Annotated in this window: 401 protein-coding genes, 2 tRNA genes, 3 pseudogenes and 1 riboswitch (2 of these 407 only partly in view); of the genes and pseudogenes, 139 read left to right on the top strand and 267 right to left on the bottom strand. The window is 47.1% G+C overall.

Features of this window, described 5'->3' with window-relative positions; all coding sequences use genetic code 11:
• The 4 genes from AC51G0_RS13095 to lrp form a co-directional block, all read right to left on the bottom strand.
• Positions 1–90, bottom strand: the 5' end (the start) of a protein-coding gene (locus AC51G0_RS13095; RefSeq protein WP_496298990.1) for a replication-associated recombination protein A. It extends 1,251 nt beyond the left edge of the window; the window shows 90 of its 1,341 coding nt (coding positions 1–90); its start codon is at positions 88–90; the stop codon falls past the left edge of the window.
• 151 nt (positions 91–241) lie between these two features.
• The gene (gene lolA / locus AC51G0_RS13100; protein WP_496301945.1) at positions 242–856 is read right to left on the bottom strand and encodes an outer membrane lipoprotein periplasmic chaperone LolA; all 615 of its coding nucleotides are present in this window, start codon (positions 854–856) and stop codon (positions 242–244) included.
• Positions 857–973: 117 nt separating this feature from the next.
• Complete coding sequence (locus tag AC51G0_RS13105; protein ID WP_496298991.1) at positions 974–4,138, bottom strand: DNA translocase FtsK 4TM domain-containing protein; 3,165 nt, start codon at positions 4,136–4,138, stop codon at positions 974–976.
• Between the two features lie 399 nt (positions 4,139–4,537).
• Entirely contained in the window at positions 4,538–5,032 is a 495-nt protein-coding gene (gene lrp / locus AC51G0_RS13110) for a leucine-responsive transcriptional regulator Lrp (protein ID WP_007467256.1), read from the bottom strand.
• 157 nt (positions 5,033–5,189) lie between these two features.
• Between lrp and ald the strand changes: the two genes are divergently transcribed.
• From ald to cydC, 4 genes are all read left to right on the top strand, one after another.
• Positions 5,190–6,311 carry an alanine dehydrogenase gene (ald, locus tag AC51G0_RS13115; protein ID WP_496298992.1) on the top strand — a complete coding sequence of 374 codons (1,122 nt, stop codon included), beginning with the start codon at positions 5,190–5,192 and terminating at the stop codon, positions 6,309–6,311.
• Between the two features lie 260 nt (positions 6,312–6,571).
• Positions 6,572–7,534 carry a thioredoxin-disulfide reductase gene (gene trxB, locus AC51G0_RS13120; RefSeq protein WP_496298994.1) on the top strand — a complete coding sequence of 321 codons (963 nt, stop codon included), beginning with the start codon at positions 6,572–6,574 and terminating at the stop codon, positions 7,532–7,534.
• Between the two features lie 83 nt (positions 7,535–7,617).
• Positions 7,618–9,390, top strand: a complete 1,773-nt coding sequence (gene cydD / locus AC51G0_RS13125; RefSeq protein ID WP_496298996.1) for a heme ABC transporter permease/ATP-binding protein CydD — start codon at positions 7,618–7,620, stop codon at positions 9,388–9,390.
• The gene (gene cydC / locus AC51G0_RS13130; protein ID WP_496298997.1) at positions 9,383–11,104 is read left to right on the top strand and encodes a heme ABC transporter ATP-binding protein/permease CydC; all 1,722 of its coding nucleotides are present in this window, start codon (positions 9,383–9,385) and stop codon (positions 11,102–11,104) included. The genes cydD and cydC overlap by 8 nt, the downstream gene beginning before the upstream one ends.
• Before the next feature lie 236 nt (positions 11,105–11,340).
• On the opposite strand, the gene AC51G0_RS13135 is transcribed toward cydC, so the two are convergent.
• Positions 11,341–11,802, bottom strand: coding sequence for a glycine zipper 2TM domain-containing protein (locus AC51G0_RS13135; protein ID WP_496301946.1), 462 nt, complete (start codon positions 11,800–11,802; stop codon positions 11,341–11,343).
• An 87-nt stretch (positions 11,803–11,889) separates the two neighbouring features.
• On the opposite strand from AC51G0_RS13135, the gene aat reads away from it, so the two are divergent.
• The 3 genes from aat (at position 11,890) to infA (ending at position 13,713) form a co-directional block, all read left to right on the top strand.
• The gene (gene aat, locus AC51G0_RS13140; protein WP_496298999.1) at positions 11,890–12,603 is read left to right on the top strand and encodes a leucyl/phenylalanyl-tRNA--protein transferase; all 714 of its coding nucleotides are present in this window, start codon (positions 11,890–11,892) and stop codon (positions 12,601–12,603) included.
• The gene (locus AC51G0_RS13145) at positions 12,600–13,298 is read left to right on the top strand and encodes an arginyltransferase (protein WP_496299000.1); all 699 of its coding nucleotides are present in this window, start codon (positions 12,600–12,602) and stop codon (positions 13,296–13,298) included. The genes aat and AC51G0_RS13145 overlap by 4 nt, the downstream gene beginning before the upstream one ends.
• Positions 13,299–13,494: 196 nt before the next feature.
• Positions 13,495–13,713: a translation initiation factor IF-1 gene (gene infA, locus AC51G0_RS13150; RefSeq protein ID WP_005298441.1), complete on the top strand. Its 219-nt coding sequence runs from the start codon at positions 13,495–13,497 to the stop codon at positions 13,711–13,713.
• Positions 13,714–13,830: 117 nt separating this feature from the next.
• Here the strand turns inward: infA and clpA are convergent, their stop codons facing one another.
• A complete protein-coding gene (gene clpA / locus AC51G0_RS13155; protein ID WP_496299003.1) occupies positions 13,831–16,095 on the bottom strand; it encodes an ATP-dependent Clp protease ATP-binding subunit ClpA in 2,265 nt (754 codons plus the stop codon).
• Between the two features lie 47 nt (positions 16,096–16,142).
• On the bottom strand, positions 16,143–16,463 hold the full coding sequence (gene clpS, locus AC51G0_RS13160; RefSeq protein WP_075764730.1) for an ATP-dependent Clp protease adapter ClpS: 321 nt from the start codon (positions 16,461–16,463) through the stop codon (positions 16,143–16,145).
• Between the two features lie 226 nt (positions 16,464–16,689).
• Between clpS and cspD the strand changes: the two genes are divergently transcribed.
• The gene (gene cspD / locus AC51G0_RS13165) at positions 16,690–16,911 is read left to right on the top strand and encodes a cold shock domain-containing protein CspD (protein ID WP_265700163.1); all 222 of its coding nucleotides are present in this window, start codon (positions 16,690–16,692) and stop codon (positions 16,909–16,911) included.
• 397 nt (positions 16,912–17,308) lie between these two features.
• On the opposite strand, the gene icd is transcribed toward cspD, so the two are convergent.
• Positions 17,309–18,565, bottom strand: a complete 1,257-nt coding sequence (gene icd / locus AC51G0_RS13170; protein ID WP_496299004.1) for an NADP-dependent isocitrate dehydrogenase — start codon at positions 18,563–18,565, stop codon at positions 17,309–17,311.
• A 141-nt stretch (positions 18,566–18,706) separates the two neighbouring features.
• On the opposite strand from icd, the gene rluE reads away from it, so the two are divergent.
• The 7 genes from rluE (at position 18,707) to AC51G0_RS13205 (ending at position 27,028) form a co-directional block, all read left to right on the top strand.
• On the top strand, positions 18,707–19,354 hold the full coding sequence (gene rluE, locus AC51G0_RS13175; protein ID WP_496299005.1) for a 23S rRNA pseudouridine(2457) synthase RluE: 648 nt from the start codon (positions 18,707–18,709) through the stop codon (positions 19,352–19,354).
• A 337-nt stretch (positions 19,355–19,691) separates the two neighbouring features.
• Positions 19,692–20,807, top strand: a complete 1,116-nt coding sequence (gene mnmA, locus AC51G0_RS13180; protein WP_496299007.1) for a tRNA 2-thiouridine(34) synthase MnmA — start codon at positions 19,692–19,694, stop codon at positions 20,805–20,807.
• Positions 20,808–20,821: 14 nt separating this feature from the next.
• The gene (hflD, locus tag AC51G0_RS13185; RefSeq protein WP_496299009.1) at positions 20,822–21,439 is read left to right on the top strand and encodes a high frequency lysogenization protein HflD; all 618 of its coding nucleotides are present in this window, start codon (positions 20,822–20,824) and stop codon (positions 21,437–21,439) included.
• A 148-nt stretch (positions 21,440–21,587) separates the two neighbouring features.
• Positions 21,588–22,958: an adenylosuccinate lyase gene (gene purB, locus AC51G0_RS13190; protein WP_496299011.1), complete on the top strand. Its 1,371-nt coding sequence runs from the start codon at positions 21,588–21,590 to the stop codon at positions 22,956–22,958.
• 209 nt (positions 22,959–23,167) lie between these two features.
• Positions 23,168–24,661, top strand: coding sequence for an anaerobic nitric oxide reductase flavorubredoxin (norV, locus tag AC51G0_RS13195; protein WP_496299013.1), 1,494 nt, complete (start codon positions 23,168–23,170; stop codon positions 24,659–24,661).
• Between the two features lie 11 nt (positions 24,662–24,672).
• Positions 24,673–25,818, top strand: coding sequence for an NADH:flavorubredoxin reductase NorW (gene norW, locus AC51G0_RS13200; RefSeq protein ID WP_496299014.1), 1,146 nt, complete (start codon positions 24,673–24,675; stop codon positions 25,816–25,818).
• A 76-nt stretch (positions 25,819–25,894) separates the two neighbouring features.
• The gene (locus AC51G0_RS13205; protein WP_496299016.1) at positions 25,895–27,028 is read left to right on the top strand and encodes a ribosomal protein uL16 3-hydroxylase; all 1,134 of its coding nucleotides are present in this window, start codon (positions 25,895–25,897) and stop codon (positions 27,026–27,028) included.
• Between the two features lie 95 nt (positions 27,029–27,123).
• Here AC51G0_RS13205 and AC51G0_RS13210 read toward each other — a convergent pair whose 3' ends face one another.
• From AC51G0_RS13210 to AC51G0_RS13235, 6 genes are all read right to left on the bottom strand, one after another.
• Positions 27,124–29,238, bottom strand: a complete 2,115-nt coding sequence (locus tag AC51G0_RS13210) for a methyl-accepting chemotaxis protein (RefSeq protein ID WP_496299017.1) — start codon at positions 29,236–29,238, stop codon at positions 27,124–27,126.
• Between the two features lie 181 nt (positions 29,239–29,419).
• Positions 29,420–30,409 carry a murein tripeptide/oligopeptide ABC transporter ATP binding protein OppF gene (gene oppF, locus AC51G0_RS13215; RefSeq protein ID WP_496299019.1) on the bottom strand — a complete coding sequence of 330 codons (990 nt, stop codon included), beginning with the start codon at positions 30,407–30,409 and terminating at the stop codon, positions 29,420–29,422.
• Positions 30,409–31,374 (bottom strand): ABC transporter ATP-binding protein, encoded by a 966-nt coding sequence (locus tag AC51G0_RS13220; RefSeq protein ID WP_496299020.1) that lies wholly within the window; start codon positions 31,372–31,374, stop codon positions 30,409–30,411. The genes oppF and AC51G0_RS13220 overlap by 1 nt, the downstream gene beginning before the upstream one ends.
• Positions 31,375–31,450: 76 nt before the next feature.
• A complete protein-coding gene (gene oppC, locus AC51G0_RS13225; protein WP_496301948.1) occupies positions 31,451–32,362 on the bottom strand; it encodes an oligopeptide ABC transporter permease OppC in 912 nt (303 codons plus the stop codon).
• Between the two features lie 15 nt (positions 32,363–32,377).
• On the bottom strand, positions 32,378–33,298 hold the full coding sequence (oppB, locus tag AC51G0_RS13230; protein ID WP_496299022.1) for an oligopeptide ABC transporter permease OppB: 921 nt from the start codon (positions 33,296–33,298) through the stop codon (positions 32,378–32,380).
• Between the two features lie 115 nt (positions 33,299–33,413).
• Positions 33,414–35,045, bottom strand: a complete 1,632-nt coding sequence (locus tag AC51G0_RS13235) for an ABC transporter substrate-binding protein (RefSeq protein ID WP_496299024.1) — start codon at positions 35,043–35,045, stop codon at positions 33,414–33,416.
• Between the two features lie 59 nt (positions 35,046–35,104).
• On the opposite strand from AC51G0_RS13235, the gene AC51G0_RS13240 reads away from it, so the two are divergent.
• Entirely contained in the window at positions 35,105–35,260 is a 156-nt protein-coding gene (locus tag AC51G0_RS13240; protein WP_496299025.1) for a hypothetical protein, read from the top strand.
• A gap of 237 nt (positions 35,261–35,497) precedes the next feature.
• Here AC51G0_RS13240 and AC51G0_RS13245 read toward each other — a convergent pair whose 3' ends face one another.
• Positions 35,498–35,674 (bottom strand): hypothetical protein, encoded by a 177-nt coding sequence (locus tag AC51G0_RS13245; protein WP_496299027.1) that lies wholly within the window; start codon positions 35,672–35,674, stop codon positions 35,498–35,500.
• 682 nt (positions 35,675–36,356) lie between these two features.
• On the opposite strand from AC51G0_RS13245, the gene AC51G0_RS13250 reads away from it, so the two are divergent.
• Complete coding sequence (locus tag AC51G0_RS13250) at positions 36,357–36,755, top strand: MerR family transcriptional regulator (RefSeq protein WP_496299028.1); 399 nt, start codon at positions 36,357–36,359, stop codon at positions 36,753–36,755.
• A gap of 119 nt (positions 36,756–36,874) precedes the next feature.
• Here AC51G0_RS13250 and AC51G0_RS13255 read toward each other — a convergent pair whose 3' ends face one another.
• The 7 genes from AC51G0_RS13255 to moaA form a co-directional block, all read right to left on the bottom strand.
• Complete coding sequence (locus AC51G0_RS13255; RefSeq protein ID WP_496299030.1) at positions 36,875–37,933, bottom strand: porin; 1,059 nt, start codon at positions 37,931–37,933, stop codon at positions 36,875–36,877.
• A 449-nt stretch (positions 37,934–38,382) separates the two neighbouring features.
• On the bottom strand, positions 38,383–38,919 hold the full coding sequence (locus tag AC51G0_RS13260; protein WP_496299032.1) for a hypothetical protein: 537 nt from the start codon (positions 38,917–38,919) through the stop codon (positions 38,383–38,385).
• Positions 38,920–39,303: 384 nt separating this feature from the next.
• On the bottom strand, positions 39,304–39,756 hold the full coding sequence (moaE, locus tag AC51G0_RS13265; RefSeq protein ID WP_496301949.1) for a molybdopterin synthase catalytic subunit MoaE: 453 nt from the start codon (positions 39,754–39,756) through the stop codon (positions 39,304–39,306).
• A gap of 2 nt (positions 39,757–39,758) precedes the next feature.
• Positions 39,759–40,004, bottom strand: a complete 246-nt coding sequence (moaD, locus tag AC51G0_RS13270; protein ID WP_496299034.1) for a molybdopterin synthase sulfur carrier subunit — start codon at positions 40,002–40,004, stop codon at positions 39,759–39,761.
• On the bottom strand, positions 40,001–40,480 hold the full coding sequence (moaC, locus tag AC51G0_RS13275; protein ID WP_496299036.1) for a cyclic pyranopterin monophosphate synthase MoaC: 480 nt from the start codon (positions 40,478–40,480) through the stop codon (positions 40,001–40,003). The genes moaD and moaC overlap by 4 nt, the downstream gene beginning before the upstream one ends.
• Before the next feature lie 5 nt (positions 40,481–40,485).
• Positions 40,486–40,998 (bottom strand): molybdenum cofactor biosynthesis protein B, encoded by a 513-nt coding sequence (gene moaB, locus AC51G0_RS13280; RefSeq protein ID WP_496299038.1) that lies wholly within the window; start codon positions 40,996–40,998, stop codon positions 40,486–40,488.
• A gap of 81 nt (positions 40,999–41,079) precedes the next feature.
• On the bottom strand, positions 41,080–42,069 hold the full coding sequence (gene moaA, locus AC51G0_RS13285; protein WP_496299040.1) for a GTP 3',8-cyclase MoaA: 990 nt from the start codon (positions 42,067–42,069) through the stop codon (positions 41,080–41,082).
• Positions 42,058–42,206: riboswitch (molybdenum cofactor riboswitch) on the bottom strand. Its footprint overlaps the gene before it by 12 nt.
• A 181-nt stretch (positions 42,207–42,387) precedes the next feature.
• On the opposite strand from moaA, the gene AC51G0_RS13290 reads away from it, so the two are divergent.
• The 3 genes from AC51G0_RS13290 to yvcK all read left to right on the top strand — a co-directional run bounded on the left by AC51G0_RS13290 (position 42,388) and on the right by yvcK (position 44,462).
• Positions 42,388–42,615 carry a hypothetical protein gene (locus AC51G0_RS13290; RefSeq protein WP_496299042.1) on the top strand — a complete coding sequence of 76 codons (228 nt, stop codon included), beginning with the start codon at positions 42,388–42,390 and terminating at the stop codon, positions 42,613–42,615.
• A gap of 168 nt (positions 42,616–42,783) precedes the next feature.
• A complete protein-coding gene (locus tag AC51G0_RS13295) occupies positions 42,784–43,359 on the top strand; it encodes an LON peptidase substrate-binding domain-containing protein (protein ID WP_496299044.1) in 576 nt (191 codons plus the stop codon).
• 203 nt (positions 43,360–43,562) lie between these two features.
• The gene (gene yvcK, locus AC51G0_RS13300) at positions 43,563–44,462 is read left to right on the top strand and encodes a uridine diphosphate-N-acetylglucosamine-binding protein YvcK (RefSeq protein WP_496299045.1); all 900 of its coding nucleotides are present in this window, start codon (positions 43,563–43,565) and stop codon (positions 44,460–44,462) included.
• Here yvcK and AC51G0_RS13305 read toward each other — a convergent pair.
• The 3 genes from AC51G0_RS13305 to uvrB all read right to left on the bottom strand — a co-directional run bounded on the left by AC51G0_RS13305 (position 44,424) and on the right by uvrB (position 48,643).
• A complete protein-coding gene (locus AC51G0_RS13305) occupies positions 44,424–44,783 on the bottom strand; it encodes an Hpt domain-containing protein (protein ID WP_496299047.1) in 360 nt (119 codons plus the stop codon). The genes yvcK and AC51G0_RS13305 overlap by 39 nt on opposite strands.
• Complete coding sequence (gene luxO / locus AC51G0_RS13310; protein WP_496299049.1) at positions 44,784–46,238, bottom strand: quorum-sensing sigma-54 dependent transcriptional regulator LuxO; 1,455 nt, start codon at positions 46,236–46,238, stop codon at positions 44,784–44,786.
• 383 nt (positions 46,239–46,621) lie between these two features.
• Positions 46,622–48,643: an excinuclease ABC subunit UvrB gene (gene uvrB / locus AC51G0_RS13315; RefSeq protein WP_496299050.1), complete on the bottom strand. Its 2,022-nt coding sequence runs from the start codon at positions 48,641–48,643 to the stop codon at positions 46,622–46,624.
• Positions 48,644–49,093: 450 nt separating this feature from the next.
• Here uvrB and AC51G0_RS13320 point away from each other — a divergent pair, with 450 nt between their 5' ends.
• From AC51G0_RS13320 to gloA, 9 genes are all read left to right on the top strand, one after another.
• The gene (locus AC51G0_RS13320) at positions 49,094–51,031 is read left to right on the top strand and encodes a bifunctional metallophosphatase/5'-nucleotidase (RefSeq protein ID WP_496299051.1); all 1,938 of its coding nucleotides are present in this window, start codon (positions 49,094–49,096) and stop codon (positions 51,029–51,031) included.
• 852 nt (positions 51,032–51,883) lie between these two features.
• Entirely contained in the window at positions 51,884–52,465 is a 582-nt protein-coding gene (rsxA, locus tag AC51G0_RS13325) for an electron transport complex subunit RsxA (RefSeq protein WP_496299053.1), read from the top strand.
• A 1-nt stretch (position 52,466) separates the two neighbouring features.
• On the top strand, positions 52,467–53,048 hold the full coding sequence (rsxB, locus tag AC51G0_RS13330) for an electron transport complex subunit RsxB (protein WP_496299054.1): 582 nt from the start codon (positions 52,467–52,469) through the stop codon (positions 53,046–53,048).
• 2 nt (positions 53,049–53,050) lie between these two features.
• Positions 53,051–55,738 carry an electron transport complex subunit RsxC gene (gene rsxC, locus AC51G0_RS13335; RefSeq protein ID WP_496299055.1) on the top strand — a complete coding sequence of 896 codons (2,688 nt, stop codon included), beginning with the start codon at positions 53,051–53,053 and terminating at the stop codon, positions 55,736–55,738.
• A 2-nt stretch (positions 55,739–55,740) separates the two neighbouring features.
• On the top strand, positions 55,741–56,790 hold the full coding sequence (rsxD, locus tag AC51G0_RS13340; protein WP_496299056.1) for an electron transport complex subunit RsxD: 1,050 nt from the start codon (positions 55,741–55,743) through the stop codon (positions 56,788–56,790).
• Positions 56,791–56,798: 8 nt separating this feature from the next.
• Positions 56,799–57,434 (top strand): electron transport complex subunit RsxG, encoded by a 636-nt coding sequence (rsxG, locus tag AC51G0_RS13345; protein ID WP_496299058.1) that lies wholly within the window; start codon positions 56,799–56,801, stop codon positions 57,432–57,434.
• On the top strand, positions 57,431–58,129 hold the full coding sequence (locus tag AC51G0_RS13350) for an electron transport complex subunit E (protein WP_496299060.1): 699 nt from the start codon (positions 57,431–57,433) through the stop codon (positions 58,127–58,129). Before rsxG ends, AC51G0_RS13350 begins: the two co-directional genes overlap by 4 nt.
• A gap of 122 nt (positions 58,130–58,251) precedes the next feature.
• A complete protein-coding gene (gene nth / locus AC51G0_RS13355) occupies positions 58,252–58,893 on the top strand; it encodes an endonuclease III (protein WP_496299062.1) in 642 nt (213 codons plus the stop codon).
• Positions 58,894–59,046: 153 nt separating this feature from the next.
• The gene (gene gloA / locus AC51G0_RS13360; protein ID WP_496299064.1) at positions 59,047–59,439 is read left to right on the top strand and encodes a lactoylglutathione lyase; all 393 of its coding nucleotides are present in this window, start codon (positions 59,047–59,049) and stop codon (positions 59,437–59,439) included.
• Between the two features lie 67 nt (positions 59,440–59,506).
• Here the strand turns inward: gloA and AC51G0_RS13365 are convergent, their stop codons facing one another.
• The 3 genes from AC51G0_RS13365 to motY form a co-directional block, all read right to left on the bottom strand.
• Positions 59,507–59,839, bottom strand: coding sequence for a hypothetical protein (locus AC51G0_RS13365; RefSeq protein WP_496299066.1), 333 nt, complete (start codon positions 59,837–59,839; stop codon positions 59,507–59,509).
• A gap of 298 nt (positions 59,840–60,137) precedes the next feature.
• Positions 60,138–60,449 carry a hypothetical protein gene (locus AC51G0_RS13370; protein ID WP_496299068.1) on the bottom strand — a complete coding sequence of 104 codons (312 nt, stop codon included), beginning with the start codon at positions 60,447–60,449 and terminating at the stop codon, positions 60,138–60,140.
• Between the two features lie 115 nt (positions 60,450–60,564).
• On the bottom strand, positions 60,565–61,455 hold the full coding sequence (gene motY, locus AC51G0_RS13375) for a flagellar protein MotY (protein WP_496299069.1): 891 nt from the start codon (positions 61,453–61,455) through the stop codon (positions 60,565–60,567).
• A 148-nt stretch (positions 61,456–61,603) separates the two neighbouring features.
• Between motY and rnt the strand changes: the two genes are divergently transcribed.
• The 3 genes from rnt (at position 61,604) to AC51G0_RS13390 (ending at position 66,473) form a co-directional block, all read left to right on the top strand.
• Positions 61,604–62,269, top strand: coding sequence for a ribonuclease T (gene rnt, locus AC51G0_RS13380; RefSeq protein ID WP_496299070.1), 666 nt, complete (start codon positions 61,604–61,606; stop codon positions 62,267–62,269).
• 431 nt (positions 62,270–62,700) lie between these two features.
• Complete coding sequence (locus tag AC51G0_RS13385) at positions 62,701–63,969, top strand: porin (protein WP_496299072.1); 1,269 nt, start codon at positions 62,701–62,703, stop codon at positions 63,967–63,969.
• Positions 63,970–64,019: 50 nt separating this feature from the next.
• A complete protein-coding gene (locus AC51G0_RS13390) occupies positions 64,020–66,473 on the top strand; it encodes a VolA/Pla-1 family phospholipase (RefSeq protein ID WP_496299073.1) in 2,454 nt (817 codons plus the stop codon).
• Positions 66,474–66,545: 72 nt separating this feature from the next.
• Here the strand turns inward: AC51G0_RS13390 and AC51G0_RS13395 are convergent, their stop codons facing one another.
• Complete coding sequence (locus tag AC51G0_RS13395) at positions 66,546–67,151, bottom strand: peroxiredoxin C (protein ID WP_496299075.1); 606 nt, start codon at positions 67,149–67,151, stop codon at positions 66,546–66,548.
• A 303-nt stretch (positions 67,152–67,454) separates the two neighbouring features.
• Between AC51G0_RS13395 and AC51G0_RS13400 the strand changes: the two genes are divergently transcribed.
• The 3 genes from AC51G0_RS13400 (at position 67,455) to AC51G0_RS13410 (ending at position 74,658) form a co-directional block, all read left to right on the top strand.
• Positions 67,455–68,777 (top strand): Na+/H+ antiporter family protein, encoded by a 1,323-nt coding sequence (locus AC51G0_RS13400; protein WP_496299076.1) that lies wholly within the window; start codon positions 67,455–67,457, stop codon positions 68,775–68,777.
• Between the two features lie 180 nt (positions 68,778–68,957).
• Positions 68,958–70,286 (top strand): response regulator, encoded by a 1,329-nt coding sequence (locus tag AC51G0_RS13405; RefSeq protein WP_496299077.1) that lies wholly within the window; start codon positions 68,958–68,960, stop codon positions 70,284–70,286.
• 28 nt (positions 70,287–70,314) lie between these two features.
• On the top strand, positions 70,315–74,658 hold the full coding sequence (locus AC51G0_RS13410; protein WP_496299079.1) for a transporter substrate-binding domain-containing protein: 4,344 nt from the start codon (positions 70,315–70,317) through the stop codon (positions 74,656–74,658).
• 48 nt (positions 74,659–74,706) lie between these two features.
• On the opposite strand, the gene AC51G0_RS13415 is transcribed toward AC51G0_RS13410, so the two are convergent.
• From AC51G0_RS13415 to AC51G0_RS13425, 3 genes are all read right to left on the bottom strand, one after another.
• Complete coding sequence (locus AC51G0_RS13415; protein WP_496299081.1) at positions 74,707–76,038, bottom strand: sigma-54-dependent transcriptional regulator; 1,332 nt, start codon at positions 76,036–76,038, stop codon at positions 74,707–74,709.
• A 6-nt stretch (positions 76,039–76,044) separates the two neighbouring features.
• Positions 76,045–78,570 (bottom strand): PAS domain S-box protein, encoded by a 2,526-nt coding sequence (locus AC51G0_RS13420; RefSeq protein WP_496299082.1) that lies wholly within the window; start codon positions 78,568–78,570, stop codon positions 76,045–76,047.
• A gap of 210 nt (positions 78,571–78,780) precedes the next feature.
• Positions 78,781–81,111 carry a HEAT repeat domain-containing protein gene (locus tag AC51G0_RS13425; protein WP_496299084.1) on the bottom strand — a complete coding sequence of 777 codons (2,331 nt, stop codon included), beginning with the start codon at positions 81,109–81,111 and terminating at the stop codon, positions 78,781–78,783.
• A gap of 367 nt (positions 81,112–81,478) precedes the next feature.
• On the opposite strand from AC51G0_RS13425, the gene AC51G0_RS13430 reads away from it, so the two are divergent.
• The 5 genes from AC51G0_RS13430 (at position 81,479) to AC51G0_RS13450 (ending at position 87,487) form a co-directional block, all read left to right on the top strand.
• On the top strand, positions 81,479–82,570 hold the full coding sequence (locus AC51G0_RS13430; protein WP_496299086.1) for a cytochrome-c peroxidase: 1,092 nt from the start codon (positions 81,479–81,481) through the stop codon (positions 82,568–82,570).
• Positions 82,571–82,580: 10 nt separating this feature from the next.
• On the top strand, positions 82,581–83,810 hold the full coding sequence (locus AC51G0_RS13435; RefSeq protein ID WP_496299088.1) for a cytochrome-c peroxidase: 1,230 nt from the start codon (positions 82,581–82,583) through the stop codon (positions 83,808–83,810).
• Positions 83,811–83,821: 11 nt separating this feature from the next.
• Positions 83,822–84,409, top strand: coding sequence for an arsenate reductase (azurin) small subunit (locus AC51G0_RS13440; protein WP_496301950.1), 588 nt, complete (start codon positions 83,822–83,824; stop codon positions 84,407–84,409).
• Positions 84,410–84,411: 2 nt separating this feature from the next.
• Entirely contained in the window at positions 84,412–87,108 is a 2,697-nt protein-coding gene (locus tag AC51G0_RS13445) for an arsenate reductase (azurin) large subunit (protein ID WP_496299090.1), read from the top strand.
• A gap of 82 nt (positions 87,109–87,190) precedes the next feature.
• The gene (locus AC51G0_RS13450; RefSeq protein ID WP_496299091.1) at positions 87,191–87,487 is read left to right on the top strand and encodes a c-type cytochrome; all 297 of its coding nucleotides are present in this window, start codon (positions 87,191–87,193) and stop codon (positions 87,485–87,487) included.
• Positions 87,488–87,541: 54 nt separating this feature from the next.
• Here the strand turns inward: AC51G0_RS13450 and AC51G0_RS13455 are convergent, their stop codons facing one another.
• The gene (locus tag AC51G0_RS13455) at positions 87,542–88,006 is read right to left on the bottom strand and encodes a plastocyanin/azurin family copper-binding protein (protein ID WP_496299093.1); all 465 of its coding nucleotides are present in this window, start codon (positions 88,004–88,006) and stop codon (positions 87,542–87,544) included.
• Between the two features lie 243 nt (positions 88,007–88,249).
• The gene (locus AC51G0_RS13460) at positions 88,250–88,591 is read right to left on the bottom strand and encodes a Grx4 family monothiol glutaredoxin (RefSeq protein ID WP_496299094.1); all 342 of its coding nucleotides are present in this window, start codon (positions 88,589–88,591) and stop codon (positions 88,250–88,252) included.
• Positions 88,592–89,186: 595 nt separating this feature from the next.
• On the opposite strand from AC51G0_RS13460, the gene sodB reads away from it, so the two are divergent.
• The 3 genes from sodB to AC51G0_RS13475 all read left to right on the top strand — a co-directional run bounded on the left by sodB (position 89,187) and on the right by AC51G0_RS13475 (position 94,160).
• The gene (gene sodB / locus AC51G0_RS13465; protein WP_496299095.1) at positions 89,187–89,771 is read left to right on the top strand and encodes a superoxide dismutase [Fe]; all 585 of its coding nucleotides are present in this window, start codon (positions 89,187–89,189) and stop codon (positions 89,769–89,771) included.
• Positions 89,772–90,006: 235 nt separating this feature from the next.
• Positions 90,007–91,068, top strand: coding sequence for an efflux RND transporter periplasmic adaptor subunit (locus AC51G0_RS13470; protein WP_496299096.1), 1,062 nt, complete (start codon positions 90,007–90,009; stop codon positions 91,066–91,068).
• On the top strand, positions 91,068–94,160 hold the full coding sequence (locus tag AC51G0_RS13475) for an efflux RND transporter permease subunit (RefSeq protein ID WP_496299098.1): 3,093 nt from the start codon (positions 91,068–91,070) through the stop codon (positions 94,158–94,160). The genes AC51G0_RS13470 and AC51G0_RS13475 overlap by 1 nt, the downstream gene beginning before the upstream one ends.
• A 77-nt stretch (positions 94,161–94,237) precedes the next feature.
• Here AC51G0_RS13475 and asd read toward each other — a convergent pair whose 3' ends face one another.
• On the bottom strand, positions 94,238–95,353 hold the full coding sequence (asd, locus tag AC51G0_RS13480) for an aspartate-semialdehyde dehydrogenase (protein ID WP_496301951.1): 1,116 nt from the start codon (positions 95,351–95,353) through the stop codon (positions 94,238–94,240).
• 805 nt (positions 95,354–96,158) lie between these two features.
• Between asd and nhaC the strand changes: the two genes are divergently transcribed.
• From nhaC to AC51G0_RS13500, 4 genes are all read left to right on the top strand, one after another.
• Positions 96,159–97,598 (top strand): Na+/H+ antiporter NhaC, encoded by a 1,440-nt coding sequence (nhaC, locus tag AC51G0_RS13485; protein WP_496299100.1) that lies wholly within the window; start codon positions 96,159–96,161, stop codon positions 97,596–97,598.
• A 546-nt stretch (positions 97,599–98,144) separates the two neighbouring features.
• Complete coding sequence (locus AC51G0_RS13490; protein ID WP_496299101.1) at positions 98,145–98,876, top strand: nucleoside recognition domain-containing protein; 732 nt, start codon at positions 98,145–98,147, stop codon at positions 98,874–98,876.
• On the top strand, positions 98,876–99,337 hold the full coding sequence (locus tag AC51G0_RS13495) for a YjiG family protein (protein ID WP_496299103.1): 462 nt from the start codon (positions 98,876–98,878) through the stop codon (positions 99,335–99,337). The genes AC51G0_RS13490 and AC51G0_RS13495 overlap by 1 nt, the downstream gene beginning before the upstream one ends.
• 85 nt (positions 99,338–99,422) lie before the next feature.
• Positions 99,423–100,577, top strand: a complete 1,155-nt coding sequence (locus AC51G0_RS13500; RefSeq protein WP_496299105.1) for a M20 family metallopeptidase — start codon at positions 99,423–99,425, stop codon at positions 100,575–100,577.
• 1,168 nt (positions 100,578–101,745) lie between these two features.
• On the opposite strand, the gene AC51G0_RS13505 is transcribed toward AC51G0_RS13500, so the two are convergent.
• The 6 genes from AC51G0_RS13505 to yejK form a co-directional block, all read right to left on the bottom strand.
• The gene (locus AC51G0_RS13505; RefSeq protein WP_496299107.1) at positions 101,746–102,981 is read right to left on the bottom strand and encodes a hybrid-cluster NAD(P)-dependent oxidoreductase; all 1,236 of its coding nucleotides are present in this window, start codon (positions 102,979–102,981) and stop codon (positions 101,746–101,748) included.
• A 300-nt stretch (positions 102,982–103,281) separates the two neighbouring features.
• Positions 103,282–104,946: a hydroxylamine reductase gene (gene hcp / locus AC51G0_RS13510; RefSeq protein ID WP_496299109.1), complete on the bottom strand. Its 1,665-nt coding sequence runs from the start codon at positions 104,944–104,946 to the stop codon at positions 103,282–103,284.
• Between the two features lie 228 nt (positions 104,947–105,174).
• A complete protein-coding gene (gene norR, locus AC51G0_RS13515) occupies positions 105,175–106,740 on the bottom strand; it encodes a nitric oxide reductase transcriptional regulator NorR (RefSeq protein WP_496299111.1) in 1,566 nt (521 codons plus the stop codon).
• A 270-nt stretch (positions 106,741–107,010) separates the two neighbouring features.
• Positions 107,011–107,370 carry a nitrous oxide-stimulated promoter family protein gene (locus AC51G0_RS13520; protein WP_496299112.1) on the bottom strand — a complete coding sequence of 120 codons (360 nt, stop codon included), beginning with the start codon at positions 107,368–107,370 and terminating at the stop codon, positions 107,011–107,013.
• 207 nt (positions 107,371–107,577) lie between these two features.
• A complete protein-coding gene (locus AC51G0_RS13525) occupies positions 107,578–109,260 on the bottom strand; it encodes an Hpt domain-containing protein (RefSeq protein ID WP_496299113.1) in 1,683 nt (560 codons plus the stop codon).
• Between the two features lie 272 nt (positions 109,261–109,532).
• Positions 109,533–110,546 (bottom strand): nucleoid-associated protein YejK, encoded by a 1,014-nt coding sequence (yejK, locus tag AC51G0_RS13530; RefSeq protein WP_496299115.1) that lies wholly within the window; start codon positions 110,544–110,546, stop codon positions 109,533–109,535.
• A gap of 74 nt (positions 110,547–110,620) precedes the next feature.
• Between yejK and AC51G0_RS13535 the strand changes: the two genes are divergently transcribed.
• Entirely contained in the window at positions 110,621–110,839 is a 219-nt protein-coding gene (locus tag AC51G0_RS13535; RefSeq protein ID WP_496299116.1) for a YejL family protein, read from the top strand.
• 46 nt (positions 110,840–110,885) lie between these two features.
• Complete coding sequence (locus AC51G0_RS13540; RefSeq protein WP_496299117.1) at positions 110,886–112,742, top strand: DUF3413 domain-containing protein; 1,857 nt, start codon at positions 110,886–110,888, stop codon at positions 112,740–112,742.
• Positions 112,743–112,794: 52 nt separating this feature from the next.
• Here AC51G0_RS13540 and AC51G0_RS13545 read toward each other — a convergent pair whose 3' ends face one another.
• Entirely contained in the window at positions 112,795–113,070 is a 276-nt protein-coding gene (locus AC51G0_RS13545; protein WP_496299118.1) for a hypothetical protein, read from the bottom strand.
• 224 nt (positions 113,071–113,294) lie between these two features.
• On the opposite strand from AC51G0_RS13545, the gene AC51G0_RS13550 reads away from it, so the two are divergent.
• Together AC51G0_RS13550 and AC51G0_RS13555 are read left to right on the top strand one after the other, a co-directional pair.
• Complete coding sequence (locus AC51G0_RS13550; protein ID WP_496299120.1) at positions 113,295–113,990, top strand: SDR family oxidoreductase; 696 nt, start codon at positions 113,295–113,297, stop codon at positions 113,988–113,990.
• Positions 113,991–114,321: 331 nt separating this feature from the next.
• Positions 114,322–115,944 (top strand): GGDEF domain-containing protein, encoded by a 1,623-nt coding sequence (locus tag AC51G0_RS13555; protein ID WP_496299121.1) that lies wholly within the window; start codon positions 114,322–114,324, stop codon positions 115,942–115,944.
• Here AC51G0_RS13555 and AC51G0_RS13560 read toward each other — a convergent pair.
• The 5 genes from AC51G0_RS13560 to AC51G0_RS13580 form a co-directional block, all read right to left on the bottom strand.
• Positions 115,941–117,926 carry a DNA topoisomerase III gene (locus AC51G0_RS13560; RefSeq protein WP_496299123.1) on the bottom strand — a complete coding sequence of 662 codons (1,986 nt, stop codon included), beginning with the start codon at positions 117,924–117,926 and terminating at the stop codon, positions 115,941–115,943. The genes AC51G0_RS13555 and AC51G0_RS13560 overlap by 4 nt on opposite strands.
• A 390-nt stretch (positions 117,927–118,316) precedes the next feature.
• A complete protein-coding gene (gene mnmH, locus AC51G0_RS13565) occupies positions 118,317–119,411 on the bottom strand; it encodes a tRNA 2-selenouridine(34) synthase MnmH (RefSeq protein WP_496299124.1) in 1,095 nt (364 codons plus the stop codon).
• Positions 119,411–120,448 (bottom strand): selenide, water dikinase SelD, encoded by a 1,038-nt coding sequence (gene selD / locus AC51G0_RS13570; RefSeq protein ID WP_496299126.1) that lies wholly within the window; start codon positions 120,446–120,448, stop codon positions 119,411–119,413. The genes mnmH and selD overlap by 1 nt, the downstream gene beginning before the upstream one ends.
• A gap of 138 nt (positions 120,449–120,586) precedes the next feature.
• Complete coding sequence (locus AC51G0_RS13575) at positions 120,587–121,135, bottom strand: NAD(P)H nitroreductase (RefSeq protein WP_496299127.1); 549 nt, start codon at positions 121,133–121,135, stop codon at positions 120,587–120,589.
• A gap of 264 nt (positions 121,136–121,399) precedes the next feature.
• Positions 121,400–123,412: an oxidoreductase gene (locus AC51G0_RS13580; protein WP_496299129.1), complete on the bottom strand. Its 2,013-nt coding sequence runs from the start codon at positions 123,410–123,412 to the stop codon at positions 121,400–121,402.
• A gap of 285 nt (positions 123,413–123,697) precedes the next feature.
• Here AC51G0_RS13580 and sppA point away from each other — a divergent pair, with 285 nt between their 5' ends.
• Positions 123,698–125,551, top strand: coding sequence for a signal peptide peptidase SppA (gene sppA, locus AC51G0_RS13585; protein ID WP_496299131.1), 1,854 nt, complete (start codon positions 123,698–123,700; stop codon positions 125,549–125,551).
• A gap of 84 nt (positions 125,552–125,635) precedes the next feature.
• Positions 125,636–126,646: an asparaginase gene (ansA, locus tag AC51G0_RS13590; protein ID WP_496299133.1), complete on the top strand. Its 1,011-nt coding sequence runs from the start codon at positions 125,636–125,638 to the stop codon at positions 126,644–126,646.
• Between the two features lie 152 nt (positions 126,647–126,798).
• Here ansA and AC51G0_RS13595 read toward each other — a convergent pair whose 3' ends face one another.
• The gene (locus AC51G0_RS13595) at positions 126,799–127,071 is read right to left on the bottom strand and encodes a hypothetical protein (RefSeq protein WP_496299134.1); all 273 of its coding nucleotides are present in this window, start codon (positions 127,069–127,071) and stop codon (positions 126,799–126,801) included.
• Between the two features lie 174 nt (positions 127,072–127,245).
• Between AC51G0_RS13595 and AC51G0_RS13600 the strand changes: the two genes are divergently transcribed.
• A complete protein-coding gene (locus AC51G0_RS13600) occupies positions 127,246–127,917 on the top strand; it encodes a glutathione S-transferase family protein (RefSeq protein ID WP_496299136.1) in 672 nt (223 codons plus the stop codon).
• A gap of 15 nt (positions 127,918–127,932) precedes the next feature.
• Here AC51G0_RS13600 and AC51G0_RS13605 read toward each other — a convergent pair whose 3' ends face one another.
• The gene (locus tag AC51G0_RS13605) at positions 127,933–128,226 is read right to left on the bottom strand and encodes a YeaC family protein (protein WP_496299137.1); all 294 of its coding nucleotides are present in this window, start codon (positions 128,224–128,226) and stop codon (positions 127,933–127,935) included.
• A 274-nt stretch (positions 128,227–128,500) separates the two neighbouring features.
• Between AC51G0_RS13605 and AC51G0_RS13610 the strand changes: the two genes are divergently transcribed.
• On the top strand, positions 128,501–129,328 hold the full coding sequence (locus AC51G0_RS13610; protein ID WP_496299138.1) for a DUF2989 domain-containing protein: 828 nt from the start codon (positions 128,501–128,503) through the stop codon (positions 129,326–129,328).
• Between the two features lie 33 nt (positions 129,329–129,361).
• Here AC51G0_RS13610 and msrB read toward each other — a convergent pair whose 3' ends face one another.
• A complete protein-coding gene (gene msrB, locus AC51G0_RS13615) occupies positions 129,362–129,766 on the bottom strand; it encodes a peptide-methionine (R)-S-oxide reductase MsrB (protein ID WP_496299139.1) in 405 nt (134 codons plus the stop codon).
• Between the two features lie 349 nt (positions 129,767–130,115).
• On the opposite strand from msrB, the gene gap reads away from it, so the two are divergent.
• Complete coding sequence (gap, locus tag AC51G0_RS13620) at positions 130,116–131,111, top strand: type I glyceraldehyde-3-phosphate dehydrogenase (RefSeq protein ID WP_496299140.1); 996 nt, start codon at positions 130,116–130,118, stop codon at positions 131,109–131,111.
• Positions 131,112–131,460: 349 nt separating this feature from the next.
• Positions 131,461–132,336 (top strand): D-hexose-6-phosphate mutarotase, encoded by an 876-nt coding sequence (locus AC51G0_RS13625; RefSeq protein WP_496299141.1) that lies wholly within the window; start codon positions 131,461–131,463, stop codon positions 132,334–132,336.
• 101 nt (positions 132,337–132,437) lie between these two features.
• Here AC51G0_RS13625 and AC51G0_RS13630 read toward each other — a convergent pair whose 3' ends face one another.
• Positions 132,438–132,818: a VOC family protein gene (locus AC51G0_RS13630; protein ID WP_496299142.1), complete on the bottom strand. Its 381-nt coding sequence runs from the start codon at positions 132,816–132,818 to the stop codon at positions 132,438–132,440.
• A gap of 568 nt (positions 132,819–133,386) precedes the next feature.
• On the opposite strand from AC51G0_RS13630, the gene AC51G0_RS13635 reads away from it, so the two are divergent.
• From AC51G0_RS13635 to AC51G0_RS13645, 3 genes are read left to right on the top strand one after another with little or no spacing between them, the layout of a single operon-like run.
• On the top strand, positions 133,387–135,321 hold the full coding sequence (locus tag AC51G0_RS13635; protein ID WP_496299144.1) for a PrkA family serine protein kinase: 1,935 nt from the start codon (positions 133,387–133,389) through the stop codon (positions 135,319–135,321).
• 38 nt (positions 135,322–135,359) lie between these two features.
• Positions 135,360–136,631, top strand: a complete 1,272-nt coding sequence (locus AC51G0_RS13640) for a YeaH/YhbH family protein (protein WP_496299145.1) — start codon at positions 135,360–135,362, stop codon at positions 136,629–136,631.
• Positions 136,632–136,661: 30 nt separating this feature from the next.
• Positions 136,662–138,191 (top strand): SpoVR family protein, encoded by a 1,530-nt coding sequence (locus tag AC51G0_RS13645; protein WP_496299148.1) that lies wholly within the window; start codon positions 136,662–136,664, stop codon positions 138,189–138,191.
• 350 nt (positions 138,192–138,541) lie between these two features.
• Here the strand turns inward: AC51G0_RS13645 and fadR are convergent, their stop codons facing one another.
• Entirely contained in the window at positions 138,542–139,393 is an 852-nt protein-coding gene (fadR, locus tag AC51G0_RS13650) for a fatty acid metabolism transcriptional regulator FadR (protein ID WP_496299149.1), read from the bottom strand.
• 472 nt (positions 139,394–139,865) lie between these two features.
• Between fadR and nhaB the strand changes: the two genes are divergently transcribed.
• Complete coding sequence (gene nhaB, locus AC51G0_RS13655; protein WP_496299150.1) at positions 139,866–141,458, top strand: Na(+)/H(+) antiporter NhaB; 1,593 nt, start codon at positions 139,866–139,868, stop codon at positions 141,456–141,458.
• Between the two features lie 91 nt (positions 141,459–141,549).
• A complete protein-coding gene (gene dsbB, locus AC51G0_RS13660) occupies positions 141,550–142,071 on the top strand; it encodes a disulfide bond formation protein DsbB (RefSeq protein WP_496299151.1) in 522 nt (173 codons plus the stop codon).
• A gap of 196 nt (positions 142,072–142,267) precedes the next feature.
• Here dsbB and AC51G0_RS13665 read toward each other — a convergent pair whose 3' ends face one another.
• Complete coding sequence (locus tag AC51G0_RS13665) at positions 142,268–142,702, bottom strand: (deoxy)nucleoside triphosphate pyrophosphohydrolase (protein ID WP_496299152.1); 435 nt, start codon at positions 142,700–142,702, stop codon at positions 142,268–142,270.
• Positions 142,702–143,349: an SEC-C metal-binding domain-containing protein gene (locus tag AC51G0_RS13670; RefSeq protein ID WP_496299153.1), complete on the bottom strand. Its 648-nt coding sequence runs from the start codon at positions 143,347–143,349 to the stop codon at positions 142,702–142,704. Before AC51G0_RS13670 ends, AC51G0_RS13665 begins: the two co-directional genes overlap by 1 nt.
• Positions 143,350–143,832: 483 nt before the next feature.
• On the opposite strand from AC51G0_RS13670, the gene AC51G0_RS13675 reads away from it, so the two are divergent.
• Both AC51G0_RS13675 and dusC read left to right on the top strand, forming a co-directional pair.
• Positions 143,833–144,531, top strand: coding sequence for an NAD(P)H-binding protein (locus AC51G0_RS13675; protein WP_496299154.1), 699 nt, complete (start codon positions 143,833–143,835; stop codon positions 144,529–144,531).
• A gap of 82 nt (positions 144,532–144,613) precedes the next feature.
• Positions 144,614–145,564: a tRNA dihydrouridine(16) synthase DusC gene (gene dusC, locus AC51G0_RS13680; RefSeq protein WP_496301952.1), complete on the top strand. Its 951-nt coding sequence runs from the start codon at positions 144,614–144,616 to the stop codon at positions 145,562–145,564.
• A gap of 94 nt (positions 145,565–145,658) precedes the next feature.
• Here dusC and AC51G0_RS13685 read toward each other — a convergent pair whose 3' ends face one another.
• Positions 145,659–146,093 (bottom strand): YcgN family cysteine cluster protein, encoded by a 435-nt coding sequence (locus AC51G0_RS13685; RefSeq protein WP_496299156.1) that lies wholly within the window; start codon positions 146,091–146,093, stop codon positions 145,659–145,661.
• Positions 146,094–146,322: 229 nt separating this feature from the next.
• On the opposite strand from AC51G0_RS13685, the gene AC51G0_RS13690 reads away from it, so the two are divergent.
• The gene (locus AC51G0_RS13690; protein ID WP_496299157.1) at positions 146,323–146,571 is read left to right on the top strand and encodes a YkgJ family cysteine cluster protein; all 249 of its coding nucleotides are present in this window, start codon (positions 146,323–146,325) and stop codon (positions 146,569–146,571) included.
• A gap of 26 nt (positions 146,572–146,597) precedes the next feature.
• Here AC51G0_RS13690 and AC51G0_RS13695 read toward each other — a convergent pair whose 3' ends face one another.
• Both AC51G0_RS13695 and AC51G0_RS13700 read right to left on the bottom strand, forming a co-directional pair.
• Entirely contained in the window at positions 146,598–146,843 is a 246-nt protein-coding gene (locus AC51G0_RS13695) for a TIGR02647 family protein (RefSeq protein ID WP_496299158.1), read from the bottom strand.
• Positions 146,844–147,035: 192 nt separating this feature from the next.
• The gene (locus AC51G0_RS13700; RefSeq protein WP_496299159.1) at positions 147,036–147,911 is read right to left on the bottom strand and encodes a Tim44 domain-containing protein; all 876 of its coding nucleotides are present in this window, start codon (positions 147,909–147,911) and stop codon (positions 147,036–147,038) included.
• 254 nt (positions 147,912–148,165) lie between these two features.
• On the opposite strand from AC51G0_RS13700, the gene AC51G0_RS13705 reads away from it, so the two are divergent.
• From AC51G0_RS13705 to AC51G0_RS13715, 3 genes are all read left to right on the top strand, one after another.
• On the top strand, positions 148,166–148,561 hold the full coding sequence (locus AC51G0_RS13705; RefSeq protein ID WP_496299161.1) for an NINE protein: 396 nt from the start codon (positions 148,166–148,168) through the stop codon (positions 148,559–148,561).
• Positions 148,562–148,836: 275 nt separating this feature from the next.
• On the top strand, positions 148,837–149,433 hold the full coding sequence (locus AC51G0_RS13710; RefSeq protein ID WP_496299162.1) for a TetR/AcrR family transcriptional regulator: 597 nt from the start codon (positions 148,837–148,839) through the stop codon (positions 149,431–149,433).
• 12 nt (positions 149,434–149,445) lie between these two features.
• Positions 149,446–151,320, top strand: coding sequence for an MFS transporter (locus AC51G0_RS13715; protein ID WP_496299163.1), 1,875 nt, complete (start codon positions 149,446–149,448; stop codon positions 151,318–151,320).
• A 383-nt stretch (positions 151,321–151,703) separates the two neighbouring features.
• Here AC51G0_RS13715 and menE read toward each other — a convergent pair whose 3' ends face one another.
• Genes menE through AC51G0_RS13745 form a run of 6 tightly spaced genes read right to left on the bottom strand, consistent with a single transcriptional unit; the run spans position 151,704 to position 158,794 of the window.
• Complete coding sequence (gene menE / locus AC51G0_RS13720) at positions 151,704–153,113, bottom strand: o-succinylbenzoate--CoA ligase (protein WP_496299164.1); 1,410 nt, start codon at positions 153,111–153,113, stop codon at positions 151,704–151,706.
• The gene (menC, locus tag AC51G0_RS13725) at positions 153,101–154,075 is read right to left on the bottom strand and encodes an o-succinylbenzoate synthase (protein ID WP_496299166.1); all 975 of its coding nucleotides are present in this window, start codon (positions 154,073–154,075) and stop codon (positions 153,101–153,103) included. Before menC ends, menE begins: the two co-directional genes overlap by 13 nt.
• Before the next feature lie 15 nt (positions 154,076–154,090).
• Entirely contained in the window at positions 154,091–154,957 is an 867-nt protein-coding gene (gene menB, locus AC51G0_RS13730) for a 1,4-dihydroxy-2-naphthoyl-CoA synthase (protein ID WP_496299167.1), read from the bottom strand.
• Between the two features lie 3 nt (positions 154,958–154,960).
• The gene (menH, locus tag AC51G0_RS13735) at positions 154,961–155,749 is read right to left on the bottom strand and encodes a 2-succinyl-6-hydroxy-2,4-cyclohexadiene-1-carboxylate synthase (RefSeq protein WP_496299169.1); all 789 of its coding nucleotides are present in this window, start codon (positions 155,747–155,749) and stop codon (positions 154,961–154,963) included.
• Positions 155,733–157,481, bottom strand: a complete 1,749-nt coding sequence (menD, locus tag AC51G0_RS13740; RefSeq protein ID WP_496299170.1) for a 2-succinyl-5-enolpyruvyl-6-hydroxy-3-cyclohexene-1-carboxylic-acid synthase — start codon at positions 157,479–157,481, stop codon at positions 155,733–155,735. Before menD ends, menH begins: the two co-directional genes overlap by 17 nt.
• On the bottom strand, positions 157,478–158,794 hold the full coding sequence (locus AC51G0_RS13745; RefSeq protein WP_496299171.1) for an isochorismate synthase: 1,317 nt from the start codon (positions 158,792–158,794) through the stop codon (positions 157,478–157,480). The genes menD and AC51G0_RS13745 overlap by 4 nt, the downstream gene beginning before the upstream one ends.
• A 441-nt stretch (positions 158,795–159,235) precedes the next feature.
• Between AC51G0_RS13745 and AC51G0_RS13750 the strand changes: the two genes are divergently transcribed.
• The 3 genes from AC51G0_RS13750 to AC51G0_RS13760 all read left to right on the top strand — a co-directional run bounded on the left by AC51G0_RS13750 (position 159,236) and on the right by AC51G0_RS13760 (position 162,542).
• Positions 159,236–160,450 (top strand): pyridoxal phosphate-dependent aminotransferase, encoded by a 1,215-nt coding sequence (locus AC51G0_RS13750; RefSeq protein WP_496299172.1) that lies wholly within the window; start codon positions 159,236–159,238, stop codon positions 160,448–160,450.
• Between the two features lie 140 nt (positions 160,451–160,590).
• A complete protein-coding gene (gene yfbR / locus AC51G0_RS13755; RefSeq protein WP_496299174.1) occupies positions 160,591–161,175 on the top strand; it encodes a 5'-deoxynucleotidase in 585 nt (194 codons plus the stop codon).
• A complete protein-coding gene (locus tag AC51G0_RS13760; protein ID WP_496299175.1) occupies positions 161,175–162,542 on the top strand; it encodes an anti-phage deoxyguanosine triphosphatase in 1,368 nt (455 codons plus the stop codon). Before yfbR ends, AC51G0_RS13760 begins: the two co-directional genes overlap by 1 nt.
• Before the next feature lie 105 nt (positions 162,543–162,647).
• Here the strand turns inward: AC51G0_RS13760 and AC51G0_RS13765 are convergent, their stop codons facing one another.
• On the bottom strand, positions 162,648–163,256 hold the full coding sequence (locus AC51G0_RS13765) for a tRNA-uridine aminocarboxypropyltransferase (protein WP_496299176.1): 609 nt from the start codon (positions 163,254–163,256) through the stop codon (positions 162,648–162,650).
• 10 nt (positions 163,257–163,266) lie between these two features.
• On the opposite strand from AC51G0_RS13765, the gene rrtA reads away from it, so the two are divergent.
• Positions 163,267–163,833, top strand: a complete 567-nt coding sequence (gene rrtA / locus AC51G0_RS13770; RefSeq protein WP_496299178.1) for a rhombosortase — start codon at positions 163,267–163,269, stop codon at positions 163,831–163,833.
• A gap of 141 nt (positions 163,834–163,974) precedes the next feature.
• On the top strand, positions 163,975–164,313 hold the full coding sequence (locus tag AC51G0_RS13775; RefSeq protein ID WP_496301953.1) for a TehB family protein: 339 nt from the start codon (positions 163,975–163,977) through the stop codon (positions 164,311–164,313).
• Positions 164,314–164,487: 174 nt separating this feature from the next.
• Here the strand turns inward: AC51G0_RS13775 and AC51G0_RS13780 are convergent, their stop codons facing one another.
• From AC51G0_RS13780 to tig, 7 genes are all read right to left on the bottom strand, one after another.
• Positions 164,488–164,748, bottom strand: a complete 261-nt coding sequence (locus tag AC51G0_RS13780; RefSeq protein ID WP_496301954.1) for a ComEA family DNA-binding protein — start codon at positions 164,746–164,748, stop codon at positions 164,488–164,490.
• A gap of 190 nt (positions 164,749–164,938) precedes the next feature.
• Positions 164,939–166,828, bottom strand: coding sequence for a peptidylprolyl isomerase (gene ppiD / locus AC51G0_RS13785; RefSeq protein ID WP_496299180.1), 1,890 nt, complete (start codon positions 166,826–166,828; stop codon positions 164,939–164,941).
• A gap of 218 nt (positions 166,829–167,046) precedes the next feature.
• A complete protein-coding gene (gene hupB, locus AC51G0_RS13790; protein WP_496299181.1) occupies positions 167,047–167,319 on the bottom strand; it encodes a nucleoid-associated protein HU-beta in 273 nt (90 codons plus the stop codon).
• A gap of 225 nt (positions 167,320–167,544) precedes the next feature.
• A complete protein-coding gene (lon, locus tag AC51G0_RS13795) occupies positions 167,545–169,917 on the bottom strand; it encodes an endopeptidase La (RefSeq protein WP_496299183.1) in 2,373 nt (790 codons plus the stop codon).
• Positions 169,918–170,054: 137 nt separating this feature from the next.
• Entirely contained in the window at positions 170,055–171,335 is a 1,281-nt protein-coding gene (clpX, locus tag AC51G0_RS13800) for an ATP-dependent protease ATP-binding subunit ClpX (protein ID WP_496299185.1), read from the bottom strand.
• Positions 171,336–171,449: 114 nt separating this feature from the next.
• The gene (clpP, locus tag AC51G0_RS13805; protein WP_496299187.1) at positions 171,450–172,073 is read right to left on the bottom strand and encodes an ATP-dependent Clp endopeptidase proteolytic subunit ClpP; all 624 of its coding nucleotides are present in this window, start codon (positions 172,071–172,073) and stop codon (positions 171,450–171,452) included.
• Positions 172,074–172,180: 107 nt separating this feature from the next.
• Positions 172,181–173,488: a trigger factor gene (gene tig / locus AC51G0_RS13810; protein WP_496299189.1), complete on the bottom strand. Its 1,308-nt coding sequence runs from the start codon at positions 173,486–173,488 to the stop codon at positions 172,181–172,183.
• A gap of 669 nt (positions 173,489–174,157) precedes the next feature.
• Between tig and AC51G0_RS13815 the strand changes: the two genes are divergently transcribed.
• Positions 174,158–174,322 carry a hypothetical protein gene (locus AC51G0_RS13815; protein ID WP_496299190.1) on the top strand — a complete coding sequence of 55 codons (165 nt, stop codon included), beginning with the start codon at positions 174,158–174,160 and terminating at the stop codon, positions 174,320–174,322.
• A 724-nt stretch (positions 174,323–175,046) separates the two neighbouring features.
• On the opposite strand, the gene AC51G0_RS13820 is transcribed toward AC51G0_RS13815, so the two are convergent.
• Positions 175,047–175,376 carry a hypothetical protein gene (locus AC51G0_RS13820; protein ID WP_496299191.1) on the bottom strand — a complete coding sequence of 110 codons (330 nt, stop codon included), beginning with the start codon at positions 175,374–175,376 and terminating at the stop codon, positions 175,047–175,049.
• A gap of 810 nt (positions 175,377–176,186) precedes the next feature.
• Between AC51G0_RS13820 and AC51G0_RS13825 the strand changes: the two genes are divergently transcribed.
• Positions 176,187–176,426, top strand: a complete 240-nt coding sequence (locus AC51G0_RS13825; RefSeq protein ID WP_496299192.1) for a hypothetical protein — start codon at positions 176,187–176,189, stop codon at positions 176,424–176,426.
• A 175-nt stretch (positions 176,427–176,601) separates the two neighbouring features.
• Here the strand turns inward: AC51G0_RS13825 and AC51G0_RS13830 are convergent, their stop codons facing one another.
• Positions 176,602–180,363, bottom strand: a complete 3,762-nt coding sequence (locus AC51G0_RS13830; RefSeq protein WP_496299194.1) for a hypothetical protein — start codon at positions 180,361–180,363, stop codon at positions 176,602–176,604.
• A 1,613-nt stretch (positions 180,364–181,976) separates the two neighbouring features.
• Between AC51G0_RS13830 and AC51G0_RS13835 the strand changes: the two genes are divergently transcribed.
• On the top strand, positions 181,977–182,285 hold the full coding sequence (locus tag AC51G0_RS13835; RefSeq protein WP_496299196.1) for a hypothetical protein: 309 nt from the start codon (positions 181,977–181,979) through the stop codon (positions 182,283–182,285).
• 486 nt (positions 182,286–182,771) lie between these two features.
• On the opposite strand, the gene AC51G0_RS13840 is transcribed toward AC51G0_RS13835, so the two are convergent.
• From AC51G0_RS13840 to AC51G0_RS13855, 4 genes and pseudogenes are all read right to left on the bottom strand, one after another.
• Positions 182,772–183,371 carry a hypothetical protein gene (locus AC51G0_RS13840; RefSeq protein WP_496299197.1) on the bottom strand — a complete coding sequence of 200 codons (600 nt, stop codon included), beginning with the start codon at positions 183,369–183,371 and terminating at the stop codon, positions 182,772–182,774.
• A gap of 102 nt (positions 183,372–183,473) precedes the next feature.
• Positions 183,474–185,507, bottom strand: a complete 2,034-nt coding sequence (locus tag AC51G0_RS13845) for an AAA family ATPase (protein WP_496299198.1) — start codon at positions 185,505–185,507, stop codon at positions 183,474–183,476.
• A 168-nt stretch (positions 185,508–185,675) separates the two neighbouring features.
• The gene (locus AC51G0_RS13850; protein ID WP_496299199.1) at positions 185,676–186,818 is read right to left on the bottom strand and encodes a PIN domain-containing protein; all 1,143 of its coding nucleotides are present in this window, start codon (positions 186,816–186,818) and stop codon (positions 185,676–185,678) included.
• A gap of 736 nt (positions 186,819–187,554) precedes the next feature.
• Positions 187,555–187,680 (bottom strand): annotated as a pseudogene (locus tag AC51G0_RS13855) (transposase); the annotation flags it as partial.
• A 273-nt stretch (positions 187,681–187,953) separates the two neighbouring features.
• Between AC51G0_RS13855 and AC51G0_RS13860 the strand changes: the two are divergent.
• Entirely contained in the window at positions 187,954–190,227 is a 2,274-nt protein-coding gene (locus tag AC51G0_RS13860; RefSeq protein WP_496299200.1) for an NACHT domain-containing protein, read from the top strand.
• A 316-nt stretch (positions 190,228–190,543) separates the two neighbouring features.
• Here AC51G0_RS13860 and AC51G0_RS13865 read toward each other — a convergent pair.
• The 7 genes and pseudogenes from AC51G0_RS13865 to AC51G0_RS13895 all read right to left on the bottom strand — a co-directional run.
• Positions 190,544–190,657, bottom strand: a pseudogene (locus AC51G0_RS13865) (type I restriction-modification system subunit M N-terminal domain-containing protein); the annotation flags it as partial.
• Between the two features lie 17 nt (positions 190,658–190,674).
• Positions 190,675–193,149: a type I restriction-modification system subunit M gene (locus AC51G0_RS13870; protein ID WP_496299201.1), complete on the bottom strand. Its 2,475-nt coding sequence runs from the start codon at positions 193,147–193,149 to the stop codon at positions 190,675–190,677.
• A gap of 875 nt (positions 193,150–194,024) precedes the next feature.
• Entirely contained in the window at positions 194,025–196,205 is a 2,181-nt protein-coding gene (locus AC51G0_RS13875; protein WP_496299203.1) for an AAA family ATPase, read from the bottom strand.
• Entirely contained in the window at positions 196,192–196,677 is a 486-nt protein-coding gene (locus AC51G0_RS13880; protein WP_496299204.1) for a hypothetical protein, read from the bottom strand. The genes AC51G0_RS13875 and AC51G0_RS13880 overlap by 14 nt, the downstream gene beginning before the upstream one ends.
• 53 nt (positions 196,678–196,730) lie before the next feature.
• Complete coding sequence (locus tag AC51G0_RS13885; RefSeq protein WP_496299206.1) at positions 196,731–197,363, bottom strand: hypothetical protein; 633 nt, start codon at positions 197,361–197,363, stop codon at positions 196,731–196,733.
• Entirely contained in the window at positions 197,356–200,517 is a 3,162-nt protein-coding gene (locus AC51G0_RS13890) for a hypothetical protein (protein ID WP_496299207.1), read from the bottom strand. The genes AC51G0_RS13885 and AC51G0_RS13890 overlap by 8 nt, the downstream gene beginning before the upstream one ends.
• Before the next feature lie 221 nt (positions 200,518–200,738).
• Complete coding sequence (locus AC51G0_RS13895) at positions 200,739–202,160, bottom strand: tyrosine-type recombinase/integrase (protein WP_496299209.1); 1,422 nt, start codon at positions 202,158–202,160, stop codon at positions 200,739–200,741.
• Between the two features lie 1,007 nt (positions 202,161–203,167).
• Here AC51G0_RS13895 and folD point away from each other — a divergent pair.
• Positions 203,168–204,025 (top strand): bifunctional methylenetetrahydrofolate dehydrogenase/methenyltetrahydrofolate cyclohydrolase FolD, encoded by an 858-nt coding sequence (gene folD, locus AC51G0_RS13900; RefSeq protein ID WP_496299211.1) that lies wholly within the window; start codon positions 203,168–203,170, stop codon positions 204,023–204,025.
• 216 nt (positions 204,026–204,241) lie between these two features.
• On the opposite strand, the gene galU (AC51G0_RS13905) is transcribed toward folD, so the two are convergent.
• Complete coding sequence (gene galU / locus AC51G0_RS13905) at positions 204,242–205,150, bottom strand: UTP--glucose-1-phosphate uridylyltransferase GalU (protein ID WP_496299212.1); 909 nt, start codon at positions 205,148–205,150, stop codon at positions 204,242–204,244.
• Between the two features lie 87 nt (positions 205,151–205,237).
• Complete coding sequence (gene rfaH, locus AC51G0_RS13910; protein WP_496299214.1) at positions 205,238–205,735, bottom strand: transcription/translation regulatory transformer protein RfaH; 498 nt, start codon at positions 205,733–205,735, stop codon at positions 205,238–205,240.
• A gap of 412 nt (positions 205,736–206,147) precedes the next feature.
• On the opposite strand from rfaH, the gene AC51G0_RS13915 reads away from it, so the two are divergent.
• Positions 206,148–207,539, top strand: a complete 1,392-nt coding sequence (locus AC51G0_RS13915; protein WP_496299215.1) for a peptide MFS transporter — start codon at positions 206,148–206,150, stop codon at positions 207,537–207,539.
• 247 nt (positions 207,540–207,786) lie between these two features.
• Here the strand turns inward: AC51G0_RS13915 and AC51G0_RS13920 are convergent, their stop codons facing one another.
• On the bottom strand, positions 207,787–208,836 hold the full coding sequence (locus tag AC51G0_RS13920; RefSeq protein ID WP_496301955.1) for a response regulator: 1,050 nt from the start codon (positions 208,834–208,836) through the stop codon (positions 207,787–207,789).
• A 347-nt stretch (positions 208,837–209,183) separates the two neighbouring features.
• On the opposite strand from AC51G0_RS13920, the gene AC51G0_RS13925 reads away from it, so the two are divergent.
• Together AC51G0_RS13925 and AC51G0_RS13930 are read left to right on the top strand one after the other, a co-directional pair.
• Positions 209,184–210,059, top strand: coding sequence for a LysR family transcriptional regulator (locus tag AC51G0_RS13925; protein ID WP_496299217.1), 876 nt, complete (start codon positions 209,184–209,186; stop codon positions 210,057–210,059).
• A 272-nt stretch (positions 210,060–210,331) separates the two neighbouring features.
• Positions 210,332–210,931, top strand: a complete 600-nt coding sequence (locus AC51G0_RS13930; protein WP_496299218.1) for a Yip1 family protein — start codon at positions 210,332–210,334, stop codon at positions 210,929–210,931.
• A gap of 246 nt (positions 210,932–211,177) precedes the next feature.
• Here AC51G0_RS13930 and purF read toward each other — a convergent pair whose 3' ends face one another.
• The 10 genes from purF to fabB form a co-directional block, all read right to left on the bottom strand.
• Entirely contained in the window at positions 211,178–212,695 is a 1,518-nt protein-coding gene (purF, locus tag AC51G0_RS13935; protein WP_496299219.1) for an amidophosphoribosyltransferase, read from the bottom strand.
• A gap of 129 nt (positions 212,696–212,824) precedes the next feature.
• Positions 212,825–213,316 (bottom strand): colicin V production protein, encoded by a 492-nt coding sequence (gene cvpA / locus AC51G0_RS13940; protein ID WP_496301956.1) that lies wholly within the window; start codon positions 213,314–213,316, stop codon positions 212,825–212,827.
• Positions 213,317–213,380: 64 nt separating this feature from the next.
• The gene (locus AC51G0_RS13945; RefSeq protein ID WP_496299221.1) at positions 213,381–213,944 is read right to left on the bottom strand and encodes an SPOR domain-containing protein; all 564 of its coding nucleotides are present in this window, start codon (positions 213,942–213,944) and stop codon (positions 213,381–213,383) included.
• 2 nt (positions 213,945–213,946) lie between these two features.
• On the bottom strand, positions 213,947–215,218 hold the full coding sequence (gene folC, locus AC51G0_RS13950; protein ID WP_496299222.1) for a bifunctional tetrahydrofolate synthase/dihydrofolate synthase: 1,272 nt from the start codon (positions 215,216–215,218) through the stop codon (positions 213,947–213,949).
• Positions 215,219–215,378: 160 nt separating this feature from the next.
• Entirely contained in the window at positions 215,379–216,335 is a 957-nt protein-coding gene (gene accD / locus AC51G0_RS13955) for an acetyl-CoA carboxylase, carboxyltransferase subunit beta (RefSeq protein ID WP_496299224.1), read from the bottom strand.
• 168 nt (positions 216,336–216,503) lie between these two features.
• Positions 216,504–217,289 (bottom strand): tRNA pseudouridine(38-40) synthase TruA, encoded by a 786-nt coding sequence (gene truA, locus AC51G0_RS13960; protein ID WP_496299226.1) that lies wholly within the window; start codon positions 217,287–217,289, stop codon positions 216,504–216,506.
• A gap of 155 nt (positions 217,290–217,444) precedes the next feature.
• Positions 217,445–222,322 (bottom strand): FimV/HubP family polar landmark protein, encoded by a 4,878-nt coding sequence (locus AC51G0_RS13965; RefSeq protein ID WP_496299228.1) that lies wholly within the window; start codon positions 222,320–222,322, stop codon positions 217,445–217,447.
• A 392-nt stretch (positions 222,323–222,714) separates the two neighbouring features.
• Positions 222,715–223,728: an aspartate-semialdehyde dehydrogenase gene (locus AC51G0_RS13970; protein WP_496299229.1), complete on the bottom strand. Its 1,014-nt coding sequence runs from the start codon at positions 223,726–223,728 to the stop codon at positions 222,715–222,717.
• Positions 223,725–224,900, bottom strand: a complete 1,176-nt coding sequence (locus AC51G0_RS13975; protein WP_496299231.1) for a 4-phosphoerythronate dehydrogenase — start codon at positions 224,898–224,900, stop codon at positions 223,725–223,727. Before AC51G0_RS13975 ends, AC51G0_RS13970 begins: the two co-directional genes overlap by 4 nt.
• Positions 224,901–225,540: 640 nt before the next feature.
• Positions 225,541–226,755, bottom strand: a complete 1,215-nt coding sequence (gene fabB / locus AC51G0_RS13980; RefSeq protein ID WP_496299233.1) for a beta-ketoacyl-ACP synthase I — start codon at positions 226,753–226,755, stop codon at positions 225,541–225,543.
• A gap of 205 nt (positions 226,756–226,960) precedes the next feature.
• Between fabB and mnmC the strand changes: the two genes are divergently transcribed.
• The gene (gene mnmC / locus AC51G0_RS13985) at positions 226,961–228,976 is read left to right on the top strand and encodes a bifunctional tRNA (5-methylaminomethyl-2-thiouridine)(34)-methyltransferase MnmC2/FAD-dependent 5-carboxymethylaminomethyl-2-thiouridine(34) oxidoreductase MnmC1 (protein WP_496301957.1); all 2,016 of its coding nucleotides are present in this window, start codon (positions 226,961–226,963) and stop codon (positions 228,974–228,976) included.
• A 165-nt stretch (positions 228,977–229,141) separates the two neighbouring features.
• Here the strand turns inward: mnmC and AC51G0_RS13990 are convergent, their stop codons facing one another.
• The 3 genes from AC51G0_RS13990 to AC51G0_RS14000 form a co-directional block, all read right to left on the bottom strand.
• Positions 229,142–229,468, bottom strand: a complete 327-nt coding sequence (locus tag AC51G0_RS13990; RefSeq protein ID WP_496299235.1) for a hypothetical protein — start codon at positions 229,466–229,468, stop codon at positions 229,142–229,144.
• Between the two features lie 401 nt (positions 229,469–229,869).
• Complete coding sequence (locus AC51G0_RS13995) at positions 229,870–231,036, bottom strand: nucleotide sugar dehydrogenase (RefSeq protein ID WP_496299237.1); 1,167 nt, start codon at positions 231,034–231,036, stop codon at positions 229,870–229,872.
• A 156-nt stretch (positions 231,037–231,192) separates the two neighbouring features.
• Entirely contained in the window at positions 231,193–232,623 is a 1,431-nt protein-coding gene (locus AC51G0_RS14000; RefSeq protein WP_496299239.1) for an MBL fold metallo-hydrolase RNA specificity domain-containing protein, read from the bottom strand.
• A 431-nt stretch (positions 232,624–233,054) separates the two neighbouring features.
• Between AC51G0_RS14000 and wecA (AC51G0_RS14005) the strand changes: the two genes are divergently transcribed.
• Together wecA (AC51G0_RS14005) and AC51G0_RS14010 are read left to right on the top strand one after the other, a co-directional pair.
• The gene (gene wecA, locus AC51G0_RS14005) at positions 233,055–234,152 is read left to right on the top strand and encodes a UDP-N-acetylglucosamine--undecaprenyl-phosphate N-acetylglucosaminephosphotransferase (RefSeq protein ID WP_496299240.1); all 1,098 of its coding nucleotides are present in this window, start codon (positions 233,055–233,057) and stop codon (positions 234,150–234,152) included.
• 378 nt (positions 234,153–234,530) lie between these two features.
• Positions 234,531–234,698, top strand: a complete 168-nt coding sequence (locus tag AC51G0_RS14010) for a hypothetical protein (RefSeq protein WP_496299242.1) — start codon at positions 234,531–234,533, stop codon at positions 234,696–234,698.
• A gap of 60 nt (positions 234,699–234,758) precedes the next feature.
• On the opposite strand, the gene AC51G0_RS14015 is transcribed toward AC51G0_RS14010, so the two are convergent.
• From AC51G0_RS14015 to AC51G0_RS14210, 40 genes are all read right to left on the bottom strand, one after another.
• Positions 234,759–235,604, bottom strand: coding sequence for a formyltransferase family protein (locus AC51G0_RS14015; RefSeq protein WP_496299244.1), 846 nt, complete (start codon positions 235,602–235,604; stop codon positions 234,759–234,761).
• A complete protein-coding gene (locus AC51G0_RS14020) occupies positions 235,597–237,066 on the bottom strand; it encodes an AMP-binding protein (RefSeq protein ID WP_496299246.1) in 1,470 nt (489 codons plus the stop codon). Before AC51G0_RS14020 ends, AC51G0_RS14015 begins: the two co-directional genes overlap by 8 nt.
• Positions 237,063–238,007: a hypothetical protein gene (locus AC51G0_RS14025; RefSeq protein WP_496299247.1), complete on the bottom strand. Its 945-nt coding sequence runs from the start codon at positions 238,005–238,007 to the stop codon at positions 237,063–237,065. Before AC51G0_RS14025 ends, AC51G0_RS14020 begins: the two co-directional genes overlap by 4 nt.
• Before the next feature lie 84 nt (positions 238,008–238,091).
• The gene (locus AC51G0_RS14030) at positions 238,092–238,952 is read right to left on the bottom strand and encodes an MBOAT family O-acyltransferase (protein ID WP_496299249.1); all 861 of its coding nucleotides are present in this window, start codon (positions 238,950–238,952) and stop codon (positions 238,092–238,094) included.
• Between the two features lie 16 nt (positions 238,953–238,968).
• A complete protein-coding gene (locus AC51G0_RS14035) occupies positions 238,969–239,205 on the bottom strand; it encodes an acyl carrier protein (protein ID WP_496299251.1) in 237 nt (78 codons plus the stop codon).
• A 210-nt stretch (positions 239,206–239,415) separates the two neighbouring features.
• Positions 239,416–241,308, bottom strand: a complete 1,893-nt coding sequence (locus AC51G0_RS14040) for a polysaccharide biosynthesis protein (RefSeq protein ID WP_496299253.1) — start codon at positions 241,306–241,308, stop codon at positions 239,416–239,418.
• Positions 241,309–241,409: 101 nt separating this feature from the next.
• Positions 241,410–242,588 carry a DegT/DnrJ/EryC1/StrS family aminotransferase gene (locus tag AC51G0_RS14045; protein WP_496299255.1) on the bottom strand — a complete coding sequence of 393 codons (1,179 nt, stop codon included), beginning with the start codon at positions 242,586–242,588 and terminating at the stop codon, positions 241,410–241,412.
• A gap of 23 nt (positions 242,589–242,611) precedes the next feature.
• On the bottom strand, positions 242,612–243,229 hold the full coding sequence (locus tag AC51G0_RS14050; protein WP_496299256.1) for an acetyltransferase: 618 nt from the start codon (positions 243,227–243,229) through the stop codon (positions 242,612–242,614).
• Complete coding sequence (locus AC51G0_RS14055) at positions 243,226–243,819, bottom strand: sugar transferase (RefSeq protein ID WP_496299257.1); 594 nt, start codon at positions 243,817–243,819, stop codon at positions 243,226–243,228. The genes AC51G0_RS14050 and AC51G0_RS14055 overlap by 4 nt, the downstream gene beginning before the upstream one ends.
• A complete protein-coding gene (locus tag AC51G0_RS14060) occupies positions 243,816–245,033 on the bottom strand; it encodes a glycosyltransferase family 4 protein (protein ID WP_496299259.1) in 1,218 nt (405 codons plus the stop codon). Before AC51G0_RS14060 ends, AC51G0_RS14055 begins: the two co-directional genes overlap by 4 nt.
• Positions 245,030–246,166 carry a glycosyltransferase family protein gene (locus AC51G0_RS14065; protein WP_496299261.1) on the bottom strand — a complete coding sequence of 379 codons (1,137 nt, stop codon included), beginning with the start codon at positions 246,164–246,166 and terminating at the stop codon, positions 245,030–245,032. Before AC51G0_RS14065 ends, AC51G0_RS14060 begins: the two co-directional genes overlap by 4 nt.
• A 436-nt stretch (positions 246,167–246,602) precedes the next feature.
• Complete coding sequence (locus tag AC51G0_RS14070) at positions 246,603–248,045, bottom strand: glycosyltransferase family 4 protein (protein ID WP_496299262.1); 1,443 nt, start codon at positions 248,043–248,045, stop codon at positions 246,603–246,605.
• Positions 248,042–248,650 carry a hypothetical protein gene (locus AC51G0_RS14075; protein ID WP_496299264.1) on the bottom strand — a complete coding sequence of 203 codons (609 nt, stop codon included), beginning with the start codon at positions 248,648–248,650 and terminating at the stop codon, positions 248,042–248,044. The genes AC51G0_RS14070 and AC51G0_RS14075 overlap by 4 nt, the downstream gene beginning before the upstream one ends.
• Positions 248,637–249,419, bottom strand: a complete 783-nt coding sequence (locus tag AC51G0_RS14080; RefSeq protein ID WP_496299265.1) for an ABC transporter permease — start codon at positions 249,417–249,419, stop codon at positions 248,637–248,639. The genes AC51G0_RS14075 and AC51G0_RS14080 overlap by 14 nt, the downstream gene beginning before the upstream one ends.
• 122 nt (positions 249,420–249,541) lie before the next feature.
• Positions 249,542–250,795: a UDP-N-acetyl-D-mannosamine dehydrogenase gene (gene wecC, locus AC51G0_RS14085; protein ID WP_496301958.1), complete on the bottom strand. Its 1,254-nt coding sequence runs from the start codon at positions 250,793–250,795 to the stop codon at positions 249,542–249,544.
• Positions 250,796–250,808: 13 nt separating this feature from the next.
• The gene (gene wecB / locus AC51G0_RS14090) at positions 250,809–251,933 is read right to left on the bottom strand and encodes a non-hydrolyzing UDP-N-acetylglucosamine 2-epimerase (protein WP_496299267.1); all 1,125 of its coding nucleotides are present in this window, start codon (positions 251,931–251,933) and stop codon (positions 250,809–250,811) included.
• A 470-nt stretch (positions 251,934–252,403) separates the two neighbouring features.
• Positions 252,404–254,542, bottom strand: coding sequence for a heparinase II/III domain-containing protein (locus AC51G0_RS14095; RefSeq protein ID WP_496299268.1), 2,139 nt, complete (start codon positions 254,540–254,542; stop codon positions 252,404–252,406).
• 220 nt (positions 254,543–254,762) lie between these two features.
• Complete coding sequence (gene galE / locus AC51G0_RS14100; protein WP_496299270.1) at positions 254,763–255,779, bottom strand: UDP-glucose 4-epimerase GalE; 1,017 nt, start codon at positions 255,777–255,779, stop codon at positions 254,763–254,765.
• Between the two features lie 202 nt (positions 255,780–255,981).
• The gene (gene glmM / locus AC51G0_RS14105) at positions 255,982–257,328 is read right to left on the bottom strand and encodes a phosphoglucosamine mutase (RefSeq protein WP_496299272.1); all 1,347 of its coding nucleotides are present in this window, start codon (positions 257,326–257,328) and stop codon (positions 255,982–255,984) included.
• Between the two features lie 391 nt (positions 257,329–257,719).
• Positions 257,720–258,829, bottom strand: coding sequence for a UDP-N-acetylglucosamine--undecaprenyl-phosphate N-acetylglucosaminephosphotransferase (gene wecA, locus AC51G0_RS14110; protein WP_496299273.1), 1,110 nt, complete (start codon positions 258,827–258,829; stop codon positions 257,720–257,722).
• A 78-nt stretch (positions 258,830–258,907) separates the two neighbouring features.
• Positions 258,908–259,828, bottom strand: coding sequence for a UTP--glucose-1-phosphate uridylyltransferase GalU (gene galU / locus AC51G0_RS14115; protein ID WP_496299275.1), 921 nt, complete (start codon positions 259,826–259,828; stop codon positions 258,908–258,910).
• Positions 259,829–259,982: 154 nt separating this feature from the next.
• The gene (locus AC51G0_RS14120; protein ID WP_496299276.1) at positions 259,983–261,113 is read right to left on the bottom strand and encodes an ISAs1 family transposase; all 1,131 of its coding nucleotides are present in this window, start codon (positions 261,111–261,113) and stop codon (positions 259,983–259,985) included.
• A 227-nt stretch (positions 261,114–261,340) separates the two neighbouring features.
• Positions 261,341–262,507 (bottom strand): nucleotide sugar dehydrogenase, encoded by a 1,167-nt coding sequence (locus AC51G0_RS14125; protein WP_496299277.1) that lies wholly within the window; start codon positions 262,505–262,507, stop codon positions 261,341–261,343.
• An 11-nt stretch (positions 262,508–262,518) separates the two neighbouring features.
• The gene (locus tag AC51G0_RS14130; protein WP_496299278.1) at positions 262,519–263,631 is read right to left on the bottom strand and encodes a glycosyltransferase family 4 protein; all 1,113 of its coding nucleotides are present in this window, start codon (positions 263,629–263,631) and stop codon (positions 262,519–262,521) included.
• A 5-nt stretch (positions 263,632–263,636) separates the two neighbouring features.
• Positions 263,637–264,641 (bottom strand): NAD-dependent epimerase, encoded by a 1,005-nt coding sequence (locus tag AC51G0_RS14135; RefSeq protein ID WP_496299280.1) that lies wholly within the window; start codon positions 264,639–264,641, stop codon positions 263,637–263,639.
• Between the two features lie 2 nt (positions 264,642–264,643).
• Positions 264,644–265,813, bottom strand: coding sequence for a hypothetical protein (locus AC51G0_RS14140; protein ID WP_496299282.1), 1,170 nt, complete (start codon positions 265,811–265,813; stop codon positions 264,644–264,646).
• Positions 265,813–266,838, bottom strand: a complete 1,026-nt coding sequence (locus AC51G0_RS14145) for a glycosyltransferase (protein WP_496299283.1) — start codon at positions 266,836–266,838, stop codon at positions 265,813–265,815. Before AC51G0_RS14145 ends, AC51G0_RS14140 begins: the two co-directional genes overlap by 1 nt.
• The gene (locus AC51G0_RS14150) at positions 266,831–267,931 is read right to left on the bottom strand and encodes a polysaccharide pyruvyl transferase family protein (protein WP_496299284.1); all 1,101 of its coding nucleotides are present in this window, start codon (positions 267,929–267,931) and stop codon (positions 266,831–266,833) included. The genes AC51G0_RS14145 and AC51G0_RS14150 overlap by 8 nt, the downstream gene beginning before the upstream one ends.
• A complete protein-coding gene (locus AC51G0_RS14155; RefSeq protein ID WP_496299286.1) occupies positions 267,912–268,778 on the bottom strand; it encodes a glycosyltransferase family 2 protein in 867 nt (288 codons plus the stop codon). The genes AC51G0_RS14150 and AC51G0_RS14155 overlap by 20 nt, the downstream gene beginning before the upstream one ends.
• A 1-nt stretch (position 268,779) precedes the next feature.
• Positions 268,780–269,988: a lipopolysaccharide biosynthesis protein gene (locus tag AC51G0_RS14160; RefSeq protein WP_496299287.1), complete on the bottom strand. Its 1,209-nt coding sequence runs from the start codon at positions 269,986–269,988 to the stop codon at positions 268,780–268,782.
• A complete protein-coding gene (locus AC51G0_RS14165) occupies positions 269,978–270,535 on the bottom strand; it encodes an acyltransferase (protein WP_496299289.1) in 558 nt (185 codons plus the stop codon). Before AC51G0_RS14165 ends, AC51G0_RS14160 begins: the two co-directional genes overlap by 11 nt.
• Entirely contained in the window at positions 270,535–271,635 is a 1,101-nt protein-coding gene (locus tag AC51G0_RS14170) for a DegT/DnrJ/EryC1/StrS family aminotransferase (protein ID WP_496299291.1), read from the bottom strand. The genes AC51G0_RS14165 and AC51G0_RS14170 overlap by 1 nt, the downstream gene beginning before the upstream one ends.
• Positions 271,628–272,098, bottom strand: a complete 471-nt coding sequence (locus tag AC51G0_RS14175; RefSeq protein ID WP_496299292.1) for an acyltransferase — start codon at positions 272,096–272,098, stop codon at positions 271,628–271,630. Before AC51G0_RS14175 ends, AC51G0_RS14170 begins: the two co-directional genes overlap by 8 nt.
• On the bottom strand, positions 272,085–272,498 hold the full coding sequence (locus tag AC51G0_RS14180; protein WP_496299293.1) for a sugar 3,4-ketoisomerase: 414 nt from the start codon (positions 272,496–272,498) through the stop codon (positions 272,085–272,087). The genes AC51G0_RS14175 and AC51G0_RS14180 overlap by 14 nt, the downstream gene beginning before the upstream one ends.
• Positions 272,498–273,367 carry a glucose-1-phosphate thymidylyltransferase RfbA gene (gene rfbA, locus AC51G0_RS14185; RefSeq protein ID WP_496299294.1) on the bottom strand — a complete coding sequence of 290 codons (870 nt, stop codon included), beginning with the start codon at positions 273,365–273,367 and terminating at the stop codon, positions 272,498–272,500. The genes AC51G0_RS14180 and rfbA overlap by 1 nt, the downstream gene beginning before the upstream one ends.
• Positions 273,367–274,431: a dTDP-glucose 4,6-dehydratase gene (gene rfbB, locus AC51G0_RS14190; RefSeq protein ID WP_496299295.1), complete on the bottom strand. Its 1,065-nt coding sequence runs from the start codon at positions 274,429–274,431 to the stop codon at positions 273,367–273,369. The genes rfbA and rfbB overlap by 1 nt, the downstream gene beginning before the upstream one ends.
• 280 nt (positions 274,432–274,711) lie before the next feature.
• The gene (locus AC51G0_RS14195) at positions 274,712–276,874 is read right to left on the bottom strand and encodes a polysaccharide biosynthesis tyrosine autokinase (RefSeq protein WP_496299297.1); all 2,163 of its coding nucleotides are present in this window, start codon (positions 276,872–276,874) and stop codon (positions 274,712–274,714) included.
• A 111-nt stretch (positions 276,875–276,985) separates the two neighbouring features.
• Complete coding sequence (locus AC51G0_RS14200) at positions 276,986–277,414, bottom strand: arsenate reductase/protein-tyrosine-phosphatase family protein (RefSeq protein ID WP_496299299.1); 429 nt, start codon at positions 277,412–277,414, stop codon at positions 276,986–276,988.
• A 64-nt stretch (positions 277,415–277,478) separates the two neighbouring features.
• Positions 277,479–277,838 (bottom strand): four helix bundle protein, encoded by a 360-nt coding sequence (locus AC51G0_RS14205; RefSeq protein WP_496299300.1) that lies wholly within the window; start codon positions 277,836–277,838, stop codon positions 277,479–277,481.
• A gap of 83 nt (positions 277,839–277,921) precedes the next feature.
• Entirely contained in the window at positions 277,922–279,058 is a 1,137-nt protein-coding gene (locus tag AC51G0_RS14210) for a polysaccharide export protein (RefSeq protein ID WP_496299302.1), read from the bottom strand.
• 773 nt (positions 279,059–279,831) lie between these two features.
• On the opposite strand from AC51G0_RS14210, the gene AC51G0_RS14215 reads away from it, so the two are divergent.
• Positions 279,832–280,209: a hypothetical protein gene (locus AC51G0_RS14215; protein ID WP_496299303.1), complete on the top strand. Its 378-nt coding sequence runs from the start codon at positions 279,832–279,834 to the stop codon at positions 280,207–280,209.
• 278 nt (positions 280,210–280,487) lie between these two features.
• Positions 280,488–281,111: a YjbF family lipoprotein gene (locus AC51G0_RS14220; RefSeq protein ID WP_496299305.1), complete on the top strand. Its 624-nt coding sequence runs from the start codon at positions 280,488–280,490 to the stop codon at positions 281,109–281,111.
• Positions 281,112–281,136: 25 nt separating this feature from the next.
• On the opposite strand, the gene AC51G0_RS14225 is transcribed toward AC51G0_RS14220, so the two are convergent.
• Positions 281,137–281,343: a hypothetical protein gene (locus tag AC51G0_RS14225; protein WP_496299306.1), complete on the bottom strand. Its 207-nt coding sequence runs from the start codon at positions 281,341–281,343 to the stop codon at positions 281,137–281,139.
• On the opposite strand from AC51G0_RS14225, the gene AC51G0_RS14230 reads away from it, so the two are divergent.
• On the top strand, positions 281,342–282,046 hold the full coding sequence (locus AC51G0_RS14230) for a capsule biosynthesis GfcC family protein (RefSeq protein WP_496299308.1): 705 nt from the start codon (positions 281,342–281,344) through the stop codon (positions 282,044–282,046). The two genes, AC51G0_RS14225 and AC51G0_RS14230, sit on opposite strands and share 2 nt — an antisense overlap.
• The gene (locus AC51G0_RS14235) at positions 282,046–284,259 is read left to right on the top strand and encodes a YjbH domain-containing protein (RefSeq protein WP_496301959.1); all 2,214 of its coding nucleotides are present in this window, start codon (positions 282,046–282,048) and stop codon (positions 284,257–284,259) included. The genes AC51G0_RS14230 and AC51G0_RS14235 overlap by 1 nt, the downstream gene beginning before the upstream one ends.
• A 1,166-nt stretch (positions 284,260–285,425) precedes the next feature.
• On the opposite strand, the gene AC51G0_RS14240 is transcribed toward AC51G0_RS14235, so the two are convergent.
• The 13 genes from AC51G0_RS14240 to ccmA all read right to left on the bottom strand — a co-directional run bounded on the left by AC51G0_RS14240 (position 285,426) and on the right by ccmA (position 295,152).
• Positions 285,426–285,692, bottom strand: coding sequence for a YfcL family protein (locus AC51G0_RS14240; RefSeq protein WP_496299310.1), 267 nt, complete (start codon positions 285,690–285,692; stop codon positions 285,426–285,428).
• Between the two features lie 28 nt (positions 285,693–285,720).
• Positions 285,721–286,266: an elongation factor P hydroxylase gene (locus AC51G0_RS14245; protein WP_496299312.1), complete on the bottom strand. Its 546-nt coding sequence runs from the start codon at positions 286,264–286,266 to the stop codon at positions 285,721–285,723.
• 269 nt (positions 286,267–286,535) lie between these two features.
• Positions 286,536–286,895: a four helix bundle protein gene (locus tag AC51G0_RS14250; protein ID WP_496299313.1), complete on the bottom strand. Its 360-nt coding sequence runs from the start codon at positions 286,893–286,895 to the stop codon at positions 286,536–286,538.
• A gap of 84 nt (positions 286,896–286,979) precedes the next feature.
• A complete protein-coding gene (locus AC51G0_RS14255; RefSeq protein ID WP_496299315.1) occupies positions 286,980–287,798 on the bottom strand; it encodes an MlaA family lipoprotein in 819 nt (272 codons plus the stop codon).
• A gap of 103 nt (positions 287,799–287,901) precedes the next feature.
• Positions 287,902–289,128, bottom strand: coding sequence for a c-type cytochrome biogenesis protein CcmI (ccmI, locus tag AC51G0_RS14260; RefSeq protein WP_496299317.1), 1,227 nt, complete (start codon positions 289,126–289,128; stop codon positions 287,902–287,904).
• Positions 289,128–289,634, bottom strand: a complete 507-nt coding sequence (locus AC51G0_RS14265; protein WP_496299319.1) for a cytochrome c-type biogenesis protein — start codon at positions 289,632–289,634, stop codon at positions 289,128–289,130. The genes ccmI and AC51G0_RS14265 overlap by 1 nt, the downstream gene beginning before the upstream one ends.
• Complete coding sequence (locus AC51G0_RS14270) at positions 289,631–290,185, bottom strand: DsbE family thiol:disulfide interchange protein (protein ID WP_496299321.1); 555 nt, start codon at positions 290,183–290,185, stop codon at positions 289,631–289,633. Before AC51G0_RS14270 ends, AC51G0_RS14265 begins: the two co-directional genes overlap by 4 nt.
• Complete coding sequence (locus AC51G0_RS14275) at positions 290,185–292,167, bottom strand: heme lyase CcmF/NrfE family subunit (RefSeq protein WP_496299323.1); 1,983 nt, start codon at positions 292,165–292,167, stop codon at positions 290,185–290,187. Before AC51G0_RS14275 ends, AC51G0_RS14270 begins: the two co-directional genes overlap by 1 nt.
• On the bottom strand, positions 292,164–292,649 hold the full coding sequence (gene ccmE / locus AC51G0_RS14280) for a cytochrome c maturation protein CcmE (RefSeq protein ID WP_496299324.1): 486 nt from the start codon (positions 292,647–292,649) through the stop codon (positions 292,164–292,166). The genes AC51G0_RS14275 and ccmE overlap by 4 nt, the downstream gene beginning before the upstream one ends.
• On the bottom strand, positions 292,646–292,852 hold the full coding sequence (ccmD, locus tag AC51G0_RS14285; protein WP_496299325.1) for a heme exporter protein CcmD: 207 nt from the start codon (positions 292,850–292,852) through the stop codon (positions 292,646–292,648). Before ccmD ends, ccmE begins: the two co-directional genes overlap by 4 nt.
• A 7-nt stretch (positions 292,853–292,859) precedes the next feature.
• Positions 292,860–293,591: a heme ABC transporter permease gene (locus tag AC51G0_RS14290; RefSeq protein ID WP_496299326.1), complete on the bottom strand. Its 732-nt coding sequence runs from the start codon at positions 293,589–293,591 to the stop codon at positions 292,860–292,862.
• A 235-nt stretch (positions 293,592–293,826) separates the two neighbouring features.
• Complete coding sequence (ccmB, locus tag AC51G0_RS14295) at positions 293,827–294,495, bottom strand: heme exporter protein CcmB (protein WP_496299327.1); 669 nt, start codon at positions 294,493–294,495, stop codon at positions 293,827–293,829.
• A 6-nt stretch (positions 294,496–294,501) separates the two neighbouring features.
• Positions 294,502–295,152 (bottom strand): cytochrome c biogenesis heme-transporting ATPase CcmA, encoded by a 651-nt coding sequence (gene ccmA, locus AC51G0_RS14300; RefSeq protein ID WP_496299328.1) that lies wholly within the window; start codon positions 295,150–295,152, stop codon positions 294,502–294,504.
• Between the two features lie 285 nt (positions 295,153–295,437).
• On the opposite strand from ccmA, the gene AC51G0_RS14305 reads away from it, so the two are divergent.
• Complete coding sequence (locus AC51G0_RS14305) at positions 295,438–296,103, top strand: hypothetical protein (protein WP_496299329.1); 666 nt, start codon at positions 295,438–295,440, stop codon at positions 296,101–296,103.
• A gap of 251 nt (positions 296,104–296,354) precedes the next feature.
• Positions 296,355–296,648 (top strand): EscU/YscU/HrcU family type III secretion system export apparatus switch protein, encoded by a 294-nt coding sequence (locus AC51G0_RS14310; RefSeq protein ID WP_496299330.1) that lies wholly within the window; start codon positions 296,355–296,357, stop codon positions 296,646–296,648.
• 7 nt (positions 296,649–296,655) lie between these two features.
• On the opposite strand, the gene AC51G0_RS14315 is transcribed toward AC51G0_RS14310, so the two are convergent.
• From AC51G0_RS14315 to AC51G0_RS14555, 49 genes are all read right to left on the bottom strand, one after another.
• The gene (locus AC51G0_RS14315; RefSeq protein WP_496299331.1) at positions 296,656–297,090 is read right to left on the bottom strand and encodes a DUF2802 domain-containing protein; all 435 of its coding nucleotides are present in this window, start codon (positions 297,088–297,090) and stop codon (positions 296,656–296,658) included.
• The gene (locus tag AC51G0_RS14320) at positions 297,090–297,584 is read right to left on the bottom strand and encodes a chemotaxis protein CheW (protein WP_496299332.1); all 495 of its coding nucleotides are present in this window, start codon (positions 297,582–297,584) and stop codon (positions 297,090–297,092) included. The genes AC51G0_RS14315 and AC51G0_RS14320 overlap by 1 nt, the downstream gene beginning before the upstream one ends.
• A 22-nt stretch (positions 297,585–297,606) precedes the next feature.
• Entirely contained in the window at positions 297,607–298,902 is a 1,296-nt protein-coding gene (locus tag AC51G0_RS14325) for a chemotaxis protein CheW (protein WP_496299333.1), read from the bottom strand.
• Positions 298,892–299,671: a ParA family protein gene (locus AC51G0_RS14330; protein ID WP_496299334.1), complete on the bottom strand. Its 780-nt coding sequence runs from the start codon at positions 299,669–299,671 to the stop codon at positions 298,892–298,894. Before AC51G0_RS14330 ends, AC51G0_RS14325 begins: the two co-directional genes overlap by 11 nt.
• A gap of 10 nt (positions 299,672–299,681) precedes the next feature.
• Positions 299,682–300,833 (bottom strand): protein-glutamate methylesterase/protein-glutamine glutaminase, encoded by a 1,152-nt coding sequence (locus AC51G0_RS14335; RefSeq protein ID WP_496299335.1) that lies wholly within the window; start codon positions 300,831–300,833, stop codon positions 299,682–299,684.
• 211 nt (positions 300,834–301,044) lie between these two features.
• On the bottom strand, positions 301,045–303,402 hold the full coding sequence (locus AC51G0_RS14340; protein WP_496299336.1) for a chemotaxis protein CheA: 2,358 nt from the start codon (positions 303,400–303,402) through the stop codon (positions 301,045–301,047).
• A gap of 9 nt (positions 303,403–303,411) precedes the next feature.
• Positions 303,412–304,131, bottom strand: a complete 720-nt coding sequence (locus tag AC51G0_RS14345; protein ID WP_496299337.1) for a protein phosphatase CheZ — start codon at positions 304,129–304,131, stop codon at positions 303,412–303,414.
• 36 nt (positions 304,132–304,167) lie between these two features.
• Positions 304,168–304,539, bottom strand: coding sequence for a chemotaxis response regulator CheY (gene cheY, locus AC51G0_RS14350; protein WP_036800231.1), 372 nt, complete (start codon positions 304,537–304,539; stop codon positions 304,168–304,170).
• A 58-nt stretch (positions 304,540–304,597) separates the two neighbouring features.
• The gene (locus AC51G0_RS14355; protein WP_496299338.1) at positions 304,598–305,320 is read right to left on the bottom strand and encodes an RNA polymerase sigma factor FliA; all 723 of its coding nucleotides are present in this window, start codon (positions 305,318–305,320) and stop codon (positions 304,598–304,600) included.
• Entirely contained in the window at positions 305,313–306,200 is an 888-nt protein-coding gene (locus AC51G0_RS14360; RefSeq protein ID WP_496299339.1) for a MinD/ParA family protein, read from the bottom strand. Before AC51G0_RS14360 ends, AC51G0_RS14355 begins: the two co-directional genes overlap by 8 nt.
• Positions 306,193–307,872 carry a flagellar biosynthesis GTPase FlhF gene (flhF, locus tag AC51G0_RS14365; RefSeq protein WP_496299340.1) on the bottom strand — a complete coding sequence of 560 codons (1,680 nt, stop codon included), beginning with the start codon at positions 307,870–307,872 and terminating at the stop codon, positions 306,193–306,195. The genes AC51G0_RS14360 and flhF overlap by 8 nt, the downstream gene beginning before the upstream one ends.
• A gap of 67 nt (positions 307,873–307,939) precedes the next feature.
• Positions 307,940–310,036 carry a flagellar biosynthesis protein FlhA gene (gene flhA, locus AC51G0_RS14370; protein ID WP_496299341.1) on the bottom strand — a complete coding sequence of 699 codons (2,097 nt, stop codon included), beginning with the start codon at positions 310,034–310,036 and terminating at the stop codon, positions 307,940–307,942.
• Positions 310,037–310,188: 152 nt separating this feature from the next.
• Positions 310,189–311,319 (bottom strand): flagellar biosynthesis protein FlhB, encoded by a 1,131-nt coding sequence (gene flhB / locus AC51G0_RS14375; RefSeq protein ID WP_496299342.1) that lies wholly within the window; start codon positions 311,317–311,319, stop codon positions 310,189–310,191.
• A gap of 1 nt (position 311,320) precedes the next feature.
• Entirely contained in the window at positions 311,321–312,103 is a 783-nt protein-coding gene (gene fliR / locus AC51G0_RS14380) for a flagellar biosynthetic protein FliR (RefSeq protein WP_496301960.1), read from the bottom strand.
• Between the two features lie 41 nt (positions 312,104–312,144).
• On the bottom strand, positions 312,145–312,414 hold the full coding sequence (gene fliQ, locus AC51G0_RS14385; protein WP_496299343.1) for a flagellar biosynthesis protein FliQ: 270 nt from the start codon (positions 312,412–312,414) through the stop codon (positions 312,145–312,147).
• Between the two features lie 19 nt (positions 312,415–312,433).
• On the bottom strand, positions 312,434–313,285 hold the full coding sequence (gene fliP / locus AC51G0_RS14390) for a flagellar type III secretion system pore protein FliP (protein ID WP_496299344.1): 852 nt from the start codon (positions 313,283–313,285) through the stop codon (positions 312,434–312,436).
• Positions 313,272–313,682: a flagellar biosynthetic protein FliO gene (gene fliO, locus AC51G0_RS14395; RefSeq protein ID WP_496299345.1), complete on the bottom strand. Its 411-nt coding sequence runs from the start codon at positions 313,680–313,682 to the stop codon at positions 313,272–313,274. Before fliO ends, fliP begins: the two co-directional genes overlap by 14 nt.
• Before the next feature lie 8 nt (positions 313,683–313,690).
• Positions 313,691–314,083: a flagellar motor switch protein FliN gene (gene fliN / locus AC51G0_RS14400; RefSeq protein ID WP_496299346.1), complete on the bottom strand. Its 393-nt coding sequence runs from the start codon at positions 314,081–314,083 to the stop codon at positions 313,691–313,693.
• A 15-nt stretch (positions 314,084–314,098) separates the two neighbouring features.
• The gene (gene fliM / locus AC51G0_RS14405) at positions 314,099–315,151 is read right to left on the bottom strand and encodes a flagellar motor switch protein FliM (protein WP_496299347.1); all 1,053 of its coding nucleotides are present in this window, start codon (positions 315,149–315,151) and stop codon (positions 314,099–314,101) included.
• Positions 315,152–315,158: 7 nt separating this feature from the next.
• Positions 315,159–315,650, bottom strand: a complete 492-nt coding sequence (fliL, locus tag AC51G0_RS14410) for a flagellar basal body-associated protein FliL (protein WP_496299348.1) — start codon at positions 315,648–315,650, stop codon at positions 315,159–315,161.
• A gap of 51 nt (positions 315,651–315,701) precedes the next feature.
• Positions 315,702–317,954 carry a flagellar hook-length control protein FliK gene (locus AC51G0_RS14415; protein ID WP_496299349.1) on the bottom strand — a complete coding sequence of 751 codons (2,253 nt, stop codon included), beginning with the start codon at positions 317,952–317,954 and terminating at the stop codon, positions 315,702–315,704.
• 89 nt (positions 317,955–318,043) lie between these two features.
• Positions 318,044–318,487: a flagellar export protein FliJ gene (fliJ, locus tag AC51G0_RS14420; protein WP_496299350.1), complete on the bottom strand. Its 444-nt coding sequence runs from the start codon at positions 318,485–318,487 to the stop codon at positions 318,044–318,046.
• 35 nt (positions 318,488–318,522) lie between these two features.
• Positions 318,523–319,845, bottom strand: a complete 1,323-nt coding sequence (gene fliI / locus AC51G0_RS14425; protein ID WP_496299352.1) for a flagellar protein export ATPase FliI — start codon at positions 319,843–319,845, stop codon at positions 318,523–318,525.
• Positions 319,845–320,648, bottom strand: coding sequence for a flagellar assembly protein FliH (gene fliH / locus AC51G0_RS14430; RefSeq protein ID WP_496299353.1), 804 nt, complete (start codon positions 320,646–320,648; stop codon positions 319,845–319,847). Before fliH ends, fliI begins: the two co-directional genes overlap by 1 nt.
• Positions 320,649–320,689: 41 nt before the next feature.
• Entirely contained in the window at positions 320,690–321,730 is a 1,041-nt protein-coding gene (gene fliG / locus AC51G0_RS14435) for a flagellar motor switch protein FliG (protein WP_496299355.1), read from the bottom strand.
• Complete coding sequence (fliF, locus tag AC51G0_RS14440) at positions 321,723–323,474, bottom strand: flagellar basal-body MS-ring/collar protein FliF (protein WP_496299357.1); 1,752 nt, start codon at positions 323,472–323,474, stop codon at positions 321,723–321,725. The genes fliG and fliF overlap by 8 nt, the downstream gene beginning before the upstream one ends.
• Before the next feature lie 15 nt (positions 323,475–323,489).
• Complete coding sequence (gene fliE / locus AC51G0_RS14445; protein WP_496299359.1) at positions 323,490–323,801, bottom strand: flagellar hook-basal body complex protein FliE; 312 nt, start codon at positions 323,799–323,801, stop codon at positions 323,490–323,492.
• A gap of 162 nt (positions 323,802–323,963) precedes the next feature.
• Positions 323,964–325,346 (bottom strand): sigma-54-dependent transcriptional regulator, encoded by a 1,383-nt coding sequence (locus AC51G0_RS14450; RefSeq protein ID WP_496299360.1) that lies wholly within the window; start codon positions 325,344–325,346, stop codon positions 323,964–323,966.
• A complete protein-coding gene (locus AC51G0_RS14455) occupies positions 325,343–326,413 on the bottom strand; it encodes a sensor histidine kinase (RefSeq protein WP_496299361.1) in 1,071 nt (356 codons plus the stop codon). Before AC51G0_RS14455 ends, AC51G0_RS14450 begins: the two co-directional genes overlap by 4 nt.
• 138 nt (positions 326,414–326,551) lie before the next feature.
• Positions 326,552–328,009: a sigma-54 dependent transcriptional regulator gene (locus AC51G0_RS14460; protein WP_496299362.1), complete on the bottom strand. Its 1,458-nt coding sequence runs from the start codon at positions 328,007–328,009 to the stop codon at positions 326,552–326,554.
• Positions 328,010–328,296: 287 nt separating this feature from the next.
• A complete protein-coding gene (gene fliS, locus AC51G0_RS14465; RefSeq protein WP_496301961.1) occupies positions 328,297–328,701 on the bottom strand; it encodes a flagellar export chaperone FliS in 405 nt (134 codons plus the stop codon).
• Between the two features lie 16 nt (positions 328,702–328,717).
• Positions 328,718–329,002, bottom strand: a complete 285-nt coding sequence (locus AC51G0_RS14470; RefSeq protein ID WP_496299363.1) for a flagellar rod protein FlaI — start codon at positions 329,000–329,002, stop codon at positions 328,718–328,720.
• Positions 329,003–329,028: 26 nt separating this feature from the next.
• On the bottom strand, positions 329,029–330,405 hold the full coding sequence (gene fliD, locus AC51G0_RS14475) for a flagellar filament capping protein FliD (protein WP_496299364.1): 1,377 nt from the start codon (positions 330,403–330,405) through the stop codon (positions 329,029–329,031).
• A gap of 23 nt (positions 330,406–330,428) precedes the next feature.
• Entirely contained in the window at positions 330,429–330,884 is a 456-nt protein-coding gene (locus AC51G0_RS14480) for a flagellar protein FlaG (RefSeq protein WP_496299365.1), read from the bottom strand.
• Between the two features lie 64 nt (positions 330,885–330,948).
• Positions 330,949–332,097, bottom strand: coding sequence for a flagellin (locus tag AC51G0_RS14485; RefSeq protein ID WP_496299367.1), 1,149 nt, complete (start codon positions 332,095–332,097; stop codon positions 330,949–330,951).
• 466 nt (positions 332,098–332,563) lie between these two features.
• Positions 332,564–333,712, bottom strand: a complete 1,149-nt coding sequence (locus AC51G0_RS14490) for a flagellin (protein WP_496299368.1) — start codon at positions 333,710–333,712, stop codon at positions 332,564–332,566.
• A gap of 313 nt (positions 333,713–334,025) precedes the next feature.
• Positions 334,026–335,216 (bottom strand): flagellar hook-associated protein FlgL, encoded by a 1,191-nt coding sequence (flgL, locus tag AC51G0_RS14495; RefSeq protein WP_496299369.1) that lies wholly within the window; start codon positions 335,214–335,216, stop codon positions 334,026–334,028.
• Between the two features lie 14 nt (positions 335,217–335,230).
• Positions 335,231–337,114, bottom strand: a complete 1,884-nt coding sequence (gene flgK, locus AC51G0_RS14500; protein ID WP_496299370.1) for a flagellar hook-associated protein FlgK — start codon at positions 337,112–337,114, stop codon at positions 335,231–335,233.
• A gap of 169 nt (positions 337,115–337,283) precedes the next feature.
• On the bottom strand, positions 337,284–338,255 hold the full coding sequence (flgJ, locus tag AC51G0_RS14505) for a flagellar assembly peptidoglycan hydrolase FlgJ (RefSeq protein WP_496299372.1): 972 nt from the start codon (positions 338,253–338,255) through the stop codon (positions 337,284–337,286).
• Between the two features lie 21 nt (positions 338,256–338,276).
• Entirely contained in the window at positions 338,277–339,338 is a 1,062-nt protein-coding gene (locus AC51G0_RS14510) for a flagellar basal body P-ring protein FlgI (protein WP_496301962.1), read from the bottom strand.
• A gap of 73 nt (positions 339,339–339,411) precedes the next feature.
• On the bottom strand, positions 339,412–340,176 hold the full coding sequence (flgH, locus tag AC51G0_RS14515) for a flagellar basal body L-ring protein FlgH (protein WP_496299373.1): 765 nt from the start codon (positions 340,174–340,176) through the stop codon (positions 339,412–339,414).
• Positions 340,177–340,194: 18 nt separating this feature from the next.
• A complete protein-coding gene (gene flgG / locus AC51G0_RS14520; RefSeq protein WP_496299374.1) occupies positions 340,195–340,983 on the bottom strand; it encodes a flagellar basal-body rod protein FlgG in 789 nt (262 codons plus the stop codon).
• 20 nt (positions 340,984–341,003) lie between these two features.
• Entirely contained in the window at positions 341,004–341,753 is a 750-nt protein-coding gene (gene flgF / locus AC51G0_RS14525; protein WP_496299375.1) for a flagellar basal-body rod protein FlgF, read from the bottom strand.
• 209 nt (positions 341,754–341,962) lie between these two features.
• A complete protein-coding gene (gene flgE, locus AC51G0_RS14530; RefSeq protein WP_496299377.1) occupies positions 341,963–343,270 on the bottom strand; it encodes a flagellar hook protein FlgE in 1,308 nt (435 codons plus the stop codon).
• Between the two features lie 22 nt (positions 343,271–343,292).
• Positions 343,293–344,006: a flagellar hook assembly protein FlgD gene (flgD, locus tag AC51G0_RS14535; protein ID WP_496299378.1), complete on the bottom strand. Its 714-nt coding sequence runs from the start codon at positions 344,004–344,006 to the stop codon at positions 343,293–343,295.
• An 18-nt stretch (positions 344,007–344,024) separates the two neighbouring features.
• Entirely contained in the window at positions 344,025–344,441 is a 417-nt protein-coding gene (gene flgC / locus AC51G0_RS14540) for a flagellar basal body rod protein FlgC (RefSeq protein WP_496299380.1), read from the bottom strand.
• Between the two features lie 3 nt (positions 344,442–344,444).
• Positions 344,445–344,840, bottom strand: a complete 396-nt coding sequence (gene flgB, locus AC51G0_RS14545) for a flagellar basal body rod protein FlgB (RefSeq protein ID WP_496299381.1) — start codon at positions 344,838–344,840, stop codon at positions 344,445–344,447.
• Between the two features lie 287 nt (positions 344,841–345,127).
• A complete protein-coding gene (locus AC51G0_RS14550; protein ID WP_496299383.1) occupies positions 345,128–345,958 on the bottom strand; it encodes a CheR family methyltransferase in 831 nt (276 codons plus the stop codon).
• An 18-nt stretch (positions 345,959–345,976) separates the two neighbouring features.
• Entirely contained in the window at positions 345,977–346,894 is a 918-nt protein-coding gene (locus AC51G0_RS14555; protein ID WP_496299385.1) for a chemotaxis protein, read from the bottom strand.
• Between the two features lie 127 nt (positions 346,895–347,021).
• On the opposite strand from AC51G0_RS14555, the gene flgA reads away from it, so the two are divergent.
• The 3 genes from flgA to AC51G0_RS14570 all read left to right on the top strand — a co-directional run bounded on the left by flgA (position 347,022) and on the right by AC51G0_RS14570 (position 348,598).
• Complete coding sequence (flgA, locus tag AC51G0_RS14560) at positions 347,022–347,729, top strand: flagellar basal body P-ring formation chaperone FlgA (protein ID WP_496299387.1); 708 nt, start codon at positions 347,022–347,024, stop codon at positions 347,727–347,729.
• 73 nt (positions 347,730–347,802) lie between these two features.
• A complete protein-coding gene (flgM, locus tag AC51G0_RS14565; RefSeq protein ID WP_496299388.1) occupies positions 347,803–348,126 on the top strand; it encodes a flagellar biosynthesis anti-sigma factor FlgM in 324 nt (107 codons plus the stop codon).
• 43 nt (positions 348,127–348,169) lie between these two features.
• The gene (locus AC51G0_RS14570) at positions 348,170–348,598 is read left to right on the top strand and encodes a flagella synthesis protein FlgN (protein ID WP_496299389.1); all 429 of its coding nucleotides are present in this window, start codon (positions 348,170–348,172) and stop codon (positions 348,596–348,598) included.
• 93 nt (positions 348,599–348,691) lie between these two features.
• Here the strand turns inward: AC51G0_RS14570 and AC51G0_RS14575 are convergent, their stop codons facing one another.
• On the bottom strand, positions 348,692–349,117 hold the full coding sequence (locus AC51G0_RS14575) for an LPP20 family lipoprotein (protein WP_496299390.1): 426 nt from the start codon (positions 349,115–349,117) through the stop codon (positions 348,692–348,694).
• 8 nt (positions 349,118–349,125) lie between these two features.
• Positions 349,126–349,761: a FlgO family outer membrane protein gene (locus tag AC51G0_RS14580; RefSeq protein WP_496299391.1), complete on the bottom strand. Its 636-nt coding sequence runs from the start codon at positions 349,759–349,761 to the stop codon at positions 349,126–349,128.
• 201 nt (positions 349,762–349,962) lie between these two features.
• Between AC51G0_RS14580 and AC51G0_RS14585 the strand changes: the two genes are divergently transcribed.
• The gene (locus AC51G0_RS14585) at positions 349,963–351,099 is read left to right on the top strand and encodes a flagellar assembly protein FlgT (protein ID WP_496299392.1); all 1,137 of its coding nucleotides are present in this window, start codon (positions 349,963–349,965) and stop codon (positions 351,097–351,099) included.
• Positions 351,100–351,161: 62 nt separating this feature from the next.
• Positions 351,162–351,238 (top strand) — tRNA-Arg (locus AC51G0_RS14590).
• A gap of 193 nt (positions 351,239–351,431) precedes the next feature.
• On the opposite strand, the gene AC51G0_RS14595 is transcribed toward AC51G0_RS14590, so the two are convergent.
• Positions 351,432–351,507, bottom strand: a tRNA-Ala gene (locus AC51G0_RS14595).
• A gap of 208 nt (positions 351,508–351,715) precedes the next feature.
• Entirely contained in the window at positions 351,716–353,140 is a 1,425-nt protein-coding gene (gene gltX, locus AC51G0_RS14600) for a glutamate--tRNA ligase (RefSeq protein ID WP_496299393.1), read from the bottom strand.
• A 692-nt stretch (positions 353,141–353,832) separates the two neighbouring features.
• On the opposite strand from gltX, the gene AC51G0_RS14605 reads away from it, so the two are divergent.
• Positions 353,833–354,033, top strand: coding sequence for a hypothetical protein (locus AC51G0_RS14605; RefSeq protein WP_496299395.1), 201 nt, complete (start codon positions 353,833–353,835; stop codon positions 354,031–354,033).
• Between the two features lie 47 nt (positions 354,034–354,080).
• On the opposite strand, the gene AC51G0_RS14610 is transcribed toward AC51G0_RS14605, so the two are convergent.
• On the bottom strand, positions 354,081–354,734 hold the full coding sequence (locus tag AC51G0_RS14610; protein WP_496299397.1) for a YccT family protein: 654 nt from the start codon (positions 354,732–354,734) through the stop codon (positions 354,081–354,083).
• 77 nt (positions 354,735–354,811) lie between these two features.
• Complete coding sequence (locus tag AC51G0_RS14615; RefSeq protein WP_496299398.1) at positions 354,812–355,840, bottom strand: porin; 1,029 nt, start codon at positions 355,838–355,840, stop codon at positions 354,812–354,814.
• Between the two features lie 590 nt (positions 355,841–356,430).
• On the opposite strand from AC51G0_RS14615, the gene AC51G0_RS14620 reads away from it, so the two are divergent.
• Complete coding sequence (locus AC51G0_RS14620; RefSeq protein WP_496299399.1) at positions 356,431–357,450, top strand: IS110 family RNA-guided transposase; 1,020 nt, start codon at positions 356,431–356,433, stop codon at positions 357,448–357,450.
• 292 nt (positions 357,451–357,742) lie between these two features.
• Here AC51G0_RS14620 and ligA read toward each other — a convergent pair whose 3' ends face one another.
• Both ligA and zipA read right to left on the bottom strand, forming a co-directional pair.
• Positions 357,743–359,758, bottom strand: a complete 2,016-nt coding sequence (ligA, locus tag AC51G0_RS14625) for an NAD-dependent DNA ligase LigA (protein WP_496299400.1) — start codon at positions 359,756–359,758, stop codon at positions 357,743–357,745.
• Between the two features lie 69 nt (positions 359,759–359,827).
• Complete coding sequence (gene zipA / locus AC51G0_RS14630; protein WP_496299401.1) at positions 359,828–360,931, bottom strand: cell division protein ZipA; 1,104 nt, start codon at positions 360,929–360,931, stop codon at positions 359,828–359,830.
• Positions 360,932–361,333: 402 nt separating this feature from the next.
• On the opposite strand from zipA, the gene cysZ reads away from it, so the two are divergent.
• The 5 genes from cysZ to crr all read left to right on the top strand — a co-directional run bounded on the left by cysZ (position 361,334) and on the right by crr (position 366,379).
• A complete protein-coding gene (gene cysZ, locus AC51G0_RS14635; protein WP_496299402.1) occupies positions 361,334–362,095 on the top strand; it encodes a sulfate transporter CysZ in 762 nt (253 codons plus the stop codon).
• A 411-nt stretch (positions 362,096–362,506) separates the two neighbouring features.
• Positions 362,507–363,475 carry a cysteine synthase A gene (gene cysK, locus AC51G0_RS14640; protein WP_496299403.1) on the top strand — a complete coding sequence of 323 codons (969 nt, stop codon included), beginning with the start codon at positions 362,507–362,509 and terminating at the stop codon, positions 363,473–363,475.
• Between the two features lie 315 nt (positions 363,476–363,790).
• On the top strand, positions 363,791–364,048 hold the full coding sequence (locus tag AC51G0_RS14645) for an HPr family phosphocarrier protein (protein WP_496299404.1): 258 nt from the start codon (positions 363,791–363,793) through the stop codon (positions 364,046–364,048).
• Positions 364,049–364,101: 53 nt separating this feature from the next.
• A complete protein-coding gene (gene ptsI / locus AC51G0_RS14650; protein WP_496299406.1) occupies positions 364,102–365,829 on the top strand; it encodes a phosphoenolpyruvate-protein phosphotransferase PtsI in 1,728 nt (575 codons plus the stop codon).
• Positions 365,830–365,869: 40 nt separating this feature from the next.
• Positions 365,870–366,379: a PTS glucose transporter subunit IIA gene (gene crr / locus AC51G0_RS14655; protein WP_496299408.1), complete on the top strand. Its 510-nt coding sequence runs from the start codon at positions 365,870–365,872 to the stop codon at positions 366,377–366,379.
• A 50-nt stretch (positions 366,380–366,429) separates the two neighbouring features.
• Here crr and AC51G0_RS14660 read toward each other — a convergent pair whose 3' ends face one another.
• Positions 366,430–367,326: a Dyp-type peroxidase gene (locus tag AC51G0_RS14660; protein ID WP_496299409.1), complete on the bottom strand. Its 897-nt coding sequence runs from the start codon at positions 367,324–367,326 to the stop codon at positions 366,430–366,432.
• 300 nt (positions 367,327–367,626) lie between these two features.
• Between AC51G0_RS14660 and AC51G0_RS14665 the strand changes: the two are divergent.
• A pseudogene (locus tag AC51G0_RS14665) lies at positions 367,627–368,166 on the top strand (ABC transporter substrate-binding protein); the annotation flags it as partial.
• A gap of 432 nt (positions 368,167–368,598) precedes the next feature.
• Positions 368,599–369,102 (top strand): GGDEF domain-containing protein, encoded by a 504-nt coding sequence (locus AC51G0_RS14670; protein ID WP_496301963.1) that lies wholly within the window; start codon positions 368,599–368,601, stop codon positions 369,100–369,102.
• A gap of 3 nt (positions 369,103–369,105) precedes the next feature.
• Here AC51G0_RS14670 and AC51G0_RS14675 read toward each other — a convergent pair whose 3' ends face one another.
• Together AC51G0_RS14675 and AC51G0_RS14680 are read right to left on the bottom strand one after the other, a co-directional pair.
• The gene (locus AC51G0_RS14675) at positions 369,106–369,510 is read right to left on the bottom strand and encodes a hypothetical protein (RefSeq protein WP_496299410.1); all 405 of its coding nucleotides are present in this window, start codon (positions 369,508–369,510) and stop codon (positions 369,106–369,108) included.
• A gap of 5 nt (positions 369,511–369,515) precedes the next feature.
• Positions 369,516–369,977 carry a DUF2919 domain-containing protein gene (locus tag AC51G0_RS14680; RefSeq protein WP_496299412.1) on the bottom strand — a complete coding sequence of 154 codons (462 nt, stop codon included), beginning with the start codon at positions 369,975–369,977 and terminating at the stop codon, positions 369,516–369,518.
• A 473-nt stretch (positions 369,978–370,450) separates the two neighbouring features.
• Between AC51G0_RS14680 and AC51G0_RS14685 the strand changes: the two genes are divergently transcribed.
• The 3 genes from AC51G0_RS14685 to AC51G0_RS14695 all read left to right on the top strand — a co-directional run bounded on the left by AC51G0_RS14685 (position 370,451) and on the right by AC51G0_RS14695 (position 371,616).
• Positions 370,451–370,789, top strand: coding sequence for a DUF2956 domain-containing protein (locus AC51G0_RS14685; RefSeq protein WP_496299413.1), 339 nt, complete (start codon positions 370,451–370,453; stop codon positions 370,787–370,789).
• A 74-nt stretch (positions 370,790–370,863) separates the two neighbouring features.
• Positions 370,864–371,310, top strand: coding sequence for a DUF1499 domain-containing protein (locus AC51G0_RS14690; protein WP_496299414.1), 447 nt, complete (start codon positions 370,864–370,866; stop codon positions 371,308–371,310).
• Positions 371,311–371,406: 96 nt separating this feature from the next.
• Positions 371,407–371,616: a hypothetical protein gene (locus AC51G0_RS14695; RefSeq protein WP_496299416.1), complete on the top strand. Its 210-nt coding sequence runs from the start codon at positions 371,407–371,409 to the stop codon at positions 371,614–371,616.
• A gap of 61 nt (positions 371,617–371,677) precedes the next feature.
• Here the strand turns inward: AC51G0_RS14695 and AC51G0_RS14700 are convergent, their stop codons facing one another.
• The 6 genes from AC51G0_RS14700 to napF all read right to left on the bottom strand — a co-directional run bounded on the left by AC51G0_RS14700 (position 371,678) and on the right by napF (position 376,264).
• Positions 371,678–371,812, bottom strand: coding sequence for a TIGR02808 family protein (locus tag AC51G0_RS14700; protein ID WP_496299417.1), 135 nt, complete (start codon positions 371,810–371,812; stop codon positions 371,678–371,680).
• Between the two features lie 39 nt (positions 371,813–371,851).
• Positions 371,852–372,427 carry a NapC/NirT family cytochrome c gene (locus AC51G0_RS14705; protein WP_496299419.1) on the bottom strand — a complete coding sequence of 192 codons (576 nt, stop codon included), beginning with the start codon at positions 372,425–372,427 and terminating at the stop codon, positions 371,852–371,854.
• Positions 372,428–372,457: 30 nt separating this feature from the next.
• Positions 372,458–372,922 carry a nitrate reductase cytochrome c-type subunit gene (locus AC51G0_RS14710; protein WP_496299420.1) on the bottom strand — a complete coding sequence of 155 codons (465 nt, stop codon included), beginning with the start codon at positions 372,920–372,922 and terminating at the stop codon, positions 372,458–372,460.
• A gap of 91 nt (positions 372,923–373,013) precedes the next feature.
• Positions 373,014–375,500 carry a periplasmic nitrate reductase subunit alpha gene (gene napA / locus AC51G0_RS14715; RefSeq protein ID WP_496299421.1) on the bottom strand — a complete coding sequence of 829 codons (2,487 nt, stop codon included), beginning with the start codon at positions 375,498–375,500 and terminating at the stop codon, positions 373,014–373,016.
• A complete protein-coding gene (locus tag AC51G0_RS14720; RefSeq protein ID WP_496299423.1) occupies positions 375,497–375,769 on the bottom strand; it encodes a chaperone NapD in 273 nt (90 codons plus the stop codon). Before AC51G0_RS14720 ends, napA begins: the two co-directional genes overlap by 4 nt.
• 3 nt (positions 375,770–375,772) lie before the next feature.
• Entirely contained in the window at positions 375,773–376,264 is a 492-nt protein-coding gene (napF, locus tag AC51G0_RS14725; RefSeq protein WP_496299424.1) for a ferredoxin-type protein NapF, read from the bottom strand.
• Between the two features lie 311 nt (positions 376,265–376,575).
• On the opposite strand from napF, the gene narQ reads away from it, so the two are divergent.
• The 3 genes from narQ to AC51G0_RS14740 are packed head-to-tail and all read left to right on the top strand — an operon-like array spanning position 376,576 to position 379,252.
• Entirely contained in the window at positions 376,576–378,267 is a 1,692-nt protein-coding gene (narQ, locus tag AC51G0_RS14730; RefSeq protein ID WP_496299425.1) for a nitrate/nitrite two-component system sensor histidine kinase NarQ, read from the top strand.
• 11 nt (positions 378,268–378,278) lie between these two features.
• Positions 378,279–378,905 (top strand): response regulator, encoded by a 627-nt coding sequence (locus AC51G0_RS14735; protein WP_496299426.1) that lies wholly within the window; start codon positions 378,279–378,281, stop codon positions 378,903–378,905.
• Positions 378,905–379,252: a DUF4156 domain-containing protein gene (locus AC51G0_RS14740; RefSeq protein WP_496299427.1), complete on the top strand. Its 348-nt coding sequence runs from the start codon at positions 378,905–378,907 to the stop codon at positions 379,250–379,252. Before AC51G0_RS14735 ends, AC51G0_RS14740 begins: the two co-directional genes overlap by 1 nt.
• 51 nt (positions 379,253–379,303) lie before the next feature.
• Here AC51G0_RS14740 and AC51G0_RS14745 read toward each other — a convergent pair whose 3' ends face one another.
• Positions 379,304–379,585, bottom strand: a complete 282-nt coding sequence (locus AC51G0_RS14745) for a winged helix-turn-helix domain-containing protein (RefSeq protein ID WP_496299428.1) — start codon at positions 379,583–379,585, stop codon at positions 379,304–379,306.
• Between the two features lie 412 nt (positions 379,586–379,997).
• On the opposite strand from AC51G0_RS14745, the gene AC51G0_RS14750 reads away from it, so the two are divergent.
• The 5 genes from AC51G0_RS14750 (at position 379,998) to AC51G0_RS14770 (ending at position 382,867) form a co-directional block, all read left to right on the top strand.
• Positions 379,998–380,396 (top strand): MAPEG family protein, encoded by a 399-nt coding sequence (locus AC51G0_RS14750; protein WP_496299429.1) that lies wholly within the window; start codon positions 379,998–380,000, stop codon positions 380,394–380,396.
• A 73-nt stretch (positions 380,397–380,469) separates the two neighbouring features.
• Positions 380,470–380,835, top strand: a complete 366-nt coding sequence (locus tag AC51G0_RS14755; RefSeq protein ID WP_496299431.1) for an ArsC family reductase — start codon at positions 380,470–380,472, stop codon at positions 380,833–380,835.
• Between the two features lie 14 nt (positions 380,836–380,849).
• Positions 380,850–381,980 carry a succinyl-diaminopimelate desuccinylase gene (dapE, locus tag AC51G0_RS14760; protein WP_496299432.1) on the top strand — a complete coding sequence of 377 codons (1,131 nt, stop codon included), beginning with the start codon at positions 380,850–380,852 and terminating at the stop codon, positions 381,978–381,980.
• Entirely contained in the window at positions 381,980–382,675 is a 696-nt protein-coding gene (locus AC51G0_RS14765) for a M15 family metallopeptidase (protein ID WP_496299433.1), read from the top strand. The genes dapE and AC51G0_RS14765 overlap by 1 nt, the downstream gene beginning before the upstream one ends.
• A 3-nt stretch (positions 382,676–382,678) precedes the next feature.
• Positions 382,679–382,867, top strand: a complete 189-nt coding sequence (locus AC51G0_RS14770; RefSeq protein WP_496301964.1) for a DUF2897 family protein — start codon at positions 382,679–382,681, stop codon at positions 382,865–382,867.
• 145 nt (positions 382,868–383,012) lie between these two features.
• Here AC51G0_RS14770 and AC51G0_RS14775 read toward each other — a convergent pair whose 3' ends face one another.
• From AC51G0_RS14775 to frsA, 4 genes are all read right to left on the bottom strand, one after another.
• Entirely contained in the window at positions 383,013–384,269 is a 1,257-nt protein-coding gene (locus AC51G0_RS14775; RefSeq protein ID WP_496299435.1) for a glutamate-5-semialdehyde dehydrogenase, read from the bottom strand.
• A gap of 49 nt (positions 384,270–384,318) precedes the next feature.
• Entirely contained in the window at positions 384,319–385,512 is a 1,194-nt protein-coding gene (proB, locus tag AC51G0_RS14780) for a glutamate 5-kinase (protein WP_496299437.1), read from the bottom strand.
• A gap of 134 nt (positions 385,513–385,646) precedes the next feature.
• Positions 385,647–386,051 (bottom strand): sigma factor-binding protein Crl, encoded by a 405-nt coding sequence (gene crl / locus AC51G0_RS14785; RefSeq protein ID WP_496299438.1) that lies wholly within the window; start codon positions 386,049–386,051, stop codon positions 385,647–385,649.
• A 175-nt stretch (positions 386,052–386,226) separates the two neighbouring features.
• On the bottom strand, positions 386,227–387,486 hold the full coding sequence (frsA, locus tag AC51G0_RS14790; protein ID WP_496299440.1) for an esterase FrsA: 1,260 nt from the start codon (positions 387,484–387,486) through the stop codon (positions 386,227–386,229).
• A gap of 416 nt (positions 387,487–387,902) precedes the next feature.
• On the opposite strand from frsA, the gene AC51G0_RS14795 reads away from it, so the two are divergent.
• Positions 387,903–388,196 carry a hypothetical protein gene (locus AC51G0_RS14795; RefSeq protein ID WP_496299441.1) on the top strand — a complete coding sequence of 98 codons (294 nt, stop codon included), beginning with the start codon at positions 387,903–387,905 and terminating at the stop codon, positions 388,194–388,196.
• Between the two features lie 136 nt (positions 388,197–388,332).
• Here the strand turns inward: AC51G0_RS14795 and gpt are convergent, their stop codons facing one another.
• The 3 genes from gpt to vcdP form a co-directional block, all read right to left on the bottom strand.
• The gene (gene gpt / locus AC51G0_RS14800) at positions 388,333–388,791 is read right to left on the bottom strand and encodes a xanthine phosphoribosyltransferase (protein WP_496299442.1); all 459 of its coding nucleotides are present in this window, start codon (positions 388,789–388,791) and stop codon (positions 388,333–388,335) included.
• Between the two features lie 53 nt (positions 388,792–388,844).
• Positions 388,845–390,134, bottom strand: coding sequence for an NCS2 family permease (locus AC51G0_RS14805; RefSeq protein ID WP_496299443.1), 1,290 nt, complete (start codon positions 390,132–390,134; stop codon positions 388,845–388,847).
• 535 nt (positions 390,135–390,669) lie between these two features.
• The gene (gene vcdP, locus AC51G0_RS14810; protein WP_496299445.1) at positions 390,670–390,795 is read right to left on the bottom strand and encodes a small protein VcdP; all 126 of its coding nucleotides are present in this window, start codon (positions 390,793–390,795) and stop codon (positions 390,670–390,672) included.
• Positions 390,796–391,143: 348 nt separating this feature from the next.
• On the opposite strand from vcdP, the gene AC51G0_RS14815 reads away from it, so the two are divergent.
• Both AC51G0_RS14815 and AC51G0_RS14820 read left to right on the top strand, forming a co-directional pair.
• Positions 391,144–392,784 carry a methyl-accepting chemotaxis protein gene (locus tag AC51G0_RS14815; protein ID WP_496299447.1) on the top strand — a complete coding sequence of 547 codons (1,641 nt, stop codon included), beginning with the start codon at positions 391,144–391,146 and terminating at the stop codon, positions 392,782–392,784.
• Between the two features lie 131 nt (positions 392,785–392,915).
• Positions 392,916–394,376, top strand: a complete 1,461-nt coding sequence (locus AC51G0_RS14820) for an aminoacyl-histidine dipeptidase (RefSeq protein WP_496299448.1) — start codon at positions 392,916–392,918, stop codon at positions 394,374–394,376.
• Between the two features lie 53 nt (positions 394,377–394,429).
• Here the strand turns inward: AC51G0_RS14820 and dinB are convergent, their stop codons facing one another.
• Complete coding sequence (gene dinB / locus AC51G0_RS14825) at positions 394,430–395,494, bottom strand: DNA polymerase IV (RefSeq protein WP_496301965.1); 1,065 nt, start codon at positions 395,492–395,494, stop codon at positions 394,430–394,432.
• A gap of 263 nt (positions 395,495–395,757) precedes the next feature.
• Between dinB and AC51G0_RS14830 the strand changes: the two genes are divergently transcribed.
• Positions 395,758–396,981 carry a diguanylate cyclase gene (locus AC51G0_RS14830; RefSeq protein WP_496299449.1) on the top strand — a complete coding sequence of 408 codons (1,224 nt, stop codon included), beginning with the start codon at positions 395,758–395,760 and terminating at the stop codon, positions 396,979–396,981.
• Positions 396,982–397,053: 72 nt separating this feature from the next.
• On the opposite strand, the gene nqrM is transcribed toward AC51G0_RS14830, so the two are convergent.
• The 10 genes from nqrM to bolA all read right to left on the bottom strand — a co-directional run bounded on the left by nqrM (position 397,054) and on the right by bolA (position 406,388).
• Entirely contained in the window at positions 397,054–397,275 is a 222-nt protein-coding gene (gene nqrM / locus AC51G0_RS14835) for a (Na+)-NQR maturation NqrM (RefSeq protein WP_496299450.1), read from the bottom strand.
• Positions 397,276–397,284: 9 nt separating this feature from the next.
• Positions 397,285–398,283 carry an FAD:protein FMN transferase gene (locus AC51G0_RS14840; protein ID WP_496301966.1) on the bottom strand — a complete coding sequence of 333 codons (999 nt, stop codon included), beginning with the start codon at positions 398,281–398,283 and terminating at the stop codon, positions 397,285–397,287.
• A 188-nt stretch (positions 398,284–398,471) separates the two neighbouring features.
• Entirely contained in the window at positions 398,472–399,695 is a 1,224-nt protein-coding gene (gene nqrF, locus AC51G0_RS14845; RefSeq protein WP_496299451.1) for an NADH:ubiquinone reductase (Na(+)-transporting) subunit F, read from the bottom strand.
• Positions 399,696–399,717: 22 nt separating this feature from the next.
• A complete protein-coding gene (gene nqrE / locus AC51G0_RS14850; protein WP_496299453.1) occupies positions 399,718–400,314 on the bottom strand; it encodes an NADH:ubiquinone reductase (Na(+)-transporting) subunit E in 597 nt (198 codons plus the stop codon).
• A gap of 7 nt (positions 400,315–400,321) precedes the next feature.
• Positions 400,322–400,954, bottom strand: coding sequence for an NADH:ubiquinone reductase (Na(+)-transporting) subunit D (locus AC51G0_RS14855; RefSeq protein WP_496299455.1), 633 nt, complete (start codon positions 400,952–400,954; stop codon positions 400,322–400,324).
• The gene (locus AC51G0_RS14860; protein WP_496299456.1) at positions 400,947–401,741 is read right to left on the bottom strand and encodes a Na(+)-translocating NADH-quinone reductase subunit C; all 795 of its coding nucleotides are present in this window, start codon (positions 401,739–401,741) and stop codon (positions 400,947–400,949) included. The genes AC51G0_RS14855 and AC51G0_RS14860 overlap by 8 nt, the downstream gene beginning before the upstream one ends.
• A complete protein-coding gene (locus AC51G0_RS14865; RefSeq protein WP_496299458.1) occupies positions 401,731–402,975 on the bottom strand; it encodes an NADH:ubiquinone reductase (Na(+)-transporting) subunit B in 1,245 nt (414 codons plus the stop codon). The genes AC51G0_RS14860 and AC51G0_RS14865 overlap by 11 nt, the downstream gene beginning before the upstream one ends.
• Before the next feature lie 3 nt (positions 402,976–402,978).
• Positions 402,979–404,319, bottom strand: coding sequence for a Na(+)-translocating NADH-quinone reductase subunit A (locus AC51G0_RS14870; RefSeq protein WP_496299459.1), 1,341 nt, complete (start codon positions 404,317–404,319; stop codon positions 402,979–402,981).
• Positions 404,320–404,730: 411 nt separating this feature from the next.
• Positions 404,731–405,816 carry a TRAP transporter substrate-binding protein gene (locus AC51G0_RS14875; RefSeq protein WP_496299461.1) on the bottom strand — a complete coding sequence of 362 codons (1,086 nt, stop codon included), beginning with the start codon at positions 405,814–405,816 and terminating at the stop codon, positions 404,731–404,733.
• Between the two features lie 254 nt (positions 405,817–406,070).
• Complete coding sequence (gene bolA, locus AC51G0_RS14880) at positions 406,071–406,388, bottom strand: transcriptional regulator BolA (protein WP_496299463.1); 318 nt, start codon at positions 406,386–406,388, stop codon at positions 406,071–406,073.
• 178 nt (positions 406,389–406,566) lie between these two features.
• Here bolA and AC51G0_RS14885 point away from each other — a divergent pair, with 178 nt between their 5' ends.
• The 9 genes from AC51G0_RS14885 to yajL all read left to right on the top strand — a co-directional run bounded on the left by AC51G0_RS14885 (position 406,567) and on the right by yajL (position 415,256).
• Positions 406,567–407,691, top strand: coding sequence for a methyltransferase (locus AC51G0_RS14885; RefSeq protein WP_496299465.1), 1,125 nt, complete (start codon positions 406,567–406,569; stop codon positions 407,689–407,691).
• A 66-nt stretch (positions 407,692–407,757) separates the two neighbouring features.
• Positions 407,758–408,327 (top strand): YajG family lipoprotein, encoded by a 570-nt coding sequence (locus tag AC51G0_RS14890; protein WP_496299467.1) that lies wholly within the window; start codon positions 407,758–407,760, stop codon positions 408,325–408,327.
• Complete coding sequence (locus AC51G0_RS14895; protein WP_496299469.1) at positions 408,327–408,881, top strand: peptidylprolyl isomerase; 555 nt, start codon at positions 408,327–408,329, stop codon at positions 408,879–408,881. The genes AC51G0_RS14890 and AC51G0_RS14895 overlap by 1 nt, the downstream gene beginning before the upstream one ends.
• A 42-nt stretch (positions 408,882–408,923) precedes the next feature.
• Entirely contained in the window at positions 408,924–409,286 is a 363-nt protein-coding gene (locus AC51G0_RS14900) for a hypothetical protein (RefSeq protein WP_496299470.1), read from the top strand.
• Between the two features lie 559 nt (positions 409,287–409,845).
• A complete protein-coding gene (locus tag AC51G0_RS14905) occupies positions 409,846–411,228 on the top strand; it encodes an AmpG family muropeptide MFS transporter (RefSeq protein ID WP_496299471.1) in 1,383 nt (460 codons plus the stop codon).
• 359 nt (positions 411,229–411,587) lie between these two features.
• Complete coding sequence (locus AC51G0_RS14910; RefSeq protein ID WP_496299472.1) at positions 411,588–412,394, top strand: nucleoside-specific channel-forming Tsx family protein; 807 nt, start codon at positions 411,588–411,590, stop codon at positions 412,392–412,394.
• A gap of 363 nt (positions 412,395–412,757) precedes the next feature.
• On the top strand, positions 412,758–413,597 hold the full coding sequence (locus AC51G0_RS14915) for a nucleoside-specific channel-forming Tsx family protein (protein ID WP_496299473.1): 840 nt from the start codon (positions 412,758–412,760) through the stop codon (positions 413,595–413,597).
• 140 nt (positions 413,598–413,737) lie between these two features.
• Positions 413,738–414,643, top strand: a complete 906-nt coding sequence (gene panE / locus AC51G0_RS14920; protein ID WP_496299475.1) for a 2-dehydropantoate 2-reductase — start codon at positions 413,738–413,740, stop codon at positions 414,641–414,643.
• Positions 414,633–415,256 carry a protein deglycase YajL gene (gene yajL / locus AC51G0_RS14925; protein ID WP_496299476.1) on the top strand — a complete coding sequence of 208 codons (624 nt, stop codon included), beginning with the start codon at positions 414,633–414,635 and terminating at the stop codon, positions 415,254–415,256. Before panE ends, yajL begins: the two co-directional genes overlap by 11 nt.
• Positions 415,257–415,414: 158 nt before the next feature.
• On the opposite strand, the gene thiI is transcribed toward yajL, so the two are convergent.
• The 3 genes from thiI to pomA all read right to left on the bottom strand — a co-directional run bounded on the left by thiI (position 415,415) and on the right by pomA (position 418,725).
• On the bottom strand, positions 415,415–416,863 hold the full coding sequence (thiI, locus tag AC51G0_RS14930; protein WP_496299477.1) for a tRNA uracil 4-sulfurtransferase ThiI: 1,449 nt from the start codon (positions 416,861–416,863) through the stop codon (positions 415,415–415,417).
• Positions 416,864–417,034: 171 nt separating this feature from the next.
• Positions 417,035–417,952 (bottom strand): flagellar motor protein MotB, encoded by a 918-nt coding sequence (locus AC51G0_RS14935; protein ID WP_496299479.1) that lies wholly within the window; start codon positions 417,950–417,952, stop codon positions 417,035–417,037.
• An 11-nt stretch (positions 417,953–417,963) separates the two neighbouring features.
• Positions 417,964–418,725, bottom strand: a complete 762-nt coding sequence (gene pomA / locus AC51G0_RS14940; protein ID WP_496299481.1) for a flagellar motor protein PomA — start codon at positions 418,723–418,725, stop codon at positions 417,964–417,966.
• A gap of 212 nt (positions 418,726–418,937) precedes the next feature.
• Between pomA and xseB the strand changes: the two genes are divergently transcribed.
• Genes xseB through dxs form a run of 3 tightly spaced genes read left to right on the top strand, consistent with a single transcriptional unit; the run spans position 418,938 to position 421,959 of the window.
• The gene (gene xseB / locus AC51G0_RS14945; RefSeq protein WP_428452713.1) at positions 418,938–419,180 is read left to right on the top strand and encodes an exodeoxyribonuclease VII small subunit; all 243 of its coding nucleotides are present in this window, start codon (positions 418,938–418,940) and stop codon (positions 419,178–419,180) included.
• Positions 419,173–420,075 carry a (2E,6E)-farnesyl diphosphate synthase gene (ispA, locus tag AC51G0_RS14950; RefSeq protein ID WP_496301967.1) on the top strand — a complete coding sequence of 301 codons (903 nt, stop codon included), beginning with the start codon at positions 419,173–419,175 and terminating at the stop codon, positions 420,073–420,075. Before xseB ends, ispA begins: the two co-directional genes overlap by 8 nt.
• Before the next feature lie 24 nt (positions 420,076–420,099).
• Positions 420,100–421,959 (top strand): 1-deoxy-D-xylulose-5-phosphate synthase, encoded by a 1,860-nt coding sequence (gene dxs / locus AC51G0_RS14955; RefSeq protein WP_496299482.1) that lies wholly within the window; start codon positions 420,100–420,102, stop codon positions 421,957–421,959.
• A gap of 69 nt (positions 421,960–422,028) precedes the next feature.
• Here the strand turns inward: dxs and AC51G0_RS14960 are convergent, their stop codons facing one another.
• The 10 genes from AC51G0_RS14960 to glyA form a co-directional block, all read right to left on the bottom strand.
• Positions 422,029–424,110 (bottom strand): hypothetical protein, encoded by a 2,082-nt coding sequence (locus AC51G0_RS14960; RefSeq protein WP_496299484.1) that lies wholly within the window; start codon positions 424,108–424,110, stop codon positions 422,029–422,031.
• A gap of 140 nt (positions 424,111–424,250) precedes the next feature.
• On the bottom strand, positions 424,251–424,736 hold the full coding sequence (pgpA, locus tag AC51G0_RS14965) for a phosphatidylglycerophosphatase A (RefSeq protein ID WP_496299485.1): 486 nt from the start codon (positions 424,734–424,736) through the stop codon (positions 424,251–424,253).
• Positions 424,737–424,739: 3 nt separating this feature from the next.
• Positions 424,740–425,714, bottom strand: a complete 975-nt coding sequence (gene thiL / locus AC51G0_RS14970) for a thiamine-phosphate kinase (RefSeq protein ID WP_496299486.1) — start codon at positions 425,712–425,714, stop codon at positions 424,740–424,742.
• Positions 425,715–425,777: 63 nt separating this feature from the next.
• Positions 425,778–426,248, bottom strand: coding sequence for a transcription antitermination factor NusB (gene nusB / locus AC51G0_RS14975; protein WP_496299487.1), 471 nt, complete (start codon positions 426,246–426,248; stop codon positions 425,778–425,780).
• Positions 426,248–426,718, bottom strand: a complete 471-nt coding sequence (gene ribH / locus AC51G0_RS14980; RefSeq protein ID WP_075763709.1) for a 6,7-dimethyl-8-ribityllumazine synthase — start codon at positions 426,716–426,718, stop codon at positions 426,248–426,250. Before ribH ends, nusB begins: the two co-directional genes overlap by 1 nt.
• A gap of 236 nt (positions 426,719–426,954) precedes the next feature.
• Positions 426,955–428,058, bottom strand: coding sequence for a bifunctional 3,4-dihydroxy-2-butanone-4-phosphate synthase/GTP cyclohydrolase II (gene ribBA, locus AC51G0_RS14985; protein WP_496299488.1), 1,104 nt, complete (start codon positions 428,056–428,058; stop codon positions 426,955–426,957).
• 23 nt (positions 428,059–428,081) lie between these two features.
• Complete coding sequence (locus AC51G0_RS14990; protein ID WP_496301968.1) at positions 428,082–428,738, bottom strand: riboflavin synthase; 657 nt, start codon at positions 428,736–428,738, stop codon at positions 428,082–428,084.
• A 31-nt stretch (positions 428,739–428,769) separates the two neighbouring features.
• The gene (gene ribD / locus AC51G0_RS14995; RefSeq protein ID WP_496299490.1) at positions 428,770–429,891 is read right to left on the bottom strand and encodes a bifunctional diaminohydroxyphosphoribosylaminopyrimidine deaminase/5-amino-6-(5-phosphoribosylamino)uracil reductase RibD; all 1,122 of its coding nucleotides are present in this window, start codon (positions 429,889–429,891) and stop codon (positions 428,770–428,772) included.
• 55 nt (positions 429,892–429,946) lie between these two features.
• Complete coding sequence (gene nrdR, locus AC51G0_RS15000) at positions 429,947–430,396, bottom strand: transcriptional regulator NrdR (protein WP_075763701.1); 450 nt, start codon at positions 430,394–430,396, stop codon at positions 429,947–429,949.
• 299 nt (positions 430,397–430,695) lie between these two features.
• A complete protein-coding gene (glyA, locus tag AC51G0_RS15005; protein ID WP_496299491.1) occupies positions 430,696–431,946 on the bottom strand; it encodes a serine hydroxymethyltransferase in 1,251 nt (416 codons plus the stop codon).
• Between the two features lie 454 nt (positions 431,947–432,400).
• On the opposite strand from glyA, the gene AC51G0_RS15010 reads away from it, so the two are divergent.
• Positions 432,401–433,012, top strand: a complete 612-nt coding sequence (locus AC51G0_RS15010; protein WP_496299492.1) for a YitT family protein — start codon at positions 432,401–432,403, stop codon at positions 433,010–433,012.
• Between the two features lie 173 nt (positions 433,013–433,185).
• Here AC51G0_RS15010 and glnB read toward each other — a convergent pair whose 3' ends face one another.
• The 4 genes from glnB to purL form a co-directional block, all read right to left on the bottom strand.
• Entirely contained in the window at positions 433,186–433,524 is a 339-nt protein-coding gene (glnB, locus tag AC51G0_RS15015; protein ID WP_128785788.1) for a nitrogen regulatory protein P-II, read from the bottom strand.
• 120 nt (positions 433,525–433,644) lie between these two features.
• Positions 433,645–434,052, bottom strand: a complete 408-nt coding sequence (locus AC51G0_RS15020; RefSeq protein ID WP_496299493.1) for a hypothetical protein — start codon at positions 434,050–434,052, stop codon at positions 433,645–433,647.
• A 188-nt stretch (positions 434,053–434,240) separates the two neighbouring features.
• Complete coding sequence (locus tag AC51G0_RS15025; RefSeq protein ID WP_496299494.1) at positions 434,241–434,918, bottom strand: HAD family hydrolase; 678 nt, start codon at positions 434,916–434,918, stop codon at positions 434,241–434,243.
• Between the two features lie 210 nt (positions 434,919–435,128).
• On the bottom strand, positions 435,129–439,049 hold the full coding sequence (gene purL, locus AC51G0_RS15030; RefSeq protein WP_496299495.1) for a phosphoribosylformylglycinamidine synthase: 3,921 nt from the start codon (positions 439,047–439,049) through the stop codon (positions 435,129–435,131).
• A 471-nt stretch (positions 439,050–439,520) separates the two neighbouring features.
• Between purL and mltF the strand changes: the two genes are divergently transcribed.
• Together mltF and AC51G0_RS15040 are read left to right on the top strand one after the other, a co-directional pair.
• Entirely contained in the window at positions 439,521–440,996 is a 1,476-nt protein-coding gene (gene mltF / locus AC51G0_RS15035) for a membrane-bound lytic murein transglycosylase MltF (protein WP_496299496.1), read from the top strand.
• Between the two features lie 226 nt (positions 440,997–441,222).
• Positions 441,223–441,375 (top strand): hypothetical protein, encoded by a 153-nt coding sequence (locus AC51G0_RS15040; protein WP_496299497.1) that lies wholly within the window; start codon positions 441,223–441,225, stop codon positions 441,373–441,375.
• Between the two features lie 64 nt (positions 441,376–441,439).
• Here AC51G0_RS15040 and tadA read toward each other — a convergent pair whose 3' ends face one another.
• On the bottom strand, positions 441,440–441,931 hold the full coding sequence (tadA, locus tag AC51G0_RS15045; protein WP_496301969.1) for a tRNA adenosine(34) deaminase TadA: 492 nt from the start codon (positions 441,929–441,931) through the stop codon (positions 441,440–441,442).
• A gap of 398 nt (positions 441,932–442,329) precedes the next feature.
• Here tadA and AC51G0_RS15050 point away from each other — a divergent pair, with 398 nt between their 5' ends.
• Positions 442,330–443,460, top strand: coding sequence for an S-(hydroxymethyl)glutathione dehydrogenase/class III alcohol dehydrogenase (locus AC51G0_RS15050; protein WP_496299498.1), 1,131 nt, complete (start codon positions 442,330–442,332; stop codon positions 443,458–443,460).
• 67 nt (positions 443,461–443,527) lie between these two features.
• A complete protein-coding gene (gene fghA, locus AC51G0_RS15055) occupies positions 443,528–444,373 on the top strand; it encodes an S-formylglutathione hydrolase (RefSeq protein WP_496299499.1) in 846 nt (281 codons plus the stop codon).
• 68 nt (positions 444,374–444,441) lie between these two features.
• Here fghA and AC51G0_RS15060 read toward each other — a convergent pair whose 3' ends face one another.
• From AC51G0_RS15060 to guaB, 4 genes are all read right to left on the bottom strand, one after another.
• A complete protein-coding gene (locus AC51G0_RS15060) occupies positions 444,442–445,998 on the bottom strand; it encodes an AbgT family transporter (RefSeq protein ID WP_496299500.1) in 1,557 nt (518 codons plus the stop codon).
• A 337-nt stretch (positions 445,999–446,335) separates the two neighbouring features.
• Positions 446,336–447,895 carry an AbgT family transporter gene (locus tag AC51G0_RS15065; RefSeq protein WP_496299501.1) on the bottom strand — a complete coding sequence of 520 codons (1,560 nt, stop codon included), beginning with the start codon at positions 447,893–447,895 and terminating at the stop codon, positions 446,336–446,338.
• A 382-nt stretch (positions 447,896–448,277) separates the two neighbouring features.
• Complete coding sequence (gene guaA, locus AC51G0_RS15070; RefSeq protein WP_496299502.1) at positions 448,278–449,861, bottom strand: glutamine-hydrolyzing GMP synthase; 1,584 nt, start codon at positions 449,859–449,861, stop codon at positions 448,278–448,280.
• 116 nt (positions 449,862–449,977) lie between these two features.
• Entirely contained in the window at positions 449,978–451,441 is a 1,464-nt protein-coding gene (gene guaB / locus AC51G0_RS15075) for an IMP dehydrogenase (protein ID WP_496299503.1), read from the bottom strand.
• A gap of 266 nt (positions 451,442–451,707) precedes the next feature.
• On the opposite strand from guaB, the gene xseA reads away from it, so the two are divergent.
• Entirely contained in the window at positions 451,708–453,057 is a 1,350-nt protein-coding gene (gene xseA, locus AC51G0_RS15080; RefSeq protein ID WP_496299504.1) for an exodeoxyribonuclease VII large subunit, read from the top strand.
• 83 nt (positions 453,058–453,140) lie between these two features.
• Here xseA and AC51G0_RS15085 read toward each other — a convergent pair whose 3' ends face one another.
• Together AC51G0_RS15085 and AC51G0_RS15090 are read right to left on the bottom strand one after the other, a co-directional pair.
• Positions 453,141–454,751, bottom strand: coding sequence for an ABC transporter ATP-binding protein (locus AC51G0_RS15085; protein ID WP_496299505.1), 1,611 nt, complete (start codon positions 454,749–454,751; stop codon positions 453,141–453,143).
• Between the two features lie 190 nt (positions 454,752–454,941).
• Positions 454,942–455,166 (bottom strand): zinc ribbon domain-containing protein, encoded by a 225-nt coding sequence (locus AC51G0_RS15090; RefSeq protein WP_496299506.1) that lies wholly within the window; start codon positions 455,164–455,166, stop codon positions 454,942–454,944.
• A 229-nt stretch (positions 455,167–455,395) separates the two neighbouring features.
• Here AC51G0_RS15090 and AC51G0_RS15095 point away from each other — a divergent pair, with 229 nt between their 5' ends.
• Entirely contained in the window at positions 455,396–456,832 is a 1,437-nt protein-coding gene (locus tag AC51G0_RS15095; RefSeq protein ID WP_496299508.1) for a GH1 family beta-glucosidase, read from the top strand.
• Here the strand turns inward: AC51G0_RS15095 and AC51G0_RS15100 are convergent.
• A complete protein-coding gene (locus AC51G0_RS15100; RefSeq protein ID WP_496299509.1) occupies positions 456,829–456,984 on the bottom strand; it encodes a hypothetical protein in 156 nt (51 codons plus the stop codon). The two genes, AC51G0_RS15095 and AC51G0_RS15100, sit on opposite strands and share 4 nt — an antisense overlap.
• Between AC51G0_RS15100 and AC51G0_RS15105 the strand changes: the two genes are divergently transcribed.
• On the top strand, positions 456,983–457,987 hold the full coding sequence (locus AC51G0_RS15105; RefSeq protein WP_496299510.1) for a LacI family DNA-binding transcriptional regulator: 1,005 nt from the start codon (positions 456,983–456,985) through the stop codon (positions 457,985–457,987). The genes AC51G0_RS15100 and AC51G0_RS15105 overlap by 2 nt on opposite strands.
• Positions 457,988–458,180: 193 nt before the next feature.
• Here the strand turns inward: AC51G0_RS15105 and AC51G0_RS15110 are convergent, their stop codons facing one another.
• From AC51G0_RS15110 to bamB, 3 genes are all read right to left on the bottom strand, one after another.
• Positions 458,181–459,056 carry an alanyl-tRNA editing protein gene (locus tag AC51G0_RS15110; RefSeq protein WP_496301970.1) on the bottom strand — a complete coding sequence of 292 codons (876 nt, stop codon included), beginning with the start codon at positions 459,054–459,056 and terminating at the stop codon, positions 458,181–458,183.
• A 124-nt stretch (positions 459,057–459,180) separates the two neighbouring features.
• On the bottom strand, positions 459,181–460,668 hold the full coding sequence (der, locus tag AC51G0_RS15115; RefSeq protein WP_496299511.1) for a ribosome biogenesis GTPase Der: 1,488 nt from the start codon (positions 460,666–460,668) through the stop codon (positions 459,181–459,183).
• 182 nt (positions 460,669–460,850) lie between these two features.
• Positions 460,851–461,373: the final stretch of an outer membrane protein assembly factor BamB gene (bamB, locus tag AC51G0_RS15120; RefSeq protein WP_496299512.1), read on the bottom strand. The gene runs 635 nt beyond the window's last position; 523 of the gene's 1,158 nt are visible here — the last part of the coding sequence; its start codon lies beyond the right edge, outside the window; the stop codon is at positions 460,851–460,853.

A 461,373-nucleotide genomic window follows, 5' to 3' on the forward strand; every position in this document is an offset into this window, starting at 1 on the left:
CTGGCCAATATACTCCCCGACGGTTCGAGGCCGCATACGTGCTGCCAGCGGACGAAAATCAGAAGAAAAATCGAGGCTGAAGTTATTCAAAATAACGACTCCTTATACCAATCGGGATAAGTAGGTGTTCAGATAATTGCGCAAGAAAAATCAAATACTTATACTGATTGGTATTAATACAGAAAAAGGTGGTACTGAGTACCACCTATCTTAAAATTAGGTTCTAGATTTTAGCAATATCTTAGTTACGCTGATCGTCCAGCTCGACACCCTTAGGCGGTGTAAACGTAAAGAGATCTCGCGTCAAGGTCTTGCCGCTGAACTTACTGAAAGTAAAGTTACTGCGCTGCCCGTCCTGCTCGACAACCGAGAAACCGCGCACTTCGCCGCTCTTCGCCACAGTGACCACAAACTTGCCCATTGATGAGGTACGGTCTTTGGGTGTCAGGGTAAAGGTATCAGCCGTCTGCGCAACATTGTACTTCGTCCAATCAGCAGTACTATTGCGTGTTAGCAGAACAAACGGTGTTTGCTCTGTCGCATCTTTTAGCCACATCGCCGTCACCTGCTCGATAAACGGGCTGTAGTACCACAGTGTCTTACCGTCAGAAATCAGTAGGTTCTCATCGGGCATAACGGTATTCCAGCGGAACAAGTTCGGGCGCTGGATCGCCACATCCCCTTCGCCTTCTACCAGCAAGTCCCCTTCTGGGCTAATAACTTTCTGCTTAAAGTCGGCACTGAATGAGTTCACCTTGCTTAGACGTGTGCTCAGCTCCAGCTGGGGGGTTGCCCATGCCGCAGAAGAGAGAAAAATAGGTGCTGCAACCAGCAGACTTACGAGTACTTTTTTAATCATTATTGTTTAACCTTCTCGGTTCCAAATCGGTTTTAAGTCGGCTCCAGAACAATCTGGAGCCGGTTCAAAGCTCCCATTGCTGTTTCACCTTACAGCAATAACGCTAAAAGCTGTTTAGTCCCGTGGCGGCGGTGGTGGTGCCAGCACCTCACGATTACCATTATGACCTGGCGCACTGACAATGCCATGTGCTTCCAACTGCTCGACAATACGGGCTGCACGGTTATAACCGATTTTAAATTTACGTTGAACGCCCGATACCGACCCGCGTCGCGACTCTGCAACAAATGCTGCGACCTGATCAAACAGCTGATCAAGCTCGTCTTCACCCCCTGCCGCCGCTTCACCTGGTAGTAAGCCTTCCGAACCCTGATCAGAATTTAGAATACCGTCAATGTACTGCGGCTTTCCGCGTGCTTTCCAGTCATTAACGACATTGTGGACGTCATCATCTGACGCAAATGCGCCATGGACACGGACAGGATGGTTTTTACCAGCCGGTAGGTACAGCATATCGCCCATACCAAGCAATGATTCAGCCCCGCCCTGATCCAAAATGGTTCTCGAATCCGTTTTGGTCGATACGGTAAAGGCCATCCGGCTTGGAATATTCGCCTTGATCAGGCCCGTTATCACATCAACCGACGGACGTTGCGTTGCCAGTACCAGGTGAATACCTGCCGCTCGCGCCTTCTGCGCCAGACGGGCAATTAACTCTTCGACTTTCTTGCCGACCACCATCATCAGATCGGCAAACTCATCGACAATTACCACAATGCTTGGCATTTTCTCCAATAATGGCGGATGTTCATCCATGCTGTCACCCGGTTTCCAAAGCGGGTCGTAAATCGGGTGGCCTGCTGCTGCAGCTTCTGCCAGCTTGGCGTTATAACCTGCCAGGTTACGCACCCCGACAGCGGCCATCAGCTTATAGCGGCGCTCCATTTCACCGACACACCAGCGAAGGGCATTGCCTGCATCCTTCATGTCAGTCACCACCTCGGTGAGTAGGTGCGGAATACCTTCATAAATAGAAAGTTCCAGCATCTTCGGGTCAATCATGATGAAGCGACAATCTTCCGGCTTACACTTATACAGCAAGCTGACAATCATGACGTTCACACCAACCGATTTACCCGAACCCGTTGTACCGGCTACCAGCAAGTGAGGCATCTTGCTCAAATCGGCCACAATGGCTTCACCAGCAATGTCATAGCCCAGCACAATCGGCAGTGCCGCTTTCATTTCCTGGAACCGCTCGCTACCCACCACTTCCGACATATAGACGGTTTCACGACTCACATTGGGCAGCTCAAGACCGATATAGGGCTTGCCTGGGATCACTTCGACCACACGTACTGCGGATGCTGACAGCGCCCTAGCCAGATCTTTTGCCAGACCGGAAATACGACTGACTTTCACCCCCGGCGCTAAATCCAGTTCATAGCGGGTGATCACAGGGCCAGGGTAAATACCGGCCACTTTGGCTTTGATCTTATAGTCCGCCAGTTTGGACTCCACCAGCATTGCCGTTTGTTTCAGCTCTTCTTCACTAGCAGGTTCTACGTTTTGCCTTGCTGGGGCTAAGAGTTCAAGTGTCGGCATCGGTGATGTCGGAGCAGGCAAATCCGCTTCTTTCTTCATCAAAAACGGATTGTCCAAACCTGCTGCATGCACCTGGGCTTTTTGAGCATCACGGATCTTCTGCAAGAATGCGTCTTCGTCACTGACATTGGCATCAGCAAGTTCACCACTTTCCTGTTCGGCACGCTCAAGTTCAGACATGCCATCGTGGACGCCAATCTCAATATCACCTAATACCTGTATCTCTGGTTGTTCTAATAAGTGTTCATGCTCCTGAACAGATCCCTGAACAGGTTCCTGAACAGCTTCGTATGACACCGCTTGGCTGTCTTCAGATACTACAGATCCCATCTGAACTGAATGTGAATCTGCTTCAGAAGGTATTGGCAACGCTTCCTCTGATTGCTGCTCATCCAACTCAGCAGGCTGTTCGGTCATCGTTGGCGTATTGGAATACTCGAGCTCAACTTCAGGTAAATCACCCAGCGCAGGCTCTGTGCTGTGCGAGATTGCATCCTCGCTCATTGCCTGCAGTTCAACGCTTTGTGGTTCCGAGTGCGCATGTGCCAACTCCGACTCGTCCGTATAAACAGTGAAGTTCTCATCCCTGTCTAGCTCTCGCTCCAGCTCTGCTATCGTCAGCCCCTTGGCCTGCGTGGTTGACTTAATTTCTATCGGTTCATGCGTTACCGACTCACTGCTCACAGCAAGCTCCGGTTCTCCTTGGGCCATCGTAGCAGCCCTTGGTTCATGCCGCTCTATCCGATGGCCAGGCTCTTCACTCGGTGAAACTTCTACTGAAGACGGTTCAGGTTGCACGGCCGGGCTTGCTTTCGTTCGCTCGGGGATCACAATGATTGGTGAAGACGGTGAATCGTCCCACTCAGATTCAGAAAACTGTGGCTCTTTACGGTCAATCACGCTGTCATCAGCTTTTTTCGGCTCACTGCGCGAAGCCAGTAATACATCGTCGGCATCGGGAGCTTCAGCCTGCAGATCCTGCGTGAGTTTCGACGCATAAGCAGTCTGCTGCTCGTCAGGAATATCAGCCGCAAATGGTGTCAGGGTCTCTGACTTGTCTGAGCGTACCTTATTTAACAGCCAGGCCAGGGTACCTAGAGTCTTTTCACCTAAGGTGTCGACAATCGTCAACCAGGAGATACCAGTAAACAGCGTGAATCCCACAGCCCAAATAAACATCAGAACCAAGGTTGCTCCAAGCAAATTGAGCAGTGGCAAGGCCATATTAGAGACCACATCACCGATCACCCCGCCAGACGAGAAGTACCAGATATCATCAAAATTCAAATCAGCCAGGCCGCAGCTGGTTAAGAACAGCAGCAACAACCCCAGCAACCGGGTGCCATAAATCATGAAATCAATCGATTCACGTTCATTGCGCCGTCGGAACATAACCCATGCCCCTAATACAATGGCTGCAGGTAATGGGTAGGCCAGCGAACCTAGGGTAAACAGGAAGGTATCGGCGACTAAAGCACCTAAGGCGCCGGCTTTATTCTGAACCGGCCCCTCCCAGGCTGTCTGTGACCACGATGGATCGGCCGGGTCAAAGCTTACCAGGGCAACCATGATGAATATCGCGGCCAATATACCTATGATCAGAAAGCTTTCTAGCAGGCGCTGTCCCCCAGAAAGGCGTAATTTTGGCTGCTGTTTGCCTTTAACTTTCCTCAAAAAACACTCCGGTGTAACAATGGTTGTTGCCTGAATCCATAACCACCACCAGCGGTTAGACTTACCTTCACACAATTGATTGACTTTGTTAAATGGTGCAAATGGCTGTCGTTCAGGTCATTTTAAATCTAATGCCCTATCTTATACTACTTGTCGCTTTTTTTTGACTAATACAAGAAAAGTGGGAGCAAAGCACTAAACTCACGAAATCTCTCTGTCATGCAGAAAAACCAGATGCCATTGTAGACGTTAATACAGGGGAAATATTCATCACAGTGTTAATTCACTACGGTAAGCGACTGATTTTTGAACATACAGTTCGAAGTTTCTAGGGCAGAAACAAATCAAGCGGCCTAAGCCGCTTGATAATTGACCGTTGATAACGGCGATGTTGCAGAGTTAGCGAGTCTTGATAACCAGGTTATTGGTCTGCTTCACTTCTTCCATAACAACATAAGTACGGGTGTCATTCACACCTGGCAAGCGAAGCAGGGTTTCACCCAGCAGCTTACGATACGCCGACATATCAGATACGCGGGTTTTCAACAGGTAATCGAAATCACCTGAAACGAGGTGGCATTCCTGGATATCTTCCAGCTCTTGAACAGACTTGTTAAACTGCTCAAACACATCTGGTGCACCACGGTTAAGTGTGATTTCAACAAAAACCAGCAGTGATGCATCAAGGAATTGAGGATTTAGCAGCGCAGTATAGCCGCTGATGTACCCTTGACGCTCCAGTCGACGAACACGTTCAAGACATGGCGTTGGAGATAAGCCTACACGTTTAGATAACTCTACATTTGAGATGCGACCATCTTTCTGTAGTTCATTCAATATGTTACGGTCAATTCTATCCAATTCCTTGGATGGTTTCTTTTTGGTATCTACCATTTTTTATTCCACCTTCTTACTTCCTTGCAAAAAAATATACTACAACTTTCTAATATTTAGAATCAAATACTCTGATAGTCAAACTATACTGCCAATAGATCCGCATTTACAACCTTGTCAATAGCAAATCATACTATGATGCCAAGGGAGAAGCAGGATGATCATTGGTGTACCCAAAGAAATCAAAAACCACGAATATCGCGTTGGGCTGGTTACCAGCAGCGTTCGTGAACTCGTCTCGTTAGGCCATCAGGTTCTCATCGAAACCAATGCCGGTAGCGGGATTGGTCTTTCAGACTCTGACTATCAAGTTGCTGGTGCTTCAATTATTTCAACTGCTAAAGAAGTTTTTACCAGATCAGAGATGATTGTCAAAGTAAAAGAGCCTCAAGCAGCAGAAAGAGCTATGCTGCATGAAGGACAAATTTTATTCACTTATCTCCATCTTGCACCAGATTTTCCACAAACAAAAGACCTAATTGACAGCAAAGCTATCTGTATAGCTTATGAAACAGTGACAGATCATCTAGGTAGACTGCCATTATTGGCACCCATGTCTGAAGTTGCTGGCAGAATGTCTATCCAGGCTGGAGCACAAACTCTAGAGAATTCTAAGGGTGGACGAGGGCTATTGCTCAGTGGCGTGCCTGGGGTCGAACCCGCCAAAGTCGTGATCCTTGGTGGGGGGGTGGTTGGCTCTAACGCCGCAAGGATGGCCGTTGGTATGCGGGCTGATGTCACGATCCTCGATCGTAACCTTGATACACTTCGCGCCCTCGATGTTGAGTTCCAAGGCAAGGCTAAAGTCATCTACTCGACGCATGAGGCGATTGACCAACTCGTTCCTGAGGCCGACGTCATTATCGGTGCCGTACTGATACCGGGAGCCGCCGCCCCGAAACTGATCACGGCCGAGCATGTGAAGCAGATGAAACAAGGATCTGCACTGGTTGATGTTGCCATTGACCAAGGGGGCTGCTTTGAGACCTCACACCCCACCACCCATACCGATCCAACTTATATTGTGGATGGCGTCGTTCATTATTGTGTGGCCAATATGCCAGGAGCCGTCGCCCGTACCTCCGCTTTTGCCTTAAATAATGCCACCTTGCCCTATGTAATGAAGCTAGCCAATCACGGTTATAAAAAAGCACTGTTAGCTGATCCCGGATTCCTCGCCGGTATGAATGTGATACATGGCAAAGTTACCTGCAAAGAAGTCGCTGAGGCATTCGACTTGCACTACACCGATCCTGAGGTTGCCATTAGCATGCACTAAAAGATGCAGCTTATTTATTAGAACCAGCGGAAATAAATGAGTCGAAAGTATCATAAGGCACTGCCATGCGGTGTTATTGGGAGGCCACCTCTTTGGTTTCTCAATACTGTACTTTTCAAGGCTGTACTGAATTACTGCCATTACCACCTCTATCAGGGGCGATCTGGGCGCTTAAACACTAGGGCTCTTTCCTTACGCCCCCAATTTACCTACAATCCCCCTTCTACATGATAATAATCTCATTTCAGCCTGGAGAAGTAATGAGTAACGTAAGACATTGTAAACTGCTCATCCTTGGTTCTGGTCCTGCTGGCTACACTGCCGCGGTCTATGCCGCCCGTGCAAACTTAAACCCTGTGATGGTGACAGGTATGCAGCAAGGCGGTCAGCTGACAACCACAACCGAGGTGGAAAACTGGCCAGGTGATGCAGAAGGCCTAACTGGCCCTGCGCTAATGGATCGAATGAAAGATCACGCTGAAAAATTCGATACCGAGATCATTTTTGACCATATCAACGAAACAGACTTCAGCCAACGTCCATTCCGCCTTAAAGGTGACAGTGGCGAATACACGTGTGATGCACTAATCATTGCAACGGGTGCCTCGGCAAAATACCTCGGCCTTGAGTCAGAAGAAAAATTCAAGGGCCGTGGCGTATCAGCCTGTGCAACTTGCGACGGTTTCTTCTACCGTAACCAGAAAGTTGCGGTGGTTGGCGGCGGCAATACTGCTGTTGAAGAAGCACTTTACCTGTCTAACATCGCATCGGAAGTTCACCTGATCCACCGTCGTGACGCATTCCGCTCCGAAAAAATTCTGATCAAACGCCTGATGGACAAGGTGGAGAATGGCAACATCATTCTTCATACCGACCGTACTCTGGACGAAGTTCTGGGTGACGATATGGGTGTGACGGCTGTTCGCATCAAAGACACCAAATCAGATGCAACAGAAACACTTGATGTAATGGGTGCTTTCATTGCCATTGGTCACCAACCAAATACCGGTATATTCGAAGGACAGCTTGATATGGCAAATGGCTATATCAAAGTACAGTCTGGCACCGAAGGTAATGCCACCCAAACCAGTGTCGAAGGTGTCTTCGCTGCCGGTGATGTCATGGATCACACCTATCGCCAGGCAATTACCTCGGCAGGTACGGGATGTATGGCTGCACTTGATGCAGAACGCTTCCTTGACGCATTAGAAGAACAAAAATAATCAAAAACGGTCGCTACCCATGTAGCGGCCGTTTTTAGCCTTCTACCTTTCTGCTCGTTGCAATTTGCAGCTCAAGATATCTTATGGACAAACAACTACAACGTGACTTGACCAAATGGTTAAAGTCACAAAGCAAGCTCGCCAAACGCTGGCTGATGCTAAGTGTCGGGCTTGGATTCCTTTCAGGGGTGCTATTAGTCGGACAGGCTGCACTGCTAGCGCATATTCTCCACCAGTTAATTATCGAACATACTGATAAATATGAACTGGTTGACAGCTTCATCGGCCTGATCCTTATTGTCGGCCTGCGTGCAGGTTGCAGCTGGGGGCGTGAAATCTTTGGCTATCGATGTGGTGAACAAATTCGCCTGCATATTCGCCAACTGATCCTCAACCGCCTGCACAGCCTTGGTCCTGCCTACATCAAGGGAAAACCTGCCGGTACCTGGGCCAGCCTGGTGCTGGAACAGGTCGAGGAAATGCAGGACTTCTTCTCGCGCTATATCCCTCAGATGTCTATCGCGGTTTTGGTGCCCCTTGTCATCCTGTTCGCCGTTTTCCCACTTAACTGGGCAGCCGGCCTGATCTTTCTGATCACCGCTCCGCTGGTTCCTATTTTTATGGCACTGGTCGGTTTAGGGGCAGCAGATGCTAACCGACGCAACTTTAAGGCTCTACAACGCCTGTCAGGCCATTTCTATGACCGCCTGCAGGGATTATCGACACTTCGCCTCTTTAACCGCGCAGAAGCCGAAGCAGAGAATCTACACGCAGCTTCCCATGTCTTGCGCAAGCGTACGATGGAAGTCTTGAGGCTCGCCTTCCTGTCTTCAGCTGTACTAGAGTTTTTCTCCGCGATTTCGGTGGCAATTGTTGCTGTTTATTTTGGTTTCGCCTTCATCGGCGAGCTGAACTTTGGCAACTACGGCGTACCACTATCATTATTTACCGGTTTGTTTGTCCTCGTACTGGCCCCTGAGTTCTATCAACCACTGCGTGATTTAGGCACTTTCTACCATGCCAAAGCGCAGGCAATTGGTGCAGCAGAATCGATTGTCGAGTTCCTCAATGCCGAAGCGGATGAAATGCCCCAGGGTGACGAAGAGCTACCTTCACCGGAAACTATCCAAATCAGCGTCGAAGACCTAGAAGTGCTAAGCCCGCAAGGCCAGGTACTGGCAGGCCCACTGAGCTTTGATATTCAGGCCCATGAGCAAGTTGCCCTTGTCGGCCCGAGCGGTGCCGGTAAGACTAGCCTGCTCAATGCGTTGCTGGGTTTCCTACCCTATCGAGGCAGCCTGAAAATCAATGGTATCGAGCTCAAGGAGCTTGACCATAGCGAGTGGCGCCAAACTATCAGCTGGGTGGGCCAAAACCCGCTGCTGGTCCACGGCACGATTCACGACAATATTACCCTTGGTAACCCGCTGGCTACCGACGAGCACGTCACCCAGGTGGCACAGCAGGCTTATGCCGATGAGTTTATTAGCCGCTTGGAAAAGGGCTACAACCATCAAGTGGGCGATCGTTCCGGTGGCCTGTCCGTCGGCCAGGCACAGCGTATAGCTGTCGCTCGTGCCATGCTGCAAAACGGCGCTTTCTGGTTGCTGGATGAACCGACAGCCAGCCTGGATGCCAACAGTGAACACCTGGTATTGGAAAGCCTGTCGATAGCCGTGAAAGGACAGACAACATTGATGGTCAGCCACCGCCTTGACCAATTAGCGGCAATGGACCGCGTACTGGTTATGGAGAACGGCAAACTGGTACAGAACGGTCATTTCGATCACATCCGTCAACAAGGCCTGCTTGCCGACATGCTCGCTCACACAGACAAGAGGGATCTCGATGCGTGATTTAATCCCTTACCTAAAACTCTATCGTAAACATTGGTTCGGCCTAACTTTAGGTATACTGCTTGGCTTGGCTACCTTGCTATCGGCGCTCAGCCTGTTGACACTCTCTGGTTGGTTTATCGCCGCCTCTGCCGTGGCCGGCCTCACCATTGCACGGGAAACCTTCAACTACATGCTTCCAGGCGCTGGGGTCAGGGGGTTCTCGATGGCTCGTACCGCAGGTCGCTGGGGCGAACGTGTGGTGAGCCATAATGCCACATTCAAGCTACTGGCAGATCTGCGCCTGTTCTTCTTCCGCAAGCTAACGCCGCTGATCCCTGGCCGCCAGGCAAACCTCCGTGATGCCGATTTGCTTAACCGCCTGGTAGCAGATGTTGATGCGATGGACCATGTCTACCTGCGTCTTGTCAGCCCACTGATGATCGGGGTAATTGGCCTGCTTGCCATCACAGGTTTCCTGGCATGGTTTGACCTTGCTATTGGCCTGACCCTCGGTTTCATCTTGCTGGCGCTAATGTTTACCCTGCCTGTCATTTTCTACCGTCTGGGTAAAACCAATGGCGAGGCGCTGACCTATGCCAAGGCAAACTACCGGGTGAAGCTACTTGACTGGATTCAAGGCCATGCCGAACTACTCTTGTTCAATGCCGAAGAGCGCTACCGCGAACAAGCCATTACCGAACAAGATGCCTTACTGACAGCGCAGCGCAAAATGGCAAGCCTAACGGGCCTAGCCAATGCCATCTTGATGGCGGCGACGGGCTGGACACTGGTTCTGATCACCTGGATTGCGGCAGACGGAATCGGCGGCTCAGCACCCGATCCATTCATCGCGATGGTCGCCTTTGCCACCATGGCCAGCTTTGAGATGATGATGCCTGTTGCCGGTGCCTTCCAGTACCTCGGCCAGACACTGACCTCCGCCCGTCGTTTGAATGAGATCATTGAGGCAACACCAGATACACCGTTTGATCCCAATGGCCATCAAGCCCAGGTCAGCGGTAACATCAGTATTGAAGATATTAGCTACACCTACTACGGTAGCGATCAGCCAGTGCTGAAAAACATTTCGCTTGAGTTAAAGCAAGGTGAAAAGCTCGCTCTGCTTGGTCGTACCGGCTGCGGTAAATCAACGCTGCTGCAACTGCTGACCCGTAACTGGGATCCGCAGCAAGGCAATATCAGTATCGATGGGGTTGCTCTGCCTGCGTGGCATGAAGACTCTCTGCGCAAGGCGATTACAGTGGTTAGCCAACGTGTTGATGTGTTCAATGGCTCACTGCGTGAAAACCTTGTCCTCGCCAAGCCAGAAGGCTCTGACGAAGAGTTCAGGGATGCACTGACAAAAGTTGGTCTTGAGGTCCTGCTTGAAGGCAAGGGCTTAGATACCTGGCTGGGAGAAGGTGGCCGCCAGATCTCAGGAGGCGAACGCCGTCGTATCGGTATTGCACGTGCCCTGCTTCATGACGCACCGATCCTACTAATGGACGAACCGACCGAAGGGCTGGATCGCCGTACTGAGCAGCAGATCATTTCTCTGCTATTTGAACACGCGAAAGACAAAACCGTGTTGTTCATCACCCACCGCCTGGTTGGCCTGGACCGAATGGATCAGATTTGCCTGATGGACGAAGGGGAAATTATCGAGCGCGGTAAGCATAGCGAGTTACTGGCTGAAGGCGGCCGCTATGCGGAGCTGTGTGATCGGATCTAGGAAACTAGAAACGAGTACCGAGATGAAAAAAGCGAGGGGTGAAAACCTCTCGCTTTTATTTTTTGGGTCCTGCAGACAGGTTTTACCAAAGACCTGTGATTCAAGCTCTCTTTCGAAACTGCTTATCATAGGATCACAAAGCCATAGTCCCGCTCTTCCCCGCCTCTCGGAGCGCAGCGTAACTCGTTTCCTATGCGAAGCATAGATACGCCTCCTACTTTCCCTAAGCCGAAGGTTTAGGGAAATGTTCTGTCCACCCTAACCCCATCATCAAAATACAGGATCCGGACACTATCGCCGCGCTGGAATATCATTTGCTGATCGACATCCTGGATCACATCAATCAACCTGCCGTCCTCTGCTTTGATTAATAACTCAACTAAGCGGTAGTTAACCACTTTCTGGCTTGGCTGACGGTTATAGGCAATACTGGCCCCGGCAACGGCACCGACGGCGGTAGCAACCTCACGCCCCGTGCCGCCACCGAATTGATTACCAATCAACCCTCCGACCACACCACCGAGTAAGGTTTCCCAGCCATTGTGCTGGGAGTTAATCACCTCCTGGTGGGTGATATAACGTACAGAATCCACGTCACCAAACACGATTTTATTGACAGTACGCGCCTCATTTCGGTTATACGGGGCAGCTATTACGGCCAGAGGGAGCAATAGCAGTAACATTAATAGCTTTCTCATCATATAATTTCCCCAATGATGGTAGTTGTATACCCAAGCTACCTATTTTATTCATTCTTATATAAAGAACCTACTACTACAGTAATTATGGCTATTTATCTGCCGGAGCTTGACCCGGTCAATACACACTTCCCGGTAGCAGAAACAGCACTGGATGACCCCAACGGCCTACTGGCATTTGGTGGCGACTTGCGGCCAGAGCGTTTGATCTCCGCCTATCGCCAAGGCATTTTCCCTTGGTACTCAGAAGGCGAGCCAATCCTCTGGTGGAGCCCGGCACCGCGCGCTGTCTTTTTGCCCGATCAGTTCAGGCCTAGCAAAAGCTTACGCAAGTTCTTCCGCAAATCAGGGTATCAGATCACACTGAATCAAGCCTGTCACGACGTTATTCGCCAATGTGCCAACAGCCGTGGCCCTAAAGAAACCTGGATCACCACCGATATGATGCAAGCATATCAGCTCATGCATAACCTAGGTTATTGTCACTCTGTCGAAGTCTGGCTGGACGGTAACTTGGTGGGCGGCCTCTACGGCGTTCAGGTAGGCACTGTTTTCTGCGGCGAATCGATGTTTTCATTAGCCGATAACGCATCTAAAATCGCCTTATGGTTCTTCTGCGAGCACTTCACTGCTCATGGTGGCACTTTGATTGACTGCCAAATCATGAATGACCACCTGGCCTCATTGGGTGCGGTTGAAATTGGACGATCCCCATTTATGCAATTCTTGCAGTTGCAAAGAGATGCCATACTAGAAGAAGGCTGTTACCAACCGCGGGAGCTACACCAGACAAACTCATGACCAGCTATAACAAACTTTCGCTTCGGATAGGGCTTACACCGACTTCTGAGTGTAACTATTTGCCTGATGAACAAGAGCAACTTGGCGTGGTTATGGATCATCAGTGGCTGACACCACTTGGTTATGGTGTGCTCATTGCCTCTGGCTATCGCCGCAGTGGTAACGCGGTATACCGGCCAATGTGCCAGCACTGCCAGTCCTGTACTCCACTTCGCATCGACTGTGAGATTTTTGCGCCATCAAAAAGCCAAAAACGCCAGCGAAATCAGATGAAAAAGCTGCGTTGGGAGTTTAAATCTACGCTCGACAGCAACTGGTTTACACTCTATGAAAAGTACATTCGTCTCAGGCACTCTGATGGCACAATGTATCCTGCAAACAAAGAACAGTTTTTTGATTTTTGTACTGCAGAATGGATGGATACGCTGTTCTTGCACGTCTATGAAGATGACGCTCTGATTGCGGTTGCCGTTACCGATGTATTCGATGATGCCCTCAGCGCGGTGTACAGCTTCTTCGAGCCCGACTCAGTCCTATCGCTCGGTACGCTATGCGTGCTGTACCAAATCCAGTACGGCAGGCAAACGGGCAGGAAATGGCTCTACCCCGGTTATCAGATAGATAATTGTAAGGCGATGAACTACAAGATTCGCTTCAAGCCCTACCAGAAGCTGTTAAATGGTTGCTGGAAATAGGCTATCGATTACCTATGCACATCTCTGCTTTGTCTCAGGATCTGATAAAAAATCGAGAAAATACGTTTTAATACGTCACAATAGCTGACAAAGGGTAGCGGCAAGGGTAAAATTGCGGCCTAAACTTTACACTTAAACAGTTTCAAGGCATTATCCAGCCCGATCAGAAGCATGGCTGGTAGCCTAAGAGGATTCAATGGCAAAAGAAGACGTAATTGAAATGCAAGGTACTGTACTTGATACACTACCTAACACAATGTTCCGCGTTGAGCTAGAAAACGGTCACGTAGTTACCGCTCACATCTCTGGTAAAATGCGCAAGAACTACATCCGTATTCTTACTGGTGATAAGGTAACTGTGGAACTGACTCCATACGACCTAACTAAAGGCCGCATCGTCTTCCGCGCGCGTTAATCTTGAATCAAGATTAAAGATTACAAATAAAACCCGGCCTATGCGCCGGGTTTTATTTTTGTAATGATAAAAAATAACCGCCAAACGGCGGTTATTTTACAATCAGAACGCTAGCGATTAATGGGCTGGTTCCATTTCACTGCTGAACTGGAAATCTAGCTTATCATTGACGATATCAACACGAACCGAACCACCGTTAACCAAGCAACCAAACAACAGTTCATTCGCCATCGGCTTCTTCAGGTTATCCTGGATAACACGTGCCATCGGACGTGCCCCCATCGATTTGTCATAACCTTTATTAGACAACCATTCACGCGCTTCAGACGACACTTCCATTGATACGCCACGGGCGTCAAGCTGTGCCTGCAGTTCAACAATAAACTTATCAACCACTAGTGAAATGACATCTTTTTCTAGATGGTTGAACCAGATAATGCCATCAAGACGGTTGCGGAACTCAGGGGTAAAGACGCGTTTGATTTCCGACATCGCATCAAGGCTGTGATCCTGCTGAATTAAGCCAATCGACTTACGTACTGTCTCTTTAACGCCGGCATTAGTTGTCATCACCAAAATCACATTACGGAAATCAGCTTTACGGCCATTGTTATCAGTCAAAGTACCGTTGTCCATTACCTGCAGCAACAGGTTGAACACATCCGGATGCGCTTTCTCGATTTCATCTAACAATACAACAGAATGCGGGTTTTTAATCACGGCATCAGTCAGCAAGCCACCTTGATCATAACCCACATAGCCTGGAGGGGCACCAATCAAACGGCTCACCGTGTGGCGTTCCATGTACTCTGACATATCAAAGCGCAGTAGCTCGATACCCAGTGTACGGGCAAGCTGGACAGTCACCTCTGTTTTACCCACCCCTGTCGGGCCAGCAAACAGGAAGGAACCGACGGGCTTGTTGTCTGCCCCCAGACCAGCACGACTCAACTTGATCGCTTCAGTCAGTACATCGATGGCAGGATCCTGGCCAAATACCAGCATTTTCAGCTTGCTATCTAGTTTTTGCAGCACATCTCGATCACTCGAAGACACTGATTTCTCAGGAATACGCGCCATCTTGGCAATCATCGCCTCGATATCGCTGACATTGACTGTTTTCTTGCGGCGACTCGCTGGGGCCAAACGACAACGTGCCCCCGCCTCATCAATCACATCAATGGCTTTATCTGGCAAATGACGTTCATTAATGTACTTCGCCGATAGCTCTACCGCAGCACGGATTGCTTTATTGGTAAAGCGTACTTCATGGTGGGCTTCATATTTAGGCTTGAGGCCCATTAAGATCTTGGTGGTATCATCAAGCGACGGTTCAACAATATCAATTTTCTGGAATCGACGAGATAATGCGCGCTCTTTCTCGAAGATATTGCTGTATTCCTGGTAGGTTGTTGACCCCATGCAGCGGATCTTACCGCTGCTCAACAAAGGCTTGATCAAGTTCGCGGCATCCACCTGGCCGCCAGAAGCCGCACCAGCACCAATAATGGTATGGATTTCATCGATAAATAGCACAGCATGATCTTCTTTTTCCAGCTGCTTCAAAATACCCTTGAAGCGCTTCTCGAAGTCACCGCGGTATTTGGTACCGGCAAGCAATGAGCCGATATCCAGCGAATAGATCACACAGTCTTTAATAATCTCTGGCACTTGGCCTTCGACGATACGCCATGCCAGCCCTTCAGCAATCGCCGTTTTACCGACACCAGCTTCCCCCACTAGCAGCGGGTTATTCTTTCTGCGGCGGCACAGAACCTGCACCGTACGCTCTAATTCATGATCGCGTCCAATTAACGGGTCGATACCACCTGCCCGTGCCAATTGGTTAAGGTTGGTGGCAAAATTCTCTAGCTTGTCTTCAGAATTCTGCTCGGCACGTGGTTCTTCTCCACCCACATCAGGGCCATTAAGATCATCATTGTCACTGTCTTTGACTGTACCGTGAGAAATAAAGTTAACCACGTCAAGGCGGCTAATATCACTTTTCTTCAATAGGTAAGCGGCGTGAGATTCCTGCTCGCTGAAAATGGCAACCAGTACGTTTGCACCAGTCACTTCGCTACGACCAGAAGACTGAACATGGAAAACAGCACGCTGCAGCACCCGCTGGAAGCTCAGCGTCGGCTGGGTTTCGCGGCTTTCATCATCCGCCGGGATCAGCGGTGTCGTTTGCTCGATAAAGGAATCGAGCTCTTTACGCAATGTATCAAGATCAGCTCGGCACGCTAACAACGCCTCCTGCGCTGCCGCGTTTTCTAACAATGCTAAGAGCAGATGCTCAACGGTCATAAACTCATGCCGCTTTTCCCTTGCTCTTGCAAATGCACCGTTCAAACTAGCTTCAAGTTCTTTGTTTAGCATAAGGCACCTCCCCTAAATACCACTCAAAATGGTGTGCCGGAAAAAGTTCAAGCTTTTTCCTTCGTACACAGTAGCGGATGTTCATGCTCCCTAGCATACATCATCACTTGTGCCACCTTCGTCTCGGCGACTTCAGCGGTAAAGGTTCCACATACTGCTTTCCCTTCGTAATGCACAGTAAGCATCAACTGTGTGGCTTTCTCCAGATCCATGGAGAAGAACTTCTGTAACACTTCTATCACAAAATCCATCGGTGTGTAATCATCATTGTTCAAAATTACTTTATACATCGATGGTGGCTTAACCTGAGTATCCTCCTCGTCTAATACGTCAGACTCAGGAATAATCCATTCATATAACTTGCTCATAATCTCATCTTAGTCATTTGTTCAAGCGCTTGCTACATCATCTGCATAGAAACAAGGATTTTATGAAAATGTTATAATATGCACTTGACTGTCTAGCTCTTTTTACTAAAGTGTAACCTGTAGTAGATATTAACTGCATCAAAATAGCATTAGTATGCAAGTCGTGGTAAAAAGGAACAGCACACTGATGCAAAATGGAACTTGAATGCAAAGAGGGATGTAAAGCATGGCAACAGGTACAGTTAAATGGTTCAATAACGCAAAAGGCTTCGGTTTTATCTGCCCAGAAAGTGGCGAAGGCGATATTTTTGCACACTATTCAACTATCCAGATGGATGGATACCGAACTCTCAAGGCTGGCCAGCAGGTCAACTATACCGTTGAGACGGGTCCTAAAGGTTTCCATGCCAGAGAGATAGTCCCAGTTGAAGGTGAAATTGCAAAATAAACCACTGATAACTTTGTACATCAATTTCTAAGGTGAGCACTTGCTCGCCTTTCTTTACCTTCTTAAACCGCTCTCGCCAACTGCTTTAAATTCACGCAAAGGCCAATTATCCTGCAGATTTAGCCCTTATACCCAAAGTGAATATTTACTGAATAAACCAACCACCAAGTTATTAACATTTCTATTAACAATCACATTCTCTTTGCACCCTTACCTTCTATCATAAGCTAAAATGGCGCCGACGAACATCTGCCCTAACTAGACAATAGTAGAAATGAGGATCTGAACATCTGTTTCAATCAATTACAGCTAAAGATGCCAAGGTGCTACAAACTTCGGCCAATAAAAAGGCCCAGCCAAAGCTGAGCCTTCCGTCTACCCAAAGGGATAGAGTTTATTACTTCATTTGCCCAATCATGTCATCAGCAAACTCAGAACACTTACGCAGTGTCGCACCTTCCATCTGGCGCTCAAAGTCATAAGTCACTGTCTTGTTGCTAATTGCAGCTTCCATTGAGCTGATAATCAGATCTGCCGCTTCTGTCCAGCCTAGGTGGCGAAGCATCATTTCAGCAGAAAGGATCAGTGAACCTGGGTTTACTTTATCCTGGCCAGCGTACTTAGGTGCAGTACCGTGTGTTGCTTCGAACAGCGCCACGCCATCACCGATGTTTGCACCCGGAGCAATCCCGATACCACCAACCTGTGCAGCCAATGCATCAGAAACGTAGTCACCGTTAAGGTTCATCGTTGCAATAACATCGTACTCTGCTGGGCGAAGTAGGATTTGCTGCAAGAAGGCATCAGCGATGCTGTCTTTGATGGTGATCTCTTTGCCAGTGTTCGGATTCTTCAGTGTCATCCATGGACCGCCGTCCAATAACTCCGCTCCAAACTCTTGCAATGCGACTTCGTAACCCCAGTCTTTGAAGGCACCTTCGGTGAACTTCATGATATTACCTTTGTGAACTAGCGTTAGCGAGTCACGGTCGTTATCAATGGTGTATTGAAGTGCAGCGCGGATAAGGCGCTTAGTACCTTCTTCAGAAACAGGCTTGATACCGATACCACACTGCTGTGGGAAACGGATTTTAGTTGCACCCATTTCGTCTTGCAGGAATTTGATAACTTTGTCTGCTTCTTCAGTACCCGCCTGGAACTCAACACCTGCATAGATATCTTCCGAGTTTTCACGGTAGATAACCATATCAGTCAGGTCTGGGCGCTTAAGTGGGCTTGGTACGCCATCAAAATAGCGAACAGGACGAGCACAGATGTACAGGTCTAGCTCTTGGCGTAGAGCAACGTTAAGTGAACGAATACCACCACCAACAGGCGTAGTAAGTGGGCCTTTAATTGCCACTTTGTATTCGCGAATGAAATCTAAAGTTTCTTGCGGTAACCATGCGTCTTCGCCGTAAACCTGAGTTGATTTCTCACCCGTGTAGATTTCCATCCACTCAATCTTACGGTCACCAGCGTAGGCTTTTTCAACTGCCGCATCGACAACTTTGATCATTGCAGGGCTTACATCAACACCGATACCATCGCCTTCGATGTATGGAATTACCGGGTTGTTAGGAACGACCAGTTTACCTTCTGCGTCAAGAGTAATCTTCTGACCTTCAACTGGTACAACTACTTTACTATCCATTTAAATCTCCTAGCGTCCATTTGTTATCTTTTTGTAAGATGCGCGCAAATCATACTTGAAATTTTATCGATACGCCACTCGGGTTATTTTTAGCGTATAATAGGCGGGTCAATTACGTCACCCCAGTACAGCACGCTATTTATGAAGCCAAACACCTCTTCGCGTCAACCTAAACGTTCTAATAATGAGCGCCGAGCATCAAGAAAATTTAATAAACCCAAACGCCCGCGCGGCCCGCAAAAGATCATTTTATTTAACAAACCTTATAACGTTCTCACCCAGTTTAGCGGTGAACCGGGGGATAAAACACTGTCTGATTTCATCCCGGTGAAGGATGTTTACCCAGCTGGAAGACTGGACAAGGACAGTGAAGGTTTGTTGGTTCTAACCAATGACGGTGTGCTGCAAGCCCGCCTCACACAACCAAAATCCAAGCAGCCTAAAATATACTGGGTGCAGGTTGAAGGTGCGCCTAGCGACGACCAGCTCGATCAACTCCGTAAAGGCGTTACCTTGAAAGATGGCCCGACCCTGCCAGCAGGCGTTGAGCGCATAGAGCAGCCTGTTGTCTGGGATCGCAACCCGCCGATCCGCGAGCGTAAGAACATTCCAACCACCTGGCTGGCGATTACCCTTAAAGAAGGTAGAAACCGCCAGGTGCGTCGTATGACAGCTCATATTGGTTTTCCAACCTTACGGCTTATTCGCCACAAAATGGCCGACTGGACAGTCAAAGGCCTGGCTCCGGGCGAATGGTGCGAAGTCACTCTTCCTGCTTCTGCACAATAAACCTTCTGCCGGCAGTCTCTTGCCGGCATACCCAAGACTTTTCTAATTTCGAGTCGAAAAAAACTACACATTATCCTCAGGTTCATCTATGATTGCCGCAACAAAGCAAACGTTTGCGTTGCAATTGAAAATCGACTAGCAAATCCAGGGGTGTAAGCGTAATCTTGCATCGACATTGTCGTTTATACCGCTCATTTTGATTACTTTTCAGCAAATCTGGCTGGTAATATGAAAAGGCGATAAAATTATTAAAGTGTGATTCTGCTCTCGCTCTGTTTCACGAAATAGCTTTCTGATAGAATTACGCTCTTAACACTATTAACGACTGAAGAGAAATATGTCAGATAACAGCCAGAAAAAAGTCATTGTCGGTATGTCCGGCGGCGTTGATTCCTCTGTATCAGCCTACTTGCTACTTCAACAAGGCTACCAAGTTGAAGGCCTGTTCATGAAGAACTGGGAAGAAGATGATAACGAGGAATACTGCTCTGCCGCAGAAGATCTCGCTGATGCACAAGCTGTATGTGACAAACTGGGTATCCACCTTCATACCATCAACTTTGCTGCTGAATACTGGGACAATGTGTTTGAGTACTTCCTCGCTGAGTATAAAGCTGGCCGTACCCCCAACCCTGACATTCTGTGTAACAAAGAAATCAAATTCAAAGCGTTTCTGGAATTTGCTGATGAAGTTCTAGAAGCCGATTACATTGCTATGGGTCACTACACCCGCCGCAGCTTCCCTACCGTGGAAGGCGAGAAGCCTAAAATGCTGCGCGGCGTAGATAACAATAAAGATCAAAGTTATTTCCTGTATACCCTTAGCCATGAGCAAATTGCTCGTAGCCTGTTCCCGGTCGGTGAGCTGGAAAAACCAGAAGTACGCCGCATTGCTGAAGAACAAGGCCTAGTAACAGCGAAGAAAAAAGATTCAACGGGTATCTGTTTTATCGGTGAGCGTAAGTTTACTGAATTCCTAGGCAAATACCTGCCAGCACAGCCTGGTAACATCGAAACGGCTGATGAAGGCAAAGTGATTGGTGAACACCAGGGGCTGATGTATCACACTCTTGGTCAACGTAAGGGCCTTCACATCGGTGGCCAGAAAGGCGGTGGCGGCAATGAAGACGCATGGTACGTGGTCGATAAAGATGTCGAGCGCAACGTACTTGTCGTTGGCCAGGGTAAAGATCACCCTCGCCTGAAATCAGATGGCCTGATTGCGGCACAGCTCCACTGGGTTGATCGCCAGCCAATTCGTGAGCCGCTGACATGTACGGTAAAAACTCGTTACCGTCAGCAAGATATTCCTTGTACCATCATCCCTATCGATGATGAGAGCATCAAAGTGATTTTTGATGAACCTCAAATTGCAGTTACTCCGGGCCAGTCAGCTGTGTTCTACAGCGACGAGGTTTGCTTGGGTGGCGGTATTATTGAGCAGCGAATCTAAGGGAGTTGTCGCACGTGGCACAAACTTTATATGACCGTACCATCGCGTTTGCCGGCATTTGCCAGGCTGTGAAACTAGTTCAAAAGATTGCCCGTGACGGCACTTGTGATCGCGATGCATTGGAAACCTGTTTAAACAGTATTGTGGTAACAGATCCATCCAACACAATCGAAATCTATGGCAGTGAAGCCAATCTACGCATTGGCCTTGAAACATTATCTGCCGAGATTGACAGCACACCATCAGGTAACGAGATTACACGCTACCTAGTTAGTGTTATGGCACTGGAACGCAAGCTCTCAACACGCCGTGACAGCATGGCGCAGCTAGGCGACCGGATAGACACAGCCAAACGCCAGATTGATCATTTCGAATTGCTTGATGATCAGATGGTGAGCAACTTAGCCAATCTTTACCTGGATATTATCAGCCCACTCGGGCCTCGCATCCAGGTAACGGGTACGCCTGCTCATCTGCAGCAGCAAAACGTACAACACAAGGTACGGGCCTTATTACTGGCAGCAGTACGCGGTGCTGTACTCTGGCGCCAGGTTGGCGGTAAGCGTCGCCACCTGATTTTTGGTCGCAAGCAGATGGTTGAGCAAGCAAAAATATTGCTTGCCCGGAGCTAAAAATATCATTCGGTGCTCACCGACCCGATCGCTGAGCACCTAGCAAGGTAACGGTTTAGTACACAGTGAGTGTTTTTACATATTCGCTGTGGGCTAGCGGTTACAGTGACAAATTGTTAAAACCCCTTATTAATCAGGAGAGAGCAACATGGAACTGTCAGCATTGACTGCTGTTTCCCCGGTAGACGGCCGCTACGGAAGTAAAACTAGTGCACTGCGCAGCATTTTCAGTGAATTTGGTCTGCTAAAATACCGCACAATCGTTGAAATCCGTTGGTTACAAAAACTGGCTGCTACTGACGCTATCGTGGAAGTTCCTGCATTCAGCGACGAAGCAAACGCATTCCTAGATCGCATTGCTGCTGAGTTTAGTGAAGAAGATGCGCAACGTATCAAGACTATCGAGCGCACAACTAACCACGATGTTAAAGCTGTTGAATACTTCCTGAAAGAAAAAGTAGCTGAAGTACCAGAGCTGCACGCAGTGAACGAATTCATTCACTTTGCATGTACGTCTGAAGATATCAACAATACTTCTCACGCCCTAATGCTACACGAAGCGCGTGAGACAGTGGTCCTGCCTGAAATTCGCAACGTCATCGATGCGATTAAGGGCTTAGCAAACGAATATCGCGAAGTCCCTCTACTGTCTCGTACCCACGGTCAGCCAGCTTCCCCATCAACCATGGGCAAAGAAATGGCAAACGTGGCGTACCGTATGGAACGTCAGTTCAAGCAAATCGAAAGCGTTGAAATTCTTGCGAAAATCAACGGTGCTGTGGGCAACTACAACGCACATCTTTCAGCTTACCCAGATGTTGACTGGCACCAATTCAGCGAAGAGTTCATCACTGAATCTCTTGGTGTGACTTGGAACCCGTACACAACGCAAATCGAACCACACGACTACATCGCTGAGTTGTTCGACGCTATTGCGCGCTTCAACACGATTCTTCTAGACTTCGACCGCGACGTTTGGGGCTACATCGCCCTGGGTCATTTCAAGCAGAAGACCATTGCCGGTGAGATCGGCTCGTCAACGATGCCGCATAAAGTTAACCCAATCGACTTCGAAAACTCTGAAGGTAACCTGGGTCTGGCAAATGCTATCTTCGCTCACCTGGCACAGAAACTACCGGTTTCTCGCTGGCAGCGTGACCTGACTGACTCAACGGTACTTCGTAACTTGGGTGTTGGCTGTGGCTATGCAATCATTGCTTATACTTCAACGCTGAAAGGTATTAGCAAACTGGAAGTCAACCAGGCTGCGCTAGAAGCTGAGCTAGACAAGAACTGGGAAGTACTTGCAGAGCCAGTACAAACCGTTATGCGTCGCTACGGCATCGAGAAGCCTTATGAGAAGCTGAAAGAGCTGACTCGTGGCAAGCGAGTAGACGGTGAAGGCATGCGCGCATTCATCGACGGCCTTGAGCTTCCTGAGCACGAGAAAGCGCGTCTTAAAGAGATGACCCCAGCTAACTACATCGGTGATGCAGTGAAGCTAACTGACAAGCTGTAATTGCTTTTCAACCATATTCTAAGGCCAGCTCTATGCTGGCCTTTTTTATTCCCGCCTTCTTCTCCCACGCACGTAAAATATTTATTCATAACAATATCAACACCATACGTTAAAGGTGCATTTTTAATACAACTTTATACTTGATCAAATCAGCCCTGGCCACTAACATGCATTCAAAATACATGTTAAGCAAAACTTAGGTAATCAATATGTCTATTCACGTTAAAAACAACATTCACTGGGTTGGCCAACGCGACTGGGAAGTTCGAGATTTCCACGGCACAGAATATAAAACACTAAAGGGAACGAGCTATAACAGTTACCTGATCCGTGAAGGTAAAAACGTGTTAATTGACACCGTCGACCATAAATTCAGCTATGACTTCGTACAGAAGCTTGAGCAGGAAATCGACCTAAATGATATCGACCTAATTGTTATTAACCATGCAGAAGAAGATCACGCTGGTGCATTATCACTGTTGATGTCAAAGATCCCTAATACGCCAATTTACTGTACAGAAAATGCCGTCGACTCTATTACCGGCCACCACCATCACCCCGAGTGGAATTTCAACACTGTAAAAACTGGTGACAGCATTGATATCGGCAATGGTAAGTCATTGGTATTCATCGAAACGCCTATGCTGCATTGGCCTGATAGCATGATGACTTATATGACTGAAGATGCAGTACTTTTCAGTAATGATGCTTTCGGACAGCACTACTGCGATGAGCGTCTGTTCAATGATGAAGTCGAGTACAACGAACTGATGGAGCAGTGTCTGCGCTATTACGCAAACATCCTGACCCCATTTAGCCCGTTGGTAACAGCAAAAATCCACGAAGTACTTGGCTTTAATCTACCTGTCGATATGGTTGCCACCTCTCACGGTGTGATCTGGCGTGATAACCCAACTCAGATTATTGAAAAATACCTTGAGTGGGCGGATGAATACAAAGAAGACAAAATAACAATCTTCTATGACTCAATGTCTAACAATACCCGCATGATGGCCGACGGTATTGCGCAAGGTATTACTGAAACCGATCCCAATGTCGCCGTGAAGATCTTTAATGTCTCTCGCCATGACAAGAATGAAATTCTCACCAATGTATTCGGTTCTAAAGGTGTGTTAGTGGGCTCATCAACCATGAATAACGTGATGATGCCTAAAGTAGCGGGCATGCTTGAGGAAATTACCGGCCTGCGCTTTAAAGGTAAAAAAGCGGGGGCATTCGGTAGTTATGGCTGGAATGGCGGTGCCGTTGACCGTATTCATGCCCGCCTGACGGATGCAGGATTCTTCACCACAGTCGGAATGAAAACCAAATGGCGCCCAGACGGCAAGGCAATGGAAGAATGCCGTGAGCACGGCCGTAAGATAGCTCGTGAATGGGCACTGCAGCCTATTGTTGAAACGAAGACAGCAACATCACAAGTTACTGAAAGCAAGGTACCAGAAGTCTCAATCGCTCAGCCAGCAGCACTTAACACCGCTAGTACCGCGCCTGCAGAAAAGAGCTGTGATTCAGCTGCCAGTGAGCAAAAACAGATTTGTACCGTCTGCCAATGGGTTTATGACCCAGAGCAGGGTGAGCCAAACCAGGATGTCGCGCCAGGAACCACTTGGGCTGACGTACCAGACTCTTTCCTTTGCCCTGACTGCGGTATCGGTAAAGAAGTCTTTGAACCTATTGCCTAAGGACTGAAGTGATGGATAAACACATTGTCATTATTGGGAGCGGCTTTGCCGCTTACCAATTAGTAAAGTCACTACGTAAGCTTGACGCCGAGACACCAGTGACCGTCATTACTGCCGACAGTGGTGATGACTACTCAAAACCGGATCTCAGCCATGTTTTCTCACGCAAACAGAGCGCTTTTGATTTAATCAAGCAATCGGCTGAAGAGTTCGCCAGCACGTACAACATTGAATTACTGAATAATACCAAAGTTCAGTCCATTGATACGCAAGCCAAAGCAGTTCAGCTTGCAGACACTGCTATCAGCTACTCAGAGCTGGTGTTAGCAACAGGCGCCTCATCATTTGTGCCTGCCTTTGATGGTAACGCAACAGGTGAAATCGTCACCCTCAATAGCTTGGGCGAATACGCCAACCACCAGGACAAAATTGCTACGGCCAAGTCGATCCTTGTTCTTGGGGCCGGGTTAATTGGTACTGAGATTGCCATGGATCTTGCCAATGCAGGCAAACAAGTGACAATCTGCGATCGAGCAGGCAGCATCATGCCAACACTGCTTCCCTCCTTCCTTGGAGCTGAACTGTACCAGACGATGGCTGAAAATGGGGTTAACATTAAACTGTCTTCTGCAGTCGAAGGAATTAACCGACACCACCAGCAGCTGATCGCACAATTCGACGATCAAAGTAATGTAGAGGCTGATGTGGTAATTGCGGCTATGGGCCTTAAACCAAACACTGACCTCGCTAAGCAAGCTAATATGATGGTCAAGCAAGGGATTGTTGTAGATGATCATCTAAGAACATCCGCAGAAGGCGTGTACGCGCTGGGTGATTGCGCTGAGCTTGGTGGCAAAGTCAGGGCATTCTTGCAACCAACCATGCTGTCAGCAATGGCACTGGCTAAAACCCTTGCAGGAACGCCAACACCTGTAAGACTGCCTGCAAGCCTTATTAAAGCAAAAACTCCGTGGTTCCCCTTAAACCTGTCGGGTCAAACGGCTCGTACCGATGCGAACTGGGAAATAATGCGCGAACCTAATGGCTATGTTGCCAAGGCATTCGAACCAGGCTCAGAGACATTGATCGGTTTTGTGGTCAGCCATGATCAACAAAAGGCTGCATTTCCGCTCCTTCGTTTGCTGCCAGCAGAATAAGCCTGCACATTCCACATCACCCTATGGTGTGGAATGCGCTATAATCGCGGCAAATGCATATCGACTCAGTGACACTATGTACCAGCTTACTTTCTCGTTTGAAGAGTTTCTGTCTGAATACTGGCAGAAAAAACCCACCGTAATAAAAGGTGGTTTCAAGGACTTTGTTGACCCGATCAGCCCGGATGAACTTGCCGGGCTGGCAATGGAGGAAGAGGTCGATTCACGTTATATCGCCAAGCATGGTGAAGAGTGGGATGTCCGCCATGGCCCGCTTAACTTTGACAATGTACCGGAAGATCACTGGTCGTTCATTGTTCAAGCTGCAAACCACTGGCATGAAGGTGCCGCACAACTTGTCACTCCTTTCCGTCAGCTGCCCAACTGGCTGTTCGATGATCTGATGATCAGCTACTCTACACCAGGGGGAGGCGTTGGCCCGCATATCGATCAATATGACGTTTTTATCACTCAGGGTTCCGGTAAACGACGCTGGCGTGTCGGTCCGAAAAAAGACGACTATGAAGAAGAGTTTGGTCACCCTGCCCTGCGCCAAATCAAGGCTTTTGAGCCCATCATTGATGAAATTCTAGAACCGGGTGATATTCTGTATATCCCACCAGGCTTTCCGCATGATGGCTACGCAATCGAAACCTCAATGAGCTTTTCTGTCGGGTTCCGCTCACCGAAAAAACAGGAGCTTCTAAGCAGTTTTGCCGATTTTACCATCGCCAATGAGATGGGTGATGTTCATTATCATAATCCTGACTTACCTGCGCGTAACAACAGTGGAGCTATTCTGGAGGCAGAATATCAGGACATGGAAGCCATGATGCGCAGCTTATTGGATCATCCCCACCTGATGAAGCAGTGGATGGGTGAGCACCTGAGCAATAGCCGTCACGAGCTAGATGTTATTACAGCCGAACCACCATGGCAAAACAGCGAAACCTACCAGTTCCTTGAAGATGGCGAGATCATGAGGCGCTTGGGTGGCCTGCGAGCATTTTACTACCCCGAGCAGCCACATATTCTGTACATCAACGGTGAACGTTTCGAGCTTCCTGAAGAGTGCAGTTTTGCTGCCACTTACCTGTGCGACGAAGAACAAATCACCAGTGCATCCCTAGGTAAACAGCTTGATCATCCGGCTTTTATTGCCTTGCTAACCCAGTTAGTTAACTTAGGTTATTGGTACCCTGTCGAGTAACGGCCAAATGAAACAGGCCCGATAGCCCATTGAAGAAAGCTATCAGGCCTGTATTTCGCTCTTGTGCTCTTGTTATTATCACAAACATCGAGCGGTTAAACTTTAAATTGCCCCGCCAGCTCTTGCTGATGTGTTGACAAACTTGTCAGCCGCTCGCCAATATCGGCTGAATTTTCAGCCTGGCTCAAAATACTTTCACTCAGGTTACGAATGTTGGCAACATTACGGTTTACTTCACCCGAAACTGCCTGCTGCTCCTGCGCGGCATGCATGATCTGCTCATTCATCGACTGGATTGATTTCACTGCATCCGTAATTTGATTCAGGCTCTCAACAGCTTGGCCAACCTGCTGCGCCGTATCACCGGCTAGCTGGTTACCCTCTTCAATTGCGCCAACTACATCTCGTGTTCCTTGCTGTAGCACTTCAATCACAGTACGGATCTGACCAACTGAGTCCTGCGTTCGGCTGGCAAGCTGACGCACTTCATCAGCCACAACAGCAAAACCACGTCCTTGCTCACCCGCCCGAGCGGCCTCTATCGCAGCATTTAACGCCAGTAGGTTTGTCTGCTCAGAGATCCCCTCTATCACCTGCAAGATTTGGTTGATATCTTCACTGTTACTTTCCAAATCCTTAGCCACCGGTACAGCTGTTTCCATTCGTGAAACTAGAGTGTTCATTGAATTCGCAGAAGCCTGAATAACTCCCTGGCCATCCTGAGCTGAAATATCAGCCTGGCTTGCTGCAACCACTGCCGTTTCAGTGTGATGAACAACTTGCTCGGCGGTTTGAGCCATTTCCTCAGAAGCCGTTGCCACCATGTCGACCTCTTTAAATTGCGACTGGCTGCCATCTCGGGTGCGGCTAGCCACATCGGCTGCTTCAGTGGCTGTTTTGCCCACTTCATCCACCGCAACAACAACCTGGCTAATGGTATTTTGCAGCTTATCCAAGAACCGATTAAACCAAAGGGCCAATTCACCCACTTCATCTTGTTGCTCGACATGCAGACGCTGGGTCAAATCACCTTCGCCTGAAGCAATGTCCTTCAGCCTTTCGGCAACCTGCTTGATTGGAGCCACTAAACGAGATGCAGCCAGTAACACGACCAACAAGCCCGCTAATGCTATTCCTCCACTGACGATGAGCTGTATCCATGACGATTCATCACGCTGCACCTGAATGGCGTTGTCTAAAGCAATCGCTTCGGCCAACACTTTCTGTGCAGGAAGCTGTATAACAACCCCCCAGGTCGCTTGACCCAGTCCAACCGGGGTATAAGCCAATAACCATTGCTGATCATTGCTCCAACCGACAAATTCTTCACCTTTCGACAACCAACGGTTTAATTCTGCTGGCAAGCCGTCACTATTACTGATTTTACTGCCAAGACGATCACTGGCTTGATCCCAAGCGACAATCGTCCCATCCTGGCTAAGCAAGGACACTTTTCCATAGCCACTGAATAAGTTCTGGTCAACACCATTGATCACAGACTGAAGCGCATCAAGACGGATATCAATTCCCATCACACCGACAGCTTGCCCTTCAACCTTTAGCGGAATAGTTATGGTGCTAATCAGCTGTCCACCTTCACCTCTGGCCGCGTATTGTGGGTCTAACACACAGGTCGCAAGCGAATTAAAACTACAGCTAAACCACTGGTTAGCGCTTGTATCCACAACCTCTTGTTCACTAATAATGAATTGTTCGGCCTCACCAGAGCCGGACTTTGACCAGTAAGGTGCAAATCGACCTGTCTCATTGGCCCCAACATAATCGGCATCATGATAGTTGTTATCTTCACCATCCAGTCCGTTCGGCGTAAAGACCGCAAACGCACCGTAGATATTAGAAAACTCATTCACCGAACGCCGTAATAACTCATTAATTGAGCCCCGTAGCTCCGAGCTATTGGTATAGTTTTCCTCAGCATTGAACTTCAGAAACAATACGCTCTGGGCCAGCATTTCAGCGCGATAAGTGGCTTCATCCAGATACTGCTGGACATAGATCGCCTGTCGCTCGGCCTGAGCCTGGACAACATCTTGGGATTTGTTGCGAAGGGAAGTGAATGACTGCTCACTCACCAACTGCTGGCTCTGGCCAGAAAAATAAAAAGACAAGCCAGTTAGCACCATAACAGTAACCAACAAGCTAAACCCTGACATTAGGGTAATTTTCCACTGCACCGATAGTGACCGCATATAAACAATCCTTGTTCGTATTATTCAGTCAAAATGTAATAATTAATTACAATTTTATCAATATTCTACAATAGCCTAAAAAGGCCAATATCATGACGCCACGCGACATTTTTATGACAAACCTTCAGGCGAAAAAAAGCGCGGCTTTGACACCGCGCTTAAAGCCTGTCACAGGCTTGAATTAATGCACATTCAGGCAAGCAACTGCATGAATGTCACCACCTTCCAACTGAGGCTTCATCTCAGCACAAGAGGCCGTTGCCTGAGGACAACGAGTGCGGAATACACAGCCAGACGGCGGGTTCATTGGTGAAGGTAGTTCGCCTTCCAACAATTCAATGTGTTTATTGCGCTCCAGATCCGGATCGGGGATCGGTACGGCTGACATCAATGCCTTGGTGTAAGGGTGCTTGGGCTCTGCAAACAATGCATCGCTTTCGCCCATTTCTACCGCATTACCCAAATACATCACTAGCACTCGGTCAGAAATGTGTTTCACTACCGAGAGATCGTGTGCAATAAAAATAAGGCTGAGCCCCATTTCTTTCTGTAGTGACATCAGTAGATTTACAACCTGTGCCTGAATTGATACATCCAATGCTGAAACAGGCTCATCACAAATAATCAGCTTCGGTTTCAATATCAAAGCACGAGCAATACCAATACGCTGACACTGACCACCCGAGAATTCGTGAGGATAGCGGTTGATAACGTTAGGCAACAAGCCAACCTTGGTCATCATCTCTTTAACTTGCTGCTTAACATCATCAACAGCAAGATCTGGATAGAAAGCCTTCAGTGGCTCAGCAATAATTTCACCAACGGTCATACGCGGGTTCAGTGAGGCTAGCGGATCCTGGAAAATCATCTGAATTTCTTTACGCTTTTCGCGCATAGCGGCGTGATCCAACTTAGTCAAATCTTGACCCAGCCAGACAACGTTACCATCAGTGGCTTCAACCAGGCCTATCACGGCACGGGCAAATGTTGATTTACCACAGCCCGATTCACCAACAACTCCTAGTGTTTCACCTTCATATAGACGAATACCGACACCGTCGACCGCCTTTAGCTTTGACGACTTGCTCCACGGCCATGCTGACTTGGCCGCGATATCAAAGTGAACTTTCAGATCTGTAATATCTAACAGTAGATTTTTTTGTGCTTCCATTACCACGTCCCCACATCAGAAAAACACGCACGTAAACGACCTTCGGTAAAGTCCTTCAAAGCAGGAGCTTCCTGCGAACAACGACTTGACACCCTGTGGCAACGCTCCTGGTAAGGGCAACCAACAGGTAGGCGTAGTAGGTTAGGCGGGTTACCTGGAATGGTTGGTAACTCCTCCCCCTCGGTATCAAGACGTGGGATCGCCTTGAGCAGGCCTTCAGTGTAAGGATGTGATGGCTTATAGAAAATTTCGTTGATCTTACCGTACTCCATTGTACGGCCAGCATACATTACCAGCACTTTGTCACAGCTACCGGCAACGACACCCAGATCGTGGGTGATCATAATGATCGCAGTATTGAAATCGCTTTTCAGCTCATTGAGCATTTCCATGATCTGCGCCTGAACGGTTACATCCAGCGCGGTTGTTGGCTCATCAGCAATCAACAACTTAGGACGGCATAACAGTGCCATCGCGATCATTACACGCTGACGCATACCGCCAGAGAACTCATGTGGGTACATGGTAATACGCTTACGCGCTTCTGGAATTTTAACCGCATCCAGCATGCGGACACTTTCTTCAAAGGCTTCTGCCTTGCCCATGCCTTTGTGCAGCATCAGCACTTCCATTAGCTGATCGCTCACTTTCATGTATGGGTTAAGTGAGGTCATCGGATCCTGGAAAATCATCGCGATCTGCTCGGCGCGAATTTTGTTCAGCTCTTTTTCCGGCAGATTTAAAATCTCACGGCCTTCAAACTTGGCACTACCACTGATAATACCGTTCTTGGCAAGCAGGCCCATAATGGCAAAAACCGTCTGGCTTTTACCTGAACCTGATTCACCAACGATGCCTAGGGTTTCACCCTGCTGCAGAGAAAAGTTAAGATCATTAACCGCGGTGACGATACCGTCTTGTGTTGTAAATTCTACGCGCAGATCTTTGACATTTAATAAGCTCATAATACTTCCTTATAACTTTTCGCCTCCAGCTCATGACCTCAACTTCGTCGGTCATGAGCTAAAGCACGACTCATTCTTATCTGTCTTTTGGATCCAGTGCGTCACGCAAACCGTCACCCACATAGTTAAAGCAGAACAAAGTTACCATCATAAATGCAGCCGGGAACATCAGCTGCCAGATGGCAACCTCCATAGTTTGAGAGCCCTCCTGCAACAAGGCTCCCCAGCTTGTCATTGGCTCCTGGACACCCAGGCCTAGGAAACTTAAGAATGATTCAATCAGGATCATTGTCGGTATCAGTAGGGTTGAGTACACGGCAACAATACCTAGAACGTTTGGTACGATGTGGCGAGTAATGATCCGCCAGCGGCTTACGCCGGATACATGCGCCGCTTCAATAAACTCCTTGCCGCGTAGAGACAGTGTCTGACCACGAACAATACGGGCCATATCGAGCCATGATATTGCCCCGATAGCCACAAAGATCAGCATGATGTTTCGGCCGAAGAAGGTTACCAAGACGATCACGAAGAACATGAATGGAATCGAATAAAGAATCTCGAGGATACGCATCATTACTCGGTCGGTACGGCCGCCGATAAAACCTGAAGCTGCACCGTATAAGGTACCAATCACTACTGCGACCAAGGCACCAAGAATACCCACCATCAGGGAGATCCGGCCACCAATCAAGGTACGGGTATACAAGTCACGACCTAGACTATCGGTACCAAAGAAGTGACCTTCCTCACCGAAGCTCGGTGCCGCATGCAACGCATACCAATCCGTATCATCAAAAGCATATGAACTGAACATTGGGCCAAAGATGACGGCAAGTGTGATGAGTGACAGAATAGCCAAGCTGAACATTGCAGCCTTATTTCGCTTAAAGCGGATCCCCGCATCCTGCCATAGGCTACGGCCTTCAATTTCCAGTTGCTCTGAAAACTTTTCAACGGCCTCTACATTGTCTTTTTTAGTAAGCATCATTTGTTCGGCCCCTTAGTAACGAATTTTCGGATCAATATACGCCAGTACAATATCGACAATGGCATTGAAGATAATAGTCAGCGTACCGATAAGAATAGTGATACCAAGAACCAGCGAGTAGTCACGGTTAAAGGCGGCGTTAACAAATAGCTTACCAATGCCTGGCAGGCCAAAAATAGTTTCAATAACCACCGAACCAGTAATGATACCGACGAAAGCAGGGCCCATATAAGACACAACGGGTAGTAGTGCGGGTCTCAGTGCATGCTTGATGATGATGTACGGGTAGCTCAAACCTTTCGCACGTGCGGTACGGATGAAGTTACTGTTTAACGTTTCAATCATGCTACCGCGGGTAATACGGGCAAACGTAGCAACATACAGCAGCGACATACCAAACATTGGCAGTAACATGTATTTCAACGAACCATCAAGCCAACCGCCCGCCGGCAGCCAGCCTAGGTTAATCGAAAAGATATAAATTAATACCGGGGCGAGGATAAAGGACGGCATGACCACCCCGGCCATGGCCGTGGACATTATCATATAGTCTATCCAGCTATTTTGTTTCAATGCGGCAATGGTTCCGACGGCTACCCCCATCACCAATGCAAAGATAAACGCAAAGAAACCGATTTTGGCTGACACTGGCAGTGCTTTTGTTACCAGTTCATTTACCGTGAAATCTTTATATTTGAATGATGGGCCAAAGTCACCCTGTACAATATTACCGAGGTAAGTTGTGTATTGCTCGAAGACAGGCTTATCCAAACCATACTTGGCTTCGATGTTGGCCATTACTTCAGGAGGAAGCGGGCGTTCGCTTGAAAATGGGTTGCCTGGTGCAAAGCGCATCAGGAAAAACGAGATTGTAATTAATACCAACAGGGTTGGTATCGCTTCAAAAATCCGTTTGGCGATGAATTTAATCATAAACTCCACCGTATATTTTAGTCTGTGACAGTTAGGAAGATTGCCAGAAATTAAAAATGACAATCGGCACTGCCCCCACCATGGGAGCAGCGCTTATTTATTATCTTGCTGTTTATTAGTCAGCAATGATGTACATATCTTTCGAGAACAGCTTGTCTTCAGCGTTGTTCGTAGGGAAGCCACCTACTTTGGTGCTAACCAAACGCGCTTTTACGTACTGATAGATAGGTGCAATTGGCATATCTGCAGCAAGTTGCTTTTCAGCCTGGATATAAAGCTGCTCACGCTCAGTTTCTGAGGTTGAGTTCAGTGCTTTTTCCATGATCGCATCATAAGCTTTGCTGTGATACTTAGGATCGTTTGAGCTATTGTTGCTCTGCATTAGGGATAGGAAACTAGATGCTTCGTTGTAGTCGCCACACCAGCCGGCACGGGTTACATCGAAGTTGCCTTGGCGGCGGTTATCTAGGTAAGTCTTCCACTCCTGGTTTTCCAGATTAGCTGTAACACCTAGGTTCTTCTTCCACATAGAGGCAATTGCTACTGCAATCTTCTTGTGGTTTTCAGACGTGTTATACAGCAGGGTAAACTCTAGAGGGTTACCTGTATCGAAACCAGCCTCTTCAAGAAGCTCTTTCGCTTTAGCATTACGCTCTTTCTGAGTCAGCTTACCGTACGCTGGAGTTACAGGGTTAAAGTTAGCTGTAATTTCCGGTGTTAGGAAGTAGCCAGACTTTTGACCTTGACCCAGCAACGCCTTGGTCACGATGTCACGATCGATAGCATAAGACAGTGCTTTACGAACACGTACATCATCAAACGGTGCTTTTGCGTTGTTGAAACCATAGTAGTACGAACACAGGTTACCAGAAATAGACACTACGTCTGAATGCTGCTTTTGCAGTCGACGGAAGTGCTCGTTCGGTAGTTCGTTAGTGATATCAATTTCGCCCGCCAGGAAGCGGTTCATTTCGGCAACTTGGTTTTCAATCGGCAGGAAAGTAACCTGATCGATAACCGTCTTGTCGTTATCCCAGTACTGAGGGTTACGCTTCAGAACAATACGTTCATTCACAACCCACTTGTCCAGAGCGAATGCACCATTACCAACAAAGTTGGCAGGTTTAGTCCAGTCGTCACCGTACTTCTCAACCACTTTTTTGTTAACAGGCTTCACTGTTGTGTGGCCCATCATTTTCACAAAGTATGGTACGGCAGCTTCAAGTTCAATCTTCAGCGTGTTGTCGTCGATGGCTGTTACACCAAGCGTTTCTTTGTCCGCTTTGCCTGCGATGATCTCATCAGCATTCTTCATGGTCGTCATTTCTAGGTACCATGAGTAAGGAGAAGCTGTTGCCGGATCAACTGCACGCTTAAAGCTGTAAACAAAGTCATGTGCGGTGACAGGATCGCCGTTCGACCATTTTGCATCTTTACGCAGGTGGAAAGTGAACGAACGGTTGTCAGTGGTTTCCCAGCTTTCTGCAACACCAGGGACAGTGTTACCGTTTTCGTCCTGATTAACTAGGCCTTCCAGCAGATCACGAATAACGTGTGACTCTGGTACACCTTCGGTTTTATGTGGATCCAGTGAAGCAACTTCAGTACCGTTACCGCGAACCAGTTCTTGTTTCGCAGCTAGCTTAACACCAGCTGGCACTTCAGCAGCAAGTGCAGAAAAAGAGGTTGCTGCTACGGTCATACCCGCGCCCAATAAAAGCGCCTGAGTAATTTTATTCTTATACATGCATTAGCTCCAATACATTCTATCAATACGTCCATGACGTTCTTCAGTTGGCGCATAAAATGTCAGCAGTGTCTGCATTATTAATCCTCAACAATGCAGAGCGAACCGAAGAATTGGTCAAAACTTTATCAGGCATTGAAGCAATTTGCCACAAATTCACAACAAAAAGTGATATTGTGCTTAATATTCACCATCAAACCAGTTCAAATAACTAGCCCAAACGTTTGGTTACAGTTCATTCTGTCATAAAAACCTAACAACAGAGAAATATCCGCCAAAAACGCTAAAAAAACTCTAAATTTGCATAATTAATTGTAGATTTGAATAAATAACCAGCATAAAAACCTCAGACCAGTAACAAAACACAAAAGAGTCAATAACATTCATGTAAAAACATGACACGCAGACATAAAAAAGCGCCCTGAATAGGACGCTTTAGAAACAACGGTCACTTACTTATTTTCACTGTCTATATTGAGATCAGGAGCATTATCTCTGGCTGACTGTTGTTTCTTTTCAACTAATGTTTGATCATCATCCCTATTTTGTGAACCACTGTGCATATTTTCGTAAATAATCTCACCCAGTATTTGTTTCATTCGTCGGTTTGATACACGTTTGTGCTTCATGGAACCCTCCGCTGTTAACCAAAATAACAGGAACTTCAATAAGATCTTTCATAAGAAACAGCTACAGCCAGCAACCGTATAGAAAGCCCTAACTGAATAATTATTCCCTATGCTAGAAAAAATCGTCAGGAAATTTTCAGGCCGGATTTTAAATATGGCACAAAAGACAAAATTACGCCTGTAGCACACCCTTAATAACGAAATTGAATAAAAAAAACACTGATAGATTAACTTTTCACAAAGGCTTTTTTTAACAATTTTCAAGTACCTATAACAGGTCAATAACGCTACTATCATCACTATTGAGACGGTTAATCATGTTCAGGTCATGAGTACTCGTTTCGATGTTCCGTTCCCGTTCCGTTCTATCTTGAGAGTTGATATATGAGACCAGCTGGTTGTTTCTCGCGTCCTAGTCCTTCCCGTGTTCGCCATGGTTATGTGCCGCCAGCACATAAAGCCAAAAGTGAATCTAACGGTGCTAAATAAGCTGGTTTAGACAGCTTGATTTCACCACCATAGCCCCTTTTAAAGGGGCTATTTTTATGCCCCTAACTTCACCAGCACTACCTGCCCCAAACCGCGCCCGATGATTCAGCCTACTTGTGAATTTTTGCCTGGTGTGGAATGATCCGCGATTAGAGCATGGACTCGCTCTGGAGTATCGACGGAATGACGACCAATGAACAAACCTAATCAAGACATTGCAGAGACCTTTACTATCTCACAGTTGGCCCACGAGTTTGCTGTAACCCTCAGAAGCATTCGTTTCTACGAAGATCAGGGGCTGCTAAAACCGAGCCGAAAAGGAAAGAATCGTGTCTTTTCACGCCAAGACCGGGCACGTTTAAAACTTATTTTACGAGGGAAACGGTTAGGGTTTAGTCTTACCGATATTCATGAACTCTTTCATCTCTATGATGCTGAGAAGCGAAATAAGAAGCAGCTGCAAGCAATGCTTAATGCCATACAACATCGACAGAAGCTATTGTTACAACAGCAGACGGATATTCAGTCTGTGATGATGGAACTCAACTCAGCCGAACGTAGTTGTTATCAACAGCTTGCAAAGTTTGATTAATCAACTCCCCCTCTCGTTTTGCACCTGTAACTAATTTCTTTATATGATAACAGCGATAAAATACAAAAAAGCCCGGCTATCAAGCCGGGCAAAAAATAAGGCAATGAATGTTGAGGTAATTACCAGTAAACGCGTGCACCTAGAGCAAAGCTACTTTCGCCATCAGCATCTGTTGCTTTTATTGAGTTATCACTACCCTTGTTCGAGTAACCTAGCGTTGTGCCATCACCGTAACCATACTCAACATAAATTCGTGACCAGCTATTGAAGTGGTAATCAGTACCAACGTAGATCAGTGTTCCGTCACCATCAGCACTTAGCGCTTTTGATTCTTGCTCAACATACTCATAACCAGCATATGCCGTCGCATTATCTGCCCAGCTGTAAGTTCCCGCTAAGCTGTATGCATTTTCATCAATTGAAACATTCGATCCCTGATCTTTCAGCTCGGCATTATAATAAGTAAAGCCAATCAGTGCAGAGCCAAACGTATACTCAACCGTACCTTCAAAGAAGGTATTCTCAATATCCGCATTAACATCAACATCTTTACCTGTTGAATCATCACTACCGACTTTGTAAGACTTATCGCGGTTTACACCACCACCTACGTGGAAGTTGAAATCACCAGCACTTGTCACCAAGTATAGTTCCGCTAGCTCTTGGTTAGAATCGTCCTCGTCAAGACCATAGTTGGCAGCCAGTTGGAAGCTCTCGCCTTCGAAATTGTATTTAATCAAAGAATCATGGCGAGCACCTGATAAGGTCGCATGACGAAGCCCTGTTCCACCAAAGAAGTAAGAATAATCTGCACCGTAGACGTCATCCGACACAACCCACTGGCGACCAAAAGTAAACTTACCAAAATCTGTATCTAGACCTGCATAGTGCAGGCGGTTTTTCATTGTGTAATCAGAACCATCGTGTGCATAGTTCAGACCAAATTCAACTTTACCGAACACATCCACTGTATCGGTAAGTACATACTGTGCCTTTACGCCAGTACGAGATGAGCCCGCATTCAGGGTAACATCTTTATCTTCTAGTTTTTTTACTTCGGTACGAAGCTGGCCATAGAAATCAACCATTGCTTCATCATTTTTTAGAAGTTCGACAGCGCTGACAGCGTTGCTGAAAATAACGGCGGGAATTGCTACTGCTAATAGTGTTTTTTTCATTTTACTTACCTGTAATAATTTTTTTGTACTTATTGACCCATCCCGAGTCGCAAAGAAACATAACAGCAACAAAAAAACACCGCAACACGATAAATCACCACAAAAAACATCAATCGCAGAGTCTTGTACCACGTAATACACAGCAGTGAGAGCATAAAAATTCATTGATTTTATAAAACAACCGTTTGGTTTGGAATATTATTCACTTTTTATGAATTTTACTGTTTGTTATATCAATAACCAAATGGAATACAAAATAACCAAAAAGACAAAAAAATTATAAAAAAAAGCTAAATATTTTTCTCGCCAGCGACTATTAAGGCAAAAAAAGGTCAAAATCAGGACAAAAATGTTAACTCGACATTGAGCATAAAAATACAATCTTGTGGATTCAAAAAAGGCAACCTCTCGAAGGCTGCCTTATTATTCTGGGGAGAAATTACTCACTATTAGTGAAGAGCAATACGAACTAACCATATATCATGCTGTTCCTGTACATATGCCTCTTGTTCGATAAGAGATTTCAAGTAACCAAGCCGATGATGGCCTTCTAGCAAGTTATAAGGCGCTTGTAATACCCTCCCGTTTGTCGCATACAAATCTCTTTCATAATGCAATACGATGGGCGCAATTGGCCAAGACCCATTTTCCTGCATGTTCTGCACCAACCAACTGCGCTGAAAAATAGGATTATTCATACGGTTCGAAAACTTGCTAACCACATCATCATGCGGTGTTTTAATTTGCGTAATGATATCTTCGGTACTCCAACTTTCTTTGGAAAAGGACATCGCCTGAAAGTCTAACCAGCCCCAATTACACAGCACTCCTTTCCAATGACGATATACCCACTGTTCCAATACCTCTTCAGGAAACTGGGGCAAGATGCTTTGGGCCCGTTCACGCCATTGTTCCCAAGGTTCACAATGACGCCCACCAAAACCATCTGGCGCAATTTCATAGAGTAATCGATCGCTCCTGATCATAACTACGCTCCTTTCTTCACCGAACAACACGAAACTTTATAACAATTCAAATAAAGTGGTTATTTATTCCTATATTTTGAAATTAGCACACCCATGACTGAAAAAATACCTGAATATTAGAGAAAGATTATTCACGAGCTTGTTAGATAAGTGTAAGTAGCCATTTATTAGCCTGCTAGTATGTGGCCTTGAGCTGTTAATGGTATGTATCAGATAGTGAAAGGGTGTTAATTATGCTACTCAGAAAAGGAAGGGAATTGACGGATTATGCAAAAAAGGGGGGAAGTCTGATTCTTAGCAAAACAGGCTGGGCAAGCAGCCAAGAGGCCGCTCTACCCTGCTAAAACGGCTAGATACACGCTCTAGGGGCCTAGAGCGCATTTCTTACAGCTCTTTTTTCCAGCGATCGGCTGCAGAAGTATCGGTTTCACGGGCATCGACCCAGCGGGATTCATCAGCCGTCTGTTCTTTTTTCCAGAATGGCGCACGGGTTTTCAAATAGTCCATGATGAATTCACATGCCTGAAAAGCAGCACCGCGATGGGCACTTGAAACACCAACAAAAACGATCTGATCACCAAGTTCCAAGTCGCCAACACGGTGAATCACCCGGGTTTGCAGCAATGGCCAACGCTCGCGGGCCTGTTCTACAATTTCCTCCAGTGATTTTTCAGTCATTCCCGGATAATGCTCTAGTGAAAGCCCTGTTACACTATCCCCTTGATTGAAATCACGCACTTTGCCAATGAAAGTAACGACTGCACCAGCATCAGTCCCTTCCGCCAACTTGGCGTATTCATCTGCAACAGAGAAATCTTCAAACTGTACTGATATCATCATTAACCTCCGGTGACAGGCGGGAAGAATGCAATTTCATCCCCATCCTTGATCGCGCTTTCTAACGGGCAGATAGTCTGGTTTACTGCAACCAGCAACTTGCCTGATTCCAGCGCCAACTGCCACTTGTCACCGCGCTCACTCAAGTGTTCACGTAGTGCTTCAGCAGTTTCAAACTCCGCGTTTACTTCAAGGCGATCAACGCCAACCAGCTCTTTTACCTGTGCAAAGAAAAGTACGTTAATCATGCTTCCACCTTAAAATGACCTGACTTGCCACCTGTTTTTTCTAACAAACGGACCTGACCAATAACCATATCTTTCTGTACAGCTTTACACATATCATAGATAGTCAGAGCGGCTACTGACGCCGCAGTCAATGCTTCCATCTCAACGCCAGTTTTGCCTGCCAACTTACAGCATGACTCAATGCGTACCATATTTTCAGCCTCAATAGCTTCTAGCTGTACTTCTACTTTCGACAGTAGCAATGGATGGCAAAGCGGGATCAGATCCCAGGTTTTTTTTGCAGCCTGAATACCGGCAATACGTGCAGTTGCAAAAACATCACCTTTATGGTGCTTGCCTGAAACAATTAAGGCTAATGTTTCAGGTGCCATATGAACAAAAGCTTCAGCACGTGCTTCACGAACCGTTTCTGTTTTGCCAGAAACATCAACCATATTGGCTTCACCGGAAGCATTGATATGTGTAAATTGAGTCATCTTCTTTATTTCCCTAGGTGAGGCATAAAATTGCACGGGCGATGGCTGGCATCCAGCTGCTGTTTAATAATTTTCGTCCATCCGGTACGACAAGCGCCTGTTGAACCCGGCATAGCAAAAATAACTGTTTTATTGGCCATGCCTGCAACCGCTCGAGATTGAATGGTTGAGGTACCGATCTCTTGGTAAGAGACCATTCGGAATATCTCGCCAAAGCCTTCAACCTGTTTGTCAAACAACGGGATCAACGCTTCGGGTGTATTATCTCGTGACGTGAACCCTGTTCCGCCAGTGATCATCACTGCCTGTACTTTCTCATCGGCAACCCACTGCGAAACAACCGCTCGAATTTGATAAACATCATCAATAACAATTTTTTTATCGGCGAGTATATGACCTGCATCTTGCAATGACTCTGCAAGGTAGTGTCCTGAGGTATCATTCTCTTCGGTGCGCGTATCTGACACCGTCAATACAGCAACATGTGCTGGCTCAAACGCAGTCTCTGCATGACCCATAACAGTAATTCCCAAACTGAAAAGATTAGTAGATTGAAATTAGGCGATCTGATCCGACACTAGTGCAGATCAGATCCGGCATTATCCGCCAATTGAGGCAAGGTGCGGCGTCATACCTGTATTGCCATCATCAAGGAAGTGACCAACGGCTTTTTGCTGTAACCCACCTTGAATGCGATCGATCAATGCCGCCCGCTGCTCATCAGCCTCCAGCAGATCACGCAATTCAACGCCATGATCGCCAAACAGGCAAAGATGCAGCTTACCGTTGGCCGAAATCCGCAAACGGTTACAGCTTTGGCAGAAGTCTTTCTCATAAGGCATGATCAGACCAATCTCACCTTGATAATCCGGGTGGCAGAACACTTGGGCCGGGCCATCATTGCTGCTTCTCACTTTTTGAAGCCAACCGTTGGCGATCAAGTAGTTACGAATGCTGACGCCGGAAACATGATGGCTTTTAAACAAGTCATCCATTTCGCCTGTTTGCATCAGTTCGATAAATCGCAACTGAATCGGACGGGTCTTAATCCAGTCAAGGAACTTAGGCAGCTCTTGCGAATTCAGATCTTTTAGAAGGACGGTATTGATTTTAACCTGCTCAAAACCCGCATCAAAAGCCGCATCGATACCCGCCATCACCTGGTGAAACATATTCTCACCGGTGATCTGATAAAACATTTTCGGGTCAAGACTATCGACACTCACATTGATATGAGTCAATCCAGCATCACGCCATTCTTTGACGTGTTTTGCCATGCGATAACCGTTGGTTGTCGTTGCCACTTTGCTGATACCTGGCTGGGAGGCCACAGTACGGATGATATCAGTGAAATCACGGCGCAAGCTCGGTTCACCGCCGGTAATACGGACTTTTGTCGTACCGCAGTCGGCAAATGCTCCTGTTACGCGCTGGATTTCATCAAGCGTCAGAAAGGAAGGCTTCTTCCTTTCAGCAGGCTGGTAGCCATCAGGCAAGCAGTATGTACATTTGAAATTACAAACGTCAGTTACTGAGAGTCGTAAGTAATAAAACTTACGATTAAATTTATCTTCGAATTGATTCGCCACGGAACACCTTTCCAAATACGGGAGGCCGATGCATTTCTTTATCGACCCTGGTGACAACCTGTCACTGTCTGTATTCACCTATTGTCATCCCGAAAAGGCTGCAACTTAGTGAATATAGCTCGGAGTTATGGCAGCCATAGACCAAAGGTATACAAACGCACTTGGTACATAGCGGCTTAATTATTATAACGTATCAGATAATTCGCCTTAGTGACAAATATCTTAAAAAATCGCTTTGCATTCTACCTTTCACAGGAATTCACGACAATACTACTAAAGGGAATATAGATAACAATTCTCACAAAAAGTGGGGGAATTATGTCCAACATTATCGAATCTGCGACTGTTGAGGATATTGCACTCTATTTACAGCGCGAAGAAGGGCTGGATGCAAAGCTCGCCTATGAACAAGCCATACGAGTTATTGATGGCTTCAACGACATGATGGAGAAGGGGATCATTAAAGGCTGGTACTTTAATGAACAGAGCCATTTAGAGCTACTGCCCAGCGACACGGCATTAAAGATCATTGCAAACCAAAAATGATTTGCAATTTGCACAGTGCAAAATGCAGTAGAATTTGCAATATGAAAAAAATTGCACTTGGCTGTGACCATCTGTCCAGCGATACAGCAAAATAGCGGTATGAAATTTCGGCACCACAATTGCAGTGTCTATATTACCAGACACCAATAACGACAGTTGGAGCCGATTATGAAACAGCCCATACCGCTACTTTTTCAACAGCGCCATGTGTTACCAGGCGGAAGAATGCCAATTCGTATCGCACCAGGCCCGCAAATGGAAGCCTTCAAGGTCGCTCTGACCTCCAGTGACGGCTTCGGTATCTGTATGTTTGATGAAGCCGAACATGGCCATCACTTTTTCCATATTGGTACTCGAGTCACTGTCGAAGATTTTGACACTTCAGCACTTGATGGTTCGCTTATTGTTACTGTCTACGGCCATGAAAACTTCCGTATCAATGCTCTTGAACAAAGTGACAGCGGTGTTTTTTCTGGTGAATACGACGTTATTCCACAGTGGCCTGAAGTCAAGATCCGTAACGACCAGCGCATCCTGGCCGAAAAGCTCAAGCAAATGTTTCATAAACATCCTGAGCTTAGCGAGCTAAACCAAAACAAAGAGTTCAACAATCTGAGTTGGCTCTGTCAGCGCTGGCTAGAAATTTTGCCTGTACCCGCCTGTGAGAAACAAGCGCTACTGAACACACCAAACTGCTTAGATACATACGATTATTTAATGAGTATTATGCAAAAGCCCCACTAGCAACATCCGCATCAGCAACATCCACACTCTGTCGTCTATAAAGTGTACTTTGCCCTTCATAAGAAAAATACGTGGGGCATTTTTATTCGTTTCCCTTCACGGTCCGTGATTTATATTGCAACCCACTGTTGGGTATTTGTAATTATTATTGCGATAGGTTTACACTGACTTCAATTTCGACCACAAACTTATGCAACGCGGCTATGACTATAACAACGACTATTGCTGATGCTAAAATTGTTGCCATCGGCGGCGGACATGGCCTCGGCCGGATCCTCTCTGCACTATCAGACTATGGCTCTCAGGTTACCGGAATCGTAACAACAACGGACAACGGTGGTTCTACTGGTCGCATTCGCGCGTGCCAGGGTGGGATAGCCTGGGGCGATACCCGCAATTGTATCAACCAGCTGATCACAGAACCCTCTGTCGGTTCAATGATTTTTGAGTATCGTTTCCGGGGCAATGGTGAGCTGAGTGGCCATAATCTAGGTAACCTGATGCTTAAGGCATTGGATAATCTTTCTATCCGCCCTTTAGAGGCAATTAACCTCATTCGCGACATGCTTAAAGTCGATACTCACATTGTACCGATGTCCGAACATCCTGCAGATCTGTCTGCTATGACCCCAACAGGGGAGATTATCTGCGGTGAAACCAGTGTCGATGAGCTAAATGAAGTGCCGCAGCGTCTGTATGTCGAACCTGCCGTTCCTGCAACAAAAGAAGCGGTAACGGCGATTGAGAGTGCAGATTTAATCTTGCTTGGCCCGGGCAGTTTCTTGACCAGCGTGATGCCACCGCTACTGCTAAAAGAAATTGAACTTGCACTCAAAAGCTGCAAGGCCAAAATTATCTTTGTCACTAACTTGGACAAAGAGAAAGGGCCTGCTGGAATGATGTCTTTAGAGTCTATGCTGCACTGGTGTGAGAGATCGATGGGAGGACGCCAGGTTGATGGCGTCCTATCTGATCAGCACCGTTCAGAACTATCCCCCCGATACCACCAGGTAATCGAAGATTTAGCGTCTAGCAATCATGAATGGCGCCATGACCGCGACAAACTAAAGCATGCGGTTAATAAGCTCATCGTTGCTGGCTAGCTGCTTATACTCGACAGCCATCCCCTGAACCATCTGTCTGAACTGAGGCAGATGGTCATTCATCCACTGATCCTGTCCCTGCTTCATCCGAGATTCGCATTCCTGTGCCATTTCAGCCAATTCATCAGCCCCAAAGCTAGCTGCACTGCTTTTTATTGCATGGCTAATTTCTCTAACCTGGCTCACCGAAGGTTGATCAGATAACTGACGTAAGTACTGCTCCAGCTCATCACTGAAGACATTCAGTAATAATGTTACCGTGTCCTCTCCGACTTCTTCAGCCAAGCGCTTGATTGTTGCTGTGTTAATACTCATTGCCATTTATTTAATCTCCCTGCTACTACCTGCCGCTTCCTGCCAGGCCTGCAATTTTCTGTATATCGTCGACGGGCTAACTTCCAATAGACCCGCCGCTCGCGGTATGTTGCCGTCACACGCATCAATAGCCGCCTGAATAGCTCTTTTTTCGACAATCCACAGCGGCTCAATTTGTGTTTTATCAACTGAATGATTGTGAGAAATTTCACCACTCACATCCGCATTTTTTTGCGGCTCTACTGATAATTGAATAGAGGATGCAATTTCAGCGCCAGCTCCACTGTTAATCTGTGGAGGCACCATTTGCAGCGTAACCTCTTCCCCGGTGTTGAGCACCACTATATTACGGATCACATTCTGCAGTTCGCGTACATTCCCTTGCCAGTTATGCCTTTGAAATAGATTAATAACTTCTGGAGAAAAACGGCTAAAGTTTTTGCCTTCTTCTACCGACATCAAGGCCAATAATGCATGGGCTATTTCAATAACATCCTCACCCCGATCCCGCAGAGGCGGTAGTGTGACAGGAATAACATGCAGGCGATAATAAAGGTCTTCACGAAAACGTCCTTCCTGGACTTCAATCCAAGGGTTACGGTTCGTCGCACACACAAAACGTACATCCACCGTATTCGTTTTTGACGAACCGACTTTCTGGTAAGTACCTGTCTGAATGAAACGAAGTAACTTGCTTTGCAAATCCAAATCCATTTCGCAAAGCTCATCCAGAAATAACGTCCCTTTATTGGCCATCTCAACAGCCCCTTGCCGCTCCGTTGAGGCGCCAGTAAACGCCCCTTTCACGTGACCAAACAGTTCGCTTTCTATCAGATCTTTAGGAATAGCTGCGCAATTTAGAGCGACAAATGGCTGATCATTTCGAGGGCTTGCCGCATGAACGGCTTCGGCGCACACTTCTTTACCGGTACCACTCTCACCGGTAATAAAAACTGTCGCTTTACTGGCAGCGGCAGATTCAATCACTCGATACACCGCTTGCATCGGCAAACTATTACCAATAAACCCCTGATATTGCGCCCCACCCTGCTTAGATTTCTGGCGTTCTTTAGGGGCTTTATTTTCTTCCTTCAAGGCATTGTTCACGGTGATCCGTAGTCGATCAGCCTCGCAGGGTTTAATCAGGAAGTCCTGCGCACCTTGGCGCATCGCCTCAACAGCCACATCAATTGAACCATGCGCCGTCATAATCACAACAGGAATATTACCGTGCTCACGACGCACAGACTCCAATACTTCCATCCCAGTCATGTCTGGCAAGCGAAGATCTAACAAAATCAAATCTGGAGTTATATCTTTGACGAAACTAAGCGCTTCCGCCCCCGTACCGACAATGTCCACCATTAACCCGAGAGGATTGAGATAAGATTTGTACAAGGCCGCAACCGAGGCGGTATCTTCTACCATTAATACTTGTCGCTGTTTTGACCTGCTTTCCATTGCCCCTCCAAAGCCCTTTTCCCTAAACTAATTGTAATCAATAGAAAAAAAACTGTTATGACAAAATTCATATTTTCTTTATTCCCATTATGAATCGCATAATGATTTGCAAAATGCAAATATACAGCGAGCGGATAGAGAAAATCGTGACAAATTACTCGTCAAAAGCCTCAAAAAAGTACAATTTCATATGACAAAAAAGTTGGCACGGTGTCTGCATATATAAATCTGACTCTTTCCTGAGAGTCAACCTAGCCAACTGACGTTGTTTGTGGAATTATTTCACTAAAACAATGACGCCAACCGAATCTGTTCTCGGTTGGCTTTTTTTTTATCTGAATATTGCTCACACCATAAAAGCGCGAAGCGCCCCACATCAATACCTAGCTATTCACAATAAACTGCTCACGCAGTGTATGGATCTTGTCACGGATCTCTGCGGCTTTTTCAAATTCCAAATTCTGCGCCGAATCATACATTTCATTTTCTAGCTGCTGGATTTCAGTTTCCAGTTGCTGTGGCGACATTGTGCTATAAGTCCCTTTTTGTTCCGCCACGTTATGGAGTTGGGCAGCCTTATTCGGCTTACTACGCTTACCTTGGCCGAGTTCCATAATATCGGAGACCGCTTTATTCAGCGCCTGCGGAACAATACCGTGCATTTCGTTATACGCGTGCTGCTTTTCACGACGACGGTTGGTTTCGTTCATCGCCCACTCCATCGATCCTGTTATTTTATCCGCATACAAAATGGCTTTGCCTTCAAGATTTCGCGCAGCACGGCCGATAGTCTGGATAAGTGAGCGCTCAGAGCGAAGGAAGCCCTCCTTGTCGGCATCCAAGATCGCGACTAAAGATACCTCTGGCATGTCCAAGCCTTCTCGCAGCAAGTTGATCCCGACCAACACATCAAACTCACCAAGACGTAAGTCACGGATGATTTCGACCCGCTCTACCGTGTCAATGTCCGAATGCAGATAGCGTACCCTCACACCGTGCTCATCAAGGTATTCAGTCAGATCTTCTGCCATTCGCTTGGTTAGCGTTGTTACCAGAACCCGCTCCCCCTTAGCTTCTCGGATCCGGATTTCTGACAATAGATCATCAACCTGAGTCGCAACCGGGCGGACTTCGAGCACCGGATCCAGCAAACCTGTCGGACGAACAACCTGCTCGGCAATATCGCCACCGGATTGCTCTATTTCATACTTCCCCGGTGTTGCAGAAACATACAGGGTCTGCGGGGCCAAAGATTCAAACTCTTCAAACTTAAGTGGGCGATTATCCAGTGCCGATGGCAGCCGGAAACCATATTCAACCAGGTTTTCCTTGCGTGAACGGTCACCACGGTACATGGCACCAATTTGCGACACGGTGACGTGTGATTCATCAATAATCAGCAGGCCGTCCGCAGGCAAATAATCAAACAGTGTCGGAGGCGGCTCGCCCTCAGTACGACCACTTAGGTAACGAGAGTAGTTTTCGATACCAGAGCAGAACCCAAGTTCATTCATCATTTCAATGTCAAATTGGGTTCGCTGAGCTATTCGCTGCTCTTCGACCAACTTATTGTTTTCCATGAGCTGTTTTTTGCGAACTTCAAGCTCAACCTTGATCTTCTCCACCGCATCTAAAACTCGTTCACGAGGTGTAACGTAGTGGGTTTTAGGGTAAATAGTACAGCGAGGCAAATCACGTTGATGGACAGCCCCCGTCAGTGGATCAAAGGCACTGATGCAGTCAACCTCATCATCAAACAGCTCGATGCGTACGGCGTCTTTCTCAGATTCGGCCGGGAAGATATCAATCACTTCCCCGCGAACCCGGAATGTTCCTCGTTCGAAAGCAACGTCATTGCGGGTATATTGCAGCTCCGCCAAACGGCGGAGAATGTCACGCTGATCCAACACATCTCCCCGTCGGACATGCAACATCATCTTGAGGTAAGAATCAGGATCGCCAAGGCCATAAATAGCTGAAACAGATGCGATAATAATAACATCACGTCGCTCCATCAGTGCCTTGGTGGCAGATAGCCGCATCTGCTCAATATGGGCATTGACCGAAGCATCTTTCTCAATAAATGTATCGGTAGTCGGTACGTATGCTTCTGGCTGATAATAATCATAATAAGAAACGAAGTATTCTACGGCATTGTCCGGAAAGAACTCCTTCATTTCACCGTACAGTTGTGCCGCCAGGGTTTTATTGGGTGCCATGATCAGGGTTGGGCGGTTGGCTTGTGCAATAACATTGGCAACAGTGAAGGTCTTACCTGAACCGGTCACCCCCAGCAGTGTTTGGTGAGCAAGACCGGCATCCAGCCCTTCCAGCAACTGATTGATAGCTGTCGGCTGATCGCCAGAGGGGGAAAAGCGAGAAGATAAATTAAACGTTTTACTCATACTGAGGTTCCGTAAAATGGGAGGTAAGACTTAATAAGACATTTTGCTACTGTGAATACGCTTGTCAATAAACGAGTGACGGTTTCCTTTCTGCTATTTGCCCCCATACAACACTAATACCAGAGTGTCATTGGAACAGAGCTCCGCCCCTCACTTTTTCACAAAAAACAACACACAATTTCACCACAACCGTGACAACCTCCTCAAAAATAAAGTTTGAGCTCTGATTTTTCTTGTGTATTTACTCTAGCTGTTGGTTTGTTGATAGCCCTAAAATTATTTAACAAAGTTATCAACTTCAGGGTGATCATACGCACAGCCAATCACTTAGCGTATTGGAGTAACTGCTCAGTTTGGCTATTTTTGCGTTCGAATAGAACAAATTACAACCTTCCTCCATTTTCAAAAATGGATTGAAAACTGATTACCTTAAATAGCTAAGTGAAAATAATGAAAAATACTCAAAAGAAAATAACAGCAAGTCTTCTTAGCATTGCTGTATTAGCAGCGCTTACAGGATGTAATGACAGCGATAGCAACCAAACTACCACTCCAACAACGAGCCCAACAACTGAAACCCCAGTATTCAAAATGAGTGTGGCTCATATTAACGACACCCACTCTAACTTCGATGCCCATAACCTGGACTTTGTAAACAGCGATCTCAGCACCGAAGATAAAGACTTTACAGTTCGCACTGATGCCGGTGGCTACCCTCGCCTGGCAGCCAAACTACACGCAGCCCGTGAAGCAGCATATGATAGCGACACACCTTTCTTGGCGCTTCACGGTGGTGACGCCTTCCAGGGCTCTCTTTACTTCAGCCTGCTAGAAGGTGCCGGTAACGCAACCCTATTGAGCGAAATGGGGCTGGACGCCATGGCGATCGGTAACCACGAATTCGATCTGGGCAACGCACCGCTGATTGATTTCATCGAAAACGTCAACTTCCCGCTGCTGGCTGCTAACCTTGATACCAGCGCTGATGCTGATATGAACAGCCTGGATAACCTGAAAGCTTACACCATCAAAGAGTTCAACGGCGAGAAAGTCGGTATCTTTGGCCTGGTTCTGGAAGATCTAGAGACAATCTCTTCTCCGGGTGAAGATCTGAGCTTCAACAAAGAAGTTGATACTGCCCAGCTAATTGTTGATGAGCTAAAAACCAAGGGCGTTAACAAGATCGTGATGGTTAGCCATATCGGTCTAGAACGCGACGTCAAAGTTGCCAAAGAAGTCAACGGTGTTGACCTGATCGTTGGTGGTCACTCCCATACCCGTCTTGGCGATTTCACCAACCTAGGTCTGGGCCATGGCGACGCTGAAGTCGGCTATGCTGAAATTTTCACCAACAAAGACGGCAAAGGCAAGACCTGTGTAGTACAAGCTGGCCAGTATGCCGAGGCTGTAGGTCAAATCGACGTCACCCTGTCTGAGCAAGGTGAACTGCTTAGTTGTGAAGGCAACAACACCCTGCTGATCGGCAACAACTTCGTGCACAAGTACGACGGTAAGAATCGCACAGACCTGACTGCTGAAGATCAGACTTCAACCGAAAGCTTTGTTGCTAATCAGAACAATATCGCCATCACCGAAGAAGATGAGTCGCTACGACGCATCATCGACCTGAACTATAAACCGCTAGTTGAAGAGTTTAACTCTGAGGTGATTGGCCAGGTTAATGACGAAGATGACCCGATTGACACCAATACCCTGGACCATACCCGTATTCCAGGTAAGAAGAAATTTGATGCCTCCCTGCCAACAACAGGGTCTGAAGCCGGCGCTCATGTCGCTGCCTCAATGGCCTGGAAGCTAGAGCAACAAGGCTATAAGGTCGATATGGCAATCACCAACACAGGTGGTGTTCGCCACAACATCCAAGCTGGCGCAGATGGCCTGACAGCAGGCTATATCATCGGTACCCTACTACCTTTCGGTAACGAAGTGACACTGGTTAACCTGACAGGTGCTGAAGTACGCGAATTGTTGGAAACCACCATCAGCTACGCTATCTCTACCTCCAGCGGTGCTTTCCCGACCACGGCCAATCTGAACTACTCCTATAACGGTACAGTGACAGATGGTAGCCCTATCGAAATCCTGCAAGTATGTCCGGGCGGTGTCGATGATACAGCCAGCACTTGTGTAGATATCATTGACGATACAGTGTATGGCGTTGCCACCTCCTCCTACTTGGCAAGCGGCAAAGACGGTTATGACTTGTTCTTAGGTAAAGAATCCACAAACTCAGGATTTAAGGACAATCAGGCTATGATCGACTATGTGAAAGCTGTGGGTACCCTAACAGAGATCCCAACCGGTCTGAACTATACCCCAGCCGATTCAAGCGAAGTCGACAACCCTCTAGCAAAAGCAGGAGATTAACGACAACTGATAACAAACCTATTGTTAACTAACAAGTGATGAGAACTTGGGTGGTTAGCGGCTGACGCAAAAAGCCCAGATAGTCCTATCTGGGTTTTTTATCCCCTTCTCAATCAGGCACCTGCCGCTAAACGGAAAAAATCATAAAAAAATAAATGTTAGGGATTGATCAATTCAACCCATGGGCGTATTATCACCGCCCACGAACAAGATTGCCTTTGTTCAGCTATACTTCAGATGTTTCATGTCAAGCGTAGAAAATTCCTTTTAATCATTATTGGCAACAATAATCATCCACAGCTTTTCCAACTGTTGATTCAAATCAATTCACAAGTCAATCTATGACTTACTATGCCTAAAGTAATTATTCTAATTGATTCATATTTATTCTGAGTCATATTCCTACCCCCCTATATAACAACTGCTTAATGCCACGAACAGAACTGGACAAATTTTGACCACCCCGCCATACCTATAGCCAAAATGTGCTTTTCTAAACATCCATCAACACACTTATCCACAGTTTCCGTGGATAACTAACCTCAAGCCCTATCACAACAGGGGAAAATAAAATCAAGTGATTTTTCTCTGCGATTTTGAAAATCAGTTTTGCTTAACGTGTCTTCGCGTTTTTACGATCAAGGGTCTATAGAGGTGGCTAAGTACTCTTGCTCCTCATTTTTGATCTCAAAACGTATTCTCATGGTTAAAATTATTTAGGTTAGGGTAAAAGTGCCTGCTGCAACTGACGAAAAGCACATCAAACTTCAAAAACCCTGCTTCTGAGGAGTTGTTATAGGGTGAACAAAGGAAGATAATATGCAGATCTCTAGCAATTATAATTAAGACGGTATGACTGAATACCTACTACTACTCGTAGGTACAGTGTTGGTTAACAACTTTGTACTGGTAAAATTTTTAGGCTTGTGCCCATTTATGGGGGTGTCTAAGAAACTGGAAACAGCAATTGGTATGGGTTTGGCTACAACCTTTGTGCTAACCCTGGCATCAGTGTGTGCGTATCTCGTCGAGGCATATATTCTTGTCCCTCTCGGCATCCAATACCTCCGAACACTCAGCTTCATTCTCGTGATTGCTGTAGTGGTTCAATTTACCGAGATGGTGGTCCACAAAACCAGCCCGACCCTTTATCGACTGCTTGGGATCTTCTTGCCACTGATCACCACTAACTGTGCGGTTTTGGGTGTTGCACTCCTGAATATCAATGAACGCCACAACTTCATTGAATCCGTGATCTACGGTTTTGGTGCGGCTATTGGCTTCTCATTGGTTCTGGTGCTGTTTGCCTCAATGCGCGAACGTATCGCTGCGGCTGATGTTCCTAGCCCTTTTAAAGGAGCCTCCATCGCCATGATCACTGCCGGCCTGATGTCTCTTGCCTTTATGGGCTTTACTGGATTGGTGAAACTATAAAATGAGCGGAATTTTAATTGCAGTTATTGCAATCGCTGTTCTTGCCGCGATTTTTGGTCTTATTCTTGGCTTTGCCTCCATTCGCTTCAAAGTCGAAGCCGATCCGATTGTCGAGCAAATCGATGCCATTCTGCCACAAACCCAATGTGGTCAGTGTGGCTACCCAGGATGCCGCCCCTACGCGGAAGCCATTGCCAACGGTGATGACATTAACAAGTGCCCTCCAGGTGGCCAACAAACTATTGAGAAACTGGCTGATCTGATGGGGGTAGACGTCCAGGACTCTGCACATGATGAAGACAAAGGCCTGAAAAAAGTCGCGTTTATCCATGAAGATATGTGTATCGGCTGTACAAAGTGTATTCAGGCATGCCCTGTGGACGCCATTGTGGGCGGCACAAAAGCATTGCATACCGTCATCAAAGATGAATGCACCGGCTGTGACCTCTGTGTGGCTCCTTGCCCAACCGACTGTATCGAAATGGTACCGGTAGAAATGACACCGGAAAGCTGGCGATGGAATTTGGATCATATCCCTGTCGTTAACCTTCCAACAGATGCAAGTGCCAACAAGGTAGAGTAACCATGCTGTCTATTATCGAACAAATAAAACAGGGCCAGCTGTGGGACTTCCCGGGTGGTATCCATCCACCAGAACAGAAAAATCTGTCCAATCACTCAGAGATTGCAGAAGCCAAGATCCCGAGTGAACTCATACTGCCGCTTAAACAACACATTGGCGCTGTCGGCGATGTGTTAGTTTCAGTTGGCGATAAAGTGAAAAAAGGCCAGGTGCTTACGCATGCCGATGTACCGATGTGCGTTCCTGTACATGCCCCGACATCCGGTACGATTAAAGCGATTGAACCACGTACTATTGCCCACCCTTCCGGCCTTGCTGATCTATGCATTATTCTAGAAGCAGATGGTGAAGATCTTTGGGGTGAGAAAAATCCCGTTGCAGACTATCTAAATTCCGATCCTACTGATCTCATTGATCATATCCGCCTAAACGGGATCTCGGGTATGGGAGGTGCCGGCTTCCCCACAGGGCGAAAGCTACAAAGCGGGCTAGGTAAAACTGAAATCCTTATCATCAATGCCGCAGAATGTGAGCCATATATTACGGCCGATGACCGTTTAATGCAGGATTATGCCACTGAAGTGGTTGACGGAATCCGTATCCTGAACCATATCCTCGCACCTGAACTTACCGTCATTGGTATTGAAGATAACAAACCAGAAGCCATTGAAGCCTTGCAGCGCTGTGTCGACGAGCAAGACAGAATTATTATTCGAGCCATTCCCACCAAGTACCCATCAGGTGGTGAAAAGCAGTTAATAAAGGTGTTGACGGGTAAAGAAGTTCCGGCGAAAGGCATACCTGCTGATATTGGCATTATGATGCACAATGTTGGTACCACCCACGCTATCAAACGTGCCGTGGTTAACGGCGAACCCCTGATCCAGCGAGTAGTTACCGTCACCGGCCAAACTTTCAAACAGCCTGGCAACGCCTGGGCATTACTGGGCACACCAGTAAACTTCCTGCTTGAACGTTTCGGCTATAAAGCCGATAAAAAAAGACCTCGTGTTATTATGGGTGGCCCGATGATGGGCTTTACCCTCCCCCACTGCGACGTTCCGATCACCAAGATCGCCAACTGTATTCTGGCACCAACACGTAAAGAAATTTCGTCAACCAACTATGAGATGTCTTGCATTCGTTGTACAGCATGCGCCGAAGCCTGTCCTGTTTCATTGTTGCCACAGCAGCTACAGTGGTATGCGAAAGATCAGGACTATGCCAAGTGTGATGAATACAACCTGTTTGACTGCATTGAATGCGGAGCCTGTGCCTATGTCTGCCCAAGTGAAATCCCGCTAGTTCAATATTACCGCCAGGCCAAAGCTGAAATTCGCACCCGCAGGCAAGACGAAATAAATGCAGAACGTGCCAAACAGCGTTTCGAAGCGAAAAAAGCACGTCTTGAGCGAGACAAGGCCGAGCGTGAGAATCGCTTCAAGAAAGCCGCCGATGATCGCCGCAAAGAAATGGCATCTTCGGGGGACGACGATGCTGTGGCGGCTGCTATTGCACGCGTTAAAGCCAAGCAAGCAGCGGCAAGCTCAGGTGCCGAAACAAGCAAAAAGCCAGCAGTCGCAGCGGCAATTGCCCGGGCAAAAGCCAAGCAAGCGGCAGCCCAATCCGGTACCAGCCAAGAGTCGGTACCTGATAACACTGAAATGGCAAGACTTCGCGAAGAGCGCAAACGTCAGGCTCGTGAGCGTAAAGCCGCCAAGCAAGCAGAAGATTCAACCGCTGCGACAAAGCAAAGCGATACCGGTGAAGCGAAAAAAGATGCAGTCGCCGCGGCCATAGCCCGTGCGAAAGCCCGCAAAGCAGCACAAGAAGCCGAACAGGCCCAGGGCGAGCCAACTAACGCCGATGTTGCAGAAGATATCGATCCGAAAAAATCCGCTGTAGCTGCTGCCGTTGCCCGTGCGAAAGCCCGCAAAGCAGCAAAAGAAGCCGAGCAGACCCAGGACGAGTCTACTAACGCCGATGCTGAAGAAGACATCGATCCGAAAAAAGCCGCCGTTGCTGCTGCCGTTGCCCGTGCGAAAGCCCGTAAAGCAGCAAAAGAAGCCGAGCAGGCCCAAGACGAGTCTACTAACGCCGATGCTGAAGAAGACATCGATCCGAAAAAAGCCGCCGTTGCTGCTGCCGTTGCCCGTGCGAAAGCCCGTAAAGCAGCAAAAGAAGCCGAGCAGGCCCAGGACGAGTCAACTAGCGCCGATGCTGAAGAGGACATCGATCCGAAAAAAGCCGCTGTCGCTGCTGCCGTTGCCCGTGCGAAAGCCCGTAAAGCAGCAAAAGAAGCCGAGCAGGCCCAGGACGAGTCAACTAGCGCCGATGCTGAAGAAGACATAGATCCGAAAAAAGCCGCAGTTGCTGCTGCCGTTGCCCGCGCGAAAGCCCGCAAAGCAGCACAAGAAGCCGAGCAGACCCAGGACGAGTCTACTAACGCCGATGCTGAAGAAGACATCGATCCGAAAAAAGCCGCAGTTGCTGCTGCCGTTGCCCGTGCGAAAGCCCGTAAAGCAGAAAAAGAAGCCGAGCAGGCCCAAGACGAGTCAACCAACGCAGATGCTGAAGAAGACATCGATCCGAAAAAAGCCGCAGTTGCTGCTGCCGTTGCCCGCGCCAAGGCTCGCAAGGCTGCTCAACAAGCAGCAAAAGATGCACAACAGAATAACGAGGAAAACTAACCGTGGCTTTTAATATTGCCAGTTCACCCCACACACATAGTCGACGCAGTACCAGCGATATTATGCGAACAGTGATTATCTGCTCGGCCTTAGGTGTCGCCGCCCAATGGTTCTTCTTTGGCTGGGGTGTTCTGATCCAGGTTCTGCTGGCATCGATTGTGGCTATCGCTTCTGAAGCGGTTATTTTGAAATTACGCCAACGACCAGCCCTCCCGTATCTTCGTGATAACAGTGCGCTTCTTACCGGTGTACTGCTGGGGATTTCGATTCCGCCACTAGCCCCTTGGTGGATCACCGTGATCGGGGTTGTCTTTGCGATTATCGTCGCCAAACACTTATATGGCGGCCTAGGACAGAATCTATTCAATCCGGCGATGGTTGCCTATGTGGTCTTACTGATCTCATTCCCGGTACAAATGACGACTTGGCTGCCGCCATCCTCACTCAGCGCCGAGCCAGTTTCACTGCTTGATAGCCTTTATGCGGTGTTCACTGGCTTTACCCAAGATGGCTTCAGTGTCCACCAACTACGCATGTCCGTAGATGGCATTACCATGGCGACCCCGCTAGATACATTGAAAACATCATTAACGACTGGCCACACCACTACCGAAACGTTGACAAGCCCAATCTTCGGTTCAATTGCTGGTGTCGGCTGGGAGTGGGTTAACATTGGCTTCCTACTCGGAGGCCTAGCACTGTTGAAAATGCGCATTATTCAGTGGCAAATTCCGGCAGGTATGCTGGGGACGCTATTTGTGATCAGTACCGTTGCCTTCCTGTTCAACCCGGATGGCACGGCTTCGCCGATCATTCACTTGTTCTCTGGTGCTACCATGCTAGGGGCATTCTTTATTGCAACCGATCCGGTATCAGCCTCAACAACAGTTAAAGGCCGACTTGTTTTTGGTGCATTGATTGGCTTGCTAGTCTACTTGATCCGAACATGGGGCGGCTTCCCTGACGGTGTCGCGTTCGGCGTATTGCTGGCAAACATGTGTGTACCCCTGATCGACTATTACACGCGCCCACGTACTTACGGCCACTTATAGGAACAAGCATGCTGATTGCAATGAAGAAAAACGGCGGTGTACTGGCAGTGTTTGCCCTGCTGGCGACACTGCTAGTCTCTGTTACCCATTTGCTGACTGCTGGAAAGATTCAAGAGCAGCAACAAAAAGAACTGCTTAAAGTGCTGAACCAAGTTATTCCGGCCGAGAGCCATGATAACGAGCTATACAAAAGCTGCACGCTTATTACTAATGAGCAATATCTTGGGACTCCAGCACCGATGCCTGCCTATCTGGCAGAGAAAGAAGGTGAAATCTCGGGAGTTGCAATTGAAGCTATTGCTCCTGATGGTTACAACGGAGCGATTAAACTTATTGTAGGCCTCGATACTTCAGGGGCTGTCACTGGTGTACGTGTGCTAAGCCACAATGAAACACCAGGGCTTGGTGATAAAATTGATACCCGGATCACCGACTGGATTTACAGTTTTACCGGCAAAAAGCTTCAAGGTGAAAAAGATGCCAACTGGGCGGTACGCAAAGACGGTGGCAACTTTGACCAATTTACAGGGGCAACCATTACCCCCCGTGCTGTTGTAGGTGCTGTCAAAAATGTCTCACTTTACTACCAGCGCCACCAACAGGAACTGTTTAATCAACCTCTGGATTGTCAGGGCAACTCATGAGCATGAATAAAGAATTGATGAAGAATGGCCTGTGGAACAACAACCCAGCCATCGTTCAACTACTGGGGCTGTGCCCCCTATTAGCGGTTTCAGCAACAATAACCAATGCCCTCGGCCTTGGGCTCGCAACCACTGCGGTATTGGTTGGCTCAAACCTGATCGTTTCACTGGTGCGCCAATGGGTGCCGTCTGAAGTCCGTATTCCGGTTTTCGTAATGATAATTGCGGCATTGGTAACCTGTGTCCAGTTATTGATGAATGCCTTCACTTATGGGCTGTATCAATCATTGGGGATCTTTATTCCACTGATCGTTACCAACTGTATTATCATTGGCCGTGCAGAATCGTTCGCCTCCAAGAACGAACCTATCCCTGCAGTGCTTGATGGTCTGTGGATGGGAATGGGAATGACCTCAGCGCTGGTCGTACTTGGCGCGATGCGTGAAATCCTTGGCAACGGCACCTTATTCGATGGCGCCGATCGCCTGCTAGGAGACTGGGCAGCATCACTGCGAATTGAAGTCTTCAGCTTCGACAGCAACTTCTTGCTCGCAATGTTACCGCCAGGTGCCTTTATCGGCGTGGGCTTCATCATTGCACTGAAGAATGTCATTGATAAAAAACGCGAGCAGAAAATTGCTGATGCAGAAGCCAAGCCGACGATTGAACGTGCCCGGGTAACCTCTGCCAATTAACAACAAGATAATAAACCGCAGCTTAGCCTTATCACCTAACAGGCCGCTCAACCTGTATCTGGCCCTACACCAGATTGATGACTAGCTGCGGGATCAGCCAGAAATTGTGTTAGGAAGCAAACATGAACAATGAAAAACGCGTTCAGATCCTTGAGCGCCTACGGGCAGAAACCCCCCACCCGGAAACCGAACTGAACTGGAGCTCACCTTTCGAGCTGCTTATCGCGGTGCTTCTTTCTGCCCAGGCAACCGATGTCAGTGTCAACAAAGCCACCGATAAGCTCTATCCGGCAGCCAATACACCACAGGCAATGTTCGACCTGGGTGTCGATGGGGTTAAGGGATATATCAAAACCATCGGCCTGTTTAATTCCAAGGCTGAGAACGTCATCAAAACCTGCAAAATCCTACTGGAACAGCACGGTGGTGAAGTACCTGAGAGCCGCGAAGCCCTAGAAGCACTTCCAGGCGTTGGCCGCAAAACGGCAAATGTGGTTCTCAACACGGCCTTCGGCTGGCCAACCATTGCTGTCGATACCCATATCTACCGCGTATCAAACCGAACCAAGTTCGCAATGGGCAAGAATGTTGATCAGGTCGAGCAGAAGCTACTGAAGGTCGTCCCTAAAGAATTCAAGGTCGATGTGCACCATTGGCTGATCTTGCACGGCCGCTATACCTGCGTCGCCCGCAAGCCCCGTTGTGGCAGCTGCATTATTGAAGATCTTTGTGAATTCAAAGACAAAGTTTACCCAGACGAGTAGCATCAATTAACCGGGGCCATCGATATCGGTGGCCTTTTTAATTACTGGTGAATAACAGATATTTATCAAAGTTATGATGAGTAATAATTTCCTATTTTAACTTTCGACACCTATCCTATCGTTTATTCAAAATGACACAACACCGGAGGCACTATGGCAAACGGACGCATTCTTCATACTATGTTACGCGTGGGCGATCTTGATCGCTCCATTCAGTTTTACACCGACATTATGGGCATGCAGCTACTGCGAAAGCATGATAATGAAGCCTATCAATATACTCTTGCTTTTGTCGGCTACGGCGATGAATCAGAAGGTGCCGTCATCGAGCTGACCTATAACTGGGGAACAACAAAGTATGAAATGGGAGATGCTTTTGGCCACATCGCCATTGGTGTTGCAGACATCTATACAACCTGCGATGCCATTAAAGCAGCCGGTGGCAATGTCACCCGTGAACCTGGGCCGGTAAAAGGCGGGAAAACACATATTGCATTTGTCACCGATCCGGATGGCTACAAAATCGAGCTAATCCAACGCAGTTAACTAGAGCCAATCAAACGGAAAGCAAAGCCTGTCCTAACAGGCTTTGCTTTAATCAAGTCAATAACATCTACTCCACTTTACCGAAGTACTCCGTTACAGTAGCGCGATATTCATTGTCTTTAATGGGATCATTAAATTCAATCGAATAGAAAGGCATTACGCTATCTTTCAACTTCTCAGCAATTTGCAGCTCAAGGTTTTCGACACTCACCGTACTGGTCACTTCATAGGTATCAGCTCGATTAAGCTCCATTTCATCAGCTTGCTCTAGCGAGATCTGCTTCGCCGCAACCTCACTGGCCAACTCTTCCTTTACTTTCGTGGCCTCACTATCTATCACCGAATCATCAGCAACAACCAAGCCCGCACTGAACATTAGTATCAACAGAAGCTTTTTCATAACCACCGCCCTTCTTATTAGTATGGCTTTTTCTATCTACCCATCTCAATTTAGTCTTTCCGGTAGTTGCTTCAGTAACAAAAGTAAGAATGCCGAGTAGCACCATAAAATTCAGGGTTGATGGCCTGGTGGCATGTTGTCGATTGGCGGCAAGTCGAGCATATCAACATCAGTAACCAGTGCGAACTAATCGCCAAGTTCCGCCTTCACTGATCTCGAAATTGACTCAGAACTGACTCAGAACTAAAACCAGGGGTGGCAATAGAAGCGAGATACAAACAGTATCTCGCCCTCTTCACTATTTCACCTTCGCGAAATATTCGGTCACAATCGCCTGGTAATTATTATCATCACTTCGAGGAACGATATACACCACCGAATAATAAGCAGGTGTACGATACTTTAGTCTTTTAGCTATTTGATCATCGAGCCGGGCCATATCTTCGGTACTGTAAACCACATAATAGTCAGCTTTATTGAGGCCCATATTCTCAGCCTGGGATCGTGTCACCTGTAAAGATCCACCTTCACTCGCATCAGGCATAGCATATTCATTAGACGCAAACGCCGAACCTGCGGCGAACAATAAAATGAGAAGAAGATTTTTCATAGTGAAATACTCTTTCTTAATCGCTCAATTTTACTGTAGCCGCTTTAAAAATCGCTCTAGCGTCAAAAATAAGACAAAAGGTCAAATATGAGAAGCGGGAAGCCTTCCTTAGGCTCTAAATAATCGTTCGACCCAACGAAATAACAACCCGTCGGTTCTGGTTACGTCCGATAGGGGTTGAGTTATCGGCAATTGGACGACGCTTACCGTAAGCCTCTACCTGAATGCGGTTTTTCGGCAGCCCCATTGCCATGAAGTACTCTTCCAGTTTCCTTGCCCGGCGCTCTGACAACGCCTGGTTAACGTTTTTTCCCCCTCGGGAGTCGGTATATGTCGCCACAAGCACTAGATCCACATCATCACTGTAGCGGACAAAATCGGAAATCTGGGCCAGGCGCTGGCGCGATGCTTTATTCAGTTCGTCACTATCTTGATCATAATGCAGTACCGTAAAGGCGATATCATCAAAACTGTATGGCAGTAAGTTGTCCAAACATTGGCTAAATTGCTGGTAAGGAGCCTGGAATGAAACGGCAGATAACCCGACTTCGATCAGCTTATTACGGTGCTGCCAGTCCTGGTAACTCAGCGTCGGATAGCGCCCACTTTCGAGCTCTGTCAGCATCGCCCAAGCCATTTGCCCACCAATATAACCATCAAACTGTTTGAAGAACGTAATTTTGGTGATCGGCTCAGCCGCATCACCCGGCATCCAGCGAGGAGGCATAGACACTAAACTAACATTGCGGGTTTCCCCCATGGGGCGGCGCATTTTAAGCTCGAAATCAAGGTTGATTTTCTTGCTTGCCCGGGAAATAAACTGCGCTTCACCATAATTAGGGATGGTATGAAGCATACGGCATTCCAGCGGCGTATCGACGGCGACTTTCCAGCTTGATTGCGCTGGCGTGGCCACATATTGCTTGCTTGCCATTACCGGGCTGCTTGCCGCCGCAGCCACCAGCAATGATGCCGTCAGGCATAATGATGTTGTTTTGTTGCCCATAATCTTGTTACCAGCTCAATCGTGATGCTGCCTATTGTATCGGATCTTACAGAAAAATCTTTAGCCTCCTGCGCCATTGGTATTTAAGGTTTAGCTCCAGTTATGAATCTGACATAATGCCCTCTTCATTTTTATCAGCCGCAGTGTTATGAGCCAAGATAACGAACTAAACACCTTAAAAAGTCGCTTTCGCGGCTACTTTCCCGTCGTCATTGATGTTGAAACAGCAGGCTTTAATGCTAAAACCGATGCTCTGCTCGAGATCTGTGCTGTCACCCTGCAGATGGATGAAGATGGCTGGCTAAAACCCGCTACTACGATCCATTATCATGTTACGCCATTTGAAGGCGCAGTGATTCATAAAGAAGCATTGGAGTTCAACGGGATCCGTGATCCGTTCAGCCAACTTCGTGGTGCCGTTTCTGAAGAAACAGCACTAAAAGAAATCTACAAACAAATCCGCAAAGAACAAAAAGCAGCAGGCTGTTCACGCGCCATCATGGTTGCCCACAACGCTAATTTTGACCACAGTTTCGTAATGGCCGCTTCTGAGCGAGCCAGGCTAAAGCGCAACCCATTCCATCCATTTGCGACATTCGATACTGCTGCACTAAGTGGCCTGGCGTTCGGCCAAACCGTTTTGGCAAAAGCCTGTAGCACCGCTGGTATCGCGTTTGATAACAAAGAAGCCCACTCTGCACTCTACGATACCGAAAGAACGGCTGAACTATTTTGTGAGATTGTTAACAAATGGAAGAAATTAGGTGGCTGGCCACTTTTAGCCCCTCAAACAGAAGAAAGTGAAGTGTCTTAAAAATTAAACACCCAAAACTCATCAGACCTCCTATGAGCCCAGTGTTTCTGGGCTTTTAGAATCATCTTTTCAAACGCCCAGTTAATTTTAAACGCACGTTTTAAACACGAATTAATTAAATACCGTTCAATTAGCCATATGCAACAAAAACAACGTGTTACACGTGGGTTAACATTTCATATTTTCATCCTTATACTGCCTAATACTGTTTCATATTGCTTCAGATTGATTCTATGGAAGACTGCCAAAGCATGCATAATCACTTCATGTCATATTGATATTTAGTCGCTATGCCAGAGCAACATGCCTTGTTCTGAATGCTTATGCATAGGCTCTGTTTTATCTGACGCTTAATGAAACCGTACTCATATATCTTTTTCCTTCACGGAATGAAGAACAAGAAGCAAAGAATCAGAGAGGCAAAAATAATAATGTCCAAAAAAATAACACTAACCGCCGTGGCCGTTGCGGCAGCATTAATGTCAATTAATGCCAATGCAGCTGGCTTTCAGGTAAACGAACATTCTGCGTCTGGCTTAGGTAGAGCGTTCTCCGGTGAAGCTGCGGTTGCAGATAATGCCGCCGTACTGTCACGTAATCCCGCAGCAATGACCCTTTTCAAAACAGCAGAGTTTTCTGGTGCAATAAGTCTTGTCGACCCAGATATAGATATTCACGATAGTACTTTCAAATCAGAAGAAAATGACATAGGTCAGACGGCACATGATGTCGCTCCATTAGCTATTGTTCCCGCGGCTTATTACATTCACCCTATCAACGATCGTGTTGCTGTTGGGCTGGCACTTTTTTCCAGTTATGGCGTTGCCACTGAGTACCCGGCAGATTTTAATGCAGGCTCCTCGGCTGGTGAAACCTCGCTGGTAACATTCAACTTTAATCCCAATATCGCCTATCGCATCAATGAACACTTCAGCATTGGTGGTGGTTTCAGCCTCGTCTACGGCGATGCTGAACTGACTCGCTTTCTAGGGAGTCTGGGTGAACCAGCGGGAAGCGAGGCAAGTGGTAGCACCATCAAGATGGAAGGGGATACCACAGGCTGGGGCTGGAACATTGGCGCACTCTATGAAATCAACGACAGCAACCGTTTTGGCCTGAGCTATCGTTCGCAAGTTGACCTGGACTTTGATGGCGACTTCACCGATTACACCGGCCAAATCACTGGAACACCGAATAATACCGTTCCCGGCTCTCTCTCTGTCGTGCTACCAGCCATTGCAGAATTCTCTGCCTATCACGAGCTAAATAGCCAGTGGGCAGTTCACTATGGTATTCAGTGGATTCAATACAGCAAGTTTGAAGAGCTTCGTGGTACCGGTGACCAATGTACCCCTGGCTATGACGGCCAAGCTGGCGTCTGCCTCCTGAAAGACGAGGATTATGACGATAACTCTCGTTACTCCCTTGGAGCAACCTATACCCTAAATCCAGAATGGACCTTCCGGGCTGGTTTTGCCTTTGATGAGCAGGCAGGCAAGGCCACCTTAAGTATCCCTGACACTGATCGCTACTGGTACTCAGCAGGCCTCACCTATACCTACAGCCCAGGCATGTCGTTTGACCTTGGTCTGACCTATATAGACAGTAAAACGAGCACCTTCGAAGAAGATGGCGGTACCTTTACGTCTACAGGTGGTGCCTACATCAGTGCCGCACAAATCAATTACAAATTTTTATAATTCAGCAGCACCTTCAGTCTGCAATATGATTTGAAAGGTAGGGATTTAGTATGAAAAAGAATATCTTAGCGGTGCTTATTGCATCAAGCATTGGCTTGTACGGTTGTGGTGACGAAAAAGGACTCTCCGGCAATCCTACGATTGATCCAACCATTGAAAAGAGTTTAAAAGCGGAAACAAAAATCAAGTTTGACATTATTTCGGATTCCGACAACCCAGTCATAGTTACCCCAACGTTCCTGGCAATGGATTCTACCGATGGTACTTTGAGTGTTGAGGGAAGTATTGGCAGTGATAAATACTCAACTAACCTCCAAGACCCTCTAACGGCTATGGGCAAAACCGATGGCTGGAGTACGACTCAACCAATTAGTATCGAGTTTATAGGTAACAATTTAGATTCAGATACTGCAGCAAAAGGCTTCTACCTGATTGAATCTAATGATCCAACAGCTGGTACATCTACAGTAACACCTAAGCAATTAACCGCGGCTAATGGCGACTTTACGGTTTCTGCATCAGGTACAACGCTTACTGTTGTTCTACAAAAACCATTGAAGCCCGCCAGCAACTATATGTTTGCTATCACTGATGATCTGAAAGATGTAAAAGGCAACAGTGTGGGAATGACAGGTTCTTATGCAGTGTTAAAGTCAACATCCACACCACCATCAGAAGCGCTTATTCCCGCCCAGACAATCGTTCATGCATCAGAAAAGCAACTTAGCACTACAGGTGTAAATGCTGACAGCATTATATTCTCAAGCTGGTTTACAACTGCTTCCGTGGGTAGTTCGCTCAGCATCACCAAGGCGGTGATTGCGAAAACTATCGAAGCAGTAAAAGCGGGCGGTACACCAGACCTCATCTGGAAAGGTGAATCAAATCCGAACGGTCTTGATTTAAGCAAACTGTATTCGATAGATCTTCCAGTGACTGGTGTTGATTTAGAAGGTGTTGATTTAGCAGATGCCATTGATGCTGATCTGATCTTAACCAATGTTGTGAAAAGCGTTGCTGACCCGGATGGCTCACTATCAAAAGCTGCACTAAAACAGGCTTATGCTAATTTACCATTCAAAATTACTGTTTATAAAGGCACCGTGAACCTGCCTTACTTCCTCAGCGACGATACGACCGATGAAGCATGGAAAAAAACACCGTGGGAGAGTGCTGTTCCTAGCCTAGCAAAAATCAGCAATGTGATGAAAAATGGCTCCGATGCTGACAAAGCAGCACTGGCACAGTCCCTACCGGGCGTTGATATTGCCAAGCTATTGACCGGCGATACCACAGAAATGTTTGACCTGATCGGACTTGAAGGCAAAATGGCCAATGGGAGCCAACTTGACTCAGAACGCCTAATCACCAAGTACAGCCCGTTACCAAAGATCAAATCAGTTGCCAAAGTACCAGTACTGATATTTATGCCTGAAAGCAATGTCGCCTCGACCCCAGGTGCGATGATCTACCAGCATGGTATTACATCAGTTAAGGAAACCTCTTATCTATTTGCTGCCAACCATATGGGCATGGCAGTACAAGCTGGTCAGACCCCTTCTGCTGTGATTGCCATCGACCATCCACTGCATGGTGAGCGAGCACTGACTGATGGTACAGTAACCACGATGACAACTCCTGATGTATATATGAACCTGGAGTATCTCAATGTGGGCCGAGATAACATTCGCCAAAGCATTATCGACGATCTGGGTGTACGTACCTCACTGACCATCATGAAAGGCTCTGCGCACCCTGTACTTAACAAGATTGACATTGCAAAAGTCAGTTTCTTCGGCCACTCAATGGGGGCAATCACAGGTATTGGCACCTATGGCTTGGCTAATAAGACCTTAGGCTCAGCCGAAGCAGATGCATTGTTTACGTTCAGCTCTGGTGCCTTCGCCAATCCGGGCGGTGGTATCCCATCTCTGCTATTAGAGTCAGCAGCATTTGGCCCAACTATCAAGCACTCACTAATGCTAGGTTCGGGTGATGCTACCTACGAATCAGTTTGTGGTTCTGCATTAATTGGCTCAACATGTTTCACCAATTTTTTCAATAGCTTGGATTCAGCAACACAAGCCGAAATTAATGGTGTATTCAGTACCTTTGCCTATGCGGCACAAACAGTAATGGACACTGTCGATCCGTATAACTTGGCATCTGGTGTTGAAGGACCGGTATATCTGATGCAAGCATTTGATGATCAGGTGGTACCGAATCAAACTACCACTTTCAGCGTTATGGGTGGTACTGAGCCTCTGATTAAACAGCTAGGTTTGAGCGATCTAACTGGCTACGATAGTAATGTTGATAATCAAATCAATCATGTGGCACGCTTCAACACATTATCAGAAGCGAGCCATAGTTCTGCTATCGCACCACAAAAAAGCGACAACTCGGACCTACCGACGACAGTTAGTATCCAAACGCAAATTGCTACTTTCACTGCAACTCAAGGTCAGAGTATCACTGTTTCGGATCCAACCTTGATTCAATAACTATCAGAGCATTTAATAAGAAAGGCTAGCCGGGAGGCTAGCCTTTCTTTTATCAAATTAACTGAAAACAAATTACAAATCATCGGTATGCGCAGACAGGTACTTAGCCACCCCTTCCGGAGAGGCATCCATCCCTTCTTTACCTTTTTCCCACTGTGCCGGGCACACTTCACCGTTCTTTTCGTGGAACTGCAATGCATCTACCATTCGCAGCATCTCATCGATATTACGGCCTAGAGGCAGATCATTAACCACCTGGTGGCGAACCACACCTTCTTTGTCAATCAAGAACGAGCCACGGAACGCCACGCCAGCTTCAGGGTGTTCGACATCATAAGCCTGGCAAATTTCATGTTTCGTATCGGCAATCAATGGATACTGGACCGGACCAATACCGCCATCATCAACCGCGGTATTACGCCATGCGTTATGAGAGAACTGTGAATCGATAGATACCCCGATCACTTCCACCCCTTTGGCTTGGAAATCGGCAAAACGCTTGTCAAAAGCGATCAGCTCTGAGGGGCATACAAAAGTAAAATCCAACGGATAAAAGAAGATAACGGCGGCTTTTCCCTGGATCTGCTGTTTCAAATTAAACTGATCAACAATCTCACCATTGCCAAGTACTGCCGCAGCAGTAAAGTCAGGGGCAGGACGACCAACTAGTACACTCATAACAAACTCCATTTAGTGAATACCCGGCCAAACAATAATTGGCCTTGTATTGCTTTCGATAATTAGCTCTAACATATTGTTATAGCTAACGGTTATACATAGCGTTCATTGCAGGAACAGTATAGGCACTGCGTAATGACAAGGCTGAGACATTGGGCAGAAAAAATAAAATACCCTACCAGCATCACTTTTTTCTCGACATGTCGTAAAATTTCAGCAAACTGAATGGTTTTGAGCAAAACAGCCAAAAATAATAATAAACTTTACAAATATGACATAACACAACGGATGGATCTTAGTTTTATGAACCCAGTAGTTATTTCGGTATGCGTCATGCTTGTCCTCGCATTAATGCGGGTCAATGTTGTTGTAGCGCTTACCTTCAGTGCCATTTTAGGTGGCCTTATCGGCGGGATGCCCCTGGCAGAAACCGTTTCCGCATTTGAAGGCGGTTTAGGTGGCGGGGCAACGACCGCACTGAGCTATGCCATGCTAGGTACGTTTGCCGTCGCGATTTCGCGCTCGGGCATCACAGATGTACTGGCACAAAAAGTCATCAAACGTATCAGCGGTCATGAAAATGCGGCGGCTGCAACGGGTGTGAAATATTCCGTTCTTATCATTTTAGTGCTTCTTGCCATCTCTTCTCAGAACGCCATTCCGGTTCATATCGCGTTTATTCCGATTGTGATCCCACCCCTGCTGCATGTGTTTGCAAAACTGAAACTGGATCGTCGCCTGATTGCCTGCGTGCTGACCTTTGGCCTGGTAACTCCTTACATGGTGCTACCAGTGGGCTTTGGCGGTATTTTCCTTAACAATATTTTGCTGAAAAACCTGCATGACAATGGCTTGGATGTGACTGCAGGCCAAGTACCATATGCGATGCTGCTTCCTGCCCTAGGCATGATTTTCGGCCTGCTTGTTGCCACCTTCTTTAGCTACCGCAAGCCTCGCGAGTACTCTGAAGAGAAAATACTAGCCAGCGAGCCAGAACATGCTGAAATCAACATGCAGCATGTCTATATTGCTGTCGGTGCGATTATTGCGGCGCTAGGTGCCCAGCTGTATAGCGGCTCTATGATTATCGGCGGCCTGATAGGTTTTATGGTGTTCACCTTCGGTGGTGTGATCAAGTGGAAAGAAACCCACGATGTGTTCACCAAAGGTGTTCACATGATGGCTATGATTGGTTTTATCATGATTGCCGCGGCGGGTTTTGCTTCTGTGATGAAAGCCACCGGCGGGGTTGAAACCCTGGTGAGCTCTCTGGCTGATGTTATTGGCGACAATAAACCGTTGGCAGCCCTTCTTATGCTGGTTGTCGGCCTATTAGTTACTATGGGGATTGGTTCTTCTTTCTCGACCATCCCAATTCTGGCAACTATCTATGTTCCGCTATGCCTAACTTTCGGCTTCTCACCACTGGCCACCGTTGCGCTAGTAGGTACCGCTGCTGCACTGGGTGATGCAGGCTCTCCAGCCTCTGACTCAACCTTGGGCCCAACAGCCGGCCTGAATGCCGACGGTCAGCATGAACACGTCTGGGAAACGGTAGTGCCGACTTTCATCCACTACAACCTGCCTCTGATTGCCTTTGGCTGGTTGGCCTCGATGATCCTGTAGTTTAACAACTGCAAATCTGTACTAAAAAAGACCGCTAAAGCGGTCTTTTTTATTGTTTCGCCGAAATTACATTCACAAATGCTAGTTAATGCAAAATATAATCAATAAATTTCATATCGTGCATTTTCTAAACTATAGTTGATTCATACGGATACGTGTTTTTCGTGATGGAGCTACTATATGGAAATACTTGCTCAATCCACTTACCTGATCATCGACGACAGTAATATTATTCAAAGTGCCACCCGGGCTCTATTAATGAAGCTCGGGGTACCGATGAATAACATTATAAGTACTGCCAGTGCCAAGGGCGCTATAGAAGCCTGCAACAAGCAAAAATTCGATATTCTGCTTATCGACCATAACCTTGGAACAGGCAGCACCGGGTTACAATTGCTTGAATTTTTGCGCCATAAAGATGTGCTCAAGCAACAAACACTGGTTTTTATTGTTACCGGCAATGACAGCCAAGATGTTTTCCTGGGCTATTCCCAGCTCGAACCCGATGGTTACCTGATCAAACCCATCCGCTCAGAAGACATCATCAAGCGGGTCTCTTCCGGTCTGTTACGGCGCGAGTTTTGCCAAAGCCTCGAGCAAGCTTTCAACAAGAACGGCCTGGCGGAAGTAAAACCACTCTTTGCCACAGCGCCAGATACCATGGCTCTCAAGAACGGTATTCTTCATATTGTCAGTCTACTTTGCGAACACCAGCAATATGATGAAGCCCAGGCTATGCTATCGGGTTTGCTTCAATTGCATAATCACTTGCCAGCAAAGATCAAGCAGGTTGAAATATTACTGAGCAAGCAACAACACCAAGCCGCACTCCAGCAGATCAATGCATTGATTGAAGAGAACAAGTTTAATGTCCGCCTTTTAAACCTCAAGACTGATGTCTGCATTGAAGCAGAACGGTGGCCCGACGCCGAGGAAACGATTCAACGCGCATTGCAATTACATAACAGTAGCATTGAGCAAACCCTCAACATGGCCTGGCTGCATATTGCCAGCCGTGACTTCGAGAAAGCTATCCCCTACCTATTGCAGGTTGCCAATTTACTCCCCTATTCCATGTGGGACAGCTCAGGCCGACGGGGATTGGCTATTTATGCCGACATGTACAATGCCGATAAAGACACCCTGAAAAGTTGGCGTGCAGATACAGCGTGGTACCGAATAAGCAAAGGTAACCAAAACAACGTCACCTCCAAAGCCTCCCAAAAAGTACTTCAAGCGCTGCGCTTTATACATGCCGATCATAAAGAGCAAGGCTCTGAACTATTAGATCAGATACTTGAAAAAGACGTTACAGACTTTGAAACTGGCTTCCTGATTTGCATGGGGTATCGAGATCTTGGACGAGGCGAAGCACTTGCCCAAATACAACAATGGCTAGGAAGTCTAATAACACCAGCAACAATATCCAGCTCCCTTTCTCGGCTACAGTCTATCGCCCTGAAGGAATGGGTAGATACCAACGAACCATCTCTAACGGTGACAGACTAAAGACCATTGCTTTACAAGGATGTGAGGAATGATAACTGATATGATTCATCGCGGGTGCCAATACCTGATCGTAGCCTGCTACCTGTTCTTGGCTTTGGCAATCCCTGCACAGGCAGATCCTGCTCTTTCTCGCTCCCCTGTTACCGACAAGCCTCACCTTCGGGTCGGTCTCCCTGGGTTCAGTTTTCCTCCCTATATCTACATTACCAAGAAAGCATCTCCCCAGGCAGCCACGGAAGTGGAGACAACAGATGGCAGGCAGATAGATGGATTGTTGATTGAGGTACTCAACCAGGTTTCTAAACATGCCAATTTTACCTATGAAATCAACCTCTTCCAGACCTATGACGATGTCATTACCGCTTTTAAAGCCAATAAGCTGGATCTTCTTCCTGGTGTAACCTCAACAATTAGCCGCCAGCAGTACATGGCATTCAGCGAGCCGATGTTTTCTATTCGACGTGCAGTGATCACCAAAGAAAAACCCATCAATCAATTTCAGGAATTATATGGCAAGCAAATTGCGATTGAGCAAGGATTTGCACTGCAAGAGTTGCTACCGATTCTAATGCCGAATATTTCCCAGCTACCAGTCACGGACAGTCGCCACGCGATTGAAGCTATCCAACTGGAAAAAGCCGATGGCTATATCGGGGATGCTGTCGTCTTGTCCGATTTGCTCCGTCAGCATAATGACCCATCACTCGAACTGTCGATTCTACCCGGCCTACCCACCAATCACTTACACTTTGCCACCCAGAAAGGTAAACACAAGCTACTCAGCCGGATCAATTTCGCCCTGGAAGACATTAAAACCCAAAGCCTGAAAGCCATCTACAACCAATGGCTGAATCCTGGGCAAATCAATATGTTCACCAATTACGGACAGCTACGGCTAAGCCCAGAGGAACGAAGCTGGCTGGATAAACACCCTTATATTACTATTGGCGTTCACCAGAAATGGGCTCCTTACGACTTCCTTAATGCCGATAAGAACCACTCCGGCCTAACGGCGGATTTACTCAATATCCTCAGTAACGAGCTTGGGGTAAAATTTCAGGTCAGCAGCAAGAAACAGTACTCAAAAACTAACCAGGCTTTCCTCGATGGTAAACTTATGATGCTTTCAGCCCTGCCGCAAACGCCAGCGCAGGACAAACTGATGTATTTCTCAGACCCATATATCCGAGAACCCTGGGTACTGTTCGCCCCCGCAGAAGAGGGGATAGATACTCTATTTTCCAACAACAAGCTAAAAGTCGGTATCATTGCTGACACGTCAGGATCGGAGCTATTGCCACATATCTGTACTAACTGTTCGTCCGTCTCCTACATCAATCAAGTTTCTGCCTTCCAGGCCTTACAAAAAGAAGAAGTAGACCGGGTTCTGACCTCGCTGCACCATGCCTCGCCATTGCTCCAATCTGACTATCTCGGCCAGTTTAAAATGGTCGGCCAGATCGAAGAAAAAAACCTCGTTCCCCTGCATTTTGCCATCAACTTCCGCCAACCGATCCTGCTCAATATCATCAATAAAGCCATTAGCTCTATCCCGCCAGAAGAGCTTATTCGGCTGGAAAACAAATGGCTGACCTTTGAATACCAGGAAGGGTTAGCACCGAAGGAAGTCGCCAAATGGGCAGGAGTGATCACATTAATCGCACTTGCCGTTATTATCACCATTATCTGTTGGAACAGGAAAATGGCCGCCGAAATGTTGCAGCGAAAAACGGCGGAGAAACGGGCAAAGCATGCCGAACGGCGCCTGCAGCACCTTGCTGACAACCTCGATGGCGTCGTTTTGCAACATATTCAGCCCGATCCGGAGAAACCACTAAAAATCCACTACACCTTCGTCAGCGCCGGGGTTAAAGAGCTATTGGGTATCTCAACCACTTCAATCAAGAAACGCCCTGAACTGCTGCTAGATTTACTCGATAATATTGATATTCCTGAACTCAAACAAAGTATGCGCCAGGCAACAGAGCTGGGGCACTGGGACAGGGAACAGAAACTCAAATACCACCTGGGCCAACTTAAGTGGGTACAATTTAAAAGCCGCATTACTCCCCACGAGGACGGGGGATTTTACTGGAATACGGTCGTCACCGATATTTCCCTCCTTAAACAACACCAGCTGGCACTTGAGTATGCCCGGCAAAAAGCAGAAACCGCCACAGCTGCAAAATCACAATTTCTCGCCACCATCAGCCATGAAGTCCGTACACCGATCAGTGGGATCCTCGGGCTACTAGAGCTGATGGCCGACCAGCCTCTCAACGAAGAGTTAATTAACCTTCATGGCGGCTTAACCCAATCGGCGAAGAATATGCTCCATATCGTCAATGATGTGCTCGACTATTCAAAAATAGAAGCCGGAAAACTGGAGCTTACCCCTACCAATATTGAACTTGGCAAAGTACTGACACGTATCATTCAACCCCAGTCAATCCATGCCCAGCAAAAGAACCTGGCCTTCCAGTATTGGCAGGATCCAGCCTTGGCTGACTGGTACTTTGCTGATGATATTCGACTTCATCAAATTTTGAACAACTTCTTGAACAATGCGATCAAGTTTACCGAGCAGGGTACTATCAGCCTGAATGTCGATGTGCTTAAAGAGCATGACTCAGATAGGCACCCCAGGCAGCAAACTATCCGCTTCACCATCAGCGATACCGGGATCGGCATATCACCCGAACAACAGGAAACCCTGTTTAAACCCTTTGAGCAGGCAGATAACAGTACCAGCCGGCGTTTTGGTGGCACAGGCCTCGGACTCGCCATTGCCCGTAAACTCATCGAACAGATGCATGGAACCATCAACCTCAACAGCCAGTTGGGGAAAGGCAGCGAGTTCAGTGTTACCGTTACACTGCCGCTTGGCGAGCCAGATCCTGAGCTCGCACTGTCACAGCAGCCTAGCATGACAGAAATCCCCCTAGCGCCCCTTAGCGGCAACAGCCTGATCATTGGTTATTTCATTCAGCGAGAAGCTCTGTGCCGCTATCTTCAGCACTTGGGTCTTGAGCCATCGATGCTGGCGATAGACCACCTTCAGCAACTGAAAAATGAAGCCAATAAGCGCCAGCCCAGCCATATTTTTATCGCAATGGCAATTTGGCAGCAGCTACAACTCGGTGATCAATGGCTTGAAGAGCACTTGCCGAACACCAAAGTCATTATCATCAACCAGAACCCGATGCTCTCCCCCGAGCCCATAGGGCAACAGTGGTGCCTCTCGGTTAATCCGCTATTACCCGATAACCTCAAGCATGTACTCACTAAGCCTGTCAGTGAAATACAACCTGATCTCATTGATCATGTGGTCGCTGATAGCATGACAGAGAGCCGGGGATCGGCCGAGGAGCACGGTCGATTGATCCTCGTTGCCGAAGATCACCCGATTAACCAACAAGTCATCTCTAAGCAACTGAAAAAAATAGGCATCCATGCTGATATCGTGGAAAATGGCGTATTAGCACTGGAAGCCATGCAACATCACAGCTATGGATTGCTACTCACTGACTGCCATATGCCGGAGATGGATGGATATACGCTATCGGCCACCATCCGCCAGCAAGAGCGCCGTGTCAGTGAAGCCGAGCATCGCGACAACCTGACAAGTAAAGAGCTAAACAGCCAATTCGGCCCTACCCTCACACATTCCTATCAGCAAAAACACACAGTAAAAACCGTCAAGGGGAGCCCAGCAACAGGTCTACCAATTATCGCGCTGACAGCCAATGCCATCCAAGGAGAAGACAATCACTGCTACGAAATGGGAATGAGTGACTTCCTCGTCAAACCTGTCTCTCTCACCAAGCTCCAACAAGTTCTCTGGAGTTGGCTAAATACCGACAAACCTGAACAGGCAGAAGCAGATCACAAAGACGAGCGACAGGGCGCGCAAGAAAACAACGCTAATGAGTTTCTTGATCTATTCAGCGCCATTGAGGAGCAGCTTAACAACAATACGGCTCAAGAAAGACCTGAACGATCATTTCCGCAGGAAGTGTCAGAGAAACACAATCCACCTTCCGTGCTGGACAAGCAAAAAATTCTGTTGCTGTTTGAAGACAAGGATGTAGTTAATAACCTAGTGGCGGAATTTAAGCAAAACCACCAGCAGGATTTCAAGCAGCTCAAACAGGCAATCAACGAGGACAATCAGGAGCAAATTTATACCATTGCCCATCGAATGAAAGGTGCATCACAGATGTTGGAGTGTGACGTGCTGGCAGAGCCTCTGGAGACCATAGAAAGAGAAGCAGGCCAAGGTCAGTTTAGCAGCGACTGCGTAGCCTACGCCTCCTTGCAATCACTCACCTCTCAGCTCTTGGAGGAAAGCACTGAATCCTCTGCATCATAGAGCCGCTCCGCTATACCGCGATGCGACCTCATTCATGCTAATGGGAGGCTAAACATCGCTACGTTCTATAATACGCTGCAACCGAGGGCGACTGATTTTAAGTATTTCACAGGCGCGCCCTTTATGCCCTTCAACGCTTTCCAATATCCGGATGACATGTTGATACTCGATATCCTGCAAGCTTTGAGCTGCCACTACAGTAGCTTCAGATGGCATGGCCCCCACGTCAGGATCAATATCATCAAATAAATCCAGCGTCAGAATATCCCCAGGACATAACGCCACGGCCTTGGTTAATACGTTTTCCAACTCTCGCACATTCCCCGGCCAATCATAAGCGCACAAGGTCGCCATCGCATCTTGTGCCACTTTGTTCACCTTGGTGCCCAATTCTCGGTTTGCTCGTGCCAGCAAGGCCGGGATCAAGTCGTTCAAATCTTCCCGCCGCTCCCTCAGGGGAGGCAGGTGAATACGGACAACCTGCAGCCGGTAAAACAAATCTTCACGAAACGTTTTGTCTTTAATCGCCTGTTCAAAATTAAGGTTGGTTGCTGTGATAATGCGTGCATTGGTCTTGCTAGCACGCTTGCTTCCTAACGGAGTAAACTCTTTTTCCTGTAAGACACGGAGCAATTTCGCCTGGATCGGCTGGGCTAGCTCTCCTACTTCATCCAAAAACAACGTACCGTCATTCGCCAACTCAAACTTACCCTGTTGATCAGCAACTGCACCGGTAAAAGCACCTTTCTTGTGGCCGAACATTTCTGACTCCAGCAAGGTTTCTACTAATGCTGCGCAGTTAATCGCCACGAAAGGTGAGCCATCAGGCCTACCCGCTTGATGGATCGCTCTGGCCACCATCTCTTTGCCCGTACCGGACTCGCCAGTGATCATCACTGAAGCATTGGTTAACGCAACCCGGCCTATTGTTTTATAGATTTCCTTCATTGCATGGGAAGAGCCAACCATTGAATGGCCCAGGCAATCAGGGATCGCAACGGCTGGTTGCTGGCTCGACACTTGATACTGCAAGGCTGCCGCCACCGCAGTATCCAGCTCATCAAGATCGATAGGTTTATGAATATATTCATCGGCACCGCGCTGCATGGCTTCGATAGTACTTTCCATATCGTGGAAAGCCGTGATCATAATGACCCGTGCATCCGGGCACAGCGCCTTAAACTCCGCAATCCCCTCCAACCCGGACTTTCCTTCCATACGGATATCCAGCACTATCACATTAGGCTGAAAATGCTGGGCCACCGCCACTCCGTCATCAACACAATGGGCGATTTCAACGTCATGTCCCTGAGACTGAAAATGCAGCTGAAGTGTACGGCTGATCCCTTGATCATCATCGACAATTAACAACTTACTCATAGCAGCTTAATGGATTCCTTTATTATTGGTATATCTTGCCGGCGTAACCGGAAGTTGAATACGGGATCGCGTCCCCTGCCCAAAGCTGCCTTGTTGAATCAATGGCTTGAGGCTAATTTTTCCTTCATGGCAATCTATAATCCTTTTCACAATTGCCAGCCCTAACCCGGTACCTTTCGCCTTGGTAGTAAAAAAAGGTTCAAAGACTTTCTCCGTCAGGCACGGGTCAATCGCCGGCCCGTTATTGTCGATATCAACTAATAGCTGCGTTCCTACTTCTGTCATCATGATATTGGTTGCAACCTTCACACAGGGCGGCTGTTCTTCCGTCGACTCTGCGGCCTGAATAGCATTAACAATAATATTCTGCAGTGCCTGGCGCAGCTTCACCGGGTCGGCATACACTGTCGGTAAATTAGGCTGGAAGGAGATATCCAGCGCTACCCCTTTCTCTTTTGCCAGCTTCTGCTGGGTCAAAGTCACAAGCTCTACCAGCTTGTTGAGATCCTGCCATTCCGGCTTGAACTGATCCGGGCGTGAATAGGCCATTAAATCTTCAAGGATCGCTTCCATATACCGAACCTGATCAAGAGAAATGGCCGACAGTTCATCTTTCTCTTTGCGGGCATAGATCTGCAGTGCCATCTTAATGGAACTAAGCGGATTACGCAGATCATGGGCAATCATGTTAACCACTTTTCCCACCGCAGCCAGCTTCTCATGCTGGATCCGTTCACGCATTTGACGCTCAACCTCATCCGCCAAGCGTTTCTCTTCGGTGATATCCTGCTTGACTGCAACGTAATACAGCGCACGCCCTTCTACATTTTTCACCGGCGAAATTCTTGCCCGCTCCCAGAACATCTCACCATTTTTCTTCTTGTTATGAAACTCACCGCGCCACTCGTGGCCATCCTTCAATGCCAGCCACAGCTGCTGGTAACCGTCTTGGGGCATTTCCCCTGATTGCAGGAACTTGGGAGTGCGTCCCAACACCTCTTCCCTGTCGTAACCAGATAATTCGCAGAATACTGGGTTCACGTAAACAATCCGCCCGGATACATCTGTGATCATCACCGAGTTTTGGCTTTGTTCGACGGCATGGCTCAGGCGCTGCAACTCATCTCTTTCCATCTGCTGTTCTGTCACATCCTCACCGACAAATGTCACCGCATCCGCCTGCCCCTGATGGACACGGGAAAACGTCGATGTCCAGGAAAGGATATGGATTTCGCCCGACAAGCTTTGCACGACACCTTCGGCACGTGGCTGATCCATGCCTTGTTCCAGAGCCTGCGATAATGCTTCCGCCGCCTGGGTCTGAAGCTCTTTAGGCGTAAAGGTCTGTATCCAGTTTTTGCCAATCACCTCCTCGCGCCGATAACCCACAATGCTAAGGAAGAAGTCATTACAAAAAACCACCACACCTTCGGCGTTAACCGACACGGCAGCTAACTGAATGTTTTCCAGAGTATGGCGAAATTGCTGTTCATACCGCTGCTGCTGGCGCAACATCCTGGCCTGTATCCGATAACGGCTGAATATCACAGCAAGCAATGTCAGCAGTACAAACGCCGCGCTATACAGCCACAAGTAACTATCACTGAATGCGATACGGGCCAGGTTCATACGCTGCTTGGGAAAAACCGAAATAATTGTCCAATTTCCGTTGCTGGGCGTATCGGTTTGGGTAAAAGTGAAAAAGCTCTCACCCTGCTCTAGTTGCCCCACATGCTCTTGGTTAATAAGCGCCAATACCTGAGGGTCTACGGCACTATCGGTATTAAAACTGAATGCAGAATCACTGCTGGCTGTCGGCTGGATCACCGCGACGCCTTCCGGATTAAGAATAAACAGGTGTTGAATAAAGTTTGGCGAGATTGTCAGCAGTTTATCGATAAGCTGGCGGGCTTTGTAATTCAATACCACAACACCAATCCGCAGCTGGTTATGGTCAAACACCGGTACGCCAACCCGAATGGTCGGATTCAATGGCTGCTGGATCTCGCCATCCTCCACATTGAGATCCATCGGCGAAATATAGACTTTATCTATCGGTAACCCCATGCTGCGCTGAAAGTAATAACGGTGGGATTTGTTTTGCAGGTGTTGTTCATCTACCACCTGAATATGATTGTTTTCGTTGTTAACCCGAACAATCTCTTTGCCTGACGTATCAATAAAGCGGATTTGATCATAGCTAGATTGGTTACTGGCTACTTGAGTAAAATATTCGGTGAGGTTGGTCCGAAACTGCGAGGGGGGCATATTAGCTTGCTTGCCTACTATATAGGAGAGCAGCTTAGCATCTGATGACATACTGCTCAGGCTCTCATCGAGCACTTCCTCAATCAGCTCGACAATCACCCGCTCATTGTGCAGAGCATACTGCTGCTCGTTGTGAACACTGAGAAAGTAATGAACCAGCATCAAGCCCAAAATGGCCGCCCAGCCAGGGATAAGCCAAAGCAGCAACTCGGCATAGAACTGACGCTGTTTCACAAAGTGTCTTGGCTTATCCAGTCCGTTCATAGCAATCCTTTTATGTGAACGGTTCACTCGGCATAACAAAGGATTAATCACCGCAACCCAACATTGCAGCGATATATCAATAGGCCAAGATAATTCATACCTTACTGTTATTAATCACAATCATATCAAAGCCAATATTCGATAAATGGTTGGCATCCAATTTTCGTGACCAACAGCCTTACTTTAGCCGATACCCCAAGCGAGCAAGGCTTATGTCAGTAACCCACCCACCAGCTTGATGGCCAACGGCTGGCGATGGTCATCCAGTGAAGGAAGCTGGTGAGCTAACGAGGCCAGACACGTATCTTTGCAAGCAACTAGATACGGCGCAGCAATCTCATTCACTTCGCCATTGTTAATGGCTGCCGTTAACAGCACCTCAAGGTTAGGCTCAAGATCCGTGGCCGCCAGCAACTTCAATGCTAACTTGCGGATACCACCAGCAGGATCCTGTAGTGCCTTGACTAGAGCATTATTCAGCTCAGCACGGTCTTTTTGCCTCACAGGGTGCTGGGCAAGCTGCAGCTCTATCGCCATCAAGCTGCAGATACGGACATGCTCATGCGGATCTCGAACGCCCACCAGTAACAGCGGCAGTGCCTTACCCAGCGGCATCTTGGCTAAATAGCGTGTGGCAGCCTGCTTAGTTAAGTTGTCACCATGGTAAAGGACATTTGCCGCCGCCCCGATGGCATTTTTGATCTCCGGCGTTTTGATGCTATCGGCCAATCGTGCCAAGGCTCCAAATATCTCAATCTGCTCTGCAGGCTCTGCGCCCAACAAGGCTTCAATCAACAAAAGGACAGCATCAGCCTGCTGACTATTGCCCAATGCACGTAACGCGAGCTGTTTATTGCTCAGCTGAGGCAGTCTGGCGATTTTCTTACGGTTCAGCTCAAGCTTGTCGGAAGTATCGAAATGATCCCGAACGATCTCTGAGTAGTCAGTATAGTCACTCGGTAACTCCTCAATCATATCAAGGACATGTTGTTCGGGCTGTTGCTCTGTCTTTGGGCCATTAAGCATAGCTTCAACGTTGGTTTGCTGAATAGCGGCCAACGTCGAGGTCGGTGCTGCTGCAGGAGAATCATTTTCTGCCGAAGCGGCAAACTTCTCTTCGTGGGCTTCAAGCAGCTGTTCCAGGCCAACCTCCTCAGGCTCGGCGGCTTCACTGATTTGAACGTTATCATCTCCATCGAGCTGATTAACCGGGATCACATCCTCTTTTGCCGCCAGTCCCAAAATGAGCTCACGAAGATATTGCTTCTCGAGTGTTGATGGCGAAAGGGCCAGCAACTCTAACGCGGCCTGGCGCAGCACGGTATCTGTTTGCTCATCATTCACAATAAAATGCATTAGCGGGCAAACTGCGTTCGCAACCTCCTTATCTTTTTGAACAATGCGGGCGAGAAGGCGCATGAAATCAGTTCGCAAGTGCACAGGCAGGGTATTCCGTGCCGCTTGGCTCAGGCTACGTTGTACCGCTTGCTCAACAAAATCCTCTTCATCATTGTCCAGTGAGGCAAAGAACATAGCAGCGGCATAAACCACTTTGGGCTCCTCGTGATGGAGCAGATCGGCAACCCACTGTAATTGTACAGCTTCAGGTTGTTCGTTATGGGCAGCAATCAGTTCAAGAAGAAGCGGCAAAGCCGAATCAGAGGCCCGCTCTGCCAGCGAGAAAAGCTTAGACAGGGCCAGCTTATCCAAAGCCCCCATCACACCCAGTCCTTCCTTGGCAGCCTGCTGAACCCTCTGCTCAGCATCACACAGGCGCAGTACGATATCCCACTGATAGTCCCGGGCCTGGCGTTGGCACAGTACCGTCACCGCCAACCTGCGAATTTCAGCATCGTCATCGGATAACACTTTGAACAGTTGAATCGAGGCAATTTTGCTATCACTTTGAGCCAAGGCACGGATCAACTTGCGGCGTGTCATCAATCTGGCGTCTTGATAGCGGTCAACCAGCCACTGCGGCGACACCTGAGCAATCCCAAGATATAACGCCGACTCAAGCTCAGGCTCTGGTTCATCTTCTAACAACTGGAAAAAGAGCGCCGTGATCTCCTCGTCAGGACGCTTTGCCAATAGCTGTACCGCTTTTAACTGGATATCCCACCAATCATCCCAATCAGAGCTCAACCCCCAGTCATCCCCCTCAGGCCTGCCGCTGGCAAAATTAAGCAGAATGGTTTTAATACGGGCACCATCGTGCCTCTCGATAAGCATCGACAACGCTTCCAGAGCCGCCAGGCGTGCATCACTTTCCGGATGGTGAAGCGCGACATCTTCTAAGGCGTCAATGTCACCACCAGCAAGCTTTGCCAAGGCCTCTGCGGCATCAACCACCACATCCGGATCGGTATGGTACAAGCAGGCATTGAGGCTCGGGACGGCATCGGCCACCCCGGCCTTTCCTACTGCTTGCGCACTGTAGCAACGCTGAGCTTCGTCGCCTTGCTCCAGCAGTTGCAGTAATTGGTTAATTGCGAGCTGGTATCCACTGTTTGTTGTTGATTGTGATTCGTGGTTTGACATCTTTCTTCTCCACTCAGGCTAGCTGGGTATGTATCCATACGTTTACAGCTATCTAAGCAGGTTTCATGCCATGCCCAAGAACAAACCAAAAAACAACATAACCATTAAATATCAGTACGTTAGAATCAAGCCCACTCGTATTGTTCAAACCTGTTGTTATGCAATTGAACGTTTCGTTCACTTCCTGCCCAGTCAATTAAACGAAACGTTCAGTTTTTACTGTTGTGACGGGCGTCAAATAACAACCTAACAAACTGTAATTAAACAAGTTTTCAGCGAGATAAAAAGTTGGCTCAGTTTATGTATAAGACCGATTGCTAACAGATATTTTTAAAGCACTTGGAACTGGAAGCTAAGGAGCACAACAATGAACAAAACGCTGATCCTTGCCGCTGCAGCCAGTCTCTCATTTTCAGCCTGGGCCCAGAATGACAACAATAATTTTGGCCCGCTACCACCGCTGAAGATAGATACAGCTAAAGCCGAGCTCGGTAAACGTCTGTTTTTCGATACCCGTTTATCTGGTGACAGTATGATGTCTTGTGCATCATGCCATCAGCCGGACAGCGGGTTCGCCCACCCGGACGCCCTAGGCCCTGCCTATATCGGAAGCAAAGGCTTCCGCAACGTCCCGACTTTGATTAACAGCGCCTATAAAAAAACGTGGTTTCACGATGGCCGCATCGGTACCAACCTAAACGATGTCACCCGTGAAATGATCACTGAAGACTGGTTGATGAATATGGACATGCGCCTGATGCAGGAGCGCATCAAGCAAGATCCTGTTTATGTGGACATGTTCAAAAAGGCTGGCTATGGCGAACCTTCAAATGGCTCGGTACGAAAAGCCATTCCGGAATACCTGAAGACACTGACATCAACCGCAACCCTTTATGACAGCGGCAAAATGTCTGCCGAGGCTAATAAAGGCTTTGAGCTGTTCAAGGGCAAGGCAGGCTGCTCCGAGTGCCACAACGGGCCGTTGTTCTCTGACGGAAAACCCTACAACACCGGTGTACCTGAAAACTTTGATATTTTCCGTGACCCAATGCGCCACCAAACTTTCATTGCCTTCAATATGTTCATGGGTAACGAGAACTACATGAACTTAAAACGGGATGTGGGTGCCCATGTTCAGACTCACAAGGCAGACGGTTCCGATCTCGGCAAGTTCATGACCCCAACCCTGCGCGAACTGAAGCAAACAGCGCCTTACATGCATAACGGCATGCTGGCAACACTGGATGATGTCGTTGCCTTCTACAGCGCAGGTGGTGGCGAAGACAGCAATAAAGATGCACGCCTGAAACCTCTGAACCTGAGCAAACAAGAACAGCAATCGCTGGTCGCCTTCCTCACTGCCCTGTCGAGCAAGCCGCTCACTAGCGAGCAGCATGTCTGGAAGACTCAAGACTATAACTACCAGCCTATCGCCGACTGGCGCAACGCGAAAAATTAAGGAGGACAAGATGAAAAAAATGATAACCTTGTCTGCATGTACGGCTGCCCTGCTTATGGCCACAACACTACCCGCTTGTGCCCAGCAGGAAACCAACACGCCGACCGCCGAAGAGATTGCCGCGTCCTTATTGCCTGTCACGCTTGATGGCATCAGCTATCCAGCTCTGGCACCACTGGGTAAGGTACCCACACCAGCGGATAACCCAACCACGCCGGAGAAGGTCGAATTAGGCAAACTGCTATTTTTTGATGGCCGCTTAGGCGGTGATACCTCAAGCCCTTGCTCGGCTTGCCACAACCCGAACCTCGGCTGGGATTTCCCGGCAGATCTGTCTTTGGGCTACCCGGGCACCGTTCACTGGCGCAATAGCCAAACGATTATCAACTCCGCCTACTACGACAAGCTGTTCTGGGCAGGGTCCAGTAAGTCACTGGAAGGCCAGGCCAAGAGCGCTGCCAAAGGTGGCGTAGCCGGTAATGGCGAAGATGATATGATGGAAGCCCGCCTGGCGCTGGTACCGGATTACGTCGAACGCTTCAATAATGTCTTCGGTGATAACTATCCGAAGCTCGGCAACGCCTGGAAAGCCATTGCTGCCTTTCAACGCACCCTGGTTCAAACCGATACCCCGCTCGACAACTACCTAAAAGGCGACCAATCCGCCCTTAGTAAGCAACAGCTGCGTGGTAAGGCATTGTTTGAAGGCAAGGCTAAATGTATCGCTTGCCACAACGGCGCGCTAGCGTCAGATCAGAAAAACTACAACGTCGGGGTACCAACTAACTTACGCTGGGAGTCCGATCCACTCGCACAGATCACCTTCCGCTACGAGCTCTATGCCAAAGGCTCAAACGAGAAGATGTACCGCACCACCAAAGCCGATCCCGGGGTCTATTTCCGCGGCAAGCGTAAAGAGATGAAAGGAACATTCCGTACCCCTAGTTTGCGCTACACCAAGTACAGCGCCCCGTACATGCACAACGGTACGATTGCGACTCTTGAAGAGGTTGTCGAGTTCTATAACCGTGGCGGTATTGCCGCAGACGGCCGCACCACCGGCTTCCCGAAAACCAAGAGCGCACAAATCAAGCCATTGGGCTTGAGCGACAAGGAAAAAACCGATTTGCTGGCATTCCTCGACGCCTTCTCGGGCGACAAGATCACCATGGAATACCCACAGATACCGCCATACCAGCGTCTATTTAGCGAAGAAGAACTTGCGGAGGCGAAAAAATGATTTTTGACCGAATGAAGCGCAAGCAGAAAAAAGAAAGCGCACAGGAACACCGTAAATGCATGCTGTCTCGCCGCGAATTCTTGATGTATTCCGGTGCCGTGGCCGGCAGTGCCAGCGTAGTTTCTGTCACCCTGTTCCCGGGTACCGCCCAAGCCAGGCAGTCCCAGGCCCGTGTAGTCGGTTACCCTCGTACGCTGGTTGCCAAGCTCAGCGAGATGGAAACCAACGAGCCACTGTATTTCAACTACCCGGATGATGGCCCTAACTCCCGTGCCATCTTGGTTAAGATGGGCGTTCAAGCTGGTGGCGGGATCGGTGACAAGCAGGATGTTGTCGCTTTCTCCCTGATGTGCACCCACCAGGGCGGCCCGCTAGACGGCCAGTACAAAGTGGTTGGCGAACACCGTGTCCTAGGCCAGTGTCCATTCCACCTATCGACCTTTGATATGCGTCGCCACGGCATCATTGTCTCTGGGCAGGCCTATGAGAGTTTACCGCAGGTACTACTGGAGCAAGATGGTGACAACGTTTATGCCGTCGGCATCATGGGGCTGCTGTTTGGCCGAACCGACAATATCATCGCGATTCAGGAGGCATAATCATGACTACTAATTTCTACATCCCTGAAGATCATGCGCCGTTGCCGCCGACCAATGCCGAGGTTATTACCACTGCCTGCGATTATTGTATCGTGGCCTGTGGCTACAAGGTCTACCGTTGGCCCCTAGAGCAGCAAAACGGCGGCCAGTCCGCAGATCAAAATGCCTTTGGGATTAACTTCCCTAGTGCCCCCTTGCAGGCCTGGGTTGCCCCGGCACAGCACAATGTGGTGATGCACAAAGGCAAGCCCCACAATATTATTATCGTACCGGACAAAGACGCGGGCGCGGTCAACAAAACCGGTGACTCCTCGATGCGAGGCGGCCTGCTGGCACAGAAAGTCTACAATCCGGCAACGGGCACCCGCGACCGCCTGACCCAGCCATTGGTTCGTATTGGTGGTAGCCTGCAGCCTGTTCCCTGGGAGTTCGCGCTTGATATTGCCTCAGAAGTCGGCCGCCATGTAATAGACAAACACGGCACCAACGCCTACGGGGTAAAAACCTTCTCGTACCAGTACATCGAGAATACTTACGCCATCACCAAGTACGCCCTGCGCCATGTGAACACCGCCAACTTCTCGTTCCATGATACACCATCGGATGTTACCTCGACACCGGGCTTCCGCGATGCCGGTTTTGATAACTTCGGACCAAGCTACGATGACTGGGGCGCAGCCGATACCCTAATGATCTGCGGTACCGACCCGTACGAAACCAAGACTATCCTGTTTACCCAATACATCATGCCTGCCGTGCAGCGCGGTATGAAGACCATTATGCTCAACCCGCGGGAAACCGCAGGGATCGCCTACCTGAAAAAACACGGTGGCCTGCATATCGATCTGAACCCGGGCTCCGACAACCTAGTCCTTGGCGCCATTATCCGGGTGATCATGGAGAACGGCTGGCAAGATAACGAATGGCTGAAAAACTGGGTTAACAACAAATGGGAATCTAACTCCGGCTTCGGCCAAGGTACCCGTAATACACCATGGCAGTGGCGCACAACCTGGGGCAAATTCCAGACCAACGGCTTTGAAGACTACAAAAAATGGAACCTGGCCCAGAAAGAGTTCGACCCTAAATATGCAGCCAAAGTGGCTGGCATTGATGTCGCAAAAATCTACCAGGCAGCTGAAATGCTGGCGAAGCCGGTCGACGGACAGCGTCCGAAAACCTCAATTGGTATCGAGAAAGGGTTCTACTGGTCAAATAACACCGGTAACACCAACGCCATCTCGGCGCTGGCGACCATCATTGGTACCGGCGGCCGCGAAGGCCGTGTCATCGGTCGCTTTGGCGGCCACCAGCGTGGCGGGCAGTCTGGCGGTAAGCTACCGCGTAATAAGTCGCCAGAGAAAGTACCGGGACGCCGTCGCCGTGCTCTCGATACCGACCGCTACCTGTATTCCGGCCATACCCGCTTTGCCCATGTGATCGGCACCACCTGGATCCAGGCAATGTGTGGCAGCCAGGGGCTGCAGAAAAAATTCTGGGAATTGACGACAGCTAACCCGCATCAGGTTTACAGCTACGACAAACAGGAAATTATCGACACCTTGAAAAAGCGTGCTGATTCCGGCGGCATGGTGGTCATCAACCAGGATATTTACCTACGTGACCCTATCGGTGCCAAGTTTGCCGATATCGTCTTCCCGGCAGCAACCTGGGGCGAGGCCGACTTTATGCGTGCCAACGGCGAACGCCGCCTGCGCCTGTACCAGAAATTCAATGACGCCCCAGGCCAGGCACAGCCTGACTGGTGGATCATCTCCCAGCTGGCACGTCGCATGGGGTACGATGGTTTTGACTGGGAAAACTCCAACGATGTTGCCGAAGAAGCCTCGCGCTTTAGCCGCGGCAGCCGCAAAGATTTCCACATGATCAAAGTTGCCGCCCACGCAGAAGGTAAAACCCTGCACCAAAAGCTCAAGGAGTTCGGTACCACAGGGATCCAGGGGCCGGTGTTCTATAACTACGACACCAAGGAACTAGTCGGCACCAAGCGCCTGCATGATACCGAAATGACCACTGAAACTTTGGTGCAAAAAGGCCTGGCCAATGGGCCGCAAGGGGCAAACGTCCTCAAGAAGCAGCTCACGGCCTTCAACAGCCAGACCGGTAAGGTCAACCTGCAGAAACACCCATGGGGACTGTTCAGTGACTTCTACGAGTGGCTGCAGCCGAAAGACGAAGAGCTGTGGTTCTCAAACGGGCGGATCAACGAGATCTGGCAGTCCGGCTTTGATGATGTAGAGCGACGTGCCTATGTTATCCAACGCTGGCCGGAGAACTGGGTCGAGATCCATCCTGACGATGCCAAAAAGCGGGGAATTGAATCTGGTGATCAGGTGATGATGTACTCCGATCGTGTAGCCAACTTCAAAGACACCATTCTTGGCGTCCACAGCGATGACTTCCAGTTCAGCAAATTGATGGAAAACGGCCATATCAAGCTAGACAAGGCTGCCGTCACCGCTGTCGCCATCGTTACGCCAACGACCAAGAAAGGAGCCCTGTACGCCAATATGATCGACATGCGACAGCCATCAAACTCCCTGACTACCCGGGTTGTTGACCAGATCAGCGGCAACTACAACTACAAAATGGGCGTCGCCAACATCAGGAAGATTGGTGAGTCCAAGTACAAACATGAGTTCCGGGCATTCTCATTTGCGCCAAGGAATATCGTGTAAACGCAACGAGTTTGATGTGTTGGAAAAATAAGAAAAGGGGCTTCGGCCCCTACATATTTAGATTGGTATAAGGAGATCATAAATGAAGAAACTGCTCATTTTAATGGGTGCAGCCCTTTTCACCATGCCCGCCCTTGCTGGTGATATTGCGGCAGGTAAGGCCAAATCAGGCCTCTGTGTTGCCTGCCACGGTGTTAATGGCATCTCATCGGTGCCTATGTACCCGAACCTGGCCGGCCAGAAAGAAGCTTACTTAGCCAAACAGCTCACCGCATTCAAAAAAGGAGAGAGGAAAGATCCGGTGATGGCACCAATGGCCATGCCGTTAAATAATGCAGATATCGCCAACATTTCAGCCTACTATGCCAGCTTAAAGTAAATGTATCTTATCAATCACAATGGGTAACAACGACTACCCATTGTGATTGCCCTATCACTGAATGCTGACTTCAGCCCGATCAAGTAACCGCTGCATCTTGTCCTGTCCTCTACGACTTACACGCTTGAGCGCCGCTTCTCTGGCCTGTTCTAGGTTGCCAGATGGATCGCCAACGACAATCAATGCCACCATGCCATAGCGATGGTGGACTTTGCACTTGATGCCGTACACGCCCGGCTTATCGAACTTGATATCTGACACATTCTGATAAGAGATGGTGATCGGCTCAACGCCTTCAGGCAGCATCCCCTGGATACTGTGCGCGGTATGGGAACCGACAGTCCCTTCAAAGCGGACAGATTCTCCGGTATCTATCTCAACGTAATCAGGGATGAACTGATACATAGTGTCAATATCAGATGTTTTAATATCAAACACTTGCTTGATAACTTTGGTTTCCGCCTGGGCAAGTGGTGAGCAGGCCAGCAGCAGGAAAAACAGTGACAATACTTTCTTCATCTTGTTAGGTTCTCTTGTTATTGTTGTTAATGAGAACAATACACAATATCAGGCAGCTTAACCTTTACATGGATCATTAATTCAGCAGGGCAATCTCACAACAAGAGAGATTGACCGAGAAAATGATAAGCCTGCCATCTCAATCATCATTGAAGACACCAATAAATTGAAACAGCAGATATAAAAAAGCCCCGATTCAAATCGAGGCCCTTGATAATGTCAGTGCTTCGCTAAATGGAGAAATTACTCCGCAGCCGCTTCACCATCACGACGCTCTGCCGCTTCTTTTACCATTGGCTGCAGTTCGCCTTTCTGGAACATCTCAAGAATGATGTCACAACCGCCAACCAGCTCACCATCAATCCATAGCTGAGGGAAAGTCGGCCACTGGGCATAGGCAGGAAGTTCTGCACGAATATCTGGGTTTTGCAGAATATCGACATAAGCAAACTTCTCACCACATGCCATTAGCGCTTGAGAGGCCTGAGATGAAAAACCACAGCTTGGCAGTTTTGGTGAACCCTTCATGTACAACAGAATTGGGTTTTCAGCGATCTGTTGTTTAATCTTGTCGATAGTTTCCATAGCTTCCTCTTACGACACTTGCTTATAAGTTGAGTTTCACAGACATCATTCTACTTTGTCATGCCGAGGAAAAAAACGCCTATTATCTATATGGGTATTATAAATACCAAACTGAACAATTATCAGAGCCAATCAGAGCGCTGCCAGCCGTTTGAGAGCAACCCAAATTGATGAAGATATAGTAGCTCTACATCAAGACAATTTGGAGCAGTTATCAAGCGGCTGAAACGCTCCCGAAGGGCGAGTTGTTAAGGCCCAGCTCCTGTGTTGCTTGATTTTGATGGATATGAATACATCCGCAATCAAGCGCCTTGTATCTGGGCCTTTCCAAATCTCGCTGATAGGCCTGCTAATTATTTAGTTTGGTATTAGCTGCAGATCCCTCGCCGAAGTGCTATTTTTTAGTATATAGGGGTTTTAATAAAGTAAAAACTTGCTAAAATAGCTCAGCAATCACATTATGCCGCTATATCAATGCGTATAGTGACCTAATGTGATTGATATCAGTCAGTTTCAAAAAAATAAGTAGGCCTGAAGTCTACTGGAAGTAATGTCGTGGGGCCTGTCCCCTACAATCAAAATGGAGAACCGAGCAATGGCATTTGAACTACCAGCTCTACCGTACGCAATCAACGCTCTTGAGCCACACATCTCTCAGGAAACACTTGAATACCACCACGGCAAGCACCACAACACGTATGTTGTTAAGCTAAACGGCCTGGTTGAAGGTACAGACCTAGCTGAGAAGTCTCTGGAAGAAATCATCAAGACTTCAACTGGCGGCGTATTTAACAATGCAGCTCAAATCTGGAACCACACTTTCTACTGGCACTGCCTAAGCCCTAACGCAGGTGGCGAACCAACAGGTGAAGTTGCAGACGCAATTGTTAAGGCATTCGGTTCTTTCGAAGCATTCAAAGCGAAATTCACTGATTCTGCAATCAACAACTTCGGTTCTTCTTGGACTTGGCTTGTTAAGAAAGCTGACGGCTCTCTAGACATCGTAAACACATCTAATGCAGGCACACCACTAACAGAAGAAGGTGTTACTCCACTTCTGACTGTTGACCTGTGGGAGCACGCTTACTACATCGATTACCGTAACCTACGTCCTGACTACATGAATGCATTCTGGGCGCTGGTTAACTGGGAATTCGTAGCGAAGAACCTAGCAGCTTAATTCCGAAAAACTCAGATACATATTCTAAGCGCCTGCCTCTGTGCAGGCGTTTTTTTATTCCAAACCAAGCTATTAGCCCCCAAATCATAAGTCAGGACTATCAATTAAACAGGCACCCAGAAATCCGGCAAATGAGTCTAAATTATTTGTGCATTTCTAACGAACCCCTGACATTTCGCTCAAAAAATAAACGTAAAAATGCCGGAGCACAGATTAAAAGTAAGAAGATGCTCCTATGAATAAACGACCTATAAATAAACTGTTAGCCTCACTGCTTCTATTCACTTCAGCATTCTCGTTTGCCGAGACAGCTGAGATCCCCGTAACAGTCGAAGCGGTCAAATCCCGCACGTTTGATCTCCAGGTAGAAGAAGCTGGAAAGATCACTGCTACCGATTCCGCCAACCTGACTTTCAGCACCGGCGAAAAGATCAAGGCCATCTACTTCAGCGACGGTGATGCCGTCAAGAAAGGCAACCTCATCGCCGAGCTTGACAGTACCAAAGCCAAGGCCGACTTCGACAAAGCCAAAAGCTCACTGAACCTGGCCAAAACAAAACTGCTACGTACCCAGAACCTATTGAAAAAACAGCCTGACGCCCTATCACCACAGGATGTTGATGAGTTAAAAGAGCAGGTCAATCTGGCTGCGGCTGATTTTCGCCAAAAACAGGCAGTACTGCTCGACTATCAAATCATCGCTCCGTTTGATGGCCGCCTGACAACATTCAGCCACTCGGTGGGCAGCCACATCGATGCATCAAGTACATTGGTTAGCCTCTACCGTCTCGACCCGGTGAAAGTGAGCTATACCATCAGCCAGGATGATCTCGGCAAAGCCACCAAAGATCAGCCTGTACAAATCACTGTTGATGCCTTCGCGGACCAGACATTTAAGGGAGCGGTCAATTATGTCGCCCCTGCCGTTGATGAAAGCTCAGGCCGGGTTGAAGTCCACGCCCGCATAGCCAACCCTGAGCATGTTCTGGCACCCGGTATGTTTGCCAATGTGAAACACCGCCTGGCAAAGGGTAAGAAGCAACTGCTTATTCCGCAAAATGCGGTTGTTGCCAACAATGACGAGCGTTATGTCTGGCTGATCAAGGCTGGCAAGCCCGCTAAGCAGGCCATCAAACTCGGCCCAAATACCAATGATGGTTATGTCGTGGTTGAGCACGGACTAAAACAAGGCCAACAAGTCGTCACTACGGGCCAGCAAAAACTGGTAACCGATAGCACAGTCAAGGTGCTCAATAACCACCAGCCAGAGAAACCATCAACATCGGAGGAGAGCTAATGCGGTTACCTGAGATCTGTATTCGCCACCCGGTTTTTGCCTCGGTGCTGAGCATCGCCGTCATCTTGCTGGGCTTGCTGTCGTTTCAAAAATTGTCAATCCAGTATTTTCCGGAGCACAACACACCGACCGCCACAGTCAGTGCCAGCATAACTGGTGCCAGTGCCGAATTCATGTCGCGTAACGTTGCCGATAAACTGATTGATGCCGCCACCGGCATCGATAGTGTCGATACCATGACCACAGACTGCCAGGAAGGCAGCTGTACCCTGAACATTGATTTTGCCGACGATGTCGGTGACATCGAATATACCAACCTGATGAACAAACTGCGCAGCAGTGTCGAAGGGATCAGTGACTTTCCGCCAAGCATGACAGACAAGCCAACGGTCACTGATAACGCCTCTGATACCAGCTCTGCCAGTAACGTCATTACATTCGTCAATACCGGCGGACTAAAGCAGCAGGAAATGTACGATTACATTAGCCAGCAACTTGTCCCGCAATTTCGTCATATTCAGGGCGTCGGTAGTGTCTGGGGACCGTACGGCGGCTCGTCAAAAGCGGTACGTGTCTGGCTCAAGCCCGAACGTATGATGGCGCTTAACATCAAGACAGCCGATGTCGTCGGTACGCTCAGCTCATACAATGCCAGCTTTACTGCCGGTACTATCATGGGCGAGGCCCGTGATTTCTCAATCAACCCAATTAACCAGGTGGAAAATATCGATGATGTCCGCGATCTGGTGATCCGGGTCGACAACGGGCAGGCTATTCGAGTCAAAGATATTGCCGATATTGTCATGGGCGAGGAAAGCCTCACGCCAAGTATCCTGACTATTGATGACAAGCAGGCAATGTCGATCCAAGTCTTGCCACTACGCAGCGAAAACCCGGTCACCGTCGCCGAGCGGGTAAAAGAAGCCATCGACCAGATGCAAAGCCAGTTGCCTGGCGGCATTGAAATGACAATGGTGTACAACCAGGCTGATTTCATCCAGGCAGCCATTGATCAGGGCTTCTCGACGCTGGTCGAAGCCGTCGTGCTGGTTTCTCTGGTTGTCGTTTTATTTCTGGGATCGTTCCGGGTTGCCTCTGTTCCGATCATCACCATCCCGGTCTGTGTCATTGGTGTCTTTGCCGTGATGGCCTGGCTCGGCTTTAGTATCAACGTACTGACTATCCTGGCAATTATTCTGGCTATCGGTCTGGTGGTTGATGATGCCATCGTGGTGGTGGAGAACTGCTACCGTCATATTGAAAATGGCGAAACGCCTCTGAATGCAGCGTTGAAAGGCAGTAAAGAGATCATATTCCCGGTGATCGCAATGACACTGACATTGGCTGTGGTGTATCTGCCTATCGGAATGATGTCTGGTCTTACCGCCGATCTTTTTCGTCAGTTTGCTTTTACCCTCGCAGCCGCAGTGATCATTTCTGGTATGGTCGCACTGACCTTGTCACCGATGATGAGCGCCTATTTAATCAAGCCTATCGACAGCCAGCCCAAGTGGTTTGCCAAGGTCGATAACATCCTAAACAAGCTGGCCGATAGCTACGCCCGCGAGCTCGGCAAATGGTTCAACCGCAAACGTGTTATGGTGGCTATCGCACTGGTATTGGTTGGTGCGTCCGGCGCCGCCTATATGACCCTACCCCAGGTATTGCTACCAACCGAAGACTCAGGGTTTGTTGATGTAACCTCAACGGCACCGACTGGTGTCGGTCGGCAATACCACCTGAAGCATAATGAAGAGCTCAACAGCGTGATGGCGGATAGCGAAGCTATCGAAGCTAACCTTTCTTATATAGAAGGCACCCCGACTAACCATGTCCTGCTTAAACCATGGGGAGAGCGTACCCAGACGGCCGACGAGCTGATTGCCGAACTTATCGATAAGGCCAGTAGCAGCGTATCTGCCTATAGTATGTCTTTCTCGGTCCGTGCTGCCGATAACCTCAATGTCGCCAACAACCTGATCCTCGAGCTGACAACGGTTGACCGCAATACCGATGCACTAGGCAATACAGCAGACACAGTCACGCAATTGCTGGAGGAGTACCCCGGGGTTACCAATGTCAAAAACTCGGTACTTAGGGATCAGCTTAACTACGATTTATCGATTGACCGTAATGCCATTATCCTGTCCGGGGTGAACTACAGCGATGTAACCGATGCCCTATCGACATTCCTGGGCTCAGTGAAGGCGGCCGATATGCAGTCGGAAGATGGCTTTACCTACCCTATTCAAGTGCAGGTCAACCGTGAGGCGCTGGGTAATTTCAACGTACTGGATAAACTGTACGTCAGCTCCGAGTCAGGGCAAACACTGCCCTTGTCTCAGTTTGTCACCATCAAGCAGACCACGGCAGAGTCGAGCTTCAAAACCTACATGGGCAAAGACAATGCCGAGATCACCGCCGATCTCATGCCGGGCTATACCGCCAGTGACATCAAAGCATATATTGACCTGGAGGTGCCTAAGCTGCTGAAAGAGGCGCAAGGTTATGCCTATAACGGTGTCGTCAAGGAACTAAATGATTCCCAGGCAGGCACCCAGCTCCTGTTTCTGCTGGCACTGGTCTTTATCTACCTGATCCTGGCCGCCCAGTTCGAGAGCTTTGTTGACCCGCTGGTGATCATGCTAACGGTTCCACTGTGTATCGTCGGGGCGCTGCTGACTCTGACGGCATTTGGCCAAAGCATGAATATCTACTCCAAAATAGGCTTGCTGACCTTAGTCGGGCTCGTCACCAAACACGGGATCCTACTGGTGGAGTTTGCCAATGAAAAACGCAAACAAGGTATGCCTGCTATCGAGGCTGCACTGGACAGTGCCCGCTCCCGCCTACGCCCAATCCTGATGACCTCGCTGACCATGATCCTTGGGGCATTACCACTGGCACTCGCATCGGGGCCTGGCTCGTTGGGGCGTATCAATATCGGCCTGGTGCTGGTCGGTGGGCTGGTTGCTGGTACCTTTTTCTCGCTGTTCGTCGTTCCAGTCGCGTATGTGGGGATGGCCAAGCTCAAGGAAAAAGACATTTTGGCCATTGTGAGGAAGTCGAACAGGCCTCAGCTGTCACAGTAGGTACTCCTAGGCTACTCCAATACAAAAAAACGCCTGTAGCAGAAGCTACAGGCGTTTTTATTGGAAGCGGTTAACTATTACTGCTTCTCGGCCAAAATAATACGCAACGTACGACGCAATGGCTCGGCAGCGCCCCACAATAGCTGATCACCAACCGTAAATGCATTGAGGAAGTCATCACCCATTGCCAACTTACGCAGACGGCCTACCGGAACAGACAGCGTGCCTGTAACCTTGGTCGGGCTTAGTTCCTGAACCGTCACATCACGGTCGTTAGGGATCACTTTCACCCAATCATTGTGAGCAGCAATGATCTCTTCGATTTCATCCAGCGGAACATTTTTCTTCAGTTTCAGAGTCAGTGCCTGGCTGTGGCAGCGCATCGCACCAATACGGACACAAGTACCATCAATTGGAATTGGGCTATTGTCCAAGCCAAGGATTTTGTTGGTTTCTACCGAGGCTTTCCACTCTTCCTTGCTTTGGCCATTTTCACGTTTGACGTCAATCCAAGGGAGCAGGGATCCCGCCAGCGGAGCACCAAACTCTTGCGCCGGGAAGTCAGCCGAACGCATCGCGTCAGCCACCTTGCGGTCAATATCTAGAATTGACGTTGCCGGGTTGGCCATTTCGCTAGAAACCGCATCGTTAATCACCCCCATCTGGCTGATCAGCTCACGCATGTTCTTCGCACCTGCACCCGATGCTGCCTGATAGGTTTGAGAAGTCATCCACTCAACCAAACCAGCCTGGTATAGGCCACCCACAGCCATCAGCATCAAGCTGACAGTACAGTTACCGCCAGTAAAGGTATTGGTACCAGAGTGAATACCCTGTTTGATCTGCTCGAAGTTCACCGGATCAAGGGCGATAATCGAGTCTTCTTTCATCCGCAATGTAGAAGCGGCATCAATCCAGTAACCTTTCCAGCCTGCCTGACGTAGTGCCGGGAAAACCTTCTCGGTATAGCTACCACCCTGGCAGGTAATAATCGCATCAAGTTTCTTCAGGCTCTCGATATCGAAAGCATCATGGAGCACACCAGCATCTTTACCAAAATTAGGTGCCGGAATACCGACTTGAGAAGTAGAAAAGAAAACTGGCTCAATAACGTTGAAGTCCCCTTCTTCAACCATTCGCTGCATCAGCACCGAACCAACCATACCACGCCAACCAACCAGACCAACTTTCATCATTGTTACTACACTCCCTGTTCAGAATTTTATCTTCGACATACCAATTGGCAGAACTATCTGGCCACGCTGCTCTCTACACAAGCAGCAGATAGTTATGCCCACTGGTATTACTCCCATCTATAGAGATTTAGGCGGTGAAAAACAAGCATAATCTGCATGAAATGAACAAAAAAATGCCGAATCGCGGAATAACGGTCATTTTAGTTGAGTAGAAATGCCTTCGCCGAACCCTCGCAGCTTCCTCACCATCAACGCTTTATATGGGCCAGAAAACAATCTAACAACGAATAAATAGCCAACTTAACAACCAAAAAAAGACTCTTTTATAAGCCACGAAGGGAAATGTGGCATTAACAATTTAAACAGTATCAACCCACTATTTTTGAAAAACATCTCACACCCTGATAACCTGTTAAACACTGATTATTTGGATTTTTCACCTACAAAAACACTAACCAAGCGGGCATAAAATCCAAAAACAAAGGAAAACTTAAAAAAGAAAACGAATTCTAAAAACAGTTAAAAAACAACCAACGCACAACAAAAACACCAAAAATTAACATCATTTAAAAGAGTTAATATGTTTTTTTTCTTAGTTTACAGCACTGGTTGGATGAGGTCACAGAAAGGCACAATATCTGTCGCGATACCTAGTACATTCGGATAGAGTAGCGCTGAAACAACATGAGCGCCCTAAATGAGTGGCTCAATAGTCATAAAAATTATTAATTATTAGCCTCTGATTGATGCTAATTCAGGGTCTTCCCATATTTTACAGGCTCGAACTAACAAGGTTAGAAGTATGAACAAACAGACTGTGAAACTGCCGTCGCTAATGCAGGTCATTGTGGCGTTGGGTATTTTTCTTGCGCTGGCATTCTCTTTCACCGCAAAACTAGATTTACCTATTCAGCTGGCACTGTATATCGGCTGGTTCATCATCATGGCGCTTGGTATCAAGCTAGGCCATGACTATAAGTCTCTGGAACAAGCTGCAACCAAAGGTATTTCCAATGGCCTGGGTGCCGTTCTGATCCTGCTTGCCGTCGGTGCGCTGGTCGGTACCTGGATCGCTGGTGGTATTGTTCCAACCATCATTTTCTATGGCCTGAAAGCCATTCACCCCTCTATTTTCCTTCTGGCGACTATGATCATCTGTTCTCTGACAGCGCTGGCAACAGGTACGTCATGGGGTGCCGCTGGTACTGCTGGTATTGCTATGATGGGGATTGGTCAGGGTCTAGGCGTTCCTGCACCGATGACAGCTGGTGCCGTGCTTTCCGGCTGTTACTTCGGCGACAAGATGTCTCCGCTATCAGACTCGGTGATCCTTGCCTCTTCTATGTCTAACGTAGAAGTAATGGAACACATTAAAGGCATGCTACCAATTGCGCTAATCAGCTACATCATCACGGGTATTCTGTTTACCGGTGCTGGCCTGCACTACGCAGGTAACGTTGATATGGGCCAGGTTGAGTCTGTGATCCTGGCAATGGAAGATCAGTTTGTTATCTCTCCGTTCTCATTTGTTCCGGTTATCATCGTACTGGCCCTGCTGGCTATGCGCCTGCCTTCTTTCCCAGTGATCTCTCTGGGTTCACTACTGGGTGTCGCTTGGGCTGTGATGGTTCAGGGCATGGATCCACTCGTAGCATTCAACACTGCCTGGGCACCGTTCTCTATCAGCTCTGGCGTTGACTTCATTGATGCAATTCTTAACCGTGGCGGCATGTCATCCATGCTGGGCTCTGTTGCTGTAATCATCTTCGGTCTGGGTTTTGGCGGCCTGTTGGACAAAGTGGGTGTACTGCAAACTGTCGCTAAACTGTTTGAGAAGCGCGTCAACTCTGCGGGCAGCCTGTCTGTGTCGACCATTGCAACGGCGTTCCTGGGTAACGTATTTGGCTCAGCGATGTACGTATCACTAATCCTGACACCTAAAATCTGTGCCAAGAACTACGACCGCCTTGGCTACCAGCGCAAGAACCTGTCTCGTAACGCAGAATTCGGTGGTACGCTGACTTCGGGTATGGTGCCTTGGAGTGATAACGGTATCTACATGGCAAGCATCCTAGGTGTAGCGACATTCTCGTATGCACCATTCATGTGGCTGAGCTTCGTCTGTATCATCGTGACGATTGTTTCTTCCTACATGGGCTGGTTCGTTGACCGCTGTCCACCGACGGTAACAGCTGATACTGAAGAAGAAATCGAAGGTGTTACTCAGCAGCAAACGGCTTAATAGCACATTCTGAAATGATAAAAAGCGCCTTCGGGCGCTTTTTTAATATCTATACTTTGAGTCCTTGGTCCTGCAAGGAACCTCCCCAAACTGCGAAATTACCTCAGCTTTGTTCTTTCCAATACAACCACCAACCCATCAGCCACAAATATAGTTACCTAGGCAATAAAAAGTATGGAAAATGAATTATTATCAAGGATAAAACACACCAAACAAATACCTTTTTACTTTATCTATATATCTAATTAATAAAACGAATACAGGTAAACACCTTTGAAATAACCAACCAATATAATTAAAACTTATGAATAGTTTATTAATGACGATCAAGATCACAAATACCAACCCGTACCCCCTTAGTATTAACTTTCAGTAGCACATATTGACCCCAATCAATTACTTACTGGTTCGATTAACGAAAATAGCCTCGTTTTCATTTTCTGCGCACAAACACTCATATCAAAATATGAAAATATTTGAACAGAGCTACGTTTGTCTTCAGTTCTATCGCTATGGCGATTTTCGATTCCTATGAGGTTACATAATATGAGCAATCCAGCGGAGCAAGGCCGCAAAGTCACGATCGGCAGTTATATTGCCCTCGCCTTTGCCGTCGTCTTTTTCTCGGGTCTACTGCAATCCAACGAATGGTACGGTGTTTTCGACTTCACAACCTTAAATGGCTCGTTTGGTAATGTTGTTTATTCCGTAAATGAAACAGCTGACGGCATCCAGACCGCTGCGACATCAATGCGCGGCAAAGGTGGTAGCGGTGCCCGTGATGGTTTCCTTTTTGCCCTGACCCTGATCCCGACAGTTATGTTCGCTCTTGGCATGATCAATGTCCTTGAGCACTACGGTGCGTTGGATGCAGCCCGTAAGCTGCTAACGCCTCTACTTCGCCCACTGATGGGTATTCCGGGTAACTCTGGCCTAGCGCTTATTGCTTCGCTACAAAGTACTGATGCAGGCGCCGCAATGACCCGCCAGCTAAGAGATGAAGGCCACCTGACTAAGCGTGAAACTGATGTATTCACCATGTTCCAGTTCTCGGCTGGTGCCGCGATTGTTAACTTTTTCTCTTCTGGCGCCGTGTTGTTCACGCTGACCAACATGGACGGCACACCTGCAGTAACATCTTCAATCGGCCTGGCAGTCGCTGTCATGTTCATCTTCAAGTTTGTCGGCGCCAACATGTTCCGCCTCTACCTGAACATCACCGAAGGCAAAGAAGATAAAACAGAGCAAAAAACAGAACTGAAAGAGGAAACAGCATAATGACGACGGCAAAGAAACCAATGGTGACTGACATCTTCGTAGAAGGTGCTAAGAAAGGCTGGACGATTGCTACAACCTCAACCGTACCTAACGTACTGATGGCTTTCGTGATCATCAAAGCCCTGCAGATCACCGGCGCACTGGATGCGATGGGAAGCCTTTTCTCCCCTATTATGGCCATCTTTGGCCTGCCTGGTGAGGCGGCGGCTGTGCTGATCGGTGCCTGGATGTCGATGGGCGGCGCTGTTGGTGTGGTGATCACTCTGTTTGACCAGGGTATCTTGCACGGCCAGCACATCGCTATCTTGGCGCCTGCCATCTATCTGATGGGCTCTCAGGTGCAGTACATGGGACGGATCATGGGCCCAATCGGCACCGAAGGCCGCTACATCCCAGTCATGATTGCACTGTCGGTACTGAATGCTTTTGCCGCCATGTTTGTCATGAATATCTTGGTATAACCACTCGAAGAGGGAGGATCTGATCACTCCCTCTTTCCTGTTGCCATTCAAACCCTGTTTCAGGGAGCTTTTCCCAGGAGTTACTATGAATATCTCGCTACAAGACTTTTCACTGCAAGGCTTTTCTCTACAAGAGTATCTAGAAGAATTACGCCCGCTTATTGACGTTGACTGCGGTACGCTCACCACCGAAGGCATCGAGGTGATTGCCAACCAGATGGAAAAAAAATACCTCGATATGGGCTGGTATGTTAAACGTGTTGACTGCGGTATTGCAGGCACTGGCCTGGAAGTACGCAACAAACCCGATTGCAAAGACATCGATGTAATGCTGATTGGCCACATGGATACCGTGTTTCCTGTCGGTACGGCTGCAGCCCGCCCAATGACACTCGATGACAAGCGTGCCTATGGCCCTGGTGTGTCTGATATGAAATCTGGCCTGCTGAATGTAGTGTATGCCCTGCGTGGAATGGATAAAGCAACACTGGACAAACTGTCTATCTGTATCTGTATGAACCCTGATGAAGAGATCGGCTCCCTGCACTCTGAGACATGGCTAAAGAGCGTTGCCGTTAATGCAAAAAATGTCCTGGTTGCCGAAGCCGCTCGTGCAGACGGTTCACTGGTCAAAGCCCGTAAAGGCATGGCTCGCTACCGCCTGACATTCTCTGGCAAGGCAGCCCACGCTGGGAACGAGCCACAAAATGGCCGCAGTGCAATCACCGAAATGGCAAACTGGATCCTTGGTATCAATGCCCTGACTAACTTTGAGTCAGGCACAACCCTGAATGTGGGCGTTGTCAAAGGCGGCGCCGGTGCCAATATTGTTCCTGATCATGCCGAAGCCGTTATCGATGTTCGTTTCTGGGATAATGACGAGTATGCCGATGCAGATACCAAAATCCGCATGATGGCAGAAACGCCATTTCTCGACGGCGTAACAGTCACTGTTGACCGGGAAGCCCACAAGCCGTCGATGGTACCATCGGAAAAAACCGAAGCCCTTATGGCGCTGGTAGAAGAGTCTGGCAAAGAACTGGGTATTGATATCAAGTGGCAGGAAGTGGGCGGTGGTTCAGATGCTAACCTGACAGCTGTACTGGGTATCCCGACACTTGACGGCCTGGGTCCAGCAGGTGCTGGCTTCCACAGTGCCGATGAGTACCTGGAGCTTGAATCGATAGAGCCCCGTATCAAGCTACTGATGACAGTACTGACTAAAATCGCCGGCGAATAATCACGACACCCTGGCGATACAATACCAAACGGACAGATAAGGGCGCATGATGCGCCCTTATCTATTTCAAAATCATTATGTTATACCGATTGGTATTATAAACAGCAGCTACCGCCACGAGTCTCTCTTTACCGGTAAACGGCATTTTTCATCCTGCTGTTTTAAAAACTTTGCTCTGATCTGACGAAGATGTTGTTGTGATACATTTTCAGCCTTGCGGCGTAACTGTTGACTCATCTTTTGGTAACTCATGAACGGTATTCCATTCCCTTTTATTTTTCTCAAGGTGAACTTGTTTCAAGGTAGCGGCTATTCCAAGGAAATGACCGTCGCTTCCTTACTCGTTACCTTCTTACAACACAATCCAAAAAGCATGCATAATAACGCATAAATATTCACACGTTACGCATAAAGCAAGTAAAACTGGATAATACGTCGCTCAATGATTAGATCAAATCCAACCAGTGCTAACCTATTGAATCTATCCCGAACTGGATGTCTGACTTAAATTACGTACTACTTTCGCTAATTGTATGACAGATTATTTTGGACATATTTGAGTGAGTAATACCAATCTGGATAAGTAGATGGTCGGTTTTTCATGAGGAAAAATTGCCAAATACAAGGCGGAAATTGCAGTAACTAGTGGTTCTAATTACAAAATTTCTAACGCAGTAGTTGGTGATTTTAACCATGAAAAATGACCAGATATTTATTTAGATTGGTATAACAGCGCTAACTTGATGAAATGAGGCAAAAGCGAGAATAGGGAAAGGCTGAACTTGGTGGTAAAATCACCATGCAGTAAAGCTAACAAGAAAAGGCGCTTTGTAGCCCTTTTTCTATTATACCAGTCGGGAAAAGTATATGGCCATTCAGCGAGAATTAAATGGCTCAGAGACAAGGCGCTTGATTGCAGGTGTATTCATATCCATCAAAATCAAGCAACGCAGTGGCTGAGTCATTTAAACTCGCCCTTTGGGAACGTGCCAGCAACCTGATTACGGCCCCAAATTGTCTTGATGTAGAGCAACTATATCTTCATCAATTTGTATTGTATTCAAGTCGCTGGCAACGTTCTGAATTGACCAGATACTTATCCCGATTGGTATTAGAAAATGATCGATGTTTTTTATCTTCTCACACGTGGAACAGATGAAGCGATTACTTAACTCAGCGCCACCGCAACATCGCCCTGCACAGTGCTTGAACAAGCAAGTACGAATCCTTGATCAATTTCAGCCGCAGTAAGCGTTTCCGTGCTCGTTGACGTTACCGTGCCGGACGTCACCTTACATTTGCACGAGCCACAAACACCCGATCGGCAGGCTCCTATCACGGGCACGTTATGTTTTTCCAGTGCGTCTAATAATGATGTCCCCTGCTTCACTTCAGCCGCCACCGAAAAATCAGGCACATGAAACATCACATTCGTTTCCTGATCAGTTTCAGCGGTATGATTCACAGTAGAAAGTGCATCCTGCTTGGCATTATCAGCCGCGGGAGTAAAGCTCTCCTGGAAGAAGTGCGCCATATCAAAACCGCTTTGTTCGGCGATTGTCTGCACCGCTTTCATAAAACCGACCGGGCCACAAAGGAAGATGGTGCGCTGGTCAAGATCTGGATATAACGTCTGTACGACTTCAGTACTGACCATGCCGGTTTGATGTGCCAATTCACTCTGCGCACTAAAACCTGTGCTATTTTCCAATAATAATTGCACGTTGAACTGGGTATGCTGGGCAGCCATCTCCGTCATTTCATCGTGGAAAATAACGTTGTCTTTATCTCTAGCGCAATGTAAAAACTCAATGTCAACATCGCAATTGTCTGCCGCTAGCATTGTTTTTGCCATCGACATCACGGGTGTAATACCGCAACCCGCGCTGATGAACAGCAGCTTGGATTTGTGCGTGCAATCTGTGCTGTTGAACTGACCCGCTATGTTCAGTGCTGACAAGGCATCACCGACGTTCAGGTTATCCACCAGCCAATTAGATACCAAGCCATCAGGCACGCGTTTAATGGTTAAACGCAATTGCTTTTGCTGTGGGATAGAACTAATAGAGTAAGCGCGGTAATGGGTTTTATCATTGATGTTAACGGCCAAGGTAACAAACTGGCCGGGTTTAAAGTCAAAGAGCTGATTGTCTGCACTCGCAAACGTAAAACTCATTGAATCATGGGTTTCATATTCACGCTGTACCAATACTAACGGTGTTTTTTCTGGCGACCATGCTGTCGGCTTTTCAGCAACCTTGGCTGCCGACTCACCGAGAGAGAAATTTAATTTAGGCGTTTGCAGTTTTGTATTTAGCTTTGAGCTTGGCGTTGAGGTGGGATTAGCCTTTACGCTGTTATTTGAGTCAGAACCGAGAGAAAAGCTTAACTTCGGTGTTTGCAATTTGCTACTTACAGGCGCAGTTTTTTTTGTGTTATTTGTTGACTGACCAAGGCCTGAACTATTGAGCTTAAGGGGCTTAAGTGTAGGTGGTAACAATGTTGAAGACGGTTTTGACGAGGAAGGCATAGTTGCACCTATAGATAAAAATAATTTACAGATAAAATTGATTACAAATAACTGATACAGCGGCCTAGGCTGCAAACAGATTTAGGCCGCTTCTCGTTATTCGCTAACTATTTCGGATTCCTTTAAAGAAGCGTAACACTTGCCTATGCAGGAATTTGACCACAATAGTATTGCTTACTTATTCGCTAGCATGGTCGCCAAATCAGTATCAACATTACCAATACTGCGCATATCAAAGTTATCTTGTAATGCTTTGATTAAGTTATCAGTTAAGAACGCTGGTGCTGTAGGACCGGTATGAATACCTTTGATGCCTAAAGCAAATAACGTCAATAGTACAACAATGGCCTTTTGCTCAAACCAAGATAAAACGATGGATAATGGCAACTCATTAACACCACAATCAAACTCTTCAGCCAGTGCCAATACCAACTGGATAGCAGAGTAAGTATCGTTACATTGACCCACATCCAGCAGACGTGGAATACCGTTGATGTCGCCAAATTCATTTTTGTTGAAACGGTATTTACCACAAGCCAGGGTCAACACAACCGAGTCTTTTGGCGTGTTCACAGCAAGGTCACTAAAGTAACTACGCTCTTCTTTATCACCGTCACAGCCGCCGATTAGGAAGAAGTGTTTGATGTTACCTGATTTCACTTCATTGATAACAGCGGGTGCCGCAGCCATTAATGCATTGCGACCAAAACCAACAGTGATCATGTGTTCTATTTCAGTGTGCGCAATACCAGGTTGCGCCAATGCACATTCGATTACTTGTGAGAAATCATCACCTTCAACATGCACAACACCCGGCCAGCCAACAATGCTACGCGTGAACAGACGATCTGCATACTGACCCACGTTTGGATTGATCAGACAGTTAGATGTCATCACGATCGCACCCGGGAAGTTAGCAAATTCTTTTTGCTGATTTTGCCAAGCGCTACCGAAGTTGCCGACTAAATGCGGGTATTTGCTTAATTCAGGGTAACCGTGGGCTGGTAGCATTTCACCATTGGTGTAAACATTAATACCCTTGCCTTCAGTTTGTTGCAGGATCTTTTCTAAATCATGTAGGTCATGACCAGAAACCAGAATACATTTACCTGCTACTGGTTTTACGTTTACCTGTGTTGGTTGCGGATGACCGAAGGTATCTGTCTCGCCTTTATCCAACATTTCCATAATACGGTAGTTTAACAGGCCAATTTGCATTGAGGTTTCTAACAACGCATTGGCATCAGTGGGGTCAGTGCCTAACCATGCCATGATTTGGTGGTATTCACCGCTCACAGACTCGTCATTTTGACCAAGTACGTTCGCGTGTTCCATGTAAGCCGCAGCACCTTTTAGGCCATATAGACATAATAGGCGCAGGCCAATGATGTCTTCATGCAGTTCGTCATGACCACGGTTAACCGCTGCATCCGGTGCGAATGACATCACTTCTTCAGCTGTCGCTGGCAATACAAATTTCGCTGCCGGAGAGAGCTCTGGTAATTCGTCACCCGCTGCCGCAGCTGCAGCCATTACCTGAGTACGTAGTTGAATCTTGTAACGTTCTGCAATTTCAGTGTATTCAGTAATACGCTCTGGCACAAAGTTAACGTTGGTTAACGTAGAGAAGAATGCGCGTGGCGCCCAAGCGTCAATGTCGGCATCAATAATGTTATATTTACGTGCGAGGTCAGCCCAAAAAGACACCCCCTGTAGGTTAAATACTAATACATCTTGTAGGTCTGAAACGTCCGCCGTTTTACCACACATACCTTGAGTATAAGAACAACCTTTAGACACAGGTGTTTGAACCGTTTGCTCACATTGAATACAGAACATTTAAAACTCCACTATAATTATGTTTTTGATTTCGAATTAACGAAGATCTCACCAATTATAATGCAGCAACCGTGCCAACATGTAACGCATTGATATTTAACTCTTTAATATCAGGCCACGTTAGAACCGGTGTGATAATTACATCAATACTTGATGTGTTTTCCACATCACCTGAGCTAATAGCCAAGCAGATCAAAACGTTCTAAATGCTGGGCTATATCATAAGAATCAGATTAACTCACCGCGTAACTTGCTGGGTTCGATCCCCAACTTCTTACCCATTTTGTAGAGGTTGCCGCGATCCATCTGCAAAAACTCCGCCGCTTGCGCCCAAACAAAGTTGGACTGTTGCAATGCATGGGAGATCAACTTGGTTTGATAACTCTCCACCGCGCCACGCAGCTCAAAAGGTGTGTTAGGTAATGCTGAAGTATCCCCATACTCTACTGCGTCTGTTTTATGGCTTACCTCATCTGACAGATGCTGTTTACCGATCAAATGTTGCTGATCTTGAATAGCACGTAAACCCGCCCGCATCAGCGTATGCTCTAATTCACGTACATTACCCGGCCAATGATAATGCTTTAAGGCCGTTAATGCCTGTGGGTGCAGTTGGAGTTTGGCAACATGAAACTGCAGTCGCACGCGATCTAAAATAGAGCCGGATAGTACCGCAATATCTTCTTGCCGCTGGCGCAGGGCCGGCACCTTAATTGGGAATACATTCAAGCGATGGTAAAGGTCACGACGAAACTGCCCCGCCTCGACTTCTTGCGGTAAGTCGCGGTTGGTCGCCGCGATGATGCGCACATTAATAAATATGTTTTTGTCTGCGCCAACCCGCTGAACTTCACCTTGCTGGATCACCCGCAGTAGTTTCGCCTGCATCAGTAATGGCAGTTCACCAATCTCATCCAAGAAAATAGTACCGCCATCAGCAAGCTCAAATTTACCTGCACGGTTGCTGCTGGCGCCGGTAAAGGCACCTTTCACGTGACCAAAAAGCTCACTTTCCGCCAGGCTTTCAGGCAGCGCTGCGCAGTTAACGTAGATCATCGGCTGCTTGGCCCGGGAAGAGTTCGCATGTAATGCATGTGCAACCAAGTCTTTACCCGTCCCCGTTTCACCACTAATTAACACCGCATAGTCAGAATGCGCGACCATATTGATATTATTACGCAAGCCTTGCATTTCCGGGCTAATGCCGATTAATTCACCACTTTTCTCTCGCGCCTCCTGGATCAGTACCTGGTTCATGCTCTGCTGCTGACGGTGACTTTTACGCAGCGCCTCCACCTGATTCACATTTCGTATCGTCGCGGCAGCGAGTGCCGCAAAGGTCGCGACGGTAATATCATCAACGCGTTTAAATGCACCAATCTGCATGGCATCAATCGTAATAAGGCCGACTAAGTGATCTTCGACATACAAGCTACAACCCATGCAGTCATGGACGTCGATAGCGCGGTTAGGATCATCTTTAAGCAAACCATCAAAGGGATCAGGCAAGGTTGAGCTTGCCGGAAAACGCACCGGTTGACGACTTTCCATAATAGCCTGCAAACGCGGGTGTTGTTTCGGGTCAAACTTTTTCCCTAACACTTCTTCTGACAGGCCGTTTACCGCGGCAGCAGAAAGCAAACCTGACTCATCAAGAATAAATAACGCACTGGCATCGCATGGTAATACCGATTGCAATGATTGCATTAAACGTTGGTAATGATGCCCAGAAGGAAGGTTTAAATTGAGGTCGAGCGCAATTTGCAACATGGCTTGCTCAAGAGAATTCTGCATATATGGACCTTTACACCTATAATGATGTACTTTTTACATCACCACATAATTCATGTAAATAGCTTTACGGTGAGATAGCAGGATAATTTTCTTTTTTTGAGCTTGAAGACGCCGATCTAAGCGGCAAAAAAGTAGCCCTGTTCAGCTTGGGCGATCAGGTGGATTACCCAGATAGCTTCCAGGATGCAATTACACCTACCTGTAGCAACGACCATCAACAACAAAGGCTGCACCATGCAGCCTTTGTTATATGTATAGCCCGCGTATAACTTACCTTATAGACATTGACTGCGCATCTACCGTACCTGCAGAGCGGAAGCTAGCGAATTTTAATTTCAGTGCCAGCAATGGGCGTCGCCAAGCAAATTTTGGCGTAGACCAGCGCAGCACATGAGAAAAATGCAACCGCTTGGCGGGATGGTAACACTGGCTCTTGCATTGCAGACAATTAGGCTTATCTTCGCCCAGGCGGCAACTGGCCACTCGCGCTTCAACATATTCAATAAGCCCTTCACATTCAGGGCAAATGATCGCCCCACGGTGCAGCGTTTTACAATAAAGGCGAATCATCGCTTTTGCGGTGTCCAGTTCACGCTGCTGACGAACTGAATGTTTAGTTTGAACTATCATAGGGGCGGTATTATCCACCGCGGCCCAAAACAACCTTTGATAAAGATCAATTTTGCCCTACGAATAAGCGATTCTGCTCAAAAGCAGCGATATCTATAGTATAAATACCTATCCCAATACCGATCCGCTAGCTGTTATAGTATTACAAGCTGGCTTCACTCTCGCTCTTCTGTGTCAAAACGACCCCATAATCTTTTCAGTGGCATTTCAAGCCACGACTGCAGATTGCTCTGCCAGGTAACGGGATGCCGCCCCTACGGTATCATCCAATACCATCGCGAGCTTTCTGTATTCAGCATCAGCAACGACTTGTTGCTGCTTATAACATGATTCTATAATCACAACTTGCCGCTTTAGGGCCTCTGCCCCTAAGCTACTTGCCACCCCCTTAAGGCTATGTACTAACCGAAGGGCTGTCTCGCTGATCGCATCAGGTGCACATTGATAAACATCTTGCTGTAGCTTTTTCGCATCAAGGGCATGCTCCTCAATAAAGATCTCCAGTAGCATTTTGACAGATTCATCATCATCATCCATGGAGTCAAGCACATAGGCAATATCCAACAATGCCAAGGGTTCATCCTCTCTTTTTGCCATCAGTGCACTTGATAAAGATACATCAGCAGGTTGAAGCTCTGCTTCCTGAATATCATCAGAGTCAAAGATTGCTGTTTCTACCTGCGTGTATTCTTCGATCTGTACCGCTTCTGCTGCATTTGAATCAACCTGTAGGTACTCAATAATTGCAGCTTTCAGCGCGACTATCGCCTCATCTAGCTGGACAATATCTTCAGGCCTAACAGCACTGCCTTGTTTGCAGCGATGTTCAATGCATTCAGCAATCTTTCGCAATGACTGTGCTCCAAAACTACTGGCAACACTTTTCAAGCTATGTGCAATCAAGCTAACTTCATCATACCGACCGTTATCTAAGCTCTCAGAAAGCCGTTTTGCATCATCGGCATGCTCTTTGAGGAAAATATCCAATAACATGGCGACCGATTCTCGGTCACCATCCATATTGTCTAGCATCTGCTCCGTATTTAACACAGGCACGGCTGGAGTACTCTGCTCTGCCTGAGAAGGTATCGACCGTTCTTCGGATTCAGCAAACTCCATAGCCGCGCTTCCTGAAGTCAAACCAGCAACCATTGTTTGGTTCCTTACAGGCTCCGACTGCTCAGGTTCTGGCGACAACCTTGCTGTCGTCAGAACCGGATGGTGAACTTTCCGCAATCTAATGACGCCATAGCTCACACCGCTGACACCGATAAGTGCCACCAGCATCGCAAGCAACAGGTTTAGCCAGGTCAGCTTATCTTCGAACTGAATTAAGGTAGATTGCAATTGGTGCAGTGAACTAGGAAAAGGATGATTATTGACACGTTCTATTGCTACCTGATTAGCCGATGTCAGCTCATCGGTTGCCTGGCTATCAGAATATAGAGAACGATTACTGGCAATCCAAGCATATTCTGCCTGGCCTGCAAACTGTCGACCTCGCCGAATTAACTCATCAACCTGACGTTGAGCAAGGCCCGGATGATCGCCAGCCTGCCACTCAAGTAAACGGCTGCGAAATGAGGCTGTTAGTTCTGTTTGTGTCGTGACAATAGGCCGGGAAGAGGCTGCAGACATATCGATAACCCGCCACTTGAGTTGCTCGGCTTCGTTCTGTAGCTCTGAAGTGGAACTGATAAAGTTCAAGGTGGCAGAAGAAAGAACTGATAAATAAGCAATAACACCGGTTCCAGCCAGGAGCAGCATCAGCGCTATAGATAAAATAACAGAAGATGAACTTCTCGCTCGGCCAGCACCAGAGAGTACTATACGATCCCTGTGGATTGAGCTTTCAGCAAGGTCCGGTATAGGCCTTTCATCTTTATCCATGTCTCCCCCTGTTAGCGCGTAACAAGATCCAGTTGGTAAACCTCTCTCCAACTCTGCCGAACTGAGTCAGTTCTGAATCAGTTCTGGGTCAGCGACTAAACAATGTGTCATGCCATAAAACAAGAAAACCAGTCATTATGGTCCAATATTGCTAACAATAACTTTAGTCAACTTCTTGCCCATATTCCAACAACCAATATGTCCATAGTGGCATAAATACAAAAAAACCACCTTCATCGAGGATAAAGGTGGCTGTTTAACTGGCTGGTAAATTAATTATCAGTGTTTAGACGACGTTGCAGCTGATCCTTTAGATTAGGCGGGATCCCTTTGATCGTCAGTGTATCGGTCTCAGCATCATAAAAAACACGCTCACCCAGTAACATGCTGTCAAAATTGATCGTAATACCACCGCCGGAACCGACAAACTTTGTCAGCTTGCGCATAGCTGTCCGATCGGCCGGAAAGCTCTCTTCCAGCTCGTAGCCCTGGTTAGCAGCAAACTGGTAAAAATCCGTCCCATCTTCCGTCGTAGGTAACTCTCCTGCCAGCTCTTTCACTGTCACTTCATCACCGGCCTGTAGCTGGCCATTGCAGTAATCATAGACTTGCTTGCGATACTGTTGCTTCTCTTCTTTTTCCAAACGCGAATCTGCACAGTAGTCTTCCACGGCCTGCATCAGCACCTGATTTTGCTCTTTGACATCCAGCCCTACTTCCGCCTGCATAAAGTCGAGGAAAAAGTCCGCGATCTTGCGCCCGACGCGCCCCTTGATGAAGGTCAGGTAACGGTTCGATTCGGAATCGGTTTCCCACGAAGAGAGGTCGATACGGGCGACAATGTCCATTTTGCCAACATCAAGATAATCGGTTGCACTGATATCGAGCTGCTCAGTGACCTTCATGCTATGGCAGGTCGGAAGCAAGCCAATAAACAGGTAGTCGGTAGCGAGTGACTGGTATTCAGCCAAAACCAACGTTCCCGCATCAGCAAAAGGATATTTCGCCAGCTCTGTCTGAAGTTTTTGAGCCGATTGATTAGAAAATGTAAGGAAGTCTAGCTCACCGGTACGAATTTGTTTCAACCAGTGGCTAAATTCACTGTCCTCGGCAAAGTGGGCAAAACCCTTCGCCCCTTTGCTGCTATAGACCCGGTGCAGTTCAGCAACTAGATCCTCAGTCGACTGATTGTTTTCAAGTGTTTGTTCTCTAAGATGAACTTCAAGATCATCTTGTTCATTTTTTGTCAGCTGATGAAGGATGACGTTAGAAAGCGTAAGACTCATAATGGAAAAATTTCAGTAAATCTAAAGTGTAGGTTATTATAAGTCGCTTTCTTTAACATTAAACAAGACTTCCTATGCCAATTACTTCAAAATACACCAATAAAAAAGTTGAACAAATCATTGATGATGTGTTCGATGTACTAGAGAAGCATGATGCTTCAGCGGAACTGGCACTCATGATCATGGGTAACATTACGACTAACGTTATCAATGCCGACGTTCCCGCATCGCAAAGGAAAGCAATCGCAGAGAAATTCTCTCAAGCTTTGCTCTCCTCAATAAAGGAAGATTAAGCTTGTTTGTAAGCGTCGCATTTAAGACTGGGAATTACTGACATCTATGGTCACCAGCGGTAACAATTATAAAGACAAAGTATCCCAGCTGATCAGCTGGGGGCACTGGTTCAGTTTCTTCAATATCATCGCGGCCATGCTACTTGGCACCCGGTATATTGCGCATTCTGAATGGCCCGAAACCATACTGGGACAACTTTACCTCGGATTAAGTTGGATCGGCCATTTCGGTTTTCTTGTCTTTGGTTTTTACATTCTCATTTTGTTCCCGGCCAGCTTTCTGATCCCCTCTCAGCGCCTGATGCGCTTGTTTGCGGTATTAGTGGGCACTATTGGCCTAACAGTGCTACTACTAGATACTCATGCTTATGAGTCACTAGATTTGCACCTGAGCCCACTGGTTTGGGACTTGCTGTTAAGCGGAGAGAAAACCGAGCTTAATGCCCGCTGGCAATACCTGTTTGTTGCGGTACCCGCCATATTCCTTATGCAGTTAATTCTGTCGGAATGGCTGTGGCGCAAACTCAGGAAGCTGACCCGTAAACACGTAGGCGTGCCAATTGCCGCCGTTTTCGGCTTGTGCTTCCTGGGTAGTCACCTTATTTATATCTGGGCGGATGCAAATCTATACCGTCCGGTTACAGTCCAGCGCTCTAACTTTCCGCTTTCCTATCCGATGACGGCCAAGACCTTCATGGAAAAACATGGATGGCTAGATCGCCAGGAATATACCAAACGCCTTGACGCGCAGGGTGTTGCCGAAAGCGAACGTATCCGCTACCCAATCGATAAACTGGCGTTCAATGATCCTGGCACAAGGCAGAATGTGTTGGTCATTATGGTCGACAGCTTGCGCAGTGACATGGTAGACAGTGAAACCATGCCGCACCTGGCGGCTTTCGCTCAGCAAAACCTGAATTTTGCCAACCATTACAGCGCCAGCAACGAAAATGCCGGTGGCATTTTTGGTCTGTTTTATGGCTTACCGGGTGGGTATATCAATAGTGTTCGCTCTGCAAACTACTCTCCCGTATTACTAGATACCCTTGAAAGGCGCGGTTATGAGTTTGGTTTATTCAGCGGAGATGGATTCAAAACCCCTATCTACTCTGAAGCTATTTTCAATAGTCGGCAGCTGTCAGAGCAACAAACCGAAACCACCAGCAGTAGCGATGTGAGAGCAATCGCCGACTGGAAAGCCTGGCTTGACGAGCAAAGTACTCGCACACCATGGTTTAGCTACATTGAACTGGCTTCGGTCGAGAACTTTGAGGAAGGGGGAGATTATGTCCCGCAATTTGAACCTTCTCTCGGCAGTGCCAACTTAAATCCGGCGAATGTCGATACCAACCTGCTGTTGAAAAACAGTTACCGGAATGCGGCCTACCATATTGATGAACTACTTATTGATATCTTTGGCCAGCTGGTTGCGACCAATTCCCTCGAGAACACTGTTGTTATCGTGACTGCCAACCATGGCACCGAGTTTAATGAAACCGGCACCAATAGCTGGGGGGCAAACAGCAACTACAGCCAGTATCAACTAAAAGTCCCGCTGATCATGCACTGGCCAGGAAGCATACCAACGCAAACTACCCGTGCGACCAGTCATTTAGACATTGTGCCGACACTCATGGAGTCCTTGCTGAGCACGACCACCCCAGTATCCTCTTATAGCAGCGGTATCAGCCTGTTTGAGGAAAACCCCAACCGCCGCTGGGTGCTAGCTGGTGATAGCCAAGATATTGTCGTCTTGCAGAAAAACATCACCACAGTGGTCGACAAGTATGGCAACTACCGGGTGTATGACCAGAACTATAAGCTGAAAGGCGAAGGAAAACCGAAGCTTTCAACATTAATGCAAGTCATGCATGAGCTGAAACGCTTCTATCAACCAGAGTAATACCTGAAGGCAGCCTCAAGGTTGCCTTTTCTTTTGCGACCAGCCGATCCAATTAATAATACTCTGAATTATCGGCATAGCACTGCTCAAAGCCGTCATTCCAGCCGTTGGCATATTTTCTATCGGTCAACAGCCGCTCCGGATCTCGACGAAAGCCATCATGGTATGTCTGTGCTTCCTCTTTCCGACTACTGCAACCATCTTGGTAACCATCAAGATAGTTTCGGGTAAACCCTAGATCAGCCAACCTCTCGTGACGGGTATCTGCACAACTTGCAATCAATACAACGATGCCGACAACCCAGCTCCCGCGCAAAATGAGAGACATATCCCCCCCTGAAAGCATCTACGAATATAGGCAATACATATCATAATAAGTTAGCTAAGCTATCTCGGTAGCGCTGTCTTAGTTTCGATACTGATTCCAATTAGTGTAGAACCGCTTAATTCGGATCACCCTCGAGATGACGTTCCTACATTATTACTGTGATTAACCATCAACGAACCGTTCGATTGGTATACACTTGGCGAAAAAACAACAGGAAGCACGTAATGAAGAAGACTGTACTCATTACCGGAGCAAACCGGGGAGTTGGCCTAGCGCTGGTAGAGGCCTACCTAGACGCTGGCTGGCAGGTATATGCCTGCTGCCGCCATACTGACCGCGCAACCGCTTTAAAACAAATGCAGGCAAGAACAAAAGCGCTAACACTGCATGAATTAGACGTAACAGATCATCCGGCAATCACAGCGTTGAGTCAGGCTATGACTGATATTCCTCTCGATTTGCTCATCAACAACGCCGGCTACTACGGCCCCAAAGGCTATGGTTTCGGTAATACCGATGTTGATGAATGGCGAAAAGTATTTGAAATCAACACGATTGCTCCGCTAAAGCTGGCTGAAGCGTTTTTCCCCCAACTTTTAGCTAATAGGCCCGGTATCATTGCCAATATGTCTTCTAAAGTCGGGAGCATGACAGAAAATACCAGTGGCGGTGGCTACATTTACCGCTCATCCAAAGCGGCACTCAATTCTGTCGTCAAAAGCCTGTCTAACGATTTACTACCCAAAGGGATCATCTCTGTCGCCCTTCACCCTGGCTGGGTACAAACTGAGATGGGCGGGCCGAATGCACTGATATCCCCCGAAGCGTCGGCAACCGGGTTAAAATCAGTTCTCGACCAATTAAGTGCGACGGACTCAGGCAGCTTTATTGATTATCAGGGGCAAACACTTCCTTGGTAACATTTTCTCTTTCCTAAGTGACTCCAAGCAGACAATACCAGGCACATAAGAAGTACTTGGTATTTTGCTAATAACACACTATTTTCAAAACGACAATCCGTCACGCTCATTTGCTACTGTGGCTTGATAGAATATTTTGTCTCCCCCCGTTAATCAAAACTCACTGCGCAATAACTAAAGGCATGTAACATGCGGGCGTGTTTTGAGTCGCAAATTTATAAATATGCCTTAATTTCTGACCATATTTCTAGCGCAGTGCCTAGCTTTATTTCTGTGATTGATAAAAATAGATGATAAGCAATGACTTGAATATTTTTGTGGACAGCCTGTATTGACCCAAACTGAACGGTTAAATCACTTCTATCAACGCATTTTTGAACAATGGAGCAAAGCTCATGGGCTTCGTACTGTCTGTGAACTGACCTGTCGAAACTTAAGCGAGAGCTTTTCAGCCTGCCAGGCCCAACTTGTTGTTGCTTATAAATCCCGGTGGAAGATCCTGCTCGAGATGGATCATTTGGGGATACGCTACCAGTTTCCACCTATCAACATCACCGACAGTAACCGTATACCTTTCTTTCAGGTCACCAGAGCCATTCGCCAGCGAAAACCCAAGGTAGACTCTCACAATGACGGTATGCGTTTGTGCCTCCCTCTCGAGCGCCGATCCCAAATCATCGGCTGCCTAATTGTCGATTTCCCTGACAAACAGAGCCCTGACGGTGATGAATTCGCGTTCCTAGCGACCCTAATGGCTTCCGAGCTAGATGCCTGCCTGCTCAGCGAAAGTATCCAGGATGAGCATGACGGCCGTCGTTCAGCGGAACGAGAACTACAAATCAGCCAACAAGAACAAGAAGTATTAAAAGAGCAGCTCCAGGCATTACATGATATTTCTTTCAAGCTTTGGCGTGCCCACTCTATGGACAACATGCTTTTTACTGCCGTTGATGAAGCCAAAAAATTGTTACACATCGATCGAATGGCAATATTCCTGTTCAAAGGAGACGATCGCATGCAGGGTACATACGGGACGGATATTCACGGCAATACCGTCAACGAGCACTATTTTGAATCAAAAATACCCGATCTTTGGTTTATCAACCATATCGAGGGGAAGAAGACAAAAGAATACCTTGCCATTGAGAACAACACCCCGCTCTATCATGATCTCAAGCAGGTTGGGTTTGGTTGGAGTGCCTATATTTCGCTATGGGACGAAGACACGCCGGTTGGTTGGATTGCCTGCGATAATCTGCTCACGGGAATGCCAACCCATCACTATCACCAGCAATTGCTAAAACAGTTTGGCTTCATTATTTCCCAGCACCTTGTCCGGCGCCAAGCTGAAGAAAACCTAATCAACTTAAACAGAGAGCTAGAACAACGGGTCACCGACCGGACGGCAGAACTGGAGCAGGTCAACCGCAAACTTGAAAAGATATCCCGGCTCGATCCCCTGACTTCGGTCTTCAACCGCCGGGTATTTGATGAAAGGATAAGCGAAGAGTGGCGCCGGGCGGAACGTCATCAATTGCCCCTTTCCTTGCTGATCATTGATGTCGATCACTTCAAGGCCTATAACGATAACTACGGCCATGCTGCTGGCGATCAATGCCTGAAAATCATTGCCAATACCCTGGCAATATTAGAAAAGCGAGCCGGGGCTCTGTTTGCCCGCTATGGCGGGGAGGAGTTTGTATTACTTCTTCCCGGTCAAAACAAATATGCGGCTCGCTATGCGGGCCAAAAAGCGATACGTGCAATCAGCGAGCTACAGCTTCCCCGAACACAAGGGGCGGACAGTGCCCCAGATATTGTCACCATCAGTATCGGGGGCAGCACTATCACACCATCTGAACAAAGTTCACCCAGTGAATTGTTCAAACAAGCCGATATGGCACTGTATGAAGCCAAATCCCTGGGTCGAAACCAATACTTCGCCCATACCTAGTCAGCTTTTTTCCTAGGCTTCCGTTTCGCACTGGTTCGGCTACCGGACTTTGTTCCACCCTTCGATCCCCCTTTGCTGTAACGTCGCTTCTTGCCCCCTTTAAAAGGCTCGGGGGATTTAAGTTCACGTAAGCTCGGGGGCACCTCGCTGTTTTTCACTTTATTCATGATTTGCTGTACCTGGGTCTGCAAGGCTTCCATAAACGGCTGATAAGCACACTTTTTTTCAGCCATATCTTGCAATTGATGCTCCCAGTGTGCCGTCATATCCGGATAAGTCGCCTCATCCGGCAACGCATAGATCAGCCCCCGGCCAGCCTCTGTCGCATGAATGCTTTTGCCTTGCCGGGTCAGCAGCTGGCGCTTGAATAAAATATCAAGGATCCCAGCTCGCGTGGCTTCAGTCCCCAGACCGTCGGTATCGCGCAGGATTTTTTTCAGCGAAGAGTCAGATACAAAACGGGCAATGCCTGTCATCGCCTGCAGCAACGTCGCTTCGGTAAACGCTTTAGGTGGCTCTGTCATCTTGTCTTTGATTTCGCCGTCCTGGCAGGTCAGTATCGTTCCTTTTTCCAGCGGCGGCACCTTATCAGCCAAATCCTGCTCATTGGCTGAGTCATCACGCCCCAACAGCTCCCGCCAGCCAGCACTCATCAACTGGCGTCCTTTGGCAACAAACATACCGCCGGCAATCGTAAAGACCAATTTTGCCTCGCTATAGACCGCAGCAGGATAGAACTGCATCAGGTACTGCCGGGCAATAAGCTGATAGATTTTACTTTCACTGCTGCTCAGCGCATTACTGTTGACTGATTTTGGGGTTGGAATGATGGCATGGTGGGCATCGACCTTCTTATCATTCCAGGCCTTGGACTTGAGTGAGGTATTGGCACCACTAACAGCCGAACCTAGCTCATCAGCCGTACTGGCTATCGCCTGACACACTTCGGCGGCTTGCCTGAAATGGTCCACCGGCAGATAACGGCAGTCCGAACGAGGATAAGTGATCACTTTGTGTTTTTCATAAAGGGATTGGCAGGTCGCCAGTACATCGGCGGCACTCATCCCGAACCGCTTCGCTGCATCGATCTGCAAAGCCGATAACGAATACGGTAATGGTGCAGCCTGGCGGGTTTCTTTACGCTCTGATTCAGTGACCTCCGCAGGCTGGTCCTTAATGCGGGTAACCACGTTCTCACACAACTTCCGGTTCAGAATACGACCATCTTCATCCTGCCACGGCTTACAGGCCTCACTGGGCTTCCAGCGGGCACGGATCACATTATCCTGATACGGGATCAGGGCAAATAACTCATAGAAGGGTTTTGGCACAAAATTAGCAATCTCGTCATCACGTCGCGTCACCAGCCCCAGTACCGGCGTTTGTACCCGTCCCACCGACAGCACACCCCGGTACCCCCCTTTCTGCCCCAGCAAGGTATAGGCCCGGGTCATGTTCATCCCGTACAACCAGTCAGCCCTAGAGCGCGCCAGTGCCGATACCGACAGCGGAATGAAATCACGGTTGCTCCGCATCTTACCCAAAGCCCGCTTAACCGCCGCCGGGTTGAGGTCGGAAATAAGCAAGCGCTGCATATTGGCTTTCTTGGTTGCAGCAAGCTTTACATAATCAATCACCTCATCTACCAGTAATTGCCCTTCCCTGTCCGGGTCACCGGCGTGCACAACGTCAGTCGCCTGCTTGGCCAGCTTGCGAACAACCCCTAGCTGCTGTTTGGCCGATTTTCTTGGAGCCAGCTGCCATTGCTGTGGAATAATCGGCAAATCTGCCATATTCCATTTTTTGTATTTTTCATCGTAGGCGTCGGGCTCAACCTGCTCGAGCAAATGGCCGATACACCAAGTCACAATGTCGCCATTCCCGACTTCAATATAACCATTGTTATTTTTATGGGGGCGCGGCAACACCGCAGCAATCGCACGGCCTAAACTTGGTTTTTCAGCAATATAAAGACGGGTCATGGAGATTATTAGCTAATTTTTTGTAATTAATACCCAGCGGCATAATTATTTTGTCATTCAGCAAGAATTAAAAGGTGCAGATATAAGGCGCTTGGTTACAGGTGTATTCATATCCATCAAAACCAAGCAACACAGTAGCTGTCCCTTTTAAACTCGCCCTTCGGGAGCGTATCAGCGGCTCGATCCCTACCCCAAATTATCTAGATGTAGAAAAACTATATCTTCACTAATTTGGATTGCTCTCAAACCGCAGGTAGCGCTCTGAATTGGCAAGATAATTGTGCCGCTGGGTATACAACTATAGAGAAAAGGGGGAGTAAGGACAAGATAATACTGGATATAAATACAGCTAGCGAGAAGCGATCATATCATCGCTCCTCGATACTAATACTAGCGGGCTTGTTCAGTCAGCCAGTTTTTTACTTCATCGTATTCGCCACGGAAGACAATACGGTCGGCTTTTTTGCTCAGTTGGTAGGTATACATTGGATCGTAGTACTGCTCCAACAGCGGCTTGAGCCAGCCTTCATGGCCATCGAGGGAACCAGTGTTTTGCATCGTCTGGACTGCACTTTGTTGAACCTGCAGCAGCTGCTCATAACGTTCAAGACCAAGGCGCTTGCGAATGCTGAACATACCTCGTTCCAGGTATTCGGCAAAGCGGACCCAGCCCTGCTCTTCACCATAATGGCTAACAAAATCACGTTGCATACGCACGACATAATCATCTAACAGGCGTGCCAGGCGAATATCCAGCGGGTCATCAACAATGGCTATCGGAGCGTGCTGCATCGCGCTATTGATAGCCAAAGGCACGCCGACCGAGCCAATGATCTTGCCTTCATCCTCAAGTACAAACTGGTTGATGCCACGGGCTTGTTTTTTCAGCATCGCGACGGCCAGTACATTCTCAAAATTAATCTGAGTACGTTGCTCGGTGACATAGCGACCAAAGGACGAACCTCGGTGGTTGGCAGCGCCTTCAAGATCAATACCGTTTTCCAGTTCGTTAACCATAATGGTTTTACCACAGCCAGTATTGCCGCCAATCAGAGTCATTGGCTGCTGGGCGGCGTGCTCGATGGTATCAATCAAAAAGCGGCGCAGCGCTTTGTAGCCACCGACAACCATCGGGTAGTCAATACCTGCTTCTTTCAGCCACTGCTGAGTAATACAAGAGCGTAAGCCACCACGGAAACAGTAAAGGTATCCCTGAGGGTTCGCCTCACAGAAGGCTTTCCACTGGGCAATACGCTCGGCTTTCACATCACCGTGAACCAACTCATGGCCAAGTGCAATTGCAGCTTCCTGGCCTTTTTCTTTATAACAGGTACCTACGGCTTCGCGTTCGCTATCATGCATCAGCGGGCGGTTTACCGAGGTTGGAAATGCGCCTTGGACAAATTCAACTGGCGCGCGCATATCCATTAGCGGTGTATCATTGACAAATAACTGCCGGTAGTCTTCACAATTCGGACGTGACATTAACAAATCTCAATCAGGGTGGTATCGCCATCAGCCGGGAACAGTTCACCAATCGCGTTTAGCTCAATACCATGACGTGCGGCAACAGCCTGCACTTCTTCTTCGGCTCCCGGAGCCACTGCCAGCAACAAACCGCCAGAGGTTTGCGGATCGCACAATAGGGCTTTTTGCTGCTCGCTCATCTTGCCCAGACGATGACCATAGCTATCAAAATTACGGCCAGTTCCGCCAGGTACACATCCCTGCGCAATGTAATCAAAGACCCCAGGCAGGTGCGGGATCTGATCAAACCAAACTTTTGCTTTCAGATCGCTGCCTTCACAAATTTCATTCAAGTGGCCCATCAGGCCAAAACCGGTCACGTCAGTCATTGCCTTGACACCAGCAACATTAGCGAAGTCTTCGCCCGGCTTGTTCAACTTGCACATCCAGTCACGCGCCAAACCTTGGTGTTGCTCAGCCAGCTTGGATTTTTTCTCGGCAGTCGTCAGTACACCAATACCTAACGGCTTAGTAAGAAACAGCTTACAGCCCTCTTCGGCCTGGTTATTGCGCTTCACACGGTCAGTATCGACAATGCCTGTTACTGCCAGGCCAAAAATAGGCTCTGGAGCATCAATCGAGTGTCCGCCTGCAAGTGAGATCCCAGCCTCACGACACACTGAGCGACCGCCTTCGATAACCTGCTGGGCAATTTCAGGGGCCAGGACATTCACAGGCCAGCCAAGAATCGCAATCGCCATGATCGGCTTACCACCCATCGCATAAATATCACTGATGGCATTTGTCGCAGCAATGCGCCCAAAATCAAAGGGATTATCGACGATGGGCATAAAGAAATCAGTCGTACTGATCACCGAGCTACCATTGCCCAGGTCATAGACAGCAGCATCGTCTTTGCTTTCATTACCGACCAACAAATTAGGATCGTGAAACGGGGCTAGTTGAGTTCGGAGAATAGTATCAAGAACTTGAGGAGAAATTTTACAACCGCATCCTGCACCGTGGCTGTATTGAGTAAGGCGAACATTTTCCATGACACGCTCCGGAATAATGACAAGAGCAGAGAATTCTACTCCGGCGGCTAAATCCTGTCACCATTCTGGATCAATAAAGGGAGAACTGACAGTAGTCAGTTTCCTCAATAAACTCATTCAAATCGGCTGTTTAGGTGATTACAGGTATTCAACAAACTGGCTTAGATTGCGCTCAGACACTTTTGCCTCACGGCAACCCGGTGTCCCGATATACAAAAAGCCTGCAATCAGGTCATCACCCTGAACGCCCAGCGCTTCACGCACTACCGGGTGATAGGCCCATTTACCGGTACGCCAAAAACCAGAAAAGCCCTGTGCTACGGCTGCCATCTGCATCGCCTGCGCGGCACAACCTGCCGACAAGTGCTGTTCAATCACCGGTACCTTGTCATGCTCAGTCACTTTAGCAACGACAGTGATCACCATAGGGGCCCGGAACGGCGCTTTCGCGGCCCTTTCAATCACCGCCTCTTCAGCACCATCTGCTTTTGCGGCTTCAACCAAAATATCAGCCAGCTTTTGCAACCCTTCCCCATGAGAGACGATAAAACGCCATGGTGTCAAAGCTGCATGATCCGGAGCTCGCAGACCTGCGCGGAAGATATTTTCCAATTCTTGCCCTTGTGGGGCCGGCTCCATCAACTTTGGCAACGAACGGCGATTTAACAATAACGATAGAGCATCCATAACAACCTCATGATGATAATAATTATTGTTTTACAATATCATAAGTATAGAAAAGGAAGCGAGGGCGCTTCGCTGCGGGAAGCGGGGAAAGAGCAAAAGAAAAACCAATAAAGTGCTTTAAAAAGGAATCACGCCTCACTGAACAAGGCATAATCCGTATTAATAGCTGGGTCCTACTCTTCCAAGGGCCTAAAGTTAACCGCTCTTTCCCGCTTCACGTAGCAAAGCGTAACTCGCTATCTCGCTTCCATGGCGAAGCCATCCTTACAGCTTCGCCGCCAGCTCAACACCCTGGCGGATCACCCGCTTGGCATCGACTTCTCCCGCCACATCGGCACCGCCAATCACATGCACATTAACATTCATGGCCCGCAGTTTGTCCGACAGCACTTCCACCGAAGTCTGGCCTGCACATAGCACAATATTATCGACCTCCAGCACGCGTGACTGGCCTTCAACGGTGATATGCAGTCCCAGATCGTCAATCTTGTCGTAGCTCACGCCACTGAGCAGCTCAACACCGCGTTTTTCCAAGACCTTGCGATGGATCCATCCGGTAGTACGGCCCGGCCCTTTACCCACCTTGCCCGGTTTACGCTGCATCAACCATACTTGGCGCTGGCTGACATACTCCTCATGCGGATACAGACCACCTGCATGCTCAATCGACTTATCAACTCCCCAGTCTTTGAGCCAGCTTTCCAGATCCTGATGTTCCGGTTCTGTCAGCATGGTCGACACATCGACACCGATACCACCAGCACCAATCACCGCCACTTTCTGGCCAAGCTGCACCTTATCTCTGATCAAAGTTTGGTAATCGATCACTTTTTCATGCTCGACGCCCGGGATCTTCGGATTCCGCGGCTGAACACCAGTCGCCACAATCACTTCGTCATACCCTTTAAGCTCATTAGCTTCAACAGAATGGCCAAGCTTCACATTGACACCCGTCTGCTCAAGCCGGCGGGTAAAGTAACGAATTGTCTCTTTGAACTCTTCCTTTCCGGGAATTTGCATTGCCAGATTAAACTGGCCACCGACATGATCATTCTTTTCAAACAAGTCGACAGCTAAGCCGCGCTCAGCTGCCGCAACGGCAGTTGCCATCCCGGCAGGCCCGGCTCCCACCACGGCGACGCGCCGCTTAGCTGCAGCCGGCGTCAATACCAACTCCGTCTCATAGCAGGCTTGCGGGTTTACCAGGCAGCTTGCTCGCTTGCCCACAAAAACATGATCCAAACATGCCTGGTTACAACCAATACAGGTATTGATATCGTCAGCACAATCTCGCTCTGCCTTTACTACAAAATCAGGGTCAGCCAGGAATGGACGCGCCATGGAAACCATATCAGCCTGCTCAGATGACAAGATATCTTCAGCCACCTGAGGCGTATTTATTCGGTTACAGGTCACCAGAGGAATATTCACTTCTTTTTTCAGCTTTTCGGTCACCCAGGTGAAAGCGGCGCGCGGTACTTGCGTCGCAATCGTCGGCACTCGTGCCTCATGCCAGCCGATACCGGTATTCAAAATCGTCACACCGGCAGCTTCAAGCTCTTTTGCCAGCTGAACGACTTCTTCATGGGTACTGCCCTGCTCAACCAAATCCAGCATTGACAGGCGGAAGATGATAATAAAATCCCGTCCAGTCCGTTTACGTACCGCTTTTACCAGCTCGATAGGAAAACGAATGCGATTTTCATAGCTACCGCCCCACTCATCATAGCGATGGTTAGAGCGCTTACAGATAAACTGATTGATCAGGTAACCTTCCGATCCCATCAGCTCGACGCCGTCATAACCTGCTTCACGCGCTAGCTCAGAACTACGCGCAAAGGCCTCAATCGTTTTATTGATCTGGCGCGTACTCATCTTGCTTGGAGTGAATTTAGAGATTGGGGCGCGAATTGCAGAGGCACTCACCGCAAAAGGATGCATCGCATAGCGGCCAGCATGCAGCAGCTGCAGCGCAATCTTGCCGCCTGCTTCATGTACTGCATCCGTGATCACCCGGTGGGCACGGGCAGCACGGGCAGAACTGAACTCGGCACTGAGTGGGTGCAGCCGTCCGCGGAAGTTAGGTGAAAAGCCACCAGTTACAATCAGGCCAACCCCACCTCGGGCTCGGGCTGCGTAAAAAGCAGACAGTTTCTTGAAGCCGTCTCGCGACTCTTCAAGGCCAGTGTGCATAGATCCCATTAACACACGGTTACGTAACTGAGTGAAACCAAGATCTAGGGGCGCTAACAAATGAGGGTAAGATTTATCGTCCATGGCTTCCATTCTTTTGTAGTTATGGTCTGACCAGTATATTAACGACTCAAACTTTTATCAAACACTTGTTTACATTATTACAACATTTAATTCATTGGTGAGACATCATAGAAAGAACAAACCTAGGTGATATTTACTTTCTTCAGCCAAGAAGTGCCGCAATACTTAAGGGAAGGAGATATTGTGAATACGTTGTAGAAACGCTGTAAAAACGGATTATTACTGTAATTCCTTGTTTACTAAGTTACGATAGAAGTAATACCGATCGCATCATCAGGAACGTTCATGAAAGTGGTACTCAAAGGAATTGGAAAACTATTCCGAGCTATCTGGAAACTGATCAGTTTCACCCGACAACTAATACTCAATTTATTTTTTCTATTCGTTATCGGCCTGCTTTTCTTCGCTTTTAACCAAGGCGGAGAGCAACCGGCACTACCTAAAGAAGCGGCACTGGTACTGGATTTGTCCGGCCCAATCGTTGAGCAACGCACCTACGTCAACCCTATCGACCAACTGGCGAGCAATGCACTGGGCCAACCGCCGGTGCAGGAAAATGTGTTATTCGATATCGTGGATACTATCCGGGCCGCTTCTACAGACAACCGAATCACCGGCCTGGTGCTAAACCTCAAAGGCATGGCGGAAACCAACTTAACCAAGTTGCGCTACATCGCTAAAGCCATCGACGAATTTAAGCAGGCAGGCAAACCTGTCTACGCTATCGGTGATAACTACAAGCAAAGCCAATACTACCTATCGAGCTATGCGGACAAAGTCTTCATGTCGCCCGATGGTGGGGTACTGCTGACAGGTTATGGCAGCTATTCCCTGTACTACAAGAGCCTGCTGGAAAAGCTTGACGTCAACACCCATGTATTCCGTGTCGGCACCTACAAATCTTTTGTTGAGCCTTACACCCGAGATGGGATGTCGACGGAAGCACGTGAAGCCAATACTATCTGGCTCAATCAACTATGGGGTGCCTACACCTCAGATGTTGCCAAAAATCGTCATATCGATGCCACAGCGCTCACTCCGGAACTTGATAGCTTTGTCGAGCAGCTCAAGGCCGTCAACGGTGACTTTGCCAAACTGAGCCTGGAGATGGGATTGGTTGACGAGCTAATCAACCGTCCGTTGCTAAGCCAGAAGCTGATTGAGCAATTCGGCAGTGACGGTGACAACAGTTTTAATCAAATCAGCTACTACGACTACCAGCCAACGCTGTTCAATCGTGATCTCCCAAGCCCGAACCAAATTGCCGTCGTGGTCGCCAGCGGCGCCATTGTTGACGGTAACCAGCGCCAGGGTACCGTTGGCGGCGATTCTACTGCAGCACTACTGCGCGAGGCCCGCCTCGATGATGAAGTCAAAGCTGTGATTCTGCGTGTCGACAGCCCTGGTGGCAGTGCCTTTGCCTCTGAGGTGATCCGCAGCGAAGTGGATGCATTAAAACTTGCAGGCAAACCTGTTGTCGTTTCCATGTCCAGCCTGGCAGCTTCAGGCGGATACTGGATCTCATCCAGTGCCGATAAGATCCTGGCCCAACCGACCACCATCACCGGATCTATCGGTATATTTGCCATCCTGACCACGTTTGAAAAAGGCCTGGAGAACATGGGGGTCTATAGCGATGGTGTCGGTACCACACCGTTTTCAGGCGTCGGTGTCACCCGCGAACTACCTGAGGGTGTTGCCGAAGTATTCCAGCTAGGTGTTGAGCATGGCTATCAGCGCTTTATTGGCTTGGTGAGCCAATACCGTGATATGTCACTCGCGCAAGCTGACAAGATTGCTCAGGGCCGCGTTTGGACGGGCCAGGATGCACTACAGCTAGGCTTGGTCGATCAGCTCGGTGATTTCGATGATGCCATTGCCGCCACCGTTGAGCTGGCAAAACTGGACAGTTACGAGCTTCGCTGGATGGAAGAGCCTCTGAGCCCGGCAGAGTTACTGTTGCAAGAGTTTGCCTCAGAAGCGAGCACAAAACTTGCCGCTATGGTATTTGGTCAAGTACCTGCTGCATTGAGGCCTGTTACGCAACAAGTTGTCACAGACTTTACGACGCTCAGTAACTTTAACGATCCAAAAGGCCAATATGCCTTCTGCTTAAATTGCAGCAATATTGAAAAGTGAGACCAGCCCGGCACATGCCGGGCTTTTTTTACTGTGCGTTAACCGTATAATGCGCCCACCAAACCGATAAGTCTGTACCCGATTATGGAAAGAAAACACATTTACATTGCTTACACCGGCGGCACCATTGGTATGCAGAAGTCAGACCATGGCTACGTCCCTGTTGCTGGCTTTATGCAAAAGCAGCTGGAAAGCATGCCGGAATTCCATCGTCCAGAAATGCCAAGATTTACTATCCACGAATACGAGCCTCTGATCGACTCGTCGGATATGACGCCAGCGGATTGGCAGCGCATTGCGGATGATATCAAAGCAAACTACGACAAGTATGACGGTTTTGTCATTCTGCATGGTACGGACACCATGGCTTATACCGCTTCTGCACTGTCGTTTATGTTTGATAACCTAGACAAGCCTGTGATTGTTACCGGCTCGCAGATCCCATTAGCCGAGCTGCGTTCTGATGGCCAAAGCAACCTGTTAAATTCACTTCACATTGCGGCTAACTACCCGATCAATGAAGTGACAGTTTTTTTCAACAACAAGTTGATCCGCGGCAACCGCAGTACCAAGGCACATGCTGACGGCTTTGGCGCATTCATTTCACCAAACCTACCGCCACTGCTGGAAGCCGGTATCAACATTCAGCTAAACAATGTTGAGCTGAGCAAACAACCTGAAGGTAAGTTTAAAGTTCATGCCATCACACCGCAGCCAATCGGCGTGATCACCATGTACCCAGGCATCTCACCTGAAGTCATCCGCAATACCTTGCGCCAGCCGGTCAATGCCATGATCCTGTTAACGTTCGGTGTCGGTAATGCACCGCAGAACCCTGATCTGCTTGCACAGCTGAAAGAAGCGACAGAGCGCGGTGTGATCGTGATGAACCTGACACAGTGCTTATCAGGAAAAGTAAACATGGGTGGCTATGCTACGGGCTGTGCCCTTGCAGATGCCGGCGTACTCAGTGGTTATGACATGACCCCTGAAGCAACCCTTGCGAAGCTACACTACCTGCTAAGCCAGGATCTGCCGATTGAAACAGTCCGCAGCATGATGCAACAGGACTTACGCGGTGAGCTAACGCACTAAGGCGGAGCCTTGGAAGCGGGTGACACTGCGTTCCGGGTGCGCTTCGTGAAGCGAGAACCGACAGATATCCGCGATATAATACAAAGCCCTAACCTATTGATTAGGGCTTTGATTTTTTGATGATGGCCTTTCCACTAAAGTACGTGTCATCATTAAACTTCAATAAATCCATGCGGATCGCCTTTGGTCGGGATTTCGCTCACTCCATGCTTTTTACGTACTACCGGATTTGCAGGAAGCTCACCGGCTAGCTCATAGACCAATAAACTTGCCTTGCCTAAATCATCACAGGGCGCAAGTTCCAGGTTACTGCAATCAACACCGGCCAGTTGCTCCTGCAATACTTCTAGGGCAGCATCGGCGGGAGAAGGGGTATCTGCCACTCCCTGAAACTCGCCAGTTCCACAAAATACAACATATCTCATGGCTTTCTCCTGAGTAAGAAATGCTATACGTTCAGTGTAACCCGCTATTTCGCTTCCAAGGTAAAACCTTCCTTCGCCTCCTATTCCCCTATCTCGGCTACACTTTATACCAATTAGCCCTATTCATCGGTTCGCGTCATCGACGCCGCCGATCCATTAGCACGAGACAATACTATGGTTTTACACGGTGCCTCTATTTCTCCGTTCGTCAGAAAAATCATGCTCGCGCTCTCTTACAAAGGGATTGCTTATGACCTACAGCCTCTTAACCCTTATTTAGAAAAAGAGCTGGCCCAAAAACGTCACCCGATGGGCAAAGTTCCAGTGCTGGAGCATGAAGGAAGCAACATCATAGATTCAACGGTCATCGCCCACTATCTCGATGATATCTTTCCGGTTCCCCCTTTATATCCAGGCTCAGCTGCCTCGCGAGCCCAGGTACGCTGGCTGGAAGAGTACGCCGATACCCGGTTAACCTCCCTCATTGGTGGTGTATTGTTCTATCAGAAGATCATGCGGGGAAAAATGCTCAATAAAGACGTTGACCAACAAGCTATAAAACAATGCCTTGAACACCATCTACCCCAGGCATTGAAATACATTGAAGAGCAGCTACCGGAGCAAGGTTATGTGGCCGATCACTTTTCAATGGCCGAGATAAGTTTATGGAGCGTGTTCCGTAGTGGTTGGATGGCCGGGCTCAGGCTAACCCACTACCCGAAATTGCAGGCCTACCTAACGAATATTGAGCAAGAACCCTGGATTGCCAATTTAGTCAGCGAAGAAGATCATGAACTCAGTAGCTTTTACTGTGAGCCCATGATCTTTGATAACCATGTCGGTTAGGTTAAATAGAATGGATCAGATTTGGTTGTGATCAAAGCGGGCAATATCATCTTGGGCTGGTTCATCAATGCCAAAATCGCGCTTAAATTCAGCTTTCGATTTGAACTTGATTTCTCCCCCCGCTTCAACCGACATATGTTCTGCATCGGTATTATGGCGAGATTGGTAGATCATTACGGCCTGCATGGCCGAATCTCGCTGTTCCTGGGTGAGCGGCGTACCATCCGGCCACTTACCAATTTCAACAGCCGTAGTGATGCGCTGGTATACTTCCGGGGTCATTGCATTTAATAGTTGTTGTAGATCCATTTGCAGGCTTCCTATCCGATGGTTAATGTGCCACCAGTTTGATTCTAACAAACTCTATGTACAGCATAGAGCTGGCAGTAATACCAATTTCACCCTTTGCCGCCAACTACCAATCGTTTTTTTGCTCCTCGGATCACAATGCTGAAAAAATCTGCCACGCAGACGTTTTTTATCGTGACTTAAGTTAAAATAGTATTCCATTAGTAATGCGTCTATTCGTGGATAGCCAGCCGCGAAGTTCTCTTTAATCAGCCCAGGTAGCCTATTGCACAGAATGATCACTATCCGACCATCATCGACACTCAAAGTTCTACCGCTAGCAGCAGTCTGTCTTACGCTGCTCAGTGGCTGTTTTGAACGTCACCGCTCAACAGACAGCCTGTGTCAGAACTACCCGAAGATCTGTGCTAATACCAATCTAAATGACGGCCAATGCCGCCTCCAACGCACTAACCTCATCTGGCAACGCTATGATGTGCTAAAGAATCCAGTCGCCGAAGAGAAATTCAAAGAGCTTAAATTTACCTACGCTTATCAAAAATGCCTTGAGTATGCCGCTCGAATTGAACCAACAGAGCTAAAAGAACGCAAAACGCAGCGCACAAGAGCATTGATCAAAAGCTATGAATCGATCCGGACTCTCTCTGAAGAGCTCGCGCGATCCAACGATCCTGAAATCATCTACTACCGCTGGAGCCAAGGGGATAAGAATGCCTTGCGTCAGTTTTTGTTACTCGAAGGAAGCCCGGCTCTGGAAACTCCCGACCTACAACTTGCATTGGCAACCTATTACACTGACAAAGATAAAGAGAAGACAATTCAACTGCTCAAGCATGCCTTGGAACTGTATGAGCGCGGACAGGATATAAAGCCAGAAATAATCCAATCACTAGCAACTTTATCTCATCAAACTGAGTCAATCACCAATGCCTATCTGTGGGCGAGAGTCGGCACCGAGCTCGGCGCTTCAGTCGTTAGCCAAGAGAAACTCATTAGTTATTACCCCATGCCAGATGAACAGCGACAACAGCTTGATGTAAAAGCCAAGAGAATCTCGATGGCACTCGAGCAAGGGAAATTCAACGCCCGGATGCTCAACTAGAACGAAGGGCTAACCAGCCCTTCTTCCATAGCACTATTCTTTCTCTACCGGCGCATCAGGCTGGAAAGCAAGCGAAACAGAATTCACGCAATAGCGCTCGCCTGTTGTTTTCGGCCCGTCAGGGAAGACATGGCCAAGGTGACTGTCACAATTTGCACAGCGGATCTCAATTCGCTGCATACCATGGCTATTGTCTTCTAGGTAGCGGATTGCATCTGCGCTTATCGGCGCATCAAAGCTCGGCCAGCCACAACCTGAGTCATATTTGTGCGCTGATTGAAACAATGGCTTGCTGCAGCAGGTACAATGATATGCCCCCGTTTCGCGGTTATGTAGCAAAGTACCGGAAAAGGGAGGCTCCGTCCCTCGTTCACGGCAAATATGATATTGCTCTTCCGTCAAACTATCTCGCCAATAAGTATCTGATTTATCTGACATTACCTATCCTACTAGTATAAACCCACCGCCTAACCAAACAAATTATGTTGCCAATCTACCAAACTGTGGCACATACTTTCTGCTCGAAAGGATTTTACATGTACTCGGCTCATTTAAGCATATTTTAGTTGAACTGAGTGTGGATATTAAAAGTTAACAACAACAATGATGGATATTCATACAGTTTCTGTATGAAATTGCATCGTTGTAGTGGGAATGTAAAAAAAATCCGAACTTTTTTTTGACCTCACGCAATTTAAGTTCGTTTTTGGCTTGCAGGGTCTCAAAAGATTCTGTAATTTTACTACCAGTTATCTTTCATTAGAAATTAAGTTGTGGAGCAACTGTAATGACTATCAAAGTAGGTATTAACGGTTTTGGCCGTATTGGACGTTTCGTTTTCCGTGCTTCTGTAGAGCGCAATGACATCGAAGTTGTTGGTATCAACGACCTTATCGACGTTGAATACATGGCATACATGCTGAAGTACGATTCAACTCACGGCCGTTTCAACGGTACTGTTGAAGTTGAAGGCGGTAACCTAATCGTTAACGGTAAAACAGTTCGCGTTACTGCAGAGCGTAACCCTGAAGACCTTAAGTGGGATGCAATCAACGTTGACGTTGTAGCTGAAGCAACTGGTATCTTCCTAACAGACGAGACTGCACGTAAGCACATCACTGCTGGTGCGAAGAAGGTTGTTCTAACTGGCCCTTCTAAAGATGCTACTCCAATGTTCGTAATGGGTGTTAACGACTCTACTTACGCTGGCCAAGACATCGTTTCTAACGCTTCTTGTACTACTAACTGCCTAGCACCTGTTGCTAAAGTTCTTAACGACAAGTTCGGTATCGAATCTGGTCTTATGACTACAGTTCACGCTACTACTGCTACTCAGAAGACTGTTGATGGTCCTTCTGCTAAAGACTGGCGTGGTGGTCGTGGTGCTTCTCAGAACATCATCCCATCTTCAACTGGTGCTGCTAAAGCTGTAGGCGTTGTTCTTCCTGAACTAAACGGCCTTCTAACTGGTATGGCTTTCCGTGTACCAACTGCAAACGTTTCTGTTGTTGACCTTACAGTTAACCTAAAAACTGCTGCAACTTACGAAGCTATCTGTGCTGCTATGAAAGAAGCATCTGAAGGCGAGCTTAAAGGTGTTCTTGGTTACACTGAAGACGCTGTTGTTTCTCAAGATTTCATCGGTGAAGTTCAGACTTCAGTATTCGATGCTAAAGCTGGTGTTGCTCTAACTGACAAATTCGTTAAAGTTGTATCTTGGTACGACAACGAAATCGGTTACTCAAACAAAGTTCTAGACCTAATCGCTCACATCTCTAAGTAATTACGACTTAGTAAGTGAATGACAAAAGGCGGCTTAATGGCCGCCTTTTTTGTATCTGAAAAAGCCAGATGCAAGGGAGGATACGCTGGTAAGAATGACATTTTGATGCCTATCGCCAATATCAAGTCCATTTATTCTTACGCGTAGTGGGTATCTGCTTCGCTTTTCTATAAAAAAATCAATCAACGGATAAGAAAATCCTACAAATTTAACAAATAAATTTTAATTTTTACTGATATTTTTTAAATAAAAATAAGTTCTTATTTGATTGGTGTTTCCTTTCACATTCGTCTAAAAACCAATCAAATAAGCATTGACCTGATTAAATACCGTAAGGAATGAGAATTTGATGGATTTACGTAACCTTTCAACAATTTCTGTTCTCTCTGATGCTGTCACTATCTGTGAATATCAGGGCATCAAGATTATCCGAGTTATTCACAAGTTGGCGGAAGCCGGCATTTCTCTGCATGGTGGCCACCTGATCTGGTACAAACCAGCGGGAGAAAAAGACATCATCTGGCTAAGTGAGAAGGCTGAGTTCGATACGGCAAAAGCGATCCGTGGCGGCATACCGGTTTGTTGGCCATGGTTTGGTAAAGCTGCAACACCATCGCACGGTTTTGCCCGTACCAGCCAATGGACATTGCAAGAGCATCGTGAAAATGAACACGGCGTGATCGTCGCGCTAGAGCTGGAAGACAGCGAAGCAACACGTGCAGTCTGGCCGCATAAGTTCCACAACCAAATCACTTTTGAAGTCGGTGAGGAATTAAAGGTCCACCTTACCTCCACCAATACTGACGATCATGCCTGGTCTTTCAGTGGTGCCCTTCATACCTATTTCGATATTGCCGATATTAACTCGGTCGAGATCACCGGTATGGGTGATACATTCCTAGATAGCACCCAGGGCGGCAAAGCATGTGAAGGTGGCGATATACTCACTTTCACCGCAGAAACCGATCGTGTATACACAACACCTGCTAACCCAATTGTTATTCACGACAAACCCAATGTGCGCCAAATCCTGGTAAACAACCAAGGTCATAATGCCGCTGTAATTTGGAACCCGTGGCAAGAGCTGTCTATCAATATGGGGGACATGGCAGATAATAGTTTTGAAACCATGGTGTGTGTCGAATCGACCATCCATGGTGAAGCTGTTGAACTTTCTCCTGGCGGTTCACATACTTTAAGCACGCTTATTGCAGTAAAGAAATAACACTCAATACCCGTGAAAATGCCGCCAAATTGGCGGCATTTTTCATACCAGAGTGTTCTAACCAGAAACAACGCATACGGCTACGCAGAAGAGACATGACACTAGGCCAACATGTGTGAGTTAGCTTCTATTAATACCCAACCATTGCCATCGGGATCGGCAAACGTTGCAAACCGCCCGCCAATAATGGTCACGATCTCTGATAGAGGAACTCCCCTATCACTCAACTCACTGTGTGTGGTGTGAATATCATCGGTTTGCACCACCAGCCCCTGCACAGATCCCGCTGCCATTCCGCCAAATGGTACCACTAAGCTGATTGTTGTCTCAGCCCCCTTCGGTGCCAGTTGAATCCAGCGCTTTTGGTTGTCGGCGTGATGATCGCGAATCAACTCAAACCCCAAAGCATCGCGATAAAACAGCAATGCCAGGCTCTGATCAGAAACCGGAATCGAAACCGTATCAACACGTGAAATACCCATCAATGAAGCTCCCCTTAGTGCTTTTACTTTTCTAGCTTAAGCCAGGGGTGTTGATTTCGCTCTCAAAAAAAGCACCTATCGCACTTATTTGACACTCAAGGGAGTTTATTTTGCCTCAATAGCTTCAAAATTTTCCCGCTAAACGAAAAAACGACCACATAAATAGGGAAACGAGAAAAAAAACATCTTGAGCCAGAAAAAATACTTCCTTACAGATTTTCATACACTGAAATCCTTTGCATTTAGCCAACAAAACCAGTTGTGAAACAAATACCCTGATTTACCGCTTAATATTTTTTACAAGCATAGCGATCACATTTCCATAACAAAACCAGCCACCTTTTTTAAACAAATCCCCTTGCGCATCCCAATTTATAGGAGGATAGTAAGAATATGTTCAAAAAACATTCAGCTCGTTAGGCCAGTACAATAGGGAAATTTAGTTTATAAACCAACAACTCAGTGAAGCAATTTGATCAGTTAGGTCTAGTCTTAAGATATGAGGGATGTGAAAGTTATTTGTTTTCGTCCTTTCTAATTGATTGAAGAACGATTCAGGGGGCATACCATGAGTATTTTTGACCACTATCGTCAACGCTATGAAGAAGCCAAGGATGAAGAGCTTTCATTGCAAGAATTCCTTGAAATCTGCCGTAATGACCGCAGTTCATACGTCAATGCTGCAGAGCGCTTGCTAATGGCAATCGGCGAACCCGAAATGATAGATACCGCTCAAGATCCACGCTTGAGCCGCCTTTTCTCCAACCGTGTCATTTCTCGCTACAAAACATTTGAAGACTTCTATGGCATGGAAGATGCCATTGAGCAAATCGTCTCTTACCTCAAGCATGCGGCGCAAGGCTTGGAAGAACGTAAGCAAATCCTCTACCTATTGGGTCCAGTCGGTGGTGGTAAGTCATCGCTAGCCGAAAAGTTAAAAAGCCTGATGCAAAAGGTACCTGTGTATGTGCTGACTGCCAACGGTGAGCGCAGCCCGGTTAACGACCACCCTTTCTGCCTATTCGATAAAAATGAAGACGGAGATATCCTCAATAAAGAATACGGCATTCCTGAGCGCTATCTGAACAACATTATGTCACCATGGGCAGCCAAACGCCTGCACGAGTTTGGTGGTGACATCACTAAATTCAAAGTGGTCAAAGTACGCCCATCGATCCTTGATCAGGTCGGTATTGCTAAGACCGAGCCTGGTGATGAAAACAACCAAGATATTTCGTCACTGGTTGGTAAAGTCGACATTCGTCAGCTTGAACATTTCGCTCAAGACGACCCGGACGCATACAGCTATTCAGGCGCATTATGTAAAGCCAACCAAGGTTTGATGGAATTCGTCGAGATGTTTAAAGCACCGTTAAAAGTGCTGCACCCATTACTGACGGCAACACAGGAAGGTAACTATAACGGTACTGAAGGTCTATCGGCCCTACCGTTTGACGGCATCATTCTGGCTCACTCCAACGAATCAGAGTGGCAGACCTTCCGTAACAACAAGAATAACGAAGCCTTCCTTGACCGTGTTTATATCGTCAAAGTGCCTTACTGTCTGCGAGTCTCGGAAGAAATCAAGATTTACGAAAAACTGCTACAAAACAGTGAGCTGTCTGCCGCGCCTTGCTCGCCAAGTACACTGGAGATCCTGGCTCGCTTTACCGTGCTGTCTCGCCTGAAAGAGCCGGAAAACTCCAGCCAGTACTCGAAAATGCGTGTCTATGACGGCGAAACGTTGAAAGACACGGATCCAAAAGCCAAGTCTTATCAGGAATACCGTGACTACGCCGGTGTCGACGAAGGTATGGCAGGTCTGTCGACCCGATTTGCCTTCAAGATCCTATCGCGAGTCTTTAACTTTGATCACTCTGAGGTGGCTGCTAACCCCGTTCATTTGTTCTATGTACTAGAGCAGCAAATCGAACGTGAGCAGTTCCCGCAGGAGCTGGCAGAAAAATACCTTGAGCATCTGAAGGGTTACCTGACACCGAAATATGTGGAGTTCATCGGCAAAGAAATTCAAACCGCTTACCTAGAGTCCTATTCCGAGTACGGCCAGAATATTTTTGATCGCTATGTCAGCTATGCTGACTTCTGGATTCAGGATCAGGAGTACCGCGATCCGGAAACAGGTCAGTTGTTCGACCGCTCAGCGCTGAACAATGAGCTTGAGAAAATCGAGAAGCCGGCCGGTATCAGTAATCCGAAAGACTTCCGTAATGAAATTGTGAATTTTGTACTGCGTGCCCGCGCAAGCAATGCAGGCAAGAATCCGAACTGGACCAGCTACGAAAAACTGCGCACCGTTATCGAGAAGAAAATGTTCTCGAATACGGAAGAGTTGCTTCCTGTCATCTCGTTTAATGCCAAAACATCCACCGATGAGCAGAAGAAGCATGATGACTTCGTAGCTCGTATGATGGAAAAAGGCTACACCCGCAAGCAAGTGCGTCTGCTATCTGAGTGGTATCTGCGCGTACGTAAGTCTTCGTAGCCGGCCATGGAATTATGGGATGAATAAGGGGAGAGCTTATGGGGCATTTTATAGACCGAAGGCTCAACGGTAAAAATAAAAGCACGGTAAACCGCCAGCGTTTTCTGCGTCGCCACAAACAGCAAATCAAAGAATCGATTGCTGATGCGGTGAACAAACGCTCGATTACCGATGTGGAAAGCGGGGAAGACATTACCATTCCTTCCCGTGATATCCGTGAGCCAAGCTTTCACCAAGGCCGTGGTGGACAACGTGAAGTTGTCCACCCGGGTAACGACCAGTTCAGCCCCGGAGATCGCATTGAACGCCCCCAAGGAGGGGCGGGTCAAGGCGGAGCCGGTGAAGGACAGGCCAGCCCTGATGGTGAAGGACAGGATGAATTTGTTTTTCAGATCTCCAAAGACGAATATCTTGATTTGTTATTTGAAGATCTAGAACTGCCAAACCTTGAAAAAAACCAGCTCAACAAAATTGTCGAATGGAAAACGTTCCGCTCAGGCTATAAATCGTCCGGTGTACCGGCCAATATTGCTATCGTGAAATCACTACAAAATTCACTAGCTCGCCGAACCGCAATGACCGCCGCCAAACGACGCCAGCTACGAGAGCTAGAACAAGCACTTGATTATTTGATGAACACCGAGCCTGCCCAGCCTCTTGAAGAAGAAAGAGTGAAACGGGAGATCCAGGGCCTGCGAGAAAAAATCAGCCGTGTGCCTTTCATCGATACATTTGATTTGCGCTATAAAAATTATGAGCGGCGACCGATGCCAACAAGCCAGGCCGTCATGTTTTGCTTAATGGATGTGTCCGGCTCAATGGATCAGGCTACCAAAGATATGGCAAAACGCTTTTATATTTTGCTGTACCTGTTCCTCAACCGAACCTACAAAAATGTTGATGTAGTCTTTATCCGCCACCACACCCAGGCCAAGGAAGTGGATGAGCATGAGTTCTTCTACTCACAGGAAACTGGGGGCACCATAGTATCCAGTGCGCTGCGGATGATGGATGAAATCGTCAAGAAACGTTACTCACCGGCCGAGTGGAATATTTACGCGGCACAAGCTTCAGACGGTGATAACTGGGCGGATGATTCACCCGGCTGCCGAGAACTGCTGGATAAACATATCCTGCCAGTCAGCCGTTATTATTCATATATCGAGATCACCCGCCGAGCACATCAGACACTGTGGCGGGAATATGAGGCACTGCAGGCAAGCCACAGCAACTTTGCGATGCAAAACATAAGGAGTGTGGAGGACATCTTCCCTGTATTCCGGGAGCTTTTCAAAAAGCAAGTTAGTTAGATGTCAGCAAGCGCTATAGGGGAGTGTGTTATGGTAACAACCACTAAGTCAAAAACACTCAGTGATGGTCCAGACTGGACGTTTGACCTGCTTGAGCAGTATCACAAGGAAATTAAGCGCGTTGCCGATCATTATCGGCTCGACGCCTATCCTAACCAGATCGAGATCATCACTGCCGAACAGATGATGGACGCCTACTCCAGTATCGGGATGCCCATCAACTACCATCATTGGTCTTTTGGTAAACGCTTTATCGAAACAGAGCGTGGCTATAAGCATGGCCAAATGGGGCTGGCCTACGAGATTGTGATTAACTCCGATCCCTGTATCGCTTACCTGATGGAAGAGAACACCATTACTATGCAGGCACTGGTAATGGCGCATGCCTGCTATGGCCACAATTCGTTTTTCAAGGGCAACTATCTGTTTAAAACCTGGACGGACGCTAGTTCAATCATCGATTACTTGCTCTTTGCCCGCAAGTACATCACCGAATGCGAAGAAAAGTACGGCGTTGATGACGTCGAGAGACTGCTCGATTCCTGCCATGCGCTGATGAATTACGGTGTGGATAGGTATAAACGTCCACAGAAAATTTCACTCATCGAGGAAAAAGCCCGGCAAAAAGCCCGTGAAGATTACCTGCAAACGCAAGTTAACGCGCTCTGGCGTACCATTCCTGTCATGGAAGAAAAAGAACTAAAAACAGAAGAAGCTCGTTTTCCGCATGAACCACAGGAAAATATCTTATATTTCATCGAGAAACACGCACCACTGTTAGAACCCTGGCAGCGTGAAATCGTTCGTATTGTGCGAAAAGTCAGCCAGTATTTCTATCCTCAGAAACAGACGCAGGTCATGAATGAAGGCTGGGCAACATTTTGGCACTACACGATCCTCAATCACCTATATGATGAAGGCTTAGTCACTGATCGTTTTATTATGGAGTTTCTCCATAGCCATACCAATGTGGTGGCTCAACCGGAATACAATAGCCCGTATTATAGCGGTATCAACCCGTATGCACTGGGCTTTGCCATGTTCCAGGACATCCGACGGATGTGTGAAAATCCAACCGAAGAAGATAAATACTGGTTCCCTGATATAGCAGGCAAAGACTGGTTAGATACCGTACACTTTGCCATGGAGAACTTCAAAGACGAGAGCTTCATCAGCCAGTACCTGTCCCCGAAATTGATGCGTGACTTTAAATTCTTCGCCGTTGATGACGATGACCGTTACAACTATGTCGAGGTCAGCGCGATTCACAATGAAGAAGGTTACCGGGCGATCCGTGAGAAGCTTTCCTCCCAGTACAACCTAAGCAACAATGAGCCAAATATCCAAGTCTGGAATGTGGCGTTGAAAGGCGATCGTTCACTAACCTTGAGGTATGTTCCACACAACCGGATCCCACTGGCTGACAGTCACTCGGAAGTACTGAAGCATATGTACCGATTGTGGGGCTTTGATGTCACGCTGGAGGAAGAGCTACCAGATGGCAGAAGCCAGATCCTAGGTACCTGCCCTGTCCGCAATCAGTATAATTCGGAGATCTGAGAGCGTGAAGCGTGAAGCGTGAAGCGTGAAGCGTGAAGCGTGAAGCGTGAAGCGTGAAGCGTGAAGCGTGAAGCGTGAAGCGTGAAGCGTGAAGCGTGAAGCGTGAAGCGTGAAGCGTGAAGCGTGAAGCGTGAAGCGTGAAGCGTGAAGCGTGAAGCGTGAAGCGTGAAGCGTGAAGCGTGAAGCGTGAAGCGTGAAGCGTCGCAAATTGTAGAATCAAAAAAGCGAGAGTCAACAAGACTCTCGCTTTTTGTTTTTTTGCCTTAGAACCGCTCTTCCCCGCATCTCGGAGCGCAGCGTAACTCGCTTCTATGCGAAGCATATACTCCGATTTCTAGGCGGAGCCTACCTTACTGCTCTTCCTCATACAGGTAGCGAGCGATTTCAATCCGGTTGCTATACCAAATCGCACCACTTTCGCGGCCATATTTCTTAATACGATCAGCAACCAGCTCGGGCTGGTTATTGTCGCAAAGAGACTTCATGTCGCGGTAGAAGTTGAGCGCAAGTTCACAGGCTTCCTTCGACATAAAGTAATAACCGCCGACACGGGTATAAATCTTACGCAAACCATTGATGGTCAGGACATACAGGGTATTACCTGATTTTGTCGCCATTCCCTGGAACATACGGTAATCGTAATAGTTAAACGCACGAGCACGGCAAATTGCTTCGCATAGCTCAGGCTGATCTTTACCGTATTTATCAGTGATCTTTTTCACTTCCTGCAACAGCACAGCTTTTTCTTCGCTTGCTTCAACGAAGTCGACAAAGTTGTCTGCCTTTAGAAGCGTCTCGCAAGAGGTGATCACGTTATCCAGCAATTGGCTGGCTTCTTCATGGTTCCCCTTAACGGCATATCGCATGTAAACACTGCTGATATCCGTACGGGCAGAAAGCAAGTCCTCAAGCACGCCCTGAACATCTTGTCCGTCTAACGTGATCAGAGTGTCTAGAATACTTAGGCCCGAAGTGTCCATATAGTTATTTACACGAGTTGGCTTACCATGCTGGATAGTCAGCCAGCCATCACGTGCAAGACGTTGCAACACCTCACGCAAAGTCGTACGGGTCACACCGATCAGCTCGGATAGCTCTCGCTCTGCCGGAAGAATCGATCCCTGCGGGAAATGATTATTCCAGATACTCTCTATGATATATTTCTCAGCAAATGTTGCTGGGCTATCAGCCTTTATAACCATCTGATTATTTTTCCAGTTGCTTCTTGCTTATATATTTATTAACTCATCATACCACTAGTTATGCATTGGGAGAAACTTTGCAGAGTATGTAAAAGGTATGAATTACTTTATGCTTCGAAATTTGATGATGCTCAACGTTTCCTGCGAATTGTAAGCAAATATTTCAGAGCATGGTAATCTAGCGCCCAAATCCCCGGTTTTGAGATGAGATTTCAATTAATTAAACATCTTCTCATTTCACTACTTGACTGATCTAGATCAAACGGTACAGTTAGCACGATCAAACACTGGGAGCTGAATGGATGCTGCTGCCTACTTTAAGTTAAAAACCATCAGGGATATGATTTTTAGCTTAGGGGGTCTTATAAGAACAATTAACCAAAACAAAGATGGTTATCCTGATCTCAGACTATAAAGGCAAGGTAGCGACCAGCTCATCGAATAATTAGAGTATTTTGAGAGACCCAAGAACATGGCTATTTCGCTAGGGAACGCCTTTATTAAGAACTTCTTAGGCAAGGCTCCTGACTGGTACAAATTGGCAATCATTGCCTTTCTTATCGTCAATCCAATCGTATTTTTCCTCATCGACCCTTTTGTTGCAGGCTGGCTACTGGTAGTTGAGTTTATCTTTACCCTTGCTATGGCCCTGAAATGCTACCCGCTACAACCCGGTGGTCTGTTGGCCATCGAAGCGGTTGCCATAGGAATGACCAGCCCCGAGCAGGTCAAGCATGAACTGGTTGCCAACATTGAAGTGCTGTTGCTGTTGATCTTCATGGTTGCTGGCATCTACTTCATGAAACAGTTGCTGCTGTTTATATTTACCAAAATACTGATCGGTATTCAGTCAAAAACGCTGCTCTCGTTGTCGTTTGTTGTGATGGCTGCCTTTTTGTCAGCATTCCTTGATGCACTGACCGTGATCGCGGTTGTGATCAGTGTGACCATTGGTTTCTACAGCATCTACCATAAAGTCGCGTCGGGCCAGGAGCCCCACGCCTCTCACGACCACACAACCGATTTACACATTCGTGAAGTAAGCCGTAATGACCTAGAGAACTACCGTGCATTCCTTCGCAGCCTGCTAATGCATGCTGGTATTGGTACTGCTCTAGGTGGGGTTATGACCATGGTGGGTGAACCTCAGAACCTTATTATTGCTGATCAGGCGGGCTGGATGTTTGGGGAATTCATCATCCGTATGGCACCTGTCACCGTACCTGTTTTCTTCTGCGGTCTACTCACTTGTGTACTTGTTGAGAAGTTCCAAATTTGCGGCTACGGCACTCGCCTACCGGAAAACGTTCGCAAAATCCTGGTCGACTTCGACGAAGATGAACGCAAACGCCGTACCAACATTGACTATGCAAAGCTGGGCATCCAGGTTGTCATTGCTATCTGGCTGATTGTTGGCCTAGCACTTCACCTTGCTGCCGTGGGCCTGATCGGCCTGAGTGTTATCATCCTGGCAACCTCTTTTACTGGTATTACCGAAGAACATGCTCTCGGTAAAGCGTTTGAAGAAGCGCTACCGTTCACCGCGCTACTTGCCGTCTTCTTCTCTATCGTTGCAGTGATTATCGACCAGCATCTGTTTGCGCCAGTTATCGACATGGTATTGAGCCTGGAAGGCAGCGCCCAGATGACGATGTTCTATATTGCCAACGGCCTTTTGTCGATGGTCTCTGATAACGTCTTTGTCGGTACGGTATATATCAACGAAGTGAAAACAGCGCTGGTTAACGGTGTGATCACTCGTGATCAGTTCGACATGCTAGCAGTCGCGATTAATACAGGCACCAACCTACCGTCAGTGGCAACGCCGAATGGTCAGGCGGCCTTCCTATTCGCATTGACATCGGCACTAGCTCCGTTAATTCGCCTGTCTTATGGCCGCATGGTGTATATGGCACTACCTTATACCATCGTTCTATCACTAATTGGTCTGGCCGGTATCGAGTTTATGCTGACACCAATGACCAGCTGGTTCTATGACATGGGCTGGCTTTCCCACCATGTTGCGGAAGCTGCCTCACATATTGCACCTGCCGCTGGACATTAATTGAATCTTTAGTAAAGATAAGTGTCAGAAATAACAACTTTAAAGCCCTGATTAGTCAGGGCTTTCTTTTACGTTTAGGCGAGATCATCCCATGCAATTTCTGAATACCTTTTCAAAAAGCCGGTTATCATGGCTGTTACTGCTCGTTTTCATTATTTTCTTTGAAGCCTGCGCCCTGTTCTTTCAGCATGCTATGAAGCTGGATCCTTGTGTCATGTGTATTTATGAACGCGTCGCGATGATGGGGATTGGCTTTGCCGCCCTGCTCGGACTGGTTGCTCCTCAAAATACGGTTATCCGCTGGGCAGGTCTAGCCGGGTGGGGTTACAGCGCATACTGGGGGTTGTCATTAGCCAATGAACACGTAGGGTATCAATTCAACCCGTCGCCATTTGCCACTTGCGACCTATTTGTCACCTTCCCTGACTGGGCACCGCTGAATCAGTGGGTACCTTGGATGTTTGAAGCTACAGGCGATTGCAGCAAGGTAGTATGGTCGTTCCTTGGTCAATCAATGCCGCAGTGGCTGGTTGTTATTTTTGTGGCGAATCTTGTTGCCTTGGCTTTGGTTGTTATTGCGCAGTTTTTTGGGAAGAAGAAAGAAAGATTCTAGATCCTAGAAAAAAGTGTTGAGAAAGAAAAAGCGAGAGGTGAAGGCCTTTCGCTTTTTTGTTGGGTCCTGGGTCCTGGGTCCTGGGTCCTGGGTCCTGGGTCCTGGGTCCTGCAGGTAAGATTCAGCAGCCTCAAGCAAGTGTAAAAATCTTGCTCTTCCCAGGGCCTGCTTTTCCTAGGGCCCGCTCTTCTCAGGACTAAGATCTAGGAACCCGCACCTGCTCCCCCAACGCTTCCACAATCGGAAAATCCGCAGGGCATAGCTGATAGGATTCAATCTCAGCATGTTCCACCCATACCGCATCCTGATGGCTATGCAGCTCCAGCTCCCCAGCTTGCCAGTGGCTTAGGTAGCCTTTTAGGTGAATAACTTTATCGCCATAATCGAACACACTGTCAGCCAGCCAACAGCCAGTTTGGGTAGTGATCGCTAACTCCTCTTGTAGCTCGCGCTCCAAGGCTTGCTCCGGTGTTTCCCCGGCTTCGACCTTGCCGCCTGGAAATTCCCACAAGCCACCCTGGCTGGCATATTCAAAACGTTGGGCCAATAGAAACCTGCCGTCTTTTTCTATTACACCAGCGACCACCAGGATCACTGGTTTGCTATCAGGCAATAGGTCAGTATCAACCATTACTTACCACAGCACTGCTTAAACTTCTTGCCGCTACCGCACGGGCACGCATCGTTACGCCCGGTCTCTTTATACGGGTTAACAGCCTGAGCCGCTGCACCTTGCTGCAATTCATCAGCCGCCATAACCACTTCGCTCAGCATTAGGGGCAGCTGGACATACAGCTCTGCAGGCTGAGGCATCCCCTCGACACCGGCTTCTTCCATCTGAGCCAGTGTTGTACTCTCGTCAACCAACAGCATACACGTTGTCAGCAAGGCCGATAGCATACGCATAGTGCCATCAGACATAGCCTGATCAGCCCAGCTCGGCTCAATGTAAGGCCACACGGCAAGAAAACCTTCGGCAAAGTTGCTCATATCTTCAGTAACACCGGACTCTTCCTGCCAACATACCGGCTCAGGCAGCACGTACTCACCCGCCTTTATATAGCGGTACTGCATTTCAAAGTGGTTCAAGATGGCCATTTTAGGCTCACCTGTCACTGCGACCTGCTCATCTTCTGTCACCCCGCCGTGCACCAGCACTGGCAACCATGTTTCTGGCTCCAGCGGTTTTGGATTGGCGTTCGCAGCCAGTAAGGCACCTTCAATGAAAGTGGCTGGCATCCCTTCCCAGTCTGCAGGTAGTGTCATTAGTTCTGTCATCGTGTGTTCCGGTTTTTCGAGCAATACTGATTAGGCGCAGATTATATACCCAAACCACTTCAAGATGCTCGTTTCAGCGAGAATGACTTGGCTGGTAGGTCGGGCCGCGTAGGCAAGGCACAGATTTGAAGACATAGTAGCTCTACGTCAAAAAGCTGTAACAAAGCATAACAGCCAAGTCCGCTCGCCCTTCGGGAGTGATTCAGCAAGCCCATTTCAGTGTCAAATAACGTTGAAAGGGGCTACCATTCCTACCGTTATCTTCCTTGAACTGAACTTGCTGATATCACTCTGAATCCGGCATGTTGAAGTGGTTTGGGTATACTCGCAAACCACCTCCACAACAGCCCCACAGTAGTTCCAGTTAGTGCTATAAGTCTCACAGAATGCATCGACTAAGCATAAGCTGACATTTTTTGTTGAATTTTACTGCAGATACTGGCAAAAATGGGGCAATTAACGACAAGTATCAGGACGATGTCGATGTCTCAAGGGAAAGCAAACGCCATTATTGCAGGTGCCAGTGGCCTAGTTGGGGATGAACTGCTCCACCAGCTGCTTGCACACCCTCATTTCCAGACTGTCTATTCACTCTCACGACGTGAACTCCCCTTTCACAGCAAAAAACTGGTTCAGATCATTCACCCTGAGCTCAGAGTAACCGCCTGGGATGAAACCGACCCCACCCCGACATTGGGCTTTATCTGCCTGGGCACCACCAAGAAACAGGCCGGCAGCAACCAAGCCCTAGAAGCTGTCGATTTTCAATTGGTCAAAGATGTTGCTACGACCATGCATTTACTGGGGGTCAGACACCTCGTCGTTATCTCCAGCCTATTTGCCTATCCGTACTCCCCTTCGCATTATTTGCGCTGCAAGGGAAAGATGGAGCGGGTCATCCGCAAAATGGGGTTTTCTCACTGCATCTTTGTCCGTCCCGGCCCGCTAAAAGGCGAGCGGTCAAAACCTCGTTCGGATGAACAGGTCGTTCAGGGTGTTTTCGATATTATCAAGCCATTGGCAATTGGTCCGCTGGCCCATCTGACCCCGATCCCAGCCGAAGAAGTTGCCCGCTCAATGCTTGATCTCTCATTGCTCGCAGAAGAAGAGCTTATTAACGCAGTAACAATTGTCTCCGGGAAAGCACTACTCCCTGAACCGCACCATGTACTACAGGATTAGGTGACAAGCCCGCTATTCCAGACTAGAATCTCGCCCCTTACACAAACAATGGTGCAGTGCGAGAAAGCTAATGCCAAAAGCGATGCGAGTAATTTTAGGCCCGATGGAAGGTGTCCTCGATCATCTGATGCGAGAGATGCTAACCGAAATTAATGATTATGATCTTTGCGTTACCGAATTCGTGCGCGTGATTGATCAGCTACTGCCTAATAGCGTCTTTTATCGCCTCTGCCCGGAATTACGCCAAGGCGGAAAAACCACGTCCGGCACCCCGGTGAGGGTTCAGCTATTAGGGCAAGAGCCAAACTGGCTGGCAGAAAATGCCTATCGCGCAGCCCAGCTAGGCTCGGCAGGGATCGATATCAACTTTGGTTGTCCGGCCAAAGCGGTCAACAAAAGCCGGGGCGGTGCTGTCCTGCTCCAGGATCCCGAACTCATGTACCGCATCGTTAAAGCCGTACGCGAAGCAACAGATCCAAGAAAGCCGGTAACAGCCAAAGTCCGCCTGGGTTGGGATGATCCAGCACAATGCTTTGAAATCGCCGATGCTGTCGCCCAGGCCGGCGGCGATGAAATCGCTATCCATGCCCGTACCAAGGTCGACGGCTACAAGGCAGAAACCATCAAGTGGGACTACATTCGCCAGATCAAGGAAAAAACATCGATTCCGATCATTGCCAATGGTGAAGTCTGGAACTATCAGAATGGCCAGGACTGCCTACAGGCGACGCAAGTTGACGCCCTGATGGTATGCCGCGGCGCCCTGAACCTGCCAAACCTGTGTAATGTGGTGAAACGTAACGATGCCCATATGAGCTGGGAGGAAGTCCTACAGCTGCTTCTCCGTTATTCCCAGTTCGAAATCAAAGGGGATAAAGGCCTGTATTACCCAAACCGGGTCAAACAATGGTTTGCCTACCTACGCCATGAATACCCGGAGGCGAAAGCACTATTTGCTGACATTCGCCGCCATAATAAAGCGGCCCCGATAGTAGAGGTCTTGCAGGCTGCACACCACCAGCTTGCCGCATAGCGAACCTATTTTTTCATTATCATCACTTTCATAAACAAAACCCCAGCTCGAAGGCTGGGGTTTTGTTATCAATTCAATTTAGCTTAAGTGCCGATTAACGGCTTGGATGGTTCAAAATGTGGTCTTCCCAATCAATCACATCAATCTCATAAACAATCTTATCGCGTACAGATTCATCCGCTTTATGCATCGCTTCTTTCGAGCCCGTCAGCAGCGGGTGCCATTCAGGCAAATCCTTGCCTTCAGCCAGTAGTCGGTAAGCACACGTTTCAGGAAGCCAGGCAAACTCGTCGATACGCTCACGGGTTAGCTTCAGGCACTCTTCACCTGACTCAAAGCGGTTCGGGTAGTCTTTGCATGAACACGTTTTTTCATCCAGCAGGCTACAGGCAACATTGGTGTAGTAGATCTCATCGGTATCATCATCGATCAGTTTGTGCAGGCAGCACTTACCACAGCCATCACAGAGTGATTCCCACTCTTGATCTGTCATTGCCTTTAAGTCTTTCTCTTGCCAAAAACGTACCATATACCCAGCCTTTTCTGTGACGCTACCTTAACCCTTATGGTTAAGAAGGCGGTTTTATAGCCGCCTGACAGGTAAAGTGCAAGTGTTTCATCGGGATCTGGGGGCATAAAATGTCGTAATAATAGTCATTATTATTTATCGCCTATTTGGCTAATTATTTTTGATCCGATGGCTTTTGAATGGTAACTTTCGCACCCGTTTTGAGTGACTAATTAATTATAGGTGGGTTATGGAGTGTCGATTAGGTTGTGGGGCGTGTTGTATTGCGCCGAGTATCTCATCTGCGATCCCGGGAATGCCTAAAGGAAAACCTGCCGGTGTCCGCTGCGTGCAGCTCAATGACGAGAACCTGTGTAAGCTGTTTGGTAAGCCCGAGCGTCCGGCTGTCTGCCATCACTTCAAAGCCTGTCCGGATCTTTGCGGTAAAACATCAAAGCAAGCACTAGACAATATTACTGAATTGGAAAGCATGACCTAAGGCCATGCTCTCCCCATTATAAACAGTTATACGGCCACTTTACCCGTCAGAATGCGTAGTACCGACTTGGCATGCTCTACCGCCTGATGGCCAGAGTAGGTCAGGTAACCACCGTCTTCACTTGTCACCAATCCCTTCGCGTACAGTCGCTTTGCTGCTTCCACCAGATCTGGCGCAGCATCACTACGTACCTTAATTCCTTCCATATCGCTGTGCATTGGAAATTTAACCAGCAAATTCATTTCATTAACCAGTTCAGCTGTATATGGCATAGTCACCTCTTTATTTCTTTGGCCTGCCTTAATACTAGCGGCTAGGCTGAAGAAAAGTAGGTGGCAAGATCATATCCGTTGCAATCACCGTGCATAAAAAGCGACATAGTTCAAAAAAATGGATATTAGCAGAGAATAAAAAACCGCTCAGGTGAGCGGTTTTTTCATACAGTTTTGCTTATTGTTCAAATATTAAGCTTGAATACCAACAATGAGCCATGGTGCATTAGGCTTGCGTAAGTCACGCTCAAGATGCCAGATATCAGTGATATCTTCTTCGACACCTTCGTTACGGTCCTTATAGCGGCCAGAGAACTTAATGCTCAGCTGCGCCGTGCTCGCATCGTAATCGGCACGTACCAGCTCGGCATCGACATACATCACTTCGGTATGCTGTTCACCGTCTAGCTTCGCACGCTCTGCTGCAAGATCATTCAATAGCGCCGGGCTAACATACTCGCGAATTTTATCCAGCTCGTTATGGTTCCAGGCACCTTGGATAATGCGGTAATGATCACGCGAGCCGTTTAGAAACGCATTCATATTGAAACCAGGAGGCAGGTTAAAAGGCACATCGCTATCTGTTGAAGCATAACCGCCGCCTTGCTGCGAAAAACCGGTATTCGTGTCAGAAGCAGCCTGACGGTGCTGTTTCTGCTGTGGCGAACTTCCAGCATAGGCTTCACGATGGCCCATCGGCGTACGCTTGGCACCACGCATTGTCTTGAACAGCTTAAAGATCACAAATGCGATCAGGCCAAAAATCAGAATATCCATAAACTGGATACCGTCAAATGCGCCACCAAAGAAAGCCGCTAGCAGGCCACCGGCCAATAAACCACCCAGTAAGCCGCCCATCAATCCTTTTTTGCTCGACTTGCCTGCTTGGTTGGCAGCAGGTTTCTGTTGCTTTAGCGTGTCAGTCTGTTGAGGCTGCTGTTTTTTAACAGGCGCCGTTTTAAAGCTTTTACCAAACGACTTACCACCACCAAATTTCTTTGCTTCTGCATGCGGGGTCATAAAAGACACCGTCAAGATCAAAGCAAATATTGTAAAGAAGCGTTTCATTGATATGAATACCTTTGCCAAATATATGCTTCTGCATCCTAACGTGCTACTTCTGAATGTCAACTAAACAAACAAAGCAAATTGTTACTAATATTTATCTGACATGGAAACGCTAGGCAATCGGGTTGTTAGCTTCTGATTTCATTTTCTCCACATAATAATTTATACCGAGCAGTAATATTATCTGCTTGGTATTACTGCACTTATTGCTAATATCAGTGTCATACGCATAAATCCCAACAACAGGAAACATAATGCAAGATACTCATAGCAAACTCATTGGCTACTTACTGTGGATTTTTGGTTTCACCGGCGCGCACCGTTTTTATTATGGCAAGCCTGTTACAGGCACTATTTGGTTTTTGACCCTGGGCTTGTGTGGGATTGGCTGGTTAATTGATTTGTTCCTGATCCCGTCGATGGATCGCGAAGCCGACATCCGCTTCCAAAGCGGTGACGTGGACTATACCGTAGCCTGGCTATTGCTGACCTTCCTGGGCGTATTCGGCGTACATCGCATGTATATGGGAAAATGGCTAACCGGTATTCTTTACCTGTGTACGTTCGGCTTTTTCCTCATTGGTATTTTGGTTGATTTCTGGACATTGAATGATCAGGTATCAATACGTAATGGCGAGAATAAAGCGTAATACCCGCACATTTATGCAGTGTTGTGGCTTAAAATGCGCTGATAATGCATTCAGAATGTATGATTTAAGTCACAACAAACTCAGTAACCGCTAGCCTGCCTTTGTTTCTACTTGACCATTTAGAGTGAGAACAACTAAAATATCGAACATCGTTCTATAATATCTGGCCAGATGAATAAAGTCAGATCACTTTGCTTGCTCTGCAACCCCCACTCGGTGGATATCCATATTACAATTAGCAGAGTAAGACTATCTTCGATTAAGAGTAAAATTCCATGGCAAGACGAAATGACCACACTCGTGAAGAGTTGGTAAGTATGACACTGGAGCAAGTCAAAAACTTTCTCGATGAACATCCGCACCATGAACTGAGCTTACGTAAAGTCGCCGCAATGATCGGCTATGTACCAAGTACACTGGTCAACGTTTTTGGTAACTATAACCTTCTTCTGCTACATGCTGTTGCCCAAACCCTGGATGAACTTTTTGCTGAAGCAGAAGAGCAGATGAAAGATGTTTCTTCACCCGAAGATGCCCTACGCAAACTGGCGTACTGCTATCTGAATTTTGCTTCCCAGCACCCATACCGCTGGCAGCTAATTTTCCAACACACCATGAACGGTGAAGAACTTCCTGAATGGCAATCTGAGCGTATCGACAGCATGACTGGCATGCTAGAGGGCCTGATCCGCCAGATCACACCGCAGAAAACAGATGAATCCATTCTCGAAGCAAGCCGAGTATTGTGGGCAGGCGTACACGGTATCACCCTGCTGACAGTGGATGACAAATTATTCACGTCTACCCCTGTTGATGGCAAAGCACTGATCGACAACCTTATTGACACTTATCTGAACGCTTGGCAAGCATAAGCGGAGACAGAAATGAGTGCAAAGCCCCAGTCTCGCCTGCTAACCCAACAGCGTTTTTTACCGTATTTTCTCACCCAGGCACTTGGGGCTTTCAATGACAATGTGTATAAGAATGTCCTGCTCATTCTTATCGCATTTGCCGCCCCCGGCACCCTGCCAGTTGATTCAGACCTGATTATCAACCTTGCTGCCGGCCTATTTATTTTGCCTTTCTTTCTGTTTTCGGCCTCAGCCGGCGTCCTTGCAGATAAATATGACAAAGCGCTTATCATGCGGTTAGTTAAACTGGCAGAGATCATTATCATGTCAATGGCGGCGGTGGCCTTTATCGCCGAAAGCTATACCGCCTTGCTGGTACTGTTATTTTTGATGGGTACCCAGTCTGCTTTCTTCGGCCCGGCCAAGTATGCCCTGCTGCCACAGCACCTGAAAAAAGAAGAACTGGTCTCGGGCAATGCCCTGGTTGAAACCGGTACTTTTCTCGCTATTTTAATTGGTACCTTACTGGCTGGCGTTATTGCTAACCAGACCAATGCAACTACCATTGCTGCGGTTAGTGTCGTCAGTTTTGCCGTGATTGGCTATCTAAGCTCGCAATGGATCCCCGAAGCAAAACCCAGTAATCCAGACATCCCGTTCAAATGGCACCCAGTAAGGCAAACTCGCCATACACTGTCGATTGCCCGCCGGGACAAGACAATCTTTCAATGCGTACTGGGGATCAGCTGGTTCTGGTTTTTAGGTGCCTGCTACCTCACTCAGTTCCCCAATTTTGCTAAGCTACACTTAGGTGGCGATGCCGCAGCCGTCTCGTTTCTACTGACCCTCTTCTCCATTGGTATCGCTATCGGCTCGCTGCTGTGTGATCGCTTATCTGGCCACCGTATTGAACCGGGGATCGTGCCGCTAGGCAGCTTGGGGATCACCCTCTTTGGCGCCAATCTGATGTTTGCGACCCCGGAGATCATCCCGGCGACTCAAACCATCATTGAATTTGTTACGCACCCAGAGCTATTTCAAGTGTTCGTTTCGCTCACGATGCTCGGTGTTTCCGGCGGGATTTTTATTGTTCCTCTCTACGCCATGATGCAAAGCCGAGCCAAAGAGGAAGAGCGCGCACAAATTATTGCAGCAAACAATATCTGGAATGCCATTTTTATGGTTGTTAGTGCCGTTACAGCCATAGTATTCTTGTCGGTATTAGAGCTATCTATTCCACAGTTCTTCCTGTTCCTATCGCTGTTAAACCTGTTTGTTGTCCTCTATATCTATATCCAAACACCTGACTTTTTCTGGCGCTTTGTTGTGTGGCTGGTCAGTCACACCATGTACCGGGTACGCCACCATGATTTAACCAATATTCCAGCGAAAGGCGGGGCGCTTATTGTCTGCAACCATGTCAGCTATATGGATGCTTTATTACTGGCAGGTGCTTGTCCGCGCCCTATCCGTTTTCTGATGGATAGGGATATCTATAATATTCCGTTCATCAAAGCCTTCTGCAAAGCCTGCAAAGTCATTCCGATTGACTCTACAGACCGCAGATCCATCCTTAAGGCTTTCGTGAAAGTCAATGGCTACCTGGAACAAGGGGATATTGTGTGTGTGTTCCCTGAAGGACAGTTAACCCATAACGGTGAAATCGGCCCATTCATGCGCGGTATCGACCTGATCATCAAACGTTCGAATGTACCGGTGATCCCTGTTGCCCTGCAGGGGCTCTGGGGCAGCTACTTCAGCCGTGAAGGCGGCCGTGCATTGTTGAAGATCCCCAAACGCTTTTGGTCAAAGGTGAATATTGTGGCAGGTTCCCCGATCCACGCCAAGCAGGCCAACAGTGCAATACTGCGGGAGCAGATACTGGCGTTGCGAGGGGAAAATCGATGATAAGCGTGAAGCGTGAAGCGTGAAGCGTGAAGCGTGAAGCGTGAAGCGTGAAGCGTGAAGCGTGAAGCGTGAAGCGTGAAGCGTGAAGCGTGAAGCGTGAAGCGTGAAGCGTGAAGCGTGAAGCGTGAAGCGTGAAGCGTGAAGCGTGAAGCGTGAAGCGTGAAGCGTGAAGCGTGAAGCGTGAAGCGTGAAGCGTGAAGCGTGAAGCGTGAAGCGTGAAGCGTGAAGCGTGAAGCGTGAAGCGTGAAGCGTGAAGCGTGAAGCGTGAAGCGTGAAGCGTGAAGCGTGAAGCGTGAAGCGTCGCAGATTGTAGAAACAAAAAAGCGAGAGTCAACAACAACTCTCGCTTTTTCTCGCCTCTCAGAGCGAAGCGCCCTCGCTTCTTACACAAAGTGTACTTTCAACCACTCCGCTAACCGCTTGCGCGATACTTTGATCCCACCCTCGCCAATCGCCTCCGGCAAAGCAAAATAGCCAACAGGGCGTCGGAATGCGGTGACACGCGCTTCCATGTAGCTGTACAGCCCTTTCTCCAGGATTTCATCAAGTGTTTGTTCGGTATCAACCACCGCGATAGGGCGCTGGCCGAATTCACTGTCATCGACAGGCAGCACGAAGGCCTGTTTCACATCAGGGTGTGCCAGCAGCACCTTCTCGATTTCTTCAGGCTGGATATTCTCGCCACCGGAGATGAACATATTGTCAGCCCGGCCGAGAATATGCAGCTCTTCGCCATGCCAGCTACCGATGTCCTTAGTTGCGAACCATTCATCTTCAGCTACCGGGAAAATAGTCTTGTTTCGGTAATAACCGATACACAGTGTTTTACCACGAACCAGGATTTCGCCCTCTTTCAGGGTCAGTTCACGGTTGGGTAGCACGCTACCAACACCAGCACTGGCATCAGCTCGTTTGGCCGTTACCGTCGAGCCCATCTCTGTCATGCCATAGCCACACCAGCAGTTGATCCCTGCTTCCTCGGCCTGTTCGGTCAGGCTGACCGGTATTGCCGCCCCTCCCAGCAAGACTTGTTTTAGCGCCAATAACGGCGCATCAGATTGTTCCTGTGCTGCAAGCAGCCGCTGGAGCTGGGTCGGAACTAACGAGGCATGGGTGACGGTTGCCAGTGCCTTTTCGAACTGCGCTGCCTCAGCAACAACCAGCTTGGCGCCGCGGTATAACCAGCGCCAGACAATCGCCAGCCCAGAGATATGAAACAGCGGCAATGATAGCAACCAGCTATCTTGCTCATCAAAGTCCATCCACTCTAACAGCCCTGCGGCACTTGCCAGCTGGCTCTGAGCAGAATGTACCACCGCCTTCGGCTGCCCTGTAGAGCCCGAGGTCAACGTCAATGTCGCTGGACGTGTCGGCTGCCAGGTTACCGGTACCAAACGGTACTGCTGAGGCGGTAGCAGCTGCACCCTGCCATATTGCTCGAACGAGTGCTCGGTTTTGGCGGGATACCAAATAAAATCACATTGCAACTGTTCAAGTTGCAGATCCAGCTCAGACTGGCTGCTTCTTGGGTTTAATCCTACATAACGGGCACCAACCCGGAGTGTTGCCAAAATCAGCCACAGTACCTGAATCGAGTTAGGTGCAACAACGGCAATCAGCTGATCTCGTTTCACTCCCTGCTCGATAAGACCCTGGGCATAATCATCTACCCGTGCTGCGACTTCAGCCCAACTAAATGTTTGCTCACCAAAACACAAAGCGGCCGCTAACGGCCGCTTTGTTGCCCAATGTTGCCAGGGCCATGTGGCAAAGTATGATGTTACTTCTGCCATACCACCTCAAGTTCTGACAACGATGTCACTGGCAGCCCGCAATTTGGCCACGGTGTTTCAAGCTGTGCTTTAAACAGCTGCATCGTATCAAGGCCTGGGATCACAGCAGGAGTTTGCCAAGCGGCAAGACGAGCGAGCTGATTCAGGCCCAAGCTAGATTCCATGCTGGAGCTGATCACAGCCGTCAGGCCTGCCTCATGGGTTTGTGTTACCAGCTCGATACAACGCTGGACAGAGCCAACCAACGTTGGCTTGATCACAATCGCCACCACACCTGGCTCGGCTTTGACTTCAAAACCTTCGTCACGGACGGTTTCGTCCCACGCGATGTTGATACCGGTTTCCTGGGCAAATGCCAGGCTATCTGCCGGTGCTTTGCAAGGCTCTTCAAGGAATGCAATACCCGCACGGTGCTCGGGTTTCACATACTTGGCAAACTGCTGGGCTTTGAGCGGTGTCCACTTACGGTTGGCATCGAGGCGAAGCCGAATTTCAGGGATCGCCTCGATAAACATATTGGCAACCATGCCATCACGCACCGCTTCGTACATGCCCACTTTGATTTTGGCAATTTTCTCGCCCGGCATCTTGCTGAGCTCTTCAACCAGATCATCCGGATCGCCAGAGCACAATGGTGCTACCTGATAGTTACCATCAAGCGGCAAGCCACCTGCCAGCTCAAGCTCAGCCATACTCAGGCCAAACGCAACAGAAGGAAGTGCTGCGCTTAGATCAAGGGCTTCGCCCTGAGTCCAGCCTTCAAGCAGCAGCTGAGCCTGTTCACCAGCTTGCTCCGCCGTTTCCAGGCTAAACTCCGGCAACGGGGCAATTTCACCATAACCTACGGCATCACCGTCACGTAATTCAGCAATCCAGCCTTCACGGGTCACCAGACGCTGATCACGCAAGATCACCCCTGAGTCCATCGGTAGCTGGTACTGATATAATTTTGCGCTACGCATCTTTTCAGTACTCGCTTATGGGTTACGCTTGAACTTGCTAAAGTCCGGACGACGCTTCTCGTTGAACGAGTTACGACCTTCCTGACCTTCCTCGGTCATATAGAACATCATCGTCGCGTTACCAGCCAGCTCTTGCAGGCCAGCCTGGCCATCACAATCCGCGTTCAGAGCCGCCTTCAGGCAACGTAGTGCCATTGGGCTGTGCTGCAGTGTTTCACGACACCAGCGCACTGTCTCACGTTCAAGCTCTGCATAAGGGACAACGTGGTTCACAAGGCCCATATCAAGCGCTTCCTGCGCATCGTAGAAACGACACAGGAACCAAATTTCACGCGCTTTCTTCTGACCAACGATACGGGCCATGTAGGAAGCACCCCAGCCACCATCAAATGAGCCGACTTTAGGGCCAGTCTGGCCAAACTGTGCGTTATCCGCAGCAATCGTCAGATCACACATCATATGCAGTACATGGCCGCCACCCACCGCATAACCCGCCACAGCGGCAATCACCGGCTTAGGACACGTGCGGATCTGGCGCTGGAAATCCAAAACATTCAGGTGATGGGTACCTTCATTATCACGGTAGCCGCCGTAATCACCACGGATCTTCTGATCGCCACCAGAGCAGAAAGCATCTTCGCCCTGGCCGGTAAGAACAATGACACCGACCTGTTCGTCATAACGGGCATTTGCCAGCGCATCAATCATCTCTTTGACCGTCTGAGGACGAAACGCGTTACGTACTTGCGGACGGTTAATGGTGATCTTCGCGATACCATCTGCTGATTTTTCAAAAAGAATGTCTTCGTAACCTTCTGAACAATCTGTCCATTCTGCCGGTGCGTACAGTTCTTCTTCAGTCAGACCTACGGTTCTAGCCATGATTTATTCCAATCTATCTAAAAAATGAGTGACAGCCATACTGAACTCATGAGGCAGTTCAACATGGACATTATGCCCCGCTGCCGGGATGACTTTGAGATCTAATCCCGTTTCTTCAGCCAGGCACTTGAATTTGTTATCGTTCTCTCCGCATATGTAGCGAACCGGAAACGATAGTTGCTCAACCTGCTGCTTCAGCTCCGGTTGTTTGGCTAACGATGTAGCCAGTAGCATACGTGCTATAGCAGACCCAAGATTATCACTGCGCTTCTGGATCAAACTTTGTCTTTGGTCATGATTTAGTGATGAAAAAACAGGTTGCTGATACCAATCTGCCAGAACTTGCGTCATTGGCTCAGAGGTAAATCGCTGTGCCCATTTCTCATCATTTACCAACCTTGGTGCGCATTCACTATGCGGCAGGCCAAAATGGCCGCCTTCCAGCACCAATCCAACCAGTTTTGCCTGGTTCTCAGTGGCGGGAAAACTGGCATGATACATCGCTAGCCGAGCCCCCAGAGAGTAGCCGATGAGTACATAGGAGCGAATCTTGCGATGCAGCAAGGTTTGCTGGAGCTGTTGGTTCACCTGCTCAAAGCCTGCTGGTGAGAGGAGCTGGCTATGGCCATGGCCGGGTAAATCAACCGTCAGGCAGTAGTAAGACGGTGATAAACAATTCACCACCTGGCGCCAGTCACGCCCAGAACCAAGCAGGCCATGCAGAAACACCAAAGTAGGACGTTCTGACTCAGTTGCTTCACAGTGACCATAGGTTTCAGAGTAAAGTGGCATTGCTCACCTCGGCAAACAGCTCCTTCAGCAGCTCTCCACTTTGACCTGAAGGCGTTTTAATTTCAATCAAGGTCGCCCCCGGTTGCATCAGCCCTTGGCGGCAGGCCTGCTCCGCTTCTGCCAAAGAGCTAGGACACTGGTAGTCGAGTCCGAACATAGCAGCAGCGTGGCTGAACTCTAACCCGTGCGGCATTCGATAGAGCGACTCTTTTTGTGACTCCGGTACCGGCAACAAATCAAAAATCGCCCCGCCATCATTGTTGGTCACTAGCACGACAATTGGGTGGGCGGCCTGTTTCAGCAATGCCAGCGAATTGAGATCGTACAACAGCGACGTATCCCCTAATAAACACAGCAAAGGCGCTTGCCGTGCCTGCTGTACCCCAGCCGCCGTCGCAACCAGGCCATCAATCCCCGATGCGCCGCGATTGGCATAGGTTGCTGTTTGGGGTAGCTTGCCGCACATATCCAGCAAGCGAACAATCAGGCTATTGCCAAGAAACAGCTCAGTCTGCTCAGGAAGCCATTTAGCCAGGTTTGCCGCCAGGCTCACTTCATTTAAGCTGTTATCACGCGTGGCCAGTAACTCAAAGTATGCTACCGATGCCTGCTTTAGAGGATCAGCCCAGCCTTGATGAGTAGAGCTCGCAATAGCATGGCACGCAGCATAAGCCCAATCATTCACATTGGATTGAATACGTTGGCTACGACGGTGAGAAGGATCGAGCCGAACAGATAACGGGTCAACCAACCAATACTCTTGCCACTGGTGCCCAGCGATTAGCTGCGATAACCGCTTGGAAACCAAGCGGGCACCAAACTGCAATAACACCTCGGCCTGTTCAATATGCTGGCGACATTGATGATTTTGCATCCAGACATCAAATCCTGCCCAAGCACTACTTCCACCCGCCTGGGGGTCAACCAGTAATGGCCAACCTAGCTTATCGGCCAAGGCCTGAACCGAAGGCAGCTCACCCGGCGCCATCCGGCCGGCAATAATGACACCTTTTTTTTCGGTCAATTGTTGCCAAGCCACAGTATCCAGCACTACCTGCCCAGAGGCGGCCTGTTGATAGCTCGTATATGGCTGGTTATCACCCAGCCACTCATTCAACGGTGCCAAGTAGTGGGAAAAGTCTGCCCCCTCACCATACAAAGGTTCTGGATAATGGCAATTAAAATGGAGTGTGCCACCACGCAATAACTGCTGGTGCATGGCTGCATCGATAGTCGTCAGTAACCAGCCAGGGGAAATATCAAGCGTGGGTGAAGGCAAATCATGAAACTCAGTGACATGGTCTGAAAAAATGCCATGCTGGCGGATCGCCTGATTGGCCCCGCACTGAATAAGCTCGGGTGGACGATCGGACGTCAACAGCACCAGCTTTTCACCCGTTAGGCCCGCCTCAGCGACGGCAGGTAATAAATTGGCAACAGCCGTACCTGAAGTGACAACCACGGCGACAGGCTCTTGCGACGCTTTCGCTATCCCCAAAGCCAGAAAGCCCAATCCACGCTCATCAAAATGAGTATGGAGAGTGAGTTTTTCATTGCCATCCGCAGCTAGTGTCAGTGGTGTGGAACGCGATCCTGGCGCAATACAGACATGTTTCACCCCAAGCCGCGCAAGCTCCTCGAGCATTAATTCAGCCCAAAGCTTATTCAAAGCGGCCCGATATGGCGATTGGGCATTAAGCCCTGGTAACGGCATCATTCCAGCCTGAGTCATGCTGTTTTACGCTCCAGATCCAATTCTTCGGAGCCGAGCAGGCTGCATAACGTCGCGGTTTTTCGGTCCAGCTCCTTCCACTCACTATCAGCCGTTGAGCCAGGTACAATCCCAGCCCCGGCAAACAGGTGAAGCTCTTCACCCATGATCAGGGCGCTGCGGATCGCCACACAGAACTCACTACGCTGACGGCTAAGAAACCCCACCGCCCCGCTATACCAGCCGCGGGCAAACGGTTCATGCTCGGTAATAAAATCCAGCGCCTTGTCACGGGGCAAACCGGCAATCGCCGCTGTCGGCTGCAGGCTGTCTAGCAGATCGGCACTGTACACCTGTTCATTGAGCTGAGCATCGATGCTGCGTTTTAAATGCTGCACTTTACGCAAGCGGACGAGCTCCGGTGTATGAGCAACATTCATCGATTCACAACGGGGAACCAGGCGACTGACAATATCATCGACCACCAAGCGGTTTTCATAGCGGTTTTTATTGTCATCCATTAGCCACTGGGCCAATTGATTATCTTCCGATTGATCCTGTCCGCGGCCAATCGTACCCGCAAGTGCTTCGGTTTGCAGATCCCGCTCCTGGCGCAAGAACAACCGCTCGGGCGTAGAGCCGACAAAACAGTGCTTGGCATCCAGCGCCATCATAAAGTGAAAGCTGTTCATATTGCTGTTGCGGCTGGCCTTGAGCAGCTGCGCCGGGGCAACGGGGACATCTAACGTCAACGTGGTTCGGCGAGCCAGAACCACTTTTTCGAACATGTTTTGCGAAATAGCATCTAGCGCATTGCCGATCATCGTTGACCAACCAGAAAAATCAGGCGCATATGAGCGCCCCAGGATTTTACTGGTTATTTCAGGGATTTCAGTGGATTCAGGTGTCACTTGCGACAACGCCTGTAAGACCTTTTCTTTATCATCCGCCGACAGGTTTACCGCCAGCTGCCAGCTGCCGTCAAAGCGGATTACTTCCAGCAAGGGAAGAAAAAAGAAAGAAGAAAGGCAGCGACGATTTCGGTTGGTACGCCCGTCGAAAGAACGTCCACCCCAGATGCGTTGTTCATCCGACAACACTTTTTCAGCAGCCATCGGATCGGTAAAGGTTTTGATCTGGCCTAATGCCGCCACTTCTTCACGGCTATCTCGAGACTGCCAGTAGAATTTCGGAAAAAGAGGTTGCGACTCCATCCAGTCAATAAGGTCGGTATTGGCTGGCAAGTCCAGCTTCACCGTCAATCGTTGGGTTGTTTGTGTTGCTTGTTGAATTTTTTCAATTAAAGACTCAACTGCAGTTTGTAACGCGGTCAAGGTAACCTCACTCAGCTCTAAGCACCTTAGCGGCTCATCCCTGGCTGATTGTTGATATGCCAATCACTTAGCACACAGTCCTACCTTTATGTAAGTTAAATGCTTAACCACATAGTGAATTCGCCATTCTACCTCACTAAATGCAATCTGACTAATAAAGTAATGACTCAACACTAATCTTCATATCTCCTCACAACTGTTCATCATTGTTGACAGCCTAATGCCCTCTCGAGCTATCCCGTACCATGTTTCGCGTAGGAAACGATACTGGCACGAACACCTCAGCGGTAAATATTAAAGCAGATGATCATACCTTGAAAAATAGAATTTAATTACACAAAACACTCTTCTTCATGATTTTTTTCTGCAAGCTATTTATTTTATACGGATTCATAGTGTAATTTGTTGTCATTAGATAATAATTTGCGCAGGAATCTAGCAATGCACAACATCGGGATGTCATCCAAGTTAAATAATGTTTGCTACGACATACGAGGTCCCGTTCTTAAACATGCCAAACGCATGGAAGAAGAAGGCCATAAGATTTTAAAACTGAATATCGGTAACCCCGCCCCATTTGGTTTTGACGCCCCAGATGAAATTCTGGTGGATGTGATCCGTAACTTACCGACGTCACAAGGTTACTGTGATTCCAAAGGTATTTACTCGGCCCGGAAAGCTGTTGTGCAGCACTACCAGAAACGTGGCATGCTCGATATTGATGTCGAGGATGTCTATATCGGTAACGGTGTCTCTGAGCTCATCATGATGTCGATGCAGGCACTGCTGAACAATAACGATGAGATATTGGTTCCTGCTCCAGACTACCCATTATGGACAGCTGCCGTATCACTATCTGGCGGTAACCCGGTTCACTATATCTGTGATGAAGAAGCTGACTGGTATCCAGATCTGGATGATATCCGTAGCAAAATCACCCCAAATACCCGCGGTATTGTCCTGATCAACCCAAATAACCCAACAGGTGCCGTCTATAGCCGTGATTTCCTTTTGGAAGTGGTGGAAATTGCCCGCCAACACAACCTGATCATTTTTGCCGACGAAATTTACGACAAGATCCTGTATGAAGGTGCCCAGCACACCTCGATTGCCCCGCTGGCCGAAGATGTCTTCTGTGTCACCTTTAACGGCCTGTCCAAATCGTACCGGGTATGTGGTTTCCGTGCCGGGTGGATGATCCTCTCCGGGCCAAGGCACTTGGCCAAAGCCTATATCGAAGGGCTGGAGATGCTATCCTCGATGCGTCTGTGTGCCAATGTACCGATGCAGCATGCCATCCAGACAGCACTTGGCGGCTACCAGAGCATCAACGAGCTCATCTTGCCTGGCGGACGGCTGCTCGAGCAGCGCGACAAAGCCTATGACATGCTCACCTCGATCCCGGGTATTTCATGCGTGAAACCCAAAGGGGCGCTTTACCTGTTCCCGAAACTGGATCAGAAGAAATTCAATATCGTCGATGACGAGCGGATGGCACTGGACTTCCTGCAGCAAGAGAAAGTGCTGCTGGTGCATGGCACAGGCTTTAACTGGAAAAAACCCGATCACTTCCGCATTGTTACCTTGCCAAGGGTTGATGATCTCGAAATGGCCATCGGCCGCCTTGAGCGCTTCCTGCACAGTTACCGTCAATAACGGCCCCATCAATTGATCTCAAGCCTCAGTTTTACTGGGGCTTTTGTTTACCTGACCAATATTTCTGTTACCTTTAAATACATAGACCAGACTGAATAATACCCAGTCCACCTAGCCCCTAGCCGCAAAGAAGTATCGATATGGAAAAAAGTCATTTTTTTGCCCACCTAGCACGTATGAAGCTCATCCAGCGCTGGCCACTGATGCGGAGTATCTCGACTGAGAACATCTCTGAACATAGCCTTCAGGTGGCTTTTGTTGCCCATGCACTGGCGCTGATCAAGAACCGTAAATTTGGTGGCACGACCAACCCTGAACGGATTGCCCTGCTTGGTATGTTCCACGATACCAGTGAGGTGCTAACCGGTGACATGCCAACTCCTATCAAATACTACAATCCGGCTATAGCCGAAGAATACAAGAAGATTGAGCTGGCCGCAGAGCAAAAGCTGCTATCGATGCTGCCTGAAGAGTTCCAGGACGACTATGCTCCCCTGCTCGACAGCCACAAGATAAACCAGGAAGACTACGCTATCGTCAAGCAGGCCGACAGCCTGTGTGCGTACCTAAAATGCCTGGAAGAGCTTAATGCAGGCAACCACGAATTTACCCAGGCTAAAAAGCGGCTCGAGAAAACCCTTTCGGAACGAGCTAGCCCCGAAATGGAATACTTCCTCGATACATTCGTGGACAGTTTTAACCTAACGCTGGACGATATCAGTTAATGACGCAATTTATTCTCAACCCCGACTGGGAAAGCCGTAAAAGCAATGAGCAGAAGATGCGCCGCAACGATCATCGCTCAGCCTACCAGCGTGACCGCGCCCGGATCCTGCACTCCGCCGCCTTCCGGCGACTACAAGCCAAAACCCAGGTCCACGGTGCCGGGCACCATGACTTCTACCGTACCCGCCTGACCCATTCGCTGGAAGCTTCCCAGATCGGCACAGGCATTGTGGCTCAGCTTAAATTAAAACAATCCACATTCCGTGATTTACTACCATCGACCAGCCTGATGGAAAGCCTGTGCCTGGCACATGATATCGGGCATCCACCTTTTGGCCACGGTGGCGAAGTGGCACTGAATTACATGATGCGGGAACACGGCGGCTTTGAAGGCAACGCCCAGACATTTCGCATTGTGACCTTGCTCGAACCCTATACCGAACACTTCGGGATGAACCTGTCACGCCGAACCCTGCTCGGGCTACTGAAGTACCCGGCGCTGATCAGCAATACCCGGGCAACCGAGCAACCCGCCGATGTCAGCAACTTTCGACACCTCCGGGCCAAAGACTGGCATCCTGCCAAAGGCGTTTATAACGATGACAGTGACACCTTTGACTGGGCCCTCGGACTATTATCTACACACGACAGATCCCTGTTCCGCCAGATGCGCCATGAACGCACTAACAAGACCGAACACCTGAAAACACGCTTCAAGTCTCTCGACTGTTCGATCATGGAGCTGGCCGATGATATAGCCTACGGTGTCCATGATCTGGAAGATGCCATTGTAATGGGTATTGTTACCCGCGAGCAGTGGCACGAAGCTGTCGCCAGCAAACTGGCCGACTGTGGCGAACCTTGGCTGGAAGAGCGCATTGGTAAGCTCAGCGAACAATTATTTGGTACCCACCACCAGCGCAAAGATGCCATCGGGGCAATGGTCAATGCCCTGCTGACTTCGATTCATATCGCACCAGCAATTCAAAACGGTATCGACAGCTTCGACGAGCCCTTGTTGCAGTGGAACGCCATCCTATCCGAACCCATGGAGCGGGTACTGGAAGTACTAAAACAGTTTGTCAGTGATTACGTGGTGAAAAAGCCGGAGATCCAGCTGCTCGAATACAAAGGGCAGCAACTGGTGATGGAACTGTTTGAAGCCTTTGCCTCCGATCCGGAGCGCCTGCTTCCGGCCAATACCCGCGAGCGCTGGGAGCTGGCAGTCAACAATGGCGAAAATGCCCACCGGATCATTGCTGACTACATCTCTGGGATGACCGATGGCTTTGCCCAGCGGCTGTATAGCTCCCTGTTCCAGCCGACAGCCGCGATTGGAGTTGGGAGCGAGGGGCATGGGTTTTAAGAGCGGAAACTAGAGCCTGGGGTCTGGTTCCTAGGGGAAGAGCCTAAGAGAAATACAAGCTTTTTGCTCCTCCTAGAAACTAGGGTCTAGGAACTCGTACTTTTTTTAACGATAGTTTTTCTCGAAAACCCCCTCCGGCATATGCTGGATTTGGTATTCAATCATCTGGTTGAAAGCATCTATCAAAGGCGTGAATTTATTCTCGCCTTCCAGTGCCGACAAAGCCAGAAAACCGGCCTCCACCGTCGAAACGCCCTGTGCTTTGGGTGATTTTCGTATCCGGTAGTTTCCCTGCTCTACATTATCCAGGTTTACTGTTGGCAGGGCATGCAGGTTGCTCGAAAGCTGCCACATCTTGTAGGCTTTTTTCCAGGTACCGTCGAGCAAGATCAGGGTACGTTGTTTGTCTTTGCCAGGCGTTTTTTCCACCAGCCGGGATACGGGCACTGAGCTCTCCCCCGGGTATACCAGATAGGCTTCGCGCTGGGGATCTTGAAGCAATGCATTGAGCTCATCGTGATGAGAGAAGTCCTCACCAACCCACAATCGGGCATTCGGCAATGACAGTGTCAGAATGCGCGCCGTACCAATTGCACGCTTTACCTCTGACGGGTGTTGTAAAATCCACAGTTCAGTTTTAGCATCAAGAACTTGGATCCAGCGGCAAATGCAGGCTTTTTTTGCCTTGCCGCACTGTTCACAATATCGACTCATCGAGGTGACCTTGTCTATTCGTACCTATATTATTATTGCCATCACGCTTTTATTCATCGCACAGTGGCCAGCCATCCAATACTGGCTAGCCTGGGACCGCAGTGCAATTCTCGATGGCGAAGTATGGCGGATCCTAACAGGAAACCTCACCCATACCAATTGGCCGCATATGATAATGAATACCTTGGCGCTGGCAATCATCTCGTTCATTTTCCGGGGGCACTTTTCAGCTCGCCCGTATACCTTGCTGTTGCTGGCATTGGCTGGCGTGGTTGGCCTTGGGATCATTGCTACCGACATTCAGTGGTATGCCGGACTATCTGGCGTTCTTCACGGTCTATTTGGCTGGGGGGCGGTAAAAGATATTCAAACCAAACAAAAAGGCGGATGGTTATTGTTACTTGGACTCATCGGCAAAATTACCTCAGAACAGTATTTCGGCGGTTCGGCAAGTTCAGAAGCACTCATTGGGGCCCGGGTAGCCATTGAGGCCCATTTGGCCGGCGCGCTTGCCGGGATAGTCTTTGCTACTACCCCGACAGTATTTAAAAAATATTACAATAAAACAGTCAGTTAATTTTGACGCAGTCATTCCTACCAATCTAAATGAGAATCATTGTTGACACCACCCCTCTTTAAGTTGCATCATGAATGCAACTTAAGACAGTGACAACATGTACTGCCCTATTAACACAGATACCCAATAGAGAGGTTGATGATGAGCCACCTTCGAATTCCTGCTAACTGGACAGTACAACGTTCAACCCCCTTCTTTACAAAGGAGAATGTCCCTGCCGCTTTGCTATCACACCACAACACCGCAGAGGGTGTATTTGGGCAGCTCTGCGTAATGGAAGGAACAGTCACCTATTACGGTTTCGCTAATGGTGATGCCACCGAGCCTGAAGTCAAAGTGATCATCAATGCCGGTCAGTTTGCGACTAGCCCACCGCAGTACTGGCACCGCATTGAGCTATCTGATGATGCGCAATTCAACATTAATTTTTGGTCAGAGAAAGATAAAAAAGACCACCCGCTATTCAACACAAAGAAATAGCATTGAACAGAAAACCTAAAGAAGGGAAAGGGACTATATTTAGCCAAGGACGGCATCAAACAACATTTAAACATGATGGCGCAGGCACTTTAAGCCGTTACCTCTCGCAATTAACCGCAGTAAATTATGAAGAAGAACTACACACCTCTCTTCTTCAATCAAATAGATATATCTTCAGAGCTTAATACGCTCGCGGTTCTTGGCAACTGTCGACGTTCCAATCCCTTTCACTTTTGCCAAATCATCAGCCGTCGCGAACAGTCCATTCGCATTTCGAAATTCAATGATATTGGCCGCTTTGTCCGGCCCTACACCTATCAATAGCTTATCCAGCTCTTCTGCATTTGCCGTATTGATGTTAACAGTGATCTCTATGCCTTCATGCTGATCGCCACTGGCATGCCCTATGGACGTAAAACACAGAGCAGCAATCAGTACGACCGTATGTAAAAGTATTTTCAAACCAAACCTCCTTCGATGAGGCACCCTAAAAGGAATATTGTGATGCCATTGGGTAAATAAGCATAACGGGGGAGTGGAGTCGGTAAACCAGAATTGAAAATAAATAGGCAAAAAAACAACGGGCCGCACAATGGCGGCCCGATAACTAATCGATCAATTACAATTAGTTTGCAGATGCATCCAAAGTTGGATAGCTAACGTCTGCCGTATTGCGCAGAACTTCTAGGGTAGCCATCACATCCTGTTGCGCATTCATCTGCTCAACCTGAGTGGCCAGTTGGCTATCTGAAGCAACCTGCTCAACATCCGCCTCAATCACTTCATCCAGGGCAATGATCAATACATTACCTGCCATGTCGCGGGTCATACCGTATACAACTTTACCTTCAACAGGCTTGGCCAGACCAAAAGCAACCTGGGCAATCATGCGATCTGAACCTGAGCGGCTAATAGTTTGCGCGTCAGAGAAGCTCAGGGCTTCTGTTTCCAGGATCTCTGTATTACCTTCACGAAGGGCGGTGATAACCTCGTCAGCTTTCGCCTGTGCCGCTTGCTCGCCCTGCTGGGCTGCTAGCTGCTGCTTAACTGATGCTGATACCTCATCAAACGGAAGCACCATCTCGTCACGAGAGTCTTCTACACGCACCACAACGACATGCTCAGGGGCAATCTCAATGACATCAGAGTTCAGGCCGTCTTCGCGAACTTCAGGACTAAATACCGCCTGCATAACGGCAGGGTTAGCCAGAATGCCTGGGGCATCGTTCTGAGAGAAGAAGTCTGTTGACTGAACGTCTGCATTCACAGCCGCTGCAGCATCATCTAACGAGTCAGGCATTTCAAACGCCGTTTCTGCCAGCTGAGTCTGCAGGTCATAGAACTCTTCTGCTGCACGCTGCTCACGTAGCTCAGCAATGATGTCATCACGCACTTCGGCAAATGGCTTCACCTGAGACTCTTTGACATCATCAAGCTTAATGATGTGGTAACCAAATGAAGACTGGACAACAGCAGAAGTTTCACCCTTGTTCAGCGCATAAGCGGCATCTTCAAAAGCAGGATCCATTACACCACGCTCAAACCAGTCCAGCTTACCGCCATCTTTGGCACTGAAGGTATCATCAGACGATGACTGGGCCAGCTGGGCAAAGTCAGCACCATCGTTAAGCTGAGCCAGCAATTCTTCAGCTTTCGCTTTGGCATCGCTGCTGTCGCCCTGGGTCAGGATATGACTCACCTGGCGCTGCTCCGCGGTACCATACTTAGTCAGGTTCTCTTCAAAATAAGCTTTCGCATCAGCGTCAGAGATTTCCAGCGTTGTTTTCAGGCCTTCACCTGATAGCTCAATGTAAGCCACTTTGACCTGATCAGGACGAGTAAACATCTGTGGGTTCTGCTCGTAAAAAGCCTGGATATCTTCAGCAGAAACGTCAGCTTTTTTCTGGAAATCAGCCACATCCAGCGTCAGGTTACGAATAACACGCTGCTGCTTTTCAAGCTTGGTCAGTGCCGCCAATTCATTGCTCAATGCAAAGTCACTGCCCTGGAGGGCCGCAAGGAACTGCTGGCGTAGCATGTCGGTACGCATAGATTCAGCAAACATCTCCGGCGAGAAGCCCGAGCGGCGTAACAAGGTATTGTAAACCTCGTTATCAAACTTGCCGTCACGCTGGAATTCAGGCATTGAAACAATCGCGTTGCGGATTTGCTCATCGCTAATGCGCAGGCCAAGCTCTCTGGCACGCTGTTCAATCAGTACATCATTGACCATGCGATCAAGCACACTACGACGGAACTGCTGCACATAAGCCGGATCTCCCATCAGCGTAGTGAAGTAGTCGCCTAGCTGCGACTGCATGCGGTTACGCTCATTCTGGTAAGCTTGCTCAAACTCACGCTGACTGATTTCTCGATCATCAATCTTTGCGGCAGCCTGCTGACTGCCACCGGCTAGGTAGCTGCCAACACCGGCAAAGACAAAAGAAAAAATAATTAAGCCAAGAATAATCTTAACCCAAATGCTGCTAGCGCCTTCGCGCATTCGCTCCATCATAATCTGCCGTATCTCCTACTTATTCGATCTGGCACGGTGTTGTGAAGAATGCCTTCGTCTGCCTAACAGTAGCTGCTAGGCACTGAAAAATTTCACACTGATACAAAGTAAAAAAAGCGCATCAACCCGATGCGCCCTCATTTCATGCCAAGTTGTCAGTAATTCTGACAACCCGCATCGATGTTTGTTCAAAACAAACAGCGGGCTTATGCCCACTATTAGTTTACAGAATCCTTAAGCGCTTTACCTGCTTTGAAGCCAGGTACTTTTGCTGCTGCAATCTGGATTTCTTCACCTGTCTGTGGGTTGCGGCCAGTACGAGCTGAACGTTCACGTACAGAGAATGTACCAAAGCCAACTAGTGCAACCTGATCACCTGTTTTCAAGGTGTCTGAAACAGCGTCAATGAATGCATCCAGGGCACGGCCTGCTGACGCTTTTGAAATATCTGCATTTTCAGCAATTTTATCAACTAACTGAGTTTTGTTCACGATTTCATCCCCTCTATGAACCTTGTCCGCAAGCAACCTTGTCAACAAGCATTAAACTTGTAACGGACAAAAAAATTGTATCAGGCCTAATTATATCAGCACAGAATACCTGAGATACGGGTAAGTATTGATATTATTGAGCTTACAGCAAATTAGACCTAACCTTATAGCGATACAAAAAAACGCTGACAAGGCTTTTCGCACCTGACAGCGTCTTTTCTTTACTTAACTTTGCTGCATGTCACTGTTTTGGGCGTTAACCAGCTCGATGCCCGTCGGATTATTCTGCAGTGCTACCGTCAGCACCTCATCAATCCAACGCACCGGACGCACTTCCAAATCAGCAATAACATTATCTGGGATCTCTTCCAGATCACGTTCATTCTCTTTCGGTATCAGTACTGTTTTGATGCCACCACGGTGTGCAGCCAGCAGTTTTTCTTTCAGGCCGCCGATTGGCAGCACTTCGCCACGTAGGGTGATCTCGCCTGTCATGGCCACATCGCCACGTACTGGGTTACCCGTCAGGCTAGAAACCAATGCCGTACACATCGCGATACCCGCACTTGGGCCATCTTTCGGTGTCGCGCCTTCTGGTACGTGAACATGAATGTCACGCTTTTCATAGAAGTCTGCTGTCACACCTAAGCGCTCGGCACGGGTGCGTACTACAGTCATTGCTGCCTGAATCGATTCCTGCATCACATCGCCCAGCGAGCCAGTATAGGTAAACTTACCTTTGCCCGGCATAGACTCAGTTTCAATGGTCAGCAAGTCACCACCTACCTCAGTCCAAGCAAGGCCGGTAACCTGACCGATGCGGTTATTCTCTTCGGCTTTACCGTAGTCAAAGCGCTGAACACCCAGGTAAGCTTTCAAGTTTTCCTGGTTGATCGTGACAGTCTTGGTGCCTGGATTGAGCAGGATCTCTTTCACTGCCTTACGGCATAATTTCGAGATCTCCCGCTCAAGACTACGTACGCCCGCTTCACGGGTGTAATAACGAATAATGCCAATCAGCGCCGAGTCATCAACCTCAACCTCGCCCAGCTTCAAACCGTTACGCTTGATCTGCTTCTCCAGCAGGTGACGCTTGGCAATATTCAGTTTTTCATCTTCGGTGTAACCCGACAGACGGATCACTTCCATACGATCAAGCAACGGCCCCGGAATATTCATCGAGTTCGAGGTTGCCACGAACATGACATCTGACAGATCGTAGTCAACTTCCAGGTAATGGTCGTTAAACGCATTGTTTTGCTCAGGATCAAGCACTTCAAGCAGAGCTGATGCCGGATCGCCTCGCATATCCGAAGACATCTTGTCGATCTCATCGAGCAGGAACAGTGGGTTTTTCACTTCCACTTTCGCCATCTTCTGGATCAGCTTGCCCGGCATAGAGCCGATATAGGTACGGCGGTGACCACGGATTTCCGCTTCATCACGCACGCCGCCCAGCGCCATACGCACATACTTACGGCCTGTTGCAGCAGCAATCGACTGACCTAGTGACGTTTTACCCACACCAGGAGGACCAACAAGGCAGAGGATTGGGCCTTTCAGCTTGTTGATACGGCTTTGTACCGCTAGGTACTCTAAAATACGTTCTTTGACGCGCTCAAGGCCATAATGATCGGCATTCAGCACTTCTTCGGCTTTGGCTAGGTTTTTCTTCACCTTCGAACGCTTGTGCCAAGGCACGCTTAGCATCCAATCGATATAGCCGCGCACAACCGTAGCTTCCGCTGACATCGGTGACATCATTTTCAGCTTCTGCAGTTCCTGCTCGGTTTTCTCGCGTGCCTCTGCCGGCATTTTCGACTCTTCAATTTTCTTCTTCAAAGATTCGAATTCATCCGGCGCGTCATCCAGCTCACCCAACTCTTTCTGGATGGCCTTCATTTGTTCGTTGAGATAGTACTCGCGCTGGCTCTTTTCCATCTGCTTCTTGACGCGGCCACGAATGCGCTTTTCAACCTGCAGCAGATCGATTTCAGATTCCATCATTGCCATCAGGAATTCTAGACGTTCCGTGATATCAACGATCTCAAGTACTTTTTGTTTATCTGCCAGCTTCAACGGCATATGGGCTGCAATGGTATCAGCAAGGCGTGCCGCCTCATCAATACCGTTGAGGGAGGTCAGTACTTCAGGTGGGATCTTTTTGTTCAGTTTGATAAAGCCTTCAAACTGGTTAATCGCCGTGCGGACCAGTACTTCCTGCTCACGCTCATCCATTTCCTGGGTAACAAGAAACTCAGCATCAGCAGTAAAGAAATCATCATCACGTAGATTTTCAACCTTGGCGCGCTGCTGGCCTTCAACCAGCACTTTCACCGTACCATCAGGTAGCTTCAGCAACTGAAGAATAGTAGCAACCGTACCGACATCATAAAGATCGTCGATCGAAGGCTCATCAGTGGCCGCTTCTTTCTGGGCCACTAACAATATTTGCTTATTGTCATCCATTGCCGACTCCAGGCAACGAATAGATTTATCCCGGCCTACAAACAATGGAATAACCATATGAGGGTAGACCACCACATCACGCAGTGGCAGAACGGGGATCTCAAGGCGTTCCGAACGCTCCAGGTTCATATTCTTCTCTCTTCCGTTCAATCTCTTTACTGAGTATATGGGGGTAAAGCAGAAAGATTCAACGGGATAAGTAACAGAAAATAAAAAAGGAGGCAAAAGCCTCCTTTTTTTTAACATTATGAGCAGTTATTAGACAATCACTCAGCGCCAGCTGCTTGATTTTCGGTGTTTTCATAAATCAGTAGCGGATCAGACTCGCCTTTAATCACTGATTCATCAATCACAACTTTGCTCACACCTTCTGCTGAAGGTAATTCGTACATGGTATCTAACAGAACCGCTTCTACAATAGAGCGTAGACCACGTGCACCTGTTTTACGCTGCATCGCCTTGCGGGCAATTGCTACCAACGCATCGTCACGGAACTCAAGCTCGACATTTTCTAGCTCAAGAAGTGCGGCATACTGCTTGGTCAGCGCATTCTTCGGCTCACGCAGGATCTGTACCAGTGCATCTTCGTCCAGCTCGTTCAGGATCGCTGTTACTGGCAGACGACCGATGAACTCAGGGATCAGACCGTATTTCACCAGATCTTCTGGTTCAACCTGCTCGAACAGATCGCTCAGGGTACGAGATTCGTCTTTAGAGCGAACATCTGCACCAAAGCCAATACCAGTACCAGTTGCAACACGCTGGTCGACAACTTTGTCCAGACCGGCAAATGCACCACCACAGATGAATAAGATCTTAGAGGTATCAACCTGTAAGAACTCCTGCTGTGGATGCTTACGGCCACCTTGTGGTGGAACCGACGCAACCGTACCTTCAATCAGTTTCAGCAAGGCCTGCTGAACACCCTCACCCGAGACATCACGGGTAATTGATGGGTTATCTGACTTACGTGAAATCTTGTCGATTTCATCGATGTACACAATACCACGTTCTGCTTTTGCTACATCATAATCACATTTCTGTAGCAGCTTCTGGATGATATTTTCCACATCTTCACCAACGTAACCCGCTTCAGTTAGCGTAGTTGCATCAGCCATTGTGAACGGAACATCCAGCATACGTGCAAGTGTTTCCGCCAGCAGAGTTTTACCACTACCGGTTGGACCGATCAGCAAAATATTACTCTTGCCTAGCTCAACACCTTCACTTGTGGTGTCGCCATTACGAAGACGCTTGTAATGGTTGTATACCGCTACCGCCAGTACCTTTTTCGCATGGTTCTGACCAATAACGTAATCGTCCAGGTTCGTACGAATTTCCTGTGGCGTCGGAAGCTCGCTGCCGTCGCGTTTAGGCATCACTTCTTTGATTTCTTCACGAATGATGTCGTTACATAGATCGACACACTCATCGCAAATATAAACAGAAGGGCCAGCAATCAGCTTGCGAACTTCATGTTGACTTTTACCGCAGAAAGAGCAGTACAGCAGTTTTCCACTACCACTCTCTTTTCGCTTATCTGTCATTCGCTAACCTCTTTTTGGGTCTCAACCCATCATTGCCTTGTTTTGAGTGTATAACAACTCTTGTCATTTTGCTCCGCGTCTCAGCCAACCTGTGCCACTGAGCCAAAAACAGAGTTAGTCACGTTGACCCAAAACTGCATCTACCAAGCCGTATTCGACTGCTTGCTCTGCTGACATGAAGTTATCACGGTCAGTATCACGCTCAACCACTTCGAGTGGCTGGCCGGTATGTTTGGCAAGCATACTGTTTAGTCGTTTCTTGATAGTTAAAATTTCTTGAGCATGGATCTGAATATCAGATGCCTGCCCCTGGAAACCACCTAGCGGCTGGTGAATCATCACACGTGCATTAGGCAGGCAAAAACGCTTACCTTGTGCACCACCAGCGAGCAGGAATGCTCCCATCGAACAAGCCTGCCCCATACAAAAAGTACTCACGTTCGGCTTAATATGCTGCATGGTGTCATAGATTGACATGCCTGCAGTTACCGAGCCACCCGGCGAGTTAATGTACAGAAAGATATCTTTGTCTGGGTTTTCAGACTCAAGGAATAAAAGCTGTGCAACCACTAGGTTGGCCATATGATCTTCAACCTGGCCGGTCAAAAAAATCACACGCTCTTTAAGTAGTCGGGAATAGATGTCGTAAGAACGCTCACCACGAGAAGTCTGCTCGACCACCATAGGTACCAGCGCATTCATAATTGGCGACATGGCGTTGTTGTCTTGGTAGCTCATAACGTTATTTCCCTAAAATAAATGGCCCGAATGAAATTACTCTCACACGGACCATTGTTAGCAGAAGATTTGAAACAAAGTCAAATCTCTACAGTAATTTCAGCAAATTAAGCTGCAGGCTGCTGCTGGTTCATTAGCTCGTTGAAGCTAACTTCTTTTTCAGACACCTGAGCTTTCGCTAGAAGTGCGTCAATCGCCTGCTCTTCTAGAGCAACGTTACGCATGTTGTTCATCATCTGCTCGTTCTGCTCGTAGTAAGCAACAACTTCTGTTGGATCTTCGTATGCAGAAGCCATTTCAGCGATTAGCGCTTTAACACGCTCATCATCAGCTTTCAGCTCTTCAGACTTGATCACTTCGCCAAGAAGTAGGCCAACAACTACGCGACGCTTAGCCTGCTCTTCGAACAGTTCGCGTGGTAGCTCTGGTGCGTTCTGAGCATCACCGCCGAAGCGCTGAGTCGCCTGCTGGCGAAGAACGTTGATTTCTTGGTCGATAAGTGCAGCAGGAACGTCAATGTCGTTCTGCTCGATTAGGCCGTTAAGAACCTGATCTTTGATGCGACCTTTAACTGCTTGCTTAAGCTCACGCTCCATGTTCTTACGAACTTCAGCTTTCAGACCGTCAACAGAACCGTCTTCAACACCGAACTTAGCAACGAACTCTTCAGTTAGCTCAGGTAGCTCTTGCGCTTCAACTTTGTGCAGTTTGATAGCGAAAGTTGCTGCTTTACCTTTAAGGTTTTCAGCGTGGTACTCTTCAGGGAAAGTCACTTCTACAGTGAACTCGTCGCCCGCTTTCTTACCAACAACACCGTCTTCGAAACCAGGGATCATGCGACCCTGGCCCATTTCTAGTGCAAAGCCTTCAGCTTTACCGCCTTCGAATTCTTCACCGTCGATAGAACCAGTGAAGTCCATTGTAACGCGGTGGTTAGCTTCAGCTGCTGCATCAACTTCAGACCAAGTTGCCTGCTGCTTACGTAGCGTATCAAGCATAGTTGTTACGTCTTCGTCTTTCACTTCTACCGCTGGTTTTTCAACAGCGATTTTGTCAAGGCCAGATAGTTCAATCTCTGGGAAAACTTCGAAAGACGCTTTGAATACTAGATCTTTACCTTCAGCCATCTCAACAGGAGCAAAAGTTGGCGAGCCCGCTGGGTTGATTTTTTCTTTAACAATTGCTTCGATGTAGTGACGCTGCATCACTTCACCTAGGATGTCCTGACGTACAGAAGCGCCAAACATACGAGCAACCATTTTAATTGGCGCTTTACCTGGACGGAAACCATCGAAACGACGATTCTTAGCAATTTTCTTCAGTTCAGCGGTTACTGCATCTTCAATGTTAGCAGCAGGAACTGTGATAGTTAGATGGCGTTCTAGGCCTTCAGTGGTTTCAACGGTAACTTGCATTTTATTTAACCTCAAAACTTACTCAGTATTCTCTGAGTGATGTTGCCGATCAGTCATACGCTGACGGTGGCATCCTTTCGTGTTATGGCTTACGACAATGCAAAACCATAACGCCTTAATTCTGATAATTTCTTTTTCTACTGGCCATGAAGCCACTGAGCCAGAAATTAAAACGCGGTATTATAGCGAGCCGATGAGCTGTCGTCGAGACAGAGTCAACCCAACCGCACTCAAACCTTTCACACAAGATAGGGGCAAAAATTCCATTTTCAAGGGCAAATCGTAAAAATTCCCCTACCTTTTCTGTTTTTTTGACAATGAATTGAATTATCAACACCAGACCACCTGGTGAGTGCTGTTTTTGTGTTCAGTGAACAGCGCGGTTATGCGCTCATTTTTCAGGCAACATCTATAGGTTCGCTGATTGTAAGTAGCCCAGAGCGAGCATGTCAGGTTTGATATTAAACAGTTGCTACACATAATCTGAATAGCGAAACGTCAGATGGGATGGGGTTTGTGCTGGCCGCAAATGAAAAAAACAAAAACATTCTAAATAAGCAACAATGCGCACATAAAGGGCAAATAGTAGCAAGTATCATACTAACCAGTAATCACCAATACGGAACCTACCGGAACCTACACCCTCTAGAGATAAAAAGGAGATCCATCATGAAAAGGAACAAGGCAAAAGTCATCGCCTGCTGGCAGCCATCAAACCCCAGGGAACTGGCCGCTTTAAAAGCACTTTTGGTTCAGGAAATCGGTGGGCAACCCAAACACCACCAAGGCGGTACAGGAAAAATCGGTAAGGATTCAGGGCGAGTCATTCGCTAATTGATACAAACAGATGTCGAACTTACACAATAAGAAAGTAAAGTCAGTCAGGGAAGAAAATACTAAAAGAAGAGGAGATGGCGCGCCCTGCAGGATTCGAACCTATATCGAGTATAAATTCTATATCCATCGGGTGGGTGGGTGGGTAACCTATCCCCCCAGCCTTAACATCGAACTAGCAAGTTAGAATCTAACTAAACTCTAAGGGGACAAGGCCTTAGCGTAGCTAAGCGCCTCCTCTTCGATATGCTTTAACCATAAGAAGTGGGGCTCACCGAGTCGAGTGCCGAACGTAATTTACTTGCACACTTCAGTGCAAATGTTCAAAGTGCAAACAGTGTACATGAGTGCACATGAATAATGAACATTTCTTAAACGCATGCATTCCCTCATTTACTACGTACAACATTTTCACAACACTTTTGTCTGCTGACACAATCACCCAAACACCCTCAGTTATCGTTCAACTAGTTTTTAATGAATCGCGTTACCACTCCTACGCATGTAAATTCTTCGTTGTTGACCTTACCAGCCAGCTCATCGGTCATCGCGTACCAAGAACCCTTCAAAAATACCATTAGCAAACAAACATTCCCCCTTGGTAGTCAACCAATGCCCCCCCTTCCATTACTCGTAGCCCTGTCCATTTCTACAACCAGCAGATCAATAGAGTGTGTAACACTATACTGAACGGAGATTTGCTCCCAAAATCTATCCTACAAATTCACTTTATTTTGTTGATAGCAGTAACCAAACAACAAGAAAAATTGTCAAGGCGGGAATACAATGCTGAGCTGAGCGCCGAGCCTTCTAACTCACAAGGTCTGCTTAAAATAGACTCCACTTTTGACAATAAATCATTCAAAATCTCATTTTCATCATATTTCTCAAACTTATACCTTATGTGTTCACAATACTGCCGATACATACTCACATCAATTTCGATATTTTGATCTTCAGACAAGCTGTTATCATAATCGATCATAGCGGCTCGAAGCTCTACGTTTCTATCTTCAAGACGTTTCAGCATGTACTTAATTCGTTGGTAATCCATCACAATTTCTCATCATTTAATTATTAGACATATAGCCTAGGCAAATAGAGCTAAAGCCTTTCAAATATGTTACCTGTATAAGCATACAGTTGCGATCGGTTAAATCCAAACAAATCAGATAGTAGAAATGGAATAGAGCTCGAAGCTACTCTGTGATGAATGTTGATAGGATACACAGTAAATAGAGCGTAACTCGGTGGTGGCCTATGCCAAGAACGCTCGGATAGGCCATCATACTCAAAACCTTTCCCCCGTATTAGTAGGTGGGGTGGTCTGCTTATCAAACGCATCTACTTATTATACGTTCATTCAAAAAGTGCCAAGCCCGGGTCAGCGGAAACATGCTGACTCGTTTAGGGATAGAAACGAGCTAGAAGAATTACTCTAGCTCAACTGGTTTGAATTAGGAAAAGTGTATGGAATCAGTGGGCAAATTATATTAATCCTCAGTGCTCACTAAGCATCATTCACCTTTATCTGCCCACAGATTCACCAAATTAACATCCTCACTATTAGGTTGTAACCCTATCTAAATTGATGCATGTTAGATTTTCAGACACTTAGGCTAACTTTTTGCGTGTTACATTAGATGCAGATATGGCAAACTAAGATCAATGTATATTATAGGCCTTTAGTTAAGTAGAAAAGTGGCAAACTCGAATACGCACAAATCGCTAGCTGAATCGCATTCAACTTTTTATGCCTTTGAGTTAGGCCGTATTATTTTAGGGTCTAATTTTGAGTAAAGTCTATTATGATTTTCATCTTTAAAGGTACTATAAGTAACGATCAATATTACGAGGTGTCATTATGGATAAAGACTTCGAACAGTACCGTGAAATGATAAATGGCTGGCTAAGAGAAGATAAGTACTTCAACGATAGAGCTCCTGTTGGATATGAGAGTACACTTGAACAATCCAGACAGAGAACCGTCGAAATCACAAGAGATCTTGTTGTTATCACAAAAAACCTTCGTAGTGAGATCAAATCACTAAAAATAGTTAATGGCATAACGATAGCGATTATTGTTTACCTTTTGCTCTTTTGACTGTCTAGAAGCAGCGATGTTAGTTCTGTTCTTTTCACTATCGATTATTAGATATGGCAAAAATCGCTAAGCGGAGTGTCCTTTTCTGTCATAGAAGAGCGAAAACAGTTTATCCAAGAGGTAACAACCTTTTACAACGACAGGAGTATATAAAAAAATACTCCTGTGCTTTCTTCTAAGGTAGTTTCAAGTCAATTAAAATATGATAAATAGCAATTTTTTCATTACCTCGAAAACGATACTCCAAAGCAGATACTAATTTTTCCTTGTCTGTGAAAATTTCGATATGATGATTTTCTTTGTCTATGCTTTTAAAGCCAGCATATTCCTTACCTTTTAGATTATTAATATATTGATATACTTTTGTTCTAAAATCATTAAAGTAGCAATAGGAAACCATAAATACAGGTGACAAGCCTATTAGGTCATAATCAGAAATTTTGTTTAGATGATAATCTATTGTCGTGTTATTAATTGACTTTAAGTTCATCGCTTCAAAAATTGATATTGGCACATTTCTGTTATCTAAGATCAAACCATCACTTTCGCCCACTCCTATTCCACTTGGAGCTTGGCCTGTTCTTTTTTGATCACATAGAGTAAACCCAAACCAAGATAGTCTATGATTCACCAAAGAAACACACCAATCATTAATCAAATCTTCATTTTTATTTTTATTCAATATTTCAAGATTTTTAGATCTAATAAGCATTTCCTTCACACACGATAGAATTTCGCCATATAGAAATTTATTTGTGTCGGTATTATTATCATTTGCTAGAATCATAGCTAAGTCAGATACCGACTTCGACTTAATCTCTCTATAAATAGTTCTTAGCTGATCATTAGTTTTGTGTGCGTTGATTAGTTCACTTTTCATCATTTCACGTTGAAGTGGTTCAAGCCTTTCTTTTATCGAGCTATCAATTTTTAGCATCTCATCATTAAGTTCAGCATCACTAACCGCTATCGTGTGGAATTTTTTGTAGTTATCTAGTATTTCCTTAGCGGAAATATAATTATTTTTTAAACGCAAGACCTTGCAGTATGTAAGCGTAATCGGTTTATAATTAATTTCTACTGTATTCAGCTGTGAACATAAATAATCAACATCATCATACTTCTTCGCTAAATACAACGCATACAAATAGTCTGATTTATAATTTAATGGCAAAAACTCGAATGAAAAATTTTCGCTAATTGTCCTATACTCATTTATTACATTTTCAAACTCTAGAGTTGTAGCACTTCCAGTAATTAATAATTTGAGTTTGGAGGTAAATATCAAATGAGAAAACAGGTTGGATTTATTTTCCTTAAATATACTTTTAAATATTAAACCTGCTTTCGTTGGGTTTTCGGGTAGGTTTATTAAACCTACCACATATCTTTTAAATAACTCAGCTTCATTAACCCAGTGTTTAGCAGTAACGTTATATTTTAATTCAACTTCAGTTTTTGGTGAAGATAATGCATTAACTGATTTCTCCTTGTAAAATACATCCTCTTCAGAATAATATATCTCTAACAAGTCATATTTATATTTTAGTGTCTTCCACTTGAAAACCATCTCTTTTACTCGCACATTCCCTCTATAGGGGTGTTTTTCAAAGAAAGTATTTGCTTTTTTTAAAGCGACTAAAGCTAAATCTAACTTTGAGGATTCTAGAGCTAAAGAAAATGCTTTTTCAATAAAATCTATACTAGATTCATTTTTCTCAGAGTAATTTATGTGTTCTATCGCTGTAGAAATGCTCTCGCGTCTGCTACTAACGTGTGTGTTAGCTAGTAAAGCTAACATCGCTGATAGTGGTGCTTTGGATACTAAACTCACTAATAACTCGTTAAACAAATCATCGTTAAAATCATTGAAGATATTAGTAGCTTTACTCCATAAATCGTAACTTTTTTCATCGAAGCTAGAGAAGCTATCGTTGAAAATTGGATAACTTACTTCTTCACTTTCAAAACCGAAATCAAGTATCAAATCTCTAAGTTTTCTTCCTATTTCAACTTTATTTGACTCAGATAAAGAAAATAGATTAATCAATACTTGTATGTAGTTTCTAATCGTTTGCATAAATTGGATCCGATTAGATTCATTATTGGAAGAAAAGCCAATCGCCAATGTCATTGATGATGGCAGTTTTTTTATTATTTCACCTATAACTTCAACTTTATTTAGGCCACCCCAATATAACTCATCATAAAAACTATCAGCATCCAAACAAGATGATTCACTTTCAATACTAAACTCAAATAATTTATTATAATGCTGTACAATTTCATTCTCTATATCGTGCACAACATCGCTAGACCCTATAGCAGCCACCTTATTATTGCAACATTCTAGCATTTTAAATAACAGATATAGCGTATACTTCTCTCTTATTCGATCTATTTTTTCTAATCTTATATTATTTAGCAAACACCGATAAATTTTTATCAAATCCTCACTAGCAGCGCTAGAAACAAGAATAGTCAAACATTGCACTTCTATTGTATTAGAGCTAACGTAGCTATTAATATTGTTTTTTGCCAAGAACAATATTAATTTTGACAGTTCTTCTTCCCTATTATTCCTCAGCGCTACATTAATAGTAGAAGTACAAATTAGATTTATAGTATTTTCAATAGCCTCTTTGTATTCATTGTTGTTACTTCTATATTTTTCTTTAACTTTATGAACAAGATTATGGAAACCAGCGAGAAAGTAGTCTGGGTTAGAAAGTAGAAAAAGATTGTAACTATTATCATCAGTGCTTGGTGAGTCATAAAGTAAAAAGCTTCTGAGTGCAAATTTATCCTTTGCTTGTTCAAATAAATCATCTATCTCCCCTCCACTAATTACATCAGAGTAATTAATAAAAATATCTTCTTTTAAAATATAGCGCAGTGATGAATACCCCAAATTACTATATAAGGTCATTAGTTCATTTCTACTACTCCAACTAATCAAATCTAGAACAGTTTCAAACTCCTCTGAACCACCCCCTTTATAGGCTTTCATAACTTCGTCTATATTTAATGGTGTCTCAATTACTTCATCAGGTGTTCTTTTATTTTCATTACCACCTACATTAATGTAGGTGGTACGTTTGATAGAAGTAAGACTAAGATCAAAACTCTGGTTACTCCATAGAAATCGCCTATATTGTCCAGATGACATTTTAAGCAATTTTGATTCTTCAATATTTTTCTTACAAAAACCAATAAAGATTGACTTCTCTTCATCGTTAAATATTTCTGTATTTGGCATATCCAGAACATCAATATATGATTGTCTTAGATCATAATATTTTTCTCTAGCTGACTCCTGATCTTCAAACTGAACAAATTTTTTCCAAAAATAATCATTGATCAGACGACCTTTATCCCAACCGTTTTCAGAAACCTTCACCACATATTGGTCTTTATCTTTATTAACTTCTATTTTGTAATACTCAAATATAAACGATGGAGGTACTATGTTATCAAAAGTTTCTTGATCAATAACAAGTGTCACTGGCATCAAGTTTGAACAGCCAGATTTGATATCACTGAGACGTTCTACAAACGTCAATAAGGGTTGCACTGAATCATCAATTACATCATATCGGCTAGTGCTTGGTAAGCGTGCATTAATGTGTACCCATTTGTGTTCAAAAAGTAAAATCCCTAGCTCTTCTAGCAAAGAAAAATCAAAGTCCTCTTTGAAGGATACTCTTTCACCGTCAATGGTCGTCCAATCCATCTTTCCAGAGTGAAGCTTAAGAACAAGCTCACGATCCAAACGTGGTGTTTTCAGCTTCAAGTTCCATAATATCTCGGCAATGTAATCAGCTTCGATATGCTTGCGTACATTTAATTCTTGCTGAGTATCCCGCCTGTAGACTTTGGATGGAGTTAACAGCTCATTAATCTCTGATATTTTAAGAGGATATTTTGTGTGATACAACGTGTCGGCCTTACCTGTTCAATCAATATACTAATCTTACATTGATTGCATAAGCCAAAACATTGATTTAATGTCAAAAACTAGAAATCGATGCTTTTACTCAAAGGGTTGCTTTAAGTTGAGATCATTGAAGCTCAAGGAGTCTATACAGACCCAAATGGCGAATATGTTAACGGAGGGAATGATATACCCTCAATTCAGTAGACACATTTATACACTAGATAATTTTGGTCAAATGTCGCTTGATGAAATAAGGCTTTGAACAGCTCAAACATGGGATGGTGCATTTCCGCGATAGAAAAGGCTACGACTATATCCTCAATTTCCTTGGATGTGCGACTCTTGTGATGTTGAATGGACGGGTTACTGCTGACCCGAAAAGGGACAAATGTGTTAATTTTTTCACTCGGAAGTGAATGATTCAGATGAGAAAAGTATCTTGAGACCTTAAACGTTGCCAGTTGCTTTGTTCGTAAAAGCGACACTATGTTATTTTTTCGAACAGTTTTCCTGAGTATTTGTGTGTTCGAAGAAATGACGAAATGTCATTTCTTCGAACAACAAAGCCATGAGCATCCAAGTTAACTCAGACATAGATCTAGCTATGTCCACAAGCTTGGCCGCCAACAAGCCCGTCGGCAGCAGCTGAACGACCTAACTCAGACATAGATCTAGCTATATCCACAAAGCTTGGCCGCCAACAAGCCCATTGGCAGTAGCCGAACACCCTAACTCAGACATAGATCTAGCTATATCCACAAAGCTTGGCCGCCAGCGAGCCCATTGGCAGCAGCTGAACACCCTAGCTCAGACATAGATCTAGCTATGTCCACAAGCTTGGCCGCCAACAAGCCCGTCGGCAGCAGCTGAACGACCTAACTCAGACATAGATCTAGCTATATCCACAAAGCTTGGCCGCCAACAAGCCCATTGGCAGCAGCTGAACACCCTAACTCAGACATAGATCTAGCTATATCCACAAAGCTTGGCCGCCAGCGAGCCCATTGGCAGCAGCTGAACACCCTAGCTCAGACATAGATCTAGCTATATCCACAAAGCTTGGCCGTCTGCAAGCCCATAGGCAGCAGCTGAACGCCCTAACTCAGACATAGATCTAGCTATATCCACAAAGCTTGGCCGCCAGCTAACCCATAAGCAGCAGCTGAACACCCTAACTCAGACATAGATCTGGCTATATCCACAAAGCTTGGCCGCCAGCAAGCCCATTGGCAGCAGCTGAACGCCCTAACTCAGACATAGATCTAGCTATATCCACAAAGCTTGGCCGCCAGCTAGCCCATTAGCAGCAGCTGAACGCCCTAACTCAGACATAGATCTAGCTATATCCACAAAGCTTGGCCGCCAGCAAGCCCATTGGCAGCAGCTGAACGCCCTAACTCAGACATAGATCTAGCTATATCCATAAAGCTTGGCCGCCAGCTAGCCCATTAGCAGCAGCTGTTCACCTTCTAGTAGTACGACTTTTTAATATTATTTTCTGGTGCTATAGTGGTTTTGTTGGGGTTAGGGTCACCGACACTAACCAAAGAGGGAGGAGCTGAACCTAAGCTAAGCTCCTCCTTTTTACCTCTAAAGCCGACGGAGGATGTGTGATGGATGATTTGTACAAGCCTACGGTTAAGTTGCTTAAACTGTGGGGTATCGAAGCTCCTGAACAACTACTGCAATCTTGTGACGACACCGAGTCCGTCACCAAGAATCTTCTCTCAATACACGCAGCTCTGAAAAGGCTATATCCTGTCAATCTTGTTAATGACAGTACTTCAATGTATCAGATAGACGTGATGCGAATCCGTAATAGGGAGCTGGATAGCTGCCGCCCGGTTGATTTAATCCAACAGGATATTCAGGAAAATGCCGCAATGCTACGGCGTTATTACGAAGGACATTTGCAGCGTTAATCGAGCCATCGCTGAATTAGAGTTAGGGGTATATTAAAAGTTACGAAAGAAGAGTAGCTGATGCCGACGACTCACAAAACCAGTTTAGAAAACGTGAATATAAAATATGCACTTGCTCGTATGAGCCGTCACGCCCCAAAACCAAACCTGCATTTGGCAAGTCCCTCAAAGTGAAATCGCCATCTCAACACGGGAGACTAGCGGGACAATCTAAGCCATAAACTTAGACGAAATTTCATTCAAAGAGCACCGCACATGCGCGAGCTATTCCGCTTTGTGTTGCTAGATAGCTAGGTATTCTTTTTCAAAGCCTGTAAATTACAAGCTCATACTCGATCTAATCGGATAGCTGGTAGATTCAGGGCAAGCTGTCGCTAAATCGAAAAAGAACGGAGCCAAATTAGAGCATCACGCCTAACTTGGCAGCCTCAAATGAGAAAAAGTATCTTGAAACCTTAAACACTTAAACGTTTGTTATTTGTTGGCTCAAACACGAACTCTAACACCCAAATGCGCTAACTCTACAAAAAAAATGAAACCAAATTTAGCTAATAGTACACATGCTTTTTCACTGTCATCATCGATCTTATTTATCACATCGTTTACAAACGCTTTGTCACGTTTACGGACAATAGACAGTGTTTGAGAAAGCTCATTTATCTTGATACTAGATTTAGTGAGATCGTGAGCTAACTTGTTACGAATATTCTTTATCTCATGCAGTGCAGGTAATAGCTCTCGAACTTCTTTTTTATCAGTCGGGTCATCAAAGTCAAAGATCTTAATAAAGGTCTTAAAAGTATCAATCTTCTTTCCGAGCGTAGCTTCCTTAATATCTGGTTCGATACATACCAACAGGTTAGCTAATTTATGTTCGATTAGGAGAACAATACTAAAGAACATTCCCGTTTTAGTATTTGAGTTCTGAGTTCTGGCTTTGAGCCATTTATTACCTTCAGCCGTAAATTCTACAAACTTTCGACTATTCTCTTCTGGAGTTAGAGGTTCCCGGTACTCAATCGTTGGCCTCACATCGCTTTTAGGCTTACTTTTGTAATAACCTAATTTATTAAGTAATTTTTCCACTACTTCCTCGTAAAGATACGCCTGTAATAAGGTGTGCCCCACTGAACTAACAAAGCACACCGAACTCCATACCAAAACCACCGAGTATAACGCATTGCCTTATTAGACGATTGTGTCAGCTGAAGGCAAATTTAGTTCTTGTTCTTCTGCTTCCACTTCAACCTCCGTCAACCCTAGCATCTGACGAATCATTTTAACTAGTGACGCTGATTTTTGACCATCATTCCATGCTAATTCTAAGGCATGTGATACAGCTAAAGGATTTTTAAGCAAACCTTTTGCTTGCCCATAGTTTGCAGTCGCAGCATCTCTATGCCCTTTCCATTTAGCACCTAACTCTTCGTTTAGCATGTCTGTGATATTAGTTTTCCAGACCACGATATTTGGCAGGAATACATGCTCTTCAGTTGGCCAGTTCAACGCTTCCGGTTGACCGCAAAGCTTTAATATAGATGCGTTATCTTTTTTATGCTTGCCGATTTCACTTTTTAGAAAGTTAACTTTTTTCTCTTTATCAGGATCGTCCTTAATTGCATCATGCTCGGTTTGTTTGTTTGTATCGCCATCTATCAGTACGAAAGTTGGAATTTTGAGTAACTGGGCAATACAAAGCGGACGCAATATTTCGCTTTTCCCATGTACGGGTACAATATGCCCACCTTGACGCCTAAACTCTCCATAAACGTTCATCAGGTGCATATAAGTCGTGAGTATCGATACATCTTCAACTCCTTCAACAAAAATTACTTTTTGCGAAAAAAACATTTCATTTAACTCTGGACTTAAAGCTGGTGAAACTTTTGCGACAAGAGCCGAGGGATTTGTTGGCTTAGATTCGACCTTATTCAATTCAGCAGCAATGTCAGCATAGGTGACTTGAGACACCACAGACTCACTAGGATTTCCACTTTCTCGAACCATTCTCAAGCTAGTAATATCATTCGAGGGAACAAAATATGGACTATGAGAACACAATAATATTTGTGCGGTATCTTCAGCTAACTTGAACATAGTTTCAGCAAGGTACTTAACTTGAGGTGGATGCTGATAGAGCTCAGGCTCCTCAATTGCCATTAAAAGCTTTGGGCTGTCTGAGCTGTCAATGTTCACTAATTCTTGAAGAAGCGCAAAGATATATGACCTCTGCATTCCATGCCCGAAACGAGCAAGCTCGCCCTCGTAACCATTATCTCCGATCACAACCTGTGCTACTGGGTCTTCAACTTTAATTGTTTTTTGCTCTTCATAGTTCCATTTAACTTGAGCTTGTATATCAGGTTTAGACCAAACTTTTAATCGCTTTTCTATTGACCCAGATACAGATGCTAATACACCTTGCTGTGTAGCTAACATCTTATTGTATGCATCCCTAGCATCATTGTAGATTGTTGCTAATTCTTCATCAAACTTTACTTTAGACCTTACCGTCCTATCTAGAAGTAACCCCAATGCCGAATTCTTGGATTCTTCTGCTTCTTTAGAGATGTCTTTAGTTGCGGGAATAAATACCCATTGAATATGTGCAGCAAGTCGGTTTGAACCCTTGGAAGCACCATAAAACTGGTCTTCACTCGAAACATATGAACAGAGTTTTGGGTTATTCTCTTCAAACTCTCGAAGAGCACTTTCCATGCCTCCTTTAGTTTTTATACTTTCTAAGCCACTAAACTGTGTTTTGGATTTAATATCAGCATAAATCCTTTGTAGTTCTGGAACTTTTTCACCTGACTTTTGAGCCTCAAACCAAGGTGCAAATTCAGAAATTACCTTTCTCTGACCATACTGTTTCACCGAAGCAAAGCCTGTTTCTTTATCATAAGTTGCCTCAGCAGTTATTGTTAGCTCATCTTGTCGCACATATGCAGCAAGGTCTTCCTTTGCTTTTTTAGATAAATCTTGAAATGTTACGGTGATCTTAATTGATTTTTTTGTGTTTTTGTGATGGAAGTCGTCTTCCGATAGTTTTACCAAATCTGTTTGCGAGTTTTTGTTCTCTCGAAAGAATAAGTTCAAAGCATTAATAACTGTCGATTTTCCTGAACTATTAGCTCCAATAAAACAATTGTAGTCCGAGATGTTTATTTCTTGTTTTTTATACGATCTGAAATTTTCAATCTTTAATTTTGTAATTTTCATTTTATTATTTCCTTGCTAACCTACATTCTGATAAATCGCCTAACACCTTATTAAGGGATGAGCAACGCAATACCAATGCCGCCGCATACCACCTTAAACAATAAAAACAACACATAGTAAAAATGCCACGCGTTGGGAGCCCCTCTTAAAAAATTTGTTAGGCGAATTTTAATAGATATCCTCGACCTCTAGTTTTTCTAAACTAACTTCGCACTCAATTTCACTGCGTTCTGCTCCAAGGTACGAAAGGTGAACTTCGAGTTGGCTCGAATCTACATTAGTATCGATACCACTTAGGACAACAACACCTCGAAACGCAACATTTACATTACCTTTAACGTGAACATCACTTTGACCGCTGCTCTCGGACTTAGAAAGCTCTTTTCTGTACTCGTATGATAGAGATTCGAAAACATCATCCTCACAATAAAATGACAATGAAGCCTCACATAGAACCACAAGCGAGTAGCTAAATTTGCCATTCCCTAAGTACGATGGTGAATCAACAAACAATTCTTTAAGATTATGAACATGAACCTCGTGACTATGTGTTTCAACAGAGCTGAGTTCATAAGGCAACTCAACAAACTCGCCATCATAAAAACCTTCCACCTCAACCATATGATTTGCAGTTAAATATTCTGCTACGTCATATGAGCAACCTGAAGTAGTTAAGGTTTCGATAATTGAATTAACTTTCATTTCACTTGCATTCAACTCTGCTAGTTGTTCTTTTAGCAAAGGAGTATCGAGAACTTCGGATAGATCTTTGTAAACTTGAACATTATCTATATTTTTGATTGATTCAATTAAAACGCCATCTTTTGCAACCACGAACAATTCACTGGTTTTTGCCAACTTTATAATGCAGTCATGTATCACAGCATCTGGGATATCTTCACGCTGTTTTTTGTTCCGAAACGCACCTGTTCCGGCGAAGTAAGATTTGAATAGCTCCTCAATTGAAGTATTTGAAATTGGCACTAATACTACTTGATTATCATCAAGCCAAGAACCAACCCGACGATTCGTTTCATTAATTGATGATTCGACAAAATTACTGAACTGCTTCACATTAAAACAATCTTTTTCAATTATTGTCTTTCGGTGCAAGCTATCAATAGCAGACTGAATTTTCTTTAAGTCTTCTTTAGCTTGATCAACTCTTTTACTTTTGTATTCTTCGATAACTATCTCAGGGATGATCAAGTTGACAAAACCCGACTTTATCAACCTTTGCAAGATTTGAAATCTCGTCGAAGTCAACCCCTCTTGGTGTAGGATATTAGTGTCTAACAAAATTCTTATCATTATTTCACCGAGATTATCAATATTCCGTATTCGCCTAACAGATTTATATATTGAAGCTTTCTTTTTATCACCTCATCATTACGTCACACACATTAACATAAAACATTGAATAATAGGGTTATTCCTGTTAATTATGTATGATAGATTGAATGATTCGATATATCACAACCTTCTATTTCAAAAGAGTATGTAATGCCCAACCTAAGGTTGCGTGGATATGTGATCAGTTTAACTATTTTCTAAATTAGGGAAAAATGAAGATTACCGATTTCTTGCTCATAACCTGCTAAGGAAAGGGGAAAAAGTTTGATAGGGGGCTATGATGACATCTCCCTGCTCAGGTCACATATCGATCTTGTAACTGACAGATTGAATCCTACCTAATCCACGTAATTGTGGCCGCCACCACAATTACAGTAACGCAATATAGCATTGCTTGGGTCGAACTAGGCACAAGGAGTTAAGCTTAGTTCAAAATCACCATAAGCCGTTAATTTAACTAGGTTTTATGCTAAGCGATTTAAGAGTTAATACTTGTGAGATAAGTTCCTCATTAACCCCCTCGCCAAATTTACTCAGTAGGTATCGTTTAGGAATCGACAAAAATCGCTCATCTGATGCCAATTCACCGCACACAAACCACTCGGCCTCTAGGGTATTTGCATGAGCAAACATGCGCCTCACAGGATCTCTGTCATCCAATCTGAGCTCCCACGTCAAATCGACATAGGGTGCTATAGATTTGAGACTCATGCAGAGACAGTTGTCTTGCAGCGGCAGCAACACCAACTTTCTCGGCCAACTTCAGGGCTTCCGCTTTAAATTCAGGGGAATGGATAATACGTTTTTTCTTGTTTGTCATGGTTCACCTCGCTAGTGATTTTACTCACTTAACTCGGTGTCCAAAACTGCTGGTGCGGATCACTATCGGATAATTTCTGTATCCAAAAACACAAGCTGCCCAGTGTAAATTAAATTAGTGTCTACAGGAGGCAGGCCGATTCAATGTGATAACAATTTGGAGAAAAATGAGACTTACCCTTTGTTTATATGAAGTCTTTCGACTTATTCATTTGACTCAATTTTTGTTACTTCATAGTATGCAATGCAGTACCTATCCAGTGGAGCGTAAAAAGTGAGTATTGCCAAAGAGTTAAAAGGATTAAGAAGAGAAGTAGAAGATATTCATCCTCTACTGGGCATGCTTTTCAAGAAATTACCTACTGTTACTGATGTAGAGTATAAGCAAGGTACTCTTGAAAATGGTGCTGATTTTGTTTTGATTAATAGTGATGATATTTTCGGTGAAGAATACATAGGAGTCATTGTTAAGCGCGATGCAATAACTAAAAGCAGCCATGATGTCACGACTCAGATCGATGAATGTATCCACACCCGTAGAACCGTTAAAGGAAAAAAAGAAATTGTTCTAGACGAAGTCTGGGTGGTAACACCCAAGAACATATCGATTAGTGCCCAAGAGTTCTTCAAGACAAAGTACAGCTCGACAAAAATAAAGTTTCTCGATGGTGTTCGATTGGAAAAACTTATTGAGACTTACCTCCCAGACTACTTCGATGCAACCCCAATTGTTATCAATGAGTATGTTTCGAACTTAAGAAATAAGCTCACAAATATTGAACAAAACTCAAGACTTACTTTCGGTGCCCTCGCTGAAGCTGATGTGGCACTTTGTAATGACCTTATCCCAATAGAAACTATTCAGTATAAGCAAAATCAAACAAATCGAAGGCCGCCGAGCAAGACATGCTTGAAAAAGGCTTTAGAAAAGAAAACTGCGATTATCATTGAAGGGGGAATTGGTACAGGTAAAAGTACTCTGCTTCGCAATACCGCTATGGATATGCTAGATCAAGACAAATTCCTTGAAAACGAGCAAGTTCCTGTCTATTTAACTTTCAAAGTCTTAGTTGAGAAATATAATTCTTCTATAAAACAGCTTTTAGACGAGAAGTTTAAAGAATGTAGTCAGAAATATGAGTATGTCATACTATTAGATGGAATTGATGAGGTCAAACTTAATATTGAGGACAGAACTCATACTATCAATGAAATAATCGGTGAAGTTGATGCGATTGGTAATGTTCGCTTAGTAGGCGCGATTAGAAGCTTGGATCAAGGAGCCGCTAGAGCAAAAATAGAATCAAAATATCGAGCGTTTCAGATTGCACCGCTTTCTCTAAACCAGATTATTACGGTGATCGTGAAGTCTTGCAAAAACTTGAATGTGAAGGATCGAATCCTAGAGGATCTGAAATCTTCAAACCTATATAAGACCCTTCCCAAGACCCCAATTGCTGCTTTTTTACTTGCCAAGTTACTTAACGAAAACGAGAACAATATTCCAGCTAATCTAACGGAACTCTATGCAAAGTATACAGAGCTTTCCACTGGTCGATGGGATATTACTAAAGGGCAGGAAAATGAGAAAGTTTACTCAGTTCGCGACGCAGTTCTTCAACAGATCGCTAGGTACATGATTGATAATGAACTAACCGTAATATCTGTCAACGAAGCCAAAGATTTTTTCATTAGCTACCTAACGGAAAGAAATCTCGGAATGAACTCAGAAGAAGTCTTCGACAACCTGTTAGAACATTGCGAACTACTATATTTAGATGAATGCAATCAAACGTTTGGGTTTAGACATAGAACTTTTGCAGAGTTTTTCTACGCTAAAAGCATCGGTATACAAAACGGCTTTAAGTTAACAGAGGATGCATTTGAGTTGTACTGGGCAACAATTGTATTTTTTATGGTTGGATTACGAAAAGATTGCCCAGAAGTTATCAACGAATTAATTGAGATGCCTACTGTTGAAGATAGAACCCGCCTTCTAAAGATCATTAATATGGGTAATATCATGCTAGCAGCTTATACATCTCCCTACGAATGCATTAAACATGGGGTTAAACAGATTTTTCTTGATACCTCAGATTACCTACTTGACACGATCAATGGAAATATTGATACAAGGCTTTCTGCATTTTCTCAAATGCAACTTATAGCTATCTTTAGGCACTTTCTTGCTGATGCATACGGATACACATTCTTTAACGAAGCTATTGACGAAGCTATGTATGATATTGATAAAGATAATAAACTTAATAGCGATGTTAAATGTACAAGCCTGTTTTTGCTTAACACAGCAAAAAGTGATCAGAGCTTAGATGACTTATTTAAAGAGTTTTCAAGTACTGAAATGATAAGCAAAACCCCATTTTCTATTCAACTAGCTATCAGCCAAGAGGCTAAAATGCATGGTTGTCACAACGCTCATATAAAGAGAATTAAAAGGCACTTGAAAAAAATTACTGGCGACAGGGCAGTACAGAACAAAGTTAATGAACTGTACGAAAGGCCATTGAATAGGCTTAATCTGAAGTAACGAAAATTATCCTAAAATGAGAGCTACACCATATTAGGTGCAATAATCACATATGTACCTTTCCCAGAAAGCATGGACAGGACGAGTTAGAGTTTTAATACTAACTAAGTCGTTTCTGTCCCTAGTCGTGCCAGCTTTCACTCTGGCACGTTTCTGCCGCTTTATAGGTTAGATTAAATACTCATTTATATTCTGTTAATGAGCATTTGCCCTACCAAAAATAATGCTTGTCAAAAGGCAAGACCTGACCCTGTTGTTTGCTTCTACCGTGGAACTTCTCACACTAAAGCACTTTGTGGGATCATGGGGCGCTTACGAAGGTAAGACCAAGAATGTAGTAACGAAAATCATCGGCATCCATATTGCTACGAAGTGTATTAGCGATGCTCCAAAGCTGCTTTTTCAGCTCTTGTTGATGTTGTTCGACTATTTGATGCTCTGATTTAATTATTGGAACTTCACGCGGAGGTGATCCCACATCTCCCGCCCAGAAAGTTGATCTGTTGCGCCAGTTGGAGTTCTAACATAGAACTTGTTTTCTTTACCTAGGAAACAAGGTTGATTAGCTCGACTGCATTTTACTACCAAAACGATCGAAGATTGGATAGTTTCAAGGTCTATTTGAATAAATGGATAGAAGCTTTCGCCAAGCATATCCTTAACTTTGTTTTTGAAGTGGAGAAGGAACTTATCGGCTGACTCTTGATGAAACGTAGCAAATTCTTTTTCTAGCCCTTTAATTTTTTGGTCGTCAGTGACACCAACAAAAAGTGTCCCACCAGAAGAGTTTAGGAAACCAGCTACTGTTTTAAGCGATGACTCCTCTATATGTGGTTCCTTTTTGAGCTTGTAACTGGAGTCGGTCTGACTTCTGCGGACATCGAGCGAAAAAGTTTCTTTGAACTCTGTTTCAGCGTTTTCACCCACTCGAATTTTCTGTAACAACTGCTCCTCATAATTGGCTTTTTCAACGTATTGAGATGTAGTGTCCAATCGAATAAGTAGTTCTTTAGAGAAACTTGGCCTGAAGATCATATCTTCTTGATAGTCATCGAGTTGTTTTCGGATGGTGTTTAAGGTGCGATTTGACTCTACGCATGCTTTTTGAATATCTAAACTAGGTACAGAGGCAATGAGGTTATTTTTCAATGACTCAAGGTTTAGGGTTTTCATCGTACCACCAGCTTTCGCGGCGCAGTCCTCCAAAATTTTTTGTCCAATCTTCGAGTTGAAGAATAGCTCTAAGTACTCGGAGTTAATTACTTGCTCATCGAAAATCAGAGCAAAGCCCCCGCTTTTAATGCACGAAAGAGAGCCTGAACTAACGTAAGGCTTTCGTCCTAGAATCCTTGGTAGAATAAGAGCATTCTCAAAGGTCTTTTCAGAATCATCTCTTCTAAGCTGCAGAATCTGCTGTGCATAAGGGTAAAGTAGACTTGGTTCGAATTCTTGTAGCTGTTCTTTTAAGCCCTGCAGATAAAGTGCTTGAGGTGAAGCATCAACATATCTCGATATATTTAGGTTATAGTCATTTTCTGCTAACTCCGAAACGGAAACAACAGCAGCAAAATTTTTAATATTCTCCCGTTGTACTGCTGAATGTATGATGCTTTGTATGTCTTCTTCGCTGATGTAATTTTGGTGAGAGCCGCTTTTGTAACTCTGGCTAGCATCAATGAAAAGAACATCCTTGCTGTTTTGCCTCTCCTTTTTGAAGACTAAAATGCAAGTTGGTATCCCAGTCCCATAAAAAATATTGGCAGGTAGCCCTATTACGGCATCTAAGCAGTTTTTTTCTTGTATCAAGAATTGACGTATGCGCCCTTCAGCTCCTTTTCTGAAAAGTACTCCATGTGGAACGACTACAGCCATTGTGCCGTGATCGCTTAGCTGATAGAGCATATGCTGGATGAAAGCGAAGTCAGCTTTTGTTTTTGGTGCTAGTGAGCCGTATTCTGCAAATCGCTCATCTTTGAGTAACTCTGGTTTCGCAGCCCATGACATAGAGAATGGCGGGTTTGCAACTACTGCATCAAATTGGAGCCCTAGATGTTGTGGGGACTCAAGTGTATCAGCCTGCCTAATATCGAAGTCTCTATAATTAACTTTATGCATGATCATATTCATGCGAGCGAGGTTATAAGTACTAGGGTTAAGTTCTTGAGCGTAGTACTTGATACGCGGGTTATTTGCTTCCTTCGCTACTTGAAGTAACAGTGAGCCAGAGCCGCAAGTTGGATCATAAACAGAATCAATAGAATTGTTGTTTAAGGTCGATAGTTTAGCTAGCAGTTTGGACACCATTTGCGGAGTGTAAAACTCTCCAGACTTTTTACCTGAACCACTTGCAAACATGCTAATGAGGTATTCGTACGCATCACCAAGAACATCACTTTCATTGCTATTAAAATCAAACTGGATGACATCAAGATCCGTCATTACTTGAACAATCAGCATATTGCGCTGAGATGGTGAGTGGCCAAGTGCGTTTGAGTTAAAATCTAATGCGTTAAATAACCCATAAAAGTCCTGCTCACTGCCTGCACCAAGTGAACTATTTTCAATCTCGAATAGTGTAGTTTGTAATTTTTCAATAATGCTACCGCTCGTTTGCCCATCTTTGGCCAATGCATGGAAAAGAGCCTTTGGTTGGATGAAGTAGCCTAAATTATCAATAGCCTCTTCCTGAAGCACTCGGATAACTTCTTTGCCTTCTTCAGTTTTTTCATCAACATCGACAAACTTTAAGCCATCCTCAGAAAGTAGTTCATCGGCGAAACTGATTAGATTGTCCGACAGATACTTGTAAAACAATAACCCTAGAGTGTATTCGCGAAACGTATCCGCATGCATGTAGCCACGTACATGATTAGTGATTTTCCAGAGTTGTTTACGTAGTTCAAATTTATGTTCTTCGATCATATTATTGATGTCACATACAAAGTTTTGGTAGGTAGTTTACCAAAGTAAGTGCATATAATGGCATAAATAAGCCGTCTCGATTGTAAATAGTGCGACACTTACACACCTTTAATCTTGTTTTAAAGTGCCAGCCATGCTTCGCGAGCAGTTTTTAGTGCGTTACCAAAAAGCAATGGGGGCAGGTCTTGCTATTTGCTTAGTGAAGCTTTCCATACTTGAACTAATTCGTTTTTTGCTAATTTAGCAAAGCATCTGGCACATTTATGTCCAGAACCGTGATAACAGCATGAAGATTCAGTATGGCGCTTTAATACTTACAGGCTCGAAAAAATGCTCTGAGTATGAAACTTAGTTTCCATTTGGTATGAACGCGCCACACCAGCACTAAGCTTCGACGAGTTTTCAGCATGATCCTTTTCTACTGTTACATACATAGCGGAGTTTATATGTTGTGTGTTCGATCTGAGAGCTGGTATGCTGAAACGACAAAGTCCCTCGGTAATCACACTAATACAAGTAAAAGTTTGCACACCAAAATGACCACTACATTGTGACACTACCTTATGGTTGTTTGAATAGTACTTCCATTTCACTGTACACAGGAAATGTTACTGGAATTTCAGCACCATCACCTCTATGTCGTTCAGACGCAGAACCATACATAATCATTGCTTCTATAGTTCTGTATCTACAGTCACGAGCAATATCAAAGTCACCTTTATCCTAGCATTCGTAATAAGCTTTTTTTCTCTCATGATGGCTTAACTCTTTAGGATCACCTTTAACACACTTATTCATATTCACTATACTCCTGCGATTGCCTATTAGTTGAAATCTCGCTTTTTTACGAGGCTTTCACTTATAAAGTGCTGTACTTAAGCTGCGGTTTTAAAATCAGGATTTTGAATGAGATGCCATAAGAATGTCCTTCGCCCCTCAAATACCGGAGGTGCCGCAACTATTTTCTCAAATATTTCAGTTGTACTGATGATATCAACTTTAATTTTAGCCCTAGTCAGAGCGGTGTATATCCATGATCTATCAATCACTCTTGAAGTATCGACAACTACGATAACCCTATCAAATTGCGAGCCTTGAGATTTGTGTACAGTGATGCAGTACGATGCTGTCAGATGCTTTAGAAGATTATCTGTTATCACTACTGTAGAGCCACCTGAGACGTTTACAGAACCATAAGCACCATTTCCCCTTCGTACTTCCTCTAAAAGTCCCATACTTCCATTCTGAACCCCTTCATCCCAGAAGTTCTTGGTGAATACAACCGGGTCACCCTCCCTGAGGATAACTTTGTAGATATCAACCACATCACCTTCTTCGTGGTTAAATATAGGCGTCCCTTTAGGGTTGATAGCAAACTGTGTCGCTCGATTGATTTCAGAAACCCTTGAGTTACTACCTGCAACCACCATAGCACTACCTTCGGCTTGCTTCATCAATTCTACAGCTTTCTTCGTGAACTCCCGCTTAGGTGTGTTATGAAAAGTAATATTCCCAGTCGTCAAGTTGTCAGGAGCAATTCCGTTTCTGACTAATCTAGTGTATTCGGGGATACCGCTTTCTTCCGAAGAACGCTTTACAACATCCAACTCAACAGTCGGTAAACAATCAGCTTTAATAAAATCATGAAGTACTAAGCCATATTCCACAGGCGGTAATTGATATGGGTCACCCACAAATATAAACCTTGTATCCTCCGGTACCTTTCTCAAAAGTCGAAACAATAGTGGAATGTCCACCATGCTTGCTTCGTCAATAACTACAACTGATTTATCCCCGGCTTTCATGTCTCCACTGAAGATTGCGCCATGTATTGTTCGAGATAAGTATCCCGTAGTTTCACGAATACACTCTGCTGCTCTCCCCGCAAGCGCCATTGGGTAAACAGTGTATCCTATTTGATTTAGAGCTTTGAAAAGAGTTTTTAGTACAGTGGTCTTTCCCGTACCTGCACCACCTGTCAAAACAAAGACACCGTTGGTCATTCCTGTTTTGACGGCTTCTTTCTGTTTCGATGTTAGTTCAAAAGGTAGTGCCCTTTGAGCATCTTTGAAAGCCCTGCCCATCTCAGAAGACCAAACTGTCTCTAGGGATTTAAGGTGTAACAACTCGACTGCTATGAAATGCTCCATTATCAGAGGGGCATAAGCATGAATACCATAATCAGACTGACGAACTTGAGGTGCTTTACTTGCTAAACTCAAAGCCTTGAAGGCTAATCCTTGGTTCCCGAGAAGACTTCTTAGTGGCTTGTAAAGAGTATTCTCGCTACTTACTGTATGACCTTTCTCAAGTTCCTTCTGAACTACGTATTCCAGTGCGGCAATCAAGCGCCTTTCGTCGTCAGGAGCAGATATATTGAACGTATCTTGGTTTTGAGCAAGATCATCAACCTCTTTGAATGACATTCCAAGTGAAACCGCTAGATAAGGGTTTGCCTTAATTGCTTCAATTGAGTCAGTTCCATGAAAGGTGATAATTTTGTTTATCACTGAGGTTTTGAAACCAAACTTTCTTAGCCATTCAGCGTGTTCCAGCGTTGAATACTTCTTGCAGGCTTTAATGAATACCTTGACTGTTTCTGGGGTTAGGAAGTCAAATTTCGACTCGTCATTTTCATAAGCGTACCTGAATACATCTTTACCAAGGTTGACCCATATATCTTCTGCTTTGAACTTCCCAATTCCCTTAAAATCAGGGCTATCAGAGACATAACGTATGAACTCTTCACCTGTATCAGGTTTCAAGCAACGTAAATTGGTAGCCAAAATTGTATAGCGCTTACGGTTTTTGCCTGAGTTAAATTTTAATTCTTCAGGTTTCCCCTCGTAGTCCCCAACAATCTTCCATTGCTGTCCTTTGGAGAGCGGGATGGCGTTTGAATCCTTTGGAGCCTTGATTAGGTATAACTTGTCTTTTTCACTAATCTCAGGGTCGATTTCATGGCCGTCAATCCGTTCAGCCGTGAAGATTAAATTGGTATTGGAAAGCCAGACGGCAATCACACGCATCGTCCAAAGGTTATTAATGCTCTTCAAAGAAAACCACTCCATGCTTGGCAATTACATCAGCAAATCTGCCAGCCTTACCTCGATTTTCCAACTCCGCCTCAAGTTGAGCGATTTTAGCTTTCAACACAGCATTTTCAGCAACAAGAGCCTGATCACTTGAATTGGTGCTGTTTGCAGAGGATACCTTCCCTCGTGATGCTGAGCCTTTCCTATCAGGTGGTGGTTGCAGGTGTTTTTTTGAGACTAGGTAACCTAACAGGGTCTTTAGATCAGCCTGTATTGACTTGCTTTTGCGAACACTATCACGATTTGGAAACCCAAGCGTATCAGCGAGAGTTTGTGGAGCAAACAAGCCTGTCTGATTACTAATGTGAGCAAGAAGATCTAAGACCCCCGCCTCAGAGATGATTATGTCGCTTAGGTCTAGCTCTTCCTTAATATCCTTGAGTTTATCAGCAGAAGCATTGCATGACATACTCATATCAATATGGTTGTACACCCACAATCGAAATGTCGAGTGCCTTACTTGGCCTGTCTCTAAACTCATTTCTGTTAACCCTTAAGCTGTTCCCTATACCATTTAAAAAATGCAGGGCACTTATCATTGTTGATAAGTGTTTTGATTTCACCTTGCATGTTCATTGCTGAAATATTAAAACCATCAGTTGAAACACCAAAGTCTTCATACGCCTTCGCCATCTCCAGAATTACTTTGTAGGCAGCAATTTCCTTATCTGAAAACTCCTGTGCTACACCTTCAGCCGTGCAAGACTCAATGTTCTCAAGCCGTAATTTATCCATCTCAGTATTATTGTTAGCAAGAGCTTTACGTGCATTAGCTAGCTCTTCTGTGGCCTTACTGAGATCGAGTTGGGTTACCAATAACTCCTGTTCCAGTTGAGATTCCCGATCTTGATATTGATTTCTAATCCGTTCTTCGGTCTTGTAATAACTTTGAACAAGAGCTTTGTATTTGCTGCCTTTCCTTCTAATAGTAGAGCCACTCATAGGCTCACCCATTCGCTTTGTGTATTTGTCAGCAACAGCATTGCTGAGTGCAGTGAAGCTCTCATAAAAGTCACAATCCATATCTCTTAGGATGCTTTCAATGACTTTTCTACGGTCGATTACGCCTTTCAGCTTGAGCCTTACCATTTCGTCATGGCTTTTAATTTCATTAGACAAGTTGAAGTTCCTCCATTAATGGCGTATCGCTTTCCAGTAATTTAGTCTCTGCTAGTAGTGCCTCAGGTGTACTACCTTTTAATTGAGCCAGCATATTTAAGTTGTGAACTACATATTTTACCGGGTCATACTTCAGCATCATTTGTGTTTCAGCAGAAAGCTCAGGCAGAGTCTCAAGCTGCACCTTGGTACTGATTTTGCGTGCAAGCATAGTTGCCATTGTTTTTAGGTTCTGGCTTTGCAATGAAGGTACACCGCTAACTTCCTGCAACTTTGCTAGTAGGCCATTGGCAAATTCACTTTCAGGCACGTAATTGTATTGCTTTAAGGCATCAAAGCCTGCAATGACAAACTTATCTTGGTTCTGTCTGATGTAGTTGTGTCGGGCAATCCAATGTGATGCAATTTGAATCTGTTCCGTAAACTTCGCCTGCAACTGCGCTTTCTCAGATTCATTGCTCGAAACTACTGTCATGACTTTATATTCCTTCGCCTCATCAAGTGCCTTGCGTGCTGCTGCCGCAATAGCAACTTTATTATGGCTAGTGATACATGCATGCGTGCATTCATGGCAGTTCATACGCCCATGTAAATTAATAACCTCAGTAGGACATTTGTTGTCATAGGGGCAAATGTGGGTGTAGTTAATCGCCAAGCCTCGACCGCCAGACTCCCTTAGTACCCTGAGTGCATCGCCAGAACCCGCAAAGAAAGGCAAGTCTTTGCTGTTATCATCAAGAGAGTCGAAAATTTGAATGAGGTTTTCCTCAGTTATAGAGGATTCACCCACCGATACAACATCGCTACTCTGGTTGATCTTCTTCTCCAATTTGGCAAGAGTCGCCGCATCCTGTGGAGTAGCCTTGGTGTAAAAACCAATCATGCCATCAGATTGCCCAGTGAACATTCTCACAGCTTCAACATCACCTGTTGTGATGTTAATTACTGTGACTAGCTGAACACGAAAACTGTGTGGCGTTAAAGTTGTCTTGGGTGTTAAAGGGGAGAAAGGAACTGGGTCTCCCCATTCCTCGTACTCAATCAACATCACTTTGGTTAAATCAGTCAGGTTGTGCGTTTTAACAACCTCGAATTGATCAACCGTTAGGTTATTAGGGGTAAGGGTAATCTTTGATTCGAACTCAACCCCTTGTTTTTCCAACCACTTCTCAAACATAAAAATATAAGGATTCATGCTTGGATGTATATCTTTATGAGATGCTGTACCTTGCAGTAGTGGTCTAAAACTCCCATGAACAGATAATTCATTATCTTGATACGCCCTAGGCTCAACGAAGCTCTTTAGGGAAAAGTGCTTTCGGACTTCCTTTGCGTGGCATAGCATCATCATCACATCTTCTTGGATGCAACTTTCTATCCCATTTACCTTTACTTTATCTGTTCTTACACGTAACGGGACATGTGAGGTTGCTGGGTCATCTGCAAGAGTAGGAACATAATCAGCATCAAATGTATCTGCGCACAAGTTAGCGGCGTTTGATGAACGCTGACCAGCATATGCTGATACGTTTAGAGCAAGTAAATGAAAGTAGTTACCAAGATCTACTCGCGTAGCACTATCGCCTACAGTCATTTTCTTAAGGCGACCACGCAGCCATGCGGGAAACTCTACCTCACCGATTTCACGCTTTTCTCCACCTATATCAATAGATGCAGGGATCGTTAATTTATCAAAAGATTTAGAGTGTTTGATGTCATTAATGTGCTCAAAACCTTTGATTTTAGATTGCTTAACTCTGAGGTCATTCAGATACTTAGCATCTTGTGTAGGTAGGGCTTTAGCTACTTCTTTACTCGAAGCAAATAATGAGGCTTTTGCAAGTTCCTTCATAAACATGCGAAACACCACCCAATACCCAAGGTGAAAGGTATCCTTTACTGATTTACCGGAGCGTGCATAGCCAACGTGCTTCAATGTTGGTATCGGATTGCTTCTTAGGTTGTACTCATCAAGATTACCGTATCGATCAATAACAGCTTCGAAGAATCTTCTTAGTGTCGCACAAATATCACGCAAGCTATTCTTTTTATTACTAGAAACAGTGTTTGAGCTGGAGTTGTTAATTAAGCCTTCAATGAACGACAAGAGCGGCACTGGGTAGATTAATTCTTTATCTTGCTTTTCAGCTTGCAGCTTGTAGTTCCTGTGAATAACAGGATCTCTTTTTACAAAGACGCTGCCTATGAACTTACTTGGTGTATCAGGGTACTCGAATAAGCAATTAGGGTGCTGTTTGAAGAACCAAGGAAGATATCCAAAGATGTAAGCGTTAATATACTGAAGAGAATTTGCCCTGTATTTTGCTGTGCCTCGCTCAATGCCTGTTAAATCTATCCATGCGAGCTGGGCGCGTGTCCAAGAGCTATCTTCGGAAAGATTTTCAACAGCATACATGTCTATCTTTCGGCTGAGAGTATAATCGCCAAAAGCAATAACATCGTCACCTCCTTCAGGAGTGTAGAGTAGCTTTACACCTTTACTGTAAGTTTCACCTAGTTCTATTCTCTGCTGTCCTTGATAAACAGAACGGAAATCCCCTAGGGTGTTCGATGTATATCCACTGCGCTTTGTTGGGGCCACACCTGTATTCTTTGCAACTTCTGCAATTGCTAAAGACTTACGTCGGGTGTGAACCTCAATGCATTCCTCAACCCATCCCTCAGGTAAAAAGCCATTTCTTTCATATGCTTCACAAAGGATGCGCCAAGGAATGTCTGTGGTAGGCCTATCGAGATAGTGTTCAATACGGAAGTCGGCAAAATCTTCAGCAGTCATTTCTTTAAACGACTCAATACCACGACATAACATATATCGAGCAATCAAATTCGAACTTGCACTTAGAGATTTCGGCTTAATCTTGATGCCGTTGAGCTTTGAGGAGAAGTGAGTCTTGAAGGCTTCACGTCGAGTATCAGAGGAATCTGCTAATACCTCCAAAGCAAGTCTCGGATAGCAGATGCTCAGTGGCGATTGACATAAAAGTTCATCTACAACTTCAGTATCCCATCGTAAGTGGGATGGTAACTTGACAACTTTCTTTCGGGCGGCATTAGTTAATAGTGACATTAGGACAGAACGAAAGAATCCCTTCTGATTCTCTGTGATGTCGTTATCAGGTATAAGGACGTCCATAGTCTCTTTCCATGTAGAAGAGACACATACGTTATCCAGTAAGATATCAACCATTTTACCAGTCCAAGAGGTAACATTGTTGTGTAGCCACCACACACACCACATTTTCTGGAATTTGTTTCGAGCAGGGGCTTCATTAGGACTGAAATATGCCAGATCATCAGTCAGCGACTTACCAATGGACTCTAGCTGTTCTTTCGTATACCGATATGAAGTCATTATTATAGTTTTGCTCCAAAATGACTATTAAGTAATAGTTTTTCTGTTGCGTTAATCCCACCGCCCTGAACGTACCCAAGAGCTTTTTCGACTTTTTCCAAGACACGCTCAATAACAGGCATTGCATAAACTTCTGTAGAAGTTATTGACTCATGAGCCATTAGGCGTTGGACAACGTGCTTATCAAGCCCTTGAATAGGGCAACCATCAGGCTCGTACCCAATGACTAAGTAATTAAAACAATGAACACCGTATAGGTGCCTTAAGGAGTGCAAAGCCCAACCTCTTGGTTTAGGTAAACCTCTCTTTTCATAAACTCGCTTCAAAGCTTCCCTCAATGGGTGTTGTCTAGTTTTGTCAGAGCTAAGTGATAACGGACGACCTTTGTAGTCACATTCTCTCAAGACAACAAAGAGAAATTTATGCCCAACACTTAACGGCTGTCTCTCAAGTACAAGGTAATCCCTAAGGTTTTCGAAGAATATCGTTCTGAATGGCTCAATAAAGAAGGTTTCTGAAGTGGTTCGCCCTTTGTAAGCCATACTACGCGCTGTCTCACCACTCACTGCTTCGAATGAGTTGCCGTAAGCAACGGGGCGCAACCTAGGGTTAACGCATCTAACCGTTCTGTTTTTTACATCAATATCATCCAGCAATACGTTGGCAGCTTCAATTTCCCGTAAACCTGTACCCATGATAAGTGACAAGAACAAACGGTCTCGCAAAGTTTTAGCTTCATTGAGGACTGGTAGGGCATCTTCGTGTGGGAGAGCTTTCTTTACAGACGAGCCAGCGTCCTGTGAAGGATAAGATCCCTTTCTAGCCTTAAGTATTGTGGTCTTAGATAGGTTTGGGCCGTTACGGCAGACACCTGCAATGACAGACTTCTTCATCAGAGCTTTTCGTTGCTGAACAGGCACCGCTTGTCGAAACAGTGACTCTCCAAACATAACATCAGGCGCAACAGAAAGGTCAATTAAACCAAGATCATATGCAGTGTGCATCTCAGCCTGAAGTTGAGCTGACTCCTTCAGAAACCCCCTGACTGTCGAGATTATTCTTTGGTTAGTACCATGTGCGGTTGGTTTTCGTTTGGTCTTTTTAGCAGCAAGGTATGCAAGTGATGTAGGTGGAGAGCTACACCCTGTTGATAAGTATTGTGGAAACTGTAAAACCATCTCAGTTAGGAGAGGTGTACCTGTCTTCTTTCCAATTTCAAGTTCAGCAATTTCATTTGGATCATCCAGAGCATTAAGATAAGCAAAAAAGATTCTGAGGTCTGAGGCTTTGCTCTTAACTGTGTTAACAGGGCCAGTTCTAGCTATATCATTTATGTAGCAATTGTATGCCTCAACTGGCTCACCATTAATGTATAAGGCGTATGATTGTTCACCTGTTGCCAGTTTGAAATTGATGGATTCCATTAGTTCCTACATATGCACTGCCGTTTTATGCTTTTTATACTATATACAAGTGCAAGCGCAGTGCGCAATAGCCAATAGACAAAAAAAAGAGCACAGCAAATTTAATTGCTGTGCTCTCGTATGTGGCACGCCCTACAGGATTCGAACCTGTGACCACATGCTTCATCACACTATAGCTTTCGCTACCACCTTGCGGCTTTGTGCGCTGGACTATCCCTTTACCATAGCTTTTCAGCTTTAGGTAGACGCCGTCTAGTCTCTACACCTTCCCATCTATGATGGGCTTGGCTCGGGATTGCCAACTCAACGAGTAAGGTTTCCCCGAATTTGACGTCTTACAATCTAACCGTTTCCAATTAGATGCCCAATTCGAATACCAGAATCATCTAGCGAATTAGAAGGCACGTGCTCTATCCAACTGAGCTAAGGGCGCTTTATTTGTTCCACGACTATAACAGTCAAAGAACGAAATTCAATTTTTTTCAACTTACGTATGCACTGCCATCTTATACTTTATAAGAACCTGCGACCACATGCTTAGAAGGCACGTGCTCTATCCAACTGAGCTAAGGGCGCATCATTAGGCGTAACGAGAAGTTACGGGACGGGATTATACGTCCCCTGACGGTCACGTCAACGCTTTTTGTCTGAATTTCTTACCCTTACGCACCAAGCGCTCAAAGTAACGACAATTTGTATTAAATTCAGTAAGTAACTGTGCTGTATACACCACCTCACCCGGTAACTGACAGCATTTCCGAAAGAATAGATCTCACTACACAATTATACCAAACTCATCTCATAACATTTTTTCAATATATTGCTATATTTTTATCAAATCGCAGAAAGGCAAACGTTTGCGCTATAGATCTCACTCACATTCTTTGCGACAATACGATCCGAAATAGAATAACTATCTGGCTTATTTCGGCGAGCTTGCCCTGAATAGCCCAGATAGTTACTCTGTTTGGCATCATGCTCAGTTAACTACAGCCCAAAGGATAATCATGGCCGCTCAAATTATTGATGGAAAACTAATCTCCCAAACCGTTCGTCAAGAAGTGGGAGCACGTGTTAAAGCGCGTGTTGAAGCGGGATTGCGTGCCCCTGGTTTAGCCGTCGTCCTTGTCGGGCAGGATCCTGCCTCACAAATCTATGTCGGCAGCAAGCGCAAGGCCTGTGACGAAGTCGGCTTTGTCTCCAAATCTTTCGACCTTCCGGCAACCACTTCAGAGACTGAAATACTGGCCCTGATCGATGAGCTAAACAATGATAATGAAATTGACGGCATCTTAGTTCAGCTGCCGCTACCTGCCGGTATCGATACGACCAAAGTACTTGAGCAGATTGATCCGGAAAAAGATGTTGATGGCTTCCACCCCTACAACGTCGGCCGCTTGTGCCAGCGAATTCCTAAGCTACGTTCTTGTACCCCAAAAGGCATCATGACGCTGCTTGAGCGCTACAATATTGCCGTTCGTGGCAAACACGCCGTTGTTGTTGGTGCGTCTAATATTGTCGGCCGCCCGATGACCCTTGAGTTACTGTTGGCTGGCGCGACAACCACAACCTGTCACCGCTTTACCAAAAACTTGGAACAGCATGTCCGCCAAGCAGATATTCTGGTTATCGCGGTAGGCAAGCCTAATTTCATCCCAGGAGAGTGGATTAAAGAAGGGGCTACCATTATGGATGTCGGTATCAACCGTTTAGACAGTGGTAAGTTGGTTGGTGATGTTGAATATGATATTGCCCGCGAGAAAGCCCGCCACATCACGCCGGTACCAGGTGGCGTTGGACCTATGACGGTTGCGACTTTGATAGAGAATACGCTACTGGCTTGTGAGCAGTATCATTCGGATTAAAAAGAGTCGAGTCGCTAGATCCTAGTTCATAGATAAAAGTGTAAGAACGAAAAGCGAGAGCAATTGGCTCTCGCTTTTGTATTTTGGGTCCTGGGTCCTGGGTCCTGGGTCCTGGGTCCTGGAGGGTAAATTATCCGAGACTTGAAACTATCCCAGCTTTCGCTCTTCCCTAGGACCTGTTCTTCCAAGGGCCTTTTTATCCTAGGTTCTAGTAATTTAAAGCGTCTTCGCGACTTCTTTCAAATAAGCCGTGAAATCTTCGCCCAGGCTTGGATGACGCATACCGTATTCAACGAAAGCCTGCATGTAGCCCAGCTTGCTGCCACAGTCATGGCTCTTGCCTGACATATGGAATGCATTCACTTGCTTTGACTCCATCAGCATATCAATCGCATCGGTCAACTGAATTTCATCACCCGCGCCAACAGGTGTTCGCTCTAGCAAGCCCCATATTTCAGCAGGAAGTACATAGCGGCCAACAATCGCCAGGTTGGAAGGCGCGTCTTCACGGTTTGGTTTTTCTACAACCTTTGTCATTGGCGCCGTCTCACCCGGCTTGAGCTTAGAACCATTAATATCTGCCACACCATAGCTTGATACATCAGACATCGGTACTGGCTCTACCATAACCTGGCTGATCTCAGTCTCGTTAAATGCCGTCACCATCGCGGCCATGTTCTCTTTGCGCAAATCGCTGGCGGCATCATCAAGAATGACATCAGGCAGAACAACAGCAAACGGCTCATCTCCTACCAACGGATGGGCGCAAAGCACAGCATGGCCCAGGCCTTTTGCCTGCCCCTGGCGAACATGCATAATCGTCACGTCTTTCGGACAAATGCTTTGCACTTCATCTAGCAGCTGGCGCTTAACACGTTTTTCAAGCGTTGCTTCCAGTTCGAAAGAAGTATCAAAATGATTTTCAATGGAATTTTTTGATGAGTGGGTTACCAGCACAATTTCTTTGATACCTGCTGCCACACACTCGCTCACCACATACTGGATAAGCGGCTTATCCACGATAGGCAGCATTTCTTTAGGGATCGCCTTGGTTGCAGGCAGCATACGCGTGCCAAGGCCGGCAACCGGGATCACCGCTTTACGGACAGGGGAAGTATTAGACATTCTTAATTCCATTAATTAATAATCGGGCAAACTATAACAAACAGGCTATAAAGTATCGACACGGCAGCCAACAGTAAATACTGAGGATTATTTCTTCACTATATCTTCATTCTGAATACTGACTTTAACCGGTTTTCCAAGCAAGTTAATCAACATAAACGAACGCTTCTCGCCATCAGGCTCTTGGTAAATGGCTTCAATGCCCTTGAATTGGCCTTGCATTAACTTCAGGCTTTCACCTGGCCGTGGTAGGCTTGATAGCTTCGCTTGATGCTCCTCGCTGTCCTCATTCATCATCAGCCCATAGATCAGATCCGGCTGTACCGTCTGCGGCTTAGCTCCTTGGCGAATAAAATCAGCGACACCACGCGTTGAACGGATCGTTGTATAGCTGATATCTTCAGGATCAAAGTAAACAAACATATAACCCGGGAACAAGGGTTCACAACATTCAGTTCGTTTCCCCCTGACAATTTTCTGCACTGTCACCTGAGGGTAATAACACTCAACACCTTGACGATCAAGATTGATCACTGCGCGCTCCTGCTCGCTGCGCTTACAATATAGAAGGTACCAATCTTTCATAATCTTCTCTGCTTAACTATCGCCAACTGTAATACTTCCTAAATTATAAGTACTAGTAAACAAAGAACAACTTATTCCAAATAATTGATCATATGTAAAAAACAGTGTTTTCAAGGCATCACAATTGTAACAACCATTAAAAACCCAAAAAACCAGCATATAAAACCACAATAAAACCAAAAAATAACCATGCGCACTTAAAATCAGGCAAAAACCAAAATATACATCCCTATCACACCGGTAAATCTGAGTTTTCACTTTTGGACAAATGATATGCAACCACTGACAAATCAATGGGTTGCGTTGTTTTTCATTTGTTCTGCAAATGTGAAAATTTGCAGTTTAAAAGTTTGTACATTATAAAAAGAGCCGAATTTGCAAACACACATACAACTCAATACAGAGAATAATTATGAGCAATCTGAAAAGTGGTACATTATTTGGCCACCCAAAAGGTTTGTTTTTACTGTTTGGAACAGAACTGTGGGAACGATTTTCTTACTATGCCATGCGCGCAATTTTGGTGCTTTATCTTACAGATAAAACCATCAATGGCGGCCTTGGCTGGTCGACTCAAGACGCACTTAACCTCTACGGCATCTACACCGGTCTCGTCTACATCACTCCTCTAATAGGTGGATGGATTGCCGATAACTTCCTTGGACAGCGCCGCTCTATCATCATCGGTGGTGTACTGATGGCCCTTGGCCAATTTACCTTGGCATTACCAAACAGCATGGTTGACCCACATTCCGTTACTGCCTTCTACCTGGGCCTAGGCCTGCTGATCATTGGTAACGGTATGTTCAAGCCGAACATTTCTACTATGGTTGGTGATTTATACCAGGAAGGCGATAACCGTCGTGACGGTGCTTTTACCATTTTCTATATGGGTATCAACCTTGGTGCTCTAATGGCAGGGATCATTGCTGGCTCAGCATCTACCGCATACGGCTGGAAAGCAGGCTTCCTGACTGCCGGTATCGGCATGCTATTCAGCCTGGTTATGCAATTTGTTTTTGCCGAGCGCCTACTGGGTGATATCGGTAAAGAGCCTGCAGCGAAACGTGCTGCGGCTATGAATAAATCAGGTCAAAAAGAACCGCTGACCAACCAAGAACGTGACCGCCTGAAAGTTATTATGATCATGGGTCTGTTCGTCGTTATCTTCTGGGCAGGCTTTGAGCAAGCCGGTGGCCTGATGAACATCTTCTCTCAGCAATACACTGACCGTATGATTGGCAGTTTTGAAGTGCCTGCGGCTTGGTTCCAGTCGCTTAACCCGTTCTTTGTCATCACGCTTGCTCCTGTGATTGCTGCATTGTGGGTAAAAATGGGTCCGAAAGAGCCAAGCTCTCCGGCTAAATTTGCCATGGGTCTATTTTTCCTTGCCATCGGCTTCGTGTGCATGATTGGTGCGGTGATGCAGCAAGGTGGCGATATCACTGTTAAAACTTCAATGTTCTGGCTGATTGGCGCGTACTTCTTCCATACTATGGGCGAGCTGTGCCTATCTCCTATCGGTCTGTCAATGGTCACTAAACTGGCACCACTTCGCCTGGCATCGCTGATGATGGGTGCATGGTTCGGTTTCAACGCCGTTGCTAACTATGTGGCTGGTATTATTGGTGCAAACGTAGGTGAAGCAGGTCCGATGGCTATTTTCAGTGGTATTGCTATCGCGGCAACTGTTGCTGGTGTGCTACTGCTACTTTGCTCAAATCAACTAATCCGCTGGATGCATGGTGCTGAAGGTAAAGTTGTTGAAGACGACATGGCCGACGCTAAGCCGGTTGAGGCGTGAAACGTGAAGCGTGAAGCGTGAAGCGTGAAGCGTGAAGCGTGAAGCGTGAAGCGTGAAGCGTGAAGCGTGAAGCGTGAAGCGTGAAGCGTGAAGCGTGAAGCGTGAAGCGTGAAGCGTGAAGCGTGAAGCGTGAAGCGTGAAGAATTTTAAAATCAAAAAAGCGAGAGTCAACAATAGCTCTCGCTTTTTAATTCCCGCTTCTCGAAGCGAAGCGCCCTCGCCTCACGGAACGAAGTGTAACCTGCTCTTAAAACCCACACCGCTTCAACGTTAGACTAAAACTGGCCGATCCAATTTCGCTCAGCGATAACCGGCCACCTGACTCTGACAGCTGCAGCTCTATCGTGTCGTTCTGGTAAGAATTCATACCCAGCCACGGTTGGGCAACAACTTCTTTATTTCCTTCACTAGTCTGAAGTACTGCCGCCAAACCGGTAGAAGTCACAGAGAGGCTCTTATCACAAGCATCAAATATCCCGAACAAGGCTTTAATGGGGGCCGCATAGCCTGAATGCTTCATCCCTTTCTCAATAAGTTGGATCAGGCTTCGAATATCACTTTCATCGGACATTCGAGTACGCAGGTAATCATTAAAAAAAGCACGAATAAGCAGTGTAGTTGCTGTACCGTTTTCATTATCCGCCGACGAATCCACCAAGTAAAAGGCCAACCGACCGTCCATCAACCAGGTGTAATCCAGCAGTACCGGCTGGACATCAGCAGACTGCAAAACACAATAGTTTAACTGCCAGTCTCCCTGCTTTGATTCAGTTTCCGGCATTAGCCCCAACAGCAACTCCCGTGCAGCTCGAGGGTTGGCTTTGAGCTCTTCGATATGCCATTCCAGCTCTTCGTCAATGCAGTTTTCATCTTCACCAATACCAAACCACTGGCTAGAAAAATCCCTGTTCTCTACGGCAGAGTCCTGAGATTTTAAGACAGAGAGTATTGCTGACTTCAGCACCATGATGTTATCAAGAGGCTTAATCAGAAAGTCTTTGACGCCATGGCGCAGCGCGGTTGCAACATCCGCCATGTCACCGGTACCGGAAATCACGATAACAGGTACCATTGGGTACTGCACAGAGATCTCTTCAACAAACTCCATACCGGTCAACACCGGCATCGCCAAGTCACAAAGCAATACATCTGGAATACTGTCTCTTAAAGCCTGTAATCCTGCTAGTCCATCTTCTGCTTCACGTACATGACATCCCTGGCTTTTTAAGAAGCCAGTGATCATTCCGCGAAACACAGGGTCGTCTTCAACAATGAGAACATCTTTATCCTCTAGCAAAGGCTGTGCCCTCCATGAATGATGGTTTGCTCCCCCCTGCTTTTGATCAGGGGAATCGATATTTTTATCAGAATAAGTGCGCATGAAACCCCGAATTGCTAACCAACCTATCAAAAGCATAGGTCGGAATTGATGTTCCGTCATAACAATCGCACTTTTCGAATCGGAAATTACTTGATTATGCAACCTACTTCAAAAATTAACCTTTTCAAGGCTTAAAAGCTGGCGGCTGGATGAGCGGGACGGTGAGGATCTTGATTTACAGCAAAACTTGTTAGGATAATGACACCTTTACACACATTTTGTTATACCATTCCCAATTATTAGTTTTCAGTGATTGTATATCTATGAAGCTTGACGATTTAAATTTGTTTCGAATGGTTGTTGAAAATGGCAGCTATACCGCTGCCTCGCGAAAAACCCAGGTCCCTGTCGCCACATTAACCCGACGGATCCAAGCACTAGAAGAGTGCCTTAGCATTCGTCTGTTAAACCGTCATGCCCGAAAGCTTTCATTAACTGAAGCCGGTCAGAAATTTTATGACGATTGCAGCCCTTTGCTCCAGCAGTTGGTCGATACAACTGAACATATCAGTGAGGAGTGCAAAGGTGCAGCCGGTAAACTAAGAATTGCAGCCCCTTCTAACCTCACAAAAGTGATGCTGCAGCCAATGCTCAATGCCTTCATGATGGATCACCCGGCCATCAATATTGAACTGCATATGAGCAGTGAGCCAGAGCAGCTTGATCCTACTGACTGGGATGTTATCTTCCGCGTCGGCCCACAGCGTGATTCGACCCTGATAGCCCGGCGCATCAGTGCGGTCAAAGATATTCTGGTTGCCAGCCCCGACTACTTGAAGAATAACGCAGAGCCCAAGCATGCTCAGGATCTTCACCAGCACTCCCTGCTAAAAGGCAAGCCATTACTCCGTTGGCGTTTATCTGACAGTAACGGGGAGACAATTGCCGTTAACGAACGGGGACGCTTTGAAGCCAACCAGCTCAATGTGGTTCGCAAGGCTTGTATGAGCGGCCTAGGCATTACCTTAATGCCAGATGTTATGTTAGAAAAATATATCGCATCGGGCGAACTGGTGCGCATTTTGGAAAACTGGTCAGCTAACCCGCGGGAAGTCTACTTGCTCTATAACCACCGGGATTATCAGCCAGAAAAACTACGTCTGTTTATTGAATTCGCCAGCGAATATTTCAAGTTATAGCGCCCTTCATCTACCTGTGTAACCAGCCGACGACTCCGGCTGGTTAGTACCAATTTCTTGCCAAGCCAGATAACCCAGACTAAACGTTAATATACTGAATAGAGTAATTTCCTGATCCCACCGAAGATCTTCGTGCCAATGGACCCAGGCTCTAAGGTCAGCTAATTTTTCTGTTCGGTAAAGCTAAGAGCACAATCGTGATTTGGGAAAAGTGTTCTTTGAACCAATAACCTTATCGTGCGAAATACCGCACATGATAACGAGGAAACGTTATGATTCTGGGACATTTATTCGGGCTATACACACACCCGAAACAAGAGTGGCGTGCCATTGACAAGGAACATGAAGGAGTCCAAAGCAGCCTTTCTCACATCTTGCTGATCGCCTTGCTACCACCGACATTTGCCTTTATATCTAGTGTATTTATTGGCTGGCGAATAGGTGTTGGCGAGCCTATCTTCCTTACCCAGTCCAGTGCTTTAGGTATGTCCATTGCAATGTATTTCGCGCTTGTCGCGGGTGTGTTTGCCCTCGCCTACCTCACATACTGGATGAGCCATACCTTTGGTTCAACACCCACCTATACCCAGGCGCTTGAGCTCGCAGCCTACACGGCAACCCCATTATTTATGATCAGTATTGCAGCCATCTACCCCCAGGTGTGGTTCTTGATGATTGCCGGGTTGATTGGTGTCGCCTACTCAGTATACCTGCTTTACACCGGTGTACCGATTTTGATGCATATTCCTGAAGAGCGGGGCTTTATCTACTCCAGCTCAATTGTCACCTGCGGTTTGGTTTTACTGGTATCGATTATTGCCGGGTCGGTAATTTTATGGAATATCGGATTGGGGCCGCAGTTTAGTCACTAAGTGAAGCGTGAAGCGTGAAGCGTGAAGCGTGAAGCGTGAAGCGTGAAGCGTGAAGCGTGAAGCGTGAAGCGTGAAGCGTCGCAGATTGTAGAAACAAAAAGCGAGAGTCAAGCAACTCTCGCTTTTTGTTTTTGGGTCCTAGGGCCTCAGGGCCATAGGCCGCTCTTCCCCGCTTCCCGAAGCGAAGCGCCCCCGGAGCGCAGCATAACTCGCTTCCTACACGAAGTGTACACGGCGAAGCCGTCCTTAACCGCCTTCGTTATGCAGTTCCAGGTTTGCCAAATCCTGTTGAATACCACGCTTGGTTTTAGAGTCTTCACTTCGTAGAGACTCCAAATATTCCAGGTACTCTTGATTTACATCTCCGGTGACATAAGTGCCACTAAATACCGAGGCTTCAAACTGAGGAATATCAGGGTTTCCTTCCCATACCGCAGCAACCAGATCATCTAGATCCTGGAAGATCAGCCCGTCGGCACCGATCATCTTGCAGATTTCATCCACTTCGCGGCCATGGGCAATGAGCTCATTAGCACTTGGCATATCGATACCATAGACATTCGGGAACCGAACTTCAGGTGCAGCAGAGGCCAGGTATACCTTGCGGGCACCCGCTTCACGGGCCATTTCAATGATCTGCTCGGAGGTTGTACCGCGAACAATCGAGTCATCCACTAGCAGAACACTTTTATCTTTAAACTCAGAACGGATCGCATTGAGCTTGCGGCGAACCGACTTGCGGCGCATTTGCTGTCCCGGCATGATGAACGTACGTCCAACATAGCGGTTTTTTACAAACCCTTGGCGATACGGTTTATCTAGAGTACGGGCAATTTCCAGGGCACTGTCGCATGAGGTTTCCGGAATTGGGATCACCACATCGATATCCAAATCATCCCATTCGCGCTTGATTTTCTCCCCCAACTTGGTACCCATACGAACACGTGCACCGTATACCGACACTTTGTCGATGAAAGAATCAGGACGGGCAAAATACACAAATTCAAACACACATGGGTTCAACGCAGGGTTGTCTGCGCATTGCTCAGTGTATAGCTCTCCGCCAAATGGGATGTACACAGCTTCGCCTGGTGCAACATCACGGACAAAGTCAAAACCAACCGCATCAAGTGCCACTGATTCTGAGGCAACCATGTATTCAGTGTTGCCATCGACATCACGCTTACCCAAGCAAAGCGGGCGGATCCCATGAGGGTCGCGAAATGCCATCAAGCCATGGCCAATAACCATAGCAACAACCGCATAGGCTCCTTTCACAATACGGTGAACTTCGCGTACAGCTTTGAAAATCTCGGCAGGGGTGATCGGGTAGGATTGGGAGTTTTCTAATTGATTGGCGAGAACATTAAGGAGTATTTCTGAGTCGGAGGTCGTGTTGACATGGCGTTTGGCCTGTTCAAACAACGTCTCCCTAATATCGGCGGCATTGGTAAGATTACCGTTGTGCGCCAAAGAGATCCCATAAGGCGAGTTCACATAAAATGGCTGCGCCTCCGATGCGCTAGAGCTGCCCGCAGTTGGATAGCGTACGTGACCGATACCCACATTCCCCTGAAGGCGCTGCATGTGCCTAGCTTCAAACACATCACGCACAAGACCATTCGCTTTACGCAGACGGAAACGATTGCTTTCCAGGGTAACAATACCGGCAGCATCCTGGCCGCGATGCTGTAGCACGGTCAGTGCATCATAGATAGACTGGTTTACCGGGGTTGAACCCACGATTCCGACAATACCACACATGTCCTAAATCCTCGTCACGCATTAAATGCAATTATAACAGTTTCACTCAATCACTATTTTTTAGCGGGCCCCGGCATGCCAAGTACCCGCCAAAAGGTATTGAATCAATAAACTGCCTAAATACCGGTACTACAATGCACCGGGCAAAAAGCTTGATGTGTCTTTGAGGTAAGTGAAGAACCATTCAATCACGACGCCAAACTGCGGGATCAACTGCGACTCTTTCCACCAGTCAGCACTTGAAAACCCTGTAAACGCATCGATGAAGAACAGCAAGGCCGATACAATAAGTACGCCCCTCACTCCACCAAAGACAACCCCCAGAACCCGATCTGTCCCTGACAGACCTGTTTTCTGAACTAACTGTCCTATCACATAGTTCACCACGGCACCGACTATCAGGGTGGCGATGAACAATGCGGCGATGGCGCTACCATTCCGTAGCATCTCATCCTGAATATTTGTAAAGTATGCTGCCAGCTCAGTGTAAAAATTACTGGCGATGAAAAAAGCAGCAAACCAAATTACCAGTGACAAAGCTTCCTTAACAAATCCACGGATCAAACTGACCAGTGCAGAGAAGCCTATTACGCCTAAAATTACGTAATCAATCCAGATCATCATTTGTTGTATTCGTCTTGTTGGTGCGTATTCTAACAGAAAAAATGAGAACGCAAACGTTTACCTAAGGGTTTAGTGGGTTAAATCTGAGCAATCGGCCTTTTAATCCCGTTAATTTTTCCAAATCTTTGACCTGTGCAGATAGCTTCGTCTTCGACACATCGGGGCCAACGACGACCCTTGCCAACTCCCCTTTTTGAGGTTGCTTGGGAAAAACATGTGCCTGATAGCCGGCATTTCGAAGTTTGGCCACCAGCTGGTTAGCATTATCAAAATTACGGAATACCCCAAGCTGAACCACCCAACCGCTATCTTTGTTGCCAACTTTTGGACGTTCAACTGGCTGAGACTCAACCTTGACCGGTTTATTGGTTGAGGTTGCAGCCGTCTCCTGCGGCTCGTCAATCACGACTGTGACAGGTTCCGGCGGCAAATCAATCTCGGCAAACTCAGGTTCAGGAATGGCCACGAACTCATCTTCATCTCCAATTTCAGGCTGAAGAGGAATACTGGCGAACTGCTCCTGGTAATGCTGCTTTTTACCATCAAATAAATCAGGCAGAAAAATAACGCCGATAGCCACCAGAATGATGGTTCCGACTAACCGGCTTTGGAATTTACTCGCCACGTCTACTCCTGTGTTGATGCTAGATGGCTGGAAATCTGACCGACAGTGTAAAACGAGCCAAACACGATTACCATATCCTCTTCTCCGGCCTGTGTCAGCGCTGCGTCATAAGCTTGCTCTGGCGTCTGGAAAGGATGAACATCACCAGATAAGTGCGCAATGATCTCGTCGGCAGTCGCCGCTCTCGGCCCTTCAAGCGAGGCCGGATACCACACATCCACAATCGAGAGCATCTCGGCAATGGTCGCGGCAATATCTTTATCGTGAAGCATCGCGACCACGGCATGGATACGGCTTTTATTTTCACGCAGCTTAATTTTTTCCAGCTGTTCAGAAAAATACTGGGCTGAATGGGGGTTATGCGCCACATCCATAATGGTCAGCGGTGAAGCCGACACCCGCTCCATACGCCCTGGTAGCGAGGCGTTTGCCAGGCCATTGGCAATATTCTCATCACTGATTTCCAGCTCGGCAACGCCCAGAGCCATCAGTGCCGTCGCGGCATTGGGAAGCGGCAGCGATGGCAACGGCAGGTTGTTGAGGTCAAACGCGCCACAATGCCAGCTCCAACTGTCATCAGACTGTTTATAGTCAAACTGGTAGCCTACCTGGTATAACTTCGCGCCGATATCATCGGCATGGGCCGGCACACTGGCTGGCGGGTTCGGCTGGCCGCATACTGCTGGCTTTTGCGCCCTGAAAATACCCGCTTTCTCATAGCCAATCACTTCAATGTCATCGCCAAGCCAATCGACATGATCGACAGCCAAGCTGGTGATCACCGAGACATCATGATCGACAATGTTGGTTGCATCAAGGCGACCGCCCAGGCCAACCTCCAAAATAGCCACCTCAACCTGATGCTGCTTAAATAGCTGCAATGCCGCCAGCGTACCGAACTCGAACAAGCTAAGGCTCACTTCGGCACGGTACTGTTCAATGGCCGCAAAGGCCTGGCTATGCTCACTGTCAGCAAGCTCTTTTCCATTAATGCGGACACGCTCGTTATACCGAACCAGGTGAGGTGAGCTATACACGCCAACCTTGTAGCCAGCATCTCGTAAAATAGCTTCCAGGATCGCACAGGTTGACCCCTTGCCGTTGGTTCCAGCAACGGTAATGACATGTTGTGCAGGCTTAGTTAATTGGCCGCGCTGGGCAACGCAAAGCGCACGATCCAATCCAAGATCGATGGCACTGGTGTGGAGTTTTTCTAAATAAGCTAGCCAGGAGGCTAATGGAGCTGTGGCTTGTGGGGCTGTCAATCCGGACATTCTTTATCGTTCTAAATTAATACCTATGATGGGTACTAATTTAACACTGAACCGAGTTTGAATTCATGCAAACGCACTAATAAATTCAATCAAAAAGCGACACTGTGAGCATGGTTGACAGTTTTGCTGCCTATCAAACCCGGTTCAACGGTAGAAAACGTTATTCCTTCTCGTTTTCTACTTTTGTTTCTGTATCTATATCTGCTTCTTCTTTCACTTCAGCAGGTGACTCCGACGGTACAGCCGCTTTCGGAACCGGCACCACCATTGGCGAAGTTGCATGAGTCAGCTTGGCAATAATGCCACCAATACGCTGGCGCATTTCACGGCGATCAACAATCATATCGATAGCACCATGGTCAAGCAGGAACTCGCTGCGCTGGAAGCCTTCAGGTAGCTTCTCGCGAACTGTCTGCTCAATGACACGCTGGCCAGCGAAGCCAATCAATGCCTTTGGCTCACCAATGTTAATGTCACCCAGCATTGCCAAGCTTGCTGACACGCCACCCATTGTAGGGTCTGTAAGAACTGAAATAAACGGCAGGCCTTTGTCAGACAGACGTTCTAGCGCAGCACTGGTTTTCGCCATCTGCATCAAGGACATCAATGCTTCCTGCATGCGAGCACCGCCACTGGCAGAGAAACACACCAATGCGCAGTTATTGGCAATTGCCTCATCAACTGCACGAACAAATTTCGCACCGACAACAGAACCCATTGAACCGCCCATGAATGAGAATTCAAAAGCACACGCAACCAGAGGCTGCTCCAGCAGGGTACCTTTCATCACTACCAGTGCGTCTTTCTCGCCACTGTTTTTCTGGGCTGCAGAGATACGGTCTTTATATTTCTTCGAATCGCGGAACTTCAGCTTATCTTGCGGCTCCATCTCTTCGGCGATTTCTACCTGACTTTCAGCGTCAAGGAAAGTTTCAAGGCGACGGCGCGCCTTCATACGCATATGGTGGTCACACTTAGGACAAACTTCTAAGCTACGTTCCAGGTCTGCGTGGTAAAGCACTTGTTCACATGAAGTACATTTGGTCCATACCCCTTCAGGAATGGATGCTTTTCGAGAGGAAACAATGTTGCTTTTGATCTTTTCAAGCCAGCTCATGAATGACCTTTCATCTTCTTATTTCCCGGCTAGATAGCAGAGAATTATAAATTCGTTAATTTACCGAGGTGGAATTAAAGCACAAAGTTGTCGATCTGTAGATAAAAAACTGGTTGTACTAGTTGGTTATCGGGGGCTAGATCCTAGTTCCTACCCCCAAGCCTTCTATCAATCCGGCAAAAACAGCGGGCCAATCGGCGCTCTAGGCAGCCCACACTCTTTTGGATAATCAACATCAACCAAATACAGACCTTCAGCTTTCGCCGTCGCCCCGGCGAGGGTGCGGTCTTTTTGCTCCATTAACCACTTCATCCATTCTGGTTTTTCTTCACCACGACCAACCTTGATTAGGCTTCCGGTAATATTACGTACCATATGGTGAACGAATGCATTCGCCTTGATATCAATAATGACAAAATTACCCTGACGAGATACATTCAGGTGCATTAGGTTACGCCAAGGACTGCGGGATTGACAATACACAGCCCGGAAGGATGTGAAGTCATTCTCACCTAACAAGTGCTGGCCAGCCTCATGCATTTTTTCCACGTCAAGTTCACCGTGGTAATGGCTGATCCCGGCTCCCAGAATAGCCGGACGCAATGCATGATTATAGATGATATAGCGATAACGGCGAGCAGTAGCCGTAAAGCGGGCATGAAAGTCATCACTCACCTCCACAGCCCAACGAACAGCAATATCTTTCGGTAGGTTAGCGTTTGCCCCCATCGTCCAGGCAACCATTTTACGCTCGACGTCAACGTCGAAATGCACAACCTGCCCGGTACCATGAACACCAGCATCTGTACGTCCGGCACACTGAACTTCAACGGGTTTATTAGCAACTTTACTCAGCGCTTTTTCCAAACGCTCCTGCACGCTATCAACGTCACGTTGACGTTGCCAGCCATAATATTTGGCACCATCGTACTCGATACCTAAAGCTATTCGCATAATTTACTTCGTTCTTACTGTCGGCACAGCAGGCCTGTTATCAAGGAGAGGTGGATTATAGGGAAAAAAGCTGACCGCAGGAAGCGGGAAAACGAGTTACGCTGCGCTTCGGGAAGCGGGAAGCGTAACCCGCTCCACGCTTCCAAGGCGAAGCCTTAGCCTCGCACCTTCCCTAACAGCTCTTTCGCTTCACGCTTGATCTGAGCATCACCGTTGTTGGCGATCTCTTCCAACAAACCTAGCGCGCCTTCACTATCGTTCATTTCAAGGTACGCTTTGGCCAAGTCCAGCTTACTGGCATATTCACCCTGGCTATCGACATCAAACGCGGCAACATCGGATAGGACATCAGGGAATTCATCAAGTCCAACATCCAGGTTTAATGGCGCATCGTCCAGCTCTACTGGGTTTTCCGGCTCCATCTCTTTCATCAGCTCGTCAATGCTAATGTACGACGGCGAGGTAACTGGCTCATCAACCAACTCACTTCCGGCTACAGCCTGCAGCAACGCTTGCGACTCGGCTTCAGCCAACAGCATTTCTGTGTCAAACGCCGCCACATCTTCAATCTGCATTTGTGGCTGATCGGCCCAATCCTCGGTCTCTAGTACCGGTTCAGGACTGGTTGCTGCCCATATTTCAGAATCTTCTTCTGGCATTTCAAGCTCAGAATCAGACAGTCCGGCGAGGTGATCATTAGCATCAAAGCGCTCATCAAATGAGCCTGCTAGCAGTTGTTCACGTTCAGCCTCCAGCTCGTCCTGAATGTCAAAGCTTGTACTCGCGGCCGTATTGGCGACTTCATCAAATCCCGCGTCTTCTGCAGCAGGCTGAATAGAAGCATGCGCTTGCTCAGCAATAACCTCTTGCTGGGCGTGAACGGCCTCATCGGCATAAAAAGCCTCAACATCCAATTCGGCTTCAGACTCGGCTTCAGACTCGGCTTCAGACTCGGCTTCAGACTCGGCTTCAGACTCAGCAACATCACCCGCGGCAATATGTTCGACTTCCGGCACCTCAGGTTCAACTGGCGGTTCTATCACACTGTCGGCCGTAGCCGTATCAAAGTGATCCAGAGTGTCCTCAGGATCGCTCAGTAAGGCGGCCATATCCAGACCAGCAGAATCGACCAACTCATCGTCAAACATATCGGCTGGCGGTTGGGCTTCAGCCTGTGGTATTTGAGGCGCTTGTTGCTCGTTCAGACCTTGTTCTAATTCATACTGCTCCAGTTCATGCTGCTCTTCAAAAGACGCTTGCAGTGCTTCACTTTCACTGAACTCTGGCAATGAATCGGGATCAATGGTCTCAAACTCAACCTGCTGCTGACCATGAATAGACGCCTGCGATGCAGCTAAATCAGTTTGGGCCGTAGCAGCAGGCTCTATCATTTCAGGGGCTAATGGCTCACCGGATAACAAGGTTGCTTCAGGCTCAACCTCTGGCTGCGCCGCTTCAGCAGCTTGCTGTAGCTGCTTAACAATATTATCCAGAGCAACCTGCTCTTCATCTTCAGAAACCGGACTGAACATTTCCTCAAGCATCTCAGCTTCAGGATCGTTAAATGCCGCCTCTTCATCGAATTCTGGTAAGTCATCCAAGCTCAAAGGCTCGGACTCATCAATCGCTAGCGGTTCTGGCTCTGGCTCTGATTGAAATTCAGGTAAAGAGTCAGGCTCTTCAAGTGTAACCTCTGGCTGCGCCGCTTCTGCGGCTTGCTGTAGCTGCTGGACAATACTGTCCAGTGCGACTTGTTCTTCATCCTCAGAAACCGGACTGAGCACTTCCTCAAGCATCTCTGCTTCAGGATCATTGAAAGCCGCCTCTTCATCGAATTCTGGCAGATCATCCAAGCTCAACGGCTCGGACTCTGCCATCGCTAGCGATTCAGGCCCTTCAAGCACAACCTCTGGCTGCGCCGCTTCGGCTGCTTGCTGTAGCTGCTGGACAATATTATCCAGAGCAACCTGCTCTTCATCCTCAGAAACCGGACTGAACACTTCCTCAAGCATCTCTGCTTCAGGATCATTGAATGCCGCCTCTTCATCGAATTCTGGCAGATCATCCAAGCTCAACGGCTCGGAATCTGCCATCGGTAGCGGTTCAGGCTCTGGCTCTGGCTCTGGCTCTTCAAGCGCAATATCTGACTGCGCGACTTCTGTAACAGTCGGCTCAGACTGTTGCTCATACAGAGGTTCAGGCTCGGTAATCGCGATTTCTTCGCCAAAGGTTGGGAAATCGTCATCACTGGTCCCAGAACTGGCCCCAGATAACACGGTTTCTTCCAGTGCTTCTTCAACCAACGTACCGGTATCATGGTCGTCTACTGCATCTATCGCGGGCTCATCTTGTACCGGTTGTTCCGGCTGCAAGGCCGTATCTTGAACAGCTAGATCTTCACCAACTGCGAATTCTTGGGCCAGTGATTCATCAGGTTGATGCTCAAAGGTTTCCAGTAACTCATCAACGCTGCGCTCAAGGCTCTCAACATCATCGGCTTCTGGCTCATCCAATAATCCATCAACATCAGCCAGCAACGCATCAATTTCTGCCATTCCTGTCAGCTCTTCAGATTGGCTCAGCTCATTTTCCAGAGGATCCGCATCAAACTCCGGATCCAATACCGGTTCTGCTGACAGAACAGGTTCAACATCCGCCTCTCTCGATTGCTCTTCTAAAGCTCCATTGAAAATATCTTCAAAGGCCGAGTTATCAGCCGAATTTTCAACTGTATTTTCAAGATCGGAGAAATCAGCATCAGGTTCTAGTTCACTTTGCACTTGAGCTGACGAAGCTGTCACGGCTTCCTCTGCGGTGGCTGGCTCAAACTCAGGGTCTGAAAAATCAGCGGCGAAAGCCTCTGGCTCTGTTGCCGTCGTACCGACATTACTGTCTTCTTCCTCAGGTAACTGTGCATCAGGGGCAGATACCTCTGAATGGCTACCATGCTGAGCAAGAATATCATCCAATAGCTCGGTGCTATTCTCATCAATGACTACATCATCAACGTTCAGAGTTTCTTCCGCTTCAATATCAACAGCGGCTGCCTCGGAACCATAATCTTCTATACCCGCCGTGTCGCTGCTGATCTCATCAACCAGTTCATCCAGTAACGCGGTACTGTTTTCATCTATCGATATGGCAGGATTAAGTAATGACTGTTCAGTGTCAGGATCATCGAGTAATTCATCAAGCAGTGCAGTACTGTTTTCTTCTACCTCAATATCGCTACTGAGCTCATCTTCTTCAATCAGCTCATCCAGTAACGCAACACTGTTTTCATCAAACAGCGCATCAATATCGTCCTCTGCCACCACTTCTGACTCAGCAGCAAACATTGCATCAGCTTCAGCAAGCGCCTGATCGATAGCAGCCTGTTGCGCCGTATCATCGGCCTCATCAACAGAGGCAGTGTCAACAGGTGGCTCTACGGTATCAGCCATACCTACTGAATCAAACAGCGAATCCAGCTCATCCTGGTCAACAACCTGTGGCGAAGTCTCTTCTTTCTCGGCCTGAGTTTGATTTTCCTGTTCCAGCTGCTCAGATTCAACTTCAGACAACAAGTCATCCAGAATAGACTGATCAAGCAGCCCGTCCTCGATTTCCTGGTCTGCCAGCAAATCATCCCCTAAGCTATCATCTGAGAGGTCAAAACTGTCTTCATCATCCGCCTCAGCTTGAAGCGACTGCTCCCACATGGCAGCCAGTGCCTCATCAGCGCTAGGCTCTGTGCCTTGATCCATCTCATCCAGTGCGCGCTCCATATCCTGAAGCCCGATAGCCTGCTCATCCCCTTTCACCGAAATGCTACTTGCTGCCAGGCCGCTATCAATTTCAAACTCATCGTTGCTTTCTGAGGACAGATCAAGCATATCGACAGAGTCAGCCTCTGCCGCGAACAAGCTCTTCTCCGGATCATCAAATAGTGATTCCTCATCACCATCGAAGAGATCGTCAATATCTTTATCATCACCCGTTAGTTCTGGAATGCCTCCGTCATCGCTATTCGCTGGCGGAGGAACCATTGCTGGCTCTTGTGCTTCAGGGCCTTGTAATGACTTAACCTCGTCTTCACCTTCTTTCTTGCGTCTTAGCATAAAGAAAGCAAGCGCGCCCGCAATCAACGAGCCCGGTATCAATGCTACTGCGGCTAATGCCCAAGGGTTAGAAACCAGGCTATCAAGCCATGACGCTTCTGACACAACAGGCTGCACCTGCTGGGCTTTTTGCTGCTGGATAAAGTCTTTGATTTGCGCTCGAAGGACTTCATCACTACTGATCTGATCTTTTAAGGCCGTGACCTCATGTCGCACTTCAGAGAGGCGAACACGGAGTAAATGGTTGCTTTCCAACAACTTCGTCATTTGTACATCAGAAGCATCCAACTGTGCCTGAAGGGCTACGGGCTTGACAGGAATACCGCCCTTGGTGCTTTCTGCGACTGCTGGCTGGGTAATATCACTACTTGGCTTGGGAACCGTTTGGGTCAAGACCTCTTCTTTGGCAACCTCAGGCTTTGGCAGAGGCTCAGCGACAACTGTCGGTGCTGGCTTGGCTTTTGGAGCTGGGGCGCTAGGCGGCGTAGGAGTCGATGCCTGACGGGACTGACGGCGCTGATCAGCGGCGAGGCGTCGCTTGACGCTATCAATATTTTCCTGGCGGATCTGTGCCAAACTTGGCATCACCAACGTACTACCAGGGATCAGGCCGTGAATGTTATTTTGCTCAAAAGCTTGCGTATTAGCTCGATGAATCGCCCCGATCACCTGATACACAGAAACCTGGCTGTTGGGGCGATAACGCGATGCAATCGACCACAGGGTTTCATTATTTTTTGTCGGGCCATAGCTTGCCACTGAGGAACGATTCGATGCGTCATTCAGGGAAGGCTCGACAAAAGTCGCAGGCTGCTCATCTGCAGCTGGGCCTAAAATACGTACCGTATTGGCTTGAACCGGTATCTGGAAGGCTACACTGGCAAAAATAACCGGTAATATAAAACGTTTTATCATAGTCGATAAGTCAGACACTGCCTGCTGTCCTCTCTGGCAGAGATAAGAAATAAATTTCGAGCATCGAGTAAGTTGAGTCGAGAATCGAAGTCATGGCGCTAAGCATCATAATGAATCTATCGGCCACTCATCAAGCCTCTTGAGCGGTAATTGAGGGTTGTTACTCACAGGATAGGGATTTCAAGAATTAGGAGCGGTCCCTATGGTCCTATAGTCCTATGGTCCTATGGTCCTATGGTCCTATGGTCCTATGGTCCTATGGTCCTATGGTCCTATGGTCCTTCAGGAAAGTTCTTGGTTCCTCCAGAATGAATCAAGTTTTTCTCGAAACTAGTAACTCAAATCGAAAGAACCGCTTTTCCAAAGGATCACAGGGCCATAGAGCCGTCTTCAATCGCTTTTTCTACGTATTACAGATACTCTGCAATCAGCTTTTCGGCGATCTGTACGCTGTTTGTTGCTGCGCCTTTACGGACGTTATCAGCCACAACCCACATGTTCAGGCCGCATGGGTGGCTGATATCTTCACGGATACGGGCAACCATAACGTGATCTTTACCTGTCGCATCGCTGACCTGTGTCGGGTAATCGTTGCCGTGGAACACTTCGATACCTTCGGCATTTTCTAGCAAGCTGATCGCTTCCTCAACATGTACCGGCTGGCAGGTTTCAACATGCACCGCTTCTGCATGGCCATAAAAGACAGGGACACGAACACACGTTGGGTTAACGCGGATATTATCATCACCAAAAATTTTCTGGGTTTCCCACACCATTTTCATTTCTTCTTTGGTGTAGCCGTTATCCATGAAGTCATCGATGTGCGGCAAACAGTTGAAAGCGATTTGCTTATCGTATGCCTTGTTCTCTGCTGGTAGTCCATTTAGCAGTTTTGCTGTTTGTCCCGCCAGCTCATCAATACCTTTTTTGCCAGAGCCTGAAACGGACTGGTAAGTCGCGACATTGATTCGCTCAATACCATAGGCTTCATGGATTGGCTTCAGTGCCACCAGCATCTGGATCGTTGAGCAGTTCGGGTTAGCAATGATGTTACGGTTACGGTAATCAGCCAGCGCGTGCGGGTTCACTTCTGGCACAACCAGCGGTACATCGTGTTCATAGCGGAAACGTGAGGTATTATCGATAACGACAACACCAAAATCTGCTGCAATCGGCGCCCAGCGATCAGACGTTTCGGCTCCGGCAGAGAAAAGTGCAAGCTGCACCTGGCTCCAGTCAAATTCTTCTACATCTGTTACGCGAACGCTTTTGCCTTTAAAGCGCAAGGTTTTCCCTGCACTACGTTCAGATGCAAGCAAATATAGATTGCGAACAGGAAAATTGCGTTCCTCTAGGACTTCTACGATGGCTTCGCCAACAGCGCCTGTTGCGCCGAGTACGGCAATATCAAATTCCTGGCTCATGGAGTTTCCTCTACTACTGTAAAACCTAATTTAGCCAGCGACTCTACCCCAAAACCCGCCTCCCCGGCTACCGTAATCGCGCTATATTCGCGTCGATCCCAGTAATTTTTTCGCATCTGGTCAAAAGCAGCGGCCATCTGGTGTTCATTCCCGGCACTGTCATTCATTTCCCGGCGGAAAAGAGCATCATCTTTACGTACATCATAGATCAGCTGGATCAGGGTGAATAAATCGTCTTCCTGCCAGCGCTTACTCAGCTTAACAAAAGGCACCGGCGCCACAGGCAGCAGGCTTGAGGCAGCAACAGGCTTGCCCAGGCCGAGGTACTCGCAAAAACGATTAAACACCATGGTTGTGCCGCGAGCCTTTCCTTCCAAGCCGTATCCGGCAATATGCGGGGTAGCAAACGCCAGCAGTGGCAATAACGCCAAATCAACCAACGGTTCATACTCGAATACATCCAGCACCGCCGTTAACGCTTCGGCCTTTCCTGCTTTTGCTCGTTGCAACACAGCTTTCAAGGCCTGGTTATCAACAACAGGGCCGCGAGCCGCATTTATCAGTATTGCTCCCGGAGCCAGCTGGCCCAAAAAGGCTTCATCAACCAAGTGATAAGTCGGAAACTCACCATCGCGAGTGATTGGTGTATGCAGGGTGATCACATCACAGTGTTCTTGCAATGTTTCCAGTGAATGAAACTGGCGGCTATCGCCCTGTTGTTCTTTTAAAGGATCATTCAACAAGTAACGGATACCCAGTGCATCTAGGCATTGCGCCAGATAACTGCCGACATTACCAGCGCCAATGATGCCGATGGTTTTGTCAAAGATTGAAAAACCTTGCTGCTGCCCGAGTACCATCAGGCTACTGAGTACGTATTCTGCCACCCCTACCTTGTTACATCCCGGTGCGGCCGTAAACATAATGCCCCGCTCTGCCAGCAATGCCTGATCGACATGATCTTGCCCCGCAGTCGCGGTTCCGACAAAACGCAGCTTATTGGCCTTTTCCAACAATTGCTCATTCACCTTGGTCACGGAGCGGATCATTAGCGCATCGACATCAACCAAGTCATCCGCAGTCAACGTCCGGCCGGGCTTGGCGACCACGTCACCTAGCTGGCTAAATAATTCCGCCGCATAGGGCATGTTTTCATCAATGAGGATTTTCATGGGGATTAGATCCTGATCCCTAGATCCTAGTTCCTAGATAACTGATCCGGTAACTGGTTTGGGAATAGAGTTGAGTTTAAGAAATTAATTGTACTGCTAAGTTCCTAGTTTTCCTAGGGTCCTGGGTCCTGGGTCCTGGGTCCTGGGTCCTGGGTCCTGCAGGGCAGGTTTGCTGAGCGAAAAAACCAGCCAAGCTCTTGCCCTTACCTAGAACCTGTTCTTCCTAGGGCCAGCTTTTCCTAGGAGCTAGGATCTCCCCCCTGCTTTGGACATAAAAAAACCCGGCATAAAGCCGGGTAAAAGAGTCCAGGATATAAAAACACTAGCTTCAGCAATAGACAGCTCCCGCAAAAGAAAATACTATTCTCACAAGCTAATGTCGCGTCTGTTTAATAGGCACTGGCTATAGATAAACCAATCTTTCGAAGTCTCTGCCAAAAGTCGTCTTAGATTAGTCTCTTAGCCAGTGCCACTCCCGGAAAATGACAAAAGACTGGATACCAACCTAAATAAATATCTGATCATTTTTCATCTACTTATCCAAATTGGTATTAAGCTCAAGATTCGAGTCCCTAGTGTCGAGGACTAGGAACCCCGTATTACCATCTCAAAACTCGTATCTCTGCACACGCTTCTAGGCTTAGCCTTCGTACTTCTTAATCACTAGCGTAGCGTTTGTACCACCGAAGCCAAAGCTGTTTGACATGACTGTCTTAAGCTCCTGCTCACGGGTTTCAGTAACAATGTCTAGGCCTTCAGCTGCAGGGTCTAGGTTGTCGATATTAATGCTCGGAGCAACAAAGCCATTCTCTAGCATCAATGTTGAATAGATAGCTTCATGAACACCGGCAGCACCCAGTGCATGGCCTGTCATCGCCTTGGTTGCAGAAATTGCAGGGCTGTTTTCACCAAACAGTTCCTGAATTGCACCTAGCTCTTTTACATCACCTACTGGCGTAGACGTACCGTGGGTATTGATATAGTCAACTGGCGCCTCAAGATCTTGCATCGCCATCTTCATGCAACGTACAGCACCTTCACCTGACGGTGCTACCATGTCGTAGCCATCAGAGGTTGCGCCATAACCCACGATTTCACCGTAGATTTTCGCGCCACGTGCCAGAGCGTGCTCAAGCTCTTCGACAACCAGCATACCGCCACCGCCAGAGATCACGAAGCCGTCACGGTCTACATCGTAAGTACGAGATGCTTTTGTTGGGTCTTCATTGTACTTAGTTGACAACGCACCCATGGCGTCAAACATCATGGTCAGCGACCAATCAAGCTCTTCACCGCCACCTGCAAATACGACGTCTTGCTTACCAAGCTGGATAAGTTCCAGTGCGTGGCCGATACAGTGCGCCGATGTTGCACATGCAGAGCTCATGGTGTAGTTCACACCACGGATTTTAAACGGGGTCGCCAGACATGCCGATACCGTCGATGACATCGTACGAGGCACCATGTATGGGCCAACACGCTTCACGCTTTTTTCGCGCAGAATGTCTACTGCCGCAACCTGGTTGTACGAGGATGCGCCACCCGAACCCGCCACTAGGCCAGTACGGTCATTGGAAACTTGTTCATCAGTAAGACCGGCGTCTTCAATTGCCTGCTCCATAGACAGATACGCAAATGCTGCGGCATCGCCCATGAAACGCATTTTTTTACGGTCGATATGCTCAGACGGGGTCATCTTTAAGTCGCCCCAAACATTGCTTCGCAGCTTCATTTCCGCGAACTGTTCAGAGAAGTTGATACCGGATTTACCCGCTTTCAAAGACTCCAGCACTTCTTTAACGTTGTTACCAATGCTGGATACGATACCCATGCCTGTAATTACGGCTCGTTTCATGATGAATTCCTACTGTCATTTAACGCTGATGATAATAACGGGTTTATTCACAGAAAGTGGTCAGCTTTCCCTACAATCGGGTACAATCCCCGTCAATTTCACTTAATTTGCTCGTTATTGCTTCTGTTTCTGTAGTTTAGCTGATTAGATTCAAGCCATAACGATAACACGTTATACCATTACATGAGGTTTCCCTTTGCCTGAGCTGTCTAACAAGCGCATTGAAAATGCCATTCTTGACTGGAATGAGTCCGGTACCCCGGTATCCAATGACTTTGACGATGTTTATTTCTCCAATACCAACGGATTAGAAGAAACACGCTATGTTTTTCTCAAGCAAAATGGCTTGCCTGAGCGTTGGGAAACCTCCGAACGCCGCCGCTTCGTCGTGGCTGAAACCGGATTCGGTACCGGGCTGAATTTCCTGGCCGTCTGGCAGTGGTTTAAAGCCTTCCGCCAGGCACACCCAGACGCGGCGACCAAAGAACTTCACTTCATCAGCTTCGAAAAGTTCCCAGTCACCAAAGCCGACCTGATCAAAGCCCACCAGTCCTGGCCAGAGCTTGCCGATCTCGCCGAGCAGCTTCATGCCCATTACCCACCCGCCGTTGCAGACTGCCACCGTATCGTGCTGGAAGACGGGATGATCACCCTCGATTTATGGTTTGGCGACATCAAAGAGTGTATGCCTCAAGTATGGACCAATGATGACGGTATCGTGGATGCCTGGTTCCTTGATGGTTTCGCGCCCAGCAAAAACCCCGAGATGTGGAACCAAGAGCTGTTCAACGGCATGGCAAAGCTAGCGCGGCAAGGCTGTAGCACGGCAACATTTACGGCGGCAGGTTTTGTTCGTCGTGGCCTGATTGAAGCAGGTTTCGAGATGGGTAAGGTAAAAGGATTTGGTACCAAGCGCGACATGCTGGCCGGTTCTATCACCCAGCGCCAGCACAAAGCCAACTTCAAGCCATGGTATAAACGCACTGCCGCTGCTAACCCGCAAGATGTTGCGATCATCGGGGGTGGTGTAGGCTCGGCGACAACAGCTCTGTCATTGGCACGCCGTGGTATTGACGTCACCTTATACTGTGCCGATCCCCTTCCGGCCGAAGGGGCTTCAGGCAACCGCCAGGGGGCAGTATACCCACTGCTGAACGGCTCAAACGATGCCCTCTCTCGCTTCTTTGCCCCTGCTTTTCTTTTTGCCCGTCAATTTGTCGAACAAACTGCCGAGAAAAAAGATTTCGCCCATGACTGGTGTGGTGTTACCCAGCTGGCCTGGGATGAAAGTGCCGAGAAAAAGCTTGGCAAGATGATGAGCGGAGGCTTCCCTGATGGCTTGATCAGGAGCTTGAATGTCGAACAGACCGAACAAGCCACCGGCGTACCATCAGGCCATAGCAGCGTAAACTACCCGCTTGGCGGCTGGCTATGCCCACAAGAGCTAACCCGTGCGCTGATCCAGCTGGCGCAGGAAAGCGGCCACCTGACGCTGAAAACCGACACCGATATCTGTAAACTTACTCAGCACGGTGATAATCCTGGCTGGATGCTCACCGATACCCAGCAAAACCAATACCAGCATTCGAGTATTATCGTCGCCAACGGGCACCGTTTTGCCGAATTCGAACAAACCAGAGCCATCCCCGCATCCTCGGTACGTGGGCAGGTCAGCCACATTCCGACTAATCCCTCTCTGTCAGCGCTGAAAACAGTACTTTGCTATGACGGTTACCTGACACCGGTTAACCAACAAACGCAGAGCCACTGTATCGGAGCCAGCTATGGCCGTAATAATGCTGATTTAACCTTCAGTAGCACCGAGCAAGCCGACAACAAGCAACGTTTGGTCAATTGTCTGCCTGATGTTGACTGGCCAACAGAGATTAATATGTCGGATAACCAAGCCCGCGTAGGCGTTCGCTGCGCCAGCCGAGATCACTTGCCATTCGTCGGCGATGTCTGCAACTACGACAGTTTAATTGAGCAGTATGCGGATTTAAGGGAAAAACAGGATAACGCAGAGGATGTGCCAACCTATCCAAATCTATATTCAATGGTAGGTTTAGGCTCGCGCGGGCTAAGCTCGGCACCGCTGCTAGGTGAATTGTTGGCATCACAGATCTGCGGCGATCCGCTACCGTTACCCAACGACGTGCTTGACGCCCTGCATCCAGGGCGGATGTGGGTACGTAGGTTGGTTAAGGGGAAGAAGTTGTAAGGCTTCGCCTTGGAGGCGGGTTACGCTTCGCTTCGGGGGCGCTCCGCTCCGAGAAACGGGAAAAAGCACTTTATCCTTTACGCTTCTCGAAGCGACGCGACCCTTTACGCCTCTTGTACGCAGTACAATACGCTTCTATTTTTTTGTGCTCTGCACAATAAAATCTTATTCCGCCTGAACTGTTACCGGTGGTGCCGGATCATCCCCGCCACCGGTATCTGAAACCGCCACACCAATCACAATCGCCGCAACACCGACAGCTAGCACCGTTGCGGTTAAACCACCAGCAGAAGCCGCCATGGCGGTATCGATACCCGCAGCACTCCCCTTCTCACTCGCTGTGGCAGCCGTGCTTGTAGCAGTATTAACCGAAGAGGAAGACTGTGCATTAGTCGACGCTGTTGCCTTTGACTGTACAGCAGAGCCATCAGCTGCACACGCTGACATACTCATCATCCCGGCACAAAAAAGTGCAATCATTGATTTGTTCATATCATTCCCCGAAAACCATAGCGAGTTTATTGATATGAATGTAAGTATAGGAGAGATTCGAGAGTCTAGAGACGAGTTGCGAGAGGGAATTGGGGAGTCTTAAAGGTGAGAAAAGTGATAGTCGTTGGAGATGCGGGTAACGGCGTTTTGGATCCTGTGGTCCTGTGGTCCTGTGGTCCTGTGGTCCTGTGGTCCTGTGGTCCTGTGGTCCTGTGGTCCTGTGGTCCTGTGGTCCTGTGGTCCTGTGGTCCTGTGGTCCTGTGGTCCTGTGGTCCTGCAAGCAGGCTCTCCTAGCGTAATTAGGAGTCAAGCTTTGCTCTCTTCGGAACTCAAAACTCGAAACTAAAAACAGCTTCTCCACAGGACCTCAGGGCCATAACCCCGCTCTTACCGCTCTATGCTCAATCCGCCCCGAACAAATCGCGGGTGTAAACCTTATCCGCGACATCTTCAAGCTCTACCGCCATGCGGTTTGAGACAATGACATCAGACATTTGTTTGAACTGCTCAAGATCGGCGATCACTTTCGAGTTAAAGAACTCTTCTTCCTGTAGAACAGGTTCATAAACAACCACTTCAATGCCTTTGGCTTTGATGCGTTTCATAATGCCTTGGATTGATGATGCGCGGAAGTTATCGGAGCCACTCTTCATGATCAGGCGATAAACGCCCACCACTTTAGGCTGCTTGCTAATAATAGAGTCGGCAACGAAGTCTTTACGGGTTCTGTTAGCATCGACAATCGCACTAATCAGGCAGTTGGGCACCTGCTCGTAGTTAGCTCGAAGCTGTTTGGTGTCTTTCGGCAGGCAATAACCGCCATAGCCAAATGATGGATTGTTATAGTGAGAGCCAATACGCGGATCCAAACCCACACCTTCAATGATCTGGCGGCTATCTAGGCCATGTGTTTCAGCGTAAGAATCTAGCTCGTTAAAGTAAGCAACACGCATTGCCAGATAAGTATTAGAGAACAGCTTCACCGCTTCGGCTTCAGTTGAGTCCGTATACAAAACAGCAATGTCTTCTTTAATTGCTCCCTGTACTAGCAGCTCTGCAAACACTTTTGCACGCTCAGAACGCTCACCCACAATAATACGGGAAGGATGCAGGTTATCAAAAAGCGCACGGCCTTCACGTAGGAACTCTGGCGAAAAGATAATATTCTCGCAACCTAGCTCTTCTTTAATACGCTGGGTGTAACCAACAGGCACCGTAGATTTGATGATCATCACCGCTTCCGGGTTAATCGTCATCACATCTTTAATTACTGCTTCGACTGAAGAGGTATTGAAGTAGTTAGATATCGGATCATAATCCGTTGGCGTTGCAATGATCACGAACTCAGCATCTTCGTAAGCACGCTGCTTATCAACCGTTGCAGCCAGGTTTAGCTCATGGCTTGTCAGATACTCGTTGATCTCTTTATCTTCAATAGGAGAAATACGCTGATTAATCAGGTTTACTTTTTCTTCAACAATATCGAGCGCAATCACTTCATTATACTGTGCCAGCAGCACAGCGTTAGACAGGCCGACATACCCTGTTCCTGCAACAGTAATTTTCATTACTTAACCTCAAATTATTCGACTTTCAGCACCTGGATGAGAAAAGAAAAACCAGCGCTGTAACAATGCTGGGAAAATACTACCTCAGATCACTATATTAGAGTAGTTTAACCACTCTTTGAGCTCCATTTATTATTGATTCGCATCAAGATCATCTTAACTTGACTCATTGGCTGCAATAATGATCTCGCAACCAGGCTTGGCTAACGCTAACTTCTTTGCCAACGCTTCTTGAGCGGTTACATCGCCATGTACAACCCGAATTTGCTTCGGCCCCTGCTCGATATTAGTGACGAACTTCACCAGATCATCCTGATCCGCATGGGCTGAATACCCAGACATTGAGTGGACCGTAGCCTTTACCTCAACCTCGCGATCATTAATATCAACCCTCTTTGGCTGGCCAAGCAACTTGCGGCCAAGTGTGCCCTTTGCCTGATAGCCCACCATAATCACATCCGTTCTCGGGTCTGGTAACAAGGCTTGTAGGTAATTCATGATCCGCCCGCCCGCACACATCCCGCTGGCTGCAACAATAATGGCAGGTTCACCTGTGGCCTTAATGCGATTGACCAGCGCTAGATGATCAGAATGCTGGTTAATGGTTATACACTGATCAAAAGACAGAGGATGCCGACCATTGATCACCCGTTGCTTCGCCTCTTTCGCCCAAAGCCGTTGGAACGTGATGTATTGCTGGGTGATCTCAATTGCCAACGGGGAGTCCAGTATTACTGGCAACTGCTGCCACCTAACAGCGGCTCTTCCTTGTTGAGAGCCTTTATGCTGAGATAACAAAGGTAAGGCTCGAGCAATGATATTTTCGATATCAAATAGCAACTCCTGGGTACGTCCAACACTAAATGCAGGGATCAATATAGCGCCACCATCTCTTAAGGAACGCTCAATAATCGTCGCCAGTTGCTGCTCACGAAACGCAACAGACTGGTGGTTTTTATCACCATAGGTACTTTCTAGCACTAAGGTATCAACCTGAGCGGGCGGCTTTGGATCAACATGCAAAGGGGTATCACAAGGCCCGAGATCGCCAGAGAAAATAACTTTTTGCTCACCAGGCTGATCTCTTGGTTGTTCACTAGACTGTTCTCCTGGCAACAAGAGTTCGATATAGGCAGAGCCGAGGATATGGCCTGCTGGGCGAAAGCAAAGACTGACTAACTCACCACCAGGCAAAACTATCTCTACCCGGCAATCGAAAGGGATGGGTTTCAGTAGCGTTTTGACTAACCGGGTAAACTTATCACACTGCGCTTTGTTCAAACCCAAATGAATTTTCAGGCCGTCTTCCAACATCAACGGCAACAGGGCAGCCGTTGCCTCAGTGGCATAAATAGGCCCCCGAAAGCCGGCAGCGAGTAACCAGGGCAACCGGCCGACATGGTCAATATGGCAATGCGTTAGCAACAAAGCCTGGATATGCCCGATAGGGAACTCGATGTCTAATGAACGGTTCCCTTCTTCACCCTGAAACAAGCCACAATCAACCAGTACCCCATGCGAACCAACTCGTATTTCATGACAAGATCCCGTCACGCCAGTACGAGCACCGTGATGAATGATTTGCACGTTAGCGCCCTATGTTTAATAAGCCTAGGGTGATGATGGCAAAGGCTTTGCGGAGGGTAAGAGGATAGCGTTGAATGCTAGAGTCATATCACGAAAAAATATCATTGATAACATCAATGTAAGATAATTTAGCGAGCAAAGAGCGAAAGGGCGATATTTGAGGAGTCTCAAAAAGTAGACCATTACTATTTTGACACCATTAATATTGACGCATAAGATTTTACTGAGCGTGGTACAACAAAATTGTGCATTAACAAAACAATTAACATTAGTAAGCAATACCAAAAAAGCATGATAAATATACCAAAAACGTTAGCCTGCTCGCTTTTATAGAATAAAAATGACAACACGTTGCATATGTAACTTTAATGTCATTGTCAATAGATATAACATTGGTCAGCTTTGTGCTTATATCAAAAAAGGTAAAACCAATGGACACTGGACTAGCGCTTATTTTTATCTTTTCTTTTGCCAGCCTCTTTGTGCTGCGAAAGGTCGCTAAAAAAATTCAGTTAGTCGACGTCCCATCAGGCAGAAAACAGCACCAAGGCGTTATCCCTCTGATTGGCGGCATTGCCATTTTTTCCACTGTCGCGCTGGCTCTATTCGTTACGCCAGAGCTTGCTCGCAATCCAATACTTTACCTTTTTTGTGCCTCTGTACTTGTTGTCACTGGTGCCGTTGATGATAAGTACGATATTAGTGTCAAAGCACGGCTGATCATCCAAGTTATCATGTCCGTCATTATGATTAAGTTTGGCAGCCTATACCTTGCTAGCCTGGGGAACTTAATCGGTTTCGGCGAGCTGACATTGAATATGCCGCTAAGCTATGTGATCACTACGCTGGCCATCCTCGGCGCAATCAATGCCTTTAATATGGTCGATGGTATCGACGGGCTACTGGGTGGCTTGGCAACAGTAACATTTGCCTCACTCGCCTATCTGTTTTGGCGTGACAGTCAACTAGACCTCTATCGATTCTGCTCCGTCATTGTTGTCGCCACCATTCCCTATGTCATGCTTAATCTTGGTTTTCCGCTAGGCCAGCGTTTTAAGGTGTTTATGGGCGATGCCGGCAGCGTTTTCATCGGTTTTACTGTAATCTGGTTGCTGGTCAACGGCACTCAGGGTGAAAGTACCCCGCTGCGGCCCGTTACTGCCCTGTGGTTAATTGCCCTCCCCCTTATGGATATGGTGACAATTATGATCCGCCGTATGCGCAAAGGGCAGTCGCCATTCAAACCAGATCGTGAGCATCTACACCACATCTGCCAGCGTATTGGCTTATCCCCTAGAATGACACTACTCGCTATCTGTGGCTTGGCATCGTTATTTGCTTATATCGGTGTTCTGGGCGAGCAAGCGCAGATGAACGAATCGATTATGTTCAGTGCCTTTCTTATGTTGTTTGTTACTTACTATCTGTCTATTACCCATATCTGGCGGATCACGGCATTCTTTCGCAAGATCAATATCAACTTAACGGTCCTGAATAAAAAAGAGAAGAGTGGAAATTCAGCGCCATGAAAAAACGCTAGAATAAAGTAATAGCTCCTTGCTTGGGACGACTATATACCGTCATTCCCGCTTATGCGGGAATCCACATCTGAGAAATAGATACTCATTAGTTACGAATTGAATTGATAACCGAAGCCTATGGCGCCTTTCAAGGCTGGCTTAACAAACTGATTAAAATCAAAAGTTTATAGCCATATGTATGCAACTTCTGACAATATTTTTAGCTACCAGCCCCTTCCATCACATTTTCATTACATGTCTCACTAATTATACTTACATATCCTCAAGTTACCGCTACACTGAAAACTATGCTCCGCATAGGCATATCATTGTTGTAGATTGACGACAACGTTGCTCAGCCTGCTTATCGATTGCAAGGAGGTACGTATGCAAGGTAAAACGATTATTGCGTGGAGAGAGACCCTGACTTTGGCCGCTATCATCGATATTGGGTTTGTTATGTTGTGGAAGTGCTCGTTGTTTTTTGATGAACTGGAGAAGTATGACAGGATGTCGAAAGCAATGAGGCGGGAAGATAGAAGGCAAGAGTATTAAAACGAAGAGATGGTAACCAGCATACAACTGCTGGTTACACTCAAAATTGATTAAAGCTATCTAGTGGATTTCTTGATAAACATTACAATAATAATCACGGCCGTTTATGTTATAAACTGTAACTTCATTAGAAAAATTTATTGCAGCTTTCGATACTGAAATAGTATCAACAATTACACCATCTGGCATTATTGCCTTCCACCGCCACTTTTCAAATTGAGTTATTGGCATAGAGCGTGCGGCAACCTCGATCAATTGATGATCTTTTTTCAAATCAAATACTGGCTGATCTTGAAAGCTATAGTAGGAATTATCACACAGTAAATGGCTAGAAGGTACGATCGATGCACTTACAGATTCGCTCGTTACCAGCATATTTAATACTTTGTCAAAGTCACGGACACCGCCCATTAAACAGAATAGTGAAGTACTAATCTGATTTGAATCTGCATCAAGGTCAAAGCTCGTACGGGTTAATATATCCCCCTCATCTATATTCTTTTCAATACGATGCCATGTATATGCCCACAACGACTCCTGGGAGTAAATACCCCAGTTAATTACATTAACACCCTTATAAGACGGAAGAGGTGATGGATGGAAATTAGCTGACCTACCTTTAAACAACTCACATAGCTCATCATTAAAAATGATAAAGTTATCAAAGCTTACCAAAACACTATTTTTTGTATATTCCCTTTTTATATATTCATTTATTTGCTTGGTACCAGAACAGCTAGTATAAAATGTATTTAGAGATTTACACAAAGTTTCTAATGTATTTATAGTTCTATTTAAAGAGATATCCTCAAGAATATGTATTTCATCAAAAGCATTGCTGTTAATCGCCACATTGATAAGATGACTACAAAATTGGCCTTTTCCAACCAAAAAGAGCTTACGCATTTAATAAAGCTCCCTTCGCAGCATTCCTGTCTAATTTCCCATTTGAATTAAGGGGGATTTTATCAAGCTTTCTGATTTGGTCAATTGTAATATAAGAAGGAAAATAACTCTTTGAAGTTTTTCTTACGAGATCTAAATCAACATCACCAGAGTATATGATCGACAATGCTTCATAATTACCTAATTGTATTTCCTTCACAGGAGTTACACAGAATGAACCAGGCAAGTACTGTGATAATATTGCTTCAAGTTCCTCTATCTCAATTCGGTACCCCCGAATCTTTACTTGAAAATCAATTCGTCCTTTAAATATAAAGCCTACATCCTTTTTGGTTACTAAATCACCTGTCTTATAGTAACACTCATCATTAACATTTATAAACTTTGTGCTATTCAACTTCTCTGAGTCACCAATATACCCAGGGAACAGTTGTGAACCACCAAGCAATAGTTCTGAAGTGTCACCATCAATAGTTAGTAGCTTTGAGTTTTTCAATGGTTTACCTAGCGGCACAATTTTCATATCGTGTTTTAATAGTTCAGAGCGATCTACAACAAAATATGAAGCAGCTACAGTGCACTCAGTAGGGCCATATAAATTAACTATTGTGCTGTTAGGTGTTATTTTTGACCATTTATTTACAGTATCAAAAGATAAAGCCTCTCCAAGGAAAAAAGTATATTCCAAAGACGGCAATTTTGGTACATCTTTCACAAGTTGAAATAGATATGAAGCTGCAGACGGCACTGACATCCAATATTTAATATTCAATTCATTAACAAAACGATATGCAAAAACTGTTTCATTAGATTTTATTGGGCATAAAAAACCATTATTGGAAAAACATAAATAAATATCATGTACCGATAAATCAAAAGTTAAATCAGCCAACTGAGAAAAACCACTATTAGGTTTAAAGCTGAATATGGACTCAATTGAATCTATATATGAAGATAGATTCTTACGAGTTACTGGAATAGCTTTTGGTTTACCCGTCGTACCAGAACTAAACATAATATATGCTACACATGACTCTGGTACACTCACCAATTCAAAGCTAGAAGCTTGATAGTCAATAGATTGCAGTGTTGATGTCAATATACCAATATCATCTAACTCAGATTCGGTTGATATATTATAGGTGAAAATATGCTGAACACCTATTGATGAAAATGAATCCTTCGTTCGATTTAAATTCTGGGCAGTTGAAAATGGAGCATAAGTAACACCAGAAAAGACACAAGCAAGAATAAAGCAATAGACTTCAAACTCTTTCTCGGCTTCAAGCGCAACTACATCTCCAGTTTGAAGATTTAATTCCTTTATATAGCTAATATATTGCTTTATTAATTCAAAAGCCTGTGCATATGTGTACTGCTTTCCTGCTCTAGATAGAAAGACTTTCTCATAAGATGAAGTCTCATCATTTAAATTTGAGAATATTCTTTGAAACAATGTCATTTTTGATCTACACCTATTTTATTTTGAAACTCTAAGCGCCCAGTTTTATTTAAATGACAACAATCAGCAAATCCGTTTGGTTTCACCAAAGAATGAAAGTCGACGAAGTTGTTGGTAAAAGACGAAAATGATTTTACTATTCCCGCATACTTTTCGTCACTCAATGCTAACTTAGTAAACTCATGGTTTCGAGGTAAAAGAACAAAATGATACTTCGCCCCCACTTTTTCGCTTATCTTTTCAATTTCATTAATCATTCTTTGTATATAAGATATATCAAGATCCTTTTTTAACATGGAAACATGCCTATCCGTTATACGGCTTGGATCAAAAGATGTACCCTTATACACATTCTCTCTATGTAAAACTTCCGGTACATTAATAACAGGTAAGCTATCTAAATTAAACTTTGAAAGAGGAAACAGCAAAGTAGCCGCAGCTCTCAGGAATGATGATACTTCTTGGTCATCTTGAACCATACCTTGGCGGAGGATATACAAAATTGAAGAAAAGCTAAATGTATCAACTCCAATCTTACTTATGTCCAAAGGTTTTTTAGCCAAAATATCTTGAAGGGTAATGCCTATATATATATTTTCAAAACTACTTTGTCTATCTGTAATAGCTTTGAGTAGAGCCAAGTGAAATTCAAAAGAAATAGTAGTCGCTGATACTCCACAGTTATATCCAAAACCACCAGGAACTAAGTCAATTGTAGATTCTGTCAGCTCTCTAAGCACTGAAGTACCTATAAAAATATTCTTCGGGTTATTCCTTTGAACATAGTCTAGGCAAACTGCCCAGTTAGAATTAGTGTTTAGGTGAGAGATACTTGTGTTTCTCACCAATACGCTATCAAGTTTAACAAGTGCAAATAATATAAAAAATAAAAGAAAAAAGCCTCCAATCAGCTTTTTTCTTAAACTAATTGAATCCAGCATAAGAAAAACTCACTGTTCCAGAGTAGCTATTTATCAACAAAAATATCAAATTTAAGTAAACGTATATTATCGCAAGATATTTAATCATACTTTAACCAACACATAATTGAAAATAATATCACTAACCATAGAAAAACCTAGTAAATGAGTTAACTGAGTATATGTTATCTTTGCAACTCTATCTCCCAAGTTATTACTTTTACGTAATAATCGTCCGGAAAATAAAAAACGTTCTAATACTTGCACACAACCAAAATATAGCCCAAAGAATAGATAATTGATATTAAATGCATGCCAAAGACCAATCAATATAAAAGTAATTACTATCAAAAGTGCATATGCTGTATTTGGCTTTAGTACCCTATTCCGCTGCAAGATAAAGAAAAGAGGATTAAAAATATTCTCTCGAAAAAAAGATCCAAGAGAAACATGCCACCGAGTCCAAAAGTCAGTTACGGATTCTGCAAATAAAGGCTTATCAAAGTTTATCGAGCAAGGTTGGCTAAGTGCATTAGAAACTGCACAAACCATTTGAGAAGCTAATGAGAATTGAATATATAGAAAAACAAAGACTATATAATCATATATAAAATAGTTTTCAGATCCTAAATCAGCCACATCAACAACTTTTGAAAGAAGTATCCCAGAAGCAAGGATACCTATAAACATCAGCAAGAATGATGATATATTTTTTAACAAATTGGATCGGTCCAAGGTAAAACCATTATTCCAATTTTGATATGGGGTATGTGGCCCTGTTAATAAGGCTGGAAGGAAAAAAACATACCCAAATAGCTTAGGTATGTTCCATTGTTTTGTCGAATGGCTAACATTCAGAGCAGAAATAAGCCTCATCGAAAAAAAAATAACAGTAAAACCTAGCGCATACTGTTCAAGTATCTTCGCACCTAAAACAGTGAAAGTAACAATTAAAACATAAAACATAAAACATAAAACATTATTAATTTAGTTTACTATCTAGAATACTATACAAGTCACCTACATTTTCTAAGGCTGTAATTTCATTAGGAGAAAACTGAATCGAATACTTCTGCTCAATATCAATTAATAAGCCTACATGCGTAAGAGAATCCCACCCCTGAATATCCGAAGCAGTAGTAGAAGCATGAACTATAGATTTCTCAACATTAAAGTAATCTGCAATATGCGTAAATAGAGATTCTTGTACGATTTTCATTATTACATCCAATTCCTATTAATTATTGGTACCACTGAAAGGAACCAATTCACTCACCAAATATGATAACTGGTTATTATACCTCAATTTAATGTTTCAACACAACACAAATAAGAGAGCTAATTAATCGCTAACTATATCATATACTTAGCTACAAATCATACCAGCGATTTCTTAAGGCATTTAGGTTGACAACAAAATAATCACTCATTATTGCTTAGCTAACCAAACTAAATCACAAATATCATCTGTCGGATTAAAGTTAACAGGAGCCTCTAATAGTATCTGACGAATCGCATCGTACTCAAAGACATGACAAGCATTATTCAACCGATCTAATAGCATATCTAACTCATCCCAATTCAAGCACTGTTCATCTGCTGTCATGATTCTTTCATGCTCTGTATCCGAAACATTATTTCCAATCAGAAGCTCTTCAAACAGCTTCTCACCAGGCCTCAAGCCCGTATAGCGAATTTCAATGTCACCATTATGATTATCTTCGCTCTTGACCTCAAGTCCCGATAAATGAACTAACTTACGAGCCAAATCAATAATTTTTACTGGTTCCCCCATATCAAGCACAAACACATCACCGCCTACCCCCATTGAGCCTGCTTGAATTACTAACTGAGCAGCTTCTGGAATTGTCATAAAATAACGAGTGATTTCAGGGTGAGTTACAGTAATGGGTCCTCCAAGTTGAATTTGCCTCTTAAATAAAGGAACAACAGAGCCTGATGAACCAAGTACATTACCAAATCGAACCATACAAAAGCGAGTTGTTGCTTGTTTTTCAGACAACGCCTGCAGCACCAATTCGGCCATTCGCTTGGAAGCCCCCATTACATTTGTTGGTCGAACAGCCTTATCTGTGGAAATAAGCACAAAAGTCGAGACCCCTGAGTCAATTGCCGCCTCAGCACAGGCTTTTGTTCCAAAAACATTATTACGGACACCTTCAACAACATTATATTCCACCAAAGGAACATGCTTATAAGCAGCTGCGTGGTATACCGTATCAACTTTGAAAGTCCTCATAACCGCCAAAAGACGGTTCTTTCTTTGCACAGAGCCAAGTAACGGCACAATTTTGACATCAACGCCGTGCTTTTGGGCTAATTTAACCAACTCTTTTTCTATGGCATATAAACCATACTCATAGAGCTCAAAAAGTAGTAAGACTTTTGGTTCGTGTTGAACAATCTGTCGGCAAAGCTCCGATCCTATTGAACCTCCCGCCCCAGTTACCATCACAACCTTACCTTTTATATTAGCCTGCATAAGATTTATTTGTGGTGAAACCTGGTCACGACCTAGCAGATCTTCAATAGGGACATTCTTTAACTCATCAATTTTTGCACTGCCGCTGATAATGTCTGACATACTAGGAACCGTCAGCACCTCAATAGGTAAGTCAGCTAGCCCATCAATAATTCGCTTTCGCTGAGCACGACTAGCTCTTGGCAACGCCAACAAAACTTTTTCTATTTGCTTAGTTTTGATTAGCTTCAGTAACGTACTAGGACGATAAACAGTCAACCCCTGAATAACATTACCTTGTAAGCTGGTATCTTCATCAATAAAAGCTTTTACACTATAGTTTTCACTCTGTCTTAGCGATATTGCTAATTGTCGTCCAGCACTGCCTGCCCCATAAATTGCCACCGGAGTTTGTCCTTTGTAAAAGGTATGAGTAGCGAGGAAACGCACAAGCAGTCGCGCACCAATACATAAAATACCGAGGAAAGAGCCATAAATAATAGGAACGGTTCTCGGCATTGGTGCATGAAAATAAAATGCTGCCACTGCGGCTATCATGGCCGAAATTACAGCACCTAGAGAAATTATAAATAATGCATGAAAACTCAGGTAGCGTAGTACTGCTCGATAAAGCCCAAGCCGAACAAAAACAAATAATGTAACAGCTAATGTACAAACAAAGGCAAACCAGTTTGCTTCTTCATTTAGAAACTTTAGGTGCCCCCAACGTACATAATAAGCACCAAAAAAGGCTGAAAAGATGAAAAAAACATCTACTACAGCGCATATTATGCGCTTTTTCGAACGAGGCAGCGACAGCATTTTTTCTATAAAATTCATATTAGCCTTGGAATAAATCGTACAACAACTTTTACGCTATGTAATACAAGCTCAATGGGCCTGCCAAAAACAATAGCTTATTTGTAATTATCGGCTCTATGCTAAGATATTGATGCTTTGATAAGCACTTCTTCTAGCACGCTACATGTTTTTAACATTTCATCTTGAGTTAAAGTAGGATGAACTAAAAACATCAAACTGCATTCACCAAGCAGCATTGCATTTGGCAAACGAGCACTAGGCCTGAATCCTGTGTTATCAAATGCTTTTTCCAGATAAACCTCAGAACAACTGCCTTGATAACATGGTACCCCCTGGGCACTCATCTCATCGACAATTCGGTCCCTGGTCCAACCTGGCTTCAGTTTGTCTGGCTCAACAAAAAGATAATGCTTGTATTCGGCATGTCCAATATACTCTGGAATATGAACAATCCGGACTGAATCAAATGCAGCAGCAACATTATTTATCAACGCCGCGTTTTCACGTCGTTGTTTAGTCCAACCTGGCATTCGAGCAAGCTGGATACGACCAACTGCAGCTTGCATCTCAGTCATTCTCCAATTCGTACCAAAACTATCATGCAGCCAACGAAAGCCTGGTGGGTGTGTTCTTTCATAAATAGCTTCATAGCTTTTTCCGTGGTCCTTGTAAGACCACATTTTTTTCCAAAGGGAATGATTATTAGTCGTCACCATTCCCCCTTCACCACCAGTAGTCATGATTTTATCTTGACAGAAAGACCATGCGCCAATGTCTCCTATGGTCCCTACCGAACGTCCTTTATAGGTTGCACCATGGGCCTGCGCACAGTCTTCTATCACAAAGAAGTTATGTTTTTTGGCCAGATCCATGATGGCGTCCATTTCTGCAGGCATACCAGCAAGATGGACAACAATGACAGCCTTTGTTGCCGGGGTTAAAACAGCAGATATTGTTTCTGCCGTAATATTTTGAGAATTCAGATCTACATCAGCAAAAATAGGCTTTGCACCTGCAGTTACAATAGATGAAACTGAAGCCAGAAACGTTCGCGGGGTAGTGATCACCTCATCACCAGCTCCAACATCGATAGCCTTCAATGCTAGATCCAGAGCTATGGTTCCATTTGCAACAGCAACAGCATGCGAGCAGTTTACCCAAGTCGCAAATTCTTGTTCGAAGTTTCTACATTCTTCACCCGTCCAGTAATTTACCCGGTTAGATAACAAAACGTTTCGAACAGTATCGGCTTCCTCTTCTGTGTAAGAAGGCCAGGGTGAGAAAGATGTATTTAACACAAAAAAGCTCCAGAATCGGAAAACTACAAAGGACGAGCAGGTACACCAACAACAGTCAAGCCAGAGTCAACATCACTCAAAACAACAGCCCCAGCACCAATGATACTATGGTTTCCAACTCGAAGTCCTTGCTTTATCGATGCACCAATACCAACCCAGACTTGGATGCCAAGGGCTACTCCCCCTGCAACTACAGCACCAGGACTAATATGCACCGCCTCATCTAGCACGCAATCATGATCAACTGACGCATTAGTGTTAATGATACTACCAATACCAATTTGAGCGAAAGGGTTAATCACAGCTCCGGCAAGCACCGCAGACCCGCTCCCAAGAAGAGCATGTGAACTAACAACAGCAGAAGGGTGAATAACATTCACCAACCTGGCGTTATGCTCTAACAGCTTTTGTATCAGGCTCAGGCGGAGTGCATTATCACCGACAGCAACAATACAGCCATCATAATCTCGGCAAGATACCAAAAGAGAATCAACATTGCCCATAACTGGCCAAACCCCATTTGCATCTAACTCAGGCCACTTAGCATCAAAAAAAATAATTTCAGTCCAGCCTGACAACTCAGCGGCATCAGCAACAACTTTGCCGTGACCGCCTGCGCCAAGAACAGCTAACCTACTCATTGATCATTGCCTTTGAACGGCTCAGCTGTAACATGATCGACAGCTGAAATATCTTCTCGATGAACCACTTTCTTCACCGTTAAGAACAATATCTTGATATCTAGCCAAAATGAACGGTTATCCACATACCAAACATCCAGCCGGAATTTATCCGCCCAACTAATTGCATTACGACCGTTCACCTGTGCCCAGCCAGTAATACCCGGGTGTACCTCATGGCGGCGCTTCTGTTCACTGTTATATAGGGGAAGGTACTCCATTAACAGTGGTCTGGGACCAACCAAGCTCATCTCACCACGCAACACATTCCAAAGCTCAGGGAGTTCATCCAAACTAGTTGCCCGTAGCATCTTACCAAATGAAGTCAGCCTCGCAGAGTCCGGTAAAGGCTGCCCCTCACTATCGACCGTATCTCGCATAGTTCTGAACTTTATCATTTCAAAAGGCACACCATTTATACCTGGTCTAATTTGGCGAAATAATATCGGTGAACCCAATTTTTTCCTTACTAGAAATGCCACTACGAGTAATAACGGAGAAAATACAATGACAGTGAAAAGTGCTACCACTAGATCAAACAATCGTTTCATTTCACAGCTCCTTCCAGCCACTCCACCCAGCAGTTTGCCAACTGCTCACGGTCAAACTCAGCCTCAGCAAGCTGCCTTGCCTTATTGCCCATCGGCTTTAATAGCTCACGATTATCTGCCGCATATTCCAACGTATCGGCAAACTGACAGGCATCTTCAGCTCCAATGCTATAACCACATTGATTCTGCTGGATCATATCGGCAATCCATCCCGGATAGTTGGTTAATACCGGAAGCCCTGCCGCAATGTAATCAAAAAACTTATTTGGCGATGTCCCATAATAGAACGCAGGTACGTTAGCTAAAATTTGCAAACCAATATCGGCTGTTTTCATTACATCCGCTAAGGCAGTTTTTGCAACCGGTGGCATGAAAACAATATTATCTAACTTTTCTTCTGCCGCACGTTGCTGATAGCTTGGTTTAAGTTTTCCCTCACCTACCAGCACAAATTTAATGTCTGAACGGCCTCGGCTCTTCAACTCAGCCGCGGCATCAAGCACGGCGTCCAAGCCATTTGCAAGGCCATGGGTTCCAGAAAACAACACCATTAAGTCATCACATTCAACACTCACTGGGCGGGGGCCACTCTTACCCTGATCAAATAGTTCGAGATCGCACCCGTTAGGCACCATCACAATGTTATCGCGGACAACCCCACGCTTTTCAATGCCATCAACAATACCAGGAGCCAAACCAATACAGCGTTGAGCAGAATGATAAGCACTCCATTCCAAGAATGACATAGCCGCTAATACCAAAGGATTGGTGATCACCCCCATCTCTTTAGGCAGCTCAGGCCACAAATCCCGAACTTCAAAAACAAACGGTTTACGTCGTAACCAACGTGCGGCGATACCGGGAAGACCAGCTGTCAGCGGCGTACTGGTTGTAATAATCAGATCATATTCAGCACGAAGTGCGACTCCAATACTGCGCATTGCATAGGAAAGAAAGACCATACTACGCCGAATAAAACCCTGACTATTACTATATTCCAGCTGTAGCTCGATGATATTAATACCATCGACACTCCCTTGTCGCTGCCCATTATTGAAAACACTTTTCAGGCCAGTGTTACCTGCACTGTAGCTTCCACATACAATGGTTACCTCATGACCGGCTCTCACAAGTCGACGTGCCATTTCATATGAACGGGTACCTGTTGACCCCTGAGGGGTCGAAAAGTGCTGATGGAAGTAGATGATCTTCATACTAAACTCTTAGACAACTCGTCAAATATCTCTTCCTGAGAGCGCCACATACAAGCATACCCAAACGAAAAGCCTTGCTCTTTAAGGTGGAAAAATCTCTTGATACCTTCAGTGATACTTTGTGGCTCAGTCCCGTCAGTATCAAGTACCACACCACAGCGACTACTTCTAACAATATTAGCCATGGTTGGATTACAGCCCACAATGACAGGTACCTGACGAGAAATCGCATAATATAATCGGTTCGGTTCACAAAACTCAGAGTTTGGTGACGATGCATCATACAAGATCACACTCGCCATCGCTGGATCGATATAGTCAACCAGACGCATCTGGGGTACCATGCCGATAAACAAAAAATACTGATCAAAGTTGTCAAAGCGTTGTCTCAACGCATCAATGTAGCTACGGTCATAACCACCAACAACCACACACTTTACCTGCAAATCCAGGCAAACAGCCTCGGCTACCTGTTCAAAACAGCGCACTTTATAGCCGCCACTTTGCAACAAAAGGTAAGGCTCATCAGCCAGCCAGGAAAGAGTCTCCTTTGACAACGGCTGAGCAGGTTCTTGACTAAACGTGTCATCGACAAAGTTTCGTAACACCCGATAATCAAACTCTTCGCCGATCTGTTTGTTAAGGAACTGTGCTCTTTCTTCATTGGCATGAATACGAATATCAGCCAATCTCAAAGCAATACAATAAACTTGGCGTAAAATTTTATGTTTAAGAAAGTACTCAGGAGGAAGTTCGTGTTGATCCCAAATCACCATATCGATACGCCCCAAGCGCTTCAAAAGATAGAAATATGGAACAAAAACAAACATGAGCGGATCGTGTAGCCAGACGGCATGTCGACGCTTTACCGTCTCAGGAAAAATATAGAAGAAAAACTCAAGCAGTTTAACAAACAACAGCTTGTTGCCTGAAAATAACGAGCGCGTTAGCAGCTTGAACGCACGAAAAGAAGCACTGCCATCATAGACGGTACCTTCCGACTTTTCATTACTATTGTCTAGGACAAGAATTCGAGGTTTTAGGTTTCGCTGAGCGAGTGATACACACTCTTTACGAACACGATCATCATATGCAAGGCCATTGCACTTCAGCAGCATCAATATATCAGACATTTTTTTCCTGCCGTGCCAATTTCTTTGGCATCTTTTAAATCAAACCCTCAGCATGGGAGAGTTATACCGTTGTGATTAGGCATTTCCTCTCGAGTCAGTATTCCAGCTGAACGAATAATAAGCTGCAAAATGTCTTGACTTTGCCAATACAGAAACGGAGGAAATTAACAATGAGCCTATCAGCTCATTTTATTCTTAAGCCGTAAGATCATACCACTGATAACAATCTCCCTGAACATAGATTCTTAGGAAGGTGCGCCTAGCACCTTAACATCGTGCTCAAGTGATTAACCTTTGAGCTATTACCGAATAATATCCGGCAAAATCACGTTAAAGGTAAGAGTATGAGGCTCACTCCAACAACAAGCGGGCCTCATACTGATTATGAACCACATCCATGTAATTCTATCTTTCTACAATCAATAACGATCTGCTATCAATAACGCTCATAAATAGCAGTTAGCTTAGTGATTATGTTTTCCCACTGACGGTTTTCTAAAACCCAATCATGAGCATTCTGCCCTAATCGTTTACAGAGAGACTCATCGACAAGCAAAGTTTCGAGTTTATCGGCCAATGATTGCACATCGCCTTTACGGTGAAGCAAACCATTATACTCTTCAACAATGAACTCTTTCTGTGCTGCGACATCTGAGGCCAATACCGCTTTCTTTAGGTACATAGCTTCAAATGGTTTCAATGGTGAGACAAGCTCGCACACCTCCATTGGCAGACGCGGAAAAACACAAATATCAATCTGATTGTAATAGTCCTGAACCGCATGAAAGTCGACACGCCCTGGAAGCTCAAAGTAGTCTGACAGGCCTTTCTTCTCGACCAGCAGTTTCAATGGGCTTAAATCCTCACCGTCACCAACTAGCAACAACTTGAACTTCTGTCCCCGATCACGCAATATTTCAGCCGCTTCAACCAAGTGCAACAAACCTTCATATTTTGCAAATGAGCCGACATAACCAATAACCGGAACTTGGTTGACAGGCTCAGCCTTATCAGTCACATTTTCAGCAAAACGTTGGAAACTGATACCATTAGGTAATACCGAAATTTTCTCAGCGCCAATCCCCTCGGCCACTAACCACTGCTTTAATCCTTCTGTTAATACAACAACATGGTCAGCATAACGACAAGTGTCCAATTCCATCTTTTGAGCAATTTGAAAATCGATACTGTTACGAACACTTTCATCTTTCGATGCACGAGTTATATGCCAAAGGCCACGTACCTCATAGATAAAAGGGATCCCCGTTCGTTTTGAAGCAATTCCCGCAGGTATACCATTGCGATAATCTGAGCTTGCATGAATCAACTTATATTGACCACTTTTAACTTGTTCCACTATTTTATCAGCGTAGCGTTCAATATATTGGATTCGGTCTAGTGTTCGCTGGTTATTATCTCCATCTAATAACTTACGGTACTGGACACCTTCATAATCAACAGTTTCAAATTGCTTATCTGTTTCTTCACCATGAATAGTCTGAAACTTATTCAAACTCTTAGTGATGTCAAATGGGTAACCAAGGCGCGTAAATGCATCAAATTTTTCTTCAGGAACATTAGACAACAGACTATGAGTCCGAGTAGCATAGCCCGCAGAATCATATGGCAAACTCATATGTGCCAAATACAATACCTTATCACCGGATACTGAAACAGGTGTCGTTGTCTCTTTTACTTGACCGATAAAGTCCGTCTTCAGCATACGATTATTGACTCGAGTGGTTACCCCGCGTCGGCGAATAATCTTAAAAAAACGCAAGACTAAACGTGCCAATACTTTTGTTTTTCCATATACAAACCGTGGTGGCAACAGCAGCGGATGAATAGCTTGTGGTTTGTTCTTATCAACGTCCGTCATGATATTCTCTTAATTTCGCATCTATTTTGTTCTGTAACCAGTTTAAACTTATCAGTATTTACTGTTGTTGGCATCGATTTTTCCGACACAAAGATAACCTTCCCCTGGGAAAGTAAATCATCAAACATAGCCTGTGCCGGCTTTCGATAGTCATCAACGCCATATACAGCTTTATCCTGAACAACCAGTACAGTATCTGGCAAGCAAAAATAGCATAACTGTTTAAACAATAGTTTCTCATCTTTTTTCTGTTGATTAAAACAGACTTGCCAGGAAAATTTGTAATAGTTATCTATTTTTTCAATTGCTTTTTTACACCATTGGTCCGTGTGCGATTTTGCCATTGCAAACAAGCGTAAGTTCTCCGTTAATGTCAGGTGCTCATTGAACGGGAAATGCAAGTCATAATAAATAAAGCGGCATGAAGCTGTCCGCTGACCTTCTAATGGCTCAACCTTATTTGACAACGCAAGTGCAACTGATCGAGACAAGTCATTCGAACATACATCTAGTTCGATTGAATGAGGGCTTTCCAGGCAAAAAGACAGGACACTATCTCTTTTTGCGAACTTATATTTCGCATCTTGAAACTTAATAGAAATCATCACCCAGCACCGCAATCTTTTTGGACATTCGACGATTAACAACAAACAGTAAAGCGATCAAAATAGCAAATGAAATAACATAGCTATAAATAATATCTATACGCATGCCTTCAACAACACCAAACCCAATACGATAGAAATTAATTGGCATCACCATTGGATTAAACAAAAAGAGTTTCTTGACCAACTCCGTTGGTGCAAGGGTCATGAAATGTTCAGTTGTATAAAGTACAGGGCTTAAAAACCACATACCACGTAATAACAAACCCGATATTGCTTTAATATCCCTAAAACCAACAAATATAATACTTACGAATGATGCACATATAATGCAAACTATAAGTTGGGAGATAAAGCCCAAGACAATATACGCAGGGTTAACCGACAAGCCATATAATAAAGCAATTGGAATAAGAAGAATGCTGCCGACTAGTAAATATGCATGGTTATAAATCACAATCGGAATAGAGAATAACCAAGTATGATTTTTGAAATCTGCAGATAAGGACTTATACTTAATCACAGAGTTGCAACTGCTAAAAATTGAACGAGAAAATGCCTGCCAGCCTAATAAGCCAGACAAAAGAACCACACCATAGGGCCCGTTCCATGATCCCTTTTTTAACACTTCTCCGACGATTAAAATAAAAATCGCTATCAAAATGACAGGCTCAATCAATAACCAAAAAAAGCCTGCTTTTCGCTCTAGCAGATGCTTCCTAATCTCGGCTTTTGACAATAAATAACCTGTTAATAATATTCGTTTCATCAAACTAGGCACATTTTTCTAATAACTTTGAAACAGGCCTCTTATGAGAGTAATTTATACATCTCACTCGAGGCCTGTTTGTATAATACAACTAAGCTCTTACTCAGTTGTTGGTCCGGATTCTATTTCCAGATCCCTTTGGTATCGACAATTTTGCCGTTCTCTGGTTTTACACCCTTAAATCCAGCATGATCAACTAGAAGTACATGAATATCAGCTTCTTTGCTAGCTGTTTCATAACTAACCAGTGAAGCTTTAACCTTATTAGTATCCAGCTGCTCGATATTCGGCTCCACTGCCACTACATGCACTTGATTGAGTTCAGCAATCTTGCGTGTAATATCCAATGCTGGGCTTTCACGTAAGTCATCAATATCTGGTTTGAATGCCAAGCCATAGCAAGCAATCGTTACATCAGAAGCTGATTTTTCAGGATTCTCCAATAAGTACTCAGCAATCGCTAGTTTAACTTTCTCAATAACCCACTCAGGTTTACCGTCATTCACTAGACGAGCCGTGTGGATAAGCTTCGCCAACTCTGGGGTTTTTGACACAATAAACCAAGGATCGACAGCGATGCAATGGCCGCCGACACCAGGGCCAGGCTGTAGAATATTTACGCGAGGGTGACGATTAGAAAGCTTCACCAGCTCCCAAACATCAATGTCTAGTTCATCACAGATCACAGACAGCTCATTGGCAAACGCGATATTCACATCACGGAAGCTGTTTTCAGTCAGTTTAGCCATTTCTGCTGTACGGGCATTGGTAACTACGCACTCACCGTTAACAAATGTTTTATACAGCTCAACAGAGCGCTGCGAACAGACTTCTGTCATACCACCAATTACGCGATCATTGTCAACCAGTTCACGAACAACATGACCAGGAAGAACGCGCTCAGGGCAGTGTGCCACATTCACATCAGCCTGCTCACCGACCTGTTGAGGGAAAGTCAGATCTGGACGAGCTTCAGCCAGCCATGCTGCCATCTGCTCTGTTGCGCCAACAGGAGAAGTTGACTCCAAAATTACCAAGTCACCTTTTTTCAACACTGGAGCTATCGCCTTGCTAGCCGCTTCGATGTAGGCTAAATCAGGCTCATGATCCCCTTTAAATGGTGTTGGTACAGCAATCAAAAAAGCATCAGCAGGCTCTGGACTCATAGTTGCGCGCAAATAGCCTTCGCTAACCGCAGCATGAACAATCATATCAAGTTCAGGCTCAACAATATGGATTTTACCTTGATTGATAGTGTTAACAGCCAGCTCATTGACATCAACACCAATCACTTTCTTTTTGCGTGACGCAAACATGGCAGCTGTCGGTAGACCAATATAGCCCAAGCCAATTACTGATACGGTTTCAAAAGACATCATGAATCCTCAATTAATTTTCTAATACGTTCAAAATACGTTCACAAGCCTTACCATCCCCATATGGATTATGGGCAAAGCTCATTTCCTGGTAGGCCTTCTCATTGGTCAGCAAGTCACGCAAGCTGCTAACAATCATCTCTACATCGGTACCTACCAGCTTTACTGTTCCAGCCGCTACTGCTTCAGGGCGCTCTGTCGTTTCACGCATCACTAACACCGGCTTTCCTAGTGATGGTGCCTCTTCTTGAATACCACCAGAATCAGTTAGAATGATATGTGCACGGTTCATCAAATAAACAAACGGCAGGTATTGCTGTGGCTCAATGAGGTGGATATTATCGACACCTTGCAATATACGATTAACCGGCTCTCTGACATTTGGGTTAAGGTGAACAGGGTAAACAACCTGAGTATCTGGGTGCTCTTTCGCTACATCTGACAGCGCTTGACAAATACGCTCAAAACCACCACCAAAGCTTTCTCGGCGATGACCTGTAACCAGAATTAGCTTTTTATTCTCATCTAGGAATGGAAACTGGGAAGCCAGTGTCGAAAGTAGATCCTTGTCATTGGCAATTTTATTCTTCACCATTAACAGGGCATCGATAACTGTATTACCCGTAACAAAAATATCTTTATCGCCATAGTTTTCATTTAGCAGATTCTGGCGAGATGTTTCCGTCGGTGCAAAATGATAACGTGTTAATGAACCCGTTAATCTGCGGTTCGCTTCTTCTGGCCACGGAGAATAAATATTGCCAGTACGTAAACCAGCTTCAACATGACCGACCGAAATTTGTTCATAGTATGCTGCAAGACTAGCAGCAAATGTTGTTGCTGTATCGCCATGTACTAACACAACATCTGGCTTAAACTGCTCGAGTACAGGCTTTAACTCTATCAGGATTCTTGAAGTCACTTCATTTAGTGTTTGCCCTGCCTTCATAAGATCCAGATCAAAATCCGGATTAATATCAAACAGATCCATAACCTGATCCAACATTTCGCGATGCTGAGCAGTAACACACACTTTTGCATCATAGCGCTCATCAGCGTCTAGAGCATGAACAAGCGGTGCCATTTTTATTGCTTCCGGTCGTGTACCGAATACCGTCAAAACACGTTTTTTTGACATGTTTGCTTTAACCTATACTAATCACTGATAACAGATATCACGCGGGACAGTTATCAAAAATAAAATCAAAAACCTACGTTCAACTCAGAAAACAAGTAGAAATGATCTGATACGTTACAGCTTTTAATAAAGCTCCATAGCTCATCACCTAATACCCAAACTGAATCAGAAACCGAAACTGTTTCCAGGTTCAAGTTCCATCAGGATATCGTCCATTTTGAATGGATCTCTACTCCACGCAAGCGTCACGAAAGGGCAAATCCTACCATAAATTTGAAGTGCTACATAGGACGCCTATCGAACAAATTAACAAGAAACAGAGAGTGCTTCATCTTCAGACCCATCAATTTATTGACTCTTAACAATAAACTGACAAAGCGGCAGAGCACTTCTTTCCAAACGTTTAATAGTGATATGGCATGCTGAACGCATGCCATATCATTTTCATCAAACGCTCTCAGCTAGAGACACTATTTAAACGTAAGTTTACCTTTTATATCATCAACTTGGATATTAACCGTCTCTCCATCTGCATATGTCCAGTTCGCCATTAAAGAACCATCAGAAGGATTGCCTTCATAAGAGCTGTCAATAATTTGGCGACCTGTTATATCGATCAATGTGACTATTTCAGCTTGCTCTCCCTCAACCTTTAAGCCAATAGCAAAATTAGGGACTAGCTTGCGAGAAGTATCTGAGTGCCAGCCTTGATAACGCGGCTCAGTTTGACCTTTCACAACAGAAAACGCACTATCTCTATCCGTTAAACTCATAAAAGTAATTGGTACCGACGCTACCCGAAACTGACTGCGTCCCTCCTGTTGTGATATTTGCTCGGCAGCTGGATTCAAATGAAACCATTGGGTAAAGCTATGGCTGTTAACTTCCACTCCACTCAACGGCTGTACTTTATCAACAACAAGTAGCCAGTTATGTGGGCTCATTAATAAAATGCGCCTATGATTTACTGATTTTTTACGAGGAGCAGACGCATCAATATAAAACCAACCTTTATCCGTTGTGCCTCCCGCTTTGATCCCTGAGCCATACGGTACAACATTACGTCGAGAGTCAGGGGCTCCATCGATTTCTAAGGTATTGTGTGCATGCGGACTTTCAACATAAACACGGGCAGGATGATCATAATAGAATCCAAGGCGACGTAATTCCGTACCTGGTTTTGTCTTACCTTCGTAGCCAAACATACCCGGCTCGACAATAATATCTTGCCCAAAGTCAGACCACTCAAATGATAGATCATCAATGTGTTTATGAACACGAGAATGGAATGCTGCGTTCATCGCTAAAAATGCAGCCGTCTCAGAACTGCCATCTAACCCAGCTTGTTGTCGGTAAACGGCATAGCCAGCATCATTAAACACTCTAAAATCTGCTGGATAAGGTCGCTCTGTGTTCTTATTGGCTAATGTCCAGGCCAACAACGGATTGATATTACCAGCCCCAACAAGATCCGTCAGATCTTTTTCTTTCAGGAATTTTTCGTCTGTATCACCGAATTGCACTAATTTTCCGTTTGGTTTTATAAACCAAGCAAGTGTTGCTTGTGCATTTTCATACGTGTCAGTGATCATCTGGACCGTTTTGTCTGAAAAGCCAGCAAGCTCTGCGATACGGTCAAGTACTTCCAGCACTTCCAGCATGTAGAAGTGGTAACGTGGAGAGTGCTCTTTATGAACACCTTCTTCCGAAAAGCTAGTTTCCAGCGCCGTTTGCATCCGTTGCTCTGAAATTTGCTTTACAGAACCGCAAAGCTGTAATTCAGGAACACGGTGGCACAGCATTACAGCACCAATCGATTGATATATACCATGATTATTATGTGCAATATGAAACCGATCTGCACCTAGGTACATTAAGTGGTCGGCAGCAACACGGAGTAAAGTAAGGTATTGTTCATCGGTAACTTTTTCGTTACAAGAGGCTATCCGAATTAGTTGCCCTAATACAGCAGCACGATGGCCTGCAGCCATGTCATACCAAATAAAAGAGCTTTGATCACCGGTACGGTAATCCTCTCCCGGGAAGAAATTATCACCAGACCAGCTTAGTGCAAAATTGAAAACGGTATCTTCAATTTTTGCCGCATACTCAACATCAGTATTCTGTACTTCATTCCACTTTGCTAAAGCACTATGAATAGGGCGCCACGCATTCAATTGATAACGCCATGTCCGACTATCAAATGGGTTCGCATCCCAGTCGATCGGATTCGGAAAAACATAGTTGTTTCCCTTAAAGTCCCATTCTCCTTTAAGGAACATTTCAGCTCTTAGATCGATAGTTTCTGGTGATGAACGGTCTTCATGCACACCGATATACTCAGGCACACTCTTTTGACACATTTGTTGCCTGAATGAAGAAATGTCATTTATGTCAGTACTCACTAAAGCCGAAAGAGGGGCAGTTTCAGGCTTAAGCTTCAAATGCTCCCCTCTTACAAGCTGCTCTTGGCTAAGCTGCTGCTCTTTTTTATCTGGTTGACTCTCGTTTATGTCCAAGTACGCAACACTTCCCCACCCAATAGCTATTACTCCTAAAGCTAGAAGCAAAAATCTAACTTTTACAACTCGGCTAATCTTTGGTTTCATCTAGAGCCTTTCTCCACATACTATACTGCTTACTGGCACACCTAACCCGGTATCAGGCTAGGTGATTTTTCCATAATCAGCACCAATTCGCTAGCTTAACGTAAAGCACTGTTACGATTTACCGTAAAATGAACACAGCAATTCGAATTTATAAATGAAAGGCTTACCATTGAAAAAATGGCCGCAGCGATATCCGTCAACAATATTGCGTCAGTGATCGTTATTTTGATGGATACCCGGTAGGATTCTGCGACTGCCAGCGCCATGTGTCTGTCGTCATGTCATCTAACGTATGAGTTGCTTGCCAATGTAACTCAGACTGCGCTTTTGCCGGATCTGCCCAACACTCTGCGATATCTCCAGCACGGCGTGGTGCAATTTTGTAATCAATATTGACACCGGAAGAGTTTGAAAACGCTTCAACCATTTGTAGTACGCTATATCCATTACCCGTACCCAGGTTATAGATGTGCAGGCCAGCCTCTTTGCCTCGATAATTAAGCGCTGCAAGGTGACCATCTGCAAGATCTACAACATGAATATAATCACGCACTCCGGTACCATCAACGGTCGAGTAATCATTACCAAACACAGACAGGTACTCACGACGGCCAACAGCTACCTGAGAAATAAATGGCATCAGGTTATTTGGAATACCTTGCGGATCTTCTCCCAGCTCTCCGGACTGATGCGAGCCAACCGGGTTGAAATAACGTAAAATCGTGACACTCATATCAGGGTGCGCTTTTTGAATGTCCGTCAGACACTCTTCAACCATCAGCTTACTGCGCCCGTAAGGGTTCGTGGCACTGGTTGGAAAATCTTCACGAATAGGTACAGAAGCCGGATCGCCATAAACCGTTGCCGATGAGCTGAAGATAAGACTTTTAACATCGGCTGCCAGCATTGCTTCAACCAATACTAACGTGCCATGAACGTTGTTATCATAATACTTCAACGGTTGCTCGACAGATTCGCCTACCGCTTTCAGCCCGGCGAAGTGAATAACCGAATCAATGCTATGTTCAATAAAGATCTGATCGAGGAATTGACGATCTCTAATATCACCTTTATAGAAGGTAGGCCTTTCATCGGTTAGCTTTTCAATGCGATCGAGCACCGTTTCTTTACTGTTATAAAGGTTATCAATAATAATAGGTGTCATACCAGCTTCGATCATTTGCACGCAGGTATGGCTACCGATATAACCCATTCCGCCTGTGACTAGTACCTTCATTTCATCTTCCCAATGATAATAAAATAAACAACGTACAATTAAGTCAATTGATGATCCTGGGCAATAATAAGTCTCTGTCTTGTATCAATGTCAGCAAGCATTGGCTAAGTCAGACCGAATAAGGCCGCATTGGTTAACTATACGTATACAAAAAAGCGACATCTCTTTCTCAAAGATATCGCTTTTCATTTAGTAACTCATTTTATGCTGCTTTTACCGCTTCAGCAATGTGGCTAGCCCACAGCTCAGCAAGCTCGGCAGATTCTGCTTCCGCCATGACACGGATAAGCGGCTCAGTGCCTGATTTACGTAGCAAAATACGTCCTTTCGGCGTTTCGCTGCCCACATCCATCGCCTCTTCTGCATTGGCAACAGCTGACTTAACCAATTCTGACTCAAGTGGTTTGGAGTCGCCACTGAAACGAACATTGACTAGAATTTGTGGCATCATGGGCATGTCACCAACCAGCTCATCCAGCGTCTTGCCACTACGCTGTACAACCGCTAAGACTTGCAGGGCTGCCACAATGGCATCACCAGTTGTAACCAGTTTACGACAAATCACGTGACCTGAGTTTTCACCACCTAACAACCAATCGCGTTCAAGCAATTGCTCCATCACATAGCGGTCACCGACATTGGCACGGACAAATGGGATACCCAGTTTAGCCAAAGCTACTTCTAGCCCCATATTGGACATCAGCGTACCGACAACGCCACCTTTTAGCTGGCCGTCAATTAACGCTTGCTTAGCTAAGACATAAAGAAGCTGATCACCATCGGCAACATTACCCTGACTGTCCACCATCATGATTCGGTCACTGTCACCATCTAGTGCAATACCCAAATCCGCTTTTTCTTCTACCACAGTCTTTTGCAGTAACGCCATAGAAGTCGCACCGCACTTATCATTAATGTTCAGACCGTTAGGCTGATTACCAATTGCAATAACCTCTGCACCTAATTCGCTAAATACCGCAGGCGCAATATGATAAGCCGCACCATTTGCACTATCGACCACTAGCTTCATGCCAGCTAGCGACAATGATGATGGGAATGTCCCTTTACAGAACTCGATATAGCGACCAGCAGCATCTTCCATGCGTGAGGCTTTACCCAGCAAATCTGATGAGACACATTCGATATCTTTATCCAGCTCCGCCTCAATCGCCAATTCAACTTCATCTGGTAGTTTTTCACCCGATGCTGAGAAGAACTTGATACCGTTATCGTAATACGGGTTATGAGAAGCACTGATCACAATCCCCGCTTCTGCACGGAACGTTTTAGTCAGATAAGCAACCGCAGGTGTCGGGATAGGCCCCGTTAGTACCGCATTAATTCCAGCAGCCGACAAACCGGCTTCTAGCGCAGATTCCAGCATATATCCTGAAATACGGGTATCTTTGCCAATGATTACTTTCTTAGTTCCAAGGCGAGATAACACACGTCCCGCCGCCCAGCCAAGCTTTAAGGCAAAATCAGGTGTAATTGGGTAGTCACCTACCTTTCCGCGTACACCGTCAGTGCCAAAATATTTTCTAGTCATAGTTATGTTTTCTAATGTAAGTGTGGAAATAGATTGAGGTACGAGTGTCGAGAAAAAACGGGTCCTGGGTCCTGGGTCCTGGGTCCTGGGTCCTGGGTCCTGGGTCCTGGGTCCTGGGTCCTGGGTCCTGGGTCCTGGGTCCTGGGTCCTGGGTCCTGGGTCCTGGGTCCTGGGTCCTGGGTCCTGGGTCCTGGGTCCTGCAGCCAAAGCTTCTTAGCTAACATTAGGTGTCAAGCTTTTGCTCTTCCCTGGCCCTAAGCTCAACTTTTCCTCACCACTCGAGCCTAGCAACTCGTTACTAGATTATTTTTAATCTTATAAAAAATGCCGTGTCTCTGTATAAGACACGGCATTAATAAACACAAAATACCTACAGCTACCGCTTTACTATTTACTTATCAACATTGGTTTCCGGCTGGACATCCGTATTAAATTCAATCGGCTTATTGGTGCCAAACACTTTGTGGATAAGCGTAATAATACGCCAGATATGGCTGATCACGAAGAAGTACATCGCAAACACACCAAGGAAGCTCAGGAACATCACAGACTCACTGATTTTCTCCATATCCGACCAAATGCCAACACCCGCCATTATGATAGCCATGGTGCAGATCACAAACAACGACATGCCAGAAGATAAGCCAATACGCTGACAGATGTGATGCAAGTGTTCGCGGTCTGGTTTGAATGGCGATTGGCCCTTACGGATACGACGCACCATGATAGTTGCCATATCCATCAGCGGAATTGCGATCACCCACAGTGCTGTTACAGGGCGGATATGTGTAGTATTCGTCCCCTGTGTAGCTTCAATCAACAGCCAAATGACAGTAAAACCAATAAAGATACTACCGGCATCGCCCATGAATACTTTAAAGCGACGACCTAAAGGAAAACCAAGGTTGAGCAGAATGTAAGGCACCATCGCAGTCACTAATAAGCCACAGCTCATAGCCAGAGACATATTGCCATCAACTAGGAACATAAAACCCAACGCTCCGAACGTGACCGAAGCCAGTCCACCTAGTAGGCCATCGATACCATCAACCATATTGAACGCATTGATAGCACCGATAACACCAATGATAGTAATGAAATAACTGGCAGCAACCGACAGCTCAATCGCGTCGCTCCCCATCAAGAAACCAAGGTTGTGTAAGCTCTTGCCACCAATCAACATCATGGCCAAAGAAACACCCGCTTGAATTACGAGGCGAATTTTAAAGCTGATATCGTAGCGATCATCTATGACTCCAGTGATCACCAGAATAGTAGCGCAGACCAAGAATAAAATCGCATCCGGCGTCAACTCCGCAAACACCAAATAAGTGATTGCAACAGTGAAAAAGATAGACACACCACCAACTAACGGAATCACTCCTTGATGGTGTTTCCGGGCGTTTGGCTTATCAACCAAACCAATATGTTTTGCAACTTTTCGAAAAATAAAAAGACTACAAAACGATGTAACAAAGACAAAAATAAAAGCGGTAGACATAGGTATTTTCTTATAAATTCAGAGTATCGAAAACAGAACCTAGGTTCTAGGTTCTAGGTTCTAGGTTCTAGCAACCGATTAAACTACCAACTTCAGCGCTGTTTCTTCGCAAGTCAGTGACTTCAAGTAATCATTGAAATCTTCACCAAGTGACTCATGACGCAGGCCATACTCGACAAAGGCTTTTAGATAACCCAGCTTATCGCCACAGTCATGAGATTTACCGGTCATGTGGAAGGCTTCAACAGTTTCTTCCGTCATCAGCATATCAATGGCATCTGTAAGCTGGATTTCATCACCCGCGCCCGGCGGAGTCATCGCGAGTTTGTCCCAGATCTTCGATGACAGGACATAACGTCCTACCACTGCCAAATTTGATGGCGCGTCTTCAACAGCCGGTTTTTCCACCATGGCTGTCATCGAATGAGACTCTCCACTTTCGAGTTCAGCACCGCCACAATCAACCACGCCGTATTTGGACACTTCTGACATCGGCACCGGTTCAACCATGATCTGGCTAAACCGCATTGCTTCATACCGCTCAACCATCGCCGCCAGATTCTCAGTCGACTGGTCGGCGGTATACTCATCGAGGATAACATCCGGCAGCACCACCGCAAACGGGGCATCGCCCACCAATGGTTTGGCACACAATACAGCGTGACCGAGTCCTTTTGCATGTCCCTGACGAACGTGCATAATTGTCACATCAGGTGGACAGATAGACTTAACTTCATCTAGCAACTGACGTTTAACTCGCTTTTCAAGCGTGGCTTCAAGTTCGTAAGACGTATCAAAGTGGTTTTCAATGGCATTTTTGGATGAGTGTGTTACCAATACAACTTCCTTAATACCAGCAGCAACACACTCATTTACAATATATTGAATAAGCGGTTTATCAACGATCGGCAGCATTTCTTTCGGAATAGCCTTGGTTGCCGGCAACATACGAGTACCTAGCCCTGCCACAGGAATGACAGCTTTTGTTATTTTTTTCATTATGTTTATCCATGAAAATGAGTTTTCTGTTCCTTAGTTATTTGAGGAGGAGGATTCTGCTTATATAGTCCTGTGGCCTGCAAGCAACCTTCGGCTAAGTCATTCGTTCTTCAAGCCTTTGCCTTTCGCTCTAACCAAAGGGCCCAGGGCAAGATTACGAAGCCCCTTGCCCCGTAAGGACTTGTGACAGGTAGGCATTATTTCTTCCTGCCCGTTTTTGTTTACGTTTTATACCCGCTTTAAATGTCTTATCTGCATTCAGCAAATTTAACGCTATATGGCGGATAGCAGCAAAGTTCTCACCGGCTTCATCTCGACGTATGCGACAATCATCCTCACTCATTCCTACATCGAGTTTCCAGTGAAGCTGCACTTCAATTGACCAATGTGCTCGTGTCGACTCAAGTAACTCTTTTGCCGTTAACTTTGCGGAACTAATGTAATAGCGAATCGACATTGATTCAGCGGCTTCATCGCCTTCTTGACGGATAGAAGCAACAATGCCCATTGTCGTTAGTTCTGGCCAATCGAACTCGACATCACCTAGGATGGATAAATCATAATTCACTAAAGATAAGCGCGTTTCTGTTCGTCCATGACCTTTCTCTTGAGTGCTGTATTTATCACCATCGTAGGTCTGAAGCATCTCTAAACGAAAGAAATCATTAAAGGCACTTTCTAGCTTCTTTTGGTTTCCTTTTACCGCTAGAAGGTAGTCCGCCTCTTTCTGTACGATTTTCTTCGCTAAATCCCTTTGGCACCCCATCGTGTCAATGGTGACAAGGCAACCACGTATGTTCAGTAACTCCAATAATTCTGGAATTGCCGTCATTTCGTTGGATTTCTCTGACGTTTTCACTTGCCCTAAAACAACCTGGTTAGCGGCACTAAAAGCGCTCACCATATGAATGGCACCTTGTCGACGACCTTTATCGTAAGTGCTTCGAAGTGTCTTACCATCAATGGCAATCACTTCACCATTTGTTGCTTCATGACAGGATTTCATCCAGGCAGCAAAACACTTTTGAAGCTGTTTCGCCGATATCATTCCCATTACACGAGCTATCGTATCGTGAACAGGAATACCATGTTCAAAGTCACCATATTGACGAAGCCAATCAAGGTGATCATGGCCGAAATCTTCTATTTCTTCCCACCCTTCAGCACCACCGATAACGGCAACGATAGCGAGGAAAAGGATATCAGAAAGCTTATACTCAACTTTCCACGACTGACGAGGGTCTCTGATGATAGATATGTGATCCAAAAGGCTTAGTCCGTTCATGGCTGAAATCTGTCCTAAAAAAACATTATATGATCACAGCCAGATTTGATCGTCAAAGCGATCATCAACTTTCAATAAAACTCTTTCAATATTGTAAGTTATGAGATAAAAATGAAGCCTATTCTAAAAAAGCGACCCCACTGGAAGCCTTGAAAAATAAGGACTCTTCATGATCTTACCCTGCCAAAGGGCCTCAGGATCATTGAGCCGCTTTTACCCGCTTTGAATCAATCCGCCCCAAACAAATCGCGCGTATAGACCTTACTCTCAACATCCGCTAACTCTTCAGCCATACGGTTAGAGACAATAACATCCGACATAGTCTTGAACTCAGTAAGATCGCTAATAACTGCAGAATTAAAAAATTCTTTGTCATTTAAAACAGGTTCATATATTACGACCTCAATACCTTTCGCTTTAATACGCTTCATGATGCCCTGAATAGAAGAAGCACGGAAATTATCAGAGCCAGATTTCATGATAAGCCTGTAAATACCCACACATTTTGGCTTGCGCTTCAAAATAGAATCAGCAATAAAGTCCTTTCGAGTAGTATTAGCATCGACAATAGCACTAATCAAACAATTCGGTACATCCTGATAGTTAGCTCGAAGTTGTTTAGTATCCTTGGGGAGGCAGTAACCACCGTAACCGAATGATGGGTTGTTATAGTGAGACCCGATACGTGGGTCTAAACCAACACCTTCAATAATTTGACGAGCATCTAAACCATGAGATTCAGCATAAGAATCAAGTTCATTAAAGTATGCAACACGCATTGCTAGATATGTATTAGAGAAAAGTTTAACAGCTTCGGCTTCAGTCGAATCAGTAAACAACACCTCAATATCTTCTTTAATTGCACCATCAACCAATAGGGCAGCAAAATCCTTGGCACGCTTGCTACGCTCGCCCACAATAATACGAGATGGATAAAGATTATCGTATAAAGCCTTACCTTCTCGAAGGAACTCAGGTGAAAAAATAAGGTTTTCACACCCCAGTTCTTCCTTAATACGCTGTGTATAACCAACAGGAACCGTTGATTTTATGACCATAACCGCATCAGGATTAATAGCCATCACATCTTTAATTACAGCCTCAACAGATGATGTATTAAAATAGTTATTCTTAACATCATAATCAGTTGGAGTAGCAATAATAACAAATTTAGCATTTTTATAAGCTAAATTTTTATCAAGCGTCGCAGTGAAACTTAATGCCTGATTATTAAGAAAGTCAGTAATTTCAGCATCAACAATCGGAGATACACGATCATTTAACATATTTACTTTTTCTTCAATAATATCGACTGCGATAACATCATTATGCTGTGCAAGCAGCATAGCATTTGACAAGCCAACATAGCCTGTACCTGCGATTGCAATATTCATGTTTAAACTCTTTATAAGACTTCTTCAATAGCTTTAAGATATTTGTTGATAACTATTTTTTCATCAAATTCTTTTTCGATTTTGTTCCGACTAGCAATACCCATACCTAGACGTTCTTGATGTGATAAATTTATCATTTTATCAAGAGCACTAGAAAGGCTTTCAGTTGAACGTGATTCACATAAAAAACCATTTATATTATGGTCAACTGTTTCACGACAACCGACATTATCAGTAGTAACAATAGGCTTCCCCATCGCACCAGCTTCAAGGAGTGACTTGGGGACTCCCTCTCGATAAAAAGAAGGTAACACCATACAATCAACTTTTGCTATCTCAGTTTCGACAGAATCAGAAACACCAAGGTAATTAATAATGCCTTCATCTACCCATGACTGCATATCAAATTTTGTTACAGCTGAAGGGTTATCAACATCAAGGAACCCCAACATTCTGAATTCAACTTTATCGCCATAACGTTGTTTCAGCTGTCGCGCAGCTTCAACATAATGACCGATACCTTTGTCGTACAGCATACGAGCAATCAGAAGAAAGCGAACAACACTATCATTATCAGCAGGTGATAACGAAAAACGTGACAAATCAGCCCCAGATCCAGGCAAACGATCAGTGATCGATGCATCAGCTAATTTATTTTTAAGGAATAGAGAGCGATCATCTTCATTTTGAAAGAAAATCTTATCTGCTTTTCTCTGACTAAATTTATACAATCCACGCGCTATTTTTGAAGTAACACTTTCATTAATAAAAAGAATACCAAGACCAGCGATATTATTAATAACTTTAGTACCACATCTTTTTGCAGCAATAGTACTATAGATATTGTTTTTTGGCGTAAAGTTTAAAACCAAATCAATATTAGCTTTACGATAAATAGCGATAAAAGAGATGAAAGTTTTAATATCCTTTAAAGGGTTAGTACCCCCCTGATCTATATCAATATGAGTAAACTTCGCACCTAAGGCTTCAAGTTTTTTTGAGTATTCATCTTCAGGTGCAATCGCAACGACATCATGACCAGCCCTTATCAGAGATGAAATGGTGTTCTTGCGAAAGTTGTAAATATACCAACTAGTATTTGACGAGATAGCGATATTAGCCATTACTTTCACTTCTTATAGAATTCTTTATACCAAGAAATAAACTTTTCGACACCTTCTTTAATGCCAACTTGTGGTTTATAACCAGTAGCCTCGAACAAGTCTTGCGTTTCCGCATAAGTTTGATATACATCACCAGCTTGCATCTCTCGAAAGTTTTTCTTGGCTTCAACACCTAATTCGTTTTCGATAGCTTTGATAAAATCCATCAAATTTATTGGACTTCCATAACCGATATTATAAACACTGTATGGCGCAGAACTAGTTGCGGGAGAACCTTTTTCTACTGTCCACGCATTATCTCGAGTTGGAATAACACCAGCAATACGTATAACTCCCTCTACAATGTCATCGATGTAGGTGAAATCACGCCACATATCACCGTTGTTGTTAATATCAATGGTTTCGCCATCCAATATTTTCTTAGTGAAGATGAAAGGCGCCATATCGGGACGGCCCCATGGGCCATATACAGTGAAGAAACGCAGCCCTGTTGTTGGAATATCATATAAATGTGAGTATGAATGTGCCATCAACTCATTTGATTTTTTAGTTGCCGCGTAAAGAGATACCGGATGATCAACAGAATCCTGAGTAGAAAAAGGGGTTTTACCATTCAAACCATACACCGAACTTGATGATGCGTACACTAAGTGTTGGATTTTGCTATGACGACATCCTTCAAGGATGTTTAAATGGCCAATAAGGTTACTATCAGCATAAGCCATTGGATTTTCGATAGAGTAACGAACACCTGCTTGAGCTGCTAAATGAATAACACGATCAAAATTATGTTCACTAAAAAGTGATTTGATACCATCTCTATCTGCTAAATCGAGTTTAATAAAATTAAAATCATTACTTTTTAAGCGTTCCAATCGATATAGTTTCAAATCTACATCATAATAATCATTTAAATTATCAATACCAACAACATTGTGGCCTTGGTCTAAAAGAGACCCTGCGACTTTCGAACCAATAAAACCAGCGACACCAGTAATTAAATAATTCATTTTCACTCCATTTTACGGTAAAAAAAAGGAAAGCAAACTAGAACAAAAATCAAATTTGAGTATATATAATGGCCTTTAACTTCGGAAATAAAAGCTAGAGGAATTATTACCGCAGTATATATAGAAGCCCAAGCACTCCCTGTAATCTTCAAAGATGAATACCATACATATAAAACAGGAAGGTAATACAAAAAGAAAGAAAAGATTCCATACATGAACAAAATCTGAATTAAGCCAGAGTCGGTCTGATGAACATGTGCCTGTCTAGATTGTAGACTCCAAGGTTCAAACCCATTACCGACAAATATTTCAATTGTTTCATCTGGTATTGAAATAGTTTTCGCTAGTTGAGTTGTACTTTCCGATGATAAGCCACCTTTCTCTTGATAGTTCAAGAACACTTCGAAAGTACGTATAAAAGTGATCTCAACATTTGACATGTCAACATCTTTCATTAAGAAAGGAAGAAATATGGTAGTCAATAAAAACATCAATAAAACATAAGACAATTTTTTAATTGTGAAAAATTCACGAAAGAAAAACAAAATAAAAAATATAATACCAAGGCTGGCAATTAGGATACCAGTTCTACCCGTAAAGAATGTCGCCAGATATGATAGCAAAAATAAAAGCGTACCAATTTGAGGTTTGATTTTTTTTATCGTTGTAAAATATAACGCATATAGTGAAATAAACCCACATGATACACCTGCCGCAGAGTACCCTGCAAATAAACCTTTAGCTCGATATGATACATCACGCCCATGGTACAATAAGTTGTGAATATCATTAACAAAAACTCTCAAACCAAGTATATTAAAATATTCAATATATAATATAGAAATAGTTACTAATAAAAATATAGTAAACCACTTAAAGAAAAAATCTTGTTTAATTGTTAAAATAGCATTAGGCACAAGAAGTAATAATAAGACTAATTTAATCAACCTAACAATGCCAAAAATGTCCTGATTGTTCACATACGCAATTAATGAAACCGGAAAAATGATAATTATACAAAAAGTAATTTTCAATAAATCATGGTCCATTACTAACTTTTTCGTTTTTATAAAATTAAAGAATAATATGATAAATGAAAATAGGATAACAAAATCAATTGCGCCATATCGAGGTAATATAGCTATGAAAAATAAAAGTAAAAAATGCAGCATCAACAGTCACCTAACAACCAAGCCAATCTTGAAATAGTCTTCTCCTTTGAATATTTTGCCTTAAGAGCATTAAATAACTCTTCATCATTACAGGTATTCGACATGGCAGTAACTATTTTATCAACCAAAGATTCTAAGTTGTTTTGCTTATAGTAGTAAGCTTGATCTAAAGTAACCTCTCTAAATATATTATCGTCAGGGCATATAACTTTACACCCATTAGATATAGCTTCAACAATTGTCAAACCAAAAGACTCAGTATATGACGTACATATATATATGTCGGTTTCACGATAAATATCAATGACACTTTCAACCTCCCCATAAAAATTAAATCGAGAACTAAAATCACCTTGTTTTAATCTATGTTCAGTGTTTTTACCAACAATATTAAACTTAACATCATCTTTCAAGCCTTCGATTTTTTTACATGCATTTAAAAAAAGATCTAAGTTTTTATTTGGATGATCTCGACCAACAAAAGTTATATCTTTTCTTGGTTTTATTCTTACGTTCCATAATGATAATTCAACATTATTATATATAACCAGCGAGTTAGTTTTACAGAAACCATTTTTCAAGTGATTATTTCGACACGCTGTACTTACAAAGACAACCTTTTCAGGTAACAACCAACTTAAAATTGCAGAGATATATGCAGAAATGAGCGTACTTTTGCTATCACTGTTTCGTTCTAAACTTCCATGATGAATAGACCAAAATATTTTTTTCCTTACGTTTAATCTAGCAATTAAAGAAAATATACACGAATGATACATCCATGCCTTAAAATATCCCTTTGATAAGACTGAATGATATAAAAATTTAGGCCAATTTCTCTTCTCAGTTAAATGATAGACTTGAACGCCCAACTCTTTAATTTTATCACTATAAAAATCAATGTCTTTTAAAGAGTAAACAACAGTAGAACTAAGTTTAACTTTATCTATTGATAACAAATAGTCAAATAGAACTTTTTGTGCTCCACCACTTTCTAAAGATGTAATCAAATGTACGTTAGCCAATGTCAAACTCCTTTAACTTGACTAATAAATCATCATAACCGACCAAAAGATTCTTATTCAGACACATTGCATTTTGCAAAGACTTATAAAAATCATCACCCTCATAAACCAAAGCTTGATCCATAGTCAAACTTCTAAAAAACCCTTCGACTTTGTCATCCCATCTATAGCATACAACTTTATTTTCATTTGCTAAACCAACAATAGCTGAATGAAGTCTTGTTGCAAACACGATATGATTATTTTTGTAAACTTCAATTAATTCATCCACATTCTCAGGCACTATCGAATTCAAATATATATCGTGTTTCTCTTGAAAATAATTTGTTATTTCTTTAAGAGCAATCGAATCTGACAATTCGCCTGTTGTGAAAAGTGTAACATTGAATTCAGTGGATTTTTCAATTAGAGAAATAACAGAACCAATATACTTCCTATGATTATCATTTATAGAAAAGTACCCATGTGTTTGACGTCCCATTAAATTTATTGCTAATTGTTTTTTATTGGGCGTTCTGTTTACACTTGGAAGACATAAAGCAAAATCAGGTAAGAAGTGAGCCTTTACATTGAACTGTTTTTCGCAGAGACTAATCGAGTTCTGGTCTCGCACATAAACAAAATCACAATTATTTAAAAACTTACATAGAAGATAAGTTGCGAATTTACTGTTTATTTTTCTAGTCGATACACCAGCAACACCATATTTCTTTTTCTTTAACTTGCAAATACTAGAAAGAAAAAAAAGATTAATTGGAAAAACACATTTATTATTGATTAATAAAGAACCACCGCCAAATAGAACAAAGTCAGAGTTTTCAATTTCCGCGACTACATTTTTAAAACGTTTAACGTTAAACACAATCAATCGAATATATAAAATAATCATATATATGACATTATTGGCCTTTAATATAGTGTAAAAGTTCTCTTTCTCCTTGCTTGGTTCCTTTTTCTCTTTCGAAAGCAAAGAAAGCTGCAACTGAGATACTTTAATTTTACTCTCATTTTTTAATAATGATTTCACTCCCTCATATATTGCTTGGTCACCAATATTATGGCCTTGCGCTTCATTAACGGATAGTATTTTCATTTTTTAAAACTCTACTGTGAGAACGACTCACTTTAAATATATTTTTATAAGTTAAAAGAGACCTGTTTTTAATTGTATTAAATAAGTAAAGTCCCCAATTGTAAATAGACTTAGAGCTTAGTTCGAAAGCAAACTCATTAACATACTTATAGTATTCGAATGTATTTTTGAAATCATCTTTAAACATTGAGTTTGTTATATTCGCATCATGTCTTCGATACTCGGAATAAATAGAACGATTTATATATACTTTCTTGTGATTGGCCAATTTTAACCATGTTAACCACTCACCATAATTCCTGAACGTTGTTTCAAAACCACCAACACTTAAGAGTGACTGTTTGTTAATACAAATACCCGTCGAAACTATATAATTCCATCTTATTAATGACGAAAAATCAATAGTATTTTGTTTAAATTTATTCAACTTTTCACCTCGAACCATAATTCCAGTTTTTGCATCCCCAGATAAATAATGGGCATCACAGAATATAATTGAAAATTTTGACTTGATTTTTTTGATAAAATCAATAGTTGAAGTAAGATGTGAAGAAGAAATCAAATCATCTTGTCCAAGGATTATAATATAATCACCTGATGACAATGATACTCCTCTATTCAAAGTCGACATTAAACCAAGATTAACTTCATTCTGAATCAATTTTATTTTGTTATCATGTTTAGTTTTCACAAGGTCAAATAATGCCTTCGTCTCTATATCAGAAGATGCATCGTTGATTAATATTACTTCGTAATCATCACCGTCTTGGCTAAGTATCGAATCTAAAGTCGCATTTATATATTTACTTCCATTATAGAACGGTACAACAAAGCTAAATCGAATCATTTTAACTTGACCTGTATTTGTAAAATATGAAACCCAAAACCAATAAAGAGCATGTTAGCAAGCTAGTCGACAGTGCTATAGATACCCCTTCTGCACCATGAGATGCAAGCATGATACTAAGACATAAATTCAGTATGGCACAAGGCGCAATGATCTTAGCAACTATTGACTGCTCATCTATAGCTTGAAGAATTGAAAACGATATAAAATTAATAATTGATCCCCAGACTCCTACTACTTGATATTTTAATACATCTACAGCAGACATATAGTTTCCACCTAGTGTAATTTTAATTATAAAATCCGCATAGTGGTTTAACATATACCAAGCAGGTATATAGAGCGTTGACAAAATAGAAATAATCTTTAGCCCGGAATTTATGGTTTGTTTCTTACCATATTCATTATAGATCCCTCTGAAATATGGAAGTAGTGATTGAGTCAATATTCCAAGCGATAATATTAAAATTGAAATTATTTTATATGAAGCACTGAATAACCCTATACCATCTATATCATTTCCGAAAAATTTGAGAGCAAATACTGGTGCATAATCGTAGCCCATTGTGAAAATTGTGGCTATAAAAAACGGAGTTCCATTTTTAAAGTACGAACGTAATCCTGCCTGTTCTTTATGACAAATAGTTTTGAAAAATCCAATCGTTCCCAAAATTGATGGGGTAGATATTAAGACTAACGATATGATTAATAAGTCAAAATTAATATAACCATAGTAATAGAAGCAAATTGAAATTAGTCTTAATATAACATATAACCCTTGAACGCGAAAATAGGATAAACTTGATTCATAAATCCTAGCATAAGAGCCATATAATCTTTCTCGATAAACCTTAAATATACCAACTTCAATAAACACCATTGCAAATATATATATATCATTATTATTTATTGCAAATAGGATGCATATGCTTGATAGCAGAAAAGAGAGAATAAAGAAATATTTTATATTTGATGACAAATATGATAAGTTCTCTTTTTCTGTATCTGCAATAGATTTATTAAAATACGTAGCATTACCGAATAATGCCATATTAGCGATAAAACCACTCAATGCAACATAAAAAAAGTATATTCCAGATACTTCTGGCGTTGATGCTCTTATAAAAATAAAGCTAGAAAGCATAATAAAGAAATTCGAAAATAATCCTATCGATGTAAATCCAATAACTTTTTTAAGATTAATCGACACTACCTACCTTCCGTGCTGGATTTCCTGCTACAATCACATTGTTACTAACACTCTTGGTTAAGACGCTTCCAGCTCCTATGACAGAGTTTTCACCAACGCAAACTCCTTTCAATATAATTACATCATCACCAATAAACACATTATTTCCGATATTGACGTTTCCGCTTATGCAATTATCTACTCTACGATCTTGTTTTAATGAATGAAAGTCACTATCATAAATTTTAACATCATTACCAATTAAACATTTGTTACCAATGCGAATTTCACTATTGGAAATAATACTGATTCTATTACCAATTACAGTTGAACACCCAATACTTATCCCATTGGATCCTTCTCTGATATCAAGATATGAGTATGAAAAAAATCCAGGTGAATTTGAATTACCTATGCTTGTATTATCTCCAATGAATAATTTACCGCTCCCTCTTGATTTGACAATGAAAGCTTGTCTCGCAGTTAATATGTATTTTTTAAACGTAATTTTTTTTGATATAAGATAAAAAGGGAAATATATTATCTTTCTTAAGATATTTTTAGACATCACTTATAGCCATTAACAATAGTTATAACTTTATTAATATCTTCATCGCTCATTGTAGGATCAAGAGGTAAAGATAAGACTTGTTCGTGAATAAGCTCTGTCACTGGCAAATCGAGTTTAGACCATTCGGAGTATGCTTTTTGTTTATGTGGCGGTAATGGGTAATGAATTAAGGTTTGCACATTGTTAGAAGTCAAATATGAATGCAACTCATTTCTATTTTCACACTGAACCACAAACAAATGCCATACATTTGATACCTTATCAGTAACTATTGGCTTTTTAATTAAAGAATTATTAATTTCATTTATATATCGTTGAGCAATATACTGCCGACGTTCAATCTCTACATCTAAATGACGTAATTTAACTCTCAACATCGCAGCTTGAATTTCATCTAGCCGGCTATTCACACCTTGATATGAATTTTCATATTTTTTATTAGAACCATAGTTGCGTAAAGCTCGTAAGACATCACCAAGATCGTCATCACTAGTTGTAATTGCACCAGCATCACCTAACGCACCTAAGTTTTTACCTGGATAAAAACTAAAACCAGCAGCATCACCCCATGCCCCTGCCTTGCAATCATTTAGTTTAGAGCCGTGTGCTTGTGCACAATCTTCAAGAACGAGGAGATTATATTTATTTGCTATAACCATCAATTCTGGCATCGGAGCTAATTGACCATATAAGTGCACAGGTAAAATAGCTTTTGTGTTTTCTGTTATGGCATTTCTCGTATTTATTGGACAAAGATTAAAAGTAGAAGAGTTTGGCTCTACCAAAACTGGTGTCAAATCATTTTCTGTAATCGCTAAAATTGATGCAATATAAGTATTTGCTGGAACAATGACTTCATCACCGGACTGAAGCTTACCCATTTCTTTCCATGCACGTAAGACTAACGTTAATGCATCTAAACCATTCGCAACACCTATCGCATGTTTTGTTCCACAATAGCTGGAAAATTCTTGCTCAAATAACTCTAACTCCTTTCCCATGATGTACCAACCAGAATCAATTACACGGTTACAAGCTTCTTTCAATTCCGTTTGGTATTGCTCATTGACTGCTTTTAAATCTAAAAATTTAATCATTGTCTTTCTCTAAATAGCGTATAACTTTAGCTGGATTTCCAACAACAACAGCATAAGGAGATACATCTTTGGTTACAACAGCACCTGCGCCAATCATACAATGCTCACCTAATATGATATTAGGGAGGATAGTTGCATTTGCACCTATCGAGGCCCCATTTTTGACTACGGTTTTAGGAAACTCATCAGGATACTGTTTCGAGCGAGGGAGTTTATCGTTAGAAAATGTCACACAAGGACCAATGAATACATTATCCTCAAGATGAATACCGTCCCAGAGATACACCCCTGATTTGACAGTTACATTATCACCAATAGTCACATCATTTTCGATCAATGTATGCGCGCAAATATTACAATTCCGACCAATTATTGCTTTTTCTAAAATAACAGAAAATTGCCAAACTCGTGTTTCTTCACCGATAAACTTAGATTGGACATCACTTAACTCATGAATAAACATTATTTGTTACCAGCTTTATAAATTCATCGTATCCACGAATATAATCTGTTTCATCATAATAATCGTTGGCTAAAATAAGCATGACGCAATCAGCACTAAAATCATACATTTCATGCCATTGCATAATATCAATGACCAATCCTTTAAGAGGTGAATCTAGATTAACTTCTTCTTTTTGACGCCCATTATCCATTTTGAATTTACAGGAACCTTTTATACATACTGCAACTTGTTTTAGTGTTTTATGGGCATGAAAGCCTCGTGCAACCCCTTTTTCCGTGCCAAAAATATAATATGTTCTTTTGATCTCAAATGGAATATTCTTATTTTCTTCAAGTGAAACTAAGTCGCCACGCTCATCACCGAGTGACTTAAAGTCAAGTAATTGGATTAAGCTCATTATAGTTCCTTAATTAATTCAATGAGATATTGACCATAGCCATTTTTTGATAATTGTTTCGCTAATGTTAAGACATCATCAGAGCTAATCCAGTCATTGCGCCAAGCAATTTCTTCTAGACAAGCAATCTTAAATCCTTGGCGTCGCTCGATAGTCTCAACAAATGTTGCCGCTTCAAGTAAGCTATCGTGCGTACCTGTATCTAACCAAGCGAAGCCTCGACCGAGTAGTTCAACATTTAAATCACCACGCTCTAGATAGGCTTGATTAACACTGGTGATCTCCAACTCACCACGCTCTGAGGGAGTAATATCTTTTGCGATTTTTATAACATCATTATCGTAAAAATATAAACCTGTGACAGCGAAGTTAGATTTTGGTTCTATTGGTTTTTCTTCAATCGATACCGCTTTCTGATTTTCATCAAACGCAACCACACCAAATCGTTCAGGATCATGAACCTTATATCCAAAAACAGAGGCTCCTGATGTACGACTAGCCGCTTTTAATAATTTTGGTGTAAAACCTTGCCCCCAAAATATATTATCACCTAGCACTAAACAAACACTATCATCACCAATAAACTCTTCACCAATAATAAAAGCCTGTGCTAGGCCATCCGGTGATGGTTGCTCTGCATATTCAAGGCGAAGACCTAATTGCTTTCCGTCACCTAGTAGTCGCTGAAAACCGCTTTTGTCTTCAGGTGTGGTAATGATGAGGATCTCACGTATTTCCGCCAACATTAAAACAGATAAGGGATAAAAAATCATCGGCTTATCATAAACGGGTAATAGCTGTTTCGATACACCTTGTGTTACTGGGTATAATCGAGTACCTGAGCCTCCGGCTAAAATAATCCCTTTCATTATGCTTCCCCCCCCAAACGTTCACGGCTGTATGAGCCATCTAACACACGGATCCACCAGTTTTTATTATTCAGATACCACTCAACGGTGTTGCGAATACCTGATTCAAATGTTTCTACTGGAGTCCAACCTAATTCACGTTCAATTTTTGAAGCATCGATGGCATAGCGCACATCATGTCCAGGACGATCAGTCACGTAAGTAATCAAATCTTGGTACTTAATCACCCCTTCAGGCTTATTCGGCACGAACTCTTCCATTAGTGAACAGATGGTTTTCACTACCTCAATGTTGGCTTTCTCATTGTGACCACCAATGTTGTAGGTTTCACCAATCTTACCTTTCGTTATGACGGTGTAAAGCGCACGAGCGTGATCTTCAACAAATAACCAATCACGGATTTGCATGCCATCGCCATACACTGGAAGTGGCTTTCCGTCTAAGGCATTGAGAATAATCAACGGGATCAGTTTTTCTGGGAAATGGTAAGGGCCGTAATTGTTAGAGCAGTTAGTTACAATGGTAGGTAAACCATATGTACGTAGCCAAGCACGCACTAAATGATCGCTTGATGCTTTTGAGGCTGAATATGGGCTCGATGGCTCATATGATGTTGTTTCAGTAAACAAGTCATCCGTACCATTTAAATCACCGTACACTTCATCAGTTGAGATATGGTGGAATCGAAATGCAGTTTTCTGCGTCTCGTTTAATTCATTCCAATAAGCGCGCGTTGCTTCAAGTAGCGTATATGTACCAACAATGTTGGTTTCAATGAACGCGGCAGGGCTATCAATAGAGCGATCAACGTGAGATTCAGCGGCTAAGTGCATCACTGCATCAGGTTGATACTGTGAAAATAGTCGGTCAAGTTCAATGCGGTTGCAAATATCGACTTGTTCAAAACGATAACGTTCATTTGAATCCACCTCTGAAAGCGACTCTAAATTACCTGCATAGGTTAGTTTATCGACATTAATCACCGTATCAGATGTGTTTTTAATAATATGACGAATTACGGCTGAGCCAATAAAACCAGCACCGCCAGTGACGAGGATTTTCATAATTTTCTCTTATATAATTCTTAAATACACTCACGAATGTGAGGATGGATTCTGAGGATTTGCAGACATTTCACACTACTGTGCCTCAGTAACCATGTATAGCTGAGACATCTTTTATTCTTTTTTTGACAGCCTATTACAGGTTACCTCTTGTAAACACTAGGTTTTGTAAACTTTCCGTAAGGTCCCAATAGGTTGCGCTATTAGTTAGCAATGTTGAGCTACAATTATGGCGCTGAAGTCAGCGCCTTTTATTAGCTATATATCACAAAGCATAACCTTATTTTTTCGACTCGTAGCTATAGTTGTAATAACCATAATTACCTCCGTAATAGCTACTGGCTTTCCGTACCACCGCATTTAAAATAAAGCCTTTCACTTCAATGCCGTTTTGCTCAAAACGCTGTTTGGTGACTTCAATTTCTTTCACCGCATTCTGGCCAAATCGACCAACCAGCAAAGTCGTTCCCGCATGGGCACCGACAATTGCTGGATCAGTCACCGCCAGAATCGGTGGTGTATCAACTAACACAATATCGTAATTTTCTGACGCCCAATCCATCAACTGTTTAAAACGAGGATGCATCAGCAGCTCTGACGGATTTGGCGGCACCTCACCACGGCCGATAAAGTCTAAACCATCAACACCGGGCTGTTTAATCAAGCTTTCAACAGTCGTTTGCCCACTCAGATAATCAGAAAGGCCTGGTTTGGGATTCACTGCCATCTGCTTTTCCATCCGACCTTTTCGCATATCAGCATCGATCACCAACACCTTCTGGCCTGATTTTGCAATGACCGCTGCCATATTGGCAGAGATAAACGATTTACCAATACTTGGGCTCGGGCCTGAAATCATCAGAATATTGTTTTTCGCTTCCATCATGGCAAAGTGCAAGCTGGTACGCAGACTACGCAATGCTTCGATTGAAAGATCTGCTGGATTTGAAACCGCCAATAAGGTCTCTTCAACCGTTAAGCTCTTCTTCCTTTTTTGCTTTTTCTCCAGTTCGATCTGCCAATCCGACATAGGTACACTGGCATAAACTGGAAGGCCTATAGCCTCAATTTCATCCGGATTTTCCACTCCACGGTGGAAGGCGGCACGAAGCAAGACAATAGCCACCGCCAATATGCCACCAAGTAGTGTAGCCAACACCACAATCAGTGATTTCTTCGGTTTCACCGCCTTGGTGTAGGATTGCGCTGCATCCAGAATACGCACATTACCCACGGTGCTGGCTTTCACAATGTTCAGCTCTTGCACTTTATTCAAAAGTTGCACATAAATCTGCTGATTAACTTCTACATCACGTGTCAAGCGCAACACTTCACGTTGGGTTTTTGGCAGCTTTTGGATCTGACTGTTCAGACGTTCACGTTCACCCAATAGGGTTTTGCGCTTATCTAACAATGATAAATACGCCGGGTGTTCTTTCGTAAAGCGCTGGGAAATTTCACTTTCCTTGAAGGTCAGTTCATTTAGCTGCGCTTCAAGCTTCACCATCACATCCAACGTCGATTTTGCTTCCAAACCTAAATCGATGGATTCATTGTCCTGACGGAACTGATTCAGCTGATCTTCAGATGCCGTTAACTGTGTTTTAATATCAGGTAAATGGGTACGTAGGAACTGTAGGCTATTTTCTGCTTCCGCCGAGTTGCGCTCCACATTTTGTAGGAAATAATTCTGACTAATGTCATTGAGGATTTTTTCGATGTGGCGACGGTTTTCACCAGTATACGACAGCTGCAAAATACCGGTTTGCTTACCGCGCTCACTTACCGACAAGTTCTGTTGTAGTGCTTGGATCGCATCTAAACGTGAACGTTTCGCCACCGTAAACGACGCGCCATCTTCAGCTGACATTTGCGTCACAAACAGACGAAAGTCCCCTTGCTGGGCTAACTCTCCTACGGTACCAGTTAAGACTGGACGTTCATTACTATCAACCAGCTCAAACACGCCAGTTTGACTATCCGTTACAGTCAGTGTAAAAATCGGTTCATCGATATAACCAGGCACTTCAAAGCGACTAATCTCAATGTGGCTTTGCTTACTCTGAATACGCGCAAGGCCCTTGCCGATAACCGGAAGGTAGTTCGGAAAAGCAACAGTGGTCAGATTTAACTTATCAACCGTATTACCTAGAATCATCCGTGACTTGATGATCACGATTTCGGTGGTAGCAGACGATTCACTGGTGAACAACTCCCCCATATCACCCAGCGCGGGCATACCGGTACTTTTGGTTTCAACCTGGATCAGCGCATCGGCTTTATAAACCGGTGTCGCCAACAAAGCATAGGCCACGCTGATAATGGCAAAGATGAAGGTGATCGCGATAATATTCCAGCGATTATCGACTAAGATGCCAAACAGCTTCCCCAAATCGATTTCATCGGAGTCCTGTTTAATTTGGGTGTTTTGAGTAATGCTCATTGTAAATTCCAGTAATGAGTATTGAGTTTCGAGTTTCGAGTTTCGAGTTTCGAGTTTCGAGAGAAAATAAACCTCTCGCCACGCATAACTTAAACCTCGTCTCTGGATTCTTTATAACTTCTTAGCCCAAGCTTTGGCAGCTTCGTCGATAAGGTTATACGCATAGTCGAACGCTTCGCGACTTTGTCGGTAAGGATCAGGAATGTCTTTTTTACCAATCCATTGACCAAATAGCATGGTTTTTCCGCGAGCTTCTTGAGCAATATTAGTAACCGCTTCTATATGGCCTTTTTCCATCACCAAAATCAGATCATAATCACGGCACAAATCGCTCGTTAGTTGCTGAGCAACATGGCCTTCCAGACAAATGCCATTTTCAGCAGCAACTTCCGTTGCCATTTTATCGGCAGGTTTACCAATCAGCGCCCCAACTCCTGCTGATGCGATATGTTTGTTTGGTAGTATTTTTTTAAGTAAATATTCGCCAGATGGTGAGCGGCAGATGTTGCCGACGCAGACGACAAGAATTTTGTTGAACATGATTTTTACCTAAGGGCAGTTCTATGGTCCTATGGTCCTATGGTCCTATGGTAAGCATATCCCGCTACCGAACCGTCCCTTTCCTTAATTTGATTAACTTGGCAAGCATTACAGAAATATGTTTTGCTTCATTCACAAACTTTAGGCCCTGTTCTTTAGAGATATACTTCAACTCTATAGCTATATAAAGTTGGGTTATCATCTCACCACACGACCCCTTTGCTATATATAGAAAGCGAGCTGACTCTTTCGCTGTTTCTCTCTCTTCACCCTCAGAAATATTTGAAGGTACTGATAAGGAGCTTCTTGTCAGCTGATCTACAATGCCATAATTTCTACAGCCTTTTAACGCTTTAACAATTTCAACCGAAAGTCTTGAGCTTTTCCTCCAAACTTCCAGCTTTTCAAACCCTAAAGCTCTCATCAACTAATCCTTTAGCTAACGTGTCCTCCATCCATAGGGCCATAGAACCTTTAGTCCACAGGGCCGCTTTTAAGCGCGAGCGCTTATGGCCAATTCCTAATTCGTAGTGCACCTTCAGTCAAGTTATTAAAGCCGTTAATAGTAGGTAGTAACTGTGTTACCACACGGTTCCAACGGGTAATCGGTGCTGCCGTGACATATACAATGTCATAAGGCTGTAACTCAAATTCAGTACCGATAACCAATGCTGCAGCATCTGTGATATTAAGTTGGTAGACATCTGCTAGAGCATCATCTTGGTTGTCAGAATTTACATAACTACGAATGACAAAAACGCCTGTAGCATCGGCTGACAGTTCATTGATACCACCTACATTACTTAATGCTTCGGTCAGGCTCATACCTGCGCGATCAATTTTAAGTAATTTAGGGTCATTAACTTCCCCCATAACAAATACTTTCTGGGCATCGTTACGTGGAACGTGGACAATATCACCGGGACGTAATAGACGATTCTGAGTTAAATCACCGCGTTGCATCAAGGCGTAAAGTGAAAGGTTCTCCTCTACACCATTACGGGTCAACGTAATATTACGCCAGTCGGCATCAGCGGCAAGGCCATCAGCACGATTAATTGCATCCAACAAAGTTAATGGCACATTGGTAATAGGTTGTTGACCAGGCTTATTAACTTCGCCTGTCACATAAGATTTCTGTGATCGAAAAGAAGCGACATTCACATCAACCTGTGGACTTTCAATGTAAGCGGCTAAGCGCTTAGACATCTCGTCACGAATTTCAGTAACGGTTTTACCTTCGACTTTGACCAAGCCTATATAAGGGTAAAACATAGTCCCATCGGCATGAACCCAGTTACCAGATTCACTTGAACTGCGGTAAGAACCTGCAGGGATTGTTAGTTCAGGGTGATCCCAAATTGTCACATTAAGGATGTCGCCAGGGCCAACTCGATACTGATAGCGAGCTACTTCCGCATCCAAACTTGGGTTGGTTTTAGAAAAAACCTTTGGCGTTTTGAACTGGTTTACCGCATTCGCGGTAAGTGGATATACGTTGACCAGTTCAGAAATATCGCTCTCTTCATCTTGAACACTAACAACATTCTTGTCATCAATAGTAAAGTGAGAGCCGGGCACTGTGCAGCCTACCAGCATGACAGAGGCCATTGCAGTGATTAAAAGCTTCTTTGAGAAATCCATATATAGTAAAGATTCAATGTAAAAGTTAGATGGACTGCAGTTGCAGTTGGGATGAATGAGAATACGGGATTCTGGATCCTAGTTCCTGGATGTTTAGAAGCGAGACTCTAGGTTCTCACCACACTGATTGTTAGTGTCCTAGGTAAAACTTCATTGATAGAAAAATCCATTGCAAGCACTTTGATTAACACAATTAGAAAGGGAAATATTGAGATTTTGATACGCTACCGCCCTTAGGTCATAGCTCCCAATGTGCTTCTATTCACCTCACCAGTTTCGATTAATAGGGCACGATAGCTCGAACTCGTTAATCGTGTAGGCTCAATGTCATACCTAAACTGCTCTTTAAAGTAGTTTTCTGAACGAGTCCTACTGTAAACGCTTAAATCAGAATGAAATGTCATTCGCCTACATAAAACGGTGGCTATTTTACACAAATTTCTTACTGATAGAAACTTCGTGTTCGACTATTTTTTCACTGTACTCAAAATGTTCAACTCATAAGCATCTGATCTTTATGGATTAGAGTCACAATTAGAATCTTGCTAACGTAATATCGTTAGTTTCTGCATTGTTAATTTTGTTCAATGATCAACGCTTTACTTGTATAAATTATTACAACTCATTGATTGTTGATTATTTGAACTAAGTTAAAATAGTTCTATGACTCTTTTGTGGATCCATTGCTATCAAGCTCGTATCGCAATATCATAAAAGTTAAGAGTGACCATCACTCTTAACTTTTATGTTTTTTATAACAATAAGGGAATAGGATGAAAAAGACTGCAATTGCTCTGCTAGCTGCTATGACTATGGCTAGCTCTGCGTTTGCTGCTACTGAGTCAACAGCAGGAACAGCAGGCGGCACATCGTCAACAGCGGGTACAGCTGGCACTACAGCGAGTACAACAGCAACGACAACTACAGCGACCACAGCAGGTGCTACTTCAACTACGGCAGCGACAACTACAGCAGCGACTGGCGCAACGGGTGCTGCCGCTGGTACGGCAGGCGCAACTGTTGCCGCTGCAGGTGGTATTACTGCCACAGCAGTAGCTGCAGCTGCGGCTATTACCGTAGCAGCAGTGGCTGTTGCTGACTCAGGCAGCAGCAACAACAACACAACTACTTCTGTTTCTACTCAAGGTTAATAACCTCAAGCGATAACAATTCAAGAAACAGCTGTGTATCTCAAAACCGCACTTCGGTGCGGTTATTTTTATATTTCAGTACCTAGAAACTAGAAACTAGAAACTAGAAACTAGAAACTAGAAACTAGAAACTAGAAACTAATACAATTTGACCATTTATACGGACGTTTGCAACTCGGATGCAGTCACTTCAACGTTTTTTTCTATTTTGCTTTTGCGTACTAATTTCGATTGGGTTAGTTGGTTGCAGCCAAAAGTTCAATGATGTCAACGACACCATGAAACTTGCTGTATTTGGTGATCCTGATACAACGCTCAGTGCCGATGATATCAACAACCTGCCTTACGCCAGCATCTACGCACGCATGGATGACGGGCCACAAGCCTTCATGGTACTTGCACTAGCAGAGCCTTCGCCCACTTTTGGAAAAAAAACGGCGCCCCCGGAGTCTGTTCTGCCCGCAGCTCTGCAACTTAAATGGCTCTCGTCAGACAGCGGCATGCTCATAACCGAATATGGGCGCTTAGTCAAAACCCTTAACTTGCCGCAAGGGAATTTGATAGGCACTCATAGCCAACAGCCCGATCCACTGCGATTAGGCCTTCACTTGGAAAATACACCTCTCAGCTGGCAACGCCAAGTCGACTGGCAGCCGGGCTATCACTTTGGCTATACGCTCACATCGACCTTTGCCAAACAAGATGATGTGGTAGTGATGATTAACCAACGCCCTGTCCAAGCGATATACGTAATTGAAGCTGTCTCTGTCGATGCTCTCGATATCACCTACCAAAATGAGTTCTGGCTTGAACCAGCGACCGGCAAGGTAATCAAATCACGCCAAAAAATTGCGCCAGGGTTGCCTTATATCAATATCACCCTGTTAAAGCCTTATTCATGAGCTTAGGGAACTATATGAAATCACACTATTTATCCGGCATTACCTTAGCTTCCATGATCTCAGCAACCAAGACCTTATCTGCCATAACCTTATCAGTAGCGTCTTTAGCTACTATTACCAGACGAATATCGATTGGGCTGAGTATCGCTTGTTGCCTTTTAAATGGCACCACAGTGGTAGCGAATACTGAAATAGCAGCGACTAACACTACAGCAAGCGCTATAACCATCATGCTGACCAGCTCACATTCTCAACCCCAACAATTGCAGCTGCAATATCCGGCATCAGTGCGGTTAGAACAAATTCTTACTGATAGCCTAGCAAATTTATCTCAACTCCCTGCTACTTCGGAGCTTGCGACAAAACAGGCGGGAAAATCTGTTTACTGGACGGGCGCTGGTGCCTTTACAGCTTTTCCTCACCCTGAAAAACCACTTATTCTTAATCAGTTAAACACGCTTGCCAACCAAACTGGTCCCACAGAACGTGAAGTACTGACAGGCCTAAAAACTACGCTAGCTACGCTAGCTATCGGTCAACGTGTTTTCACCCCTCTCGATTATGATCAGGTTCGTATCAATAAATCCGATAACCCACTCGTCAAGCAAAACCTGACATTGGTATTACCTTCTCGGCCTTCTAGCATTCTAGTGTTAGGGGCGGTTCACAAACCTCAGTATTTACCTTGGCAAGCACGTAAAAATGCCGATGCTTATCTTAAGCAAACACAACCTGCTGATACGGCCGATAACAGCTTTGCGACTGTGATCCAACCAGACGGCACTGTAGAGCAACACCCTATTGCTTACTGGAACACTAGCCATATGGACATAGTCCCTGGTGCCATTGTCTACCTTGGCTTTTCTTCTTTGCCATCAGGGTATAAAGACCTCAATGATGCCGTTATCAACTTATTAAGGAACCGGGCCCTGTGATGCACCCAGCTGTTAAAACGTCTTTATCGGCCATCACCCTGGCCATGCTGCCTGTACTTCATATCCAGGCGGACGAATTTAGTTACCCACAATTTACACCCTCTCAATCTGATTTTGGTGGAGTGGGTTTAATCCAAATGCCTTCTGGCCGAGTCGCAAGAGAAGGCGAATTTACGGCTGGGGCAACTTATAACGACGAATACCACCACTATACGGTCTCTCTTCAGTTACTGCCGTGGTTAGAGTCGACCATTCGCTATACGCTGGTGCAAGATTTACTTTACAGTGATGATCCAAGCTTCAGTGGTGACACCGAATATACTGATAAGGGCATTGATTTTAAAATCCGTCTACTCGAAGAAAGTTACTGGCTACCAGAAACCTCCATAGGGGTGCGCGATTTCGGTGGTACTGGCTTGTTTGATGGGGAGTTTATTGCGGCCAGTAAGCATGTTGGCCCATTTGATTTCACCGTCGGCATCGGTTGGGGCTATATGGGCAATAGCGCGAATTTAACCGGAGATAAATCTAACGGCACCGATTGTGGCCGAAATACCGCGACAAAAGATAGAGGGGGAAGTGTCGATTTTGACCGTTGGTTTAGCGGCTGTAGTGCCGTCTTTGGTGGCGTAGAATATCAAACCCCTTGGGCCCCATTGCGTTTAAAAGCCGAATACGATGCTAATGACTATACCAGCGACTTCCCGGTTACCCGCGGTGGCATCGATATGTCGCAAGACAGCAAGCTCAACTATGGTGCCCTCTACCGCTTAGGAAATTGGGGCGATCTACGGTTGAGTTATGAGCGTGGTAATACCTGGACCTTTGGTTTTAACCTCAATACTAATTTCAATGATCTGAAAGCTATTTGGCGTGACGAACCCGTGCCTGCGTATCAGGCTAAGCCGAGTGACAGTCGCTCTACGGTTGATGGATCCACTATTAATGAAGCTAACCTCAGCTATACAGACTGGCAACAACTTGCTCAAGATCTGCATCAAATTGCCGGTTATGAAGATCCGACTATTTACGCCGATAATGACACTATCACTGTCGTGGCACCACAAACCAAATATCGTGACCGCAACGAAGCGCACCAACGAGCAGCGACGGTTATTGCTAATCAAGCGCCAAACACCAATGAATATCGTCTGATTGAAACCTCAAACCATCAGGCTATCACCGAAACCCGCATCAACAGCAAACAATACGCCAAAGTTGCCCAGTATGAGTACTTTGGCGCCAAGGTTGAAGACAGCACAAGCGTTAGCACACCAGAACCGCCACAGGGCACCTTAATAGCCAAATCGGACAAAACATGGGATGTTAGTGTTGCCCCTACCTTGCAGCAATCAGTGGGTGGCTCTGAAAACTTCTATATGTTTAACATTGGTATCAACGCCGGGGCCAACTATTGGTTTGGGGATCATGTTGAGTTAGGCGGTTCAGTCTACTTCAATATTTACGACAACTATGACAAATTCCTGTACGAAGTCCCACCTGATGGTACCGACCTCAAGCGAGTACGAACCTTGGTACGCCAGTACATCAACGATAACCCAGTGCGGATGGACAACCTCCAGCTAACCTGGATGGATCGACTGGGTGACAACTGGTACAGCCAAGGCTATGGCGGATACCTAGAAATGATGTTCGGTGGTGTCGGTGGTGAAGTCCTTTACCGACCGCAAGGCAGCAACTGGGCTATCGGAATGGATGCCAACTACGTCATCCAACGTGATCCGGATTCACAGTTCGGCTTCTTTACCGAAGAGATGCAGTTTGATCCGATCACCAATCGTAACTATAGAGTTCAAACAGGGGCAATGACCGGCCATGTCACTGCCTACTACCAACCGCAGTGGGAATGGTTACCGAATACCTTGTTTAAAATCAGTGCAGGCCAGTACCTGACCGAAGATAAGGGCGTTACGGTTGATTTCTCTAAGCAGTTCGATAGCGGCGTGATTGCCGGCGCCTTTGTTGCCCAAACTAACCTATCTGCTGAGGAGTTCGGTGAAGGCAGCTACAACAAAGGTTTCTACGTGTCTATTCCGTTTGACATCATGACGGTGAAGCCGAGTACCAACCGTGCAACGATTTCTTGGTTGCCGCTGAGCCGCGATGGTGGCCAGATGCTAAACCGAAAATACAGCCTGTATAGTGTTACCGATGCTCGTTATCCTTGGTATGGGCGGAAGGCGATGAACTAGGTTCCTGGTTCCTGGTTCCTGGTTCCTGGTTCCTGGTTCCTGGTTCCTGGTTCCTGGTTCCTGGTTCCTGGTTCCTGGTTCCTGGTTCCTGGTTCCTGGTTCCTGGTTCCTGGTTCCTGGTTCCTGGTTCCTGGTTCCTGGTTCCTGGTTCCTGGTTCCTGGTTCCTGGTTCCTGGGTCCTGGGTCCTGGGTCCTGGGTCCTGGTTCCTGGTTCCTGGGTCCTGGTTCCTGGGTCCTGGGTCCTGGGTCCTGGGTCCTGGGTCCTGGTTCCTGGTTCCTGGGTCCTGGTTCCTGGGTCCTGGTTCCTGGTTCCTGGTTCCTGGTTCCTGGGTCCTGGGTCCTGGGTCCTGGGTCCTGGGTCCTGGGTCCTGGGTCCTGGGTCCTGGGTCCTGGGTCCTGGGTCCTGGGTCCTGCAGGGAGAATTCTAAAGCCTAAGAGAAGTGTCAAGATCTTGCTCTTCCCTAGGACCTGCTTTTCCCAGAACCTGTTTTACCCCACATTCCCTAGGGCCTGCTCTTCCTAGGATCTGCTTTTCCTATCCCCCCCCCTTCCTTAATGCACTAAAAGATAGTCGTCAACTTTCTGTCGCACATTAATTCCAAGTCACTGAAATATTTTCAATAACCGTAACTTAGTTCTTCATTATTATTTTCAACAATGTTCAATTTATATTAAGCGTACTTAGCGTGATATTAACCGTAAAAGCAAAAATAAACAGCAGACAAAAAGTACAATTGCTCTAGAATTAAGTAATACATTTGTCAGTATTTGGCAAAATAACAAATATAATATTATGCTGTATTAACAATAATTTTGTAGAAGAGGACATGGAGCATGTTCAGGTCGTATGCTCACTTTTCAGTGAACCATCCAAACTTTCATAGATTTAACCTGTTGATTATACTTGGTATTTTTGCCATCAGTTGTTATCAACTACTCGCCAATGAGAAGCTTGAATATGCAATAGGCTTTTTATTAGTGCTAATTCCTACGTTTATCTTCGCAAAATCTTCCGACTATAAAAGTAAATATTTAAGCATAGACAAATAAAGGCAAAATAATGCTATTAATGTTAAAAGAGTGCTAATTAATAGCACTCTTTTACTGTGTAATAGATAAAACCAACTCGGGTTTCTGTCAATAATCCGGCAGTAATAGGCAACTTATTAAATAGTACCTTGCTGAAGCTGCGCCCACATATCTTTTACAATGATCTGATCAGCTGGCGTTAATTCAGATTGCGCTTTAGCCAAACTCGCATCAACGGCTTTGTTCATTGCTTCTATAGAGCTAGTGCCTTCCATTTCGCAGTTTGCTGCAGAGAGTGAAATGTGACCGCGAAGGTAACCTCCAGCGAATAGTTCATCGTCTGATGCAGTTTCTACCGTTTGATCGATTAGGGTTAGTAGCTTGTCTTCGTATTGCTGGATCATGTTTTTTACTCTTCTATTTGCTTCTATGTCAAGCCCATACAGCTTCAGGGGCTGGGAAGTCTTCTGATTGCAAAGCGGCTATTTGGTAATGCTCGCGTAGTGCATCTGATAATATCTTCGCACGTTCTGGCATGTCCTGCTCCAAATACGCCAGTACTTGTTCTCGCACTTTTAGGGTGAAGCCTAAACGGTCTGGTTCGCTGTTGCCGCTCAGGTTATCACAGCTGACCTGAAATCGAAAACCACAGCTTGCTGCCAAGATCCATTCGACGGCTTGGGGCTTTATCTCCACTTTTTCAAACTCTGCCTGCACCTCGGCACTGCGGCCATCCGGCTGATACCAGTAGCCGTAATCTTCCAGCAATCGGCGCTGAGGCCCGGCAATGCACCAGTGAGCTATTTCATGTAAAGCTGAGGCGAAATAACCTCGAGCGAAGATGATTCGGTGGTGTTTGTGCTCATCGCCAGCGGGTAGATAGATTGGCTCGTCACCGCCGAGGAGAAGTTCGGTGTTATGGGTTTCTAGGAAGGTTTGGTTGAAAATTTTTATTAGATCGTTGTAGTTGTGGGGCATTGTTAGGTTTCTGGTTGCTGGGAATGAAGGGATTATATAGGAAAAATGGGTCCTGTGGTCCTGTGGTCCTGGGTCCTGGGTCCTGGGTCCTGTGGTCCTGTGGTCCTGTGGTCCTGTGGTCCTGTGGTCCTGTGGATTGAAAATGCTTATAAAACAAGTGTCAAGCTTTTGCTCTTTCTCAATACTTTATTCATGCAACTTTGGCCAAGTACACCATAGGGACTTTGAGCCACTCTTTCCGATTTTCATCCATAAAAATTGGGAGTCTATTATCGAACAATTCCTTTCCTAATCTTTATCAACTTTGCCAGCATAACTGAAATATGTTTGGCATCATTAACAAACTTAAGGCCTTGTTCTTTAGAAATGTAACCCAGCTCTATTGCAATATAGAGCTGGGTTATCATTTCGCCGCATGAACCTTTCGCAATATATAAAAAACGGGCAGACTCTTTTACAGTTTCTCTTTCTTCACCTTCCGATATGTTGGAAGGAACTGATAAAGAACTCCTTGTCAGTTGATCGACTAAGCTAAAGTTTCGGCAGGAGCTTAAAGACTTCACAATATCAACAGAAAGCCTTGAACTCTTCTTCCAAACTTCTAGCTTTTCAAACCCTAAGGTTCTCATCTAATAATCCTTTAAAAGTACTGCCATAGGGCCGCAGGTCCACAGGTCCATAGGTCCACTCTTCCAAGGACCTAATACTCGCTTTTAAAACTCATCCACCTCATCCAAGAACTCATCCAGATACTCTTCCCCCTCCGGCTCTTCAGCGACACTTTCGCCACCTGTTGCACGGAAGTTCTTGTTCTGAATGTAGGCATCTCGGGTGAAGATGTATGGATCTGGCGAGTCTCTGAGTACCCCTTCTTGCGAGACGAGAGCGGCGCGATCTTCCATGCCTTCAAAGGCCCACTTACCTAGACTCTGCCAGAATGTCAGCAGGTTCAACGGGAAGTAGAGGCCGTCAACATAATCACCAGCACCTTCACGTAAGGTGATTGGGCCGTAAAGCGGGATCATAAAGAAGGGACCATTAGCTACGCCGTAGTAGCCCATAGAGTCACCGAAAGCCCGATTACTGGGTTTGGTGATGTCTGCCGCTGAGGCTATATCAATCAAGCCTGCTAAGCCAAAAGTGGTGTTGATCCAAAATCGGTTGAAGTGGGTAACCGCTTGCTCACCGTCGAGCATAATGATGCTGTTGACCATATTCGCCGGCTCATCCAAGTTGGCCAGGAAGTTGCGAATACCGGTTCTGACTGGGGATGGCACATAGTCCACGTAGGCAAGAGATACCGGACGGGCCAAATAAGGGTCGAGGTAGTCGTAGTTTAGATCCCACATGGCTCGGTTGAAGCCTTCAAACGGATCATAGGTGCCTTCAACATTGTACTGGCCATCCTGCTCGACATATTCAGCATTGGTCTCAGCTGTCGTTTCTTGGCTAAGGGCTTCTTCATTTGGAGTCTCTGCACAGCCAGAGAGACCTAAAATCAAAAGCAAGGGTAAAATAATTATTCTTTTCAAGGCTTTATTCCGTAGAAACAAAAAAGCAAGCTGGATAATAACAAGCATGTTTCATGCTTGGGCATATACTATCCAGCTTGCTTCATTAGTTCCAGCTTTGTTATTAGTATTGCTTATCGATCACCACATTTGTGGAACCGCCTAACGCAATCACAGCGCTTTGACCATACCAGTCGCCCTGCTTGGTCATCACGTTGCCATCGGTATCAATACGCGCTTTCACAATCATGTTCGGCAGCGATGACATCTTACGCTCTGGGATCATGCTATCGCTATCACTCAGTGTTAGGGTGATAGGGAACTGTGACAGCGGCATTCGGCGAGCGGCAACTGGCATCGGCGCACCATCTGCTGAGTGAACAGAAACAATCACCAGCCCCTGCGAAGGCAGTGTCACTGATGGGTCAAGTTCCACCTTCACCGATACGGTCGTTGCCGTGTTAGCTGCCTGATTGGCTACCTTCGTGATCTGGGCCTGCGCTCGCTCGATACTGCGATCAAGCATTTTGGCTCGTGGATCATCTTCGCCAATCATCTTCTTCATCATGGTCCAGTATGATACTGCCTGCGGGTAGTCACCACGCTCAAATGAGTCGAAGGCCAACAGTGACATCGCACGGATATTAGTGTGGTCCAGTTTGATGACATTACGCAGTAGCTGGCGCGCATAATCACTCTTGGCAGGATCACCAATCATCATTAGGGTCTGGGCGTAGCTAAGCTGAACCTCTGGGTTTCCTGGCTCTAGGGTATAGGCCCGTTTCATTGCCCCCTGCGCAGTATCGGCATCACGGTTTGCCATACCAATACGGCCAAGCAGCAACCAACCCGTTGCATCATTTGGGTTGTCATGCAGGCGGGTACGCAGCGCTAGCGTCAGATCATTCATCTCGGCATCGCTCAGCGGATCGGCATTTTGCTCATCCATCAGGCGCTTCGACAGCTCAGGTAACTGCGCGACGGTCTGCTGCCAAGACTCAACCTTATCAAGATTGCCAACACTGAAGTACATGCCGTAACACACACCAACCAACACTATAAGGCCCGGGATCAGCATCGCGGTGCTTACCGTGGTCTTTTGTTGATCAGTTTGGACCGGTACGTCATCAAGCAATGACTGCTGCAGCTCAGAAACCAACTCTTCCTGGTTCGACACCAGGCCTTCATTGCTTTCCGTTTTCAGCTCATCAATACGATCTTTAAAGAAGGCCTTGTTCAGCTCATCACGGCTGGCTATGTCATCTTGTGCCTTGCCAAAATACATTGGCGCAACAAAAATGGCAGCGGCGATCAAAACCAAAACAACGGTTATTAGCCAAAACAACGTCATTACTTCACCTTCCCGTCGTTATTCGGTTTCTGTTGTTCTATTTCTTCCAGCAGCGATTTCAAACGTTGCTCTTCTTCTGCTTCTAGTGTTGCGGTTGCTTGTGTCTCTCCTTTTTTGCGAGAGCGCATTACCAACACCGTAAAACCAATCAAAACAAACAACAATGGCCCGGCCCACAGGATGATCGTTGATAGCATCAAGGGTGGATCGTAGGTTACAAAGTTACCATAGCGGGCAATCATATAGTCGATGACATCCTGCTCGCTTTTGCCTTCGCTCAACATATCGAACGCTTTCTGGCGCATATCTTTAGCCAGCTCGGCATTCGAATCAGCAATGGTGTTGTTCTGGCATTTCGGGCAACGCAACGTTGCCGTCAGATCCTGGAAAGCTTTTTCCTGCTCTACCGTTTCGAACTCATACACGTCAATAGCAGCCGACACCGGCAGTGCCGCGGCCAATACGAGTCCCAACCCCAAAAGCATGGCAGTGATTCGTTTCATCATCCCTTCGCTTCCTCCAACAGTGCCTTGTACATAGGCTCTAATGTGTCAGCCCAGTTACGATTATTCACATCACCGACATGGCGGTAGCGGACTATACCGTTGGCATCGATCAGGAAGGTTTCAGGTGCGCCGTAAACGCCCAGATCCATGCCTAGCATGCCATTGCCATCAAACAAACTGTGAATATACGGGTTGCCCAGTTCATTTAGCCAACGGACGGCTTTTAGACGCTCATCCTTATAGTTAAGGCCGATGATCTTGACGCCGTTGCTCGCCAGCTCATTGAGGTAGGTATGTTCGGCATAGCAAGTCGGACACCAGGTCGCCCACACATTCAGCAGCAGTGGCTCACCTTTGAAAATATCCTGTTCATACAATTTACCAGCTTCAACCAAGTCTTCGAGCTTGAAGTTAGGTACTGGCTTGCCTACCAGTACCGATTCAAGCTTGGTCGGATCATCGCCGCCCGCATTGCGGGTCAGCTGAACCATGAAGACCACCGCCAGTGCCAAAAACAGTACCAGAGGTACAAACAATAATTTCTTATTCATCAGTTAACCTCAGCTTGCTTGGCAGCTTTTGAATTACCAATCTTGGCTTTTTTACGGAAACGGTAGCGCTTATCGCTGATTGCAAAGGCACCGCCCAACGCCATTAGTACCGAACCAAACCAGATCCAGTTTACAAACGGTTTGAAGTAAATACGGACTGCCCAGGCACCATTATCCAGCTTCTCACCCATTGCGACATACAAGTCACGGGTAACACCGCTGTCGATAGCCGCTTCAGTCATCATAGAGCCTGCAACGGTGTAGAAACGCTTCTCTGCATGCAATTCAGTAACAAACTTACCGTTACGGGTGATATTGAAATCTGCGATATAACCATCATAGTTCGGGCCATCTGCATCACGCAGGCCTGCAAAATGGAAGTCATAACCTTCAACCTGAACGGTCTGTCCCGGAGCCAGACGTACATCACGTTCGAGATCGTAGTTAGAAACCAGTGTAATACCAATCACGCTGACAGCCAGACCAATATGGCCAAGCATCATCGCCCAGTGGCTACGGCCAAGCTTGCCAAGGCCCTTGATAAAGCTATGGCGGTGTGTAGCACGCTGATAGAGTTCAAAGCCGTGCATCACTACAATCCAAACCGCCATTACCAAGCCCAGAACCGCCATTGGTTCCATGCTGCTTGCAAACAGCATAATGGCCAAGAAAGAGAACGGCAGGGTGATCGCCGCTGAGATGATCATCGGCTTGCGAATGCTAGAAACATTATCGCGCTTCCAGCGTACCAGTGGACCGATACCCAGAATGAAGGCAAATGGGATCATCAGCCAGGTGAACAAGGTATTAAAGAACGGTACACCGATTGACACAGAGCCTAAGCCAATCTGCTTGTGGATCAGCGGCAGCAAGGTACCAATCAGTACCACAATCAGGCCCGCAACCAGCAAGAGGTTGTTGGCAAGCAGCAAGTTCTCGCGCGAGAACAGGCTGTAGTTACCACGGGAGCGGATTTGACCTCCGCGCAGAGCATAAAGCAGCAATGAACCGCCGATCACCACAATCAGGAAGCCAAGAATAAACATACCGCGCGCCGGATCCGAGGCGAAAGCGTGAACTGATACCAACACACCGGAACGCACCAGGAAGGTACCTAGCAAGCTCAGCGAGAAGGCAGAGATAGCCAGTAGTACTGTCCAAGCTTTAAACGTACCGCGTTTTTCTGTTACCGCCAGCGAGTGCATCAGTGCTGTACCGGCCAACCATGGCATAAAGGAGGCATTTTCTACCGGATCCCAGAACCACCAGCCGCCCCAGCCAAGCTCGTAGTAAGCCCACCAGGAACCTAGTGCAATACCCAGTGTCAGGAATGACCACGCTGCAATAGTCCAAGGACGAGACCAACGTGCCCACGCCGTATCCAAACGGCCTGTCATGAGTGAAGCAATGGCAAATGCAAATGCAACAGAGAAGCCTACATAGCCCATGTACAGCATCGGCGGGTGAATGATCAGTCCTGGATCCTGTAGCAACGGGTTCAAGTCTCGGCCATCAACCGGGAAAAAAGGCAAAGTACGCAGGAACGGGTTAGAGGTAACAATGATAAACAGCAGGAAACCTACCGAAATCATTCCCATTACCGCCAATACGCGTGAAACAGACTCCAGCGGCATACCACGGCTGAACATCGCAACGGCAGCCGCCCACGTCGCCTGGATCAGTACCCACAGCAGCAGCGAGCCTTCATGCGCGCCCCAAACTGCGGTGATACGGTAGTACCACGGCAACAGGCTGTTCGAGTTACTGGCAACATAGGTTACGGTAAAGTCATTGGTATAAAACGCCCAGCACAGTATGACGAACGACAAAAATAGCATGCCGAAAACGCCGTAAGTCAGTGGACGAGCCATCCGCATCATTGACTGGTTGCCGACAGAGGCACCATACAATGGATAGAAACTTGCGAGGAGCGATAACCCCAACGCAACTATCAGGCTAAAATGCCCTAATTCTGCAATCATTGAACACTACCCTGCATCTGATCTTCAGTGTATTGAAGAGGTTCGTGGGTTTTCTTCATCGCTTCCGCCACTTCCGGTGGCATATACTCTTCATCGTGTTTTGCCAGCACTTCGTGAGCTTCAATAGTGGTTGCATCAATCAACACACCCTGAGCCACAATACCCTGCCCCTCACGGAACAGATCCGGCAAGATACCATCGTATTTGATGGTAACGGCCGGGCCGACATCAGCCACATCAAAGCGAACGACCAGCGACTGAGGATCACGCTGAACCGAACCTTCCACAACCATGCCACCAATACGCAGGCGCTGGCCGACTTCAGGCTTGGTGCCATCAGGCTTGCCCTGTACCAATTCGGTCGGGGTATAGAACAGGTCCATATTCTGATTTAACGCATACAGCATCAAACCAACGGTTGCGCCGAGGCCCAGAACCAACGCCAAAATTAACGTCAGGCGTTTTTTACGTCTCGGGTTCATAGTGTGTTCTCCAGTTTTTTCGCTTCTTTAATGCGGTGCTCACGAGCGATTTTGTTCTTGATTTCTGCCGCCAGGCGGCGTTTTTTACTCAGGCTTGAAAATAAAATCCAAAGTAGTGCGGCAAAAGAAATGCCATATGCACCCCAGACATAGGAGGCATAGCCACCCATGGCTAAAAAGTCACTGAAAGATTCAAAATGCATGATGGCCTCACTTCATTAATTCGCGTACCCAAGGGCGATGACTTTCACGGGTAATGATTTCATTACGCAGACGTACCAACGTCACCGCACCAAAGAAACAGGCAAAACCGATAATGTTCAGTAGCAACGGCCACAGCATGGTGCTATCCATTGACGGTTTATCAAACTTGGTAATCGTAGCGCCCTGATGCAGCGTATTCCACCACTCAACCGAGAAATGGATAATCGGCAGGTTAATCACCCCGACCAGCGCCAAAATACCCGCTGCTTTCGCGGCAGTTTTCTGATCGTCGAATGCGCTATAAAGAGCAATCACACCAAGATAGAGGAACAACAGGATCAGTTCAGAGGTCAGACGGGCATCCCACACCCACCAGGCTCCCCACATTGGTTTACCCCAGATCGCACCAGTAAGCAGCGCTATCACGGTAAAGACTGCCCCAATCGGCGCCATAGCAGCGGCAGCCATATCGGATAGCCTGATCTGCCAGACCAAACCAATAAAGGCAGCAATCGCCATCGACATATAGGCACCCATCGACCAGATGGCCGCAGGAACATGAAGATAAATGATCCGGAAACTATCGCCTTGCTGGTAATCTGTCGGGGCGAACATCAGCCCCCAAATCGTGCCTCCGATAATCCCCAACAAAGCAATGATTGAGAACCAAGGCAACAAAGTACCGCACAGACGATAGCAATTTTCAGCTTTCGCGTAGGGATGTAACCACTTCCACATATTTCTGCTCTACTCGTGTAATAGTAATAAGTACGTTTTCAACCAGCGCATTGTTCATTCTCTTTTGAGGAACAACATACCAATGAAACGATTTCATCATTAAGTCAGGACCAGTAAAGTTAAATACCCCCTTTGAGGTACTTAGCTATCTAATCCCTGCTTCCTTGTTCTTGCTCAAATTGTCTCACGAGATCCATTCATATGAGACATATTACTCAACTGTAATTGTAATCTTTTATTGCACACTTATGCGTAATGAAGCTGCGACTGCAAATGGTGCCAACGTTGCTGAGCCCACCAACATCGCTCCCATCAAGGCCAACTGCCCGTTAAAGGCCATGCCAAGGCTTGCGGCATCAATGGCAGAGGTCGCGAAGATAAGCACAGGTATATAGAGCGGCAAAATCAGCAAGCTCAATAACACCCCACCTTTTCGCAGCCCCACGGTAAGCGCTACCCCAATAGCCCCCAGAAAACTTAATGTTGGCGTACCAATGAGCAAGGTCAGCACCACGGCTTTCCAGGTCTGCCAATCCAGTGACAGTAAAATGGCCAGCAGTGGACTAATCAATAGCAATGGCACCCCGGTCAATATCCAGTGCGCAACCATTTTTGCAAATGCCAACACCGGCAGCGGCGTCGGCATCATCAACATCTGCTCAAGCGAGCCATCGACAAAATCATCCCGGAACAAGCGCTCCAGTGACAACAGTGCCGCCAACAAGGCTGCGACCCAAACAATACCCGGTGCAATCCGAGCCAATAAATTCGGCTCCGGGCCCACTCCCAGCGGGAACAGGGTGATCACAATAATAAAAAACCACAACGGGTTAAAAACATCAGCCTGACGACGAAATGCAATCAGCAGCTCACGTCGAATGACTTGAAAAATAGCACTTAGCATTCTGAACTACTGCCCTAACTTAATCTTCCGTAATTGGTTACTATCTGTAAACATGTCCTGGTGGGTAGTTAGCAACACCATACCGCCACGCTCGACATGCGACAGGAATAACCGCTCCAGCACTTTCACGCCTTGCTTATCAATGGCTGTCAAAGGCTCGTCCAAAATCCACAGCTTGTGATTACTGATCCACAAACGAGCCAAGGCAACACGACGCTGCTGGCCGGCTGACAATTGACCAGCAGGTACATCTTCGCGTCCTGCCAGGCCTACGTGGGCCAGGGCCTGCCAAAGGCTATCATCACCATTGACCTGCGGCTGCCCCGTCAAGTCATTGTCTTCGGTGTTGGTATGCATTGCCTGAAAAAATGCCAGGTTCTCAAAAGCGGTCAGCTCTCGTTTTACCCCTGTCTGGTGGCCCAGGAACAATAAGTCCTGGTAATAGTCTTCCCGTGCTGATTCGATTTTTTCATTTTTCCAGCACACGTCACCGCTGTCTGCCCGCCCAAGACCAGCAATGATCCGAAGCAGGGTTGTTTTTCCGGCGCCGTTATGTCCTTCAATCTGAACCAGTTCACCCGACGAAACGGAAAAGTTCAGGTCGTCAAACAACACCCGCTCATCGCGGACACAGCTTAATTCTTGTACAGACAACATATTAAATGATGTATCCTAGGTGACACAATTTAGCGGGCATATTACCACACTGGTTCATAATTCTGTTAGACACCCAGTTGTATACTTCTATCACTTAGGTTAGTAAATGTGACATACATGCGTATAGACAGCCGCCAAGCCTCTGCTTTAATTAAGAGTGGACAACTTCAACCTAAAAAAGTGCCAGGAAATGAGACAAATCATAAATTTCCTCAATCAGTTAGTGCCAGTCAACCTCTTCAAGGCCAAATTTCCCAGCTATCTCAATTATTAATACAAATGAATGTGCTGCAACGTTTTTTTACACTTTTTACTGCGCACTCTTCTGCCTCTTCGACACCACCGCCATCCATCATCACTAATTTGCTATCCCAGCTCCTAGTGCCGGATAACCAGGCAACACTCGTCCAGTGGCTTAGACAAGGCGCCGGAAAACAGGTGTTGGTACAACTACTGGAACAATCTTCCCAGGCAGACAGCCCGTTAAAGCAATGGCTACAGCAGCTACCAACCGATAAACAGGATGAATTTAATGCGCTGCTCAAGCTAGCGGCCGAGCAACGGCTGGCTCCTGCAGCAAAAGACACCGAGACTACATTACTGCAATTGCATTTGCTGCAACCTGATGGCCGGGAGCTGCAATTGTCAGTGGAAAAAGAAGCTGGCCCAGCCCGTGAAAAAGCAGATAAGCCACCACGGTGGACAATCAAGTTGGCTTTGCCTGTCGGTCACCACGATGTAGTGCATGCCGTCGCAATATGGGAACAGCAAAGGCTGGCATTGCGCTTTGAAAGCGACAATATCCAGTTGCTGAAGCGAACCGAAGCACTCACCCCTTTTCTTACAGAACGCTTTGCTATGCTGGGGATCGGTTGTGAACCTACTACCTTTAAGGTTCGTCTACCTGAAGTGACAGAACCGAAGATTGAGGGATTTTCAATTCGAATTTAACCCCGGTGCAGTTTTATACCAATCGGGATAAGTAATACCAACCTAAATAAATATCTGACCATTTTTCATGGCTAAAATCACCAACTACAGTGTTGGAAGTTTTGTAATTAGATCCACTAGTTACTGCAACTTCCGCCTTGTATTTGGTAATTTTTCCTCATGAAAAAGTAGATCATCTACTTATCCAGATTGGTATAAGTGTTCAGAAAATTGCGCAGGAAAAATCACTTAAGACAAGGAAGAGTTAACAGATGAAAGACAAAAGTGCGATTGCACTTCACTATGACGGCCAACAAACACCAACCGTCGTGGCAAAAGGCCATAGTCAACTAGCCGAACACATTATTGAGCAGGTAAAGCAACAGGGTGGGCTTATACATCAAGACAAGGCATTAAGCGAATACCTCAATAAACTGGAAGTAGGCGATGAGATCCCGGAAAACCTTTACCGGATCATTGCCGAGCTCATTGCCTTTTCCTGGCTGCTAAACGGAAAAACCCCTCCCGGCTGGGAAGGGCTTTCTGGTATTCATGAGCAAGTCTAATAGCGTATTAACGACGTCTTGGTTGCGCCATTTTTTGCTGTAAACGCAACAAGAGTTCTGCTTCTGCTTTTGGCAAGTCGCATTCTTCCATTAACTCGTTAACATCGGCCCCCAGCTCGACCATTTTACTGGCCCGGCTGTAAAGCTTGCCGTCAGGATCCAGCATCGCCATTTCACCCTGCCGATCGGCAATCATCTCAAGATGATCGGCCATATCTGCGAGTTTCTGGCTCATACCTATGGTTCCGGCACGCAATTCATTAAACTGCTTGAGCAAACTTTCATGCTGGTGCCGGGAATTTTTTAGCACCAACTCCGTGGCGGTGAATTTTGCTTCCAGTGCCAGGCGGGCCTTACGCTCTCGACGGACCATCAGCCATGAAATAACCACAGCCAACATCGCGATAGCAATTGGCAACCATTGCAAAACCAGGTTAAGCATTACAAGTACGCCATATCATCCCATTCTTCGTCAGATAGCAGCTTGTTCAGATCAACCAAAATCAGCAGCTCTCCATCGCGGTTGCTCACGCCCTGGATAAACTTCGCGCTCTCCTCGGTGCCCACACTCGGTGTGCTATCGATTTCAGAGCTACGTAGATAAACCACTTCCGCTACGCTATCAACCAGAATACCGATCACCTGCTTTTCCGCTTCAATGATCACGATACGGGTATTGTCAGAAATTTCGCCTGGCATCAGGCCAAAGCGAGATCGGGTATCAATCACGGTAACCACATTACCACGCAGGTTGATAATACCCAGAACATAATCTGGCGCACCTGGTACCGGGGCAATTTCCGAGTAACGCAGTACTTCACGTACCTGCATTACATTAATGCCATAGGTTTCATCTTCCAGCTGGAAGGTTACCCACTGCAGTACTTGATCGCTACCGTCTTCTTTTTGTATTTCGGCTACACTAACCTGTGACATGCTGTTTCCTCTTTGGCCCTGCTCACATTACACTCTTAACATCTAAACCCGCATTCAGCATAGATATTAGTTCGTTAACATGAATTAGAGCACACATTTTTTCTTTAACCATTCCGGCAAGCCAAGGACGTTTACCCGCCTGTTCCCGCCAACGAACACTCTGCTCTGTCAGGGTTTCGGTTCCGTGGAGCGCATTACATGCCAATCCCCACTTACTTTCCCCTAACATTACGATATAACGATATTCTTCCTGATGTTCATTCGAACTCAGTTTTTCCGGCATCACCCAGCGTGCAGTATCAACTACATCCAGTTGATGCTCTCGATTTGTCATCAGCCCGAGGTACCAGGGCGGTCGCCCAAGCAGGTGGTTCACGTCTCCGAGCTGATGGATCCCACCCAGTTCAGTCAGCGGCACCGCAAAGGTGACACCATTGACTTCAAAGAAAAGGGCTTGGAAGTCTGCATCCCTCTCCAGCTGTTGCTGCCACACATCAGGTGGCTCATCATCGCCAGGCTGTGTCTGTGGTGCAACAAGCCCTTCAGGCTCTGCTGCTTCTAACTCTGGCTCAACAGCGACTATGCGCTCTGGCTCAGGTTCAACTTGCTCAGTGTCGGGATGAACCACAGGCGCTGCCACTGTGGCCTCTTCGGCCGCTTGCTCTAGCGCGTCGACAGCGGCTTCCACTTGCACGGCAATCAGGGCATCAGTTTCTTGCGCGATGTCAGACTGCATCTGGCTCATTTGACTGAGCAAGCGCTGAACACCGTCCAACTCAGCCTGAGGCTGCTCAGCAAAGGAAACCGTCGGCCTGGCTTCAACCTGTATGGCTTCAACCTGTATGGTTTCAACCTGCACTGTTTCAATTGGCATTGCTTCCGCTGGCATTGCTTCAGCGGATATAGCTTTAACCGGGCTCGCTTCGACCGAAATAGCATCAGTCGGCTCTTCCGGAGTCTGAGGCACCCAGCTAGAAGCCTTACTCAATGGTGATGAAAGATCCAGCTCAACCGATATGGCGGCTCCACTTTGCTCATCACACTCTGACAGCTGTTCAAAATCAAACGGTGCAGCGATTTCATCGGCCCCTGCCCCTTCAACAGCAGCAAACTCATCTTTTTGAGTATGCTCATCAGGAGCGGGCTCTTGATCTGATACCTGAGCAGACTGCACATCTACTGGATGCGAAGCGCTCTCATCATTGTCAACGGAAGACTCTTTTTCTTCAGCTGTATCTAACTCTTCCGGCTCAGCCAGCAGATCAAAAAAGTAATCATCCAGTGCTTGTTCACTGGAAAGACGATGCTTATCGTTCATCTTGATCCAGACGCTCCAGATAATTTAATAAAGTCTTATAAGCAAAGACACCACGGCAATTTCGGGCATATAGCGATGGTGGCATATGCTTGATACTGGCATCACGAAACTTAGTATCGATTGGAACTGCGGATGCCCAAACCTGCTCGGTAAATCTTACTTTCAACTCTTGCAGGGTCTGCAACGATGCCCGGGTACGCTTATCATACATCGTCGGTACAATCGTCACCCTGAAACCCGATGCCCGGGATTTCTGCATGATCTGAAGGGTGCGCATCATCCGCTCAAGCCCTTTCATTGCCAGAAATTCAGTTTGCACCGGGATCAAAATCCGGTCACTGGCCGCAAGGGCATTAACCATCATCACCCCAAGAATAGGCGGGCAATCGATCAAAACATAATCATAATCATCAGCTAGGCTGTTAAGTGCCTTTTTCAGTACCAGCCCCATCCCCCCGCGGTTGCCCATGACCCTGTCAAGCGTCGCTAGCGACATATGGGCAGGGATAATATCAATGTTCTTGAACTGCGTATTCAAGATGATCGGACGAACCGAGTCACGTGAAATCTCATTGAGCTGAAACAGATCAAATAAACTGGCCGGTACCTCATCAGCATCAAAATTGAGGTAAGTCGTCAGCGAAGAGTGAGGGTCGGTATCAACCAGCAGCACCCGTTTATTGCGCTCACTCAACAACCCGGCAAGCGTTACCGTGGTTGTGGTTTTTCCAACGCCACCTTTTTGGTTGGCGATACTCCAGACGATCAAAGCGAACTCCCTACGCCAGCCCGATCTCAACCAGGATGCGCTCGGCAATCCGATCTAACGGTAAGTCTTCACTGGAAATGCCCGCTTTTGCCACAGCTTGCGGCATACCATAGACGACACAGCTTTCTTCGTCCTGGGCCCAAATAGTTGAGCCATTGGACTTGAGCATACGTGCACCTTCGCGGCCATCAGCTCCCATCCCGGTCAGTACCATCGACAATACCTTATCGTGGTAAATTTTTGCCGCCGAGCCAAAGGTCACATCCACACAAGGTTTGTAATTCATCCGGTCGCCGCCGTCTATGATCCGTACCCGCGAAGCACCTGCACGGCCTTCCAGCATCATTTGCTGGCCACCTGGTGCCAGATACGCCATTCCCGGCTTGAGGGCGTCACCGTCTTGCGCTTCCTTTACCCCGATTTTACAGAGGTTATTCAGACGAGCAGCGAAAGCAGCCGTAAAGGTCGCAGGCATATGCTGAATTAAGACAATCGGATAAGGGAAATTAGCCGGAAGCTTGGTCAAAATTTTCTGCAAGGCGACAGGCCCGCCTGTCGAGGTACCAATCGCCATCAGCTGATACTTCTTGCCCGAGGCCCTAAAGCGAGCCATTGGCTTGGTAGGCGCAGCAGGGCGCGAAGCTGGGCGAGTCGGGGTTGCCGTGGCTGTTGCCGGAGCGGTACGACCAAGCGTTGTTTTTTTCACGTCACGGCTGGCTACCGATGGGGTTGCAGCTGGACGTACCGAACGGCGCATGAAAACACGCTTACGGGCAAGCTCACCCACCCGCTTTTGCAGCAAGCTTACCGCTTCATCACGGTTACGGGCGATGTCTTCAAATTTCTTCGGCAGGAAATCTAATGCACCGGCATCTAATGCATCCAGTGTCGCCTTCGCCCCTTCGTGTGTTAAGGATGAGAACATCAGGATCGGCGTCGGTGCACTTTTCATTATTTCGCGCACAGCAGTAATACCGTCCATCACCGGCATTTCAATATCCATTGTGATGACATCTGGCTGAAGCTTGTTAGTCAGTTCTACCGCTTCTTTACCATTGACGGCACTGCCAACGACCTCGAGACGAGGATCGGAGTTAATTATTTCACTGACACGGCGGCGGAAAAAGCTTGAATCATCCACCACCAATACTTTTACTGCCATGTAGTCGTTCCCGTATCTATAAGTTACCCAGCTTATATAACAAACTGAACAATTACCTGGCCTATTCCCCGATGAAACGCAGATAAAGGGAACGGCCAAGTAATGATTTAATTTGCTACTTAGGGGCTTAGCGCCCCTAACATATTTTCCATTTTTAGCGTTCAGCTCCGCTCTTAACAACCAGCCTGGTTATTAGCGGCCTGCCCAGATCTTAACGACCGGCATAGTGCTTAAGCAGGTTTGGCACATCGAGGATCAGGGCAATATGACCGTCACTGGTGATCGTTGCACCCGCCATACCCGGTGTACCCTGAAGCAATTCGTCAAGCGGCTTGATCACCACTTCTTCCTGACCAATCAAAGCATCGACGACAAAACCAATGCGCTGATGACCAATCTGAACAATAACAACATGGCCATGATCGCGTTCACGCTGAGGAAGACCAACCGCAGACAACCAATCCTGTAAATAGAACAACGGAATGGCTTTTTCACGCACAATGATAGTCAGCTGACCATCAACGTTATTGGTCTTGCGCAGATCAAGGTGGAAAATCTCGTTCACACTCGCCAATGGCAAGGCAAATGGCTGATCCGCCACGCCGACCATCAAGGTTGGCAAGATAGCAAGCGTCAACGGTACCTTGATATCAATTCGGGTGCCTTTGCCCAATGCAGAATCTATGCTAATTGAACCATTCAACTGGCTGATCCCTGTCTTCACCACATCCATGCCAACACCACGGCCGGAAATATCGGAAATCTCTTTTTTAGTCGAGAAGCCCGGAGCAAAAATCAGGTTATAACATTCCGAATCCGTTAGGCGTGATGCCGCATCGGCATCCATTACGCCGCGGTCAACAGCAATGTTACGCAGCTTATCCGGATCCATACCGCCGCCATCATCTTCGATGGTCAACAGGATATGGTCACCTTCTTGTGATGCAGACAACAGCACGGTACCGATGCGTGGTTTACCCGCCTTTTCACGGATGTCCGGCATTTCAATACCGTGGTCAACTGAGTTACGAACCAAGTGAACCAATGGATCGGCCAGAGCTTCAACCAGATTCTTATCGAGATCCGTTTCTTCACCGCGCATTTCCAGCACGATTTCTTTCTTCAGGCTACGTGCCAAATCACGGACAACGCGAGGGAAACGGCCAAATACTTTCTTGATTGGCTGCATACGGGTTTTCATCACCGCACCCTGCAGATCAGCTGTGACCACATCCAGGTTTGACACCGCTTTCGACATTTCTTCGTCGTTGGTATTGAGCCCTAGACTAACCAAACGGTTACGAACCAATACCAACTCACCGACCATATTCATGATGGTGTCTAGGGTGGAAGTATCTACCCGAACTGTCGCTTCTGCTGCTGTCTTACCTTTATCTTTAGCACCCGCAGCCTTTGGCTTTTTCTCTGCCACAGGCTTAGGTGCCGGAGCACTTACAACCGGAGCGGATGCTGGTGCTGGTGCAACTGGCGCTGTTGGTGTGACAGGCTGTGCAACTGGTGCTACTGGCGTCTCTGGCTTCACCTTAACAGGTTGTTCTGTCAACATATCGGCGACAGGCTTAGTGGCCATTTCCAGCTCTTCGTCTGTCGGGCCTTTGCCTGAGCCGTGTAACTCATCGAGCAAACGCTCAAACTCGTCATCGGTCATCAGATCATCATCACCAGAGCTGGCACCCGTATCACTAGGTACCGTCGAAGCCACTGGCGGTGTTACCGGAGCCGGAGCGGCAGGAGCAGCGACGACCAAATCGTCATTGCCACCAGGGCCTTTACCCGTTCCGTGTAACTCATCCAGCAGACGCTCGAACTCATCGTCAGTGATATCACCCGTTTCAGACTGGATCTGGTTCACAACGCCCGAGCTAGCCACCTGAGGGGCTGGCGCAGATACCGGGGTTGACGCGGGCTGTACTGCCTCACTCGCAGAGGGGCCGCTGCCTGCACCATGAAGCTCATCAAGTAGACGGTCAAATTCATCTTGAGTCATATCATCGACAGAGTTACCTGCAATTGCCGATGACGGAGACGCTGAGGAAGCTGGTGTAGGCTGTATAACTGGCGCGGCAACAACAGGCTCCGGAACCACGACAGGTTCAGGCTCTGGTGCAGTTACCACCGCAGGTTGCTGCGCAGCAGCTTGGGCTAGCTCCTCAGCTGTTGGCGGCTGGCTGAAACGATGAAGTGCATCAAGCAGGCTTTGCTCTGCGGCTTCAACTGGTTCATGCTCCTGTACCTGGCCAAACATCTCATTAATGGTATCCAGAGCCTCCAGGATCACATCCATTAATTCTGGTGTGACGCTTCGCTTGCCGGTGCGCAGCAAGTCAAAGATATTTTCTGCCCCGTGGCAGGCATCCACCAGCTCGGTCAGAGAAAGGAAACCAGCGCCACCCTTAACGGTGTGAAAGCCACGGAAAATGGCATTGAGCAGCTCTGAATCTTCAGGGCTACGCTCAAGCTCTACCAGCTGCTCAGACAGCAACTCAAGGATTTCTCCTGCTTCTATTAAAAAGTCCTGCAGGATGTCTTCGTCTAAATCAAAGCTCATATGTTTCCCCTAAAATCCAAGACTAGACAGCAAGTCATCAACATCATCCTGTGAAGACATGACATCCACACGCTCTTCACTGTTGACAATTGGCCCCTCAGGAGTAAGCACGCAGGCTTCTTTAAGGGCGTCTGATCTGTCTTCTTGTTCCATGCCAAAGGCTTTAAGGATTTCGACTAATTGATCTTCCACTTCGTGTACCAATTCGATGACACGACGTATTATCTGTCCGGTCAGATCCTGAAAGTCTTGAGCCATTAATATTTCAGTCAAGTGGCTACGAAGCGCATTGTTGTCACCTTCAACCTGTACCAGCAAGCTGTCAATTTCATGGCATAGCGACTTAAATTCATCAAGTGCAATTTGCCCACCCATCAAACGCTTCCACTGAGGATGAACCTGAAGCAAAGTATCATTCATCTTATCGGCAAGCGGTTCGATGCTATCAATGGCATCCATGGTTTTATTGGCAGCAGACTCCGTTTTATCAATAACATATGATAAACGGTCACGGGCATCAGGAATTTCGGTCTTCGCTAAATCATTGATACGGGGATCAAGACGAAAATTAGCCAGTGAATCATGCAGTTGGCGGGTCAACTTACCCACTTCAGCATAAACAGGATCACGGCTATCAGAGACTACTGTCTGTACCAGTAAGTTCGCCTCGTCCTGTTTCCCTTCTTCAAGCAGGCTTACAAGCTGCTTCGCCTGATCGAGTGAAATCATTATGGTTATTACCCTTTTAGCGCCTGACGATAGTGATTACTGCATACGCTCGAAGATTTTATCTAACTTCTCTTTTAGCGTCGCGGCAGTAAAAGGTTTAACGATATAACCGTTAACACCCGCTTGTGCAGCTTCAATAATTTGCTCACGCTTAGCTTCAGCGGTAATCATCAGTACTGGCAAGTGCTTGAGTTCGTCATCCGCACGGATGTGCTTGAGTAAATCAATCCCTTGCATACCTGGCATATTCCAGTCAGTCACGACGAAATCAAACCCACCTTTCTTCAGCATAGGTAGCGCAGTCAATCCATCATCCGCCTCCTGGGTATTGTTAAAACCCAGATCACGTAGCAAGTTTTTAACGATACGGCGCATTGTCGAGAAGTCATCAACAATGAGGATTTTCATGTTTTTATTCAAAGTTGCCTCCACTGAGGTCACAGTGTTTTTATCTAATGTGTAGTAATTAAGCAGTCCAAACTTTAAGTTTGGAACGCAAACGTTGCATTGCCTGGCTATGAATCTGGCAAATCCGGGATTCACTCACCCCGATGACAGCACCAATCTCTTTGAGATTGAGCTCCTCGTCATAGTAAAGAGACAGGACCAAAGCCTCTCTTTCAGGCAGTGTCTTAATTGCTTCAGCCAGTGAATGACGAAAATTATCATCCACAACACCCTGAAATGGAAGATTTTCTTCACGAGCTTCTTCACTTGCGATCGCATCTTCCGATACACCCAGATCGTCCATACCTATAAGACGCCCACAATTAACATCATTTAGCGCCTGATGGTACTGTTCGAGTGTCATTTCGAGATGTTCGGCAATTTCCTGATCCATTGGGTCCCGACCAAGCTCACCTTCCAAGAAAGAGATGGCTTCCGTAATCCGGCGGCTGTTCTTATATACCGAACGCGGAACCCAATCGCCGCGGCGGATATCATCAAGCATCGCCCCCCGGATCCGGATCCCGGCAAAGGTCTCGAAACTGGCACCTTTGGTGGGATCATAATTTTTCTGAGCTTCCAGGAGGCCAATCATGCCTGCCTGGATCAAATCTTCTAATAGAACGTTGGGCGGCAACCGCCCCATCAGGTGATGGGCAATGCGCTTTACTAATGACGAATAACGCTCAATAAAGGCATGCGGACTTTCCTGATAACGTCCGTATGTCAGTGCTTTATTCACCAATAGGAACCTCTCCCGGGGCTTGCTTGACCAATAACTTCTCGACAAAGAACTCAAGATGGCCGCCAGCACTGGTTGGTACCGGCCAGGTCATCGCTTTCGATGCCAGAGATGTTAAGGCTAATGCTGCAGGACTACGCGGGAAGGCGTCAACCACAATTTTCTGACGCTTAACTGACTGACGAACCCGATCATCAAGCGGAACACAAGCCACCAGCTCCAGATTGGCGTCCAAAAATCGTTCTGTCACCCGGGTTAGCTTGGCAAACAGGTCGCGTCCTTCACGGTAGCTGCGAACCATATTGGCGACAATCTTAAAGCGCTGTACGTCATACTGGCGACTTAATATTTTTATCAGGGCGTAAGCATCGGTAATCGATGTTGGCTCATCACACACCACCACAAGTACATCCTGTGCGGCACGAGCAAAGCTCAGCACCATATCAGAAATACCGGCAGCCGTATCAACCAGTAGGACATCAATATCATCTTCCAGGCTACTGAAAGCGCGGATCAGGCCCATATGTTGAGCAGCTGTCAATTCAGCCATATTCTGGGTGCCTGACGATGCGGGGATGATCTTTACCCCGTACGGACCTTCAATAATAATATCCTGAAGGTCGCATTGGCCAGCCAGGACATGGGACAAGTTACGGCCGGAACGTAGCCCCAACATCACATCAACGTTAGCAAGCCCTAGATCGGCATCAAGCACCATTACGCGCTTACCCTCACGAGCCATGGAGATAGCCATGCTCAAGGTCACGTTGGTTTTGCCCACACCGCCCTTACCGCCAGTGACAGTAATGACCTTCGTGGATGATAATTTTGTCATACGGCGCAAACCGCTAGCTTGATCGTACATTGCGTTCTCAATCATAAAAGTCTGCCGCCTGATTATCTGAACTATCGCTACTCCAGAAATGAGATTGCTGGCTTAATTCTTGTTCTAGTAATTCATTTGCACGTGCAACCAGGTAGTCACCTGTTGCTACCTTAATATCTTCCGGTACCCGCTGGCCATCGGCTAAGTAGGCAATTGGCAGTGCACTCTGGATAGACACACAAATTACCTCCCCTAGACTGAGCGATTCATCCAGCTTGGTCAGGACACAGCCTGACAATGGGATCCGGCGGAAATGCTCTATGGTTTCATGAAGTACACGGCGCTGTGCTGTTGATGGCAATACCAAAAAGCTGCGAATTTGTGCACCACTGCTCTGCATCAGGGTATCAAGCTGCTCAGACAACCGAATATCACGCTGCCCCATACCCGCCGTATCTAGCAGAACCAAACGTCTATGCCGTAACTGGTGAAGTATATCGGCAAGCTCTTCGGCATCTTTAGCCACTCTTACCGGACAACCCATAATTCGACCATAAGTCGCTAACTGTTCATGGGCACCAATACGATAAGTATCTGTTGTTACTAGCGCTATTTGGTCCGGGCCAAAATCCATCGCAGCCCGGGCTGCCAATTTGGCAATGGTTGTGGTTTTACCCACCCCCGTTGGCCCGAGCAATGCAACAACGCCACCGGTTTCAAGGATGCAATCATCGGTGGTAATAATTTGATCAGACAGCAAATCCAACAATGCAGGCCAGGCTTCATTGGCCGGCACATCTTCGGGAATATAACAGGCCAGCTGATCGGATAATTCGGGTGATAACCCCATTTTCTCTAGGCGCTTGATCATCATCGCCCGCATCGGTTCACGACGCTCGACTTCCTGCCACATAAGGCCTGAAAGCTGATGTTCCAGCAACTTACGGATCGAGGCCATTTCGCTCCGCATCGAATCCATCTCATCACTTGAATGACTGGCTTTCGGATCATAGCGGCTTGGATCAAGACGGTTGCCACCGCGCGGGGGCTCCTGCTTTAGCTCCTTGCTCTGCGATTGCGGCCGGCGGTAATCGCCAATATCCAGCGCATGCTTTGGCTGGCGCTGTGCCTGCGGCAAACGGGCGGAAGCATTTTGCCCCCCTTGCTGACGACGCTCGGGGCGATGTTCCTGGCCGAACCCTTGACGGCGGCTTGCTCCATAGCCCTCTTCGGATTGCGGAAAGCTACTATTTTGCGACTGACGACCTTGAGGTGCACGGCGATCTGGCTGTGCCGAACGGGAGCGCTGTGCTGGACGCTCAGGCTCTCCATATTCCCGGTCAGAGCCCGCACCATGATGTTTAGACTGGCGCTTCAGCAATGCTGACAACGAATCCACTTCACTCTCAGCAGGCTCATCTTGTTTGCTGTCACCTGTGTAGTTCTGCAACACGTTGGCGAAACGGCTAACGGCAGATTGCTTCAGCTGTACTTTGTCGTCTGCCAGCTTGCGTTTAGCCTGACCTAACCGGCCCGCCAAGGCTTCACGGGTTGCCTGTGATGCCTTTGGTGGTTCATTGGTTACATCGGTATCAACGGCAGCAACAATCTCGACTCCGCCAGTCACTTTTTTATTCGACATGATAACCGCGTCAGCACCGAGCTCTTCTTTCACTTCGCTCAGTGCGGTTCGCATGTCTTTGGCAAAAAATCGCTTAATTTTCAATCTTGTCTTCCCGTTAAATCACGCTATTGCTTACGGTATCTATTCTCGCCAAGCTAGCCATTCCGTCTTAGTTTCCCACCGCATTGACGATACGTATCTGTTTCTCATCCGGCACTTCCTGGTAGGAAAGAACCCGCAGCGATGGAATGGTGTTTTTGACAAACTTAGCGAGCGTTGACCGTAATACACCGGAAGTCAGTAATACGGCAGGCTCCCCTTTCAGCTCTTGTTGCTGAGTAGCCTCGGTCAGTGAGCGCTGTAAGCGCTCTGCCAGCCCTGGCTCTATGCCGGAAGATTCGCCTCCGGCTGACTGCATAGTTTTATGCAATATTTGTTCCAACTCTGGAACTAACGTAATCACTGGTAATTCAGGCTCTATACCATTGATTTCTTGGCAAATTAGTCGTTTCAGGCCGATTCGGACTGCGGCAGTCAAAATGTCAGGATCTTGACTCTTTGTGGAATATTCAGAAAGGGTCTGAACAATCGTCCGCACATCCCGGATCGGGATCCCTTCGTGCAGCAGGTTCTGTAGCACTTTCACTACCACACCCAGTGACAGCTGTTCCGGTACGAAACCTTCCACGAGCTTCGGTGTCGTCTGGCTCAGCATTTCAAGCAGGTTCTGGACTTCTTCGTGTCCAAGCAGCTGAGAGGCACTGTTGGTCAGGATTTGACTCAAGTGGGTTGCCAGCACGGTGGCTGAATCAACGACCGTATATCCCAGCGCCTGAGCATGCTCTCGCTGTGATTCCATAATCCAGACAGCTTCAAGGCCAAATGCCGGATCTGTGGTGGCCTCGCCATCAATTGAGCCAAACACCTGCCCAGGGTTAATCGCCAGCTCCATGTTCGGATGAATATTGGCTTCACCGCAAGCAACGCCCATCAGGCTAAGCCGGTAAGTATTTGGAGGCAGCTCCAGGTTATCGCGAATGTGGACAGGCGGGATCAAAAAGCCAAAATCCTGAGAGAGCTTTTTACGTACCCCTTTAACTCGCTCAAGCAATTCACCGCCTTGCTCTTTATCGACCATAGGTATAAGACGATAACCTACTTCTAGCCCAATAACGTCGACAGGCTGCACATCATCCCAAGATAATTCTTTTTGGCTTGGCTGCGCCGCCAGTTCTGTCGACGGTGCTTCCGCCTCGGCGACTGCCGCGGCTTTTTCTTTCTTGATCCGCCAGTAAGCAATTCCACCAATCAAAGCGGCCAGCAACAAAAATGGAATATGCGGCATGCCTGGTACAATCCCCATCACAAACAGGATCACACCAGTGACAATCAATGCCTGGGGATTATTGAACAACTGGAAAACGAGCTGTTGCCCCATGTCCTCGTCAGTATTTTGACGAGTCACCATCATTGCCGCACCGATAGACAGCAACAGTGACGGGATCTGGGCAACCAGTCCATCACCAATAGTCAACAGGCTATAGATTTCAATCGCATTGCCAAAATCCAAGCCATGCTGGCCCATGCCAATCACTAGGCCACCAATGATATTGATAAACAAGATCAAGATACCGGCGATGGCATCCCCTTTTACGAATTTTGATGCACCGTCCATAGAGCCGTAGAAATCGGCTTCTTTGGTTACCTCAAAGCGGCGGGTTCTTGCCTGCTCCTGGTCAATCAGTCCGGCATTCAAATCCGCATCAATGGCCATCTGCTTGCCTGGTAGGGCGTCCAAGGTAAAGCGGGCACTCACCTCTGAGATACGGCCTGCACCTTTGGTTACCACCATGAAGTTGATAATCATTAGGATCAGGAAAACAACCAGGCCAACGGCGTAGTTACCACCGATGACCACCGAGCCGAATGCATCAATCACCTGGCCGGCGGCATCAGGGCCTTCGTGTCCGTATAGCAGTACGACTCGGGTGGAAGCAACATTCAAGGCAAGGCGCAACAAAGTGGCAATCAGCAGCACGGTTGGAAAGGCTGCAAAATCGAGTGGGCGGCGGGTATAAACCGTTACCAGCAAGACCACCAGAGCCAGGGCGATATTGAAAGAAAAGGCCATATCCAGCAATAACGGAGGCATAGGCAGCACAACCATCGCCAAGGTTGCCAAAACCATGACCGGGGCGCCTATTGCTGGCATAGATTGCAGGCGTGATAAAGGTAATTTATCCGCAAAAGGTATCGAAAGCTTCATTCAATCTTATTGTTGTTAGAGTGGCACTGATCCACAGTGAGAGCGGGCTATTTTATCGCTTTAACCGCCAAACAGGAACCTTCATAGCAATAATCGTACCTTATGGGTCGACAATAATTTGACAGTCGTTTCTATCAATATGATCTTCCATATTAATATTGAAGGTCCGGCGGAATATTCATTGCTTCCTTCGACAGCTTCGGTTTCTCTCCCCTGCCTTTGCGGTATTGCTTTAGTTGGAAAATATACGCCAGTACCTGAGCCACGGCGGCAAACAGCCCGTCTGGAATTTGCTGTTCAAGCTCGGTAGTGTGATACAGCGCACGGGCTAGCGGCGGTGCCGGCACAATATTGACGTCATGCTTATTGGCAATTTCCCTGATCTTCAGTGCCAGGTGATCGGTTCCTTTGGCAATCACGACTGGCGCAGTATCAATTTTCGGATCATAGCGAAGCGCGACAGAGAAGTGCTCCGGGTTGGTGATCACTACGTCGGCCTGCGGGACATCTGCCATCATTCGGCGTTGTGCCATCTCACGCTGCAACATCCGGATCCGCCCTTTGACCTCCGGCTTACCTTCGCTGTCTTTGAACTCGTCTTTCACTTCCTGCTTGGTCATTTTCAGCTGCTCGTTGTGCTGCCAGATCTGATAAGGAATATCGATGGCAACCACAATGAGCAACGAGCAACAGATCAGCAGGACAAAGCCCGATAAAATATCGAGTGCATGAAACAAATTCTGCGGGTAGATTTCGACACTGAGCTGGAAAAAATCCTCCAAGTTGGACTGCATCAGATAGAAAGCGATACCAGCAACCAGGCCAACTTTTAAAATTGATTTGATCAGCTCGACAATACTCTGCTTGCCCAGCATCCGCTGCAAGCCACTGATGGGGTTCATTTTGGATAACTTCGGCCTAGCCGCTTCGGCAGAAAAGCTCACTCCCCCCAGCCCGGCAGCCCCTACCAGCGCCGCCACGAACAAGAAAGCCAGCACAAGTACCAATGGCAAGGCAACATGCCACACAGAGGAAGTGATCACAGCAAACAGTTTATTGAGGTCAAAAATCTCCTCCCGGCTCAGGGAAAACATTTTCATCATCACTTCAGCCAAACCCTTGCCTAGGATTTCACCAAACCACATCAGGCCGACGGCACCTGCCACCAACACAGCGACGGAAGCTAATTCTCTTGAGCGCGGTACTTGCCCCTTTTCCCGCGCCTGCTGAAGCCTTCGGGGCGTGGCGTCTTCGGTACGTTCCTGACCGTCGGAATCTGACATATCAGCAATCCACCCTGATTAAGCTACAAATCTGCCCAAATCCAATATCCCAATGATACTCATACTGCGGCAACATGGCTGCAACCAGGAACCAGCTGATCACCAGGCCAAGCAACAGGGCAAACGAAAAGCCCAACGAGAAAATGTTCAGCTGCGGCGCAGCACGAGTCATCACGCCGAATGACAGGTTGACGGTCAGCAGAGCGATGATCCCCGCCAGGGCCATATTTAACCCTGCCTTGAACATATGACCGAACCAACCTGCCAGCTGATAGTAATCAACCGGTCGCAACATCGCCTCGCCGATAGGCAAAGTCTTAAAGCTCAGCACCACCATATTGATCATGGTTAAGTGCCCATCAGTGGACAAAAACAGCATAACGGCCAGGAACATATAAAATTGGCCTAGAACCGGTGTATTTTGACCATTGGCAGGGTCAACCATCGAGGCAAAACCCAGGCTCGACTGCATACCCAGGATCTGGCCGAGCAGAACAAAGGTCTGGGTAACAAACTGGGTTACCAGCCCCATTGAAATACCAATCACGACCTGCTGCGCAGTCACCATGAAACCTGCCAGAGAAAGCAGCTCGATATCTCCCGGGACTTTAGGCAGTGCAGGCATTACCGCAAAGGTAATGGTAACCGCAAGATAAAGGCGAATTTTTGCCGACACAAAACGGGCACCAAAAAACGTCATCACCATCATCATTGATGAGATCCGTGTCAGTGGCCAAAAATAGTTGGCTATCCAATCCAGTAGCAGTGCTGATGGGTAGGCCATCGGGTTACTCACTCATCTTGGTCATTACAATAGGCGCTAATCTAATACAGCAGCTGCGGGATCTGATCGATGATGCGATAGAAATAATCCATCAGCATTTGGGTCATCATATGGCCAAAAAACATCAATGCCAGTAACGTGACAATCAGACGCGGCAGGAAACTCAAGGTCTGTTCATTGATCGAGGTCGCTGCCTGGAAGACAGCAACGACCAAACCAATCAGCAAGCCCGGTACAACAATCGCACAGACCATCACCAGGACCATGTATAAGGCTTCCTGGAAAATTTCGACAAACGCTTCAGGTGTCATAGGCTTTCTTCTCCCGCACTCAGGTGCCGAAACTGCCGGCCAGGGTTGACAGGATCAAGTTCCAGCCATCGACCAGCACGAACAGCATCAGCTTAAACGGCAGGGATACAATCATCGGTGATAGCATCATCATACCCATCGCCATCAACACCGAAGCCACCACCAGGTCGATAATCAAAAACGGCAGGAACAGCATAAAACCAATCTGGAAAGCTGTTTTAAGCTCAGAGGTAATAAAGGCCGGGATCAATACCGTGATCGGTACATCTTGTGGGTCGGTTGCCTGTGAGCCTGACATATTGACGAAGCTTTCCAGATCTTTGACCCGGGTTTGCTTGAGCATAAACTGGCGCAGCGGCACCTGGGCACTAGACAAAGCTTCAGAGGCGGTGATCTCTTCGTTGATATAAGGCTGCAACGCCGTAGTATTGATTTTATCGAGCACCGGCGACATGATGAAAAAGGTCAAAAACATGGCAATACCGATAATCACCTGATTTGACGGCGTCTGCTGTAAGCCCATGGCCTGTCTTAAAATCGACATCACTACCACAATACGGGTAAAGGATGTCATCAGGATCACAATCGCCGGCAAGAAGCCTAGCGCGGTCATCAAAGCAAGGATCTGCAAGGTCACCGAATAATCTTCGCTGCCATCGGGATTAACCGTGACGGACAAAGCCGGGATCCCTCCGCCAGCACCCGTTGCCATCAACCTTGTTGCGCCCGCTTCTTTTTGCATTTCGCTGACAGTCACACTGCCACCTGCCGCTGAAGAAAAACCGGGATCAGCGGTTTCCGCCAATACCGGCCATGCCAACAAAAAGCTAAAAGCCGCCAGGACGACGGCAATAAGATTATTTCTTATCATTCTTTTTCAGTAACTTCGTTAAGTGGCTGGCAAACTCACCGCCACTTTGAACCTCGTCCATCGCCAGGGGCTGCTCCAATTTGCTCAATAAAGAAATATTCTGCTGCGTCACACCGACCAGCATTTGCTCTTCACCCACCTGCAGCAAGACAATCCGCTCCCGCTGCCCGACGGGCAACTGACGCAAGATTTTAAGTGATGCATCGCCTCCCTGGATCCCAGGCAGCTTCATCCTTTTAAGCAACCAGGCGAGAAATAAAATCAGCACCACCACCAGCGTCAACGCAGCCAGTGTCGTTGCAATATTCATCTCAGCTGGCGGCGCGGCAAATGTCGGCATACTTACCGTTGCCAATAACGTACAGCCCACTAACCTATTAACCCGGGAAAACATCATGCTCAAACCTAACGCAGTTTCTTGATGCGTTCAGTTTGGCTGATCACATCGGTCAGGCGAATACCGAACTTGTCATTGACCACAACCACTTCCCCGTGGGCAATCAGGGTGCCGTTTACCATCACATCCAGTGACTCACCGGCAACACGATCCAACTCAACAACCGAACCCTGGTTCAGCTGAAGCAGGTTACGGATACTAATCTGGGTACGTCCGACTTCCATTGAAATGGTAACCGGAATATCCATGATGGTATCGAGCTTGCGACGCTCATCGTCGGTGATCGGCGCACTGTCATCTGTCAGCTCTTCCAGCGGTGCTGGCTGAGCACCATCATCCGTCGCTTGCTCTGCAAGTGCAGCAGCCCAATCATCGGCAATTTGTTGATCATTTTGAGACATAACTTACACCTGTTTCTAGTCGTCTGAGTCGTCGTTGTGGATATTAAGCAACGCCGAACCTAATTCATCGCGGTCAAGGAAAGCCAGATCGGTCTTTACCATATCTGGCCGCTTGAGTTTTTCAGTTACCTTAAGGGCAATATTATCGCCAGACTTACCCATTTTAGCGCGGTAGGTTGGCAGATCTTCGACAAATACTGTTGCCGCTTCCGGCATATCAATCGGGATCACATCACCAGGACGAAGCTCCATCAAATCACGCAGCGAAAGGTCGACATCCATTAGCTTGGCGCGGATATTGACCGGCACATCCATAATTTCGTCACGCAGCGCTTTGCTCCAGCGCACATCGGTATCCATCTTGTCACTCTGGACACCGGCGTCCAACAATTCGCGAATGGGCTCAACCATCGAATATGGCATAACGACATGAAAATCACCGCCGCCACCATCAACTTCGATATGGAATGAGCTAACGACGATCACCTCCGTCGGGCTCACAATGTTGGCCATCGTCGGGTTCACTTCCGAATCCAGGTATTCAAACTCGACGCCCATAACGGGTGACCAGGCCTCGCGATAATCTTCAAACACCAGCTTCAGCAGCATCTGAACGATCCGGCGCTCGGTAGGGGTAAATTCACGCCCTTCGATTTTGGCATGGAAGCGGCCGTCACCACCAAAGAAGTTCTCTACCAGGATGAACACCAACCGGGCTTCCATGGTGATCAAGGCCGTCCCTTTCAATGGACGAAACCGCACCATATTCAGGCTGGTTGGAACATAAAGCGTATTTTGATACTCCCCGAACTTGATCATCTGTACGCCGTTAATCGACACCTCTGCGGTTTTTCGCAGCATGTTGAACAGGCTGATCCGCATATGGCGCGCAAAGCGCTCATTGATCAATTCCAGCGTGGGCATTCGCCCACGCACAATCCGGTCTTGCGATGAGAAATCGAACGAAATGACACCGGTGTCACTTTGCCCGGAATCCTCATCATCTTCTACGTCATCGACACCATGTAACAGGGCATCAATTTCGTCCTGAGTTAGTAAGTCACTCACATTAAACCTATTGCATTACAAAACCAGTAAAGAGTACACGCTCGACGACCTGCTGGCCGGAGACTTTCACCATCGCATTTTGGACCGAAGACAGCGCCTGCTGACGCAAATCATCACGGCCATTTGGAGTACGCAATTGCTCAACCGTTGCAGCTCCAAATGCCTGTAACAGCGTGCTTTCAATCAGTGGAATATGTTGACTTGCCGACGATTCGTTACTGTCGCCTCGCACCATCAACTGTACTTTCACCTGCACCAGGCGATCTCGTTTATCACCCGTGACATTAAAAATAAACGGCTGAGGCAGGATCACATAGTATGCAGGCTCAAGTTTTACCGGCTGTGCAACAGTGGCTGCCACAGCGACCTCAGCTTCCGGTGAGTCATCACCCATCAAGAAAAACCATGCCCCGGCTCCGCCGCCAAGCAGCAGTACAACCAGTGCAATGATGATGATCAGTTTTTTCTTGCTACCAGTATTTTCCGCACCTTCTGCCATAGTACTTACAATCCTTTCTCTTTTTTGACTCTCACAGGGAGGCCATTGTTATTATGCATAATAATCAACGCGGTCAGACGGCTGACTCACGTACATGTCTACAGGTTCAGCGCCTACCCGTTCTTCTTGTTGATGCTGGGAGCCACTACTATTTTGCTGTCCACCGCCATTGCCCTGTTGACCAGCGCTGTTCTGGTTCTGGTTTTGCTGCTGATTCGGCTGGCCGGCAAACTGCTGCCTTGAGCTATCTTGCTGAACCGAGCTTTGCGCAAGCTGCAAGCCTTGTTGGTTCAGTAGCTCACGGAGCCGAGGCATCGCTTGTTCAACCAAATCACGCGTTTGCTGGTTACCCACAGTAAACTGCACTGACGCCTGGTCCTGGTTCAATGACAATTTAATCTGAAGCTTGCCCAGCTCAGGTGGATCAAGGCGAATATCAACATGCTTGAGGTTCTTCGACATCATCACCTGCACGCGTTCGGCCAGCTGATCACCAGCCTGCTCTTTACTCAACTGCAGCGGACTTTGGGCCTGCGCGGCTTCTGCACGCGCCTGAGCCGTCGCCTGTCCCTGCTGTGTCGTCAGGCCTGTCAGCGAGTGCGTCATTTCGGCGGACTTCACTTCACTGCCACCCTCCGTTACCCCATGCTCCAACCCCATCGCCAGGGCACCAGTTCCCGCAGCAATACCCGTGGCGCCACTAAGTTGGGCTTCTACCGTCCCGGCATCCGGTGATACCAGTTCTGGAACCAGGTTTGGTATCATACTGGATGTCGCAGACGCCGATGAACTAGCCAGATTAGCACTATTCAAAGCCGGCGACAGGCTCGCCTCTGAAAGCGGCGGCTGGCTGTTGCCATTGGCTGCACTAGCTAGTGCTGTTGCCGTGGCTGCAGCAGCGGCACTTGGCATAAACACACTGCTCGCTTTACTCTTACCATCTAGTAGATCGGGAGAGACTAGCTGTTCTTTCACCATCTCTGCCGTTCTTGGATTCGCTGATTGTAGCAAGTCCGCTGGCTGCTGGGCTACCTGCTGAGCATTTTTCACCTCACCGCCTACGGGTGGCACCGCGGCCCCTAAGGCAAACGCTGCAGCTACCATGCTGCTATCAGCCTCATCGCTTTCATTATTCTTGCTTTCGTTAGCACTTATTTCTTTAGCACTATTCTGCTTAGTGCTGGCTTTATTGCTATTGCTTTGATCTACATTGACACCTGGCAACTGCCCGGCCTGAAGCTCTGCGCTATTGCCTGCCACTTGCTCTTGAGAAAGCGGCTGTTGAGAAAGCTGTGCCTCTGAAACTTGCAACGGCTTTCCTGAAGCCTTCGCTCCGCCAGGTACGGCAAAAACCTTAGCCAGATCTTCTTGGCTGATCCCCGCCACGGGTGCTTCCGGTAACGCCGTATTCTCTACTACCCCAGCCTGTTTCTGGCTGGTTCCCTGTGATACCACGGCAGCTTGAAAGACCTTCTGTTGCAGCTCAGTTTCTGTCAGCCCTTTCTCTTTACCGTCATTGGCCTGGGGAGCCGCTTTATCCGCAGCCGCTTCCCCTTCAACAACACCTGGCTGTTGTGGCATTACCATCCCCTTTTTCGGGGCTTGTATTGAAGCCGCTTGCTGGGTCTGCACATGTGATGCCGTTACCTGCTCTGCTGGCAGTTGCTCTTGTTTCGCTTTCAGGGTTCCAACGGCTCCAACAGCAGCCGCGGCAGCAGTATGTTCCAGCGGCAACGTTTTGCCTTCCTGGCTATCAGGCGCTGAGGTTTGTGCCGAGGCCAGTTGTTTATTGGCTTGAGACAAACGGTTGAGCAGTGCTTCACCATCATCCATTATCTGCTGCTTTGTCGCTGGATCAAGCTCGGGCTGGACATCGGGCTTCTGGCTGGCAGCGGTCTGCCCATTTTGCTTGTCTATTGCCTGGCTAGTACTGACACCAATATCACTTTCAGGGTGACGGTTCAGCGGCTTGCCCGTTTCTTGACCGCTTGAGTCGGCAACATCGGCATCATTTCCGGCTGATTTTGATAATTCAGGATCAGAGGGAATTAACTCTGCGACGTTATCTTCCGTCGATGAAGCAAGAGGCTCTGATTCAACCTGTGATTCCGATACGAGCTTTTGATTTGCCTTTACTTTTTGTTCTTCACCAGCAGCAGCCTGAAACTCTTTGGCAAAGCTCCCCTCACCTTCAGGCGAAGCCGCACTTTCTTCTGCAAGCAAATCCGGGCTGGCTTTTACGCCTCCGCTTTTCACTTGGGAAGGCGGCGGGGTATCGGCTGTCAATAAGCTAGATGAAAACATAACGGCTCTTCGTATTAGAATAATAATTACATTATAACATGCAAAAATCGCACCAATGATAGATATATCAACAAGAAGTATCTGTATGCCTAGCGACGTACCTGGCGAGCAAACTGCAAAGTGGCGAACTCATCCATCATTTTTTGCTCTTGCTTGTCACGAAGCTGTTGCCGCTCAGTCTGCTTTTTCTCCAATAACCACTCAATAGACCGGCGCTTTTTACGCATTTCATTCCAGTACTCGCTGCACTGTTCAACTTGTTGTTCAAACTGTACGCCGGCTTCTTTCTGCTTCACCAGCGTTTCATCCAGCTGGCTAAGAAACTTCTGCAAATGGCCATACGAGCTGGCGCTTAATCCTTGCTGGCCGCGGGCAGAAAGCTGCTTACAGTAATCCAGTCGGTACTGTTCAATCTGCTTGAGCTGCTCGTAATAGTTTTCCTGTTCAATACGGGCATTATTGAGCGCAAGCGAGGCCTTGTGCTCATCATCTTTGGTTCTTTCCAGAATCAGCTCTAGTGCATTGTCTGCCATCGTTGCTCCAGTTTATCCTGATCTTGCCTAATCAATTACCCGCCAAGTGTGGAGCGCAGCATGTTCACACACATCTCATACGGCACAGACTCTTTCATGGTCTGCTGCAAGTAAATATCTAGTTTGGGTTTAAAGGTAAAGGCCTGGTCAATACTCGGATCGGTCCCCGGCTTATAGGCTCCAATCGAAACCAAATCTTGGTTTTTACGGCAAATCGATAGAATTTGACGGACAGCCTTGGACATCAGCATATGCTCTTCACTGACAATCGCTGGCATTACCCGGCTCACAGAGCGTTCAACATCAATGGCCGGATAATGGCCTGCATCAGCCATTTCTCGCGACAGCACGATATGGCCATCAAGGATTGCCCGCGAGGCATCCGCAATTGGGTCTTGCAGATCGTCCCCTTCCGTCAGTACAGTGAAAAAAGCAGTGATCGACCCCTGGTGTTCGCCACCGTTACCAGCACGTTCAACCAGCGCCGGCAGCTTGGCAAATACCGATGGCGGGTAGCCTTTGGTTGCCGGGGGCTCACCGACAGATAGGGCAATTTCACGTTGGGCCTGGGCAAAACGGGTGAGTGAATCCATCAACAGTAGAACATCTAGCCCCTGATCACGAAAATATTCGGCAATTGTGAGGGCCGTCTGGCAACCTTTCAGGCGCATCAGTGGCGAAGCATCGGCCGGTGCCGCGATAACAACAGCGCGCTGGCGCCCTTCCGCACCGAGGATCTCATCAATAAACTCTTTAACTTCCCTGCCTCGTTCGCCAATCAAACCGACGACGACAACCTGGGCGGTGGTACCGCGGGTCATCATACCCAGTGTCACCGACTTACCAACACCAGAACCAGCAAACAAACCAATACGCTGGCCTTTGCCCACTGTCAGTAGCCCGTTAATGGCTTTCAGGCCGACATCCAATGGCTCTTTGATTGGCTTACGCGCCAGGGGATTAATCGGCTCGGCATTGAAGGAAGCACGGTTAGCAGTATAAATCTCGCCAAGACCATCAAGTGGGTTGCCCACCCCATCAATGACCCGGCCCAGCAATTCCGGGCCTACTGGCAGGCCGCTGTTTTGCAGCACAGGGGTGACTTTAGCCCCGGGCATAATACCGGTGAGCTGTTCACTGGGCATCAGGAAAAGGGTATCGCCGGAAAAGCCAACCACTTCAGCTTCCATGTCGCCATTGAGGGTTTCAACCCGGCACAAACTACCTACCGGTGCCCGACAGCCAACCGCTTCAAGGGTCAAGCCAACGACACGGACAAGCCTGCCCGATGCCACCGGACGACATGCTGTTTTTTGAGTTTGGTAGCGGGAGAGGCGCTCAGCCAACGGTGCAGACATTACTGGCCTCCGTTGTTCTGCTGGCTATTGGCCCCGTTAAATTGTTGCAGTAAATGGCGGATGCGATCCTCGATATAATAATCAACACTGGAGTCGCCAGACTGTACCAGCAGATCGCCACGGCTGAGTGACGGCTCGGCCTGAAGGCTCCAATGGCGCTCAGCCAGGTTGTCTTCACCGTAGGCCTCTTTGACCAAGGCCAGATCATCGGGATGTAAGCTCAGCAAGGTCTGGCGGCCAGCAATGGGCAGCGCGCCAATCACTTCACGGATTGTATTTAAGATAACCTGCGGATTGGTCTGAACCTCAACCCGGATCAGCTCGCGGGTAAGGCTGGCTACCAGGTTGACGACCTGATTTTCAACTTCACTATCAATTTGTTGCAACGGCGCTGCCAACTTTTCAATGAGTTGGGTCAGGTGCCCGACGTGCTCACTGATCTGTGCCTGGCCTTGTTCCAGCCCTTGCTGCAAGCCCTGCTGCAAACCTTCTTGCATGCCTGCTTCCAGCCCTTCGGCCCTACCGGCTTCATGGCCTTCGGCGTGCCCAGCGGCCCGGCCTTCAGCCAAGCCCTCTTCGTAAGCAGAGTGGCGGATATCTTCAAGATCCGCCGCGGTTAACGGCGGTGGCCCTTGCTCTTCCTCTTCTTCTGGAAGCTCAGGTTGCCATTGCGGATCATAGTTAATCGCATTATCTAACGGTGCTTCCTGTTCATCGGCATAATCAGGATAGGCCCAACGCTCTAGCTCCTGTGCCTGATGTTCAGAAACACGCAGGAAGCCCCGGCGACGTTCAGTGCTCATAGCAGACCCTTATTGTAGGATCACGGCTGATAAGACAAAGGTTACAAGAATTCATCTGCACCGCCTCCCGTTAGCATCAGCTCTCCGGCATCAGACAGACGGCGGGCAATCGACAGGATCTCTTTCTGAGCCGCTTCTACATCAGCAACACGAATTGGTCCCATCGCTTCCAAGTCATCTTGTAGCATCTCGGCGGCACGCTTCGACATATTACGCAGAATTTTATCACGCAATAGGTCATCAGCCCCCTTGAGCGCCTGCTGCAGCAGATCCTGAGGCACATCACGCAACAAGGTCTGGATACCGCGGTCGTCCACCTCTGCCAGGTTGTCGAACACGAACATCAAGTCATCAATCTGGGTCGCCATGTCTTCATCAGTCTCTCGGATCTGATCCATCAGCAGGCCTTCAACATTGTTGTCGAGGTAGTTCATAATCTCTGCGGCGGCTTTCAGGCCACCAATTTTCGCTGCCTGTGCACCGGCCTGGCCTGCAAACTGTTTCTCCATGATGTCGTTTAGCTCATGCAGTGCGGCTGGCTGGACTTCTTCCAGGTTGGCGATACGCATCATCAAATCAAGGCGCACACGTTCTGGGAACTGCGCCAGGATTTCAGCAGATTGCTCCGGCTCTAGGTAAGAAAGTACGATGGTCTGGATCTGCGGGTGCTCGTTGAGAATAATGCTGGCCACCTGGCGTGGATCCATCCATTTCAACGAGTCCAGGCCACGGGAGCCACTGCCCATCAGAATTTGGTCAACCAGGTTATTGGCTTTGTCTTCGCCAAGGGCTGCTACCAGGGTATTACGGACAAAGTCTTCACTGCCCATACCAATACTGGTGTATTTCTGGATATCTTCCAGAAAATGGCGATGAACCGCAGAGACCTTATCCTGGCTCAATTCCGCCATCGAGGCCATTACTCCACCGACGCGCTGGACCTGTTTCGGCTCCAGATGGCGAATAATACTCGCCGCATCCTGCTCACTGAGGCTGAGCAATAGGATCGCGGCCTTGTCAGCCCCGGTTAAAGTCGTGACATCAAACTTTTTATCTTCTGTAGTTGCGACTTCATTAGCCATCTTCACTTACCCAACTTTTCACTACTTGCGCTGCCAGATCAGGTTCATTGGCGACCAATGCCCTTACGGCTTTAAGTAAATCTTCATCTTTATGCAGGTTTGGTAAATCTAAACTACTGCTGCTGAATTCAAGGCTTTCAGCACCATCTAGATCGGCACCAATCAAGTCGATGCCCTCTTCACTGCTGCTAGCAAGTATCGGCAGGCCATTTTGATCCAACGGCGTACCATCCGCGGCCTGGTGCGGGTACAGCAATTTTCGCATCGCAGGTCGGACTAACACTACCACCACGACAATAATAACCAATGCGGCTGCCAACCAACGTATCCAGGTATTGAAATTTGGATGCTCCCAAATTGGCAAATCAGGCACTAGCTGCTCTTCCGGCAATGCAAACGGCACAGAAATCACTTCCAGCATATCACCGCGGCGCTCAGAAAAGCCCACCCCGCCTTTTAGCAGACGGCTAATTTTGACCAGTTCGGCTTCGCTGACTGGCACCCGGGTGATCTCACCGGTTTCCGGGTTCGTCACCTGCTTATAGTCAATCGCTACCGAGACCGTCTGGCGGCTGACAATACCGGTTTGCGCACGCTTATGTCTGATGGTGGTATCAAGCTCGAAATTACGGGTCGATTCCCGATGAACCGAGCCATTATTAGACCCTTTTCCCGATTGCATATCGGCAATATCTTGCGGGATCGAGGCATCTGCCGGAGGCTGATTACTCAACGCCCCCGGAATACCGGCAACCACATTACCGTTATTGTAATCTTCAAGCGTGTACTCACTGCGGGTAGACGGCGTGGCAGGATCGTATTGCTTGCGGGTCTCCTCGATCGCACTGAAATCCATCGAGACATCAACCTGGGAGGTATAGTTGCCAAGCCCCAGAACCGGGATCAAGATAGCGTCAATTTTCTCGCGCAGCGCCTGCTCTTGTTTACGTTCCAACTCATATTCTTTGCGCTGTGCCGTCGCACTTGGATCTTCCGTCCCTGAACTCAACAAACGGCCATGCTGATCGGTCACCGTAACCCGAGTCGGCCTTAGGCTCGGCACTGCCGTGGCAACCATATCAACAATAGAGTCAACTTCCTGCTGCCCCAAGGAGCCATTGGTACCCAAAGTCAGAAATACGGTCGCTGATGCTTCCTGGTTATGACGGACAAACACACTCTGCTTTGGCATAGCCAGCAGAACCTGCGCTTTACGAACCTGGCGAATTTGCTCAATAGCACGGGCTAACTGGCGCTCCCGGCTCAGTTTCAACCGTTCACGCTCAAGTCGTTGAGAAACCCCAAAGCCCATATCTTGCAGCAGGATCTCGTCACCCTCATCAACTTTGTTGTTCAAACCCGCACGGGTCATCTCAAGCTTAATGGATGAGTATTTGTCTGCAGGAACACGAATCGTATTGCCTTCTAGGCTGTATTCGATTTTCTTCTGGTCGAAATGATCCAGGAGCGGGATCAGTTCTTCAGTTTGAAAGGTGCCAAGCGGGCGCATTTCCGGCTCTTTGATCCAGGCGACCACAAGCACGATTAACGCCACGCAGATCGCAACAGAAAGCACCAAAATCACCTGGCGCAGCAGATCAAGGTTACCCAGCATGCTATCGACACGCGTTGCACTTTTCTCTTCTGTATCAGGATTTTGCAGCTCCAGCTCACTATCTGTGACAACCGGGGCCGGGGCATTACCTGCAACGGCTAATTCGTTGTTTGAAGATGGTTCCGACACTAACTATTTCCTGAATTAAACTGGCATGTTCATTAATTGTTTATACGCGTCCACCAGCTTATTACGAACCTGGACAGTTGCCTCAAATGCAACACTGGATTTATTACGGGCAATCATCACATCGGATAGCGATACACTGCGATCGCCCTGATCAAAACGCGTGGCCAGCTCACTGGACTCTGACTGAAGGTTGTTTACGGTTTTGACAGCATCATTGAGTACTGCCCCGAAATCTGCACTAACCTGTTGGCCTGTCGCCGGGCGTGTCGTATTTTGAGCTTCCAGCCTCAATGCCTGCATTTCTGCTTGTAGTCCGTTGACTTTCATATTCTTCCCCGCACAGTCAAAAAATTGTCGTCATTATAACTAAGTGACGGTTTTTATTCATTTGAGATATTTTTCTGCTGCTTTTTTACTGCTTTCTCTCACAATAAATAGCAAGCTTAACGCCAGCATGACTCAAAAGACCAGTTAATTAAACATTTTGCTCTAAACTGGGATCTCAATTCCGGCATCGCGCATTTTAGCGAGTTTATAACGTAATGTCCGCGGGCTGATCCCTAGCTTCTCAGCGACATCTTTACGACGCCCCTCGCAGGCACGGATTGTGTCTAAAATAATGGAGAACTCCTGCTCGCGCAGCTCATTGCCCAGCCCCTCAGGTGACTGTGGAACCTGGAGAGGCTCAACGGTCGGCACCGGAATGGTTAACTCTACCGCGCTTTGCAAGCTTTGCATATCAAGCCAATCGAGCCCTTCCAGCAAAATATGATCACTTTCGATACTGTTGCCGTCACCCAATATCAACGCACGTTGAATCACATTATCCAACTCACGCACATTACCCGGCCAGGTATATTGCTGCAATTTCAATAGCGCTGACTGACTGATTATTGGCACTGGTAGCCCTTGCTTCATACAGTGGCGCTCAGTCAAATAGGTCGCCAGAGGCGCAATGTCCCCTTTTCGCTCTGTCAGAGCCGGCCATACTAACGGAAAAACATTCAGGCGGTAATACAAATCTTCTCGAAAATGCCCCTGGCCGACATACTGCTTCAGATCCCGATTGCTGGTAGCCAGTACCCGAACATTAAGCTTGATACTCTTACGGCTACCCAGGCGTTCAACTTCGCGTTCCTGCAATACCCGCAACAGTTTAGCCTGGAGGTTCAAATCCATTTCACTGATCTCATCCAGTAAAATAGTGCCGCCCTGTGCCTGCTCAAACTTACCTGGGCAGGCCTGTATCGCACCGGTAAACGCCCCTTTTTCATAGCCGAATAAGGTGGCTTCCAGCATATTATCAGGGATCGCCGCACAGTTAATCGCAATAAACGGGCCGTCGCAGCGGTTGGAGTGGTCGTGAATATACCGAGACATCACTTCTTTCCCCGAACCACTTGGCCCAAGAACCATTACGCTGGCATCGGTTTTCGCCACTTTTTCTGCCAACGCCAATAGCTTTCGGGATTTTTCATCTGCCGCAATCGCCCGGCTAGATTCATTATTAACTGGCGCATAGCGGCTGACCATATTGAGCAGCACTTCCGGGGCAAAGGGTTTGGCCATATAGTCAATAGCCCCTTCTTTCATTGCCGAAACCGCATCTTCAATATTGGCATAAGCGGTCATCAGCAACACCGGTAGTTTCGGCCAGTGCTGTTTAATACTGCGCAGCAACCCCAACCCATCCATGCCAGCCATTTGTACATCGGAAACAACAATATCTACCGGCTCAGATTTCAATAGTAACAGGGCCTGCTCGGCGCTCTCTGCCTCAAGCCACTGATAACCAGCCAATGCTAATGTATCAACCAGAGCTTCACGTAGCCCTTCATCATCCTCTACGACTAATACACGGCTTTGATTCATCGCAACTCTCCAATTGCTGGTTTATTCTTGGTTTGGGCGGATTCTGACGAAAGCGCCGGACTGCCGGCCGAGGGCAATGACACGGTAAAGCATGCCCCTTTTCCTGGCTCAGATTCTAAAGACAAGCGCCCTTTATGCGCGGTAGCAACCATTTGTACCACGGCAAGACCAAGCCCTGTCCCCTGCTGTCTGGTGGTAAAAAATGGTTCTAGTATTTTGGCCTGCATCTCTGGGGCAATGCCCGGGCCGTTATCAATGACTGATAGATGAATAACATCATCGTGTTGTACGCAATTCAGTGCCACCTTGCACTGCTTACCAGACATCTGAATGGCATTAGTGATCAAGTTACCCAACGCACTGGCCAAGGCATTGGCATTACCCAGAATCTTCAGGCTTTCATCATCGCAATCGATGCTAAAATCAACCTGGTTGGTAACCACCTGGGCTTCGACCATATTATCAAGCTCATTGAGCAGGCTCTCTAGGGTGAACGAGTCAACAACCTTGTTATCGCCACCTTTGGCAAACAGCAGCATATCATTAACCTGCTTCTCTAAATCATGCAGGCGATCAACTAATTTAGTCTGAAACCGCTGGCGGGTTTGGTTATTGAGGTTCGGTGCCGATAAATTGGAGGCATATAACATTGCACTCGATAGCGGAGTACGAACCTGGTGCGCGAGCGACGCCACCATTTTCCCTAGCGAAGAAAGCCGCTGCATCTCGCTAATGCGCGACTGCAGCAGGCGGGTTTCTGTCATATCGGTGATAAAGATCAGCTGGCCACTATCAGATGCTGAAATCGCCAGTTTAACTTTACGTCCGCTTCGCAGCGATACCTCATGGCCATCATCTTCCTGTGGTGCAAAGGCCCGCTGGATGACTGAAAACCAGCGCTCCCCTTCTAGCGGCTCACCCAGCAAACGGTGTGCTTCCGGGTTCGCTTCATAAACTAGCCCCATTGAATCGAGAAATATCACCCCTGACGGCATGACATCCAGTACCTGCTGATACCGGCCAACCTGCTGTGTTAATGTGCCAAGCGGAGATGCACTGTCGCCCATGAGATACCTGATCAATACGCATAAAAACCTTAAACAAGCATTTTTTATGCCAAAATAAATTGAATATTATCAATGGATTAGTGCAAAGGAAAGATAATTGACGGCGTCAAGAATGTGACACCGCCGTTTTTGACGTGATTAGCGCAGATCTTCTTTGTTCAGTCCGTACTTACGCATTTTTTCTACCAAGGTGGTACGGCGCATTCCCAGCATGTCAGCGGCACGTGCCACTACGCCGGTCTGAGCTTCAAGCGCCTGACAGATCATTTCCACTTCCAGCTCTGCCAGCATTTCTTTCAGGTTAACCCCTTCAGGCGGCAAGTCATTGAGGCTCGCTGCATCTTCCTGTTCAACATAGCTGGAAGCAAACATGTCAGCCAAAGCAGCACGTTCCTGATCTTCGGTTGACAGGAAATGATCCTCCGGCTGGAACTCAGGCAAATCATTGTAGCGGTACTTCATCGGCAGATGATTTACATCAACCATTTCCCCCGGATACAGAATGATCAAGCGCTCGACCAGGTTCGCCAGCTCACGCACGTTCCCCGGCCAGTCATGCTCCATTAATGAAGTAATCGCCCTTGGCGTGAAATGAATAAGCTTCGCGCCTTCCGCTTCCATTCTTGCCAGCAGTTCCTGCAGCAATAATGGAATATCGCCGATACGTTCACGTAGTGCCGGCATCTCGATAGGGAACACATTCAGGCGGTAATAAAGATCTTCACGGAAGGTATTATCCTGGATCATATCTTCCAGGTTACGGTGAGTCGCTGCAATAATACGCACATTCACCTTGATGGTGCCGTTGCCGCCAACCCGTTCAAAGCATCGCTCCTGCAGAACACGCAGCAACTTCACTTGCATGGACATTGGCATGTCACCAATCTCATCAAGGAACAAGGTGCCGCCTTCTGCTAGCTCAAAACGCCCTTTCCGGGTTGAAATCGCACCGGTGAACGCGCCTTTTTCGTGGCCGAACAGTTCACTTTCCAATAAGTCAGGCGGAATAGCGCCGCAGTTTACCGGTACAAACGGACCTTTACCACGGGAAGAGTGATAGTGAACATTGCGGGCAACTACTTCTTTACCCGTTCCTGATTCACCAAGGATCAAGACACTGGCGTCAGTTGATGATACCTGCTCAATTAAATGACGGACCTGGCTGATAGTTTCACTGCGGCCAACCATGCTACGAAACAGGGTGTTTTTTCGCCCAAGTTGCGGCACCTGAAAGGCACGCTTGCCCAGAAACTCCTGGCAATGACGCAGGGCATCCGAAAGTTGTCCATAATGCAAGGGCAACTCAAGCTCGCCGACGTAATTCGGCAAGCCTGCCAGCTCACTGGCATGGTTTGACAATGCAATAACTGGAATATGGTTATGGATTCGCAGGTAGTCAAGGATCTTATTCAGTGATTTACCAGTACTGATTTTACCCAGTAAACAGGCACCCCAATCCTTTTCCCAAAGCGAATTTTCTACCTCGCCTGTTGATACAGCTTCATGCTGCTCACCAACAAAATTAAGGATGACACTAAGGTCATGACGGTGCTGCTGATCGTCATCAATAACGAGGGTCTTAGCTAAACCTTGCATAGGAGAGATATTGCCTGCCTTTATAGGATTTTCTATTCTGTGGCTTTTATACCAAACTGAACAACTATCAAATCCGGTCAAAAATTGTTCAGTTTGCTATTACTGAGGAACAGCAACCAAAATTATTGCCGACCATTGTAATAAAAGCACAGGATAAGGCAACTAGGGACACCCAAAAGCTGTGACCCCAGTACAAGGGAAAGTGCAAATCAAACCATTGATGTCTATTTTTTGACTTAGCTTATAAGAAGCTACTAACCAATGAGTTGCATGCTCAACAAAGGGAATTAAACATCCAATTGAGTCATATTATGGTATTCAGTTGGAATTTGATCCCAGGCCGATTTAATTTCACGCAGCATGCCGATAACATCCTCAATCGGCTCGCCAAGGTTTTCCTGGTTCGCTTTGTAAATTTGCTGGATCATGTAGTCATACAGCGCATCTAAGTTTGATGCAATTTCAGCCCCATCTTCCATCGACAGGCAACTACGCAAGCTGATCACAATATCCAGCGCCTTACCCAGGCGTTCACCTTTCATTGCAATAGAGCCTTGCTCCATGGCAGCTTTGCCCTGGATCAAGCGTTCAATTGCACCAGCCATCAGCATCGAAATCACACGGTGCGGCGTTGCCGATGTTAACTGACTATCCACTGAGACTCGTTTATAAGCCTGTAGAGATCCTCTCATTGCCATTTTTCTAACCTTACCGAAATTTATTATAAACTTGCATCGAGCGCTGCCCGTGCTGTAGTCGCTTAAGCTGACTTGCTGACATTTCCCGATGATGACGGATCCGTGCAAGTAAACACGACGTACGTTCGACGGCGGCCTGCCACTCAGTTTTATCCAGGTGTTCAGGCTGGGCCATTAATTGCTGTAAAAGCTGTTCACGTTGCTTTAATAGCTGTTGCAACTGCTCAGAATCGACTTCTCCTTCAACGGCCAGCATAGCTTCCAGTTGACTGTCGAGTTGATTTAAACGCTGCATACGTGGCTCTCTTACATTAAAAACTATTAGGGCATCATGCTCATCATGGAGTTGAGCTGACCTTTCATTTGCCCCATGGCATTGTCCATCGCGGTAAACTGATCATGAGTACGCTTTTGGACACTCTCCATTCGGCGATCCAAATTACTTTGTTCCGAATTCAACCGCGTGACCTGATCACTCAGGCTGTTCTGCCGCCCCTTGATGCTGCCCGTGATCCCAGTATGGGCATGGATCAAATCTTCGACCTTACGGGCAAAGCCATCACGGCTGCTAAAAAACTCTCCCACATCGGCAAAATTCTGCTCAAGTTGCCTATCGAGCATATCGTAGTCAATTTCAAGCCGCCCTGCCATGGTGGTCGTTACCCCGAGCTCACTCAGGGTTTTAACCGTTTCCGGAGCCCCTTCAATGGGGGTGGAAAACGCGCCACGCAGCTGATTGTCAACAGTACGGACAATGCTGTCACCGACCAGCGGGCCTTTTTCCTCTGTTTCCGGATCAAATTTGGCAAGCTCTCTTGATGTCTCAAAAAACTGGTTATACGAATTGACGAACTGCTCAATCGCGCCGCCAACCGCCGTTCTATCATAGGCCACATCAACCACGACATCCTTGTTTTCCTTGCCTTCGCTCTGGTCGGTCAGGGCAACAAGGTTAAGATCGACCCCCTTGATGGCATCTTCAATCGTGTTGGTATCACTGGTGACCACCGCCAAGCCATCGATAACCACTTTCGCATCACCGGACGCCTGCATTTCACTCATTGAGTTAATGTCATTATTGGGGTTAAAGCCAAACTTCTGCAAAGTACTGGCAACCGGCGCATCAACCCGTACCTTAATGGTGTTTTGCTCGCCGCTCTTGTCAGCCGACAATACCAGGCGGGCACCGACATCATCTTTAATCACCGAGGCCATCACCCCGGTGTTGGACGGGTGACGGTTAATCTGGCGAACAACATCGATGATTTTGCTTTCGTCTTCCGGGATCTCGACATCAAACTGGCTGGCACCTAATGAGACGGCCAGCTTGCCAGCCCCCATTTTTTCATCTTCGTCAAAGGTGCCAGATACAATTTTATGGGATTGGGCAAGCTGCTCAACCTTGACGCTGTATTTCCCGGGGATCGCCTCGTGAGAGGCCGAGGCCGTCAAGACTTCACTATTATCCGAAGAGACAGTACGGGCAGATAAGGTATGGTTACGGCGAAAGTCTGCCATCATGAATTTCATGTCATTGAGCGAGCTTTTCAGCTTGCCATAGGCACTGATGCTGACATCAACATTGTCACGGCGCTCATTGATACGCGCTTCTTTCGGGGCCCGTTCAGCATCGACAATCTTGTTAACCATGCTGTTAATATCAAGACCGGAAGCCGTGCCCGCTGCACCTATATTCATTGACTACCTCAAATGATGTCAGTTTACACTTTCGTCGTTACCAGCCCTCCCGAATTGGCTGCCAACTGTCGGGATAGTGCTAACATATCTTGGTCAGGGATTTGACGGACAATATCACCGGTACGCTTATCGTAAATGGTGACAATGTTCTTACCCGATTCTTCATCAATTCGAAAAGCCAGCCCTTTATTTATCGTACTACCGACAAACTCTTCGATACGCTCTACCACCTTCTCCAGTTGCTCACGCTGCATTTGATGCTGCTGCTCAACCTTGCCGCTTTGCTCAACCCGGCGCACATCGGTTTTTCCGCTGTCGCTACTGGGCATCACATGCTGATTGGAGGTGTTTACGGCAGATGAAGCCCCCTGGGAATTACTATTAGATTTATTAGCAATATCTGTGCCAACAGAAGCATGGGTGCCATTCTCAGAAGAACGGAGAGGAAGTGAAGAAGTAGAAATAGGTTTGACATCCATATTCTTTCACCTTCTGATAGCAGAAAACGGCAAGAGGCTGCCCCCTTGCCGCTATTACGGGGTATTAACCTAGCAGGCTTAGTGCCGCTTGTGGTGCCTGTTTAGCCTGAGCAAGGATAGACGTAGAAGCCTGAGATAGGATCTGGTTCTTCGTCATGTTAGTGGTTTCTTTCGCGAAGTCTGTATCACGGATACGGCTGTTAGATGCAGACACGTTCTCGTTAACGTTGTTCAGGTTGTTGATTGTGTGGTTCAGACGGTTCTGAGATGCACCTAACTGCGCACGCTCTGAATCCACATATTTCATCGCACCATCAAGTACAGCAACCGCTTGTTGTGCACCGCCAACAGATGTTACATCGATTTCAGAAACTGTCTTGTTAGCCGCAGTACCGGCAATCGTTGCATCAACTGCAGCACCTTTACTATCAGTCATCGCCATACCACCGGTTTTCACACCGACTTCACCTTCGGCAGAGAATAGCTGTAGCTCGCCATCTTCTGAAACAGAGGCATTGATCTGGTCGTTCTGGCCGTTAATACGCGTCGCGATTTCTTCAATATTATCGCCTTTCACCAAGCCTACATTCACAGCAGTCTCATTGCCTGATGAGTCAGTAACGCTCAGCTCAATCGCAGTATCGGCATTCAGTGTTGCGTCTGCACCCACCTTTTTATCCGAAACCATCATACTGCCGCCCATATTCGTTTCATCAGAACGGACGTTATTGAAGTTCATCTGCACCGCTTCACCAGAATCCGCACCGACCTGGAAAGAACGTGAGCCAAATTGACCATTCAACAGTTTGGTACCACCGAATGAGGTAGTTTCTGCGATACGGTTAAGTTCATCATTTAGCGCAGTAACTTCTTCTTGGATTGAATTACGGTCTTCTTGTGAGTTAGAACCGTTAGAAGACTGTAGTGACAAGTCACGCATACGCTGCAAGATACTCGTTGTTTCCTGCATTGAACCTTCAGCGGTCTGTGCCATTGAGATACCGTCGTTGGCGTTACGTACCGCCACATCCAGACCACGACTCTGGGTCATCAAACGGTTCGAGATCTGCAGACCGGCCGCATCGTCTTTTGCACTGTTGATTTTGCTACCGGTAGCAAGACGCTCCATCGATTTACCAGAAGCTTCGGTCGCCTGACCCAGGTAGCGCTGAGCGGTCATTGCAGAAACGTTAGTATTTACTGAAACTGCCATAATGTCTCTCCTTAAGTATTCAAAATAGCTTGACCAGCCCAGCCGGAAAAACCTTGTTATTCTTCGTACATGACTTGTAACGGCATGCCCCAGAAAACCTTTAAGTTTTTTTTTAGAATTTTTACTAAAACAGCTAAAACGTGATCTAGTTAATAAAAATCAACTCGATAAAGCGGGAAGCGGGAAGCGTAGCAGATTGTAGAAACTAAAAAGCGAGAGTCAAACAACTATCGCTTTTTGGGTCCTGGGTCCTGGGTCCTGGGTCCTGGGTCCTGGGTCCTGCAGGCAGGTTCTCCGAACCTTAAAGCCAGATATAGCCATTGCTCTTCCTAAGGCCTGCATTTCCTAGGACCAAGAACCCGCTCTTCCTAGGAACTAGGAACCAGGATCTCACCCCCTTCCCAGACAAACAAAAACGGCAAGAGGTTGCCCCTTGCCGTTTCGATATGATCCGGATAGCGGAACGTTATTGCAGCAGGCTCATTGCCGCCTGAGGAACCTGTTTTGCCTGCGCAAGGATAGACGTACTCGCCTGCTGCAGGATCTGGTTCTTGGCCATTTCCGTGGTTTCCTTGGCAAAGTCCGTATCACGGATCCGGCTGTTTGACGCCGATACGTTTTCAGATACATTTGCCAGGTTATTGATAGTGTGGCCGAGACGGTTTTGCTTCGCACCCAAATCGGCACGCTGGCTATCAATATACTTCAAGGCCGCGTCAATGATTCCCACCGCTTGTTGGGCTCCACCAACAGATTCAACGTCAATATCGCCAACCGACACCTTCTGTGCAGCACCGGCAATATCACCGGCAACGACGGTACCATCAGAGTTTTTCATGCTCATCGCGCCTGCAGTAACGGCTACATCACCTTCACCGGCAAAAATTTGCAGTTCACCCTCTTCGCTTACCGAGGCATTAACTGCAGAGTTCTGACCATTAATACGGGTCGCGATTTCTTCAACGTCATCACCCTGAAGCAGATCAACGCTAACATCGGTTTGATTACCTAGCTTATCGGTAACCTGGAAGCTTACCGTTGCATTGGCATTAAGCTCGGCACCCGGGGCGATTTTGTTGGTGGAAACCAGCATGCTGCCACCCATTTCCTCATAGTCGGCACGGACACTGCTCATGCCCATGATGATCGCCTCACCGGAATCTGCACCGATCTGGAAAGCGGCTTCACCAAAGGTACCGTTAAGCAGTTTACGACCACCGAAAGAAGTCGTTTCCGCGATACGGTTCAGTTCATCCTGCAGTGCAGATACTTCTTCCTGAATCGCCATGCGATCATCACCCGAGTTGGAACCATTTGAAGACTGGAGTGACAGATCTCGCATACGCTGCAGAATACTGGTGGATTCCTGCATCGCACCTTCCGCGGTTTGTGCAATAGAAATACCATCATTGGCGTTACGCATCGCGACATCCAGACCACGTGTCTGTGCCACCAATCGGTTAGAAATCTGCAGACCCGCGGCATCGTCTTTAGCACTGTTAATCTTGTTACCTGTCGATAGACGTTCCATCGAGGTGCTAAGATCACTTGTTGCTTTGCCCAGGTAACGCTGCGCAGTCATGGCAGACACGTTGGTGTTTACTGATACACCCATTTTGCTCTCCTTTGACTTTCGCTCTTTTCAGCGAAACAGCCTACCCGCAACAGTCAATACTAAAGACAGTGAAGCGGGGCCAGCTATATGTGTTAATTGTATTGGCAACTACTTTGCCACCAACTCATTATAAGCAATCATCATGCCAGAAATTAAAAGTATTAAATTACAATGAGTTATACTCATATGCCATCTTATTGCCTATTAAGCGGCAACCCCATGCCTATGGGTATTACCTTTTTTGCCGTATCAATAAAAAACCTTTGCCGCAGCAAAGGCTTCAAAGCCCCTCAAGGCCACCTGCGCGCATGCGCTAGATATAGTTGAAGAGGTTCAAGTCTTTGGTTTTGGCAAATGCCTGCTGGGACGCTTGCAGTGCCATCATATTTTCATTCAAGTCAATTACCGCAGTGGCATAGTCAAGATCTTCCAGCGTTCCTCGAGCCTGGGTCATAACGATCTTAAAGTCTTCATGCATGTCCTCTTGACGATCCAGCGTTTGCAACCGGGTACCAATTTCAGAACGTGTCCGGTTGATATGCTTGAAGCCTTCCGACAGCTCAGCCACGGCCTGGTGCAACTCTGCTGTTGCCGATGCATCAGAGGTATCACTGTCTGACAGTTCAATACTGCGCCTGAAGGCATCAAACACATTGACCTTGTCCTGGCGTGACAAATCGATGACATCGCCGTTTTCGATTTCCCCTTCCAAGTCGACCTGCAAAGTCCCCCACTGGATCCCCTTTCCCGGATCAAACGGGGCACTGCTAACCATGGTACCGTTTTGAAATAGCTGGTAAGCCGGCCCGGCGGAGGACGTAGAAAACTCTATACGGTAAGCGGACTGGTCGGCATCATTGGTATTATTCGCCTGCGACAGCAGCAATAAAGATCCACTTTGCAGCTGATAGTCCGGTTGGTAATCACCGTATGGGTTGGATACCTCCATAAACAGCTTGTCACCGGCATCATTCATCGGTATGTCAACCGAGGGAGCCACCTTGGCCATCCGCTGATAACTATCGCCGACATACGTGACATGGCCGTTGTTATCCCGGAAAAAAGGTTGCTTGCTGTATTGGGTACCAGCAAAAATAAAGTTGCCGGATTCATCCTTGGTGTTCACCAGGTTCATAAATGAATCGTACAGCCCCTGCATGTCTTGCTTATGGGCGAGTCGATCATCTCCGGACAAGGAGCCATTGACCATCATCATCGATTTACGCTTTGCTTCATCAAGCAGATTCTCTACCTCGGTGATGGCCGTTTCTTCGTTATCCAAGCGGTTTCGCGCTAGGGTGATTGACTTTATCGACTGTTCTATCTGGGTATTTTGCTGATCAAAATTCTGGATATAAATCGAAGAGACCGGATCATCGCCGGCAGTCAACAGGCGCTTGCCGGTTGCCAGCTGCTGCTGGTTTTCCTGCACCCTCACCTGTTGGCGGTTCATATCGTTGGCAACATTTCGGTAGTTGTGGAAGCTGGCAATTCGGCTAATCATGGTTGTCAGTCTCCCTATCGTGACGCATTAAGTAGTGTATCGAAGGTTTCATTGGCAACAGTCATAATACGTGACGAGGCCATATAGGCTTGCTGGAACTTAATCATATTTGCCGCCTCCTCATCGAGGTTTACACCACCAATTTCCGCGACCCGGCTCTCCGCCGCATCTTTCTCAACCAGCCCAACCTCTTTCAGGCGAGCCGCCGAGGCTTTCTGTACACCCATCTCGGTATTTAGCCCCTGGTAGACATCAATTACGGTTGAGCGGCCGCCATCCATTATTTTCTCAGCCTGCAGGGTCTGCATCTTGATAAGGTTACCGTTGTCGCCATCAGCTGAATTTAAGTTAACGGCAAAGACATCGCCGCCGACAGCGCCCTGCCCCAAGGTAAATCCAGTCCCACCGACGACGACCTCTCCTGTTGGCGGATAAGGCAGTGGCGACTGCAAAATATTGCCCTTCATATCCAAAACGGCAAACTGGCTAGCATCTGGCGATACTGCCACCTGAAATTCTGATAAGTTGCCAGACTTGGTTACGTTAAATTCAGCCTTACCCTGCGTCGTGCTGGCGGAGCTTAAATAGCTCTGAGCGGCAATTTTTGCCGGATCGGTCATGCTGACACTGATTTCGCCAGCTGCCGAGCGGGTTGGGCGCAGCACAATACGCTCGCCCGCTTTCATCGTGGCATCCATTTCAACCCGAAAACCATCCATTGCAAACGATGGCGGGTTGCCGCTTGGGATCACGGTCTGCTTTGAGCCATCAGGTAAAGCCAATGAGTGCTGGCTACCATCAAAAGTCAGGCCATACTCGCCGATTTTCACCGCGCTCAAATCTTCAATATACACTTTCAAGTCTGCCGTAGAGCCTGCCGGCTGGCTCGCTCTCGCAGCGGCAATAGCCGGGTCATTGAGATCTCTAAACATGTCTTGGCCCACCTGGCCATTAAGATCCAGCCCCTGTTGCTGCAGCTCATTTACCGAATGGGAGAAGCCAATTGCGATACGGCCGATTTCATCCATGGCGTGGGATAGGGTTTCATCACGAAACTGGAACAGGGCTGCCATCTTGCCGCCAATATCATCATTGCGAATAGTCTTAAGCGAATTGCCTTCAACGATAGCCAGCTGGGTCTGTTGCGGATCGGGCTTACCGCTGACCATTTGCAGTTCACTGGACTCAGTACCAGAAACCAAGGTATGGCCACTACCAATCATGACATTGAAGCTTTCATCATTTTTACGGGTAACCGTTACCTTGGTGTACTCTGACAGCTCATTGATCAGGTTCTGGTGACGATCCAGTAAATCGTTGTCGTGACCGGAAGCTGGCGTTTTTACCAGTGCCCTGTGAACATCTACCAGCTCTTTGGCGATATCATTAACTCGATTGAGTGTTCGGGACAATACTTCATTGGTTTCAGATTTCTGGCGGGACAAAATACCATGGTTGTCATTGAGCCCGGCAGCGACCATTTTTGCTTTTTCAAGCACGACTTTACGTGAACCCATATCATTAGGGCTGTCGGCCAACGCTTTTACTGCGTCGTACCACTGGTTCATATCTTCTGGGATTTTTTTTGAGCTGTTAGCCAGCATATTATCTAAGCGACCAAGCTGGCCTTCCCGTTCGGTGGCATAGCTCAGGTTGGTTGTCGTTAAATTAAATTCATTGGTGGCAAACTGATCGAAGCCGCGGCGAACTTCTGCCACATGTACGCCAGTGCCATACTGGCTGCCCCCCCACCAAGTAGGATCATTGGCTTGCTGAACAACAGACTGGCGGCTGTAGCCTTCGGTATTAACATTGTTAATATTATGGCTGGTCGTATTTAACTGCCGCTGTGCAGTCATCAGACCTTGTGAGCCCAGATTTAGCAAGTCAAACCCCATGGGGCCTCCAGAAAATTGAGGGGGTTACAATCATTCAGGAGTTTACTTGCAAAAATCATTCCAGCTTTTTATTGTCGTTAACTGCTTGATTTTAAAAGAGACTAAATTGAAGGTAGTGGTGTTTTTTTGAGCTGTGGCAAGGGGTTGCCGAAGAAGGGCAGTAGCGAGTTTACTCCATCAGCCGATTAACCGTATCCATCACACTGATTATCTTGTTGGAATATTCGGGATCCGTAGCATAACCGGCCTTGTGTAAGTTTCGGATAAAACGTACCGGATCAGCTGGTTGCTCCAGAGCTTCAGAATAACGCGGGTTCTCGTTCAGGAAGCGGACGTAGTCATTAAAGCTGTCCTGGTAGTTGTCATAGGATCGGAAAGCGGCTCTTTCTTGTACCGGGATCCCATTGTGGAATTCAAGTGTATTAGTCGCCACTTTATTGCCAGACCAGCGCGGATCAGCTTTGATATTAAACAGGTTATTACTGTTACCAGCTGCATTCTTGATCACTTTCTTTCCCCATCCGGTTTCCAGTGCGGCCTGGGCGATCAGAACAGACGGCTCGGTGCCGAGGGCATGGGCAGCTTTTTCGGCATAAGGGCGCATCCGGCTAACAAAATCCTGCGGCGACTCAAAAGCACGTTCATTGGTCTGAGGCTTTAGAGGCGGCAAAGGGGCACTAAACGTCACAGGTTGCGTCTGCTGCATGACTTTCAGGGCATCATCGGCAGCTTTTTCTACCATTGCCTGATCTGGCTTTTTCCCTTTGGTCTCAAAGGGTAAGTTTAATGGTGTTTCTTTTGCAACCTCACTAAAACCTTGCTCTGGCGCCCGGAGATCTTCTTCGCCACCGAGCTGGGAGACAATAAGATCAGCCAATCCTAGCGATCCTGTTGAACTCAGTTCACTGGCCATCTGTTCGTCATGCATCTGCTCGAAGAATTTGCTATTGCTGCTGCTCATCAAATCAGATTCGAACGCTTCATTGGCCTGACGCATTGACTTGAATAACATCTGGGTAAAGATCGCTTCAAACTGCTGCGCCGCCGCTCGCAGAGACTGACCTTCATCGTCATTAATCCCAGCCCTTAATCGGTCAAGGTTGGAGATATCATGGATAAAACCCGGATTGGTTGTTTTCATGTCGATGTCCTGGCGGGGGAATTAAATAATAATCAGCTGGCCTTCAATCGCCCCAGCCTGCTTCAGCGCTTGCAAAATAGCCATGAGATCAGAAGGAGCAGCACCTACCTGGTTGACCGCACGTACAAGCTCATCGAGGGTGATCCCCGGTTCAAACTTGAACATCCGAGAATCTTCTTCGGTCACTTGAATATCAGAGTTCGGTACCACGACGGTATTACCGCCTGACATCGCATTTGGCTGGCTAACCGAGTAGTTTTCTTTAATCGATACAGTCATACCGCCATGGGTAATCGCTGCAGGCTTGAGTTTTACATTCTGACCTACCACTATGGTACCGGTACGGGAGTTAACAATGATCTTTGCAGCTCCTTGCGCCGGGTCAAACTCTAAGTTTTCGATAGTCGACAAGAAAGCAACCCGTTGGCTTACATCGCGCGGCGCCCGTACACGTATTGACGTCGCATCGACAGCAGCTGCCATTTGCGGGCCAAGAAACTGGTTAATGGCATCCGCCATACGCTGTGCGGTGGTAAAATCAGATTCAAATAAGTTAAATGTCAGAAAGTCACCGCGGCCAAATGGGTTCGGCACTTCCTGCTCGACCATGGCACCATTGGAAATACGGCCTACCGTTGGGGTATTACCAACCACTTTCGAGCCATCTGCCCCCGTCGCACTAAAACCGCCTACCACCAGGCTGCCCTGTGCTATCGCATAAACCTTGCCGTCCAAACCTTTCAGGAAGGTCTGTAGCAATGTACCGCCACGCAAGCTCTTTGCTGAACCAATTGACGAGACCGTCACATCAATGGTCTGGCCCTGCTTGGTGAACGGCGGCAACGTGGCATTCACCGCAACGGCTGCGACATTTTTGGTTTTTGGCTTGGTACCCGGTGGAAGCTGAATACCAAAGTTTTGCAGCATGGCATTGAAGCTCTGATCGGTAAACGGCGTAGTCTCACCCGATCCCGGCAAACCAACAACCAAACCATAACCGACCAATTGGTTACTCCGAACCCCGGCAACTTCTGATACGTCTTTAATTCGTGCCGCCTGCAACGGTAATGCCAATAGCAGCATCAGGCTCATGCAAAAAGTCGGGAATCTCACTTCAGCGCTCCGCAAAGTAACTTATCGTTCAGATAAAAATGGGTTAAAGACTAACGTTAAAGAAGCGAGCCAACCAGCCCTGCTCCTGAATGTCCTGCCGCTCACCCGTTCCGGAATATTGAATACGGGCATTAGCAATTCGGGTTGAAGCAATCGTATTTTCCTGGCTGATATCGTCAGGGCGAACGGTGCCGCTGACCCGGATATATTCATCACCCGTATTGAGTGTCAGCCACTTCTCGCCACGCACCAGCAGGTTTCCGTTGGCCAGTACATCAATCACTTCAACGGAGATTGAGCCCTTGATACTGTTGCTCTGATCGGCTGAAGTACTACCGGCAAACTTATTGGCATTGCTCACTTCATAGGAAAGATCACGATCGCCGATAGTAAGCGGCTGGCCTCCAAGAGCCAGCGGATCCATCGACATATCGGTCGACTTATCTAGATCAGAGCTGGCACTTTTCTTGGCCTGGGTTTTCTCTTCCAGCAAAACCGTGACAATATCGCCGATCCCCCGAGGCTTGGTATCATCATAGAGATCCTGAACCCCTGCCGCATTGAACAGCGAACCTGTTGCCGTTGCATAATGTTCAGGTTTTTCCTGCGGGCGAATACTGGCCCACGCCGGATCGCCGGCCTGTGGATCTTCACGGCGGCGCATCATGTCGATTAATCCGGAGCTTTGATCCGTTGAGCCTTCAACGGCATCGACCGAGGTCGTCGCCTGCTCCATATCTGACTCTTCCTGCGGGAGTTGCACACAACCAGAGAGTACCATCGCCAAACCTACAATGAGTTTTTTCATCGCCACTTTAACTCCCTGTTATAGTTGCTGGTTTACGTAGCTCAACATCTGGTCAACTGTTGAAATCACTTTCGAGTTCATCTCATAAACTCGCTGCGCTTCAATCATATTCACCAGCTCTTCCGTCACGTTGACATTGGATGTTTCCAGCATTGACTGACGAACTGAGCCCAAACCATCCAAGCCCGGTACACCTTCTTGAGCATCACCACTCGCTCCTGTTGGCAAAAACAAGTTCTGACCGATCGGTTCTAGGCCGCCTGGATTAATGAAGCCAACGGTGGTGATTTGGCCCAACACCTGATTTTCCTGCTGGCCACGAATACGCGCAGAGACTTCGCCATCCGTTCCTACGGTAACACCGACGGCATCTTCCGGTACCACAATCTCAGGCTGCAAGACATAGCCGGAACCCGTGGTCACTAGCTGGCCTTCACCATTAATCGTGAACTGACCATTACGGGTATAACCCATGTTGCCGTCTGGCATTAGGATTTGGAAGAAACCCTCACCCTCGATCATCATGTCCATCGCATTATTGGTGGTTTGGGTATTGCCCTGAGTAAAGACTTTCTGGGTTGCTACCACTTTTGAGCCGGCACCTAGCATCAAGCCAGATGGCAGCTCGGTATCTTGTGTCGACTGGCCGCCAGGCTGGTTAATGTTCTGGTAGAACAAGTCTTCAAAGACTGCCCGGCTTTTCTTAAAGCCCACGGTTGAGGCATTGGCCAGGTTGTTAGAAATGGTCGAGATATTCGTTTGCTGAGCGTCAAGACCGGTTTTACTTACCCATAAAGCTGGATGCATGTTCTATTCCTTTTATCGGTTTAGCCTAAACGCAGTAGTGAAGATGACGCAGCGTCCATTTCTTCTGCTGTTTTCATTAATTTGACCTGCATTTCAAAATGGCGCTGTAGATCGATCATGCTGGTCATTTCACCGACGGCATTCACGTTACTACCTTCCAGCGCACCACTTAGCAGGGTTACACCCGCATCGGCATCAAAAGCTTCGCCTGGGTTCTTGGATTTGAATAAGCCGTTTACGTCTTTATATAAATCACGGTTATCAGGCCGAACCAGCTTTAGGCGGTCAACGGTTTCCATCGCTTCAGGCGGTGCTCCCTGAGGGAGTACCGAAATCGTACCGTCGTTACCGACTTCAATTTTGCTGATTGGGAGAGGAATAAAGATCGGGCCGCCATTTTCGCCAAGCATCAGGTTGCCATTGCTATTTTGCAGCATCCCGGTCTGATCGATTTTCAGGTGGCCGGCACGGGTATAGGCTTCCTGGCCAGACGGGTCTAATACCGCTAACCAGCCGTCACCTTCAACGGTAACATCCAAGTCACGCCCCGTTGTCATCACTGAGCCTTGTGAGAAATCCTGCCCCGGGTTTTCAGTCATTGCAAAAACTCGTGACGGCAAACCTTCACCATATGCCTGCATGCTACGAGCCTGCTCAAGATCGGCGCGAAAACCGGTTGTTCTCACGTTGGCAAGGTTGTTGGCATGTAGCTGCATGCCATACATATCCTGCTTGGCACCACTCATGGCTAAATACAGTGAACGATCCATTATTGACTCTCCAATCACAATCTAATGATTTTTAAGCAATAACTATGCCACTATGTTTATAGCGTTATAAATCAAGATATTAAAGATATAACCTAGGAATATAGGCAAAGAAGGGACAATTTTCTGACGGATAGGGACAAAATTTGCCGCTTATTCAACACAAGGTCAATCAAGCGGCAAATTCATCAATGTAGATAACTAACCGAGAGTTATCGGATCTGCAAAATTGTTTGCTGCAGCTGGTTATCCACTTCCAGTGCACGGGAGTTAGCCTGGAAGTTACGCTGGGCGGTGATTAAATCCACCAACTCCTGAGTCATGTCGATGTTCGACTGCTCAAGCGTACCGCTCTTAACCGAGCCAAATGCACCTTGGCTCGCCTCACCCCATACCGGGGCACCAGAATCTTGGCTAGTCACCCACTGAGTACCGCCTTTAGAGACCAGGCCTTGCTCATTGGGTACGCGTACCATACCGACACGGCCTAGGCTCACGTTCTCGCCGTTGCTATATGTCGCTACAATCGACCCCTTCGAGTCAATGTCCACCTTTGCCAGATAACCGGTTGTCGCACCGTCTTCGTTAAAGCGACGGATCTCAAATGGTGCGGCATACTGGGTCGGTTCATCAAAATTAACATTCAAGACCTGGTTTTCATCTGCGCCGTTCAAATCCAGGCCAGCGCCCAGCGCACCTAGCGACTCTGTCACGATTGGGTTGCCACCGTTAACCGATGCAACAGAACCATCAGTATTAAAGTCGATAAAACTCCCCTGTACGCCCGTTGCCGTTGCAGAGCCACCGTTCGTTACATTCACCGGCTTCTCACCGGCAGCATCTGTTGCGGTGTAATATACCGCCCAACGGTTGGGAGCCGTGTTGTCCTTCACATAATAAGTCGACATCTTATATGGCTGACCGAGGGAGTCATAGATAGTCACAGATGTTGACTTGTTATAAGTATCGGGGTTGTTGAAATCAAACAGCTTCGCGTCTTTTGTCTCAGCATTAGACGGCAGATTCACGCCAACATCGATATTGCCTGAAGCTCGTGGCTGGCCGAACTGGTCCGGCACCTTCATCGCCTGTGATTCGTAAGACAGCACCTGGTCAGTTTCCTGATCAACCTGATAACCCAGTAAATACTGGCCCTCGGAGTTAACAATGTTATTGTCTTTATCGAGATGGAAGGCACCATTACGCGTCAGGTTGTTATTCTGCGGCTGCAGCTTGTCATCTGCCACGGCGAAAAATCCGCTACCTGAAATACGGAGATCCATCGGGTTGTTGGTATAAATACTCGACCCTTCATGGAATTGCTGCGCGACAACTGACGTCTGAACACCGCCACCCGTAGTAGTTTTACCATTCGAAAAAATAGAGCTCGAATACACGTCACCAAACTCAGCTCGTGATTCTTTAAAGCCGTAAGTATTAGAGTTAGCAATGTTGTTACTGGTGGTATTAAGGTCTTTCTGAGATGCCCCGATACCACTTAGTGAAATATTAAATCCCATGTTATGAATCTCCTAAGACCTGTTATACCTTGCCAACTTCAAGTACTTCGGCAAGTTTGAATGGCGAGTCAAAGCCCGCGAGGTTAAGCATGACATTGCCGCCACCATTACCAAGCAACACACTGTTGACATTCGCATAGGTAGACACATCAAATTCCCGGTTTTCGCCATCAGCCAGTCCGGACACTTTTAGCTGGTAACGACCTTCCGGCAATACATTGCCACTTTCATCGGTGCCATCCCATTCCACGCGGTGTTCGCCTGGCGGTTTGGCCCCCATATCGAAGGATTTAATTAACTGGCCTTGCTCGTTTTCGATCCTGACCATCACGTTGTTCAGGGCTTGGGGTAATTTAACCATACCCGCCATTCCACCTTCCGCCGACTTAACACCGGTTGAACTCGGGATTAACACATCACGTCCAACTAATGAAGAAGCCTGCAGGGCCTGGCTCGAGGTCATGGCGGAGTTCAGGCTGCCAAATTGCTCGTTCATCTGACTGATACCGTCAACCGTGGCAAATGATGCCATCTGGGCTATCATCTGATCGTTGCCTACAGGTTTAAACGGATCCTGCTGAGCCATCTGCTTGGTCAGCAGCGATAGAAAGTCTTCCTGCTTCAGTTCATTCTGACCTGTGACTTTCTGCTCTTCCTGCAGTTTTTTTTCTTGCATCCCCTTGAGCTGGTCAAGGTAGGACAAATTGCTTTGACCTGCGCCGTTAATACCGGTCATAACAGTCACTCCTTACCCTTATTTACCCATCTGCAATGTGCTCATCAGCATCTGCTTGCTAGCATCTGCAACCTGGACATTACTCTGATAGGAACGAGAAGCTGAAATCATGTTGGCCATTTCTTCCATTACGTTGACATTCGGCTTATAGATGTAGCCTTCCGCATTCGCCATCGGATGTTGCGGGTTATATTCAGCACGTAGCGGCTTCTGGCTCTCAACAATACCTTTTACCTCAACAGGCACACTGTCTTCACGCTGATAACTGGCATTTTCCAATGCTGCGGCAAATATCGGATGCCGCGCTTTATAGGTTTCTTCCGCCGAGCTGCTTACGCTATTGGCGTTAGCCAGGTTACTAGACGTCGTATTCAGACGAACAGACTCCGCACTCATTGCCGATCCGGTGACATTAAAAACGTTAAACAAACTCATTTATTATTCTCCTTTTAATGCCTTGCTCAGGTTTTTAAACTTGGAGCCCAGAAAGTCGAGCGATGCCTGGTATTCCAGTGAGTTCTGCATAAACAGGTTTTGCTCAAGCTGTGCATCAACGGTGTTGCCGTCGCCGGTATCCGGTTGATTAGGTACACGATACTTTTGCTCGCCCATTATTTTTGTGGAGGCAGAGATATGCCGACCATCAGTACGGCTCAGGCCAATCTTTGCCTCTGAGGTTGCCGCATTCAATGCTCGCTGAAAGTCGATATCTTTTGCTTTGTAGCCCGGTGTATTGGCATTAGCAATGTTGCTCGCCAGTGTTTCCGCGCGTTTGGCGCGAACACCAACGCTGTGCTGATGAATACCTAATGCTTTATCAAAAGAAATGGACATAGCTGCCTCCATAAATCGTTATTGATATATAAGCAAAGGGTATGCCAAGTTTGAAAAACACGTGAAGCGTGAAGCGTGAAGCGTGAAGCGTGAAGCGTGAAGCGTGAAGCGTGAAGCGTGAAGCGTGAAGCGTGAAGCGTGAAGCGTGAAGCGTGAAGCGTGAAGCGTGAAGCGTCGCAAATGATAAAAGCAAAAAGCGAGAGTCAATAAAAACTCTCGCTTTTTCTCGCTTCACGAAGCGAAGCGCCCTCGCCTCCAACCCCGTTAAGTGCAACGCACTTAACGGGTTACTTGAGCTTATAGATAATCCCCGGATTACAGCGGATCATCTCAAACTTGTCGGTCAGGCCGGTAAGTGACTCCGATGCGCCCAGCAATAGGTAACCACCAGGATTGAGGCTGGCTGCCATCTGGTTCAATACTTTCGCTTTCATTTCAGGCGAAAAGTAAATCAGCACGTTGCGGCAGAAAATCACATCGAACTTACCCAAAAGCGCATAGCTGTCTTTCAGGTTCTGCGGACGGAAGTTAACCATACGCTTCACCTTATCGTTCACTTTCATGCGGCCATCACCATTGTTTTCAAAGAAAACCCGGCGGCGATCCTGAGAAAGCCCGCGACTCAGTGCCAGGTTATCGTAAACACCGGCGCGGCAGGTATCCAGCATCGTCTGAGAAATATCCGTCGCGGTGATCTGAACACCACTGGCAAGCATTCCTGGACGGCGGTTCTGGGTCTCCAGCAACGTCATCGCTATCGAATAGGGTTCCTGGCCTGAGGAACTTGCCGATGACCAAATCTTAATCGGTCGCTTGTTGGCAGAAAGCTCCGGTAAGATTTTGTCCGCCAGCACCGTATACGGATAAGTATCACGGAACCACAAGGTTTCATTCGTCGTCATGGCGTCCACGGCGGCTACACGCAGCTCACGGTTACGCCCACTGATCACAACTTGCAGTAACTCAGAAAGAGATGATAGCGAAAATCGGCTGACCAATGGACTCAGGCGGCTACGTACCAAATATTGCTTACTGTCGCCAAGTACAATGCCGCATTGCGCTTCTAAAAAACGGCAAAAATCACGGTATTCCTGGTCTTTTATTGTTATGGCTGTCATCTACTACTCTTTATCAGATTATTCAGGCATTGCGGCCTTTACCGCAGCCCCCAACTCATCCGGGTTAAATTTGGGGATGAATGCGTTGGCGCCTACACGCTCAACCATCGCCTGGTTAAAGACACCACTTAGCGAGGTGTGTAGGATAACATGTAAATCTTTTAGGTTGGCATTATTACGGATCTCAGCCGTTAGGGTATAGCCATCCATTTCCGGCATTTCGATATCCGAAATCACCAAAGCCAGCTGATCGTAAATACTTCCCTCTTGAGCCATTTGCTGCAACAGTTCGATAGCTTCCTTACCGTCCTTGACCAAGACGCACTCACAACCGATAGCTTCAATCGCCCTCTGCACCTGCTTACGAGCTACACTGGAGTCATCAGCAACCAATACACGACGGATTACCGGGGTATCATTAACCAGCTCTTCCAGTACGGTTCCTGTAATATCGGTGCTCACCGGAGAAATCTCATCCAGAATTTTTTCCACATCCAGGATCTCAACAAGCTCGTTGTCTATTTCCGTTACTGCTGTCAGGTAATTTTCCTTACCGGCACCTTTAGGCGGAGGAAGGATAGATTCCCAGTTCATGTTGATAATGCGTTCAACAGATGACACCAAGAAGCCCTGGATCGAACGGTTGAATTCCGAAATGATCACAAAACAGTTATCCAAATCTTCGATTGGACGGCCACCTGTTGCCAGGCTCATATCGATGACTGAGATAGTCTGCCCGCGAATATGAGCAATACCTTTTACTAGCGGATGTAAGTTAGGCATTGTTGTCAGTTTCGGGCACTGAAGTACCTCTTTGACTTTAAATACATTTATTCCATAGCGCTGACGCCTGTTAAGCCGAAAGGTTAATAGCTCCAAGCGGTTTTGCCCGACAAGCTGGGTGCGCTGATTCACTGAATCAAGTATCCCCGACATAAGGTGACTCCATGTTATGCGTTTTTTATTTCGATACGTGTTTAATGAGAATTCTCATCGCAAATCACATATTATGAGCATGAGGCTAATTGTAGCCCCTTAGACCTTGCATTAAAGAGTAAAAACCGTGACCCAAAGAACACATTTAACACTCTTAACCATTTTTTTCGGCCTACTGGCATTTTTCTTTAGCACAATTGTGTCATCAGCACCTCAAAACACCTTGGATAAGGTGCGGCATACCGCTGAAGAATACGTCAAAACAATTGTCGAGATCCCACAAAAAGGCCAACTCACAGTCAAAGCCGCCAATCTAGACTCGCGGCTAAAGTTAACAACCTGTTCGGCTCCACTCAAGAGCTCGATTCCCGGCAAACAATCCCTGACAGGCAATGTTACGGTGCTGGTTAGTTGTGAGACAGAAGGCTGGCAGGTCTATGTGCCGGTACGTACCCAACTGCTGCTTCCCCGAGTCGTCGCAGCGAAGCCGCTTTCCCGGGGTGTCGTCCTATCAGCTTCTGATCTCACCATACAGATGATTGAAACCCGCTTCCAGCGCGGTGTGATCTTTGAGCGCCCACAACAAATCATTGGGTCTAAAGTAAAGCGAAATGTTAATATGGGCGAAGCCGTACAGGGCAACGATATCTGCTTAGTTTGCCGCAATGATTCCGTCCTGATCAAGGCTGGCGGCGGCGGGCTGAATATTGTGACCAAAGGGACGGCCCTTTCTGACGGCTCCCTCGGGGAGCAGATCCGGGTACAAAATACCAAGTCAAAACGGGTTGTCGATGGTATTATTACCGGCGTCGGAGAAGTCACTGTAAACTTTTAATTAAATGCTAAAGTTATTACAGACACTGCCGAAGTAATGGCTGTCTCTAGTTTATTGTTCAAAGGCTTTTTTTATGGCAAGTATTGATCAGCTACGCTCCGGTCACCCGATGACCACGACACGCAGCAATCATGGCAGTGCATCAAGTTCGACATCAGGCGCGGCGAAGAACCCGCAGTCTGCAGCTATTGGAAGCGGCCAGAAAGATGCTGTATCACTAAGCTCGCAAGGTAAAGCGGTGGGGCAAATCCACCAGCAGCTTGCTGCTGAACCGAGCTTTGACAGTGCCAAGGTTTCAGCTATTAAAGAGGCGATTTCAAATGGCTCTTATGTCGTCGATGCCGATAAGTTGGCATCTAACATGATGAAGTTTGAAGATGAGCTACGTGGCCTGTAATCACGGCCCTTGCTCGTTATAAGAAATGATCAGAGAGAAACCCATGTCCCAAACTATCGAACAGTTACTAGAGCTGCAACTGGCGACACTGGTCTCTCTCTCTCGCCTTCTGGAACAAGAAAAAGCGGCCATCGTCGAACGAAAAGCGACGGAAATCGCCAGGCTAGCCACCGATAAACTCGCCCTAATCAACCAGGTTCAGCAAAAAGACCACCTGATTGCCAGCCATGCCCACCGCCAACAGCTAACTGATAACCCAGAGCTGGCACAAAAAGTTGAATCCATTAAGGCAACGGTGAGCCGATGCAAGGAAATCAACGAAGTCAATGGCGAAGCGCTACAGCGGGCCCAGCTCAGCTTTCACAAACTCAATAACCTATTCCAGCAAAGCCGCGGCAAGCAGCAAATGACCTATAACAGTGAAGGGGTGGCACAAAACATCCGTTCACTAGGGACAAATATCAAAGCGTGACGCGTGACAAATGCAAAAAAACGAGAGTCAACCAACTCTCGCTTTTTCTCGCCTCCCGGAGCGAAGCGTAACTCGCTTCTCGATTCCTAGAGTTTAAAACATCGTCTCTTGGTTAGTCGGCACGTGGTAAACCTCGCCGTGCTCCTTCATCCGATCCATCTTGCGTAGGTCTAATTGCATCTCTGTCACGAAGCTGTCGCCTACCGGATAACTACGGATCACCTCAGCACCGCGAATAATACCATCAACGGCACCATCGGTATTTTCAATCCCCAACTGCTGGTCTTCCATACCGGCACGAGCACTAATTCGCATGCCGTATACTTGTTCAGTTAACTCACGGTACGCATCAATTTTAGATGCACGCATCGCGCGTACCCGCTTCTCTTCAACGGTACGGCCGCGCTGCTCGGTGATAGACGCATAACCTACCGCGGTGATCAGATCGTCATTACGGATCTCTGTTAAAGGCTGACAGCCCGCCAACACAAAAAAAACTAGCAGAAACCAGTAACGCATAACAACTCCTAAGGTTTTAAGATAACAGTATTACGATCGAAGCTTGTCGCTTCGCTGCGGATAATCACACCATTCTGGATCCGCATTTTATTCAATGTGTCCAGGTCCCGTCCAATCCGATCGGCCGGCAAAAAGCCTTGTGCCGACGCAATGACCACACGAGAGCGCATACCAATGATCCGAGCGTTGACAAGTACCCCCCCGCCCTGGCGCAGCATTGTTCCTGTCAACACATAATCAACAGGCTGCTCGCCCGCCAGCTCTCGCCAGTTCCGGCTAATCGCAAAATCACCGTCAGCAGTAACCTTAATCGCCCCCGTCGCTTTATAATCAACCACGGTATAGCCTCGCTGCTGCATTTGATACATAAACCCTTCTGTCACGGTATTACCCAGCCAGTTGGTTTCATTCATTTCCTGCAGATCGACAAATGATGTCACGGCAAGCGGCGTTTTCGCACTCAGGTACTGATTCGATGTCACCAACTGCTCCGTTAGCCCTTCAATAAAGAAGTCCATCGTGTGACGTGGCGTTTCCGCTAACAGGAAAGAGCTTCCCGTATAGGGTTCTTTACCGTTATAGATCGGAGAGTATGAGCAAGATACAGTCATCGCTGCCAGTATCAGGACTATCCATTTTTTCATTCTTGCCAGCTCCGGATGAAAAGAGAGTTGTAGCCTGTTATCGTTCATATACTGAAAAACTTTACCCGTTAATGCCCTGTCAGTGCAAAAGTGCTATCAGGAACACTCTTTGCATGGCTCTGTCATGCTGAATTAAAGAAACGGCAAATTTTTCTTTCGCTTATCACTGAGCAAGCAATTTTCATACCGAAGTTGAAAACAATGATTAGAAAATTATTTAACACCTTTAGCAGCCTGTGCTTACTTGTCTCCTTCCCGATCAATGCCGCCTGGCTAGAAGTGACTGGCTCTGCAGTACTGCTTGAAAGTGAGAGCACTGCCAGGGCCAATGCCCTGGAGGATGCCGTTTATCAAGCAATGGGGTATGCCGGTGCCGACATTGCCAGCTTTTCTCTTATAAAGCCTTACCTATCATCAGATCGTGAGGAATATCAGTTTAGTGGCAATGAGGTTCGCCATGTCATTGTATTAAAAACACGCAAGAAAAGCGGCAAATATTACCTGACGGCACGCGTCGATATTTACCCATCGGCAAATACTTGCCACAAAGTTCAATACAAGAAAGGTGTGCTGCTCGGTGGCTTTACCATTACCGCCCCGCAGCACGCTTCTATGGGGGGAATATACCAACTCGGCGACGATTTCACTTCCATGCTAAAACGCCAGATAGAACGAAAATCTCAAAGCTTTGTGGTCTCAGGCACGACACGGGTTCCGATCAATGCGGGTCAGCCAGCCTCGATGATGATGCTGGCTGAAGACAATGACGCTCAGTACATCATCAATGGTCAAATTACTGACCTCACTTCCACTATCGATAAAAATCTGCTTCAGAGTGACAAAATAAACCGTCAATTTGCTGCCACTCTAGAAATTATGGATGGCAAAACCGGTGAAGTGCTGGTACAGAATAATTATCGTGAAATCGCACAATGGCCATTCTCGCGGGTAAGCCAAGTCGATACCAAGAGCGCCCGATTCTGGCAATCCAGCTATGGACAGGCGGTACAAAGAGTCAGCCGAAATATGATGCTGGATCTGGAAACCTCGCTTTCCTGCCGAACCAGCCTACCTGAGGTCGTGAATGTATATGGCAATACCGTCCAAATCAATATCGGCCGTATTCATGGGGTAAAACGGGGTGATCAACTGAAACTTTGGCATAGCGCCGGCTTTATCGATCAACTGGGGATCCCGCGAAACCGGATGGTTCAAACAGACATCACCCTAAATGTTGAACGGGTGTATGAGAAGTCCACAGAGCTTACCGTTGAGCAGGCCGATCTGGCTGGCAGCATCCAACCTGGTGATTTACTGACCAAGCAGCTGCCCCGTTGAGACTAATTACTTAAAAACTGAAAGAATTCAGGTATAATGACAATTCAAGTGCTTACTTGAATGCTCCCTTAGCTCAGCTGGATAGAGCGTCCCCCTCCTAAGGGGAAGGCCGCAGGTTCGACTCCTGCAGGGAGTGCCATTTCCTCTTTCTTCTATACCAACATTCTCCTAACGCCAATACACGCAAGTTTTCACTACCAATTGAACTATCTGGTATGGCTAACCACAATTCATCGGATTCTTTTTTTAAACTCCAAATAGCAAAAAACCCCGCATAAATGCGAGGTTTCGTGTCTGCCTCGTTTTTCAATAGAAAAACCAGCAGAGAAATTTGGTGGAGCTATGCGGGATCGAACCGCAGACCTCTTCGCTGCCAGCGAAGCGCTCTCCCAGCTGAGCTATAGCCCCAAAAGACGAGGCTGATAATAAAAACTTAATGAATTCATGTCAATAGATTGGACCAGGCAGTGTAATTCCAGCCCTCATTTCTGCTAAGAAGATCACACTTATTCATTCATGGTTCCACTCTTCCGTGTGACAACAAGAAACATGGCAAACAAAAAAAGCGGAAGACAACCATCTTCCGCTTTCTTATTACCTGCAACAGGTTATCGGCTTATGCGTTTGCTTCACGCTCAGCGATAAATGCCAGTGCCATCTGAATGCGAACTGCAACACGCTCTTTGCCAACTAGCTGCATCACAGCATCGACTGACGGTGATTGACCTTGGCCGGTAACCGCAACACGTAGAGGCATACCCACTTTACCCATGCCAAGCTCAAGCTCTTCGCAAGTTTCTTTGATCACGCTGTGAAGGTTTTCCGTCGTCCACTCCGTCAGCGCTTCAACTTTTGACAGGGCTAGTGCCAGTGCACCTTTAGCGACAGGGCGCAGGTGCTTCTTCGCCGCGCCTGCTTCAAACTCGTTAAAATCTTGGTAGAAGTAACGAGATTGTTCAGCAAGCTCAATCAGTGTATTGCAGCGCTCGCCAACCAATGCAATAACATCGGTGATTGCCGGGCCATTCGCAGTGTCGATTTCTTTCTGATCCAGGTGCCATTGTAGGTACTTGGCAACGTACTCAGGCTCTGCTGTTTTGATGTAATGGTTGTTTAGCCACAATAGCTTGTCAGTATTGAATGCGGATGCTGACTTGCTGATTGAATCAAGGCTAAACAGCTTGATCATTTCTTCTTGCGAGAAGATTTCCTGATCACCATGAGACCATCCTAAACGAACCAGGTAGTTAAGCAGTGCCTGAGGCAGGTAACCTTCATCACGGTACTGCATAACGCTAACCGCACCATGGCGCTTAGACAATTTAGCGCCATCATCCCCTAAGATCATTGCACAGTGTGCAAACTCAGGCACTGGCGCACCAAGTGCTTTATAGATATTGATCTGGCGAGGGGTATTGTTGATGTGGTCTTCACCACGAACGACCTGGGTAATGCCCATATCCCAGTCATCAACCACCACGCAGAAGTTGTACGTTGGGCTGCCGTCTGTACGACGGATGATCAGGTCATCAAGCTCACTGTTGGCGATCTCAATACGGCCACGGATGTGATCATCAAATACCACCGTACCTTCTTTCGGGTTACGGAAGCGGATCACAAATGGAGACTCTTCAGTTGCCGCCCCATTCGCCGCCACAATTTTAGGGTGGTTAGCATCGTAGCGAGGTTTCACACCAGCAGCCATCTGCTCTTCACGAAGCTCGTCAAGCAGCTCTTTCGGGCAGTAGCACTTGTAGGCTTTGTCTTCAGCAAGCAGCTGGTCGATTAGCTGGTTATAACGATCAAAACGCTTGGTTTGATAGTATGGACCTTCATCCCAATTCAAACCCAACCATTCCATACCCTCTAGGATGGCGTCGATCGCTTCCTGTGTAGAGCGCTCAAGGTCGGTATCTTCGATACGAAGAACAAATTCGCCACCCATATGTTTAGCAAATAACCAAGAGTATAGAGCTGTACGAGCACCACCTACGTGCAAAAAGCCCGTTGGGCTCGGTGCGAAGCGAGTTTTAACCGTCATCTGAAATTACCTAATCAATGAAATAGCAGCCAGCCTAATGTATGTGCCGCTGCGCGGAATAATTGCGCTTATTCTAACACTGTTAAGTAAATCTACAATCACCGCCGGTCTTTCGCACATCACAGACCGATCTCTGTCTTTCTGTAACCAATCATGGCTATGCCATCGACAAGCCTACCGTTCACCCATATCCAAGAAATAAAACACTGAACATCGGAAAGTAACGATAATTAAACGCACTGAGTAAGAAGGTGCATCGAGGCTATCAGGCAACATGCAATTGATGATGAAATACGAACAGAACAAATTGAAAAGCCAGCAAATTCTCTTCGCAAAATTTGTTAACCTCGGTCATAGGATGAAATCACTCTGAACCTAAACTTTTTACATTGCTAAGCCCCAGTCAAAAATGAAAGAAACATTCGCTATCAACATCAATACTTTATTTGCCATCAAACAAACCTAGGCCAATAGAAATCGTAAGCCATTGATATTAAACAGCTTAACAAGCAATAAATTATAAAACTTAATTAACTATAGAAATTTAGATTAAGTTATGAAATTTCTTTGACCTTTTTTGAATCTTATACATAAACTGAATTGAAGCGATAAGAAACGGATAGAATTATCCTGATTTGGGCACGGATGGCTTATTACCTTTAATCCTTTATTTCCTATTCATCGAGGTCTGTATGAAAAGCGTAATTGTTGTAGCTTTGTCCACTCTTTTAATTCTTTCTGGTGGCGCGCTGGCGAGTTCAAGCTCTGGATCTCAGGGTGCTAAAGCCTCTTCCGCAGCTGGTCCTTGGGTTGACTGCATCTTGCCTGACGGTAAAGTGGAGTATATGCCGTTAATGATCTGCAAGATCCAAAAAAATGGAAAAGTAAAATAGTTTTCGAGGTTGTGGGGGTGGCCCTAACCACTCCCACTCAATTCCAATTATTGTTGCTGAGCCCAGCTTAAGAAGGCTTTTTTCTGCTCCGCCGAAAGGCGCAAGTAATCAGCTTGCAAAAGGATCAAAGCATTATTGCCTGACGTTTCCGCTTTCTCTGCCGCTAGTGCCGTTGAGGGTTCACTCGGATTAGTTGAAACAAGAAGCTGAGGTTTTGCTTTAGCAACAGTGAAACCCTGAGCAATGTTATACGCAGTCAGCTCCTTCTCATAATCTCGCATCATACCAGGGCCGCGAGGCAATATGCCCTGATGGAAGCTGTCAAACACCTTACCTTTCTCATCAATACGAACTGCCGGCTTTTTATCAAATCCATTCACTTGCTGTTCGCGGGTTATCAGCCGAGTAGGACTGATACTAAGTTCTGTGTCAGCCGCATTGAAAGTGATCGCTAAGGGTTCTGAATGAAATTTCTTATATTCACCATTATGAGAAATGAGCTTAGCAATCCGTACAACCAACTGGCAGGGGCCATCATCTAAAGTGACTGTGCTCAGGTTACCGACAGAGATCCCCATCGTTTTACCGTTCGCCACCAGTAGCTCCAGATCTTTATCTAAATTAACCTCCACCGCGGCATTGACTACACCCGCAGATAACAAAGCAGCAGATGCAAGCAAGGTTTTCAATTTATACTTCATATCTACCTCAAAAAATGAAAAAGCGAGCATCAATTAACGATGCTCGCATTTGAATATTTCGCAGTGGCGAACCCAACTTAGAAATAGTATTCCAGACCCACTAGGGCACGAGTACCATCATCTTTCTCGCTGCTGCCTAGCATATCGTAGTTACGAACGTCCAGGTACAGGTAAGAGCTTGGCAGTAGGTAACCTAGGCGGGCAGTGATGGCTTGTGAATCATCATCGTTGCCGTTGTCTGACTCGCTAGTCGCTGCATAGCCTAGCTTGTAAACCCAAGTCTGGTCCATCATGTACTGAACCGTTGCAGAGTAAGCGTTCTGCTGATCGTCCGTAAGGTCATTCCACATTGGCTTAAAGCCCGCAGTCAACTGGAAGTCGCCAAGCCATACCGTACCACCTAGGATAGCGTAAGATACGTCACCGGCTTTAGTTGTGACATCATCCTCAGTTTCATCAAATGACCCTTGAGTGTAATAACCTGCATGGATATTGAAAGTATCGGTAGTGTAGCCTGCTGCAATACTTGCAACCATTGCATCTGTCGTTTCAGTCATGCCGCTTAGAGACGCCTGCAGCTTGAATCCACCCCAGTTGGCCGAGTCGTAACGAATTGTATCGCTGGCACGGTCCAGGAAGCTTGCATCAATGGCGTTATGCCAGTCAAAAACGTTACCCAGGCCAGGGTTAGTGTGTGGCCAGTCTACATAGTCATAGGCAGCAACCAGCTGACGACCAATCTTAATTTGACCAAAGTTGTCAAACTCAAGACCAACGTAAGTGTCGCGGCCACCGAAAGAGCCAAAACCATCGTTGTTAGAACCTTTGGTATTGTCTGCGTTACCAGTTTCAGCCTGGTAGATGAAGTGTGGCGCAAAGTTGTCGAATTCAACTTTACCGCGAAGACCGAAACGAGATTCGATTTCAACATCAACACTTTGATCTTTGTTGCTTGCTTCCGGGTTCCATAACTGCAGGCTACCAGCAGCCTGTCCGTAAAGAACCACATTCTCGCCAGCCAGCTCGATGGCTGCATTCGCGCTACCCGCTGCAGCTGTTAGTGCAATGGTTGCACCTAGTAGAGAACGTTTAAACATTTTGTCCATGGAAATAACTCCTAAAAAATACTAGCTGTGTTTACTTGTGCCCTATAGGTTGGCCGCCGAGGACAACAAGTAACTCTCCCAATATGTCAGCCGAAAACTAAATTCCGCTAAACCATATTTTTTTAGTTCTTTGAGAACCGCTGTTTAACTTCAGCTACAAGACTACTTTTGCAGCGCAAAACATCAATGAGAACTTAATTAATTGTTTGAAAAATATGACTCAGTGCAAACTTTCCCCGCTACAGTGATCAAAATCATACCTTTTTCGATAAAATTACCAACAAAAGAAAATTCACTTAAAAAACATAAAGTTAAATATATATAACAATGATAAATGTGAGTCAGACCGAAAAAGTCATCTTGAGTACAATTTAGGTTTCAATGTAATGAGTGTCATGTTCAAAAAATAAACGGGCGCTATTTTGACTATGAAAAATAACCAATAGGCATAAAATCAGACGTAAAAAAAGAGGCGAGAGGCAAAAAAAGCGTGGCACATTGATTATCTAATGTGCCACGCTTAATTATATGGTCCGCCTCACTCTCAAGCCCCTACGCTTGAAGTAGGCACTTTGAAAGAGGTAAACCATATGTCTTCCTTACATATTCTTGGTATAGATCTCGGTAAACACTGCTTCCATCTTGTCGGTCATGATAGTACTGGCAGAGAATTCTTACGTAAAAAGTTCAACCGAAGCCAACTTATTTTATTCCTTTCTAAGCTATGCCCCACAACGATTGCCTTTGAGGCTTGCGGTGGCGCTCACTGGCTCGCGCGTAAGTGTTTAGAGTTTAATCACCAAGTAAAACTGCTCCCACCGCAATACGTAAAGCCTTATGTAAAAGGTAATAAGAATGACTTTATTGATGCTTCGGCCATTGCTGAAGCAGCCTGCCGCCCTTCAATGCGGTTTGTTGCAGTTAAATCTGAAGAGGCCCAAGTCATCGCCTCTATCCATCGGGTACGAGATGGGTATATCAAGGAGCGTACAGCTTGCATGTCTCGTATTGGCGCGATGTTGTTGGAATTTGGGCTGAGCCTGCCTACCGGTCATGCCAAAATGAAATCATTGTTCCAATGGCTGGCAGATCAAAAACAACCTCTTCCAAGCCTTTTCACTCGCGAACTCCAAGAGCTTCACGCGCATTATTCTTACCTGAGTGAACAAATTAAACAGCAGGACAAAAAGCTCAGCCAGTTCATTGAACACAACGAATTAGCACAACTACTTAAAACTGTCCCAGGGATAGGTGACATGACAGCAAGCCTATGTTTGGCTGACATCAGTTCACCGGCTAATTTCACTAATGGACGGGATATGGCTGCCTGGATTGGGCTTGTACCACGACAATACTCGACGGGTGGGAAATCCAAATTGCTAGGTATCAGCAAGCGAGGGAATAAGCGACTCAGGACTTTGTTTATACATGGGGCAAGAGCTGTTTTATCTAAACCGGATAAAACAGGAAAAGCCTTTGGGCAGTGGCTTATTGACTTAAGAGCCAGGAAACCTTTTAACATCGCCGTTGTTGCGTTGGCCAACAAGCTAGCTAGGATAGCCTGGGCGGTCATGTACAACCGCCAGGCTTTTCGTATGACGACGGGATAACCGAATTTGCAATGACGATTATGATGACAAAAACGATCAATCGGCCAGATTAAGAACCTGATACAGAGACAGCATATAAATGCTTTACGCTTTTTAAGGATAATCTGGCGCGGATATCATCGTGGAGCTGGGATGCGGGAGCACCCAAACGTGACTCCGAATACATTAGCGCAAACCAACCCCGTCATCAAAAATTGTAGTTGCAATAACGGGGCGGACCATACATTTTGTAATACAAATTAAATCAGAAATTGATAATAAAACGCTGTATCAAACTCCTGAAATAACCTAATTAGCGCTTCATGAAATCGACAAGTGCCTGTTCATCCCAGATATCAATTCCCAAATCCTGGGCCTTAGTCAACTTTGAGCCCGCCGCTTCACCGGCCACCAGCAGGTCAGTTTTCTTTGACACGCTGCCAGTGACTTTCGCCCCTAGGCTCTGCAGTGCAGCCTTAGCATCTGAGCGGGTTAACTGAGATAAAGAGCCAGTCAATACTACGATTTTGCCCTCCAAAGGAAGTTCTACCCCCTCTTGTGGCTTCTCGATTGCAGGCCAGTGAATACCCTCTTCCAGCAAATCGTTAATCACCGCCATATTGTGCTCTTCCTGGAAGAAGTTAGATAAGTGCTCAGCAACAATATCACCAACATCAGGAACTTCTATTAGCTGCTCTTTGGTTGCCTTTGAAATGGCCTCAAGGGTTTCAAAGTGATTAGCCAGGTTTGCCGCTGTCGCCTCACCGACTTCACGGATCCCCAGAGAATACAAGAACCTTGGCAATGTAGTCAGCTTTGATTTAGCCAGGGAATCAACCAACTTCTGGGCTGATTTCGGTCCCATTCGCTCAAGTACCGTAACCACACCGGCCGAGAGCTTGAACAGATCGGCTGGTGTCGCCACCATTTCCCGGTCAACAAGCTGTTCAATCACCTTCTCACCGCAGCCATCAACATCCAGAGCTTTGCGGGAAACAAAATGTTTCAGGGCTTCTTTGCGCTGGGCCTGGCAGAACAAGCCGCCAGAGCAGCGCGCAACCGCTTCTCCTTCGACACGCTCAACCTTTGATTCACAAACCGGGCACTCAGTCGGGAAGACAATAGCCTCGGCACCTTCAGGGCGGCGTGACTCAACCACCGAAACAATCTGCGGGATCACGTCACCCGCCCGGCGAATGATGACCGTATCGCCAACCATAACGCCCAGTCGCTCGACTTCATCGGCATTGTGAAGGGTGGCATTACTTACCGTGACCCCGCCGACAAATACCGGCTCCAGCTTTGCAACAGGGGTAATTGCTCCGGTACGGCCAACCTGAAACTCCACATTGTTCAGGCGGGTCATTTCTTCCTGTGCCGGGAACTTATAGGCTATCGCCCAGCGCGGGGCACGGGCGACGAAGCCCAGCTCCTCTTGCGTGGCGACATCATCAATTTTGATCACTACACCATCAATTTCGTAAGGCAGCGCCTGGCGCTTTTCGCCAATATCCTGGTAGTAGGCAATCACATCGTTCAGGTTTTCCAGCTGGCGAATTTCAGGGCACATCGGTACGCCCCACCCCTTCAGTTGCTCCAAACGATCATACTGACTTGATGCCAGCTCCAGCCCTTCGACAATCCCCACCGAATAAGCGTAAAAGCTTAACGGGCGGGTTGCGGTGATTTTCGAGTCTAGCTGGCGCAGGCTACCGGCTGCCGCATTACGTGGGTTGGCGAATGTCTTTTCCCCTTTTTTCAGGGCTCTTTCATTCAGCTCATCAAAACCCTTTTTCGGGATAAAGACCTCGCCACGGACTTCGAGGCGGGCGGGCCAGCCCTCTCCCTGAAGCTTTAACGGGATCGAGCGGATCGTACGGACATTGGTGGTAATATTTTCACCCGTCGTACCGTCACCACGCGTCGCAGCCTGAACCAGGACACCATTTTCATACATTAGGCTGACGGCCAAACCATCTAGCTTAGGTTCACAGCAATAGCTAAATGATGGAGAAGCCACCAGGCGATCCTGCATACGCTTCTCGAATGCCTGCAGCTCTTCATCGTTAAATGCATTATCCAGCGACAGCATCGGCAACTCGTGGGTAACCTGGGTAAAACCATCAAGCGGCTTTCCACCAACACGCTGGCTTGGTGAGTCAACTGTCATCAGCTCTGGGTGCTGTGCCTCCAGGGCCAGCAGCTGCTGCATCATCCGATCATATTCCGCATCAGGAATTTCAGGATTGTCATCGACATAATAGCGATGACCATGGTATGCAAGTTGTTCTCGCAACGTTGTAAGTTGCTGCTGAATGTCGTGACTCATTATTCTTCCTATCGTATAAAAATAAGGCCCCTTAAAAGGGGCCTGATTATATCTCATTCAATACCCGCGTTACGCCCGAGTATAGCGCTTCGCTTTTTCTCGATACTCATCAATGCGGTGTGGGGTGATCATCGCTCGCTCATGATCGAGAACATCTGCCCCCAGCTCGTCAGCGACACGCTGTACTGTCTGGAGCATCTGGTTAAAGTTGTGATCGGCACGACCAGGGCATGGCAGCATCAGATAAAACGCAATTCCCGGCGTTTCAAAACTATCGGCACCGCCTTCGGGGAAGTGTGCCGGGTGGACCATATTGGTTACCGAGAACACAATCGGTCCGGTGCCAGCCACATCGGCATGACGGTGATAAACCGAATTTTCACCATAAAACAGATCATTCTGTTCAAGGCTGTTAAACAGCTTGGTACCCCGTAAGTTGTCACCATTGCGAGCATGAATGTTCAGCACTAGATAACCAGGTTTCAGCTCTGGCTCTGGCTCTGGCTCTGGCTCTGGCTCTGGCTCGGCAATGCTTTGTTCCTTCGCAACAGGATCAACGTTTGGCTTGGGCTCCTCGGCCTGAAGAGACTGTTCACTTGGCTCTACCACTGTCATCTCTTCTGGTGCGATCAATGTCTGTTTCGGTAACTCAGCTTCAGCCTTCACCTGCACAGGCTCAACCGACTGCAATGGCAGAGGCTCTGGTTGCTGGCGTTTAGCATCAACAGGCTGAGCAATCACAGGCTCTACCGCCGAAGAGGCTGGTTGTGCTGGCGGCTCCGTAGGCGTTGCGTTTTCAACATCAGCTACCGGCACTTCTGGCTTCGCCGACATTTTAGGAAGATCTAATGCTGGCTCAGCGCTAAATGAGGTGTCCGTTGGCTCCATTAAAGGATCGGCCTCAATTTTTTCACCAAAATGAAGCTCTGGCTCTTTACGTGCCGGACGGGCAGTTTCAACGGCTTGCTCTTCACCATTCACCACTCGCACACTACCAACACCATCCTGATCAAAACCGTCCGAATCGACCTTGCTGGCTTCATCTAACTTACCCAGTGGCTTTTCACCAAACTTAGCGGGCTTTTCCTTTCGGCTGCTCCACAGGCCATGCAACAGTAACGCTGCAATAGCCAGCGCGCCGACAATAATAAGAACCAGACGCAATTCCTGCATATGAATACTCTGAATTTACTCGTTACCCATAACGGGACTAATGACAATCGATTTTCATCGGGCAGCCCAGGGCTCGAACCTGAACATAACCTAATAATTCTATACCAATTCCTTTAATTATCTCGCTTTAAGTAAGGCAGATAATTAAAGGAATTAGTCATAATGTACCAAATCTCAAATCAGAAAGAGAAGATGATTATCGCGATTCGTGCAAGATAGTGCTATTGAGCACAAAATCGAGCAAAATTCAGCCAGTTCAATAATGTTTTCTACTTTTATCTCCAATACCATTTAGATGATATTTGATTCTGTGTGCCGCACACCGTTAACATGCCTTCACTATCGTTATCGTTTCTCATGCTGAAAATCGTATCTTGAGAGAAGCGCACAAAGGAGAATCAGATGCAACAATCGCCAGCCATCCAAAATCCGGTCAGCGGCGCCGGGTATTTTTTTAAGGGAATGTCGTTAGCACTGCAGCCAGGTACCCGCCGCTTCGTCATTTTACCGCTGCTGGTGAATATCGTGCTATTCGGCAGTGCATTCACCTTAGTATTAAGTCAGCTGGGCGACTGGATCGATAGCTGGATGGCGTATTTACCCCAATGGCTAGACTGGCTTTCATACCTGCTGTGGCCACTGCTCGCCATTGCTACCCTAGTCACATTCTCCTATTTTTTCAGTACCATCGCCAACTGGATCGCAGCCCCGTTTAATGGGTTGCTTGCCGAGCACCTTGAGGCCAAGCTAACCGGTGAACCCGCCCCTGATTCCGGCCTGAAAGATATCCTCAAAGATCTGCCCCGGATCATGCACCGCGAGTGGGTGAAACTGAAATACTACCTGCCTAAAGCATTAGGGTTGCTTATTCTGCTTTGGATCCCGGCCGTGGGCCAGACCATCGGGCCAGTACTATGGTTCCTATTCAGCGCCTGGATGATGAGTATTCAATATGCCGATTACCCATTTGATAACCACAAGGTGCCTTTTACAACGATGCGCGATGCGCTCAAGGTAAAGCGCGGCAAGTCTCTGAGCTTTGGTAGCCTGGTGATGCTATTCACCATGACACCGCTGCTAAACCTGTTTGTTATGCCTGTCGCGGTCTGCGGCGCCACTGCGATGTGGGTGGATCACTACCGGGAGCAGTATAAACTCCGCTAAAGGAAGCGGGAAGCGGGAAGCGGGAAGCGGGAAGCGGGAAGCGGGAAATTATTCGCTATCAGATATGATATCCCCTCTCGCTTCTCGAAGCGCAGCGTAACTCACCTCTATTTTATGGGTTCAATGGCCCTGCAGGCTAGTTTCCGAGTCACCAAGGAGAAGCATGCTTTTTCTCGCTACTCGAACCTAGTAACTCGTACCTTCTATTCCATAGGGCATAGGACCGTTTTACCGCTCTTCCCCGCCTCTCGAAGCGCAGCGCCCCCGGAACAAAGCGTAACTCGCTTTCTTGGAAGGCGAAGCCTTCCTATATAACAATAAGATATAACAATAAATTACTTTCCAAATGCCAATCACGGTTTATGCTTTATCTGTCATTTGTTGAAAACGTGTCACGAAGGAACGACAAGCATGAGCAAAATTTACGAAGATAACTCCCTAACGATTGGTAACACCCCGCTAGTTCGTCTTAACCGTGTAAGTAAAGGTAATGTCCTAGCTAAGATTGAAGCGCGTAACCCTAGCTTCAGCGTTAAGTGTCGTATTGGCGCAAACATGATTTGGGACGCCGAAAAGAAAGGTATTTTAAAAGAAGGTGTCGAGCTAGTTGAACCAACCAGCGGAAATACCGGTATTGCCCTTGCTTTTGTTGCATCAGCTCGTGGCTACAAGCTAACCCTGACCATGCCTGAGAGCATGAGTCTGGAACGCCGTAAGCTGCTTAAGGCACTCGGAGCTAACCTAGTATTGACTGATGCACCGAAAGGCATGAAAGGTGCGATAGAAAAAGCTGAAGAAATTGTAGCATCCGATCCATCGAAGTACCTGTTACTTCAACAGTTCAATAATCCAGCCAACCCTGAAATTCACGAAAAGACCACAGGCCCTGAAGTCTGGGATGCCACAGATGGCGAAATTGATGTATTCGTTTCGGGTGTAGGCACCGGTGGTACGCTGACGGGTGTAAGCCGCTTTATTAAGCAGCAGAAGGGCAAAGCCATCACCACGGTTGCCGTAGAGCCGTCTGAGTCACCGGTGATCACCCAAACCCTGAATGGTGAAGAGGTGCAGCCTGCCCCGCATAAGATTCAGGGGATCGGTGCCGGCTTTATTCCTGGCAACCTTGACCTCGCTCTGATTGATGAAGTAGAACGCGTCAGCTCAGAAGACTCGATTGAAATGGCTCGCCGCCTAATGGAAGAAGAAGGCATTCTTGCTGGTATTTCTTCTGGCGCTGCTGTTGTTGCCGCTAACCGTATTGCCGAGCGCCCGGAGTTTGCCGACAAAAATATTGTTGTTGTGCTACCGAGTTCAGGTGAGCGTTACCTATCAACTGCGCTATTTGCCGGTATCTTTACCGAAAAAGAAACCCAACAGTGATCACACTTTATAATGATAGATTGCTGTTTATTGCTTAAAAGCCCCCCCAGAGGGGGCTTTTTTGTTGCTTTTTGACCTTAGCTTTAATATAAATCCGTTGTGCTTTATTTCTAGCGTCGAAATAAAAGGTCGATTATTGACCATTTTGACAGTTCCAAATCGATAAATGTCACATAAAATTGACTTGGATTAAACTAAAACACCGAACTGTTGGGTAGTTTATACTCCCAGTTAGCAAGCACACGTTATCCACGTTAAGCTTACTTTCAGTTACGTTAATATTAAATAAATACTATATCTACATCGGGGTGAAAAATGTATCAGAAGCAAGTTGAGATTACTGCAGAAAACGGTCTACACACTCGTCCAGCGGCTCAGTTCGTTAAAGAAGCAAAAGCTTTCGACGCGGACATCACTGTTACTTCTAACGGTAAAAGCGCAAGCGCTAAGAGCCTGTTCAAGCTGCAAACTCTAGGCCTAGTTAAGGGTACTCATGTGACTATTTCTGCTGAAGGTGCACAGGCACAGCAGGCTGTTGATCACCTAGTAGCCCTGATGGACCAACTGCACTAATTCGCAGTTGGTTTATTACGTTCCCTAGTTTTTTGTTAATTTAAGGTAAGGCTATGATTTCAGGTATCCTGGCATCTCCTGGTATTGCTTTCGGTAAAGCACTACTCCTGCAGGAAGAAGAGATTGTTCTGAACAAGACTCCTGTCGCTGCAGATCAAATCGAGAACGAAATTCAACGTTTCTTCGATGCTCGAAAAAAATCTTCTGAGCAACTAGAAGTAATCAAAGAAAAAGCACGTGCAACCTTCGGTGAAGAGAAGGAAGCAATCTTTGAAGGCCACATCATGTTGCTGGAAGATGAAGAGCTTGAAGAAGAAATCATAGCCTTCATTAAAGACAACAAAGCGACTGCAGCTCTTGCTATTCATTCAATTATTGAAGAACAAGCAATGACGCTTGAGTCACTCGATGATGAATACCTAAAAGAGCGTGCAACGGATATCCGTGATATCGGTAACCGTTTCGTTAAAAACGCGCTTGGCATCAGCATCGTAAACCTAAGTGCGATCAACGAAGAAGTTATCCTGGTTGCTAACGACCTGACGCCTTCTGAAACAGCGCAGATCAACCTAGATTACGTACTGGGCTTCATTACTGATATCGGTGGCCGTACTTCGCACACCTCTATCATGGCACGTTCTCTAGAGCTACCTGCAATCGTAGGTACGAACAACATTACAGCTCAGGCTAAGAACGGCGATATGCTAGTTCTTGATGCAATCAACAACACGATTGTTATCAACCCAACCGAAGAAGAGCTTACCAAATTCAAAGCGATCCGTGACGCGCACATTGCTGAAAAAGAAGAGCTAGCGAAGCTTAAAGATCTTCCGGCAATTACTCTGGACGGCAAGCAGGTAGAAGTTTGCGGTAACATCGGTACAGTAAAAGACTGTGACGGCATTAACCGTAACGGCGGTGAAGGCGTTGGTCTGTACCGTACTGAATTCCTGTTCATGGATCGTGATGCCCTTCCGACTGAAGAAGAGCAGTATCAAGCGTATAAAGACGTTGCAGAAGCAATGCACGGCGAACCAGTGATTATCCGTACCATGGATATCGGTGGTGACAAAGATCTACCATACCTGGATCTTCCAAAAGAAATGAACCCATTCCTGGGTTGGCGTGCAGTTCGCATCAGCCTTGACCGCCGTGAAATCCTACGTGACCAGCTTCGTGGCATCCTGCGTGCTTCTGCGCACGGCAAGATCCGCATCATGTTCCCGATGATTATCTCGGTTGAGGAAATCCGTGAACTGAAAGCCGCTATCGAAGAGTACAAAGCAGAGCTTCGCGCTGAAGATCTTGCTTTCGATGAAAACATCGAAATCGGTGTCATGGTAGAAACACCAGCTGCGGCAGCCATTGCTCACCACCTAGCCAAAGAAGTTGCCTTCTTTAGTATTGGTACAAATGACTTAACCCAGTATACTCTTGCAGTTGACCGTGGTAACGAGCTGATTTCTCACCTATATAACCCGCTATCGCCGGCAGTACTTACTGTGATCAAGCAAGTAATCGATGCTTCTCACAAAGAAGGTAAGTGGACTGGTATGTGTGGCGAGCTTGCTGGTGACGAACGTGCTACCCTATTGCTATTAGGTATGGGTCTGGACGAGTTCAGCATGAGCGGAATTTCAATTCCACGCATTAAGAAAGTTATCCGTAACGCTAACTTTGCTGATGTTAAAGCTATGGCAGAACAAGCACTTGCTATGCCAACAGCAGCTGAAATCGAAGCACACGTAGAAAAATTCATCGCAGAAAAGACCATCTGCTAATATAGCTGCAGATAGAATAACAACGCTTAGGAGCAACGATATGGGTCTGTTTGACAAATTGAAGAAGCTGGTTTCTGACGACAGCAACGAAGCTGGTGCAATCGAGATTATCGCACCACTTTCTGGTGAGATCGTAAACATCGAAGATGTGCCAGATGTTGTTTTCGCAGAAAAAATCGTTGGTGACGGTATCGCTATCAAACCTGCTGGCAGCAAGATGGTTGCACCAGTAAACGGTACTATCGGCAAAATCTTCGAAACTAACCACGCTTTCTCTATTGAGTCTGACGATGGTATCGAACTATTCGTTCACTTCGGTATCGACACCGTTGAACTGAAAGGTGAAGGCTTCACTCGCATCGCTGAGGAAGGCCAAACTGTTAAAGCTGGTGACACAGTCATCGAATTCGATCTAGCTCTTCTAGAAGAGAAAGCAAAATCAACTCTGACTCCTGTTGTTATCTCTAACATGGACGAAATCAAAGAGCTGAACAAACTTTCTGGCGCTACAACTGTGGGTGAAACTCCAGTTCTACGCATCAAGAAGTAAGGCTTTTCAGTCTTAGCAAAAACGCAGCCCTTGGGCTGCGTTTTTTTATATTACAAACTTTCCAGCATTTCCGCTGATGGCGCAAAGAAATACGCGCCTGTTACCGCTTTGGTAAAACGTAGCATCGTATCAGTCTGGCCATCAGTTTCGCCGTACATGCTCTCTAGCATCGCGTTGAAATTATGCTGGGTGTTGCAGTAGGCTATAAACAATAAGCCGTGGTCGCCCGTTACAGAGCCATATGGCAAGCTATGGCGGACAATCTTCAGACCTTTACCTTCTTCTTTGATGTCGACACGGCCAACATGGGAATTTGCCGGAACATCTTCCAGTTCAATCGAATCAGGCTTGGTACGGCCGATCACTTTCTCCTGCGCCTGAACACTGAGGCGATGCCATGCCGGCAGGTTATGGACAAAGCGCTGCACCATCACAAAACTACCGCCGGAAAAATCACCTTCTTTAATCAATGCCACGTCGCTACGTGATTCAAGTGTCTTCGGGTTCTCAGTACCGTCGATAAAATCTGTCATATCACGGGAATCTAAGTACTTGTAACCATAAGTTTCATCCAGTACCTCTACCGCTTCGGCTATTGGCTGCAAAAACTGGCGCAGTATATAGAAGTTCAAATCGTGGCGGCTCGAGTTCACATGCAGAAGAATATCACCGCCAGTTGCAGGTGCTGTGGCATCCCCTTTCCCCAAGGCACGAAAGTCTTCAAACCCAGCAGGGCAGCCCTTTTCCAAGGATTGCCAAAATGACTTGCCGAAAGCGACACTTGCACGCAAGTTCGCCTCTGGCTGCTGGCCATTCAAAGTTGCCAGTTTTTGGTGAAGGGTCTGACACTGCTCAATCACAGCACGCTTATCCCCTACAACCTTCATAACAACATACAAGGCAAACGGGCCGGCTTCCGGTAAGATTGCGAGTTGTGCGATAGCCATATTATTCTCCTAAATAGCCAATTAATGACAAAAAACATTTAATTATAGCGTGCTTCACTTACTTGAATTTGATCATGGTCATTGCTCTCAATAAACAACATATCCCCTTTACTTCATAGCCTTGGTTCACCAAAATTGGCTCCGGGTATAACTTGACACAAGTCGTTGCATATTGTGAGACACATACTAGCTCTGTTCCTTTCCCTAAACCTACTGATACTGGCCATGCCTGCAACTGCACTAGAAAGTGTATCGCTGCAGCTACGCTGGCTACACCAGGCTCAATTTGCCGGATTTTACATGGCAAAAGAGAAAGGCTTCTACCGCGATGCCGGGTTAGATGTAACGATCAGAGCTGGTGGAAATAACAAGGTTCCTATCACGGAGGTGCTCGATAAGAGAGCTGATTTTGGCGTGGGCAACACCGAAGTACTGGTCGCCTATGGGCATGGCTTTCCCCTCACCGCTCTAGCTGCTATTTTCCAGCACTCTCCTTCCGTGCTCGTGGCGAGAGCCAACAGTGGTATCAAGACAATTCACGATTTGGTAGGCAAGTGAGTGATGATGTTCTCGGGCACGGAAGATGCTGAGCTTATTGTGCTGCTGTCCCACAATAACATCGCCTTAGCCGATCTAGAGCAGGTAACCACCTCAGCAAATATTGATGACCTACTAAAGGGAAAAGTCGATGTGTTTAACGGTTATCTCACTAACGAGCCCTTCTATTTGCTAGAGCGCGGCGAGGAAGCGCTTATTTTCAATCCTGCCGACTATGGCATTAGCTTTTACAGTGATGTGCTCTTTACCCATCAAGACTTCGCTACCAGCAAGCCAGAAACAGTTGACCGCTTCCGCGCTGCAAGCCTACAGGGCTGGTACTATGCCCTTACCCATATTGATGAAACCCTTGATGTTATAGAGCAGCAATACCAACCGCACAAAACCCGTGCCCACCTGGCTTTTGAGTTAGAAACAGCAGCCCAGATGATCATGTCTGAGCTCATTGAAATTGGGCACATGAACCCCAACCGCTGGCAAAACATCGCCGATGAACTTGCCCGGCTCAATATTATTCCCCAAACAACAATTGATGGCGACTTCCTGTACCCACAACGCGCTGATCTTACATGGCAGGATATCAAAGCCTGGATCCAGTTCGGAGGGTTACTCTTAGCCGTTACCTCGTTAGCCGCCGGGTATTTCTCATACGTCAACCGACAACTCAAACTGGAAATCTCCCTTCGAATTGAAGCTGAGCAAAAGGCTGAAGAAATGGCACGAAAAGATACCCTCACCGGTATCGCCAATCGTTATGCACTGGTTGAAGAGCTACATCGAGTGATCAGCAGCATCAAGCCCCATCAAGCGAGTCCAGCCATACTGTTTATCGATCTCGACAACTTTAAAAACGTTAACGATACCTACGGGCACCATGCCGGAGATCGCATCTTACAGCAGTTCTGTTTCCGGGTCGAAGCGCTATTGAGCGGCAAGCACAGTTTCTTTGCCAGGCTGGCAGGCGACGAGTTTGTTGTCTTGCTGGATACAACCTCAAAAAGTGATGCCACAAAACTGGTAGAACAAATATCAACCCTTGCCCGCAAAACCTTTACTGTTGGCCCACACAAGATTCAAATTGGTGCCAGTGTTGGCATTACCTTCTACCGCCAGGGAGATACGCCCGACTATTTCCTATCCCGTGCTGACAACATCATGTATAAAAACAAAAAACGCTCCCAAAAGGAGCGTTTTGAATCAACAGCCTGGGCCAGATAACTATCAGACAGATGTGACTTCAACCTGAAGCTTTACCTGCTCGTTGGCTTCGCCGTCAATTGTTTCAAACAAGGCCGGAGAATTCAGCCCGGTCGATAATGTTGGCGAGATCAGCGTCCGCCAGGCCCCATCATCAAGCCGCTCCTGAACCTTGAAGGCTATTTTAACCTCTTCGGCCGATACTTCGAGCAACTCGGCGCTACCAACCAGCTCCCGCGGGCTGCTGCTTTCATCTGTGGTACCGAAAAATATCGTTTCTTCACCAGGCAGCAAAGACAAAGACGTATTCACAGTCTGCGTATTGCCTGCACTTGATAATTCAAAGTTCACATCCAGTAGCCAATCAGCCATGGCTAGCGGACTTAAAAAGGCACTAAAAAGGACTAACCCTTTACCCCATTCATTCATTTGCTTTACCTCTCCAAGGGCTTATCGGCAAATGTATTTCTGACCCGGGTGCTTCGAGCTATATAAGCGCTTAGCCACAGCGTCAGTAACAAAGTTACTGCCTGGGCCCAGCTGAAGGCACCGTGTATAAGAGACAGTTGATACACTTGCAAAGCACAATCAGTCACATAGGCAGCGAGTAAAATGGTTTTGCCGTGCTGCCATAATGTATTTATTAATTTATTATTTTTGTGTCGTTGTCCGGTTAACCACATTAACAGTAATGCAGGTAGACCAATCACCATTGCGAAATATAAGTTCTCTCGCAATGGGTATAAAACCTCTAGAATCTGCGCCCCTTGATCTCGGCTGGCGCCCGCCATCACAAAAACAACCCACGCCTTAGCGCTGAAAGCCAGTGTCAGCCAGAGCATAGCTGAAGGCTTTAATAAGCCATGCTTATCATAAGCATCAATCGGATAAAACAAACGGTTTCCCCATGCACCATATCATCTCTTTAATGCAATGGAGGCTCAGTTATTCAATTTCAACCGACAACAAAGTAGCACGTCATATTATTCTGCTAACACGATAATTCATCTTGCATGAATCACAACCCTGCAGTGGTAAATTCTGTGGCTTACCGCACTTTTCAATTGTTCATCTTGTAGCCAAGATCACGATTTTGGTACTAACAATCGTATTATTCATTATTTTATTACATAACCCGCACGCCAAACCAAACCTGGCACTAATAATTAAAACAGTATTCAAATATAGACATATCAACCCTTTAGGCAAGTAACAAACAACAAAAGGTGAATTTTTATACATCATTCACATGTTGAAATATTCCTACATTTTGGATGGTTTTTATTGCCGCCACGTCTCTTTCAACTCGCTTCAAGCAGGGTATAATCGCCAAGATAAGATTGACTACCAGATCCTCAATGGAACGAGTATGACGCAGAATAAACAGCAAACTAATCCGTCACCGGAAACCCAGGCTGAAGCCCTGAAAATCGCCCGTGCAACGCAGAAACCCAGCCAGACGAAAGAGCAAACCAAGCTTATTGCCCAAGGCATTCAAAAAGGCATTGAGCTGTACAAAAAGCAACAGAAAGCAAAGTCTCGAGAAAGGGATAAACAGCGCAAGAAGCAAGTCAAAGACAAGCAAGCTCCACAGCCGCAAGAGGCACCAGCGAGTATTGAAACCCAAATTGTCTATAAACAACACTGGTTACCTTGGCTGCTTTTAGCTCTGTCATGGGGCGGCTTTGCCGCATTTCTACTGCAATAAGCAAACAGTCTGTACCAATAAGTACAAGGTTGCCCTGCTTGGCTATCTCTCTTTAATAAAACAGGGACTGCGAAATGACAAAACCGTTACTGCTTTTGTTGCCAAGCCTGATACTGCTAGGCTGCTCCAACGCCGACACCAGGCCATCGATACAACCGGATCGTTCCCTTGAGGAATGTGGTGAAAAACCCAACTGTGTCTCAACCCTTGAATCCCGTGAAGATTTCAAGTTGGCAGCATTCAAACTCAGCCAACAAGGGCTTAATAACTGGCAGGCGATCAAAGAGATCGCTTTGTCTCTTCCCGGCGCAAGCCTAGGACAGCAAGGCGATCAGTACGTTCGTGTAGAGTGTCGCAGCAAGATCTTTGGGTTTGTTGACGACTTTGAAGTCAGGCTGCATGGCGATGAGCTTATAGTTCGTTCCGAATCCAGAACCGGATACTCCGACTTTGGGGTTAACCTTGAGCGGGCCGAGCAATTCCGTCTGAAACTCGTTGCTAAGGGTTACCTAAATAATTAGCTCCAGGTTACAAGCTATGCAAATAGGCACGTGCAATACTTGATAATGATTACCATTTAGATCTATCTTGTGTATATTGATCTGAAGGGGGAGCTTATGGATAGGCCATCATTTCTGGTATTCAGCTTTATCGGCTTGATGAGCATGGTGATCTTGCACCTAATCGAGGTTTGGCTGCTAGAGTATGGCTCTCCATTCAAGCAGTTTTTGATTGAGTGGCTGCCGCTATACCTGGTTTGGATGAGTATGATGCTTATCGGATTATTCAAGCGGGCATCGAAGCCATCCCCATCCCTTCCGCAATAAAAAACGCAATAAAAAAGCCATGTCTTGCGACATGGCTTTTTAACAATTAGCAATACTGTACTTAGACGCTCTTGTCTTTACCCAAAGCCAAAAGCCCTACAGATATTGCAGCAACTGCAGCAAACCCCGTCAGGATTATCACTGGCATTGCGGCATAACCCAGCGTGTGCCAGATAAGCGATTCTAATGAACTCATCGTGTACCTACCTTTATATTATTGCCGGATAATCAGGCCTTACTGCCAGCCTTCAACGTCTTTCATGTCAGGTAACTTGTGCGCAATACCTTTGTGGCAGTCTACACAGGTTTTCTCACCTGAAGCCAGTGCCGTAGAGTGCTGTTTCGCACTTCGTGGCCCCTGCTCAGAAAAGTCCATGTAGTCAAAGTTATGACAGTTTCGACATTCCTGTGAATCGTTTTCTTTCATCCGGTGCCATTCTCGGTTCGCCAGATACCCCCGGCGTTCTTTGAATTTTTCTTCTGTGCCAATTGTACCCATCGCAAAAGCCACCAGCTCTTTCGATGCCTGTACCTTACGAACAATTTTATCTGTCCAGTTATGCGGTACGTGACAGTCGGAACAAATGGCCCGCACGCCTGAGCGGTTGGCAAAGTGAACCGTTTCACGGATCTCTTTCACAATCGGCGCATGACAACCCGAACAAAACTCTTCGGTATTGGTCGCTTCCATACCGGTGTTAAATGCACCCCAGAACAAAAGACCGCCCATAAAGCCCATGAACAGAACCAGACCAACTGCAACCTTGCTCGGTGATGTTAACCTGCGCCAAAATGCTTTTAATATATTCATCTATAGCCTCTCTTTATTTAATGGCTATAACTAGCGCAGGGCATCAACACGTTGGAAGTCATTTTCAACTAATGGCTTCGCATCAGCCTGAGGCACATGGCACTGCAAACAGAAGTAACGACGAGGTGACACATCTGATAGCACCTGTCCTTCACGAGTTTGATAGTGAGTCACACTGATTTTGGTTGCGCCCATTTCATTGGCATTTTTCCAGCTGTGACAAGCTAGGCACTTGTTGGCATTCAGTGATACTTCATAGTTACGAATGGTGTGCGGCACCAAAGGTGGCTGGTAAACGTAATCACTATCAATAGTGCCCTGGTCACGAGGGTAACGCTTAAAACTGTCAGCAGCACGCGTTGTTTCCAGCTCGCTGGCACCACGCAGTGATTCTACCCCACCAATACCACCTGGATTATGAAGTTCTTCTGCACTCTGTGCGGCACCGGCTACCAACATTCCTACAGCCATGACCGCTAAAACTAGTCGTTTCATTGTATTCTCCGCCTAATGGCTAAATTCGAGTCAAGAGAGTGACTACCCAATCACATGGAATGGGCAATCACCGCTGATATCATTCGATTATTTACACTTTGGTGATCTTGATTGGGCACTTCTTAAAATCTGTCTGCTTCGACAGCGGATCCGTGGCATCCAAAATCAGCTTGTTAACCAAAATACGAGCATCAAAGAAAGGAACGAAAACCAAACCAACAGGTGGGCGGTTACGGCCTCGGGTCTCTACTCGACAACGAACTTCACCACGACGGGACTCCAGCAGGACCTCATCACCGCGGCGCAGGCCACGCGACTGAGCATCGTCAGGGTGGATATAACACACTGCATCAGGTGCAGCTTTGTACAGCTCTGGTACACGGCGAGTCATGGTACCTGTATGCCAGTGCTCAAGCACACGGCCAGTACACAGCCACATGTCATAATCTTTATCCGGCATCTCCGGGGCTGGCTCAAACGGTGCAAAGATAATGTTTGCCTTACCGTCTGGCTTACCGTAGAAGCGGTAGCCTTCACCCGCAGGTACATACGGATCAGAACCTTCAACGAAACGCCATTTGGTTTCTTTGCCATCAACAACCGGCCAGCGCAGACCACGTACCTGGTGGTAAACATCGTATGGTGCTAAGTCATGGCCATGGTCGCGACCGAACGCGGCATATTCTTCAAACAGGCCTTTCTGAACATAGTAACCCTGCGCCTTGGCATCATCATTCAGTTCTTGAGCTTCAGACAGCGGGAACTGGTCTACCTGGCCATTGCGGAACAGCACGTCATACATTGTTTTGCCGCGGTACTGTGGTACTTTAGCCAGCAGATCCTCACCCCACACTTCTTCAATCTTGAAGCGCTTGGTGAATTCCATCAGCTGCCAGAGATCAGATTTCGCATCACCCTGCGGCTCAACCTGCTGATACCATGCCTGGGTACGGCGCTCAGCGTTACCGTAAGCACCTTCTTTCTCTACCCACATTGCAGTCGGTAGGATTAGATCGGCAGCCTGAGCCGTTGCTGTTGGGTATGGGTCAGAACAAACAATGAAGTTGTCTGGGTTACGGTAACCTGGCAGACGCTCTTCATTGATATTCGGGCCAGCTTGCATGTTGTTGTTACACATTACCCAGTAGGCATTTAGCTTACCGTCTTTTAGCATGCGATCCTGGAGAACTGCGTGGTAACCCGGTTTTGGCGGAATAGTGCCTTCAGGCAGTTTCCAAATTTTCTCGGCGTAAGCACGGTGCTTAGGATTTTTAACCACCATATCTGCAGGCAGACGGTGAGAGAACGTACCCACTTCACGGGCAGTACCACATGCTGATGGCTGGCCTGTTAGCGAGAATGGGCCACAACCCGGCTTGGAGATCTTACCGGTCAACAGGTGAATGTTGTACACCAGGCTGTTCATCCATACACCACGGGTGTGCTGGTTCATGCCCATAGTCCACAGTGACATCACTTTTACATCTGGATCAGCGTACTGCTTCGCCATCTCCAGTAGTTTCTCTTCAGAAACCCCAGACATTTTAGAGGCTTTCTCGACTGTATACTCTGCAACCGACGCTTTATACTCATCAAAGCTCATTGGGTGCATTTTACCAACGTTCGGGTTTTCAGCCTTCTGCTGCAGCGGGTGCTCATCACGAAGACCGTAACCGATATCGGTTGTTGCGCGCTTGAAGTGGGTATGCTTATTAACAAAGTCCCAGTTCACTGCATCATTCTGGATAATGTAGTTAGCAATAAAGTTAGCAATCGCCAGGTCAGTCTGCGGTTCGAAGATCATGCCATTATCAGCCAGCTCGTAAGAGCGGTGGTAATAAGTTGACAACACGTTTACTTTAACATGAGGATTACTTAAACGACGGTCAGTAAGACGTGTCCACAATACTGGGTGCATCTCGGCCATGTTCGAGCCCCAAAGCACAAACGAATCGGCACTCTCGAAATCATCGTAGCAACCCATAGGCTCATCGATACCGAAAGTACGCATAAAGGCACCTACAGCAGAAGCCATACAGTGACGGGCATTTGGATCGATATTGTTAGAACGGAAACCGGCCTTCATCATTTTTGATGCGGCGTAACCTTCCATTACTGTCCACTGGCCTGAGCCGAACATACCTACGCCGGAAGGACCCTGCTTCTTCAGTGCTGCTTTCCACTTGTCGGCCATTACATCAAATGCCTGATCCCAGGAAACTGGCTGGAAGTCACCGTCTTTGTCGAACTTACCGTTCTTCATACGCAGCATTGGCGTTTGCAGGCGGTCTTTACCGTACATGATCTTCGACAGGAAGTAGCCCTTAATACAGTTAAGGCCTTTGTTAACTGGTGCTTCTGGATCACCCTGAGTCGCGACAACACGGCCATTCTGTGTACCAACAAGTACTGAACAACCTGTACCACAAAAACGACAAGGCGCTTTGTCCCATTTAATTTTGGTTTCATCAGAACTAACAATTAAGTTAGTTGCTGATGCCGGTAGTGTAATACCAGCTACAGCTGCTGCCGATGCAGCGGCGTTTGCTTTCACAAACGCACGTCTTGTCATTTTCATGAATCATCCTCAGATTGCGAATCAAAGTGTTCAATTTGGTGATACACTAAAAAAGTTATTAAAACATGTTCTAAGTTATTGATTTTATCGATGGTGTCCGTCACGTAGCCCTGATTGGCTGTTTCCAGGACAACAATGATTTTTCCTTCTTCACTCTCACCGTGGATCTCGGTATTTGGCAATTCAAGTATTTGAGCTTTTACTACTTCAAGGTGTTCTGGCTTAACATGAACAACCAGACTCGAAATATGTACTTCTTCTTGTGCCATAAGCTATTTCTCTTCTAATTCTTTTGTGAACATACTGATGGCTGATACAGGGCAGACTGATAAGCAAGCACCACAACCATTACATGCATCCGTATCCAGTTCCGGTAGTGCCACACCACCCGCTTGTAGCTTGAACCGAATCGCCTGTACCTCGCACATATCACCGCAGCTTCTGCACTCGATTTTATTCTGAGCCAAACAGCTTTGGTTGATTTGTGCTTTCATGTCCCAAGGTTGCTCCGTTGTAGGGCGGAACAACATTTCAGGGCAAGCTTCAGCGCAACGGGTACAGAAAGTACATTCACCACGAGTAAAGTCGACAGTGGGAAATCCCCCGTCGCCTTTGACAATAATCTGTGTTTCACACGCATTGAGACATTTGTTACAACGGGTACAGCTATCGACAAATGTGTCTTCATCAACAACCCAGGGCAGTCGCTGTAATGCTGGAGTGCGACGCCGAGAAAACAGACTCCGGCGAGAACGATCAAACATCCGCTTTACCTTTTGTGAAGTAATATAAATAAAATATATATTACGAGTTGCTATCAATGCGCAGAGACGGCCTAAAAGCCATTAAATGCTGTTCATAAACCGTCATCTTTTTACATGGCTAGTGTAAATCTCGTAATAAATGCTTAAATACCTAGTAAGGGCTAAATAGGGGGTAAAATTGTCCTGGATCAATAAACAGAAATGACAACCCTCACAATATTGACTACGCCCATAAAAACCATAATTCAATTAACACCCTAACTGATTGATTTACAATCAGCTGTGACCGTTATTCAAAGAAAGGATTTTCAGTGCAAAATAGGCCGCTCAAGCCCGTTACCACGACTATCGCCCGCGCTATGCTGGTGATCCTGTTGCTATCAGTCGCCACCACCAGCTTCGCACTACTGACGCTAGCATCAAGCCTCAACGATGCTGAAGCTGTCAATGTGTCTGGCTCCCTGCGGATGCAAAGCTACCGCCTGGCCTACGACATCCAGACCAACTCTCCTCAGATCACTGAGCACCTTGATCAATTCGAGCAGTCGCTTTTCTCGCCTTCAATGGCAGCCCTAGAGCACTGGACAGTGCCCACGGATATCAAAGTCCATTACTACAACCTGATCGGTCGCTGGGAGAACTTACACCCCGAGCTCTATTCAGGGGATCAGCGGATTTTTCTGAGCGAAGTTGCCAACTTTGTCGACAGGATTGATAGGTTTGTCTTCGAGCTCCAGGAGTTTTCTGTCATTAAGCTCCAGGTGCTTTCTATCGCAGGCGGGATAGGGCTTAGCTTGATCCTGATTGCTGCCCTGTTTACCATCCATTTTACCCAGCGAAAAATTGTCTCTCCGCTCAACCAACTCGTTGCTGCAAGCGAACGGGTCCAGAACGGACAGTTTGAGATAGCCCTGCAGGTTAAAAGTGACAACGAACTTGGGATCCTGGCTGGCACATTTTCTAAAATGGCTGCCGAGCTTGGTAAGCTCTATCGGGATTTGGAGAAATCCGTTGATGAAAAAACCCGGCGCCTGCGCCACGCTAACGAATCGTTGCAGGTACTCTACAACTGCTCCCAGGAACTCTCGGTAAGCCGCCTGTCATCACAGAACTTCTCCTCCATGCTCGATACCCTAATTGGGATAGAGGGCCTAACCGCAACCAAGCTGATCATTGACGAAAATAATGGCATCAACACCGAGATCACTGCCGGTACCCCGTCAGATCGACAATGGCACTATCAGGACCTGGAGCTTGACGGCCAGGTGCTCGGCCAGCTCTGGTGGCAATATACCCTGCCCTGCCCGGACAAAAATTTGATCGACAACATTGCCCGCACCCTGGCTCGGGCTATCTATTACAATCGGGCTCAAAAACAGGCAGAACAGTTATTATTGATGGAAGAGCGTGCTACGATTGCCCGTGAGCTGCATGATTCGCTGGCACAGTCTTTGTCATACCTAAAGATTCAGATGACATTGTTAAAAAGGCAGCTAGGCAAGAACGAAACCGAAAACGCGATGCAGATCATTACTGATATTGATAGTGGTCTGTCTGGCGCTTATACCCAGTTACGAGAACTGCTAAGCACGTTCCGCCTGACGATCAAAGAGGCGAATTTTGGTGAAGCATTGGTAGAGATGCTAAAACCTCTTGATGAGCAGACCGATGCTATGCTCATCATAGATAACCACTTATCATCGTTGAGCTTAGATGCGCACCACCAGGTGCATTTACTGCAGCTGATCAGAGAAGCCGTACTCAATGCGATCAAGCATGCAGGGGCGGACGAAATCATCGTGACCTGCAACCAGGATGGTGATCGGGTCAGCATCCGGATCAACGACGACGGCGAGGGCTTTGACCCTGCCAATGAAAAACTCAATCACTATGGCCTGGCAATCATGACAGAGCGGGCATCACGCCTAAATGGTGAGCTGACAATAAATACAACCCAGGGCTCTGGCTGTGAAGTCGCCTTAAATTTTACCCTTGAGCCTTAAGGATTATAACTATGACAAGTTGGAAGATAATGATTGTGGATGATCACCCGCTAATGCGCCGGGGGATCAGCCAGTTACTCAGTTTTGAGCCAGATTTTGAAATTGTGGGAGAAGCCAGCAACGGGGCCGATGCCGTGCTGTTAGCCAGTGAAAAAGAGCCTGATCTTATTCTGCTCGATCTGAATATGAAGGGGATGTCGGGGCTTGATACCCTCAATGCCATGCGCGCCGAAGAGATCCAAGCCAGTATTGTGGTCTTAACCGTTTCTGATAGCCGATCAGATGTCAAAGCGCTGATCAATGCCGGTGCAGACGGCTACTTACTTAAAGATACCGAACCCGAGCAATTGATTGAATTGCTAAAGCAGGCGCTGTGTGGCGGTAAGGCATACAGCGATCTGGTTCGGGAATACCTTGAAGATAACTCGGAACAAGACTCCTTGCTTAATTCGCTGACAGACAGGGAAATGCAGATCCTAAAAGAGGTGGCGAAAGGGTACCGCAACAAGCAGATTGCCGATTCGCTGTTTATCTCAGAGGCGACAGTCAAAGTTCACATGAAGAGCTTGTTGAAAAAGCTCCAGGTGAAATCGCGTACGGCTGCCACCGTGTTATATCTCGAGTCTCAAGGTCAGTAATGCAAAAAGCAGCCTTAATCGGATTCTGCTCATTGCAACTGCTAGGCTGTGAAACCACGGCACTGCACAGTCACAGTGAAAATGTACGTATACGCTGGGATTCATCAGTTAAGCTAGAGAAGTGCATTGAGAAGGGAACGGTTATTGGCTCAGAAGGAAGCTGGTATTCATTCTGGTTCATCAGCAACAAGGCATTGACGGGTGGTGCCTTGAATGACCTGAAAAACCAAGCGACAGGACGTGGTGCCAATACTGTGGATCTCTATAGCCCCCAGGATTTCGGCACCTCGGTCACACTGATGGGCAACGCCTATGATTGCCCAGAATCACAGTTCCAGCCTTTCTGATTCATCGCTATAAAACAATTAAGGTAAAAACCGCAGCTCTGCGGTTTTTTCTTAACTAGATACGGATGTGATGATGTCCTGCTCTCGCGATTCGACCCATTGTAGATCAAACGGTCCCCAGTCACTCAATTGATAATAACCATCATTATGGCGCTTGCCATCCTGTACAAATGCCAACTCAATACCAAAACCCGGTAGGGCTTTTAGTACATCCTGGATAGTACGACGTGGCCAGCCAGTAATTTCAATAAGTTTAGGGACATTAGGCCGTTCAAGTTGTTCAACAAGCAGCGCTAAATAAAGACGACGGGCAAAAACCGGATTCAATTCCATTGAGACCTCCATAATTTTAAGGCTTCATTATTCCGTCTCCAGCAGATTGCATGTTGAGTTTGATCAAGGTGGGGCAAGATTTATAGAACACGGCGATACAAATCAGTGATTCAGATCTCACTTTTGCCACAAAACAAATCATTCACAATTAACTAACAATCATTTTATTATCAACAACTTGAGTTGTTCAACCTTTTGTTTTGACAAAGTTATTAGTATCAATACTCCAAAAAAAACGGATATTTGGTTGCACTCAAATACCTGCCATTAGGCATCAACTATTATTGCTAGCAATTTTATTTGCCTATGGCATTTAGCACCTGAAATCATAGCGCTCCCTGAGCCTATCCTCATTAATCCGTTCTACACTAAATATCAGCTCTCAGCCCGCCCTAACTAATAGGCCATCACTATGACCCCTGCTTTCTGGTGCATCATCATCTCGATTCTGTTCAATTACCTGCTGGCTGGAATAGGCGGCTGGCTGACTTTTCGCCAAACAGGAAAATTTGATATCAACCAGCCCCGCATTCAGGAGAGAGAGCTCACTGGTGCGGCAGCCCGGGTAAAAGCAGCTCAGGCCAATGGTTGGGAGATTACCCCGGTTTTTGCCATCTGCGTCTTTATTGCGCACTTTGCCAGCGTACCGGAAGAGCAAGCCGCCCTGCCCGCCTACCTGTTTGTGCTATCACGGGCGCTGTATATGGTGTGTTATGCCTGTAAGCTAAGCCCGTGGCGAACCATTATTTTTGCTGTCGGCCTATCTGCCTGTGTCTGGCTGATCAAAATGGCAATCAGCTACAGCAGCTAATACCGTTGCGAAGCCCGAGTAATCTCGTTATAAAGGAAAACTCATTCGATAATAAAAGTAAGTCAGCAATATTATGAGTACAGTTGCCTACGGCATTAAGAACTGCGATACCATCAAAAAAATGAAAAAGTGGCTGGAAGCAGAAAGTATAGAGTACCGCTTCCACGATTACCGTGTAGACGGCTTGGATCAGACCATGCTGGAAGCATTTGAAGCCCAGCTTGGCTGGGAGGCCATGGTCAACAAACGCGGCACCACTTACCGCCAGCTCAACGATGAACAAAAGGCCGGACTAAACCGTGATACTGCTATTACGTTGATGCTGGAATACCCAGCCATGATCAAACGCCCGCTGCTGGTACACAACGAAACCTACCACCTCGGTTTCAAGCCCGCTCAGTATCAAGATATTTTCCAGTCTTCCCTCGCAGATAAATAGTTAAGGATACAAGGATGTCAGATAGCCCGGTTATCGCCCTGGCGAAAGACTTTATCAGCCGCATTTCGGTAACCCCGGAAGATGCAGGCTGTCAGGATGTGATGATTGCACGTCTTGAAAAGCTCGGTTTCAAGATTGAAACCATGGTATTTGAAGATACCACCAACCTGTGGGCCCGCCGTGGCACGGAAGCGCCACTGTTTGTCTTTGCCGGACATACGGATGTTGTTCCTGCCGGGCCATCGGATCTCTGGCATACCCCGCCCTTTGAGCCGACAATTATTGATGGCTACCTGCACGGGCGCGGCGCAGCCGATATGAAAGGCTCACTGGCATGCTTCATTGTGGCGATCGAACGTTTTCTGGCTGACAACCCGGATCACAAGGGCTCAATTGCCCTGCTGATCACCTCTGATGAGGAAGGGCCGTTTATCAACGGGACAACCAGGGTGATTGATACACTGGAAGCCCGTAACGAGAAGATTGACATGTGCATTGTCGGTGAGCCATCCAGCACCCATGCGGTGGGCGATGTGGTCAAAAATGGCCGTCGCGGTTCGATCACCGGCGATGTCACCCTCAAAGGCACCCAGGGCCATGTGGCCTATCCGCACCTTGCTGATAACCCGGTACACCGTGCTATGCCAGCATTAGCAGAATTGGCTGCAACAACCTGGGATAACGGTAATGCTTACTTCCCGCCCACCAGCTTCCAGATTGCCAACCTGCATGCAGGGACAGGGGCATCGAACGTCATTCCGGGCGAGTTCCATGTGCAGTTCAACCTACGTTTCAGTACCGAGCTCACCGCTGACTGCATCAAGCGAAAAATTCACTCGGTACTCGATGCCCATGGATTGGACTATGATCTGAAATGGACCCTCAACGGCCTCCCGTTCCTGACCGATCATGGCCCCTTACTGGATGCAGTTGTCGAAGCCATTGAAGAAGTTAACCACAAGAAGCCGGAGCTACTGACAACCGGTGGCACTTCAGATGGGCGCTTCATTGCCCGTACCGGTGCCCAGGTTGTTGAACTAGGGCCGTGTAACGCTACGATCCATAAAGTAAATGAGTGTGTGAAGGTCGCTGATCTCGAGAAGCTGACAGACATGTACCAGAAGGTGTTAGAAAAAGCGCTTTAATGACTAGCTCAACTTCAGCCCGGCCGCTCAGCGCCGGGCAACTTACCGGACAGACAGATACTCACCTGGTCAGCTACCAGCAGCACTTGTTGCACCGAGATGTACAACCAGCCTTTGCCAGCCTTCAACAAGCAGCCACACAGGCTGGTTTTGACCTACAGATCGCCAGTGCCTTTCGCCCTTTTGAGCGCCAGCTGCTAATCTGGAACAACAAGTTCAATGGCTCCCGCCCGCTATTGGATAGCAACGGCCAGCCAGTCGATGCCAGCCTGTTACCGGAATTAGAAAGGATCCATGCCATTTTGCGCTGGTCGGCCCTGCCCGGTGCCAGCCGCCACCACTGGGGAACCGATATCGATGTCTATGCGGCGAACTGCCTGCCAAAAGGTGTCAGCCTTCAGCTAGAACCCTGGGAGTACGAAACAGGCGGTCACCAAGCGGAATTCAGTGCCTGGCTCAATGAGCAGATGAGGCAGTTTGATTTCTATTTGCCGTATGCCGAAGACCGAAACGGGGTTGCCGTTGAGCCCTGGCATATAAGTTACTACCCCATCAGTCATCTCTTGCTCAAGCAACTGACACCAGAGCTGCTTTACCACACACTTAATGCAAGCCAAATCGCTGGAAAGTCGCAGATTTTGCGAAAGCTTGATAATCTTTATAGTAGGTATATAGAGAATATCTGCGAGGTCTAAATGGTGGAATGGCTACTCAACCCCTGGGTTATCAGCATCATCGTCGTCAGCGTTGTTGTCAGTAACATTGCGGCCTTGAAGTACACGGCCAATATGAAGTTTGGCTATCGCGACAAAATCAAATACCTGCAGGATAAGAAAAAGCGCGAAGAAGCGCAGAAGAAAGACGACGAGAGCGATAAGGAAGCGTGAAGCGTGAAGCGTGAAGCGTGAAGCGTGAAGCGTGAAGCGTGGCAGGTTGTAGAATCAAAAAAGCGAGAGTCAACAACAACTCTCGCTTTTTCACGCTTCACGGAGCAAAGCGTAACCCGTATCCAAGGCTACGCCTTCCGTTGCATTAAGAACGGCATAAGTAGTCGGCAACACCCACCCATTTATAACTCGTCAGCTCTTCCAGTCCCATCGGGCCACGGGCGTGCAGCTTCTGAGTTGAAACCGCCACTTCGGCACCAAGGCCAAACTGAGCGCCATCGGTAAAGCGAGTCGATGCATTGACATAAACCGCAGCCGATCCTGCCGCATTTACAAATCGCTCTGCAGAGCGAATATCGTTAGTCAGGATCGCATCGGAATGGCTGGCATTGTGCTTGCGCATATGGGCAATGGCTTCATCGACATCTTTAACCACTTTCACCCCGAGGGTGAAACTCAGCCATTCAGTGTCGAAGTCACCTTCGGCAACTTTACGAAGCTCCGCTGCTTTGCCTTCCAGCAACGCATAGCTGGTTCCGTCAGCCACCAAAGCTACCTGGCTCTGATTCATGCGTTCAGCCAAACGAGGTAGGAAAGCTTCGGCAACCTCTTCGCTGACTAATAGTGTGTCCAGCGCATTACAGGCTGACGGGCGCTGAACCTTTGAGTTTTCCACCACATCCAGCGCACGAGCCAGATCCGCCGTATTGTCGACATAGACATGGCTGATCCCGAAGCCGCCAATAATCACTGGTATCGTGCTATTTTCCTTACACATTTTGTGCAGGCCAGCCCCGCCACGCGGAATGATCATATCGACATACTGATCCAGCTTGAGCAGCTTTGAAACCAACTCACGGTCTGGCTTCTCAATATACTGTACCGAGGCCGCTGGCAGGCCGGCTTTTTCCAAAGCGACCTGGATCACTTTCACCAGCTCCATATTGGAATGGAACGTTTCGCGGCCACCACGCAAGATACTGGCATTACCGGTTTTCAGGCACAATGCCGCAATATCGATGGTTACATTCGGACGAGCTTCGTAAATCACCCCGACGACACCCAAAGGCACACGGCGGCGGCTAAGGCGCATACCGTTTTCCAGCACCTTGCTATCAAGCTCCGCTCCAACCGGATCATCAAGGCTGATAACATTACGCACATCGCTGGCAATACCCGCCAGGCGTCCTTCGTTGAGCAGCAGGCGGTCAACCAGGGCATCTGACATGCCTGACTCGCGTGCGGCAGCAATATCTTTGGCGTTTGCCGCCAGAATGGCATCACTATTGGCTTCCAGTTCATCGGCAATGATCGCCAAAGCCTGATTTTTCTGTGCTGTTGCAGCAGTCGCTAGCTCGAAGGCTGCCTGCTGCGCCGCTTTACCCAAAATTTCAAGATCCACACTCTTCCCCTATCATCAAAATATTTTCAGTACGTTGCCGAGTGCGTGATCAGATCACAACCAGATCATCACGGTGCACAGCAACCGGACCGTATTCATAGCCCAGGACCTGATAAATATCCTGACTGTGCTTTCCGGCAATCTTTGCCATATCTTTGCTTGAGTAACGACAGATACCACGGGCTAGCAAGACTCCCTTGGTATTGAAAATCCGGGTGACTTCGCCCCGCTCGAACTGCCCTTTCACTTCGGTGATCCCTTTTGACAGCAAGCTACTGCCACGCTGTTGTACCGCCATTGCAGCACCGTCGTCGATCACGATATCCCCTGCTGGCGGTGGTCCAGCTAGGATCCAGCGCTTGCGGCTTTCCAGTGGCGATTCCAGCGGCAGAAAACGGGTGCCGACCGACTCCCCTTCAACCAAGTCAGCAATCACATCAGGGCGGCTCCCCGCTGCAATAATCACTTCGATACCTGCCCGGCGGGCAACATCGGCAGCCTGTAGCTTGGTTGCCATACCGCCAGTGCCCAATCCTCCAACACTACCACCCGCCAACTTGTGCAGGGTTTCATCGATGGTATGGACTTCACGTATCAGCTCGGCATCTGGGTTGTTGCGAGGATCGGCAGTAAACAGGCCAGGCTGATCAGTCAACAACAACAGCTTATCGGCACTGGCCAGGATCCCGACCAGGGCTGATAGGTTGTCATTGTCACCGACTTTGATTTCAGTAGTAGCAACCGCATCATTTTCATTAACGACAGGAATAATACCGTTATCCAGCAGCGCCACGATCATATCGCGAGCATTGAGATAGCGCTCACGGTCATCTAGGTCGGCTCGGGTCAGCAGCATTTGGCCGACATGCAGGCCATAGATACCAAACAGACTTTCCCATTCCTGGATCAAGCGGCTCTGGCCAACCGCAGCCAATAGCTGCTTGCTAGCCATGGTTTTGGGGAGTTCGGGGTAATCCAGATGCTCGCGGCCTGCGGCAATCGCGCCGGATGTTACCATAATGACCTTATGGCCCTGGCGGCGCAGTGATGCGCACTGCCGAACCAGTTCAACCATATGGGCACGATCTAGCTGTAATGTTCCGCCCGTTAACACGCTTGTTCCCAGCTTGACGACAATTGTCTGCTGAGGTGGGTGGGATTGTCTAACCGCCTGGGTCTCTTTGGAAGAGTGTGCACCCACGAGGTCCTGCTCTGTAGCGTTCGAATGTTTAGTATCTGCCATTGGGATTAAACAATTGTGATGAATAAATTTATATTCAGATGTTTTATCAATCCCCTTGCTAGATCACAAGAAAAATGCGCTCTAAATGCGCATTAATCTTTCATCAAGCTGTAGATAATATGTTCTGAGCGAGATCAGGCAACCGTGCCCAGCTCTGCTTCCTCAAGCTCACTGGCTGCAGTTACTGTCAGTTTAAACTCATCTTGCAGCAAACCAGTCAATTTCGGATAAAAGTCATCGAGTGTCTGGAGCACCGCCTGCTCATGCTTGGCAGGAACACTTTCTTTAACCCAGTCTCCATGACTATCGTAACGGCCAAAGTGGTAACGGTATTCAAAACCGGTATCAGTGACAGTCAGGAGCAACCACCAGCCCCAAAACTCACGTTCTTCTGGCTCTTTCTTGGCACTAATACAGCTTGCCAGGCAATCAAAGAAGAAGCGGCCTTCTGAAGACTGCTGCTGGCGCAGATAGGGCCCCAGCGCCGTTAGCTTCGTCATCAGACGCCCATGAGGCGGAAATGTTGTTGTAGTCGTCATAGCGTATCTCCATCCATAGTCAATAGCACAATAACAGCAACCATCGGGTGCCAGGCAGAGAGCTAAGGTTCAATCACAGCTTAGCCTCTACCTCTAGTCACTCCATTTAAGCCATAAAGCCAAAAGATAGCAACATTTTATTTACATCCCTCAAGGCTTAAATAAATAACAGCCTTTAGGCTAATTTTTCTTTCAGCCAGTCTACTACCGCCACGAGTGAGCGATGATAGCCATCGTGAAGCGGCTTTTCCGGTAGCGTGATTGCCTTGCCACCCCGGCTGGACATTGCAATCAGCTGATTATCGATATCAGTACAGATCGGATCATTTTTCAGGCTGATCCCCAGCATCGGCACCTCCGTCTTACGGCGGCCAAGCAACCCCTGCTGCTTAAGCGACCAGGCCGGAAGGTGAGATGTCAGGCTCGACCTGGAGACACCCTTTTTGCCCATTCGCGAAGCGATCATATCGAGATACATCCGTGGCATGGCATCAAGTCGCTTGGGATCAGCCAATACACTGTGTATCGCCCCGCCAAGGCTAATACAGGTTTTCAGGCGGGTCGGCTCAATAAAGCCCAGGCGGATCGCCGCATTGCCCCCAAAGCGTAGTCCCAGCATGGCAACACGGTGGTGATCGACCCAAGGTACATCACGAATTTGCTGCAGCAATGCCTGATGCAGGCGACTGGTATCTTCCGTCAACGTCCAAGCCGAGCTGTGGCCGACAGAAGGCATATCTAGCGTGACCATGGCAAAACCTGCCGGGCCCAAATAATCATGGTAAAGCCGCCACAGATCTGACTGTAGGGTATCCAGACCGCCGCTAACGACGACTGTCGGCAGTAATTTATCGGTACGAGGCAGGTGGATAAATGCCTGGAAGGTTTTACCTTCATATTTGACATCAATGGTTTTCATTTGATGCGGCATATACTCCATGGCTTCACGGTAGGTCTGGTTCGCCTGCAGTTCCGCCTGCGCCGCCAGGGCATCCCCTTTCAGGTGGGGGTAGGCCGCAACACTGTAGTACATACTGGCTGTCAGCAATACCTGCGCCGCCTTGTCTTTCTTGTCAGCATTCACCAAATCGCGGGCCGTCTTCTGGTACATTGCCCCAGACTGGCTCCACTCATAAATCCAGTTGCCAGGTTTATAGCCGATAACGGTGTCGAGCAGTTCATCATTGGTACGTGGTGCTTCAGAGTTGGCCATACGAGAGAAAATCGATTCCATCTCGATTGGATCAACTCCCTGCCATGCCCATTGCGGACGTCTCAATACCCGGTACCACCCCGCTTCGCTATCACCATCCATCGCATTATGCATTGGCTTTGAAGCAACTTCGGCCAGCTTGACCAGGCCGGACGTTTCCTTCGAGGTTTGCCGCGGTGCAAACAGCTTTTCTGATAAATTAGTTTTAGAAGGTTCAGACACGGTAAGCTCCATTGTTCGATTTCTATCTACGCACAACAACTCATTTGGTGATCCTTTGCCTAAGGAGAAAAACGGCATCCACCAAGAAGGCATCAGTCAACGTGCGCAAAGACATTGATACCAAAAGTATACCATCCAACAGTGAGTTGCAGTGTGCGCAAAAAAACAAAAAAGCAACACTGGAACACCTATCTATGCCCCTTATCTTTCCACGCCTATTTTTTTGGTTCGGCGTTGTCATCATGGCAAGCTGCTGTACTTTAACCACAAATGCGACACTGCCACTGTTCTGACTCTAATGATGCAATGTTGAGAATAGAAAGAGCTGAAACTTCACCTCCCGTCCGATCCCTAACTGATTTTCCATCCTGGGCTATGCTGATACTACTGTTAGTATTTTATACGGTGGTTGTTGTATGAAGAAAATACTCGGTGTATGCAGTATGTTGCTATTTTCAAGCTCTGTGCTGGCATTTGGTAGCGGTGGTGTTCTTGGGGGTAATCCTGGTGAGGCATCCGGAGCCGTTAATGCCAAAATAGCGGTCTGCCTCGATGCATCTGGCGAGCAAATCCAAGGCTCTTACCAAACCAAGCTAGACAGAAAGTGTGAGTTGACCGGTCACGATGCGATAGACCTCATCAACTACAATAATTTTTACCGCAACAAGCCTAATGGCGAGTCACTGGCTGACATCAGAGCCATGCGTTAGCCCTCTTTTATTCCATTCCGGCTTGATGCAACATTTCACTGGCAGGCTAATTAGCTCAAAGTGAATGGATTAAAGTACGCCTTTAAACAAAAAAGGAGCCTCAAAGGCTCCTTTTTATTCATTCATCGACTGGCGATTATTTCTTGGCAATCGGATCGACAAAAGTCACGGCCATATCCCATGGCTGCTCAATCCAAGTGTCCTGAGTAATATCAACGACATAATCATCAACAAGGTGCTTACCGGCAGGCTTTGCACACACTGTTACAAACTTGGCTTTCGGGTACATTGCGCGGATCATCTCTGCTGTACCGCCAGTATCAACCAAATCATCAACAACCAAGAAGCCTTCACCATCACCTTCAGCCCGCTTCAGCACTTTCATTTCGCGCTGGTGGTCGTGGTCGTAGCTTGAAATACACACTGTATCTACATGACGGATGTTAAGCTCACGAGCCAGGATCGCAGAAGGAACCAAACCACCGCGGCTAACAGCAATAATACCTTTCCACTGATCAGCAGGAAGCAGTTTTTCTGCCAGCTGACGAGTGTACATTTGCATGTTGTCCCAAGTGATGACGAATTTAGTACTCATATCCGATGAACCTCTGAATCAGCGATATTGTCGCTGGATATATTTATAAACTGTTATAAGAAGGCAATTTTAGCAGCAAACAGCGCTGCAATAACCCATACGCTAATATTTACATCTCTTCCCTTGCCACTCATAACCTTCACAGCAGCATAAGTGATAAAGCCAAGGCCGATACCTTCAGCGATGGAGTATGTTAACGGCATTAACAGACAAACGACAACTACTGGGGCCGCTTCTGTTAAGTCGCGCCAGTCTACACTGACCAAACCTGACATCATCAAGATGGCGACATAGAACAGGGCACCTGCTGTCGCATAGGCAGGAACCATACCTGCCAACGGCGCAAAGAACAATGCCAAAAAGAACAATACGCCAACAGTGACTGCCGTCAGACCCGTACGGCCACCGACAGCAACACCCGATACACTCTCGACGAAAGAGGTCGTGTTTGACGTACCCAAGACAGCGCCCACAGAGGTCGCCGTACTATCAGCCAGCAACGCACGGTTCAGGCGAGGCAGCTTACCTTCTTTATCCATCAGATCGGCTTTTGTCGCAACACCCACCAGCGTCCCTGCCGTATCAAACAGGTCGACAAATAGGAAGGCAAATACAACAGAAATCAGGCCGACTTCAAGTGCGCCGCTAAAGTCCATCTGCATGAATGTTGGCGCAATGCTTGGTGGCATCGACATCACACCGCCGTAAGTGATATCACCAAAAAGGATGCCAAGTACTGTCACTGCAAGTATTGCAATTAACACCGCAGCTTTATAACCGCGATGGACTAGCGCAATCGTCAGGAAGAAGCCCAATGACGCCATCACCGCCGGGAAACTTGTCAGATCACCAACATGAACCAGTGTTGCTGGGTTATCAACCACAATGCCTGAGCTCTGCAATGCAATAAAAGCCAAGAACAAACCAATACCTGCCGAGATACCGGTACGCAGAGCCATCGGGATCGCATTGATGATCCACTCACGAACCCGCAAAACACTCAAGGCGATAAAGCACAACCCAGACAGGAATACCGCAGCCAATGCAACCTGCCACGTATGCCCCATCCCAAGAACAACCCCATAGGTGAAGAAAGCATTCAAGCCCATCCCAGGTGCTTGAGCAACAGGGTAATTTGCAACAAAGCCCATGATGAAACAGCCGACCATCGCGGCCAAGCAAGTGGCAACAAATACGGCACCTTGATCCATACCTGTAGCGGACAGCATAGTCGGATTAACGAAGATGATATAAGCCATCGTCAGGAAGGTCGTCAGACCTGCCAACATTTCGGTGCGAACATCCGTACCGTGCTCTTTCAGTTTGAACAGTTTCTCAAGCATTGCTCTCGGTTCCTTGGAGATAATACGCGCAAGTTAAATTCAAAATAGAAAACGTTTGCGTCATCTATTTTTGGGGGGCGATTATATGTTGCTTAGCCAGCAATTTCCAGAAAATAACGCAACTATCAGTAGCACACTGTGTTAACCGAATAAAAAACCGACCACGCACAACAATAAAAAATAAAAAACACATTAAATCAAAGAATTAACAACATCCCATTAAGCTGCTTTTTTGAGCGCTACAAATTTTTTATTCGCACGCAAACGATAATATGCATCAAGTTAATGATGAATTTATTGCCTCAGAGCCAATGTAATCGAATACATGCCAATAACAAGAGAAAAGATAATATTTCAGGAAGCAGATAGACGTTCTTTGAAGATAAAAAAACGCCACTCCAAGAAGGAGTGGCGGAAGAATGTCTTGAATAACCGAATCGCGGGTATTCTAAATTCTCAATAAAGGGGGGGGGTGAACAATACTGCTCGAGATACCATGCCAGTCACCGTTAAGGTTCTGGCACAGAATCAGAAATTAATAGCCGAAAGAGCTCGGGTAGTGGAAGTTACCAGTGTACACAGAACGGTTATTCCAAAAATTTGTCATTGAATCGAATACTTTCATCTTTATCACCTTAAATATTAAGTTATCAAAACACATAAAACGTTTAGTGCTCAGCCATCATGGCTTGACTTAATCTCAGTTCCTTGGAGGCGATACCTCGGGCTCATCCTAGAGCGGTTTACTGTGTCATTTCGTCTTCACCAGAAGATGGGTAAACTATACCCATGCCGTAACAAACTTACAAGTATTTTCTTTAACCTCGTCACACTTTTTGATTTTATGTGCTCCATACCTCTTTTTTTTGTAATTTTATTACAGATTGACACACCACAGTTTTAACTATTCGCGACTAAAGTGTTACAAGTAGGTTCTTGATTTGTTACGCGCAAGCGGAATACCCTATTAACTATGGGTCTTTATAATGACAATAAAAAGGTAATGGCTATGGGCACCGACAAATTAAGAGCAATTTCTATCAGCCGGCGACTTTATTTACTGGGGATCACCATCACGGTACTGTCTCTTATCCCCCTCTTTCTATTCGCCTCTAACTACCAGTCGAGCATACTGGAACAAAAACGCCTGAAAACCCGCCACTTAGTTGAGTCAGCCCACAGCCTGTTTAACTATTATTATCAGCAGGAACAACAAGGTTTACTGAGCCGCACAAAAGCTCAGTCGCAAGCCAAACAAGCCGTCGCCGCTCTTCGTTATGAAGAGAAAGATTACTTCTGGATTAACGACATGACTCCGCGTATGGTCATGCACCCTTTCAAACCATCACTGGACGGTAAAGATCTCAGTGGATTTAAAGATCCACACGGAAACCCGCTATTTACCAATATGGTCACGACTGTCAGACAGCAAGGGGCCGGGTTTGTTGATTACTACTGGGAAAAACCGGGTTCAGAGGTCCCTGTCGAAAAAATCTCTTTCGTCAAAGGCTTCCAACCTTGGGGGTGGGTTATCGGCTCGGGTATTTACGTCGACGATGTCAAAGCCCAGTTCTATGCCGAAATGAAGCAGCTCGGGCTGATCCTGTTGGGCTCATTATCGATTATGTTTGTAATGGCATGGTCTATTGGCCGTTCGATCACCGCCCCTTGCGAGGAAACCTTATCCGCCATGCAAGATATTGCCGAAGGAGATGGTGATCTAACACTTCGCCTCCCTTGCCACGGCAATGATGAACTTAGCCGCCTTGCCCAAGCCTATAATACCTTCGCCAACCGGATCAGCAACATGCTAAAAGACATCTCCCCGGTCAGCGAGCAAATAAGCTCAGCATCCACCCAGCTCAATGCCGTTGCTAATCACACCGTTAGCAGTGCAACAGAGTCCCATAAAGGCGTCGATAGTGTCACCGCTGCTATGCACCAGCTTCATACCAGCAACCAGGAAGTGTCCCTCTCGGCCCGCCAGGCTGCCGAAGCTGCCATGGATGCCCACCAGCAGAGTGAAAACAGTATCTCAGTTGTCTCTAACTCGTCGGCTGAAATGCATGCCCTGCTTAACCTGCTCGACAATACCGATACCAGTGCCCAGGCGCTGGCCAAAGACTCCCAGACTATCGGTTCTGTACTCGATGTGATCCGGGGGATCGCCGACCAGACCAACTTATTGGCGCTCAATGCGGCTATCGAGGCAGCCCGGGCCGGAGAGCAAGGCCGGGGGTTTGCTGTTGTGGCCGATGAGGTCCGTACCTTGGCCACCCGAACCCAAGCCAGCACCAATGAAATAGAAGAAATCATCGATAGCCTGCAGGCCGGCGCCATTGAGGTGAGTGAAGCCCTACTGCAAACCCGCCAGCAATCTGCTAGCACCGCCAAGCATGCTGACGAAGTGGCCCAGACGCTGACAACCATTGGTGAGCAAATCACGACGATCAGGGAGCTGAACCAGCATATCGCCGATGCCAGTACCCAGCAGACCCAGGCAGCCGAGGCCATCAATAGCAACCTGGCCCAACTGGCCGATCACAGCCAGAAAACCGTTCAGCAGGGCGAGCAAATATCTTCTGCCAGCGAACAACTTCTTGCGAGCGGTCACAATCTTAACGCCCATATTTCACATTTTAAGATTTAACTGTCCCCGTTTCAGGCACAGTGGTATCCTTGCGGCAATCGCGATAGTTTATTCTGCTAGTTTTACTAGCTCATTAGTTGATATTCAGCTGGTGAATCGCTTTAGCCCAATAGTTTATAAGGGAGACTGCTGTGTCTGAAATCAGTCAACTGTCACCGCAACCTGTGTGGCAATTCTTCGATCAAATCTGTTCTATTCCTCACCCATCTAAGCATGAAGAGCAACTCGCTCAGCACATCATCAAATTTGCAGAAGGTGAAGGCCTGGACGTACGCCGTGATGCGGTGGGTAACGTCTTTATCAAAAAGCCAGCTACACCGGGTATGGAAGACCGTAAAGGTGTCGTTCTGCAAGCACACATTGATATGGTGCCGCAGAAGAATGAAGACACTGAGCACGAATTCACCGAAGATCCTATCCTGCCTTATATCGACGGTGAGTGGGTAACGGCGAAGGGAACCACACTTGGTGCTGACAACGGTATGGGCATGGCCGCATGCCTGGCTGTTCTGGCTGCTAAAGATGTTGAACATGGCCCGCTGGAAGTACTACTGACTATCGATGAAGAAGCTGGTATGACCGGTGCTTTCGGCCTGGCAGAAGGTTGGCTGGAAGGCGATATCCTATTGAACACGGACTCAGAGCAAGAGGGCGAAGTGTACATGGGCTGTGCTGGCGGCGTTGATGGCTCAATCACCCTAGATATCGAGCGCGAAGCTGTACCAGCTGAACATGCTGCTGTTAAGCTAGTCATCAAAGGCCTTAAAGGCGGTCACTCCGGTTGTGATATCCACACTGGCCGTGGCAATGCCAACAAGCTACTAGGTCGCTTCCTGTTTGCCCACGCCCAAGAGCTAGGCCTACGCCTAAATAACCTTACTGGCGGTAGCCTGCGTAATGCGATTCCACGTGAGGCATTTGCTCTTGCAACACTACCGGCAGCAAATGTTGACAAACTCAACGAGCTGTTCACCCACTACCAGTCTATTCTGGTTACCGAGCTGGGTAAAATCGAAACAGACATCAACCTGTTTGTCGAGCCCGCTGAGCTGCCTGCTGATGTAATGACAGAAACGGCCCAAAAGCGTTTTTATGCCGTGCTGAATGCCTGCCCGAACGGTGTGATCCGTATGAGCGATGACATCGAAGGTGTGGTTGAGACATCACTGAATGTCGGTGTGATCACCACGGATGCAGACAAGATTACGATCCTGTGCCTGATCCGCTCCCTGATCGACTCTGGCCGCAGCAATGTTGAAGGTATGCTGGAAGCCGTTGCCGAACTAGCCGGTGCCCAGTGCGAATTCTCTGGTGCCTACCCGGGCTGGAAGCCAGATGCAGACTCTGAAGTGATGCAGCTGTTCCGTGAAACCTACAACGACATCTACGGTAGAACACCGAATATCATGGTGATCCACGCCGGTCTTGAATGTGGCCTGTTCAAAGAACCCTATCCGACCATGGATATGATCTCTTTCGGCCCGACAATCAAGTTCCCGCACTCGCCAGACGAGAAAGTGAACATTGAAACGGTTGGCCTGTTCTGGGAGCAGATGGTTGCTATCTTGAAGAACATTCCAGTGAAACAGTAATTCGTTACTGAGTTTCGAGAGGCGAGTTTCTAGGAACTCGCCTTTTTTAATCCTTAAAACCCTTCGAACGACAACTGCTGCGCCTTCAGCCCCTGCTCCAACCCAACACTGAGCCCGATCAAGCGGATTTCCCGTTCTTTCTGGCGGGTCAACGCCTCTTTGAGCAAGCCGACAAACTGCGCCTTGTCGAGCTTGGGCTGGCTATGCTCAACCGTGGTTTGCTGAAAATCGGCAAACTTGACCTTAATACCTTGCTTGGCAATATTTAACTCCGGCCTCACCTTCCTAAGCCGCTGCTCTAGCTCCAGATACAAAGCCTCGACAACCTGCCAGCACTGATCATAACTGGTGATATTTTTTGAAAATGTCCGCTCAACTCCCACCGACTTTCGCTCACGCTCAACCACAATCTCACGGTTATCGATGCCATGCGCACGCGACCATAAAGACTGGCCAAATTTACCGAATTGCTGCAGTAGCAAATTACGATCATAGCCCTGAACATCCTTGCCGACATACAATCCCTTTTCATGAAGCTTCTGGATAGTTACTTTGCCAACCCCGGGGATTTTCTCCAATTTCAAGTTCATTACAAAATCTGGGATGTCATCAGGCGTCACAACATACTGGCCATCGGGCTTATTCAAATCTGAAGCAATTTTGGCAATGAACTTAACCGGGGCTACACCAGCTGAGGCCGTTAGTTCCAGCTCTTCCCTTATCGCTCTGCGAATATCCTGGGCAATTAGGGTCGCCGAGCCATGAAACAGCTCACAGTCAGTCACATCGAGATAGGCCTCATCCAATGATAAGGGCTCTATTTTATCGGTATAGCGTTGGAAAATTGCCCGAATTTGCTGGGAGACCTCCCTATACACCGACATCCTCCCGGCAACCAACACCAAATGCGGGCACAGTTTCATCGCCTGCGCCGTCGGCATTGCCGAACGTATTCCATACTGGCGGGCTAGGTAATTACAGGTACTGAGTACACCCCGCTGCTCCGAACGTCCCCCGATTGCTATCGGTTTGTTCATCAATTCAGGATTATCACGCATTTCAACAGCCGCAAAAAAGCAATCCATATCGACATGGATAATTTTACGCTGCATAGGCATGGTTAATGAGGCATTAGGCTGCGACATAGCTCTCAGGATCGTTAATAACTTTAACAGTTAGTAAATTTCATACGGTTAGACACATTATACCACTGTTTTTTTGTACAGTTATTATTATATACCAAACTACAAAGAGACAGTTATCGCCACAGCAACATTGTGCATCTACAGGGGTTGCCGCCTAAGTAACAAAAATGTTATTAATTCATTAACCAAACCGCAAAGGTAGCTATATAACCAATAGAATCGGATAAGGGAATAAGATGTCGCTGTATAAAGTCCTTGTTGTAGAAGACAGCAGAGCCTTCCGGAACTACCTCAACGGTCAGCTAACCAAAGCCGGCTTTCTTCCCATTTTTGCAGAGAACATCGCTCAGGCGCAGAGTATTATTTCCGAGCAGAACGATTTTCTTTGTACCGTTTTGGACTATTGCCTCCCTGATGGCCAAGACGGTGAGATTATCGATTTGGTCCTAAGCCACAACCTCAAGGTCATTGTCCTTACAGCCCAGTTCAGTAACCGAGTTCGCGATACCGTGCTGTCCAAGGGGGTAATTGATTACCTGCTTAAAGACAGTCCTGCCTCAGTGGCTTACCTAATACCACTACTGCAACGACTAGAGGCAAACAACCATCACAAAGCGATGGTTGTAGAAGACTCCGCCACTGTTCGCCATTACTTGATCAGCCTGCTCAAAAGGCAAAACCTCCAGGTAATAGAAGCAAGCGATGGCCAAGAAGCCCTTGATCAGTTGGAGCAACACCCAGATATCAGCCTGGTCATCACGGACCATGATATGCCGGAAAAAGATGGCATTACCATGATCCACGAAATCCGCCAGCACTATAACCGCAACCAAATAGCCATACTCGGCTTGTCAGGCAGCAGCGACAATGCAATGACCGCGCTGTTTCTAAAAGCCGGAGCCAATGACTTCCTCAACAAGCCGTTCAACCAGGAAGAGTTCTATTGCCGTATTCACCATATGCTGAATATGAAAGATACTGCTGACAAGCTGTACCGGATGGCCAATCAGGATGCCCTGACTGGACTGTGGAACCGGCGCTACTTCTTCAATCAAAGTTGTGCTAAAAACCATTGCGAAATTCGAAATATCGCCATGATAGATATCGACTTCTTCAAGAAGGTCAATGATACCTATGGCCATGATGCCGGTGACGAAGTCTTAGTCCAGGTTAGCCAGCAACTACAGCAACATTTTCCCGATGCCATTGTTGCCCGCTTTGGTGGTGAAGAGTTCTGTATCCAGAGCTGTGAGGGCCCGCAACAGTTCTTCACTCAACTTGAGCGGCTACGGCGGTTTATTGAAGGGTTAGTCATTACTTACCAAAATACACCAATAAGGGTGACCATCAGCATTGGTGCAGCCTGTGGGGTACAGCCTCTAGGCGAACTGTTAAGGACAGCCGATGACTGCCTTTACCAAGCTAAGCGAAACGGCCGTAATCAGGTACAAACAGATTGAATCGTTTTAGATCATCCATCTAGCAAAAAGCCTGAGCATGCTCAGGCTTTTTAATCAGTCAAAACAGGTCAATCAGATGATCTGGTTTTTCTTCCACTCTGCTTGCTGCGCCTCGCGCGCTTCACGCTTCTTACGGGCATCACACGGCTCAGGGCAATCGCACTCTTTGGCAATACCAACACCGTCAAGACCACCGCAGCTGCCGCTCACCGTCTTGCGTTGGAAAATGTATCCCACGGCCATCGCGACGATAACCAGCAAAAAGACGGCAAAGGTAGTTAAATATACGATCATGATAATTCTCTACTTCTTCTGCATATAAGGAACAAAGGCATCAGACGTGTATTCTTTGTAGCCTTTTTCGGTTTTCACAACAAGCAGAACTGGCAAATTCTCTTTCTGTGCCAGCTCCAGTGATTTCTCTTCACCCATTACCGAGAACGCCGTTGCCAGTGCATCAGCCGTCATGCTGGATGGATGTAAAACGGTTACCGACACCACATGGTTTGAAATTGGCTTGCAGGTTGTCGGATCGATAAGATGCGAGTAACGTACGCCGTCTTCTTCAAAGTAATTGCGGTAATCACCCGATGTTGCCACAGCCATATCACCTGGTTCAATGATTTCCTGCACCGAGCGGGTGCCGTCATCAGCCGGTTTCTCGATGGCAATACGCCATGGCACGCCCTTGAGGTTGTTCCCCTGCAGGCTAAGTTCACCACCAATTTCAACCATGTAATCAGCGACATTCAGCTCATCGAAGTAGCCCGCCACCACATCAACACCAAAGCCTTTGGCAATTGACGACAAGTCGACGTACAGCTGTGGAATTTGTTTGACGAGGGTATTGCCTTTAACCGAGAGGTGGCGGATCCCCACTACCTTACGGCGCTCGGCTAGCTCCTCGGCAGTCGGTGTTTTTTCTGGACGGGCTTCAGGGCCAAAGCTCCATAGGTTAACCACTGGGCCAACAGTAACGTCTAGCGCGCCATCCGTCAGCTCCGCCAGGCGAATAGCCTCAGCAACGACTTTGGCAGTATCAGCAGAAACGTCAAACGGCTGATTGCTTTTGTGCTGGTTAAATTGGCTGAGCTCGGAATGCTTACGGTAGGTCGACATTTGATCGTTGACCAGCTCAAGGCGACGGTCAATCTCAGCCTGCAGCTCGGTCGGGGTCGGTAAGCCTTCCTGTTTAATCAACTTGATTGAATAATAGGTTCCCATCGTCGAGCCATTCAGGTGGATCATTTCACGCTGATCGCTACAAGCCGACAAGGTAACAGCAAGGACAAACAATAACATTGCTCTGCGCAGGAACGTCTTCATTCATCAACTCCAAAAATGAAGGGGCACTTTTTGTTATAGCTATCACTTCACCGAAAAGGCCAATGATTGGAATAACCACAATAAAAAGCGTTTTATTGGTTCTATTTTACGAAAAAAGGCTGACCCGAACCGGGTCAGCCAATTTGCTTCGTGGGTGTAGCTAGTTAGCCACCGAAGTCATCCAGTAGGATGTTTTCGTCTTCGACACCAAGATCTTTCAGCATACCGATAACGGCTGCGTTCATCATTGGTGGACCACACATGTAGTATTCACAATCTTCAGGAGCTTCGTGATCTTTAAGGTAGTTCTCATAAATCACGTTGTGGATGAAGCCTGTGTAACCATCCCAGTTATCTTCTGGTAATGGATCTGACAGGGCAACATGCCATTCGAAGTTGTCATTCTGCTCAGCAAGCATATCGAAATCTTCTATATAGAACATTTCACGCTTAGAACGTGCACCGTACCAGTAAGTCATCTTACGGGTAGAGTTAAGACGCTTAAGCTGATCGAAGATGTGAGAACGCATAGGTGCCATACCTGCACCACCACCGATGAATACCATTTCGTTGTCGGTGTCTTTCGCGAAGAACTCACCGAACGGACCTGAAATCGTACACTTGTCGCCAGCTTTCAGTGACCAGATGTATGAAGACATCACACCTGGTGGCACGTCTGGGTTGTTTGGCGGCGGTGTTGCGATACGTACATTAAGCTTAATCAGGCCTTTCTCTTCTGGGTATGACGCCATAGAGTAAGCACGGATTGACGGCTCTTTTACGATTGACTCATAACGGAACAGGTTAAACTTGTCCCAATCGCCACGATATTCTTCAGGAATATCGAAATCAGCATATTTAATGTGATGCGGTTCAGCTTCAATCTGAATATAGCCACCTGCGCGGAAAGGAACTTCCTCACCTTCAGGGATTTGCAGCACAAGCTCTTTGATGAAGGTCGCTTCGTTGTCGTTAGAAAGAACAGTACATTCCCACTTCTTAACACCGAAGATTTCTTCTGGCAGTTCGATTTCCATGTCAGATTTCACGTTAACCTGACACGCAAGACGCTCGCCTTCACGTGCTTCACCTTTAGTGATGTGGTCAAGCTCTGTTGGTAGAATGTCACCACCGCCAGATTTCACTTTCACACGGCACTGGCCACATGAACCACCGCCACCACACGCTGATGAAACGAAGATACCGCTAGCCGACAGCGCGCCTAGTAGCTTGTCACCGGCAGCGGTTGTAATCGCTTTTTCCGGATCATTGTTTACTGAGATAGTAATGTCACCTGATGGTACCAGCTTAGATTTAGCGAATAAGATCACTAACACTAGAGCCAGGATAATCAGGGTGAACATGACTACGCCAAGAATAATATCCATTGATTATTCCTTATTTTCCTGATTACAGCTGAACACCGGAGAAGGACATGAAGCCCAACGCCATTAGACCAACGGAGATGAATGTAATACCCAGGCCACGCAGACCAGGAGGTACGTCAGAGTACTTCATCTTCTCGCGGATACCCGCAAGAGCAACGATTGCTAGCATCCAGCCGACACCAGAACCGAAACCGTAAACCACAGATTCAGCAAAGTTGTAATCACGCTGTACCATGAAAGATACACCACCGAAGATCGCACAGTTAACGGTGATCAACGGTAGGAAAATACCCAGTGCGTTGTATAGTGGCGGAAAAAAGCGGTCCAAAACCATTTCCAGAATCTGTACCAGTGCCGCAATAACACCGATAAAGGTAATGAAGTTCAGGAAGCTCAAGTCAACACCTTGAACCAGCGCGCCGTCTTTCAGTAGCAGGTTGTAAACCAGGTTGTTCACCGGTACCGCAATCGTTAGTACAACGATTACCGCAACACCCAGACCGAAAGAGGTCTTAACTTTCTTAGATACCGCCAAGAAGGTACACATACCCAAGAAAAATGAAAGCGCCATGTTCTCGATAAAGATCGAACGAACTAAAAGGCTTAGATAATGTTCCATGTTCCCCTTACTCCTTCGCTTCTACTTGTTCTGGACGAATAATACGGATAGCCCAGATCATGAAACCGATCAGGAAGAAAGCAGATGGCGCTAATAGCATCAGACCATTCGGCTGGTACCAACCGCCGTCTGAAACTAGAGGTAGAACCTCAACACCGAATAGCTTTCCTGAACCCAGTAGTTCGCGGAAGAAACCAACAGTGATCAGAACGAAACCGTAGCCAAGACCGTTACCGATACCATCAATAAGTGACGGTAGCGGCTCAGACTTCATTGCATACGCTTCTGCACGACCCATTACGATACAGTTAGTAATGATCAGACCAACGAATACAGAAAGCTGTTTAGAAATGTCGTAAACATAGGCTTTCAGTACCTGGTCTACCACGATTACCAATGATGCGATGATTGCCATCTGGGCAATGATACGCACACTGCTTGGAATGTGGTTACGGATCAGCGATACGAATAAGTTTGAAAACGCAGTAACGAAGGTTACCGCCAGCGTCATTACAAACGCTGTTTCAAGTTTTGTTGTAACTGCTAGAGCTGAACATACACCAAGCACCTGTAGGGCAATTGGGTTGTTACTGATAAACGGCCCAAACAGAATCGCTTTCATTTCTTTAGTATCAGCCATTGTTCAGGCCTCCCTCACGAATCTTAGCCAGGAACGGACCAAAGCCCATCTCACCCAACCAGAAGTCGAAGGTGTTCTGTACACCATTACCTGTCAAGGTTGCACCTGACAGACCATCTACACCGTATAGATCGCCAGCAGGAGCACCGCCTTTAACAACACGAATTGCTGGCTTGTTGTTGTCGTCAAGCAATTTTTTGCCAACAAACTGAGCACGCCAGTTCGGGTTCTCTACTTCACCACCCAGTCCAGGAGTCTCACCCTGCTCGTAGTAAGTAATACCCGCAACCGTGTTGCCGTCTGTTTCAACAGCAATAAATGCGTACATCATTGACCACAGACCAGTACCGTGAACAGGCAGGATCATTTTTTCAGTATTGTCGCTTGCATCTTTAACCAGGTAAATCGTTGCCACATTCGCACGACGAATGATTTTTGCAGCGTCCTGATCAGCAGATAGCTTGATTGACTGGCTAGGATCTTTTGCCGCGTCACGCTGCTTATAGTCAGCAGGTGTTACGCCAGCTTCAGACTGCTCAACAAACTCACCAGTTTCAAGGTTAACCAGTTTAGGCTCGATGAACTGCTTATAAGTTTGTTTGATATCTGTGCTTTCATCCAACAAGCCAGCAACGGATAGAATGTTACGCTGAACATCCAGTACCGCATTTTCCTGCTGCAGTGGGCGAAGCACAACTGCCGCCGTTGATACCACGATAGAGCACACTAAGCTCAGTGCGATAACAACAATCAGCGTTTTCTTAATGCTATCGTTATTACTTGACATGACGAGCCAGTCTCCGTTTGATGTTGCCCTGAACCACTAGGTTGTCAAATAGAGGTGCGAATAGGTTAGCGAATAGAATCGCCAGCATCATACCTTCAGGGTACGCTGGGTTAACTACACGAACCATCACCGCCATTGCACCGATTAGTGCGCCGTACCACCACTTACCTTTGTTGGTAAATGCTGCAGACACAGGATCGGTAGCCATGAACATCATACCGAATGCAAAGCCACCCAGAACTAGGTGCCAGTGCCAAGGCATGCTGAACATTGCGTTAGTGTCAGAACCGATGATATTGAACAGAGTGGCTGTCGCAATCATACCAATCATGGTACCTGCGATGATACGCCATGAAGCAATGCCCATGAATACGATCATTGCACCACCAAGGATGATAGCAAGCGTCGACACTTCACCGATTGAACCAGGGATACGGCCGATGAACGCGTCCATCCAGCTGACTGCATCGCCAGATACCGTGTTGACCACAGCAGCCTGACCACCGTTCGCCCACTGGCTCAGTGCTGTTGCACCAGAGAAGCCATCTGCCGCAGTCCATACTAGATCACCAGAAATCTGAGCTGGGTATGCGAAGAATAGGAACGCACGGCCTGCAAGTGCAGGGTTCAGGAAGTTACGGCCAGTACCACCGAAGATTTCTTTTGCAACAACTACACCGAAGGTAATACCCAGTGCAGCCTGCCAAAGTGGGAGTGTTGGCGGTACGATCAATGCGAACAGGATCGAAGTTACAAAGAAGCCTTCGTTAACTTCGTGCTTGCGCACCATACAGAAAAGCACTTCCCAGAAACCACCGACAGCAAAGACGACAGCGTAGATAGGTAGGAAGAAGGTTGCACCCAGTAGCATTTTGCTACCCCAACCTGCATCTGCAGACAGGGTGCCGCCTAGCATATCTGTTAGCCAGTAGTGCCAGTCGCCAGCGATAATCGCGGCTAGCTGATCACCAGCATACATATGATTTAGTGCAACAACAGCCTGGTGGCCAGAGTTGTACATACCCCAGAACATTGCTGGGAATACCGCAAACCACACCATGATCATGATGCGCTTTAGATCGATGCTATCACGTACGTGTGAACCGGTACGAGTCACTTGACCCGGCGTATACATAAGAGTTGCAAACGCTTCATAAAGCGCAAACCACTTCTCGTGCTTACCACCCGGCTCAAAGTGGTGCTCAACCTGCTCGAGTAAATTCTTGAGGCTCATGAATTACCCTTCCTTCTCAATTGTGTCCAGGCACTCACGCAGTAGTGGGCCGTACTCATACTTACCTGGGCATACATACGTACATAGAGCTAGATCTTCTTCGTCAAGCTCTAGCGCACCTAGCTGCTGTGCACTATCTACATCACCTGCACATAGATCACGAAGCAGCAATGTAGGTTCGATATCAAGCGGCATTACTCGCTCGTAGTTGCCGATTGGCACCATTGAACGTTCACTACCGTTTGTCGTTGTCGTCATGTTGAACAACTGACCAGGGAAGAACTGGCTTAGGAAAGCACGCGTCACAGAGAACTTGTTCTTACCTGGAGCAATCCAGCCCAAGAACTCTTTCTCGCGACCTTCACGAAGCGCAGTTACCTGTAGGTGGTAACGACCAAGGTAAGCATGTGGACCAATAGCATGAATACCATTCAGTACAGAGCCTGAAAGTACACGTAGCTCGCCTGGCATTAGCTCAGAATCAGTGATCTGCTCTACAGCAGCACCAATTTGAGTACGTACCAAACGTGGGTTATTAACCACAGGGCCCGCCAGTGAAACAACGCGATCTGTGTATAGCTCACCGGTCAGGAACAGCTTACCGAATGCGATAACGTCCTGATAGTTGATGTGCCATGCCACATTCTCAAGGTTCGCACCAAACAGAGTATGAATATGCGTACCAACAAGACCTGCAGGGTGCGGGCCGTTGAATACGTGCTCTTCAACATTGGATTCAGTTGAGCGAGGCAGACTTGCACCAGATTTACAAACCAGTACTTTGCCGCTAGTCAGACGAGATAAAAGCGTCAGACCTGCAACAAAAGCATCGTTTTGCTCATTAATGATGATTTCTGGGTTTGCTGCCAGAGGATTGGTATCAGTGGCGGTAACAAAGATAGCCTGGGTTTCAGCATCAATTGCAGGAACTTTGCTGAAAGGACGCGTACGAAGCGCTGTCCACATACCAGACTCAACCAGCTGTTCTACAACTACACTGCGCTCTAGTTGAGCTAGCTGAGCAGCGTCGTAGCGGTTGAATGTTACTTGCTCGTCGCCTTCTACATCAATCACAACGGACTGTAGAACACGCTTAGCACCACGGTTAATTTCTGCAACCTTGCCGCTGGCTGGAGCAGTGAACTTAACGCCAGGGTTCTTTTTATCTTCAAAAAGAACCTGGCCTTTTTTCACTACATCCCCTACGCGGATATGCATTGTAGGACGCATACCAACATATTCTTCGCCAAGCAAGGCGACTCGTGTGATGGTTTTACCATCATTTATCGCCTGGGCAGGAGTCCCTGAAATTGGGATATCCAGACCCTTTTTTATTGTAATCATACGCACTTGCACTACATTAACGGGAAAAAGAATTTTTCTATTGCGCAATTAAGACACGACTTTCCTTCGTCTGGGGCCGATTTAAACACACACCAGCACCGCAACATCCTATTAACTTACCCATCACAAGTTTTATGATGAGTAATTTTGAGGCCGCGATTCTAGCATTAAACAACGGGTTTTTACTATGCCAAACCACGCTAAACGAGGTGAAAATCCATGTACAATTCAAACGCAATAGGGTTATAAGGTTATAAGTTTGAGCCACCGCACAAATGTGAGAAGCAAGTTGATTTATCAAAACATTCTCACTTGAGATACTTCATTAACAAAAAATCAATGGTAGCGAAACACCCACAATAATGGGGCAACAAGGCCCCATTTCATTTGTTTATATTTTGTCACACTTTGTTAATCAATGTTCACATCAGCATTTTCAGATACCCGCCCATATTGCCGGATATCAAACAAAAATTGCCCATAAGATGAATAAATGCGTTCCACCTTGGGATCGCTGCTGCTCTTTTCTTTCATCAGCTGCTGGGTCAGTTGCTTCAGCTCAACCAGCACATCTTCGGGAAACGGCTTAAGCTCCACGCCATGTTCGTTGATCAACACGTCCAACGCCTGAACGTTCTTTACCATATACTCATCCAGCATATCTTGGTTGATGGCACGAGCAGCAACTTCGACAATCTGCTTTAAATCATCGGGTAATGTTTGATATGCATTCTTATTGATCAAGAACTCCAGCGTCGTACCCGGCTCTTGCCACCCCGGATAATAGTAGTACCTGGCTGCATTATGTAAACCAAATGCCAAATCATTATAGGGACCAACCCACTCGGTAGCGTCAATCGCACCGGTTTCCAATGCCGTAAACAGCTCGCCACCGGGCAGGCTGACAGGGATCCCGCCTGCACGTTTCAGTACATCAGCCGCATAGCCGGGCAGTCGCATCTTTAATCCTTTCAGATCGGCAATGGTTTTGATTTCTTTATTAAACCAGCCCCCCATCTGGGCACCGGTGTTACCCCCAGCCATGGGGATCACGCCGTAGGGCTCATAGAGCTCCTGCCATAACTCCAGGCCGCCACCATAATGCAGCCAGGCATTCATTTCCTGGGCCGTCATACCAAAAGGGATCGCAGAAAAAAGTGGTGCTGCGGGGATTTTTTCCTGCCAGTAAAAGGCTGCCGAATGCCCCATTTGCGCCGTTCCTTTAGAAACCGCGTTAAAGACATCAAAGCTTGGTACCAGTTCACCGGCACCGTAAACTCGGATCATCAACCGGCCATCGCTCAGTTCATTGACCTTCTCGGCAAACCTCTCGGGAGCTAGCCCCAGGCCAGGAAATCCCTTGGGCCAGGATGTGACCAATTTCCACTCTACAGCCTTGGCCTGTTTTTGATAACTGTCATCCCCCTGTTCGCCACACGCAACCAAACTGATGGCAAGCAGTAACCCAACAACGACTTTACGACTACGTATTATCATTCAATATCCTTCTACCCTCTGAACTTCCCCCGCCATAAACAGCAGAGGCTCAAGTTCTTCAAAGTATAGCCAGTTCGCCAGCGCCTTATGCCAATCACACGCTGCCCCGACAGGCATAGCTCTTCACTCCATGAAGATGAATATTCAATAATACGCGAAGGAGGATGATAATGATGTTCGTCGATTCAAAGTTTATGACTAAAAAAACCGCAACAATGTGCGGTTTTTTAGTTAGTTCAGCGCGGGTTCAAAAATCAATCAACCAGCTTTGAAGCACCTCGGCAAGCCGGCGATGAAGGTGCCCCATCAAACAGGTTCTGCCATTCACTTTCAGTATAAGTGTGCATCGCCAAGGCATGAATGTTATTGGCCAGCTCTTCAGCAAGTACGTTATTCACTGCCCGGTGACGGCCAATCAAGCGCACACCTTCAAACTGCTCACTCACAATCACGACTTTAAAGTGGCTTGCGGAACCGGCTGGCACATTGTGCATATAGCTCTCATTCACCACTTCAAGGTGGATGGGCTCAAATGCTTGCTGCAGTTTCTCTTTGATACGTTCCTGAATCATTACTCTCACCCTCATCGCGACTAAACCAGAACAACCGCTTCATTTTCTCTTTAATATCCGACCCTAAGACCACAGGCAGTAATAAATAAGCCACAAAGGCTGTGTTTTAGTTTGCAGCGCAGGCATGTTCTGCGAAAATGGATATCTAAATTGTAAACATACCTTAAAGTAATCGGTAATGAAACCAGAGCTAACCCTGCACGAGCGTACGCTGACACTTAAGCGTTACCCTGTACGAAAAAATGAAACCCTACAAGCATGGGATGCGGCAGATGAGTACCTCATCAACCATGTCCAAGACATGGCGCTGGATCCACAGCGACCAATCCTCATCATGAATGACAGTTTCGGGGCGCTAAGTTGTTGGTTCACTCAAAAAGGCAGAGTCACCAGTGTGACCGACTCATTCATCGCCAAGCAAGGTTGCATCGCTAACCTCAAAGCCAATCAGCTACCACATATAAAAATCATTGATTGCCTGGCTGATCTGCCGGAAAATCCGCAGCTGGTCCTTATCAAACTGCCAAAAAACAACCGCCTGCTCACCTGGCAGTTGCAACAACTATGCAACCTGCTACCAGAAGACTGCATGGTGATTGGTGCAGCCAAAGCCAAAGAGATCCATACTTCAACATTGAAGCTGTTTGAGAAGTACCTTGGTGAAACAAAGACATCTCTGGCGGTAAAAAAAGCGCGTCTGATTTTCTGCCAGCCAAACCCGGCACTGGCAAAGCCACTGCCTGCCCCCCAGCAATGGGATGTGCCCGAGCATGGCCTTACAATCACCAACCATGCCAATGTCTTTTCCAGCGATAGCCTGGATATCGGTGGCCGCCTGCTGCTGGAACATATTCCTCAGAGCAGCAAATATACTGATATTATCGACCTAGGCTGCGGTAACGGTGTTATTGGCCTCAAAGCCGCCCAGTTGAACCCGCATGCTAACATCACCTGTGTCGACGAGAGTTTTATGGCCGTTGCCTCCTGCAAAGCCAACGCCGAGCTTAACTTGAAGGTACCGGAACAAATTCAGGCGCTGGTAACAAACTGCCTGGATACTATTCAAGCCAACAGTGCCGATCTGATTTTATGCAACCCTCCATTCCACCAGCAAACGGCAATTACCGATCATATTGCGTGGCAAATGTTTTGTGACTCAAAGCAAGTTCTCAAACCTAAAGGCCAGTTAATTGTGATTGGTAACCGTCACCTGGGCTACGATGAGAAGCTTAAACGCTTATTCGGTAATGTATCGGTCATCGCTCAGAATAATAAGTTCGTGGTTTATCAGTCTGGTAAATAACCCATTGTGTTTACTTTTGAGCTGCTGTTTGCCCACTGCAGCTTTTTGTTAAGGATAGAAATAAGTATGAAGAAGCTTTTTATTGCCGCCACTGTTTTGGCACTTACTGCCTGTTCAGCCCCATCTGAGCCTCAGTTAACAATTGCCCCAACACCAGTGATAGCCAAGCAACCCACGGCTAGCGGACAAGCCCTGAGCCTGGAAAGCCGTGACTTGCGTACTGCTCAATTTGTTGCCGTTGTCGATAGTGGCCGCCAAAATGTACAGCCCCTGCATGCAACGCAGAACCTGCGCGTTACGCTGGAAGAAGCCTTGTCGCGCCAGCTCAGATCTCAGGGCTATACGCTTACACAAGACAGCAAGGGCACACTGCGCCTTGATATCCTGGAAGCCATGGTCAACATCAAGCACAGCGTGATGAGCCATGAGCTAAACAGCAAGCTACAACTCCAACTGGTTGTTGAGTCACCAGCAGGCAAGTTCGTCAAGCGTTACTCAGGTAAGTCTGAGCGCTCGGGGACAATGAGTGCTTCAGTAGAAGATATGGAGCAAGCGATGAATAACCTGATCACAGCTGTATTGAAAGACATCTATGCAGATCCTGAACTGAACACCTATATGCAGGAGAACCTGTAATGCGTCGTTATTTGCTTTCTTTACTCTTTTGCATTGCCCTGCCGGTCAGTGCTGCAACCCAAGTTCTGGTCACCACCAATTTGGGAGAGTTTACTGTCCAGCTGGATGAAAAGAACGCGCCATTATCGAGCCAGAACTTCATTCGCTATGTAGAAGATGATAGCTATGTAGGCACGATTTTTCATCGAGTGATCCCGGGTTTCATGGCCCAGGGCGGTGGCTTTGACAAAGATTTGAAACGTCGAGCGAGCTATGAGCCGATAAAAAATGAGTCAACCAACGGCCTTAGTAATGCACGCGCAACCATTGCCATGGCTCGTACCCAAGCCCCTGACTCTGCAACCCGCCAGTTCTACATCAATTACCAGAACAATTCGTTCTTGGATGCCCAAGGCAGCCGCCCTGGCTACGCCGTGTTCGGCAAAGTTGTGAAGGGGTTCTCAGTTATTGAAAAAATGGCTGAAATTCCTACCACAACTATCCGCTCCATGGGTATGAAAGATGTTCCGCAGCAGCCTATAGTTATTAAAGCTATTACTATTATTAAAGAGTAGGCTAACGTCACCTGGCCGTTATCCTACGACCAGGTGACTGCTATGCTTACACTGATCTCATCTCGGCCAGATGTTTCTTCTGAATTGGTCAATCAGCATATTGCTGACTATGCCCCAGCCCTGGCATTGAGTGCGCTAGGGACACTTAGTGGCGATGTCAGCTACGACTCCATGACAAAAACCTGTACTGAGCACTTGCATGACTGGTGGAAACTCTCTGTACCGTCGGGCACCCCTACCGATGGTTATGAATCCGCTTACTGGTACCTGCTTCATTTACTCGAATCACTGGAAGAGCACGAATTGCTGGGCAACAACTTTATCCAGTTTAAAGTCACGGCCACCGCCCAGTTTCTACTTGGACTCGGTGAGCATCAGAAAAAAATGCAGGGGATTAGGCCGTAAAAAGCGGGAAGCGGGAAGCGGGAAGCGGGAAGCGGGAAGCGGGAAGCGGGAAGCGGGAAGCGGGAAATATTTAACCACCTTCAATTGAATATCCAGTATCCTCTCGCTTTTCGAAGCAAAGTCTCCCCGCAACTTTTTTATGGTTCTTTGTTCCAGCGAGCATAACTATCTTGTTCATATTATCCAAACAATCCCTCTTAATTCAAAACTATCTCCATAAGATCTCAGGGCCACTGTACCGCTTTTTCACGCCTCCCGAAGCGAAGCGCCCTCGCATCCATGAGCACAGCGAATCTTTTACTGTCTTTTTACTGAAGTTCACAGTAGCGTATACCAAGCTGAATAACTATCTGGCCTATCAGCGAGATTGAAATGGCTCAGAGACAAGGCGCTTGATCTCGGCCCCAAATTTTTTCGATGTAGAATCACTATATCTTCATCAATTTGTGTTGCTCTCAAACGGCTGGTAACGCTCTGATTGGATCAGATAGTTATTCAGCTTGGTATTTATTTTATAATCGTGGAAAAGCGGCAACGCTGTGATGATTTAGAGGGATCCATGGAGCAATCAATCGACGATAACAAACTGGGCTGGCGTGTCTATTTAGAAAAGAAAGTGCTAATTATGCTGGCGCTGGGATTTTCTTCCGGCCTTCCCCTATTGCTGGTATTCGGTACCTTGTCATTCTGGCTTCGCGAAGCCGAAGTCAGCCGGACTGACATCGGCTTTTTCAGCTGGGTCGCTTTGGCTTACGGTTTCAAGTGGATCTGGTCACCTTTGATTGATCGCTTTCCCGTTCCGGTTTTGTCGGCTCTATTAGGCCGCCGCCGGGGCTGGATGGTATTCTCACAGCTGATGATCATCGCTTCTCTCTATGGCATGGCAATTAGCAACCCCCAGGTCGATCTGGTGCAATTGGCTATCTTTGCCGTTATTGTCGCCTTTTCTTCTGCCTCGCAAGATATCGTCATCGATGCTTACCGGATTGAAATGGCCTCTGAGAGGCTTCAGGCCGCCCTGGCTGCATCCTATATGACGGGTTATCGGCTAGCTATGATCATGGCTGGTGCCGGAGCCTTGGCTTTTGCGGCCTGGTTTGGCTCCGACAGCGGTTATGATGTCAATGGATGGAAACACGCCTACTTCATCATGGCGGCCTTCATGCTCGTTGGCCTGATCACCGCCCTGTGTATTCACGAACCGAACATCGACAATTCTGAGATTGACAATGTCGAGCGCAACTACCGTCAGCAACTCGCTGATAATGGAATGGACCCGAAACTGGCAAGGGTCGTTGCCTGGTTCTATACCGCCGCTGTCATGCCATTCCGGGATTTCTTCACCCGCTATGGTCGCGATGCCCTGCTCATTCTCGTGCTGATCGGCTGTTACCGGATTTCAGATGTCGTCATGGGGGTCATGGCGAATGCCTTCTACGTCGATATGGGATTCACCAAAACCGAAGTTGCCTCGGTGTCGAAAATCTATGGTGTGATCATGACCTTGCTAGGTGCAGGGCTAGGCGGAATTTTGGTCAGTAAATTCAGCACGCTGCGTATTCTGGCATTAGGTGCCGTACTGGCAGCCGGCACCAATATCTTGTTTATGCTGTTTACCTACATGGGCAATAGCCTGCCAATGCTGACGCTGGTGATATCAATTGATAACCTGAGTGCCGGAATTGCCACTGCGGCATTCATCACCTACATGTCAAGTTTGACCAATGTCGCATTTTCAGCAACTCAATATGCCTTATTCAGCTCGATTATGCTGCTGTTTCCTAAGTTTATTGCCGGTTTCTCAGGCCTATATGTTGATACTTTTGGATATAACATTTTCTTCTTAACAACAGCATTAATTGGCTTGCCTGTTTTGCTACTGATCTATGCCGTAGACAAAAACTCGAAATCAAGCTCTGAAGCTAGCTCTGAAGCGGGCTGATCAACACATCCCACGACAAAATCCCCCCAAAGCCCTAACCGGAAGTATTCTGTTGATGAAGAATACTTCCGCCATCCATTTATCACACTTTTCTTTCTGAAAAAGACCCACAAAACCCCGGTTAGATGAGCCATTTATCACTTAGTTCAGAAAATATTCATAAAAAACATCAGAAATGACGATCAAGATCACCAATCACTTGAAATGAAATCGATTACAGGAGATCGCGATCACGTTTGGAAAAGGATTGCGCAATCGTTACATTCACAACAGTGACATAAAACAATAGAATTGCTGCCATAAATACGGGCAACCCCAAAATAAGCCCGATTCTTAAAAACAATTAGCGAGAGTTCACCATGCGTAAATCACTAGTAGCACTGAGCGTATTAGCAGCAACAGCTCTACCTGCAGCAGTAAATGCAGCTGACTATTCTGACGATATCCACAAGAATGACTACAGCTGGTCACAGTTCAACCTAATGTATGCTTTTGACGAGCTACCAGGTGAATCAAGCCACGACTACCTAGAAATGGAATTCGGCGGCCGCTCTGGTATCTTCGATCTATACGGTTACGTTGACGTATTCAACCTGACTAGCGATAAAGACAGCGACAAAGCTGGCGCTGAAAAAATCTTCATGAAGTTTGCACCACGTGTCTCTCTTGATGCAGTCACTGGCAAAGACCTGTCTTTCGGTCCAGTTCAAGAGCTTTACCTTGCAACGCTTATGGAGTGGGGCGGCAACTCTGGCGTTAACAACCAGAAAATCGGTCTGGGTTCTGATGTAATGGTTCCATGGTTAGGCAAAATTGGCCTGAACCTATATGCTACTTACGAAGGAAACGACCATGCCTGGAACGGCTACCAAGTCTCGACTAACTGGTTCAAGCCTTTCCACTTCTTCGACAACGGCAGCTTCATCTCTTACCAGGGTTACATCGATTATCAGTTTGGTGTAGATGAAGTAACTATTCCTGGCGTTGGTGAACTTAAGACGTCAAGCGGCGGCGCGATGTTCAACGGTATCTACTGGCACTCTGATCGTTACGCTGTTGGTTACGGCCTAAAACTATACAACGACGTATATGCTCTTAAAGACGACGGTGTAGCTGGCAAAACATCAGGTGTTGGCCACTACGTAGCTGTTACCTACAAGTTCTAAGTCATTTTGTACTTAGCATGACAGAAGGCACCTAAGGGTGCCTTTTTGTTATCTGGCATTTACCCTCTCAAAAATAAGATTGAAATTACTTCCGAGACACCCCCGCTTTCTCCCTCTTTTTATTCCATATTTTTTCTGTCTTTTTTACTAACAACTGAGAATAACGACTTAACGATAAGACAGAAAAACAGCACTGAGAATTTACGCTAGCCTTTGCTGTATGAGCGCAAAGTATATTGTTACCCCCATAACGCGTTCACGACACACTTCTTGCCACGTTAATCCAGACTTCTGCACTGCGCGAAAGACCGGAGATGACAAGAAGAATTACAGGCAATGGCAAATGGTTAGCGAGAAGTCATCATGTATAAAACTCTGGCAGCTCTCAGTATCTGTTCCGCACTCGCCCTGCCCGGTGCGAGTTTCGCCGTCGATTACTCGGACGACATTCGAAAAAATGACTATAAATGGTTCACTTTAAACCTGATGCAAAGTATCAACAATCGTATCCCGTTTGGCTTTCAGGATGATACCTATTTTGAAATGGAGTTTGGTGGTCGCTCTGGCTGGCTAGATCTATACGGCTATCTGGATGTCTTTGATGTCCTCAACTCCAGTAATTCAGACCGTAACAAACAGGAAGGTAGTGATGATTTTGCTGATAACTTCTTCTTCAAATTCGCTCCACGGTTCTCGATTGATGGTATGACCGGCAAAGACCTTTCTTTTGGCCCGGTACAAGAGCTCTATATTTCCACCGTGACCAACGTTGGTGACAATGCCTTATTCGAACACTATATCGGTATCGGTTCGGATGTTCAGGTTCCTTGGTTCGGAAAAGTGGGGCTCAATACCTATGCGCGCTATGTCCGGGAGAACTTTGGTGCGGATAATGAAGGTGAATGGGATGGCTACATGGTGTCAACCAACTGGTTCAAACCTTGGTATACGCTAAGTAGTGGCGACTTCATCACCTATCAAGGCTATCTCGATTATAAATTCGGAGCTTCTAAAATCTCAGATGGTGTTAACCGAACAACAACAGCGGTTGAATGGTTTAACGGCATTTACTACCACACTCCACAGTGGGCCTTTGGTTATGGTGCGAAGTACTATCACAATATGGCACTGTTCAAAGACGGTGGTTTTGCCGGCGACACCACAGGTTGGGGCCACTATCTATCGGCTAACTACAAGTTCTGAAGCCGAGTTTATCCCATAATAATGATCTCCGGAGGCACATCGACTGATGTGCCTTCTCTTGTCTGCTCATCTGTTCAAACCCAGCGGCAGAAAATGCTATCCTGCCCCCTATTCAATTTGATAACCAAGGGAAATATCAGGTGAAGTTTACCGTTGTCGGGGCCGGTGCCGTCGGCCGTTTATGGGGATGCAAGTTAGCCAAGCAGCATCAGGTGCATTTTTGGACCCGGGACAATAGTTCCGATATCGCAGTCCAGCTGAACCCAATCGAACAAGAAAGCGAACCTGAAACCTTCAGCTTCTCCGCCAATCAGCCAGAAGTACTAAAAAGCGCTGACTGCATTCTGATCACCGTCAAAGCCTTTCAAGTCGAGCAGGCAATTTCTGATATCAAGCCCTACCTGGCACAGGAAACAAGGGTTATCATCATGCACAACGGCATGGGCAGCCAGCAAACTGCCCTTCAGCTGTTACCTGATAATCCCATTCTTTATGCCACAACAGCCCAGGCCGCATTCCGTCCCAACCACCAGCAGATCAACCATACCGGATTAGGGCAAACCTGGATTGGAGCAATAAACACTGCTGGAAGAAAACATGAAGAACTCGCTTCCATCCTTGACCAGGCACTTTCTCCCTGCCAATGGCATGACGATATCAATCTCCCGCTTTGGCAAAAGCTGGCTATCAACTGTGCTATCAATCCACTGACTGCTATCCATCAGTGCCAAAATGGAGAGTTAGCCAACCAGGCGTTCGGCCAGCAACTCAGTGGTATCTGCAGTGAAGTCGCCCAGGTCATGACAGCTGAAGGCTACCCAATCGATAGCAGCGAACTCAGACAGTTGGCAGACAAGGTCATCAAGGCCACGGCACAGAACTTTTCTTCAATGAACCAAGACATTTGCCAGCATAGAACCACAGAAATCGACTATATTACTGGCTATCTCATTGCTCGGGCACAAGCACACCGGATCGCCGTTCCGGTGAACACCCGGCTATGGCAACAAATAAAACAACTGGAGCAACAATATAATGACCAATGACGCTCAGCAGCAACGTCCGATCAAAGTGGCAGTGTGTATCGCCCCCGGCACTGAAGAAATGGAAGCGATCAATACCATCGATATCCTGATCCGTGCCGGCTTTGAGGTCACCACAGCCAGTGCCGCGTCCGACGGGGCACTAATCGTGGAAGGATCCCGTGGCATCAAGTTGGTTGCTGACGTAGCCTTGGTTTCGATTGCCGATGACCCATTTGACTGCGTGGTGCTGCCAGGCGGCCTTGGCGGTGCAGAGTGCTTCCGTGACAGCCCGTTGCTGGTAGAATTTGTCAATCAGCATAAATATGACGGTAAGCTGGTTGCCGCTATCTGCGCAGCCCCTGCTGTTGTTCTTGAACACCACCAAATGTATCCCAAAGCAATCATGACAGCCCACCCGGCTTTCATGGAGCAGATCCCGGAAGATCGCCGCCGTACCAAACGTGTTGTGTTTGATGTCAACGGCAACCTGCTAACCAGCCAAGGGCCGGGAACCTCGCAGGAGTTCGCCCTGGAAATTATTGTTCGCCTGGCAGGCAAAGAAAAAGCCGCCGAAGTCGCCAAGCCGATGGTGGTGTGGCCGAACATGCATTATGACGTGTTGCCGAGGGTGTAAGCGTGAAGCGTGGCAGATTGTAGAATCAAAAAAGCGAGAGTTAACAACAACTCTCGCTTTTTAATATAAGTCAGAAGCTTATTTAATGCTTTTTCTCGCATCCCGAAGCGAAGCGCCCCCGGAGCGCAGCGTAACTCGCTTCCACGGCAAAGCTGTAATTACGGCCGATACACCTTCACGTTATCAAAACCGTTTTCTTTCAGGTATAGCGCCTGCAGACGGCTCATCACACCACGGTCGCAGTACAGCAGGTAGGTTTTCTCTTGTGGAAGATCACCGAACTGGGTCGCCAGCTTATAAAACGGCAGGTGCTTAACCTCAACGTTTTCCAGTTCCAGCGGGTTCTCGTCTTCTTCGTCCGGGCTGCGGATATCCAGGACAATCGAACCGGTATCGATCTGATCGACAAGCTCAATCTCCGGAGCCTGCTCCTGGCTTTCTTTTTCGATGTCGCGAATATCAATCACACGGGCCTCTTGTACCACACGATCAAGTACTGCAAAATCAAATTTCGCTTCTTCCGTTTCCAGCTTCTCTTTCACCGCTTTCACTGTCGGGCTTTTCGAGATCACACCACAGAATTCCGGCATCGTCTTGGCGAAGTCTTCGGTACCGATGTCACGAGTGACATTGATGATATCTTCTTTGTCCCAGTTGATCAGCGGGCGCAAGATCAAAGAGTCGGTCACATTATCAATATGACGCAGGTTGGTCAGTGTCTGGCTGGAAACCTGGCCAAGCGCCTCACCCGTTACCAGAGCCTGAATACCAAAGCGCTCAGCGACCTGACCTGCTGCACGCATAAACATACGCTTCAGCACGACACCCATCTGTCCGTCGGCAACATTTTCCAAAATTTCAGCGACTACCGGCTCAAAATCAATGGCAATGAATTTAACTTTGGCTGATGAACCGTATTTTTTCCATAGGAAATGTGAAACCTGCTTAACGCCGATTTCATGGGCCGGACCACCAAGGTTAAAGAAGCAGTAATGGACTTTACTACCACGCTTGATATGCAGGTAGCTCGATACACCCGAGTCAAAGCCGCCAGAAATCAAGCTCAGTACATCTTCCTGCGTACCTAACGGGAAGCCGCCCAGGCCTTTGTGGCGCGCCAACACCTGGTTCAGTTTATCCTGGGACACTTCGATTTTTACCGTTACATCCGGATTTTTAAGCTTAACCGACGCAGATTCCACCGCCTGATTCAGGCCGCCACCGACGTAACGCTCCAGCTCAATCGACGTAAAATCATGCTTTCCTGCACGCTTGGCACGAACACAGAATGTTTTGCCTTCAATCTGGTCACGGACGTGTTCTAGCGTCTGCTCATAGATATCATGCATATCTGTAAAGCCAGTTTGTTTTACTTCCAGCGAGTGGTGAATACCAGGCGTTTGCGTTAATACCGCCAGAACCTGATCTCGAATACTGTCATCTTTCGACGACACTTCGATATGGCTACGACGGTTATAGACCGTCACTGAATCAGACACACGCTGAAGAATAATGCGGATGTTACTTTCCAGAATTTTGATAAAGCGCTTTCGAACAGACTCACTCTTTACAAAAATCTCAGGATGGGGTTTAACGATAAATTTCATAACACGCTTCGCTACACTGGGCCAAACAATACCAAAGGATCAATACCCAAAGGGATCAAAGGCGCGGATTATACAGCAAGCAGGCTGTTGCTGAAACAAGGATATACAAGGTGGCATTACCCACCTTGTATATAAATCCACTATAAGTCTACTAATAGGTTTAGTGTAGGCTTAATTTCTGTCACTGGTCACTTCATCAGAATAATGAGGCTCGCCCTGCATGATGGAAATCTCTACCCGGCGGTTCTCCTTACGCTGCTCCTCGGTTTTGTTACCGTTAAGCGGCGCGGTATCAGCCAGGCCAACCACACGCAAGCGCTTATGGTCAAACCCTTCGACTTTTTCCATTTCCTGGGCAACCGACACCGCCCGCTGAGCCGACAAATCCCAGTTAGAACGGTACAGTTCCGAGTCCAGCTTCCGGTTATCGGTATGGCCGGAGACCCGGATCACCCCAGGTACATCTTTGACCAAGTCAGCGACCTGCCGTACCAACGGCCGGAACTTCGGCTGCAAAAATGCCGAGCCCGCGGGAAATGAGCCTTTTTCCTTAATCCGGATCACAACCTGCTGGCCAAAGTTCTCCACTTCGACAGCCCCATCTTCAATTTCACGGTTAAGCGCCTGTTGCATGATTTCCAGCAATTGCTGCTGTGATTCTTGCATCTCAGACTGGTTGTTCTGGTTTAGTTCGGTCGATACTTGTGCACTCTGGCCACCGTTCAGTTTCCCCGCATCTCGCTTGGTACCACCAGCGCGGTCTGACTCGCCCTCATGAAAATCCAATGAGCGCTGGGTCATGTCGATAGTCTGCTGCATGATCACCTCGATCGGTGTCGGCTCCGGGCGTCCCGGGCGGAACTCCTGGGCGATCACGCTAGTTCCCTTCGGAATGTCTTTGACTTCCAGCATATTCTGGACACCGAAAGCAAACTTCATCGAACCTGCAATTTGCTTAAACTTCAGTACATCCATCTCGGAAAACGATAGCAAGAGTACAAAAAAGCACATCAGCAGCGACATCAGATCGGCGAACGTACCCATCCAAGCAGGTAACCCCGGGGGGGGACATTTGCATTCTTCTTCCATTGTCCCTCCCGTTACTCGTCGCCGTCGATACTACGTTTCTTCTCATTAAGGTAGTTTTTCAGGTAGCCATCTATCACCCGCGGGTTCTGACCGTCCTGAATCGCCAGCACCCCGTCAAGTATCAAGCGGCGATTAAGCTTTTCTTCATCTTTGCGCAGCTCTAGCTTGGCAGCAATCGGTAGCATCACCATATTTGCCATCACAGCACCATACAAGGTCGTCAACAGGGCAACTGCCATCGCCGGGCCGATCGATTTTGGATCATCCATGTTCGACAGCATCGCAACCAGACCGATCAGCGTACCAATCATCCCCATTGCGGGTGCCACATCGCCCAGCGCTTTAAAAATGCCGGCCCCGAGCTCATGGCGCTCGTTGGTCAGGGCGATATCTTTTTGCAACGTGGCACGAACAACATCTGCATCATGGCCATCCACCAGCAAATCAATTCCCTTACGCAAGAAGGAGTTATCCACTTCCATCTCTTCCAGAGCAAGAAATCCGCCTTTACGTGCAGCATCGGCCATCTCGACAACCTTGGCAATTAAGTCCTCAGGATTATCGGTTTTGAACATAAACGCCTTCACAGCAATTTTTGCGGCACCGAAAAACTGACCGATGCTGTACTGCATTAACGCCACAAACATCGAGCCACATAAAACGATCAGGATCGACTGCGTATCAATGAACATACTGATACTACCGCCCAGCACCATCGCCATGATGACAAAGGCAAATGACCCGATTAAACCTATGAGGGTAGCCAAATCCACCGGTAATTCTCCAACTAATGACACGTAGCCAAAAATATTTCTATGGGTATTCTATCGAACTCAGACTATATCGGCACCATTGAATTTTGATTTAGCTTTGTTGCCAGCAAAAGTAGAAAATTACTGTTTGTGACACAGAATCCTGTGACATAATTTGACGCTGTAAACTCTCTACGTTATTTTTCTTGCACTTAAATCATAGTGAACCCTTTATGGCAGCTAAAAAACCTGAAAATATGGCGTTTGAAGCCGCACTGGATGAACTAGACAGCATCGTAAATGAGCTGGAGTCCGGTGACATTGCGCTTGAAGACGCGCTGAAAAAATTTGAGCGAGGCATTGCGCTTGCCCGTAGTAGCCAGCAAAAGCTGACTCAGGCCGAGCAGCGTGTGGAAATTCTGCTTCAGGCAGATGATGAAGCCCCCCTGACTGAATTTGATGCAAACAATGAATAACACCTCATCCCTGTCACAGTCTCTGCAGTATTACCTTCAGCGTAATAACCAGCAGCTGGCGCAGTGGCTGGCCGCTCAGCCTTTTGCTGAACAGCCTCTCATCGAAGCCATGAAGCACGGTACCTTGCTTGGTGGTAAACGCGCTCGCCCTTTTCTGACTTATGTAACAGGCCAGATGCTGGGTGCCAATTGTGATGATCTCGATACTCCGGCTGCGGCAGTGGAATGTATTCATGCGTATTCATTAATTCATGATGATCTGCCAGCCATGGATGACGATGACTTGCGCCGTGGTCAGCCAACCTGCCATATTGCCTTTGACGAGGCGACGGCTATTCTGGCTGGCGACTCCCTGCAGACACTGGCATTTGAAATTTTAGCCTCTGGCACCTTGAGTGAGCACGGCGAGAAATACCGCATCCAGATGGTTAAAGAGCTGGCACAAGCTTCCGGGGCTGCCGGCATGTGTATGGGCCAAGCTTTAGATTTAGCGGCAGAAGGCCAACAGGTCTCGCTGCAGCAGCTTGAAACAATACACAAGCATAAAACCGGGGCCTTGATCCGCTGTGCTATCCGCCTTGGGGCTCTAGCTGCTGGTGATAAAGGGGCCGATGTATTACCCCAGCTCAACCAATATGCTGACGCTATCGGGCTGGCCTTTCAGGTCCAGGACGATATTCTTGACGTTACCAGTGATACCGAAACCCTAGGGAAACCACAAGGTTCTGATCTGGAGCTGGAAAAAAGCACTTACCCGGCCCTACTGGGATTGGAGGGAGCGAAAGAAAAAGCTCAGCAACTTTATCAAGAAGCGCTACAAGCATTGGACGCAATACCCTACAATACAAACCAATTAGAAGTTTTTGCCCGATACGTCATCGAGCGCAATAACTAAAATCAGTAAAAGCGCCGAAATGTTATGACACTGGATATTTCAAAATACCCCCATCTGGCTCTGGCAAACACTCCAGATGAACTTCGCTTATTGCCAGCTGACAGCTTGCCGACAGTCTGCGATGAACTACGTACCTACTTACTGAAGTCAGTAAGCCAAAGCAGCGGCCACTTTGCCTCCGGCCTCGGTGCCGTCGAGCTGACGGTTGCCCTGCACTATGTCTACAATACCCCGTTCGATCACCTGATCTGGGATGTAGGCCACCAGGCATACCCACACAAAATCCTGACCGGCCGCCGAGAGGCGATGCCGACGATCCGCCAGAAAGACGGGGTTCACCCTTTCCCGTGGCGTGAAGAAAGTGAGTACGACGTATTATCCGTCGGCCACTCTTCCACCTCGATCAGTGCTGGTCTAGGTATGGCTATTGCCGCTGAGAAGGAAGGCCTGGGCCGTAAAGTGGTCAGCGTGATCGGCGACGGTGCGATCACGGCAGGTATGGCGTTTGAAGCGATGAACCATGCCGGTGGTGTACATTCGGACATGCTGGTGATCCTGAATGACAATGAGATGTCTATTTCAGAAAACGTCGGCGCGCTGAATAACCACCTGGCACGCTTGCTGTCTGGCAACCTGTATACCACCATCCGCGAAGGCGGCAAGAAGGTACTGGCAGGGGCGCCACCGATCAAAGAGCTGGTTAAGCGTGCGGAAGAACACCTTAAAGGCATGGTTGTCCCTGGCACTATGTTTGAAGAACTGGGCTTTAATTACATTGGCCCGGTAGACGGCCATGATGTTGAGGAACTGGTCAAGACTCTGAAGAATATGCGTAACCTGAAAGGGCCGCAATTCCTTCACATTATGACTAAAAAAGGCAGGGGTTATGCCCCAGCCGAAGCCGATCCGATCAACTACCACGCCGTACCCAAGTTTGATCTGACCCAGAACCCAATCCCGAAAGTGAAAAGCAAGCCGACGTTCTCCAATATCTTTGGTGACTGGCTGTGCGACATGGCAGAGCAAGACAATAAGCTAATGGCCATCACTCCAGCAATGCGTGAAGGCTCTGGCATGGTGCGCTTCTCGAAAGAGTTCCCGGAACAGTACTTTGACGTTGCCATTGCCGAACAACACGCTGTGACGCTGGCTACGGGCATGGCTATCGGAGGCTACCATCCGGTTGTGGCTATTTATTCTACGTTCTTGCAGCGTGGCTACGATCAGCTGATCCATGATATCGCGATCATGGATTTACCGGTGATGTTTGCCATCGACCGCGGCGGCCTGGTCGGCGCTGACGGCCAGACGCACCAGGGCGCATTCGATCTGAGCTTTATGCGCTGTATACCGAATATGGTCATCATGGCACCAAGTGATGAAAATGAATGTCGCCAGATGCTCTATACCGGCCATCAGCACCAGGGGCCAAGTGCCGTACGCTACCCTCGAGGCAGTGGGACTGGTATCGCTCCGGATCGCAAGATGACAGCACTCGAAATCGGTAAAGGCATTATTCGCCGAGACGGTGAGAAAGTCGCTATCCTGAACTTCGGTACGACCCTGAGCTATGCCCTGGAAGCAGCAGAAAACCTCAATGCCACCGTTGCTGATATGCGTTTCGTCAAGCCATTGGATGAGGCATTGATCCTGGAACTGGCCGCTAACCACGACGTACTGGTAACCGTTGAGGAAAATGCCATTGCAGGTGGTGCAGGTAGCGGTGTTAACGAATTTTTGATGAAACAAAAAGTACTCAAGCCTGTGCTCAACATCGGCCTGCCGGATCGCTTTATTGAACAAGGCACACAAGCCGAGCTCCATGCCCTGCTTGAAATCGATGGCCCAGGAATAGAGAAACAAATCCGCGAGTATCTGGATTAAATCCTGATAACTGGATCCTGGTTCCTTAGGCTTTTATCTAGGAACTAGGATCTAGGTTCTCGCTCTTCTTCACTCTTCCACCCTTTTCAATACTGCCCCTTCATACCCACCAAGCTCGATATAACGTATCGGCTCACTCAGCGAACCATCATAGCTGACCCTCTGGTATTCTCCCGGCAGGGATACACGAAGCGGCTTCGCTAACAAAAAGCCTTTATTGTTTCTTTCTTTGACCGCTCGGTATAGCACTAGCCCTTCACTGTAGCGACGGGCAATTACACCTTCTTTAGGCGCGTCACCAAACCAGCCGGAACGGTATAGCCAAAACCAGTTGGCAGGTTGAAGCGGAATATCCGATATCGCCGAGGCCGTTGTGCTGGCCTTGTCGCCTTTATTCTCCCATTTGACGACTTTGTATCCCTTAGGGACGCTGGCAGGCTGACCAATGTCAACCTCAAGCATGGCGGTTGGCTGGTAAACCCAATTTTTTGGTACACCCTGGCGATACCAATTGCGTAATGTGGTATTGCCGCTGCCATAGAAATAGGTTTGGTTCCAGCTATGGAAAAAGGTGTAACCGGGTAGGTTAAAAAAGTAATACTGTGCGAGCCCTGTTTCAATATCACGCTGCCATGCATAGGCAGACGATGGTTCTAACTCACTCCGCCCGCCTTTCACCGATGCCATGATCAGACTTTTATCTCCGGCTTTTGCCAGAGCAAAGGTCTCCCAGGCATGCTGCATTCTCTCCAGCCCCATGGTAGGAGTGAGGTAGTGCTCCCTCAGCCAGAGATCAATCACTTCTCGTAACTGCAGGGGCCACACGGAATAATGCCAGAGATTGAGTTCCGATATATTGGCTGCCAACCAACTTGTCTGGGTTTTCTGTTTCACCTGGCGCAAAAAGCCCGCCAGCTGAACGGCATACTCAGTGGCCGCTTCTGTGGTACCGACCTGAAGCGGCAGTTCGCTGAGCCGTCCTCCCGAAACGACTGTGAACTGGTTCTTGCCAAGCAGCTTGGCCATATCATCATTGTAAGCGCCGCTTAATCCCTGTCTTTGCCAATCGTAGTGATACCAGCTGGCATGCAGCTCATTGAATGCTTCATTGGCCAAATTGACCCGGTACCAACAAGTGCCCGGCCACATGTGCCCGGCCGGGATCAGGCGTGCCTGATGCTTGAAACGGGCACTAGCCTCTGTATTGCGGCGCTTGGCAAACTCGGGGGCACTGACATAACCATCACCATTACTATCATTGGCTGCATCCCAGCCGGGGATCAGCAACTGCTGTTTATCCAGGTTCAGCCATGGCCGGATATTCAACGCACTTAACCGGGCTCCTTCCGGCCATACCAGTTTTACCATCCAAGTTTTTAGCCCATTATCCAATCCGATATTGCCACTATTGAGCTTACGCCCCTGATAATAAGGCCATGCGCTCAGCCAGGGCTTGCCCAAAGGTATTTCGCCGACCAATTGTCGCTCAACGCCTTGCCGGTTATCTGCGGGCGGGGATAATTCACCTTGAGTCCAGTCAACCTTCGCTTTGCGCCAGCCTGCAACATTGCCTTTCTCATTAACTGTGTTTAACTTCAGCAATGGTGTTCCATCCGCTTTGAGCTGAAGGGCATCAAACGGATAGGAAGAAAAAAGAATAACCTCATCGCCTGGCTGCAACATTAGTGGCAAGCGCGCTGTCGAAAACTGATTATTGCGAACCAGCAATAAGTGATACGGCTTACCTTTGAGTAAATAATCCAACCCGGAACTCGCCCTATCAACCGCAAGCCGGGTATCTTGGGCAAAATGCAGGAACCCGTCTTCCATGTCTAGCCCTAAGATAGCAGCCTGTTTACTTAGCCATGCCGACTGTTTACCGGGGCGGCAATCCAGCTTCTGGCTATAAATGTATCCAACAGCAATCGTCTGCCGATTGATATCAGTATCCTGCATGCTGCCAAAGATAATATCTGCATGACGGGCCTCCCAGTCTTTGACATCCTGGGCCGTATCAAAGAACGACGTTGCCAGTGGCTCATCCCAACTTCCCGGCAATACCCAAGCCGCCCCTGTCGAGGGGTATACCTGTGCATTCACCTGGTACGCCAACAATAACCCTACGATCCCTTTCAACCAACGCCACGGCATAGCCCACCACTGAATCGTCCAGTAAACCTTAATAAAGCCTAGACGAACAATTTATAGCATGTTGATTTAAAGCCCGTTTATCAGGAATAAAAAAGCCGCGCAGCTGCGCGGCTTGATGAAAATCCTGCTCCGACGGGTGATTACCAGCCCATCCAGTAACCGACTCCCCACAATGCTATCATCGCCATGAAGCCAGCCAGAATATCGTCAACCATGATCCCCAGGCCGCCATGGACATGCTTATCCAGCCAGCTGATCGGCCACGGTTTGACCATATCAAAGAAACGAAACAGCACAAAACCTGTCAGCACCCACTCCCAGCTTGCCACAGGGGCTATTGCCATGGTGATCCAGAATCCGACAAATTCATCCCAGACAATGCTGCCATGGTCATGCACCCCCATATCGTCGGAGGTTTTCTGGCAAATAGTGATCCCGATCAGCGCCGCTATCAGGATGATAACCAAATAAGCGGAAAAAGGGAGCTGAACCATTAGCAGGTAAAAAGGGATTGCCGCCACGGTACCCATCGTACCCGGTATGATGGGTGACAGGCCACTACCGAACCCGGTTGCCAGCAAATGCCAAGGATTTTTCAGGTTAATGTTATCTTTAGGGTTTCCCACGTATTACTCCGCAAAATGGTCATAGCCGTGCAATTGCCAGTCAAGCTCCTGATCACCTCTGATCAACTTGATCCCCCGACCAGGACGTAGCTGGCCAATACAGGTCGCTTTAACGCCACAGTGTGCCAGAGTGGTATCAATGGCGCCACGATTCTGCTCGGGAACCGTAAAGCAGAGCTCATACTCTTCGCCACTGCCCAGTGCCAGCTGCAACGCTTTGTCATCATCGGTTTCGAACTGGCGTAACTCCGGCGAAAGCGGTAATTTATCAACGTCAATATTGGCTGCAAGCCCAGAGCGTTTCAAAATATGCCCGAGATCGGAAATCAGGCCATCTGAAATATCCAACGCTGCAGACGCAATCCCACGTAATGCCTGTCCGGCCAGGATCCGTGGCTGCGCCTTGTAATGACGTTCAAGCAGGGTTGCCTGTAACTGCTCATCACTAACCGTTTTTTCACCCAACAGTAAGGCTAATCCAGCAGCACTGTCCCCAAGGTTTCCGGTTACATAAACCCAGTCTCCCGATTCAGCGCCACTTCGGGTTAGCGCTTTACCTTGTGGAACAAAGCCATGCACGGTAATCGTGATACTTAACGGCCCTTTGGTCGTGTCTCCACCAACCAACTGAACATTATAATAATCTGCCAATGCAAAGAAGCCCTGACAAAACTGGCGCAGCCAATCTTCATCAGGTGATGGAAGGGTAAGAGCAAGAGATACCCAAGCGGGTGTCGCTCCCATTGCCGCCAAGTCACTGAGATTTGAAGCCAAGGCTTTATGAGCAACCAGTGCCGGATCAGCATTGGCCAAAAAATGGGTACCTGCGACAAGGGAGTCAGTACTGACAGCCAACTGACTGCCAGCCGGTACATTCAACAGTGCACAATCATCACCGATAGACAAAGCGACATCGCGGCGATTTACATTCTGATGCTCAAAATACCGAGCAATGAGGTCAAATTCGTTACTAGCCATACTTTATTCAAATTGAAGACAGAAAAAAGGCCAGCTAAGCTGGCCCTCTAGAATCGTATTCGATTACTTCTTATTGCGAAGTGTTGGTGCTGCTTTATCCAGCACACCGTTCACAAATTTGTGGCTGTCTTCGGCACCGAAGGCTTTCGCCAGTTCGATTGCTTCGTTGATAACCACTTTGTATGGTACGTCATCACGCTTAGTCATCTCGTATACCGCAAGACGAAGCAGCGCAAGTTCCATCTGATCCAAATCCTGTAGCGGACGAGACAGGTACGGACGCATTTTGCTGTCCAGCTCCTGATGGTTCAGTACCACGCCTGTAAACAGATCACGGAAGTAAGCAACGTCTGTATGTGGTGCTGCTAGCTCAGGCGCATCGGCCTGGTGCTCTTCTTCTTCAAATTTATCACCTGAAAGGAAGTGCTGCTCGATATCGGCAACATTACCTTTCGTGATTTGCCAAGAATAAATTGCTTGTACAGCAAAGTGACGTGCATTTCTACGTGCGGCTGGTTTCACAGTAACCCCCATTAGGATTCGATTTGGGACAGGACATTAACCATTTCAAGCGCGCTTAGTGCAGCCTCTGCCCCTTTATTACCAGCCTTGGTACCGGCACGCTCAATGGCTTGTTCGATAGAATCTACAGTCAGAACACCGAACGCAACTGGAGTATTGAACTCAAGAGCGATCTGCGCCAGACCTTTATTACACTCACCGGCAACATAATCAAAGTGTGGAGTACCACCACGGATCACAGAGCCTAGCGCAACGATAGCATCGTAACGATCGCTCTTGGCTACCTGCTGGGCTACCAGCGGAAGCTCGTATGCACCTGGGCAACGAACAACAGTGATATTGTCATCGCTTACCTGACCTTGACGTTTCAGTGCGTCCAACGCACCTGAAAGCAGGCTTTCGTTGATAAAGCTGTTGAAGCGTGCGATTACGATAGCAACTTTTGCATTTGGTGCCGCGATGGCGCCTTCAATTACCTTCATGGGCCTTCCTGTGACTATGTCTTTCCGGTTTGAGAAACCGCGGGAGTCTACCACACTTTAAAAGTTATACCAATTGCATCTCATCCGGATGGGTTAAAGAAGCAAACCGTCACTCTAGCGTGGTGAATACGTATTTCTCGCCGGTATTTTCAAAATTACCTCCCGTACAACAGTCAAGCTGACAACAGGAGAGAGAAAAAGGCAGGCCAGCCATCAACACTGGCCTGTAAGTTCATTTACTCGCAGATATACTCTACGACTTCCAGGCCGAAGCCTGACAGCGAGTGATAACGCTGGGTAGAAGAAGATAGCAGGCGCATTTTCGACACGCCTAAATCAGACAGAATTTGAGAGCCAACTCCAACCTGGCGAGACTGATCTTTCGGATTCAGTTTCACCATCGGTTTGCCTTCTTCCTGCGCCGCCAGCTGTTTCACCTTGGTGATGACAGCCTCTTGGTGTTCATGCTTGCTCAGTACCACCAGCACCCCGCCCTCGTCAGCAATTCGCTTCATGGCGGCGGACAGGGTCCACTGCGACGCACCGGAATGGAGAATATCTTTAAAGGTATCTTGCAGGTGAACACGTACCAGGGCTGGTTGATCGACAGCCACATCGCCTTTACGCAACGCATAATGGATTTCATTATCGATGGTGTCGCGGTAAGTGATCATGTCAAACTCACCAAACTCCGTTGGCAGGCGACATTCGGCAACACGCTCGATAGTGGTTTCGTTGTTATTACGGTATTCAATCAAATCGGCAATGGTACCCAGTTTCAGGCCATGCTTTTCGGCAAACACTTCCAGATCCGGGCGACGTGCCATGGTGCCGTCTTCATTTAGGATCTCAACGATAACACTCGATGGCTCAAGGCCTGCCAGGCGGGCTACATCACACCCGGCTTCAGTATGGCCTGCACGGGCAAGTACCCCGCCTTCCTGCGCCATCAGCGGGAAAATGTGTCCCGGCATAACGATATCAGCCGCAGTCGCATTTTCTGCCACGGCTGCTTGGACAGTACGGGCACGGTCTCCTGCAGAAATCCCGGTCGTAACACCCTGTGCCGCTTCAATCGAGATAGTAAAATTGGTACTGAACTGCTCGGTATTATCCTGAACCATCAGAGGCAGGTTAAGCTGCTTGCAACGAGCCTGAGTCAACGTCAGGCAAATCAAGCCTCGGCCATTGGTCGCCATAAAGTTAACAGCTTCAGGAGTGATCTTTTCTGATGCCATGATCAGATCGCCTTCATTTTCGCGATCTTCATCATCCATGAGGATAACCATCTTACCCAGGCGGATATCTTCGATTATTTCTTTTGCACTGCTTAACGCCATAACAATACCCTTATCCTAACGCTTTATCCTAAGAACCCAGTTTTTGCCAACAGGTCCATGGTGACTTCTGATTTTTTTTCTGCAGCTTTTTCACCTAGCATCAAACGCTCTAGGTAACGGGCAATCACATCAACTTCGAGATTGACTTTACGACCCGCTTTGAATGATTCCATGGTGGTTTCTGCTGCCGTATGCGGCACAATCGTCAGCTTAAACTCACTGCCACGAATCGCATTCACTGTCAGGCTGATGCCATCAACAGACACCGACCCTTTTTCTGAAATATATTTTGCCAGGTGATCCGGGGCCTTGACCCAAAATTCAATTGCCCGGCCAGTATGAGTGCGCTCGATAATTTCAGCCACTTCATCGACATGACCAGAAACCATATGGCCGCCAAAGCGTGTTGTTGGCAGCATCGCTTTTTCCAGGTTGGCTTTCTGCCCTGCCTTATAATCAGCAAAAGCAGTGCGCTTGAGGGTTTCCAGCGACAAATCGGCGACGTAACCGCTACCGGTCAGCTCAACCACGGTCAGGCACACCCCATTGGTTGCAATACTGTCACCCAATTTTACATCGGATAAATCGAGCTCGCCGGAATCTACCGTGACAGAAATATCAGCACCTTTTGGTGTCAGGGCTGTAATCGTACCTACAGCTTCAATAATGCCAGTAAACATGAACTTAAATTCCTTGATTTGCTCGTTAAACTTATTTGATTGTGGCGGTAATTCGGATATCCGGCCCAACCATTCGGACATCACTGATATCCAGCTCAGGAACCTGTGACATCGCCGCTAGCCCTTGCAGATCAACCAGCCCCCGGCTATCACTTCCCATCAGTTTAGGTGCCTGATAGATAATCAGCTCATCGACCAACCCGGCTGACAATAACGCCCCGGCCAGCCCGGCACCGGCTTCGACCCAGATATGATTAATGTCTTGCTGTGACAGTGCACGCATCAGGGCCGTCAAATCAAGCTGCCCCTCGGCTTCGCTTACCGCAGGTACCAGCAACTGTTCAACAGCCTGCGGCCAGTCTTCATTGCCCTGCTCACGACGTGCCAGAATGGTATTGCCTGGCAGGTGAACCAGTTTATGCCCAGGGGTAACCCGGTTCTGGCTGTCAATCACCACACGCAGTGGCTGGCGCACCGCCTGCTTCGGGTAATCACACTGTACCGCCTCGCCAAGCTCATCCCAGCGAATATTCAGTGATGGATCATCGGCCAACACAGTGGCACTGGTTGAAAGAATAGCCCCGGCCTTGGCACGGAAACGCTGCACATCGGCACGAGCGGCGGGCCCGGTGATCCATTTGCTTTTACCATTCGACAATGCTGTTCTGCCATCGAGGCTGGATGCCAGTTTGAGCTGAACATAAGGCATGCCGGTTTTCATTCGCTTGATAAAACCAGGATTCAAGGCCTGCGCATCAGCTTCAAGCAAACCCGTTTGCACTTCAACACCCGCAACCTGCAGCATTTTAAGACCACGCCCCGCCACTTGCGGATTGGGGTCAACCATCGCACATACGACCCGCGCGACATTTGCATTGATCAGGGCTTCGGCACACGGAGGAGTGCGTCCGTAATGAGAGCAGGGTTCAAGCGTCACATAGGCTGTCGCTCCCTGGGCTTTTTCCCCCGCAGCGCGCAAGGCGAAGACTTCGGCATGCGGCTGGCCGGCCTGATAATGATAGCCTTCTCCGACAATATCATCGCCATGGGCAATCACACAGCCAACATTCGGGTTCGGAGCAGTTGTAAAACGACCGCGTTTTGCCAATTCAATGGCACGCAGCATCATGGCATGATCAATGGGTGAGAACATCTGGCTTTGTATTCACTTCATGGAGTTAGTCTGCTGAAATTCGCCACTAACCCGCTTATTTTTCCAATTTGGCGATTTCTTCACCAAATTCACGAATATCTTCAAAACTACGATAAACAGAAGCAAACCGGATATAAGCAACTTTATCCAGCTCTTTCAGCGCTTCCATCACTAAGTTTCCGATCATTTCCGATGGCACTTCGCGCTCTCCCGTCGCACGGAGACGGGATTTAATCGTGTTGATAGCACGCTCAATATCATCGGCGCTCACCGGGCGTTTTTCTAGCGCCCGCTGGATCCCGCCGCGAAGCTTGTCTTCGTTGAATGGGTCACGGTTACCATTGGTTTTGATCACCCGTGGCATGACCAGCTCAGCAGTTTCAAACGTCGTGTAACGCTCATTACAAGCCAGACACTGACGGCGACGACGGACTTGATGGCCATCTGCAACCAGACGGGAATCGATTACTTTGGTGTCATTTGCACCACAAAAAGGACAATGCATCTTGCCTCCTAATTTTCGTCGACTCAGTGTAACCCATTTCAATCGGTTATTGAGAGTATAAGAATGGTTTTTCTTATTATTCTGGCTTACCAAAACAAAACGGCACCTTAAAAAGGTGCCGTTAATAAGGAACGAGAGTCGAGATCCTGGTTCCTGGTTCCTGGTTCCTGGTTCCTGGTTCCTGGTTCCTGGTTCCTGGTTCCTGGAAGATAGTTTCTAGTTTCTAGTTTCTAGTTTCTAGTTTCTAGTTTCTAGTTTCTAGTTTCTAGTTTCTAGTAGCGAAGCGTATCCAAACTCGATTATGCGTAAACCGGTAGACGCTTACAGATCTCTAGTACTTTAGCCTTAGTTTCTTCAATCACTTCCGGCTTGTCGGTGTTGTCCAGCACATCACAGATCCAGCCAGCAAGCTGCTTGGCATCTTCAACCGTGAAGCCACGGCGGGTGATCGCAGGCGTACCTAAACGGATACCAGAGGTAACAAATGGGCTGCGAGGATCATTTGGCACACTGTTCTTGTTCACAGTGATATTCGCCGCACCCAGTGCCGCATCAGCTTCTTTACCCGTGATGCCCTTGTCGATCAGGTCAACCAGGAACAGGTGGTTTTCAGTACCACCAGAAACGATCTTGTATCCGCGCTCCAGGAACTCTGCAACCATAGCTTTGGCATTTTCAACCACACGTGCCTGGTATGCTTTGAACTCAGGCTCCATCGCTTCCTTGAAGGCTACCGCTTTCGCTGCGATAACATGCATCAGAGGACCGCCCTGACCGCCAGGGAATACTGCTGAGTTCAGTTTCTTGTACAGCTCTTCGCCTTCGCTTGACAGGATTAGACCACCACGTGGGCCTGCCAGTGTTTTGTGCGTCGTTGTGGTCACAACATGGGCGTGAGGTACTGGGTTCGGGTAAACGCCAGCGGCAATCAGGCCAGCGACGTGTGCCATATCAACAAAGAAGTACGCGCCAACTTTATCGGCAATCTCACGCATGCGTTTCCAGTCAACAACCTGAGAATAAGCAGAAAAACCACCGATGATCATCTTCGGCTTGTGCTCTAGCGCCAGTGCTTCCATCTCTTCGTAGTCGATCTGGCCGCTTTCATCAATGCCATATGGAATGATGTTGTAAAGCTTACCAGAGAAGTTTACCGGGGAACCGTGAGTCAAGTGGCCGCCGTGTGCCAGGCTCATGCCCAGTACTGTATCACCGGCATTCAGTAGTGCCATGTAGACCGCGTTATTGGCTTGAGAGCCTGAGTGCGGCTGAACGTTCGCATATTCGGCACCAAAAAGTTGGCAAGCACGATCAATCGCCATCTGCTCAGCTTTATCGACATACTCACAACCGCCGTAGTAGCGCTTGCCTGGATAGCCTTCGGCATACTTGTTCGTCAGCTGAGAACCTTGTGCTTCCATTACACGCGGGCTGGTGTAGTTTTCAGAGGCAATTAACTCGATGTGCTCTTCCTGACGCGCAGTTTCTTCCTGAATGGCTGCAAAAAGTTCTGCGTCATAATCGGCAATATTCATGTCGCGTTTTAGCATCTGTATCTCCTGACTCAGATTGTTCTCATACTAATTCACAGAAGCACCTGAAATATTCAGATCCTTGTGTGAATTGGTGGTAAACACAAATTTTCGGTAAACAATAAAAAATCGTGAAGCTAGGCCCTGCCTAGACGCAAACGTTTTCGTTATACCAGCATCTAACGCGGTATTTTACAGAATTTGATCTAAATCAGATAGTCCCCAGAGAACTTTTTATTGTTATTTCTGCATGTTTATTTTCGATGGTAGCATGAATTGTTTTCATCTTGACAAACTAATCACCACTTAGCTTTAAGTCAGCCTATCCATATTACAAGGGAATTTGGAAATTATTATTTTACGAAACCGTAAAATAATGATTACAGCTGTGTTTTTACTCTTTATGGCGACAATTTTATTTTCAGGGAGGGGCCCATTATCATTGCGCGCTTCAGATATAAGGAGTGTACTTTTGAGCGGTTATCATCATTCATTGAAAGAAAATATCATTGCTATCCTTACCGGTACGTTTATCGTTTCCCAGGGTGTTTTCTTTCTCCAGCAAGCTGACTTACTGACGGGCGGTACAACCGGACTTGCCCTGCTGCTGAGCCAGTTTGTCGATCTTTCTTTTGGCCAGTTGTATTTTCTACTCAATACCCCATTCTACCTTATGGCCTGGTTTAGAATGGGCAAGACTTTTGCCATTACCAGTATTATTTCTGGCGGCTTAGTCTCAATGATCACCGATAACCTTCATCATGTACTTGAAATCAGCCGCCTTGAGCCACTTTACTGTGCCGTCATTGGTGGCCTCCTGATGGGGCTGGGCATGCTGATTTTATTCCGCCACCAGACTAGCCTCGGCGGCTTCAATGTATTGGTCTTGTATCTACAGGAAAAGTTTGGCCTGTCGGCGGGCAAGCTGCAAATGGGGATTGATATCTGTATCCTGACCGCGTCATTCTTCCTGGTAAGCCCAACCATATTGGTGCTATCAGTACTCGGTGCAATCGTGTTGAATTTGGTACTGGCAATGAACCACAAGCCGGGGCGTTACACCAGCCAGGCTGTTGCTAGCTAGAAGCGGGAAGCGTCACAGATTGTAGAAACTAAAAAGCGAGAGCCAAACAACTCTCGCTTTTTGTTTTTGGGTCCAAGGGCCATAGGGCCATAGGGCCGCTCTTCCCCGCCTCCCGAAGCGAAGCGCACTCTGAGCGCAGCGTAACTCGCTTCCCCTACACAAAGTGTAGGCTGTTAAATCGCGTCTTCGTCTTCCTCGCCGGTACGGATACGGACTACACGCTCAACATCGAACATGAAGATCTTACCGTCACCGATCTTGCCGGTCTGCGCTGTTTCAATAATGGTATCAATGCATTGCTCAGCAACTTCATCAGCCACGACAATTTCCAGCTTCACTTTCGGCAGGAAATCCACCATGTATTCTGCGCCACGATATAGTTCAGTGTGGCCTTTCTGACGGCCGAATCCTTTCACTTCCGATACCGTCATACCTGTGATGCCGACTTCCGCCAGAGCTTCACGAACATCATCAAGCTTGAATGGCTTAATAACGGCTTCAATTTTTTTCATCTTTCATCATCCTTTGCTGAGCAGAGGTCGCTGGTGCACAAACCGACACCAACTGCCTGATTAATATTGAGGGTATTATCACAGATCTGAGGTAGTAAGCTCAATGCGTAGTTATAGCATTCAGTACTTTTCAGTTTGCAATATGACATTGGAGTCCATCATCCTGAGCAGTAGAAATACCGCATAGATCAGTACACTGCTATTAATAGCAACAACCACCAAACTACGATACTCAGGCTCAATCAGCAAGGGGATATAGGGGATAAGACTAAACCCAAAGAACATGGTGGCAGCGGGGATAAAGAAGTACAACGGGATAAACCCCCACTTATCACCACGTACCAAGCCAGCAATGGCGGACAGGCCGGAGAGCAATACCAGCATAGCGATAATGCTTGGCACAATACCCACCTGCTTAAAGCTGAAGATAGCCGTGAAGGTTTCAAAGTAGCGGAGCAAACAAATAATAACGAGTGCTGCCAGCCCCTGGGCTGCACTTACCATTCCATTTCTTTTGGGGTATTCCATTCCCTTCTCTCTTCCATGAAAGTGATGATACCTGAGCCACTTGTACAAAAATAAGCCACACATTCTATGTGTGAATAACTGCTGGCTCAACCGAAATAGCAATAAATTTCCAATTCATGCAAGGCTATTTTGATTACTGTTTTTTTAGACATTCCCTGTCTGAAAAGTTCAGCGTACTATTATTTATATCAATGATGTATTTTCACCAGATCAACAAAACCACTCAATGAACGTACCACCCGTGTATTGACCTTTTCCCTCGACCCGCAACGGTTTAGCCAGACCGCCTTCATACCCGCCTCTTGCGCGGCATGCGCATCATTTTGTGGATGGTTGCCAATAAACCAACATTCATCCGCGCTGTTTTTGGCAAACTGAAGGGCAGCATGGAAAATACGCGGATCTGGCTTTGCAGCCCCGGCCTGCTCGGAGGTCATGATGAAACTAAAATACTCGCGAATACCAGTCTCGATAAGCTTGGCCTCCTGCTGGATATTTAAGCCATTAGTGATCACCGCCAAGCTGGATACCTTCCTGAGTTGCTTCAAGGCCGGTTCAACATCAGGAAATAACCGCCAGTGCTGGCGATAAATCGCATAAAATTCAGCAAATAACCGGTCAGCCTCAGCCACGGTTAGCGGCCGCTCAAACAATTCGCTGATCCTGGCCCGCCGCTGCTCTTCAAAATTCAATTCTCCAGCACGCCAACGGGCCCGGTGCCTATCCGTGATCTCACGCCAAATAACTTCTGGCTTGCCTTCGTAAGGGATGATGCTATCCCGATACCGTGCAACAAAACTCCGTATTGCATCCTGCTCGGCACCATCATGATCAAGCAAGGTATTATCAAGATCAAAGAAAATCATACACCCTCCCATAAACACCCTACCCTCAGCTTAATCACACTTTATCCACAAAGGCGAGAAGATTCCGTCAAAAAGGTTAGTCCTGAGGGATTTTGCAATCAGAGGTGCTTATTGTGTGAGCAATCCCGAGCGCTAGTACCACTCGAGATAAAAATAAAAAACCGCTCCGAAGAGCGGTTTTCATTTATTGGTTAATTCGACTTAGGTGAATTAGCCGATATTGACGCGGGCATTGCGGAACATACGCATCCACGGGCTGTTTTCGTTCCAGTCATCAGGGTGCCAGGAGTTAGCCACGGTGCGGAAGACACGCTCAGGGTGCGGCATCATAATAGTCACACGGCCATCTTGTGTGGTTAGGCCCGTAATACCATTTGGTGAACCATTCGGGTTTGCCGGGTAATTCTGGGTCACATTGCCATAGTTATCAAGATAACGCAGCGCTACCGTGCCTGACTGCTCAATGGCATTGAGGTGGTCGCCATTACGTACTTCCACACGGCCTTCACCGTGAGAAACCGCGATAGGCATGCGAGAACCCGCCATTTCATTAAAGAACAGCGAGTCGCTCTGCTGAACTTCCACTAGGCTGAAGCGCGCTTCAAAACGCTCTGATTCGTTACGCACGAAACGAGGCCATAGGTCGGCACCTGGGATTAGGTCGCGTAAATTCGACATCATCTGACAACCGTTGCACACACCCAATGCTAGCGTGTCGTTACGGTGGAAGAAGCTTTCAAACTGGTCGCGGGCAATGTTGTTGAATAGCACTGACTTCGCCCAACCTTCACCAGCCCCTAAAACATCACCGTAAGAGAAACCACCACAAGCGACTAAACCGTTAAAACCATCTAGCTTCACGTTACCAGAGAGAATGTCACTCATGTGAACATCTTTAGCGTCAAAACCGGCACGGTCAAAGGCTGCAGCCATTTCAACGTGTGAGTTAACGCCCTGCTCACGCAGAATCGCCATTTGCGGTTTCGCGCCCTTGTTTATAGCAGGGGCTGCGATGAATGGTGCTGCTACATCTTCGTTGATATCAAAAGACAGCTTGGTGTTTAAACCCGGATCGCTATTGTCTTTCTTAGCTTCAAATTCTTGTAGTGCACCGGCTGGGTTATCACGCATAGCTTGCATCTGGTACGTTGTTTCCGCCCAGATAGTACGAAGCTCTGTCCGGCTTTGCTCGAGTACGCGGTCGTTACCATTCCAAATACGAACGATATCTTCATCAACCACGGTACCAATCACATGGCTGCATACTTCAAGGCCGTTTGCGGCTAATACTGACTGAACGGTATCAAGATCTTCAGTGCGCACCTGAAGTACCGCACCTAGCTCTTCGTTGAACAACATCGCCAGTACGTCATCACACTCGTCATTTGCCGTGGTATTGATATCAACTTCAATACCGGTGTGACCAGCAAACGCCATCTCGGCAAGCGTTACATATAGACCACCATCACCACGGTCATGGTAAGCCAGTACTTGCTCATTACGCACCAGTTGCTGAATGGCAGTGAAGAAACCTTTTAGTAGCTCAGGGCTATCCACATCGGCTGGCTTATCGCCCAACTGCTTGTAAACCTGCGCCAGTGCTGTTGCACCCAGACGGTTCTTACCGCAACCCAGGTCAACCAATACCAACGTTGACTCACCTTTATCAGTACGCAGCTGAGGCGTCACTGTTTTACGGACATCTTCAACCCGGCCAAAGGCTGTGATGATCAGCGACAGTGGTGAGGTAACTTCTTTCTGCTCACCGCTCTCTTCCCATTTGGTCTTCATCGACATCGAGTCTTTACCGACCGGGATCGTCAGACCAAGTGCCGGACACAGCTCTTCACCTACCGCTTTAACGGCTTCGTAAAGACCGGCATCTTCACCCGGATGGCCAGCTGGCGACATCCAGTTGGCCGACAAGTTAATGCGTTTCATATCGCCAATATCAGCACTGGCAATGTTAGTGATCGCTTCACCAACGGCAAGGCGGGCCGAAGCACCGAAGTCCAGCAGCGCAACAGGCGTACGCTCACCCATCGACATCGCTTCACCATGGTAAGTGTCATAGCTAGCTGCGGTTACAGCACAGTTGGCTACTGGTACCTGCCAAGGGCCGACCATCTGGTCACGCGCCACCAAACCAGTTACAGTGCGATCACCAATAGTGATCAGGAAGGTTTTCTCAGCAACGGCTGGTAGGCGAAGGACACGGTGTGTCGCCTCTTCCAGCTCAATGCCAGCGCGGTCCATCGCTTCACCTTTCACCTTCAGCGTTTTCGCATCACGGTGCATTTTCGGTGCTTTGCCCAATAGAATATCCATTGGCATATCGATTGGCGTGTTGTCGAAGTGGCTATCTTCCAGTGTCAGGTGACGCTCTTCTGTTGCTTCGCCCACTACCGCGTACGGTGCGCGCTCACGTTGACAGATTGCATCAAATGCAGCCATGTTTTCTGGCGCAATCGCCATCACGTAGCGTTCTTGTGATTCGTTACACCAGATTTCCAGCGGGCTCATGCCCGGTTCATCATTAGGGACATCACGTAGCTGGAATTTACCGCCACGCTCGCCGTCATCCACCAACTCAGGCAGGGCATTAGAAATACCACCAGCACCCACATCGTGGATAAAGGCGATTGGGTTGTTTTCACCCATCTGCCAACAACGGTCTATCACTTCCTGGCAACGGCGTTCCATTTCTGGATTTTCACGCTGTACCGAAGCAAAATCTAAATCTTCTGCCGACTGGCCTGATGCCATTGATGACGCCGCACCACCACCCAGACCGATATTCATTGCCGGGCCACCCAGAACGATCAGTTTTGCACCGACAGGGATCTCTTTCTTCTGGACATGCTCTGCACGGATGTTACCCATACCGCCAGCAATCATGATTGGCTTGTGGTAACCACGGATCTCTTCGCCATTATGCGAATTGACTTTTTCTTCGTAAGTACGGAAGTAGCCCAGCAAATTCGGACGGCCAAATTCGTTATTGAACGCCGCGCCACCCAGTGGGCCTTCCAGCATGATATCCAGGGCGTTAACAATGCGTCCGGGCTTACCAAAATCAGTTTCCCATGGCTGCTCAAAACCTGGTACACGTAGGTTAGAGACAGTAAAACCGACCAAGCCTGCTTTCGGCTTGCCACCAATACCGGTTGCACCTTCATCTCGGATTTCACCACCAGAGCCCGTTGAAGCCCCCGGCCAAGGCGAAATCGCTGTTGGGTGGTTGTGGGTTTCCACTTTCATCAGGATGTGTGCCGCTTCCTGATGGTAGTTATATTGACGAGATTCCGGGTTCGGGAAGAAACGGCCGACGTGAGAACCTTCCATCACTGCAGCGTTATCTTTATAAGCCGACAGCACGTAGTCGTGGTTTTTCTCGTAAGTGTTCTTGATCATCTTAAACAGTGACTTGTCCTGATCAACGCCGTCGATCGTCCAGTCAGCATTAAAGATTTTATGGCGGCAGTGCTCTGAGTTAGCCTGGGCAAACATCATTAGCTCGATGTCATTCGGGTTACGTCCCAGCTTAGTGAAATTCTCCACCAGGTAGTCAATCTCATCTTCTGCCAGGGCAAGGCCGAGTGATACGTTCGCCTCTTCCAGCGCCTTGCGGCCACCCGCCAGGATATCCACACTCTGAACCGGAGCAGGCTCAGCTTGCTTAAACAGTGCGCTTGCCGCTTCCAGCTCGTTGAAAACCACTTCCATCATGCGATCGTGGATCAGGCCTTTCAGTTCAGTGAGCTGAGGCTCGGTCAATGCCGCGGTTGTTTCAACGTAATACGCAGTACCACGCTCTAGACGCTTAACATTTTCAAGGGCACAGTTATGGGCGATATCGGTCGATTTAGATGACCATGGAGAGATAGTACCAGGACGAGGGGCAACCAGTAGCAAGATGCCTGTCGGCTCATGCTCTGCAATCGTTGGACCGTAGGTTAGCAGGCTTGCCAGCTTGCTTTGCTCATCAGCATTCAGGGGAGCAGATACATCAGCAAAATGCATAAACTCAGCGTAAATGCCTGACACAGGCAGATCTAACTCGCGGCAACGCTCTAGTAGCTTGTTAACGCGAAACTCAGACAGTGCGGGTGAACCACGCAAAATTTCCATGTGCGTACGTCTCTCGATTAGCAGTTGAATGAAGGTGATATTGGCCTAACACCCAGTTCAATTACTGGGCTAATTACGTCAATGCCACCTTTTTCACCGAATTGACCCGAATGAATCGAGGCGAGTAACTCACGATGGTGCGTAGTATAAGGGAATTTTTTTTGTGACGTAACACCTGACGCAACCGTTTGCGTGTTTTTTTTTCATTCAGGTGTAAATCAAGGAGAAATATAGAGGCGATTTCCCCATAAAGGGTCATTTTGAACTATCTTTTCCAACCAAGTGCCACAAGACAAGTGCCATTATTATGCGTTTGGTGGCATCTTAAACAGAGAATTCCTCACAGTGAACTGCCGAGCGACTTTGCTGATCTGGCGAGCTTTGGTATAAAGAACACCTAATTATAACGATGAGCATATATTGTTGAACAATATTCGATTAACTCCTAGCCTTCGCTACGGTTTCGCTATCATGCTGAGCTTATTACTGCTTAGCGGGTGCAAATGGCTGGAAGACCCTACCCGCAGTGATCTGGAAAAGATCCGCGAAAGCGGCGTGTTGCGTATCGGTACGCTGAACAACCAGCTTTCTTATTTCATCGGCAGTGACGGTCCAACCGGCCTCGACTATGAGCTTGCCCAGCGGTTTGCTGCCAAGTTGGGCGTAAAGCTGGAAATGCAGCCGATGTTCACCCTGGCCGGGCTCTTTCCTACCCTGAAACGGGGTGATGTAGATATTGTTGCCGCAGGGCTGACCATGACCGATGATCGCCTGGCTGAGTTTCGGGCTGCTCCGGCCTATTACTACGCCAGCCAGATCGTGGTCTATAAAAAAGGGCAATGGCGCCCACGCGATAACGAAGATCTGGCTCAAAACAAAGGGTCACTGACGGTAGTAAAAGGGTCAAGCCACGAGAAAAGCCTCGGTACCCTAAAAGTACTCTATCCGCAATTACAGTGGCAGGCCATTGAAGAAACCGACAGTGAAGAACTGCTGCGGATGGTGGCCAAAGGCGAGCTGGACTACACCATTGCTGACTCTGTCGATGTAGCACTCAGCCAGCGCATCCACCCCGATATTGCTACCGCCCTTGAGCTGACCGAGGATGAGCCCATCGCCTGGTTTGTCAACCAGACACCGGATGACAGCCTTTACGCACTGCTTATCGAGTTTTTTGGCGAGATGCAGCAAAGTGGCGAACTGGCCAAGCTCGAAGAGAAATATTTTGGCCATGTCGATACGTTCGACTATGTCGACACCCGTGCTTTCTTGCGTGCGGTTGAGAAAAAACTACCGCGCTGGGAGTCACTATTCAAAAAGTACTCAGAAGAATTCGACTGGCGCTTGATTGCCGCCTTGTCCTATCAGGAATCACACTGGAACCCACGTGCGGTTTCTCCTACTGGTGTCCGCGGTATGATGATGCTGACACTGCCAACAGCGAAATCTGTCGGCGTGAATAACCGCCTCGATCCCGAACAGAGCATCCGTGGTGGCACCCAGTATCTAAGAAAAATGATCAATCGGGTCCCGGACAGTATCGAAGAGCATGAAAAGGTCTGGTTTGCCCTCGCCTCATACAATGTCGGCTTCGGCCACTTGATGGATGCCCGACGCCTGACCAAACAGCAGGGTGGCAATCCGGATGCCTGGAGTGATGTCAAGCAGCGCCTGCCGCTGCTACGTCAGCGTAAATATTACAAGCAGACCCGCTATGGCTATGCCCGTGGTGATGAAGCGCTGAATTATGTCGAAAATATCCGTCGCTACTACCAGAGCATTATCGGTTATGAGCAGGCACACAATCCCCCCCCCCAGCAGCAGGATATTGCGGTCATTGATGATCTACATACAATCACCCCGCCCGAGCCCCCTGAAGCTGGTCTAAAGGCAGCCGGCGACGAGGCAGCAAACACAGCAAAGCCGACAAAAACAGCTGGCAATTAGCACACCAAACCATAGTCAACAGCCCTACCTAGATAGGGCTGTTCTGTCTCTGAAATCAAATCACAGTTACCATTAGCTTATTTGCAATGCCAAGCCCTAATATGAGACTTGGATCATTCTCAATCACAACTAATTAGGTAACAATCGACGCATCGTCTTGGCTAAGCTAAAGACAATAATCATTAATAACAGGCATAACGATGCCATTGCTTTGTGGGGAGGAACTATGCGATTTTCAAGGCAGAAAAAGGCGGTAAAAAGCCTAAAACAGCGAATGACATCGATCGCGACCCGACGCAAGCGCTTAAATGCCAATATTCGGAAAAAAGTCCTTTGGCGCCAGCGCAGCTATATTGTTGCTGCCAGCATTGTCAGCTGATCAACGATCTGCTTCAAAAACAAAGCCCGGCATAAGCGTCGGGCTTTCTTTTATCCGCTAGCGACTACGCTTTAGCTTGGTGCTCGGCCAGCGCAACTTGCCGTGCTTTTTTCGCTGCTTTTTTCTCGGCACGACGGCGTTTGAAAAAAGCCTGCAGCTGGGCACGGCAGTCATCAGCCAGCAATCCCGATTCACAGGCAACATGGTGATTGACCTGATCATAGCTCAACAGATTCATGATACTGCCAGCAGCCCCCGTTTTTAAATCGCAGGCTCCGTATATCACTTTGCCAACCCGGCTATGCACCATCGCCCCGGCACACATTGGGCAAGGCTCCAGGGTCACATACAAGGTAGCATCCAACAGGCGGTAATTCTGGATCACTTTCCCGGCCTGGCGCAGAGCCATAATTTCGGCATGGGCGGTAGCATCATGCTGGCCAATCGAGCGGTTCCAACCTTCCCCGATCACCTGGCCGTTATACACGACTACCGCCCCAACAGGCACTTCACCTTCTTCTTCGGCTTTGGCTGCCAGCTCAATGGCACGGCGCATAAACAGTTCGTCTTGGCTCTGATCGGTCACGGGATCTCTCAAATCTTACATTCAGTCACGGCTGCGCATTATAAGGCCAAGTCAGCCCTGCTCCAACCGCTTCAGCCCTGTGATACCGAGCCACCAATAATATCAGTATCTTGCCTGATAGCCTCCAGCAATGATTATTACTACCTGGTAAAAGTTATTTGCAGAAGTCGGTAATTATCATTTCTTTTGAAAAAAATATAATACTCACCATCACAACGCACGACGTAATATTAAAAACTGTCGTCGAGGAAGAATTTCTTTTCTACAGTGTATTGATACCGCTCGCGATATTTTGATACTCGCAACCAGTCAAAACACGGGAAGACGGTACTCTGTAGACACCCAATAATGAGATAAGAGAGAACAGAATGTCTGATCAATTTATTAAGTCCAAAGCCGCTGTTGCCTGGGGTCCTAATCAGCCACTGTCGATTGAAGAGGTGGATGTCATGCTGCCAAGAGCAGGCGAAGTACTCGTACGCATCGTCGCAACGGGTGTCTGTCACACAGATGCTTTCACTCTTTCTGGTGAAGATCCTGAAGGCATTTTCCCATCAATCCTTGGCCACGAAGGCGGCGGTATTGTTGAGCAAGTCGGTGAAGGCGTAACAAGTGTCCAAGTAGGTGATCACGTTATCCCTCTTTATACCGCTGAATGTGGCGAGTGTAAGTTCTGTAAATCAGGCAAAACTAACCTATGCCAAGCCGTTCGTGAAACCCAGGGTAAAGGCCTGATGCCTGACGGTACAACCCGTTTCTATAAAGATGGCCAGCCAATTTTCCATTACATGGGCTGTTCAACCTTCTCTGAATACACAGTACTACCTGAAATATCGCTAGCGAAAGTCAACAAAGATGCACCGCTGGAAGAAGTTTGCCTATTAGGCTGTGGCGTAACAACCGGTATGGGTGCCGTACTTAATACAGCTAAAGTAGAGAAAGGCGACACAGTTGCTATCTTTGGTTTAGGTGGTATCGGCCTTTCTGCCATCATTGGTGCAACCATGGCAGGTGCCAGCCGTATCATTGGTGTGGATATCAATGAAAGCAAATACGAGCTAGCGAAAAAACTGGGTGCAACGGACTGTATCAACCCGAACGACTACGACAAGCCAATTCAAGAAGTAATTGTTGAAATGACTGACGGCGGTGTTGATTACTCGTTCGAGTGTATCGGTAACGTCAATGTTATGCGTTCTGCGCTTGAGTGCTGCCATAAAGGTTGGGGCGAATCCGTGATCATCGGTGTTGCCGGTGCTGGTCAGGAAATTTCGACCCGTCCATTCCAGCTGGTAACTGGTCGCGTATGGCGTGGCTCTGCTTTTGGTGGCGTTAAAGGCCGCTCTGAGCTGCCAGAAATCGTAGAACGTTACATGGCGGGTGAGTTCGCGCTGGATGACTTCATCACTCACACCATGGGCCTGGAAGATCTTAACCACGCATTTGATCTTATGCATGAAGGCAAGAGTATCCGTAGCGTTATCCACTTCGACAAATAATGATAACCAGCCATTGTTTAGCGCTGCTTCGGCAGCGCTTTTTGACCGTTGAGAGATTATCCAACCTATGACTTTAGAAAATATCAGCGCCAACAGAAGCTTTGGTGGCTGGCATAAACAATATACCCACCGCTCTACCGCCTTGAACTGCGAGATGCGCTTTGCGATTTACTTGCCACCCCAAGCCGCCACAGGTACCAAGGTACCGGTTCTGTACTGGCTGTCGGGCTTAACCTGTACCGACGAGAACTTCATGCAGAAAGCCGGCGCACAACGCATTGCGGCCGAACTAGGTATCGCCATTGTCGCACCGGACACCAGCCCTCGTGGTGAAGGTATCGCTGACGATCCCGAAGGCAGCTATGACTTCGGCCTTGGTGCAGGCTTCTACATCAATGCCACCCGCGAGCCGTGGAACCGCCACTATCAGATGTATGATTATGTGGTCAACGAACTGCCAGGGCTAATTGAGAACAATTTCCAGGTAAGCCAACAACGTGCAATCAGTGGCCACTCAATGGGGGGCCACGGTGCCCTGATGATTGCTTTGCGCAATCCGGAGCGCTTCACCTCCGTCTCGGCCTTCAGCCCAATCACCAATCCGGTTAACTGCCCTTGGGGCAAGAAGGCATTCGCTGGCTACCTGGGTAATGATCAGGAAAGCTGGAAACAGTATGACAGCTCTGAATTGATGAAGCAGTCAACCAACCCGCTTCCGGCCCTGGTCGACCAGGGGGCAAAGGATGATTTCCTGACCGAGCAGCTAAAACCTGAAATGCTGCAGGCTGCAGCGAAACAAAGCGGCTACCCGCTAGAGCTGCGGATGCAGGAAGGCTACGATCATAGCTATTACTTTATTGCGAGTTTTATCGAAGATCACCTGCGCTTCCACGCTAGCCACTTCGGGGCATAAAGTGAATACCTATAACAAGCCCGGCATATTGCCGGGCTTGTTATTATTACGTCGAGTCTACACCGACATTAGAATCCTAGCGGGATACTGAACGCAAAGAAGCCCACCAGCACCGTTGTCCATACGGTCAAGAATGCCAGCGAGTACGGTACCATCATCGCGATCACATCGCCGAATGTCAGCTCAGGCTTATATTTACGCATAAAGGCCAGTATAACGCCCGCATAACTCATCATTGGCGTGATGATGTTAGTCGATGAATCCGCCACACGGTATGCGGCCGTCACCAAGTCAGGGGTCATATTAGGGTTAACCTGGTATAGCATTGGCACGAAAATCGGACCAAGCAGCATCCACTTCGACGTCAGGCCGCCGACAAACAGGTTGATCACCGCCGTAGTCAGAATAAAGCCGATGATGAGTAGAATCGGAAAATCTTGTAAACCTAGTGAGCCAAGGAATGTGGCACCAAGGTAAGTCACATAGGTACCTAGCCCCGAAAAGCCTAGCAATGCCAAAAAGTTATAACAGAAGAAAGTCAGTACCAGGATATAGCCCATGGTGTTCATCTGCTTCACCATTGCCTTTACAACATCCTGCAGCGACTTGAATTTTCCCGTCGCAACACCGAAGAAAATACCGACAACGGCGAATACCATCGCGATCAACAAAATCACGTTATCCAGGTACGGCGTAACTTCACGGCCTGCATCATTGGTATACGTCGCCAGTGGTCCCATTGCTAAGCCAGCAACAGCCAACAATGCCAGCAACAGGCCGATACCTGCAGCACGAAGACCTTTATTATCAGCCTCAGAAACCTGGAAATCGTTCAGGTTCAGATCTTCCGGCAACTCATAGGACATTTTTTCCAGGCGCGGCGCCACAAAACGGGTGGTCACCCAGGCACCAAGGCCTGCAAGCAAGAAGGTAGAAGCAAAGATGAAGAAGTAGTGCATGGTCGCCGGATTAAGTGCTTCGCCGCTTGCAGTTTCAAACGGGATCCCCTGAGATTCGGCAAAAATACGGGCATTGGCACCGAGAATAACATCAACCGGTGTAGCCGGGATCAGGTTAGCAGAAAAACCAGCAGACACACCAGCAAAGGCTGCCGCCATACCAATCAACGGGTTCTTACCCAAGCCGGCATACAGCAGGCCAGCCAGCGGGATCAAGATCAGGTAGCCAGCATCCGTGGCGATTGAACTCATGATCCCCAGGAAAACCACCAATAGTGGCAACCAGCGATCATTGATACGCAACCCCACTTTCTTGATCACTGCCGTCAACAGCCCTGAGTTTTCAGCAATACCGACACCCAGCATTACAATCAGGATCACGCCCAGTACACCGCGTCCAAACGACAGCCAATTGGTCAGCAACGCATTGTCAAACATCCAGCGAACATTTTCAGTAGCCAGCATATTTTTAATGGTATGGGTAACAGCGCCACCATCAGCGCCTGTCGTTTCAAACTGCAGACCGCCAATCAGGCCAGTCAGTGCCAGCGAGAAGGTAAACAGGAACATGAAAATAATGACAGGATCGGGGATCTTCTTGCCAGCCCTTTCAATAAACGCTATCACGCCTTTCTGGGCAGGTGCTGGTGCAATGGTCTCACTCATAATCGTACTTCCTTACTACTTCGATTGAGTTTTTATGTTGCTTTATGAGGTGAAAGTAACAAATCGCCATCAACACGTAAAACTCACAGACTTGCAATTATTTAGACTTAAAAACCACCAAAACACCAAAAAGTAGAGAATAAAAATAGAAATAAAGCCGACCAACCACATCAATGACCACCCATTGGTGACAACTCAACATAATAATTTCCGATATAAAATTTCAAAATAAACCAATCAATCAGAATTTTATACCAAACAAGGATCTCTCATAACCACCACAAATAACAAAGCCCCGCATTGCGGGGCCTTGTTTGCTTCATTACAGTAATGTTGGTTACATGCTGTACGTATATGGAGCCTGGATACCCAGAGGAATTCCAACAGCCCAGTAGGCCAGCAGGAAGATTGTCCAGCCAATCAGCATCGCAATAGAGTAAGGCATCATCATGGAAGCTAACGAGCCAATACCCGAGCTCTTCACATAGCGCTGCATATAAACAACAACCAGCGGGAAGAACACCATCATTGGAGAGATAATATTAGAAACGGAGTCACCAACACGGTAAGCCGCTTGTGTCAGTTCAGGGGAAATACCCACCGCCATTAGCATAGGTACAAGGATTGGGCCAATCAGTGCCCACTTCGCCGATGCTGAACCGACTAATAGGTTTACAAACGCGGTAAGCAAAATCATACCAACAATCGTTACCTGACCAGGCAGGTTCATCGCATGAAGCATCTCAGCACCAGAAAGAGCCAATAGCGTACCTAGGTTTGATTGGGTAAATGCGACCAAGAATTGTGCAATGAAGAATGCCATCACCATGAAGCTGCCCATGCTGCTCATCGTTGCTGACATTGACTTAATCACATCATCGCTCGATTTGAACGTACCAGCCACTTTGCCGTACACCACACCAGGGATAACAAACAGAATGAAGATCAATGGCACGATAGACTGCATCAATGGTGCTGCGAAAGCCGTGATTTCCCCCTCAGGCGAGCGTAGTGGTGAGGTCTCAGGAAAAACAGAAGCAACCAGTACCACAATACCTGCAACCATTGCCCAACCCGCACGCGAGAACGCTTTGCTTTCGATTTCAGTGAAAGAGCCCATATCTGGTGCTTCTTCCGCATCTTCATCAACAGCGGTATTCGCCAGGCGTGGCTCAATGATCTTCTCTGTGACATACCAGCCAATACCAACAACTAAAATTGAAGATAAGCCAGTAAATAGCAGGTTAGATAGCGGGTTTACAATATACGCAGGATCGAGAATTTGTGCCGCAGACTGGGTAAAGCCGGCAAGAAGAGGATCGATACCTGAAGGAATAAAGTTCGCAGAGAAACCACCCGATACACCCGCAAACGCAGCCGCAATACCCGCCAGAGGGTGACGACCCGCAGCGTGGAAAATAATACCGCCAAGTGGAATAACCAATACGTAACCCGCATCCGCCGCGGTATGAGAAACAATCGCTACCAAAATTAGCATCGGTGTTAACAGTTTCGCTGGCGTGAAGTTAAGCATCTTCTTTAAGCCAGTATTGATGAAGCCTGATGCTTCAGCAACCCCCACACCCAGCATCGCCACTAACACGATACCCAGCGGAGCAAAGCCAGTGAAGTTCTTCACCATATTCGCTAAGAAACTTGCAAATGATTCACCTGTCAGCAAGTTCTTCACTTCAACAGTCTGCCCGGTTACAGGGTGAATAAAGCCAAAGTCAAACTGAGATAGCAGAGCGGATAAGCCCCATACAATCAATAACCCCCAGAAAAAAAGCAACGCAGGATCGGGGATTTTATTGCCTGCACGCTCGATGAAATTAAGAAATTTATTCATTGCACCAGAGGACGCTTCTGGTACTTGTTTTACGGCTTGGTTACTCATGGGAGCTCCATGGTCGTTAATGATGTTGTAAATTTACGGCGGTGTATTAATGGTCTTATCGCCAGTCAATCCAGAATTTTCCCTGAAGAAAAATCATGCAGATAATTGTAATAAGAATACAATAACAAAACGCATATCCAGCTAGCTAATAATAAAATACCATGAGAATATATTGTAAACAAATATTAACACAAAACATACCACTAACAACAAGCCCACAACCGATTCTCATCTCGACAACACTAGAGCCTTCAACAAATTACCTCGTCAATATCATCCCTACCTAGATTCATAAGTGGAATGAGTTTGTCCAGAAACAAAAAAAGACACCCGAAGGTGCCTTTTTCAATGATCTCCGCCTTACCAATCGCAAGGTCGAGATTTATTCCCACTCGATGGTTGCTGGTGGCTTGCCCGATACATCGTAAACCACACGAGAAATACCATCAACTTCGTTGATGATACGGTTCGAGACCTTACCAAGGAAGTCGTATGGTAAGTGTGCCCAATGCGCGGTCATGAAGTCGATTGTTTCTACTGCACGCAGAGACACAACCCAGTCATATTTACGGCCATCGCCCATCACGCCTACAGAGCGTACTGGCAGGAATACGGTGAATGCCTGAGACACTTTATTGTAAAGATCGGCATTGTGCAGCTCTTCAATGAAGATAGCATCAGCGCGACGTAGTAAGTCACAGTACTCTTTCTTCACTTCGCCTAGTACACGAACACCCAGACCTGGACCCGGGAACGGGTGGCGGTAAAGCATGTTGTATGGCAGACCAAGCTCTAGACCGATTTTACGGACTTCATCTTTGAACAGCTCTTTCAGCGGTTCAACCAGACCCATTTCCATATCATCAGGCAAACCGCCCACATTGTGGTGCGATTTGATAACGTGTGCTTTACCGGTTTTCGAAGCCGCTGATTCAATCACATCCGGGTAAATGGTTCCCTGAGCCAGCCACTTAGCATTCTTCAGTTTCTTTGATTCTTCATCGAATACATCGATAAATACATGCCCAATGATCTTACGTTTTGCTTCAGGATCGTTTTCGCCAGCAAGTGCATCTAAGAAACGGTCTTCTGCTTTAACATGTACAATATTCAGGCCGAAGTGGTCACCAAACATGTCCATCACTTGCTCACCTTCGTTTAAACGAAGTAAGCCGTTATCAACAAATACACAGGTCAGCTTGTTACCAATTGCACGGTGAACAAGCATCGCGACGACTGATGAATCAACACCACCAGACAGACCAAGAATAACTTCATCATCGCCGACTTGCTCTTTGATGTCCGCAATAGCATTTTCGATGATATTGGCTGATGTCCAAAGCTTCTCACAGCCACAGATATTAAGAACGAAGTTCTCGATAATACGCATGCCCTGACGGGTATGAGTAACTTCCGGGTGGAACTGCACACCGTAGAAATGCTTATCTTCGTTGGCAATTGCCGCATATGGGCAAGTATCAGTTTGCGCAACCTTAACAAAATCAGACGGGATTTCGACCACTTTATCACCGTGGCTCATCCATACATCCAGCAACCCATTACCATCTTCGGCTACTGCATCTTCAATATTCTTAAAGAATGATGTTGGTTCAACAATTTCAACTTGCGCGTAACCAAATTCACGCATTGAAGAGCCGGCAACTTTACCGCCAAGCTGTTCAGCCATGGTTTGCATGCCGTAACAAACACCAAATACTGGCACGCCCGCTTCAAATACGTATTGTGGTGCACGAGGTGATTCATCTCCGGTCACGCTCTCCGGGCCACCAGAAAGGATAATACCGTTCGGGTTGAAGTCACGAATATCGGCTTCATCAACGTCCCAGCTCCACAGCTCACAATAAACACCGATTTCACGGATACGACGAGCAATTAGCTGAGTATATTGAGAACCAAAATCCAGAATAAGGATACGTTGGTCATGAATATTTGTAGATGTAGTCATTATCGAGAAGTCTCAAAAATAATTGAAATTTGGGGGGCCTAAATACGCCCCCGATCTTATACAAGTTTCCCGTTTAGGCAAACGTTTTCGTCAAGCATCAGTTTGCTTGGTGAAAATTAACCCATACGGTAGTTTGGCGCTTCTTTGGTAATTGTCACATCATGAACGTGTGACTCTTTGATACCCGCACCAGAGATACGTACAAACTCAGCTTGTGTACGTAGCGCTTCAATCGTTGCTGAACCGGTTAGGCCCATGCTTGAACGCAGGCCGCCCATCTGCTGATGAACGATTTCTTTGATGTGGCCTTTATAAGCAACACGGCCTTCGATACCTTCTGGCACTAGCTTGTCTGCCGCGTTATCCGTCTGGAAGTAACGGTCAGAAGAACCTTGAGACATCGCACCTAGAGAGCCCATACCACGGTATGACTTGTAAGCACGGCCCTGGTACAGTTCAACTTCACCCGGAGCTTCTTCAGTACCCGCGAACATTGAACCGACCATGACACATGATGCACCAGCAACGATAGCCTTACACATATCGCCAGAATAGCGGATACCGCCATCAGCGATAACTGGAACACCAAACTCAGATGCAGCATCCACGGCATCAGAAATAGCCGTTAGCTGGGGAACACCAACACCGGTAACGATACGAGTCGTACAGATAGAGCCTGGGCCAATACCCACTTTAACGGCATCTACACCGGCTTCGATAAGTGCACGCGCACCTTCAGCCGTTGCTACGTTGCCACCGATGATTTGTAGTTCAGGGAAAGCTTCACGTGTCTCACGAATACGTTGCAGAACACCTTCAGAGTGACCGTGTGAAGAGTCAATCAGCAGTACGTCAACACCCGCTTCAACCAGGGCTTTAACGCGTTCTTCATTACCCGCGCCAGCACCAACTGCCGCACCGACACGTAGACGACCTAGCTCATCTTTACATGCATTCGGTTTGCGCTCTGCTTTCTGGAAATCTTTCGCTGTGATCATACCTTTCAGCTGGAAATCACCATTTACCAACAGCACTTTCTCTACGCGATGCTCTTGCATGATAACTTCAACTTCTTCACGCGAAGCCCCCTCTTTTGCCGCCGCCAATTTGTCTTTTGGCGTCATCACTTCTTCAACCTTCATTGAAAGATCTGTGACAAAACGTACATCACGGCCAGTAATGATACCAACAAGCTCGTTGTTATCAGACACAACCGGATAACCAGCAAAACCATTCTTAATGGTTAGTTCTTTTACATCTGCAATCGTTGCAGTTGGCTTCACTGTTACAGGTTCAGACACAACACCCGCTTCGAACTTTTTAACCATACGAACTTGGTTCGCTTGTTGTTCAATAGACATGTTTTTGTGAATGAAACCAATGCCACCTTCCTGAGCTAACGCAATGGCAAAACGCCCTTCAGTTACTGTGTCCATAGCAGCAGAAACCATAGGAATGTTTAGCGAAATCTTTTTCGTTAGCTGGGTGCGCAGATCGGCAGTGTTAGGGAGAACCGTAGAGTGTGCTGGAACCAGCAGAACATCATCAAAAGTTAGAGCTTCTTGTTTGATACGTAACATTGCAATATCTCACACCAAGTTAAGGTTTAAGGGAGGATAAAATATTGCGAACGAATTATACGGAGAGAGCAAACGTTTAGCCACAAAAAAATTAACTTTTTTTATTGACACTTTTTGCTTGATGCGTAATATATTTCGGTTAAGTTTCCGGTGCTGCGGTCATTCAATAACGGCCAAGATCTGTCCAGCGATCTGCCTACTCGTTTATCAACACATTTTCGCACACTACTTAACCACTTATCTTCCGATAACAGGTGTCTTCCCTCGTGACCATGTTCGCCCAACAGACCCAATCCAACGATCGTATCTATACCGTTTCCAGCCTCAATGCGCAGGTTCGTCTCATTCTTGAAAATGAAATGGGCGTGGTTTGGCTTATCGGTGAACTGTCAAACCTGTCCATGCCTGTTTCTGGCCACTGGTATTTCACCCTCAAGGACTCACGGGCCCAGGTGAAGTGTGCCATGTTCAAAGGCAGCAATCGCCGGGTGACCTTTAAACCTGCCAATGGCTCTCAAGTATTGGTGAAGGCGAGGCTCTCTCTGTATGAGCCGCGTGGTGATTACCAGCTGATCATCGAGAGCATGCAGCCGGAAGGGGACGGCCGCCTGCAGCAGCAGTTTGAACAGCTGAAAATGTCACTCGCCGCTGAGGGGCTGTTTGCCCAGTCGCTGAAAAAGCCCCTGCCCGAGCAACCGAAACGCGTCGGCATCGTAACCTCGAAAACTGGTGCGGCCCTGCATGATATTCTCAATGTCCTGCAACGCCGTGATCCCGGTTTGCCTGTGGTGATTTACCCGACGGTGGTGCAAGGCGAAGGGGCCGCGATTTCCATTGCCCAGGCCATTGGCCGTGCCAATGCACGCCAGGAATGTGATGTCCTGATCGTTGGCCGTGGGGGCGGTTCGCTGGAAGATCTGTGGTCGTTCAACGAAGAAATCGTCGCCCGCACCATTGCCGCCAGCCAGATCCCGATTGTCAGTGCCGTTGGCCATGAAGTAGATGTCACTATTGCAGACTTTGTTGCCGATATACGGGCACCGACACCATCTGCGGCCGCCGAGCTGATCAGCCGCGATATGACGCACCAGACACAGAAAATCAGCCAGAAATCCCAGCAGCTTCACCATGCGATCCGCCACTACCTTGCGGCCCGCCAGGCAAAAGTCGTCAACCTGCAGCACCGGCTGGATCGCCAGCACCCGCAGGTTCGGCTGAACCAGCAGCAACAGCACCTCGATGAGCTTTCGAGCCGGATGGAGCGGGCAATGCGCCACTTGCTCAGCAGCCACCAGCAGCATATTCATCGCGCCGATTATAAACTGGCCCTGTACTCCCCGGCCCAAACCATCAAACAGCAGAGCAACCGGCTGGAAAAAGCCCAGCATCGCTTGCTCGATGCCATGGACCGCCGCCTGCTCAATGCCAGCCACAAGCTCGCGATGGCCGCGGAAAAACTGGAAACCGTCAGCCCGCTGGCAACATTGGGACGCGGTTATTCCATTACCCGTAACGACAAGGGCAAGGTGATCCGCCGCGCCGATCAGGTACAGCCCGGAGATACCCTGCATACCAAAGTCGCCGAGGGTGAAATTCGCTCAGTGGTCAGTGACTAGATAGCATAACCCGAACACAAAAACGCCGCATGATGCGGCGTTTTTTTGCTATTGATAGTAATCATGCACCGATCTGGAACCGATCAAGCAGCATCAATTAGCATACAGGCATCAATTAAACGCTGGGTATAAATTTCCTGCGGGGCCTCAAACACTTGCTGTGCCGTACCTCGCTCAACTACCTCTCCGCGCTGCATCACAATCACTTCATCCGATATCGCCCGTATCACCGACAGATCATGACTGATAAATAGGTAACCGATATTATGACGCTGCTGTATATCTTTGAGTAATTCCAGTACGGTCAATTGCACCGAGCGATCCAATGCCGAGGTCGGCTCATCCAACAAGATAAACTGCGGCTCCATGATCAATGCCCGGGCGATGGCTATCCGCTGTCGTTGACCGCCCGAAAACTCATGCGGATAGCGGTTAATACAACTAGGCTCGAGACAAACCTCTTCCAGCGCCTGGCGAGCCCGCCACATGCGTTCTTGCTTGCTTATAGCACCAAACACGGTCATAGGCTCGGTAATGATCTCACCCACCGTCATCCTTGGTGACAGTGAACCATAAGGGTCCTGAAATACCATCTGCATGTTGCGCTTCAACTCATAACGTTGCCGGGCGGTCATCGTACTGATGTTTTGGCCTTCAAAACGAATTGTCCCGGTCGACGGAAGCAGCTGCATCAGGGCCCTGCCAAGGGTTGATTTTCCGGAACCGGACTCACCGACAATCCCGACCGTTTGCCCCGGGCGTACCGCCAGGCTGATCCCTTTTACAGCCTCAAGATGCTCTGTCTCCATACCTAGCCAGTTGGTTTTCAGCACATACTTCACATTGATGTTGTCAGCTTCCAACACATTCGATGAGTGAGTCACTTCAATAGGCCCGTGTGCTTTGGGCTCTGCATCCAATAACATTTTGGTGTAGCTATGGCGGGGCTGGGTAAAGATCTGGCTTACGCTCCCGGTTTCAACCAGCTCACCTTTGCACATGACAACCACATCATCGGCAAAATGCTTGACTACCCCCAGATCGTGGGTAATAAACAAAATCGCCATTCCCATTTCTACCTGGATATCTTTCAGTAACTTCAGTACTTCGGCCTGTACCGTGACATCCAAGGCGGTCGTAGGCTCATCAGCAATCAGGATATCGGGCTTGTTAGCCAGTGCCATGGCTATCATGATCCGCTGCAGCTGGCCGCCTGAAAATTCGTGAGGGTAATGCCGTAACCGCTTTTCAGGATCGGGCAGCTGCACCTTATCAAACAATGCCAGCGTCTCGGCCTGGGCTTCTTTGCGTGACACCTTGCGGTGGCAAACAATCGCTTCAGCCACTTGCTCCCCGACAGGCATATACGGATTAAGCGAAGTCATCGGCTCTTGAAAAATCATTGCAATTCTATCGCCGCGTACACGTCGCAGCGATTTCTCAGACATCGTCAGCAGCTCCTCACCGAGAAAGCAAACAGAGCTGTCAGGTTCAATCGTCGCGTTGGGAGGCAGCAGCCCCATAATACTGCTGGAAGAGACTGATTTTCCCGAGCCTGACTCACCAACCAATGCCAGTGTCTGCCCTTTCTCGAGCTGAAAGGAGATGCCTTTCACTGCCTCGACGGTTTCATCTTCCATTCGAAACGAAACAGACAGGTTGCTAACTTGTAGCAGTGGAGAAACTGAAGCCATACCAATAATCCCTATTAGTGAACACAATTATCGTAATGACAATCATTCCCACAGAAAATTGACGTGATTGAAGACGATTTACCACTGTTAAGTATTAGCCTGCTTGGTGTATATAGCCAGATAAGGCCCGAAAGGTAGGATAAACCCAACACTGGCAATACTATTGACCACCAGTGCCGGAAACCAGAAATTAAACTGCCTCGAACACCACCTTAACGCGGGATTTTGATTTCAGCTCGTTGCAGCGATTGCAGAAATAGCTGGCTGAACCACAGGCCTGCAGTTTTTCCAGCTCCTCTTCACAGTCGGGACAAAATGCCCGCTTCTTTACTGGCTGCTGACAGGCATCGCAATAATACTGGCTGTTTTTCCAGCTCAGCTCACTCTGGCAACTAGGACAAGCATTCTTACTCATCGTCTTCCTTCCCTATGACAAGTCTCGTTATCCCGCATAATCGGCGATTCACCAACATTGCGCAATGAAAAATACGGGACATGCAATGATCGTTTGATCCTCCTCAGTTTAACGATCCTTTTGATCATGATCACGGTTTCAATCAAAAATGAAACCGGTTTCTGTAACCGGTTTCATTTTTATTTTACAGTCTCCCTGTTCTGTTCATTGACCAAAAGGTAATCCAGCTATGACGAGCGAAAAAAGCGCATCAGCTTTTCCTGACGACTTCTTATGGGGAGCAGCATCAGCCGCCTACCAAGTTGAAGGTGGCCATGATGCTGACGGTAAGGGGCCATCAATATGGGATGTTTTTTCCCACCAGCCAGGTACGACTCACGAGGGTACTAACGGTGATATAGCCGCAGATCATTACCATCGCTTTAAAGAAGACGTGGTACTCATGGCCGAAGCCGGGCTGCAAAGCTATCGCTTTTCAATTAGCTGGCCGCGCTTGTTGCCACAAGGCCGTGGCAAGGTCAATGCTGCCGGCGTCCAGTTTTACAGCGATCTGATTGATGAGCTGCTAAAGTACGGCATCAAGCCCATGATCACCTTATATCATTGGGATTTGCCGCAAGCCCTGCAAGACATCGGTGGCTGGGAAGCTCGGGAAACTATCGAAGCCTTTGAACAGTATGCCCGACTATGCTACGACGCATTCGGCGATCGGGTCGAGCTTTGGTCGACCTTCAACGAAACCCTTATTTTCATTGGTATGGGCTACTTCACCGGGGCACATCCCCCAGGCCTGAGCGATCCAAAACGCGGTATCCAAGCCTGCCACCATGTCTTCGTTGCCCACGCCAAAGCGGTACAAGCATTCCGCCAGTACCAGGAGCAAGGCCGTATTCCGGCCAATGGCCAGATCGGTTTTGTCAATGTGATGCAGCCACACGATCCGATCACCAATAGTCCGGAAGATATTTCCGCCTGTAAAATGGCCGATGACCTCCTGACCCACTGGCTCTACGATCCGGTACTCAAGGGAGAATACCCGCCGCATATCCTGAATATGGCTCAGCTTAAATGGGGAGTGCCAGAGTTTGCTCCGGGAGATGAAGTCCTGCTCAAAGATAATATCTGTGACTTTATCGGGGTAAACTATTACAAGCGCGAGTGGATTGCAGCCAACCCTGATGTTGATAACACCAGCATTAACACCACGGGCGAAAAAGGCTCGGGGCAAGAGTTTGGCTTCAAAGGGCTATTCAAATTTGTCCGGAACCCGAAGTCCACCTATACCGACTGGGATTGGGAGATATACCCAGAAGGGCTTTGCGTCGGGATGATGCGCTTAAAAGAGCGCTACGGTGATATTCCGTTCTATATCACCGAAAACGGACTGGGTGCCAAAGATCCTATCGTTGACGGTGAAGTACTTGATGATCCGCGTATTGACTATCTATCGAGCCATATTAGCGCAGCCGAGTCTGCCATCAAGCAAGGTATCGATGTACGCGGCTACTATCCCTGGTCTTTCATCGATCTACTTAGCTGGCTGAATGGCTACCAAAAGCAGTATGGCTTTGTCTATATAGATCGGGAAAATGGGCTGGCACGGAAGCGCAAGAAATCGTTTTTCTGGTACCAAGAGGTGATCCGCTCAAACGGAGTAACACGCTAATCGCTTTCAACATGCGGTAACCCCAACGGGAATAAATCAAATACACGGTTGATCCAAGCAGTGATCATGCCCGACAATACGCCGTCTCGCGCATTGCCCGGGCATTTTCCCTCATTCTGTATAGCGCTATCTTCAGGAACCGATTTATCCATGGCGACGATTAACGATGTATGCAAACTTGCCGGTGTCTCTAAAGCCACGGTATCCCGTGTGCTCAACAATACCGGACAAGTAAAGAAATCGACTGCAGACGCTGTGTACCAAGCCATGGACACCTTGGGCTACAAACCCAATAGCCTGGCCCGGGCACTAGCCACCAACTGCACCAATACCTTGGGTTTAGTCGTTTCGGCCTTTGAGGGTGCCTATTTCAGCAGCCTGATGCGCCAGGCTTCGGAAACAGCCGCACTTGCAGGCAAGCAGCTACTGATCATGGATGGTGGCCACAGCCAACATTCTGAATACCAGGCTATCAATAGCCTGGTCGAGCGCAAAGTCGATGCGGTGATCCTATATACCCGAAAAATGCCGGCCGGGGAGTTGAAACAACTGATGGAAAACCTGCCGATACCTTTGGTGGTGATAAACCAAATGGTTGAAGGGTTTGAATCCCGTTGTGTCTGCTTTGATCAATATCAGGCAGCCTGCGATGCCACCGAGTTTCTACTTTCCCGCGGGCACCGTGAGATTGCCTGTATCAGCGGGCCGGAGAGCTCTGTCAATTCACGTTTACGACTCAAGGGATTCAACGATACGCTGGCCAAGCACCAGCTTAGCCATAGTGGTACGTACCACGGGGACTATTTCAGCCAAAGCGGTTATCACGCTTGCCAGGTCCTGCTTGGCAGCAAACGACCATTCAGCGCACTCTTTACCGCCAACGACAATATGGCAATGGGTGCTATCCGTGCTTTGCACGAAGCTGGGGTGAAAGTACCCGAAGAAGTTTCAGTGATCGGTTTTGATAATGATCCTGCAGGCCAGTTTTTGATACCCAGCCTATCCAGCGTCATGCTTCCGGTAGACGCTATGGCACAAGCCGCTGTCGAACAAGCCCTATTACTGGTTAAAGGTGAAAAGATCAGCCCTATTGGTTTATTTTCAGGCGACTTGATCGTTCGTGAATCTGTTGATCAACTTAAAAAGCCATCGTGATCAGCGATCTGGTAGCAAAAGAACATTTATCAATACACATCCCGAAAGCATAAGTTACATATCCTGTATTTGAATTTTACACAGGATATTGCACTTACACTTCCGTGATAACCTGGAAGATCAAGCAATATGTAAAATACGTTAACTCGTATCGACCACAAGATTCACTTTACCGTAATAGCCCACCTGTCGTCTAAGCGCTGGTTTTCGTCAGCATCACCAGTTCCTGCTCACTGACTAGCTGAAACTCAACTTCCAGCTTGCTGTAATCGGCCAAAGACTGGATGTGTGTCCCACCACAGGGGATTTCAATCAACTGGCCATCAGTGAACTTGCACTGCCAGTAACGTGAATCCGTTAACGCCTTCCCTTCGCAACGAATCATCACGTTCGCCCCCTCCTGGCACCACTGCTCAAGCTGCTGGTTTACTTTAATTGCCACCTCATCAAGGCGTTGCAGCAAGTCCGCACTATTTAGGCCGCGCTTGCGCAGCGTCTTGCCCAAGCGGTAAGTATCGGTACTGCAGTCTTCAGACACTCGGCTTTGCGTCTGGGCATAACTGTGAAAATCATAATGTCCCATCTCATCCTTGCGTGATGCATCTTTGCGCCAAAAATCATGATGCAGTACCTTGTTCAGTGCCAATGATGATAAATGCCCCCCGCTATGCCCACGGCTCAGCCCCTGCTGATAGGTTTTATCAACCATGAGTTCAACCCGGCTGCCCAGCTTCGCTTCCAGTGCTTGCCCCAGATGATGTACCACCACAAATACCCAGCCCGGCTCATCGCGTTTTACAGGAATATCGGCATCAACATAGAGGGTACCAGTTGCCAGCTCAACCGCTCCCGTATAACAGCCAACAACATCATAGCGGCAGCCTTCAATCTCAATGACGCCATGATCAGCCGGATGATCAGGCCAAATATGGCTGACAGGATGAAAAGGCGTCTGATCGGTTACCAGCCAGCTCCCTCCTTGCTTGGCCGGAACACATAACTGGATTTCAGCCACGGCCTGCCATTGTGGCTGTGCAAACAACACCTGAGTTGGGGTAACACCTGACATCATCTTTCCTTTTCAACTACCTTTAATGGCGATATTTTATACCAATTCACCATGCCCAAGGCATAAAAAAACCCAGCCTCTGGCTGGGTTTTTCGAAATAATAAGCGATGCTTTCGCCTAATGCTTACTTGTCGCGGTTTTTAATCGCGCTGGTAAGACGCTTGCGCTGACGTTCTTGGGAAACGGTTAGCTTTTGCTTCTTGCCTTCGAACGGATTCTCGCTGCTCTGGAAGTGAATACGAATTGGTGTACCCATCATTTCCAGTGACTTACGGTAATAGTTCATCAGGTAGCGCTTGTAAGAACCCGGTAGTTCATTGACCAAGTTACCGTGAACCACCACGATTGGCGGGTTATAACCACCGGCGTGAGCATATTTTAGCTTCACACGACGACCACGTACCATTGGCGGCTGGTGATCATCCTGGGCCATCTGCATAATACGGGTCAGCATCGATGTGCTGATACGCTTAGTCGCGGACTGGTATGCTTCCTGTACTGACTCATACAAGTGACCAACACCGGTACCGTGCAGTGCAGAAATAAAGTGGATGCGGGCAAAATCAACGAAACCAAGGCGACGGTCTAGCTCGGATTTAACGCGCTCTTTCACTTCGTTGTCCAGGCCATCCCACTTGTTGACCGCAATCACGAGCGAGCGGCCCGCATTCAGGGCATAACCTAACAAGCTTAGATCCTGATCCGAGATGTTCTCGCGGGCATCAATGATCAATAGCACCACGTTTGCATCTTCAACCGCTTTCAGCGTTTGAATCACAGAAAACTTCTCTACCGCTTGGTGCATATTCTTACGACGGCGAATACCTGCGGTATCAATCAGTACATATTCCTGGCCTTCACGTTCCATCGGAATGTAGATAGAGTCACGTGTTGTACCCGGCATATCATATACAACCACTCGCTCTTCACCGAGAATACGGTTAGTCAGGGTTGATTTACCGACATTTGGACGGCCAATAATGGCTAACTTAATCGGCTGCTCTTGCAGACGCTTATAAGCAGCTTCTGCGTCAGCTTCCGATAGGTTCGCTTTTTCGATCTCCTCAACCGAGTCAAGATCAACGATGTCACCGTCTTCTCCCTCTGACTCTTTCAGTGATTCAGCAAACGGTGCCAGTGCGCGCTCCATCAGTGCGGTTACACCACGGTTTTGAGTTGCGGCCATCTGGTACATTTCATCTACGCCCAGCTTCCAGAAGTCAGCACACGCGCTATCTGCATCAATACCATCAACCTTGTTAACCACAAGGAAAGTCGGCTTCTCACGGCTGCGGAGGTGCTTTGCAATGCCTTCATCGGCCGGAGTCAAACCTGCACGACCATCAACGAGGAACAGCACCACGTCTGCTTCTTCGATCGCAGCCAGTGACTGCTCGGCCATTTTGGTTTCAACACCTTCTTCGGTGCCATCAATACCACCGGTATCGATAACAATAAACTCGTGCTCTTCGAGCTCAGCTTTACCGTACTTACGATCCCTTGTTAGGCCAGGAAAATCTGCAACCAGCGCATCCCTTGTTCGGGTAAGACGGTTGAATAGCGTCGATTTACCCACGTTTGGGCGCCCGACAAGGGCAACAACAGGAATCATAACTACCTCTTACTTTTCATAGTCTTAATGACTTATTCTTCCATTCATTCTTGCCTCCAGCAGCCCTTTTGGCCACCTTCACCCGACAATAATATAGTGAATGGATATAACGATAACGGCCCCTGACTGTATACACAGCAGGAGCCGACAAAATTTAATACGCTAGGTATTATACCGACAATTTACGGCATTTGCATTTTGTTAATGCGGCCATCACGTGTCACGACCAGATAACCGTCATTCAGCGGCTGCGGTGGAATCGCAATTCCACTGCCATCCGTTTCCTGCTGAGCGACAAAGTCACCGGTATACGGGTCAAGCCAATGCAGGTAGCCTTCACTATCTCCAAGAACAACATAGCCATTGATCACTGATGGCGCACTAAGCAGACGATACTCAAGGTTTTGATTTTGCCATAGCTCGGTACCGCTTCGGACATCAACCGCAACCACATGATCTTTGTCTGTCACTAAATATAGCTGACTGCCATCGATCACAAAATCAGTTGCTGACGAGTAGTTACGTTTCCAGGCCGCCTGGCCGGTACGCAACTCAATCGAAACCAAACTGCCGTTATAGCCAATAGCATACAGACGCTCACCGGCAATCACCGGAGTCGCATCAACATCCACCAGGCGATCAATTTCAGTCCCGCCTTTTGGTGAACCAATCGGCTGTTGCCACAACATCTGACCATTGTTCACC

Source organism: Photobacterium sp. HL06, assembly GCF_059552575.1.

Bases quoted from the DNA above. Each gene is read 5' to 3' on its own strand.
- AC51G0_RS15095 (WP_496299508.1), top strand. From the start codon at position 455,396: ATGACGAGCGAAAAAAGCGCATCAGCTTTTCCTGACGACTTCTTATGG.
- trxB (WP_496298994.1), top strand. From the start codon at position 6,572: ATGAGTAACGTAAGACATTGTAAACTGCTCATCCTTGGTTCTGGTCCT.
- AC51G0_RS14210 (WP_496299302.1), bottom strand. From the start codon at position 279,058: ATGGATTTCTCAAAGAAGCTTTTAATCACTGCAATGGCCTCTGTCATG.
- glyA (WP_496299491.1), bottom strand. From the start codon at position 431,946: ATGCTAAAACGCGACATGAATATTGCCGATTATGACGCAGAACTTTTT.
- cvpA (WP_496301956.1), bottom strand. From the start codon at position 213,316: ATGATCTGGATTGATTACGTAATTTTAGGCGTAATAGGCTTCTCTGCA.
- AC51G0_RS14345 (WP_496299337.1), bottom strand. From the start codon at position 304,131: ATGATTTCACTCGATCAGGCGAAGCAGCTTGTAAGCCTGCTTGAAGAA.
- thiL (WP_496299486.1), bottom strand. From the start codon at position 425,714: ATGGCTAGTAACGAATTTGACCTCATTGCTCGGTATTTTGAGCATCAG.
- AC51G0_RS14140 (WP_496299282.1), bottom strand. From the start codon at position 265,813: ATGCTGCATTTTTTACTTTTATTTTTCATAGCTATATTACCTCGATAT.
- thiI (WP_496299477.1), bottom strand. From the start codon at position 416,863: ATGAAATTTATCGTTAAACCCCATCCTGAGATTTTTGTAAAGAGTGAG.
- AC51G0_RS13990 (WP_496299235.1), bottom strand. From the start codon at position 229,468: ATGAACAAATCAATGATTGCACTTTTTTGTGCCGGGATGATGAGTATG.
- AC51G0_RS13675 (WP_496299154.1), top strand. From the start codon at position 143,833: ATGTCTCAAGGGAAAGCAAACGCCATTATTGCAGGTGCCAGTGGCCTA.
- AC51G0_RS13640 (WP_496299145.1), top strand. From the start codon at position 135,360: ATGGGGCATTTTATAGACCGAAGGCTCAACGGTAAAAATAAAAGCACG.
- AC51G0_RS13560 (WP_496299123.1), bottom strand. From the start codon at position 117,926: ATGACCCGTCTTTATATTGCTGAAAAACCAAGTTTAGGCCGTGCGATT.
- der (WP_496299511.1), bottom strand. From the start codon at position 460,668: ATGATTCCTGTTGTTGCCCTTGTCGGGCGCCCAAACGTGGGTAAATCG.
- ald (WP_496298992.1), top strand. From the start codon at position 5,190: ATGATCATTGGTGTACCCAAAGAAATCAAAAACCACGAATATCGCGTT.
- menB (WP_496299167.1), bottom strand. From the start codon at position 154,957: ATGGCTAGAACCGTAGGTCTGACTGAAGAAGAACTGTACGCACCGGCA.
- AC51G0_RS14740 (WP_496299427.1), top strand. From the start codon at position 378,905: ATGCAAAAAGCAGCCTTAATCGGATTCTGCTCATTGCAACTGCTAGGC.
- fliS (WP_496301961.1), bottom strand. From the start codon at position 328,701: ATGAGAGGATCTCTACAGGCTTATAAACGAGTCTCAGTGGATAGTCAG.
- asd (WP_496301951.1), bottom strand. From the start codon at position 95,353: ATGAAAGTTGGTCTGGTTGGTTGGCGTGGTATGGTTGGTTCGGTGCTG.
- galU (WP_496299275.1), bottom strand. From the start codon at position 259,828: ATGAAAAAAATAACAAAAGCTGTCATTCCTGTGGCAGGGCTAGGTACT.
- AC51G0_RS13145 (WP_496299000.1), top strand. From the start codon at position 12,600: ATGACCAGCTATAACAAACTTTCGCTTCGGATAGGGCTTACACCGACT.
- AC51G0_RS14570 (WP_496299389.1), top strand. From the start codon at position 348,170: ATGTCCCAAACTATCGAACAGTTACTAGAGCTGCAACTGGCGACACTG.
- AC51G0_RS13825 (WP_496299192.1), top strand. From the start codon at position 176,187: ATGGATAAAGACTTCGAACAGTACCGTGAAATGATAAATGGCTGGCTA.
- ribH (WP_075763709.1), bottom strand. From the start codon at position 426,718: ATGAAGGTAATTGAAGGCGCCATCGCGGCACCAAATGCAAAAGTTGCT.
- AC51G0_RS14175 (WP_496299292.1), bottom strand. From the start codon at position 272,098: ATGTTTATTCATGAGTTAAGTGATGTCCAATCTAAGTTTATCGGTGAA.
- fadR (WP_496299149.1), bottom strand. From the start codon at position 139,393: ATGGTTATAAAGGCTGATAGCCCAGCAACATTTGCTGAGAAATATATC.
- dusC (WP_496301952.1), top strand. From the start codon at position 144,614: ATGCGAGTAATTTTAGGCCCGATGGAAGGTGTCCTCGATCATCTGATG.
- AC51G0_RS14050 (WP_496299256.1), bottom strand. From the start codon at position 243,229: ATGAGTAGGTTAGCTGTTCTTGGCGCAGGCGGTCACGGCAAAGTTGTT.
- AC51G0_RS14935 (WP_496299479.1), bottom strand. From the start codon at position 417,952: ATGGAAGAAGAATGCAAATGTCCCCCCCCGGGGTTACCTGCTTGGATG.
- tig (WP_496299189.1), bottom strand. From the start codon at position 173,488: ATGCAAGTTACCGTTGAAACCACTGAAGGCCTAGAACGCCATCTAACT.
- hcp (WP_496299109.1), bottom strand. From the start codon at position 104,946: ATGTTCTGTATTCAATGTGAGCAAACGGTTCAAACACCTGTGTCTAAA.
- AC51G0_RS13835 (WP_496299196.1), top strand. From the start codon at position 181,977: ATGGATGATTTGTACAAGCCTACGGTTAAGTTGCTTAAACTGTGGGGT.
- AC51G0_RS14895 (WP_496299469.1), top strand. From the start codon at position 408,327: ATGCGTCGTTATTTGCTTTCTTTACTCTTTTGCATTGCCCTGCCGGTC.
- AC51G0_RS13135 (WP_496301946.1), bottom strand. From the start codon at position 11,802: ATGAGAAAGCTATTAATGTTACTGCTATTGCTCCCTCTGGCCGTAATA.
- AC51G0_RS13520 (WP_496299112.1), bottom strand. From the start codon at position 107,370: ATGATAGTTCAAACTAAACATTCAGTTCGTCAGCAGCGTGAACTGGAC.
- flgH (WP_496299373.1), bottom strand. From the start codon at position 340,176: ATGAAAAAACTCATTGTAGGTTTGGCGATGGTACTCTCTGGTTGTGTG.
- AC51G0_RS13575 (WP_496299127.1), bottom strand. From the start codon at position 121,135: ATGGATGCTCTATCGTTATTGTTAAATCGCCGTTCGTTGCCAAAGTTG.
- AC51G0_RS14025 (WP_496299247.1), bottom strand. From the start codon at position 238,007: ATGCTGGATTCAATTAGTTTAAGAAAAAAGCTGATTGGAGGCTTTTTT.
- AC51G0_RS13715 (WP_496299163.1), top strand. From the start codon at position 149,446: ATGAGTGCAAAGCCCCAGTCTCGCCTGCTAACCCAACAGCGTTTTTTA.
- AC51G0_RS13455 (WP_496299093.1), bottom strand. From the start codon at position 88,006: ATGAAGAAAGTATTGTCACTGTTTTTCCTGCTGCTGGCCTGCTCACCA.
- clpX (WP_496299185.1), bottom strand. From the start codon at position 171,335: ATGACAGATAAGCGAAAAGAGAGTGGTAGTGGAAAACTGCTGTACTGC.
- fliP (WP_496299344.1), bottom strand. From the start codon at position 313,285: ATGATAAGAAATAATCTTATTGCCGTCGTCCTGGCGGCTTTTAGCTTT.
- AC51G0_RS14015 (WP_496299244.1), bottom strand. From the start codon at position 235,604: ATGCGTAAGCTCTTTTTGGTTGGAAAAGGCCAATTTTGTAGTCATCTT.
- cysZ (WP_496299402.1), top strand. From the start codon at position 361,334: ATGCAACAATCGCCAGCCATCCAAAATCCGGTCAGCGGCGCCGGGTAT.
- AC51G0_RS15020 (WP_496299493.1), bottom strand. From the start codon at position 434,052: ATGGAATACCCCAAAAGAAATGGAATGGTAAGTGCAGCCCAGGGGCTG.
- AC51G0_RS14170 (WP_496299291.1), bottom strand. From the start codon at position 271,635: ATGATTAAATTTTTAGATTTAAAAGCAGTCAATGAGCAATACCAAACG.
- AC51G0_RS13475 (WP_496299098.1), top strand. From the start codon at position 91,068: ATGCGGTTACCTGAGATCTGTATTCGCCACCCGGTTTTTGCCTCGGTG.
- AC51G0_RS13250 (WP_496299028.1), top strand. From the start codon at position 36,357: ATGAACAAACCTAATCAAGACATTGCAGAGACCTTTACTATCTCACAG.
- norW (WP_496299014.1), top strand. From the start codon at position 24,673: ATGGATAAACACATTGTCATTATTGGGAGCGGCTTTGCCGCTTACCAA.
- AC51G0_RS13295 (WP_496299044.1), top strand. From the start codon at position 42,784: ATGAAACAGCCCATACCGCTACTTTTTCAACAGCGCCATGTGTTACCA.
- AC51G0_RS14480 (WP_496299365.1), bottom strand. From the start codon at position 330,884: ATGGATGTCAAACCTATTTCTACTTCTTCACTTCCTCTCCGTTCTTCT.
- AC51G0_RS14415 (WP_496299349.1), bottom strand. From the start codon at position 317,954: ATGTTTTCATCTAGCTTATTGACAGCCGATACCCCGCCGCCTTCCCAA.
- fliR (WP_496301960.1), bottom strand. From the start codon at position 312,103: ATGGCCTACCCATCAGCACTGCTACTGGATTGGATAGCCAACTATTTT.
- gap (WP_496299140.1), top strand. From the start codon at position 130,116: ATGACTATCAAAGTAGGTATTAACGGTTTTGGCCGTATTGGACGTTTC.
- AC51G0_RS13895 (WP_496299209.1), bottom strand. From the start codon at position 202,160: ATGGAATCCATCAATTTCAAACTGGCAACAGGTGAACAATCATACGCC.
- AC51G0_RS13970 (WP_496299229.1), bottom strand. From the start codon at position 223,728: ATGAGCCAGGAATTTGATATTGCCGTACTCGGCGCAACAGGCGCTGTT.
- dsbB (WP_496299151.1), top strand. From the start codon at position 141,550: ATGCAATTTCTGAATACCTTTTCAAAAAGCCGGTTATCATGGCTGTTA.
- accD (WP_496299224.1), bottom strand. From the start codon at position 216,335: ATGAGCTGGCTTGAAAAGATCAAAAGCAACATTGTTTCCTCTCGAAAA.
- AC51G0_RS13630 (WP_496299142.1), bottom strand. From the start codon at position 132,818: ATGGGTATTTCACGTGTTGATACGGTTTCGATTCCGGTTTCTGATCAG.
- AC51G0_RS14040 (WP_496299253.1), bottom strand. From the start codon at position 241,308: ATGAATTTTATAGAAAAAATGCTGTCGCTGCCTCGTTCGAAAAAGCGC.
- AC51G0_RS14310 (WP_496299330.1), top strand. From the start codon at position 296,355: ATGAAAGACAAAAGTGCGATTGCACTTCACTATGACGGCCAACAAACA.
- AC51G0_RS13435 (WP_496299088.1), top strand. From the start codon at position 82,581: ATGAAAAAAATGATAACCTTGTCTGCATGTACGGCTGCCCTGCTTATG.
- folC (WP_496299222.1), bottom strand. From the start codon at position 215,218: ATGTCCGGATTGACAGCCCCACAAGCCACAGCTCCATTAGCCTCCTGG.
- fliG (WP_496299355.1), bottom strand. From the start codon at position 321,730: ATGGCTAATGAAGTCGCAACTACAGAAGATAAAAAGTTTGATGTCACG.
- AC51G0_RS13775 (WP_496301953.1), top strand. From the start codon at position 163,975: ATGAGCCACCTTCGAATTCCTGCTAACTGGACAGTACAACGTTCAACC.
- AC51G0_RS13685 (WP_496299156.1), bottom strand. From the start codon at position 146,093: ATGGTACGTTTTTGGCAAGAGAAAGACTTAAAGGCAATGACAGATCAA.
- ptsI (WP_496299406.1), top strand. From the start codon at position 364,102: ATGATTTCAGGTATCCTGGCATCTCCTGGTATTGCTTTCGGTAAAGCA.
- AC51G0_RS14470 (WP_496299363.1), bottom strand. From the start codon at position 329,002: ATGCAGCGTTTAAATCAACTCGACAGTCAACTGGAAGCTATGCTGGCC.
- rfbA (WP_496299294.1), bottom strand. From the start codon at position 273,367: ATGAAAGGGATTATTTTAGCCGGAGGCTCAGGTACTCGATTATACCCA.
- oppB (WP_496299022.1), bottom strand. From the start codon at position 33,298: ATGATTAAATTCATCGCCAAACGGATTTTTGAAGCGATACCAACCCTG.
- menH (WP_496299169.1), bottom strand. From the start codon at position 155,749: ATGCCACTTTACTCTGAAACCTATGGTCACTGTGAAGCAACTGAGTCA.
- AC51G0_RS14055 (WP_496299257.1), bottom strand. From the start codon at position 243,819: ATGAAACGATTGTTTGATCTAGTGGTAGCACTTTTCACTGTCATTGTA.
- AC51G0_RS15100 (WP_496299509.1), bottom strand. From the start codon at position 456,984: ATGGATAAATCGGTTCCTGAAGATAGCGCTATACAGAATGAGGGAAAA.
- AC51G0_RS13235 (WP_496299024.1), bottom strand. From the start codon at position 35,045: ATGTATAAGAATAAAATTACTCAGGCGCTTTTATTGGGCGCGGGTATG.
- bolA (WP_496299463.1), bottom strand. From the start codon at position 406,388: ATGATTCAGGAACGTATCAAAGAGAAACTGCAGCAAGCATTTGAGCCC.
- fliO (WP_496299345.1), bottom strand. From the start codon at position 313,682: ATGATGTTTTCCCGGGTTAATAGGTTAGTGGGCTGTACGTTATTGGCA.
- wecC (WP_496301958.1), bottom strand. From the start codon at position 250,795: ATGTCTTTTGAAACCGTATCAGTAATTGGCTTGGGCTATATTGGTCTA.
- AC51G0_RS13495 (WP_496299103.1), top strand. From the start codon at position 98,876: ATGACGACGGCAAAGAAACCAATGGTGACTGACATCTTCGTAGAAGGT.
- nusB (WP_496299487.1), bottom strand. From the start codon at position 426,248: ATGGGGGTTACTGTGAAACCAGCCGCACGTAGAAATGCACGTCACTTT.
- AC51G0_RS14510 (WP_496301962.1), bottom strand. From the start codon at position 339,338: ATGCTGCTATTGGCATTACCGTTGCAGGCGGCACGAATTAAAGACGTA.
- AC51G0_RS14270 (WP_496299321.1), bottom strand. From the start codon at position 290,185: ATGAATAAGAAATTATTGTTTGTACCTCTGGTACTGTTTTTGGCACTG.
- cysK (WP_496299403.1), top strand. From the start codon at position 362,507: ATGAGCAAAATTTACGAAGATAACTCCCTAACGATTGGTAACACCCCG.
- AC51G0_RS13370 (WP_496299068.1), bottom strand. From the start codon at position 60,449: ATGAAAAATCTTCTTCTCATTTTATTGTTCGCCGCAGGTTCGGCGTTT.
- AC51G0_RS13765 (WP_496299176.1), bottom strand. From the start codon at position 163,256: ATGAGTCGATATTGTGAACAGTGCGGCAAGGCAAAAAAAGCCTGCATT.
- AC51G0_RS14205 (WP_496299300.1), bottom strand. From the start codon at position 277,838: ATGAGAGCTTTAGGGTTTGAAAAGCTGGAAGTTTGGAGGAAAAGCTCA.
- nqrE (WP_496299453.1), bottom strand. From the start codon at position 400,314: ATGGAACATTATCTAAGCCTTTTAGTTCGTTCGATCTTTATCGAGAAC.
- AC51G0_RS14135 (WP_496299280.1), bottom strand. From the start codon at position 264,641: ATGAATTATTTAATTACTGGTGTCGCTGGTTTTATTGGTTCGAAAGTC.
- AC51G0_RS14900 (WP_496299470.1), top strand. From the start codon at position 408,924: ATGCTTACACTGATCTCATCTCGGCCAGATGTTTCTTCTGAATTGGTC.
- flhB (WP_496299342.1), bottom strand. From the start codon at position 311,319: ATGTCAGATTCCGACGGTCAGGAACGTACCGAAGACGCCACGCCCCGA.
- yvcK (WP_496299045.1), top strand. From the start codon at position 43,563: ATGACTATAACAACGACTATTGCTGATGCTAAAATTGTTGCCATCGGC.
- AC51G0_RS14450 (WP_496299360.1), bottom strand. From the start codon at position 325,346: ATGAATCAAAGCCGTGTATTAGTCGTAGAGGATGATGAAGGGCTACGT.
- oppC (WP_496301948.1), bottom strand. From the start codon at position 32,362: ATGCTTACTAAAAAAGACAATGTAGAGGCCGTTGAAAAGTTTTCAGAG.
- ansA (WP_496299133.1), top strand. From the start codon at position 125,636: ATGGAAAGAAAACACATTTACATTGCTTACACCGGCGGCACCATTGGT.
- gloA (WP_496299064.1), top strand. From the start codon at position 59,047: ATGGCAAACGGACGCATTCTTCATACTATGTTACGCGTGGGCGATCTT.
- AC51G0_RS13815 (WP_496299190.1), top strand. From the start codon at position 174,158: ATGAAAAGGAACAAGGCAAAAGTCATCGCCTGCTGGCAGCCATCAAAC.
- AC51G0_RS14705 (WP_496299419.1), bottom strand. From the start codon at position 372,427: ATGAATATATTAAAAGCATTTTGGCGCAGGTTAACATCACCGAGCAAG.
- wecA (WP_496299240.1), top strand. From the start codon at position 233,055: ATGGACACTGGACTAGCGCTTATTTTTATCTTTTCTTTTGCCAGCCTC.
- fliQ (WP_496299343.1), bottom strand. From the start codon at position 312,414: ATGACACCTGAAGCGTTTGTCGAAATTTTCCAGGAAGCCTTATACATG.
- AC51G0_RS14065 (WP_496299261.1), bottom strand. From the start codon at position 246,166: ATGTCTGATATATTGATGCTGCTGAAGTGCAATGGCCTTGCATATGAT.
- AC51G0_RS14685 (WP_496299413.1), top strand. From the start codon at position 370,451: ATGACGCAGAATAAACAGCAAACTAATCCGTCACCGGAAACCCAGGCT.
- AC51G0_RS14275 (WP_496299323.1), bottom strand. From the start codon at position 292,167: ATGATTGCAGAATTAGGGCATTTTAGCCTGATAGTTGCGTTGGGGTTA.
- flgD (WP_496299378.1), bottom strand. From the start codon at position 344,006: ATGACCGGTATTAACGGCGCAGGTCAAAGCAATTTGTCCTACCTTGAC.
- AC51G0_RS13645 (WP_496299148.1), top strand. From the start codon at position 136,662: ATGGTAACAACCACTAAGTCAAAAACACTCAGTGATGGTCCAGACTGG.
- AC51G0_RS14220 (WP_496299305.1), top strand. From the start codon at position 280,488: ATGAAACTTGCTGTATTTGGTGATCCTGATACAACGCTCAGTGCCGAT.
- AC51G0_RS14095 (WP_496299268.1), bottom strand. From the start codon at position 254,542: ATGAAACCAAAGATTAGCCGAGTTGTAAAAGTTAGATTTTTGCTTCTA.
- galE (WP_496299270.1), bottom strand. From the start codon at position 255,779: ATGAAGGTACTAGTCACAGGCGGAATGGGTTATATCGGTAGCCATACC.
- AC51G0_RS14585 (WP_496299392.1), top strand. From the start codon at position 349,963: ATGATTAGAAAATTATTTAACACCTTTAGCAGCCTGTGCTTACTTGTC.
- AC51G0_RS14215 (WP_496299303.1), top strand. From the start codon at position 279,832: ATGAAAAAGACTGCAATTGCTCTGCTAGCTGCTATGACTATGGCTAGC.
- AC51G0_RS14320 (WP_496299332.1), bottom strand. From the start codon at position 297,584: ATGTCACAGGTTAGTGTAGCCGAAATACAAAAAGAAGACGGTAGCGAT.
- rsxG (WP_496299058.1), top strand. From the start codon at position 56,799: ATGCTGATTGCAATGAAGAAAAACGGCGGTGTACTGGCAGTGTTTGCC.
- AC51G0_RS14795 (WP_496299441.1), top strand. From the start codon at position 387,903: ATGAAGAAAATACTCGGTGTATGCAGTATGTTGCTATTTTCAAGCTCT.
- AC51G0_RS13690 (WP_496299157.1), top strand. From the start codon at position 146,323: ATGGAGTGTCGATTAGGTTGTGGGGCGTGTTGTATTGCGCCGAGTATC.
- AC51G0_RS14910 (WP_496299472.1), top strand. From the start codon at position 411,588: ATGCGTAAATCACTAGTAGCACTGAGCGTATTAGCAGCAACAGCTCTA.
- AC51G0_RS13525 (WP_496299113.1), bottom strand. From the start codon at position 109,260: ATGGATAAAGATGAAAGGCCTATACCGGACCTTGCTGAAAGCTCAATC.
- purF (WP_496299219.1), bottom strand. From the start codon at position 212,695: ATGTGTGGTATTGTCGGAATCGTGGGTTCAACCCCGGTAAACCAGTCT.
- AC51G0_RS14580 (WP_496299391.1), bottom strand. From the start codon at position 349,761: ATGAAAAAATGGATAGTCCTGATACTGGCAGCGATGACTGTATCTTGC.
- uvrB (WP_496299050.1), bottom strand. From the start codon at position 48,643: ATGAGTAAAACGTTTAATTTATCTTCTCGCTTTTCCCCCTCTGGCGAT.
- AC51G0_RS13890 (WP_496299207.1), bottom strand. From the start codon at position 200,517: ATGGACGTCCTTATACCTGATAACGACATCACAGAGAATCAGAAGGGA.
- rnt (WP_496299070.1), top strand. From the start codon at position 61,604: ATGAGCCAAGATAACGAACTAAACACCTTAAAAAGTCGCTTTCGCGGC.
- AC51G0_RS13400 (WP_496299076.1), top strand. From the start codon at position 67,455: ATGAACCCAGTAGTTATTTCGGTATGCGTCATGCTTGTCCTCGCATTA.
- AC51G0_RS14700 (WP_496299417.1), bottom strand. From the start codon at position 371,812: ATGAGTTCATTAGAATCGCTTATCTGGCACACGCTGGGTTATGCCGCA.
- AC51G0_RS14165 (WP_496299289.1), bottom strand. From the start codon at position 270,535: ATGTCTAAAAATATCTTAAGAAAGATAATATATTTCCCTTTTTATCTT.
- AC51G0_RS14890 (WP_496299467.1), top strand. From the start codon at position 407,758: ATGAAGAAGCTTTTTATTGCCGCCACTGTTTTGGCACTTACTGCCTGT.
- AC51G0_RS14990 (WP_496301968.1), bottom strand. From the start codon at position 428,738: ATGTTTACTGGCATTATTGAAGCTGTAGGTACGATTACAGCCCTGACA.
- sppA (WP_496299131.1), top strand. From the start codon at position 123,698: ATGAAAGTGGTACTCAAAGGAATTGGAAAACTATTCCGAGCTATCTGG.
- AC51G0_RS13550 (WP_496299120.1), top strand. From the start codon at position 113,295: ATGAAGAAGACTGTACTCATTACCGGAGCAAACCGGGGAGTTGGCCTA.
- AC51G0_RS13470 (WP_496299096.1), top strand. From the start codon at position 90,007: ATGAATAAACGACCTATAAATAAACTGTTAGCCTCACTGCTTCTATTC.
- AC51G0_RS14745 (WP_496299428.1), bottom strand. From the start codon at position 379,585: ATGGAATTGAATCCGGTTTTTGCCCGTCGTCTTTATTTAGCGCTGCTT.
- AC51G0_RS14840 (WP_496301966.1), bottom strand. From the start codon at position 398,283: ATGTTATTGTTTGTCCTTGCTGTTACCTTGTCGGCTTGTAGCGATCAG.
- lon (WP_496299183.1), bottom strand. From the start codon at position 169,917: ATGAACCTGGAGCGTTCGGAACGCCTTGAGATCCCCGTTCTGCCACTG.
- AC51G0_RS14030 (WP_496299249.1), bottom strand. From the start codon at position 238,952: ATGTTTTATGTTTTAATTGTTACTTTCACTGTTTTAGGTGCGAAGATA.
- ccmB (WP_496299327.1), bottom strand. From the start codon at position 294,495: ATGCTAAGTGCTATTTTTCAAGTCATTCGACGTGAGCTGCTGATTGCA.
- AC51G0_RS15110 (WP_496301970.1), bottom strand. From the start codon at position 459,056: ATGTCAGGTGTTACCCCAACTCAGGTGTTGTTTGCACAGCCACAATGG.
- galU (WP_496299212.1), bottom strand. From the start codon at position 205,150: ATGTCTAATACTTCCCCTGTCCGTAAAGCGGTGATCCCGGTTGCCGGC.
- mnmH (WP_496299124.1), bottom strand. From the start codon at position 119,411: ATGTCACGTCCGAATTGTGAAGACTACCGGCAGTTATTTGTCAATGAT.
- proB (WP_496299437.1), bottom strand. From the start codon at position 385,512: ATGGCAGATACTAAACATTCGAACGCTACAGAGCAGGACCTCGTGGGT.
- AC51G0_RS13220 (WP_496299020.1), bottom strand. From the start codon at position 31,374: ATGAGCTTATTAAATGTCAAAGATCTGCGCGTAGAATTTACAACACAA.
- AC51G0_RS13205 (WP_496299016.1), top strand. From the start codon at position 25,895: ATGTACCAGCTTACTTTCTCGTTTGAAGAGTTTCTGTCTGAATACTGG.
- AC51G0_RS13415 (WP_496299081.1), bottom strand. From the start codon at position 76,038: ATGAGTAAGTTGTTAATTGTCGATGATGATCAAGGGATCAGCCGTACA.
- rfbB (WP_496299295.1), bottom strand. From the start codon at position 274,431: ATGAAAATCCTCGTCACTGGCGGTGCTGGTTTTATTGGCTCAGCCGTA.
- napA (WP_496299421.1), bottom strand. From the start codon at position 375,500: ATGAAAATGACAAGACGTGCGTTTGTGAAAGCAAACGCCGCTGCATCG.
- fliH (WP_496299353.1), bottom strand. From the start codon at position 320,648: ATGAGCACTGAACGTCGCCGGGGCTTCCTGCGTGTTTCTGAACATCAG.
- AC51G0_RS14830 (WP_496299449.1), top strand. From the start codon at position 395,758: ATGTCGCTGTATAAAGTCCTTGTTGTAGAAGACAGCAGAGCCTTCCGG.
- AC51G0_RS13870 (WP_496299201.1), bottom strand. From the start codon at position 193,149: ATGATCGAAGAACATAAATTTGAACTACGTAAACAACTCTGGAAAATC.
- gltX (WP_496299393.1), bottom strand. From the start codon at position 353,140: ATGACGGTTAAAACTCGCTTCGCACCGAGCCCAACGGGCTTTTTGCAC.
- AC51G0_RS13490 (WP_496299101.1), top strand. From the start codon at position 98,145: ATGAGCAATCCAGCGGAGCAAGGCCGCAAAGTCACGATCGGCAGTTAT.
- fliN (WP_496299346.1), bottom strand. From the start codon at position 314,083: ATGTCTCAAAATGATCAACAAATTGCCGATGATTGGGCTGCTGCACTT.
- AC51G0_RS14010 (WP_496299242.1), top strand. From the start codon at position 234,531: ATGCAAGGTAAAACGATTATTGCGTGGAGAGAGACCCTGACTTTGGCC.
- moaE (WP_496301949.1), bottom strand. From the start codon at position 39,756: ATGATATCAGTACAGTTTGAAGATTTCTCTGTTGCAGATGAATACGCC.
- nhaC (WP_496299100.1), top strand. From the start codon at position 96,159: ATGAACAAACAGACTGTGAAACTGCCGTCGCTAATGCAGGTCATTGTG.
- AC51G0_RS14720 (WP_496299423.1), bottom strand. From the start codon at position 375,769: ATGGCACAAGAAGAAGTACATATTTCGAGTCTGGTTGTTCATGTTAAG.
- AC51G0_RS14070 (WP_496299262.1), bottom strand. From the start codon at position 248,045: ATGACGGACGTTGATAAGAACAAACCACAAGCTATTCATCCGCTGCTG.
- AC51G0_RS14120 (WP_496299276.1), bottom strand. From the start codon at position 261,113: ATGAACGGACTAAGCCTTTTGGATCACATATCTATCATCAGAGACCCT.
- AC51G0_RS14915 (WP_496299473.1), top strand. From the start codon at position 412,758: ATGTATAAAACTCTGGCAGCTCTCAGTATCTGTTCCGCACTCGCCCTG.
- AC51G0_RS13320 (WP_496299051.1), top strand. From the start codon at position 49,094: ATGAAAAATACTCAAAAGAAAATAACAGCAAGTCTTCTTAGCATTGCT.
- gpt (WP_496299442.1), bottom strand. From the start codon at position 388,791: ATGAGTACTAAATTCGTCATCACTTGGGACAACATGCAAATGTACACT.
- AC51G0_RS14755 (WP_496299431.1), top strand. From the start codon at position 380,470: ATGAGTACAGTTGCCTACGGCATTAAGAACTGCGATACCATCAAAAAA.
- AC51G0_RS14870 (WP_496299459.1), bottom strand. From the start codon at position 404,319: ATGATTACAATAAAAAAGGGTCTGGATATCCCAATTTCAGGGACTCCT.
- fabB (WP_496299233.1), bottom strand. From the start codon at position 226,755: ATGAAACGAGCCGTAATTACAGGCATGGGTATCGTATCCAGCATTGGT.
- ribD (WP_496299490.1), bottom strand. From the start codon at position 429,891: ATGTTCTCACCCATTGATCATGCCATGATGCTGCGTGCCATTGAATTG.
- ccmE (WP_496299324.1), bottom strand. From the start codon at position 292,649: ATGAACCCGAGACGTAAAAAACGCCTGACGTTAATTTTGGCGTTGGTT.
- AC51G0_RS14485 (WP_496299367.1), bottom strand. From the start codon at position 332,097: ATGGCAGTTTCAGTAAATACTAACGTTTCTGCAATGACCGCTCAGCGC.
- ribBA (WP_496299488.1), bottom strand. From the start codon at position 428,058: ATGGCGTTAAGCAGTGCAAAAGAAATAATCGAAGATATCCGCCTGGGT.
- ligA (WP_496299400.1), bottom strand. From the start codon at position 359,758: ATGAGTCACGACATTCAGCAGCAACTTACAACGTTGCGAGAACAACTT.
- vcdP (WP_496299445.1), bottom strand. From the start codon at position 390,795: ATGTGTTTTGATAACTTAATATTTAAGGTGATAAAGATGAAAGTATTC.
- nth (WP_496299062.1), top strand. From the start codon at position 58,252: ATGAACAATGAAAAACGCGTTCAGATCCTTGAGCGCCTACGGGCAGAA.
- AC51G0_RS13995 (WP_496299237.1), bottom strand. From the start codon at position 231,036: ATGAAAATTACTGTTGCAGGAACAGGGTATGTCGGCCTGTCTAACGCT.
- AC51G0_RS14080 (WP_496299265.1), bottom strand. From the start codon at position 249,419: ATGAAACGAATATTATTAACAGGTTATTTATTGTCAAAAGCCGAGATT.
- AC51G0_RS13390 (WP_496299073.1), top strand. From the start codon at position 64,020: ATGAAAAAGAATATCTTAGCGGTGCTTATTGCATCAAGCATTGGCTTG.
- rluE (WP_496299005.1), top strand. From the start codon at position 18,707: ATGAAGCCAAACACCTCTTCGCGTCAACCTAAACGTTCTAATAATGAG.
- nhaB (WP_496299150.1), top strand. From the start codon at position 139,866: ATGGCTATTTCGCTAGGGAACGCCTTTATTAAGAACTTCTTAGGCAAG.
- wecA (WP_496299273.1), bottom strand. From the start codon at position 258,829: ATGTCTACCGCTTTTATTTTTGTCTTTGTTACATCGTTTTGTAGTCTT.
- tadA (WP_496301969.1), bottom strand. From the start codon at position 441,931: ATGCGCCGTGCCATTGAGCTGGCAGCCAAAGCCGAAGAAGAAGGTGAA.
- AC51G0_RS13635 (WP_496299144.1), top strand. From the start codon at position 133,387: ATGAGTATTTTTGACCACTATCGTCAACGCTATGAAGAAGCCAAGGAT.
- nrdR (WP_075763701.1), bottom strand. From the start codon at position 430,396: ATGCATTGTCCTTTTTGTGGTGCAAATGACACCAAAGTAATCGATTCC.
- purB (WP_496299011.1), top strand. From the start codon at position 21,588: ATGGAACTGTCAGCATTGACTGCTGTTTCCCCGGTAGACGGCCGCTAC.
- AC51G0_RS14610 (WP_496299397.1), bottom strand. From the start codon at position 354,734: ATGAAGTATAAATTGAAAACCTTGCTTGCATCTGCTGCTTTGTTATCT.
- AC51G0_RS14315 (WP_496299331.1), bottom strand. From the start codon at position 297,090: ATGCTTAACCTGGTTTTGCAATGGTTGCCAATTGCTATCGCGATGTTG.
- moaC (WP_496299036.1), bottom strand. From the start codon at position 40,480: ATGACTCAATTTACACATATCAATGCTTCCGGTGAAGCCAATATGGTT.
- AC51G0_RS14150 (WP_496299284.1), bottom strand. From the start codon at position 267,931: ATGAAAATACTATCCGTTAATGAAGCGCAAGGCCATAATATTGGTGAC.
- napF (WP_496299424.1), bottom strand. From the start codon at position 376,264: ATGTTTGATCGTTCTCGCCGGAGTCTGTTTTCTCGGCGTCGCACTCCA.
- AC51G0_RS14855 (WP_496299455.1), bottom strand. From the start codon at position 400,954: ATGGCTGATACTAAAGAAATGAAAGCGATTCTGTTTGGGCCGTTTATC.
- fliD (WP_496299364.1), bottom strand. From the start codon at position 330,405: ATGAATATAGGTGCAGCGGGCACGGCTTCCGGTCTTGATATTAACAGC.
- flgF (WP_496299375.1), bottom strand. From the start codon at position 341,753: ATGGATCGTTCACTGTATTTAGCCATGAGTGGTGCCAAGCAGGATATG.
- norV (WP_496299013.1), top strand. From the start codon at position 23,168: ATGTCTATTCACGTTAAAAACAACATTCACTGGGTTGGCCAACGCGAC.
- AC51G0_RS14695 (WP_496299416.1), top strand. From the start codon at position 371,407: ATGGATAGGCCATCATTTCTGGTATTCAGCTTTATCGGCTTGATGAGC.
- purL (WP_496299495.1), bottom strand. From the start codon at position 439,049: ATGGAAATTTTGCGTGGTTCACCCGCACTGTCTGAGTTTCGCGTTAAC.
- cheY (WP_036800231.1), bottom strand. From the start codon at position 304,539: ATGAAAATCCTCATTGTTGATGACTTCTCGACAATGCGCCGTATCGTT.
- AC51G0_RS14360 (WP_496299339.1), bottom strand. From the start codon at position 306,200: ATGATTGAGAACGCAATGTACGATCAAGCTAGCGGTTTGCGCCGTATG.
- ccmA (WP_496299328.1), bottom strand. From the start codon at position 295,152: ATGTTGTCTGTACAAGAATTAAGCTGTGTCCGCGATGAGCGGGTGTTG.
- flgK (WP_496299370.1), bottom strand. From the start codon at position 337,114: ATGGGGTTTGACTTGCTAAATCTGGGCTCACAAGGTCTGATGACTGCA.
- AC51G0_RS13350 (WP_496299060.1), top strand. From the start codon at position 57,431: ATGAGCATGAATAAAGAATTGATGAAGAATGGCCTGTGGAACAACAAC.
- AC51G0_RS13820 (WP_496299191.1), bottom strand. From the start codon at position 175,376: ATGGATTACCAACGAATTAAGTACATGCTGAAACGTCTTGAAGATAGA.
- xseB (WP_428452713.1), top strand. From the start codon at position 418,938: ATGGCAGCTAAAAAACCTGAAAATATGGCGTTTGAAGCCGCACTGGAT.
- AC51G0_RS14265 (WP_496299319.1), bottom strand. From the start codon at position 289,634: ATGATGAAACGAATCACTGCCATGCTTTTGGGGTTGGGACTCGTATTG.
- AC51G0_RS14875 (WP_496299461.1), bottom strand. From the start codon at position 405,816: ATGATAATACGTAGTCGTAAAGTCGTTGTTGGGTTACTGCTTGCCATC.
- AC51G0_RS15105 (WP_496299510.1), top strand. From the start codon at position 456,983: ATGGCGACGATTAACGATGTATGCAAACTTGCCGGTGTCTCTAAAGCC.
- AC51G0_RS13425 (WP_496299084.1), bottom strand. From the start codon at position 81,111: ATGTCAAACCACGAATCACAATCAACAACAAACAGTGGATACCAGCTC.
- AC51G0_RS13705 (WP_496299161.1), top strand. From the start codon at position 148,166: ATGCAAGATACTCATAGCAAACTCATTGGCTACTTACTGTGGATTTTT.
- AC51G0_RS13385 (WP_496299072.1), top strand. From the start codon at position 62,701: ATGTCCAAAAAAATAACACTAACCGCCGTGGCCGTTGCGGCAGCATTA.
- AC51G0_RS14180 (WP_496299293.1), bottom strand. From the start codon at position 272,498: ATGAGCTTAATCCAATTACTTGACTTTAAGTCACTCGGTGATGAGCGT.
- AC51G0_RS13210 (WP_496299017.1), bottom strand. From the start codon at position 29,238: ATGCGGTCACTATCGGTGCAGTGGAAAATTACCCTAATGTCAGGGTTT.
- sodB (WP_496299095.1), top strand. From the start codon at position 89,187: ATGGCATTTGAACTACCAGCTCTACCGTACGCAATCAACGCTCTTGAG.
- AC51G0_RS14815 (WP_496299447.1), top strand. From the start codon at position 391,144: ATGGGCACCGACAAATTAAGAGCAATTTCTATCAGCCGGCGACTTTAT.
- nqrF (WP_496299451.1), bottom strand. From the start codon at position 399,695: ATGGATATTATTCTTGGCGTAGTCATGTTCACCCTGATTATCCTGGCT.
- AC51G0_RS14555 (WP_496299385.1), bottom strand. From the start codon at position 346,894: ATGTCGGGGATACTTGATTCAGTGAATCAGCGCACCCAGCTTGTCGGG.
- AC51G0_RS14860 (WP_496299456.1), bottom strand. From the start codon at position 401,741: ATGTCAAGTAATAACGATAGCATTAAGAAAACGCTGATTGTTGTTATC.
- fliE (WP_496299359.1), bottom strand. From the start codon at position 323,801: ATGAAAGTCAACGGACTACAAGCAGAAATGCAGGCATTGAGGCTGGAA.
- rsxC (WP_496299055.1), top strand. From the start codon at position 53,051: ATGCTGTCTATTATCGAACAAATAAAACAGGGCCAGCTGTGGGACTTC.
- AC51G0_RS14335 (WP_496299335.1), bottom strand. From the start codon at position 300,833: ATGGCAGTAAAAGTATTGGTGGTGGATGATTCAAGCTTTTTCCGCCGC.
- AC51G0_RS13670 (WP_496299153.1), bottom strand. From the start codon at position 143,349: ATGACAGAACTAATGACACTACCTGCAGACTGGGAAGGGATGCCAGCC.
- AC51G0_RS14235 (WP_496301959.1), top strand. From the start codon at position 282,046: ATGCACCCAGCTGTTAAAACGTCTTTATCGGCCATCACCCTGGCCATG.
- cydC (WP_496298997.1), top strand. From the start codon at position 9,383: ATGCGTGATTTAATCCCTTACCTAAAACTCTATCGTAAACATTGGTTC.
- dapE (WP_496299432.1), top strand. From the start codon at position 380,850: ATGTCAGATAGCCCGGTTATCGCCCTGGCGAAAGACTTTATCAGCCGC.
- AC51G0_RS14960 (WP_496299484.1), bottom strand. From the start codon at position 424,110: ATGCCGTGGCGTTGGTTGAAAGGGATCGTAGGGTTATTGTTGGCGTAC.
- glmM (WP_496299272.1), bottom strand. From the start codon at position 257,328: ATGACTAGAAAATATTTTGGCACTGACGGTGTACGCGGAAAGGTAGGT.
- AC51G0_RS14460 (WP_496299362.1), bottom strand. From the start codon at position 328,009: ATGCAAGGTTTAGCTAAGACCCTCGTTATTGATGACGATCAGCAGCAC.
- AC51G0_RS13610 (WP_496299138.1), top strand. From the start codon at position 128,501: ATGATCACTATCCGACCATCATCGACACTCAAAGTTCTACCGCTAGCA.
- nqrM (WP_496299450.1), bottom strand. From the start codon at position 397,275: ATGATCGTATATTTAACTACCTTTGCCGTCTTTTTGCTGGTTATCGTC.
- dinB (WP_496301965.1), bottom strand. From the start codon at position 395,494: ATGCCTATGCAGCGTAAAATTATCCATGTCGATATGGATTGCTTTTTT.
- AC51G0_RS13700 (WP_496299159.1), bottom strand. From the start codon at position 147,911: ATGAAACGCTTCTTTACAATATTTGCTTTGATCTTGACGGTGTCTTTT.
- AC51G0_RS14805 (WP_496299443.1), bottom strand. From the start codon at position 390,134: ATGCTTGAGAAACTGTTCAAACTGAAAGAGCACGGTACGGATGTTCGC.
- AC51G0_RS14200 (WP_496299299.1), bottom strand. From the start codon at position 277,414: ATGTTCAACAAAATTCTTGTCGTCTGCGTCGGCAACATCTGCCGCTCA.
- infA (WP_005298441.1), top strand. From the start codon at position 13,495: ATGGCAAAAGAAGACGTAATTGAAATGCAAGGTACTGTACTTGATACA.
- AC51G0_RS14250 (WP_496299313.1), bottom strand. From the start codon at position 286,895: ATGAGAACCTTAGGGTTTGAAAAGCTAGAAGTTTGGAAGAAGAGTTCA.
- AC51G0_RS13605 (WP_496299137.1), bottom strand. From the start codon at position 128,226: ATGGATCTACAACAACTATTAAATGCAATGACCCCGGAAGTATACCAG.
- AC51G0_RS14905 (WP_496299471.1), top strand. From the start codon at position 409,846: ATGGAGCAATCAATCGACGATAACAAACTGGGCTGGCGTGTCTATTTA.
- AC51G0_RS14490 (WP_496299368.1), bottom strand. From the start codon at position 333,712: ATGGGTGTATCAGTAAACACCAACGTGTCTGCCATGACTGCGCAGCGT.
- AC51G0_RS14575 (WP_496299390.1), bottom strand. From the start codon at position 349,117: ATGCGTTACTGGTTTCTGCTAGTTTTTTTTGTGTTGGCGGGCTGTCAG.
- AC51G0_RS13245 (WP_496299027.1), bottom strand. From the start codon at position 35,674: ATGAAGCACAAACGTGTATCAAACCGACGAATGAAACAAATACTGGGT.
- AC51G0_RS15060 (WP_496299500.1), bottom strand. From the start codon at position 445,998: ATGAGTGAGACCATTGCACCAGCACCTGCCCAGAAAGGCGTGATAGCG.
- AC51G0_RS13750 (WP_496299172.1), top strand. From the start codon at position 159,236: ATGCACAACATCGGGATGTCATCCAAGTTAAATAATGTTTGCTACGAC.
- AC51G0_RS13240 (WP_496299025.1), top strand. From the start codon at position 35,105: ATGTCAGCAGTGTCTGCATTATTAATCCTCAACAATGCAGAGCGAACC.
- AC51G0_RS14735 (WP_496299426.1), top strand. From the start codon at position 378,279: ATGACAAGTTGGAAGATAATGATTGTGGATGATCACCCGCTAATGCGC.
- menD (WP_496299170.1), bottom strand. From the start codon at position 157,481: ATGACTCAGGCTGGAATGATGCCGTTACCAGGGCTTAATGCCCAATCG.
- AC51G0_RS13290 (WP_496299042.1), top strand. From the start codon at position 42,388: ATGTCCAACATTATCGAATCTGCGACTGTTGAGGATATTGCACTCTAT.
- AC51G0_RS14645 (WP_496299404.1), top strand. From the start codon at position 363,791: ATGTATCAGAAGCAAGTTGAGATTACTGCAGAAAACGGTCTACACACT.
- flhA (WP_496299341.1), bottom strand. From the start codon at position 310,036: ATGAAGCTTTCGATACCTTTTGCGGATAAATTACCTTTATCACGCCTG.
- AC51G0_RS13580 (WP_496299129.1), bottom strand. From the start codon at position 123,412: ATGGACGATAAATCTTACCCTCATTTGTTAGCGCCCCTAGATCTTGGT.
- crr (WP_496299408.1), top strand. From the start codon at position 365,870: ATGGGTCTGTTTGACAAATTGAAGAAGCTGGTTTCTGACGACAGCAAC.
- fliL (WP_496299348.1), bottom strand. From the start codon at position 315,650: ATGGCAGAAGGTGCGGAAAATACTGGTAGCAAGAAAAAACTGATCATC.
- AC51G0_RS14060 (WP_496299259.1), bottom strand. From the start codon at position 245,033: ATGAAGATCATCTACTTCCATCAGCACTTTTCGACCCCTCAGGGGTCA.
- AC51G0_RS13595 (WP_496299134.1), bottom strand. From the start codon at position 127,071: ATGAGATATGTTGTATTTTGTGGAACTGGCGAGTTTCAGGGAGTGGCA.
- AC51G0_RS14075 (WP_496299264.1), bottom strand. From the start codon at position 248,650: ATGATTTCTATTAAGTTTCAAGATGCGAAATATAAGTTCGCAAAAAGA.
- dxs (WP_496299482.1), top strand. From the start codon at position 420,100: ATGACACTGGATATTTCAAAATACCCCCATCTGGCTCTGGCAAACACT.
- fghA (WP_496299499.1), top strand. From the start codon at position 443,528: ATGACTTTAGAAAATATCAGCGCCAACAGAAGCTTTGGTGGCTGGCAT.
- AC51G0_RS13450 (WP_496299091.1), top strand. From the start codon at position 87,191: ATGAAGAAACTGCTCATTTTAATGGGTGCAGCCCTTTTCACCATGCCC.
- AC51G0_RS15085 (WP_496299505.1), bottom strand. From the start codon at position 454,751: ATGGCTTCAGTTTCTCCACTGCTACAAGTTAGCAACCTGTCTGTTTCG.
- selD (WP_496299126.1), bottom strand. From the start codon at position 120,448: ATGGAAAATGTTCGCCTTACTCAATACAGCCACGGTGCAGGATGCGGT.
- mltF (WP_496299496.1), top strand. From the start codon at position 439,521: ATGCTGAGCTTATTACTGCTTAGCGGGTGCAAATGGCTGGAAGACCCT.
- ispA (WP_496301967.1), top strand. From the start codon at position 419,173: ATGAATAACACCTCATCCCTGTCACAGTCTCTGCAGTATTACCTTCAG.
- AC51G0_RS13625 (WP_496299141.1), top strand. From the start codon at position 131,461: ATGGATTTACGTAACCTTTCAACAATTTCTGTTCTCTCTGATGCTGTC.
- AC51G0_RS13445 (WP_496299090.1), top strand. From the start codon at position 84,412: ATGACTACTAATTTCTACATCCCTGAAGATCATGCGCCGTTGCCGCCG.
- AC51G0_RS14195 (WP_496299297.1), bottom strand. From the start codon at position 276,874: ATGAGCATTACTCAAAACACCCAAATTAAACAGGACTCCGATGAAATC.
- AC51G0_RS13545 (WP_496299118.1), bottom strand. From the start codon at position 113,070: ATGTCTCTCATTTTGCGCGGGAGCTGGGTTGTCGGCATCGTTGTATTG.
- AC51G0_RS13540 (WP_496299117.1), top strand. From the start codon at position 110,886: ATGGTCACCAGCGGTAACAATTATAAAGACAAAGTATCCCAGCTGATC.
- glnB (WP_128785788.1), bottom strand. From the start codon at position 433,524: ATGAAAAAAATTGAAGCCGTTATTAAGCCATTCAAGCTTGATGATGTT.
- yfbR (WP_496299174.1), top strand. From the start codon at position 160,591: ATGGAAAAAAGTCATTTTTTTGCCCACCTAGCACGTATGAAGCTCATC.
- motY (WP_496299069.1), bottom strand. From the start codon at position 61,455: ATGGGCAACAAAACAACATCATTATGCCTGACGGCATCATTGCTGGTG.
- AC51G0_RS13305 (WP_496299047.1), bottom strand. From the start codon at position 44,783: ATGGCAATGAGTATTAACACAGCAACAATCAAGCGCTTGGCTGAAGAA.
- AC51G0_RS13460 (WP_496299094.1), bottom strand. From the start codon at position 88,591: ATGGAAACTATCGACAAGATTAAACAACAGATCGCTGAAAACCCAATT.
- AC51G0_RS14130 (WP_496299278.1), bottom strand. From the start codon at position 263,631: ATGGCTAATATCGCTATCTCGTCAAATACTAGTTGGTATATTTACAAC.
- AC51G0_RS15090 (WP_496299506.1), bottom strand. From the start codon at position 455,166: ATGAGTAAGAATGCTTGTCCTAGTTGCCAGAGTGAGCTGAGCTGGAAA.
- AC51G0_RS14290 (WP_496299326.1), bottom strand. From the start codon at position 293,591: ATGTGGAAGTGGTTACATCCCTACGCGAAAGCTGAAAATTGCTATCGT.
- flgM (WP_496299388.1), top strand. From the start codon at position 347,803: ATGGCAAGTATTGATCAGCTACGCTCCGGTCACCCGATGACCACGACA.
- AC51G0_RS15065 (WP_496299501.1), bottom strand. From the start codon at position 447,895: ATGAGTAACCAAGCCGTAAAACAAGTACCAGAAGCGTCCTCTGGTGCA.
- guaA (WP_496299502.1), bottom strand. From the start codon at position 449,861: ATGACTACATCTACAAATATTCATGACCAACGTATCCTTATTCTGGAT.
- crl (WP_496299438.1), bottom strand. From the start codon at position 386,051: ATGACGACTACAACAACATTTCCGCCTCATGGGCGTCTGATGACGAAG.
- ccmI (WP_496299317.1), bottom strand. From the start codon at position 289,128: ATGACGTTGTTTTGGCTAATAACCGTTGTTTTGGTTTTGATCGCCGCT.
- msrB (WP_496299139.1), bottom strand. From the start codon at position 129,766: ATGTCAGATAAATCAGATACTTATTGGCGAGATAGTTTGACGGAAGAG.
- AC51G0_RS14750 (WP_496299429.1), top strand. From the start codon at position 379,998: ATGACCCCTGCTTTCTGGTGCATCATCATCTCGATTCTGTTCAATTAC.
- moaD (WP_496299034.1), bottom strand. From the start codon at position 40,004: ATGATTAACGTACTTTTCTTTGCACAGGTAAAAGAGCTGGTTGGCGTT.
- AC51G0_RS15040 (WP_496299497.1), top strand. From the start codon at position 441,223: ATGCGATTTTCAAGGCAGAAAAAGGCGGTAAAAAGCCTAAAACAGCGA.
- AC51G0_RS14865 (WP_496299458.1), bottom strand. From the start codon at position 402,975: ATGAGCCTCAAGAATTTACTCGAGCAGGTTGAGCACCACTTTGAGCCG.
- fliJ (WP_496299350.1), bottom strand. From the start codon at position 318,487: ATGGCAGACAATGCACTAGAGCTGATTCTGGAAAGAACCAAAGATGAT.
- folD (WP_496299211.1), top strand. From the start codon at position 203,168: ATGGCCGCTCAAATTATTGATGGAAAACTAATCTCCCAAACCGTTCGT.
- menC (WP_496299166.1), bottom strand. From the start codon at position 154,075: ATGCGTAGCGCAAAATTATATCAGTACCAGCTACCGATGGACTCAGGG.
- AC51G0_RS13430 (WP_496299086.1), top strand. From the start codon at position 81,479: ATGAACAAAACGCTGATCCTTGCCGCTGCAGCCAGTCTCTCATTTTCA.
- AC51G0_RS14605 (WP_496299395.1), top strand. From the start codon at position 353,833: ATGAAAAGCGTAATTGTTGTAGCTTTGTCCACTCTTTTAATTCTTTCT.
- aat (WP_496298999.1), top strand. From the start codon at position 11,890: ATGGCTATTTATCTGCCGGAGCTTGACCCGGTCAATACACACTTCCCG.
- AC51G0_RS13405 (WP_496299077.1), top strand. From the start codon at position 68,958: ATGGAAATACTTGCTCAATCCACTTACCTGATCATCGACGACAGTAAT.
- cydD (WP_496298996.1), top strand. From the start codon at position 7,618: ATGGACAAACAACTACAACGTGACTTGACCAAATGGTTAAAGTCACAA.
- AC51G0_RS13850 (WP_496299199.1), bottom strand. From the start codon at position 186,818: ATGATAAGAATTTTGTTAGACACTAATATCCTACACCAAGAGGGGTTG.
- AC51G0_RS14885 (WP_496299465.1), top strand. From the start codon at position 406,567: ATGAAACCAGAGCTAACCCTGCACGAGCGTACGCTGACACTTAAGCGT.
- yajL (WP_496299476.1), top strand. From the start codon at position 414,633: ATGACCAATGACGCTCAGCAGCAACGTCCGATCAAAGTGGCAGTGTGT.
- AC51G0_RS13260 (WP_496299032.1), bottom strand. From the start codon at position 38,919: ATGATCAGGAGCGATCGATTACTCTATGAAATTGCGCCAGATGGTTTT.
- lrp (WP_007467256.1), bottom strand. From the start codon at position 5,032: ATGGTAGATACCAAAAAGAAACCATCCAAGGAATTGGATAGAATTGAC.
- rsxA (WP_496299053.1), top strand. From the start codon at position 51,884: ATGACTGAATACCTACTACTACTCGTAGGTACAGTGTTGGTTAACAAC.
- AC51G0_RS14675 (WP_496299410.1), bottom strand. From the start codon at position 369,510: ATGAATGAATGGGGTAAAGGGTTAGTCCTTTTTAGTGCCTTTTTAAGT.
- AC51G0_RS14690 (WP_496299414.1), top strand. From the start codon at position 370,864: ATGACAAAACCGTTACTGCTTTTGTTGCCAAGCCTGATACTGCTAGGC.
- AC51G0_RS14230 (WP_496299308.1), top strand. From the start codon at position 281,342: ATGCTGACCAGCTCACATTCTCAACCCCAACAATTGCAGCTGCAATAT.
- AC51G0_RS15050 (WP_496299498.1), top strand. From the start codon at position 442,330: ATGTCTGATCAATTTATTAAGTCCAAAGCCGCTGTTGCCTGGGGTCCT.
- AC51G0_RS14035 (WP_496299251.1), bottom strand. From the start codon at position 239,205: ATGAAAATCGTACAAGAATCTCTATTTACGCATATTGCAGATTACTTT.
- icd (WP_496299004.1), bottom strand. From the start codon at position 18,565: ATGGATAGTAAAGTAGTTGTACCAGTTGAAGGTCAGAAGATTACTCTT.
- AC51G0_RS14550 (WP_496299383.1), bottom strand. From the start codon at position 345,958: ATGACAGCCATAACAATAAAAGACCAGGAATACCGTGATTTTTGCCGT.
- menE (WP_496299164.1), bottom strand. From the start codon at position 153,113: ATGGCAGAAGTAACATCATACTTTGCCACATGGCCCTGGCAACATTGG.
- truA (WP_496299226.1), bottom strand. From the start codon at position 217,289: ATGCGAATAGCTTTAGGTATCGAGTACGATGGTGCCAAATATTATGGC.
- AC51G0_RS14225 (WP_496299306.1), bottom strand. From the start codon at position 281,343: ATGATGGTTATAGCGCTTGCTGTAGTGTTAGTCGCTGCTATTTCAGTA.
- AC51G0_RS14710 (WP_496299420.1), bottom strand. From the start codon at position 372,922: ATGAAACGACTAGTTTTAGCGGTCATGGCTGTAGGAATGTTGGTAGCC.
- AC51G0_RS14620 (WP_496299399.1), top strand. From the start codon at position 356,431: ATGTCTTCCTTACATATTCTTGGTATAGATCTCGGTAAACACTGCTTC.
- AC51G0_RS14340 (WP_496299336.1), bottom strand. From the start codon at position 303,402: ATGAGCTTTGATTTAGACGAAGACATCCTGCAGGACTTTTTAATAGAA.
- clpP (WP_496299187.1), bottom strand. From the start codon at position 172,073: ATGAGCTACCAAGACAACAACGCCATGTCGCCAATTATGAATGCGCTG.
- AC51G0_RS13410 (WP_496299079.1), top strand. From the start codon at position 70,315: ATGATAACTGATATGATTCATCGCGGGTGCCAATACCTGATCGTAGCC.
- flgL (WP_496299369.1), bottom strand. From the start codon at position 335,216: ATGATTAGCCGAATTGCCAGCTTCCACAACTACCGAAATGTTGCCAAC.
- AC51G0_RS13365 (WP_496299066.1), bottom strand. From the start codon at position 59,839: ATGAAAAAGCTTCTGTTGATACTAATGTTCAGTGCGGGCTTGGTTGTT.
- AC51G0_RS14020 (WP_496299246.1), bottom strand. From the start codon at position 237,066: ATGACATTGTTTCAAAGAATATTCTCAAATTTAAATGATGAGACTTCA.
- AC51G0_RS14765 (WP_496299433.1), top strand. From the start codon at position 381,980: ATGACTAGCTCAACTTCAGCCCGGCCGCTCAGCGCCGGGCAACTTACC.
- AC51G0_RS15025 (WP_496299494.1), bottom strand. From the start codon at position 434,918: ATGATTTTCTTTGATCTTGATAATACCTTGCTTGATCATGATGGTGCC.
- AC51G0_RS13760 (WP_496299175.1), top strand. From the start codon at position 161,175: ATGACGCAATTTATTCTCAACCCCGACTGGGAAAGCCGTAAAAGCAAT.
- AC51G0_RS14615 (WP_496299398.1), bottom strand. From the start codon at position 355,840: ATGGACAAAATGTTTAAACGTTCTCTACTAGGTGCAACCATTGCACTA.
- zipA (WP_496299401.1), bottom strand. From the start codon at position 360,931: ATGCAGGAATTGCGTCTGGTTCTTATTATTGTCGGCGCGCTGGCTATT.
- AC51G0_RS14245 (WP_496299312.1), bottom strand. From the start codon at position 286,266: ATGCCCCACAACTACAACGATCTAATAAAAATTTTCAACCAAACCTTC.
- norR (WP_496299111.1), bottom strand. From the start codon at position 106,740: ATGCAGAATTCTCTTGAGCAAGCCATGTTGCAAATTGCGCTCGACCTC.
- AC51G0_RS13975 (WP_496299231.1), bottom strand. From the start codon at position 224,900: ATGAAAATCCTCATTGATGAAAACATGCCCTATGCGGCGGAATTATTT.
- yejK (WP_496299115.1), bottom strand. From the start codon at position 110,546: ATGAGTCTTACGCTTTCTAACGTCATCCTTCATCAGCTGACAAAAAAT.
- AC51G0_RS13395 (WP_496299075.1), bottom strand. From the start codon at position 67,151: ATGAGTGTACTAGTTGGTCGTCCTGCCCCTGACTTTACTGCTGCGGCA.
- AC51G0_RS14240 (WP_496299310.1), bottom strand. From the start codon at position 285,692: ATGATCCAGCAATACGAAGACAAGCTACTAACCCTAATCGATCAAACG.
- AC51G0_RS13255 (WP_496299030.1), bottom strand. From the start codon at position 37,933: ATGAAAAAAACACTATTAGCAGTAGCAATTCCCGCCGTTATTTTCAGC.
- clpA (WP_496299003.1), bottom strand. From the start codon at position 16,095: ATGCTAAACAAAGAACTTGAAGCTAGTTTGAACGGTGCATTTGCAAGA.
- AC51G0_RS13695 (WP_496299158.1), bottom strand. From the start codon at position 146,843: ATGCCATATACAGCTGAACTGGTTAATGAAATGAATTTGCTGGTTAAA.
- rfaH (WP_496299214.1), bottom strand. From the start codon at position 205,735: ATGAAAGATTGGTACCTTCTATATTGTAAGCGCAGCGAGCAGGAGCGC.
- flgG (WP_496299374.1), bottom strand. From the start codon at position 340,983: ATGCATCCAGCTTTATGGGTAAGTAAAACCGGTCTTGACGCTCAGCAA.
- AC51G0_RS14660 (WP_496299409.1), bottom strand. From the start codon at position 367,326: ATGGCTATCGCACAACTCGCAATCTTACCGGAAGCCGGCCCGTTTGCC.
- AC51G0_RS13925 (WP_496299217.1), top strand. From the start codon at position 209,184: ATGAAGCTTGACGATTTAAATTTGTTTCGAATGGTTGTTGAAAATGGC.
- wecB (WP_496299267.1), bottom strand. From the start codon at position 251,933: ATGTCAAAAAAACGTGTTTTGACGGTATTCGGTACACGACCGGAAGCA.
- AC51G0_RS13420 (WP_496299082.1), bottom strand. From the start codon at position 78,570: ATGAACGGACTGGATAAGCCAAGACACTTTGTGAAACAGCGTCAGTTC.
- AC51G0_RS13845 (WP_496299198.1), bottom strand. From the start codon at position 185,507: ATGAAAATTACAAAATTAAAGATTGAAAATTTCAGATCGTATAAAAAA.
- guaB (WP_496299503.1), bottom strand. From the start codon at position 451,441: ATGTTACGTATCAAACAAGAAGCTCTAACTTTTGATGATGTTCTGCTG.
- AC51G0_RS14455 (WP_496299361.1), bottom strand. From the start codon at position 326,413: ATGGGCGACAGTGCATCTCCGCTTGGCACATTAACACAGCAGGTTGGC.
- AC51G0_RS13930 (WP_496299218.1), top strand. From the start codon at position 210,332: ATGATTCTGGGACATTTATTCGGGCTATACACACACCCGAAACAAGAG.
- clpS (WP_075764730.1), bottom strand. From the start codon at position 16,463: ATGAGCAAGTTATATGAATGGATTATTCCTGAGTCTGACGTATTAGAC.
- AC51G0_RS14155 (WP_496299286.1), bottom strand. From the start codon at position 268,778: ATGATTCGATTTAGCTTTGTTGTACCGTTCTATAATGGAAGTAAATAT.
- AC51G0_RS13665 (WP_496299152.1), bottom strand. From the start codon at position 142,702: ATGGTTGATACTGACCTATTGCCTGATAGCAAACCAGTGATCCTGGTG.
- flgB (WP_496299381.1), bottom strand. From the start codon at position 344,840: ATGTCCATTTCTTTTGATAAAGCATTAGGTATTCATCAGCACAGCGTT.
- AC51G0_RS13710 (WP_496299162.1), top strand. From the start codon at position 148,837: ATGGCAAGACGAAATGACCACACTCGTGAAGAGTTGGTAAGTATGACA.
- ppiD (WP_496299180.1), bottom strand. From the start codon at position 166,828: ATGATGGAGCGAATGCGCGAAGGCGCTAGCAGCATTTGGGTTAAGATT.
- oppF (WP_496299019.1), bottom strand. From the start codon at position 30,409: ATGGAAGCACAAAAAAATCTACTGTTAGATATTACAGATCTGAAAGTT.
- luxO (WP_496299049.1), bottom strand. From the start codon at position 46,238: ATGGAAAGCAGGTCAAAACAGCGACAAGTATTAATGGTAGAAGATACC.
- AC51G0_RS13440 (WP_496301950.1), top strand. From the start codon at position 83,822: ATGAAGCGCAAGCAGAAAAAAGAAAGCGCACAGGAACACCGTAAATGC.
- cspD (WP_265700163.1), top strand. From the start codon at position 16,690: ATGGCAACAGGTACAGTTAAATGGTTCAATAACGCAAAAGGCTTCGGT.
- moaB (WP_496299038.1), bottom strand. From the start codon at position 40,998: ATGGGTCATGCAGAGACTGCGTTTGAGCCAGCACATGTTGCTGTATTG.
- rsxB (WP_496299054.1), top strand. From the start codon at position 52,467: ATGAGCGGAATTTTAATTGCAGTTATTGCAATCGCTGTTCTTGCCGCG.
- flgJ (WP_496299372.1), bottom strand. From the start codon at position 338,255: ATGAAAACAACCAATCCGGGTTTTATCCATGATATCTCCAACCTTGAC.
- AC51G0_RS14125 (WP_496299277.1), bottom strand. From the start codon at position 262,507: ATGAATATTGCAATCGCAGGTACAGGCTATGTTGGCTTGTCAAATGCT.
- mnmA (WP_496299007.1), top strand. From the start codon at position 19,692: ATGTCAGATAACAGCCAGAAAAAAGTCATTGTCGGTATGTCCGGCGGC.
- fliI (WP_496299352.1), bottom strand. From the start codon at position 319,845: ATGTCTGCACCGTTGGCTGAGCGCCTCTCCCGCTACCAAACTCAAAAA.
- AC51G0_RS13915 (WP_496299215.1), top strand. From the start codon at position 206,148: ATGAGCAATCTGAAAAGTGGTACATTATTTGGCCACCCAAAAGGTTTG.
- flgC (WP_496299380.1), bottom strand. From the start codon at position 344,441: ATGAGTTTGTTTAACGTTTTTAATGTCACCGGATCGGCAATGAGTGCG.
- ccmD (WP_496299325.1), bottom strand. From the start codon at position 292,852: ATGCATTTTGAATCTTTCAGTGACTTTTTAGCCATGGGTGGCTATGCC.
- AC51G0_RS13500 (WP_496299105.1), top strand. From the start codon at position 99,423: ATGAATATCTCGCTACAAGACTTTTCACTGCAAGGCTTTTCTCTACAA.
- AC51G0_RS14325 (WP_496299333.1), bottom strand. From the start codon at position 298,902: ATGAACGATAAGCATCGTCTTTCCAGTGAACAAGCACTGGATGATTAC.
- AC51G0_RS13600 (WP_496299136.1), top strand. From the start codon at position 127,246: ATGGTTTTACACGGTGCCTCTATTTCTCCGTTCGTCAGAAAAATCATG.
- flgE (WP_496299377.1), bottom strand. From the start codon at position 343,270: ATGGGATTTAATATTTCACTAAGTGGTATCGGGGCATCTCAGAAAGAC.
- AC51G0_RS14670 (WP_496301963.1), top strand. From the start codon at position 368,599: ATGGCACGAAAAGATACCCTCACCGGTATCGCCAATCGTTATGCACTG.
- AC51G0_RS13535 (WP_496299116.1), top strand. From the start codon at position 110,621: ATGCCAATTACTTCAAAATACACCAATAAAAAAGTTGAACAAATCATT.